The sequence below is a fragment of the Microbacterium phoenicis genome (assembly GCF_047302325.1).
Taxonomy (GTDB): Bacteria; Actinomycetota; Actinomycetes; order Actinomycetales; family Microbacteriaceae; genus Microbacterium.
Genome location: NZ_CP154849.1, coordinates 505027 through 959685, shown reverse-complemented (window position 1 = coordinate 959685; position 454659 = coordinate 505027). Strand labels below are relative to the sequence as shown.

Annotated in this window: 431 protein-coding genes and 7 tRNA genes (2 of these 438 cut by a window edge); 193 read left to right on the top strand and 245 right to left on the bottom strand. The window is 69.9% G+C overall.

What is annotated here, in order from left to right:
* The 3 genes in view from ABCU91_RS04680 to ABCU91_RS04670 are tightly spaced (at most 59 nt apart) and all read left to right on the top strand, a layout consistent with a single transcriptional unit that may run on beyond the window.
* Positions 1-633 carry the 3' portion of an ABC-F family ATP-binding cassette domain-containing protein gene (locus tag ABCU91_RS04680; RefSeq protein WP_413354985.1) on the top strand. 1146 nt of this gene lie to the left of the window's left edge, so 633 of the gene's 1779 nt are visible here — the last part of the coding sequence; its start codon lies beyond the left edge, outside the window; the stop codon is at positions 631-633.
* Between the two features lie 59 nt (positions 634-692).
* Positions 693-5399: an ATP-dependent helicase gene (locus ABCU91_RS04675; protein ID WP_413354984.1), complete on the top strand. Its 4707-nt coding sequence runs from the start codon at positions 693-695 to the stop codon at positions 5397-5399.
* Positions 5400-5458: 59 nt separating this feature from the next.
* A complete protein-coding gene (locus ABCU91_RS04670) occupies positions 5459-6232 on the top strand; it encodes a DNA-formamidopyrimidine glycosylase family protein (protein WP_413354983.1) in 774 nt (257 codons plus the stop codon).
* A gap of 12 nt (positions 6233-6244) precedes the next feature.
* Here ABCU91_RS04670 and ABCU91_RS04665 read toward each other — a convergent pair whose 3' ends face one another.
* Positions 6245-6547, bottom strand: coding sequence for a putative quinol monooxygenase (locus ABCU91_RS04665; protein ID WP_406922743.1), 303 nt, complete (start codon positions 6545-6547; stop codon positions 6245-6247).
* On the bottom strand, positions 6547-7212 hold the full coding sequence (locus ABCU91_RS04660; protein ID WP_413354982.1) for a YitT family protein: 666 nt from the start codon (positions 7210-7212) through the stop codon (positions 6547-6549). Before ABCU91_RS04660 ends, ABCU91_RS04665 begins: the two co-directional genes overlap by 1 nt.
* 96 nt (positions 7213-7308) lie before the next feature.
* On the opposite strand from ABCU91_RS04660, the gene ABCU91_RS04655 reads away from it, so the two are divergent.
* From ABCU91_RS04655 to ABCU91_RS04640, 4 genes are all read left to right on the top strand, one after another.
* On the top strand, positions 7309-7716 hold the full coding sequence (locus ABCU91_RS04655; RefSeq protein WP_406922745.1) for a transferase: 408 nt from the start codon (positions 7309-7311) through the stop codon (positions 7714-7716).
* An 83-nt stretch (positions 7717-7799) separates the two neighbouring features.
* Positions 7800-8312: a thermonuclease family protein gene (locus tag ABCU91_RS04650; RefSeq protein WP_413354981.1), complete on the top strand. Its 513-nt coding sequence runs from the start codon at positions 7800-7802 to the stop codon at positions 8310-8312.
* Between the two features lie 48 nt (positions 8313-8360).
* Positions 8361-9077 (top strand): LysR family substrate-binding domain-containing protein, encoded by a 717-nt coding sequence (locus ABCU91_RS04645; RefSeq protein ID WP_413354980.1) that lies wholly within the window; start codon positions 8361-8363, stop codon positions 9075-9077.
* 42 nt (positions 9078-9119) lie between these two features.
* A complete protein-coding gene (locus tag ABCU91_RS04640) occupies positions 9120-9845 on the top strand; it encodes a glutamine amidotransferase-related protein (RefSeq protein WP_413354979.1) in 726 nt (241 codons plus the stop codon).
* Positions 9846-9849: 4 nt separating this feature from the next.
* Here the strand turns inward: ABCU91_RS04640 and ABCU91_RS04635 are convergent, their stop codons facing one another.
* The gene (locus ABCU91_RS04635; protein WP_413355376.1) at positions 9850-10668 is read right to left on the bottom strand and encodes a tryptophan-rich sensory protein; all 819 of its coding nucleotides are present in this window, start codon (positions 10666-10668) and stop codon (positions 9850-9852) included.
* A 245-nt stretch (positions 10669-10913) separates the two neighbouring features.
* On the opposite strand from ABCU91_RS04635, the gene ABCU91_RS04630 reads away from it, so the two are divergent.
* Complete coding sequence (locus ABCU91_RS04630; protein WP_413354978.1) at positions 10914-12230, top strand: DUF222 domain-containing protein; 1317 nt, start codon at positions 10914-10916, stop codon at positions 12228-12230.
* 187 nt (positions 12231-12417) lie between these two features.
* Here ABCU91_RS04630 and treZ read toward each other — a convergent pair whose 3' ends face one another.
* The 6 genes from treZ to ABCU91_RS04600 all read right to left on the bottom strand — a co-directional run bounded on the left by treZ (position 12418) and on the right by ABCU91_RS04600 (position 21023).
* Entirely contained in the window at positions 12418-14136 is a 1719-nt protein-coding gene (gene treZ / locus ABCU91_RS04625; RefSeq protein ID WP_413354977.1) for a malto-oligosyltrehalose trehalohydrolase, read from the bottom strand.
* The gene (gene treY / locus ABCU91_RS04620) at positions 14133-16481 is read right to left on the bottom strand and encodes a malto-oligosyltrehalose synthase (protein WP_413354976.1); all 2349 of its coding nucleotides are present in this window, start codon (positions 16479-16481) and stop codon (positions 14133-14135) included. The genes treZ and treY overlap by 4 nt, the downstream gene beginning before the upstream one ends.
* A complete protein-coding gene (glgX, locus tag ABCU91_RS04615) occupies positions 16481-18691 on the bottom strand; it encodes a glycogen debranching protein GlgX (protein ID WP_413354975.1) in 2211 nt (736 codons plus the stop codon). Before glgX ends, treY begins: the two co-directional genes overlap by 1 nt.
* A 69-nt stretch (positions 18692-18760) precedes the next feature.
* Positions 18761-19228, bottom strand: a complete 468-nt coding sequence (locus ABCU91_RS04610; RefSeq protein WP_413354974.1) for a glutaminase — start codon at positions 19226-19228, stop codon at positions 18761-18763.
* A gap of 2 nt (positions 19229-19230) precedes the next feature.
* On the bottom strand, positions 19231-19914 hold the full coding sequence (locus ABCU91_RS04605; RefSeq protein WP_091359179.1) for a GTP pyrophosphokinase family protein: 684 nt from the start codon (positions 19912-19914) through the stop codon (positions 19231-19233).
* A 47-nt stretch (positions 19915-19961) separates the two neighbouring features.
* Positions 19962-21023 (bottom strand): LacI family DNA-binding transcriptional regulator, encoded by a 1062-nt coding sequence (locus ABCU91_RS04600; RefSeq protein WP_413354973.1) that lies wholly within the window; start codon positions 21021-21023, stop codon positions 19962-19964.
* A 98-nt stretch (positions 21024-21121) separates the two neighbouring features.
* On the opposite strand from ABCU91_RS04600, the gene ABCU91_RS04595 reads away from it, so the two are divergent.
* Genes ABCU91_RS04595 through ABCU91_RS04580 form a run of 4 tightly spaced genes read left to right on the top strand, consistent with a single transcriptional unit; the run spans position 21122 to position 26609 of the window.
* Positions 21122-22411 carry an ABC transporter substrate-binding protein gene (locus tag ABCU91_RS04595; protein ID WP_413354972.1) on the top strand — a complete coding sequence of 430 codons (1290 nt, stop codon included), beginning with the start codon at positions 21122-21124 and terminating at the stop codon, positions 22409-22411.
* A 16-nt stretch (positions 22412-22427) separates the two neighbouring features.
* Positions 22428-23426 carry a carbohydrate ABC transporter permease gene (locus tag ABCU91_RS04590; RefSeq protein ID WP_413354971.1) on the top strand — a complete coding sequence of 333 codons (999 nt, stop codon included), beginning with the start codon at positions 22428-22430 and terminating at the stop codon, positions 23424-23426.
* Between the two features lie 8 nt (positions 23427-23434).
* Positions 23435-24310 (top strand): carbohydrate ABC transporter permease, encoded by an 876-nt coding sequence (locus ABCU91_RS04585; protein WP_307470675.1) that lies wholly within the window; start codon positions 23435-23437, stop codon positions 24308-24310.
* A gap of 1 nt (position 24311) precedes the next feature.
* Positions 24312-26609 carry a beta-glucosidase gene (locus ABCU91_RS04580; RefSeq protein WP_413354970.1) on the top strand — a complete coding sequence of 766 codons (2298 nt, stop codon included), beginning with the start codon at positions 24312-24314 and terminating at the stop codon, positions 26607-26609.
* Here ABCU91_RS04580 and ABCU91_RS04575 read toward each other — a convergent pair.
* The 3 genes from ABCU91_RS04575 to ABCU91_RS04565 are packed head-to-tail and all read right to left on the bottom strand — an operon-like array spanning position 26599 to position 33331.
* The gene (locus tag ABCU91_RS04575; RefSeq protein ID WP_413354969.1) at positions 26599-29052 is read right to left on the bottom strand and encodes a glycoside hydrolase family 3 C-terminal domain-containing protein; all 2454 of its coding nucleotides are present in this window, start codon (positions 29050-29052) and stop codon (positions 26599-26601) included. The genes ABCU91_RS04580 and ABCU91_RS04575 overlap by 11 nt on opposite strands.
* Positions 29049-31325 carry an alpha-xylosidase gene (gene yicI, locus ABCU91_RS04570; protein WP_413354968.1) on the bottom strand — a complete coding sequence of 759 codons (2277 nt, stop codon included), beginning with the start codon at positions 31323-31325 and terminating at the stop codon, positions 29049-29051. Before yicI ends, ABCU91_RS04575 begins: the two co-directional genes overlap by 4 nt.
* Positions 31322-33331 carry a beta-galactosidase gene (locus tag ABCU91_RS04565; protein WP_413354967.1) on the bottom strand — a complete coding sequence of 670 codons (2010 nt, stop codon included), beginning with the start codon at positions 33329-33331 and terminating at the stop codon, positions 31322-31324. Before ABCU91_RS04565 ends, yicI begins: the two co-directional genes overlap by 4 nt.
* Positions 33332-33513: 182 nt before the next feature.
* Between ABCU91_RS04565 and ABCU91_RS04560 the strand changes: the two genes are divergently transcribed.
* Both ABCU91_RS04560 and ABCU91_RS04555 read left to right on the top strand, forming a co-directional pair.
* Entirely contained in the window at positions 33514-34506 is a 993-nt protein-coding gene (locus tag ABCU91_RS04560) for a LacI family DNA-binding transcriptional regulator (RefSeq protein WP_413354966.1), read from the top strand.
* A gap of 3 nt (positions 34507-34509) precedes the next feature.
* Positions 34510-35124 carry a YesL family protein gene (locus tag ABCU91_RS04555; protein ID WP_413354965.1) on the top strand — a complete coding sequence of 205 codons (615 nt, stop codon included), beginning with the start codon at positions 34510-34512 and terminating at the stop codon, positions 35122-35124.
* A 62-nt stretch (positions 35125-35186) separates the two neighbouring features.
* Here ABCU91_RS04555 and ABCU91_RS04550 read toward each other — a convergent pair whose 3' ends face one another.
* The 7 genes from ABCU91_RS04550 to xylA form a co-directional block, all read right to left on the bottom strand.
* The gene (locus ABCU91_RS04550; protein WP_413354964.1) at positions 35187-36938 is read right to left on the bottom strand and encodes an extracellular solute-binding protein; all 1752 of its coding nucleotides are present in this window, start codon (positions 36936-36938) and stop codon (positions 35187-35189) included.
* A 37-nt stretch (positions 36939-36975) separates the two neighbouring features.
* On the bottom strand, positions 36976-37911 hold the full coding sequence (locus tag ABCU91_RS04545) for a carbohydrate ABC transporter permease (protein WP_413354963.1): 936 nt from the start codon (positions 37909-37911) through the stop codon (positions 36976-36978).
* Positions 37912-37926: 15 nt separating this feature from the next.
* Complete coding sequence (locus tag ABCU91_RS04540) at positions 37927-38910, bottom strand: ABC transporter permease (protein WP_091359131.1); 984 nt, start codon at positions 38908-38910, stop codon at positions 37927-37929.
* Between the two features lie 198 nt (positions 38911-39108).
* Complete coding sequence (locus ABCU91_RS04535; protein WP_406922762.1) at positions 39109-40212, bottom strand: Gfo/Idh/MocA family protein; 1104 nt, start codon at positions 40210-40212, stop codon at positions 39109-39111.
* Positions 40191-40889: a ThuA domain-containing protein gene (locus ABCU91_RS04530; RefSeq protein WP_406922763.1), complete on the bottom strand. Its 699-nt coding sequence runs from the start codon at positions 40887-40889 to the stop codon at positions 40191-40193. The genes ABCU91_RS04535 and ABCU91_RS04530 overlap by 22 nt, the downstream gene beginning before the upstream one ends.
* Positions 40886-42286: an FGGY family carbohydrate kinase gene (locus tag ABCU91_RS04525; RefSeq protein ID WP_413354962.1), complete on the bottom strand. Its 1401-nt coding sequence runs from the start codon at positions 42284-42286 to the stop codon at positions 40886-40888. The genes ABCU91_RS04530 and ABCU91_RS04525 overlap by 4 nt, the downstream gene beginning before the upstream one ends.
* Position 42287: 1 nt before the next feature.
* Complete coding sequence (gene xylA / locus ABCU91_RS04520; RefSeq protein ID WP_413354961.1) at positions 42288-43475, bottom strand: xylose isomerase; 1188 nt, start codon at positions 43473-43475, stop codon at positions 42288-42290.
* 87 nt (positions 43476-43562) lie between these two features.
* Between xylA and ABCU91_RS04515 the strand changes: the two genes are divergently transcribed.
* Entirely contained in the window at positions 43563-44741 is a 1179-nt protein-coding gene (locus ABCU91_RS04515) for an ROK family protein (protein WP_413355375.1), read from the top strand.
* A 169-nt stretch (positions 44742-44910) separates the two neighbouring features.
* On the opposite strand, the gene ABCU91_RS04510 is transcribed toward ABCU91_RS04515, so the two are convergent.
* From ABCU91_RS04510 to ABCU91_RS04475, 8 genes are all read right to left on the bottom strand, one after another.
* Positions 44911-45357, bottom strand: a complete 447-nt coding sequence (locus tag ABCU91_RS04510) for a GNAT family N-acetyltransferase (protein ID WP_413354960.1) — start codon at positions 45355-45357, stop codon at positions 44911-44913.
* A 2-nt stretch (positions 45358-45359) separates the two neighbouring features.
* Positions 45360-46055 carry an SDR family oxidoreductase gene (locus ABCU91_RS04505; RefSeq protein WP_406922767.1) on the bottom strand — a complete coding sequence of 232 codons (696 nt, stop codon included), beginning with the start codon at positions 46053-46055 and terminating at the stop codon, positions 45360-45362.
* Positions 46056-46162: 107 nt separating this feature from the next.
* A complete protein-coding gene (locus ABCU91_RS04500) occupies positions 46163-46738 on the bottom strand; it encodes a TetR/AcrR family transcriptional regulator (RefSeq protein WP_413354959.1) in 576 nt (191 codons plus the stop codon).
* A complete protein-coding gene (locus ABCU91_RS04495; RefSeq protein ID WP_413354958.1) occupies positions 46735-47526 on the bottom strand; it encodes an HpcH/HpaI aldolase/citrate lyase family protein in 792 nt (263 codons plus the stop codon). The genes ABCU91_RS04500 and ABCU91_RS04495 overlap by 4 nt, the downstream gene beginning before the upstream one ends.
* Positions 47523-48014, bottom strand: a complete 492-nt coding sequence (locus tag ABCU91_RS04490) for a MaoC family dehydratase (RefSeq protein WP_413354957.1) — start codon at positions 48012-48014, stop codon at positions 47523-47525. The genes ABCU91_RS04495 and ABCU91_RS04490 overlap by 4 nt, the downstream gene beginning before the upstream one ends.
* Positions 48011-49975 carry an acetyl-CoA carboxylase biotin carboxylase subunit gene (locus ABCU91_RS04485; protein ID WP_413354956.1) on the bottom strand — a complete coding sequence of 655 codons (1965 nt, stop codon included), beginning with the start codon at positions 49973-49975 and terminating at the stop codon, positions 48011-48013. Before ABCU91_RS04485 ends, ABCU91_RS04490 begins: the two co-directional genes overlap by 4 nt.
* Positions 49975-51537, bottom strand: coding sequence for a carboxyl transferase domain-containing protein (locus ABCU91_RS04480; RefSeq protein ID WP_413354955.1), 1563 nt, complete (start codon positions 51535-51537; stop codon positions 49975-49977). Before ABCU91_RS04480 ends, ABCU91_RS04485 begins: the two co-directional genes overlap by 1 nt.
* A 90-nt stretch (positions 51538-51627) precedes the next feature.
* Entirely contained in the window at positions 51628-52023 is a 396-nt protein-coding gene (locus tag ABCU91_RS04475) for an SRPBCC family protein (protein ID WP_413354954.1), read from the bottom strand.
* Positions 52024-52081: 58 nt separating this feature from the next.
* Between ABCU91_RS04475 and ABCU91_RS04470 the strand changes: the two genes are divergently transcribed.
* On the top strand, positions 52082-52657 hold the full coding sequence (locus ABCU91_RS04470) for a nitroreductase family protein (protein WP_413354953.1): 576 nt from the start codon (positions 52082-52084) through the stop codon (positions 52655-52657).
* A 10-nt stretch (positions 52658-52667) separates the two neighbouring features.
* Here the strand turns inward: ABCU91_RS04470 and ABCU91_RS04465 are convergent, their stop codons facing one another.
* From ABCU91_RS04465 to ABCU91_RS04450, 4 genes are all read right to left on the bottom strand, one after another.
* Complete coding sequence (locus ABCU91_RS04465; protein WP_406923410.1) at positions 52668-53774, bottom strand: fatty acid desaturase family protein; 1107 nt, start codon at positions 53772-53774, stop codon at positions 52668-52670.
* 156 nt (positions 53775-53930) lie between these two features.
* Positions 53931-54911, bottom strand: coding sequence for a cation diffusion facilitator family transporter (locus ABCU91_RS04460; RefSeq protein ID WP_413354952.1), 981 nt, complete (start codon positions 54909-54911; stop codon positions 53931-53933).
* Positions 54908-55396, bottom strand: a complete 489-nt coding sequence (locus ABCU91_RS04455) for a transporter substrate-binding domain-containing protein (RefSeq protein ID WP_413354951.1) — start codon at positions 55394-55396, stop codon at positions 54908-54910. The genes ABCU91_RS04460 and ABCU91_RS04455 overlap by 4 nt, the downstream gene beginning before the upstream one ends.
* A gap of 61 nt (positions 55397-55457) precedes the next feature.
* Positions 55458-55997, bottom strand: coding sequence for a YaeQ family protein (locus ABCU91_RS04450; protein ID WP_413354950.1), 540 nt, complete (start codon positions 55995-55997; stop codon positions 55458-55460).
* A 90-nt stretch (positions 55998-56087) separates the two neighbouring features.
* Between ABCU91_RS04450 and ABCU91_RS04445 the strand changes: the two genes are divergently transcribed.
* A complete protein-coding gene (locus ABCU91_RS04445) occupies positions 56088-56459 on the top strand; it encodes a hypothetical protein (RefSeq protein WP_091359083.1) in 372 nt (123 codons plus the stop codon).
* The gene (locus ABCU91_RS04440) at positions 56459-57283 is read left to right on the top strand and encodes a hypothetical protein (protein WP_413354949.1); all 825 of its coding nucleotides are present in this window, start codon (positions 56459-56461) and stop codon (positions 57281-57283) included. The genes ABCU91_RS04445 and ABCU91_RS04440 overlap by 1 nt, the downstream gene beginning before the upstream one ends.
* Here the strand turns inward: ABCU91_RS04440 and ABCU91_RS04435 are convergent.
* Positions 57244-58065, bottom strand: coding sequence for a methyltransferase family protein (locus ABCU91_RS04435; protein WP_413355374.1), 822 nt, complete (start codon positions 58063-58065; stop codon positions 57244-57246). The genes ABCU91_RS04440 and ABCU91_RS04435 overlap by 40 nt on opposite strands.
* 122 nt (positions 58066-58187) lie before the next feature.
* On the bottom strand, positions 58188-58490 hold the full coding sequence (locus ABCU91_RS04430) for a DUF1540 domain-containing protein (protein WP_091359073.1): 303 nt from the start codon (positions 58488-58490) through the stop codon (positions 58188-58190).
* 385 nt (positions 58491-58875) lie between these two features.
* Here ABCU91_RS04430 and ABCU91_RS04425 point away from each other — a divergent pair, with 385 nt between their 5' ends.
* Entirely contained in the window at positions 58876-61338 is a 2463-nt protein-coding gene (locus ABCU91_RS04425; RefSeq protein WP_413354948.1) for a LuxR C-terminal-related transcriptional regulator, read from the top strand.
* 232 nt (positions 61339-61570) lie between these two features.
* Here the strand turns inward: ABCU91_RS04425 and ABCU91_RS04420 are convergent, their stop codons facing one another.
* Both ABCU91_RS04420 and ABCU91_RS04415 read right to left on the bottom strand, forming a co-directional pair.
* Positions 61571-63319 carry a DUF4012 domain-containing protein gene (locus ABCU91_RS04420; RefSeq protein WP_413354947.1) on the bottom strand — a complete coding sequence of 583 codons (1749 nt, stop codon included), beginning with the start codon at positions 63317-63319 and terminating at the stop codon, positions 61571-61573.
* Entirely contained in the window at positions 63316-64050 is a 735-nt protein-coding gene (locus ABCU91_RS04415) for an LPXTG cell wall anchor domain-containing protein (RefSeq protein WP_413354946.1), read from the bottom strand. Before ABCU91_RS04415 ends, ABCU91_RS04420 begins: the two co-directional genes overlap by 4 nt.
* Positions 64051-64878: 828 nt before the next feature.
* Between ABCU91_RS04415 and ABCU91_RS04410 the strand changes: the two genes are divergently transcribed.
* Entirely contained in the window at positions 64879-65451 is a 573-nt protein-coding gene (locus ABCU91_RS04410) for a WecB/TagA/CpsF family glycosyltransferase (RefSeq protein WP_413354945.1), read from the top strand.
* A gap of 156 nt (positions 65452-65607) precedes the next feature.
* Here ABCU91_RS04410 and ABCU91_RS04405 read toward each other — a convergent pair whose 3' ends face one another.
* From ABCU91_RS04405 to ABCU91_RS04390, 4 genes are all read right to left on the bottom strand, one after another.
* A complete protein-coding gene (locus ABCU91_RS04405; RefSeq protein ID WP_413354944.1) occupies positions 65608-66786 on the bottom strand; it encodes a DegT/DnrJ/EryC1/StrS family aminotransferase in 1179 nt (392 codons plus the stop codon).
* Between the two features lie 63 nt (positions 66787-66849).
* Positions 66850-67914 (bottom strand): Gfo/Idh/MocA family protein, encoded by a 1065-nt coding sequence (locus tag ABCU91_RS04400; protein ID WP_413354943.1) that lies wholly within the window; start codon positions 67912-67914, stop codon positions 66850-66852.
* A 530-nt stretch (positions 67915-68444) separates the two neighbouring features.
* The gene (locus ABCU91_RS04395) at positions 68445-69698 is read right to left on the bottom strand and encodes a glycosyltransferase (RefSeq protein WP_413354942.1); all 1254 of its coding nucleotides are present in this window, start codon (positions 69696-69698) and stop codon (positions 68445-68447) included.
* On the bottom strand, positions 69698-70732 hold the full coding sequence (locus ABCU91_RS04390; RefSeq protein WP_413354941.1) for a hypothetical protein: 1035 nt from the start codon (positions 70730-70732) through the stop codon (positions 69698-69700). Before ABCU91_RS04390 ends, ABCU91_RS04395 begins: the two co-directional genes overlap by 1 nt.
* A gap of 149 nt (positions 70733-70881) precedes the next feature.
* On the opposite strand from ABCU91_RS04390, the gene ABCU91_RS04385 reads away from it, so the two are divergent.
* The 5 genes from ABCU91_RS04385 (at position 70882) to ABCU91_RS04365 (ending at position 75649) form a co-directional block, all read left to right on the top strand.
* Positions 70882-72003 carry a glycosyltransferase gene (locus ABCU91_RS04385; RefSeq protein ID WP_413354940.1) on the top strand — a complete coding sequence of 374 codons (1122 nt, stop codon included), beginning with the start codon at positions 70882-70884 and terminating at the stop codon, positions 72001-72003.
* Positions 72000-73106 (top strand): glycosyltransferase, encoded by a 1107-nt coding sequence (locus tag ABCU91_RS04380; protein ID WP_413354939.1) that lies wholly within the window; start codon positions 72000-72002, stop codon positions 73104-73106. The genes ABCU91_RS04385 and ABCU91_RS04380 overlap by 4 nt, the downstream gene beginning before the upstream one ends.
* Positions 73103-74098 carry a glycosyltransferase gene (locus ABCU91_RS04375; protein WP_413354938.1) on the top strand — a complete coding sequence of 332 codons (996 nt, stop codon included), beginning with the start codon at positions 73103-73105 and terminating at the stop codon, positions 74096-74098. Before ABCU91_RS04380 ends, ABCU91_RS04375 begins: the two co-directional genes overlap by 4 nt.
* Entirely contained in the window at positions 74095-74904 is an 810-nt protein-coding gene (locus ABCU91_RS04370) for a glycosyltransferase family 2 protein (protein WP_413354937.1), read from the top strand. The genes ABCU91_RS04375 and ABCU91_RS04370 overlap by 4 nt, the downstream gene beginning before the upstream one ends.
* Before the next feature lie 61 nt (positions 74905-74965).
* Positions 74966-75649 carry a hypothetical protein gene (locus tag ABCU91_RS04365; RefSeq protein WP_413354936.1) on the top strand — a complete coding sequence of 228 codons (684 nt, stop codon included), beginning with the start codon at positions 74966-74968 and terminating at the stop codon, positions 75647-75649.
* A 15-nt stretch (positions 75650-75664) separates the two neighbouring features.
* Here the strand turns inward: ABCU91_RS04365 and ABCU91_RS04360 are convergent, their stop codons facing one another.
* The 3 genes from ABCU91_RS04360 to ABCU91_RS04350 form a co-directional block, all read right to left on the bottom strand.
* The gene (locus tag ABCU91_RS04360; protein WP_413354935.1) at positions 75665-76210 is read right to left on the bottom strand and encodes a dihydrofolate reductase family protein; all 546 of its coding nucleotides are present in this window, start codon (positions 76208-76210) and stop codon (positions 75665-75667) included.
* A 64-nt stretch (positions 76211-76274) separates the two neighbouring features.
* Positions 76275-76610 (bottom strand): hypothetical protein, encoded by a 336-nt coding sequence (locus ABCU91_RS04355; protein WP_065571695.1) that lies wholly within the window; start codon positions 76608-76610, stop codon positions 76275-76277.
* Positions 76611-76672: 62 nt separating this feature from the next.
* The gene (locus ABCU91_RS04350; protein ID WP_406922793.1) at positions 76673-77131 is read right to left on the bottom strand and encodes a GNAT family N-acetyltransferase; all 459 of its coding nucleotides are present in this window, start codon (positions 77129-77131) and stop codon (positions 76673-76675) included.
* A gap of 89 nt (positions 77132-77220) precedes the next feature.
* Between ABCU91_RS04350 and ABCU91_RS04345 the strand changes: the two genes are divergently transcribed.
* Complete coding sequence (locus ABCU91_RS04345) at positions 77221-77424, top strand: hypothetical protein (protein ID WP_091359906.1); 204 nt, start codon at positions 77221-77223, stop codon at positions 77422-77424.
* Between the two features lie 15 nt (positions 77425-77439).
* Here the strand turns inward: ABCU91_RS04345 and ABCU91_RS04340 are convergent, their stop codons facing one another.
* The 3 genes from ABCU91_RS04340 to ABCU91_RS04330 form a co-directional block, all read right to left on the bottom strand.
* Positions 77440-77676: a hypothetical protein gene (locus tag ABCU91_RS04340; RefSeq protein WP_413354934.1), complete on the bottom strand. Its 237-nt coding sequence runs from the start codon at positions 77674-77676 to the stop codon at positions 77440-77442.
* A 110-nt stretch (positions 77677-77786) separates the two neighbouring features.
* Positions 77787-79175, bottom strand: coding sequence for a cytochrome P450 (locus tag ABCU91_RS04335; protein WP_413354933.1), 1389 nt, complete (start codon positions 79173-79175; stop codon positions 77787-77789).
* A gap of 73 nt (positions 79176-79248) precedes the next feature.
* Positions 79249-79917, bottom strand: coding sequence for a hypothetical protein (locus ABCU91_RS04330; protein ID WP_413354932.1), 669 nt, complete (start codon positions 79915-79917; stop codon positions 79249-79251).
* 114 nt (positions 79918-80031) lie between these two features.
* Here ABCU91_RS04330 and ABCU91_RS04325 point away from each other — a divergent pair, with 114 nt between their 5' ends.
* From ABCU91_RS04325 to ABCU91_RS04290, 8 genes are all read left to right on the top strand, one after another.
* Entirely contained in the window at positions 80032-80982 is a 951-nt protein-coding gene (locus tag ABCU91_RS04325) for a phosphodiester glycosidase family protein (protein ID WP_413354931.1), read from the top strand.
* Between the two features lie 3 nt (positions 80983-80985).
* Positions 80986-82125, top strand: a complete 1140-nt coding sequence (locus ABCU91_RS04320) for a GtrA family protein (RefSeq protein WP_413354930.1) — start codon at positions 80986-80988, stop codon at positions 82123-82125.
* Positions 82122-82703, top strand: a complete 582-nt coding sequence (locus tag ABCU91_RS04315; protein ID WP_413354929.1) for a DUF4956 domain-containing protein — start codon at positions 82122-82124, stop codon at positions 82701-82703. Before ABCU91_RS04320 ends, ABCU91_RS04315 begins: the two co-directional genes overlap by 4 nt.
* A complete protein-coding gene (locus ABCU91_RS04310; RefSeq protein ID WP_413354928.1) occupies positions 82700-83512 on the top strand; it encodes a polyphosphate polymerase domain-containing protein in 813 nt (270 codons plus the stop codon). The genes ABCU91_RS04315 and ABCU91_RS04310 overlap by 4 nt, the downstream gene beginning before the upstream one ends.
* Entirely contained in the window at positions 83497-85263 is a 1767-nt protein-coding gene (locus tag ABCU91_RS04305) for a carbohydrate-binding domain-containing protein (RefSeq protein WP_413354927.1), read from the top strand. Before ABCU91_RS04310 ends, ABCU91_RS04305 begins: the two co-directional genes overlap by 16 nt.
* A 76-nt stretch (positions 85264-85339) precedes the next feature.
* A complete protein-coding gene (locus ABCU91_RS04300) occupies positions 85340-86068 on the top strand; it encodes a response regulator transcription factor (RefSeq protein ID WP_413354926.1) in 729 nt (242 codons plus the stop codon).
* Entirely contained in the window at positions 86065-87543 is a 1479-nt protein-coding gene (locus tag ABCU91_RS04295) for a sensor histidine kinase (protein WP_413354925.1), read from the top strand. Before ABCU91_RS04300 ends, ABCU91_RS04295 begins: the two co-directional genes overlap by 4 nt.
* Before the next feature lie 77 nt (positions 87544-87620).
* A complete protein-coding gene (locus ABCU91_RS04290; protein WP_413354924.1) occupies positions 87621-88865 on the top strand; it encodes a phosphotransferase in 1245 nt (414 codons plus the stop codon).
* A gap of 25 nt (positions 88866-88890) precedes the next feature.
* Here the strand turns inward: ABCU91_RS04290 and ABCU91_RS04285 are convergent, their stop codons facing one another.
* The 5 genes from ABCU91_RS04285 to ABCU91_RS04265 all read right to left on the bottom strand — a co-directional run bounded on the left by ABCU91_RS04285 (position 88891) and on the right by ABCU91_RS04265 (position 96022).
* Positions 88891-89151, bottom strand: a complete 261-nt coding sequence (locus ABCU91_RS04285) for a DUF3072 domain-containing protein (protein WP_406922805.1) — start codon at positions 89149-89151, stop codon at positions 88891-88893.
* A 55-nt stretch (positions 89152-89206) separates the two neighbouring features.
* A complete protein-coding gene (gene treS, locus ABCU91_RS04280; RefSeq protein ID WP_413354923.1) occupies positions 89207-91495 on the bottom strand; it encodes a maltose alpha-D-glucosyltransferase in 2289 nt (762 codons plus the stop codon).
* A 175-nt stretch (positions 91496-91670) separates the two neighbouring features.
* Positions 91671-94190, bottom strand: a complete 2520-nt coding sequence (locus ABCU91_RS04275) for a polynucleotide kinase-phosphatase (RefSeq protein ID WP_413354922.1) — start codon at positions 94188-94190, stop codon at positions 91671-91673.
* Complete coding sequence (locus tag ABCU91_RS04270; RefSeq protein ID WP_413354921.1) at positions 94187-95536, bottom strand: 3' terminal RNA ribose 2'-O-methyltransferase Hen1; 1350 nt, start codon at positions 95534-95536, stop codon at positions 94187-94189. Before ABCU91_RS04270 ends, ABCU91_RS04275 begins: the two co-directional genes overlap by 4 nt.
* A 129-nt stretch (positions 95537-95665) precedes the next feature.
* Complete coding sequence (locus tag ABCU91_RS04265) at positions 95666-96022, bottom strand: metalloregulator ArsR/SmtB family transcription factor (RefSeq protein ID WP_413354920.1); 357 nt, start codon at positions 96020-96022, stop codon at positions 95666-95668.
* A gap of 82 nt (positions 96023-96104) precedes the next feature.
* On the opposite strand from ABCU91_RS04265, the gene ABCU91_RS04260 reads away from it, so the two are divergent.
* The 3 genes from ABCU91_RS04260 to ABCU91_RS04250 are packed head-to-tail and all read left to right on the top strand — an operon-like array spanning position 96105 to position 98322.
* Positions 96105-97406: an FAD-dependent oxidoreductase gene (locus ABCU91_RS04260; RefSeq protein WP_413354919.1), complete on the top strand. Its 1302-nt coding sequence runs from the start codon at positions 96105-96107 to the stop codon at positions 97404-97406.
* Entirely contained in the window at positions 97406-97924 is a 519-nt protein-coding gene (locus ABCU91_RS04255) for an N-acetyltransferase family protein (protein WP_413354918.1), read from the top strand. Before ABCU91_RS04260 ends, ABCU91_RS04255 begins: the two co-directional genes overlap by 1 nt.
* The gene (locus ABCU91_RS04250) at positions 97921-98322 is read left to right on the top strand and encodes an arsenate reductase ArsC (protein WP_413354917.1); all 402 of its coding nucleotides are present in this window, start codon (positions 97921-97923) and stop codon (positions 98320-98322) included. The genes ABCU91_RS04255 and ABCU91_RS04250 overlap by 4 nt, the downstream gene beginning before the upstream one ends.
* Positions 98323-98446: 124 nt before the next feature.
* Here the strand turns inward: ABCU91_RS04250 and ABCU91_RS04245 are convergent.
* Positions 98447-98537 (bottom strand) — tRNA-Ser (locus ABCU91_RS04245).
* A gap of 144 nt (positions 98538-98681) precedes the next feature.
* Between ABCU91_RS04245 and ABCU91_RS04240 the strand changes: the two genes are divergently transcribed.
* From ABCU91_RS04240 to radA, 4 genes are read left to right on the top strand one after another with little or no spacing between them, the layout of a single operon-like run.
* A complete protein-coding gene (locus ABCU91_RS04240) occupies positions 98682-99452 on the top strand; it encodes a DUF429 domain-containing protein (protein WP_413354916.1) in 771 nt (256 codons plus the stop codon).
* 59 nt (positions 99453-99511) lie between these two features.
* Complete coding sequence (locus ABCU91_RS04235; protein ID WP_406922814.1) at positions 99512-100891, top strand: MFS transporter; 1380 nt, start codon at positions 99512-99514, stop codon at positions 100889-100891.
* Between the two features lie 53 nt (positions 100892-100944).
* Positions 100945-101898: an L-lactate dehydrogenase gene (locus ABCU91_RS04230; protein ID WP_133398754.1), complete on the top strand. Its 954-nt coding sequence runs from the start codon at positions 100945-100947 to the stop codon at positions 101896-101898.
* Positions 101899-101952: 54 nt separating this feature from the next.
* Positions 101953-103311 carry a DNA repair protein RadA gene (gene radA / locus ABCU91_RS04225; protein WP_413354915.1) on the top strand — a complete coding sequence of 453 codons (1359 nt, stop codon included), beginning with the start codon at positions 101953-101955 and terminating at the stop codon, positions 103309-103311.
* Between the two features lie 5 nt (positions 103312-103316).
* Here radA and ABCU91_RS04220 read toward each other — a convergent pair whose 3' ends face one another.
* The 3 genes from ABCU91_RS04220 to ABCU91_RS04210 all read right to left on the bottom strand — a co-directional run bounded on the left by ABCU91_RS04220 (position 103317) and on the right by ABCU91_RS04210 (position 105278).
* Complete coding sequence (locus ABCU91_RS04220; protein WP_065571708.1) at positions 103317-103718, bottom strand: dehydrogenase; 402 nt, start codon at positions 103716-103718, stop codon at positions 103317-103319.
* 291 nt (positions 103719-104009) lie between these two features.
* Positions 104010-104720, bottom strand: a complete 711-nt coding sequence (locus tag ABCU91_RS04215) for a hypothetical protein (RefSeq protein ID WP_413354914.1) — start codon at positions 104718-104720, stop codon at positions 104010-104012.
* Between the two features lie 45 nt (positions 104721-104765).
* Positions 104766-105278, bottom strand: a complete 513-nt coding sequence (locus ABCU91_RS04210; RefSeq protein WP_413354913.1) for an amino-acid N-acetyltransferase — start codon at positions 105276-105278, stop codon at positions 104766-104768.
* Positions 105279-105364: 86 nt separating this feature from the next.
* Between ABCU91_RS04210 and ABCU91_RS04205 the strand changes: the two genes are divergently transcribed.
* The 4 genes from ABCU91_RS04205 (at position 105365) to ABCU91_RS04190 (ending at position 109429) form a co-directional block, all read left to right on the top strand.
* Positions 105365-107875: a circularly permuted type 2 ATP-grasp protein gene (locus tag ABCU91_RS04205; protein ID WP_413354912.1), complete on the top strand. Its 2511-nt coding sequence runs from the start codon at positions 105365-105367 to the stop codon at positions 107873-107875.
* On the top strand, positions 107872-108753 hold the full coding sequence (locus tag ABCU91_RS04200; RefSeq protein ID WP_413354911.1) for a transglutaminase family protein: 882 nt from the start codon (positions 107872-107874) through the stop codon (positions 108751-108753). Before ABCU91_RS04205 ends, ABCU91_RS04200 begins: the two co-directional genes overlap by 4 nt.
* A gap of 9 nt (positions 108754-108762) precedes the next feature.
* A complete protein-coding gene (locus ABCU91_RS04195) occupies positions 108763-109062 on the top strand; it encodes a hypothetical protein (protein ID WP_413354910.1) in 300 nt (99 codons plus the stop codon).
* 100 nt (positions 109063-109162) lie between these two features.
* The gene (locus ABCU91_RS04190) at positions 109163-109429 is read left to right on the top strand and encodes a hypothetical protein (protein ID WP_413354909.1); all 267 of its coding nucleotides are present in this window, start codon (positions 109163-109165) and stop codon (positions 109427-109429) included.
* 77 nt (positions 109430-109506) lie between these two features.
* Here ABCU91_RS04190 and ABCU91_RS04185 read toward each other — a convergent pair whose 3' ends face one another.
* From ABCU91_RS04185 to ABCU91_RS04160, 6 genes are all read right to left on the bottom strand, one after another.
* Entirely contained in the window at positions 109507-110994 is a 1488-nt protein-coding gene (locus tag ABCU91_RS04185) for a hypothetical protein (RefSeq protein WP_413354908.1), read from the bottom strand.
* A gap of 82 nt (positions 110995-111076) precedes the next feature.
* Entirely contained in the window at positions 111077-111790 is a 714-nt protein-coding gene (locus ABCU91_RS04180) for a FadR/GntR family transcriptional regulator (protein WP_413354907.1), read from the bottom strand.
* Complete coding sequence (locus ABCU91_RS04175; RefSeq protein WP_020097807.1) at positions 111787-112560, bottom strand: 3-oxoacyl-ACP reductase; 774 nt, start codon at positions 112558-112560, stop codon at positions 111787-111789. Before ABCU91_RS04175 ends, ABCU91_RS04180 begins: the two co-directional genes overlap by 4 nt.
* An 18-nt stretch (positions 112561-112578) precedes the next feature.
* Positions 112579-113934 carry an aldehyde dehydrogenase family protein gene (locus ABCU91_RS04170; protein ID WP_413354906.1) on the bottom strand — a complete coding sequence of 452 codons (1356 nt, stop codon included), beginning with the start codon at positions 113932-113934 and terminating at the stop codon, positions 112579-112581.
* Positions 113931-114701: a gamma-glutamyl-gamma-aminobutyrate hydrolase family protein gene (locus tag ABCU91_RS04165; protein ID WP_413354905.1), complete on the bottom strand. Its 771-nt coding sequence runs from the start codon at positions 114699-114701 to the stop codon at positions 113931-113933. Before ABCU91_RS04165 ends, ABCU91_RS04170 begins: the two co-directional genes overlap by 4 nt.
* Positions 114682-116037 (bottom strand): glutamine synthetase family protein, encoded by a 1356-nt coding sequence (locus ABCU91_RS04160; protein ID WP_413354904.1) that lies wholly within the window; start codon positions 116035-116037, stop codon positions 114682-114684. Before ABCU91_RS04160 ends, ABCU91_RS04165 begins: the two co-directional genes overlap by 20 nt.
* A 172-nt stretch (positions 116038-116209) precedes the next feature.
* Between ABCU91_RS04160 and ABCU91_RS04155 the strand changes: the two genes are divergently transcribed.
* Complete coding sequence (locus ABCU91_RS04155; RefSeq protein WP_413355373.1) at positions 116210-117754, top strand: amino acid permease; 1545 nt, start codon at positions 116210-116212, stop codon at positions 117752-117754.
* Between the two features lie 155 nt (positions 117755-117909).
* Here the strand turns inward: ABCU91_RS04155 and ABCU91_RS04150 are convergent, their stop codons facing one another.
* Positions 117910-118428, bottom strand: coding sequence for an AAA family ATPase (locus ABCU91_RS04150; protein ID WP_413354903.1), 519 nt, complete (start codon positions 118426-118428; stop codon positions 117910-117912).
* 110 nt (positions 118429-118538) lie between these two features.
* Complete coding sequence (locus ABCU91_RS04145) at positions 118539-119024, bottom strand: GNAT family N-acetyltransferase (RefSeq protein WP_413354902.1); 486 nt, start codon at positions 119022-119024, stop codon at positions 118539-118541.
* A 128-nt stretch (positions 119025-119152) separates the two neighbouring features.
* On the opposite strand from ABCU91_RS04145, the gene ABCU91_RS04140 reads away from it, so the two are divergent.
* On the top strand, positions 119153-119581 hold the full coding sequence (locus ABCU91_RS04140; RefSeq protein ID WP_413354901.1) for an N-acetyltransferase family protein: 429 nt from the start codon (positions 119153-119155) through the stop codon (positions 119579-119581).
* Between the two features lie 53 nt (positions 119582-119634).
* Here the strand turns inward: ABCU91_RS04140 and ABCU91_RS04135 are convergent, their stop codons facing one another.
* Entirely contained in the window at positions 119635-122160 is a 2526-nt protein-coding gene (locus ABCU91_RS04135) for an ATP-dependent Clp protease ATP-binding subunit (protein ID WP_413354900.1), read from the bottom strand.
* A 171-nt stretch (positions 122161-122331) separates the two neighbouring features.
* On the opposite strand from ABCU91_RS04135, the gene ABCU91_RS04130 reads away from it, so the two are divergent.
* Genes ABCU91_RS04130 through ABCU91_RS04115 form a run of 4 tightly spaced genes read left to right on the top strand, consistent with a single transcriptional unit; the run spans position 122332 to position 124649 of the window.
* Entirely contained in the window at positions 122332-123072 is a 741-nt protein-coding gene (locus ABCU91_RS04130; protein WP_413354899.1) for a hypothetical protein, read from the top strand.
* Between the two features lies 1 nt (position 123073).
* A complete protein-coding gene (locus ABCU91_RS04125) occupies positions 123074-123838 on the top strand; it encodes a hypothetical protein (protein WP_406922832.1) in 765 nt (254 codons plus the stop codon).
* Complete coding sequence (locus tag ABCU91_RS04120) at positions 123838-124422, top strand: hypothetical protein (protein ID WP_413354898.1); 585 nt, start codon at positions 123838-123840, stop codon at positions 124420-124422. Before ABCU91_RS04125 ends, ABCU91_RS04120 begins: the two co-directional genes overlap by 1 nt.
* Positions 124419-124649 carry a helix-turn-helix domain-containing protein gene (locus ABCU91_RS04115; RefSeq protein WP_413354897.1) on the top strand — a complete coding sequence of 77 codons (231 nt, stop codon included), beginning with the start codon at positions 124419-124421 and terminating at the stop codon, positions 124647-124649. The genes ABCU91_RS04120 and ABCU91_RS04115 overlap by 4 nt, the downstream gene beginning before the upstream one ends.
* Positions 124650-124796: 147 nt before the next feature.
* On the opposite strand, the gene ABCU91_RS04110 is transcribed toward ABCU91_RS04115, so the two are convergent.
* The 4 genes from ABCU91_RS04110 to ABCU91_RS04095 all read right to left on the bottom strand — a co-directional run bounded on the left by ABCU91_RS04110 (position 124797) and on the right by ABCU91_RS04095 (position 128400).
* On the bottom strand, positions 124797-125690 hold the full coding sequence (locus ABCU91_RS04110) for an endonuclease domain-containing protein (RefSeq protein WP_413354896.1): 894 nt from the start codon (positions 125688-125690) through the stop codon (positions 124797-124799).
* A gap of 265 nt (positions 125691-125955) precedes the next feature.
* A complete protein-coding gene (locus tag ABCU91_RS04105; protein ID WP_413354895.1) occupies positions 125956-126672 on the bottom strand; it encodes a hypothetical protein in 717 nt (238 codons plus the stop codon).
* Between the two features lie 30 nt (positions 126673-126702).
* Positions 126703-128172: a cardiolipin synthase gene (gene cls / locus ABCU91_RS04100; RefSeq protein WP_406922837.1), complete on the bottom strand. Its 1470-nt coding sequence runs from the start codon at positions 128170-128172 to the stop codon at positions 126703-126705.
* Between the two features lie 27 nt (positions 128173-128199).
* On the bottom strand, positions 128200-128400 hold the full coding sequence (locus ABCU91_RS04095; protein WP_065571727.1) for a hypothetical protein: 201 nt from the start codon (positions 128398-128400) through the stop codon (positions 128200-128202).
* 145 nt (positions 128401-128545) lie between these two features.
* Between ABCU91_RS04095 and ABCU91_RS04090 the strand changes: the two genes are divergently transcribed.
* The gene (locus tag ABCU91_RS04090) at positions 128546-129640 is read left to right on the top strand and encodes a DUF4192 family protein (protein WP_413354894.1); all 1095 of its coding nucleotides are present in this window, start codon (positions 128546-128548) and stop codon (positions 129638-129640) included.
* A 36-nt stretch (positions 129641-129676) separates the two neighbouring features.
* Here ABCU91_RS04090 and ABCU91_RS04085 read toward each other — a convergent pair whose 3' ends face one another.
* From ABCU91_RS04085 to ABCU91_RS04055, 7 genes are all read right to left on the bottom strand, one after another.
* Positions 129677-131683 carry a hypothetical protein gene (locus tag ABCU91_RS04085; RefSeq protein ID WP_413354893.1) on the bottom strand — a complete coding sequence of 669 codons (2007 nt, stop codon included), beginning with the start codon at positions 131681-131683 and terminating at the stop codon, positions 129677-129679.
* A 102-nt stretch (positions 131684-131785) separates the two neighbouring features.
* Positions 131786-132853 (bottom strand): glycosidase, encoded by a 1068-nt coding sequence (locus tag ABCU91_RS04080; RefSeq protein ID WP_413354892.1) that lies wholly within the window; start codon positions 132851-132853, stop codon positions 131786-131788.
* A gap of 2 nt (positions 132854-132855) precedes the next feature.
* A complete protein-coding gene (locus ABCU91_RS04075) occupies positions 132856-133695 on the bottom strand; it encodes a carbohydrate ABC transporter permease (protein ID WP_413354891.1) in 840 nt (279 codons plus the stop codon).
* Positions 133692-134675, bottom strand: a complete 984-nt coding sequence (locus ABCU91_RS04070) for a carbohydrate ABC transporter permease (RefSeq protein ID WP_133398769.1) — start codon at positions 134673-134675, stop codon at positions 133692-133694. Before ABCU91_RS04070 ends, ABCU91_RS04075 begins: the two co-directional genes overlap by 4 nt.
* Position 134676: 1 nt before the next feature.
* Positions 134677-135963 (bottom strand): extracellular solute-binding protein, encoded by a 1287-nt coding sequence (locus ABCU91_RS04065; protein WP_413354890.1) that lies wholly within the window; start codon positions 135961-135963, stop codon positions 134677-134679.
* Positions 135964-135982: 19 nt separating this feature from the next.
* Positions 135983-137041 carry a LacI family DNA-binding transcriptional regulator gene (locus tag ABCU91_RS04060; RefSeq protein ID WP_413354889.1) on the bottom strand — a complete coding sequence of 353 codons (1059 nt, stop codon included), beginning with the start codon at positions 137039-137041 and terminating at the stop codon, positions 135983-135985.
* 96 nt (positions 137042-137137) lie between these two features.
* Positions 137138-138379, bottom strand: coding sequence for a sensor histidine kinase (locus ABCU91_RS04055; RefSeq protein ID WP_413354888.1), 1242 nt, complete (start codon positions 138377-138379; stop codon positions 137138-137140).
* Between the two features lie 155 nt (positions 138380-138534).
* Here ABCU91_RS04055 and ABCU91_RS04050 point away from each other — a divergent pair, with 155 nt between their 5' ends.
* A complete protein-coding gene (locus ABCU91_RS04050; protein ID WP_091358766.1) occupies positions 138535-139197 on the top strand; it encodes a response regulator in 663 nt (220 codons plus the stop codon).
* A gap of 14 nt (positions 139198-139211) precedes the next feature.
* Here the strand turns inward: ABCU91_RS04050 and ABCU91_RS04045 are convergent, their stop codons facing one another.
* Positions 139212-139412 (bottom strand): hypothetical protein, encoded by a 201-nt coding sequence (locus ABCU91_RS04045; protein ID WP_413354887.1) that lies wholly within the window; start codon positions 139410-139412, stop codon positions 139212-139214.
* Between the two features lie 312 nt (positions 139413-139724).
* Here ABCU91_RS04045 and ABCU91_RS04040 point away from each other — a divergent pair, with 312 nt between their 5' ends.
* The 5 genes from ABCU91_RS04040 (at position 139725) to ABCU91_RS04020 (ending at position 143856) form a co-directional block, all read left to right on the top strand.
* Positions 139725-139919: an aureocin A53 family class IId bacteriocin gene (locus ABCU91_RS04040; protein WP_018185747.1), complete on the top strand. Its 195-nt coding sequence runs from the start codon at positions 139725-139727 to the stop codon at positions 139917-139919.
* An 81-nt stretch (positions 139920-140000) separates the two neighbouring features.
* Positions 140001-140933, top strand: a complete 933-nt coding sequence (locus tag ABCU91_RS04035; protein ID WP_413354886.1) for an ATP-binding cassette domain-containing protein — start codon at positions 140001-140003, stop codon at positions 140931-140933.
* Positions 140911-141675 carry an ABC transporter permease gene (locus ABCU91_RS04030; RefSeq protein WP_413354885.1) on the top strand — a complete coding sequence of 255 codons (765 nt, stop codon included), beginning with the start codon at positions 140911-140913 and terminating at the stop codon, positions 141673-141675. Before ABCU91_RS04035 ends, ABCU91_RS04030 begins: the two co-directional genes overlap by 23 nt.
* Positions 141676-141853: 178 nt before the next feature.
* A complete protein-coding gene (locus tag ABCU91_RS04025) occupies positions 141854-142372 on the top strand; it encodes a PH domain-containing protein (RefSeq protein WP_406922848.1) in 519 nt (172 codons plus the stop codon).
* On the top strand, positions 142369-143856 hold the full coding sequence (locus tag ABCU91_RS04020) for a hypothetical protein (RefSeq protein ID WP_413354884.1): 1488 nt from the start codon (positions 142369-142371) through the stop codon (positions 143854-143856). The genes ABCU91_RS04025 and ABCU91_RS04020 overlap by 4 nt, the downstream gene beginning before the upstream one ends.
* Here the strand turns inward: ABCU91_RS04020 and lysS are convergent.
* From lysS to tilS, 13 genes are all read right to left on the bottom strand, one after another.
* A complete protein-coding gene (gene lysS, locus ABCU91_RS04015) occupies positions 143849-145372 on the bottom strand; it encodes a lysine--tRNA ligase (protein ID WP_413354883.1) in 1524 nt (507 codons plus the stop codon). The two genes, ABCU91_RS04020 and lysS, sit on opposite strands and share 8 nt — an antisense overlap.
* A 181-nt stretch (positions 145373-145553) precedes the next feature.
* Positions 145554-146297 carry a formylglycine-generating enzyme family protein gene (locus tag ABCU91_RS04010; protein WP_413354882.1) on the bottom strand — a complete coding sequence of 248 codons (744 nt, stop codon included), beginning with the start codon at positions 146295-146297 and terminating at the stop codon, positions 145554-145556.
* On the bottom strand, positions 146294-146998 hold the full coding sequence (locus ABCU91_RS04005) for a DUF2520 domain-containing protein (RefSeq protein WP_413354881.1): 705 nt from the start codon (positions 146996-146998) through the stop codon (positions 146294-146296). Before ABCU91_RS04005 ends, ABCU91_RS04010 begins: the two co-directional genes overlap by 4 nt.
* A complete protein-coding gene (locus tag ABCU91_RS04000) occupies positions 146995-148674 on the bottom strand; it encodes a PH domain-containing protein (protein ID WP_413354880.1) in 1680 nt (559 codons plus the stop codon). Before ABCU91_RS04000 ends, ABCU91_RS04005 begins: the two co-directional genes overlap by 4 nt.
* A complete protein-coding gene (locus ABCU91_RS03995; RefSeq protein WP_413354879.1) occupies positions 148671-149243 on the bottom strand; it encodes a PH domain-containing protein in 573 nt (190 codons plus the stop codon). Before ABCU91_RS03995 ends, ABCU91_RS04000 begins: the two co-directional genes overlap by 4 nt.
* Positions 149188-149679 carry a DUF3180 domain-containing protein gene (locus tag ABCU91_RS03990; protein WP_413354878.1) on the bottom strand — a complete coding sequence of 164 codons (492 nt, stop codon included), beginning with the start codon at positions 149677-149679 and terminating at the stop codon, positions 149188-149190. Before ABCU91_RS03990 ends, ABCU91_RS03995 begins: the two co-directional genes overlap by 56 nt.
* Positions 149676-150212, bottom strand: a complete 537-nt coding sequence (gene folK, locus ABCU91_RS03985) for a 2-amino-4-hydroxy-6-hydroxymethyldihydropteridine diphosphokinase (RefSeq protein WP_413354877.1) — start codon at positions 150210-150212, stop codon at positions 149676-149678. Before folK ends, ABCU91_RS03990 begins: the two co-directional genes overlap by 4 nt.
* Complete coding sequence (gene folB / locus ABCU91_RS03980) at positions 150209-150577, bottom strand: dihydroneopterin aldolase (protein WP_406922857.1); 369 nt, start codon at positions 150575-150577, stop codon at positions 150209-150211. The genes folK and folB overlap by 4 nt, the downstream gene beginning before the upstream one ends.
* Entirely contained in the window at positions 150574-151383 is an 810-nt protein-coding gene (gene folP / locus ABCU91_RS03975; RefSeq protein ID WP_413354876.1) for a dihydropteroate synthase, read from the bottom strand. Before folP ends, folB begins: the two co-directional genes overlap by 4 nt.
* The gene (gene folE / locus ABCU91_RS03970) at positions 151380-151970 is read right to left on the bottom strand and encodes a GTP cyclohydrolase I (protein WP_091358723.1); all 591 of its coding nucleotides are present in this window, start codon (positions 151968-151970) and stop codon (positions 151380-151382) included. The genes folP and folE overlap by 4 nt, the downstream gene beginning before the upstream one ends.
* Positions 151971-151980: 10 nt before the next feature.
* Positions 151981-153984, bottom strand: a complete 2004-nt coding sequence (gene ftsH / locus ABCU91_RS03965; protein WP_413354875.1) for an ATP-dependent zinc metalloprotease FtsH — start codon at positions 153982-153984, stop codon at positions 151981-151983.
* Positions 153985-154053: 69 nt separating this feature from the next.
* Positions 154054-154605, bottom strand: coding sequence for a hypoxanthine phosphoribosyltransferase (gene hpt, locus ABCU91_RS03960; protein WP_018185762.1), 552 nt, complete (start codon positions 154603-154605; stop codon positions 154054-154056).
* A gap of 9 nt (positions 154606-154614) precedes the next feature.
* Positions 154615-155610 (bottom strand): tRNA lysidine(34) synthetase TilS, encoded by a 996-nt coding sequence (gene tilS, locus ABCU91_RS03955; RefSeq protein ID WP_413354874.1) that lies wholly within the window; start codon positions 155608-155610, stop codon positions 154615-154617.
* Between the two features lie 181 nt (positions 155611-155791).
* Between tilS and ABCU91_RS03950 the strand changes: the two genes are divergently transcribed.
* Positions 155792-156325, top strand: coding sequence for an inorganic diphosphatase (locus ABCU91_RS03950; protein WP_018185764.1), 534 nt, complete (start codon positions 155792-155794; stop codon positions 156323-156325).
* 65 nt (positions 156326-156390) lie between these two features.
* Here the strand turns inward: ABCU91_RS03950 and ABCU91_RS03945 are convergent, their stop codons facing one another.
* Positions 156391-157827, bottom strand: coding sequence for a M23 family metallopeptidase (locus ABCU91_RS03945; protein WP_413354873.1), 1437 nt, complete (start codon positions 157825-157827; stop codon positions 156391-156393).
* Between the two features lie 210 nt (positions 157828-158037).
* On the opposite strand from ABCU91_RS03945, the gene ABCU91_RS03940 reads away from it, so the two are divergent.
* From ABCU91_RS03940 to ABCU91_RS03930, 3 genes are all read left to right on the top strand, one after another.
* Positions 158038-158110, top strand: a tRNA-Glu gene (locus ABCU91_RS03940).
* 21 nt (positions 158111-158131) lie between these two features.
* Positions 158132-158205 (top strand) — tRNA-Asp (locus ABCU91_RS03935).
* An 82-nt stretch (positions 158206-158287) separates the two neighbouring features.
* A tRNA-Phe gene (locus ABCU91_RS03930) sits at positions 158288-158360 on the top strand.
* A 90-nt stretch (positions 158361-158450) separates the two neighbouring features.
* Here ABCU91_RS03930 and ABCU91_RS03925 read toward each other — a convergent pair.
* The 4 genes from ABCU91_RS03925 to ABCU91_RS03910 all read right to left on the bottom strand — a co-directional run bounded on the left by ABCU91_RS03925 (position 158451) and on the right by ABCU91_RS03910 (position 161142).
* Positions 158451-158597, bottom strand: a complete 147-nt coding sequence (locus ABCU91_RS03925) for a hypothetical protein (protein ID WP_413354872.1) — start codon at positions 158595-158597, stop codon at positions 158451-158453.
* Positions 158598-158638: 41 nt separating this feature from the next.
* A complete protein-coding gene (locus tag ABCU91_RS03920; protein ID WP_413354871.1) occupies positions 158639-159880 on the bottom strand; it encodes a DUF1524 domain-containing protein in 1242 nt (413 codons plus the stop codon).
* 230 nt (positions 159881-160110) lie between these two features.
* Positions 160111-160866 carry an MBL fold metallo-hydrolase gene (locus ABCU91_RS03915; RefSeq protein ID WP_413354870.1) on the bottom strand — a complete coding sequence of 252 codons (756 nt, stop codon included), beginning with the start codon at positions 160864-160866 and terminating at the stop codon, positions 160111-160113.
* A 12-nt stretch (positions 160867-160878) separates the two neighbouring features.
* On the bottom strand, positions 160879-161142 hold the full coding sequence (locus ABCU91_RS03910) for a hypothetical protein (RefSeq protein ID WP_413354869.1): 264 nt from the start codon (positions 161140-161142) through the stop codon (positions 160879-160881).
* 47 nt (positions 161143-161189) lie between these two features.
* Between ABCU91_RS03910 and ABCU91_RS03905 the strand changes: the two genes are divergently transcribed.
* Entirely contained in the window at positions 161190-161786 is a 597-nt protein-coding gene (locus ABCU91_RS03905) for a class I SAM-dependent methyltransferase (protein WP_413354868.1), read from the top strand.
* A gap of 73 nt (positions 161787-161859) precedes the next feature.
* On the opposite strand, the gene ABCU91_RS03900 is transcribed toward ABCU91_RS03905, so the two are convergent.
* The 3 genes from ABCU91_RS03900 to ABCU91_RS03890 all read right to left on the bottom strand — a co-directional run bounded on the left by ABCU91_RS03900 (position 161860) and on the right by ABCU91_RS03890 (position 163901).
* On the bottom strand, positions 161860-162318 hold the full coding sequence (locus ABCU91_RS03900; protein ID WP_411267693.1) for a hypothetical protein: 459 nt from the start codon (positions 162316-162318) through the stop codon (positions 161860-161862).
* Positions 162319-162431: 113 nt separating this feature from the next.
* Positions 162432-163613 (bottom strand): AAA family ATPase, encoded by a 1182-nt coding sequence (locus ABCU91_RS03895; RefSeq protein WP_065571764.1) that lies wholly within the window; start codon positions 163611-163613, stop codon positions 162432-162434.
* A gap of 153 nt (positions 163614-163766) precedes the next feature.
* Positions 163767-163901: a hypothetical protein gene (locus ABCU91_RS03890; protein ID WP_262981985.1), complete on the bottom strand. Its 135-nt coding sequence runs from the start codon at positions 163899-163901 to the stop codon at positions 163767-163769.
* 44 nt (positions 163902-163945) lie between these two features.
* On the opposite strand from ABCU91_RS03890, the gene ABCU91_RS03885 reads away from it, so the two are divergent.
* The 6 genes from ABCU91_RS03885 to ABCU91_RS03860 all read left to right on the top strand — a co-directional run bounded on the left by ABCU91_RS03885 (position 163946) and on the right by ABCU91_RS03860 (position 169734).
* Positions 163946-164698, top strand: a complete 753-nt coding sequence (locus tag ABCU91_RS03885) for a DeoR/GlpR family DNA-binding transcription regulator (RefSeq protein WP_413354867.1) — start codon at positions 163946-163948, stop codon at positions 164696-164698.
* Positions 164699-164759: 61 nt separating this feature from the next.
* A complete protein-coding gene (locus ABCU91_RS03880) occupies positions 164760-166802 on the top strand; it encodes a bifunctional aldolase/short-chain dehydrogenase (protein ID WP_413354866.1) in 2043 nt (680 codons plus the stop codon).
* A 41-nt stretch (positions 166803-166843) separates the two neighbouring features.
* The gene (locus tag ABCU91_RS03875; RefSeq protein WP_413354865.1) at positions 166844-168088 is read left to right on the top strand and encodes an alpha-hydroxy-acid oxidizing protein; all 1245 of its coding nucleotides are present in this window, start codon (positions 166844-166846) and stop codon (positions 168086-168088) included.
* 22 nt (positions 168089-168110) lie between these two features.
* The gene (gene arr / locus ABCU91_RS03870) at positions 168111-168518 is read left to right on the top strand and encodes an NAD(+)--rifampin ADP-ribosyltransferase (protein ID WP_413354864.1); all 408 of its coding nucleotides are present in this window, start codon (positions 168111-168113) and stop codon (positions 168516-168518) included.
* Positions 168518-168847, top strand: coding sequence for a hypothetical protein (locus tag ABCU91_RS03865; protein WP_413354863.1), 330 nt, complete (start codon positions 168518-168520; stop codon positions 168845-168847). Before arr ends, ABCU91_RS03865 begins: the two co-directional genes overlap by 1 nt.
* 38 nt (positions 168848-168885) lie before the next feature.
* The gene (locus ABCU91_RS03860; RefSeq protein WP_413355372.1) at positions 168886-169734 is read left to right on the top strand and encodes an NAD-dependent epimerase/dehydratase family protein; all 849 of its coding nucleotides are present in this window, start codon (positions 168886-168888) and stop codon (positions 169732-169734) included.
* 16 nt (positions 169735-169750) lie between these two features.
* On the opposite strand, the gene ABCU91_RS03855 is transcribed toward ABCU91_RS03860, so the two are convergent.
* Positions 169751-170302 carry an HdeD family acid-resistance protein gene (locus ABCU91_RS03855; RefSeq protein WP_413354862.1) on the bottom strand — a complete coding sequence of 184 codons (552 nt, stop codon included), beginning with the start codon at positions 170300-170302 and terminating at the stop codon, positions 169751-169753.
* 65 nt (positions 170303-170367) lie between these two features.
* Positions 170368-171150 (bottom strand): hypothetical protein, encoded by a 783-nt coding sequence (locus ABCU91_RS03850; RefSeq protein WP_413354861.1) that lies wholly within the window; start codon positions 171148-171150, stop codon positions 170368-170370.
* Positions 171151-171344: 194 nt separating this feature from the next.
* Here ABCU91_RS03850 and ABCU91_RS03845 point away from each other — a divergent pair, with 194 nt between their 5' ends.
* The 8 genes from ABCU91_RS03845 to ABCU91_RS03810 all read left to right on the top strand — a co-directional run bounded on the left by ABCU91_RS03845 (position 171345) and on the right by ABCU91_RS03810 (position 181284).
* Positions 171345-172478, top strand: coding sequence for a glycosyltransferase (locus tag ABCU91_RS03845; RefSeq protein WP_413354860.1), 1134 nt, complete (start codon positions 171345-171347; stop codon positions 172476-172478).
* Positions 172478-172738: a glutaredoxin family protein gene (locus ABCU91_RS03840; RefSeq protein WP_406922877.1), complete on the top strand. Its 261-nt coding sequence runs from the start codon at positions 172478-172480 to the stop codon at positions 172736-172738. The genes ABCU91_RS03845 and ABCU91_RS03840 overlap by 1 nt, the downstream gene beginning before the upstream one ends.
* Positions 172739-172777: 39 nt before the next feature.
* Positions 172778-174466 (top strand): aldehyde dehydrogenase family protein, encoded by a 1689-nt coding sequence (locus ABCU91_RS03835; RefSeq protein WP_413354859.1) that lies wholly within the window; start codon positions 172778-172780, stop codon positions 174464-174466.
* A gap of 283 nt (positions 174467-174749) precedes the next feature.
* Complete coding sequence (locus ABCU91_RS03830) at positions 174750-176282, top strand: sugar transferase (RefSeq protein WP_406922879.1); 1533 nt, start codon at positions 174750-174752, stop codon at positions 176280-176282.
* The gene (locus ABCU91_RS03825) at positions 176282-177520 is read left to right on the top strand and encodes a DUF1972 domain-containing protein (protein WP_406922880.1); all 1239 of its coding nucleotides are present in this window, start codon (positions 176282-176284) and stop codon (positions 177518-177520) included. The genes ABCU91_RS03830 and ABCU91_RS03825 overlap by 1 nt, the downstream gene beginning before the upstream one ends.
* Positions 177517-178950 (top strand): lipopolysaccharide biosynthesis protein, encoded by a 1434-nt coding sequence (locus tag ABCU91_RS03820; protein ID WP_406922881.1) that lies wholly within the window; start codon positions 177517-177519, stop codon positions 178948-178950. The genes ABCU91_RS03825 and ABCU91_RS03820 overlap by 4 nt, the downstream gene beginning before the upstream one ends.
* 1 nt (position 178951) lies before the next feature.
* The gene (locus tag ABCU91_RS03815; RefSeq protein ID WP_406922882.1) at positions 178952-180097 is read left to right on the top strand and encodes a polysaccharide pyruvyl transferase family protein; all 1146 of its coding nucleotides are present in this window, start codon (positions 178952-178954) and stop codon (positions 180095-180097) included.
* Complete coding sequence (locus ABCU91_RS03810) at positions 180094-181284, top strand: glycosyltransferase family 4 protein (protein ID WP_413354858.1); 1191 nt, start codon at positions 180094-180096, stop codon at positions 181282-181284. The genes ABCU91_RS03815 and ABCU91_RS03810 overlap by 4 nt, the downstream gene beginning before the upstream one ends.
* On the opposite strand, the gene ABCU91_RS03805 is transcribed toward ABCU91_RS03810, so the two are convergent.
* Positions 181212-181853 carry a hypothetical protein gene (locus ABCU91_RS03805; RefSeq protein WP_413354857.1) on the bottom strand — a complete coding sequence of 214 codons (642 nt, stop codon included), beginning with the start codon at positions 181851-181853 and terminating at the stop codon, positions 181212-181214. The genes ABCU91_RS03810 and ABCU91_RS03805 overlap by 73 nt on opposite strands.
* 433 nt (positions 181854-182286) lie before the next feature.
* Between ABCU91_RS03805 and ABCU91_RS03800 the strand changes: the two genes are divergently transcribed.
* Together ABCU91_RS03800 and ABCU91_RS03795 are read left to right on the top strand one after the other, a co-directional pair.
* Positions 182287-183693 (top strand): polysaccharide biosynthesis tyrosine autokinase, encoded by a 1407-nt coding sequence (locus tag ABCU91_RS03800; RefSeq protein WP_413354856.1) that lies wholly within the window; start codon positions 182287-182289, stop codon positions 183691-183693.
* Positions 183690-184982, top strand: a complete 1293-nt coding sequence (locus ABCU91_RS03795; protein WP_413354855.1) for a hypothetical protein — start codon at positions 183690-183692, stop codon at positions 184980-184982. The genes ABCU91_RS03800 and ABCU91_RS03795 overlap by 4 nt, the downstream gene beginning before the upstream one ends.
* Here ABCU91_RS03795 and ABCU91_RS03790 read toward each other — a convergent pair.
* Positions 184909-185976, bottom strand: coding sequence for an acyltransferase family protein (locus ABCU91_RS03790; RefSeq protein ID WP_406922887.1), 1068 nt, complete (start codon positions 185974-185976; stop codon positions 184909-184911). The two genes, ABCU91_RS03795 and ABCU91_RS03790, sit on opposite strands and share 74 nt — an antisense overlap.
* 158 nt (positions 185977-186134) lie before the next feature.
* On the opposite strand from ABCU91_RS03790, the gene ABCU91_RS03785 reads away from it, so the two are divergent.
* Positions 186135-188564, top strand: coding sequence for a right-handed parallel beta-helix repeat-containing protein (locus ABCU91_RS03785; RefSeq protein ID WP_413354854.1), 2430 nt, complete (start codon positions 186135-186137; stop codon positions 188562-188564).
* Positions 188565-188990: 426 nt separating this feature from the next.
* Positions 188991-189644 carry a glycosyltransferase gene (locus ABCU91_RS03780; RefSeq protein WP_413354853.1) on the top strand — a complete coding sequence of 218 codons (654 nt, stop codon included), beginning with the start codon at positions 188991-188993 and terminating at the stop codon, positions 189642-189644.
* On the opposite strand, the gene ABCU91_RS03775 is transcribed toward ABCU91_RS03780, so the two are convergent.
* From ABCU91_RS03775 to ABCU91_RS03755, 5 genes are all read right to left on the bottom strand, one after another.
* The gene (locus ABCU91_RS03775) at positions 189628-190740 is read right to left on the bottom strand and encodes a glycosyltransferase family 4 protein (RefSeq protein ID WP_413354852.1); all 1113 of its coding nucleotides are present in this window, start codon (positions 190738-190740) and stop codon (positions 189628-189630) included. The genes ABCU91_RS03780 and ABCU91_RS03775 overlap by 17 nt on opposite strands.
* Before the next feature lie 22 nt (positions 190741-190762).
* Complete coding sequence (locus ABCU91_RS03770; protein WP_413354851.1) at positions 190763-196330, bottom strand: PKD domain-containing protein; 5568 nt, start codon at positions 196328-196330, stop codon at positions 190763-190765.
* Between the two features lie 184 nt (positions 196331-196514).
* The gene (locus ABCU91_RS03765) at positions 196515-197255 is read right to left on the bottom strand and encodes a DUF4352 domain-containing protein (protein WP_413354850.1); all 741 of its coding nucleotides are present in this window, start codon (positions 197253-197255) and stop codon (positions 196515-196517) included.
* A gap of 69 nt (positions 197256-197324) precedes the next feature.
* Complete coding sequence (locus tag ABCU91_RS03760; protein WP_413354849.1) at positions 197325-198278, bottom strand: glycosyltransferase family 2 protein; 954 nt, start codon at positions 198276-198278, stop codon at positions 197325-197327.
* Positions 198268-199005 (bottom strand): CDP-alcohol phosphatidyltransferase family protein, encoded by a 738-nt coding sequence (locus tag ABCU91_RS03755; protein WP_413354848.1) that lies wholly within the window; start codon positions 199003-199005, stop codon positions 198268-198270. Before ABCU91_RS03755 ends, ABCU91_RS03760 begins: the two co-directional genes overlap by 11 nt.
* Before the next feature lie 364 nt (positions 199006-199369).
* On the opposite strand from ABCU91_RS03755, the gene ABCU91_RS03750 reads away from it, so the two are divergent.
* The 4 genes from ABCU91_RS03750 to ABCU91_RS03735 all read left to right on the top strand — a co-directional run bounded on the left by ABCU91_RS03750 (position 199370) and on the right by ABCU91_RS03735 (position 202288).
* Positions 199370-200395: a glycosyltransferase gene (locus ABCU91_RS03750; RefSeq protein WP_413354847.1), complete on the top strand. Its 1026-nt coding sequence runs from the start codon at positions 199370-199372 to the stop codon at positions 200393-200395.
* Entirely contained in the window at positions 200392-201327 is a 936-nt protein-coding gene (locus tag ABCU91_RS03745; protein WP_413354846.1) for a glycosyltransferase family 2 protein, read from the top strand. Before ABCU91_RS03750 ends, ABCU91_RS03745 begins: the two co-directional genes overlap by 4 nt.
* A 92-nt stretch (positions 201328-201419) precedes the next feature.
* Positions 201420-201881, top strand: coding sequence for an adenylyltransferase/cytidyltransferase family protein (locus tag ABCU91_RS03740; RefSeq protein WP_307467005.1), 462 nt, complete (start codon positions 201420-201422; stop codon positions 201879-201881).
* Positions 201878-202288, top strand: coding sequence for a hypothetical protein (locus ABCU91_RS03735; RefSeq protein ID WP_133398814.1), 411 nt, complete (start codon positions 201878-201880; stop codon positions 202286-202288). Before ABCU91_RS03740 ends, ABCU91_RS03735 begins: the two co-directional genes overlap by 4 nt.
* A gap of 106 nt (positions 202289-202394) precedes the next feature.
* On the opposite strand, the gene ABCU91_RS03730 is transcribed toward ABCU91_RS03735, so the two are convergent.
* On the bottom strand, positions 202395-203924 hold the full coding sequence (locus tag ABCU91_RS03730; RefSeq protein ID WP_413354845.1) for a DEAD/DEAH box helicase: 1530 nt from the start codon (positions 203922-203924) through the stop codon (positions 202395-202397).
* Positions 203925-204116: 192 nt separating this feature from the next.
* Complete coding sequence (locus tag ABCU91_RS03725; protein WP_091358603.1) at positions 204117-204992, bottom strand: neutral zinc metallopeptidase; 876 nt, start codon at positions 204990-204992, stop codon at positions 204117-204119.
* Positions 204993-205157: 165 nt separating this feature from the next.
* Here ABCU91_RS03725 and ABCU91_RS03720 point away from each other — a divergent pair, with 165 nt between their 5' ends.
* Positions 205158-205592 carry a dehydrogenase gene (locus tag ABCU91_RS03720; RefSeq protein ID WP_091358600.1) on the top strand — a complete coding sequence of 145 codons (435 nt, stop codon included), beginning with the start codon at positions 205158-205160 and terminating at the stop codon, positions 205590-205592.
* Positions 205593-205601: 9 nt separating this feature from the next.
* Here the strand turns inward: ABCU91_RS03720 and ABCU91_RS03715 are convergent, their stop codons facing one another.
* The 12 genes from ABCU91_RS03715 to ABCU91_RS03660 form a co-directional block, all read right to left on the bottom strand.
* Positions 205602-207326, bottom strand: a complete 1725-nt coding sequence (locus ABCU91_RS03715; protein ID WP_413354844.1) for a protein kinase domain-containing protein — start codon at positions 207324-207326, stop codon at positions 205602-205604.
* Positions 207323-208726 (bottom strand): FHA domain-containing protein, encoded by a 1404-nt coding sequence (locus ABCU91_RS03710; protein WP_413354843.1) that lies wholly within the window; start codon positions 208724-208726, stop codon positions 207323-207325. Before ABCU91_RS03710 ends, ABCU91_RS03715 begins: the two co-directional genes overlap by 4 nt.
* Positions 208726-209547, bottom strand: a complete 822-nt coding sequence (locus ABCU91_RS03705; protein ID WP_413354842.1) for a PP2C family protein-serine/threonine phosphatase — start codon at positions 209545-209547, stop codon at positions 208726-208728. The genes ABCU91_RS03710 and ABCU91_RS03705 overlap by 1 nt, the downstream gene beginning before the upstream one ends.
* Complete coding sequence (locus tag ABCU91_RS03700) at positions 209544-210605, bottom strand: RDD family protein (protein ID WP_413354841.1); 1062 nt, start codon at positions 210603-210605, stop codon at positions 209544-209546. Before ABCU91_RS03700 ends, ABCU91_RS03705 begins: the two co-directional genes overlap by 4 nt.
* Entirely contained in the window at positions 210602-212938 is a 2337-nt protein-coding gene (locus ABCU91_RS03695) for a transglutaminaseTgpA domain-containing protein (RefSeq protein WP_413354840.1), read from the bottom strand. The genes ABCU91_RS03700 and ABCU91_RS03695 overlap by 4 nt, the downstream gene beginning before the upstream one ends.
* A complete protein-coding gene (locus tag ABCU91_RS03690; protein ID WP_406922903.1) occupies positions 212935-214263 on the bottom strand; it encodes a DUF58 domain-containing protein in 1329 nt (442 codons plus the stop codon). The genes ABCU91_RS03695 and ABCU91_RS03690 overlap by 4 nt, the downstream gene beginning before the upstream one ends.
* Complete coding sequence (locus ABCU91_RS03685) at positions 214263-215234, bottom strand: AAA family ATPase (protein WP_413354839.1); 972 nt, start codon at positions 215232-215234, stop codon at positions 214263-214265. Before ABCU91_RS03685 ends, ABCU91_RS03690 begins: the two co-directional genes overlap by 1 nt.
* A gap of 27 nt (positions 215235-215261) precedes the next feature.
* Positions 215262-221369, bottom strand: coding sequence for an Ig-like domain-containing protein (locus ABCU91_RS03680; protein WP_413354838.1), 6108 nt, complete (start codon positions 221367-221369; stop codon positions 215262-215264).
* A gap of 179 nt (positions 221370-221548) precedes the next feature.
* A complete protein-coding gene (locus tag ABCU91_RS03675) occupies positions 221549-223846 on the bottom strand; it encodes an ATP-binding cassette domain-containing protein (RefSeq protein ID WP_413354837.1) in 2298 nt (765 codons plus the stop codon).
* Positions 223847-223849: 3 nt separating this feature from the next.
* Positions 223850-224290 carry a cupin domain-containing protein gene (locus ABCU91_RS03670; protein WP_307466967.1) on the bottom strand — a complete coding sequence of 147 codons (441 nt, stop codon included), beginning with the start codon at positions 224288-224290 and terminating at the stop codon, positions 223850-223852.
* A 2-nt stretch (positions 224291-224292) separates the two neighbouring features.
* The gene (locus ABCU91_RS03665; protein ID WP_413355370.1) at positions 224293-224925 is read right to left on the bottom strand and encodes a DNA-3-methyladenine glycosylase I; all 633 of its coding nucleotides are present in this window, start codon (positions 224923-224925) and stop codon (positions 224293-224295) included.
* A 35-nt stretch (positions 224926-224960) separates the two neighbouring features.
* On the bottom strand, positions 224961-227066 hold the full coding sequence (locus tag ABCU91_RS03660; RefSeq protein WP_413354836.1) for an acyl-CoA dehydrogenase: 2106 nt from the start codon (positions 227064-227066) through the stop codon (positions 224961-224963).
* A gap of 235 nt (positions 227067-227301) precedes the next feature.
* On the opposite strand from ABCU91_RS03660, the gene ABCU91_RS03655 reads away from it, so the two are divergent.
* Positions 227302-229440 carry an alpha-galactosidase gene (locus ABCU91_RS03655; protein WP_413354835.1) on the top strand — a complete coding sequence of 713 codons (2139 nt, stop codon included), beginning with the start codon at positions 227302-227304 and terminating at the stop codon, positions 229438-229440.
* A gap of 5 nt (positions 229441-229445) precedes the next feature.
* Here ABCU91_RS03655 and ABCU91_RS03650 read toward each other — a convergent pair whose 3' ends face one another.
* On the bottom strand, positions 229446-229814 hold the full coding sequence (locus ABCU91_RS03650) for a MerR family transcriptional regulator (RefSeq protein WP_413354834.1): 369 nt from the start codon (positions 229812-229814) through the stop codon (positions 229446-229448).
* A 125-nt stretch (positions 229815-229939) separates the two neighbouring features.
* On the opposite strand from ABCU91_RS03650, the gene ABCU91_RS03645 reads away from it, so the two are divergent.
* Positions 229940-231448 carry a SulP family inorganic anion transporter gene (locus ABCU91_RS03645; protein ID WP_413354833.1) on the top strand — a complete coding sequence of 503 codons (1509 nt, stop codon included), beginning with the start codon at positions 229940-229942 and terminating at the stop codon, positions 231446-231448.
* Positions 231449-231527: 79 nt separating this feature from the next.
* Positions 231528-232598: a Gfo/Idh/MocA family protein gene (locus tag ABCU91_RS03640; protein ID WP_413354832.1), complete on the top strand. Its 1071-nt coding sequence runs from the start codon at positions 231528-231530 to the stop codon at positions 232596-232598.
* 6 nt (positions 232599-232604) lie between these two features.
* On the opposite strand, the gene ABCU91_RS03635 is transcribed toward ABCU91_RS03640, so the two are convergent.
* Complete coding sequence (locus tag ABCU91_RS03635; protein WP_413354831.1) at positions 232605-232973, bottom strand: VOC family protein; 369 nt, start codon at positions 232971-232973, stop codon at positions 232605-232607.
* Positions 232974-233032: 59 nt separating this feature from the next.
* Between ABCU91_RS03635 and ABCU91_RS03630 the strand changes: the two genes are divergently transcribed.
* On the top strand, positions 233033-233476 hold the full coding sequence (locus ABCU91_RS03630) for a MarR family winged helix-turn-helix transcriptional regulator (protein WP_413354830.1): 444 nt from the start codon (positions 233033-233035) through the stop codon (positions 233474-233476).
* Positions 233477-233482: 6 nt separating this feature from the next.
* Here ABCU91_RS03630 and recQ read toward each other — a convergent pair whose 3' ends face one another.
* A complete protein-coding gene (recQ, locus tag ABCU91_RS03625) occupies positions 233483-235543 on the bottom strand; it encodes a DNA helicase RecQ (protein ID WP_413354829.1) in 2061 nt (686 codons plus the stop codon).
* Positions 235544-235630: 87 nt separating this feature from the next.
* Between recQ and ABCU91_RS03620 the strand changes: the two genes are divergently transcribed.
* Positions 235631-236101 carry a GNAT family N-acetyltransferase gene (locus ABCU91_RS03620; protein WP_413354828.1) on the top strand — a complete coding sequence of 157 codons (471 nt, stop codon included), beginning with the start codon at positions 235631-235633 and terminating at the stop codon, positions 236099-236101.
* Here ABCU91_RS03620 and ABCU91_RS03615 read toward each other — a convergent pair.
* A complete protein-coding gene (locus ABCU91_RS03615) occupies positions 236088-236660 on the bottom strand; it encodes a GNAT family N-acetyltransferase (RefSeq protein WP_413354827.1) in 573 nt (190 codons plus the stop codon). The two genes, ABCU91_RS03620 and ABCU91_RS03615, sit on opposite strands and share 14 nt — an antisense overlap.
* Positions 236661-236851: 191 nt before the next feature.
* On the opposite strand from ABCU91_RS03615, the gene ABCU91_RS03610 reads away from it, so the two are divergent.
* Entirely contained in the window at positions 236852-238075 is a 1224-nt protein-coding gene (locus ABCU91_RS03610; protein WP_413354826.1) for a DUF222 domain-containing protein, read from the top strand.
* Between the two features lie 129 nt (positions 238076-238204).
* On the opposite strand, the gene ABCU91_RS03605 is transcribed toward ABCU91_RS03610, so the two are convergent.
* Both ABCU91_RS03605 and ABCU91_RS03600 read right to left on the bottom strand, forming a co-directional pair.
* Positions 238205-238690, bottom strand: coding sequence for an N-acetyltransferase family protein (locus tag ABCU91_RS03605; RefSeq protein ID WP_413354825.1), 486 nt, complete (start codon positions 238688-238690; stop codon positions 238205-238207).
* A complete protein-coding gene (locus ABCU91_RS03600; protein WP_413354824.1) occupies positions 238675-239217 on the bottom strand; it encodes a DUF1697 domain-containing protein in 543 nt (180 codons plus the stop codon). Before ABCU91_RS03600 ends, ABCU91_RS03605 begins: the two co-directional genes overlap by 16 nt.
* Before the next feature lie 52 nt (positions 239218-239269).
* On the opposite strand from ABCU91_RS03600, the gene ABCU91_RS03595 reads away from it, so the two are divergent.
* The gene (locus tag ABCU91_RS03595) at positions 239270-239812 is read left to right on the top strand and encodes a pyridoxal 5'-phosphate synthase (RefSeq protein ID WP_413354823.1); all 543 of its coding nucleotides are present in this window, start codon (positions 239270-239272) and stop codon (positions 239810-239812) included.
* 31 nt (positions 239813-239843) lie between these two features.
* Here the strand turns inward: ABCU91_RS03595 and ABCU91_RS03590 are convergent, their stop codons facing one another.
* From ABCU91_RS03590 to ABCU91_RS03550, 9 genes are all read right to left on the bottom strand, one after another.
* Positions 239844-240083: an acyltransferase gene (locus tag ABCU91_RS03590; protein WP_413355368.1), complete on the bottom strand. Its 240-nt coding sequence runs from the start codon at positions 240081-240083 to the stop codon at positions 239844-239846.
* A 367-nt stretch (positions 240084-240450) separates the two neighbouring features.
* Positions 240451-242949, bottom strand: a complete 2499-nt coding sequence (locus ABCU91_RS03585) for a DEAD/DEAH box helicase (RefSeq protein ID WP_413354822.1) — start codon at positions 242947-242949, stop codon at positions 240451-240453.
* Positions 242950-243058: 109 nt separating this feature from the next.
* A complete protein-coding gene (locus ABCU91_RS03580) occupies positions 243059-244225 on the bottom strand; it encodes a glycoside hydrolase family 3 N-terminal domain-containing protein (protein WP_413355367.1) in 1167 nt (388 codons plus the stop codon).
* A gap of 200 nt (positions 244226-244425) precedes the next feature.
* Positions 244426-245883 carry a cation acetate symporter gene (locus ABCU91_RS03575; protein ID WP_413354821.1) on the bottom strand — a complete coding sequence of 486 codons (1458 nt, stop codon included), beginning with the start codon at positions 245881-245883 and terminating at the stop codon, positions 244426-244428.
* Positions 245880-246248: a heavy metal transporter gene (locus tag ABCU91_RS03570; RefSeq protein ID WP_413354820.1), complete on the bottom strand. Its 369-nt coding sequence runs from the start codon at positions 246246-246248 to the stop codon at positions 245880-245882. The genes ABCU91_RS03575 and ABCU91_RS03570 overlap by 4 nt, the downstream gene beginning before the upstream one ends.
* A gap of 13 nt (positions 246249-246261) precedes the next feature.
* Positions 246262-246972, bottom strand: a complete 711-nt coding sequence (locus ABCU91_RS03565) for a LytR/AlgR family response regulator transcription factor (RefSeq protein WP_413354819.1) — start codon at positions 246970-246972, stop codon at positions 246262-246264.
* Positions 246973-246977: 5 nt separating this feature from the next.
* Positions 246978-248165: a sensor histidine kinase gene (locus ABCU91_RS03560; protein WP_413354818.1), complete on the bottom strand. Its 1188-nt coding sequence runs from the start codon at positions 248163-248165 to the stop codon at positions 246978-246980.
* A 23-nt stretch (positions 248166-248188) separates the two neighbouring features.
* Positions 248189-248425 carry a YbdD/YjiX family protein gene (locus ABCU91_RS03555; RefSeq protein ID WP_406922929.1) on the bottom strand — a complete coding sequence of 79 codons (237 nt, stop codon included), beginning with the start codon at positions 248423-248425 and terminating at the stop codon, positions 248189-248191.
* Position 248426: 1 nt separating this feature from the next.
* Positions 248427-250688 (bottom strand): carbon starvation CstA family protein, encoded by a 2262-nt coding sequence (locus ABCU91_RS03550; protein ID WP_413354817.1) that lies wholly within the window; start codon positions 250686-250688, stop codon positions 248427-248429.
* A gap of 195 nt (positions 250689-250883) precedes the next feature.
* On the opposite strand from ABCU91_RS03550, the gene ABCU91_RS03545 reads away from it, so the two are divergent.
* From ABCU91_RS03545 to ABCU91_RS03505, 9 genes are all read left to right on the top strand, one after another.
* Entirely contained in the window at positions 250884-251192 is a 309-nt protein-coding gene (locus ABCU91_RS03545) for a GNAT family N-acetyltransferase (protein ID WP_413354816.1), read from the top strand.
* A 3-nt stretch (positions 251193-251195) separates the two neighbouring features.
* Complete coding sequence (locus ABCU91_RS03540; RefSeq protein ID WP_406922932.1) at positions 251196-252170, top strand: pirin family protein; 975 nt, start codon at positions 251196-251198, stop codon at positions 252168-252170.
* 70 nt (positions 252171-252240) lie between these two features.
* Positions 252241-252795 (top strand): ECF transporter S component, encoded by a 555-nt coding sequence (locus ABCU91_RS03535; protein WP_406922933.1) that lies wholly within the window; start codon positions 252241-252243, stop codon positions 252793-252795.
* A gap of 43 nt (positions 252796-252838) precedes the next feature.
* Positions 252839-254620 carry an ABC transporter ATP-binding protein gene (locus tag ABCU91_RS03530; RefSeq protein WP_413354815.1) on the top strand — a complete coding sequence of 594 codons (1782 nt, stop codon included), beginning with the start codon at positions 252839-252841 and terminating at the stop codon, positions 254618-254620.
* The gene (locus tag ABCU91_RS03525; RefSeq protein ID WP_413354814.1) at positions 254617-255423 is read left to right on the top strand and encodes an energy-coupling factor transporter transmembrane component T family protein; all 807 of its coding nucleotides are present in this window, start codon (positions 254617-254619) and stop codon (positions 255421-255423) included. The genes ABCU91_RS03530 and ABCU91_RS03525 overlap by 4 nt, the downstream gene beginning before the upstream one ends.
* Before the next feature lie 13 nt (positions 255424-255436).
* Positions 255437-256258 (top strand): siderophore-interacting protein, encoded by an 822-nt coding sequence (locus ABCU91_RS03520; RefSeq protein WP_413354813.1) that lies wholly within the window; start codon positions 255437-255439, stop codon positions 256256-256258.
* A gap of 1 nt (position 256259) precedes the next feature.
* A complete protein-coding gene (locus ABCU91_RS03515; RefSeq protein ID WP_406922936.1) occupies positions 256260-256811 on the top strand; it encodes an ECF transporter S component in 552 nt (183 codons plus the stop codon).
* 126 nt (positions 256812-256937) lie between these two features.
* The gene (locus tag ABCU91_RS03510) at positions 256938-258482 is read left to right on the top strand and encodes an APC family permease (protein WP_406922937.1); all 1545 of its coding nucleotides are present in this window, start codon (positions 256938-256940) and stop codon (positions 258480-258482) included.
* Positions 258483-258504: 22 nt separating this feature from the next.
* Positions 258505-259749, top strand: a complete 1245-nt coding sequence (locus ABCU91_RS03505) for a saccharopine dehydrogenase family protein (RefSeq protein ID WP_413354812.1) — start codon at positions 258505-258507, stop codon at positions 259747-259749.
* Between the two features lie 68 nt (positions 259750-259817).
* Here the strand turns inward: ABCU91_RS03505 and ABCU91_RS03500 are convergent, their stop codons facing one another.
* Positions 259818-260981: an acyl-CoA dehydrogenase family protein gene (locus tag ABCU91_RS03500; RefSeq protein ID WP_406922939.1), complete on the bottom strand. Its 1164-nt coding sequence runs from the start codon at positions 260979-260981 to the stop codon at positions 259818-259820.
* Between the two features lie 115 nt (positions 260982-261096).
* Positions 261097-262056 (bottom strand): M15 family metallopeptidase, encoded by a 960-nt coding sequence (locus tag ABCU91_RS03495; protein ID WP_413354811.1) that lies wholly within the window; start codon positions 262054-262056, stop codon positions 261097-261099.
* 95 nt (positions 262057-262151) lie between these two features.
* Here ABCU91_RS03495 and ABCU91_RS03490 point away from each other — a divergent pair, with 95 nt between their 5' ends.
* On the top strand, positions 262152-263210 hold the full coding sequence (locus tag ABCU91_RS03490) for an Rv2578c family radical SAM protein (RefSeq protein WP_413354810.1): 1059 nt from the start codon (positions 262152-262154) through the stop codon (positions 263208-263210).
* Position 263211: 1 nt separating this feature from the next.
* On the opposite strand, the gene ABCU91_RS03485 is transcribed toward ABCU91_RS03490, so the two are convergent.
* Both ABCU91_RS03485 and ABCU91_RS03480 read right to left on the bottom strand, forming a co-directional pair.
* On the bottom strand, positions 263212-263637 hold the full coding sequence (locus tag ABCU91_RS03485) for a GNAT family acetyltransferase (protein ID WP_406922942.1): 426 nt from the start codon (positions 263635-263637) through the stop codon (positions 263212-263214).
* Between the two features lie 22 nt (positions 263638-263659).
* Positions 263660-265735: a DEAD/DEAH box helicase gene (locus ABCU91_RS03480; RefSeq protein ID WP_413354809.1), complete on the bottom strand. Its 2076-nt coding sequence runs from the start codon at positions 265733-265735 to the stop codon at positions 263660-263662.
* A 233-nt stretch (positions 265736-265968) separates the two neighbouring features.
* On the opposite strand from ABCU91_RS03480, the gene ABCU91_RS03475 reads away from it, so the two are divergent.
* Complete coding sequence (locus ABCU91_RS03475) at positions 265969-266877, top strand: aldose 1-epimerase family protein (protein ID WP_413354808.1); 909 nt, start codon at positions 265969-265971, stop codon at positions 266875-266877.
* 3 nt (positions 266878-266880) lie between these two features.
* Here the strand turns inward: ABCU91_RS03475 and ABCU91_RS03470 are convergent, their stop codons facing one another.
* From ABCU91_RS03470 to ABCU91_RS03460, 3 genes are all read right to left on the bottom strand, one after another.
* Positions 266881-270186 carry an efflux RND transporter permease subunit gene (locus ABCU91_RS03470; protein WP_413354807.1) on the bottom strand — a complete coding sequence of 1102 codons (3306 nt, stop codon included), beginning with the start codon at positions 270184-270186 and terminating at the stop codon, positions 266881-266883.
* Positions 270187-270274: 88 nt separating this feature from the next.
* Positions 270275-271237, bottom strand: coding sequence for a DNA topoisomerase IB (locus ABCU91_RS03465; RefSeq protein ID WP_406922946.1), 963 nt, complete (start codon positions 271235-271237; stop codon positions 270275-270277).
* A gap of 1 nt (position 271238) precedes the next feature.
* A complete protein-coding gene (locus tag ABCU91_RS03460; protein WP_413354806.1) occupies positions 271239-271508 on the bottom strand; it encodes a Rho termination factor N-terminal domain-containing protein in 270 nt (89 codons plus the stop codon).
* 184 nt (positions 271509-271692) lie between these two features.
* On the opposite strand from ABCU91_RS03460, the gene ABCU91_RS03455 reads away from it, so the two are divergent.
* The 3 genes from ABCU91_RS03455 to ABCU91_RS03445 all read left to right on the top strand — a co-directional run bounded on the left by ABCU91_RS03455 (position 271693) and on the right by ABCU91_RS03445 (position 273556).
* Positions 271693-271851 carry a hypothetical protein gene (locus ABCU91_RS03455; protein ID WP_164499361.1) on the top strand — a complete coding sequence of 53 codons (159 nt, stop codon included), beginning with the start codon at positions 271693-271695 and terminating at the stop codon, positions 271849-271851.
* A 249-nt stretch (positions 271852-272100) separates the two neighbouring features.
* Positions 272101-272952: a DUF4097 family beta strand repeat-containing protein gene (locus tag ABCU91_RS03450; protein ID WP_413354805.1), complete on the top strand. Its 852-nt coding sequence runs from the start codon at positions 272101-272103 to the stop codon at positions 272950-272952.
* A gap of 1 nt (position 272953) precedes the next feature.
* Positions 272954-273556 (top strand): helix-turn-helix transcriptional regulator, encoded by a 603-nt coding sequence (locus tag ABCU91_RS03445; protein WP_406922949.1) that lies wholly within the window; start codon positions 272954-272956, stop codon positions 273554-273556.
* Here the strand turns inward: ABCU91_RS03445 and ABCU91_RS03440 are convergent, their stop codons facing one another.
* Entirely contained in the window at positions 273557-274117 is a 561-nt protein-coding gene (locus ABCU91_RS03440; RefSeq protein ID WP_413354804.1) for a universal stress protein, read from the bottom strand.
* A 148-nt stretch (positions 274118-274265) separates the two neighbouring features.
* On the opposite strand from ABCU91_RS03440, the gene ABCU91_RS03435 reads away from it, so the two are divergent.
* A complete protein-coding gene (locus tag ABCU91_RS03435; RefSeq protein WP_091358414.1) occupies positions 274266-274475 on the top strand; it encodes a DUF3073 family protein in 210 nt (69 codons plus the stop codon).
* 15 nt (positions 274476-274490) lie between these two features.
* Here ABCU91_RS03435 and ABCU91_RS03430 read toward each other — a convergent pair whose 3' ends face one another.
* The 3 genes from ABCU91_RS03430 to purM are packed head-to-tail and all read right to left on the bottom strand — an operon-like array spanning position 274491 to position 278333.
* Positions 274491-275723: an MFS transporter gene (locus tag ABCU91_RS03430; protein WP_413354803.1), complete on the bottom strand. Its 1233-nt coding sequence runs from the start codon at positions 275721-275723 to the stop codon at positions 274491-274493.
* A gap of 18 nt (positions 275724-275741) precedes the next feature.
* Positions 275742-277205, bottom strand: coding sequence for an amidophosphoribosyltransferase (gene purF / locus ABCU91_RS03425; protein ID WP_413354802.1), 1464 nt, complete (start codon positions 277203-277205; stop codon positions 275742-275744).
* Between the two features lie 9 nt (positions 277206-277214).
* Positions 277215-278333, bottom strand: a complete 1119-nt coding sequence (gene purM, locus ABCU91_RS03420) for a phosphoribosylformylglycinamidine cyclo-ligase (RefSeq protein ID WP_413354801.1) — start codon at positions 278331-278333, stop codon at positions 277215-277217.
* A 79-nt stretch (positions 278334-278412) separates the two neighbouring features.
* Here purM and ABCU91_RS03415 point away from each other — a divergent pair, with 79 nt between their 5' ends.
* Positions 278413-279021, top strand: coding sequence for a zinc-binding alcohol dehydrogenase (locus ABCU91_RS03415; RefSeq protein WP_413354800.1), 609 nt, complete (start codon positions 278413-278415; stop codon positions 279019-279021).
* On the opposite strand, the gene ABCU91_RS03410 is transcribed toward ABCU91_RS03415, so the two are convergent.
* The 4 genes from ABCU91_RS03410 to ABCU91_RS03395 form a co-directional block, all read right to left on the bottom strand.
* Positions 279022-279339: a potassium transporter Trk gene (locus tag ABCU91_RS03410; protein ID WP_091358394.1), complete on the bottom strand. Its 318-nt coding sequence runs from the start codon at positions 279337-279339 to the stop codon at positions 279022-279024. It abuts the gene before it with no gap.
* Positions 279340-279361: 22 nt separating this feature from the next.
* Complete coding sequence (locus tag ABCU91_RS03405; RefSeq protein ID WP_413354799.1) at positions 279362-280114, bottom strand: HtaA domain-containing protein; 753 nt, start codon at positions 280112-280114, stop codon at positions 279362-279364.
* A gap of 68 nt (positions 280115-280182) precedes the next feature.
* The gene (locus ABCU91_RS03400; RefSeq protein ID WP_413354798.1) at positions 280183-281067 is read right to left on the bottom strand and encodes a hypothetical protein; all 885 of its coding nucleotides are present in this window, start codon (positions 281065-281067) and stop codon (positions 280183-280185) included.
* Positions 281068-281121: 54 nt separating this feature from the next.
* Complete coding sequence (locus ABCU91_RS03395; protein ID WP_413354797.1) at positions 281122-281475, bottom strand: sterol carrier family protein; 354 nt, start codon at positions 281473-281475, stop codon at positions 281122-281124.
* Between the two features lie 44 nt (positions 281476-281519).
* On the opposite strand from ABCU91_RS03395, the gene purD reads away from it, so the two are divergent.
* Complete coding sequence (gene purD / locus ABCU91_RS03390; RefSeq protein WP_413354796.1) at positions 281520-282791, top strand: phosphoribosylamine--glycine ligase; 1272 nt, start codon at positions 281520-281522, stop codon at positions 282789-282791.
* 42 nt (positions 282792-282833) lie between these two features.
* Here the strand turns inward: purD and ABCU91_RS03385 are convergent, their stop codons facing one another.
* From ABCU91_RS03385 to ABCU91_RS03375, 3 genes are read right to left on the bottom strand one after another with little or no spacing between them, the layout of a single operon-like run.
* A complete protein-coding gene (locus tag ABCU91_RS03385; protein ID WP_413354795.1) occupies positions 282834-284324 on the bottom strand; it encodes a DHA2 family efflux MFS transporter permease subunit in 1491 nt (496 codons plus the stop codon).
* On the bottom strand, positions 284321-284944 hold the full coding sequence (locus ABCU91_RS03380) for a PadR family transcriptional regulator (protein WP_413354794.1): 624 nt from the start codon (positions 284942-284944) through the stop codon (positions 284321-284323). Before ABCU91_RS03380 ends, ABCU91_RS03385 begins: the two co-directional genes overlap by 4 nt.
* Positions 284945-284995: 51 nt before the next feature.
* Entirely contained in the window at positions 284996-285550 is a 555-nt protein-coding gene (locus ABCU91_RS03375) for a hypothetical protein (RefSeq protein WP_413354793.1), read from the bottom strand.
* Here ABCU91_RS03375 and ABCU91_RS03370 point away from each other — a divergent pair.
* From ABCU91_RS03370 to ABCU91_RS03360, 3 genes are all read left to right on the top strand, one after another.
* Positions 285549-286484, top strand: coding sequence for a phosphoribosylaminoimidazolesuccinocarboxamide synthase (locus ABCU91_RS03370; RefSeq protein ID WP_413354792.1), 936 nt, complete (start codon positions 285549-285551; stop codon positions 286482-286484). The two genes, ABCU91_RS03375 and ABCU91_RS03370, sit on opposite strands and share 2 nt — an antisense overlap.
* 78 nt (positions 286485-286562) lie before the next feature.
* The gene (locus ABCU91_RS03365) at positions 286563-287921 is read left to right on the top strand and encodes a uracil-xanthine permease family protein (RefSeq protein WP_413354791.1); all 1359 of its coding nucleotides are present in this window, start codon (positions 286563-286565) and stop codon (positions 287919-287921) included.
* Between the two features lie 38 nt (positions 287922-287959).
* Entirely contained in the window at positions 287960-288835 is an 876-nt protein-coding gene (locus ABCU91_RS03360; RefSeq protein ID WP_413354790.1) for a VOC family protein, read from the top strand.
* A gap of 3 nt (positions 288836-288838) precedes the next feature.
* Here ABCU91_RS03360 and ABCU91_RS03355 read toward each other — a convergent pair whose 3' ends face one another.
* The 5 genes from ABCU91_RS03355 to ABCU91_RS03335 form a co-directional block, all read right to left on the bottom strand.
* On the bottom strand, positions 288839-289861 hold the full coding sequence (locus ABCU91_RS03355; RefSeq protein ID WP_413354789.1) for a LacI family DNA-binding transcriptional regulator: 1023 nt from the start codon (positions 289859-289861) through the stop codon (positions 288839-288841).
* 62 nt (positions 289862-289923) lie between these two features.
* Positions 289924-291369: a GH1 family beta-glucosidase gene (locus ABCU91_RS03350; RefSeq protein WP_413354788.1), complete on the bottom strand. Its 1446-nt coding sequence runs from the start codon at positions 291367-291369 to the stop codon at positions 289924-289926.
* Positions 291370-291412: 43 nt separating this feature from the next.
* Positions 291413-292330, bottom strand: a complete 918-nt coding sequence (locus ABCU91_RS03345; protein WP_406922962.1) for a carbohydrate ABC transporter permease — start codon at positions 292328-292330, stop codon at positions 291413-291415.
* Entirely contained in the window at positions 292327-293355 is a 1029-nt protein-coding gene (locus ABCU91_RS03340) for a carbohydrate ABC transporter permease (protein WP_413354787.1), read from the bottom strand. The genes ABCU91_RS03345 and ABCU91_RS03340 overlap by 4 nt, the downstream gene beginning before the upstream one ends.
* 81 nt (positions 293356-293436) lie before the next feature.
* Positions 293437-294711, bottom strand: a complete 1275-nt coding sequence (locus ABCU91_RS03335) for an ABC transporter substrate-binding protein (protein ID WP_413354786.1) — start codon at positions 294709-294711, stop codon at positions 293437-293439.
* Positions 294712-294941: 230 nt separating this feature from the next.
* Here ABCU91_RS03335 and purS point away from each other — a divergent pair, with 230 nt between their 5' ends.
* On the top strand, positions 294942-295187 hold the full coding sequence (gene purS, locus ABCU91_RS03330; RefSeq protein ID WP_091358349.1) for a phosphoribosylformylglycinamidine synthase subunit PurS: 246 nt from the start codon (positions 294942-294944) through the stop codon (positions 295185-295187).
* Positions 295184-295891, top strand: coding sequence for a phosphoribosylformylglycinamidine synthase subunit PurQ (gene purQ, locus ABCU91_RS03325; protein ID WP_413354785.1), 708 nt, complete (start codon positions 295184-295186; stop codon positions 295889-295891). The genes purS and purQ overlap by 4 nt, the downstream gene beginning before the upstream one ends.
* 6 nt (positions 295892-295897) lie before the next feature.
* Here purQ and ABCU91_RS03320 read toward each other — a convergent pair whose 3' ends face one another.
* Complete coding sequence (locus tag ABCU91_RS03320) at positions 295898-298444, bottom strand: ABC transporter (RefSeq protein ID WP_413354784.1); 2547 nt, start codon at positions 298442-298444, stop codon at positions 295898-295900.
* A 68-nt stretch (positions 298445-298512) separates the two neighbouring features.
* Between ABCU91_RS03320 and ABCU91_RS03315 the strand changes: the two genes are divergently transcribed.
* Positions 298513-299430 carry a 2-hydroxyacid dehydrogenase gene (locus tag ABCU91_RS03315; protein WP_413354783.1) on the top strand — a complete coding sequence of 306 codons (918 nt, stop codon included), beginning with the start codon at positions 298513-298515 and terminating at the stop codon, positions 299428-299430.
* On the opposite strand, the gene ABCU91_RS03310 is transcribed toward ABCU91_RS03315, so the two are convergent.
* Positions 299431-299949 (bottom strand): adenine phosphoribosyltransferase, encoded by a 519-nt coding sequence (locus ABCU91_RS03310; RefSeq protein WP_091358335.1) that lies wholly within the window; start codon positions 299947-299949, stop codon positions 299431-299433. It lies immediately after the preceding gene.
* 64 nt (positions 299950-300013) lie between these two features.
* Here ABCU91_RS03310 and ABCU91_RS03305 point away from each other — a divergent pair, with 64 nt between their 5' ends.
* Genes ABCU91_RS03305 through ABCU91_RS03290 form a run of 4 tightly spaced genes read left to right on the top strand, consistent with a single transcriptional unit; the run spans position 300014 to position 304750 of the window.
* Positions 300014-301687, top strand: coding sequence for a glycoside hydrolase family 13 protein (locus ABCU91_RS03305; RefSeq protein ID WP_413354782.1), 1674 nt, complete (start codon positions 300014-300016; stop codon positions 301685-301687).
* Position 301688: 1 nt separating this feature from the next.
* Complete coding sequence (locus ABCU91_RS03300; protein ID WP_413354781.1) at positions 301689-302693, top strand: LacI family DNA-binding transcriptional regulator; 1005 nt, start codon at positions 301689-301691, stop codon at positions 302691-302693.
* Between the two features lie 30 nt (positions 302694-302723).
* On the top strand, positions 302724-303938 hold the full coding sequence (locus ABCU91_RS03295) for an amidohydrolase (protein WP_413354780.1): 1215 nt from the start codon (positions 302724-302726) through the stop codon (positions 303936-303938).
* Positions 303935-304750: a hypothetical protein gene (locus ABCU91_RS03290; protein ID WP_413354779.1), complete on the top strand. Its 816-nt coding sequence runs from the start codon at positions 303935-303937 to the stop codon at positions 304748-304750. Before ABCU91_RS03295 ends, ABCU91_RS03290 begins: the two co-directional genes overlap by 4 nt.
* Here ABCU91_RS03290 and ABCU91_RS03285 read toward each other — a convergent pair.
* Positions 304744-305808 (bottom strand): VanZ family protein, encoded by a 1065-nt coding sequence (locus ABCU91_RS03285; RefSeq protein WP_413354778.1) that lies wholly within the window; start codon positions 305806-305808, stop codon positions 304744-304746. The genes ABCU91_RS03290 and ABCU91_RS03285 overlap by 7 nt on opposite strands.
* Before the next feature lie 62 nt (positions 305809-305870).
* Between ABCU91_RS03285 and ABCU91_RS03280 the strand changes: the two genes are divergently transcribed.
* From ABCU91_RS03280 to sufU, 3 genes are read left to right on the top strand one after another with little or no spacing between them, the layout of a single operon-like run.
* A complete protein-coding gene (locus tag ABCU91_RS03280) occupies positions 305871-307922 on the top strand; it encodes an APC family permease (RefSeq protein WP_413355366.1) in 2052 nt (683 codons plus the stop codon).
* Between the two features lie 42 nt (positions 307923-307964).
* Positions 307965-309260 carry a SufS family cysteine desulfurase gene (locus ABCU91_RS03275; protein ID WP_413354777.1) on the top strand — a complete coding sequence of 432 codons (1296 nt, stop codon included), beginning with the start codon at positions 307965-307967 and terminating at the stop codon, positions 309258-309260.
* The gene (gene sufU / locus ABCU91_RS03270; protein ID WP_413354776.1) at positions 309257-309718 is read left to right on the top strand and encodes a Fe-S cluster assembly sulfur transfer protein SufU; all 462 of its coding nucleotides are present in this window, start codon (positions 309257-309259) and stop codon (positions 309716-309718) included. The genes ABCU91_RS03275 and sufU overlap by 4 nt, the downstream gene beginning before the upstream one ends.
* 33 nt (positions 309719-309751) lie before the next feature.
* Here the strand turns inward: sufU and ABCU91_RS03265 are convergent, their stop codons facing one another.
* From ABCU91_RS03265 to ABCU91_RS03255, 3 genes are all read right to left on the bottom strand, one after another.
* On the bottom strand, positions 309752-310720 hold the full coding sequence (locus tag ABCU91_RS03265) for an SRPBCC family protein (protein WP_413354775.1): 969 nt from the start codon (positions 310718-310720) through the stop codon (positions 309752-309754).
* 23 nt (positions 310721-310743) lie between these two features.
* Complete coding sequence (locus tag ABCU91_RS03260) at positions 310744-311085, bottom strand: ArsR/SmtB family transcription factor (RefSeq protein ID WP_413354774.1); 342 nt, start codon at positions 311083-311085, stop codon at positions 310744-310746.
* Positions 311086-311150: 65 nt separating this feature from the next.
* On the bottom strand, positions 311151-311438 hold the full coding sequence (locus tag ABCU91_RS03255; RefSeq protein WP_413354773.1) for a metal-sensitive transcriptional regulator: 288 nt from the start codon (positions 311436-311438) through the stop codon (positions 311151-311153).
* Positions 311439-311674: 236 nt separating this feature from the next.
* Here ABCU91_RS03255 and ABCU91_RS03250 point away from each other — a divergent pair, with 236 nt between their 5' ends.
* Positions 311675-312991 carry a DUF222 domain-containing protein gene (locus ABCU91_RS03250; protein WP_413354772.1) on the top strand — a complete coding sequence of 439 codons (1317 nt, stop codon included), beginning with the start codon at positions 311675-311677 and terminating at the stop codon, positions 312989-312991.
* A 131-nt stretch (positions 312992-313122) separates the two neighbouring features.
* On the opposite strand, the gene ABCU91_RS03245 is transcribed toward ABCU91_RS03250, so the two are convergent.
* On the bottom strand, positions 313123-313461 hold the full coding sequence (locus ABCU91_RS03245; protein ID WP_413354771.1) for a TraR/DksA family transcriptional regulator: 339 nt from the start codon (positions 313459-313461) through the stop codon (positions 313123-313125).
* A 98-nt stretch (positions 313462-313559) separates the two neighbouring features.
* On the opposite strand from ABCU91_RS03245, the gene ABCU91_RS03240 reads away from it, so the two are divergent.
* The gene (locus ABCU91_RS03240) at positions 313560-313751 is read left to right on the top strand and encodes a hypothetical protein (RefSeq protein ID WP_413354770.1); all 192 of its coding nucleotides are present in this window, start codon (positions 313560-313562) and stop codon (positions 313749-313751) included.
* 6 nt (positions 313752-313757) lie between these two features.
* Here the strand turns inward: ABCU91_RS03240 and ABCU91_RS03235 are convergent, their stop codons facing one another.
* Positions 313758-314279: a septum formation family protein gene (locus ABCU91_RS03235; protein ID WP_307466759.1), complete on the bottom strand. Its 522-nt coding sequence runs from the start codon at positions 314277-314279 to the stop codon at positions 313758-313760.
* Between the two features lie 54 nt (positions 314280-314333).
* Entirely contained in the window at positions 314334-314927 is a 594-nt protein-coding gene (locus tag ABCU91_RS03230) for a septum formation family protein (RefSeq protein WP_413354769.1), read from the bottom strand.
* A 125-nt stretch (positions 314928-315052) separates the two neighbouring features.
* Between ABCU91_RS03230 and purL the strand changes: the two genes are divergently transcribed.
* From purL to ABCU91_RS03215, 3 genes are read left to right on the top strand one after another with little or no spacing between them, the layout of a single operon-like run.
* Positions 315053-317374, top strand: a complete 2322-nt coding sequence (purL, locus tag ABCU91_RS03225) for a phosphoribosylformylglycinamidine synthase subunit PurL (RefSeq protein WP_413354768.1) — start codon at positions 315053-315055, stop codon at positions 317372-317374.
* Positions 317371-317505: a hypothetical protein gene (locus ABCU91_RS03220; RefSeq protein WP_269457017.1), complete on the top strand. Its 135-nt coding sequence runs from the start codon at positions 317371-317373 to the stop codon at positions 317503-317505. The genes purL and ABCU91_RS03220 overlap by 4 nt, the downstream gene beginning before the upstream one ends.
* Before the next feature lie 8 nt (positions 317506-317513).
* Positions 317514-318245, top strand: a complete 732-nt coding sequence (locus ABCU91_RS03215; RefSeq protein ID WP_413354767.1) for a YqjF family protein — start codon at positions 317514-317516, stop codon at positions 318243-318245.
* Between the two features lie 6 nt (positions 318246-318251).
* On the opposite strand, the gene ABCU91_RS03210 is transcribed toward ABCU91_RS03215, so the two are convergent.
* Positions 318252-318650 carry a DUF4259 domain-containing protein gene (locus ABCU91_RS03210; RefSeq protein WP_406922983.1) on the bottom strand — a complete coding sequence of 133 codons (399 nt, stop codon included), beginning with the start codon at positions 318648-318650 and terminating at the stop codon, positions 318252-318254.
* Positions 318651-318734: 84 nt separating this feature from the next.
* Between ABCU91_RS03210 and ABCU91_RS03205 the strand changes: the two genes are divergently transcribed.
* Together ABCU91_RS03205 and ABCU91_RS03200 are read left to right on the top strand one after the other, a co-directional pair.
* Positions 318735-319598, top strand: coding sequence for a hypothetical protein (locus ABCU91_RS03205; RefSeq protein WP_406922984.1), 864 nt, complete (start codon positions 318735-318737; stop codon positions 319596-319598).
* A 10-nt stretch (positions 319599-319608) separates the two neighbouring features.
* A complete protein-coding gene (locus ABCU91_RS03200) occupies positions 319609-320376 on the top strand; it encodes a hypothetical protein (protein WP_413354766.1) in 768 nt (255 codons plus the stop codon).
* A 13-nt stretch (positions 320377-320389) separates the two neighbouring features.
* On the opposite strand, the gene ABCU91_RS03195 is transcribed toward ABCU91_RS03200, so the two are convergent.
* From ABCU91_RS03195 to ABCU91_RS03185, 3 genes are all read right to left on the bottom strand, one after another.
* The gene (locus ABCU91_RS03195; RefSeq protein ID WP_413354765.1) at positions 320390-321304 is read right to left on the bottom strand and encodes a glycine betaine ABC transporter substrate-binding protein; all 915 of its coding nucleotides are present in this window, start codon (positions 321302-321304) and stop codon (positions 320390-320392) included.
* Positions 321305-321392: 88 nt separating this feature from the next.
* A complete protein-coding gene (locus ABCU91_RS03190) occupies positions 321393-322325 on the bottom strand; it encodes an ABC transporter permease (RefSeq protein WP_406922987.1) in 933 nt (310 codons plus the stop codon).
* On the bottom strand, positions 322325-323623 hold the full coding sequence (locus ABCU91_RS03185) for a quaternary amine ABC transporter ATP-binding protein (RefSeq protein ID WP_413354764.1): 1299 nt from the start codon (positions 323621-323623) through the stop codon (positions 322325-322327). Before ABCU91_RS03185 ends, ABCU91_RS03190 begins: the two co-directional genes overlap by 1 nt.
* 377 nt (positions 323624-324000) lie before the next feature.
* Between ABCU91_RS03185 and ABCU91_RS03180 the strand changes: the two genes are divergently transcribed.
* The 5 genes from ABCU91_RS03180 (at position 324001) to ABCU91_RS03160 (ending at position 329267) form a co-directional block, all read left to right on the top strand.
* Entirely contained in the window at positions 324001-325167 is a 1167-nt protein-coding gene (locus tag ABCU91_RS03180; RefSeq protein ID WP_413354763.1) for a MalY/PatB family protein, read from the top strand.
* A 130-nt stretch (positions 325168-325297) separates the two neighbouring features.
* Positions 325298-325681: a GntR family transcriptional regulator gene (locus ABCU91_RS03175; RefSeq protein ID WP_133398888.1), complete on the top strand. Its 384-nt coding sequence runs from the start codon at positions 325298-325300 to the stop codon at positions 325679-325681.
* Positions 325678-326574 carry an ABC transporter ATP-binding protein gene (locus tag ABCU91_RS03170; RefSeq protein WP_406922991.1) on the top strand — a complete coding sequence of 299 codons (897 nt, stop codon included), beginning with the start codon at positions 325678-325680 and terminating at the stop codon, positions 326572-326574. Before ABCU91_RS03175 ends, ABCU91_RS03170 begins: the two co-directional genes overlap by 4 nt.
* Positions 326571-327266 (top strand): hypothetical protein, encoded by a 696-nt coding sequence (locus ABCU91_RS03165; RefSeq protein WP_413354762.1) that lies wholly within the window; start codon positions 326571-326573, stop codon positions 327264-327266. Before ABCU91_RS03170 ends, ABCU91_RS03165 begins: the two co-directional genes overlap by 4 nt.
* A gap of 96 nt (positions 327267-327362) precedes the next feature.
* Positions 327363-329267, top strand: a complete 1905-nt coding sequence (locus ABCU91_RS03160; protein WP_413354761.1) for an amylosucrase — start codon at positions 327363-327365, stop codon at positions 329265-329267.
* An 87-nt stretch (positions 329268-329354) separates the two neighbouring features.
* Here the strand turns inward: ABCU91_RS03160 and ABCU91_RS03155 are convergent, their stop codons facing one another.
* The 11 genes from ABCU91_RS03155 to ABCU91_RS03105 form a co-directional block, all read right to left on the bottom strand.
* A complete protein-coding gene (locus ABCU91_RS03155; RefSeq protein ID WP_018187867.1) occupies positions 329355-329645 on the bottom strand; it encodes a chorismate mutase in 291 nt (96 codons plus the stop codon).
* A gap of 38 nt (positions 329646-329683) precedes the next feature.
* The gene (locus ABCU91_RS03150) at positions 329684-331225 is read right to left on the bottom strand and encodes an alpha-L-fucosidase (protein ID WP_413354760.1); all 1542 of its coding nucleotides are present in this window, start codon (positions 331223-331225) and stop codon (positions 329684-329686) included.
* A 64-nt stretch (positions 331226-331289) separates the two neighbouring features.
* A complete protein-coding gene (locus tag ABCU91_RS03145; protein WP_413354759.1) occupies positions 331290-332024 on the bottom strand; it encodes a ComEA family DNA-binding protein in 735 nt (244 codons plus the stop codon).
* Complete coding sequence (locus ABCU91_RS03140; protein WP_413354758.1) at positions 332021-332527, bottom strand: hypothetical protein; 507 nt, start codon at positions 332525-332527, stop codon at positions 332021-332023. The genes ABCU91_RS03145 and ABCU91_RS03140 overlap by 4 nt, the downstream gene beginning before the upstream one ends.
* The gene (locus ABCU91_RS03135) at positions 332524-333261 is read right to left on the bottom strand and encodes a 4Fe-4S single cluster domain-containing protein (protein WP_413354757.1); all 738 of its coding nucleotides are present in this window, start codon (positions 333259-333261) and stop codon (positions 332524-332526) included. Before ABCU91_RS03135 ends, ABCU91_RS03140 begins: the two co-directional genes overlap by 4 nt.
* A complete protein-coding gene (locus ABCU91_RS03130; RefSeq protein WP_091359855.1) occupies positions 333258-333464 on the bottom strand; it encodes a DUF2997 domain-containing protein in 207 nt (68 codons plus the stop codon). The genes ABCU91_RS03135 and ABCU91_RS03130 overlap by 4 nt, the downstream gene beginning before the upstream one ends.
* Positions 333465-333490: 26 nt before the next feature.
* Positions 333491-335137 (bottom strand): AAA family ATPase, encoded by a 1647-nt coding sequence (locus ABCU91_RS03125; RefSeq protein WP_413354756.1) that lies wholly within the window; start codon positions 335135-335137, stop codon positions 333491-333493.
* A gap of 2 nt (positions 335138-335139) precedes the next feature.
* Positions 335140-335952, bottom strand: coding sequence for a hypothetical protein (locus ABCU91_RS03120; protein ID WP_413354755.1), 813 nt, complete (start codon positions 335950-335952; stop codon positions 335140-335142).
* The gene (locus ABCU91_RS03115; protein WP_413354754.1) at positions 335892-336626 is read right to left on the bottom strand and encodes a hypothetical protein; all 735 of its coding nucleotides are present in this window, start codon (positions 336624-336626) and stop codon (positions 335892-335894) included. The genes ABCU91_RS03120 and ABCU91_RS03115 overlap by 61 nt, the downstream gene beginning before the upstream one ends.
* Positions 336627-336726: 100 nt before the next feature.
* Positions 336727-337836, bottom strand: a complete 1110-nt coding sequence (locus ABCU91_RS03110; protein ID WP_413354753.1) for a lactonase family protein — start codon at positions 337834-337836, stop codon at positions 336727-336729.
* Between the two features lie 3 nt (positions 337837-337839).
* Positions 337840-339126 carry an adenylosuccinate synthase gene (locus ABCU91_RS03105; RefSeq protein ID WP_413354752.1) on the bottom strand — a complete coding sequence of 429 codons (1287 nt, stop codon included), beginning with the start codon at positions 339124-339126 and terminating at the stop codon, positions 337840-337842.
* A gap of 107 nt (positions 339127-339233) precedes the next feature.
* On the opposite strand from ABCU91_RS03105, the gene ABCU91_RS03100 reads away from it, so the two are divergent.
* The 3 genes from ABCU91_RS03100 to ABCU91_RS03090 are packed head-to-tail and all read left to right on the top strand — an operon-like array spanning position 339234 to position 341247.
* Positions 339234-339572, top strand: coding sequence for a PadR family transcriptional regulator (locus ABCU91_RS03100; RefSeq protein ID WP_413354751.1), 339 nt, complete (start codon positions 339234-339236; stop codon positions 339570-339572).
* Positions 339569-340510, top strand: a complete 942-nt coding sequence (locus ABCU91_RS03095) for a hypothetical protein (protein ID WP_413354750.1) — start codon at positions 339569-339571, stop codon at positions 340508-340510. Before ABCU91_RS03100 ends, ABCU91_RS03095 begins: the two co-directional genes overlap by 4 nt.
* 29 nt (positions 340511-340539) lie before the next feature.
* The gene (locus ABCU91_RS03090; protein WP_413354749.1) at positions 340540-341247 is read left to right on the top strand and encodes a Pr6Pr family membrane protein; all 708 of its coding nucleotides are present in this window, start codon (positions 340540-340542) and stop codon (positions 341245-341247) included.
* On the opposite strand, the gene ABCU91_RS03085 is transcribed toward ABCU91_RS03090, so the two are convergent.
* The 6 genes from ABCU91_RS03085 to ABCU91_RS03060 all read right to left on the bottom strand — a co-directional run bounded on the left by ABCU91_RS03085 (position 341237) and on the right by ABCU91_RS03060 (position 348545).
* Positions 341237-342253 (bottom strand): LacI family DNA-binding transcriptional regulator, encoded by a 1017-nt coding sequence (locus ABCU91_RS03085; protein ID WP_413354748.1) that lies wholly within the window; start codon positions 342251-342253, stop codon positions 341237-341239. The genes ABCU91_RS03090 and ABCU91_RS03085 overlap by 11 nt on opposite strands.
* The gene (locus tag ABCU91_RS03080; protein ID WP_413355365.1) at positions 342250-343773 is read right to left on the bottom strand and encodes a sugar ABC transporter ATP-binding protein; all 1524 of its coding nucleotides are present in this window, start codon (positions 343771-343773) and stop codon (positions 342250-342252) included. Before ABCU91_RS03080 ends, ABCU91_RS03085 begins: the two co-directional genes overlap by 4 nt.
* Before the next feature lie 37 nt (positions 343774-343810).
* Entirely contained in the window at positions 343811-344839 is a 1029-nt protein-coding gene (locus ABCU91_RS03075) for an ABC transporter permease subunit (RefSeq protein ID WP_413354747.1), read from the bottom strand.
* Positions 344836-345885, bottom strand: a complete 1050-nt coding sequence (locus ABCU91_RS03070; RefSeq protein ID WP_406923008.1) for an ABC transporter permease — start codon at positions 345883-345885, stop codon at positions 344836-344838. The genes ABCU91_RS03075 and ABCU91_RS03070 overlap by 4 nt, the downstream gene beginning before the upstream one ends.
* On the bottom strand, positions 345882-347474 hold the full coding sequence (locus tag ABCU91_RS03065) for a sugar ABC transporter ATP-binding protein (RefSeq protein ID WP_413354746.1): 1593 nt from the start codon (positions 347472-347474) through the stop codon (positions 345882-345884). The genes ABCU91_RS03070 and ABCU91_RS03065 overlap by 4 nt, the downstream gene beginning before the upstream one ends.
* Before the next feature lie 87 nt (positions 347475-347561).
* A complete protein-coding gene (locus tag ABCU91_RS03060; protein WP_413354745.1) occupies positions 347562-348545 on the bottom strand; it encodes an ABC transporter substrate-binding protein in 984 nt (327 codons plus the stop codon).
* 344 nt (positions 348546-348889) lie between these two features.
* On the opposite strand from ABCU91_RS03060, the gene argG reads away from it, so the two are divergent.
* From argG to ABCU91_RS03040, 4 genes are read left to right on the top strand one after another with little or no spacing between them, the layout of a single operon-like run.
* Positions 348890-350320, top strand: a complete 1431-nt coding sequence (gene argG / locus ABCU91_RS03055; protein ID WP_413354744.1) for an argininosuccinate synthase — start codon at positions 348890-348892, stop codon at positions 350318-350320.
* Between the two features lie 52 nt (positions 350321-350372).
* On the top strand, positions 350373-350984 hold the full coding sequence (locus ABCU91_RS03050) for a TetR/AcrR family transcriptional regulator (RefSeq protein WP_406923012.1): 612 nt from the start codon (positions 350373-350375) through the stop codon (positions 350982-350984).
* A complete protein-coding gene (locus tag ABCU91_RS03045) occupies positions 350981-351679 on the top strand; it encodes a hypothetical protein (protein WP_413354743.1) in 699 nt (232 codons plus the stop codon). Before ABCU91_RS03050 ends, ABCU91_RS03045 begins: the two co-directional genes overlap by 4 nt.
* The gene (locus tag ABCU91_RS03040) at positions 351676-353571 is read left to right on the top strand and encodes a YhgE/Pip family protein (protein ID WP_413354742.1); all 1896 of its coding nucleotides are present in this window, start codon (positions 351676-351678) and stop codon (positions 353569-353571) included. Before ABCU91_RS03045 ends, ABCU91_RS03040 begins: the two co-directional genes overlap by 4 nt.
* Before the next feature lies 1 nt (position 353572).
* Here ABCU91_RS03040 and mnhG read toward each other — a convergent pair whose 3' ends face one another.
* The 7 genes from mnhG to ABCU91_RS03005 all read right to left on the bottom strand — a co-directional run bounded on the left by mnhG (position 353573) and on the right by ABCU91_RS03005 (position 360911).
* Complete coding sequence (gene mnhG / locus ABCU91_RS03035; protein WP_307466674.1) at positions 353573-353929, bottom strand: monovalent cation/H(+) antiporter subunit G; 357 nt, start codon at positions 353927-353929, stop codon at positions 353573-353575.
* Positions 353926-354147, bottom strand: a complete 222-nt coding sequence (locus ABCU91_RS03030) for a monovalent cation/H+ antiporter complex subunit F (protein WP_373457715.1) — start codon at positions 354145-354147, stop codon at positions 353926-353928. Before ABCU91_RS03030 ends, mnhG begins: the two co-directional genes overlap by 4 nt.
* A gap of 50 nt (positions 354148-354197) precedes the next feature.
* The gene (locus tag ABCU91_RS03025; RefSeq protein WP_413354741.1) at positions 354198-354797 is read right to left on the bottom strand and encodes a Na+/H+ antiporter subunit E; all 600 of its coding nucleotides are present in this window, start codon (positions 354795-354797) and stop codon (positions 354198-354200) included.
* On the bottom strand, positions 354787-356358 hold the full coding sequence (locus ABCU91_RS03020) for a Na+/H+ antiporter subunit D (RefSeq protein ID WP_413354740.1): 1572 nt from the start codon (positions 356356-356358) through the stop codon (positions 354787-354789). Before ABCU91_RS03020 ends, ABCU91_RS03025 begins: the two co-directional genes overlap by 11 nt.
* Complete coding sequence (locus tag ABCU91_RS03015) at positions 356355-356876, bottom strand: Na(+)/H(+) antiporter subunit C (RefSeq protein ID WP_091358158.1); 522 nt, start codon at positions 356874-356876, stop codon at positions 356355-356357. Before ABCU91_RS03015 ends, ABCU91_RS03020 begins: the two co-directional genes overlap by 4 nt.
* Positions 356873-359788: a Na+/H+ antiporter subunit A gene (locus ABCU91_RS03010; RefSeq protein ID WP_413354739.1), complete on the bottom strand. Its 2916-nt coding sequence runs from the start codon at positions 359786-359788 to the stop codon at positions 356873-356875. The genes ABCU91_RS03015 and ABCU91_RS03010 overlap by 4 nt, the downstream gene beginning before the upstream one ends.
* A gap of 82 nt (positions 359789-359870) precedes the next feature.
* Entirely contained in the window at positions 359871-360911 is a 1041-nt protein-coding gene (locus ABCU91_RS03005) for a LacI family DNA-binding transcriptional regulator (protein WP_413354738.1), read from the bottom strand.
* Positions 360912-360976: 65 nt separating this feature from the next.
* Here ABCU91_RS03005 and ABCU91_RS03000 point away from each other — a divergent pair, with 65 nt between their 5' ends.
* A complete protein-coding gene (locus ABCU91_RS03000; RefSeq protein WP_413354737.1) occupies positions 360977-362191 on the top strand; it encodes an MFS transporter in 1215 nt (404 codons plus the stop codon).
* A gap of 9 nt (positions 362192-362200) precedes the next feature.
* On the opposite strand, the gene nucS is transcribed toward ABCU91_RS03000, so the two are convergent.
* Positions 362201-362887: an endonuclease NucS gene (nucS, locus tag ABCU91_RS02995; RefSeq protein WP_065571979.1), complete on the bottom strand. Its 687-nt coding sequence runs from the start codon at positions 362885-362887 to the stop codon at positions 362201-362203.
* Positions 362888-362931: 44 nt separating this feature from the next.
* Here nucS and ABCU91_RS02990 point away from each other — a divergent pair, with 44 nt between their 5' ends.
* Positions 362932-363609, top strand: coding sequence for an HAD hydrolase-like protein (locus ABCU91_RS02990; RefSeq protein ID WP_413354736.1), 678 nt, complete (start codon positions 362932-362934; stop codon positions 363607-363609).
* Between the two features lie 4 nt (positions 363610-363613).
* Here the strand turns inward: ABCU91_RS02990 and ABCU91_RS02985 are convergent, their stop codons facing one another.
* Positions 363614-363820 carry a cold-shock protein gene (locus ABCU91_RS02985; protein ID WP_064002832.1) on the bottom strand — a complete coding sequence of 69 codons (207 nt, stop codon included), beginning with the start codon at positions 363818-363820 and terminating at the stop codon, positions 363614-363616.
* A gap of 185 nt (positions 363821-364005) precedes the next feature.
* Here ABCU91_RS02985 and ABCU91_RS02980 point away from each other — a divergent pair, with 185 nt between their 5' ends.
* Positions 364006-365646 (top strand): FAD-dependent oxidoreductase, encoded by a 1641-nt coding sequence (locus ABCU91_RS02980; RefSeq protein ID WP_413354735.1) that lies wholly within the window; start codon positions 364006-364008, stop codon positions 365644-365646.
* Between the two features lie 58 nt (positions 365647-365704).
* Here the strand turns inward: ABCU91_RS02980 and ABCU91_RS02975 are convergent, their stop codons facing one another.
* Both ABCU91_RS02975 and ABCU91_RS02970 read right to left on the bottom strand, forming a co-directional pair.
* Positions 365705-366727: an FUSC family protein gene (locus tag ABCU91_RS02975; protein ID WP_406923023.1), complete on the bottom strand. Its 1023-nt coding sequence runs from the start codon at positions 366725-366727 to the stop codon at positions 365705-365707.
* A 68-nt stretch (positions 366728-366795) separates the two neighbouring features.
* Positions 366796-368271 (bottom strand): DHA2 family efflux MFS transporter permease subunit, encoded by a 1476-nt coding sequence (locus ABCU91_RS02970; protein ID WP_413354734.1) that lies wholly within the window; start codon positions 368269-368271, stop codon positions 366796-366798.
* Between the two features lie 106 nt (positions 368272-368377).
* Here ABCU91_RS02970 and ABCU91_RS02965 point away from each other — a divergent pair, with 106 nt between their 5' ends.
* The gene (locus ABCU91_RS02965; protein ID WP_406923025.1) at positions 368378-369046 is read left to right on the top strand and encodes a TetR family transcriptional regulator; all 669 of its coding nucleotides are present in this window, start codon (positions 368378-368380) and stop codon (positions 369044-369046) included.
* On the opposite strand, the gene ABCU91_RS02960 is transcribed toward ABCU91_RS02965, so the two are convergent.
* The 5 genes from ABCU91_RS02960 to ABCU91_RS02940 all read right to left on the bottom strand — a co-directional run bounded on the left by ABCU91_RS02960 (position 369019) and on the right by ABCU91_RS02940 (position 372550).
* Positions 369019-369534, bottom strand: a complete 516-nt coding sequence (locus ABCU91_RS02960) for a hypothetical protein (RefSeq protein ID WP_413354733.1) — start codon at positions 369532-369534, stop codon at positions 369019-369021. The genes ABCU91_RS02965 and ABCU91_RS02960 overlap by 28 nt on opposite strands.
* A gap of 196 nt (positions 369535-369730) precedes the next feature.
* The gene (locus tag ABCU91_RS02955; RefSeq protein WP_413354732.1) at positions 369731-370522 is read right to left on the bottom strand and encodes a trypsin-like serine protease; all 792 of its coding nucleotides are present in this window, start codon (positions 370520-370522) and stop codon (positions 369731-369733) included.
* Positions 370458-370964, bottom strand: coding sequence for a hypothetical protein (locus ABCU91_RS02950; protein ID WP_413354731.1), 507 nt, complete (start codon positions 370962-370964; stop codon positions 370458-370460). The genes ABCU91_RS02955 and ABCU91_RS02950 overlap by 65 nt, the downstream gene beginning before the upstream one ends.
* 41 nt (positions 370965-371005) lie before the next feature.
* On the bottom strand, positions 371006-372121 hold the full coding sequence (locus ABCU91_RS02945; RefSeq protein WP_413354730.1) for a hypothetical protein: 1116 nt from the start codon (positions 372119-372121) through the stop codon (positions 371006-371008).
* A 345-nt stretch (positions 372122-372466) separates the two neighbouring features.
* Positions 372467-372550 (bottom strand) — tRNA-Leu (locus tag ABCU91_RS02940).
* Positions 372551-372693: 143 nt separating this feature from the next.
* On the opposite strand from ABCU91_RS02940, the gene ABCU91_RS02935 reads away from it, so the two are divergent.
* From ABCU91_RS02935 to pknB, 7 genes are all read left to right on the top strand, one after another.
* Positions 372694-373428: an FhaA domain-containing protein gene (locus ABCU91_RS02935; RefSeq protein ID WP_406923028.1), complete on the top strand. Its 735-nt coding sequence runs from the start codon at positions 372694-372696 to the stop codon at positions 373426-373428.
* Entirely contained in the window at positions 373425-373961 is a 537-nt protein-coding gene (locus tag ABCU91_RS02930; protein WP_413354729.1) for an FHA domain-containing protein, read from the top strand. The genes ABCU91_RS02935 and ABCU91_RS02930 overlap by 4 nt, the downstream gene beginning before the upstream one ends.
* A 12-nt stretch (positions 373962-373973) precedes the next feature.
* A complete protein-coding gene (locus ABCU91_RS02925) occupies positions 373974-375203 on the top strand; it encodes a PP2C family protein-serine/threonine phosphatase (protein WP_091358101.1) in 1230 nt (409 codons plus the stop codon).
* Complete coding sequence (locus tag ABCU91_RS02920; protein ID WP_413354728.1) at positions 375200-376576, top strand: FtsW/RodA/SpoVE family cell cycle protein; 1377 nt, start codon at positions 375200-375202, stop codon at positions 376574-376576. The genes ABCU91_RS02925 and ABCU91_RS02920 overlap by 4 nt, the downstream gene beginning before the upstream one ends.
* Complete coding sequence (locus ABCU91_RS02915; protein WP_413354727.1) at positions 376573-378027, top strand: peptidoglycan D,D-transpeptidase FtsI family protein; 1455 nt, start codon at positions 376573-376575, stop codon at positions 378025-378027. Before ABCU91_RS02920 ends, ABCU91_RS02915 begins: the two co-directional genes overlap by 4 nt.
* Positions 378024-379841, top strand: a complete 1818-nt coding sequence (locus ABCU91_RS02910) for a protein kinase domain-containing protein (protein WP_413354726.1) — start codon at positions 378024-378026, stop codon at positions 379839-379841. Before ABCU91_RS02915 ends, ABCU91_RS02910 begins: the two co-directional genes overlap by 4 nt.
* Before the next feature lie 70 nt (positions 379842-379911).
* A complete protein-coding gene (pknB, locus tag ABCU91_RS02905; protein WP_413354725.1) occupies positions 379912-381627 on the top strand; it encodes a Stk1 family PASTA domain-containing Ser/Thr kinase in 1716 nt (571 codons plus the stop codon).
* 7 nt (positions 381628-381634) lie between these two features.
* Here the strand turns inward: pknB and ABCU91_RS02900 are convergent, their stop codons facing one another.
* From ABCU91_RS02900 to ABCU91_RS02890, 3 genes are read right to left on the bottom strand one after another with little or no spacing between them, the layout of a single operon-like run.
* Complete coding sequence (locus ABCU91_RS02900) at positions 381635-382273, bottom strand: anthranilate synthase component II (RefSeq protein WP_413354724.1); 639 nt, start codon at positions 382271-382273, stop codon at positions 381635-381637.
* Positions 382270-382437, bottom strand: coding sequence for a hypothetical protein (locus ABCU91_RS02895; protein ID WP_406923034.1), 168 nt, complete (start codon positions 382435-382437; stop codon positions 382270-382272). Before ABCU91_RS02895 ends, ABCU91_RS02900 begins: the two co-directional genes overlap by 4 nt.
* Entirely contained in the window at positions 382437-383231 is a 795-nt protein-coding gene (locus tag ABCU91_RS02890; protein WP_413354723.1) for a class E sortase, read from the bottom strand. The genes ABCU91_RS02895 and ABCU91_RS02890 overlap by 1 nt, the downstream gene beginning before the upstream one ends.
* A 55-nt stretch (positions 383232-383286) precedes the next feature.
* On the opposite strand from ABCU91_RS02890, the gene ABCU91_RS02885 reads away from it, so the two are divergent.
* Positions 383287-383523, top strand: a complete 237-nt coding sequence (locus tag ABCU91_RS02885) for a cell division protein CrgA (RefSeq protein WP_413354722.1) — start codon at positions 383287-383289, stop codon at positions 383521-383523.
* A 72-nt stretch (positions 383524-383595) separates the two neighbouring features.
* Here the strand turns inward: ABCU91_RS02885 and ABCU91_RS02880 are convergent, their stop codons facing one another.
* Positions 383596-384471, bottom strand: coding sequence for a rhomboid family intramembrane serine protease (locus ABCU91_RS02880; protein ID WP_406923037.1), 876 nt, complete (start codon positions 384469-384471; stop codon positions 383596-383598).
* Positions 384472-384478: 7 nt separating this feature from the next.
* Positions 384479-385036, bottom strand: a complete 558-nt coding sequence (locus ABCU91_RS02875; RefSeq protein WP_091358068.1) for a peptidylprolyl isomerase — start codon at positions 385034-385036, stop codon at positions 384479-384481.
* Between the two features lie 100 nt (positions 385037-385136).
* On the opposite strand from ABCU91_RS02875, the gene ABCU91_RS02870 reads away from it, so the two are divergent.
* Both ABCU91_RS02870 and ABCU91_RS02865 read left to right on the top strand, forming a co-directional pair.
* Positions 385137-385706, top strand: a complete 570-nt coding sequence (locus tag ABCU91_RS02870; RefSeq protein WP_091358064.1) for a DNA helicase — start codon at positions 385137-385139, stop codon at positions 385704-385706.
* Positions 385699-386196, top strand: coding sequence for an aminoacyl-tRNA deacylase (locus ABCU91_RS02865; protein WP_413354721.1), 498 nt, complete (start codon positions 385699-385701; stop codon positions 386194-386196). The genes ABCU91_RS02870 and ABCU91_RS02865 overlap by 8 nt, the downstream gene beginning before the upstream one ends.
* A 6-nt stretch (positions 386197-386202) precedes the next feature.
* Here the strand turns inward: ABCU91_RS02865 and ABCU91_RS02860 are convergent, their stop codons facing one another.
* The 3 genes from ABCU91_RS02860 to ABCU91_RS02850 all read right to left on the bottom strand — a co-directional run bounded on the left by ABCU91_RS02860 (position 386203) and on the right by ABCU91_RS02850 (position 386907).
* A complete protein-coding gene (locus ABCU91_RS02860; protein WP_406923040.1) occupies positions 386203-386622 on the bottom strand; it encodes an NUDIX hydrolase in 420 nt (139 codons plus the stop codon).
* Between the two features lie 124 nt (positions 386623-386746).
* Positions 386747-386819: transfer RNA gene (locus ABCU91_RS02855), tRNA-Ala, on the bottom strand.
* A 14-nt stretch (positions 386820-386833) separates the two neighbouring features.
* Positions 386834-386907 (bottom strand) — tRNA-Ile (locus ABCU91_RS02850).
* Between the two features lie 115 nt (positions 386908-387022).
* On the opposite strand from ABCU91_RS02850, the gene ABCU91_RS02845 reads away from it, so the two are divergent.
* On the top strand, positions 387023-387733 hold the full coding sequence (locus tag ABCU91_RS02845) for a VIT family protein (RefSeq protein ID WP_091359844.1): 711 nt from the start codon (positions 387023-387025) through the stop codon (positions 387731-387733).
* 21 nt (positions 387734-387754) lie between these two features.
* Here ABCU91_RS02845 and ABCU91_RS02840 read toward each other — a convergent pair whose 3' ends face one another.
* From ABCU91_RS02840 to dnaA, 7 genes are all read right to left on the bottom strand, one after another.
* Positions 387755-388162 (bottom strand): DUF3566 domain-containing protein, encoded by a 408-nt coding sequence (locus tag ABCU91_RS02840; protein WP_091358050.1) that lies wholly within the window; start codon positions 388160-388162, stop codon positions 387755-387757.
* Positions 388159-390717 (bottom strand): DNA gyrase subunit A, encoded by a 2559-nt coding sequence (gyrA, locus tag ABCU91_RS02835; protein WP_413354720.1) that lies wholly within the window; start codon positions 390715-390717, stop codon positions 388159-388161. Before gyrA ends, ABCU91_RS02840 begins: the two co-directional genes overlap by 4 nt.
* 54 nt (positions 390718-390771) lie before the next feature.
* A complete protein-coding gene (gyrB, locus tag ABCU91_RS02830) occupies positions 390772-392814 on the bottom strand; it encodes a DNA topoisomerase (ATP-hydrolyzing) subunit B (RefSeq protein ID WP_413354719.1) in 2043 nt (680 codons plus the stop codon).
* Positions 392815-392938: 124 nt separating this feature from the next.
* Positions 392939-393433 carry a DUF721 domain-containing protein gene (locus ABCU91_RS02825; protein WP_413354718.1) on the bottom strand — a complete coding sequence of 165 codons (495 nt, stop codon included), beginning with the start codon at positions 393431-393433 and terminating at the stop codon, positions 392939-392941.
* A complete protein-coding gene (gene recF, locus ABCU91_RS02820) occupies positions 393420-394586 on the bottom strand; it encodes a DNA replication/repair protein RecF (protein ID WP_413354717.1) in 1167 nt (388 codons plus the stop codon). Before recF ends, ABCU91_RS02825 begins: the two co-directional genes overlap by 14 nt.
* Positions 394587-394640: 54 nt before the next feature.
* Positions 394641-395783, bottom strand: coding sequence for a DNA polymerase III subunit beta (gene dnaN, locus ABCU91_RS02815; RefSeq protein WP_413354716.1), 1143 nt, complete (start codon positions 395781-395783; stop codon positions 394641-394643).
* A 431-nt stretch (positions 395784-396214) separates the two neighbouring features.
* Positions 396215-397639: a chromosomal replication initiator protein DnaA gene (gene dnaA, locus ABCU91_RS02810; RefSeq protein ID WP_406923044.1), complete on the bottom strand. Its 1425-nt coding sequence runs from the start codon at positions 397637-397639 to the stop codon at positions 396215-396217.
* A 305-nt stretch (positions 397640-397944) separates the two neighbouring features.
* Here dnaA and rpmH point away from each other — a divergent pair, with 305 nt between their 5' ends.
* The 10 genes from rpmH to ABCU91_RS02760 all read left to right on the top strand — a co-directional run bounded on the left by rpmH (position 397945) and on the right by ABCU91_RS02760 (position 404626).
* Positions 397945-398082, top strand: coding sequence for a 50S ribosomal protein L34 (gene rpmH, locus ABCU91_RS02805; RefSeq protein ID WP_064002918.1), 138 nt, complete (start codon positions 397945-397947; stop codon positions 398080-398082).
* Between the two features lie 9 nt (positions 398083-398091).
* Positions 398092-398430 (top strand): ribonuclease P protein component, encoded by a 339-nt coding sequence (gene rnpA / locus ABCU91_RS02800; protein WP_091358033.1) that lies wholly within the window; start codon positions 398092-398094, stop codon positions 398428-398430.
* 38 nt (positions 398431-398468) lie between these two features.
* On the top strand, positions 398469-398783 hold the full coding sequence (gene yidD, locus ABCU91_RS02795) for a membrane protein insertion efficiency factor YidD (protein ID WP_231916615.1): 315 nt from the start codon (positions 398469-398471) through the stop codon (positions 398781-398783).
* Positions 398784-398789: 6 nt separating this feature from the next.
* A complete protein-coding gene (yidC, locus tag ABCU91_RS02790; protein ID WP_133399368.1) occupies positions 398790-399887 on the top strand; it encodes a membrane protein insertase YidC in 1098 nt (365 codons plus the stop codon).
* A gap of 20 nt (positions 399888-399907) precedes the next feature.
* Complete coding sequence (locus ABCU91_RS02785) at positions 399908-400411, top strand: protein jag (RefSeq protein ID WP_413354715.1); 504 nt, start codon at positions 399908-399910, stop codon at positions 400409-400411.
* A complete protein-coding gene (rsmG, locus tag ABCU91_RS02780) occupies positions 400377-401048 on the top strand; it encodes a 16S rRNA (guanine(527)-N(7))-methyltransferase RsmG (RefSeq protein WP_413354714.1) in 672 nt (223 codons plus the stop codon). Before ABCU91_RS02785 ends, rsmG begins: the two co-directional genes overlap by 35 nt.
* A 161-nt stretch (positions 401049-401209) precedes the next feature.
* The gene (locus tag ABCU91_RS02775; RefSeq protein WP_413354713.1) at positions 401210-402139 is read left to right on the top strand and encodes a ParA family protein; all 930 of its coding nucleotides are present in this window, start codon (positions 401210-401212) and stop codon (positions 402137-402139) included.
* Positions 402139-403119, top strand: coding sequence for a ParB/RepB/Spo0J family partition protein (locus ABCU91_RS02770; RefSeq protein WP_406923047.1), 981 nt, complete (start codon positions 402139-402141; stop codon positions 403117-403119). Before ABCU91_RS02775 ends, ABCU91_RS02770 begins: the two co-directional genes overlap by 1 nt.
* 50 nt (positions 403120-403169) lie before the next feature.
* The gene (locus ABCU91_RS02765) at positions 403170-403505 is read left to right on the top strand and encodes a tryptophan synthase subunit alpha (protein ID WP_413354712.1); all 336 of its coding nucleotides are present in this window, start codon (positions 403170-403172) and stop codon (positions 403503-403505) included.
* A gap of 50 nt (positions 403506-403555) precedes the next feature.
* Positions 403556-404626, top strand: a complete 1071-nt coding sequence (locus tag ABCU91_RS02760) for a hypothetical protein (protein ID WP_413354711.1) — start codon at positions 403556-403558, stop codon at positions 404624-404626.
* A 10-nt stretch (positions 404627-404636) separates the two neighbouring features.
* Here ABCU91_RS02760 and trxA read toward each other — a convergent pair whose 3' ends face one another.
* The 4 genes from trxA to ABCU91_RS02740 form a co-directional block, all read right to left on the bottom strand.
* Positions 404637-404960 (bottom strand): thioredoxin, encoded by a 324-nt coding sequence (gene trxA, locus ABCU91_RS02755; RefSeq protein ID WP_018187790.1) that lies wholly within the window; start codon positions 404958-404960, stop codon positions 404637-404639.
* A 74-nt stretch (positions 404961-405034) separates the two neighbouring features.
* Positions 405035-406027 carry a thioredoxin-disulfide reductase gene (trxB, locus tag ABCU91_RS02750; protein WP_413355363.1) on the bottom strand — a complete coding sequence of 331 codons (993 nt, stop codon included), beginning with the start codon at positions 406025-406027 and terminating at the stop codon, positions 405035-405037.
* Between the two features lie 100 nt (positions 406028-406127).
* Complete coding sequence (gene murJ / locus ABCU91_RS02745) at positions 406128-407744, bottom strand: murein biosynthesis integral membrane protein MurJ (RefSeq protein ID WP_413354710.1); 1617 nt, start codon at positions 407742-407744, stop codon at positions 406128-406130.
* Positions 407744-409846: a DUF6049 family protein gene (locus ABCU91_RS02740; RefSeq protein ID WP_413354709.1), complete on the bottom strand. Its 2103-nt coding sequence runs from the start codon at positions 409844-409846 to the stop codon at positions 407744-407746. The genes murJ and ABCU91_RS02740 overlap by 1 nt, the downstream gene beginning before the upstream one ends.
* A gap of 80 nt (positions 409847-409926) precedes the next feature.
* On the opposite strand from ABCU91_RS02740, the gene ABCU91_RS02735 reads away from it, so the two are divergent.
* Together ABCU91_RS02735 and ABCU91_RS02730 are read left to right on the top strand one after the other, a co-directional pair.
* Entirely contained in the window at positions 409927-411450 is a 1524-nt protein-coding gene (locus ABCU91_RS02735; protein ID WP_413354708.1) for a methyltransferase, read from the top strand.
* Between the two features lie 53 nt (positions 411451-411503).
* On the top strand, positions 411504-412931 hold the full coding sequence (locus ABCU91_RS02730; protein ID WP_413354707.1) for a CCA tRNA nucleotidyltransferase: 1428 nt from the start codon (positions 411504-411506) through the stop codon (positions 412929-412931).
* Position 412932: 1 nt separating this feature from the next.
* Here ABCU91_RS02730 and ABCU91_RS02725 read toward each other — a convergent pair whose 3' ends face one another.
* The 4 genes from ABCU91_RS02725 to ABCU91_RS02710 form a co-directional block, all read right to left on the bottom strand.
* On the bottom strand, positions 412933-413133 hold the full coding sequence (locus tag ABCU91_RS02725; RefSeq protein ID WP_413354706.1) for a helix-turn-helix transcriptional regulator: 201 nt from the start codon (positions 413131-413133) through the stop codon (positions 412933-412935).
* Positions 413134-413135: 2 nt separating this feature from the next.
* Complete coding sequence (locus tag ABCU91_RS02720) at positions 413136-413603, bottom strand: hypothetical protein (protein ID WP_406923056.1); 468 nt, start codon at positions 413601-413603, stop codon at positions 413136-413138.
* A 132-nt stretch (positions 413604-413735) separates the two neighbouring features.
* Positions 413736-414134: a DUF6992 family protein gene (locus ABCU91_RS02715; protein ID WP_413354705.1), complete on the bottom strand. Its 399-nt coding sequence runs from the start codon at positions 414132-414134 to the stop codon at positions 413736-413738.
* Positions 414135-414366: 232 nt separating this feature from the next.
* Positions 414367-414906 carry a hypothetical protein gene (locus ABCU91_RS02710; protein ID WP_406923058.1) on the bottom strand — a complete coding sequence of 180 codons (540 nt, stop codon included), beginning with the start codon at positions 414904-414906 and terminating at the stop codon, positions 414367-414369.
* A gap of 199 nt (positions 414907-415105) precedes the next feature.
* On the opposite strand from ABCU91_RS02710, the gene ABCU91_RS02705 reads away from it, so the two are divergent.
* The 5 genes from ABCU91_RS02705 (at position 415106) to ABCU91_RS02685 (ending at position 420905) form a co-directional block, all read left to right on the top strand.
* Positions 415106-416083 carry a glycosyltransferase family 2 protein gene (locus ABCU91_RS02705; protein WP_413354704.1) on the top strand — a complete coding sequence of 326 codons (978 nt, stop codon included), beginning with the start codon at positions 415106-415108 and terminating at the stop codon, positions 416081-416083.
* Positions 416080-417432 carry a polysialyltransferase family glycosyltransferase gene (locus ABCU91_RS02700; RefSeq protein ID WP_413354703.1) on the top strand — a complete coding sequence of 451 codons (1353 nt, stop codon included), beginning with the start codon at positions 416080-416082 and terminating at the stop codon, positions 417430-417432. The genes ABCU91_RS02705 and ABCU91_RS02700 overlap by 4 nt, the downstream gene beginning before the upstream one ends.
* A gap of 2 nt (positions 417433-417434) precedes the next feature.
* Positions 417435-418586 (top strand): cytidylyltransferase domain-containing protein, encoded by a 1152-nt coding sequence (locus ABCU91_RS02695; RefSeq protein ID WP_413354702.1) that lies wholly within the window; start codon positions 417435-417437, stop codon positions 418584-418586.
* Positions 418587-418692: 106 nt separating this feature from the next.
* Positions 418693-419565, top strand: coding sequence for an N-acetylneuraminate synthase family protein (locus ABCU91_RS02690; protein ID WP_413354701.1), 873 nt, complete (start codon positions 418693-418695; stop codon positions 419563-419565).
* A complete protein-coding gene (locus ABCU91_RS02685; RefSeq protein ID WP_413354700.1) occupies positions 419562-420905 on the top strand; it encodes a DUF6716 putative glycosyltransferase in 1344 nt (447 codons plus the stop codon). Before ABCU91_RS02690 ends, ABCU91_RS02685 begins: the two co-directional genes overlap by 4 nt.
* Here ABCU91_RS02685 and ABCU91_RS02680 read toward each other — a convergent pair.
* The 3 genes from ABCU91_RS02680 to ABCU91_RS02670 all read right to left on the bottom strand — a co-directional run bounded on the left by ABCU91_RS02680 (position 420895) and on the right by ABCU91_RS02670 (position 423531).
* On the bottom strand, positions 420895-422043 hold the full coding sequence (locus ABCU91_RS02680; protein ID WP_413354699.1) for a hypothetical protein: 1149 nt from the start codon (positions 422041-422043) through the stop codon (positions 420895-420897). The genes ABCU91_RS02685 and ABCU91_RS02680 overlap by 11 nt on opposite strands.
* Entirely contained in the window at positions 422040-422996 is a 957-nt protein-coding gene (locus ABCU91_RS02675) for a hypothetical protein (RefSeq protein ID WP_413354698.1), read from the bottom strand. Before ABCU91_RS02675 ends, ABCU91_RS02680 begins: the two co-directional genes overlap by 4 nt.
* 73 nt (positions 422997-423069) lie before the next feature.
* Positions 423070-423531: a VOC family protein gene (locus ABCU91_RS02670; protein WP_413354697.1), complete on the bottom strand. Its 462-nt coding sequence runs from the start codon at positions 423529-423531 to the stop codon at positions 423070-423072.
* A gap of 90 nt (positions 423532-423621) precedes the next feature.
* On the opposite strand from ABCU91_RS02670, the gene ABCU91_RS02665 reads away from it, so the two are divergent.
* The 5 genes from ABCU91_RS02665 (at position 423622) to rplI (ending at position 426352) form a co-directional block, all read left to right on the top strand.
* A complete protein-coding gene (locus ABCU91_RS02665; RefSeq protein ID WP_413354696.1) occupies positions 423622-424575 on the top strand; it encodes a helix-turn-helix transcriptional regulator in 954 nt (317 codons plus the stop codon).
* Between the two features lie 112 nt (positions 424576-424687).
* Positions 424688-425053: a 30S ribosomal protein S6 gene (gene rpsF, locus ABCU91_RS02660; protein WP_276321547.1), complete on the top strand. Its 366-nt coding sequence runs from the start codon at positions 424688-424690 to the stop codon at positions 425051-425053.
* 5 nt (positions 425054-425058) lie between these two features.
* Positions 425059-425580, top strand: coding sequence for a single-stranded DNA-binding protein (locus ABCU91_RS02655; RefSeq protein WP_413354695.1), 522 nt, complete (start codon positions 425059-425061; stop codon positions 425578-425580).
* A gap of 53 nt (positions 425581-425633) precedes the next feature.
* Complete coding sequence (gene rpsR, locus ABCU91_RS02650; RefSeq protein WP_005054609.1) at positions 425634-425888, top strand: 30S ribosomal protein S18; 255 nt, start codon at positions 425634-425636, stop codon at positions 425886-425888.
* 11 nt (positions 425889-425899) lie between these two features.
* Positions 425900-426352, top strand: a complete 453-nt coding sequence (rplI, locus tag ABCU91_RS02645; protein ID WP_091357940.1) for a 50S ribosomal protein L9 — start codon at positions 425900-425902, stop codon at positions 426350-426352.
* A 383-nt stretch (positions 426353-426735) separates the two neighbouring features.
* On the opposite strand, the gene ABCU91_RS02640 is transcribed toward rplI, so the two are convergent.
* Entirely contained in the window at positions 426736-428271 is a 1536-nt protein-coding gene (locus ABCU91_RS02640) for a chaplin family protein (protein WP_413354694.1), read from the bottom strand.
* Between the two features lie 93 nt (positions 428272-428364).
* A complete protein-coding gene (locus tag ABCU91_RS02635) occupies positions 428365-429396 on the bottom strand; it encodes a hypothetical protein (protein ID WP_413354693.1) in 1032 nt (343 codons plus the stop codon).
* Positions 429397-429847: 451 nt separating this feature from the next.
* Between ABCU91_RS02635 and dnaB the strand changes: the two genes are divergently transcribed.
* Together dnaB and ABCU91_RS02625 are read left to right on the top strand one after the other, a co-directional pair.
* A complete protein-coding gene (dnaB, locus tag ABCU91_RS02630) occupies positions 429848-431218 on the top strand; it encodes a replicative DNA helicase (RefSeq protein ID WP_065572052.1) in 1371 nt (456 codons plus the stop codon).
* 28 nt (positions 431219-431246) lie between these two features.
* Entirely contained in the window at positions 431247-431831 is a 585-nt protein-coding gene (locus ABCU91_RS02625) for a dihydrofolate reductase family protein (RefSeq protein WP_413354692.1), read from the top strand.
* Here ABCU91_RS02625 and ABCU91_RS02620 read toward each other — a convergent pair.
* The 8 genes from ABCU91_RS02620 to ABCU91_RS02585 all read right to left on the bottom strand — a co-directional run bounded on the left by ABCU91_RS02620 (position 431815) and on the right by ABCU91_RS02585 (position 439269).
* The gene (locus ABCU91_RS02620; RefSeq protein ID WP_413354691.1) at positions 431815-432261 is read right to left on the bottom strand and encodes a hypothetical protein; all 447 of its coding nucleotides are present in this window, start codon (positions 432259-432261) and stop codon (positions 431815-431817) included. The genes ABCU91_RS02625 and ABCU91_RS02620 overlap by 17 nt on opposite strands.
* Positions 432258-433643: a phytoene desaturase family protein gene (locus ABCU91_RS02615; RefSeq protein WP_413354690.1), complete on the bottom strand. Its 1386-nt coding sequence runs from the start codon at positions 433641-433643 to the stop codon at positions 432258-432260. Before ABCU91_RS02615 ends, ABCU91_RS02620 begins: the two co-directional genes overlap by 4 nt.
* On the bottom strand, positions 433640-434527 hold the full coding sequence (locus ABCU91_RS02610) for a UbiA family prenyltransferase (RefSeq protein ID WP_413355362.1): 888 nt from the start codon (positions 434525-434527) through the stop codon (positions 433640-433642). Before ABCU91_RS02610 ends, ABCU91_RS02615 begins: the two co-directional genes overlap by 4 nt.
* Positions 434528-434624: 97 nt before the next feature.
* Positions 434625-435533: an NmrA family NAD(P)-binding protein gene (locus tag ABCU91_RS02605; RefSeq protein WP_413354689.1), complete on the bottom strand. Its 909-nt coding sequence runs from the start codon at positions 435531-435533 to the stop codon at positions 434625-434627.
* A gap of 56 nt (positions 435534-435589) precedes the next feature.
* Positions 435590-436090, bottom strand: a complete 501-nt coding sequence (locus ABCU91_RS02600) for a gluconokinase (RefSeq protein WP_413354688.1) — start codon at positions 436088-436090, stop codon at positions 435590-435592.
* The gene (locus ABCU91_RS02595; RefSeq protein ID WP_413354687.1) at positions 436087-437109 is read right to left on the bottom strand and encodes an L-idonate 5-dehydrogenase; all 1023 of its coding nucleotides are present in this window, start codon (positions 437107-437109) and stop codon (positions 436087-436089) included. The genes ABCU91_RS02600 and ABCU91_RS02595 overlap by 4 nt, the downstream gene beginning before the upstream one ends.
* Before the next feature lie 17 nt (positions 437110-437126).
* Positions 437127-437894 carry an SDR family oxidoreductase gene (locus ABCU91_RS02590; RefSeq protein WP_413354686.1) on the bottom strand — a complete coding sequence of 256 codons (768 nt, stop codon included), beginning with the start codon at positions 437892-437894 and terminating at the stop codon, positions 437127-437129.
* On the bottom strand, positions 437887-439269 hold the full coding sequence (locus ABCU91_RS02585; protein WP_413354685.1) for a GntP family permease: 1383 nt from the start codon (positions 439267-439269) through the stop codon (positions 437887-437889). Before ABCU91_RS02585 ends, ABCU91_RS02590 begins: the two co-directional genes overlap by 8 nt.
* Positions 439270-439405: 136 nt before the next feature.
* On the opposite strand from ABCU91_RS02585, the gene ABCU91_RS02580 reads away from it, so the two are divergent.
* The 5 genes from ABCU91_RS02580 to ABCU91_RS02560 all read left to right on the top strand — a co-directional run bounded on the left by ABCU91_RS02580 (position 439406) and on the right by ABCU91_RS02560 (position 443274).
* Positions 439406-440110, top strand: a complete 705-nt coding sequence (locus ABCU91_RS02580) for a FadR/GntR family transcriptional regulator (protein ID WP_413354684.1) — start codon at positions 439406-439408, stop codon at positions 440108-440110.
* A 46-nt stretch (positions 440111-440156) separates the two neighbouring features.
* Positions 440157-440438, top strand: a complete 282-nt coding sequence (locus ABCU91_RS02575) for a metal-sensitive transcriptional regulator (protein WP_413354683.1) — start codon at positions 440157-440159, stop codon at positions 440436-440438.
* Between the two features lie 17 nt (positions 440439-440455).
* Positions 440456-440743 (top strand): heavy-metal-associated domain-containing protein, encoded by a 288-nt coding sequence (locus tag ABCU91_RS02570; RefSeq protein WP_413354682.1) that lies wholly within the window; start codon positions 440456-440458, stop codon positions 440741-440743.
* Positions 440740-442914, top strand: coding sequence for a heavy metal translocating P-type ATPase (locus ABCU91_RS02565; RefSeq protein WP_413354681.1), 2175 nt, complete (start codon positions 440740-440742; stop codon positions 442912-442914). The genes ABCU91_RS02570 and ABCU91_RS02565 overlap by 4 nt, the downstream gene beginning before the upstream one ends.
* 189 nt (positions 442915-443103) lie before the next feature.
* On the top strand, positions 443104-443274 hold the full coding sequence (locus ABCU91_RS02560) for a hypothetical protein (RefSeq protein ID WP_413354680.1): 171 nt from the start codon (positions 443104-443106) through the stop codon (positions 443272-443274).
* Between the two features lie 101 nt (positions 443275-443375).
* Here the strand turns inward: ABCU91_RS02560 and ABCU91_RS02555 are convergent, their stop codons facing one another.
* Positions 443376-444437 carry an AAA family ATPase gene (locus tag ABCU91_RS02555; protein ID WP_413354679.1) on the bottom strand — a complete coding sequence of 354 codons (1062 nt, stop codon included), beginning with the start codon at positions 444435-444437 and terminating at the stop codon, positions 443376-443378.
* Between the two features lie 63 nt (positions 444438-444500).
* Between ABCU91_RS02555 and ABCU91_RS02550 the strand changes: the two genes are divergently transcribed.
* Positions 444501-444848 (top strand): hypothetical protein, encoded by a 348-nt coding sequence (locus ABCU91_RS02550; RefSeq protein WP_413354678.1) that lies wholly within the window; start codon positions 444501-444503, stop codon positions 444846-444848.
* Between the two features lie 230 nt (positions 444849-445078).
* Here the strand turns inward: ABCU91_RS02550 and ABCU91_RS02545 are convergent, their stop codons facing one another.
* Together ABCU91_RS02545 and ABCU91_RS02540 are read right to left on the bottom strand one after the other, a co-directional pair.
* Positions 445079-445249 (bottom strand): CsbD family protein, encoded by a 171-nt coding sequence (locus tag ABCU91_RS02545; RefSeq protein WP_413354677.1) that lies wholly within the window; start codon positions 445247-445249, stop codon positions 445079-445081.
* A 147-nt stretch (positions 445250-445396) separates the two neighbouring features.
* On the bottom strand, positions 445397-445984 hold the full coding sequence (locus tag ABCU91_RS02540; protein WP_413354676.1) for a hypothetical protein: 588 nt from the start codon (positions 445982-445984) through the stop codon (positions 445397-445399).
* Between the two features lie 97 nt (positions 445985-446081).
* Between ABCU91_RS02540 and ABCU91_RS02535 the strand changes: the two genes are divergently transcribed.
* The gene (locus ABCU91_RS02535) at positions 446082-446510 is read left to right on the top strand and encodes an SRPBCC family protein (RefSeq protein ID WP_413354675.1); all 429 of its coding nucleotides are present in this window, start codon (positions 446082-446084) and stop codon (positions 446508-446510) included.
* Between the two features lie 79 nt (positions 446511-446589).
* Positions 446590-447015, top strand: a complete 426-nt coding sequence (locus ABCU91_RS02530; protein ID WP_413354674.1) for a hypothetical protein — start codon at positions 446590-446592, stop codon at positions 447013-447015.
* 1 nt (position 447016) lies between these two features.
* Here the strand turns inward: ABCU91_RS02530 and ABCU91_RS02525 are convergent, their stop codons facing one another.
* Together ABCU91_RS02525 and ABCU91_RS02520 are read right to left on the bottom strand one after the other, a co-directional pair.
* Positions 447017-447754, bottom strand: coding sequence for an SDR family NAD(P)-dependent oxidoreductase (locus tag ABCU91_RS02525; protein WP_413354673.1), 738 nt, complete (start codon positions 447752-447754; stop codon positions 447017-447019).
* A 15-nt stretch (positions 447755-447769) separates the two neighbouring features.
* Positions 447770-449320 (bottom strand): cryptochrome/photolyase family protein, encoded by a 1551-nt coding sequence (locus ABCU91_RS02520; RefSeq protein ID WP_413354672.1) that lies wholly within the window; start codon positions 449318-449320, stop codon positions 447770-447772.
* 94 nt (positions 449321-449414) lie between these two features.
* On the opposite strand from ABCU91_RS02520, the gene ABCU91_RS02515 reads away from it, so the two are divergent.
* Positions 449415-450407 carry an alpha/beta fold hydrolase gene (locus ABCU91_RS02515; protein WP_413354671.1) on the top strand — a complete coding sequence of 331 codons (993 nt, stop codon included), beginning with the start codon at positions 449415-449417 and terminating at the stop codon, positions 450405-450407.
* A gap of 3 nt (positions 450408-450410) precedes the next feature.
* Here the strand turns inward: ABCU91_RS02515 and ABCU91_RS02510 are convergent, their stop codons facing one another.
* Complete coding sequence (locus ABCU91_RS02510; RefSeq protein ID WP_413354670.1) at positions 450411-451307, bottom strand: ROK family protein; 897 nt, start codon at positions 451305-451307, stop codon at positions 450411-450413.
* A gap of 383 nt (positions 451308-451690) precedes the next feature.
* Here ABCU91_RS02510 and ABCU91_RS02505 point away from each other — a divergent pair, with 383 nt between their 5' ends.
* The 3 genes in view from ABCU91_RS02505 to ABCU91_RS02495 are tightly spaced (each overlapping or abutting the next) and all read left to right on the top strand, a layout consistent with a single transcriptional unit that may run on beyond the window.
* On the top strand, positions 451691-452995 hold the full coding sequence (locus ABCU91_RS02505; RefSeq protein ID WP_413354669.1) for an ABC transporter substrate-binding protein: 1305 nt from the start codon (positions 451691-451693) through the stop codon (positions 452993-452995).
* Complete coding sequence (locus ABCU91_RS02500; protein ID WP_091357862.1) at positions 452992-453915, top strand: carbohydrate ABC transporter permease; 924 nt, start codon at positions 452992-452994, stop codon at positions 453913-453915. Before ABCU91_RS02505 ends, ABCU91_RS02500 begins: the two co-directional genes overlap by 4 nt.
* Positions 453915-454659: the 5' portion of a carbohydrate ABC transporter permease gene (locus ABCU91_RS02495; protein WP_133398969.1), read on the top strand. 176 nt of this gene lie beyond the right edge of the window; only the first 745 of its 921 coding nucleotides appear in the window; the start codon lies at positions 453915-453917; its stop codon lies beyond the right edge, outside the window. The genes ABCU91_RS02500 and ABCU91_RS02495 overlap by 1 nt, the downstream gene beginning before the upstream one ends.

Sequence of the window (454659 nt, the reverse complement as noted above, 5' to 3'; positions counted from 1 at the left end):
TACGGCGGGGCTGTTCCGTATTCAGTCTCCCGGGTCTCGGCATCGGCGGCCGCCTCCGAGACGGCAGGGATCGGGGCCGTCGCGGGGACACCGAGACTGAATACGGAACGCGCGGCGGCAGCGACCTCTCAGCCGTTCTCCGGTCAGAAGGGTTCGGGCCCGCCTCGAACGGATGCGGACGCGGCATTTTTCCGGAGAACGGTCCGCGCCGAGGCGCACACCGACCGCATCGGCTACCTGTCGCAGCGGGTGGACGGCCTCGAGGAGGATGCCGCGGTGCTGGCGAACATCCGGGCGGCGGCACCCGGAGTGGGCGACGTCGAGCTGCGGAACCGGCTGGCGAGGTTCCTCATCCGCGGCGACACGGTGCACCGCCCCGTCTCGGCGCTCTCGGGCGGCGAGCGGTTCCGCGTGGCGCTCGCCCGCCTGCTGCTCGCCGACCCGCCGCCGCACCTGCTGGTACTCGACGAGCCGACGAACAACCTCGACCTCGACACGGTCGACCAGCTCGTCGAGGCCCTCTCGGCCTACCGGGGCGCGGTGCTCGTGGTGAGCCACGACGACGCGTTCCTCGCGCGGATCGGGGCGGGACTCACGCTCGAACTCCGCGACGGACGGATGACGGAGGTCTGACCGACGGGCCGGGGCGCAAGCCCCGGCCCGATGTCGGTGGTCCGCGCGATGATGGGAGCATGGCGGACGTCCTCGAGCGGTTCAGCCCTGCGACGCAGGACTGGTTCCGCAGCGCCTTCCACGCGCCCACGGCGGCGCAGGCCGGTGCGTGGCAGGCGATCTCGGCCGGCAAGCACGCGCTGGTGGTCGCCCCGACCGGTTCCGGCAAGACGCTCTCGGCGTTCCTCTGGGCACTCGACCGCATCTTCCGCGACCGCGTCGCCGAGAAGCCGACGACCGAGGGCGAGAAGCCCGCGCGCGGCAAGAAGAAGCGGTCGGATGCCACGCCTCCCCGCACGCGCGTCCTCTACGTCTCACCGCTCAAGGCCCTCGGCGTCGACGTCGAGCGCAACCTCCGCTCCCCGCTGGTGGGCATCGGGCAGTCCGCCCGCAGGCTCGGGATGCCGGCGCCCGATGTGACTGTGGGGGTCCGCTCCGGCGACACGCCCTCCGCCGACCGGCGACGCCTGCTCGCCGATCCTCCTGACATCCTCATCACGACGCCGGAGTCGCTGTACCTGATGCTGACCTCGCAGGCAGCAGAGACGCTCCGCGGCATCCACACCGTCATCGTCGACGAGGTCCACGCCGTTGCCGCGACCAAGCGCGGTGCGCACCTCGCCGTGAGTCTCGAGCGCCTCGACGCCCTGCTCGACACCCCCGCGCAGCGGATCGGTCTGTCGGCGACGGTCCGGCCGATCGACGAGGTCGCCCGTTTCCTGGGCGGCGCGGCTCCCGTCGACATAGTGGCGCCGAAGGCGACGAAGGCGTTCGACCTCTCCGTCGTCGTGCCGATCGACGACCTCACGAACCCGCCTCCGCCACCCGGCGCGCCGGACGAGGAGGAGCCTGTCGCGGTCGATGCCGACGACGACGATGGCGACGGCGGCAACTGGTACACGCCGCCCCAGTCGTCGGAGATGACCGGGTCGGTCTGGCCGCACGTCGAAGAGGCGATCGTCGACCGCATCCTCGCCCACCGGTCCACGATCGTCTTCTCGAACTCGCGTCGCCTCGCCGAGCGCCTGACGGGACGGCTCAACGAGATCTACGCCGAACGGGTCGGCATCGACGTGCCGGACCAGACCGTTCCCGCAGCGATGATGGCGCAGGCGGGCGCATCCGCCGGCGTCGAGGCGATCCTCGCGAAGGCGCACCACGGCTCGGTGTCGAAGGAGCAGCGCGCGCAGGTCGAGGACGAGCTGAAATCCGGGGCGCTGCGCTGCGTCGTCGCGACGAGCAGCCTCGAGCTCGGCATCGACATGGGTGCCGTCGACCTCGTGATCCAGGTCGAGGCCCCGCCCTCGGCGGCATCCGGTCTGCAGCGCGTCGGCCGCGCCGGTCACCAGGTCGGCGAGGTGAGTCGCGCGGCCCTGTTCCCCAAGCACCGGGGCGACGTCCTGCACACGGCCGTCGTGACCGAGCGGATGCTGGCGGGCCAGATCGAGGCGATCTCAGTGCCGCAGAATCCGCTCGACATCCTCGCGCAGCACACGATCGCGGCCTCCGCCGTGGCCGTGCTCGACGTCGAGGGCTGGTTCGAGACGATCAAGCGATCGGCGCCGTTCCGCTCCCTGCCGCGGTCCGCGTACGAGGCGACGCTCGACCTGCTCGCGGGCCGCTATCCGTCGGACGCCTTCGCCGAGCTGCGGCCGCGCGTCGTCTGGGATCGGGATGCCGGGACCATCACCGGTCGGCCCGGTGCGCAGCGCATCGCGGTCACCAGCGGCGGCACGATTCCCGACCGGGGACTGTTCGGCGTCTTCATCTCGGGCGAGGCTCGCAACGCCCGCGTCGGCGAGCTCGACGAGGAGATGGTTTACGAGTCGCGCGTCGGCGACGTGTTCACCCTCGGCACCACCAGCTGGCGGATCGTCGAGATCACCCACGACCGCGTCAACGTCCTCCCCGCTTACGGGCAGCCGGGCAAGCTCCCGTTCTGGCACGGCGACGGGCTCGGGCGCCCGGCCGAGCTCGGCGAGGCACTCGGCAAGTTCTCCCGCGAACTGTCGACCTCCAAGCCCGAGAAGGCCACCGAACGGCTCCGGGAGTCCGGCCTCGACGACAACGCCATCGGCAACCTGCTCGCCTACATCGGCGAACAGCGCGAAGCGACCGGCAGCCTGCCGACCGACAAGTCGCTGACTGTCGAGCGTTCGCGCGACGAGGTCGGCGACTGGCGCGTCATCCTGCATTCCCCGTACGGCATGCACGTGCACGCACCGTGGGCGCTGGCCGTCAACGCGCGGATCCGCGAACGCCTCGGCGTCGAAGGAGCAGCCGTCGCGAGCGACGACGGGATCATCGCGCGGGTCCCGGACACGGATGCCGAGCCGCCGGGTGCCGAGCTCTTCGTGTTCGACGCGGACGAGCTCGAGCAGCTCGTCACCTCGGAGGTCGGCGGGTCCGCGCTGTTCGCCTCGCGGTTCCGCGAGTGCGCCGCACGCGCGCTGCTGCTGCCGCGGCTGAACCCGAACAAGCGGTCGCCGCTGTGGCAGCAGCGGCAGCGGTCCGCGCAGCTGCTGGAGGTCGCCAAGGAGCACCCCACCTTCCCGATCATCCTCGAGACGCTCCGCGAGGTGCTGCAGGACGTCTACGATCTGCCTGCCCTGCTGCGCATCGCGCGGAGCATCGCGGAACGCCGCATCCGTCTCGTCGAGACCACGACCAACTCCCCGTCGCCGTACGCCCGCGACCTGCTGTTCGGATATGTCGGGGCGTTCATGTACGAGGGCGACTCACCCCTCGCCGAGCGCCGGGCTGCGGCGCTGTCGGTCGACCCGGCCCTGCTGAGCGAACTGCTGGGCAAGATCGAGATGCGCGAGCTGCTCGACCCGGGCGTCATCGAGCAGTACGAACGTGAGCTCCAGCGCCTCGACCCGACGCGCCGTGTGCGCGGCGTCGAAGGCGTCGCCGACCTGCTCCGTCTGCTCGGGCCCCTGTCAGTCGCCGAGGTCGCCGAACGTCTCGAAGGCGCCGCGACGGACCCCGACGCGCCCGCACCCGCTGCGACCGACGCGGATGCCGCCGCGCTCCTCGACGAGCTCGTCGAGACCCGCCGCGCGATCCGGGTCACCTTCGGCGGCGCGGCCCGCATCGCCGGGATCGAGGACGCGGGCCGTCTGCGCGATGCGCTCGGCGCGGCCCTGCCCGTCGGCATCCCGACGGCGTTCCTCGAGCCGGTCGCCGACCCGCTTGCGGACCTCGTCGCCCGCTACGCACGCACCCACGGGCCGTTCCGGACGTCCGACGTCGCCGCCCGCCTCGGCGTGGGCGGTGCCGTCGCGCGTCAGACGCTGCAGCGACTCGAAGCGCAAGGCCGGCTCGCGAGCGGGTTCTTCCTGCCCGCAGACGCCGCGCACTCGGACGACCTCGAATGGTGCGACAGCGAGGTGCTGCGCCGTATCCGGATGCGCTCGCTCGCCGCGATCCGCGGAAGCGTCGAGCCCGTCGAACCGCAGGCGCTGGGACGATTCCTACCCGTCTGGCAGCACCTGACGCGTCCGCTCGAAGGCGTCGACGGGGTGCTCGCCGTCGTCGAGCAACTGGTCGGCGTGCCGCTCCCCGCGAGCGCATGGGAGTCGCTCATCCTGCCGTCGCGGGTGCGGAACTACTCCCCCGCTCTGCTCGACGAGCTGACCGCGACGGGCGAGGTGCTGTGGTCGGGACACGGCTCGTTGCCCGGGCGCGACGGGTGGATCGCGCTGCACCCCGCAGACGTCGCCACCCTCACGCTCCCCACGCCCGAGGACGAGCCGACACCGTTCGAGCAGTCGATCCTCGACGCGCTCGGCGCCGGCGGCGCGTACTTCGCGGGGCAGCTGGCCGGCATGGTCGAGGCGCCGAACGAGCAATCCGTCATCGATGCGCTCTGGAACCTGACCTGGTCGGGACGCGTCACGAACGACACCTTCGCCCCTGTCCGGGGACTCCTCGCCGGGGGATCGCAGGCGCACCGGGTGACGCGGCGGACGCCCCGCACCCGGATGTTCCGCGGCACGCCGATCGCGGCCGCCGCACGGCCCGCACCGCAGCGCCCCGCGATGGTCGGCGGCCGCTGGTCGCTCCTGCCCATTCCCGACGACGACGCGACCCTCCGGGCGACCGCGACGGCGGGCATGCTCCTCGAGCGCTACGGCGTCGTGACGCGCGGTTCGGTACAGGCCGAGGGCGTGCCCGGCGGCTTCGCGCAGGTGTACCGGATCCTGGCGGGATTCGAGGATGCCGGGCACTGCCGGCGCGGCTACTTCGTCGAGAAGCTCGGCGCCGCCCAGTTCGCCACCTCGGCGACGGTCGACCGGCTCCGCGAGTTCGCATCCGTGCCCGAGCCTGCTCCGCTCACCGCGCGGACGCTCGCCGCCACCGACCCCGCGAACCCCTACGGCGCGGCGCTGAACTGGCCGTCGATCGAAGGCGTGAACCACCGCCCGGGCCGCAAGGCCGGCGGACTCGTCGTGCTCGTCGACGGCACGCTCGTGCTGTACCTCGAGCGGGGCGGGCGCACCGCCCTCGCGTTCACCGACGACGAGGACGTGCTCGTCGCGGCCGCCCGGAGCCTCGTCGAGACCTCGCGGGCCCACGGACTCGACACCCTCACGATCGAGCAGGTGAGCGGCGCGTTCGTCTACACGACCGCCGCCGGCCGCGCCCTCCGCGACGCCGGTTTCGTCGAGTCGCCCAAGGGTCTCACCCTGCGGCGCGGCGCACGGGAGCCGCAGCGTGCCTGAGCTCCGGATGCCTGAGCTCCGGATGCGTGAGGTCCGGGTGCCTGAGCCGGAGGCGACGTATGCCCGAGGGTGACACCGTCTTCCGTGCCGCGCGGAAGCTGCACGAGGCGCTCGCAGGCCACGAAGTGACGCGTTTCGAGGTGCGTGTGCCGCGGAGCGCCACGGTCGACCTGCGCGGCGAGACCGTGCGCGAAGTCGTGCCGCGTGGCAAGCACCTCCTGATGCGCATCGGGGCGCAGACCCTGCACTCCCACCTCAAGATGGAGGGCCGCTGGCACGTCTACCGGCCCGGGCAGAAGTGGCGCGCGCCCGCGTTCCAGGCCCGCGCGATCGTCGGGACGAGACCCGCGGATGCCGTCGGCTTCGAACTCGCGATGGTCGAGGTCCTCCCCACTGCCGACGAGGACCGCGTCGTCGGCCACCTCGGACCCGATCCGCTCGCCGCCGACTGGGATGCGGCGAAGGCCGTGGCCAACGTCGCGGCGGACGAGCGCGCGATCCATGTCGCGCTGCTCGACCAGCGGAACGTCGCCGGGTTCGGCAACGAGTACGCCAACGAGCTGCTGTTCGTGCGCGGCATCCGCCCCACCGCGCTCGCGAAGGACGTCGACGTCGCTGGTCTCATCGAGACGGGGGTGCGGATGATCCGCGCGAACCGGGATCGGCAGGGGCGCACGTTCACCGGTGACAATCGCCCCGGGAAGCAGACGTGGGTCTACGGTCGCGGCGGCAAGCCATGCCGGAGGTGCGGCACGCTCATCCAAGGGTCGGAGCTGGGCGCCCGCGCGACGAGCGAGCGGATCGTGTTCTGGTGCCCCGTCTGCCAGCCGTGAGCGGCTGACGCCTCACTCCTCGGGCGGAAGACCCTCGATGCGGTAGCGACGCTCGATGCCCGCCGTCGCGCGACCCCATTCGCTTTCGGCCGCGCGTCGCTGATGCTCCCGGAACGCGTGCACGTCGGTGAAGAGCTCCTCGACCGACCAGGCGCGGCCGCCGCCGAGCGGCGTGATCTCGAACAGCAGACACCCCGGTTCCGCGCGGGTGCGAGCGATGTGCGCGTCGAGGTGGCGACGCACGGCATCCGCTTCGTCCTTCGTGGCGCAGATCATGCGTCCCGAGAGGCGTACACCGCCGATGTCGACCATCATCAGTGGCCGATGTACCGGCCCGGCCGGTGGTTCAGTGCGAGGACGAGGTTCAGCACGACGGCCCCGGCAGCGCTGAGGAGGACGTTCGGCCACGGAACGACGAGGAGGGCGAGAAGGATGACGAGGACATCGAAGACCATCATGGTCCACCCCACGCGGATGCCGGTCGCATCCTGGATGACGAGGGCTACGACGTTGATGCCGCCGAGGCTCGCGCCGTGTCGGAAGACGATGAGCAGGCCGATGCCGGCGAGGAGGTTGCCGGCGACGGTGCCGAAGATCGGATCGATCCGTTCGACGAGGAAGAAATGCTCGATGACGACGGAGAAGCCCGACACCGCACCGATGCACACCATGGTGCGCAGCGCGAAGTTCCACCCGCGCTTCCAGACGGCGAGCACGCCGAACGGCAGGTTCACGACCGCGAACAGCGCCCAGAAAGGCCACTCGAGGGCGTAGTTCAGCAGCAGCGACAGGCCCGCCGTGCCGCCGGTGACGGCCGTGCTGAGGTGCAGCAGGAACAGGCCGAGCGAGACGGTGAACGTCCCCGTCGCGAGTCCGACGACGTCATCCAGCCAGCTGTGCGGCGCGGCCTTCTGATCGAAGACGAGCGACGGCCCGGTCTCGGGCGCGGCGGAGTCGATCGGATCTGCGGAGGCTGTCACCGAATCAGGTTACCCAGCCGCGGTCAACCCCGTGATTTGGGGCGGGATTCGGGAATGAAATGCCTTGTGGGACGTTGTATCCGTCAAGGAGGACCCGTGGGCAAGAACTACATCGACATCGAGAACGACCGAGGCGAGACGCTGCGCTACCGCAAGCACGCCAACGGGCGTGGCTTGATCGCGAACGGCGCCAAGGTGCACCCGAGCGCGATCGTCGAAGCAGGCACCTACGTCGAACCCGGGGCGCAGATCGCGGCGGGGGCCCGAATCGGCCGCGGCGTGTGGATCGAACCGGATGCCGTCATCGGCCCGAACGCCGAGATCGCCCCGCACGCGCACATCGGCCCCGGAGCGGCTATCGGTGCGGGCGCGAAGATCGGCGTCCGCTGCTTCGTCGGCGCGGGAGCGCGCGTCGCCAGCGAATCGCTGATCGGCGACGACGAGAGCATCCCCGACGGTGAACGCGTCGCCACCGACCGACGCGGACTGCGCCTGGCGGCCTGACCCGCTCCTCTCGCAGACTCATCACGGCCCGATTCCCCTCAGGGAGTCGGGCCTTCGTCTGTGGTCGGGGCTAGCCTCGGCGCATGACCACGCCCCGTCGCTCGACCCGTGCCGTCGTCGCGGGGTTCGTCGGGGCGCTTCTGCTCGCAGGGATCTGGGTGGCGGCATCCGCTCTGCGCGAAGCGCCCGGGGACGGGATCCCGGCGGGTGCCGTCGTCGTCTCCGTCGAGCGCGTCGTCGACGGAGACACGCTCGTGACCGCGGACGGAGCGCGGGTCCGCCTGATCGGCATCGACGCCCCTGAAGCGCGCCCCCAGCCGGAATGCGGGGCGGATGCCGCGACCGCCCGGCTGCGCGAGCTCGCTCCCGAGGGAGCCCGACTCTGGATGCTCGCGGACCGCGAGGACCTCGACCGATTCGAGCGCGATCTGCGCTACGTGTGGACCGAGGGCGGCACGTTCGTCAACGACCTCCTCGTCGCCGAGGGACATGCCGAGACCCTCCGCATCCCGCCCAACACCCGATACGCCGATCGCCTCGCCGAGAGCGAGGCGGCCGCTCGAGCCGACGGTGCCGGACGGTGGGGTGCCTGCTGAGCCGCGGCATCCCGGGGCATCCCGCGGCGCGCGGCTACGCTGACAGGCATGGCGACACGAGGCGGACCCCAGCGCAAGGGTGGTCGTCCGTCGCCGGCGAAAGCCCGCTCCGGCGGCTCGAAGCCGCCCCAGAAGCGGAAGCCCGCACCGGCGCCGCCGACGCCCGCGCCGCCGTCCGGCCCCTTCCGCCTCGGCGCGATCCCGGGGGCGACGCCGGGCAAGTGGATCGACATCTGGAAGACGCGGATGCCGCAGAATCCCCTCGAGCTCGTCACCCTCTCGGTAGTGGACCAGCGGTCAGCCTTGACCGATGACGACGTGGACGCCGCGATCGTCCGCCTGCCGATCGACCGCGACGGCCTCAACGTCATCCCCCTGTACGAAGAGACAACGGTCGTGGTGTGCGCCGCGGACTCCCACCTGACCGCTGCGGACGAGTTGACCGCCGACGACCTCCGCGGCGAGGTGCGGATCGTGCCTCTCGACGACGTGCTGTCGTTCGAGGTCTCAGGGACCGACGCACCACAGTTCGCGGCGCCGGCGACCACCGGCGAAGCGATCGAGACCGTCGCCGCAGGCGTCGGGATCGTGCTCGTCCCCATGTCGCTCGCGCGACTGCATCACCGCAAGGACGTGGCGTTCCGTCCACTCGCGGATGCGCCGGCCTCGGCCGTCGCGCTCGCCTGGCGCGCCCAGGGTGCAAGCGACCTGGTCGACACGTTCGTGGGGATCGTGCGCGGTCGCACGTCGAACTCGTCGCGCTGACGCACGGCGTTCGGCCTCGGACCGGGCATTTAGACTCGAGGAATGGCCCCGCTCGTCTACCTGTGCGTTCGCCCGCAGGTGGATGCCGCGGACGGCGAGTACGCGTCGTTCCACGAAGCGATGGGGGTCGGCGAGAGCGGCCTCGAGCGGTGGAACCTCGTCGACGACGACCTCCCCGCCGATGCGTTCGAGCGCTGGCGCGGCTTCGTGGTCGGCGGCAGCCCGTTCAACACGACGGATGCCGATGACTCCAAGCCAGCGGAGCAGGTGCGGATCGAGACAGGACTCAGAGCCGTCGCGCAGGCCGCGGCAGCGGGGCGGACCACCGCGCTGTTCACGTGCTTCGGCATCGGTGTCGCCTCACGCGCCCTCGGCGGCGAGGTGACACGGGAGTATCCGGAGGGGACGGGGCCCACCGGCATCCGTCTCACCGATGCGGGTCGGGAGGATCCGCTGTTCGGCGGGCTGAAGGCGGAGTTCACGGCGTTGACGGCGCACAAGGAAGCCATCGAACGCCTGCCCGAAGGCGCGGTGCTCCTGGCGACGAACGACGACTGCCCCGTGCAGGCATACCGGTTCGGTGAGCGGCTGTACGCGACGCAGTTCCACCCCGAGCCGACCGGGATCGCCTTCGCGGAGCGCATGACGATCTACCGCAACCACGGCTACTTCGACGCCGACGCGTACGACACCGTCGCCGCGCGCGTGCTGGCCGCGGATCTCGATGAACCGCAGCGGTTGCTGCGACGATTCGCCGAGATCTTCTGACCGCTCAGCTGCGCGCGAGAGCGAGTTCGCCGCGGCGGCCGCGTGCCCAGAGGACGAGCGGGACGACGACGACGATCGCTGCGGCGATCCACGCCGCGATGGCGATCGGGGTGGACTCGGGCTCGGTCGCGAAGCGGCCGATGCCGATCCACAGGAGTCCCCACGCAGAGGCGAGGGCCGGGGCGAGGCGCCCGCCGGTGCGAATGGCGCTCGCGGCGGCGATCAGGACCACCACGACGATGACGGCGATGCCCCACCCGGTGGCGGCGTCGCCCCACGACCTCGGGGCGACCTCGGCGGTGAGCCAGGCCGTCGTGTTCGCGACGGTGGCGAGGGTGACCCAACCCAGGTGGAGGCCGACGGTGATATCGGTGAAGAACGTCTCGGCGAACGATCGCGGCGGGTTGAAGACGAGGATGCGGATGGTCCAGCCGAGCGCGACGAGCAGCGCGACGATCGTCACGACGGTGACGAGGAGCGTCGTGTACTGGGCGGCCAGCAACCACAGCCCGTTCAGGACCGCGGTGAGGGCGATCGGGTAGCCGACCTTGCGCTGACGGTCGCTGGCGCGCTGCGAGGGGAGCGCCTGCCAGATCGTGTACGCGATCATGAAGAGGTAGATGACGCTCCAGATCGAGAACGCCTGGGCCGCGGGAGCGAGCACCGTCGAGGTGGCGGAGAGCGCGCCGCCCTGCAGGTCCTGCACGGGGGTCCCACCGAGGACACCGGCTCCGAACAGCGCGGCGATCAACATGAACGTCACCGCCGAGATCACGACGACCTGGCGGGTGAGGTCCGACGAACGGGATGCGGTGGAGCTCATCATGACGTCACGGTACGTTCCGGGAGCGTGAGGCAGCGACCTCTTGACAGGCCTCGAGCGGGGGCTTGAGGGGATGGGGTGGGCGGCGGGTGTGGGGCAGGCGGGGCGTGACGTGGTGGCCGTCGGGCGTCGGGCGTCGGGCCATAACCCCGATGAGAGGTTTCTCATTTTTTGTCTGGTTCGCAACGGGTGTTTTCGGTGGTTATCGGGGTCTGAATGTCGGTGGTTGGTGCGAGAGTGCAGGTATGACGGAAGCGATGGAAACCCCCGATGGTGAGGCGTATCTCGCCGCCATCGCTGGGATCGTCGCGGACGTCGAAGACGTAGGCCGCCAGATCGCCGCCGGGCAGATCACGGAGCTTCGCGTGCTGGCCGCCGCAGGCCGTTTGGCGGACGAGCAGGGCGCGCCTCGGAACGCGAGAGTCCAGGTGCACGACATGATGTTGCGGTCGATCTCTGCCGAGGTCGCCGGGGCCATGCGACTCACCGATCGGGCCGTTCAGCGTCGGATCGGGGAAGCGCGAACGATCATCGAAGGATTCCCCGCTGCGGTGGCTGCGTGGGAGTCCGGGCGGATCGTCCGAGGCCATGTGAAAGCGATCGTCGACGCCGGATTGAACTTGCCCGGCGAGATGTGGGCTCAGTTCGAGGCGATCGCGATCGAACGCTGCGAAGGGGAGACGCCGAACCGAGTCCGGGGTGAGCTCGAGATCCTCGCGCACCGGATGCACCCACGATCCTTCGCGGAACGGCATGAAGAGGCAGCCGCCGGCCGGTGCGTGCGACTGGTGCCGGGGCGGGACGGGATGAGCGATCTCATCGCAACCCTTCCGACGGTGATCGCGGAAGGGATCCACGACAGGCTCACACAGCAAGCACGGGCGATCATCGACACGCGGGACGAGCGCCCGGCCGACTCCGATGCGGTTGCGACTGACGCCCGCTCGACCGATCAGGTCCGTGCGGACGTGTTCGCCGACCTGCTTCTCGCCGGTACCCCGGCGTTGGATGACACCCGAGACACGAGCGCCGGACCGCTCGGGGCGATCCGCGCGAGGGTGCAGGTCTTGGTTCCCGCAGTGACGTTGACCGGCGGGAACGATGTGCCCTGCGATCTCGCAGGCCGCTCCCCCATCGACCCCGCCACCGCGCGCACACTCGCCGGAGCGACACACATCTGGGAGCGCCTCTTCCACGACCCGACGACCGGCGTCACCGTCGCGACCGATTCGTACCGGGTCCCGTCGGGGATGCGACGGTTCCTACAAGCCCGAGACCAGCACTGCCGGTTCCCCGGATGCCGCGTCGCGGCCATCCGGTGCGAAATCGACCACACCCACGACCACGCCCTCGGCGGCAAGACAGAGTTGAGCAATCTCGCTCACCTGTGTCAACGGCATCATTCGATGAAGCAGTTCACCGCCTGGCGGGTGCGACAACTCCCGGGTGGTGTCCTCGAATGGACCTCACCCCTCGGCAGGACCTACCGCGAAGACGCACCCACCCCGGCCGTCGCCTTCACCCCTGCCACCGTTACTCCCGGAGACCCTGCACCGTTCTGAGAGGGCGCGAACACACGAGCGCGCCACCCGAGGACGGCGCGCCGCCCGAGGACATCGCGCCACCCGAGCTCGCGTCACGCCCCCGACGCGATGCACACCGTCACCACACGCGCCCCGTCAGCACGCACGCGCGATGCCGGCGATCACCAAGCCCGAGTGACGAACGCCTTACCGTCCCCCGCGCGGATTACGCCCCGACGACCACCGCGGACTCCGGCGCCACGACCACCCGGTCGCCTGCCGACGTCGGCTCGACGGACGCGATCCAGACGTCGCCGCCGGCCACCTCCCACGGCTCGGACGACAGGTTCACGAGCACCCTCGCCGCGCCGCGGCGCAGCACGTACCGCGGACCCGTCGGGGTCGACTGCACCTCGGCATCCCGGCCACCGGGACCGGGGTCGGTCAGCTCAGGGTGCGAGCGACGCAGCTCCGCCAGACGTCGATACAGATCCAGCAGCCGCGCGTGATCGCCCTGCGACACCTCCGACCAGTCGAGCTTCGACCGCTCGAACGTCGCGGGGTCGTTGGGGTGCGGCACGATGCTCTCGTCCCAGCCCATCTTCACGAACTCCTCGATCCGACCCTTCGCCGTCGCCTCGGCGAGCTCCGGCTCGGGGTGCGAGGTGAAGAACTGCCACGGCGTCGACGCGCCCCACTCCTCACCCATGAACAGCATCGGCGTCCCCGGCGCGGTCAGCGTCAGCACCGCCGCGACCGCCAGCCGATCCGTCGACAACGTCGCCGTTAGACGGTCGCCCGCCGCGCGGTTGCCGATCTGATCGTGATCCTGCGCGTACGTCACCAGACGCCAGGATGCCGCCTCGTCGGGAACGGGCTTGCCGTGATCCCGCTCGCGGAACGACGAGTACGTGCCGTTGTGGAAGAAGCCCTCCGTCCACACCTTCGGCAGCGCCTCGGGATCGGCGAAGTCCTCGTAGTAGCCCACCGCCTCACCGGTCAGCGCGACGTGAACGGCGTGATGCCAGTCATCCGACCATTGCGCCGTCAGCCCGTATCCGCCGGACTCGCGCGGCAGGAACATCACCGGGTCGTTCAAGTCGCTCTCGGCGATGAGCGTCAACGGCCGCCCGACGTGTGCGCTCAGCGCGTCGGTCCGCTCCGCGATCTCCTGCAGGATGTGCACCGGCTGCTTCCCCGACTCGTGCAACGCGTGTACGGCATCCAGCCGCAGGCCGTCGACGTGGAAGTCCCGCATCCACATCAGCGCGTTCTCGACGATGAACGACCGCACGGCCGCCTCGTCGAGGTTGAGGCTGTCGCCCCACGTGTTCCGCGACCCGTCGCGCAGGTACGGACCGTACTCGGGCAGGTAGTTCCCACTCGGCCCGAGGTGGTTGTAGACCACGTCCTGGATCACTGCGAGGCCGGCGGCGTGCGCGGCATCAACGAAGCGCTGGTACGCCGCCGGACCGCCGTACGTCTCCTGCACCGCGTACCAGAGCACCCCGTCGTAGCCCCAGTTGTGGGTGCCGTTGAAGGCGTTCACCGGGAGCAGTTCGATGTGCGTCACGCCGATGTCGATCAGGTGGTCGAACCGGGCGATCGCGGCATCCAGCGTCCCCTCGGGAGTGAACGTCCCGAGGTGCAGCTCGTAGATCAGCCCGCCGGCGAGCTGACGCCCGGTCCACGCCTCATCCGTCCATGCGAAGGATGCCGGATCGAACCACGCCGACGCCTCGTGCACGCCTCGCGGCTGCCGCCGCGACCGCGGGTCGGGACGAAGGTCATCCCCGTCACCCAGCACGAAACCGTACTCGTCGCCGTCCGCCAGCTCGACGTCGGCGCGCCACCAGCCGTCACCGGCGGCGGTCAGCGCCACGTCGTCCGCACCGGGACGGCGCAGCCGCACCCGTTCGACCCGTGGAGCCCAGACCTCGATCACGATGCGTTCCCCTCGATGACATCCGCCGGCGCGAGCAGCGCGACGGGATAGGTGTCCAGCAGATCGGCGAGCCGAAGACGCCCGCCGTCGAAACGGCGACCGGTGAGCACGTCGACCGTGGGGCCCGCGTGCGTCAGCACCTCGGTCTCACCCCAGCCGCCGCGGGCGGCGAGCCCGGCGGGCAACCGCGTCGCCACCGCGACCGCACCGCCGCGGTCGAAGGCGACCGCGTGGTCCGCGGCCTCTCCCACGACCGTCATCGGCGTGTACCGCGTGAACAGCTCGGGGTGGTCGCGCTTCAGGCGCAGGGCACGCGACACGACGAGCAGCTTCGCGGCGCCCGACGCGTCGACCGGCGGCATCCACCCCTCGTCGAGCCGTGCGAGCAGGCGCCGTCGCTCGGCGAAATCGACCTCACGGCGGTTGTCGGGGTCGACCAGCGAGTGGTCCCACAGCTCGGTGCCCTGGTAGACGTCCGGGACGCCCGGGCCCGCGAGCTGCAACAGCTTCAGCGACAGCGAGTTCGACCGGCCGAGCGGCGTGATCTCATCGACGAAGCCCTCGACGATCGCCCTCGCGTCGCCGAATGCGGCATCGACGAGGTCGTGCATCTTCTCCTCGAACGCCTCATCGGGATCCGACCACGTCGTGCTGTTCCCCGCCTCACGCGACGCCTTCTCGGCGTACGCGTGCAGACGCTCACGCGACGCGGGCCACGCACCGACGATCGCCTGCCACAGCAGGTTGTCGAACGGTCCGTCGCCGGTCGAGGCGACCGTGCGGAGCTCGCCGAGGACCTCGGTCCACCGCTCCGGCATCTCGGCCAGCACCGACAGGCGCGTCCGGACGTCCTCGCTGCGCTTCGTGTCGTGCGTCGACAGCGACGTCATCGCCGCCGGCCACGAGGCCTGACGATGAGCGGATGCCGCATGGAACCCGTCGACGTCGACCGCGAACTCCGTCGGGTCGCCGCCCACCTCGGTGAGCGTGCCGAGCCGGGTCCAGCGGTAGAACGTCGTGTCCTCGACGCCCTTCGCCATGACGGGACCGGTCGATTGCATGAACCGTCGCGTGAACTCGCTTTCAGGGCCAGCCGACAGGCGTGCCGCGATCGTCTCGAACGCCTCGACCAGCTCGGGACGGCGCGAGGACGCCAGCGCGACCGCCTCATCGACCTCCTCGACACCTGCGGGAAGGTAGGCGCGGTACACCGGGAACGCCGCGAGCAGCTCGGCGAGCGCGTCGAGCCACTGCTCGTCGGACGCACCGTTCCGCTCACCGGCCGGCACGAGGGCCGCGAGCCGCAGCACCTCGGCGTGCAGGCCGGCGGTCGCCCACACGAGCTTGGCCTCGTGCATCATGTCGGCGTAGTCGGCGGCGTCGCCCTCGCGCAGCTGCGTGTCGAGCGCCGTGAGACCCGCCTCGCCGTCCGGATCGACGAGCACGCGGTCGAGGACCGCCATCGCGTCGTACCCGGTCGTTCCCTCGGTCGCCCACCACGACGGCAGCTCCTCGCCGTGCTCGAGGATCTTCTCCACCAGCACGTAGGCGCCACCCGTGGCATCCGCCAACAGGTCGAGGTACCCGCCCGGGTCGGCGAGACCGTCCGGATGATCGACCCGCAGCCCATCGGCGAGACCCTCGTCGATCCAGCGCACGATCTCGGCGTGGCTCGCATCGAACACGGCCGGGTCCTCGACGCGGACGCCCGCAAGCGTCGTCACGGCGAAGAAGCGACGGTAGTTGAGCTCGGCGTCGCCGCGACGCCAGAACAGCAGCTCGTAGTGCTGCGCCGCGAGGACGTCGCGCACGTCGCCCTCACCGGTGCCGTCCGCGAGCGGGAACTCGTGGTCGAAGTACCGCACGACGCCCGCGTCGGCGTCGACTGTGATCTCGCCCGCCTCGACGGCGGCATCGAGCTCCGACCCGAGGATCGGCAGCCGCAGCCGCCCGCCCAGGTTCCAGTTGACGTCGAAGGCGGCCGCGTGGGGCGATGCCTGTCCCTGACGCAGGACGTCCCACCACCACGGGTTCTGCCGGGGATCCGACACGCCCTGATGGTTCGGCACGATGTCGATCAGGATGCCGAGCCCCGCCGCACTCGCCGCGGCGGCGAACCGCGACAGCCCTTCGGTGCCGCCGCGCTCGGGGTCGACGATCGTCGGGTCGACGACGTCGTAGCCGTGGTCCGACCCGCTCGTCGCGGCCAGGATCGGCGACAGGTATGCCCAGTCCACGCCGAGCTCCCGCAGGTAGTCGGTGAGCTCGGCCGCGGCATCCAGGTCGAATCCGGCCCGGATCTGCAGCCGGTAGGTCGAGCGCGGCGTCTTGTGCGCGTCGATCATCAGTGGGGCAGCTCCGTCTGGGGCGCCTGCGCCGGGATGATGTCGATCGTCCCCGTAAGGGCCGCGAGAGACGCGGCGACCGACGGGTCGGGTTCGACGGTCTCCTCCTCGTGGTCACGGAGGACGACGAGCGCGCGGCCGCCGACGGACACCGTGCCGCCCGGGTCGACGATCGGTGCGTTCGCCGCGCCGCCGGCGGTGTCGACGATGATCTCCCACTTCGGGCTCGCCGACGCGGTCGGCACCGTGAAGTCGATCGTCTCGTCACCCGCGTTGAAGAAGACGAAGAAGTGACGGTCGTGGATCTCCTCGCCGCGGCGGTCGCGCTCGCGGATGCCGTCGCCGTTGAGGAACACGCCGACCGCGCGGCCGAAGCCGGAGTCCCAGTCCTCGGGCTGCATCTCCGAGCCGTCGGGACGGATCCACGCGATGTCGGGGAGCGGCGCCCCCTCTTCGCGGCGCACCGGGCGCCCGTCGAAGAACCGGCGACGCCGGAACGTGGGGTGGTCACGACGCAGCCGCGCGAGCACCGAGGTGAACTCGATGAGCGGCTGGTCGATCGAGGTCCAGTCGATCCAGGTCAGCTCGTTGTCCTGCGCGTACCCGTTGTTGTTGCCGTTCTGCGTGCGGCCGAGCTCGTCGCCGTGCGAGATCATCGGCACGCCCTGGCTGAGCAGCATCGTCGCGAGGAAGTTGCGCTGCTGCCGTGCCCGCACCCGCAGGATGTCGGGGTCGTCCGTGGGGCCCTCGACGCCATGGTTGTACGAGCGGTTGTGCGATTCGCCGTCGTTGTTGTCCTCGCCGTTGGCCTCGTTGTGCTTCTCGTTGTACGAGACGAGGTCGCGCAGGGTGAAGCCGTCGTGCGCCGTGACGAAGTTGATGGATGCCACCGGCCACCGCCCATCCTGCTCGTACAGGTCCGCAGAGCCCGTGAGGCGGAGCGCGAACTCGCCGAGCGTCGACGGCTCGCCGCGCCAGAAGTCGCGGACGGTGTCGCGGTACTTGCCGTTCCATTCGGTCCACTGCGGCGGGAAGTTGCCGACCTGGTAGCCGCCGGGGCCGATGTCCCACGGCTCGGCGATCAGCTTGACCTGGCTGACGATCGGGTCCTGCTGCACGAGCTCGAAGAACGCCGACAGCCGGTCGACGTCGTAGAACTCGCGGGCGAGGGTCGAGGCGAGGTCGAAGCGGAACCCGTCGACGTGCATCTCGAGCACCCAGTACCGCAGCGAATCCATGATGAGCTGCAGCGTGTGCGGGTTGCCGACGTTGAGGCTGTTGCCCGTCCCGGTGTAGTCCGTGTAGTACCGCTTGTCGTCGTCTTCGAGCCGGTAGTAGGCGATGTTGTCGATGCCGCGCATCGAGAGCGTCGGGCCCATGTGGTTGCCCTCCGCGGTGTGGTTGTACACGACGTCGAGGATGACCTCGATGCCCGCCGCGTGGAGCGCGCGCACCATCGCCTTGAACTCCTGCACCTGCTGCCCCACGCCGCCGGCCGAGGAGTAGGTGTTCTGCGGCGCGAAGAACGCGATCGTGTTGTAGCCCCAGTAGTTGGAGAGGTCCTTCTCCTGGAGGGTCGAGTCGTTGACGAACTGGTGCACCGGCATGAGCTCGAGCGCCGTGACGCCGATCTTCTTGAGGTGCTCGATGACGACCGGGTGCGCGATCGCGCTGTACGTGCCGCGGATGTCCTCGGGGATGTCGGGGTGGGTCATCGTGAGGCCCTTGACGTGGGCCTCGTAGATGACGCTCTCGGCGTACGGCGTCTTCGGCTGGCGGTCGCCCTGCCAGTCGAAGTACGGGTTCACGACGACGCCCTTCATCATGGCCGCGGCCGAGTCGTCGTCGTTCGTCGAATCGGGATCGCCGAACGTGTAGCTGAAGACGGACTGGTCCCACTCGATCTGACCGTCGACGGCCTTCGCGTAGGGGTCGAGGAGCAGCTTGTTCGGGTTGAACCGCTGACCGTTCTCGGGGTCGTACGGACCGTGCACGCGGTAGCCGTAGCGCTGCCCCGGCTGCACCGACGGCAGGTAGGCGTGCCAGACGAACGCGTCGACGTCGATGAGTTCGACGCGGGTCTCCTCGCCGTTCTCGTCGAACAGGCAGAGCTCGACTTTCTCAGCACACTCGCTGAACAGGGCGAAGTTCGTCCCATTGCCGTCGAAGGTCGCTCCCAGGGGGTAAGCGGAACCGGGCCATACCTGCATGCGTACTCCTGAGATAGGTGGAAGGCCACACTATCCACGGGGTGTTTCCGGCCACGGGCCCTTGACAGGTCAGCGCAGGGACAGCATGTCGTCGAGGTAGTCCGCGAGGGGTCGCGGCGGGCCGGTGTGGCTCCACGCGATGTGCGGCACGCCGTTCACGAGCGAGAGGATGCCCGAGCTCTCGCCGCGGTCGACGGCGTCGGCATCCATCTCGGTCCAGCCGAGGTGCAGCACCTCGCCCTCGCCGAACCCGCCCCGGGCGGCCGCGGCAGCCCGTTCCGACCGCGCCCGCTGCGCCTCGGCGGTGTAGCCGCGGATCGCGTCGTGCCGCGCGCGGAGCACCTCACCGGTCGCGAACACGCGCCCGTCCCCGATCAGCAGAGCCCCGACGTGCCAGGCCTCTGTCACGGGCACGATCCGGGGCGCCCGCCCGATGCCCAGGATGCGACGGTTCGCCGCCCACTCCCCCAACCGCTCGCGCGGCGAGCCTGCCAGGCGCTCGCGTGCCGCCTGCAGCAGGCCGGTGACGGATGCCACCGTCAGACGAGGTGCGTCGGCGAGACCGCTCCGGCGCCGCGGATCTGCTGGTGCAGGCGGGTCATCCGGGCGTCGAGCTCGGCGGCGGCGTCGGCGGCGTCCTTCAGCTGTCCGAGCAGATTGTCGGGGACCTGACGCTCGTACTTGTAGTAGATCTTGTGCTCCAGGCTCGCCCAGAAGTCCATCGCGATCGTGCGGAACTGCACCTCGACCGGCACGTCCACGCGCCCGGTCGAGAGGTAGACCGGAACCTCGAGGATCGCGTGCAGACTCTTGTAGCCGTTGCCCTTGGGGGTCGCGATGTAGTCCTCGACCTCGCGCACGGTGATGTCGTCCTGCGCGCTCAACAGGTCGAACAGGCGGTACACGTCGTTCACGAAACTGCAGGTGATGCGGATGCCGGCGATGTCGGTGATGTGCGCTCGAACGGAATCGAAATCGGGATCGATGCCGCGACGCTGGATCTTCTCGACGAGGCTGTCGGGCGACTTCACGCGGCTCGAGACGTGCTCGATCGGGTTGTAGTCGTGCATCTCGTGGAACTCCTCGCGGAGGATCGAGATCTTCGTCTCGATCTCCTGCAGCCCGAACCGGTATTCCATGAGGAAACGCTGGAACTCGTCGCGCATGCTGCGGAGGGAGGACGCGGAGACCGTGATCTGCTGCTCTTCGAGCGGAGTGGACATGAGCCGACCGTATCGGGAACCACCCAGAGCGTGCTGGGAGAGATTCCTCAATCCGTCGGAGGCGGCGCGGTCGTCGCCCGCGGCACGAGCGCCGTGGGCAGTCGCAGGTGGGTGGCGGCGGGCGCACCCCCGCCCATGAGCTCCAGCAGCATCGTGACCGCTTCGGCGCCGAGGCGCTGCATCGGCTGGCGAACGGTCGTCAGCGCGGGCACCGCCTGCGAGGCATCCGGAACGTCGTCGAAACCCACGACCGAGAGGTCGTCCGGCACCGACAGTCCGTGCTCGTGCGCGACGCGGATCACCGTGAGCGCCGAGACGTCGTTTGCCGCGAACACCGCGGTGGGCCGATCGGGTCGTCGCAACAACCGCGTCGCCGCCTCGCGGGAGATGTCCTCGACATAGCGTCCGACACCGACGAGACCCGGATCGAACGGGATGCGGGCATCCTCGAGCGCCCGCCGGTAGCCGCCCTCGCGCAGCATCGACGACCGCAGATCGGGACGCCCCGCGACGAAGCCGATGCGCCGGTGCCCGAGCGAGACGAGGTAGGCGACCGCGTGCCGGGCGCCGGCGAAGCTGTCGGACTCGACGGTGGGGAGATCCGCCGGTCCCGTGTGCGGATCGATCGCGACCACGGGAACCTCGGCCGTGACGTTCACGACGGTGGGCGTCACCATGATGACCCCGTCGACGAGGGTGCCGCTGAGCCGGCTGAGCGAGCGCCGCTCCCATCCGTCGCTCGAGACCGCCCGCGACCCGCTGTAGGCGAGCAGGTCGAGCCGCGAGTCGCGCAGGGCCGCACCCACCCCCTTGAGGACCTCGGCGGAGAAGGGCTCGAAGTCGGCGACGAGGACGCCGACGACTCCGGTCTGACGCGCCCGCATGCTGCTCGCGACGAGGCTCGACTCGTAGCCGAGTTCTTCGACGGCGGTGAGCACGCGCTGCACCGTGGCTGGGGCGACGCCGTACCGACCGTTGACGGCTTTCGACACGGTCGCCACCGAGACGCCCGCCGCGGCGGCGACGTCATGGATCGTGGCGCGGCTTCGCATGCGTCGAAGCGTAGCGCCATGGAAAACATTTTCGAAAACGTTTGACGCCGGCGACAACAATTCCGACACTGGGGACCGAACCCCCGGCACGCACCGCCGGGACCACCTGCACCTCGACGAACGAGCGTGCACTCAATGAGGAGATCGGTGATCACATGAGGACCAGAAGGATCATGGCGGGGCTCGCGGCGGCAGCCGCAGCGACCCTCGCGCTCAGCGCCTGTTCGGGCGATAACGGCGGCGGCAGCGGCGACGGTACCGTCGAGATGACGCTGTGGCAGAACTCGACGACCGGCCCCGGTCAGCAGTTCTGGAAGGACGCGATCGCCGCCTTCGAGAAGGAGAACGAGGGCGTCACGATCACCATGCAGTCCGTCCAGAACGAGGACATGGACGGCAAGCTGCAGACCGCCCTCAATGCGGGCGACCCGCCCGACATCTTCCTGCAGCGCGGCGGCGGCAAGATGACCGCGATGGCGAACGCGGGCCAGCTGATGGACCTGACGGACCTCATCTCCGACGACATCCGCGGTGAGATCTCCGAGGGCTCCTTCGCCGCCGAGACCTACCAGGACAAGGTCTGGGCGATGCCGCTGTCGGTCCTCCCGGGCGGCTTCTTCTACAGCCAGGACGCCTTCGACGCGGCAGGCATCTCCGAGACCCCCGCGACGATCGACGACCTGAAGAGCGACGTCGAGGCCCTCAAGGGCACGGGCATCGCGCCGATCGCGCTGGGCGCCAAGGACGCCTGGCCCGCCGCGCACTGGTACTACTTCTTCGCCATCCGCGAGTGCAGCCCGAAGGTGATCGAAGAGACCGGCGACTCGAAGGACTTCAGCGACGAGTGCTGGACGCGCGCCGCCGAGGACCTCACGGACTTCGCCGCGATCGAGCCCTTCAACGACGGCTTCCTCACCACCGCCGCACAGCAGGGCGCCGGCAGCTCGGCGGGCCTCGTCGCCAACCGCAAGGCGGCGATGGAGCTCATGGGCGCGTGGGACCCGGGCGTGATCGCCTCGCTGACGCCCGACGAGAAGCCCCTCCCCGACCTCGCCTGGTTCCCGTTCCCCGAGATCTCGGGCGGTGACGGCGAGCCCGGTTCGATGATGGGTGGCGTCGACGGCTACTCGTGCGCCGCGCAGGCACCCAAGGAGTGCGCCGACTTCCTGAACTTCATCGCCGGATCCGAGCAGCAGACGAAGTACTACGAGGCGTTCCAGTCGCCGCCGGTGAACTCCGTCGCGCAGGAGGCCGTGACCGAGCCCTACCTGCAGCAGATCCTCGAGGCGTACAACAGCGCCCCGTTCGTCTCGCAGTGGCTCGACACCGTCCTCGGCCAGAACGTCGGCAACGCGCTGAACGTCGCCGTCGTCGACATGCTCGCCGGGGGCAGCGACCCGCAGAAGTTCATCGCCGCCGTCAACGCCGCCGGCGCGCAGGGCTGAAATGACCGTTCGCGAGATGTCCGTCTCGGACACCCCTGCTCTCGCGGCGCACGCCGGGGGCGGCGACTCGTCGCCCCCGGCTCGGCCGCGGTCCCGCCGCCGGCGGGGCCTCGGCTGGTCGGGGCGGCTGGAGGTCCTCCTCCTCGCCGGACCCGCCGTCGTGTTCTTCGTCGGGTTCGTGATCCTGCCGGTCCTGATGGCCGCCTACTACGGCTTCTTCCGGTGGTCCGGTTTCGGGCCCGCCACCGACTTCGTCGGGCTGAAGAACTACATCACGATCTTCAGCGACCCGAACTTCCAGAGCGCGCTGCTGCACAACGCCTTCATCGTCGTCATGTCGCTCGTCCTGCAGGGGCCGATCGCGATCCTGCTGGCACTGCTCCTCAACCGCAAGATGCGGGGACAGTCCGTCATCCGCGTCCTCATCTTCGTGCCCTACGTCATCGCCGAGGTCGTCGTCGGCACCGGGTTCAGCCTGCTGCTGTCGACGAACGGCGCCGCGAACGGCGTGCTCGAGAAGCTCGGCCTCGGCGGGCTCACGCAGGACTGGCTCGCCGACCCGTCGATCGCGATCTGGACGCTCATGGCGATCCTCACCTGGAAGTACGTCGGCTTCGCCGTCATCCTCTTCCTCGCGGGACTCCAGGGGATCCCCGAGGAGCTCTACGAGGCGGCCGCCATCGACGGCGCGTCGTACTGGCAGATCCAGCGACGGATCGCACTCCCCCTGCTCGCACCCACGCTGCGCATCTGGGCGTTCCTGTCGATCATCGGCGCCCTGCAGCTGTTCGACCTCGTCTACATCATCTGGGGCCAGTACGTCTCGTCGGTCGCCGGCACCAACACGATGGCGATCTACATGGTCGTGACCGGCCGCAACGCCGGCAACTTCGGCTACGGCAACGCGGTCGCCGTCGTCATCTTCGTCATCTCGCTCATCGTCGCGCTGATCTATCAGCGCTCCGTGCTCCGCCGCGACACCGCGGGGGCCATCACAGAGAGGGGCGTGCAGTGAGCGCCACCATGACCCTCGTCACGGCGCCACCCGCCGACGTCCGTCCGCGCCGTGCGCCGCGGGAGAAGCTGCCCTGGGGTTCCCCCGTCGTCTACTTCGTCGCGCTCGCGGTCATCGCGCTCATGCTCGGCCCGGTGATCTACATCATCATCGGCGGGTTCCGCTCGAACTCCGCGATCACGGTCGACCCGGCCGGGTTCCCCGACCCGTGGAACGTCGAGAACTACGTCGGCGTCATCACGAGCGGCCAGTTCTGGGGGCAGGTCGGCAACTCGACCTTCGTCGCCCTCGCGACCACGATCGGGGCCGTCGCCCTCGGCATCGCCGCGAGCTACGTGATCGCCCGCTACAGCTTCCGCGGGCGCGGGTTCCTCTACGCGCTGTTCGCGTCGGGCCTCATGTTCCCCATCACGGTCGCGATCACGCCGCTCTACATCGTGATCCGCTCGCTCGGACTCATGAACACCCTGCCGGGCATCATCCTCCCGCAGATCGCGTTCGCCCTGCCGACGACGATCATCATCCTCGTCCCGTTCCTGCGGGCGATCCCCGACGAGATCCAGGAAGCGGCCTCCATCGACGGCTGCAGCCGCCTCGGATTCTTCTGGCGGATGGTGCTGCCGCTGGCCGTACCCGGTGTCATCACCGTCGGCATCCTCGCTTTCATCGGCAGCTGGAACGCGTACCTGCTGCCCCTGTTCATCCTCAACAACGAGTCGCAGTTCACCCTCCCGCTGGGGGTGCAGGCCTTCTCGTCGCAGTACTCCGTCGACACGGCGCGCGTGCTCGCGTTCACCTCGCTCTCGATGCTCCCCGCGCTGCTGTTCTTCAGCCTGTTCGAGCGGCGCATCGTCGGCGGTCTCACCGGAGCCGTGAAGGGCTGACATGACCGACCTCCACCCGCAGGCTTCGGCCCGCGTACACGATCTGCTCGCGCAGATGACCCTCGAAGAGAAGGCCGCGCAGCTCGTCGGCTACTGGGTGGACCAGGGCGGCGAGGTGGTCGCTCCCCTGGCCGACGAGATGGTGACGACGACGAAGTACGCGGATGCCACGGCTCACGGCCTCGGCCATCTCACCCGTGTCTACGGCACGCGTCCCGTCGACCCCCTCGAGCGCGCCGCGTGGCTCTGGGCGGAGCAGCGACGCCTGCGCGCCGAGACCCGGCTCGGGATCCCGGCGATCGTCCACGAGGAGTGCCTCACGGGCCTCGCCGCGTGGAAGGCGGCGACGTATCCGACCCCGCTCGCGTGGGGCGCGTCGTTCGATCCGGAGCTGGTCGCCGAGATGGGCGCCGCGATCGGCGATTCGATGCGCGAGCTGGGCATCCACCAGGGGCTCGCGCCCGTGCTCGACGTCATCCGCGACCCCCGCTGGGGGCGCGTCGACGAGTGCATAGGCGAAGACCCGTACCTCGTCGGAACCGTCGGGACGGCGTACGTGCAGGGGGTCCAGTCGGCGGGGGTCGATGCGACGCTGAAGCACTTCGTCGGGTACTCCGGATCGCAGGCGGCGCGCAACCACGCGCCCGTGCACGCCGGCCCCCGCGAGGTCGCCGACGTGCTGCTGCCGCCGTTCGAGATGGCGATCCGCGACGGCGGCGCGGCATCCGTCATGAATTCGTACGCCGAGATCGACGGCGAACCCGTCGCGGCGAGCGCGCACTACCTCGACGAGGTGCTGCGCGGCCGGCTCGGCTTCGCGGGCCCGGTCGTGTCGGATTACTTCTCGGTCGCCTTCCTGCAGACCACCCAAGGGGTCGCCGCGGACCTCGGTGAGGCGGCGGAGCTGGCCCTGCGCGCCGGCATCGACGTCGAGCTGCCGACGGGCGACGCGTTCGCCGCCCCGATGCTCGAGCGCATCCGCTCGGGTGAGATGGATGCCGCGCTGCTGGACGCCGCTGTGCTCCGCGTCCTGGCGCAGAAGGAGCGCCTCGGCCTGCTCGACGAGACGTTCGAAACCCCGCCGGTCGAGGTCGACCTCGACGGGCCGCGTCACCGCGACCTCGCGCGCAGGCTCGCGGCCGAGTCGGTCGTGCTCGTGAGCAACGACGGGACGCTGCCGGCGGCATCCGCCCGTCGTATCGCCCTCATCGGACCGAACGCCGACTCATCGGAGGCGCTGATGGGGTGCTACTCGTTCGTCAACCACGTGCTCGCCCACCATCCGGGGACGCCGCACGGGATCGACCTCCCGACCGTCCGCGACGCGTTCGTCGCCGAGTACCCCGACGCCGAGATCGCCTACGCACGCGGCTGCGGCGTCGAGGACGGCGACGAGTCAGCCATCGGCGACGCGGTCGACGCCGCAGCGGCGGCGGAGATCGCCGTCGTCGTCGTCGGCGACCGCGCCGGCCTGTTCGGCCGCGGGACCGTCGGCGAGGGCAACGATGTCGACGACCTCGAACTGCCCGGCGTGCAACGGCAGCTCGTCGAACGCGTCGTCGCGACCGGCACCCCCGTCGTGCTCGTGATCCTGTCGGGCCGCCCGTACGCGATCGGGTGGGCCCTCGACGGCGAGCGCCCCGTCGCCGCCGCGCTGCAGTCGTTCTTCCCCGGCGAGGAGGGCGCGGATCCGATCGCGGGAATCGTCTCGGGACGCCTGTCGCCGTCGGGCCGACTCCCCGTGACCCTGCCGCGGTCGGCGGGCGCCCAGCCCTACAGCTATCTGCACCCGCGGCTGGGGGGACCGATCGATGTGACGAGCGCCGACCCGACCCCGGTGCGCCCGTTCGGGCACGGGCTGAGCTACACGACGTTCGTGCACGAGGACCTGCAGGCGCCCGCGTCGGTCGCCGCCGGCGACACCCTCGAGGTCTCGGTCGTCGTCCGCAACACTGGCGAGCGTGCGGGTGCCGATGTCGTCCAGCTCTACGCGCATGACCCGGTCGCGAGCCTCACGCGCCCCGTCGCGCAGCTGATGGCCTATCACCGCGTCGAGCTCGAAGCGGGTGAGAGCGCACGCGTCGTGTTCGCGCTGCCGACGGCGCGTTTCGCGTTCACGGGGCGCGACGGCCGCCGCATCGTCGAGGCGGGACGGATCGACCTCTGGGTCGGCTCGTCGTGCGAGGACCGCGAGAGCGTCGCCGCCGTCGAGGTGACCGGCGAGCACGTCGTCACGCCCGACGACGCCCGGATCGTCCCGGTGCGCGTCGCTGCCGACGCCGAGCTCGTCAGTCCGTGACGGTGAGGATCGCGCTCACGTCGAGGGCGTCGGCGGACGGGCCCGCCGCGAGGCGGTAGTCCCCCGGTTGCACCCGCAGCGCCTCGCCGTCCCACACGGCGAGGCGCTCGACCGTGAAGCGCACCTCCGCCGTCCGCGTCTCGCCCGGCTCGACCCGCACGCGGGTGTACCCGAGCAGCAGCCGGCGCGGCGCCGCGATCGGCAGCTCCGGCGCGACGGAGTAGACCTGCACGAGCTCCTCGACCGCACGCTCCGACCGGTTCTCGAGCCGGACGCGCGCGGTGATGACCTGCTCGTCGTCCCGAGGGTCGAGGGCGGGATGCCGCAGGGTGGGCGCGGGCGCCGTCACCGTTCCGGCATCCGCCTCGACGGCCTCGTAGACGACGTCGCCGTAGCCGAGCCCGTGCCCGAACGCGAAGGCGTACGGGGCGGGCTGGTGGCGGTAGGTCGCCTGCTGGCGCTGGGTGTCGTAGTCGAAGAGGTCGCCCGCCTGATCCGGGTGCGCCGGCCACGACTGCGCGAGGCGCCCTGAGGGTTCGCGGTCGCCACTCAGGACGTCGAGCAGGCCGTGGCCGAGCTCCTGCCCCGCGTGACTCGACCAGACGACGGTCGCCGCGTCGGCGGCATCCGCGAGGACGTACGGGAAGCTCGAGACGATCGTCAGCACGGACCGCGGGTTGGCGGAGCGCGCCGCCTGCCACAGGTCCGTCGCCGCGGCCGGCAGCAGCAGGTGAGGACGGTCGGCGGTCTCGCGGCCGGACAGGTGCGGGTCGTTGCCCACGGCGACGAGGACGACGTCGGCCGCCGCGGCGGCGCGCGTCACCTCGTCCAGCCCGCGGCGGACCGTCTCGACCTCGAAGCGCGTGGCGTCGTCGAGGGTGACCCCCTCGGCCACGAGCAGACCCACGTCGCGGACGACGCGCACCCACCGGCCCGACCCGAGGTGCAGGAGCGACCACGACCCGTCCTCGTGCACGTGCCGGCGGAAGCTCTCCTGCACGACCCAGCCGCCCACCCGCTCGGCGTCGGCCCGCATGGGCCAGGCACCACCGGTGAGCAGGCGTCCGCTCGCGTGAGAGCGGAGGGTCAGGATGCCGTCGCCCCAGTCCGTGACGTCGAACAGGCTCGCATCGGTGCGGTCGGTCGCAACGGCGTCGACGACCCCGTCCGGCGCCGCCGCGACATAGCCCGACGCGGCCCGGAGCGCGACGGTGTCGGCGCCCGTCACGACCTCGACGGCGGCCCCCGGGTAGCGGTCGCGTACGCCCTGGGCGATGCCGACCGCGTAGGGCGTCGTGCCGGAGTACCAGTCGGTGAGGACGACGTCGGCGAGCGGACCGATCACCGCGACCCGGGAGGGGTCCGCCAGCGGCAGGATGCCGGCGTCGTTCCGCAGCAGCACGACCTGACGGGCGACCGCCTCGCGCGCGAGCTCGCGCGCGGCGGGCGTGTCGATCTCGTCCGGGCCGATCGCCGCGTACGGGTCGTCCTCGCCGTCGAATTCACCGGTGCGGATGCGCATCTCGAGGAGTCGCAGGACCGCGGCATCCACGTCATCGTCCGTCAGCAGACCCTGTGCGAGCGCGCCGCGGACGGCCTCGAGACTCGGGATCGGGTCGGGGCCGTCGTCGGTGAACGAGTCCATCCCGCTCCGCACGAGAGCCGCGGCGCCGTGGACCTTGTCGGGCTGCGCGCGCTGGATCGAGACGAGGAAGCTCGGGGCACCGGCATCCGACACGACCGCGATCGACTCGTCGCTCCAGCTGCGGGCCTCGGCCACCAGCTCGGGCTGCGTGTGCGCCGGCACGCCGTTCACGCGGTTGTAGGCGAGCATCATGCTGCCTGCGACCTTCTGCTCGATCGCCGGGCGGAACGCCGGAAGCTCCTCCTCATGGAGCGTGCGCGGCGACATCTCGGACGACGTCGCCGACCGGTCGGTCTCGTTGCTGTAGGCGAGGAAGTGCTTGAGCGAGGGCACCGTCTTCCAGACGCGCGGGTGGTCGCCGCGAAGCCCGCGGCTGTACGCCGCGCCGAGCTGACCCGTGTAGTGCGGGTCCTCGGAGTACCCCTCTTCATTGCGCCCCCAGGCGGGATGCCGGAGCGTGTTGACGACGGGCGCCCACACGTTGAGGTCGACGTCCGCCCCCGAGGCGCGCTTGGCCCGGACCTCGGTCGCGACGAGCTCGCCGACTCGAGTCACGAACTCGGGGTCCCACGTCGCGGCGAGCCCCACCGGCTGCGGGAAGACCGTCGCGACGCCCACCCACGCGAGACCGTGCAGCGCCTCGCATCCGGTGTGGAACGGGCGGATGCCGAGGCGCTCCACCGCCGGCATGGCCTGGTGGAGCATCGCGACGCGCTCGTCCCGCGAGAGCCGCTCGAGCAGGTCGCGCGAGCGCTCGGTGAGCGACAGGTCGATCCGGCGGAACGCGTCGATCGTCATCCGGCGACCTCCAACGAGACCGTCCCGGCGCCGACGACCGACGCCGTCCGGTCGCCGACCTGCAGGCTCCACGGTGCGCGCGCGTCCGCCGACTCCGCGACGATCCGGCCACCCTCGCGGCGCACGCGGAACACCGTCGCCGCCGCACCGTCGTGACCGGGGACGACCGTCTCCCCGTCGTACCCGTCGGGCAGCTCGAAACAGCGGAGCGTCACCCCGTCGGCCCAGTCGTAGTCCGGCCGGTCCTCCCGCGCTCCCCACGGCAGCACCGTGCCGGGACGCACGCGCAGGGGAACCGACTCGTAGCCGTGCCGCTCGGACTGCCACGTGCGGCCGTCCACCACGTCGCCGGTCAGGAGCGACGTCCACCGCCCTTCGGGCAGGTAGTACTCGACGCTGCCGTCCTCGGCGAACACGGGGGCGACCAGAAGGGAGTCGCCCAGCATGTACTGGACGTCGGCGTCGTGCGTCGACCGGTCACCGGGGAACTCGAGCACGAGCGGGCGCATCATCGGGATGCCGGCGGTGTGGGCTTCCTCCGCGATCCGGGCCAGGTACGGCATGAGGCGCAGCTTCAGCCGCGTGAACCGGCGCGTCACCTCGACCGCCTCGTCGTCGAACGCCCACGGCACCCGCACCGTGCCCGAGCCGTGCAGGCGGGAGTGCGAGGAGAGCAGACCGAACGCGAGCCAGCGCTTGAAGACACCGGCATCCGGTGTCCCCTCGAAGCCGCCGATGTCGTGGCTCCAGTATCCGAACCCGCTCATCGCGAGCGACAGGCCGCCGCGGAGGGTCTCTGCCATCGACAGGAGCGTCGAGTCGTTGTCGCCGCCCCAGTGCACCGGGAACTGCTGGCCACCCGCGGTCGCCGAGCGGGCGTAGAGGACCGCCTCGCCGACGCCGCGCTCCTCCTCGAGCACCCGGAAGACGATCTCGTTGTAGAGCTGCGGGTAGTAGTTGTGCATCCGCTCCGGGTCGGAGCCGTCGTGCCACACGACGCCCTCCGTCGGGATGCGCTCACCGAAGTCGGTCTTGAAGCTGTCCGCGCCCTGCCGCACGAGGCGGCGCAGATGCTCGGCGTACCAGTCGGCCGCCTCGGGATTCGTGAAGTCGACGATCGCCATGCCGGCCTGCCACATGTCCCACTGCCAGACCCCGCCGTCGGTCGTCTTCAGCAGGTAGCCGCGCTCCGCGGCCTCGGCGAAGATCGCGGAGCGCTGCGCGATGTAGGGATTGATCCACAGCGAGACGTGCAGGCCGCGTTCGCGGAGCCGCGCGAGCTGTCCGTCGGGGTCGGGGAACATGCGCGGGTCCCACGTGAAGTCGGTCCACTGGAACTCCCGCATCCAGAAGCAGTCGAAGTGGAACACCGACAGCGGCAGGTCGCGCTCGGCCATCCCGTCGACGAACTCGGTGACGCTCGCCTCGTCGTAGGCGGCCGTGAAGGACGTCGTCAGCCAGAGGCCGAACGACCACGCCGGCACGCGGGCGGGACGCCCGGTGAGCGCCGTGTAGCGACGCAGCACGTCCTTCGGCTCGGGGCCGGCGATGACGTAGTAGTCGAGGGTCTCACCGGGCACCGAGAACTGCACGCGCGAGTTGATCTCGGACCCGACCTCGAACGACACCGCGTCGGGGCTGTCGACGAAGACGCCGTAACCGCGGCTCGTCAGGTAGAACGGCACCGATTTGTACGCCTGCTCGCTCGAGGTGCCGCCGTCCGCGTTCCACGTGTCGATCGACTGGCCGTTCTTCGTGAATGCACCGAAGCGCTCTCCGAACCCGTAGACGCGCTCCCCCGGTTCGATCGACAGCTGCTGGTGCACCCAGGTCCCGTCGGGTCCCGTCATGTGGCCGATCGACCGCGGCAGCGACGTCGTGAGCACGCGGTCGCCCTGTTCGAACGCGACCCGCCAGGCGCCGTCGCGCGACACGCGGACGCGGAGGTCACCGGCATCCAGCACGCCCTCGGCCTCGTCGGCCGTCACGGCCGGCGTGTACCCGTCCTCCCCGGTCACCGCGAAGTCGGGACCGCGGTGACGCCCGCCGGCATGCCGCTGCACCCGCACCTTGATGACCCCCGGCGCAGGAGCGGAGAACGTCGTCGTGATCATCGGCCGGTTGAGCGTGTCGCCGCGGTGGCGGATGACGGCGGTCGGCGCGAAGACGGTCAGGGTGCCCGCGTCGGTGTCGACGCGCACGTCGTCCACGGCGCTCGCGTAGAGGCCGGTCACTCCCGGCCGCATGAGCCAGTAGCCGTCGGTGAACTTCATGTCCTTCGCCTTTCTGTCACGACTCGCGCGTCCCCCGGGGGAATCGTCACGTGGTCGTCGATCTCGTCATCAGTCAGCAGGTCGATCCAGGCTCCAGGGAGCGGGATCGTCGCGTCGCTTGCGCCGCGGTTCAGCAGGAAGAGCGCGTCGCCTCGGCGGACGGCCTCGACCCCGTCGGGCGGGTCGGCGAGCGCGCCGGCGACACCCGCGGCGTCCAGGACCTCGGCGACGATCGCGTCGAGCAGGTCGTCGGCCAGCACGGCGCCCACGTACCAGGCCGACCCGTTCCGGGTGACGACGGGGCGCCCCGCGAGATCTCCCGAGGCGAAACTCGCCAGGACGTCGGCATCGTCGGTGCGCAGCTTCTCGCCGAGGGTGTGAGCGACGGATGCCGCCCACCGCCCGTCCGCAGAGGCGACGGCGACGCCCTCGTCGGGGAGCCCGGCCCACTCCTCGCCGCTGACGCCGAGCATCTCGCGCAGGAGCACGGGCGAGCGGCCCGTGAGGATGTGCCCGCGCTCGTCCGCGACGCCGCTGAAGGGGCCGACCACCACCTGGGCGCCGCGGGCTGCGGCCTCGGTCAGGCGGGCCGCGTCGTCGGGGCGAAGGACGTACCCGTGCGGCAGGAGCACGACGTCGTAGGCGCTGAGGTCGGCACCGAATCGGACGACGTCGACGGGGATGCCGCGCCGCCACAACGGGCGGTACCACCGACGCATCTGATCGAGACCGTCGAAGCGGGCCGTCGGACGCGCAGGTTCGTCCGAGGCCCACCACGACGGCCAGTCGAAGAGCACCGCGGTGCGCGCGGCGACGCGGCCGCCCACCACGGGCCGAAGTCGCTCGAGCTCGCGCCCCTGGCGGCAGACACCCTCGAAGACCTCCGTGTCGGCGCCGGCGTGGGGCAGCATCGCGGAGTGGAAGCGCTCGGCCCCGGCCGTGGACTGTCGCCACTGGAAGAAGCAGATGCCGTCGGCACCGCGCGCGACCGCCTGCAGCGTGTCGAGGCGCGCCCGCGCGGGCGTCTTCGGGAGGTTGTGCGGACGCCACTGGACGGCGCTGATCGCCTGTTCCATCAGCACCCACGGCCGACCGTCGCCGAGACCGCGCATGAGGTCCTGCACGAAGGCCATGTCGAGCGGGCTGTCGGGGTCGGCGGGATCGGGGTACTGATCGTCGCTCACGACGTCGACGTCGTCCGCCCACGACCAGTAGTCGACGTGCGCGAACGCACCCATGAAGTTGGTCGTGATCGGCTGCGTGGCCCCGGCGTCACGGATGGTGTCGCGGAGCTCGCGGTAGCAGTCGCGGAGCTCGTCGGAGGTGAACCGGCGGAAGTCGAGCGACTGCGTCGGGTTGATGAGGTACGGCGCGCGGCGCGGCGGCAGGATCTCGGCGACGTCCGCATAGCGCTGCGCCCAGAACGCGGTGCCCCACGCCCGATTGATCTCGTCGATCGAGCCGTACCGGCGCAGCAGCCATTCGCGGAAGGCCCGCGCCGCCTCGTCGCCGTGGTCGATCTGCCCGTACTCGTTGCCGACATGCCACATCCGGACGGCCGGGTGGTTCGCGTAGCGCGACGCGAGGTCCGCCGTGATCGCGCGAGCCGCCTCGCGGTACACCCGCGACGACGGGGAGAACTGGTTGCGCGAGCCGGCGATCAGTCGCACGCCGTCACGGTCGACGGGAAGCGTTTCGGGATGCCGGACCCCGAGCCACGGCGGCGGCGAGGCCGTCGGCGTCGCGAGGTCGACGGCGATCCCGCCGGCGTGGAGCAGGTCCAGGACCTCGTCGAGCCAGGCGAACTCCCGCGCCCCGGGGGTCGGTTCGAGTTCCGCCCAGCTGAAGACGCCGACGGTGACGAGGTTCACGCCGGCGCGCTGCATGAGGGCGACGTCCTCACGCCAGACCTCGGGCGACCACTGCTCGGGGTTGTAGTCCCCGCCGAAGAGGATGCCGCGCTCGGCCGACAGGGATGCGAAGGCCGAGGGGGAGGCAGAGGTCATGACCGGACGGGCCTTTCAGCGAATGTGGACGACAGTGTCGAAGCGCTTCAACGATCTCAACCTATACTAGCGATCACGACCGTGTCCATCGGTCGGCAGGGCAGCGTTCGAGGCGTCAGACCAGCCGATACGCTCGATCCATCCGCGGTGTCGAGGTCGACATCGCTGGAGAAGGAGGGTCCATGACCACGATCGCCGACGTGGCTCAGGCCGCGGGGGTCTCGATCTCGACGGTGTCCTACGTGATGAGCGGCAAACGCACCATCTCGCAGGAGACGCGCGACCGCGTCGAGCAGGCGATGGCCGACCTCTCCTACAGCCCGCAGGCCAGCGCCCGTTCGCTCGCGTCACGGTCGACGAGCATCTTGGGGCTCCAAGCGCCCATCCGCGCCGGCGTCGACGTCCACGTCGTCATGCAGGTCGTCGCGGGAGCCCTCAAAGAGGCGCGTCTGCACCACCACGACATTTTGCTGCTCACGAGCGACGACGCCGCCGGAGTCGAACGCGCCGCACGGGCGGGCATGGTCGACGGTGTGCTGATCCTCGACGTCGAGACGAGCGATCCGCGCGTCGGTTCGCTCGCCGACCTCAGCATCCCGAGCGTCCTCATCGGCCTTCCCGACGCAGCCGACCAGCTCATCTGCGTCGATTTCGACTTCGAGGCCGCCGGCCGCCTCGCTGCCGAGCGTCTCGCTGAACGCGGCCACCGCACCGTCACCCTCCTCGGCGCTCCGCCGCAGGTGCAGGCGCGGCACACGTCGTACTCGGACCGCCTGACACGCGGGTTCCTCGCCCGCAGCCGCGAGGTGGGGCTCACGGCGACCGTCCTCCCCTGCCCCGCGGGGCCCGGTGCGACCGAGGTCGTCGACGCCGTGCTCGCGGAGTCTCCGGAGACGACGGCGTTGTTCGTGCACAACGAGGCGGCGCTGCCGTTCGTCGCGGCGCGGCTCATGGGTTCCGCCTCCGCCGGACTCGTCGAGATCGTCGCCCTGAGCCCCGCCGAACTGGCGCTGCACGTGCCGGGGGTCTCGGACGTCATCGATCTCCCCGCCGAAGAGCTCGGCGCGGCCGGCGCCCGCACCCTCCTCGCCGCGATCCGCGGCGAGCGGCCGCTCGGCCCTGAGCTCCTCGCGCCTCGATTCGCGCTCGCACCGACGGAACGGGCGACGGTCTGAGACATGAAGATCGACCCCGAGAATCGCGCCGTCCAAGGTCTGTCGTCGTTCCTCGAGTTCGTCGCCCTCAACATCCTCTTCCTCCTGTGCTGCGTACCGATCGTGACGATCGGAGCATCGACGAGTGCGCTCCTGGAGGTCACGCGACGCTACGCCGACGAGGAGGGGGGTCGGCCGCTGCGCGACTTCCTCCCCGCCCTGGCGCGGAACTTCCTGCCCGCGACCGGACTCAGCCTCATCCTGCTGACGGCGAGCGTCGCGCTCGCGTTCAGCGGCGTGTTCTGGCTGTCGGCGCCCGAGCCGCTTCTCACGGGTCTCGCCGCCCTCGCCTTCGCCGGAGCCGCCTACGCCGTCGCGGCCTTCATCCACGCGATGGGGCTCGTCGCCGCTTACCGGGCACCGTTCCGGCAGACGCTGAAGAACGCCCTGCTCCTACCCGCTGCGGAACCGCTGCGCACTCTCGCGCTCCTCGTGATCCCCGTGACGGTCGTGTGCCTCGTTATCGTCTTCCCACCCACGATGTTCCTGGTCGCGACGATCGGCTTCTCGGTCGGGGCCTACGGTTGCGCCTTCCTCTTCCGGAGCATCTACCGCCGCCGCTCCGGCACCGTCGCCTGAGACGCAACGGGAAGGGCCCCGCCGGATCACCGACGGGGCCCTTCCTACGTGCGGGGCTGCGCTCAGTCGCCGAACTCCGCCGCGACCGCCTTGCGGGCGGCATCCTGCGATTCGGCGTTGGCCATGTCGACCTCGAGGACCTTGTCGTAGCCCAGGCCCTTCGCGGTCTCCTGCATCGAGGCCAGCAGCGAGTCGAACTGCGCATCGCTCTCCGCGAAGACCATCTGCCACGAGGTCTGGACGATGGTCGCCTTGACCTGGTTGCGGAGCGTCTCGATCTCGGAGGAGTCGGTCGGTGCGGTGAAGCTCGCGCCGGCGCCGACCATGAGCTGGTCGTTGTCCCGGAGGTAGTCCATCGTCGTCGGAGCGCCCATCTTCGCGGTCCAGTCGTCGGTGAGCGGGTTGCTCGTCTCCGCCTGGTAGCTCGGCCACATCTTGTAGCTGTACGGGAAGCCGGTGTTCGGATCGGTGTCGATCGGCAGCACGGCGCTGATGTTCAGCTGCGATGCGCCGTCGATGTAGCTGCCGCCACCCCACTCGGCCGGAACCTCGCCGTCACCCTCGAAGAAGATCTTGTGACCGAGCTCGGTGAGCGCGGGCTCCTTGTCGGCGTTGAGCTCCCACGTCAGACCCTCGGGGCCGGCGGCGCCCTGCGTCTGGCTGTTGTTGGCGAGCGCGCCCTCGGGCGAGAAGAGCCAGTCGACGAACGCCGCGATGCGCTCGGGGTCCTCGGCCTTGGCGCCGATCGCGAACACCTGCTTGCCGCCGTACGCCTCGGCGCCGTACGAGAAGACGGTCATGTCGTCCATCGGGGCCATCATGAAGCCCCGGCCCTCGTCGACGTTCTTGTCGGTGTTGTACGCGGCCTGTCCGAGCCACGGCCAGAACGAGAAGAGCACCTGCCCGTTCTGGTACTTGTTCCACAGGGTGTCGTAGTTCTGCGTCGTCGAGTCGGGGTCGAGGATGCCGAGCTCGTTCGCCTCGTGGAAGAAGCGCAGCGCGCGGACGTACTGCCCGTCCTCGTCGAGGATGCCCTCGAACTCGGAGCCGTCACCCTTGGCGAGCGCGAAGCCGACCTCGTCGAAGCCGAAGTAGGTGGTGGGCTGCTTGGCGTTGTTCAGCATGTTGCCGTCCCAGTCCTTGAACAGCGAGACCGCGTAGGTCTTCTGCCCGTTGGGGGCGGTGGGCTCGGCATCCTGCATCTTCTTCAGCACCGGGAGGAGGTCCTCGAGCGTGCCGATCTCGGGGTAGCCGGCCTCTTTGTAGAGGTCCCAGCGCAGGTACGGGCCGAAGGTCGGGTCCAGGCCCTCGGAGGGCTCGGTGGGCTTCAGGGAGGAGACCTGCGACGGGAAGGCGTACGTGCCGTCGGCGCCCTCGTTGATCTTGTCGACGGCGGCGTCGAAGCGGCCGACGTTCTTCATGGCCGGGTAGAAGCTCGCCGAATCGAGGAGCAGACCGCCCTCGCGGAGCTCCTCGAGGCGCTGACCCTTGTCGGTGATGATGAGGTCGCCGAGATCGCCCGCTGTGACGCGCGTGTTGAAGAGGGTGTCACCGCCGCCGGCGACGTTGGGGGCGATGATGTTCAGCTTCATGTTGAACTTCTTCTCGACGAGGTCGCCGAACCACCCCTCCTGCATCCCCATGTAGTTGGCGAGGCCGTCGAAGACGTCGATCGTGATGGGCTCGTCCCACGAGGTCGGGAACGCGGTGATCTCCTCGCGTTTCTCGGTGGGGGCCGGGCCGGTGCAGGCGCTCAGCAGCCCGACCGTCGCCAGAGCGGCGACGGCGCCGATGGCCTTGCGTGATAGCTTCATTGCTTTCCTCTCGGTGGTGTGATCGTGATGGTCGGGTTCAGCCCTTGACCGCGCCGAGCATGATGCCCTTGACGAAGAAGCGCTGGAACAGCGGGTAGACGAAGATGATGGGCAGGATGACGATGACCGAGATCGTCATCCGGATCGAGGTCGGCGTCTGACTCGTGGCCGCGTCGACGATCGAGCTGATGTTGCCGCCGTTCTGCATGGCCTGAGCCAGGCTGTTGGCCTGGTTGATGAACATGTAGAGCAGGTACTGCAGGGTGTAGAGGCTCTGATCGGTGATGTAGATGAGGGTGTCCTGGAAGCTGTTCCACTGCGCGACGGCCGAGAAGATGGCCACGGTCGCGAGGATCGGCGTCATGTTGGGCAGGTACACCCGGAAGAAGATCTGCAGGATGTTCGCGCCGTCCATCTCGGCGGCTTCCTGCAGTTCGCTGGGCATCGCCTCGACGTAGGTCTTCACGAGGATGATGAAGAACGGCTGCACGACGAACGGCAGCACGTAGACCCAGAAGTTGTTCGTCAGCCCGAGGTTCCGGATGATGATGAACACCGGGATGAGGCCTGCGCTGAAGTACATCGTGATGATGACGAAGCGGTACCAGAACCGGCGCCCCCACATCCGACTCTGGGTGAACATGAACCCGAGGAAGGCCGAGGCGAGGACGGCTGCGACCGTGCCGAGGACCGTGCGGCCGACCGAGACGATCGCGGCCTGCGTGAGCCCGCCGAGCTGGAAGACCTGCTCGTAGTTGGAGAGGTGGATGCCGGTGGGCAGCCACCGGACCTGGCCGAGCGCGGCGAGGTCGTTCGAGCTGATCGAGTTGATGATCAGGTAGTAGAACGGGTAGGCGCAGACGAAGGCGAGCGCCAGGAACACCGAGTAGTTGACGATCGTGAAGACGACGCGGCCTGACAGATCGGCGTCGCGCCGCACGGCGCGGCGGCGGGTGGGAGTCGTGGTGACCATGTGCGGGCTCCTGCCTCAGACGATGGATTCGCCGCGGACGCGCTTGGCGATGCCGTTGACGGTGAACAGGAGGATGACGGAGATGAGGCTCTTGAGCATGCCGATCGCCGTCGCCATGGACAGGTTGTTCCCCGTCATGCCGATGTTGTAGACGTACAGGTCGAGGACCTGGATGTACTCCTTGTTGAAGGCGTTCTGGAAGACGAAGTACTGCTCCATGCCGTTGTTGAGCAGGTTCGCGATCGACAGGAGCAGGAGCACGAGGTAGGTCGGCATGAGCTGCGGCACCGTGATGTACCACATCTTCTGGAAGCGCCCCGCGCCGTCGATCTCGGCCGACTCGTACAGTGACTGGTCGATGCCGGCGATCGCCGCGAGGTAGATGATCGCGCCCCAGCCGAGCCCCTTCCAGACCGACCACAGGGTCATCGTGAGCCAGACGTTCTGATCGGTGTCGAGGAACTTCACCGGCGTCGTGATGAGGCCCGCATCGCTCAGCACGCCGTTGACGAGCCCCGAGCTCGAGAAGAGCGAGAAGGCGATCATGTAGACGAGCACCCACGAGATGAAGTTCGGGAGGGTCGTCAGCGTCTGGACGGCGTTGCGGAACCAGGGCGCCCGGATCTCGTTGAGGAAGATCGCGAACGCCAGCGGCAGGACCGAGGTGGCGATGCCGAGGAAGCTGATCGCCAGCGTGTTGGCGAGGACCTGCCCGACCTGCGCGACCTGCGTCGGCGAGCTCACGAGGAGCTGGAACCACTGCAGCCCGACGAAGTCGCTGCCGGCGAGCCCGAGCGCCGGGCGGTAGTCGTACAGCGAGTAGATCCAGCCGTAGAGCGGGAAGTAGGAGAAGAGGAAGACGAGCACCAGGAACGGGACGATGCACAGGAACATCCGGAACGAGCGGCGGTTCTTGGAGACCCGGCGTTCCGCGCGCGGAGGCGTCTTCTCTTCGATCGTGGTGGCCGCGACCTCGGTGACGATCGCTTGCTGTGTCATCGGCCGCGCCGTTCGAGGCGCTCACGCGTGTGCCGGGTCATCTCACTCCTTCGTGATCGAAGCGCTTCCGCGACGGGCGTCGAACCGCTTCGATATGAAGATAACGCGCGGGGGCGGACCCGTCAAACATCCGTTCCGGTCACACGCGAACGCCGCCCCGGCCTGTCGGCGGGGCGGCGTTCGCGAGGGCAGGGCGGATCAGTCGCCGAGGCGCGTCCAGTCCGCAGCAGCGGTGAGCGGGACCAGGGACGGCCGCTCCACCGTCGTGCCGATCTCGAGACGTCGCCCCTCGGCGGAGGAGCGCAGGAGGCTCTCCATGACGTCGAGGACATGGAGCGCGACCGCGCCGCCGGCTCGGCCGGCTCCTCCGGACGAGACCGCGTCGATCAGACCGATCCCCCGGCCGGAACTCTCGTAGCCTGCCGAGGCCGGAACCGGCCGCCAGTCGTCCTCGCCGAGCGCCGCGAGGCGGACCTCGCCGTCGAACATGTTCGGATCGGGCACCGACAGCGAGCCCCGCTCGCCGTGCACCTCGATCGGCGGGGCCGCGGTCCTCACGGCGTCGAAGCTCGTGACGACGGTCGACACCGCCCCGCCCGCGTGCTCGAGCAGCCCGCTCACGTGCGTGTCGACCTCGACCTGGATCCGCTCGCCGGCACGCGGTCCCGTCGCGATGGTGCGCTCGGCGCGGGCCCGGCGGGCGGCCCCGGTGACGGCGACGACCGGTCCCAACAGGTGGACGAGGCTCGTCAGGTAGTACGGCCCCATGTCGAACAGCGGTCCCCCGCCGGGTGCGTAGTAGAAACCGGGAGCGGGATGCCACAGCTCGTGACCCGGCGACACCCACGTCGCGCTGGCCGCGACCGGCCGCCCGATCGCCCCGTCGTCGATGAGGCGACGGGCGGTCTGGATGCCGGTGCCGAGCACCGTGTCGGGCGCGGCCGAGACGTGCACGCCGGCAGCGGTCGCGGCATCCATCACCGCCTGCCCTTCTGCGACGCTCAGCGCGAGCGGCTTCTCGCCGTGGACCGATTTTCCTGCGGCGATCGCGGCGTGCGCGACCTGCGCGTGCGCGGCGGGCACGGTGAGGTTGACGACGGTCTGCACCTCGGGGTCGGCCATGAGTTCGTCGACCGTCAGCGCTCGCGCGCCGGGGATGCCGGCGGCGACCTCCGCCGTGCGATCGGGCCGCAGGTCGGCGACCGCGGCGACCCGGATCGACGAGCTCTGCGCGAACAGGTCGAGGTACTGACTCGAGATGACGCCGAGACCGACGATCCCTACGGCGTGCGGGCTGCCCACAGCAGTCCCCTTTCGACGATGGTGCGGATGTTCGGATCGGCGAGGACCTCGGGTGTATGGCCCGGCGTCGCGACGAAGACGCGCCCCTCGCCCCACAGCCGGGTCCAGACCGCGGGACTCACGATCGGCCGGTGCCACGGGTGGTACTCCTGCGTGGGGTGCGTCGTGGTCGCGAGGACGTCGATGAGGTCGTCGTGGAGCACCCAGTACTGCTCGGTGTGCAGCGTGAAGTCCTCGATGCCGGCCGTGATCTCGTGGTCGCGCCCAAGACCCGTGATCTGGACCGTGTAGTCGAGGTAGTTGTCGCGCTCGTCTCCCGGTCTGTCCTCGGGGTGGCGCCCGGGATGGGTCGCGAATTGACCCCCGACGAGCTGCAGGTAGTCGGAGCTGTTCCGGTACGAATCCGCGATGCCGCCGTGCCACCCGGCCAGTCCCGCCCCCGCCTCGACCGCCGCTCGCAGACCGCGGAGGGCATCGTCCGAGATCGACGACATGGTCACCGCCTGCACGATGAGGTCGACCTCCGACATCCGCTCGGCGTCGGCGTAGACGTCGTTCGACTCCTCGATGGCGACCTCGAAGCCGTTCTGCTCGAGGAACGGGACGAACATGTCCGTCGCGGCGATCGGGTGGTGTCCGTCCCACCCGCCGCGGACGATGAGCGCGCGACGGGTCATCGGGCCTCCTCAGCTCGCCGTGCGGCGACCGTGTCGTAGCGCTCGCGAACCTCCGGGCGGGGGTCGGATGCCGCCTCCCGGTCCATCGCGACGGCCCAAGCCGGCCACGCACCGGCCAGCACCGCCGCCGCCTGACGCGCCGCGCCCTGCGCGACGTACTCCCCGGGAGCGGGGACCGCCACGGGCACGTCGAACACCTGCGCGGCGACCGCGGCGACCGCCGCGTTCCGCGCCGCACCGCCGACGAGCAGCACGCGCTCGGCGGTGACCCCGAGACCCCGGATCGCGTCGAGGCCGGTCGCGAGACCCGCGAGCATGCCCTCGATCGCGGCGCGGGCGAGGTTCTCCCGCGTCGTGTTGACCAGCGAGAGCCCGTCGATCGAGGCGCGCGCGGTAGGCAGGTTGGGCGTGCGCTCCCCCTCGAACCACGGCACGAGCACGACGCCGCCGGCGCCGGGTTCGGCCGCCGCGGCGAGCTCGGTGAGACCGTCGTGGTCGACGCCGAGCAGGCGTGCGGTTGCATCCAGGACGCGGGCGGCGTTCAGGGTCGCGACGAGCGGCAGGAACCGTCCCGTCGCGTCCGCGAATCCCGCGGCCGTGCCGGTCGGATCGATCGTCCGGGTGTCGCTGACGGCGAAGACCGTGCCCGACGTGCCGATCGACACGACGACGTCGCCCGCCGTCGCGCCGACCCCGAGGGCGGCCCCCGCGTTGTCGCCCGCACCGGGCCCCACGCGGCGACCGGCGGCATCCGTCACCCACTCGAGGGGGCCGAGTACGCGCGGCAGGATCGCGTCGTGGCCGAGGGCAGCCGCGAGCAGCTCGCGGTCGTACTCGCCCGACGCGGGGTCCCAGTAGCCGGTGCCCGACGCGTCGGAGCGGTCGGTGACGAGCTCGTCGAGGTCCGGGCGCTCCGGCCCGAATCCGCGCAGCCGCCACGTCAGCCAGTCGTGCGGCAGCGCGACCGCGGCGACCCGGGCGGCGTTGCCGGGCTCCGCGTCCCGCAGCCACCGCAGCTTGGTGATCGTGAACGACGCGACCGGAACGAGTCCCGTGCGCTGCGCGAGTTCCTCGGCGCCGAACTCGATCGTGAGATCGGATGCCGCCGGCCCCGACCGCGTGTCGTTCCACAGCAGCGCGTCGCGCACCACGGCGCCCGAGGCGTCGAGCGCGACCATGCCGTGCTGCTGGCCCCCGATCGACCACGCCTCGACGTCGTCGAGACCCCCGGCATCCGTGATCGCGCCCTGCAGGGCCGACCACCAGGCCTCGGGATCGACCGACGTGCCGTCGGGGTGCGACGCGCGACCGGAGCGGACGATCGCTCCGGTCGCGGCCTCGACGATGACGACCTTGCAGGACTGCGTCGAGGAGTCGACGCCCATGACGAGCGTCACGTCAGCGCGCGCCCAGCAGGTGCTCGGTCGCCAGCTGCTGCAGGCGGACGAACCCGGCGCCCTTGCCGCCGAGGTAGACGCTCGGGTCGAAGTCCTCGTACGCGGAGCGGTCGGCGAGGAAGTCGTCGTAGCTCTCGCCGGGGTTCAGCGTCGGGGTGGAGAGGTCGTCGACCTTTGCCGCGGCGAGCGCCTCCTGCACCTCGGGGTCGGCGCGGAACGCCTGCGCGCGCTCCTTGAGGAGGAGGTAGGTGCGCATGTTCGCGGCGGCGGATTCCCAGACGCCGGTCTCGTCCTCGGTGCGGCTCGGCTTGTAGTCGAAGTGACGCGGGCCGTCGTACGCCGGGACGCCGCCGGGACCGCCGTTCTCGAGCAGGTCGACGAGCGAGAACGCGTTGTGCAGGTCGCCGTGACCGAACACGAGGTCCTGGTCGTACTTGATGCCGCGCTGGCCGTTGAGATCGATGTGGAAGAGCTTGCCGTGGTACAGCGCCTGGGCGATGCCGGCGGTGAAGTTGAGGCCCGCCATCTGCTCGTGGCCGACCTCGGGGTTCACGCCGAACAGCTCCGAGCGCTCGAGCGAGTCGATGAACGCGATCGCGTGGCCGAGCGTCGGCAGCAGGATGTCGCCGCGGGGCTCGTTCGGCTTCGGCTCGATCGCGAAGCGGATGTCGTAGCCCTTGTCGGTGACGTAATCGCCGAGCAGGTTGACGGCCTCGCGGTAGCGCTCGAGCGCCTGGCGGACGTCCTTGGCGGAGTCGTACTCGGCGCCCTCGCGGCCGCCCCACATGACGAAGGTCTTGGCGCCGAGCTCGGCACCGAGGTCGAGCTGGCGGAAGACCTTGCGCAGGGCGAACCGCCGCACGTCGCGGTCGTTCGCGGTGAAGCCGCCGTCCTTGAAGACGGGGGCGCTGAAGAGGTTGGTCGTGACCATCGGGATGATCATGCCGGTCGCCTCGAGCGCGTCCTTCAGGCGGTCGATCTCGCGCTGACGATCGGCGTCGCTCGACCCGAAGGCGAACAGATCGTCGTCGTGGAAGGTGAGACCGTACGCGCCGAGCTCGGCGAGCTTCTCGACCGCGTGGACGACGTCGAGCGGGTGACGGGTGGAGCCGCCGAACGGGTCGGTGCCGTTGTAGCCGACGGTCCACAGGCCGAAGCTGAACTTGTCTGCGGGGGTGGGGGTGACCATGACGCTCCTTCGCGAGCCGGACAAAATGTTGTTGCCAGCAACGTATACCAGGCGCGCCGCCACGACAAACCCCTCCCGGTGGCTATGGTGGGGTCCGTGACCGATCAGGGGCGAACCGTCGAATCCGTGCGGCGAGCGAACCTGGCCAGCATCCTCCGCATCGTGCACCGCGAGGGCCCGCAGTCGCGCGCCGCCCTCACCGAGTCGACCGGACTCAACCGCTCGACCGTCGCCGACCTCGTCGGCACGCTCGCATCCTTCGGCCTCGTCGCCGAACGCGCTCCCGACCCCTCGCACCGCGTGGGACGCCCCTCTCCCGTCGTCGCCGTCGACCCCGCCGTCGTCGCTATCGCCGTGAACCCCGAGGTCGATGCGCTCGAGATCGCCGCCGTCGGCCTCGACCGCGACATCCGCGCCGTCGTCGTCCTGCCGCAGGACCACCTCCTCACCCCCGAACGGACCGCGGAGCTGATCGCCGAGCAGATCTCCGCGTGGCGCTCCGCCGAGCTCGCGGGCTCCCGCATCCTGGGCGTCGGCCTCGCGGTCCCGGGGCTCGTCCGCATCGAGGACGGCCTCGTCCGCGACGCACCCCACCTGGGCTGGGTCGACGTGCCGCTCCGGGACCTCGTCGCGGCGGCCACCGGCATCCCCGTCGTCCTCGGCAACGATGCGACGCTCGGCACCATCGCCGAGCATCTGTTCGGGGCGGCCCGCGGCATCGACCACGCGGTGTACCTCAACGGCGGCGCGAGCGGCATCGGCGGCGGGATCATCGTGAACGGGATGCCGGTGGCCGGCGCCGGCGGCTACGCCGGGGAGTTCGGGCAGAACCGGCCCGGCATCGCGACCCTCGCCGACCGCCGCGCCCGCGACGGCGTCCTCGAGGACGAGGTCAGCCGCGCGCGCCTGCTGTCGGTCGTGGGACTGGCCCGCGGCGACGACCGTGAGCTCGCCGACGCCCTTGCGGCTCACGCCGACACCCCGTCGGTCGCGGGAGAGGTCGACCGGCAGCGCCGCATCCTCGCCACCGCTCTCGCGAACGCGGTCAACGTCCTGAACCCGTCGGCCATCGTGCTGGGCGGGTTCCTCGCGGTGCTCGCGGACCTCGACGTCGGGGCGCTGCTTCAGGCCGTGCGCGCGCAGGCGATGCCCGCGTGCGGCGAGGATCTGCAGATCCTGCCCGCCGCCCTGGCCGAGCACCGTCTCCTCATCGGCGCCGCCGAGGCCGTGTTCGAGGGCGTGCTGGCGAACCCGCAGGCAGTCTGACCGGCGCGCGGTTGCTGTGCAGGGCAGAACACGTTCCGTAACCAGTCTCGAGCGATGATGCAGGTGCGCGAACTCGCGCATTCGCAGTGTCGAGAGATCCGTGCCGCGCCTTCGAGACTGAATACGGAACGTGGGCCGGGCCACATCCCGGCGACACTCACCGACTGCGTCAGTCGCCGAGGCGCCAGGTGACGAACGGGATGCCGGCGATGCCGTCGCGCGTGCGGTCCGTCACCCGCCAGCCGCGCGCGGCGTAGAAGGCCTTCGCTCGCGCGTTGCCGTCCCACACCTCGAGCTCCGCCGGACGACCGCCGCGGACCTCGTCGAACCGCTCGTGCAGGGCCGACCCGATGCCCCGACCGAACAGCTCCGGCCGGACGTACAGGCTCACCAGCTCGACGGTCTCCCCGAGCCGCACGTGCAGGAACCCCGTCGGCCCCTCGTCCGCGGCGACGACGGTGACCCGCCCGTCCTCGGCGACGAGCCGCCGCCACATCGGCTCGCGGTCGCGCGCCGCGTCCGCCGGGTCGAGGTGCTCGCCGTAGTACGCGGCGCGCGCGGCGGCGTGGATCGCGGCGATCGCCGCGGCATCCTCGACGGTCGCCGCCCGGAGCATCGTCAGCGCGGGCCGGGCTTGACCGACAGGTCGGTGATGACGGCGTCGCGCGGCAGGTCGAGGGCGGTGAGGACGGCGGTGACGACGGATGCCGGCTGGATCCAGGCATCCGCGTCGTAGTCCTTGCCTTCCTGCGCGTGCACCTGCGCCTGCATCGGCGTCGCGGTGCGACCGGGGTAGACGGTGGTCACGCGCACGCCGTGGGCGGCCTCCTCGCCGCGCAACGCGTCGGCGAGGGCCTTGAGCCCGTGCTTCGACGCGGCGTAGGCGGCCCACTGCGGGTGGGCGGTGAGCCCTGCGCCGGAGTTCACGAACAGCACCTGACCGCGCGCGGCGCGCACCCGCGGCAGCAACAGTCGCGTCAGCTCCGCCGGCGCGACGAGGTTGACGGCGAGCTGGTCCTGCCACGACTGCACCGGCAGGTCGGCGACGTGCCCGAGGTCGACGATGCCCGCCGCGTGCACGATCGCGTCGACCTCGTCGGGAAGGTCGGATGCCGCGACCGCCGCGGCGAGCGATCCGGGCCGCGCGAGGTCGGCGACGATCGAGCCGGCGCCGGGGTGCTCGGCGACGAGGTCCTCGGCCCGCGAGGCGTCGCGCGCGACGAGGACGAGGCGGTCGCCGCGCTCGGTCAGACGCTGGGCGAGGAGCTGCCCGATACCCGATCCGGCACCGGTGAGGACGATGGTGTGCGGCATCCCCTCATCCTGTCATCGCGCGTTGCCGAGGAGATGCGGCTTTCCGAGGACGGAATGGGCCGGAAACCTCCTCGGCAACCGTCATCTCCTCGCGAAGCGCCGCCGCGTCAGTCGCCCAACAGCGCACGCCGGGCCATGCCCGCGAGGATGCCGCCCGCCCGCTCACCGCTGGGCGCGGCCGAGTGCGGGGTCGAGTTCAACAGCCCGAACGCGGCGAGCAGCCGGGTCTCGCGCTCGGCGTCGTCGAGGTCCGGCCGGAGCGCGGCGAGCGGCCGGTCCCACTCCTGGACGTACTCGCGCTGCAGCCTCCGCACCCGCTGATTCACCTCGGCGGGCAGGTTGGCGAGTTCGCGGTCCTGCACGCGGATGACGTCGGCGTCGCTCGTGGCGAAGTCGAGGTGGAAGGCGATGAGCGCGTCGAACACCGCGCCCGGCTCCCCGCCGGCCGCCGTCAGCGCTCGCCCTCCTTCGAGCAGCCGTTCGCTCGCGTCGAGCAGCAGGTCGCACAGCAGCGCCTCCTTGCTCGCGAAGTGCCGGTACAGAGCGGGGCCGCTCATCCCGACAGCGTCGCCGAGGTCGGCGGTCGACACGGCGGCGAACCCGCGTTCGGCGAAGAGCCGCGCCGCCGAGGCCATCAGCTCCGCTCGGCGGTTCGCCTTCTGCGTCGCCCGCCACGTGGTCATCGCGACAGCACCCGCCGGGCCTGTCGCAGCACCGGCTCGTCGATCATCCGCCCCCGGAACCGGAACACCCCGGGCTGCCGGGTCGCCTCGTCGAGCACGGCCTCGGCCCACTCGAGCTCGTCGGGCGTCGCCGAGTACGCGCGCCGGATCACCTCCACCTGGGACGGATGGATGCAGGCGGTCGCCGCGAATCCGGATGCCGCGGCATCCCTCGCCTCGTCCTCGAGACCGGCGGTGTCGGCGATGTCGAGGTGAACCGCGTCGATCGCGTCGATCCCGGCCGCGGCCGCGGCGATGAGCACGCGCGAGCGGGCGTAGCGTGCGACGTCGCGATACCGGCCGTCGTCGGCGCGGCTCGAGCGCCCGCCGATCCCGGCGACGAGGTCCTCGGCGCCCCACATGAGCCCGTCGACGAGCGGATGCCGCGCCAGCTCGCCCGCGTTCTCAACGCCCCGCGGCGTCTCGCACAGCGCCAGCACCCGGCATCCCTCGAGGGCGTCGATCTGGCCGGACTCCTCCGCCTTCGCGAGCATCAGCGTGGCGAACCGCGTGCCGCGGAGCGCCTCGAGGTCGCGTTCCAGCTCCGGAGTGGATGCCGGGTTCACCCGCACGATCACGCGTTCGATGTCGACCTCGGCAGCGACGAGCGCCTCGCGGGCGCCCGCTTTATCGGCAGGCGCGACGGCGTCCTCGAGGTCGAGGATCACGGCATCGGCGGCGGCGAGCGCCTTCGCGTACCGCTCGGGCCGGTCGGCCGGACAGAACAGCAGCGCGGGACCGAGGCTCATGCCGGCGTTCCCGGCGACATCCGCATGAGCGTCGAGCGGCGCGCGGTCGCGACGACCTGGTCGTGCTGGTTCCGCATCGTGTGCACGAACTCGACGACGCCCTGGCCCGGCCGCGTGCGCGATTCGCGCTTCGAGGCGACGACGGTCTCGGCGTAGAGCGTGTCGCCGTGGCGGACGGGCGCGGGAAAGCTGACCTCCGAGAACCCGAGGTTCGCGACGATCGTCCCCTGCGTGAGCTGCGCGACCGACAGCCCGACGAGGGTCGACAGGGTGAGCATGCTGTTGACCAGTCGCTCGCCGAACTCGGTCTGCTCCGACCAGGCGGCATCCAGGTGCAGCGACTGCGTGTTCATCGTGAGCGTCGTGAACAGCACGTTGTCGGCCTCGGTCACGGTGCGACCCGGGCTGTGCACGTAGACGGCGCCCTCCTCGAGCTCGTCGAAGTACAGTCCGCGCTGCACGATGCGCCGCGGGGTCTCCTCGCTCATGCGTCCTCCTCCGGGGTCGGGGTCACGACGGCCAGGGTCTGCCCGCGACCCACGCTGTCACCGGTCGCGACGCGAAGCGCCACGGTTCCGGCGACCTCGGCTCTCACCACATGTTCCATCTTCATCGCTTCGACGACCACCACCGCATCGCCCGCAGCGACCTCGGCCCCGTCGGCGACGGAGGTCACCACGACGACGCCGGGCATGGGCGAGACGAGTTCGGGCACAGCCGACGCGTCCGCGTCGCGTCGATGGTCGAGCCGCACGCGCCGCACCTCGTGCGCGCGTCCGCCCGTCGCAAGCCACACAACCTCTCCGTCGACGACAGCGACGAGCGAAACGCTCCCGTCCCCGATCCGCACGACGACCCGGTCGCCGATGGGACGGACGGATGCCGGGACCGCCGCATCGTCGACGATCACCCCGTCGCCGATCAGCTCCACGGTCCGCTCCTCGCCCCCGGACGCGAGCCGGTACCGTCGCGGCGCGGGCGGACCCAGACGCCAGCCGTCGGCGCGACGCCACGGATCGCCCGTGCGCGGCACCGCGGCATCCATCAGCAGCGCCGCCTCGGTGAAGACACCCGCCTCGTCGGTCGCGGCGACGAGCCCGTCGAGCTCACGCGCGATGAGCCCGGTGTCGAGGTCACCGGCCGCGACCGCGGGCAGCTCGAGCAGCGCCCGCAGGAACGGCACGTTGGTCTCGAAGCCGAGTACGGCCGTGTCGCCGAGCGCCGCGACGAGCCGGCGCCGCGCCTCGTCGCGGGTGGCGCCGGTCGCGATGACCTTCGCGAGCATGGGGTCGTAGTCGACCGAGACGTCGAGTCCGTCGGCGAGGGCGCTGTCGACCCGGATGCCGGGCCCCGCCGGATGCCGCACGGCCACGACGTGCCCGCCCGTCGGCAGGAAGCCGGCGGCCGGGTCCTCGGCGTAGACGCGTGCCTCGATGCTGTGGCCGGTGAGCACCACGTCGTCCTGCCCGAACCCGAGCGGCTCCCCCGCCGCGATCCGCAGCTGCGCCGCGACGAGGTCGACGCCGGTGACCTCCTCGGTCACGGGGTGCTCGACCTGCAGTCGGGTGTTCATCTCCATGAAGAAGAACTCGTCGGGGCGGTCTGCCGCGACGATGAACTCGACCGTCCCTGCGCCGCGGTAGTCGACACTCCGCGCCGTCTCGCACGCCGCCTGCCCGATCCGGGCGCGGGTCGCCTCGTCGAGGAGCGGCGACGGCGCCTCCTCGATGACCTTCTGGTGGCGGCGCTGCAGCGAGCACTCCCGCTCGCCGAGGTGCACGACGGTGCCGTGCGCGTCGGCGAGCACCTGCACCTCGATGTGCCGCGGGGTGTCGACGTAGCGTTCGAGGAAGAGCGTGTCGTCGCCGAAGCTCGCCACGGCCTCGCGGCGCGCGGCGGCGAGCGCGGCGGGGAGGTCCGCGGCATCCGTCACGACGTGCATGCCCTTGCCCCCGCCCCCTGCGGACGGCTTGATGAGGAGGGGATACCCGACCCCGGGGGCCGCGGCGATGAGGTCGTCGTCGGTCATGCCGGCGCGCGCGACGCCCGGCACGGTCGGGACCCCGCGCGCCTCGACGGCGTGCTTCGCGGCGATCTTGTCGCCCATCGTGCGGATGGCGTCGGCGCTCGGTCCGATGAAGACGATGCCGGCACCCTCGCACGCCGCGGCGAAGGCGGTGTTCTCGGAGAGGAACCCGTAGCCGGGGTGGATCGCCTCCGCACCGGTAGCGCGGGCCGCGGCGATCACCGCGTCGATGTCGAGGTAGCTCTGCGCGGCAGGCGCGGGCCCGAGGCGCACGGCCTCGTCGGCGAGCGCGACGTGTCGGGCACCGGCATCCGCGTCGCTGTAGACGGCGACCGAGCGGATGCCGAGCTCCCGCAGCGTGCGGATGACGCGGCACGCGATCTCGCCGCGGTTCGCGACCAGGACGGTGGAGAACATGCGCATCACATCCGGAAGACGCCGTAGCCCGGCGCGTCGAAGGGGGCCCGCAGGCAGACGTCGAGGGCGAGCCCGAGGGCGTCGCGGGTCTCGGCGGGGGCCAGGATGCCGTCGTCCCAGAGGCGTGCCGTCGAGTAGTACGGGCTCCCCTGCTCCTCGTACTGCGCACGGATGGGCGCCTGGAACGCCGCTTCGTCGTCCGCCGACCACTCCTCGCCGCGTGCCTCGATCTGCTCGCGGCGGACGGTCGAGAGGACGGATGCCGCCTGCGGACCGCCCATCACCGACACCCGCGCCCCGGGCCACAGCCACAGGAACCGCGGCGAATACGCGCGCCCGCACATCGAATAGGTGCCGGCGCCGAACGACCCGCCGACGACGACGGTGAGCTTGGGCACCGACGCGCACGCGACGGCGTTGACCATCTTCGCGCCGTGCTTCGCGATGCCTGCCGACTCGTATTCACGCCCGACCATGAACCCGGTGATGTTCTGCAGGAACAGCAGCGGGATGCGGCGCTGGTCGCACAGCTCGATGAAGTGCGCACCTTTGAGGGCCGACTCCCCGAACAGCACGCCGTTGTTCGCGACGACGCCGACGCGGTGCCCGTGCAGGCGCGCGAACCCCGTCACGAGGGTATCGCCGTAGTCACGTTTGAACTCGTGCCACGTGCCGCCGTCGACGACCCGGTCGATAATCTCGCGGGCGTCGTACGGCGTCGTGAGCTCGACGGGCACGACGTCGACGAGGGTCGCCGGGTCGGATGCGGGCGGGGTGACCGGCGCCGGATTCTCGCGCAGCGGCACCAGCGCCGGGAGCGTCGCGATGATGTCGCGGACGATCTGCAGCGCGTGCTGGTCGGTCTCGGCGAGATGGTCGGTGACTCCCGAGACCTTCGTGTGCAGGTCGCCGCCGCCGAGGTCCTCGGCCGAGACGACCTCGCCCGTCGCCGCCTTCACGAGCGGCGGTCCGCCGAGGAAGATCGTGCCCTGGTTCCTGACGATGACCGTCTCGTCGCTCATCGCCGGGACGTACGCCCCGCCGGCCGTGGACGACCCGAGGACGGCAGCGATCTGCGGGATGCCGTCCCGCGACATCCGTGCCTGGTTGTAGAAGATGCGCCCGAAGTGGTCGCGGTCGGGGAAGACCTCGTCCTGCATCGGCAGGAACGCACCGCCCGAGTCGACGAGGTACACGCACGGGAGCCGATTCTCGGCGGCGATCTCCTGCGCCCGGAGGTGCTTCTTGACGGTGATCGGGTAATACGTGCCGCCCTTCACCGTCGCGTCGTTGGCGACGACCATGACGTGCCGGCCGTGGATCAGGCCGACGCCCGCGACCACCCCGCCGGCGGGGCAGTCGTCCTCGTACAGGTCGAGCCCGGCGAGCGCCCCCACCTCGAGGAAGGGACTGCCGACGTCGAGCAGGGTGTCGATGCGATCGCGGGCGAGGAGCTTGCCGCGGGTGGTGTGCCGCTCACGCGCGCGCTCGGGCCCGCCGCGTGCCGCATCGGCGCGACGGCGTTCGAGCTCGGCGACCAGATCGGGATACGTCGTGGGGGCTGTCATCGTCGACCGCACCTCCGGGAGAGCAGGTCAGTTACCAGTTGATAACTCAGACGAACGATAACACCGCCGCTGCGCCGCGGGAAGAGCCGGTCAGCCCTCCAGGATGGCGCGCAGGACCTCGAGGTCCGCCTCGATCGCGGCGGCATCCTCGGCGAACTCCGCGTCCGTGACGCCGTCGCGACGGAAGAGCGTGAAGACCACCTCGCTGCCGGCGTCGTTGCGCAGCACGCGCAGCGGATTGTGCACGACCGTCCCGTCGGGGAGCGCCACATCGTGATCGAGCACCCCCGCTTCGACCGGCCCCGGGAACGACACCTCGATGTCGCCCATCGGCGATTCCGCGAGCCAGCGACCGCCCTCGTTCCGGATGCCGCTGCTCAATCCCGCAGCCCAGCGCGGCAGGTTCGCAGGATCACCCGCGAAGGCGATCACGTCGCGAGGCGGAGACTCGATCGTGCGGGACAGGTGATGCGCGGGCCAGGTCATGACCGGGACGCTACTCCGCCTCGGCGACACCCGCCTCGGAAGCGACGAGGATGGAGGGATGGCGACGTTCGACGATCCGGTCCTCCAGGCGATGGCGATGCGACGATCGCTCGCAAAGGTGGGCCCGGGGGCCCCGACCGATGACGAACTGCGCGAGCTGCTCGCGGCGGTCACGCCGGTGGCAGACCACAAAGCGCTCCGGCCCTGGCGCCTGCTCACCCTGCGCGGTGACGACCGCGCTCGCCTGGGCGATGCGCTGGACGCCGCTGCGGGAACGGAGCGCGAGCCCGGCGAACGCAACGGGAAGCCGTTCCGCGCGGACCTGCTGATCGCCGTCGTCGCGAGCCCGAGGAATCACCCGGCCGTTCCCGTCTGGGAGCAGCATGCGACCGCCGCCGGCGCCGCGCATCTGCTCGAGCTCGCGCTCTGGCGGGCCGGGTGGGGCGTCATGTGGCGGACCGGTCTGGTCGTGAACTCGCCCGAGGTCCGCGCGCTGCACGGCCTCGCCGACCACGAACTGCTCATGGGGTGGCTCTACGTCGGCAGCGTCGACGCCGAGCTGCGCGCCAGAATCGACGACGCGCCGAGGAAGACGCTCGATCCCGAACCCTTCCTCGGCGCACTCCCGGGCTGATCCCGGTCGGTCAGCCGCGGCGCATAGTCGCGGTCACCGGGCAGTCGAACGGGTCGCGCGCGGCGAGGCCCACGCGGTTCAGGTAGTCGATGACGATGGCGTACGACCGCCCGAGGCTCGTCTCGGTGTACGGGACGCCGAGCGTCGCGCAGTGCTCGCGCACGATCTCGCGCGCCTTCGACAGGTGCGGACGGGGCATGTTCGGGAACAGGTGGTGCTCCACCTGGTAGTTCAGTCCGCCCATGAGCCAGGTCGCCCACCAGCCGCCGCGGATGTTGCGGGAGGTGCGCACCTGCTTGCTGAAGAAGTCGAGCTTCGCGTCGGGGGCGATGACCGGCATCCCCTTGTGGTTCGGGGCGAAGGACGCACCCATGTACACACCGAAGACGGCGAGCTGCACACCGACGAAGGCGAACGCCATGCCGAGAGGCAGGAGCAGGAAGACCGGGACGAGGACCACGGCGAGGCGGACGACGATCATGCCGATCTCGAGCCAGCGCGCCTTCACGTCCTTCTCGGTGAAGAGGTACTTCAGGCCGAGGTAGTGCAGATTGAGACCCTCGAGGGTCAGGAGGGGGAAGAACAACCAGCCCTGACGCTTCGTGATCTCGCGTCGCAGGCCGCGAGCCGATGCGGCATCCGTCTCGAGGAACGAGATCGTGTCGATCTCGATGTCGGGATCCTTGCCGACGCGGTTCGGATTCGCGTGGTGACGCGTGTGCTTACCGGTCCACCAGGCGTAGCTGATGCCGACGACGCCGGCCGCGAGGATGCGTGCCAGGCGGTCGTTGGCAGGACCGGAGCTCAGGATCTGACGGTGCGCCGCCTCGTGGGCGAGGAAGGCGGCCTGCGTGAAGATGATGCCGAGCGCCCCCGCGATGAGTAGCTGGAACCAGCTGTCGCCGAGCAGGATGAAGCCGGTGACCGCACCGCCGAAGGCGAGGGTCAGAGCGATGCCGACCATGAGGTAGAAGACGGACGTGCGCTGCAGCAGTCCCGTCTCGCGGACGATGCGCGAGACGTCGGTGAACGCCTTCGCCATCGGGGGGAACTGCGTTGTTCCGGAGTACGTCTGACGGACGGGACCGAGACGCGACTCGGCGACGGATGAAGCGATGGGGGCACCTGCTCGAGGTCGGGTGTCCGCTGCGGCGGAGAGACGAGCGAGCAGCGGATGCCGATCACTGGGGGCCACGCTACGGTGCAATGCATCGCCGTCGGGGCATGCATCGGCGATGCCCACGCGACTGCCAGGGGCTGTCCAGGCTCGGGCCTAACTCTCGCCCGATCGTGCGGACGCCGTCTCGGGGAACTCCCGCACCGGGACGATGACGACGTCGTGCATTTTCCAGTCCAGCTCACGGCACTCGGCGCTCGCCCGCTCGAGCTGGGACAGGCGCGGCATCCGCCCCTTGCGCGGCCTGACGAACGCTTCGACGTGGAAGAACTGGCCCTGGTCTCGGGTGCGGGTGCGAACCTCGTCCACCCATCCGAGCGACGACAGGTGATCGTGGATCTGGTCGATGTCGGGATGCGGCTCCGCGTCGTCGAAGGTCGTGGCACGGGTGTCCATCAGGTCGGTGATCGAGTCCTTCGTGTTCTTCACCCCGTCCCACAGGATGCTGCCCGAGATGAAGATCGCAGCCGCGGCATCCGCCCACCAAAGTCCCAGCCCGATGCCGCCGACACCGACGATCGAGCCGACCGCCGTCATCCAGTCGGCCTTGTTCATGTCGGCATCGGCGTAGAGGACCTTGTTGTGCAGCTGGCGCGCCAGCCGCATCTTCACGCGGCCGAACCAGATGGGGAGCGGGATCGTCGCCGCCATGACGGCCATCATGAACCAGCCGAGCCACACCGACTGTCCGAAGATCTCGACCGAGCCGATCGGAGGACGCTCCCCGCGGATGAGGGTCGACGCGGACTCGATCAGGAGGAACGCGCCCATGGTGAGCAGTGCAACTCCCGCCACGAGGTGCGCGACGCCGACCGACCGGAAGTACCCGTAGGGGTAGCGCGGGTTAGCCATGCGGGACATCACGCGCGCGGCGACGAGGAAGGCGATCGGCGGGGCGAGCGAGAGCATGTCCTCGATCCACGCGGCGCGCATCGCCTGCGAGCTGCCGGTGACGATGCCGACGACCGGGATGGTGACGGCGAGGAAGGCGATCGTCGCCCACTCCATCCGCACGGCTCGGCGGAGCGCCTTCCGACCGGCGTCGTCGAGTCCCTGCTGCAAGGCGGTGCGCGTCATCGCCGACCCTCCTCACGCAAGAAGACCTCGAGATCCATGAGGAATCCGTTCTCCCCGGCGCGGGTGAGCATCACGTGCTTCTCGGTCTCGCCCGACGCACTCGTCACCTCGCGGTACACGTCGGTGACAGCGGCCTTGTCGACCCAGGGAGTGGTGTCGGTGAGTCCGCCCACGACGATGTCGAGCTCGCCCGCGTGGAGGGCGTCGATGAGGACCTCCTCGGTCCCGGCCCGCCAGCGGACATCGGCGCCGTGCCCGGCCGCGTACTCCTCGACCAGGGCGATCTCCGTGCCCGACGGCTGATCGCCGAGCTCGGTCCAGGGTGGATTCTCGGTCACGCCCACCCGCAGGACACCGCCCTCCGCGATGCGTTCGAGGGTGCTGTCGGCATCGGCGGGGCGGACCCCGCAACCGGCCAGAGCGAGTCCGACGATGAGGGATGCGGCCGCAGCCGCCCGCACGCGACGTGACATGGGAACCTCCATCGGCACCCTACGAACGGGACGGAGCCTCACCCGACGGGGTTGACAGCTCCCGCGGGTCGCGTCAGCCGACCCGCTGCTCCGCGATCGGCGAGGACGACGACCGCCCGTTGACGTCCAGGTACAGCTCACGCTCGGTGACGGACACCGTGATCGCGTTGCGTCGCTCGAGAGCGGATGCCGCATCCTCGACGAAGTCGCGGTCGAAGCTGAACACCGGGATGTCGGCCGCGCGATGGATCGTCTTACCCGCCCACGCCTGTGCGAGCCGGTTCGGCTCCCGCTGCGTGTACACGGCCACCCGTTCGGCCGCCTTGCTGCCGGCGTGGAGACGCGCGGCATCCGGGGCACCCACCTCGATCCACGCGGTGAGCCGACCCGTCGCGTCGCGCACGAGGACGGCGGGCTCGTCCGTGGCCGAGATCCCCTCGCTGAAGGCGATCCCCTCCTCGTATTCCAGGGCGTACGCGAGCACCCGCAGGAGGACGTTCGCGGCCGTCTCGGATGCGTGTCGCGCGAGACGCAGGGAAAGCTCCTCGTACACGCCGCGATCGACGTCGGCGAGCTGCACGGTGAATGTGTGCATCGTGGATCCGATGGCCATCCTCCGAGCCTAGGCGGGGGATGCCGCACCCAGACGCACGGGTCATAATGGTCGCACCCCATCCGATGCACTCAGTCAGGGAGTCGTGTCATGCCCTTCCACAGCAAGGAGATGCTCGAGCAGTGGCTCGAGGAGTTCGCCGCGCTGGGTTACTCGATCAGTGATCGCGTGAAGGTCATCCCGCAGGACGGTGCCGATGGCCTCGACACCGGGCTCATCTCTCTGAACCTGCTGGACTCGATGACCCTCACCTACATCCAGCCCGAGCCGCTGGGCTCCATTCACTGGGGCATCACGTTCGAAGCGCGCGACGTCGACCTCAAGCTGAACCCCGGGCGCACGCTCGAGCTCTCGAGCGAGCTCGCGATGGTGTCGATCCTCTGCACGTTCCTGCAGACCAAGTCCCTCGCCGAAGTCGAAGCGGTGGCCGGCACCGTCGAATCCGGATCGCTCGGTCTCTGATGGACGGCGACCTGCGGGCCGAACTGCGCGAACTGCAGGCGAGGGCATACGGACCCGGTGGTGGCCTCGGCGACGACCCCGTTGCGCGACGGCGTCTGAACGAGCTGGAATCTCGGGCTCGTGCCGAGCAGCGCCGCCCCCCGATCGTCGACCAGGTTCCTGCGCCGACGCGCACTGCGACGGTGAGCCCGTCGGCGCCGACCCAGCTGCCGCCGGCCCCGACGGTACCCGCCGCGGTCGCCGCCACCGCACGAGCCGCGCAGCGCAGTGCCGCGCCCCCGTCCGGGGCCTTACGGAAGCGCCGGCTCCTGACGGGTATCGCGTGGGCCGGATCGCTCGCGATGGTCGCCACCGTCGCGGTGGGCATCACCGCAGCCGCCAGTGCACGGGTGAGCGGTGCGGGCGCGCCGACCACGTCCGGCGCCGCCATCACCCATGTGACGACACTCGCGCTCGACCCCGAGCGCGGCTGGCCGGAAGTGCTCAGCGCTCCCCCCTCGGACGGGCGCATCTACGCGGCCCTCGCCGGAATGACCCCCATCGTGGCTCAGTACGACACCGGGTTCGGGGACAAGGCGCAGTGCATCCAGGTCCTCCCGGATGAGGCCTGGAGCGCATCCCCCGACGACGGCTGGTCCGGTGCGTGGTACACCAGCTGCGCTGCCGAGCCGTTCGCTCCGGCGGCGAGCGTCATCGTGTCGGACGAGACGCCGGCCGAGCTCCGCGAGCGATTCCCGGACGGCACCCGCCTGCAGTTCGTGCTCGGCGACGGCGTCGTCGAGGTCTACTCGGCCGACGCGCCCACCGGCGAAGCGACGGGTTGATCGAGAGGGACGGGCGTCAGGCGCGGCATCCAGCACCGCACCTGATCCCGGTAGCGGCGGAACTCATCGCCGAATCGCGCCTCGAGATCGCGCTCCTCGAGCGGGCGGATCGCGCCGTTCCAGACCACTGATCCGCACACCGCATAGATCACGACGATCCACGACGAGAGCATCACTCCGACAGCGATGCCCTGCGTGATCCCCACGACCGCCATCGGATTTCGGACGAACCGGTAGGGGCCACGGATCACCAGTCGTCGCGCCGTCGCGATCGGAAGCGGAGTGCCGTCCCCGTGCGTGGACATGACGGCACCGGACCACAGCCCCACCGCGCTGGCGGCGACGAACAGGACGGCCCCGCCGATGCGAACCCCGGCGGGAACCGGGACGTGCAGCATCCACCGCGTCTCGACCCAGACCAGCAACGCCGGAACGACCCCGAGCGCAAGCCCCCAGAACACGACGATCTGCCCTGCCGTCTCGCTCACATGGCGCCTCGTCGGCAGACCGGCAGTCGCGGGACGGATGCGGAAGGGCCCGACCATGAGCCAGTGCGTGGGCGCAGAACCATGCAGGATCACGAGGCAGGCAAGGACGGATGCCGCCGATGCCGCCGTCATGAGAACGGCTCCCCACCCCGCGGTCATCGTCACGAGCGCGAAGATACCGAGGAACGCCGTGACGAGGACGGTCCACGCCGTCGCAACGATCACGGCGATCCGCTGTCCTGTCGCTGCGATCGCCGATGCGACGACGAACAGAGGCACGTCCCACAGGGCCATCGCGACGGGGTCGATCGTCGCGAGCGTCGCCTCTCGAACGACGGGCACCGTGAAGACGGCGACCCACCAGAGCGCACCTGCCGCCGCTTGGAGGGCGAAGTATGTGCGCGCGACGGCGGGTGTCAGGCGGCCTGGTACGTGAGGCAGTCCGCCGACTCCGCTCCCGGTCCGACGCGCACCGCGGTCGCGGTGCATTCGAGCGACGAGTTGAAGACGCACTCCGACCGCTGGCACGCGCCGACGTGGCTGACGACCTTGTCGAGGCCGCCCTTCGTGCCGAGCGGGATGAACGTCGCGCACTCGGCGTCGCCGGGAGCGCCACCGATGGTGACGGCGGCGGCGTGACAGTGGGAGTGGTCGTTGTACGAACATCCGAGGGCGTTGCACTCGGACACGCGAGGCAGGTCGTCGAGAGTCATGCTCATGGGAGCCTCCTTCAGGGGTCGTGCCTCGAGAGTACGCGCCGACCCCCGCGGTTCGGACAGCCTAAGTTCCGTCTTTCTCCCCGGTCAGATCGCGAAAGTTCGGTTAGGTGAGCCTGACCTTCGCACGGCGCCGCAGCACTCCGCGCAAGAAATCTGCTACCACACAATCCACCGGTTTCACATCTGGTCCCGCGCAGACCCTGGGCGGTGGTACATTTCCGAGAATCTCGCCGCGGGCGGGAAACCCCGGGTCGGACCCGAACCTCGACACGGGCGTCGAGGGGACGGTGCGACGCAGGCGCGTCGGAGCAGAGGGGTCAGCCGGCTGGACGCCGAAACGTCGCGCCGGACGGCCGCTCGTCCCGTCCAGAGGAAGGGGAACGCGATGGCACTCGCAGCGATGTCCGCCGACCTCCCCCCTTCGCTTCTGCTGTGGCCTCAACTCGCGTTGACCCACGTCGAAGAAGAGCTGAGCGCCGAGACACGTCCTCCCCGGTTGGTGGTGGTCGGCGCCGCGGGCTCCGGTAAGAGCCCCCTCCTCGACGAGATCGCCCTGCGGGTCTCCCACGTCAAGGACACCCTCTTCGTGGACGATGCGCACCTTCTGACCGATGACCAGATCCGCGTCCTCGACCGGCATCTCGACGACCCGGGCGCAGGACTCGTCGTCGGCTGCCGACCGTGGCCGTGGAATCCGGCGCTGACGGCCCTCATCCGCCGCATCGAGCAGTCCCGACCGGCCTTGGCGGTGGGGCAGGTCGACGCCGAGGATGTCGTCCGCGCCGTCGAGCGTGCCGGCCGGTCGATCGACAAGGGGTGCATCGGAGCGATCGTCCGAATGGCGGCATCCGTGACGTGGCTCGTGCAGCAGGCACTGGCCGCGCACGGTGACGGCTACTGCAGCGATCCCTCGCACGACCGCGTCACCCGTGCCGTCGGAGAGGTGATCGCGTTGCGGATCGACACACTCGAACCATCGGTCGCCGCCGTCGTCCGCCGCGCAAGCCTCGGCGGTGACGAAGACCTGCCGGCCGCGACCGACGCGGCCGTCGCCACGGCGCTCGCCATCGGGCACGCAGAAGGACTCCTGTTGCGGGGAGGTCGACCGGTGCCGATCGTCCGCACGACCGTCACCCGGACGACGCCCGTCGCCCAGCTGATCGAGGCGATGGACACGTCGGCGATTCCCTCTCTCGACGCCGAGGTGGCATCATCACTCGGCCACCACGTCGACGCCCGCCTCGCTCGGGTCCTCCAGGCTCACGCAGACCAGGCCGCCACCCACGACCTGAATCGGGCCACCGAACTCTACGATGCCGCACTGGCAGCAGGGGCGGACCCGAACCGCATCGCGCTCCGGAAGGCGCGCATGGCATGGGACCGAGGCGACATCGACGAGGCTGCCTCCTTGGTCGACGAGGTGGCGCTGTCGGCGACAGGCGACGATCACAGCGAAGCGCTGCGCATCCTCGGCTCCGCCTGGAGTGCGCGCGGATTCCTCCGCGCCAGCGCGATGACCTACCGCGCACAGCCCGGTGACGACTTCCTTCTGCACGCGCAGGGCGCCGTGGCCTCGTTCGGCACAGGCGACCCGACTCCCCTGCTCACCGCGGTCGAACGCCTGAACGCCGGAACCGGGGGCGTCCCGACGACGCTGAGGGTGGCGCACGCCAAATTGATGCGGGGTCTGGCGGGGTCGCTCACCTGGCCGGCCGGCGGCGCTTTCGACGAGCTCGTGCGCGCCAGCGAGACCTACGGGGACTCGGCGGAGGACGGCCCGGTGCCCGAACTGCCGGCAGTGATCGCCGCGATCGGGGCGATCAACCTCGGGGAACTGCAGACCGCCGCGAACCTTCTCGGTGACGCGTTGATGGACGACCACGGCGGCCCCTGGGCGCGCTCGAGGCTCCTTCTCTGGGCCGCCTGGGTCGCGGTGCACCGGCAGCATCCGGAGGAGTCTGTCGCCCGCCTGGCCGACGTCGACGCGTCGTTCCTGCCGCTCAGCAGCCGCGAGATCCTCATCCGGGATGCCGTCATGCTCGCCCATGTGCGCCGCTACGGTTCGATCGACGAGCTTCGCGCACTGTGGATACGGGTGCGAGACGATGTCCGTCACGTCGAGCCGGACCTCTTCCTCCTCCACCCTCTGCGGGAGTTCATCGAGACAGCCCCGGTGTTCGATGACTCCGAGCGCGTCGCGCCCGCGCTCGACGCCCTGAACGGCATCCTTCACGGCCTCGGTAACCCGCTGATGTGGTCGGTTCCGCTGACCTGGTCGTCCTTCCAGCGCGCACTGCTCGCGCGAGACTCGCACAGCCAGGCGCAGACGGTGCGGGCCCTCGCCACCGTCGCGCGCGAGTCGCGACTGGCGGGGGCCCTGTCGGCGGCCGCCACCGAATGGTCTCGGAACCGGGTCGACGAGGGCGCCGCGGAACGCGTCGAAGATGTGGCGTCCCGCCTGGCCGAGATGGGCCTCGGGTGGGAGGGTGCGCGACTCGCGATCGCTTTGTCGGAACGCTCCCGCGATCGCCGCACAGGTACTCGGCTCGCCGCGTTCGCGCGGACGTTGCACCCGAACGCGGCCCCGGGGACGACGAGCGACGATATCGCGCTCGGGGACAGCGGGCTCCTGAGCGCGCGCGAGCGCGAGGTCGCCGCCCTCGTCCTCAGCGGCATGACCTATGCCGAGATCGGCGAGGCCATCTTCATCTCGCCGCGAACGGCCGAGCACCACATCGCGCGCATCCGCCGCCGCCTCGGTGCGACATCCCGCACAGACCTGATCGCCAAACTCCAGGCGATCGTCGGCACCGAAGAAGGCGGCGCGGACAGCACCGCGGGACGCTGAAGGACGGCCACGAAGGGGCGGACCCCCTCGGGCCAGTTCAGTGGGGACTGCGGCGTGAGGGGGTCCGCGAAGCCATCCGGGACGCCAGAGACGAACACGTTTGGGGACAATGCGCGTCGAGACCGTTTGGGGAACGGCCTGGCAGCCGTAGGGGGATGGCCCTCCAATGCTAAAGGAAAGCTCGCTCTTTCCGGATACAGATCCTAGAAATCTTGAGGTGAGTGGCCTCACCTCACGCTGCGGGACACCCGATCGCCGACGACGCGACCTCGACCCGCTTCAGCAGCGGGGTGTGGAGGAGCTCAGGTGCTGCCTCGTCGGGCGCGACGTCCGGGCCGGCGATGAACCGGAAAGTCAGGACGTGCGAGCCCCCGGGTTCGACGTCGACGCGCCGGGTGACGAGGATGCGGCCGCCGTCGTCGGCGTCCACGGATGCCGACGGTGCGCCGTCGAGCGACACCCCACCCGCGTACCACCCCGGCGGTGTGACGACCGTCAGTGTCGGCGAGATGTGACCGGCGGCGACACCGTAGAATCCGCCCCCGGTGACGCTGACCGGCAAGATCGCGGCATCCCGCTTCGTCAGCGAGTTGGCGAGGGAGACCTCCACCTCGACCTCGCGGAGACCGTCGGCTCGACACACCCCCGAGCGCGTCGCGAGTCCGACCGTCAGGTACGGGGTGAGCTTTCCGCCTGTCGCATCGTTGAAATACGCTGCGAAGGCGTTCGGGCCGGCGGCACCCTGCCTCGCGAGCGGACCGGCCAGAGCGCTGCCGGCGAGGATCATCTGCTCCTCGGAATGCCGGCTCCACACCGAGATCCGTCCCTCGTCGACCGCTTCCACGAGCCCGGGGATCATTGCGGCGGGGCGGGCCCGTTCGGTGAGAGCAGTGAAGACGGCAGCCGCGGCATCCGAGAACAAACGCCCTTGCGCATCCTGGTCGAGCGTGCGGTACGGCTCGACGAGGAGGCGGTCGATGACGTTCTTCTGATCCAGGACGCCGGCGGGTGTCTCGACCGGGCCGATGGCTCCGAGGATCGCCGAGAGGACGACGGGGTCCATCGAGACCACGACGTCCGGTGCGGCCTCGCCTGCCTTCTGCCACCACGCCGAGGCGAGCTCGGCCGTCACCCGGAAGTCGGAGGTCATCGACGCGTTCTGCACGTAGCGGCCGATGCCGTCACCGAGAGAGCGCACCTCCGCGGCGGACACCCTCGTCAGAGGGGACGCAACCGGCGAGAACTGCGACGAGTCGCGCTGAGCCCCGAGCGTGAGAACCCCGTCGCGTGCCCGGAGTTCGAGGAAGGTGCCCGTGATCCCGCCGCCGGTTCGCAGCTCTGCGGTGTTCTGGAGGATGACCAGGATGCGGCGATCCCCCTCGGCACCGAGGATCGCGGGCACCAGGTCCGCCGCCTGCGAGGCACCGTCCGTCAGCGGCTGGAGTGCAGCGACAGCGTCGACGACACGGCCGACGCCGCTTGCCAGCTGCGGCACGAGGGCGTTCCGATCGATATCGGCGAGGTCGTCAGCGACGTGGTCGCGCGACGCCGCCGCACGGGCGAGGGAGGGAGCCGCGTGTCGCAGGACGCGGACCGCGGCCTCGGCGTCGGCTCCCTCGAGATCGCGCGCCGTATCGAGCACGGAGGGGGCGACGCCGTCTGCGACGTCGACGACCGCGGTGGCGGCTCGGCGTGCGGCGGAGAGGTTCGGCCCGATACCCGGAAGGGCCTCTGCGGCGAACCACACCGCGTCGTCCGGGATTTCGTGCGAGATCCCGTCGACGAGCCGGTCCGCCGCAGCTTTCGCGCCCTCGATGTCACCCGAGCCGACGGCCTCGGCCGCGACGGCGGCATCATCGCCCGCGACATCGAGCGCCTCTGCGAGATCCCAGGCCGACCGACCGACGTGCACGGCCGCGGCCGCGGTTCCGATGAGGAGGAGGGCGCCGGCGACCAGGACGAGTCGACGGCGCCTTCTCACGATTCGGCCCGGCGGCGGCGACGCGAGACGAGGACGGCACCCGCGACGACCGCGGCGGTCCCCCCGACGGCAGCAGCGACGGGCCACTGGCCGCCCGTCTGAGGCAGCCCGCCGGAGACGCCGCCCGAGGCGACGCCGACGGGCGTCGCACAGTCGTCGGAGTATCCCGGGTAGGCGAGTGGGACGTCGATACTCTCGTCCCCAACCCGCAACTGGGCGGTCACGTCTCCGGTAGTCCAGGCCGCGGCATCGTTGCGCGGCTCCCACCCGTCACCGGACCGCACCCATCCCGGCAGAGCCTCGACGGTGCCGTCGCCCGCAACCTCGACGCCGGGCCAGAGGATGCTGCCGGAGCCTTCACCCGAGGCATCCACTCGCAGCGGAACGGCGATCTCCTGTCCGTCTCCCCTGATCACGAGCTCGGCGGTCGGTGACGACGTCGCCGCCGTCGCGACGGCGCTCCGGGCCGTCGACAGCGCAGCCAGAGCGGTCGACATCGTGACAGGGCCGGTCGACAAGCCGCCCGCGGACGCCGTCGCAGCGACGCGGACGATCGAGTAACCGATCGTCGGCGCCTCATCCACGCACAGCGCCTGCACGACAGAGCCGGCGAGCCCGTCCTCGGGCGGGCTGCTCGGGACGTACGATCCGTCCGCGGCGTACGCCGACGTCGAGCCGGCTCCTGCGATGACAGCGACCGCGATCGCGGCACGCCAGATGTTCCCCCACATGTCAGCCTCCCCAAAGGCATTTCGAGATCACGCCTCAGGCAGGCGCACTCGATGTACAGGCGCCACGTTATCCCCGATCCGTCGAATGGGCCTCCCGTGTTTCTCCAGGAACCCCTAATCGGACCCCCTAGCTGTCCCCCAATTGGGGGACAAGCAGATTAGGTTTGTCCCCCTATTGGTGGACGCCCGACTCGGCTGTAGCGTTCCGATATCGCCGCCGTCGAGGCTTTGGGGAGTCGAAACGGCACATGGCGGAGCAGAGGAAGTGGCGCGAGCTTGGGGGCCGTAACCATGTCTGCCTGGGCTCTTCGTACGTCTTCGTTCGCGCAACGAACACGTACGAAGAGCCCACATACCGCGCGACGTCAGGGGCGCCGCGCGGGCGGTCGCTGAGCGACCAGGGGGAGAGAGTGCGGTGACCGAGAGGGTCGGCTCACCGCGCAGACGCCGATGGGGACCGGCGTCAGTAAAAGGGGACGGCGGATCGGATCCGCATCGGGGCACAGGTCAGGGGCCTGGTCGTTATTTGGGGGGATGATCGTTCATGGGGACAGAACGGAACACGAGTGCGCGCCGGCTCCGTCGCGCACTCGACGCAGGACAGCTCTGCGACCCACGCCTGTCCGTGCAGCGAACGCGGCGAGCGGTCTGATGGCCATGCGCACAGTGACTTCACCGACACGGACTGATGCACACCTCACCGATGCATCGGACGCGTGCGACCTCATCGCCGCCACGATCCATGATCATCGTCTCTCGCCGCTCGCCGTGGTCCCGGCGACGCTCGACCATTATCCGACCGCACCTCCTGCCAGGGGCATCCGGCACTTGACCCTCGTCGACGACGGGCCGATGATGTCGCGCGCGCGGCGAGCAGCGGGAGCGGATCGGCCGCGGTGGCACGGCAGCGATCTGATCGGCGGCGTCCTGGACCGCGCGAGCGCCCAGCGCTGGCGCGTCGCGGTCGTGGGTGGAACTCCCGACATGCGCGAGACACTCCACCGGCGTGTGATGGCCGGCTGGCCCGGTGTCGCACTTATCGGCCACTGGACGCCGACGCCTGAACAGGTGTCGTCTCCAGGCGCGTCCGCGGAGATCGCGGAGCAGCTGCGGCACACCGACACCGACCTCGTGATCGTCTGCGTCGCTCGTGCCTCGCAGGAGCCGTGGATCGAGACGTTCGGCGAAGCCACGGGCGCACGCGTGCTGCTGGCTGCCGACACGGTGATGGATTTTCTGACAGGTCGAGTCGTGCGCGTCCCCCGGTGGGTCGGACGAGCCGGACTCGACAAGATGTGGCGGCTCATGCTCGAGCCGAAGCGATCAGCGGCGCGGGTCCTCATCGAGGAACCGCAGGCCTCTCTGGCCGACCGCCGATCCTCGGCTCATCACGATGCATGATCCGTCACCCGCACGCGGGCACGGCCGGACCTCCCCCCGTCCGTCCGTGCCCGCCTGATGGGTCGTTGAAGACCCATCCGGCGCCCGCCTGAGCGGATCCCTACGCGCACAGTCGCGCGACAGGGCCATCCGCTCGTCAGCGGAGAACGCAGGTGCTCAGCGGACGATCTCCGCCGCCGTCGCAACCGCACGCCGGGTCCCGGTCAGGACCGCGATGACGCGACCCTGCTCCGCATCCGTGAGCGCATGGTGAACCGGGAGGACGAGCGTGCCGTCCGTCAATCGGTCGGTCCCGGGCAAGCCCTCAGGCGGAGTGAGTGAACGGTACGGCGCCTGCCGGTGCGCGGCCGGCGTGCCGCGGCGCGCGAACACCCCTGCGTCGTGGAGCGCCGCGAGCAGCTGGTCGCGCTCGATCGGATAGACCCGCTCGACCTCGACCCAGAGGTCGAGGTCGTTGCCGGTGCCCCACGCAGGATCGGCGACGAGACGGAGGCCGGGGACGCCCTGCAGCTCCCGGCGATAACGATCGGCGATCTCGCGTCGCCGGCGAAGGATCGCGGGAAGCCTCATGAGCTGCACGAGACCCACCGCGGCCTGCAGATCGGTCATCCGGCAATCCCAGCCCACTTCGACGTACTCCTCAGCCGGCGGGAGCAGGACATCGGCGCCATCCTGCGCGGCAGCGTGCTTCGCGTGCCCGCGCAGACGCCTCGCTCGCGTGGCCCACCGCGCGTGGCTCGTCGTGAGCATGCCGCCCTCCCCGGTGGTGAGGAGGGAACGGTCGCTGAACGACCAGGCCGTGACCTCGGCCGTGGCTCCCACCGGCCGCGCGCGATAGGTCGATCCCGCGGCGCGCGCGGCGTCCTCGATCACGATGATCCCGAGCGGATCCGTCACATCGCGGATGTCCTCCAGATCGACGGGGATTCCCGCATGATCGACGACGACGACCGCCGTCGTGACCGGAGTGAGAACGCTCTCGATGGTCACCCCCGTGACGGTGCCGGTGTGCGGATCGACATCGGCGAAGACGGGCGTCGCACCGACGTGCCGCACGGCGTTCGCCGTGGCAATGAAGGCCAAAGACGGAACGACGACGTCGTCGCCGGGTCGCACGCCCGCCACGATCAGCGCCAGCTGCAGCGCAGCACTCCCGCTGGCGACGGCCACGGCATAGGGCGCCCTCATGACACCGGCGAACTCCTCCTCGAAGCGGGCGACCGTCAGCCCCTCTGCGATCCATCCTCCGGCGACGACGCGAGCGACCGCCTCGGCCTCCTCCGGACCGAGGCAGGGAACCATGACCTCGATGATCGACTCAGCCACGATCGTCATCCCGCACGAGGCCCGTGCCTGCAGCTCGACCGGCGACCGGGATACCGGTCGCGCGGCTCGTCGTCATGCCGCGACCCCGGCCGAGCGGCGCGCAAGCCGCAGGGGCTGCGGCACACCGTACGCAGCCAGGCTCCCCGCCGCCGCATCCAGGATCGACAGGACCCGCAAGCCCGCCGCCCCGCTCGTGCGCGGCGCGCGCTTCTCACGGATCGCCGAGGCGAATTCCGAGACCACGGCACCGAGGGCTTCCCGCTCCTCGACAGCCTGTGCGCGGATGCCTCCGAGGCGGAATGTGTCGGCGGCACGACGGTCGCGCGCGGTCGCACGCGAGATCGACGAGACGTCGACCCCCGGGTCGTAGACGCTGAGACGCTGTTCCGGATCGAGGTCGTCCCAGACGAGCGTGTGGCGCGTCCCGCCGATCACCATCCGACGGGTGCGGGTGGGACTCAGCCAGTTGACGTGCACGTGCGCCATCGCGCCCCCGTCGAGGGGCATCGAAAGATGGCCGATGCACGATTTGCCGGTGTTCGTCGGATCGGATCCGTGCGCTGCCACCGAGGTCGCCTGCAGGCCGCCAGGCAGGATGAAGTCCATGATCGACAGCTCGTGAGGCGCGAGATCCCAGAACACGTCGACGTCGGGCTGTGTGAGGCCGAAGTTGATGCGCACACTGTCGATGAAGAGGATGTCGCCGAGCGCACCGCCGGCGATCAGCTCGCGCATCTTCATCACGGCCGGTGTGTAGCACTGGGTGTGGTCGGTCATCAGCACGAGGCTGCATTCGGATGCCCGGCGCACCATCTCGGCGCCGCGTTTCTGCGTGTCGGCCAGGGGCTTCTCGACCATGACGTGCTTCCCCGCGTCGAGAGCCGCCATGGCGATCTCGTGGTGCGTGGCGGCAGGTGTGGCGATGGCTATCGCATCGACGAGCGGATCCGCGAGCACCGACCTGACCTCTGACGTGACCGGGGCCCCTCCCACCGCATCAGCCACCCGACGCGCACGATCGATGTCGACGTCGCAGATGGCCGCGAGATTCCACTCCCGACTGGCGCGCAGATTGCGCGCCAATTGAGGCCCCCAGTACCCCGCGCCGATGACGGCGATGTTCAGTTTCCTGCTCACGTGTGTCCCCCCACATTTCCCCAAGTCGTGCACGCTCCCCAAGAGCGCCCCCTCGCGGCTCACGCCGCCGACCGGACAGCGCCGTCACCGGTGCCGTCTCGGAGTCTTGTCGTCGCGGGGATTCGGGCCCCCGCCACGAAGTCATGCGCCGGCGCGCGAGTCGCATCGCCAGCCGCCGATAGGTGGTGTTCGGAGCCCTGCGCGGATCGGATGGGCACGAGAACGATCGGCGCGCAGGTGGGTACGAGAACGATCGGCGCATCGGTGCGCTCGCGGCTCGCCGCTCGTGCGACGGCTGTCCCCACTGTCCCCATTGCTCTTCCCCGGTCGCGAACACCCCGAGCAAGAGGTGCGTGCGTTAGACCGGCGCCGGCGACGATCCCATTCGTCGCCGGTGTGCACGCCTCCCCAGGCGGGCACGACCGGTGTCCCCGTCGATATGAAACCAGACCCGGGCGCTGCGCACAACACGATTCGTCACACGGATGGGGAAGGCCCGTCCCGCGGCCGATATGGGCTCGCCCGCGGTGTCAGCCCCACCCGCCGAGGTACGCGGCGACATCGGGCTCGCCGGCCAGGAGCCGGACCCCCTCGACGCGTTCCGACACGTGCGGGAACAGGTCTTCCCGACCCCAGCGCCCCTCTCGCGCGGACGCGCGCGACGAGCGGATGCGCAGGAGCACACCGTCGTCCTCGCCGAGGATGCTGACGGTGCCGATCCCGTCGCGCGCGATGCGCTCGAGGAGGTCGTCGAGTCGGCGATCCACGCGGACCTGCCGGACGATCTCGATGTGCAGCCGCACGCGGTCGAGGCGCCCCCGGGCGTCGATGAGGGCGGCGGCATCCACCCACTCCGATCCGGGGACGGCCGCGACGACGGAGTCGACGCTCACGAACGCAGCGCCCTCGGACGCTCCAGGTGGTGCGGTCACCGCGATGTCGACGTGCGACGAGGGCAGCCCGCGCGGGCGGGTCCGGGGGACCGGGATGAGGCCCGCAAGCAGGATCGCCTCTGCATTCCGGGTCGCACGATCGTGGTCGTCTCGGGCCCCGGCATCCGGTCCGTCGTGCCAGGCGACCGCCTCGGGGACGTGAGCGAGAAGCGCTCCGCTCAGCCACGCCCGGTACGTCCACTCCCAGTCCTCGCCGCCGTAGGAGCGGAACGACTCGTCGAAGCCGCCGGTCGCGTCGAAGACGACGCGACCGCAGGCGAGCACCGCACCGATCGTGTGCCGGTAGCTCCGGTCGTCGGCGTCCAGGAGGTTGCGGGAGCGGTCGTAGGCCTCGGCGAGCCAGGCGGGCTCGGGCAGTTCGCGCCCCGTCACGACGGAACGGACGTCTGCGACCGGCGCCACCCCGGTGAGGTCGGCGTGGCGCCGCCGCCCGACCGTGACGACGTCGGGGGCGAGCCCCGGCATCCGCGTCAGCTCGCGGACGAAACCGGGCTCGGGAACGGTGTCGGCATCGAGGAAGACGAGCACGTCGCCGGTCGCGTGAGCCGCGCCGAGGTTCCGGACCGCCGCGAGCCGGAACCCTTCGTCAGCGTGGCGGACGAGACGAACCCCCTCGGGAACGTCCGGTGCGACGGTCGACCCGTCATCGGCGACGATCACTTCGAGGCGGTCCACGGGGTGATCCTGCCCGGCGAGGCCCGCGAGGCACCTCGCGAGCTGTTCGGGCTGCTCGTAGTGGGCCACGACGACGGAGACCGACGGGGCGACATCGGGCGTGCGCCCGTCGAGAAGATCCCAGCGGTTGCCCGGCAGTGCGATGCCCCCCGTCATCACGCCGCCCACCAGCGGAGGTACGCGGCGGCCACGTCGTCGAGTGTCGGCGCCAGGGAGGCACCCGCCGCCAGCCGAGTGGATGCCGGATCGCGCCACGCCTCGACGAGTCGATCGGCGAGGTCGTCGGCGCGGTATCGCGCGAGCGTCCCCGGTCGCAGCCCGTCCATCTCCGCCGCGTACCGGGAGTCGACGACGAGCGGGCGCCGCCCGGCTTCGACCCAGTCGAGCATGGACCGCGAGGCCGACACGTGTTCGTGGGCGGCGAGCGGGATACCGGGGGCGGCGAGTTCGCGGGCGAAGACGTCGTCGCTCAGGAAACCGGTCACCTCGACGTCGACGCCCAGGGCGGCGGCCTCCTCCCGCAACTGCTCGACGTCGGCCTCGTGCCCGCGTGACGGTGCGCCGATCGCGCGAACGGCGACGACCTCCGGTCCGTCACCGCGCGCCCGCAGCACCTCGGCTGCGCGGGCCGCAGCGATCACCGCGGGGCGGTGTCCCTTGCCGGGGTAGATGAAACCGGCGATGAGGACGCGGAGGTCGCTGGCTCCGGTGTCGTCTCCGACGGGAGGGATGCCGGTGCGCGCCCCCAGGGCGATCGCGTGCGCCTGGGCGGAGCCGGGGAGGTACTCGTCCATCAGGTGCTGCTCGTGACGACTGTTGACGACGACCCGATCCGCCGCGGCGATCATGCGCGCATAGGCAGCACGGCGTCGGTCGAACATGGTGCCGTCGGAGGGCTGCGGAACGTCGTGGAGCGTCATCGTGAGGCGGCAGCGACCGGCCCACCGCTCGACGACGTCGGCGGCATCCTCCGGCCGGGAGCCGAACAGGCGGTCCGTCGCGTGCAGATGGACGCGTGCCCCCGCGTCGAGGCCGTCGAGAGCGAGGTCCCCGGACGGCACATCGGCGACTCGGACGACCGTCACGTCGGGGTGCACAGCCGTCACCGCAGCGGCGACGTCGTCCCCGTACCGGGTGACCCCGTGCCCCTCCGGACCGAGGACGAGCAGGACGGGAGGCGCAGAGATCACCTGGCATGGTTATCCGCCCGTGAGGGTGAGGTCAAGCCCCCCTCTCCGCTGCCGCTTCATTGCGTACGGTCGGGGCGTTCAGGCGCACCCATTCCACACTGGTCGGCGCGTTTCCCTCTGCTCGGCGCGATGGCGCCGGAAGGAGCCACGTGGATACGACGATGCGCATCGACCCGCCGACGGGAGCGGGATCCACCGCCGCGGTGACGATCGTCTCCGTCCCTGCGGGTCATCCGTACGTGCAGCAGGCCACCGCGGATCCTCGCGTGGCGGTGCTCGACGACCCGATCGCGCCCGGCTCGGACCCCGCGGTCTGGTGGCCGCCGGCAGCGCTCGATCCCGCCTGGATCCGCGCCTACGCCGACGAGGCATCCCTCCTCCACATCCACTTCGGCACGGAGTCCTTCCCGCCCGGGCACCTGACCGCATGCCTCGACGCGGCCCACGCCGTCGGGTGGCCCGTCGTGTTCACGCTCCACGACCTCGAGCACCCGCAACTGGGCGACAGCTCCGCCTACCTGGCGCAGCTCGACGAGATCATGGCGGGCGCCGACGCCGTCACGACGCTCACGGTCGGCGCAGCCCGCGCCGTGCGCGAACGGTGGGGTCGGCACGTCACCGTCATCCCGCATCCGTCGGTCCTCCCCCGCGACGCGACCATCGAACCGGCCGTCGGCGCGGGGCGCGTCGTCGGCGTCCACCTGAAGGACCTCCGGCCCAGCGTCGACGGACCGGGCACCGTGCGGACGCTCGACGCGGCACTCACCGCGCTCCGCGACGCGGGGCACGACGTCCGCGGCGAGGTCCGACTGCACCAGCGGGTACGCGACGCGGATGCCGCAGCCGAGGTGCGTGCGCTGTGCGCGGCATCCGACGCCCTCGACCTCGTCGAGCACGAGCGACTCGACGACGCCGGGCTCTTCGCGGCGTTGGCGCGACTGGACACCTGCGTCCTGCCCTACCGGCACGGCACGCACTCGGGATGGCTCGAGCTGTGCTGGGACCTCGGTGTCCCCGTCGCCGCCCCGAGGGTGGGGTTCTTCGCCGAGCAGCACGACGACGGTACGGTCGCGTCGTTCTCGCCGGGCGACGCGACGGAGCTCGCCGGCGCAGTGGCCGCGCTGTGGACCGCTCCGGCGTCACGCCCGGCGGGTCCCGCGCGGGATGCGCTGGTCGATCAGCGCCGTGGTGTGCGCTCCGTGATGGATGCCGCGATCGCCCAGCGTCATGCGGAGCTGTATCTCTCGTTGCTCGAAAGCCGCACCGCGTGAGCGCCCGCCCGCTCCGCATCGTCGTCATCGCACCGCTGCGCTTCCCCATCCGCCGCCCGCACGCCGGGGGTCTCGAATCCGCCGTCTGGGCCGAGGTCGACGCCCTCCGCCGTCGCGGCCACGAGGTCACGTTCATCGCACCGGAGGGGTCGGATTTCCTCTCCGACGCGGGCGTGTTCCGCCTGCCGCCCGTCGTGTGGCCCGAGGGCGCGCGGCCCACCGACAAGACCTGGCCCGAGAGCTACCACCGCGAGAGCGCGCCGGCGCTCGGTCGCGCCCTCGACCGGATCGCGGCGCACCCCGGGCGGTACGACGTGATCTCGAACCACTGCCTCGACGCCCTGCCGCTGCAGCGGGCGTCGCAGCTCGGCGTACCCATGGTGACGACCCTGCACACGCCGGTCGACGCGCTCGCGGTCGCCGCGCACGCCGCTGCCGACGGTGCCGGCTCGCAGTTCCTGTCGGTGAGCACGCACACGAAGACGCAGTGGGATGCCGCCGGTGTCCCCTCGACGCTTCTGCCCAACGGCGTCGACCCGCGCGCGTGGCCATTGGGCCCCGGCGGCGACGACCTGGTCTGGTTCGGCCGGATCGTGCCCGAGAAGGCTCCGCACGTCGCGGTGGAGGTGGCTCGGCGTCTCGGGCGGCGCCTGATGATCGCGGGTCGGATCGGCGACGAGGAGTACGCCCGCGATGTCGTGTTCCCGCGTCTCGGCCGCGGAGTCGAGTACGCGGGAGAGCTCGCTCCTGCGCCGCTCGCGGACCTCGTGGGACGCAGCGGCCTCGCCCTGGCGACGCCGGCGTGGGCCGAGCCGTTCGGGCTCGTCGGCCCCGAGGCGCTCATGTGCGGAACGCCCGTCGTCGGCTTCGCCGTGGGTGGCGTCCCCGAGATCGCTGCGGCGACGATGGGCATGCAGCTGGTCGCCGCGGACGACGTCGACGCGATGACGGAGCGCGCGGCGGCGATGCTGCCGAGCGGGAGGGATGCCGCGTTCCGCGCGGTCGTCCGCGAGACCGCCGAGCGCCGCTTCTCGCTCGACCTGCGCATCGACGCCCTCGAGGCGAGCTTCGCGCGACTGCTCGCGACGGAGAGCGCCGCGTGAGCGACGGCGCGCCCCGACTCGGGTGGTACGTCCACCACCACGGCCGCGGGCACCTCACCCGCCTGCTCGCGATCGCCCCGTACCTGGATGCCGCGGTCGACTGCCTCAGCAGCCTCCCTGCTCCTCCCGGCCTGCCCTCGGGATGGACCTGGACCGTCCTGGAGCGCGACGACGACGGCGGCAATCCCGTCGACCCGACCGTGGACGGGCTGCTGCACTGGGCACCCATCGGACACGTCGGTCACCGCTCTCGACTCTCGGTCATCGCCGCTGCGGCAACCGCGCGGCGGTGGGACGGCATGGTCGTCGACACGTCCGTCGAGGTGACGCTCCTCGCCCGCCTGCTGGGGCTCCGCACCGTCGTGGTGACGCAGCCGGGCAACCGCGTCGACCGCCCTCACCTGCTCGGCTTCGCGGCAGCCGACACCGTCCTGGCACCGTGGGCGCGCGGCATCCTGTCGCCCCCGCACCTCGGGGCGCTCGGCGACAAGGTCGTGCACACGGGCGGCATCAGCCGCTTCTCGGGCCGCCCTCCGGGGGGCGGGCGCAGCGACCAGGTCGTCCTGCTCACCGGCGCCGGCGGATCCGCCGTGGGCCCGGCGGCGATCCGGGATGCCGAGAAGGCGACGGGTCGGCCGTGGCGAATCCTCGGGGGCAGCGACTGGGCCGACGATCCTTGGGAAGCGCTGACCTCCGCCGCGGTCGTCGTCTCGTACGCCGGCCAGAACGCCGTCGCCGACCTCGCCGCCGCACACGCTCCCGCGATCGTCGTCCCCCAGGATCGCCCGTTCGACGAGCAGCGTGAAACCGGACGCGCCCTCCGACGCGCCGGCCTCGCCCAGGTTTCGGACGAATGGCCCGACGCCGCGGGGTGGCAGGACCTCGTCGAGCGTGCGTCGACCGCCCGGCCGGAATGGGAGCGGTGGGAGGTCGTCGGTGCGCCGCAGCGTGCGGCCACGGCCATCGTCGACACCGTGCGAGGCGACCGGTGAACGCCGCTGTCGTGAGCATGTGCTCCCGGCCGCGCGTCGACCACCTGCGCGCGCAGCTGCGCGCACTGGCGGGCGCGCGTGACGTCCGCCGCATCGTCGTCTGGATCGGCGACGACGACCCGCCGGAGCTGGACGCCGAGACGGTCATCCGGGTGCCCCCGGGCCCCGAGGGACTGCGACTGGCCGCCGGGCGCAACGCGGGCGCCGCTGCTGCCGAGGGCGCCGAGCTGCTCGTCTTCCTCGATGCGGACTGCATCCCGGGGCCCGACCTGCTGCGCCGGTACCGCGAGGCAGCCGAGCGCCACTCCGGCGCCGTCCTGTGCGGACCGGTCACCTACCTCGCCGAGGGGGTCACGGCATCCGACCCCGCTGACCTGGTGGTCCACACCTCTCCGCACGCCGCTCGGCCGATGCCCGCCGAGGGTGCGGAAAGGGTCGCCACTCCCGCGGAGTACGCACTGTTCTGGTCGCTCTCCTTCGCCCTCACGCCCGAGACCTGGCGGCGCATCGGCGGATTCGATGAGGCCTACGAGGGGTACGGCGGCGAGGACACCGATTTCGCGTTCCGGATGCGATCGCATGGGATCCCCCTCGTCTGGACGGGCGGAGCGCACGCCTACCACCAGTACCACCCGACGTCATCACCCCCGTGGCAGCACGTCGACGACATCCTCCGCAACGGCGCCCTGTTCCACCGGCGCTGGGACGAGTGGCCGATGACCGGGTGGCTCGAGGCCTTCGAGCGCGGCGGTGCGGTGGTGAGGGATGCCGCCGGCTGGCGGCGTGCCGACGGCATCCGTTCATAGGTGATCCTCGATCTTCGCAACGGGATGACCCGCCGAGCACCGCAGGTCGTATCCTTCGCTCATGACAGACACGGGGGCGAAGAGATGGCCCCGGAGCCAGCGCACCCGGGAGCTGACGCGCGTGCTTCGACCGGCCGGTTTCGAGCGCCGCGGCGACGAGTGGATTCTGGACACGTCTGAGCTCCGATGGTGGGTCCACCTCGGCACGGCACAGGGGGACACCCACGAGCACGAGCTGGCCGTGGGCTCCCTGATACTTCGGGACGGCGAGCCCAACTACGACGCCCCTCACCCCGCCACCTTCGGTCTGAGCGACCTGCCCGGTGCATCCCGCCGCCGGTATCTCGACACGGACGAGGCTGCCCAGGACCCCCTCGTCCTGGACGTCGAAACGCTTCTGATCCCGTTGCTCGCCAGGCTCAGGACGATCGATTCGGTGATCGAGATGTGGCTCGCCGGCGATGTCGCGGCGGGAACCGTCCGGGACAGTCGGCCGCTGCAGGTGTGGCACGCGTGGCTGCTCGCCAAGAGCACGGACCGGTACGCGCTCGCCGATCGCGCGCTGACGATCGCCAAGACCGTACGGTGGACGCCCGACGCCCGGAGGGCGCTGGCCGACCTGGGGATGCCGATCGATCGGCCGGCGGGGCGTGCGACGAACCTCACTGCTGTCGACCGCATCGTGCAGCGGGCCTACGTCCGCAGGTTCAGCCCGTACACCGATGCGGAGCGCCTGCCCCTGTGAAGCCGGGGAGGAACGTCAGCGCTTCGGCACGTAGGTCTCCGCGGTCACGCCGGAGGCGAACGAGACGCGATCGACGAGCTCCAGATCCAGCGGATCCCGCAGGCCCTCGAACAAGCGAGGACCGTGGCCAGCGAGGCGAGGATGGACCACGAACGTGTACTCGTCGATGAGCTTCCAGCCCGCGAGCGTCGTCGCGAGAGTGACGCCCGCCGTGTACAGCCCGTCCCCCGGCATCGCCTTGAGCGACTCGACCTCTGCGCGCAGGTTTCCGGTGATCAGCTCGGCGTTCCAGTCCACCGAGCCCAGCGTCGACGAGACGACGTACTTCTTCGCGGCGTCGATGGTCTGCGCGAACGGCTGCATCCACGCCGGGCGCCCGTCGGATGCCGGTGGACGCCAGGCATCCTCCATCATCCGGTAGACGGTGCGGCCGAACAGAAGGGCGTCGGCTCGCGCGATCTGCTCCGCGGCGTGCGCGTGCGTCTGCGGATCGGGGATGCCGGCGAGGTGGTCGACGCAGCCGTCGAGGGTGACGTTGATGGAGTAGCGGAGGGGGCGCACAGCGCGAGGCTACGCCCGGACCCCGGCCCCGCGCATCAGCCGATCGACCACCGCCGTGCGCGCGTCAGAACGACTCCTCGAACCAGGGGTCGTCCTCCTCGTAGGGGTACTCGCCCACAGACGCCGGCGGGTGGACGAGTCGGTCGTTGCGACTGAGCAGATCCATGACGGCCGACTCGTCGTCCAGACGGACCGCGAACCCCGTGTGCGGCGTCGTGTAGAGCTGGCTCGCGGGGCCGATGAGCATCGACGAGGTCGCCGCGCCTTCGGTGGTCGAGATGGGGACGGTGATGAGGTCAGAGGCCTTCTGCTCCGCGAGGCTCTTCGCGTACCGCATCACCGCATCCGCGATCGCGTCCGTCGTCACGACGTAACCATCGGAGTAGTGCAGTTCGAGCATCTGACGATGGTGCGGGTCGTTCGCGTCACCGAGATGGGGGTCGCGCCCCCGGCATCCGTCTCCTACACTGCGGCGTCTGCGGAACGGGTCATCGGCACGTGCGGAATGCGGTCCTCGACGTAGGACGCACCGCTCACGACGAACCCGAAGCGGCCGTACCAATCGGCCAGGTGCTCCTGCGCGTCGAGGACGAATGGACGCGAGGCGTCCCGGGCGATCGCATGTTCGATCGCGAGGCGCATGAGGTCGGCGCCGACACCTCGGCCGCGAGCGGCGGCGCTCGTGACCACGCGTCCGATCCGCCACCGCGTGCCCTCGTCCAGCAGACGGAGCGTCCCGAGGACCTCGCCGTCCTCCTCCGCCCACGCGAGGAGGGCGCCGGACTCGATGTCGCGACCATCGAGCTCCGGGTAGGCAGCCTCCTGCTCGACGACGAACACGCCGACCCGCAGCCACAGGATCCGGTAGAGGGTCGTCGCCGGGATCTCGGCGAGCGGGGACAGATGGATGCCGACGGTCACCGCTTCACGCTACGCGACCCGGACCACCACACTCCCCCTGTGCTCGCAAGCCCCTGCCGCGAGCTCCGCCGGAGTCGGAGCGTGGGGGCATGAGCGAATCCGATGACATCCGACAGCCCCTGGACCACCTGCCCAAGAAGGAGGACCGCGACCGCGCGATCGAGATCGAGGAGCCGTCCTACCCCGGCACCGATTCCCCGCACGGCGAGTCGGCGGCATCTCCCGCGACGGCAGCGGAACCGGACGAGCCCGCCCGCCACGGCGTCGCGAAGCTCCCGCCCACCGGTCGGTGAACCGGGTTCGGGGCGTCAGCCGCGCCGGATGACGCCCTGAACCGGCTCCCCCGCCCGCGACCGCAGCCACCGGGTCGCGAAGAACAGGGCGACGCCGACGACGAGCAGGCCCGCACCGAACAGCCAGACGGTCCCGGACTGCTGGGTGAGCAGCAGGATGCAGGACGCGATGCCGAGAATCGGTCGGACGCCACCCTGCGGGCGCCGCCTTCCCGCGCGGACCCCCTTGCGCCGCGCGCCGGGCTGTGGCATCCACGCCCGGTCGCGTCGACATCATGTCCTCTCGCCGACACCACACGCTGCGGGCGCGCGGGACGTGTGACCTCGGCGAGAGGACATGATCCGGACGCGCGGATTCGGCCTCAGGCGCGGTGGAAGGGGCAGCGTGCGCCGCCCTCCGGCGACCCGGCCGCGCGGACGCGACCGCCGGAGCGGGGCTTGGTCGGCATCCGGCGCTCGTTCACGTCGAGGCCCGCGGGAAGGATCGCCAGCCGCGGGTCGCTCATCGCACTGATGGATGCCGCGAGCCCGGCGATCGCGAGCTTCTCGCCCGGGCAGCGGTGCCCGGTCGCGACGTCGGCGCCGCCGTGCGGCACGAAGGCGGCGATCGCCTCGTAGTCGTCTGCGCCGACGAAGCGCTCGGGATCGAACTCGTCCGCCCGGTTCCAGGAGCGCTCGTCGGTGTCGGTCCCGAGGATGTCGAGCACGATCCGCCCGCCGGCGCGGACCGTGCGGCCGTCGACCTCGATCTCCTGCGTCGCGAACGCGGGGAGCATCGGGACGAACGGCGACGTGCGGCGGATCTCCTGCGCGAAGGCGGTCGCGAGGGGACCGTCGACGAGCGATCCGCGATCGGCGACCTCGGCTGCGATCCGCTCGCGCCATTCCGGGTGCTCCTGCAGGCGCTTCGCCGCGAAGGCCGTGAACCGCGCAACGGCGATCATCGGCCGGAAGCTGTTCTGCAGCTCGATGCCCGCCAGGCGCGCGGGCAGCAGCTGACCGTCGCGATCGCGGTGCCATGCCCAGGCGTTCAGGGCCGTGCCGGCCTGCGCGTCGAGGCGACCCGCGCGCACCGCCCGGATCAGCCGCTCGGCGTGACGGTCGGACCAGCGCCGGTTCGCGAACGCCAGCAGGTACTCGGGCGAGTACGGCACCCCGAACCCGTCGACGATCTGCGCCTGCCGGCGAGCCCATCTCGTCTTGGCGTCGCCGGTGCCCGGCATCCCCGCCCAGCGCATGATCGCGCGCCCGAGAGCACCGACCGCCGCGTCGTACGCCGACTGTTCACCCCCGGCGATCCAGGCGTCGACTTCGTGCCGCCACTCCCGCTCGAGGTGCGGCCGCAGCCGGGCGACCTGCTCGTCCTCGTACAACGCCGAGACGAACGTGGCCTTGCGGTGCCGATGCTCCTCGCCGTCGAGGCTGTGCACCGAGTCGTGCCCGAAGAGGGTCTCCTGGATGAACGGCGGCATCGCGCCGTGCCGTGCCACGCGCTCGTCGTCGTAGAACGCCGCCACTCCCTCGGCGCCCCGGACGAGCAGCGCATCGGAGAACAGCAGACGCAGAGGCGCAGAGCGCGCCCCCCGCGGAGCGCGGCTCCAGATGCGCTCGCCGAACCGGTAGCCGCGGGTCAGGAGCGACGCCGAGTCGTCGCGCCAGGCAGGGCGCGAGACGACGCCGAGCGTCGGATCCGCGGCGCGCTCGGCGCGGGTCGAGGGGACGGCGGTCGAGGGCTCATCGATGGTCGACATGCGTCGACGCTCGCAGCGGCGGACGGCCTCTGCCCAGGGGTGTGCGTCCACGGATGCCGTGTGGTAACCGGCCTCAGTCGCACTCCTCGCGGGGGCCGGCATAGAACCAGATCCCGGAGTCTTCGGGCGACGAGACGGTCCTCTGCACGCCCAGCCCGGAGACGTTCACCTCAGGCGGGGTCGGCATGAAGCCGGAGCAGTCGGTGTACCCATCGGCATCCGCTGCGTTCGCTTCGAGGATGACCGTGAACGCCTGCTGTTCCCCGGCGGGGACGGGCATGCCCTCGATGGCGAAGACCGCCTCATCGTCGGTGTCGGCGAGCCTCGTCTGTCCGTTCGGGTTGACCATCGTCGGCCGGACGAGGGAGACGTGCTCCTCCTGCATCCCCGGGAGGGCGACGGCCTGGGCATCGACCTCGCTCCAGCCGTCGTTGACGACGAAGAACCGGATCGCGCAGGTCATCCCGGGCTCGACCCACAGAACCGACGAGTAGAACGTCTCGTCCCACGCGAAGCCGTTGTCACCCGTGACCTCGCCCGACGCGCCCGACGGCTGGAGGCCCACCTCGGCGCCTTCGCATACGACCGGCCGCGCGTCGTAGACGATCCGCACCGCGCCGAGCGCCGTCCATGCGGCGATCTGCCACCCGGCGACCACCACGGCGATCGCCCCGACCGCGAGCACGGCGATCAGCATCCACCGGCGCCGCCCGATCGACCGACCCGCGTCCGGTCGTGTCACGACCATCGTCTCCCCCATAGCCCGATCATGGCAGGCGCCCGGCTCCGATGCCCGTTAATGCCGTTCTCAGGAACGGTCAACGTCCGCCCGATGCCGGCTCCGTATCCCTGAAGGATGCCGCACACCACCAGACCCCGCCGCCTCCGCACCGCCTTCCTTTCCGGCGGCCTCGCCCTCGCGCTCGCCGTCGGCGGCGCGACGGCGTGGGCCGCGGATCGCTTCCTCATCGAGCACGTCGAGATCTCGGACGTCTCGGCCTACGAGGCCAAGAACTCGACCACCACCCCGACCACCGAGTCCGCGTCCGCCACGGGAACGGTCGAGGGCGATACCTACTCCGACGGCGAGACGAGCGTCACCGTCTCGGAAGTCGTGACCGGCTCGGGCGATGACACCCTCACGTACTTCGTCGCGGACGTCGTCCTGGCAGATGCGACGCGGCTGCGATCCGCCTTCGCGAAGGACCAGTTCGGCGAGAACATCACCGAGACGACCAGCGGTATCGCCGAAGACAACGACGCCGTCTTCGCGATCAACGGCGACTACTACGGGTTCCGCGACTCGGGGATCGTCATCCGCAACGGCGTCGTCTACCGCGACTCCCCCGCTCGGACAGGCCTCGCCTTCTACAGCGACGGCACGGTCCGGGTGTACGACGAGACCACCACGAACGCCGACGAGCTGCTGGCCGACGGCGTCTGGAACACCCTCAGCTTCGGTCCGGCGATCGTCGAGGACGGAGCCGCGGTCGACGGCATCGAGGACGTCGAGGTCGACACCAACGTCGGCAACCACTCGATCCAGGGTGAGCAGCCCCGCACCGCCGTCGGCGTCATCGACGAGAACCATCTCGTCTTCGTCGTCGTCGACGGCCGCGCAGAGGGGTACAGCCGCGGCGCGACCCTGACCGAGCTCGCCGACATCATGGCCGGGCTGGGCGCCGAGACGGCGTACAACCTCGACGGCGGCGGTTCGTCGACGATGTACTTCGACGGCGAGGTCGTGAACCAGCCCTCGAACGGCGGCGAACGCGGCACCAGCGACATCCTCTACATCGGGGAGTGAGCCGTGATCGTCCTCATCCCCGCCTACGAGCCGGGCGCCGCCTTGCTCGACCTCCTCCGCGATCTCGCGGCTGCTGCACCCGGCACACCGGTCGTCCTGGTGGACGACGGCAGCGGGCCGGCGTACGACGTCGTCTTCGCCGAGGCATCCATCCTCGGGGCGACCGTCCTCGGCCACGTCCGCAACCGCGGGAAGGGCGCGGCACTGCGGACAGGGGTCACCCACGCGATGCACGCGTTCCCCGGCCGTGTCGTGGTCACCGCCGACGCCGACGGGCAGCACACGGCGTGCGACATCCTGCGCGTCGGCGACGCGACCGTCGCGGCGGTGGACCGCGGCGACCCGGTGATGGTGCTCGGATGCCGAGACGTCGACCGTCCCGGCAATCCCCTCCGCAGCCGCGTCGGCAATCGAGCCGCACGCGCCGCGTTCCGCGCGAGCGCCGGCTGGTCCCTCTCCGACACGCAGACGGGACTGCGCGGCATCCCCGCCGTCATGCTGCCCTGGCTGCTCCAGCAGCGGGGGGATCGCTTCGAGTACGAGCAGAACGTCCTCCTCCGGTGCCGTCGGGACGGGTGGTCGACGGTCGAGGTCCCCATCGAGACCGTCTACGTCGCCGGTAACGCTTCGAGCCACTTCCGCCCTGTCGTCGACACGCTCAGGATCGGGATGCCGCTCCTCCTGTTCGCGGCGTCCTCGCTGCTCTCGTTCGCTCTCGACGCCGTCCTTCTGCTCATCCTCCACGCCGCGACCGGTGCTCTCGTCCCCTCGATCGTCGCGTCCCGCATCGTCAGCGCGAGCATGAACTTCGCCCTCAACCGCCGGGTGGTCTTCCGACGCGAGGGTCGTGGGCCGCTCGTGCGCGAGGCCATGCGATACGCCGCCCTCGCCGCCGCCCTCCTCGCCACGAACATCGCGTGGATGAGCGCCCTCACGGCGCTCGGCATGGGGATCGTGCCCGCCAAGGTTGCCACCGAAACCGCGCTGTTCGTTCTGGGATACCTGATCCAGCGCGGCGTCGTCTTCGCCCGTAACCCGCAGCGGCCACCGCTCGAATCGGCCGTCAATGCGTCTCTTATGAACGGTGAAGGTATCCCGACTCGGATGGAGATCGTCACCACAGATCCCCGGAGGAACCCATGACCATCCCCTCGATCCTGCTCATCGCGATCGACCTCGCCGCCGCCCTCGTCCTGAGCCTCGGCCTCTACTACCGGCGCCACCGGCGGCGGGACCTCGTGGTCGCCTTCCTCGGCGTCAACGTCGGCGTGATGGCCGTCGCGAGCGTGCTGGGAACGGCGGAGGTCGCGCTCGGCCTCGGCCTCGGTCTGTTCGGCGTGCTGTCGATCATCCGGCTCCGGTCGTCCGAGATCTCGCAGCGCGAAGTGGCGTACTACTTCGCCGCCCTCGCGATGGGCCTCATGGCGGGCCTGCCGACCACCGACATCCGGCCCGTCGCCGCGCTCATCGCCCTGATCCTCGGCGTCCTGTGGGCGGCCGATCACCCACGCGTCCTCTCGCGCAGCCGCCACCAGATCGTCCGGCTCGACCGCGCCGAGTCCGACGAGGCCACCCTTCGCGCCGTCGTCGGGCAGCGCGTCGGCGGCGAGATCACCTCGCTCACGGTGCAAGAGCTCGACTTCGTGAACGACACGACGCTCGTGGACGTGCGCTTCCGGATCAGCACGGAGGCCCGCGTCGCTGCCGAGGTCATCCGATGAACGCCCCCGCCGACAATTTCGCCCGATTCGGCGCGGTCGGCCTCGACGAGATGATCGCGGACGCCGCCCTGCTGGCACGCGTGGACCGCAAGTACGTCATCCCGCAGACCGCGCTCGCCCACCTCCTCGGGGGGATCGACGACGGCACCCGCATCCTCGAGATCGCCGGCGCGCGCAGATTCGCGTACGAATCGGTCTACTTCGACACGCCGGACCTCCTGAGCTTCCACATGGCCGCGCACCCCCGACGCCGCCGCTTCAAACTGCGCACCCGCACCTACGTCGACACGGACGCCGCCTACCTCGAGATCAAGACCCGGGGCGCGCGCGGGACGACGGTGAAGGACCGATCCGAGTACGACATCACCCGGCGCGCCGTGCTGACCCGACGCGCGAAGGAGGACGTGGCCGCTGCCTTCGCCGCGATCGGTGTCGACACCCGTCGCGTCGACGAGCTGGACGCCACCCTCACGACCCGGTACTCCCGGGCGACGCTGCTCGCGCCCGACGGGTCGTCCCGGGCGACGATCGACACCGACCTCCGATGGGAACGCCCGGACGGTGCCGGTTTCGCGCTCCCCGGTCTCGCCATCCTCGAGACGAAGTCACCGTCGTCGGCATCGTCTCTCGACCGACTGCTCTGGCGCGCGGGACATCGACCCGTCTCGGTCAGCAAGTACGCCACAGGTCTCGCCGCGCTGAGCCCCGACCTGCCCCGCAACCGCTGGGGCCGGCTCCTGCGCGGAGCCTTCTCCGAACCGTCCACCACCATCTCTCACCCCGAGGAGCTGCCATGCGCCGCCGCCTGATCCTTCCGACCCTGCCCCTGGCCCTCGCCGGACTCCTGCTGACCGGCTGCGCCGTCACCGGGGTCACCACGTCAGGGAGCGCCACCACGTCGACGACCGGTAGCGGCACGACGACCGCCGTCGAAGCGGCCGTCGACTCCGACCTCGACCCTGCCGCGGTGCTCGCCGCGAACCAGGAGGCCACCGTCGTCGCCGACGACGACTGGTCGGCGGACGACGCCGTGGACATCACGCTGACGGGCTCATCCGCGACGACATCCGCAGACGGCGTGGATGCGAGCGGCAACACCGTCACCCTCACCGCCGCGGGCGTCTACCGCCTGAGCGGGGACCTCACCGGGTCGGTCGTCGTCGCCGCCCCCGAGGACGCGCAGGTCGTCCTGATCCTCGACGGCGTCGACATCACCAACGCCGACGGGGCCGCGATCTCTGTGACGACGGCCGACGACGTCGTCCTCTCCCTCGCGGAGGGAAGCCGGAACAGCGTGTCGGACGCATCCTCGTACGACAATGCCGCCGAGGCCAACGCGGCGATCTACGCCGACGCCGACCTCACGGTGACGGGCACCGGTTCGCTGGCCGTCACCGGGAACGGCAACGACGGCATCACGAGCACGGACGACCTCGCGATCACCTCGGGCACGATCACGGTGGATGCCGCCGACGACGCACTCCGCGGGAAGGACGCGCTCGTGATCTCGGGCGGCACCCTCGACCTCGCCGCGAGAGGCGACGCTCTCAAGAGCGACGACGACGAGGACGCCACCCGCGGTTACGTGTGGATCTCGGGCGGTACCGTCTCGGCGACCAGCGGTGACGACGGGATCGCGGCGGCCACCGATGCCGTCATCACGGGCGGGACCGTCACCCTCCGAGCGGAGGGTGCGGCGGATGCCGGGGCCAAAGGCATCAGCGCAGGAGTGGTCGTCTCGATCGGCGACGGAACGGTCGATGTCACCGCCACCGACGACGGCCTTCACTCCAACGGCTCGATCGGGATCGTCGGCGGCGTGACGACGGTCTCCTCCGGCGACGACGGAGCACACGCCGACGCCGCATTGGAGATCGCCGCGGGCAGCCTGACCATCGCGGAATCGTCCGAGGGCCTCGAGGCCACCGACATCACCATTAGCGGCGGAGAGGTCGCCGTGACGGCATCCGACGACGGACTCAACGGCAGCGGCGATTCCGCAACCGACTCCGCCACGGAAGGCGGCGCGGGCGGCGGCCCGGGCGGTGGGGGCATGTCCGACACGGGCGAGACCATCACGATCTCGGGTGGCACGCTCACGGTCGACGCCGGCGGCGACGGCATCGACTCGAACGGCTCGGTCACCGTGACCGGCGGCGACATCGTCGTCTGGGGTCCGACCATGCAGGGCAACGGCGCGCTCGACAGCAACGGCGGCTTCGAGGTCACCGGCGGCACCCTCCTGGCCGTCGGGAGCTCGGGCATGGCCGAATCCCCCGATGCCGCGTCGGCGCAGGCGTGGGTCGCCGCGACGATCAGCGGGGCGGCGGGCGATGAGATCGAGATCACGGATGCCGACGGCACCGTCATCGCATCCACGGCGGCCGCCAAGCAGTTCGAGACGGTCGTGTTCTCCTCGTCCGACGTCGCAGGGGACGGCGCCTACACCGTGACCGTCGGAGGCGAATCCGTCACCGCCACCGCGGGCGAGGCCATCGCCGGCGGGATGGGCGGCGGCCCCGGCGGCGCCCATCCGGGCGGTGGCGGCGGCCGCTCCTGATCCCCGACCGTGCGACGGCCATCTCCTCGGCCGTCGCACGGTCGCATTCCCCTCCCGAACCAGGAAAGCTGAACCCATGAACGCTCCCCGGCCCACGCCGCTCACCCGCGTCGACGGCTCCCCCGTCCGCGTGCTCGTCGTCGAGGACGAGGCGAACCTCAGCGATCTGCTGCGGATGGCCCTGCAGAACGAGGGCTGGGACGCCCGTACCGCGGCCAACGGGCAGGAGGCACTCAACCTCGTCCGGGAGTTCGCACCCGACCTCCTCGTGCTCGACATCATGATGCCGGGGATCGACGGCATGGAGGTCCTGAAGCGCCTTCGGACGGCGGGAAACGACGTGCCCGTCCTCTTCCTGACCGCGAAGGACGCCGTCGAGGACCGCATCGCCGGCATCAGCGCCGGTGGGGACGACTACCTCACCAAGCCCTTCAACCTCGAGGAGGTCGTCGTCCGGCTCCGGGGGATGGCCCGTCGTCACGTCGCGGCAGCCGCGGCCGCCGACTCCCTCCTGCGCGTGGGCGACCTGACGCTCGACGAAGAGACGTACGAGGTCGCCCGAGGCGGCACGGCGATCGCCCTCACCGCGAAGGAGTTCGACCTCTTGCGCTATCTGATGCAGAACCAACGGCGGGTGCTCACCCGCGCACAGATCCTCGACCAGGTCTGGAGCTACGACTTCGGCGGGACGTCGAGTGTGGTCGAGATCTACATCTCCTACCTGCGCAAGAAGATCGACACGCTCGGCGAACCGCTGATCCACACGGTGCGCGGCGTCGGGTACACGATCAAGTCGGCGCGATGACCGCGTCCGTGCGAACCCGACGGTTCGATCCGCGCGGGTGGACGCTTCGCCGGACTCTCGTCATCGGAACGGGCCTGCTCGTCGCGCTGACCCTGGTGGTCACAGGACTCGCCACCTCCCTCGCGCTCCGCACCTTCGTGTACGACCGCCTGGACGCCCAGGTCGTCGAGTCGCTGCAATTCGGTCGGCTCGACAGCGGGATGGGCGGCGCCCCCTCCCCCTCCCCGACGTCGTCCACCGAAGACCGCGGCGATCGTCCCGCACCGCGGATCGGGTCGCTGTTCGTCCTGTTCCGCGACGACGACACGGTCGTCTCGAGCTACACCGGCGATGACGGGGAGGAACGTTCCCTCGACGCGGATCAGCTCGACGCGATCAGAGGTGCCGACCTGTCGGCGCGCACCCCCGTCACGGTGGACCTCGGCGGCGGGATCGGCGAGTTCCGCCTCGCCGCCCGGGAGCAGAACGGGGAGAAGGTCGTCGCCGGGATGTCCGTCGAGGAGGTGACGGCGACCACGTCGGCTCTGACGGTCATCCTCGTCAGCGTCGCGGGAACGGCCCTGGCACTCGTCCTCATCGGGCTGTCACTGTTCGTCCGGCGTTCGCTGCGCCCGCTGGAGCGGGTCGCGGTCGTCGCGGATCGGGTCGCCGCGCGCCCCCTCGCCATCGGCGACGTCGAGATCCCCGAACGGGTACCCGAGCCCGACACCGACCCGACGACCGAGGTCGGGCGCGTCGGTCACTCCCTCAACGTCCTGCTCGCGCACATCGAGGCGGCGTTGTCGTCCCGCCAGCACAGCGAGGACCAGCTGCGACGCTTCATCGCCGACGCGAGTCACGAGCTGCGGACGCCGCTCGCCTCGATCCGCGGATACGCGCAGCTGTCCCTCGGCGAGAACGCGCCCATGACGCCGACCCAGGAGAGGGCTTTCGACCGCATCGCGTCGGAGTCGACCCGGATGGCCGACCTCGTCGAGGATCTGCTCCTGCTCGCACGGCTCGACGCCGGTCAGCAGCTGAGACGCGACTCGGTCGATCTGACCATGCTCGCCATCGATGCGGTCAGCGATGCGCACGCGACGGACCCGGCACACACCTGGCTCCTCGATCTGCGCGAGCACGACGCGGTCGAGGTCGCCGGCGACGACAACCGGCTGCGCCAGGTCGTCGCCAATCTGACGCGGAACGCCCGCACGCACACGCCGCCGGGGACAACCGTCACGCTCACGCTCCGCCGCGAGGGCGACTCCGCCGTGATCGAGGTGGCCGACGACGGTCCGGGCATCGCACCGGAGATCCGCGAACGGCTGTTCGAACGGTTCGCGCGGGCCGACGTGTCTCGCAATCGGGATGCCGGGAGTACCGGCCTCGGGCTCTCGATCGCCCAGGCCATCGTGTCGGCCCACGACGGCACGATCGATGTGCAGAGCGAACCCGGCCGGACCGCGTTCACGGTCCGGCTCCCCGTGGTCTGACTCGCGCGCTCCTACCGCCCGCACGAATCGCCGTCCACCCCTTCCGCGATCCCGCTTCGCCGCGCCACAGTGATCGTGTGCGATTCGACGACGACCTCAGCGCCTGGGTGGCGCGACAGCGCTGGTACGCGGGCAAGAGTCACGATCCGCGGTTCCGCATCCTCGATGCGCAGCCGGCGCCCGGTGGCGCCACGAGCTACCTCCTCATGGATGACGCCGGAGCGCTTCCCACGCTTTACAACGTGCCCCTCGCCGAGGCTGCCGACGCGCCGGACGAGGAGGTCGTCACCACGACCGAGGATGGGCACCGGCTGATCGACGCGACGCGGCATCCCGGCTTCACGGTCGGCCTTCTCGCGCAGATGGGCGTCGATACGAGCCGCGTCACCGGCTCGCGGGTGCTGACCGGCGAGCAGTCGAACACCTCGATCGTGTACGAGGTCGACGGGTCGCCCACGATCATCCTCAAGCTGTTCCGCACCCTGCACCACGGCGAGAACCCGGACGTGACCGTCCAGCGCGTCCTCAGTGACGCGGGGTCTCCCTACGTGCCGAAGTTCTTCGGCAGTGCGGATGCCGAGTGGCCTGACGTCGGCCGCGAGACCGGCACCGCCCAGGGCACCCTCGGGTTCGCGCAGGAGTTCCTGCCCGGCGTCCGCGACGGCTGGGCGATCGCGCTCGACGCTGCTCGCGAGGGACGCGACTTCACCGACGCGGCGCGCGACCTGGGGGTCGCGGTCGCCGGCGTGCACGGCGCACTCGGCGACGCGCTCGAGTCGGTCGACGCCTCGCCCGAGCAGCTCGAGGCCGTCGGCCGCGCATGGCGTCGCCGGTTGGCGATCGCGTCGGCCGAGGTTCCCGCCGTCGCCGACCGGCTCGCGGCCATCGACGCTGTCTACGCCGAGGCGCTCGAGCGCCCGTGGCCGCGGTTGCAGCGGATCCACGGCGACCTGCACCTGGGTCAGGTGCTCGCCGTGCCGAACGGCGGCTGGCGCATCGTCGACTTCGAGGGCGAGCCGCTCCGCCCGATGGCGGAGCGTGCGATCCCCGACCTGCCGCCGCGTGACGTGGCCGGCATGCTGCGCTCGTTCGACTATGCGGGCGCCGTGGGAGCGGGTCCGGATGCCGCGGCCTGGGCGGCGTCGTGCCGTGAGGCGTTCCTGTCGGCGTATGACGCGGCCCCAGGAGCGATCGAGCTGGACCCTGCACTGCTGCGAGCACTCGTACTCGACAAGGCGGTCTACGAATCGATCTACGAGGCGCGGAACCGTCCGGACTGGCTGCCCGTGCCGCTGGCCGGGATCGACGCCGCACTCGCCTGATCGGGCGAGCGCGGCGTCTGCGCGGTCAGTTCGAGGCGCCGCGGCCGGTCGCCTGCTGCAGGCGATCGATGTGCTCGGAGGCCTCGGCCTTCGTCAGGTTCGCGGGTATCTCCTCCCCCGCCTCGCGCGCCAGGGTGTCGAGGTAGCTGCGTTGCGCGCCTGTCATCGGCTCGTCGCCGGTGACCCACTCGTCGGGGTCCTTCACCGCAGTGTCGCCGCTCGGTCCGCCGAGCATCTCGGGCTCGTCGGCAGGGTCGTTCTCGGGGAAGCTGCTCTGATCAGTCATGACATGACGCTACGCAGGGTCCCCGACATCGCGCGGGGGCTTGCGCAGCGCCGCGTCAGTCCTCCTCGATCTGCGGCTGCAGGACGAGGAACCGCGCACCGTAGGCGGGCAGCGACACCGAGAAGCTCTGCAGATCGTCGACCCGGCCGATGACCTCCCCCTGCGCCGCGTCGAAGACGTCGCTCTGCGGGGTCAGGTGCTCGGAGCGCACCGTGCCCTCGATCGGCTCGGGCGAGAAGTTCAGGACGGTCACCTGCAGAGGCGCGTCGGCGTCCGGCATCCCCTCGTCGAGACGGTGAACGAGCACGAGCATGCCCGCGTGCGCGACCTCGGGGATGTCGACGGCCGTCGCAGTCGCGATGCCGTACTCGCGGCGCAGGTCGAGGATCGCCGACAACTTCGAGGCGAACGATTCGGGGTCCTCGAGCTGAGCGGGGAGCGGACCGTACAGCGCGCGGCCGCGGGGCATGCCGGACGTCGATCGGGTCGCGTCGGGGTCGACGTCGAGCAGGTCGTGCGCGCCGCGCTCGATCCAGCGCGTGTCACCGACACGGATCAGGTCGGCCACCTCGTCGCCGGGGAGCGTCAGCATGCCGACGAGGTCCCAGCCCGACAGGGCGAAGACTCCGGGCTGCCAGGCGTTGTAGGCCGAGAGCAGTAGGTGCGCGTCGCGGATGGCGGGCACCTCCGCCTCGGTGATGTCGTCGAGGGTCGGGATGCCGCGGGTCGCCGCGATGAGCGACGTCGTCGTGCAGGCGATGCCGTTCTGCGTGAAGACGCGGTTGTAGTCACCGGCATCCACCAGCTTCTCGGTCAGCTCCGCGCGGACGACCTCGGCGAGGTCGGCGCCCGTGATCGTGTCGCCGCGGAAGGCGTACTCCTCGTCGGCGTGGCGGGTCGCCCAGTGCACGAGCTCGTAGGTGAGCTCGTCATGGTTCTGCAGTCCGTGCACCAGCTGCACCGGGGCGACCCCGAGCGCGAGCGACGACGTGAGAGCCAGGCGCAGGAACTCGGTCTGCCCCGTGGCGAGGGCGTGGTGGTAGCCGGGGCGACCGATGAAGTCGTACGACAGGTCGGCGCCGACGGCACCGGTGTCGCGGATGTCCTCCATCGTGAGGTTCAGCTCCTGGAAGGTGAACCCGCCGACCTTGCGGACCATGCCCGCGATGATGTGGTTCGCGGCGTGCGAGAGTGGATGACCCTCGGACCACGCCGGCAGACCCTCGGCGCTCTTCTCCACGCCGAGGAAGCCGTTGGCGTCGAGGCGCAGCGCGCTCGTGCCGAGCTCGCCCAGGGAGTGCAGCGCGTCACCGATGACCAGTCGCATGCCCGCGAAGGTCGGGTCGAGCCAGTTGATCGAGGGCTGGCCCTGCTTGAAGTAGTGCAGGTACACCCAGCGTCGGGTCACGCCGTCGGGGCCGATCGAGGGCGCCGTCGCGCTCCAGTTCGTCTCCTTCACGCCTGGCGTGTAGAAGATGACGCGCTGCAGGGCGCCGATGATGTAGCCGTGCTCGGCGAGCGTGTGCTCGGTCGTAGGGTCGAGGTTGACGCTGTCGTAGCCCTCGGGGACGTCGGGCAGCAGGTGCCAGTCCTCGGGCGGGATCGCGACCATGTGGTAGATCCCGGGGTAGTCCTTGAAGCCCATCTCGGCGAGGCGGAAGTCCGCGCCCTTGCCGGTGTGGCCGGGCACGATGTCGTCGATGATGCTGCCGCCGTGCGTGTCGGCGACGTCGCACAGGGCACGGAACTCGTCCTCCGTGCCGAAGGTCGCATCGATCGCCGTACTGATGCGGTCGAAGTGCCCGTCAACACTGGGGGTCTCGCCCCAGCCCTCGATGCCGCCGGCTCGCTTAACGGGGCCGGTGTGGACGGCGGTGATGCCGATCCGCTCGAACACCGACCACAGCTCCTCGTCGCCGAGCGCCGAGAGGAACGATTGCCCCGGCCGCGTGATGAGCGAGATCGGATAGGCGGTGAACCAGACGTCACTGGTCGCGATCGCGCGACGCGCGTCGGGGCGCGCATAGGCGTTCCGCCACATCGTCGGCTGGCCCGACAGCTGACGCGCGAGCACGTCGGCATCCTTCAGCATCGACTGCCGTACCAGCCACTCGACGTACGACGGGTTCGTCCCGTTCGCGGTGCGCGGGTCGGTCCGGATGCGGCGAACGCTGCTGCCGCGCAGGTTGTCGCGCGGGCGCAGGCGACGGGGACGGGCGGGGTAGCGCTGCTCGTCGTAGCTGATCTCGGGCATCTCGAGATCGCCGTCCTCGGCCGCGGCGAGCGCCGCCAGGTCGATGGGTCCGGTGTAGAGATCCTCGGGTCGGTCGTCGTCACGCGCCATGGAGTCCACGCTACGAAGTCGCGCCGGTCGGCCGGAAGGGGTGGTGCGCAGATTCTCGAACCGTTATGGGATGCCGGCGCCCGGCATCCCGCTCGTTCGTGCGCCGAAGCGTCGCAGATGGTCGCCTACCCGGTCGAGACGCGACCATCTGCGACGGCTCGACGTCGTCAAGTCGTTACAGGCGCGGGTCGATCGGGTCGGACTCCAGGGCGAGCACGCCGAACACCGCCTCGTGCACGCGCCAGAGTGGCTCGCCGGCGGTGAAGCGATGCAGCGACTCGATCCCGAGGGCGTACTCGCGCGCGGCGAGTGAACGCTTGTGTCCGACGTTGCGGTCCCGCAGGCGCGAGAGGTTCGCGGGCTCGGTGTAGTCCGGGCCGTAGATGATCCGCAGGTATTCGCGCCCGCGCACCTTGATGCCCGGCTGCACGAGCCCCTTCTCGGTGCGCGTGAGGTTGGCGAACGGCTTCACGACCATGCCCTCCCCGCCCGCGCCGGTCAGCTCCTCCCACCAGTCGACGGCCGCAGTGACGGATGCCTCCTCCCCGAGGTCGATCCGTCGCCGCCGCGTCGGCGCCACGAGGTCGGGCGCGGCCTCGACGAGCCGGTCGGCGATCCCGAGGTGCCACCCGTGGTCGCGCGTCTCGAACGTCTCCTCGCCCGCGGCCAGCACCTGGAACGGCGCGATGCGGGCTTCGGACTCGTCGCCGACGTACCGGCGGTAGGCCGCGCGGAATCCGCGCGCACCCTCGGCGCGTGCCCGGTTCCGTGAGGCGAGGTCGCTGACGTCGATCCCGGATGCCGCGGCCCGGGCGAGCACCGCACCGGCGGCATCCGTCGCGGTCTCTGCCGCAGCGGCCACCGAGGCGTAGAGGTCCCGGATGAGGTCGCCGGCCTTGAGCGACCAGGGCAGGATCTCGGCGTCGAGGAGGACCCACGACGCGCCGAGCTCGTCCCACAGACCGGCGCGCTCGATCGCCGCATCGAGACGGCCGAGGATGTCGGCCTCGACGTCGGGCGTGAAGAAGGGGCGACCGGTTCGCGTGTGGATCGCGCCGCGCCATCCCTCGGGCGCCGAGAACCGCGCCGGGTCGCGCGAGACGAGCACGAGCGCGCGCGAGCCCATGTGCTTCTCCTCGGCCATGAGGTCAGTCACCCCGTTCGCGCGGTACGTCGCGAAGGCCTCGTCGGGGTGCTCGAGGTAGCCCTCCCGTGCCGACGTGTTCGGCGGCGACATCGTGGGCGGCAGGTGGATGAGCCACCGCGGGTCGGTCGCCCAGCGGCTGATCGTCTCGAGACCGCCGGCGGACTGCTCCTCCTGGATGCCGACGCGGCCGTGCAGGCTCGTCTGGACGATGAGCTTGCCCTGCACGTCGGCGAGGTCGAGCACACCGGGGGCGCGTACGGGCGCCGCGGGCACGAGAGGACGGATCGGCTCGTACCAGACCTGCTCCGCCGGCACCGAGACGACCTCGCGCTCCGGGTAGCGCATCGCCGAGAGCGCGCCGCCGAAGACGCACCCGGTGTCAAGGCACGCGGTGTTGTTCACCCACTCGACCGTCGGCACCGGCGTGTGCCCGTAGAGGACGACGGCCTTGCCGCGGTAGTCCTGGGCCCACGGATGCCGCACGGGCAGCCCGTACTCATCGGTCTCGCCCGTCGTCTCGCCGTACAGGGCGAAGGCGCGCACACGTCCGGACGCGCGACCGTGGTACTGCTCCTTGAGCCCGGCGTGCGCCACGACGAGCCGCCCCTCGTCGAGGATCAGGTGCGACACGAGGTCGTAGCAGAACGCTTCGACCTGCTCGCGGAACTCCGCACTCTCGCCCGCCAACTGCGCGAGCGTCTCTTCGAGTCCATGCGAGATGGTCACCTTCGCGCCGCGGAGCGCGCGGACGAGCTTGGCCTCGTGGTTTCCCGGGACGGCGAGGGCGCTCCCCGAGGCGACCATCCCCATCGCGAGGCGCAGCACGCCGACGACGTCGGGCCCGCGGTCGACGAGGTCGCCGACGAACACGACGCGACGCTGTTCGGGATGCCGCGCGTCGACCGCCCGTCCCTGCTCGTCTCGCACGAGCTCGTAGCCGAGCCGGCCGAGGAGGGTCTCGAGCTCGCTGCGGCATCCGTGCACATCGCCGATGACATCGAACGGGCCGCGTTCATCGGTGCGGTCGTTGAGGAGGCGGGTGCGTTCGATCGTGGCATCGGCGACGTCCTCAGGGCTCCGGAGCACGTGCACCTTGCGGAAGCCCTCGCGCCCGAGGTGGCGGAGACCGCGGCGCAGCTGGTCGTTCTGCCGCTTCACGACGCCCGCGGGGATGTGACGGTCGGTGCGCGCGGCGTTGCGTTCGACCGAGACCGGCTCGGGCACGTCGAAGACGATCGCGACGGGGAGCACGTCGTGGGCCTTCGCGAGCTCGACGAGCTTGCGCCTCGCCTCGGGCTGCACGCTCGTCGCGTCGACGACGGTGAGCAGGCCTGCGTCGAGACGCTTGCCGGCGACGTACTGCAGCGCGTCGAAGGCGGCGGCGGTCACGGACTGGTCGGACTCGTCGTTGCCGACGAGCCCGCGGAAGGCATCGCTCGAGAGCGTCTCGTACGGGCCGAAGTGCTCCCGCGCGAAAGTCGACTTGCCCGATCCGGACGCCCCGACGAGGACCACGAGCGAGAGGGCGGGGATGTCGAGGACGGTCATGCCTCGGCCTCCTTCCGGAACAGGGCGAGCTGCGTGGGGGCGCCGCGGTCGGCATCCACCTCACCGACGGATCGGAACGAGACGGTGTAGCCGTGACGGGCGGCGACCCCCTCGGCCCACGCGCGGAACTCGTCGCGCGTCCACTCGAAGCGGTGGTCGTCGTGGCGGAACGCGTCCGCGGGCAGGTCGGGATAGAGGACGTCGTAGTCGGCGTTGGGGGTCGTGACGACGACAGAGCCGGGCGCGGCCGAGGCGAAGACGGCGTCTTCGAGGGCGCCGAGCCGCGACGGGTCGACGTGCTCGACGACCTCCATGAGCACCATCGCGTCGAACCCCCGCAGCCGCTCGTCGCGGTAGACGACCGAGCCGTGGAGCAGGTCGATGCGCTCGCGCTCGGCATCGGATGCCTCGGCGAGCCGCAGCATCCGTGCGGCCTGTTCGAGCGACCGGGCCGACACGTCGACGCCGATGATCTTCGTGAAGGAACGGTCCTTCACGAAGCGGGCGAGGAGCGCTCCGGGGCCGCAGCCCATGTCGACGACGCGGTGTGCGCCGACCTCGGCGAGCGCGGCGAGGACGGCCTCGGCGCGGTGCTGGCGCAGCGGTGTCGGACGGTCCGCCGGAGCGGGATCGTCCAGCAGCGCACGCTGGTGCACGAGGTAGCGCCGCGTGATGAGGTCGCGCTCGGGGTGGTCTGCGAGCCACCCCTCGCCGGCCCGTTCGAGCTTGCCGATCTCGTCGTCGCCGACCCAGTAGTGCTTCGCGTCGTCGAGGACGGGGAGCAGCACATAGAGCTGGCGAAGCGCCTCGGCGAGCCGGACCTCGCCGGTCAGGACGACGGAGCTGTAGCGCGAGTCGCCCCACTCCGGGTGCTCGTCATCGAGCGCGATGCGGGTCTGCTCGACCGTCCACCCGCACGGCTCGAACAATCGGCGCACGAGATCCTCATCACCCCGGGCCGAGACCACCGGAACCTCGATCCGGAGCGGCAGAGCGGATGCCGCCAGCTCGGGGTACGAATCGCTGCGACCGGTCATCGCGGTGCGGAAGACGGTCCCGATCGCGACGGCGAGCATGCTCGAGGCGACGTACGGGCGGTCGTTGACGTAATGGCCGAGAGCCCCGGCATCCCCTCGGAACCGCTTGTTGCGGACGAGTGCGATCGGATCCACCTCGAGCATTACCGCGACGGTGCACCGCTCGGGAGTCGCTTCGGGGTAGAAGACGTGGATGTCGCCGACGGGTGCCGAGAACGTCTGCACCTTGGCCGGGTGTTTGTGCACGAGGAATCCGAGCGCGGTCGCATCCTGACCGTCCGTCGGCGCATAGGTCACCGTCACGAGCATCGTCGCCTCCCCCGTCGTGGCATCCGATTCACTCTAGGGCGGCGGGTCGGCGAAGCGAGCCGACGCGAAGTGCGCGTTCGGGGCGGGAATGAGCGCAGTTCGCGTCGGGTGGGCGGCGTGGGGCGGGGATCAGACGGTGAGGAAGTCCGCGACGCCGGTGAGCGCGTCGGGCTGTAGCCGGTAGTAGGCCCACGTCCCGCGCTTGGAGCGAGAGAGGAAGCCGGCTTCGGTCAGCACCTTGAGGTGATGCGACACGGTCGGTTGCGAGAGGCCGATCGGCTCGATCAGGTCGCAGACGCAGGCCTCCTGATCGGCCGACGACGCGACGATCGACAGCAGCCGCAAGCGCGCGGGATCGGCGAGGGCCTTCATCGTCGCGGCCAGGCGCTCCGCCTCGGTCTGGCTGATCGGCTCCTTCACGAGCGGCGCGCAGCATGCCGCCGCGTCGATCGGACCGCTCGAGATCACGGGAAGCATCGTCTCCATGCATCGATGCTAATCGATATTGACAGCCATCGATAGATACGAGCATACTTTCCATCGACATCCATGGATATCGGAGGACCGGATGACGCTGCTCGACCTGACGCCCCGCGCCGCCACCGCGCCCCGAATCGACGCCCTCCCCGTCGTCGTCATCGGTGCCGGGCCCATCGGACTCGCCGCGGCGGCCAACCTCGTCGAGCGCGGCATCGACGTGGTCGTCCTCGAAAGCGGCGACGAACCTGCGGCCGCCGTCCGCCGGTGGGGCCACATCCGCCTCTTCTCGCCGTGGCGGCATCTCGTCGATCCCGCATCGCGCCGACTGCTCGAGGCCTCGGGGTGGACCGAGCCCGACGCGGATGCCGCACCGACCGGGCGCGAGCTGATCGACGCCTACGTCGCTCCGCTCGCCGCGCTCGACGCACTGCGCTCCCGCATCCGCTACGGGTCTCGGGTCCTCGCCGTCGCGCGCGAGGGCATGGATCGCACCCGCAGCACCGGCCGCGAAACGACGCCGTTCCTCGTCCGCTACGCCACGGCCGACGGGGTCGTCGACCTCACGGCACGCGCCGTCATCGACGCCTCGGGAACGTTCGACTCCCCCAATCCGCTGGGCTCGACGGGCCTCGATCCGCTGGGCGCGCCCGATCTCGGCGACCGGCTCGTCCACCCCCTCCCCGATGTCCTCGGCATCGACCGGGCGCGCTTCGCGGGGCGGCATACGACGGTGGTGGGCGCCGGACACTCCGCCGCGAACACGCTCCTCGCGCTCGCAACGCTCGCCGAGTCCGAACCGGGTACCCGCATCACCTGGCTGATCCGCAACGACTCCGCGGTCCGGGTCTCGTCGTCCGCGGACGACGATCTCGGCGACCGGGCCGCGCTCGGGTCACGGCTGGACGCGCTTGTACGCCGCGGCATCGTCGAGAAGATCGACGCGTTCGAGATCGCGACGGTGGAGCCCCGGGCGCGCGGTGTGAGATTGATCGGGATGCGGCGGGGCGCGGCATCCGTCCACGACACCGACCTCGTGGTCGCCGCCACCGGCTTCCGGCCCGACCTGTCGATGCTGCGCGAGATTCGGCTCGGCCTCGATGACATCGTCGAGGCACCGGTGCGACTCGCGCCGCTCATCGACCCCAACGTGCACTCCTGCGGCACCGTCGAACCGCACGGGTTCGACGAGCTGCGGCATCCCGAACACGGCTTCTTCATCGTCGGCATGAAGTCCTACGGCCGCGCACCGACCTTCCTGCTGGCGACGGGATACGAGCAGGTGCGCTCGGTCGCGGCGTGGATCGACGGAGACATGCGCTCTGCGACGCAGGTCGAGCTCGCGCTGCCGGCGACCGGGGTCTGCTCGACGGATGCCGGGGGATGCTGCTGATGACACGGACACGCCCGATGGTGGGCCTCGACTGGCCCGATGTGGAACGCATCCTCGCCGCCGGCATCGCCGAGGGCGAGGCGACGTTCGAGACGTCCACGCCGACCTGGGAAGCGTTCGATGCGGGCAAGGTGCCGGACGCGCGCCTCGTCGCCGTTGACGCCGACGACCGCGTCGTCGGATGGGTCGCGGCATCCCGCGTGTCCGCCCGCCACGTATACCGGGGCGTCATCGAGCACTCCGTCTACGTAGACCCCGCCGATACGGGCCGGGGTGTGGGACGCGCGCTGCTCGACGCCTTCATCGACGCCGCGGAAGCGGCCGGCTACTGGACGATTCAGTCGAGCGTCTTCCCCGAGAACCAGGTGAGCCTGCGGCTGCACGAAAGCGCCGGCTTCCGGATCGTCGGGCGGCGGGAGCGCATCGCGCGCTCGACGCTGGGCCCCCATGCGGGACACTGGCGCGACACCCTCCTCCTCGAACGCCGATCGACTCGAAACGGACACGACACCCCATGACCGCCACCCCCACCGTCCTCTTCGTCTGCGTCCACAACGCGGGCCGCTCGCAGATGGCCGCCGGCTACCTGCAGCACCTCGCCGGCGACCGCATCGAGGTGTTGTCGGCCGGCTCGGAGCCGAAGGACCGGATCAACCCGGTCGCGATCGACGCGATGGCGGAAGAAGGCATCGACATCGCCGCGAACACCCCGAAGCTGCTGACCGTAGATGCGGTCCGCGAGTCGGACGTCGTGATCACGATGGGTTGCGGCGACGCCTGCCCGATCTTCCCCGGCAAGCGCTACGAGGACTGGGAGCTCGATGACCCGGCGGGTCGGGGCATCGACGACGTCCGCCGCATCCGCGACGACATCCGCGATCGCGTCGAGACGTTGCTGAGCGAGCTGCTCGGCTGACGCGCGTCGAGCCGACGCGAACTGCGCTCGTCTGCTGCGGCTGGATGCAGTTCGCGTCGGGTCGAGAGGGACGTCCGGGAACGCCCGCGTAAAGCGAAAACCCCCGCATCAGCAGGGGTTTTCATGGCGGTGACGGTGGGATTTGAACCCACGGTAGGGGGTTACCCTACACAACTTTTCGAGAGTTGCACCTTCGGCCGCTCGGACACGTCACCGTCGTCCAGCTTACGACACGAGAGCGGATGCCGCGAACCGAGCCTCATCGTGGTTCGCCGAGCCGTCTCAGATGGCCGCTTTCCGCCTGGCACGGCGACCATCTGCGACCTCTCGCCGAACGGTCGGAAGGGTAGCGTCGCGGTGTGATCACCACCGGAGTCGACCTCGCGGCGCAGCCGGCGCGCACGGCGGTCGCGGTCGTCGACTGGCGCGCCGGCAGCTCCGAACTCACGACGCTCCGCCTCGGCAACACGGACGGCGACATCGTCGGGCTCGCGCAGGGCTCAGCCCGAGTCGGAATCGACTGCGCGTTCGGCTGGCCGGACGACTTCATCGCCTACGTCGCGGCGAACGCACGGGGCGAGGCACCCGATCCGGACCTGCGCGGCATCGAGGGACGCCGCCGGCTCGCCTACCGCGAGACCGACCGCGCCACCCACCGGATCACGGGACGTCTCCCGCTCAGCGTCTCGACCGATCGACTGGGACTCACCGCCATGCGGTGCGCCGACCTGCTCGCCGCGTTCGCCGACACCGGCGACGTCGTCGATCGGTCCGGCGCGACGGGACGACTCGTCGAGGTCTACCCGGCGGCATCCCTCCGCCTCTGGGGCGTCGCCGTGTCCGGATACAAGACGGATGCCGCGGCCCGCCGTGCGGCGACGGCGAACCTTCTCGCCGCAGCCCCTTGGCTCACCGTCTCCCCCGACCAGCGTGCGCTGATGGAAGCATCCGACGACGCGTTCGACGCCGTCGTCGCCGCGCTCATCGCCCGCGCACACGCGCTGCGCGCGACGCACCCCGTCCCGCCCGCAGCACTCGTCCGCGCCCGCCGGGAAGGCTGGATCGCCCTCCCCGCAGCTCCCCTCGCCGACCTCGACCCGACGCGATCTGTCGTTCCACTCCCGGAATGACAGCTGTTCCCGTCGGCTCGACCTCCCGATCGGCCCGGCCCCGGGCGTAACGTGAGGCTGTGAGCGCTCCGACGACATCCCCCCGGTTCGGGCTGATCGTCGCGATCGCGGCGCTCGCCTCGGCTGTCGCGTTCCTCGACGGGACCGTGGTCAACGTGGCCCTCCCCGCCATCCGCGATGAGCTGGGCGGCGGCCTGTCGACGCAGCAATGGGCGGTGGATGCCTACCTCCTCACCCTAAGCTCCCTCATCCTGTTCGCGGGGTCGGTGAGCGACGCGTTCGGTCGCGTGCTCGTCCTCCGGATCGGGCTGATCGGCTTCGGGATCGCGTCGATCGGCGTCGGTCTCGCACCCGACCCGGTCGTGCTGATCATCGCCCGGGCGCTGCAGGGCGCCGCGGGCGCGTTCCTCGTCCCTAGCTCGCTCGCCCTCATCACGTCGCTGCTGAACGGCCCCGCGCAGGCGCGCGCGATCGGCCAATGGACCGCGTGGACGACGGCCGCCAACCTCGCCGGACCCCTCATCGGCGGCCTGTTCGTCGACTTGCTGTCGTGGCGGTTCGCGTTCCTCGTCAACATCCTCCCGATCGCCGTGACGTTCGTCCTCCTGTCCCGCCTCGGCCACGTCGACCACCGCCGCGACGACGCGCACATCGACCTCGTGAGCGCGGCCCTGTGCACCCTGGGCCTCGGCGGCATCGTCTTCGCGCTCATCGAACAGCCGAACCTGGGGTGGGGGCATCCGGCGATCTGGATGCCGCTGGCCGCCGGCATCCTCCTGTTCACGGCGTTCCTGCTTCGTCAGCGCACGGTGCGCTCGCCAATCCTGCCGCTGGGGATCTTCCGCGTCCGGAACTTCTGGACCGGCAACCTCGCCACCTTCTTCATCTACGCCGCGCTCTCGCTCAACGGCTTCGTCGTCGGCGTGTACCTGCAGCAGGGCGCGGGGCTGAGCGCGACCTTCGCCGGGCTCGCGAGCCTGCCGACGACCGTGGCTCTGATCGCGCTCAGTTCGGTCGTGGGCGGGTGGGTGAACCGGTTCGGCCCACGCCTGTTCATGACGGTCGGCCCGCTCGTCATGGCGGTCGGCGCGCTGATGCTGCTCGCCGTCCGCGAGGACTTCGACTACTGGACGCAGGTCCTGCCGGGTCTCGTCGTCTTCGGTCTGGGGCTCGGCGTCACCGTGTCCCCCCTGACATCGACGATCCTCGGCGCGATCGGCGGCGAGCGTTCGGGCATCGCCTCGGCGACCAACAACGCCGTCTCGCGGATCGCCGGGCTCGTCGTCATCGCGATCCTCGCGGTCATCATCGGCGGCGCGCTCGACCTCGACGGCTTCCACCGGGCTGCGATCGTCACGGCGGTCCTCATGGTGTTGGGCGGGGTCGTTTCGTTCCTCGGCATCCGCCGGCCCGCCGCCGCCGACACTCAGCCCATCTGATTTGCACGGCTGGATCCGGGCATTCGGCATCCGTCCACTGCCACACTGGCGGTATGAGCGTCATCGAGAACTCGAAACTGACCGTCGTCGGCGCGGGCGCCGTCGGATCGAGCGTCGCCTACGCCGCCCTCATCCGCGGATCGGCACGCCACGTCGCCCTGTACGACATCGCTGCCGAGAAGGTCGAGGCGGAGGTCCTCGACCTCGCCCATGGGGCGCAATTCACCGGATCGAGCGACATCTCCGGCGGGTCGGACGTCTCGGTCGCCGCGGGTTCCCACGTCGTCGTCATCACCGCGGGGGCCAAGCAGAACCCCGGGCAGACCCGCACCGAGCTCGCCGGGGTGAACGCCGGCATCCTCAAGCGGATGCTGCCCGAGCTCCTCGAGGTCGCACCCAACGCCGTCTACGTCATCGTCACGAACCCGTGCGACGTGCTCACCGTCATCGGGCAGGAGGTCACCGGGCTCCCGCCCGAGCGGATCTTCGCGTCCGGCACCGTGCTCGACACGTCCCGCCTGCGCTGGAAGCTCGCGCAGCGCGCGGGGGTGTCGACCTCGAGCGTCCACGCCTACATCGTCGGCGAGCACGGCGACACCGAGTTCCCGCACTGGTCGCGCGCGACGATCGGCACCGTCCCGATCCTCGACTGGCAGCCGCTCGACGGGCAGCCGCCCTTCACGGTGGAGGAGCTCGACCGCATCGCGGTCGATGTGCGGGATGCCGCCTACACGGTGATCCGCGGCAAGGGCGCGACGAACTACGCGATCGGCCTGTCGAGCGCCCGCATCGTCGAGGCGATCCTCGGCGATCAGCACGCGGTCATGCCCGTGTCGACCGTGCTGAGCGACTTCCAGGGCGTCGACGGCGTCGCGCTCTCGGTGCCGTCCGTCGTCAGCAGCGCGGGCGCCCGGCCGATCCTCGAGACGTCGTTCTCGGACGACGAGCTCGCACTCTTCCACCGTTCCGCCGACGCTCTGAAGACGGTCGCCGCCTCGCTGCGCTGAGCCCGCCCACCGCACGACGGCGGTGATGTCGGATGCCGCGATTAGCCTGAACGCATGGCTTCACGACGACCCGCACCGACCGCGGCCTTCCGCTGCACCGAGTGTGGCTGGACGACCGCGAAGTGGGTCGGCCGCTGCGGCGAATGCCAGCAGTGGGGCACGGTCGTCGAGGCCGCCACGCAGACGGGGATCACGGCATCCGTCACCCCGATCGCGCCGACGCGGAGCGCGCGTCGCATCACCGAGATCGACACCCGCGAGACGCCGCGACGCTCGAGCGGAGTCGGCGAGTTCGACCGCGTCCTGGGCGGCGGCATCGTCCCCGGTGCGGCGATCCTGCTCTCGGGCGAGCCGGGGGTCGGCAAGTCGACCCTCCTCCTCGAGGTCGCGGCCCAGAGCGCGCGCGCCGGGCGGCGCGTCCTCTACGTCAGCGCGGAGGAGTCCCTCAGCCAGGTGCGGCTGCGCGCCGAACGCACCGGAGCGCTGCACGACGAGCTCTACCTCGCCAGCGAGACCGACCTCGCCGCGACCCTCGGGCACATCGACGACGTGCGGCCCGACCTGCTCATCGTCGACTCGGTGCAGACCGTCTCGTCAGGGCTCATCGACGGGGCGGCGGGACAGCCGAGTCAGGTGCGGGAGGTGGCATCCACCCTCATCCGCGTCGCGAAGGAACGGGACCTGCCCGTCGTGATCGTCGGGCACGTCACGAAGGACGGCCAGGTCGCGGGGCCGCGGATCCTCGAACACCTCGTCGACGTCGTCTGCCACTTCGAAGGCGACCGGCAGACGTCGCTGCGCTTCGTGCGGGCGCTCAAGAACCGGTTCGGGGCGACCGACGAGGTGGGATGCTTCGACATGGCCGGCGACGGCATCGCCGAAGTGCCCGATCCGAGCGCGCTCTTCCTCAGCAACCGTCCCAGCGAGCCCGGCACGTGCGTGACCGTCGCGCTCGAGGGCCGGCGGGCACTGCCCGTGGAGGTGCAGGCGCTCACCCTCCACACCTCGGCGCCGAATCCGCGACGGATCGTGAGCGGCGTCGACGGCGCCCGTGTCGCGATGGTCCTCGCCGTGCTCGAGAAGCGCGCCGGCATCAAGCTGTCGGACCAGGACGTCTACGTCTCGACGGTCGGCGGGGTGCGCCTCACCGAGCCGGCCGCAGACCTCGCCATCGCCCTCGCGATCGCGAGTGCGGCGGCCGAACGGCCGAACCCCGCGAAGCTCGCGGCCATCGGCGAACTGAGCCTGTCGGGCGAGATCCGCCGGGTCACCCAGCACGATCAGCGGCGGTCCGAGGCGGCGCGACTGGGATACAAGGCGGTCATAGACGCGGGCGCCGGCACCCTGCGGGATGCCCTCGCCCAGCGATCGCGCCACCACGCTCCCCGGCCGGACGACCGACCCGACTTCTGAGCGGGTCAGGCGTCGAGTGCGGCGATGAGGTCCGCCGGCGCGGCCTGCATGGGGTGCGGGCCGGCGATGTCGAAGAACACCGTCGTGATCTCTTCGCCGTACGTGCCGAGGAAGGCGCGCAGCCAGGCGGGAGACTGCAGTCCGACACCCGGCGGCAGCGTCGCGGGCTTGTTGGCCGCGTCGCTGAAGAGCAACAGGGCGACGTCCCCAGTGGCGGGGTCGCGGTACGTCCACACCTCGCCCGAGTCCCGGGGGTCGTCCCGCGCACCCGGACGCAGGAGCGGCACGACCGTCGGACCGTGCCGCAGAGCGAACGCCAGGGCAGCCATGTCCTGGGTCTGAAGAGCATCGGCGAGAGCCGTGTTCCGGAACTCCAGCGGCTTCTTCTCGCGCTTCTTTCCAGCCATCCCCTCAGCCTAAGTGGATGCGGCAGATCAACGCGTCGAGCGCCCGAACGTAAGGGGGCCCCCTCGAACTCCCCATTGGGGACTGGAGAAGTCGAGAGGGCCCATCGCTCACCGGCAACCGGGGGATCCGAAATCCTGCCTCTGGGGGGAGCAGGACTCCGTTGCTGGGGACAACGGAGGGGTGCCGCCGGGAGCTGACCCCCAGGGTACGCGTCGAGGGTCGCCGCGGAACACCCCGCACGGGCGATCGCAGATGAGAATGTTCTCAGAGAACCCGGTGCGGGAGGTAAGTCACCGGAGCGTGAACGACGCCGGCTCCGCCGAGCCGATTCCGCCGATGCTGACCGAGAGGTTGTACCAGCCGGGCAGCGCCTTCTGCCGGTCACCGTCGCACGTGTCGACCGAGGACCGGGTGCGATCCCAGACGATCGGACTCGCGCTCGCGACCGTTTTCCCGGCATCCAGCTGGACGACCTGATCGCTCGGCTCCGTCTGACAGTCGGTGGAACGCCACCACGTGTCCGACCCGCTCGTGATCTCGAACGCCTGCGCGGCCGTTCCGACGTTGATGAGGCAGGGCTGGTCCGTGTCGTTGACGAGCGTGATGGAGAGCTTGGGCAACTCGCCCGTTCCGTAGGAGCCCTTGTCGACGCCGGCGGTCACCGTCACATCGCCCGTCGTGCACGCCGGCACGTCGGTCGGCTTCTGGTCGCCGCTGTCGCCGGATCCGTCACCGTCGCCGTCGGCGGAGCTCGTGACCCGCGGACTCGGCGCGCCCGAGGGCGTCGGCGGAACGGATCCGTCGGGAGTCGGTGCGGGACCGGCGGACGCCGGGGCATCCCCGGCGGGCGAGGAGGCGGCATCCGTCATCCCACGCCACGGCTGCCACACGACGAGCGCGACGATGCCTCCGACGATGAGGACCGCGAGCAGCAGCACGGCCAGCCGTCGGCGGCGGTACACGGCCGGGGTCGGCCGGCGGCGGGGGGTGTGGCTGCTCACGCGTCCAGGGTATGCGCGGGGTTCGCGGACGCCCGCCCGGCGCGCCTACAACTGCTTGAGCATGCGGGTGTTGCCCAGGGTGTTGGGCTTCACGTGCGCCAGGTCCAGGAACTCCGCGACGCCCTCATCGGGGCTGCGGAGGAGCTGGGAGTAGACGTCGGGGGCGACGACCTGCTCGCCGATCTCCGAGAACCCGCGGCGGGAGAAGAACGGGACTTCGAAGGTGAGGCAGAACAGCCTGCTGAGCCCGAGCGCGCGGGCGTTGTCTTCGAGGAGGTCGACGACGGCGCCGCCCACTCCCCGGTGCAGCCAGTCGTCGGCGACGATGAGGGTGCGGATCTCACCGAGGTCCTCCCACATCACGTGGAGGGCACCGCACCCGACGAGCCGGTCACCGGCTTCGGCGACGACGAACTCCTGCACGGTCTCGTACAGGGTGACGCGCTCTTTGCCGAGGAGGATGCGCCGCTGCACCCACGGCTCCAGGAGCTGCTGGATGCGGGGGACGTCGGAGGTCCGCGCGGGGCGCACGATGTAGGTCTCGTCCGGTCCCATCATGCGTCCCACTGTATTCGCCGCGCACCGCTTCGACGCGCGGAGCGAGGGGGCCCGTGGGCCCTACGCTGGACGCAGGGAGGGACCTCGTGAGTGTGCTCCGAGACTACGCCGCGGCCGTGTCGCAGCCGACGCTGCCGTTCGCCTCGGCGACGCCGCGCTACGACGAGGTCGTCGACGCCGACGGTGCGCTGCGTCCCGCCTGGCAGGGTCTCGCCTCGCTCGCCCTCGGGCTGACCCGCGACGAGCTGGACCGCGTCGACGGGGAGATCTCGCGGTTCCTCGCCGACGACGGCGTCTCGTACGCGCGCGCCGGCGACGACTTGCAGCCGTGGCAACTCGATCCGATGCCGTTCGTCCTGGATGCCGCGGGATGGGGGCGTCTCGACGTCGGTCTGGCCCAACGCGCCGAACTCCTGAACGCACTCCTGGCGGACCTCTATGGACCGCAGGTGGTGATCCGCGAGCGCATCGTCCCCGCAGCGGTCATCCTCGGCCATGCCGGATTCGTGCGCGCGATGGCTCGACGGGGCGGGGAGAGCCCGCCGCCCGACCTGCTGCTGTCTGCGACCGACCTGGGTCGGGATGCGGCGGGCGAGTGGCGCGTGCTCGCCGACCGCGTGCAGGCCCCGTCGGGGCTGGGCTACGCGGCCGAGAACCGACGCGTCATCTCGCAGGTGCTGCCCGACCTCCTCGACGAGGGCGCCCTGCACCGCATGGACCCCTACTTCGCGGCTCTCCGCGCGGCGCTCATCGCCGCCGCTCCCGACGACACGAGCAGCCCGCGGATCGTCGTCCTCTCCCCCGGGCCGCTGTCCGAGACGGCGTTCGATCAGGCGTTCATCGCCAACGCGCTCGGCTTCCCCCTCGTGCAGGGCAGCGACCTCGTCGTGCGCGACGGCGCGGTGTGGATGAAACCCGCCGGCTGGCCGCAGCGCGCGCCGCGGGAACGCGTCGACGTGATCCTCCGCCGAGTGGATGCCGAGTGGTGCGACCCCCTCGAACTCCGCTCCGGGTCGCGCCTCGGCATCGCGGGCCTCGCCGAAGCCGTCCGTCGCGGACGTGTGCGGGTCGTCAACGGACTCGGCGCGGGTGTGCTCGAGAATCCTGCCCTGCTCCCCTACCTCCCGGCCGTCTGCGAGCGCCTCCTCGGCGAGCAGCTGCGCCTCCCCTCGGTGCCCGCCTGGTGGCTGGGTGATGCCGACGCGCGCGCCGAGGTCCTTCCGCGTCTCACCGCCGGCGATCCGACGCTCGCCGTCGGTCTCGTCGACGATCCGCGCCGCCGCCTCGCTCCCGCAGACCCGGCGGTCCTCGCGCGCCTCGACCGCGAGCCGCACCGCTACGCCGCCGTCGAGCAGCTGCCCCTCTCGCAGGTTCCGGTGTGGGATGCCGGGGGCGCGGCATCCGCTCTACCGGTCACCCTGCGGGGGTTCGCGATCCGCTTCGGGTCGACCTATCGGCCGCTCGTCGGCGGTCTCGCCACCGTCCGCACCGCGCCCGACGCGGCCCCGCGCACGAAGGATGTGTGGGTGCTCAAGTCGGACGAGGCGGAGCCCGACCAGGGGATCGCGGACGTCGCATCTCTTCCGTCGACCCGCAGCGACCCGACGCTCGCACCGCGCGCACTGTCTGATCTCTACTGGACGGGCCGGTACGCCGAGCGCGCCGAGGATCTGCTGCGTCTCGTGATCGCCACGCAGGCCGCGCTCGACCAGCCCGGTGCGCACAGCGCCGCACGCGCGAGCGACAGCGTGCGGGTCCTGCTCGCGGCGCTGCACACGCTCGCCGGAACGCGGGCGAGCGACCCCGAGGCGGAGTTCCGGTCGCTGCTGCTGGATGCCGCCCGTCCCGGCTCGGCGGCGCACTCGATCGCGCGGCTGCGCGACGCGATGGAAGGTGTCCGCGACCAGCTCTCGGGCGACACGTGGCGCGTGTTCTCGAACATCGAACGCGCGGTGCGAGCGCTGCGCACCTCGTCGCACGCACACCGGACGGCCGAGTCGGCCGGGCGCATGCTCGCCTCGATGCTGTCGTTGTACGGCGTGACGGCGAACATGATCCGCGACCCCGGCTGGCACATGATGGAGGCGGGTCGCTACCTCGAGCGCGGCCTGCAGTTGACCACGTTGCTGTCGTCTGCGCTGTCGGTCAGCCGCAGCCCGCGCACCGACCGCGAAGTGCTGGAGTCGCTGCTGCTGTCGGCTGAGAGCGTCGTGACGCACCGCCGCCGCTACCGCGGAGCGATGCGCGCGGCGGACGTCGCGGAGCTTCTGCTGCTCGACCGGGGCAATCCGCGTTCGCTCGCGTTCTCGCTGCAGACGCTGCGCGAGCACCTCGCCGCGATGCCCGCCTCGACGGGTTCCTCGCGGGCCGAGCGTCTGCTCGACCAACTCGAGACCGAGCTCGGCGAGGTGGAGGTGCTCGAGATGACCGCCGTCGTCGGCGGTCGCCGCGAGCGGCTCGTCGACGGTCTCGAGGGGGTGCGCAGCCAGCTCGAGCAGCTCTCCGACGCGATCGGCGACCTGCACTTCGAGGCCGGCCCGCCGCCCGTGTCGATGACCGAGCTGTCGCTCGTCGAACTGATGGGTGCCCGCGCATGACCCGCTACCGCGTGTGGCACCGCACGGCCTACACCTACAGCGACGCCGTGCAGGACAGCATCGGGCAGTTCCACCTGCGCCCGCGCGAGCTTCCGTGGCAACGGATCGCCGACTCCGAGGTGACGGTGGAGCCGCTCCCTGGAGACGTGTCGCCCCGCACCGACTGGTTCGGCAACTCGTCGACCTACTTCCACGTGACCGACCCGCACGAGGCGCTGACGATCGAAGCCTCGAGCGTAGTGACGGTCGCGGTGCCCGACTACGACGCCGAGGCGCTCGCGCAGCCGTGGGAGCTCGCGCGGCCGCTGCGGCATCCCGAACTGCCCGGTGCCGTCGACGCCACGGAGTACGCGCTCGAGTCGGCCCGGGTCGCGCACGACGAGGCGGCCGTCGCCTACGGCGCCGAATCGCTCACGCCGGGACGGCCGATCGGTGAGGCGGCGACGGATCTGATGCAGCGGATCTTCCGGGATTTCGACTACGACAAGACCGCGACGACCGTCACGAGCACGGTGGGCGATGCGATGTCGAAGCGGGCGGGCGTCTGCCAGGACTTCGCGCACGTCGCCCTCGCCTGCCTGCGCGGGCACGGCATCGCCGCCCGCTACGTCTCGGGATACCTCGCGACGCAGCCGCCGCCCGGCAAGGAGCGCGTCTTCGGCGCCGATGCCTCGCACGCCTGGCTCGCCGTCTGGCTGCCGGGCACCGACCAGTGGCTCGCGATCGACCCGACGAACAACCAGTGGGCGAACGATCGCTACGTGACCGTCGCGTGGGGGCGGGACTACGGCGACGTCGCACCGGTGACGGGCATCATCTTCACCGAGGCGAAGACCTCGACCCTGCGCGTGCAGGTGGATGTCGCTCCGCTCGACTAGGTTTCGGGCATGGACCACCCCGAACTGCGAGCCGCACGGGTCGGTGCGTTCGCCGCGGCATCCGCTCTGGTCGAGGCGATTCGCGCCGCGGATGCCGCGATCGACGAAGCCCTCGCGAACGGCGCGACCGTGGACGAGGTCGCGGCCGAGATGGATCTGACGTACGAGGTCGCCGAGCGGGTCGCCGCCGGAGAGGTGTCGTTCTCGAGCGTCGTGCTCGCCGGGCTGGCGGAGGGCTGGGTGCCCCCGTCCGCCGACGAGAGGGTGCAGCGCGCGGGTGCGTTCGCGAACCGCACGCGGATGCAATAGTTCGGCCGCGACACGCCGTCGCCAGGCGAGCGGATGCCGCGCGTCGCCCGGCATCCCTTGCATCCGTTGACAGGGGCCGGTCGTGCCCTAGCCTGCAGTCATGGGGAGCGGACGCCGCCGGCTCGTGGCTTGGATCGTGGTGACGGGAGCGGCCGCGTTGGCTCTGAGCATCGCTCTCGCGGCATCGACGGTGACCGCGACGGTTCTCGTCGACCGAGTGCCCGGAGCCGACGCGGGCATCGCGTCCTCCCCCGCGCTGGACGCCGCCTACGTCACCATGGCGTGGACCTTCCCCGCCCTCCTCGCCGTCGTGCTCATCGGCGTCGCCGTGCCCGTGATCGCGCGTCGCCGCACGCGGACGCAATAGTTCGGTCGCGACACGCCGTCGTCAGTCGAGTGGATGCCGCGCGTCGCCCGGCATCCCTTGCATCCGCTGACGCGCGGTCAGTTCCGCGGTTCGCCCAGCGGCAGCACGCGCGAGCCGAAGTCGAGGATCGTGTAGCGGCCGCAGGCCACCCGGTCCGGGGTCTCCGCGCCGACGGGGAGCACGAACGGGACGGAGGCGGCATCCTGCACCAGGAAGGTGACCGGCCCGCGACGCTCCGCACGGTTGACGAGCCAGTCGTAGGGGCGCAGCGTGTTGTCGACCTGGATGAGCTGCGATGGGTCGGCGAGCGCCAGCTTCGGGGCGCGGACGGTCCAGAACTGCCCGGCCCCGGTCCGACCGGACTGGTCCACCCATCGGGTCACGCACACGAGGTCCGCCTCCTCGCGGCCGGCGACGGCCACCGTGACCGGCACGGCGGCGACCGCTCCGATGGCGAGCGCGCCCGCCAGCGCCCCGCCCACCGCGCGCGGCACTGAGACGGCGGGCGGCGCGACGGCGAGCACGAGGATGGGCAGGAACACCCACGGCTGCAGATACCGGTCGGCATCGGTCCCGGCGACGATCACCAGAGCCGTCGCCGCGATCGGTGCCACCACGGCGATCCCGCAGACCGCGGCCACGACGGCATCGCGCCGGCGCCACGCCCGCAGCCCGATGACGATGCACGCGACGACGAGTGCGAGGCCGGCCGCGAACCAGAGCGCGCCGTTCCACCGCGACACCGTCGCTCCGCTCACCTCGGCGAGGTGGGCGATCGCTGCACCGGCTCGATCCGGGCGCAGGTAGTTGCCCCCGGCCGCGACGATGGTGTCCGCGAACGGAGCGCGCAGCAGGTACCCGACGGCCGCCGCACCTGTGGTCGAGAGGAGCAGGACGAACGCGAGATGTGAGTCGATCCGACGCCGCGGGATCAGGATGCCGACCACCCCGACGACCGGCAGAACGCACCACACGACGAACAGCGGGTTCGTCAGCGTCGAGACGGCCACGACCAGTACGGTCACCGGCACGGTCCGCACCGGCGGCGCCCCGTCGAGCGCGCGCCGGAGCAGGCCCACGACGACCAGAGTGCCAACGACCGTCGCCGAATAGTAAGTCGTCGTCGCGGTCAGAAGCGCGAGGTGGAACCCCGGCATCCCGTCGGGCACTTCGAGGACGATCAGCGCGACGAACGCCGCGAACGCGAGGACGCTCCCGGCCACGGGCCGCGCGCCGGGCCGGAAGCCCCCGGCGACCAGGCGGATGCCGCCGTACACGGCGAGCAGGTTGACGACGGCGTTGAGGGTGAGGGTTCCGGTCGTGCCGAGCCCGAGCGAGGACAGCGCGGCGTAGACCGCGGTCTCGGGCAGGAAGAGCACGGGCGACAGTGCCCAGTCCTGCGGCTCGCCGCGCCGCAGCGAATCCGCCATCAGTGCGACGACGACCGAGTCTCCGTCGCGATACAGCAGCCACGAGCTCGTCGACGCGACCACGGCCACGGCGATCAGCGCGAGCGCGAGCGCCGCACCCCATCCGGCCGCCTCGGCGCCAGGTCGCCGGATCACTGTAGGCCGCTGCATCACCACGGGCCGCACCATCACCGCTCAGCACACCAGATTCGCCCGGACGACACCAGTCGGCGCGCGCTCAGCCCAGGAACCCACGCAGCAGCGCCTCCGACCCGGCGAGGTGTTCGAGCACAGCGGCCTCGGCGGCATCCGGGTTGCCCGCCAGGATCGCCGCGACGATCCGCTCGTGCTGCGCGTCGGAGTGCTCGATGTTGCGCGGCAGCAGCGGGAACGTGTCGAGCCAGGCGTTGACGCGGGCCCGGTTCTCGACGACCAGGGGGAGCAGCGACGGGATGCCGCTGGCCTCCGCGATCGCCAGGTGCAGCAGCGAGTCGAGCCGGCGGTACTCCCCCTCTGCGGCTCCGACGGTCGCGCGGTGGCGTTCCTCGAGTGCGGAGCGGGCGGCATCCGACAACTCATGAGAGGCCGCGGCGCGCGCGGCCCCCGCCTCGAGCACGCGGCGCAGGCCCAGGATGTCCTCGAGCTCCGCCGCGTCGACCGGCCCCGCGGGCACCGGCAGCGGATCGGCGACGAACGTGCCGCCGTACCGGCCGCGCCGCCGCTCGACGTACCCGGCGTCGGCGAGCTCGCCGATCGCCTGCCGGACCGTGTCGCGGCTGACGCCGTACCGCTCGGCGAGGTCGCGCTCGGAAGGGAGGGACTCCCCCGGCGCGACCACACCGAGCCGCACGGTCTGCACGAGCCGCGCAACGGTGTCTTCGAGCGCGTTGCCGCCGCGCACCGGCCGGTAGACGGTGCGGCCGAGATCGGGCGACGACGCGGCGCGGGTCACAGCGGCGTCACGTAGGCGTTGGTGATGCCGCCGTCGACGACGAACGCATTCGCCGTGATGAACGAGGAGTCGTCTGAGGCGAGGAACGCGACGGCGGCCGCCATCTCCTCGGGTTCGGCGAAGCGGCCCATCGGCACGTGCACCAGGCGGCGCTGGGCACGCTCGGGGTCCTTCGCGAACAGCTCCTGCAGCAGGGGCGTGTTCACCGGCCCCGGGCAGAGCGCGTTGACGCGGATGCCCTGGCGGGCGAACTGCACGCCGAGCTCGCGGGTCATCGCGAGCACGCCGCCCTTCGACGCGGTGTACGAGATCTGCGACGTCGCCGAGCCCAGCAGCGCGACGAACGACGCCGTGTTGATGATCGAGCCCTTGCCCGCCGGCACCATGTGACGCAGCGCCGCGCGCGAGCAGAGGTAGACGCTCTTGAGGTTGACGTCCTGCACCTTGTCCCACGCGGGCAGCTCGGTCGTCTCGATCGAGTCGTCATCGGCGGGCGAGATGCCGGCGTTGTTGAACGCGATGTCGACCGAGCCGAGGTCGGCTGCGACCCCGTCGAAGAGCGCGTCGACGGATGCCTGGTCTGCGACGTTCACCTGGCGGAAGACGCCGCCCACCTCGTCGGCGGCCTTCTGGCCGGTCACGGGGTCGAGGTCGGCGATGACGACGCGGGCCCCCTCGGCGGCGAACCGCCGCGCGGTCGCGAGACCGATGCCGCTGGCACCGCCGGTGATGATGGCGACGCGGTCGCGCAGGCGCTGGGTGAGGTCCATTCGGGAGGTCCTTCCGGGTCAGGAGGTGGCGTAGAAGACGTTCTTGGTCTGGGTGAAGTGCTCGGCGGCGTCGGGCCCGAGTTCGCGGCCGAGGCCCGAGGCCTTCATTCCGCCGAACGGGGTCGTGTAGCGGACCGACGAGTGCGAGTTGACCGACAGCACCCCGCTCTGCACGCCTCGCGAGACCCGGATGCCGCGGCCCAGGTCGCGCGTCCAGATCGACCCCGCGAGGCCGTAGACGGTGTCGTTCGCGAGTGAGATCGCGTCGGCTTCGTCGTCGAACGGCAGCACCGCGACGACGGGCCCGAAGACCTCCTCGGTCGCGATGCGGTCGCCGCGGCCGGCGAGCACGACCGTCGGCGCGAACCAGAACCCGTCGCCGTCGGGCGCGGACCCGCGGAACGCGACGTCTGCCCCGTCGACATACCCGGCGACACGATCGCGCTGTGCGGCGGAGATGAGCGGGCCCATCTCGGTCGACTCGTCGTTCGGGTCGCCGACGCGCCACGCGGCGACGGCGGGCTCGACGAGCTCGAGGAACCGGTCGAACACCGAGCGCTCGACGAGCAGCCGGCTGCGCGCGCAGCAGTCCTGCCCGGCGTTGTCGAAGACCGAGCCGGGAACGGCCGCGGCGGCCGCCTCGAGGTCGGCGTCGGCGAACACGATGTTGGCGCTCTTTCCGCCGAGCTCGAGCGTCACGGGCTTGAGCTCGCGCGCGCAGCCCGCGGCGACCTCGGTTCCGACGCGCGTCGATCCGGTGAAGACGACCTTGCGCACGTCGGGATGCGTCACGAACCGCTCGCCGACGACGGGACCGGCGCCCGGGATGACGGTGAAGACGCCGTCAGGGAGCCCCGCCTCGAGTGCCAGGTCGCCGAGGCGCATCGCAGTCAGCGGGGTCATCTCAGCGGGCTTCAGCACGACGGCGTTGCCGGCGGCGAGCGCGGGCGCGAACCCCCATGCCGCGATCGTCATGGGGAAGTTCCACGGCACGATGATCCCGACGACGCCGTATGGCTCGTGGTAGGTCACGTCGAGTCCGCCGGCGACCGGGATCTGGCTGCCGATCAGTCGTTCCGGCGCGCCGGCGTAGTAGTTGAGCACCTGGGCGACGTGCGAGGCCTCCCACCGGGCGGACGAGATGGGATGCCCCGCCTCGAGCACCTCGAGCTGGGCGAGCTCCTCGACGTGGTCCTCGACGACGCGTGCGAAGTCCCGCAGGGCGTCGGCGCGGGCGACGGGGGCGAGCTCGGCCCACGCGCGCTGCGCGCGGACGGCGCGGGCGATCGCGGCATCCGTCTCATCGACCGAAGTGAGTGCGACGTCACGGACGGCAGCGCCGGTGGCGGGGTTCAGGACGGTGAAGGCGCTCACGCGGTGACCCCCCGGTGCGCGACGGCGTACGCGTCGGCCGCGGCGACCAACCCCAGGAACAGGCGGCGGTCGGCGGAGTTCTCCTCGGGGTGCCACTGCACCGCCACGAGGTAGTCGTCGCCCGGCGTCTCGAACGCCTGCACGAGGCCGTCGTCGGTGCGCGCGGTCACGACCAGCCCCTCGCCGAGGCGGTCGACGCCCTGGTGGTGGTAGCTGTGCACGCCGTACGGACCGGCGCCGATGAGGCCCGCGAGCGTCGTCTCGGCATCCACCTCGACGGTGTTCTCGGCGAACACGCCGCCGCCGATCTTGTAGCGCTCGGTGCCGAGGGCCTCGGGCAGGTGCTGGTGCAGCGTGCCGCCGTAGGCGACGTTGATCAGCTGCAGTCCTCGGCAGATGCCGAACACGGGCATGCCGCGCTCACGCGCGCCGGCGAGCAGGGCGAGCTCCCACTCGTCGCGGTCGGCGCGGGCAGGATCGGTGAGCGGATGCCGCTCCTCGCCGTACAGCTCGGGTTGCACGTCGAGCCCGCCGGTGAGGACCAGCCCGTCGAGTCCGTCGAGCACGACCTCGGCCGCCGCCTTCGCCGACGGCTGCGGGGGCAGGAGGACGGCCACGCCGCCCGACGCGGTCACGGCGTCGAAGTACTGCTGCGGCAGGAAGCTCGCGCGGACGTCCCACACCCCCTGCACCGCGCGCTCGAGGTAGGTGGTGAGTCCGATGACGGGGCGGCGCCCGCCCGCGGGATCAGAGACGTTCGAAGCCACGGATGCGCTCCCAGTCGGTTACGGCGGCGTCGAAGGCGAGGACCTCGACGCGCGCCTGGTGCAGGTAGTGGGCCACGACATCGTCGCCGAAGGCCGCCCGGGCGATCTCGGACTGCTCGAAGAGATCCGCCGCCTCGCGGAGGGTCGTCGGCAGGTGCTGGACGTCGGAGTCGTAGGCGTTGCCGGTGAGCGGCGCGGGCAGCTCGAGCTCGTTCTCGATGCCGTGCAGGCCGCCCGCGATGATCGCCGAGATCGCGAGGTAGGGGTTCACGTCGCCGCCCGGCACTCGGTTCTCGACGCGCAGCGACGAGCCCTTGCCGACGACGCGGAGCGCGCACGTGCGATTGTCGACGCCCCACGCGATGCCGGTGGGAGCGAACGAGCCCTTCGCGAAGCGCTTGTACGAGTTGATCGTCGGCGCGTAGAGCAGCGTGAACTCGCGGAGGGTGGCGAGGATGCCGGCGATCCAGTGCTCCATGAGCGGGCTGAACCCGTGCTCGCCGTCGCCCGACATGACCGCCTCGCCGTCCTCGCCGCGGACCGACAGGTGGATGTGGCAGCTGTTGCCCTCGCGCTGGTCGAACTTCGCCATGAACGTCAGCGACTTACCGTGCGCGTCGGCGATCTCCTTCGCGCCGTTCTTGTAGATCGTGTGCTGGTCGGCGGTCTCGAGCACCTCGGCGAACCGGAACGCGATCTCCTGCTGCCCGTCGTGGCACTCGCCCTTGACGCCCTCGCAGTAGAGACCCGCGCCTTCCATGCCGCGGCGGATGTCCCGCAGCAGCGGCTCGAGGCGGGTGGTGGCGAGCAGGTTGTAGTCGACGTTGTAGTCGGTGGATGCCTGCAGCCCGACGTAGCGCTTCGCCCAGGCATCCCGGAACGAGTCGTCGAAGACGATGAACTCGAGTTCCGTGCCCGAGTAGGCGACGAGGCCGCGGTCGGCGAGGCGCTGACGTTGCGCGTTGAGGATGCCGCGGGGCGACTGGATCACGGCGCCGCCGCGCACGTACTCGAGGTCGGCCATGACGAGCGCGGTCGCCGGCTGCCACGGGATGCGGCGGAGCGTGGCCATGTCGGGACGCAGCACGAGGTCGCCGTAGCCCTTGTCCCAGCCCGACATCGCGTAGCCGTCGATCGTGTTCACGTCGACGTCGACCGAGAGCAGATAGTCGCACACCTCGGCGCCGTGGCCGGCGACCTCGTCGAGCCAGAACCGACCGGCGACGCGTTTGCCGACGAGGCGCCCCTGGGCGTCGGGGAAGGCGACGATCACCGTGTCGATCTCGTCCTTCGCGATCGCGTCGGCGAGCTCGTCCACCGTCAGATTTCCGGGCATCGGTCGTCCTTCCGTCGTGCTCTGTGCGGGATCGTCGTGGGCCTGTAACGAGAACGCTACATGCCAAAGGTAGACACGGCATACCAATAGACGCCACACTCTTCCGCAAGGCGTGAGCCAGCGCGCCGACCCGACCGGCGCGCTGCGCGCCGACCCGCAGCCAGGAGGTCTCATGACGAATCCGAGCACCACTCCCCCCGCGACCGGCGGTGTCCGCTACGCCCGAGCGGAGAAGGGCTACTTCGAGAAACGAACCCTGAAGCGCTCCGCCGGAGTCTGGGGGCTCTGGGGTCTCGCTGTCGCCGCCGTCATCTCGGGCGACTTCTCGGGGTGGAACTTCGGCATCGGCTTCGCCGGGTTCGGCGGCATGCTGATCGCCTTCGCCGTGCTCGTGCTCATGTACTACGGGCTCACTTTCTCGATCGGGGAGATGGCCGCGGCCATGCCCCATACCGGCGGCGCCTACTCGTTCTCGCGCTCGGCGCTGGGGCCCTGGGGAGGGCTCGCGACGGGCCTCGCCGAGACGATCGAGTACGTCGCGACGACCGCGGTGGTCGTGTACTTCTCGGGCCAGTACGCCGACAAAGCGCTGTCGCTGCTCACCGGGGTCAGCCTGCCGCCCTGGCTGTGGTGGGTCATCCTCTACGCTCTCTTCATCGCCCTCAACGCGGCAGGCGCCGCCGTGTCCTTCGGCTTCGCGATCGTCGTCTCGATCATCTCGATCGGCATCATCGTCGTCTTCGGCGTCATGGCCCTCGTCTCGGGTGCGTTCGACTGGAACTCGCTCTGGAATATCGCCCCCGATCCTGCGGCGTTCGGCGCCTCGGAGTTCCTGCCGCACGGCATCGGCGCGGTCCTTCTGGCACTGCCGTTCGCGATGTGGTTCTTCCTCGGCATCGAGGAGCTCCCGCTGGCGGCCGAGGAGTCGCACAACCCCGCCCGCGACATCCCCCGCGCCGGCCTCTGGGCCCGCGGCACGCTCATCGTGACGGGTCTCATCGTGCTGTTCCTCAACACCGGTGTGCTCGGCGCCGAGGCCACCGCGCCGTCGACCGAACCGCTGCTCGAAGGATTCCAGGCGTTCTTGCCCGATCAGGCCGCCGCGATCCTCTCGCTGCTGGCCCTCATCGGCCTGTTCGCCTCGCTGATGGGCATCATGTTCGCCTACGGGCGCAACATGTACTCACTGTCCCGTGCGGGCTACTACCCGCGCTGGCTGTCGCTGACCGGCAAGCGTCAGACCCCGTGGGTCGCACTGACGTTCGGTGCCGTTCTCGGCTTCATCGCGCTGGTGATCCTGCAGGCGGCGGGTGGCGACACGAGCCCCGCCGGTGCGATCGTGCTGAACATCGCCGTGTGGGGCGCGGTGCTCGCCTACTTCCTGCAGATGGTGTCGTTCATCATCTTGCGCAAGAAGTTCCCGAACGCGGCGCGTCCGTACAAGAGCCCGTGGGGTCTGTTCGGCGCCTACTCGGCCGGCATCATCGCCGCGATCGTCTTCGTCGGCCTGCTGTTCAACCCGTCGTATCTGCTCGCGATCGTCGCGATCATCATCGTCTACGTCGTGATCTTCATCGGCTTCGCTGTCTACGGCCGCAAGCGCCTCATCCTCTCTCCCGAGGAGGAGTACGCGCTCTCCGGCGGCCTGCACGGAGACCCGCAGCGCGAGGGCTACGACGCGATGGAGAAGGACGTCTTCGGCGACCGTCGCTCCTGAGAGACCCGGACGGGCCGGGCGCTGCGGAGGGCGCGCCCGGTCCGTTCGCACGTTCGCCCCCCGATCGCGGGTGCGATAGTTCACGCCCGACACGCCGACGACCGCACCACGGATGCCGCGTGTCGCCCGGCATCCCTTGCATCCGTCGACGCCTCTCAGCCCGCCGGAACCTGACGCAGATGCTCGAGCGTGAGCCGCAGGTTCTCGTCGAGGGACAACATCGAGTCGATCGTCAGCCGCGCATCGGTCCAGCCGTCGAAGCCGACGGATCGCGCGCGGACCTCGTCCCAGGTGGGCTCCGCGAATCCCGCCAGCGGCCGTCGCCGAGTTTCGAGGCGTCGTCGATGCTCGTCCTCGTCGGTGCACACCACCTCGATGAACGCGACGCCGATCTTCTGTTCGGCGGCGAGCGATCGCCACTGCTGCCGCGCGAGCTCGGCGTCGTTGACGGCGTCGACGATGACGTCGGCACCGATGCGGAGCTGCTCGCGCGCGAGATCCTCGGCCACGACGTAGGCAGCCAGCCCGGTCGGCTGGTCTCTGCCGATCCCCGCGCGCCACAGCGCGGCCTCGATGGGATCGACCGACAGGATCGCGCATCGCAGTTCGGCGGCGATGCGCACGGCCAGCGCGCTCTTGCCCGACGCGGGCAACCCTGCCATGACGATGAGCATGGCCCCATCCTCGCCTGTCCGCGGATGCAATAGTTCACGCGCGACACCCCGATGATCGGACGACGGATGCCGGGTGTCGCCCGGCATCCCTTGCATCCTTCGACGGCCGCTCAGAGCGGAAGACGGAGGCACACGAGTCGCTGGCGCGATTCCCACGACGGCACCTCGACGAAACCCTGCCGCGCGTACAGGGCGAGCGCATCCGCACGCCAGTCCCACACGGACAGCCGCAGGCCCGTCGCACCGGCGGCGCGGCCGCGGGCCGCGGCATCCGCCATGAGGGCGGATCCGGCACCCGACCGGCGCCCTGCGGGTGCGACCCAGAGTCGCTTGAGCTCGAGATCGGCGCCCGCGCGGCGCAGCACCGCCGTGCCGATCGTCTCGCCGTCGCGAGCCGCGACGATGACGTCAGCACCGGCGAAGGATGCCGCAGGGTCGCGCACCTCGGCCGCGTACCGCTCGGGCAGCTCGCCGGGCGGGGTGACCCCGTGCGCGACCTTCTCACCCTCGGTCTGCGCGTGGTAATCGGCCAGCATCGCCGCGACCGGCCCGCGATCGCCGCCGTCGAGATGGGCAGGGCGGATGAAGAGGGTCACCCGACCATCCTCGCCTGTCCGCGGATGCAAGAGATCGCGCCCGACACGCCGACGATCGAACCACGGATGCCGCGCGTCACCCGGCATCCATTGCATCCGACGACGCGGCCACCGGGTTGAATGGACGGATGCGCTGGACCCTCCGCCCCTCGACGCCCGCCGACGCGACGTGGATCGCCGAGCTGCGAACCGTGGTCATGCGCCCGGACCTCGAGCGCCTCGGCCGGTACGACGAGCATCGCGTGCGGCAGCGGTTCCTCGACGCCTTCGATCCGGCCCTCACTCGCGTGATCGTCGTCGACGGAACGGATGCCGGGTCGATCGCCGTTCGCCCGGCCTCCGACGGCACCTGGCTCGAACACTTCTACCTCGCCGAGCGTGCGCAGGGGCACGGCGTCGGCACGGAGATCCTGCGGGCGACGCTCGCGGAGCTCCACCCGGCCCCGTGGCGCCTCAACGTCCTGCAGGGCAGCCCTGCGCGCCGCTTGTACGAGCGTCACGGCTTCACGCTCGACAGCGAGGACGAGGTCGACGTCTTCCTGGTGCGCCACACCTGAACGACGAAGGGGCCGGACACCTCTCGGCATCCGACCCCTGTCGCTCTGGTCGCTTACGACCCGGCGATGATGTCCGGGCTCGCGGTGATCTCGCCCGCGGCACCCACACCGACCGCTTCGCGGCCTTCCTGGCGCGTGGTCTCGAAGACGAAGGCGTTGTTCTCGACGTCGACCGCGACGTGGTCGCCGGCGTTCAGCTCGCCCCGGAGGATCCGCTCGGAGAGCTGATCCTCGACCTCGCGCTGCATGGCGCGGCGCAGGGGCCGGGCACCGAGGGTCGGGTCGAAACCGATCTCGATGAGGCGGTCCTTGGCGGCATCCGTCAGCGCGACCGTCATGTCACGGTCGAGCAGACGCTCGCTGAGGCGCTTGGTGAACAGCGTCACGATCTGGCGCAGCTCTTCCTTGTTCAGCTGCGGGAAGACGATGACGTCATCGACGCGGTTGAGGAACTCCGGCTTGAAGTGGCGCTTCAGCTCCTCGTCGACCTTGCCCTTCATCCGCTCATAGGTCGTCTGCGAGTTGCCCTCGACCTGGAAGCCGACCGGGCCACCGGCGATCGCCGACGAACCGAGGTTCGTCGTCATGATGATCACGGTGTTCTTGAAGTCGACCACGCGGCCCTGACCATCGGTCAGGCGACCCTCTTCGAGGATCTGCAGCAGCGAGTTGAAGATGTCGGGGTGAGCCTTCTCGATCTCGTCGAACAGGACCACGGAGAACGGCTTGCGGCGCACCTTCTCGGTGAGCTGGCCGCCCTCTTCGAACCCGACGAATCCGGGAGGGGCACCGAACAGTCGCGAGACCGTGTGCTTCTCACCGAACTCCGACATGTCGAGCGAGATCAGCGCACCCTCGTCGTCGAAGAGGAACTCGGCAAGCGCCTTGGCGAGCTCGGTCTTACCGACACCCGTGGGTCCGGCGAAGATGAACGAGCCCGACGGGCGGTTCGGGTCCTTGAGGCCGGCACGCTGACGGCGGATCGTACGCGAGAGGGCCGCGATGGCCTCCTCCTGACCGATGACGCGCTGGTGCAGGGCCTTCTCCATGAAGACGAGACGGCTGGTCTCCTCCTCGGTGAGCTTGAAGACCGGGATGCCGGTGGCCTGAGCCAGCACCTCGGCGATCAGCCCCTCGTCGACGACCGCGTGCGACGCGACGTCACCCGAGCGCCACTGCTTCTCGAGGCGGAGGCGCTCGGCCAGGAGCGACTTCTCCTCGTCGCGCAGGGCGGCGGCCCTCTCGAAGTCCTGCTCCTCGCTGGCGGCTTCCTTGTCCTCGCGGACCTTGGCGATCTTGTCGTCGAACTCGCGCAGCTCCGGCGGGCTCGAGAGGATCGACAGGCGCAGGCGGGCGCCGGCCTCGTCGATCAGGTCGATGGCCTTGTCGGGCAGGAAGCGGTCCGAGACGTACCGGTCGGAGAGGTTCGCCGCAGCGACGATGGCGCCGTCGGTGATCTGCACCTTGTGGTGTGCCTCGTAGCGGTCGCGCAGACCCTTCAGGATGTTGATCGCGTGGGGCAGGCTCGGCTCCGCCACCTGGATCGGCTGGAAGCGGCGCTCCAGCGCGGCATCCTTCTCGAAGTGCTTGCGGTACTCGTCGAGCGTCGTCGCACCGATCGTCTGCAGCTCACCGCGGGCGAGCAGCGGCTTCAGGATGCTGGCGGCGTCGATCGCGCCCTCGGCGGCACCCGCACCCACGAGGGTGTGGATCTCGTCGATGAAGACGATGATGTCGCCGCGCGTGCGGATCTCCTTGGTGACCTTCTTCAGGCGCTCCTCGAAATCACCGCGGTAGCGGGACCCTGCGATGAGCGAACCGAGGTCGAGTGAGTAGACCTGCTTGTCCTTGAGCGTCTCGGGCACCTCACCCTTGACGATCGCCTGCGCGAGACCCTCGACGACGGCCGTCTTGCCGACGCCGGGCTCACCGATGAGGACCGGGTTGTTCTTCGAGCGGCGCGACAGGATCTGCATCACGCGCTCGATCTCCTTCTCGCGCCCGATGACGGGGTCGAGCTTGTTGTCGCGCGCGGCCTGCGTCAGGTTGCGGCCGAACTGGTCGAGGACGGCGGAACCGCCCTGCGCCGTGGCCTGGGCCTGCTCGCCGGCACCGGCGGAGACGCCGGCGGGCTCCTTGCCCTGGTAGCCGCTGAGCAGCTGGATGACCTGCTGGCGCACCTTGTTCAGGTCGGCGCCGAGCTTGACGAGAACCTGCGCGGCGACACCCTCACCCTCGCGGATGAGACCGAGCAGGATGTGCTCGGTGCCGATGTAGTTGTGGCCCAGCTGCAGCGCTTCGCGCAGCGACAGCTCGAGCACCTTCTTGGCACGCGGCGTGAACGGGATGTGTCCCGTCGGCTGCTGCTGCCCCTGCCCGATGATGTCCTGGACCTGCTCGCGCACGGCGTCGAGCGAGATGCCCAGGCTCTCGAGGGCCTTGGCGGCGACGCCTTCGCCCTCGTGGATCAGGCCGAGGAGGATGTGCTCCGTGCCGATGTAATTGTGGTTCAGCATCTTCGCCTCTTCTTGGGCGAGCACCACCACACGACGTGCACGGTCTGTGAATCTCTCGAACATCGTCTCCACCTCCACTCGACGCACTGGCGGCGTCTTACGTAGAGGCTAACGACGGCGGGATGCCGGTATGCCCGTGTTCGCCGTGGGCATACGGGATGCCGGGGCTTGCGGGCGCGGCATCCCTGGGCATAACGTTTCTCGATAACAACGAATGTCGTTATGGGGGCGGGAATGGTTTCAGGGACGGATCTGCCGACCGTGCTGCTGTGGGGCGGTGTGGGGCTCGCGGTGATCGCAGCGATTGTGGCTCTGATGGTCTGGGACGCGCGGCGACGGAAGTCACCGTCGGTTCTGCTCGACGTCATAGCGGCGATGGCTCGCGTATGGGTCGCGATCGTGCTGCTCGGCGCCGGGCTCCTGATCATCCGCGGTTTCACCACCGCGCCGTACGACATCGCCGCGATGCCCATCTCACAGGCATGGCCGACGAGCCTGCCGTGTCAGACGAGCGGGGAGGCGTCCGTTGGCGCCGCCGAGCTGTGCCACGCGGCGACGGACTCCGCCCGTGCCACGATCACCGGACTGAGTGGTGGGTTGCGCACCCTCCTCGTCGCGGGGGATGTCCTCTCGCTGCTCGTGGCCGGCGTCCCGGGCTTTGTGATCGCAGTACTGAGCCAGCGCGCGATAGCGGGACCCGCGTTCGCGACCAGGACATCCCGGTGGCTGCTCGGCAGCGCGATCGTCGTACTCATCGCAGGGACGCTCGGCCCGCTCCTGACGGACATCGGGGCCGCCCTCGTCGCGCAGGAGGTGCTCCCGGCCGCGGGAACGGATACCGCAGTGACCGCTGGGCGGACTTTCGCCATCGCGCCACCCCTCTGGCCGCTGGGCGTCGGGCTAGGGCTCGCGGCGCTGAGCGTGATCTTCCGACAGGGCGCGCGACTGCAGCGCGAGACCGAAGGGTTGGTGTGACATGGCACGGTGGATGCTGATCATCGGGGCGGTGCTCGTCGTCATCCTGATCGTGGGGACGATCCTCGCGTTCGCGCTGGCGACAGCCAAGAAGCAGCGAGCCGGTCAGGACCCGACGACCCTGGTCCGCCTCACGCGGGTCATCGCGATCATCTGGGCCGGAGTCGCCGTGATCGGGGCATTGATCGCCCTCCTCACCGCACTGCTCGCTCCGGGTGTCGCCATCACGATGCCGATCCGCGAGTTCTGGCCGCAGCTGCCCGACACGGTGCAGCTCGATTCGGACACCGTGCGGCGAGTGTCCGGCGGGTTCACCGAGGTCACCCTCACGGTCGATGGTCTTGACGCGACTTCGCGCGTCCTCTGGGCGTTGAGTCAAGCGATCACCTGGGTGATCCCCGGCTTCGTCGCACTCTTCGTCGCGGTCACCTGTTCGCGCCTCCTGTCCGGCGCTACGTTCGCCCCGGTCGTCGCCAAGATGGCGGTCACCACGGGGACGGTCGTCGCGCTCGGTGGCGTCGCGGCGCAGGTCATGGGGGACATCGCGGGAAGCATGGCGTCGACGCAGCTCTTCGGCGCGAAGGGCGGCGGATGGGAGGGTGATTTCCCGGGTATCGACAACGTCTTCGACGCCTGGCTGCCCTCCGCCAACGTCCTCATCTCGTTCCCCATCTGGCCGATCGCGGTGGGGCTCGCCTTCGCTGTGCTCGCCGCGATACTTCGCTACGGCTCGCGTCTGCAGCGGGACGTGAAGGGGCTCGTCTGATGGCCGCCACGACCCAGAACTCGGGCGCGCTCGATCTGATCGTCTACGGCGTCGCCGCCTCGGTCGCGGCCCTGGCCGTCGCGGCGTTCCGGATCGCCGAGATCCTCGGGCCCGACGGCCCCGACGTGACAGTCCGAGGGGATGCGGCATCCACCTCGCTCGGACTCGCGTCCGGCGCGACGATCGACGCCGTGGTCGTCCGCGCGCCCGACCTCGGCATGGGAGGCCGAGTCTGGATGATCGGCGCGGTCGTGCTCGCCACCGTCGCGGCGATCATCGTCGCCGCAGCGCTCATGCGCGTGGCTTTCGCGGTGCGCCGGGGACGCGTGTTCACGGGCGGCGCGACGCGCGCGCTGACCGTGATCGCCGGCACCCTCACCGTCGCCGTGTTCGCATGGCCGATCGTCGACGGCATGGGGCGACAGCACGCGCTGCAATCGCTCGGCATCCGGTTCGAGACGCTGTCGCTGCTCGATCTGTTGCCCCTGCTGCCACTCCTGCTCGCCGCGGTCGCCGCCGCGGTCATGGCCGGCGCCTTCGCACAGGGTGAGCGGCTGCAGCGCGACACCGAGGGGCTCGTGTGAGTCCCGCCGAAGACGACGAGCTCACCGGCATCCACTGTCGCCTGGACGAGCTGCTCGCGGCCCGCGGAATGACGCTGACCCGGCTGTCCGAAATCGTCGGCGTCTCGGTCGTGAACCTGTCGATCCTCAAGAACGACCGCGCCCGCGCGATCCGCTATTCGACACTGTCCGCCATCTGCCGCGCGCTCGACTGCGAAGTCGGCGACCTGCTCGTCCGCGCAGACTGATGCCGCCTCGGTTCCGGGGGCGCGATGCGTCGTCCACGCGACCCGCCTCCGGCATGTCGCGTCCCTGGAACCGACGACACCTCACTCCCGGGACGCATCGTGTCGCCTCGGGCACGCACACGCGACCGGTCGCGTCCCCGGAGCACCTCACCGCGCGAGCGCCCGACGAACCCGCGCGACGACGCCCTCTGCCTCCCTGAACAGGTGCTCTTTCGTCACCCGGATGACGACCCACCCGGCGGCGGCGAGCGCCTCGTGCCGCTCGATGTCCCGCGCCCACTGCCGCGGATCGACGGCGTGGTGACCGCCCTCGTACTCGATCGCGACCCGCTGCCGCGGATACGCGAGGTCGAGACACGCGACCACGCGTCCACCGACGACGAGGTTCCAGTTGAGATCAGGCTCCGGAAGTCCTCCGTCGATCAACGCGAGACGGCACCAGGTCTCGGGGCGGGATGCCGACCGTTCTCGCACGAGCGGAAGCGCGAGACGCAGCCGCTCCATCCCGATCCGCCGTCCGCCTGAGATGGACGCCGCGAGGTCGTCGATCGTCGCCAATGCGGACGGATCCCCACGGAACATGGGGGTCCGCACGACGGCGTCACCCGCCGCGACCAGGTCGCGCACGTCGGGTAGCACCGCGCCGAGTGTCGCCCAGGTGCTCGCCGGGGCGAGCACCTGCACTCCCCACCGCGGGTGGCGGCACACTCGTGTCGAGGCATGAACGAGGCGGTGTCCCCGGACGCTCCCGCCGCGGGGTGTGCGGCCCGGGCCGAGTACGGCGACATCGGGCATCGCCGCGCGGAGCACGACCTGTGGAAGGGGCAGACCCCACAGGACCGCCGCTGTGACATGACTGAAGAACTGCGCCTCGGGCATGGTGGCGGCGTACGCAAGGACGGCTCGCAGGTGCGCGTCGACGTCGTCCGCCGCCGCCGATCCGAAGCGGCTGCGCACCCCGCGGAACGGCCGGTCGAGGTCGCGGGACCTCAGCCGACGAGGGGAGACACCGGCATCCTTCGCCGCTGCCACGGAGAACACGGGGCCCAGACTCGACGGCAGTGGTCTCGGTCTCATCGGCCCAGAGTCGCGGGGCATCGCAGCCTGCGGAATCGCCTCGGCCCAATCGGGGAAAGACCGCCCGCACGCTGTCGTGGGGAGGACGAGTTCCGGGGACGCGGAACGTCGCTGAGGACCGCGCGAGGCGGCAGCCGGCGTCCCCGCAACCGGACAGGCTTCCGTTCCGGGGACGTGCCCTGCCGCTCCGCCCGCGCGGACGCGGCATCTCGCGTCCCCGGAGTGCGAGTCAGCGAATCGGCACCGTCTCGCCGCCGCCAGGCATGCCGAAGCTCAGCGTCGCGCCGCGGTCCACGACGGCGTTGGGATCGAGCTGGATCACCGTCAGCTGCGGCGCCATGTCCATCGTGCACACGCGGTCCGCATCCGGCACCGCGAAGCCGACGACGACGGATGCCGGTGACTCCACCCGCGTGTCCGCGACGACGGGCGGGCACGACGACGACCCCCACGTGCGGAGCGCGATCGTTCGGTCACCGACCCAGGCCGCCTCCGGCGAGAACTCCTCGGCTGAGCCACCGTCGTACGCGGCGAGATCGACATCGGCACGCGACTCCCCCAGGGACACTCGTAGCGGAGCGCCGTCGACCGGATCGATTCCCGCCGGCGACGCGATCTCGAGCGGCCGCGCGACCAGGTCGTCCGTGCAGGGACCGGGCTCCGGTTCGCGCAACGAGATGACGACCGTCCCGCCGTCGACGCTCACCTCGTCGACCGTCGGAAGGCACGATGAGCTCCCCCACGTGACGAGAGCGATCGTCCGTCCGCCGTCGAGCCATCCCGCGCCGACGGGCCACGCGGGCGCATCGGCGACCGAGCCCCCGGGATCCGCACCACCCGGCGCGGGCGTCGCACAGCCGGCCAGCGCGAGACCGGCGAGAGCGCAGCCGGCGAGCGCGATCAGAAGACGGGCGCGCATGAGGATCTCCTTCCGAGGCGTGGACACCTTCTGAGTGTCACGCGCCGCCGGATCGTCTCACTGCAGGGCGGACGTGAGCCTGGCGAGGTTGTCGAGGAGGACCGAGCGGATGGGGCGCTGCTCCCACTCCTCCAGCGTCAGCTCCCGCGACATGCCGCGGTACTGGTCCTCGACGGTGCGGAGCTGCTCGACGAACTCGGCGCCCCGGACGAGCATCGTCACCTCGAGGTTGAGGCCGAAGGACCGCATGTCCATGTTGCTGGAGCCGACGACGGCGACCTCGTCGTCGATCGACATCGACTTGGAGTGCAGGATGTACGGCCTCTTGTACATCCAGATCTTCACGCCCGTCGCGAGCAGCTGCTCGTAGTAGCTGCGCTGCGCGTGGTACACCATCGCCTGGTCGCCCTCTTCGGAGACGAAGAGCTCGACCTCGACGCCGCGGTGGCAGGCGGTCTGGATCGCGAGCAGCAGCCCCTCGTCGGGGACGAAGTACGGGCTGACCATGACGATCTTCTTCTTCGCGCCGAAGATGAGGCTGAGGAAGAGCTTGAGGTTGTTCTCGTATTCGAACCCGGGCCCACTCGGGACGATCTGGCAGTCGAGGTCGCCCGTCCCGGCATCCGTCAGGAAGTCGGACTCGACGGCGAACACCTCGCCCGTCTCGCCATACCAATCCGAGACGAACACGGCGGAGAGGGATGCCACGACCGGGCCGTCGACGCGGACCATGAGGTCCACCCATTGCAGCCCGCGACGCAGGTTGGTCTTCAGGTTGTAGCTGCGGTCGGTGACGTTCTGCGACCCGACGAATCCGACGGCCCCGTCGATCACGACGAGCTTGCGGTGGTTGCGGAGGTCGGGCCGCTGGTACTTGCCCTTCAGCGGCTGCACCGGCAGCATGAGGTGCCACTCGGCTCCCATGCGCTGCAGGCGCGAGATCGTCGCGTGATAGTTCGGCTTCCACCGGTTCGCCCAGTGGTCGAGCAGGACGCGGACCGCCACCCCGCGCGCCGTCGCGCGTTCGAGCGCGGCGAAGAACCCGTCGGTCGCCCCGTCGGACTGCAGGATGTAGAACTCGACGTGGACGTATCGGGTGGCTCGGTCGATCTCGGCCGCCATCGTGTCGAGGCTGCCCTGGTAGTCCGAGATGATCTGCGCGCCGTTGTCGCCGGCCATCGGGAGCGCACCGAGCTTGCGGTTGAGCCCCACGAGCTGTTCGAACCACTCCGGCGCATCGGGGCGGAGGGTTCCGAAGTCGAGCCCTTCGCTCGCCTCTCGGAAGGCTTCGTTGATCGACTCCTGCTCCTTGCGGCGTTTGCGCGGGAGGCGCGGGTTCCCGATGAGGAGGAACAGCAGGATGCCGATGATCGGGATGAAGTAGATCGCCAGGAGCCACGCCATCGCCGCCGTCGGGCGACGGTTCCGCGGGATGATGAACACCGCGATGATGCGCACCGAGATGTCGAACGCGAGGACGAGGACGATCCACCACGTCCACGTCCAGTCGACGCTGATGCTGATCACAGTTCCCCCAGAGAGTGTGGGGTCAGCCTATCCTTTGGCGGGTCGACCGGCGGTTTCGTCGCGGGGCGGCAGCCCGCGCTTGCGGCGCTCCTCCGCCTCGACCCGCGCGTAGAGCTTGCGTTCGGTGCGGTCCATGCGCAGGATGCTGCGGATCACGAAGGCGAAGAGCCCGGCGACGACGATCGTGGGGATCAGCCCCCAGATGACCGCTGTCCAGATCTCACCCATGCATCCATCGTAATCGGCGCGAGACACCGCGCGGCCCGGCACGTTCCGCGCGCGGAGCATTCTGCACCGGTGCCCCTCCGCGCCGCCTCTCCCCAGACGAACGACCTCACGCCCGAGGCGGGGACCACGCGGCGAGGGTGAGGCGATGTCCACCATCGTCACCGCCGCGGATTCCGCGCACTTCCTCGCCCTCGTCCCCCGCCTGCTGGGATTCACGCCGACCGAGAGTCTCGTCGTGGTCCCCATGACCCGAGGGCGAAGCCTCGGAGCTCTCCGGATCGACCTTCCGCCGTCCGACGCCGCCCTCGACGCGGTCGCCTCCACCGTGATCGGCATGGTCTGCCGCGTGGCGGGAGCCGACGGGCTCGCCGGCGTCGTCTTCACCGCCGCATCCGCCCGGGCGGAGCTGCCCGGTGCGGACCTGGCGCTCGCGCTGGAACGATCCGCCCACGCGTGCGGGCTCGAGGTCGTCGACATCCTGACGGTGGCGGGGACGGGGTGGGGATCGCACTACGACGAGCGGATGCCGCCCGGCGGACGCCCGCTCGTCGAACTCGAGCGCCATCTCCCCCGCCTCGACGGTGATCAGCATGAGGGGGCGGCGTTGCCGCCCGCCGACACTCCCCTGACGGCGGGCGTCGAAGCCGCCCTGCGATCGCTCGAATCCGCTCTCGCGGTGCTGTGCGGCATCCCGGTCGTCGACGGATCGTCAGAACGCATCGACCCGGCGGCGCTCGAGGCGGGGTGCGCGCTCGATGACCTCCCCGGACTGTACGAGGGATGCCTGGGCTGGGACCCCGCGAACCTCGATCCGATGCGCACGGCGATCCTCGCCTGGTGCCTGGCTCGCCCGTCGCTCCGGGATGTGGGCCTCGTGCAGTGGGCGACCGATCGTCCCGGCGGCGACTCGGCGCTCGAGGCGCAGCGGCGCTGGGAAGACGGGGAGGACTATCCCGCCGACCTCGCGTCGGTGATGTGGGGCGAGGGAGAGCGCCCCGACCCGCGCCGACTCGAGGCTGCGCTCGCGCTCGTGCGCCGGGTGGCGTCGAGCACGCCCGAATCCCACCGCGCGGGGAGTCTCGCCACCGCGGCCTGGCTCGCGTGGTCGCTCGGTCGATCGACGCACGCCGACCGCTACGCGGAGGCCGCCCTGCAGATCGAGCCGGAGCACGGCCTCGCCGAGATCGTGCGATCCTTCGTCGCGCACGCGCACCTTCCCGAGTGGGCGTTCCGGCGCTGACCGGGCCGCGGCATCCACCGCGACCCGGTCGGATCGTCACCGTTCGACGATCGCGAAGCCGCCGGCAGGCAGGGTGACCGCACCGAAGCGGTCCTTCTTCGCCCGCACCTCGCGTCCACGGTCGTCGTAGACCGCGAGGTCTCCGGCACCCACCCTGACTTTCTGCGGCGAGCGCGCCGCCGCGTGGACGAGTTCGGTGCGGGCACCGCCGTCGCCTTCGAGGACGAGGCGCGAGACGAACGGCCGGACGAGGATGCCGTCGAGCTGCAGGTCACCCCGCGTCGACTGGACTCGGAGCTCCTCGCTCGATCGAGGCACCGCCTTCTGCAGGGTGTGCGGATGCATCGCCCCCGGCGTCGGCGAGATCCCCTGTCGCGGACCGGTCAGCTGCAGCGTCCCCAGTCGGGCGCGGTCGCCCGTCCAAGACGACGACGTGCGTTCTCCGACCGCCGACCACACCACCGGCTCGACCCACCGATCGGAGGCCGCCGTCCCGACGTCGAAGACCGCGGTCTCGCCCCGGGACAGCGTCAGCTTGTCACCCGACCAGCTGGACTCACCCGTCCACGACTCCGGCGTCGAGATCTCGCCCGTCGTGCTCACGGCGTCCTCGGCTTCGATCCACGAGAGTCCCTCGCGGTCCGTGACCTCGGTCAGGGCGACGGCCTGCCGCTTGACGTCCGGATTCGCATCGAGCGCGAGGGCCGTGAGGAGTCCGTGGATCGTGGACTCCGCGCCGCTGTTGCGGTTGACGGTGCCGTCGGGCTGCAGGCCGTCGTACGTGACGCCCGTTGCGGGGTCGTACATCCGCTGCCCCGCATGGTTGGCGCCGAAGAACCAGGCTGCCTGCATCGCGGCGAGACCCTCGAAGCCGTCCGACCCGGTCGCCTCCGCGACGCCGAGCAGAGACTGCACACGCGAGTCCGCGCCGTAGGCGATCTGCACCTTGTCGACGGGGCTCGGGTTCCACCCGTTGTCGGGTCCACCGGCGGTGAGGAGGGTCGGCGTGAACGTGGATGCATCCGCGATCGCAGGGCGAGCGAGCGACCGGTCCTCGAGCACGACGGATGCCGCGGCCAGCGCCGCCGGCATCTGCGAACCCCAGGCGTGCCAGATCGCCGGGGACTCCGCCCACGGCAGTACAGCATCGTACGGCCACTCCCGGACTGAGCCGTCGGACATCGCGGCGATGCCCGTGGCGAGCTGACGCAGCGCCTTCGCGGCCGGTCGGTCGGGACCCGCTTCGACACGTGCCGCCAGACCCAGCACAGCCTCAGCCGAGGCATCCGCCCCGTTCGTGATGAGCCACGTCGGGACGCGCTTGCCGTCCGAGACGGTCCACCTGCCGTACGTCGACAGAACCTGGCGGTTCAGCCCACCCAGCGAGAGGTCGAACCGATCGTCGAGGAAGGCGGCGAAAGCGGGATCCTCGTCCTTGAATGCGGCGTACCCCTCGCCGAGGGCCCAGAGCGTCCGCGCGAGCCAGTAACTCGGACCGCTGTCGGACGGATCCGGCAGCTCGACCGGCTCGGGGGATGGGTTGAAGGTGCCGTCGGGCTGCATCCACAGGACGACGTTGCCGGCATCCTGCCCGTCGGTCGTCTGGAAGTACGCGACCGACCGCAGCAACTCGTAGGCCTTGTCGCGGCTGTCGTCGTCACCGGTCTGCTCGAAGTGGCGGATGTAGACGACCGCGGCGCGGGTGATGTCGTCGGCGTTGTAGGCGCCCTGCCCCCAGTACCCGGTCTCGGGGTCGAGGGGTCCGCCGCCGACTCGTTCGAAGGTCCCCCCGTCACGCGCGTCCGCGTACGTCCACGGCATGACGAGAGCCGGCTCCTCGGCCTGGCGGTAGGTGCTGTGCCCGTCGACGTCCTGCGGCGGGGTCGCCTCGTCGAGGAGGAAGTCGAGGTGCGCCAGGTTGGTGATCTCGGGTTCGGCGGGCGCCGCGACGGCGGTGGTGACGCCGAGCGGGACGGCGAGCGCGAGCGTGGCCAGCGCGGCGAGTCCGACGGTGCGCGCACGACGTTGTGCGGAGGTGGACATGAGGGTCGTTCCTTTCGGGTGCGGTGCCGAGTGCAGGTTCAGAGCCGATTCGGATGCCGTCAGGGCGCCCGGAGGGCGGCTGAACCTGCACTCAGCACGCGATCAGTCGGTGCGTTCCAACAGGGCGACGCCGATCTTCGAGTCGGCCATGCCGTAGAACACGAACAGGCGACCGTCGACCTCTTCGATCGCAGTCGGGAAGACGACGTTCGGAACGATTCCGCTCCGTTCGTCCTCTGTCTCCGGGGCCAGCAGCGGCTCCGGAGTGCGGGCGACGACCTTCGAGGGGTCGTCGCCGTCGAGGATGATGGCACCTGCCGCGTAGTTCACCTTCTGCTGCTGCGCGAACGCGCTCTGAAGGACGCCGGTCACACCGTGATGCAGGACGAGCCAGCCCTCGGGGATGCGGCGGGGCGGCGGACCGCCGCCGATCTTCAGCTCCTCGAAGGGGAACTCCGGCCCCGCGACGAAGCGGTGCTGCTCCCACAGGGCGAGCGCCGACAGGTCCTCCCGCACGGCGGCGAGCGGGACGTAGCTGATCCAGATCGACTGCCGCTCGTCCTCGACGCCCGCGGGGACGCGGACGCCCTGGCCTGCCTTGGTCTCGCCGAGGTCCCACATGGGGCGATGGAGAACGGCGAGCGCCTCCCGCCCGTCGGGTGCGGTGACCGGCTCGGGGAAGAACACGGTGTCCTTGTTGTGGAACAGGTTCAGGTCCATGTCGAGGTCGTCCTGGTACCGGAACAGCGCCGGCCCGAGCCGTCGCCACTCGCGAAGGTCGCTCGACACCGCGATCGCCGTGCGAGGGCCGAGGGGTCCGTAGGCGACGTAGGTCATGACGTGCAGTCCGAGCGTCTCGATCCAGGTCACCCGGGGGTCTTCGACGCCGGCGTTGCCGACCCCGCGCTCCCACCCGCGGTCGGGTTCGAGGACCACGCCCTCGCGCTCGACCGCCGTCGGCACGCCGTCCTCCACGACGACCCGGGCCAGGCCCACGCGCGACACGTTCCCGTCGGCGACGAGCCGCGGCAGCAGGTACAGCTCCCCGTCGGGGCCGCGGCCGGAGCCGGGGTTCAGCACCCCCTCGACCTCGTTCGGATCGCCCTGGGCGGGGGTCATCACGACCCCCATGCGGGTGAGTCGGTAGGGCACGTGGGTCTCGGTGGTCATGGTCAACCTTTCACTCCGGATCCGAGGTCGTTGGACGTGAAGTAGCGCTGGAACACGAGGAACAGCGCCACGGCGGGGGCGGCCAGCACGACGGCGCCGGCCATCATCGCCCCGAACGGGTTCGCAGTGGATGCCGCGACGTTCGAGATGAAGTTGGCGAGAGACACCGCGAGCGGTTGCATCTCGGCATCCTTCGTGATGAGGAACGGCCACAGGAACTCGTTCCACGGACCGATGAACGTCAGCAGCACGACCGTCAGCAGGGCCGGACGGACGAGGGGCAGCGCCACGCTCCACAGCAGCCGGAACTCGTTCGAGCCGTCGATGCGAGCCGCGTCGAACAGTTCCTTCGGCAGCTGCAGGAAGTACTGCCGGAAGATGACCACCGCCGTCGAGTTGATGAAGAACGGCAGGATCATGCCGAGGTAGCTGTCGGCCAGGCCGTAGTCCCGGGCGATCATGACGTAGAGCGGGATCATGAGCAGCTGGAACGGCACGACCTGCACGAGGAGGGCCAGGGCGAACGTCGCGCCCCGCCCCCGCCAGCGGAGGATCGCCAGGGCATATCCGGCCAGGACGCCGAAGACGACCGTGCCGAGGATCACCCCGCCGGTGAAGATGCCCGAGTTGGCGAGCCCCTGCAGCAGGTCGATGCGCCCGTTGATGGCGGCGTAGTTGTCGAGCGTCAGATTCGCCGGGTTCGGGAACGCCCCCGCCGGCGACGGATCGACGTTCGTCTGCAGCGACCCGACGATCATGTAGAAGAACGGGAACAGGAACGCCAGCGCACCGATCGACAGCGCCGTGTACATCGCAATCTTCGAACCGAGCGCGCGTTTCATCGCTCCTCACCCCCCACGAGCTTGCGCTGCACGGCAGCGATGACCAGGACGAACACGATGAGCACGACGCCGATCGCCGCGGCGACATCCGGATTCTGCTGCTCGATGCCGCGCTGGTACATGAGCAGCACCGGCGAGGTCGAGGCGCCGTTCGGACCGCCCCCGCCGGTCAGCAGGTACGGCTCGGTGAACAGGTTCGCGCCCGTGATCGTGGCGAGCAGGACGACGAGCAGCGTCGCCGGCCGCACGCTGGGCACGGTCACCGCGAAGAACTGCCGCAGCCGCCCGCCGCCGTCCATCGACACCGACTCGTACAGCTCGCGGGGCACGTTCTGCAACGCCGCGAGATAGAGCAGGATGTAGAACCCGAGGCCCTTCCACGTCACGAAGAACGCGATGGTCGGCATCGCGAGCGCCGAGTTCACGAGCCACGACGGCTCAGGGGCGAGCGGACCGAGCACGTTGTTGACGAGGCCGCCGCGGGCGAAGAGGAACAGCCACACCGCGACGACCGCGACGGATGCCGTGACGTACGGCACGTAGTAGCTCACCCGGAAGAAGGTCCGCGCCTTCGTGACGCGGTCGAGGGCCGTGGCCAGCAGGATCGACAGCACGACCGTGAGCGGCACGTTGATGATCAGGAAGATGCCGACGTTGCCGAACGAGCGCCAGACCTCGGGGTCGCTGAGCGCCGTGACGTAGTTGTCGAAGCCGACGAACGGCCGGTCGACCACGGCGCCGGGGGCGGCGAAGAAGTAGTCCTGGAACGACATCCAGACGGCGAACACCACCGGGTAGGCGAAGACCACCAGGACGAAGACGATGTACGGCGCTGAGAAGAGCAGACCGTGCGGCTGCGCGCCGAAGAGGCGGTGGAGGATGCCGCGGCGAGGCGCGGCATCCTTACCGTCCTTCTCGGGGGTGGCACCGCGGGTCGCGCCGGGATCGGACCCGGCGCGACCCGGGACGACGGCGGTCATCTCAGCCCGCCGACGCCAGCTTGTCGACCTCTGCCGCCGTGTCGGAGAGGAACTGATCGACCGGCGTCTCGCCGAAGATGACCGACTTCGAGTAGCCGTCGCGGAAGGCCTGCCAGATCTCCACCGACCCGATGACGTTCGGGACCTCGACCGTGCGTGCGGCCTGGTCGCCGAATTGCTCGTAGGCGGGGTTGTCGGCGAAGTAGTCCGGGTACGTGCCCGTCAGGTCCTGACGCAGCGGCATCTGGCCGGTCGCCTCGAGCCAAGCGCCGTCCTGCTCCTCGCTCGTGGCGAACTTGAGCACATCCCACGCCGTGCCCTTGCTCTTGCACGCGGTGAACATGCCGACGTTCTTCGCATCGCTGAACGTCCAGGTGTCACCGGCCGCGGTCCCGCTCTGCGTCGGAACGGGGACGGCGCCCCAGTCGATGGAGTCGCCGTACACGCTGATCGCCCAGGGACCGACGATCGCCATGGCGGCGTATCCGTCGGCGAAGGCGTCGCCCTGGTACTGCTCATTGCCGGCCAGTTGCTCCTCGTAGAGGGTGCGCCAGAAGTCGGCGACGGCCTTACCGTTGTCGTCGTCGAACGTGGCCTTTCCGTCCTCGAGCAACTGCGTACCGCCGGTCTGCGCCGCGTACAGCGGGTAGAAGTCGAACCAGGACTGGAAGAACTCGCTCGTGGGAGCGGGGTTGATCGCGTACTCGGACACGCCCTTCTCCTTGAGTGTCCGGGCGGTCTCGAGGAACTCGTCGTAGGTGGACAGCTTCGGGTTCTCGGGATCGAGCCCGGCCTTCTCGAAGAGCGCCTTGTTGTAGAAGATCATCACGGGATTCGACTTCCACGGCAGCTGGTAGAAGTCGCCGTCGTCGGAGCGGTACTGGTCGGCGAGCTCGCCGCTCCTGGCCGTGATGTAGTCGTCGCCGTCCTCGAACTCGGAGAGATTGACGAGGCCGCCCTGGCGCTGGAAGCCGGGCACCGCTGCCGGAGAGGTGTTGAAGACGAGACAGGGAGCGTTGCCCGCCGTGATCGCCGCGCCGATGACCTCTTCGCTCGAGGCTCCGGCGGGGATCTCCTGGGCCTTGACCTGCTCGTCGGGGTGATCCGCGTTCCACGCCTCGACCATTTTCTTGCCCCAGCCGATCTCGGCCTCGTTGTTGGAGTACCAGATGGTGATGTCGCCGCGGCTCTCGAGGTCGCCGCCGCCACCTCCGCCTCCGCCGCCGCACGCGGTGAGGGCGAGCACACCGGCTGCGCCGGCTGCCGTGATGAGGATGCGTCGTTGCATGTCCTACTCCTTCGTTCGGTTACTTGTGCTCTCTTGCTGTCGTCGGACGCGCGCCGCGCGGCCGTGGAGGTGCCGTCGAACCCCGGACGGCGAGGGTGGGATCGGGGAGGTCGATGTGCGCGGGCGGGTCGCCGGCGATCGCGGCGAGCAGGGTGCGCGCGGCGGTGACGCCCCAGCCGCGCGCGTCGGTGGCGACGCTCGTGAGGGCCGGGTGCACCCAGCGGCCGATCTCGGTGTCGTCGAAACCGGTGATCGAGAGATCGCCCGGCACCCGCAGCCCGCGCCGGTGGGCGACGCCCATGCCGGCGACCGCCATGCTGTCGTTCGCGTAGATGACCCCCGTCGGCGGCGCCGCCTCTTCCAGAAGGGATGCCGTGGCCCGCGCACCGTCGGCGGCGCTGAAGTCGGTCTCCACGACGGTGATGTCGAGGCCCGCGGCATCCGCGGCATCCAGGAATGCGTCGCGGCGGTGCTGGGCGTGGAGCATGCCCGAGGGTCCCGCGACATGGGCGACGCGGCGGTGGCCCAGGCCGGCGAGGTGCTCGACGGCGAGACGGATGCCGGCGCCGTCGTCCGACGAGACCGAGGCGAAGGGCGAATCGACGTCGGGGACACCGAGGGTGACGGCGGGGATCGAGAGCCCGGCGAGGAGGGCGATGCGCGGATCCGCGACGCGGATGTCGGTGAGGATGACGCCGTCCACCCGGCGATCCGAGGCGAGCGCCCGATAGGTGTCGGCCTCCTGACGACCTGGATTCGCGACGGCGAGGACGAGCGCCTGTCCCGTGACGGAGAACTCGTCCTCGAGCCCGGCGATGAAGGACGGGAAGAAAGGGTCTGCGGCGATGACGTCGGGGCTCCGGCCGATGACCAGCCCGCACGCGAAGGCCCGGCCGACGCTGAGGGACCGGGCGCTCAGGCTCGGCGTCCAGCCGAGTTCGGCGGCGACGTCCATGATGCGCTGTCGCGTGTCGGCAGCGACGCCCGGACGGCCGTTCAGGGCGAACGAGACGAGACCCTTGCTGACGCCCGCCACGCGCGCGACATCCGCGATCGTGGGACGGGTCTCATGGGGCATCGGTCACTCCTTCGTGGCGAACCGGTCCTACTAAACCGGTTCAGGCGCCGAAAAAGCAAGACCTTGACATTCGCGCCGCCGCACGCGACGCCGGATTCAGCGCGTCGGCAACTCCACCCGGACGCGCCACCGGCCGTCATCCGGGCCCGCGGCGAACGTCCCGCTCAGCACCTCCACGCGCTCGCGAAGCCGCGCGAGTCCGAAGGCGGGGCCGGGGCGCGGGTCGGACGCGGGCCGGTGAGGATCGTTGATGACGGACAGCACCACGGTGTGCGGGGTGAGCACCAGGGACAGATCGATCACCATGGCCGGGGCACCGTGCTTCACGATGTTCGTGACAGCCTCGCGTGCGGCGCGGGTGAGCGTCGTGTCGATGATGCCGGCGAGCGCAGAGTCGCCGGTGACCTCCGTGCGCACCTCATGGCCGAGGTCGCGGAGCTTCTTGGCGAGGGAGTCGATCTCCCGACGGATGCCGGGGGCGCCGGCATCCGTGACACCGTCGCCGCCGGTACGGCCATGGATCAGTTGCAGCACGCGGCGGGTGTCGGTCAACGCCTGAGCAGACGCCGAGACGATCGCGCGCTGCGAACCCGCCCGCGTCTCGGGGTCGTCCGTGCGTTCCAGGACGCGAGCATGCATGACGGTGATGGAGATCTCGTGCGCGATGACGTCGTGGAGTTCATCGGCGATGCGGGTGCGCTCCGCCAGCAGGGCCGCGTCGAGCTGGGCCTCGTGGGCATCGACCTGGGAGGCGAGCACGACGTTGCGGCGCATGACCTTGCGCAAACCACGCCCCACTGTGGCCGACAGCAACCCGATGACGAACACGGCGACGACGCCGCCGACCTCGAGGCCGGGCGGCATGGTGGCGATCGCCGCGACCCACGCAACGGCGGAGATCCCGTACGCCGTCGACAGTGTCGCACTGCAACAGAAGAAAACCACCCCGACGCTCATCGCGACCGCGGTGAGATATTCGCCGCTCTGCCCCGCCGCGACGGCGACGAATCCGGCGAGCACGAGCACACCGGCTCCCCACGCGGGTCGCCAGGCCATCGCGATGATCGCACTGTTCGTCAGCAGGGGGGCGGCTACGGCGATCCAGGAGAAGGGACCTCCGGATGTCAGGTGCGCCCAGACCGCCTCGACCCCCGCCAGAAGGGGGAGCAGCACGATGGTGATGCGGGCGATGGTCGGGGGGAGGACGTACTCCCAGAGCTCGCGGTGCACGGCGCGGGCTGCTCTGCCCGCGCCGCGCAGGCCGGCTATCGGCAGATGCCGAGCACCCGGCACAGATGCGTCCACAGGTACGCCGGCTGATTCGCGAACGGGATCCATCGGTACATTCTTTCTCTCCCCATCTCGATTTCGTGCCGGATTGATCTCCCGGCACGCCCTGGGCTCATCCTGACGGGTGGAGCCGCCGATTGCGCTCGTCCTCAAGACGCAATCGCGTGACCGCAAGACGCAAAACCCCCGCCTATGCTGATCGCATGGACCCCATCCGAGTTCTCATCGCCGACGATGAAGCTCTCGTTCGGCGGGCGCTCCAGGTCTTCCTGAACGCGGAACCGGGGATGACGGTCGTGGGAGAGGCGAGCGACGGTCCGAGCGCGGTCCGCCTGAGCCTCGAGCTGAAGCCCGACGTGATCCTGATGGACATCCGGATGCCGGGAGGGGACGGTATCCGCGCGATCGAGCAACTGGCCGTCGACCTCCCGTCGGCGCGGACCATCGCGATCACGACCTACGGGTCCGACGAGACCGTGGCGAGCGCTCTCCGGGTCGGCGCCGTCGGCTTCCTCGTGAAGGACTCCGAGCCGGAGCACATCACGGCCGCCATCCGCAGCGCGCACCATGGCGGGTTCGTCTTGTCGTCGGTCGCGGGACGCGACCTCGTCCGCCGGATCGGCACGCCGGCCGCGGGGCAACCCACGGTCACCCTGACTCCTGCAGAACAGGTCTCACGCCGAGAGCTCGACGTCCTCGAGCTGCTCGCGAAAGGGATGTCGAACGCCGAGATCGGACGCGACCTCTTCTTGTCCGAAGCGACCGTCAAATCCCATCTGCGCCGGATCATGACGAAGTGGGGCGTGCGCGACCGGGTGCAGGTCCTTCTCTACGCGGCGACCACCGGCGTCATCAGACTCCCCTGAACGCGGGGCAGCTCCTAGCCGCGCGAACGGCTCCGGCGCGACACGATCGCGTAGGCCGTCGCCGCGGCGGCGATGCCGGCCACGGCGGTGATCCCCCACCGCAGGATCACCTCGACGTCGGTGAAGACCGCCAGGCAGATGTTGACCGCCAGCGCGACGATGAACAGGGCGGCGAATGCCGCACCGTCGGCGGCGGTCCGCTTCTTGTCAGCCATGGGTTTCCTTAGGTCGCGGACGAACGGGATCCGAGTCTCTGCCGCGCGTCGATGTGGGTGGGAACGCCTCGGAGCCTAGCTGCGGTCCGCGCGGCCTGATACGCCGCCCGAGCGCTTTCCGTCCGGGGACGGCACACACCGTGGATCAGTTGCGTCTAAAGGCGGATGCCGATTGCGTCCCCCGCGCCGCCCTTGGGGCCTTTCGACTCAAGAACAGTGGCACGAGGCCTGGGTAGCGTCACTCCCGGCGCTGCGATCGCGGTCACGAACGCAGCGTCACTGACAACAATCAACGGATCGAGAGGAAACATCATGGGGGCAGTTCTGAGGTTCATCGCGTGGGTCATCGCGAACATCGGCCGCTGGGGCCGTGCCGTCGCCGGCCAGGTCGGTCGCATCACCGCGTGGGCACGCAACAACTGGCGTCGCGTGCTCGAGTGGATCAACGCGGGCATCTCGTTCGCGACGATCGTCGACTACATCCTGCGAATTCTCGGCATCGGCTGAGAGATGCCCTGATGGGACGGCACCACGTGCGTGCCGTCCCATCGGGACACCGCCCCTCCGACATCGAAGGAGAGAAGACCCGTGCCGCAGCATCCCGACACCGGCATCCGCGTGAGTGGCGTCTCGAAGGCGTACGGCGCGAAGCGTGTCCTCGACGACGTCTCCTTCGACATCCCCTCCGGGACCGTCACCGGCCTGCTGGGCCCGAACGGCTCCGGCAAGTCCACCGCGATGCGCGCCATGCTCGGATTGACGATCGCCGACGCCGGATCGACCACGTTCGACGGCATCATCTTCCGCGATCTCGCACAGCCCGGCCGCACCGTCGGAGCGCTACTCGACCCGGGCGCCCACCACCCCGGGCGCAGCGTCGAGGACACCCTCGCGACGGCCGCCATCCTGACCGGCTCACCGCGCGAGCGGGTCGGCGAACTCATCGCCACGCTCGGCCTGGCCTCTGCCGCACGTCGACGCTTCGGCGCGCTCTCCCTCGGGATGAAGCAGCGGGTCGCCCTCGCCGTCGCGCTCGTCGGTCGGCCTCGACATCTCATCCTCGACGAGCCCATGAACGGTCTCGACATCGAGACCGGCGACTGGCTGCGATCGACTCTGGTCCATCACGCCCATACGACGGGCGGCTGCGTCCTCGTCTCGACACATCTCCTGCAAGAACTCCAGACCTTCGCCGACCGCATCGTCGTCCTCAGCGAGGGCGCCATCCGCTATTCCGGCGAGGTCGGCGACCTCACCGCCGACAAGAATGCGACAGCGATCGCCGTGAACCCCGACCTGCTCCGGCGCGCGCTCACGACCCGCGGCATCCCGTTCAGCGTGCGTCCCGAGGACGGGCGCTTCTCGGTGGGCATCGACCCCCGCTCCCTCAGCGAGATCTGCATCGCCGACAGCATCGTGCTCGACGAACTCGCCGAGGACCGGGAGTCGATCAGCGACCTCTACCGTCGACTGACGCGCGGCCAGTACCGAGTGGAAGGTGACGTCTTTGATCCTCGCTGACAATCCCCCGCAGGCGTCCGGCCGCTTCGGCCGCAGCCTGCGGGCCGAACTGCGGAACGTCCGGACGACACGGGGGACGCGCTGGGCGTTGGGCCTCACCGCGGCGCTCTGGGTCGTCGTCGGCGTCGGTGTCGCCGTGATCGCGCTGCTCGTCGACGCGGAATCGGTGAGCATCTCCGGCGCGCTGCTGGGCATGGGGGCGGCCGTCACCGTGTTCGTCCCCATCCTGGCGATCTTCATCATGGCCGCCGACTGGCAGTCGCGAGACGTGCTGACGACGTTCGCCCTCGAGCCCCGCCGACACATCGTCTTCCTCGCCAAGGCGCTGACCGCGGTCGTCGTGTGCACCGTTCTCGTCGCCGTCGCCGCCGTCCTGGCCGTCGTGTTCACCGCGGGCCTGGCCTTCGCCGCCAGCGCGACCATCGTGTGGAACGCGGATGCCGAGAGCATCGCGGTCTTGCTCTGGAGCGCCGCCGTCGGCACCGTGTCGGGCGTCGCGTACGGCGCGGCGACGCAGCGCGTCGCGATCGCCATCGTGTTCTCGCTCGTGCAGGGATTCGTGATCGACCCGCTGCTCATGCTCATCCCGCACGGCATCGGATCGTGGTTCCGGCTGACGGCCATCACCGACGCCGGCAGCGGGACGGGCGGGATCGGTCCGGCGCTGACCGCCGGACTGCTGTGGCTGGTCGTCCCGCTCGCCATCGGATTCGCCCGCAATCAGCGGGCCGACGTGCAATGACCGGCGCCCCCTCCGAAAAGGGGTCTGGCTGGCGTCTCGGTCAAGACGCCAGCCAGGGGTGCTTCGAATCGGATCGAGATGAAGCGCGACCAGTTTACGCGCGCCGGGGTTTCGATCTCCCGAGAATCCACACAGGACGGATGTCCGCCGGGGCAATCGGTGCGGGAGTATCGGGACCATGACCGTGCACACGAGCACCCCACCCTCGGGATACCCGCCGGCGCACGGCACCCCCGGTGAACTGGCGCTGGCACCCCGCGCACTGACCTACCTCAACGTGCGCGAGGGTGCGACCACGGTCCTCGTCACGACGGTGCTCGCCGTCGCCGTCGCCTTCCTCCCGGACGCCGCGTGGCGCACGGCCCTCTGGGTGATCGTCGGCTTCCTCGCCGTCGTCTCCCTGCTGATCGAACTGCCCTGGCTCAATCGCAAGCAGGTCGAGAACACGAGCTACACCGTGACGCCCGACTACGTCTACATCACGCGCGGCTGGCTCTGGCGGCGGACCACGGTCATCGCGACGGCCCAGATCCTGAACGTCGAGGTCGTGCAGGGGCCGCTGCTGCGCGCCTTCGACGCCGTGAGCGTGCGGTTCACCTGCATCTCCGAGGTCGAGGGCCTCGGCCCACTCGAGCCGCTCGCGGCCGAGCGCATCCGCGCGACCGTGCTGCGCGCGCAGGCGGAGCCGGCGCGGTGACCGTCCCGGCCGACGCGGCCCCCCGGCGTCTTCCGCTGCGCTACCTGCCCGCGTCCTACCTGGAGTCCTCTCCGAAACTCGTCGGCAGCTTGATCGCCGGCACCGTCTATCTCTTCGGACCCGCCGTCTGGCCCGGCGCCTGGGCGTGGCTGGCGCTCGCCCCCCTGATCGCCGTGCTCGTGTGCGAACCGTTCTGGCGGTGGACCTTCACCCGGGTGGCGCTCACCCCGGAGCACCTGGTGGTGACGACCGGTGCGTTCACGCGACGCCAGCAGTCCCTCGCCTGGGCCGACGTCGGAACGGTCGACAGCAGGCAGTCCTGGGCCTTCGCCCGGTGGGACCTGCGCGTCCTCACCCTGTCCCAAGCCGGCGACGAGCGGACCAAAGTCCACCTGTGGGCGGCCGACGAGGACCTCCATCGCGAGGTGACGGCGCGCGCCGGGCACACGCTCGGGACGACCGTGGCTGTCTCGGCCGCCGAGGCGTCGCCCACGCAGACGCGGGAGGCGCCCGGCATCCTGCTCTACCGGGTGCGGCTGACGCACCTGTTGCTCGCAAGCGTCGTCTACGGCCAGTTCGCCCTCATCGGCGGCGGCGCGGCGTTGGGGGTGTCCGAGACGTTGGGGATGTTCGGCGCCGATGCAGCGCTCGCCCGGTGGCTGCCGCTCCCGCCGATCGTCTGGGCGGTGGTGATCGCCGTCGGCATCGTCGCGCTCGGCCTCGTGCTGACGGTGGTGCGCTACGCCTCGTTCGAGGTGCGACGGATGCCGGGCGACCGGATCGTGATCTCCTACGGCCTGTTCTCCACCCATACCCGGAGCGTCTCGCAGGCGACGACGATCGGCGTCGTGCTGCAGCGCAACATCGTCGAGACGCTGCTCGGACGCGTCCGACTGTCACTTCTGACGACGGACTCGGCCGCACAGCTCGGCACGAACCTCCTCCTCCCGTCGCTTCCCCGCCGGGTCGTGGAGCGCCTGCTGCACGAGGCGTTCGACGAGGACCCGTCGACGCGGTTGCTCACGGGCCACCGAGGCACCCGAGCCACCGGCACGGGTATCGTTCTGCTCGCCGCGCTGATCGCTGCCGCCGTCCTCGCCGGCTGGGTCGCCGCGGAGCTGGGGTGGCCGCCGCTGCTCGTCCTCGCGACCGGCGCGGTCGTCTTCGCGATCTCCTGGCCCGTTACGGTCGTCCTCTGTTCACGCCTGCGAGTCGACGCCGGTTCCGACCGGGTCGTCCTCATCGTGAGCCACGTCGTGCAACGGCAGACGGTGCTGTCGGCCGCGGCCGTGCACATCGTGGGCACGAGCCGGTTCGCGGGGCATCCGCTCTTCGCCGACGTGTGCTTCTACGCCGGGATGCCGCGCACCTTCCGCGCGCTCCGGTTCCGTCCCGCGGAGGTCGACGCGCTGTCGGCTCGGATCGCCGAGACGGTTCCGCTGGCAAGGACGCATCGTCGTGCGCCCGCGCCCGCGGTCACTTGACGAGCGGGAAGAGGATCGTCTCGCGGATGCCGAGGCCGGTGATCGCCATCAGCAGGCGGTCGATGCCCATGCCCATGCCGCCGGTGGGCGGCATGCCGTGCTCGAGGGCCCGCAGGAACTCCTCATCGACGCGCATCGCCTCGTCGTCGCCGCGCGCGGCGAGCTTCGCCTGCTCGACGAAGCGCTCGCGCTGGATGACGGGGTCGACGAGCTCGGAGTACCCGGTCGCCAGCTCGAAGCCGCGAACGTAGAGGTCCCACTTCTCGACGACGCCGGGGATGCTGCGGTGCTCGCGCACGAGCGGCGAGGTGTCGAGCGGGAAGTCCATGACGAACGTCGGACGCTCGAGGCCGCCCTTCACGAAGTGCTCCCAGAGCTCCTCGACGAGCTTGCCGTGGGTCGCGATCTTCTCGGGGACCTCGACGCCCGACTCCGTCGCGAGGGTCTGGAGCTCCTCGAACGAGGTCTCGGGCGTGATGCGGCGACCGGCGGCATCCGACAGCGATTCGTACATCGAGATGCGGTCCCACTGGCCGCCGAGGTCGTACTCGGTGCCGTCGGCCCACGTGACCGTCGTCGACCCGGCGACCGCGATCGCGGCGTTCTGGATGAGTTCCTGCGTCAGGTCGGCGATGCCGTTGTAGTCGCTGTAGGACTGGTACGCCTCGAGCATCGCGAACTCGGGACTGTGCGTGGAGTCGGCGCCCTCGTTGCGGAAGTTGCGGTTGATCTCGTAGACGCGGTCGATGCCGCCCACGACGGCGCGCTTGAGGAAGAGCTCCGGCGCGATGCGGAGGTACAGCTCGGTATCGAAGGCGTTCGAGTGAGTGATGAACGGGCGCGCCGCAGCGCCGCCGTGCTGCACCTGCAGCATGGGCGTCTCGACCTCGAGGAAGCCGTGCGTGTCGAACGTGCGGCGCAGCGACGCGTTGACCTTCGCGCGGGCGACGACGGTCTCGCGGGCGGTGTCGCGGACGATCAGATCGAGGAAGCGCGAGCGCACGCGGCTCTCCTCGCTCAGCTCGGAGTGGAGGTTCGGGAGGGGCAGCAGCGCCTTCGCGGCGATCGTCCAGTCAGTGACCATGATCGACAGCTCGCCGCGGCGGCTCGAGATGACCTGGCCGGTGACCGAGACGTGGTCGCCGAGGTCGACGAGTTCCTTCCACGCCTGCAGCGACTCGTCGCCGACTTCGGCGAGCGAGACCATCGCCTGGATGCGGCTGCCGTCGCCGGACTGGAGGGCGGCGAAGCAGAGCTTGCCGGTGTTGCGGCTGAACACGATCCGACCGGCGACCGACGCGGTCTCGCCGGTCTCGTCGCCCGCCTCGAGCGACGCGAAACGCTCGCGCAGGGCCGAGATCGTGTCGGTGACGGGTACGGACACGGGGTAGGCGCCACCCGCGGCATCCGTTCGTTCACTCAACAGCCGTTCCCGCTTCGCGAGACGGACCGCCTTCTGCTCGATGACGTCCTCTTCGGTCGTCTCAGCGGGCGTGGGCGCGGACGCGTCGGTCATGTTCGGGGGCTCCTCGGGGATTCGACCCTTCAGTCTATCGACGGGCTCCCGGGCGGTTCCCGCGAGCGACGCGTCAGCGGATGCAAGAGATCCACCCCGACACGCCGCCCAGCGGCATCCCACCCCAGGGTGTCACGCACGATCTATTGCATCCGCGAACACCCGCGGCGGATGCCGGGGCTCAGCGGCGCGGAGTCCAGCCGGGCGGGCGGGGATCGCCGCCTGCGGCACGCTCGGCGTCGAACGCGGCCGACCACCCCTGCGCGGCAGCCTCAGCGTCGAAGCCGCCCCGCGCGATGCGGAACCCGACGTCGTCGTGCGTCATGCGCGGCCCTCCCCCGCGGCGGGTGCCGGCGCGGACGCTCCAGGCGTCGTCCGCGAAGCCGCCGCCGCGGAACACGCGGTAGTCGTCGTAGCGCTCGGTGTCGAGGAAGTCCCAGCACCACTCCCAGACGTTGCCGAGCGTGTCGAACAGGCCGTTCAGGTTCGGGAGCTTGCCGCCGACCGGCTGCGGCGAGGTCACGCCGTCACCGGCGGTCCACGCGACCTCGGCAAGCAGGCCGTAGTGCGGGCCTGTCGACCCGGCGCGGCACGCGTACTCCCACTCCGCCTCGGTCGGCAGGCGGAAGCCGTCGCTGTCGACGTGCCACCGCACCTCTTCGCCGTCGACGGCGTAGGCGGGATCGAGCCCCTCCCACTCCGACAGCGCGTTGCAGAACCGCACCGCCCGAAGCCAGCTCACCTCGACCGCGGGACGGCGGGGGTGGGATGCCGCGACCCCGATCACCTCGGAGAGCTGTTCCTGGGTGACGGGGTAGACACCGATCTCGAACGGCTCGAGCGCGACGGTCCAGCGCCGACGGCGACGCGCGTCGTGGAGTTCGACGCTGCCCGCGGGGATGCGGGCGAGCTCGACGTCGCTCACGGCAGCGGCGGCCCGTCGCCGAGTGCCGGCGCGGCAGCACTCAGCGCACGGTCGATCGTCGTGTGGACGAGCGCCGACAGGTACCGGGACGGGTCCTCGACGCCGGCATCCCGCAGCAGGTCGGCTGCCTGCTGGACGATCGACGACGAGAAGGCCGTCGCCGTCGAGATCGCCTCGCCGTACGCGGCGCGATCGACGTCCGCGACCACGACGGGCTCGCATCCCATCTCGACGGCGAGCGCCTGCGCGATCGGGAGGACGGCGGCCGGTGCCGTCACTGCCGCACACGCGTCCTTGAGGGCGCGCAGATCCGTGGAGGTGCCCGTGAAGGCGATCGCGGGATGGATGGCGACGGGGATCGCCCCGCGCGCCGCGGCAGGGGCGAGCACCTGTATGCCGTGCGCGGCATCCGTGTGCATCACGATCTGTCCCACCTGCCACGCGCCGAGTTCGGCGAGACCGGACACCAACCCCGCCAGCTCGTCATGCGGCACGGCGAGGACCACGAGCTCACTGCGACGGACGACCTCCTCGGCGCTGACGCGCGGCACATCGGGGAGGATCGCCTCGACACGATCGTCGTCGGAACCCGAGGTGATCCCGGTCAGGGCATGCCCCGCACCGGCGAGCGCAGCCGCGACGACGGGACCGACCCGGCCGGCGCCGATGACACCGACACCGAGACGCCCCTCGCGGGTCACCGCTCCTCCGCCGACGGCGCGGGCGGAACCGCAGGCGACGCGGGCGGGGTGAGCGACGGAGCGACGGGCGCGGCATCCGGCCACTCCACCTCCACCGCGTTCCGCTCGACCTCCTCGGTCGACGACGCACCCTCCGCGGATGCCTCGGCCACCGCAGCGGCCGTGATCGCGTTCCATTGGGCGTAGGCCTGCTCGTGATCGAGCGACTCGATCGTCCCCGCGACGGGTCCCATCACGGTGTGACCCGTGAGCGCGGCCAGGCCCAAGCGGCGCGCGAGCGGACCCTGCGAGATGCGCACAGACTGCAACCGCGCGAGCGGCAGGATCGTGAGCTTCGGCCAGAGGCGCCCCGTGCGCATGAGCACCGCCTGCGGCAGCACGAGGATGCCGTTGCGCCGCCAGGTGAGGGGATCGATGACGCGCGCCCGAGCCGGGGATGTGAGGTATCCGTCCCGGTCGCGCGGCCCGTGCAGTCCCGCGTCGAGCAGCGCGGCGTCGATCGGGATCGACGGCAAGAGCAGGCGCAGGACGCGCTCGACGTCGGCCTGCGTCCCGATGGGCAGCACATCGCCCATCTGCGCGGCTGACGCATCGCTCGCCGAGCGCCCCGAGAGCTTGTTGACGCGGATCCGGTACCAGCCGCCCCACCGCCACAGCAGCGGCTGCCGGACGTCCACGGCGTGGACGCGACCCGGCGGGAGGGTCTCGGTGACCGTCGTGAGGAGGCCGAACGTGATGCGCACGCCGGCCGACGACGGCGCGATCGAGTACCGGACGGTCTTGATGAACTGGCGGATCGCGTAGGTGCCGAAACCGATCGCGGCCGGGATGGACGCACCGAGGGCGGGGATGATCCAGACGGGCTGCAGCACGAGCCCGACGATCACGGCGACCACGATCGCCACGAACCAGATCGTCGACCCCGACAGCAGCCCGGCAAGGATGAGGCGCGACATCGGCACCCGCACGATCGATTCGGGTTCGGTGCCGTCATCGTTGACGCCGTCGACGATCTCGCTGAGGCCGGCGCTCACCCGCGAGCTCAGGCGCCCGTTCGCGGCGGCGGGGCGTGCCGCGGCATCCTTCGCGCGATGTCCCGACGCGAGTCGCAGGATGTCACCGCGCACGGTCTCGGCATTGCGGGTCGACAGGTACTCGAGCTTGACGTTCGCGTCGAGGCCCGCGCCGACGACCTCGAGCTTCGCGAGCCCGACGAGGCGCGCGAGCGCCGGGCGGGTGAGGTTCACGCCCTGCACGCGGTCCAGCGGCGCCCGCCGGTGCGTGCGAAACAGCACGCCGCTGCGCACCTCGACCTCGTCGCCCGTGATCCGGAAGGTGTGGAAACGCCACGCCGTCCAGAAGATCGCCAGGAGGACGACGAGCCCGACCACGACGACGACGATCGCCTGGATCGCGATGCCGTTCTCCAGGACGAAGTCCACCGGATCCTCCTCGTCCCACCGGAAGTTCTCGGGCAGGAAGAAGGCGATGATGCGGTCGCGGAGGTTCGCGACCAGGATGCCGATGATGACGATGAGCGTCAGTCCGCCGCGCAGGAGCGGCGACAGCGGATGCATCCGGTGCCACTCGCCGTCGCTCATGTCGGAGTGAACCGCGGCGGGCGGTGGTGCGGAGGCGTGCTCCGCCGGCGCGGACTGCGGGTCGAGATCGCTCACAGACCGGTCCGTCGGGTCTCAGCCACCTCGATGAGCGTGTCGCGCAGCTGCTCCGCGTCACCCTGCGGCAGCCCGGGGATCGTGACGCCGGTGGATGCCGCGGCGGTCACGAGCTTCAGCTGGGCGATCCCCAGCATCCGATCGAGCGGGCCGTGGGTGATGTCCACGAGCTGGAGGCGGCCGTACGGGACGGACACCATCCGCTGCCAGAGGATGCCGCGGCGGAAGACCAGATCGTCCTCGCGCAGCTGGTAGCCGATCGACCGCGCCTGACGCGGTGTGACGATCAGGGCGACGAGCGCGACCGCGAACATGATGGCGCCCGGAATGAAGGGCCAGGTCGCCTCGAACATGAGCCACAGGGTGAGGACGGCCGCTGCCGCCAGCACCATCAGCACGAGGTAGCCGACGATCTGGCCGATCACGTACTTTCGCGACAGCTGGCGCCACTCACCGTCGCCCAGCGGCAGCCGCGAGGCACCTCGGGGTTCGAGGATCGAGGTGAAGGTCTCGTCAGTCGGAGTGGGAGAGCCCGTAGCCGGGTTCCTCGGGTCCGGGCTGGTCGTCATCATCGTCCTTCCGGATGGTGCACAGGTGTTCGGCGACGAGGGCGGCGCCGACGAGGAGCAGCCCGCCCCCCAGCGCGGCGACCACCGCACCCGTCGAGCCTAACGAGGGCGACACCGGTCGTGTGAGAACGAAGACGAGAAGTCCGCCGGCGAACCCGGCGACGAGAGCGCCGACGATGCTCGACGCCTTCGCCATCATGGCGATGCGGAGGGCGCGGAACGGATCCACCGGAGCCGCCGCCCCGACCGTCGCGCGACGCACGGGGATGGCGGCGATGACCACCGCGGCGCCCAGCGCGACGAGCAGGATCGGGAGCAGCGGCGACGGAGTGAAGCTCGGCTGCCCCATGCCGGTGAGAATCTGATCGACGAAGTAGCCGGCGATACCCGCGACGACGGCGACGGCCGCGAGGAGGAGCGGTTTCGTGCGGGTCATGCGGCGCCTCCGGGCAGTGCTGCGCGCAGGTCGGCGACCTTCCCGACGCCGGGCAGCACCGCATCCGGGTCGATGCTCAGCCACGGGTCCAGCACGAAGTCGCGCTCCGCGGCGCGGGGATGCGGCAGCACGAGCGCCGGATCATCGGAACGCACGTCGCCGTAGGCGATGAGATCGAGGTCGAGGGTCCGGCTCCCCCACCGTTCGCGGCGCTCCCGCCCGTGGCGTCCCTCGATCGCGTGCAGGTAGCCGAGCAGGAGGGTCGGGGCCAGTCTCGTGTCGATGAGGGCCACCGTGTTCAGGTAGCGGGGGGCGTCGGCATCCGGTCCCCCGAGGGTGATCGCGACGGACTCGATCGGGTCGGCGGCGGCGACGAGGGACGTCAGCGGCAACCGGCCGAGGTCCGCGATCGCCTCGTCGATGGTCGCGCCGCGGTTGCCGAGATTCGCGCCGAGGGCGACCACCGCGCGATGGGCGGGTCCTGCCGCGCGCGGCTCCTTCGGCGGCATCCCTTCGGCCAGGCGGCGGCTCATGCGCGGGACCTCCGGACCGTCACGGCGACGTCGCCGAAGGGGACGGGGATCGGCGCGGACGGCTTGTGCACCGTGACCGCGACGGCGTCGACCAGGGACCAGCCCGACAGCACGGCCGTCGCGATGCGCTCGGCGACGGTCTCGATGAGGTCGACGGGATCGCCCGCGAGGATCGCAGCGACCCGCTCGGAGACCTCCCCGTAGTGGACGGTGTCGGCCACGTCGTCGGTCGCGGCGGCACGGGCCAACGAGAGCGACAGGACCAGGTCGGCGACGAACTCCTGCCCGTCGCGGCGCTCGTGCTCGTACACGCCGTGGTACCCGGTGGCGCGGATGCCGGTGATCGCGATCTCGTCGGTCATCATCCTTCACCCTCCCACGCCGTCCGCACCGCGAGGGCGAGACGCGTCGCGGCGACCTCGTGCACGCGGACCGCCCAGACCCCCGCCTGGGCGGCGAGAACGCTCGTGACCGCCGTGGCGAGATCGAGGTCGACCTCGCCGGTGAGGTCGATGCCCGCGCTCGACGCGGCGACCGCCAGCATCCGTTTGCGGCTCGTGCCGACGAGCACCCGGTGTCCGCCGCCGACGAGCCGGTGGAGGCCTCGGACGACCTGCCAGTTCTGTTCGGGCGTCTTCCCGAAGCCGAAGCCCGGGTCGATCACGATGCGGCGATCCGGGATGCCGACGGCCCGCGCCGCGGCGACGCGCTCACCGAGCTCTCCGATCACCTCCGCGACGATGTCGTCGTAGACGGCGGTCCGGTACATGTCGGCGGAGTGGCCGCGCCAGTGCTGCAGGACGATGTCCGCGTCGGTGCCGGCCACGGCCGCGAGCATGTCGGGGTCGGCGAGGCCGCCCGAGACGTCGTTCACGACGCGCGCTCCCGCCGCAACGGCGGCGACCGCCGTGCCGGCGTTCATCGTGTCGACGCTGATCGCCGCGCCCTCGGCGGCGAGCGCTTCGATCACGGGCAGGATGCGGCTCTGCTCGTCGGTCTGCGCCACGCGCACCGCGCCGGGCCGAGTCGACTCCCCGCCGACGTCGAGCAGGTCGGCGCCGTCGGCGACGAGAGCACGGCCGTGCGCGATCGCCGCATCGTGCGACGCGTATCGTCCGCCGTCGCTGAAGGAGTCCGGCGTGACGTTCACGACCCCCATGACGAGGGTCACGTCCGGCCGCCCGTCAGCAGGGCGATCGCCTCCGCGCGCTCGGCCGGCTCCGTGAACCGGCCCCGGGCGGCGACGGTGACGGTGGATGCCGAGGGCTGCCGTCCCCCGCGCATCGTGACGCACTCGTGCACGGCGTCGAGCACGACGAGGACGCCGCGGGTGTCGATCGATCCGGCGATCGCATCGGCGATCTGCTCGCCCAGGCGCTCCTGCACCTGCGGGCGGGCCGCCAGGATGTCGATCACCTTCGGCAGGGCGCCGAGTCCGACCACCTGCTCGCCGGGGAGGTACGCGACGTGCGCGTGCCCCGCGAACGGGAGGAGGTGGTGCTCGCACACGGAGCGGAATCGGATGTCGCGCAGCATGACCGCACCCGACGGGAGCGTGTCGGGGGCCGGCCCGCGACTGACCGAGATGGTGTGCGCGAGCGGCTCCGCGGCATCCTCTCCCACACCAGCGAAGAACTCCGCGTACGCGTCGGCGACGCGCTGCGGAGTCAGCTTCAGGCCGGGACGTTCCGGGTCCTCACCGATGGCGACGAGCAGTTCCCGCACCAGCTCGGAGACGCGCTCGCGGTCGACCGCCATGCGCGCCGCCTCAGGCCGTCGCGGGTCGAGCCTGTCCGGTCGCGTGGCGCGCCGGCGAGGTCTCGGGAGCCGTCTGCTCAGCCTCGGCGTTCGCCGCGACCGGGACGTCGGCGCGACGCGGAACCTCGACGGGCGGAAGCGTCGAGACGGGGCGCTCGCTGCTCGAGAGCCACTGCGGGCGCGGCGGGAGGCGTTTGATATCGGTGAAGATCTCGGCGAGCTCGATGTGGTCGAGCGTCTCCTTCTCGAGGAGGGCCAGCGCGAGGCGGTCGAGGATCTCGCGGTTGGCGTTCAGCACCTCGTAGGCCTCGTTGTGCGCCTGCTCGATCAGTCCGCGGACCTGCGCGTCGACCCGCTCCGCGATCCGCTCGCTGAAGTCGCGGCCGTGACCCATGTCGCGGCCCATGAAGACCTCGCCCGACGATGAGCCGAGCTTCACGGGACCCACGTCGGTGGTCATGCCGTACTCAGTGACCATCTTGCGCGCGATGCCGGTGGCCTTCTCGATGTCGTTCGAGGCGCCCGTGGTCGGGTCGTGGAAGACGATCTCCTCGGCGACGCGTCCGCCCATTGCATACGTCAGCTGGTCCTGCAGCTCGTTGCGGGTGACGGAGTACTTGTCGTCGAGCGGCAGCACCATCGTGTAGCCGAGCGCCTTGCCGCGGGGAAGGATCGTGACCTTCGTGACGGGGTCGGTGTGATTCATCGCTGCGGCGGCGAGGGCGTGACCGCCCTCGTGGTACGCCGTGATCAGCTTCTCCTTGTCCTTCATGACGCGCGTGCGACGCTGCGGACCGGCGATGACGCGGTCGATCGCCTCGTCGAGGGCGCGCATGTCGATGAGCTGCGCATTCGAGCGGGCCGTCAGGAGCGCGGCCTCATTCAGGACGTTGGCGAGGTCGGCACCGGTGAAGCCGGGCGTCTTGCGCGCGATGACGGCGAGGTCGACCGACGGTGAGAGCGGCTTGCCGCGGCCGTGCACCTCGAGGATGCGCTGACGGCCCTTGAGGTCGGGTGCGTCGACGCCGATCTGCCGGTCGAAGCGGCCCGGGCGCAGGAGCGCGGGGTCGAGGATGTCGGGACGGTTGGTCGCGGCGATGACGAGCACCGACACCTTCGGGTCGAAGCCGTCCATCTCGACGAGCATCTGGTTGAGCGTCTGCTCGCGCTCGTCGTGACCGCCGCCCATGCCGGCGCCACGGTGGCGACCGACGGCGTCGATCTCATCGATGAAGATGATGGCCGGGGCGTTCTCCTTGGCTTCCTTGAAGAGATCGCGGACACGGCTCGCACCGACACCCACGAACATCTCGACGAAGTCCGAACCCGAGATCGAGTAGAACGGCACGCCCGCCTCGCCGGCGACGGCGCGCGCGAGCAGGGTCTTGCCTGTTCCAGGAGGGCCGTACAGCAGCACGCCCTTCGGGATGCGGGCGCCCACGGCCTGGAACTTGGCGGGGTCCTTCAGGAAGTCCTTGATCTCCTGCATCTCTTCGATGGCCTCGTCGGAGCCGGCCACGTCGGCGAAGGTGACCGTCGGGGTCTCCTTCGTCACGAGCTTCGCGCGGGACTTGCCGAACTGCATGACCTTGCTGCCGCCGCCTTGGGCGCTGGAGAGCAGCCACCAGAACAGCAGACCGAGGATGAGGATGGGGAGGAGGATCGAGATGAGGCTGCCGAACCAGTTGCCCTGCGGCACGACGTCGTTGTAGCCGTCCTTCGGCGCGGCCGAGTTCACGGCCTGGACGACCGTGTCGGCACGCTCCGTGACGTAGTAGAACTGCACGTTCGTCGAACCCTCGAACGCCTCGTTCAGCGTGAGGTCGACGCGGTTGTCGCCGTCGGTGATGACGGCCTTGCTCACCGTCGAACCGTCGAGGAGCGAGAGGCCCTGCTGCGTCGTGATGCTCTTGGCACCGGTGAGGTTCGAGATCAGCGTCATGCCGATGATCAAGAGCACGCCGATGAGAACCACGTAGACGAACGGGTTGCGGGAGAGCTTCTTGACGTTCATGGTGCGTTCAGGCTACCCCCGCGGCGCTATGCGGGGTCTGTGCGTTCGTTTTGGGCGTACCGCGCGGATTCAGGAGTAGACGTGGGGTGCGAGGACCGCGACGTCCCGGAGGTTCCGGTACTTCTCCGCGAAGTCCAGGCCGTAGCCGACGACGAACTCGACCGGGATGTCGAAGCCGACGTAGCGGCAGTCGATCTCGACCTTCGCGGCCTCGGGCTTGCGCAGCAGTGCGAGCACCTCGATCGAGGCCGCGCCGCGCGACGCGAAGTTCTCGAGCAGCCAGCTCAGCGTCAGGCCGGAGTCGATGATGTCCTCGACGATCAGGACGTGCTTGCCCGAGATGTCGGTGTCGAGGTCCTTCCGGATCTGCACGACACCGCTCGACTTGGTGCCGGCGCCGTAGGACGACACGGCCATCCAGTCCATCTCCATGGGGCGCTTCAGCGACCGGGCGAAGTCGGCCATCACCATGACCGCGCCCTTCAGCACGCCGACGAGCAGCAGATCCTTGCCCTCGTAGTCCGCTTCGACGCGCCGGGCGAGCTCTTCCAGCTTGGCCTGGATCTCCTCCTCGGTGACGAGGACATCGGTGAGCTGGTCGGCGATCTCGGCTGCGCGCATTGCAGAAGTCTAAAGACCGGATCCGGCGTCCGTGAACTCGATCGTGGCGCCCGCGCGGCGGGCGCGGCATCCGGGCAGGTCGATCGGCCCCTGCCCCGCCCAGTCCGTCACCAGGCGCGCCACCTCGAGGGTCTGCGTGCGGGTGAGCGAGACGTGGAATTCGCTCGCGACGACGTGACGGATGATGCGGTGGCGGAGCGCGGGCGGGTTGGCGGCGAGCGCGGCGACCGAGACGGCGATGCCCGCCTCGGCGTGCTCGACGATGTCCTCGATGGTCTCGTCGATCATCTCGTCGAACGCCTCGGCGTCCTCGCGCAACTGCGCCGCCGTGCGGACGAGCGCCTCGGCGATCCCAGGGCCGAGCTCGGTCTCGAGCATCGGCAGCACGGTCTCGCGGACACGCACCCTCGCGTACTTCGGGTCGCTGTTGTGCGGGTCGTCCCAGGGCTCGAGTCCCTGCGCCGCGCACGCGTCCCGGGTGGTCGCGCGCCGCACCTCGAGCAGGGGACGCAGCAGGGGGACGCCATCGAGATCGGATGCCGCCGCCATCCCCTGCAGGCTGCCGGCACCGGATCCGCGCGCCAGGCCCAGGAGCACCGTCTCGGCCTGGTCGTCCAGCGTGTGCCCGAGGAGGACCGCTGCGGCACGCACGTCGTGCGCGGCATCCCGCAGCACGCTGTACCGCGCATCGCGCGCGGCAGCTTCGGGTCCTCCCTCGGTCCCGACCTGAACCCGGACGATGAGCGGATCGAGGCCGAGCGTCGCGGCGGCGCGTCCCGCGGCCGAGGCGACCTCGGCGGAGCCCGGCTGCAGGCCGTGGTCGACGGTGAGCGATGCCGCCCGCAGGCCGAGCTTCGGCGCCTCGAAGCCGACCGCCGCCGCGAGCGCGAGCGAGTCGGCGCCGCCCGAGAGCCCGACGATGACGACGGCGCCCTGCGGCAGGCCCGTCAGTGCGGTGCGGACGGCACGGCGGACCTCGGCGACGGCGGGATGCAGGGACGGCACAGAGCAACGCTATCCGGCCGCGAGATCCGTATTCAGTCTGCGCCGCACACCGGGGCGGCGGTTGCCGCGTGGTTTCGGGTCGCCGTGGGCGTGCGGCAACCGCGGAGACTGAGTTCGGCACGCGCAGCCGCGCAAGTAGGCTTATGCCCGCATCCCACCGGACTTTCAAAGGAGCACAGGCATGGGCGCGTACGACGCCGTCATCGAGATCCCGCGCGGTAGCCGCGTGAAGTACGAGGTCGACCACGGCACAGGCCGCGTCTTCCTCGACCGCGTTCTGTTCACCCCCATGGGGTACCCCGCGAACTACGGCTTCTTCGAGAACACGCTCGGCGAGGACGGCGACCCGCTCGACGTGCTGGTTCTCCTCGACCGCGAGATCTACCCCGGTGTGCTCGCCAAGGTCCGCCCCGTCGCCGTCCTGAAGATGAGCGACGAGGCCGGCGGCGACGACAAGGTCGTCGCGGTTCTCGCGAAGGACCCGCGCTGGGCGCACATCCAGGACGTCGACGACATCGACGAGTGGACCAAGGGTGAGATCGGCCACTTCTTCGAGCGCTACAAGGACCTCGAGCCCGGCAAGTGGGTCAAGGTCGACGAGTGGGCGGGCGCCGCCGAGGCCGAGCGCCTCGTGTCCGAGGCCTTCACGCGCTTCGACGAGCACGAGGGCGAGACCCGCACGCAGGGTGAGGGCGAAGCGCCCAACAGCCTCTGAGGCTTACAACGAGAAGGTCGGATGCCGCACGGCATCCGACCTTCGTCGTTTCGGGACCCGGAGCGTCAGACGCTGATGCCGCGGGCGCGCAGGAACGGCGCCGGGTCGACGCGGATGCCGCCGCGGTAGACCTCGAAGTGCAGGTGGCAGCCGGTCGATGCGCCGGTGCTGCCGATGTAGGCGATGGTCTGACCGGCGCGGACGTAGTCGCCGTAGCCCACCGCGTAGCCGCCGTCGATGATGTGCGCGTAGCCGGTGACGGTGCCGTCGCTGTGACGGACCTTGACGAAGTTGCCCCAGTCGCCGCTGTAGCCGGCGAAGACGACGGTGCCGGAGGCAGCCGCGTAGATGGGCGACCCACACGAGCTGGCGAAGTCGATGCCGCGGTGCCCGCTGGCCGTGCACCCGCTCGGCGTGCAGATGCTGCCGCGAACGCCGTACCAAGAGCTGATGTAGCCGTGCGCGGGACGCACCCAACCGGAGGGCTGGACAGTGCCACCGGTGCTGCCACCGCCACCGCCGCCACCGCCACCGGACGAACCGCCGCCGCTGTTGTTCTTGGCCTCTTCTTCGCGTCGACGCTTCTCTTCGGCGAGGCGGCGCGCCTCTTCGATCTTCGCCCGACGAAGGGCCTCGGCACGGGCCTTGCGGGCCGCCTCCTCGCGGCGCTTGCGTTCCGCCTCGACACCAGCCTTGTAGCCGGCGACCGTCTTCGCGGTCGTGTCCTGCAGCGCCTGGAGCTGAGCCTCGAGCACCTCGCGGTGCTCGTTCTGGGCGGCGAGGGCGGCCTGGGCGGCTTCGGCGGCATCCTGCGCGGCCTGCATCTTCTGCTCGGCCTCGGCCTTGCGCTTGTCGCGTTCGTCGCGGGCGACCTGCGCCTGCGCGGCGAGGTTCTTCGCACTGTCGCGGGCACCGATGGCGGCGGCGTAGACGTCGCGGTTCGCCTCGACGAGGCGGTCCATCGTGCCGAGGCGGCCCAGCAGGTCGTCGGCGGTCGCGGAAGAGTCGGAGAAGAAGAGGTCGAGGGTCGCGTCGCCCTTGCCGGAGCGATACTGCTGCGCCGCGAGCACGCCGAGCTTCGACGCGGCTTCCTTCGCCCGCTCCTCTTCGGCGTCGGCCTGCGCCTGGCGCTGATCCGCGAGCGCGGCCGCGTCCTCGTAGGCGATGAGGGCGTCCTGATACTCGACGCCGAGTCGCTCGGCCTCGGCCTGTTTGGCGACGACGTCGTTCTCGAGCGACGAGATGAGGTTCTGGATGCGGGTGATCTCGGAGCCCTTGGCGGACTCGTTCTTGCGGGCTTTCTCGACGTCGTCCCAGCTGGGGTACGACGTGGCGGCGAAGGCGGGGAGGGCGAACCCGATGCCAGTGGATGCCGCGGCCACACCGAGTGCTCCGAGCCCCAGCACGTTGCGACGGCTGATGCGCGACGAGAACGAACGCGCCTCGTCGGCGGTGGGCGCGCAGCCGCAGTCGGCTCCGGTCGCTTCGGGCAGGTCGGTCACTGCACACACCCTTCCCTCGGCCAGACGGCGTGCTGATCCGCCCATCACAGTAGCAACACTGGTCACATTCGTCACAGGGAGGTTGCGGCGGGCACCGTCATACTGCCCCCGATTCGGCGCTCGAAGAGGTCGGCGCGCCCTCGATTCGCACATTCGCCGGGGATCGCATATGCTTGACCCTCGGTAAGCGTGATCCCCCCGGGGTCGCTCGGCCCCATCGTTTAGCGGCCTAGGACGCCGCCCTTTCACGGCGGTAGCACGGGTTCGAATCCCGTTGGGGTCACTCCCACAATTTAATAAGCATGGCCCTGTAGCGCAGTTGGTTAGCGTGCCGCCCTGTCACGGCGGAGGTCGCGGGTTCAAGTCCCGTCAGGGTCGCTCCGAGCGACAGGCCCTTGTCTTCAGCTTCTGTTGAATTCACGGGCCTTTCGTCTAGGACATGGCACTTCTGATGCCATGCGGCTCTGTAGCTCAGTTGGTAGAGCGCACGACTGAAAATCGTGAGGTCACGGGATCGACGCCCGTCGGAGCCACACGGACCGTCGTTACAACGGTTCTAGGAACCCTCGCGAAGCTTCTATTCGCGGGGGTTTCGTCTTTTCCGCGCGACGAGCCCCGTCCGCTCAGCCCGCGTCGACCCGCTGGCTCTCCGCGGACTGACGCGCCTCCTGGACGCCGTGCGCGACAGCCTTGCGGATGACCCAGTAGAGGACGTACGAGCCGGCGGCGAACACGGCGATGAAGAGCACGGCGCTCGTCAGGGGATCCATGCGACCAGTGTGTCCGCCCCCGGCCCGCCTGTCGACCGCCGCTACTCGCAGCCGACGCCGTCGCCGTCCCGGTCGAGGTGCTTCGCATAGCCGGGGTCGCCGACGTGCACGGGAGCTGCTCCCGCTTCGCGGGCCGCGGTGCAGTTCTTGTAGTACACATCCGCCGGCGGCGCGGGCGCGGGCTTCGACTCCCGCGTCGGCTGCGGCTTCGGCGCCGGCGCCACGCTCGGGCTGGGCTTCGCCGCGGGCTCGGCCGAGATCGCCATTGCGTCCGCGGCGTAGTCCGACGTCAACAGTCGCTCCGCCGGGCACCCCATCAGGATGCGCTCGATCGCGTCGCGCTCAGCCTGCGTGACCCACAGCTCGTACGCGACCTTCACCGAGACCTGCCGTGCGACGTACGAGCAACGGAACTCCGTGTTCTTCGGCAGCCACGTCGCGGCGTCGCTGTCGCTCTTCTGCGCGTTCGCAGCGCCGTCGACGGCGAGAAGGTTGAGCGGGTCGTTCCCGAGGGTCTCGCGCTGGTGCGCGGTGAGCTGCTGCGCACCCTTCTGCCAGGCATCCGACAAGGGCACGACGTGGTCGATCTGCACGAGCGACGAGGTGTCCTCGCCACGCTCGAACGCAATGCGCTCACCCGTGAACGGATCGTCGAGGATGCCGGAGGTCACGACGCACCGACCGTCCTTCTGCGCGCCGACGAGGTCGCGGGCGAGGACGTCGTCGCGCTGCCCGCATCCGTTGCGGTCGATGTCCTTCCAGCGCTGCCCGAACTCATCGCGGTCGTAGCCGGTCTTCGGCGCGCGTCCCTTCACCTCGAGGGTCGCGAGAGCGGCGAGCGCGGTGCCCGCCTCGGCGGTCTCGGGCGTGACGGTCTCGGTCGGTGTCGGCGATGCCTGCTGATCCTCGTCGACCGCGACCACATCGTCGGCAGCCGGGGATGCCGGTGCGAAGGCGACGGGCGCCTCGTCCACCGTCGTGTCGGCCCGCGGCAGGACGAGGTTCGCCATCCCTGCCGACAGCAGCGCGACGACGACGGAGATGATCAGCGCACGCGTGGCGGTGGCCGGCGACGTGAATCGCAGGAACGTCGGGGTCTTCTTCCCGAGGGAGACTCCTGCGGTGATCGCGACGGCGACGGCGAGGGTGCAGATGATCGGCGAGATCACGATGATCGCGACGATCAGCGACAGGACGAGGGCCGTCCACCAGAGCTTCCTGTGACGCCCCGCCTTCGCGGTCATGGTCTGCGTGGCCGCGCGGGGCGGGGTCGACGAGGGCATGGTTGCTGCTCCTTCGAGCGGGGAAAGACCGCACGAAAAGCGCGCGAGTACTGAGCGAACTGGCCATTGGTCCGTGGCCAGCGGCAAGAGCCGGAGCGTCGTCGGGTGGGACAGTCGGGCATCGACGGGATCAGGCTGGAACAGCCCGTCGGATCGAACGTATCCCGCGCCGGTCACCCTGGCGGGCGCGACCCGCAGGCGCGGCCGGAACCCGAGCGTGGGCCGGGTCGTCAGAACGTCAGCGTCTGCCCGTCCTCGGGGACGTGGACGGCCGCGGTGATCCCCTGCGCTTCCGCGACCGCGCGCACGTCGGCGCGGGTCACGTTGCAGTGATCCAGTGCCTCCATGTGGACGGCGACGACGCGGGCATCGGGCGCGAAACTGTGCACGCGCACGACGTCCTCGGCCCCCATCAGGATCGGGTCGAGTCCGGGGAGCACGGCTTCGCCCGTGTTCAGGACGACGACCTCCGGCTGGTGCGCGGCGAGCGCCGCCTCGACGGCCGGGTGGTAGACGGTGTCGCCGGCGACGTAGAGGGTCGGCTCCGCGGGATGCTCGATGACCACACCCATGACCTCACCGAGTCGCGGGGCCGCGGCGAGCGTCGCGTCGGAGCCGTGCTGCCCGCCCGTGCGCGTGAAGGTCACGCCGCCCAGCGTCGCCGGCTCCTCGAGGACGATCACCTGCGTGAAACCGGCGCCACTGATCACCGCGGCGTCCTCGGCGTGCTGGACGAGGACGGGAATCTCACGCGGCAGAAGCGCGGCGGCCGCGGCATCCCAATGGTCGGAATGCGTGTGCGTCACCACCACGATGTCCGGGTCCAGCAGGTCCGCGAGCGGGACCACGAGATCGATCAGCGGGTTGCGTCGTTCACTGGCGAAGCCGGGCTGCGAGCCCTTCGCCCCCAGCAGGGGATCAAGGAGGACGCGGATGCCGCCGACGTCCAGCAGCAGGGTGGCGTTACGGACCTGGGTGATCTTCACTCCGGGATCGTCTCACGCGCCCCTGCCGGTGATCCGCGTGACGAACGCCGGGCGGAGCCGGCTGTTGTCGGCTATCTGCTCGGCCGTCAGCCCGGATCTGAAAAGCTCGCGGACGACCGGCGCGACGCGAGCTTCGACCGCCGAGACGTCATACGCGCCACCGCGAGACGCGGGCAGTTCCGCCTCCACCTGGTCCAGAAGTGCCCGTTGATGCTCGGTGAGCTGGTCGGCCTCGGAGCCGGGGATGCGGATCGTCCAGTCCGGGCCGGTGCTCATACCGCCGCATCCTGACACAGGTCCGACGCGGTCGATAGCCTCGCAGGATGACCCGCACGACCGCAGCGTACGCGCATCGGGCCGCGGAGTATGCGGAAGCGCTCGGATCCGTGGGCGCGATGCACGACGCGGATCGCCACCTCATCGAGGCGTGGGGAGCCGCGGCATCCGGTCGCCTCATCGACGCCGGCTGCGGGCCGGGCCATTGGACGCAGCACCTCGCGGAGCGGGGCGCCGACATCCGCGGGATCGACCTTGTGCCCGAGTTCATCGGCCACGCCCGCGCGACCCACCCGGGCGTCCGGTTCGACGTCGAGAGCATCGAGGCGATCGACGAACCGGATGCCGCGATCGGCGGCATCCTCGCCTGGTTCTCGACGATCCACCACGAGCCCGCGGCGATCGCGGTTCCGCTCACCGAGTTCGCGCGCGTGCTGCGTCCGGGTGGGTCGCTCCTGCTGGGCTGTTTCGACGCGGACGAGACGGAGGCGTTCGACCACGCCGTCGTGCGTGCCTACCGCTGGAAGACCCGCGACCTGCAGCGGATCCTCGAGTCTGCGGGCTTCGACGTCGTCGCCGTCCACCGCCGTGCCGAGCGCGGAACACGACCCGTCGGGGCGATCATCGCGGAACGGCCGAGCTGATGCGCACCGGACCGTAACTGATGAGGCGCGCCAAGATTGCGAGCAGGCGAACAGAGCCTCCTCGCCTAAGACATCAGGGGATTAGTGACCGAAGGTGGTCAAACTTCTGGAGCAATCGGGCGAGGCTAGGACTGCGCAACTCCGCCAGACCGACGTCCATGCGGGCAGTCATGCGAGGTTGATGTGTAGGTTTCACATACTTCTGGGGCAGCAGGGCGCTAGGAATGGCTGACTTACCCCTTCGATTCGGCTGATATTCGAGTTCTGGATCAAAGCCGAGAGTTTCGGCAGACGCATAGAGCCAGTCCTCGTAGTCACGTTCCGCGATAGCAATGACCACCGGCACACCGACTTCCTTCTCCGCGCGAGCGAGAAGCTCTGGCCCTTCCTGACAGACCAGCTCATCGTCTGCGTCCAGCACAACGATCACACCCACAGCGCCCGGGCGTGCTGCGGTGGCGACATACCCCTCTATCCCGCCTTCGGCAGTGGCGTTCCCCTTGCCATTGAAAGGAACCGGTTTGCCAATCACATCGACATAATCGTCACTTCGCGCGCGGTGAGCCCTAAGCAGCATCGGAACCGCTCGGACATCTCCGGGGCCTTCTACAACTAGTGCTATGTGCGGTTTCCCCGCTGGGACCGTCATAGCGCCGGGTCCAGGGAATCGGCGCGCAACAACTCGCCCGGCGTCATGAGACCCCGCCGCACCACATCTCGAGTGTGATCTGACACCGGAGCAAGACGAGACTCACCGTTCTCTGTCCAGACGACACGAAGATCCTCAATGGGGAGCGCATTCACGATGTCCGCACTGTGAGTCGTGATTAACACCTGAGACACATTCGCCTGCTGCTGCAGGATGTCTACAAGCGTTGTCATGGCTCCAACGTGGATGGCAATCTCGGGCTCCTCGATGACGATGAGCGACGGCGACGCTGGCTGAAGCATCGCCAGCAAGATGCCGAAACTGCGCAGTGTCCCATCCGACATCTGCTTCGCTAGGAACATCCGATCTTTAGACTCAGTCGCTTGGTAGAACGCGAGGGTTTGTCGGTCCGCCAGATTTCTTAGCTCGATCCGAGCAATGCCAGGAACAATCGCGGCGAGCTGGTCAACGAGTTCGGTCCGGCGGGCCGCAGTGAGGCTCTCGAATACGCTTGTTACGTTCGACCCGTCGGGCTCGAACTGCCTCGTCGAGGATGGCTCCTGAAGATCAGCAACACTCGAGGGGTTGATCTCAACAGCCTGCAGGCTCTGAAGCACCCTCTGAACGAGGAATGCGGTGAGACTTCCTGTGCTCAGTGCGCTTTGCCCGGGGGCGACTGGGACCGGTCGCTCTTCCTCCGGGCTATGCACTTCGACCCGAGTCCCGTCGCTCTCGAAGCCCCATTCTTCTCGACCGAAATAGACGTGAGCGGACTCTCTCTTTACCTCGTACCGCTTGCCCGCCACCGAACCAAGCTTGAGTTCGTAGTGAGACACCTCAGCAGAGCCGAACTGGAATTCAAGCCGCAAGGAGGGCTCGTATGGCCGGCCCTCGCTGCGGTGACGCAGCTGGTCGTACCCACCTCTGCGCCGCACCGCGTTGGGCAGGCCGTGAGTGGGAATGTCTCGAAGCAACTTGATTGCGGCCACCGCGTTCGACTTGCCACTGCTGTTCGGACCAACAAGAGCCACGAAGTCACCTAGTTCGATGGTGGCATCCCGATACGACAGAAAGTTTCGCAATGTGAGCGACTTGAATTGCAGGTTCTTGAGCGCCAGCGTCTCACCAAGAGTCGTGGCGTCACCGTCGGCGGCGACCTCGTTAGCGTCCATGGACATGCTCGAAGCCTAGCCATCCGTTCGGAGCGTATGCGTCTCCGCGTCTCGTGCCTCCGCTTGTCTTTTTTAGTCGCCTCGGTTTGCACCGGACGCGGCCCCGCCCCGACACCCGACTACAGTCCTTCAGCGCGCTGAGCGATCCTCACCGACCCATCAGCGCGGCTCCGTCACGCGCACGAGTCCGCAATTGAGGCACGACCACGCGACGGTGAACCGCTCGTCGTCGAGGATCTCGAAGCGCAGCGGATCGCCGCAGGTGGGGCACATGACCGCCGGACGCTCGCTCACGAAACGAGCCTAAGGTCGCCGCGGCACACCGTTACCCTGATCGCATGCCGCAGTTGCTCAGCGCCGAACGGCGGTCGCTTCTCATCGAGATGCTCGCCGAGTCCGGCAGCGTCCGCCTCGAGCCGGCAGCCGAGGCGCTCGGCGTCTCGGCGATGACCGTGCGGCGCGATCTCGACGACCTCGTCCGCGACGGTCTCGCGCGCCGGGTCCGGGGCGGCGCGGTCGCCGCCATCGTGCCGCAGGACTTCACCGCCCGGATCGCCGCGCGCGGCGGCGCCAAGGCCGAGATCGCGCGGAAAGCCCACGACCTGCTCCCCCACGGCGGTGCCGCGGCGATGGATGCCTCGTCCACGGTCGGCGCGCTCATCTCCACCCTCGACGACAGCGACGAACTGCTCGTCGTCACAAACTCGTACGACAACCTCCGCGCAGCACAGGGGCGACCCGGCGTCGACGCGATCCTCCTCGGCGGTCGCCTGGAACCGCGCACCGGCAGCTTCGTCGGTGCGCAGGCATGCGAGAGTGCGAGCCGCTTCCACTACGACCGCTTCTTCACGAGCGCTGCCGCCCTCGATCCGTCATTCGGCACGAGCGAGACGACCCTCGAAGAAGCCGAGGTGAAGCGCGTCCTCTCGACACATGCAGACGAGACCGTCGTGCTCGCGGACTCCTCGAAGCTCGAACGACTCGCCGTCGCGCGGGCCCTCTCCTGGACCGACGTCGACCTCCTCGTGACCGAGCTCGACCCGGCCGACGAACGGCTCTCGGCCTTCCGGGGGCTGGTCGAGATCCGCTGAGCCTGTTAGATTGTGAAAGGTTTCACAAGATCTTTCACATCTGAGCCTCGCAGGAGAGTCGATGTCCCCCACCCCCACGGCCGCCGCCGAACTCATCGCGCGCAGCAACCGCCTCGGATCCGACCCTAAGGTCACCAACTACGCGGGCGGCAACACGTCCGCGAAGGGCACCGACACCGACCCCGTCACCGGTGAGCCGGTCGAGCTCCTCTGGGTCAAGGGCTCGGGCGGCGACCTCGGCACGCTGAAGCCCCAGGGCCTCGCCGTCCTCCGCCTCGACCGCATGCGCGCGCTCGTCGACGTCTACCCGGGCGTCGAGCGCGAGGACGAGATGGTCGCGGCCTTCGACTACTGCCTGCACGGCAAGGGCGGCGCGGCTCCCTCGATCGACACCGCCATGCACGGACTGGTGGATGCCGCCCACGTCGACCACCTGCACCCCGACGCCGGCATCGCGATCGCGACTGCCGCCGACGGCGAGAAGCTGACCGCCGAGATCTTCGGCGAGAAGGTGGCCTGGGTCCCGTGGCGGCGCCCCGGCTTCCAGCTCGGCCTCGACATCGCGGCGATCAAGGCGGAGAACCCCGACGCGATCGGCTGCATCCTCGGCGGACACGGCATCACCGCCTGGGGCGACACCTCCGAGGAGTCCGAGCGCAACAGCCTCTGGATCATCGAGACCGCCCAGGCCTACATCGACGCACACGGTGCGGCGCAGCCTTTCGGCGAGATCCGCGCGGGCTTCGACGCACTGCCCGAGGCTGAGCGCCGCGCGAAGGCCGCAGCCCTCGCGCCCACCATCCGCGGCCTCGCCTCGGCCGACAAGCCGATGGTCGGTCACTACACCGACAGCGACGTCGTCCTCGACTTCCTCGCCGCCGAGAAGGCTCCGGCGCTCGCGGAACTCGGCACGAGCTGCCCCGACCACTTCTTGCGCACGAAGGTCAAGCCGCTCATCCTCGACCTGCCGGCATCCGCGTCCGTCGAGGACTCGATCGCACGCCTTCGCGACCTGCACGAGGCCTACCGAGCCGATTACCAGGCGTACTACGACGCGCACGCGACGGCCGACTCGCCCGCGATCCGAGGCGCCGACCCGCTCATCGTGCTCGTCCCGGGCGTCGGCATGTTCAGCTACGGCGCGAACAAGCAGACCGCCCGCGTCGCCGGCGAGTTCTATGTCAACGCCATCAACGTCATGCGCGGCGCCGAGGCCCTCTCGACCTACTCCCCCATCTCCGACGCCGAGAAGTTCCGCATCGAGTACTGGGCGCTCGAAGAGGCGAAGCTGCAGCGGATGCCGAAGCCCAAGACCCATCAGGGGCGCATCGCGTTCGTCACGGGGGCGGCATCCGGTATCGGCAAGGCCATCGCCACGCGGCTCGCCGCCGAGGGCGCGTGCGTCGTCGTCGCCGACCTCGACCTCGAGAAGGCGCAGGCCGCAGCCGCAGAGCTCGGCGGCACGGACGTCGCGATCGGCGTCGCCGCGAACGTGGCGGATGCCGAGGGGGTGCAGGCGGCGATCGACGCGACCGTCCTCGCGTTCGGCGGCATCGACCTCGTCGTGAACAACGCGGGCCTGTCGCTGTCGAAGCCGCTGCTGGAGACCACCGAGAAGGACTGGGACCTGCAGCACGACGTCATGGCGAAGGGCTCGTTCCTCGTCGCGAAGGCTGCGGCGAAGGCGCTCATCGAGCAGAAGATGGGCGGCGACGTCATCTACATCTCGTCGAAGAACTCCGTCTTCGCGGGCCCGAACAACATCGCGTACTCCGCAACGAAGGCCGACCAGGCCCACCAGGTGCGCCTGCTGGCCGTGGAGCTCGGCGAGCACGGCGTGCGCGTCAACGGCATCAACCCCGACGGCGTCGTCCGCGGGTCGGGCATCTTCGCCGCGGGCTGGGGCGCCAACCGCGCCGCGACCTACGGCGTCGAGGAGAAGGACCTCGGACAGTTCTACGCGAACCGCACGATCCTCAAGCGCGAGGTCGTCCCCGAGAACGTCGCCGACGCGGTCTACGTGCTGACCGGCCCCGAACTCTCGCGCACGACGGGACTCCACATCCCCGTCGACTCCGGCGTCGCCGCCGCTTTCCTGCGTTAATCCCGGCCCGCGTCGGATCACTCCAGAGGAGGATGGTTGCCATGGTGCAGCGTCAATTCCCGAAGCCGGTCGAGCTGCTCGAGCTCATGCAGTTCAAGAAGCCCGAGCTGAACGGCACGAAGCGACGGCTGGATGCCGCGTACACGATCTCCGACCTGCGGAAGATCGCGAAGCGCCGCACCCCGAAGGCCGCGTTCGACTACACCGACGGCGCTGCGGAAGGCGAGACCTCGCTCGCGCGCGCCCGTCAGGCCTTCGAGGACGTCGAGTTCCACCCCGACGTGCTCCGACCCGCCGCCGACGTCGACACCTCCGTCGAGATCCTCGGCGGCCCGTCGGCGCTCCCCTTCGGCATCGCACCGACCGGCTTCACCCGGCTCATGCAGACCGAGGGCGAGGTCGCCGGCGCGGGTGCGGCGGGGACCGCCGGCATCCCGTTCACCCTCTCGACCCTCGGCACGACGTCGATCGAGGGCGTGAAAGCGGCGAACCCGCACGGGCGCAACTGGTTCCAGCTGTACGTGATGCGCGACCGCGAGATCTCGTACGCCCTCGCGAAGCGCGCCGCGGAGGCCGGGTTCGACACCCTGCAGTTCACCGTCGACACCCCCGTCGCCGGTGCGCGCCTGCGCGACAAGCGCAACGGGTTCTCGATCCCGCCGCAGCTGACCCTCGGCACGATCGTCAACGCGATCCCCCGCCCCTGGTGGTGGATCGACTTCCTCACCACCCCGAAGCTCGAGTTCGCGTCGCTGTCGGCCACCGGCGGCACCGTCGGCGATCTGCTGAACGCCGCGATGGACCCGACGATCAGCTACGAGGACCTGAAGGTCATCCGCGAGATCTGGCCCGGCAAGATCGTCATCAAGGGCGTCCAGAACGTCGAGGACTCGAAGCGCCTCATCGACCACGGCGTCGACGGCATCATCCTGTCGAACCACGGCGGGCGTCAGCTCGATCGGGCTCCGATCCCCTTCCACCTCCTGCCCACTGTGGTGCGCGAGGTCGGCAAGGACGCGACGATCATGGTCGACACCGGCATCATGAACGGCGCCGACATCGTCGCCGCGATGGCGCTCGGCGCGAAGTTCACCCTCATCGGCCGCGCGTACCTCTACGGCCTCATGGCCGGCGGGCGTGCGGGCGTCGACAAGACGATCGAGATCCTCCGCAGCGAGATCGAGCGCACGATGAAGCTGCTCGGCGTCGCCTCGATCGCCGAGCTCGAGCCACGGCACATCACGCAGCTCACGCGCCTCGCGCCGATGCCCCGTTCCGACGCCTGAGTCTGCGCGTTAGCCTGGCGCGGTGAGCGCAGCGAACGAGAGCGGACCCTTCTTCCACGGCACGAAGGCCGATCTGCAGATCGGCGATCTGCTGACCGCGGGACGCACCTCGAACTACCGGCCGTCGATCGTGATGAACCACATCTACTTCACGGCGCTCCGCGACCCCGCCGGCCTCGCGGCCGAGCTCGCCGCCGGCGACGGCGAGCCGCGCGTGTACCGCGTCGAGCCGACCGGTCCATTCGAGGACGACCCGAACGTGACCGACAGGAAATTCCCCGGCAACCCCACCCGGTCGTACCGCAGCGCCGACCCGCTCCGCGTCGTCGCCGAGGAGACCGGGTGGCCGCGCCTGGCCCCCGAGGCACTCGCGGACTGGAAGCGCCGCATCGCCGCGATCGAGGAGTCCGGCGGCGAGATCATCAACTGATGAGCGACGTCGTCCGCTTCTGCCGCAGTCGCAGCGCCGGTCGCCGCTGCACGCGCCCCCTCGACCACCCCGGTCTGCACCGCCACCGCACGATCATGTGGACGGATGCCGCTGCCGACCCCTCCCGCTGTCCCGGGTCCGGCGAGCCGGGCTCTTCCGCCGCCACGCTCGCGGACGGGTGGCCGCACGGCTGTGCCCTGTGCCCCGTCTGCCATCGCTTCGTCCCGCTCGAGGGCGGCCTGCTCGCCGAGCACGCGACCTCGGACGAGGACGAGACGGATGCCGAGGCATCCCGTCGTCGGGAATGGCTCAACACCCACGGGTGGTGACGGCCCTCGCTGCCTGGCACGCGTGCCATGCTGACGGGATGCGCATCGCCGTCACCGGTTCGTCCGGAAAACTCGGGTCCGTCGTCGTCCGCGAGCTGACCGCCGCGGGTCACGAGGTGATCGGCTTCGACCAGCACGGCACCCGCGGTCCGGGTTTCGTGCAGATCGACCTCACCGACCACGGACAGGTCGTCGACGCGCTCACGGGAGTCGGCGATCAGCACGACGGCATCGACGCCCTCGTCCACCTCGCCGCGATCCCGGCCCCCGGCATCCGCCCCGACGTCGCGACCTTCCACAACAACATCACGACCACGTTCAACGTGTTCTGGGCCGCGCTCCGCCTCGGGATCACGAAGATCGTGTACGCCTCGAGCGAGACAGTGCAGGGACTGCCGTTCGAGACACCGCCGCCCTACATCCCGGTCGACGAGGACTACCCGGCCCGTCCCGAATCGGTCTACTCCCTCGTGAAGCACCTCGAGGAGCAGATGGCGATCGAGCTGACCCGGTGGTACCCCGAGGCATCCATCACCGCCCTCCGTTTCTCGAACGTCATGTGGCCCGAGGACTACGTGGAGTTCCCCTCTTTCGACGCCGACGCGCGGCAGCGCAAGTGGAACCTGTGGAGCTACATCGACGCCCGCGACGGATCGCAGGCCATCGAACGCGCGCTCGAGGTCGCCGGCCCCGGCTTCGACCACTTCCTCATCGCGGCGGCGGACACCGTCATGAGCCGCCCGAACGACGAGCTGGTCGCGGAGGTGTTCCCCGGAGTCGAGCTCCGCGGCGACCTCGGAGTGAACGACTCGCTGTTCTCGACCGCGAAGGCGCAGCGCGTGCTCGGCTATCGGCCGCAGCACTCGTGGCGCGACTCCGTGGGCTGAGCGCCCAGCCGCCCGGTCAGCGGGTGCGCAGTCGGGTCGCGCGGACGATCTGGATCGCTCCCAGGAGGATGAGGGAGATCCCCAGCCACACCCAGAGGACCAGCGCACCCCAGACCGGCGCGAACAGGATGAGGACGCCCGCGACGATGCTCAGCACCGCGAAGGCGATGGTCCACCCGCGCGATCGCGTGCCGCCGAGGGTCGTCAGCGAAACGACCCCTTCGACGATCCACAGGATGCCGACGAGCGCGCCCACGAACGTCGCCAGCGTCCCGGCGGCGAGTCCGAGGTTCGAGAACGCGACGATGCCCGCGATCAGGAAGATCAGTCCGAGCACGATGTGCCCGACGCGCGACCAGGCTCCGGCGGACCGTGACAGGACTCCGAGGGCGATGTTCACGACGCCGGCGATCACCGCCCACGCCGCGATGATCCCGGCGACGACCATCGCGGTCTTACCGGGCCAGAGCAGGATCAGGATGCCGACCACGACGGCCAGTACGCCGCCGATCAGCAGTGCCCCGCGGATGGCGCCGACCACCGTCCGTGCCGATTGCTGCGTGCTCATCTCGCGCTCCCCTCGCCGGATGCGGCCAGGTTATCGCCGCGGCATCCGGGCGGACAAGGCCCTGCTCAGCCGCCGAATTCGGCAGTGACGTAGACCTCACTGTGGTTCCACGCGCAGATGTCGGAGATCGGCTGATGCGCCCGCCAGTACTCCTGCACCTCGCTCATGCCTCCGGGAAGCGGCGAGCGCCCGGCCAGCACCGAGTGCATCGCCTCGAGGTGAGGGGCGAGCGTCGTCGTCGAGGAGGCTGCGAGCGTCACGGCGTCGCCCGTCGCCGCGTCCATCCGGCGCTCCCACTCGTCCGCGCCGAACGCGGCGTAGAACCCGAAGCCGTCGTCGGCGTTCTGCACCTGGCTGATGACGCCGGAGAACGCCTCGCACTCCTGCGTGAGCGCAGCATCCTGCTCGAACGTCTCGCTCGAGTACGTGACGGATGCCGTCCACTCCACGTTCGGCTCGACCCAGAGGGCGAGGTGCGAGGAGCTCTCCGTCCACGGCCAGGCGAGGGTGCGCGCGTCCTCGCAGGCTCCGGAGAGCATCGCCTGCCCGAGCATCATGGCGTCGCCGAGCTCGGCGGTGAAGCGCTCACCGGGGTCGCACGTCAGATCGATGTGGACCGACTGCGTCCCCGACGGGACGGAGAGGTCGAGTCGCTCCTCCGTGCGTGGACCGGCGCCCGAGAGCACCTCCTCGCCCAGCACGACCGAGGGCTCTGACGAGGGTGAGGGGGTGGGTACCGGTGCCGGTGCCGCGACAACGGCGTCCTCGGTCGGAGGCACACCACCCGAGACCTCGACGGAGGTCGTGGCGCATCCCGTCAGCATCGCGGCGGCCGCCGCAGTGAGCACGGCGCCCCTCAGAACCCGGCGTCCACGCGGCGCCCCGGCATCCCCCCAGACCATCCCTTCTGTCTACCAGACGCCGGTCGGCCGTCGTCAGCGGACCCAGAACGTTCGCCGGGGACATCCTCAGTTCACCTCGCGCCCGCCCGGCTAGGCTGAGACGTCCCCCGTGCCCGCCGCCGAGCATCGCGAGCCCCGCCATGGATCTGTCGATCATCGTTCCGACCTTCAACGAGGGTCCGAACGTCGACGAGCTGTTGCGGCGCATCGGCGACGCCCTCGAGGGACGCGTGTTCGAGGTCGTCTTCGTCGACGACTCGACCGACGACACCCCCGAGATCATCGCCGCCGCCGCGCCGCACGCCGGCTTCCCGGTGCGACTGATCCATCGCGAGGACCCCGTCGCGGGCCTCGGCGGCGCGGTCGTCGCGGGGTTCCAGGCCGCCGGCTCGCGGTGGTGCCTCGTCATGGACGGCGACCTGCAGCATCCGCCCGAGGACATCCCGCGATTGATCGAACGCGCCGATCGGGGCGACGTGGACGTCGTCATCGCGTCGCGCTACGCGTCGGGCGGGACCTCGAAAGGCCTCGCCGACGCGACCCGCACCGCCGTGTCGCGCGCGTCGACCGCGCTGACCAAGGCGATGTTCCCCCGCAAGCTGGCCAACTGCTCCGACCCGATGACCGGCTTCTTCCTCGTCGACACCCAGGCCGTCGACGTGGAGGCACTCCGACCCCGCGGCTTCAAGATCCTGCTCGAGGTCCTCGCCCGACGCCAGCTGCGCGTCGACGAGGTGCCCTTCGACTTCGCCTCGCGTCATGCCGGGACGTCCAAGGCGACCTTCACCCAGGGCGTGCGCTTCCTGACGCAGCTCGCGATGCTGCGCTTCGGCCGGATGTCTGCCTTCGCCCTCGTCGGCGGGTTCGGCGCCATCGCCAACCTCGTCATCATGTGGGGCCTGATCCGGTTGGGGATGGACTACGTTCCCGCCGCGATCATCGCGAGCGTCATCACGATCGTCACGAACTTCCTGCTGCTGGAGTACCTGGTCTTCGCCGACATGCGCTCCGAATCCGGGCGCATGCTCACCCGGTTCGTGAAGTCGTTCACCTTCAACGGGCTCGAAGCGATCATCCGCATCCCGGTCCTGTCGGTCCTCGTCGAAGGCGCCCACATCCCGGCCGTCCTCGCGGCCGCGCTCACCCTCATCGCGGCGTTCGTGCTGCGCTTCGTCTTCCACGCCCTCGTGGTCTATGCGCCGCGGCGGCCGGGACGGGCCGTCGCGACCCAGGAATCCGCGCCCGCCGCAGCGGGCGGGCGTACCCTGGAGTGATGACCGACACGTCCGCTCAGATCACGATGTTCGGCGCCGACTGGTGCCGCGACTGCCGCCGCACGAAGGCGCAGCTCGACAGCCTCGGAGTCGACTACCGCTACATCGATCTCGAAGCCGAGCCCGACGCCGCCGACGTCGCCCGTGAGATCTCCGGGCGCACCAACATCCCCGTCGTCGTCTACCCCGACGCGAGCCACCACGTGGAGCCCAGCAACGACGACGTCGCGGCGAAGCTCCGCGAGCTGTCGCTCATCTGAGCCCATCGCCCCTCGCCCATCGCCCATCGCCCAGCGACGATGACGACGACGTCACCGGCCACGCCGCAGGAGCTCTCGCCCGAGACCCGCGCCCCGCTCGATGCCGCCCTCACGCGGCTCCGCGCGGGCGCGGCCGAGTGGACTGCGCTCGCGGCCGCAGACCGGCGTGATCTGCTCCGGCGCGTCCGTGTCGCGGTCGCCGATGCCGCCGACGACTGGGCGCGGATCGCCGCGGCGAGCAAGGGACTGAGCGCACGGCATCCGCTCGCCGGAGAGGAGTGGCTGGCCGGTCCCTACGCGGCGATCGTCGCCCTCGACGCGTACGCCGACACGCTCGACGCCCTCGCCCGGGGCCGCAGTCCGCTCGGTGGCATCCGCACCGGCACCGCCCCCGGCGGCCGCACCGTCGTCCACACCTCGCCCCTGCGGTTCTCGGACCGGATCCTCCTCTCGGGCTACACGACCGAGGTCTGGTTGCAGCCGGGGATCACGTCGCATGAGGCTCGGGATGCCGCGGGCCTCGGCTCGAGGCATCCGCTCCGCAGCACCGGGGTGGGGCTCGTCCTCGGCGCGGGGAACGTGACCTCGATCCCGTTCCTCGACGTCCTGTACGAGCTGCTCGCCGAGGGGCGCGTCGCACTGCTGAAGGTGAACCCGACGCAGGACGCCCTCGTCCCGGTGTTCGAGAGGGCGTTCGCGCCCCTCATCGAGGCCGGCTTCGCCGCGGTCGCAAGCGGAGGCGGCGATGTCGGTGGGTACCTGACGCGTCACCGCGAGGTCGACCACGTGCACATCACGGGGTCCGAGACAACCTTCCGCGCCATCGTCGGGTCGGGTGAAGACCGGTTGCGTGTGCCGATCACCGCGGAGCTCGGCGGGGTGTCGCCGATCATCGTGGTGCCGGGGCGGTGGTCGAAGGCCGACCTGAGGTTCCAGGCCGAGCACGTCGCCACGATGCGGCTGCACAACAGCGGGCACAACTGCATCGCCGGGCAGGTCGTCCTGCTCAGCCGCGATTGGGATCAGCGCGAGGACTTCGAGCGCGAACTGCGCCGCGCCTTCGCGCGGACGCCGAAGCGCCCGGTCTGGTACCCGAACGCAACTGCTCGATTGGAGCACGTGCGCGAGGCCTATCCCGGCGCCGAATGGTTCGCGGGAGGGACGCGGGCGATCGCCGCGGGCGGCGGAGAGATCGAGTCGACGGAGTACTTCGCGCCCGTGCTCGGGATCATCGACCTGCCCGGCACCGGTTCGGCCTTCGTCGACGCCGCCATCGACCACGCGAACGAGCGGCTGACCGGCACGCTCGGCGCCAACGTCCTCGTCGACCCGGTCACCCTGCGCGAGCTGGGTGCCGGGTTCGAGGCATCCCTCGCACGCCTGCGATACGGCACGGTCGCGGTCAACGCGTGGACCGCCTTCGGATTCCTCACACCGACCGCCACGTGGGGCGCGTTCCCCGGCGGCACGGTGGACGACGCGCCGAGCGGCATCGGGATCGTCCACAACGCACTGCTGCTCGACGGCGTCGAGCGCACCGTCGTGCGCGGGCCGTTCCGCCCCTTTCCGCGCTCCCTGACGGGCGGCCGGTTCTCGGTGCTGCCGAAACCGCCGTGGTTCGTCACCTCGCGCACCGGACGCGCCGTGTCGGAGGGCTTCGCCCGGTTCCGGATCGGCGGCCGCATCCGCCCCCTCGTCGCGACGTCGCTCCGCGCCTTCGGCGCCTGACGCGACCACGCGGCCCAGCGATCAGGCGACGGGTGGCCGAACCCGGCATCCGTCGAGATGAACGCCGGTTTACATCGAGTTAACGTCGTGTGCTCGCACGACGACCCGGCGGGCGCTACAGTTGCCCTCGAGCGGATCGCGCGGCCGGGGGGTCGTGCGGAGATCTTTGGGGGATCGCGACGCTCCATTCGGGGAAACATGTATCCGCCTTGGGGGCGGGTGCAGAACGCACAGTGCTTGGGGGCATGATGCGGCGGCTGTCCATCGTCTGTGGGGGCGCTCGGTGAGCGCAGTCGAGGGCCTGTCGCCCTCTTTCACCTTGTCGGGGCTCGGGCCGCTGACCGCGGTACGCGACCTGGCCGGTGCCGCGCCTCGCGCATCCGCTGCGCTGGTCAGCCGGCAGCAGTGGGAGCGCCGCTTCCGCGTCCGTCTGCGGACCAGCGACACGGCCATCGTCGCACTGGCGTGCGCCTTCGCGACTGCGGCATCCCTGCCGGTGACGTCCACCGAAACCACGGGTGGCGTCCCCTACAGCGCCGCGGCCATCGCCGTCGCAACCGGGACTCTCTGGCTCGCGGCGCTCCTCCTCTTCAACACGCGGTCCGCAAGCGTCATCGGTTCTGGCGCGGCCGAGTACGCCCGCGTCGCCCATGCCACCGGGCTCGCGTTCGGACTGCTCGCCATCCTGTTCGTGGTGTTCGAGTGGGACGGCATTCGCGCCCAGCTCTTCACAGCACTCCCCCTCGGCACCCTTGCCCTCCTGATGTCACGCTGGGCGTGGCGGCGGTGGCTCATCGCGCAGCGCGCCGACGGTCGCTTCGCTTCACGCACCGTTGTCGTGGGCTCGCGGGACGATGTCGAGTACGCGATCCGCACCCTCGGCCCCGCCGGACAGCTCGGGTATCTCGTGGTCGGCGTTGCGCTCCTCGAGGACTCGAATGAGTGCGTGCGGGTCGACGGCGTGGACTACCCCGTCCTGCACGGCGAGGATGCAGTGCTCCGCGCAGCGGAGATCTATGGCAGCGACACGATCGTCGTCGCCAGCCAGCCCGCTGGCGATCCGACGTACGTCAAGCGACTCTCCTGGTCGCTCGAGGGCACCGCAGCCGAGCTGGTCATCTCGAGCCGTCTCGCAGATGTAGCCGGACCGCGCATGTCGCTGCGTCCGGTCGAGGGCATGCCCCTCATTCACGTCAAGATCCCGACCTTTGAGGGTGCGTCCTATTACGTCAAGCGGGCGCTGGACATCCTGGTATCGTCCGCCGCCCTGCTCGCCTTCGCGCCGGTCGCGCTGGCCATCGCCCTCGCCATCAAGACGAACGATGGCGGGCCGGTGTTCTTCCGTCAGTCCCGCGTCGGCCGCGACGGCCACGAGTTCGCGATGCTCAAATTCCGCACAATGAGAGTAGATGCCGAGGCACAGCTCGCCGCGCTCCTCGAGCAGAACGAGGGCTCGGGCCCGCTGTTCAAGCTGAAGCGCGACCCCAGGGTCACGCGAGTCGGTCAGGTCCTGCGCAAATTCTCGCTCGACGAGGTGCCGCAGTTCTGGAACGTGCTGCGCGGCGACATGAGCGTGGTGGGCCCGCGTCCGCCGCTGCCGGCAGAGGTGACCGCATACGACGGCACCGTCTTCCGTCGGCTCTACATCAAGCCGGGCATCACCGGACCGTGGCAGGTGGGCGGGCGCAGCGACCTCTCCTGGGAGGAGAGCGTCCGTCTGGACCTCCGCTACGTCGAGAACTGGACCGTCATGACCGATCTCGTCCTCATGTGGCGGACGGCGAAGGTCATGATCACACCGCAGGGGGCGTACTGATGGTCATCGATTCACCGCGGAGCATCGTCACGACCGAGGGATTTCGTGCCGGATCGCACGGCCGCGCGACCCGGACGCTCCACATCGCGATGATCGGCACCCGGGGCGTCCCGGCCTGCTACGGCGGTTTCGAGACGGCGGTCGAGGAGATCGGGCGCCGGCTCGTCGAGCGCGGCCACGAGATCACGGTCTACACGCGCGGCTCCGAGAGCCGCGAGCGCGAGTACCTCGGCATGAAGATCGTCCACCTGCCCGCGGTCCCGGTGAAGCAGCTCGAAACCCTGAGCCACACCGGGCTGTCGGCGGTCCATGCGGTGCTCCGTCGCCGACCCGACGCCGCCTTCGTGTTCAACGCGGCCAACTCGCCGTTCCTGCCGGTGCTGCGTGCCCGCGGCATCCCGACCGCCCTCCACATGGACGGTCTCGAGTGGAAACGGTCGAAGTGGGGCCGGCGCGGCAAGGCCTACTACCGCTGGGCGGAGGAGTTCGGCGTGCGGACCGCCGACGCGCTCATCGCAGACGCCCCCGGCATCGGGGAATACTACGACCGGGAGTTCGGCGTCCCGACCGAGCTCATCCGGTACGGCGCGCCGATCCTGGAGAGCGCCCCGGCCGACGGCATCCGTGCCTTCGACCTCGCACCCCACGGATACCACCTGGTCGTCGCGCGGTTCGAACCCGAGAATCACGTGCTCGAGATCGTCGAGGGGTACCGCGCCAGCTCGGCCACGAAGCCGCTGGTCGTCGTCGGCTCGGCACCGTACGCCGCCGAGTACACGGAGCGGATTCGAGCCGCCGCGGGAGATGACCCTCGCATCCGCTTCCTCGGTGGGGTGTACGACCAGGACCTGCTCGACGCCCTCTACTTCCACGCGCTCTCATACGTCCACGGACACTCCGTCGGCGGCACGAATCCCTCGCTCCTGCGGGCGATGGGCGCCGGCACGGCGACCCTCGCCTACGACGTGGGCTTCAACCACGAGACCCTCGACGAGCACGGACTGTTCTTCGCGGATGCCGCCGAGCTGACGCGCGGGGTCGAGGCGCTCGACCGCGACGCAGCCCTTGCGGGCACGCTCGGCCTGCACGGCCGCGACCGCGCCGCGACGGCCTTCCGCTGGGACGACGTGGCGACCGCCTATGAGGATCTGGCCGGGCGCCTCGCTCGGCGGCAGTCCATGCACCAGCTCGGGCGACGGGCTCGGCGGCGCGCGAGCGCGGCCCGGAGCGGCGAATGACGGCACCCGGCACGATCCGGACCTCCGAGTCCCCCGCGATCGACGATGTCGCGGGGGACGTCGACGCGGGCGTCGAACGGCGGCTCGCCACCCGCCGTGGGATGCTGGCATCGGTCGGCGGCAGCGCGGTCGCGCGGCTCATGGTCATGCCGGTGAGCGCGTTCCTCGGCATCATCGTCACCCGGCTCATCCTCGACAACTACGGTGAGGCGTCGTACGCCCAGTACACGCTCCTCGTCGGCATCGCAGCGCTCCTGCCGTTCACGGACCTCGGACTGTCGGCGGCGATCCTCAACGCGGCTTCCGCCGCGCGCGACCCCCGGACCGACCCGGGGCTCCGCGGTGTCCTGATCTCCTGCATGCGCCTCCTTGCGTGTTGCGCGATCGTCCTGCTCACCGTCGCGGTGGCGATCTATGCTCTCGGCTACTGGGACACGCTGCTCGGCGAGGGGTTGAGCCTCGCATCAGGTGCTCTCGCTGCGACGCTCTGTCTGGCGATCTTCGCGCTCAACCTGCTCATCTCCTTCGGGCAGCGCATCCTGATCGCGCTCGGTCTGAACACGCTCGTGGTCCTCCTCGGCGCGCTGCAGACGCCGATCGTGCTCGTCGTGCTCTGGCTGACGATCTCGGCCGGCGCCGGCGGCGGGTACATCGCCGTCGCGTCGTACGCGAGCACCTTCCTGATCAGCGCCATCGCCTTCGTCATCGCCGTGCGGCGCATCTCGCCCACGATCGGCGTCGCACTTCGGGAGAGCCTCAACCCTCGGGTACGCGGAGAGCGCGTCTTCAATGTCGCGTGGCCGATGCTCGTCCAGATGATCGCCCTCCCAATCGCCATGTCCTCCGACCGGCTCGTTCTCAGCCATCTGGGCTCTCTCGACGACCTGACCGAGTACAGCCTCGCGATGCAGATGTTCACGCCCGCGCTCGGGGTCCTCGCCACGGCGGGCATGTCTCTGTGGCCCGTCTTCGCACGCGCGCGGGCAGCGGGCACCTCGACGCCGTTCTCTCCGCACGCCATGGCGGGCATGTTCGCGGCGCTCGCGCTCATCGGCGGCACCCTGATCTTCGTGTTCGCGGGATGGCTCGCCGACCTCGCGTCGGGCGGCCGGATCGAACTCGGCTGGCCCATCCTCGTGGCCGGTGGCGTCTTCATCATCATCCAGGCGGTCAAGCAGCCCTACGGCATGGCGCTCACCGATGCGCGCGGGCTCACCTTCCAGGCCGCATGCGCGATCGTGCTGCTGCCCGTGAACCTGGGGCTCACGATCGGCCTCACCCCGAGCCTGGGCGCTCCCGGCCCGCTCGTCGGCTCGATCGTCGCCGTTGTCGCGTGCCAGCTCATCCCCAACGTCCTCTTCGTCCGGCATCGCTCACGCCGCGCTGCACTCGCCGACGAGGCCCCCGAGTCAGGAGCACACCATCAGTGACGTGGTGACAGAACGGTCGGCGCACGCGACGACCGTGAAGCTCGCGCAGGTCGGCGACTACTCCGTGTCGAACTGGGGCGATCGGTTGTATCCGGGCGTCACCAGCCATCTTCTGCGCCGGATCGGGCTCGAGGCTGATGTCACCCACTTCGCGCCTCTCCCCGGCGCCACCCTCGCCGGGGAGCCGATCCGGCCGCTCCGAGAGATCCGGCGGACGAAGGTGGCCGCTGTGCTCGTCGGCGGCGGGGACCTCGTCCGTTTCGACACGACCACGGTCGCCCTCGATCACATGGCGATCCCGGAGGCCCAGCGCCACGGTCGTCTGCTTCGCCTCCGGGCGGAGCTGTTCGCCCGGAGGCACTTCCTCAACGGGCCGGGCGTCTGGCTCCCCGAGGCGGACTGGGTGCCCGGTGCGCCGACCGTGCTGGTGTCCGTCGGCGCTCGCCGAATGGCGCACGACCCTCGGGCTCGCGCCGCGGTGAGCCGCCTGAAGGGCGTCTGGGTACGGACGACCCACGCCGCCCGTCAGTTCGAGGCCGCCGGGGTGAGCCCCGAACGCATCGTCCGCGCCCCCGACATGGTCTTCGCCCATCCGGCCCTCTCCGATCAGACCCGATCCGTAGAGCGCGGTCGTCAGATCGTATGGAGGCGGCTCGGCGTCGACGAACCGCTCGTCGTGTTCCATGCGGCAGCATTCCACGGCTGGCCGGAGGCCCGCGTCGAGGCCGCGCTCCGCTCCTTGACGGGGTTGCCGATCGCCGTCCTGTCGCTCGGTGCTCATTCAGGCGAGGACCGCGCGCTCGCAGCCGCGGCTGAGCGGACGGGGACTCTGGCTCTCATCGGACTGGAGGCGGACGAGATCGTGTGCGTCCTCGCATCCGCAGGGGTCGTGTTCACGACGAGCATGCACGTCGCGATCGTCGCCGGATCGTTCGGTACGCCCGTGCTGACCCCGGGCGTGCCGAAGACAGCCGAAGCGTTCTCTGCCTGCCCCACCCCTCCCCAGGTCGAGGAGGTCAGCGACGAGGACCTCGCCGACACCGTTCGCGCGCGCAGAGGGAAGCGCTCCGATCACGACCACGCACCGAACGCGGCTGCGGCGACCAAGGCTTTCGAGTCCGTGCTCGAGATGGCCGGTGTGCTGTGACCGCGCCCAGGACGGTCCTCGCTGCGCACCCGGGCGCCGAACTGTTCGGATCAGACCGGATGTTCCGCGAATCCGTCGCCGGGCTGATCGACGGCGGCGCGCGGGTCGTCGTCGCGATCCCCACGAACGGTCCGCTCATCGACGAGATCCGTTCCCTCGGCGCGGAAGTCGTCATCGCGCCCGGTCTCGTACTGCGGAAGGCGCTGCTGCGGCCCTCGGGGTGGATGCGTCTCATCGGGGAGACGTTCCGTGGACTCGGTTCGGCCTGGCGCATCTTGAGCCGGGTCCACCCGGACGCGGTGTACGTGAGCACCATCACCATTCCCCTCTGGCCCCTCATCGCGCGATTGCGACGCACCCCCGTGATCAGTCACGTGCATGAGGCGGAAGCATCGGGGAGCGCCCTGCTGAACCGACTCCTGTACATCCCGCACCTCCTGTCGGACGAGGTCCTGGTGAACAGTCGCTTCAGCCAGGCGACCATCCGACACGTCCTCCCAAACCTCGCATCGCGGGCTGAAGTCGTGCTCAACGGAGTCGTCGGGCCCGCGAGCCCGCGACCGCTTCGAGCCGACCCGGACGGCGCACTGCGCGTGCTCTACATGGGACGGCTGTCACCCCGGAAAGGCCCGGATCTCGTGCTCTCCGCCGCCGCGCTGCTGGCCCGCGACGGCCTGCCCGTCGACGTCACGCTCGTGGGCGACACCTTCCCGGGATACGAATGGTTCGGCGACCAGTTGCGACTGCAGGCTGACAACGCACCGGAGCACATGTCGGTGACGTTCGCCGGATTCCAGCCGGATGTGTGGAGCTTCGTCGCGGACACGGACGTCGTGGTGGTGCCGTCACGCATCGACGAGCCGTTCGGCAACACCGCCGTCGAAGCCGTCCTCGGGCTGCGGCCCGTGGTCGTAGCCGACACCAGCGGACTTCGCGAGGCGGCCGACAGCTACACGACCGCGCGCATGGTTCCGGTCGATGAGCCCGCGGCCATCTCGGAACAGCTGCAGGCGCTCACCGAATCATGGTCGGCCGTGCGCGCCGACGTCGAAGACAGCCGCGCAGAGGCCCTGCGGCGGCACGCACCCGAGTCGTACCGCGCAGCCGTCCGCCGTCATGTCGAGCGTGCCGTGCGCTCCGGGTCGAGGCGGGCGGACGCACCTCGGCGCCGAGGCAGGACGCGGTAGGTACGCAATCCACGGCTCATCGCGACGTCGTTCGGCAGATGATCCACTCCGCGGAGGTACTCGCGCCCCTCTTCCTGCGCTGCATCCCAGGAGTACGTGCTGGCGACCTTGCGGCTCGCGTGCACGACGGCCGCCGCGTCGATGACGCCCATGCGCAGACCGGCGTGCTCCATGAGGTGCGCCCACTGGAAATCCAGGCCCCAGCCCCATCGGAGGTCGGCCGGGAAAGGCAGGAGCAGTTCCGCCGCATCCGCACGGATGAGGGTGACGGGCCCGATCTCGACGAAACGCGTCCTCCGGGCGACGCTCAGCAGCCGCCGCTTGGCGACGATCCAGTTCGCGTTGCTGAACCGCGTCTGAGCCGGCTGAGCGAGGGCGAAATCGAGCCTCTCGCACACCTCGATCGCCAGGTCGAGGAAACCGGCGGGGAGGACGACGTCGTCGTCGATGATCACCAGCCAGTCCACCGCCGGAAGATCCCGCACGAGGACGTTGAGGTTCTGGAACTTCCCGGCCGTGAGGTGGTCGGCTCCCGTCTCCGACGCCATGCCGGCGGGGATGTCACCCATCGCGCCCACGTTGACGGTCAGGTCGTGACGCGAGGCCCTGAGCTGATCGATGGCCGAACGGATCGGCTCGGCTTCGCGGTAGATCCCGACGACGCCGACCGACCGGCGCGGTCCGGTACGGATGGCTCGGAAGCTTCGCGCATAGACACCATCCAGGGCTTCGGCTGCCCGACGCCCCGCCCGCCTGATCCCAAAACCGCTCGTTCGCATACGACTCCCCCAGTCTGCGTGTCCCCGTTCAGAGGATACCGGTCACCGAGCCGATTCACTCATCCCCGGCACCGAGCGCACGCGTTACGGCATAGAATGCGGGAAACAAGAGCATCCGCCAGGGCCGTTGGGGGGCACCTCGGGTGCTGTGGGGGGGATCTGTCATCGTGATCGACGACGAACGTGCAATGAACGCGGTTCCAACAGAGCCGGGGCTCCGTCGGTGAGCCTCAACGACTACTTCCTGGCCCTGCGCAAACAATGGTTCGCCATCGTCGCGCTCGTGCTTCTCGGCGCAGCGGTCGCGTACGGTTACGCGCAGACGCAACCGAAAGTGTACCGGGCCCAGGCATCCGTCGTCGTCCTGCCGACTCGCGGTGACAGCACAGCCGAACTCGTGCAGGGCTCCAGCTACGTCCAAAGCCTCGTGAGCACCTACGCGCTGGTCGCGACATCACCCGTGGTCCTCGAGCCAGTGATCGACCGCCTCGGCCTCACGATCACGCCGCGCGCGCTCGCCGGCCAGGTCGTCGTGGAGACGCCGCTGGACTCGGCGGTGCTCAACATCTCCGTGAGCGGCGGGTCTTCGACCGGAACGGCGACCATCGCGAATGCGATCGCCGAAGAACTCTCCGAGGCAGTCGAGGGCTTGTCGCCCCAGACGAGCACATCCGGTCCTGCCGTGCGCATCGAGACCATCAGCCCGGCCACCGAGTCCCGCAATCCCGTCGCGCCGAACACACGGCTGCTGATCGTCGTGGGCGCGCTCGTCGGGCTGATCATCGGCATGGTCTACGCCTGGCTGCGACGACTGCTCGCAACGCGACTGCAGTCCCGCGAGGACATCGCCGCCCTCACCGAGACTCCGGTCCTCGGCGAAGTCACCAGCGTCGGTCATGGAGCCACCCTCCCCGACGCCGTGCGGCGGGCGGAGACCGGCCTGGCCGCCGAGTCGATCCGCGGTGTCGCCGCCGGGCTACGGTTCGCCAACGTCGACGGTGACACGAGCGTGATCCTCATCACCTCGGCGACATCCAACGAGGGCAAGTCCTCGGTCGCCCTGTCGACCGCCCTGATCCTCGCCGAACAGGGTCAGCGGGTCCTCCTCATCGACGCCGACCTGCGACGTGGGTCGATCGCGAAGATGACCGGACTGGAGGGCGGCGTCGGCGTCACGACCATCCTCGTGGGCGACATCGGCTTCGCCGACGCGATCCAGCATTGGGGCACACGCAACCTCAGCGTCCTCCCGAGCGGGACGATCCCCCCGAACCCGGGACAGCTACTCACTTCGGACCACCTGCGAGACCTGGTCGTCGACGCGCGCAAGCGGTTCGACGTCGTCGTGATCGACAGCCCGCCGGTCTTGGCCGTCAGTGACCCGCTGTGGCTGGCTCCGGTCGTGGACGGCATCCTCGTGGTCGCGCGCTACCGGTTCACCAAGCGGCACGCGCTCCGACGGACGCTGGACGAGCTCGAGTCGACCCGGACGAGGATCCTCGGCGTCGTCCTCAACGCGGTCAAGCGCGTCGACTCGAGCCCGTACCACGACAACGATTCCTCCATGCCGCAGCCGTGGCGCTGGCGCAGGAGTGATCGGCGGGGCGGGAGATCGAAGCCGCGGCCATGACCCCGCGTACGGCCGCGGCCGGCGGCGCGGACATCCTCACCCGCAAGTGGACGGCCGAACCCGTCTTCGCGATCCTCCTCTGCGTCATCGTCGGACTCCGCCTCGCGCTCCCCTTCAACGCCCCCGTGGGCGGCCTCGTCGGATTGCTGCTCGTCCCGCTCTGGCTGCCTCTGCTGCGGCGGGCTCGACTGTTCGTCGCGCTGGCCGCCCTCCTGGTCGCTGCCACAGTCGCGGGCGTGCTGCTCACATGGTGGATGTCGACGGATCACCTCGCACTCCCCTCGAGCCTGGTCGAACGCAGCGCTCTGGCACTGGGTCTGCTCGGCGCCGTCGGAGCGCTCCTCTGGGCTCGGACCGTCATCGGACTGTCGGCGGTGTCGATCGCGTACGGGGTGGGCATGACCCTCGGCATCCTGGGGGAGATCGACGCCACCGCGAGCTGGCGGTTCACCTTCTCGATCCCGCTCACGATCCTCCTCATGGCCATCGCCGCGCGGGGCGACCGGTTGATGCCGCAACTCGTCGTCGTCGTCCTCCTGGCAGCGGTCGGCGTGGTGAATGACGCGCGCTCGAACACCGCCATGCTGCTTCTGGCGGCCGTCGTCCTCATCTGGCAACGGATCGGTCGGGTTGCGGGGTCTGCGCGTCGTCGCGCGGGCAACGTCGTCGGAGTCGTCCTCTTCGGCATCGCCGTCTTCTTCGTCGCGCAGGCGGCGATCCTGGAGGGCTTCTTCGGCGAGGCGACCAAGGATCGGACCCAGGCGCAGATCAGCACGTCCGGCTCGCTCCTGCTCGGCGGCCGCCCCGAGATCGCCGCATCCGAAGCCCTCATCCGCTTGAACCCGTGGGGGATGGGATCGGGCATCGTCGCGTCGCCCACCGACGTCACGGCAGCGAAGTCCTCCATGGCGGCGATCGGGTACGACCCCCACAACAACTACGTCGACAGGTTCATGTTCGGCGGTGGCATCGAAGTCCACTCGATGGTGGGGGACTTCTGGCTGTGGTTCGGACTCCCCGGGCTCGCAGCGTGCGTGGTCGTCGCAGTCATCGCGGGCATGGGACTCGAACGCGCGCTGCGCGAAGGTGCGTGCACCGTGCTCGCGGTCTACCTATCAACACGCCTGGTGTGGGATCTCGCGTTCAGCCCTGCGGTATCGGCGATGAAGACGCTCCCGCTGGCACTCGTCGTGTTGGCGGTGCCCGTGTCGGCCCTCATCGCGCAGCGCTCGTCGGTCCGGCAGGGTGCGCCACAAGGAGCTGCGGCGGCGGATCGAAGAGGAACCTGAGGAACGTTCGTCGCGAGACCCGGTGCAGGCCCAGCGAGAGGCCGATCGCGGCGAGTGCCGCAACCGCCGGCAGCACCGGGGCCGCCGTTCGAACCACGGTGTGGTCCGCGACCAGCGCGACAGCGGCGGCGAGCAGGATGACGATGGGCGTGTGCGCGAGGTAGACCGGCAGCGTCCGGGATCCCAGGCCCACGATCCAGGCGGACCGCTGCAGGACCTGGCTGATGGCGATGCCCGCGAGCACGCCCACGCACGCCAGAGCGGGGTACACCCCGGGGATCCGACTCAGGTCGAACACCGTGACGGCCCACGCCGCCGCGGCCCACGCGACAACGACCAGGCTGCGCAGAACCCATCCGCTGCGCGCCGCGTAGGCGAACAACGCGCGCCGCCACGTCATCCCGATGAGGAAGAACACGTAGTACTTGCAGACGCCCGTCCAACTCGGCGACGGGAGCGGGAGGATGCCGGTGAACCCGATGACGGACACGAGGGCGGCTGTGGGCAGCGTGACGGCCGCCGGCACGGCCCGCAGCGCCCTGTTGAGAAGGAAGAACAGGGCCAGCGCCCAGATGAACCAGAGCTCGAAACGAGGGATGAGTGGAGATACCGCGGTGTCGAAGATCTCTCTCCGCGGATTGATCTCGATGCCGTGCGCCGCCTGACCGATCAGGTAGGGGCCGAGGCCGAGCAATTCCCAGAGGAGGAAGACCCACACGAAGAGGCTGAGCTTGGCGTTCCAGAGCTGCGCGAGCGGCACCGTCGCCCATTTGGCGGCGAACAGCCCGGCCAAGGTGAAGAACAAGGGCATCCGCATCGTGGCGAGAAGGTCGTTGATCCACAACCAGCCTGAGACATCGCCCGCCACTCCAGCGAACCAGCGCGCCGAGTGGAACAGGACGACCAGCGCGATCGCCAGCCCTTTGCCGGCATCCACCCATTCGATCCGACCGTCGTGCGACGGCGGCGCCGATCGCCACAGCGAACCCCACACGATGACCCCCCATCATCAGCGCGGACCAAGCCCCGTCCGCAGAATGCCGTGCACCCCTGCACAGATGAAAAGTGTCTCATGGCACGCGGCTGAGAGCACGCCCCGTGTTCTGATGAGCATTCATCCGCGCCACCCCCACCCGAAGGCGACCCGCTGATATGACACATCCTCCTGCCCTCACGCGCGCCCGATTCCGCGTCCGGGCTGCCGCCACCGCTGTGGCTCTCGCACTCATCGCGGCGGGATCTGCCGCGACCGCACCCGCGGCGACCGCCGCCACGCACGTCCAGGACACCTTCAGCCGCACCGTGGCGGAAGGGTGGGGCACGTCGACCTCCGGTGATGCGTGGACCGCCTCGTCTCCGCGATCGACGAGCGTCCGCGACGGAGCAGCCGTGATCGCCCTGACGCCCGGCGCGTCCACGGAGCAGGCGATCCGCTCGACCTCGCTCACCGACGCTGTCCTGGGAGCCACCGTCTGGCCGGAGAAGCCGACGACGACGGGAAACGGTTCGACCGTCTCGCTGGCACTCCGATCCGACGGCAAGTTCTCCTATCAGGCCCGGGTCGGGTTCGGAAAGACGGGCGTCAACCTCTGGCTCAGCCGGTTCGACGGCGGATCCGGCCGAGAGGCCGTGCTGCGTTCGATGAAGCCGATCGCGAGCCTTGCGGCCGGAACGCGCGTCAACGTGGAGTTCTCCGTGACCGGTTCGTCGCCGGTCCAGCTGCGCGCTCGCATCTGGACTCAAGGATCGACCAAGCCCGCGTGGCAGGCGGTCTACGACGACACCAGCGCACAGCGCATCTCCCGCGCGGGTTACCCGGCCATCGCGTCCTACTTGTCGGGGAGCTCGCCGTCCTCGACCGTGCGTCTCGACGACGTCGGAGTCTCGGACCCGGCGTCCACCTCGCCGGCGCCGGCACCTACACCGCCCTCGGGCGGCGACAAGGCTGTGGGCAGCGCTCCCGTCGGCACGACGACGTACCCCGTTCCGGCACGCGCGATCTTCGTCGCCCCGAAGGGAACGCAGACAGGCTCCGGCACCGCGGGCGATCCCTATGGAAGTGCCGCCTATGCAGTCTCGAAGGCGCCGTCCGGATCGACGATCGTCCTCCGGGGCGGCACGTACCGCGAATACGTCTACGTCGGCTACAACAAGGCGCTGACGATCCAGGCCTACCCCGGCGAAGCAGTGTGGTTCGACGGCAGTTCACCGGTGACCGGCTGGGTGAAGTCGGGCAACGTGTGGGTGAAGACCGGCTGGACGCACAGATTCGACCACACCGTGTCGTTCACGGCGGGCATGGATGAGACCCGCCGGTTCGTCGACGGAGCGAACCCGCTCGCCGGGTACCCCGATCAGGTGTGGATCAACGACAAGCCCCTCACCCAGGTCGGCTCGGCGAGCGCGGTGACAGCCGGCACGTTCTACGTGGACGAAGGCGGGAAGCGACTGCTGGTCGGCTCCGACCCGTCGGGCAAACGGGTGGAGGCCAGCACACTCACGCGCGCCTTCAAGATCCAGGGCAAGCACACCACACTGCGCGGGTTCGGAGTCGAACGATACGCGACGACCCTCTCGATGATGGGTACGGTCACTGCGGAGGTCGACGACATCACCCTCGAGAACATGGTCGTGCGGAACAACGCCACGGTCGGAGTCTTCGCCTGGAACGACGTCAAGAAGTTCCACCGGGTCACGCTCCAGGACAACGGCTTGCTCGGTCTCGGCGTCAACAAGGTGGCGAACCTCGCCCTGACCGACTCGATCATCAGGGGGAACAACACGCAGAGCTTCAAACCCGCCCCCGTCTCGGGCGGGGTGAAGATCACCGACTCGAACGACGTCCGTATCGACGGGAACATCGTCGACGACAACGACAGCGCCGGCGTGTGGTTCGATATCAACTCGCGGGACGTCGAGGTGACGAGCAACACCGTGGCCGACAACAGGACCGCCGGTGTTCAGCTCGAACTCAGCCAGCAGGCGATCGTCGCGGACAATGTGTTCTCGCGGAACGGTGCCGACATCCACGTGATGAACAGCGGTGACGTCCGGATCTGGAACAACACCATCGACGCCGGCGGGCGAGCCATCCTGTTCTGGCAGGATGAGCGCCGGCAGACCAACACGGCTCTGAAGTCCGTCGCCCCGTGGGTTCTGGATGACGTCGTCGTACGGAACAACGTGATCTCCTTCAGCACCGCGTCGGGCTCCTGCCCGGTGCTCGCTCAGGACACCGAGCGGCGACTCGCCGGCGCCGGCGTCGGCGCCTGGATGGAGAACAACCTGTACTACCGGCGCGACTCGTCGACGCCGGCGAACCTGGCCTGCTGGGCGAACGGATCCTCGGGGACGAAGAGCCTGAAGACCCTCTCGGAGGTGGCGGCTTTCACGGGCAACGACAAGAGCTCCGCGCTGTGGACCGGTAACCCGATCCTCACCTCGTCGCTCGGGTTGCGCAGCGATGTGCTCGCCTCCCCGCGCGCGTCGCTCGGCGGATTGCCGTCGGACATCGCCTCGGCCCTCGGGGTCACCGCAGGCACCAAGCGCGCCGGCGCATTCACCGCTCCACTCGATCGATGATCCCCCTCCGTAGCCACGCGTCACACGCGACGCATACGATGTGATCGTGGCTATGGGGGGCGGTGCGGGCGTCATCGTCTTCTATCCCGCGAGCCGCGACCTGTCCGCATGGCGCGAGCGCCACGCGGTCGGCGCGGCCCCGGATCGGTGGCCGTACGGGCTGAATCGACTCGAGGACCTCCTGGCCGGCGTCACGGCACGGAACCTCCCGGACGTGTCATCAGCGGGCCGCGCCGCCCGACGGGTGAAGGCCCTCTTCCCCCCGGGCGGCGGCGCGGGGGTCCCGTGGGAGTCACATGGGACGAGAACGCGGGAGCCCTCCTGTCGACCACCGACTCGCTGAGCGCGCGCTATTCGGGGGTCGTCTGGCTCACCGACAGCGTCGCACGACGAGGAGAATCACCGTTCCGAGGAATGCGACGCTCCATGAGGCGGATGGATGGACTGTGGGTCCTCTCGGATGCTCAGACCGCCCCCCTCACCGACTTCCTCGGCTCCGGGGCGCCGCCGGTCCACTACGTCCGTTTCGGAGTGGACCATGACTTCTTCCGGCACGTGGCGTACCCCACGCGCCCGCTCATCGTGAGCGTCGGCGGAGACCGCGATAGAGATCCGGAGACCTTGCTCCGCGCGATGGCGGCATTGCGACGCGCCCGTCCCGGTGTGGAGATCGTGGTGCAGAGCAAGACCAGCATCGACCCCCCTGACGGCGTGACGGTCATCCCGTATCTCACGCACGCCGAGCTGCGCGACCTCTACGCGCGTGCTTCCGTGGTCACCATCGCGACCCGTCCGAACCTGCACGTGTCGGGCATGACGGTCGGCCTCGAGGCCCTCGCCACAGGGCGTCCGCTGGTGATCACGCGCACGCCGGGAATGAACGACTATTTCGGAGGCACCTCGGCCGTGCGCATGGTCGATGTCGGCGACGCCGACGGGCTCGCTCGCGAAACCATGGCTCTGCTCGACGACCCGGCGTCGGCGTCCGCCGCCGGGAACGCTGCACGCGCCCACGTCGAAGCGGATTTCACCACCGCGCATCTCGCCGGGCGAATAGCCGACGTCATCCGATCCCGGTAGGGTCGCCGACCCGGTGCATCCATTCGTGCGCCGCCTGCCGCCCATCGACGCGGGGCAGATCCGAACGCACATCGGCCGGGTCGCGCGAACTGCCGACCGCCTCGATGAGCGCCGCCCCGAGGGCGGCCGAAGCCTCCGGTTCAGGGATCACCCAGTGACCATGGCACGAGAGCCAATCCGCGATACCGGTCTCGGTGGTCGTCACGACGAGGCACCCGGCCGCCAGTCCCTCGACGATCGGCAGCCCCACCTGCTCCCGCCACAGCGGTCGACGACGCGACGGGAGGGCCAGGACCTTCGCCTCGCCGAGCAACTGAGCGATGTTTGCGCGAGGGGGGTCGATGACGGTGGTGACCATCTCATCGGATGCCGCGAGAGCCGCTGCCTCTTCGGAGCCCGCACCGCGCCCGACGATCAGCAGACGGGCATGCGGCACCGCCGACCTCACCCCGGGCCACGCGGCGACGACGTCGAGGAACCCTTTTCGCTCCGACAAGTCGCCGAGGAACAGGATGATCGGATCACGTGCGGCATCCGTTCCCCCTGCCGGCGCAGGGAGAGCCTCGATCAGCGTGCTGACGGGTCGGCGGACCGTCTCACCGAAGACCTTTCCGTACACGGCTCGCGCGCCGGCTGTGCCGTACACGATCCGGTCCAACGATCGCCACAAGATGGGTGTGGCAAGGTGACGCAGTCGGTGGCGGATCCTCGCCTTCGGCGGAAGATTCCGTAACAGCACGTCGGGATCGAAGTTCTCGATGGCGTAGGAGACGGCCAGGGGGCGCGGGCGGCGTCGGAGTGCGGCTCGGAACCGTGCCGCGGCGATGAACAACACACTCGGCAACGATGAATCGCCGGAGAGCGGCTCGTTCACTTCGACGATGTCGACGTCCGTGGACAGTGCGTAGACGATCGACCGCCACAGCCCCCGACGCTGCGCGTTGGACGCCTCGACGAGCGACGGGTCGAAGTCGTACCTGTTGCGGCGGTACAGGATGACGGGCCGCGGCTCGACGGCCGCGGCCCGCTCCAGATGCGCGCTCCTCACCACCTCGTAGAGCTGGACGACGCGCAGGTCCCGAGCGATCGAGTTCACTCGCTCCGCACGCCTCCTACGGTCACGGCGCTGCCACGATCTCAAGGTCATCGAACGTCAGCGCGACAAGCGCGTTCACCGTCGCACTCGGAAGGTAGCCGTACAGCCCCGCCGATCCCGCCCCCTGCAGCGCGGCGGTCGCGTCGGTCCGCTCGATCTGCCACGCTGTCGGCTCGGCGTCGCCGGACTTCCAGAACTTCGCAGCGATCGCGGTCGTCGTCGTCGTCTTGGTGTCGATCTCGAATCGGTACGTCTGTCCTGCAGCGACCGTGAGTCCCGTCGGAGACACCGCCGCGCCGACCGACGTGCTGTCACCGCGGAGGACGTTGAGCTTGACGGTGCCGTCCGCCGCGATCCGAGCCCGAACGAGCCACTGGGTGGTCCCCACTCGGCGAGCGATGACACCGACGTACATGCCTTCGTTGACCTTGTCGACAGTGAACGAACCGCTCATCGTCGTGGACGTGCTGTCGATGACAGGCGTGTCGGCGAAGAGCGACGTCCCGGCACCGACGGAGAACTTGCCCACTCCGTCGGCGACCGAGAATCGGGTCGCAGCACCGCGGGTCGTCCACGCTGCCCCGCTGTCCGACATCCCCCAACCGGCGGTCGTCGAGCGACCGAAAGCGTCGGCGAAGAGGACACCCGGCGCGGGCGCCGTGACCGTCACCTGCTGCGTCTTCGTGTCCGTCGCGCCGTCGTCGTCGGTGACGGTGAGGCTGATCGTGTAGGTCCCGGCCACGCGATAGGTGTACGAGGCCGTGGCGCCTGTCGCGGTGCCCGCGTCGGCATCACCGAACTGCCAGGCGTACGACGCGATCGTGCCATCGGTGTCGTTCGACGTCTTGCCGTCGACCGCGACCGTCAGACCTGCCGACGTCCGCGTGAACGCCGCTGTCGGCGCCACGTTGGCGGCGGGCGCGGCGACCGTCACCTCATGGGTGACCGTCCCCGTCGCGCCGTCGTCATCGGTGACGGTCAGCCGGACGGTGTAGGTCCCCGCCGCCGCGTAGGTGTGCGACGCCTTGGCTCCGGTGCCGACGCTTCCGGCCGGGTCCCCGAACTGCCACGCGTACGACGCGATGGAACCGTCGGAGTCCGATGATCCCGCACCGTCGACGTCGACCTTGAGGCCGTCCTTCGTGTGCGTGAACGCCGCCGTCGGTGCGGAGTTGACCGTCGGGGGCACTCCGGCATCCGGATCGGTGGCGACGATGCGGTCGAAGGAGACGGTCACAGGGTCGTTCGTCACCGCAGCGGGAAGGAATCCGAAGACCCCGATCCGACCGGGCGCCTGCAACGCAGCCGTCGCGTCGGTGACTTCACGCTGCCAGCTCGGCTCAGCCCCCGTGGCGGGCCACACCTTCGCCTTGAGTGACGTCGGCGACGTTCCGATGACGTCGAACATGGCGTGGTACTTCTGCCCGGCCTGGATTGTGAACGGCAGCAGGAACGATGAACCGATCGCCGTCGAACCGTTGCGCAGCACATACAAACGACCGGTCCCGTCCGCGCTGATCCTCACTCGGAGCACGTAGCTGTCCGCGCCGACCTGACGTCCGGTGACGGCGACGTACGTGCCCTCGGCGAGCTTGTCGACGGAGAAGGTTGCGTCGACGCGGACTCGGTCGGTGTTCACCGACGTCGCGTCGGCGTACACGGTGGTCCCCTTCGGGAGGATCAGGTTCCCGCTTCCGTTCGCCACCGAGTACCGGCTCGCGACCGAGCGCAGCGACCAGGCGCCCCCGACATCGGCGGTCCCCCAGCCCGACCCCGCTGTCCGCGAGAACTCGTCGAGGAACAAGGGCTTGGCCACGGACGGGGCTTTCACCGTCACCGTTGCGGTCTTCGAGCCGGTCGCGCCGTCGTCATCGGTCACCGTGAGGGTGATCGTGTACTCGCCGGCGTCCTTGTACTCGTGCGACGCCGTCACGCCGGTGGCGGTTCCGCCGTCGCCGAATGCCCAGGAGTACGAGGCGATCGTGCCGTCGGTGTCCGTGGAGGCCGCACCGGTGACGGAAACCGAAAGATCGGACACCGTCGAGGTGAAGTCAGCCGTCGGCGCCGCGTTGACCGGTGCCGCGACGACCACATCGAGCGTGGTCTTCGCTGTTGCGCCGTCGTCGTCCGTGACCGTCAGCGTGACGGAGTACGAGCCGGCCTCGGCGTACGTGTGGCTCGGTGACGGTGCCGTGTCGGTGCGTCCGTCTCCGAAGTCCCACGCGAATGCGGCGATCGACCCGTCGCTGTCCGTTGAACCGGAGGAGGAGAACGTCGCATCGAGACCGACGGCGCTCCATGCCGCCCGTGCGTTCGGGGGCTCGTTGGCGATGACCGTGATGGGCACCTGCACGGAGTTCGTGGCGCCGTCGTCGTCGGTCACCTTGAGCGTGACCGTGTAGTCCCCACCCGCACGGTAGCGGTGCGAGGGGTTGACGTCCGTCGACGTGTCGCCGTCGCCGAAGTCCCACGCGTACGACGCGATCGTCCCGTCGGGATCCGATGACCTCGATCCCTGGAAGGACGCGGCGAGGTGGTCGAGCGAATAGGTGAACTGCGCCGTTGGAGGCAGGTTCGGCGTCTGGCCCGTGGAGCCGACGGCGTGGTGCTGCGACACCTCGGCTGCCGTGAGTGCGCGACCGTAGATCGCGGTCTCGTCGTAGCTGCCCGTGAGGAACGGCGACGACGAACCCCATGTGGTGTCACCACCGACGCGCCAGAAGCCGTTGTACCCCTGCGCCTGCGTCTGCGGGTTCGTCCCGACCTGGACACCGTCGACATACATCGCCATACCGGCGGATCCCTGCGTGGCTACCATGTGATGCCACTGACCGTTGTTGTAGGCGTTCGGCGACGTGATCGTGTTCGCCTGCCCGGTCCAGGTCCCGAACACGAGCTGTCCGTTGTCCTGCATGTAGACGTGTCGATCGTAGTTCGACGACGTGCCCCCCTGTGCGTCACCGAAGCCGATGATCTTGCCGCCCTGCGTGGAGGTCGTCTTGAACCACGTCTCGGCCGTGAACGCGCCCGGCGACCCGAACTGCGCCACGGAATACACGTTGGACCAGCCCGAGAGAGCGATGCCCGGGTCCGACGTCCCCGAAAGGGCCCCGGGTACGTCGCGCGCCACGGTACCGGCGATGGCGCCGGCGTACCCCGAGATGCTGCTGTCCGCGACACTCGTTCCCGACTTCTCACTGTAACGCCAGTAGAGATCCGGTTCGGAGTTGTACACGACGGCGCCGTACGCGTCCGCCGGAGCGTCGGGAACGTCCAGCGTCCGACCCGACTTGCGGTAGTGAGACTGCACCTCGGCCAGTGTGAGCGCCTGACCGTACACGGCGACATCGTCGATGGTGCCGGTGAGGTGCGAGGAGGAGGGCTGGTTGGGCCATCCGCCGATGTTGTCGCCTCCTACACGCCAGTATCCGTTGTAGGACTGCCCCGACGTCGTGTCCGCGCGCTGCGCGACCCGCCTGCCGTCGAGGTAGAGCTTCATTCCGTCGGCACTCAAGCTCGCCACGATGTGGTGCCACTGGCCGTCGTTGTAACCGGCGCCGGAGTTGACCGTCCGGACCCCGCCGGGGTGGACACCGAACCAGATACGGCCGTCGTTGTCCATGTACACGTGTCGGTCGTAGCTGTTCGAGTTCCCACTCGGACTGTTGCCGAAGCCGATGATCTTGCCGCCGGCCGTGGAGGTGGTCTTCACCCAGCTCTCGACCGTGAACGTGCCAGGGCCCTCGATGGAGTCGGTCGTTGCTCCGAACGCCCCGTTCGTGAAGGTCTTGGCCGTGTCGGGGTCGGACGTGATGGCACCCGCAGCGGACTCCACCGTGCCGGTGATCGCCAGGTCGAATGTCCCCGCCCAGTCACTGGAGCTCGTGGAATCCGGGTCGGAAAGGCGCCAGAAGTGCTCGGCCTCATCCGTGAATACCTCGTTCGCGTAATCGCCGAGGACAGCGTTCGAGACCGTCACGGTAATCCAGCTCGACTTCGCGACATTGCCGTATGGATCGGTCGCGACAACACGGTATCTATGCGAACTACCCGGCTGCAGGTCGACATCGGTGAGGGTCTCCGACTGCGGCTTCCAGAACACCGTCGAGATCGTCTTCTCCGAGATCGGCGCGGAAGCTTCGGAATCGCGGTAGACGCGGTAGGTCAGGGTGGTGTCGTCACGATCCCAATTGGTTTGGTACCTCACGCGAACCTCTCCCGCGGAGAAGGACTTCGCAGAGAAGCTCCAGGCGTCACCCGAGAATCGAGGACCTTGCTTGTTCGGCGCGAGCGCTCGCGTGCCGTACCGCACGAGACCCTGCTGCCGGGTGCCGTTCACTACCGGGAACTCACCACCGTAGATGACGTAGTCCGAATTACCTGTGACGGTCCAGACGGCCTGCCCCGTACCGGTGAAGTTGCCCGGTGTGGTCTGGGGGAACCAGTTCAACAACTCGGGTCGCGGTGTTCCCGGGTGGTCTGGATAGCCGTAGATGTCACGCGTGTTCGTCCCGCGGGCATCGGTGGTCCATGCAGTGGAGTGATAGAAGCTCCACGGGTCGGTCTGCGGGAAGCCGCCGCTGTTACCGCAGTAGTGCTTGTGGCTTGCGGAGTAGGCGATGTCGTTGACGATCGCGATGTCGTATGTATCACCGTGGCAGTCCTCGATCCAGGCGATCGCTCCGTCTGCCCAGTTCACGGCGAAGGTGCCCTCCACGTTCCCGGTGCCGCCGAAGTGCCAACCCGCTCCGTAGAACTTCGTGCCATCAGTGGCGAGGCTCATGAAGCCCGCAGTCTCTCCCGCGTTGCGTACCTGTGTGTTCGCGGGGAGTGGGAGAGCTGTACCGCTCGACGCGTCGGCCAGATACAGCCCGAAGCCGGGCTTGTCGCCGCCGCCGACGGACGTGAAGTTTCCTGAGATGGCGACGCGATCGCCGGCCGGGTTCACGGCAATGCTCTGCACCTGACCGTTGTCGACCGGCACGGTGAAGGGCTGCACAGCCGTGCCCGCGGAATTCAGCTTCACGATGCGCTGTCGAGGCTGGCCTGCGACAGAGGTGAAGTAACCGCCGACGAAGACGCCTTCAGCGGTCGCGGAGATCGCCTTGCCGATGTTGTTCAACCCGACGGTCCCCGCGAGGAGGTTGCCGCTGGGGATGTCGAGGACGGCGAAGCGCTGCCGGTTCTGACCGTTGACCTGGCTGAAGGAGCCCGTGACGTAGAGCTTCGTACCGTCCGGGGACGCAGCGAGCTCGTTGATCCGATTGTTGAAGGTCGGAGCGAACGAGGTGATCAGCGCGCCCGTGGTCAGGTTGTAGGCGAGGATGTTGCCGCGCGCCGAGAGATTGGTCCCCGGTGCCGCGCCCGCCGGCCGCGCGTTCGAGAACTGCCCGGCGGCGTAAACCGTGTTGCCCACGATGACCTGGGACCACACCACGCCGCCGTCGATCTGCACGGTGGGAAGCGCGTCGGCCGTCACCGTCTCGGGGAGCTCCGATGGCGCAGCGGCTGGCGGCGGATCCGCTGCGATCGCCGCTGTCGGCACCACTCCGAACGTGAGTCCGGCCGCGACGACAGTCGCGATCATCATAGAAAAGGCCGCACGGCCCGCAGAAATCGTCCCCACGATTTGCATCCCCTATATACGCGTCCGCATGCACGCAGAGCGCGCTGTGCCGACGGGTCCCCAGAAATCCCCCCAAAGGATTTCTCGCACAACATACGCCATAACGTGTGCTCAGCGCGAGCTGTTCCGAGAATCGACCCTCAGCCGGTCAGTCGATGTCGCCTTCGAAGGCGATCAGCGGGTCCGAAACGGACAGATCGACCTCGATGCGAACGTCCGCGCGCTGCCCCTCGGGCAGTTCGAAGACGAAGGCGCCTTCGGCCATCTCCCCCGGCTCGACCTCGGACGGGAAGGCCTTGCCGGCTGGCTTCGTGACCGGACTGGCTTGCAGATTCGAGGAGCCGGCGAACAACGTGACAGCTGCGGTGGTGAGATCAATGGCCTTCGTGGATCCGTTCTTCACCTCGACGGTGACGCGGACCGCTGGGCCGCTCACCTCGCCGGGAAGGACGGCTTCTCCTGTGACGCTCTCGATGCGGCGCACCGACACCGTCGGACCTCCGTCCACGGCGACGGGTGCCGCGAGATCGACCGGCGGAAGTGTCTCGCGGGCATTGGGCGCCGGCGCGGAAGGATCATCCGATTCGTCGGAGCCGGTTCCGGGCGTCGCCGTCGACCCGTCGGGCGTCTCCCCCGTCGCCGTCCCGCTCGGCGCGGGACTCGACGAGGGCTCGCCGGTCCCGGGCGAGGCGCTCGAACCGACACCACCCGGCGCCGCGGACACCCCACCGCCGCTCAGACCGACCGCGAGCGCGATGCCGCCCCCGATCACAACCGCTGCGGCGACCGCCACTGCGATCATCGCCTTGCGGGGCGCGCGCCGCGGCTCCTCGCCGAGCAGCCGCTCGAATTCATCGCGATCGCGCGCGAATGCTTCGTCGTCCTTCATCGTGATGTCGTCCTCCCCCGTGACCGTGCCGTCCTCCCCAATGGACGCGCCGCACGATTCGCACAGATACTAGCCCCTGACGGCGGCCCCGACACCGCTGCCGCCGAGTCTCAAGCCTTCATCCGCGATCCGGCGGGCGTCGCGCACCCCGCGCAGGTAAGCCCGCCATGGCGCTGACGACCGGAGCAGCTGTGCGCGCCCGCCACGGAGGATCACTTCACGAGCGGATGCCGTGACGCCGGCGCGCCAGCGACGGATCCCTTCTTCATCGAGGAAGCGAACGGCGAAGAGCATGCGATTCCGGATGTTGAAGTAGTAGTACGTCTCGGACTTGCTGCGGCTGGTCTGTCGATTCGATCGGTGCGTCGCCCCCTCGTCATGGACGGCGACGGAGTCGGCCACCAGCCGGAGGGTCCCGCCCGCGGCCACGACCCTGCGCGAGAAGTCCACGTCCTCCCAGTACAGGAAGTAGTCCTCGTCGAAGCCGCCTGTCGCGTGCCAGAGCGCCGCCGTGAACCACAGGCATGCGCCGGTCAGCCACTCCCAGATCTCCTCGCCGGGATACTGGGCACGCTTGGCATGACTGCGGGTGCGACCGTCGACAAGGGAGACGTCCGCGCCCGCGAACCAGACCGACCCTCCGGGTGTCATGATCCGTGGCGCGCACAGCGCGAGCGGCGAACCCGCGGTCGCGCTACGGAGCGTGCGGACGGCGTCCCCGCCCATCCGGGCGTCCGGGTTGAGCAACAGCAGCCCCGTCGCTCCCGCTTCGAGGGCTGCGGCCACGCCGAGGTTGACGCCGCCGCCGAACCCGGTGTTGACGTCGGGCTCGATGAGAAGCCAGCGTTCCCGTCTGGAGAGGTCGCGTATGTGCTCCCGCTCGCGACCGGTCGTTGGATTGTCCACGACGACGACGATGTCGGGCTCCGCCTCCGCGACCGTAACGGCGAGATTGGCCTCGAGGAGCGCGCTCGAGCCGTAGTTCACGACGACGACGGCCCACCTCGCGTCGTCAGCCGACACGGCGCATCTCGCGGAACCACTTCACGGACGCCGCGCCCAGGAAGAGCGCGTTGACGGCGAACAGTGCGCCGTAGACCACCAGGAACAGCGGCGACACCCCCCACAGGAGGAAGGCGAGGCAGAGCACCCCGAAGTCGGTCGGCAGGAGGATCATCGACCGCCCGAACGTGCCGCCGGCCCGCGCGTGGGTCGATGCCACACCGCGTGCGCCCTTCAGGAGGTCGTTGAGGATCATCCCGAAGAACGTCACGGTCGCGACGACGGAGTAGCCGATCGGAACGAGAAGGGCGAACTCGCCGAGGTCCCCGAACCGGTAGAGCCCGACCAGGACGGCGAGGTGCAGACTCGCGATCTTGAGGGCATCCACGAAGTGGTCCAGCCACTCACCCGCGACCGAGCCGCCGCCGCGGAGCCGGGCGACCTGACCGTCGGCGGAATCCCACGCGTAGCCCGCTACGAGCAGCACCGCGATGAGGATGCCGGACCACCAGGACGGCGGCACCGTCGCGATGAGGGCGACGCCGACGAAGGTGTGGGCGGCGCTCACGAGGGTGACCCGGTTGGGCGTGAGACCGAGCCGGTACGCGACGGCGGCGAACAACCGTCCGATGCGACGGTTGACGTACACGGAGTACGCGGGCGCTCCGCGCGCGTGGCCCTTTTGAGCTCCGCGCAGTCTCGCCATCGTCTCGGCGAGATTCGGTGCGATGGGATCTGTGGTCGTCATCGGGTTGCTCCTCGCAAGCGTCGTACGCGTGGGCGGCGGAGGGGCACCGCGACATGGTCCGGATCGGCGACCCCAGAGGGCGGACGGACGGTGCGGGACACGGCACCGGGCACCGTCGCGATCCGAGCGGCGACGCGTAGCCACGCAGCCCTCGAGCTCGTGTCCCCTACGAGCGAAGTCATTCGCGCCACCCCCAGTAGCTCGACATTCGCGGGCACCGGAAGCGCCCATCCCCATGGACAGTATGCCGCGCAAATCCGGTGTTGTCTCGCGCGTCCGCCGGCTCCGCCCCGCCCGGACGCCCGTGGCGGAAGGGCGAGCACGCAGAGCGGAGGGGATCCGCCGACCTGCCAGACTGTCCGCTATGCCGACCGGTGACCGCCTGCGCGTGATGCAATCCTTCGGGGCGCCGCGACCCACGTCCAATCCTTACGTCCACATGCTGGATGCCGCGCTGGACTCCGAACCCGGACTCGAGCACCTGCGCTTCGACCGCCGGACCGCGTTGCTCGGCCGGTACGACGTCCTGCATCTCCACTGGCCGGAGACGCTTTTCGGTGGAGCGACCCCGGCCAAGCGCGTCGCCCGTCGGCTGTTCGGCACCGTGCTCGTCGCGCGACTGCGTCTCACCCGCGTCGCGATCGTCCGGACGCTCCACAACGTCGAACTCCCCGACGTGGACTCGCGGTGGGAACGGTTCCTGTTGCGGTGGATCGACCGTCGAGCCGACTTCCACATCCGTCTGAACGACTCCACGCCGGCGCGCCCCGGCATCCCGTCGGCCGTCATCCCGCACGGCCACTACCGCGACTGGTTCGCCCGCGTCGAGGCCGTTCCGGCGGCACCGCGCTCGCTCGGTTTCGTCGGTCTCGTGCGCCGTTACAAGGGCGTCGAAGCGCTCATCGAGCGTTTCCGCGAGACCGCCTCCCGTCTCGGGGACTGGACGCTCCGGGTCTCGGGGAATCCCTCGACGCCGGAGCTCGCCGCGGAGATCCGGGAGCTCGCCTCACCTGACGACCGCGTCTCCGTCGACCTGCGCTACCTGTCGGAGGAGGACTTCGCCCGCGCCGTCATGTCCGCATCGGGGATCGTGCTGCCGTATCGGTTCATGCACAACTCCGGCACGGCGCTCGCGGCGCTCTCGCTCGATCGCCCCGTCCTCGTGCCCCGCAACGAGGTGAACGAGGCGCTGGCCCTCGAGGTCGGCGACGGGTGGGTGACGATGTTCGACGGCGACCTCACGGCCGACGCCCTGTCGGCGTTCGCCGAAGCGACGAGCGCCATTCCTGCGACCGTCCCGGATCTGGACGACCGCGGATGGTCGCTCGTCGGCGCCCGCCACCGCGAGGCGTACATCGGGGCCATCCGGTCGCGGCGGGGCGACGCGTGAGCGCATCGAAGCGGATCCTGATCGCCGTCCCCTCGTACCGCCGGCCCGACCGGCTCGCCCGGCTGCTGGTCACCCTCGCCGGCCAGCGCGAGGACGTCGCGCCCCTGAGTGCGGACGTCATCGTGATCGACAACGATCCGGAAGGAAGCGCCGCAGGACCGGCTCACGCAGCATCAGTGCACTACCGGCTCGAGCCGCGTCCCGGTCTCGCCGCGGTCCGGAACACCGCGCTGGACGAAGCGATCTCCAGAGGCGTCGACGCCCTCGTCTTCATCGACGACGACGAGGTCCCCGCCCCCGGATGGCTGCAGGCCCTGATATCGCCGTGGGCTGCGGGGACGGCGGATCTGGTCTCGGGCCGCGTCGAGTCGGAGTTCGACGTCCCGCCCGACGAGTGGATCGTGGCGGGCGGGTTCTTCCGTCGTGTCCGATTCGCGGACGGAGAGCGGATGCCGGCGGCCCCGACCAACAATCTCCTGATCGACGTGTCCGCGCTCCGCACCACGGGCATCCGCTTCGACGAGGACTTCGGACGCTCCGGTGGCGAGGACATCCACTTCACGTCCGCCCTCACCCGAGCCGGCGTGCGGATCGCGGCCGCGCCGCGTGCCGTGGTGACCGATCACGTACCGGCGGACCGGGCGACCCCGTCCTGGGTCCTCCGGCGCGCGTTCCGCGTCGGCACGACGACCGCCCGCAGCGACATCGGGCTCACCTACGGCGCCGTACGCACTCTCCGACGCCGCGCCCGCTGGCTGGCCGTCGGGCTGGCGCGCGCGCTGGCCGGTGCCGCCCGGTGGGTCCTGGGCCTCGTCACGCGTTCGACGGTGCACCAGGCACGCGGTGCGAGACTCGCGGCGCGCGGGATCGGTATGGCCGCCGGCGGCGCCGGGTTCCGCTACCTCGAGTACCGCCCCCGCAGCTCGTCGTGACGCCCGGGCGCGTCGTGGTGTAGTGTCCAGGAATCGGGCTTTGGGGGCCTGATTCGAGTTGGGGCTCGATCTAGCTGGCTGGGGAGCTCGCTATGACTGTGCGTATCGGTTACGCCGCGGGGGCGTTCGACCTGTTCCACGTGGGACATCTGAACATCCTTCGCCACGCGAGGGAGCACTGCGACATGCTCGTCGCCGGTGTGGTCAGCGACGAGATGCTGCACGAGGTGAAGGGCGTCGACCCGTTCATCCCGACGGCGGAGCGAGCCGACATCGTGCGCGGCATCCGCTTCGTGGATCACGTCCACATCGAACGCGTGCCCGACAAGCTGGCCGTGTGGCGCGAGGTCGGTTTCACGCACTTCTTCAAGGGCGACGACTGGCGCGGCACCGAGAAGGGCAACCGCCTCGAACGCGAGTTCGCCGAGGTCGGGGTCGAGGTCGTGTACTTCCCCTACACAGCGCACACCTCGAGCACCCAGTTGCGTCGTGCGCTCGAGGTCGCCTCGGCCGAGACGCTGTACGACCGCGAGCTGCGTTCCGAGTCGGCGTGACCGCGGCGCGCGACGACGGCGCGCGATCCGAGGGTGCCGACGACGTCATCGAGCTCTTCGTCGGCCAGGTCCTCGCCCTCTATCCCCTGCGGGTCATGGGCGGACCGACCAACGGACTCGATCCTCCCCCGCTGCGGAGCATCTTCCCCCGCTCCCGCGATCCGAGAGCGTCCGTCGCGACCGAGCAGGACGGGGCGCGCGCCCGGGCGCGGACCTATGTCGTCCTCGCCGATGCGCCGGGCCACGGCATCCTCACCATCGGCGACTATCGGGTGGAGGTCGTCATCCTCCCCCTCGATGCCTCGACCCCGCCGCAGGCAACCGTCTTCCGCATCGCCTCGATCACCGGGCGGATGGTCACCGTGACCGGGTCCGTCATCGACCCGCTGATGGATGCCGCCGACTGAGCCCCGACTTTTCGAGACCTGTCCCGCCCACCGTCGTGCGGGACGGACGGCGAGAGCCGCACCCCTGTGGACGGGGTGCGGCTCTCGACCTGGATGTTGTTGCGGGTCAGCGACCGCTGCGGCGGCCGGCACCGTTCTGGCGGACGACCGAGCCGACGGTGAGCGAACCGCCACCGCTGGCGCGGCGGCCGGTGCGCCGGGCGCCGCCGGCCGGAGCGGCCTTGGGCGCGCCGTGCGACGCGGGCTGGCCGGCCGCGCGAGCGGGCTGGCCGTCACGACGCGGGGCGTCTGCGGTACGGCGCGTGGCATCGGAGGTGCGGCCCTGACCGCGACCGCGTCCGCCGCCCTGGCCGCGTCCGCCGCCCTGCCCCTCGCGGGCGGCGCGCTTGCGCTGCGCGTTCGCGCCCTGGCTCTGGCCCCCGCCGCGGGTGTGCGGCTGCTCGGGCACCGGGGTCACGTGCGGGGCGATCTGGCCGACGAGCTCGACGACCGAGGCGGATGCCGCGGTCACGGTCTCGGGCGTGACGGAGATCGACGCCTTGCGCAGCAGCGAGTCGACGTCGCGACGCTGCTCCGGGAGCACGACGGTGACGACGGCTCCCTCGGCGCCGGCGCGGGCGGTGCGGCCCGAGCGGTGCAGGTACGCCTTGTGCTCCATGGGCGGGTCGACGTGGACGACGAGTTCGACGTTGTCGACGTGCACACCGCGGGCGGCGACGTCGGTCGCGACGAGAACCCGGGCGGTACCGTCCGAGAACGCGGCGAGGTTGCGGTCACGCTGCGGCTGCGAGAGGTTGCCGTGCAGGTCGACCGACGGGATGCCCTGCGAGGTCAGCTGCTTCGCGAGCTTCTTCGCGGCGTGCTTGGTGCGCAGGAACAGGATCCGGCGACCGGTGCCCGAGGCGAGGAAGCGCACGAGCTCCTTCTTCTCGTCGGAGCCGGGAACGTGGAAGACGTGGTGCGTCATCGCGGCGACGGGCGAGTGCGCCTCGTCGACCGAGTGCAGCACCTCGTTCTGCAGGAAGCGGTTCACGAGCTTGTCGACGCCGTTGTCCAGCGTCGCGCTGAACAGCATGCGCTGCGCGCCCTGCGGGGTCGCGTTCAGGATGCGGGTGACACCGGGCAGGAAGCCGAGGTCGGCCATGTGGTCGGCCTCATCGATGACGGTGATCTCGACGGCGTCGAGGCTCACGAGCTTCTGCTGCATGAGGTCCTCGAGGCGGCCGGGGCAGGCCACGACGATGTCGGCACCGGCGCGGATCGCCTCGACCTGACGGTTCTGGTTCACGCCGCCGAAGACCGTCGCGGTCTTCATGCCGTACGCGGCGGCGAGCGGTGCGAGGGTGCGGTCGATCTGGGTCGCGAGTTCGCGGGTCGGCGCGAGGACGAGGCCCAGGATGCGGCCGCGACGGCGGGTGCCGCCGGCCAGGCCCTGTCCGAGGCGGGCGACCATGGGGATCGAGAAGGCGAGGGTCTTGCCCGAGCCGGTGCGGCCGCGGCCGAGCACGTCGCGACCGGCGAGCGTGTCGGGGAGCGTGTCGATCTGGATCGGGAACGGGGTGGTCTTGCCGTCCGCGGCGAGCGCGGTGACGAGGGGAGCGGGCACGCCGAGCGTGCCGAACGTGGGTTCAGTCATGAGAGAACTAACTCGGGCGTGTTCGCCCGGATCGGTGTCCCGAGTGCGGATGCGCAGACGGGTTCGCCGTGAGAAGGAGTCGCCAGCGACGATCGGTGGATCGGCAGCGGATGATGCGTTCTACGACGCGAGGGGCACCAGGGAAGGCGCCGCAACCCGTTCAGCCTATCAGTCGCCTCCTGGGCGAGGCTCTCAGAGCTCCGCACCCGACACGGCGAACGTGTCGCACGCCGCGTGGCCGCCCTCGTAGCCGGCCATGAACCAGCGCTGTCGCTGCTCGCTCGAGCCGTGGGTCCAGCTCTCGGGGTTCACGCGTCCCGACTGCTCCTGGATGTGGTCGTCCCCGACGGCCGCCGCGGCGGAGAGCGCATCGTCGATCTGTGCCCGCGTCGGCTCGAGCAGGTAGGGCTGCCCGGCGGCATCCGTCTGCTTCGGAGCCTCTGCGGCCCAGGCTCCGGCGAAGCAGTCGGCCTGCAGCTCGGTCCGGACGGCGTTGCTGTCCTCACCCGTCCCGTCGCGCGGGTGGTCCTCGAAGACACCCGTCAGGTGCTGCACGTGGTGGCCGTACTCGTGCGCGAGCACGTAGAGCTGCGCGAAGTCGCCGCCCTCGGCGCCCAACTGGCCCCGCAGGATCGACCAGAACGTGGGGTCGATGTACACGGTTTCGTCGGTCGGGCAGTAGAACGGACCCGTCTGATTGGATGCCGTTCCGCACGGCGTCTGCGCCTGCTGATCGACGATCACGAGGCTCGGAGCCCGGTAGTCGCCGCCGAACTCGCCCTCCCAGTAGGAGTTGATGACCTCTTCTCCGGCGTCGAGCCGGCACGCGTCGTCGTTGTTCGCATCGCTGCCGGTCTGGCAGTTCGTCAACGCCGTCCCCGGCTCGGAACCGCCGCCGCCCGGCGCGCCCCCGAGAAGCCCGCTGAGGTCCTGCCCGGTGAAGAGCGAGAAGAGCAGCACGGCGATGCCGATCACCCCGACTCCGGCGCCACCGGCGATCATCGGGCCGCGGCCACCGCGGCGGGTCGCGCTCTTGCCCCGCACATCCGCGTTCGGGTTGAAGGTCATGCCCGGACGCTACTCCCGCCGCCGCCTCGGACGACACGGGTTGCGTCCACGCCCTGAACCGTACTCGCGCCCCCCGCGGGCCCGCGCGATCGGACACAATGGGGCCATCGGACACAATGGAGTGCGGCGGCGCTGATCGCGTCGTCGCTCGCGGAGGAGATCACAGTGGACGCACGCGCGGACGAACCGGCACCCGGGGATTACGCGGAATCGCGCCTCATCGCGATCCCCGATGATCCGACGACGGATGCCCCCGGCTTCGCCGCGCTGCACCCCAGCCCGGAGTGGTGGCTCGCCCTCCCGGCCGGCTCGCGGCTGGTGGGTCTCGTCGTCTCGCGACCCGACATGCCGAGCGTCGTCGCGCAGCGCGAGGCGCTCGCGCAGTTCGGCGTGCCGATCGAAGGGTTCCGGCATCCCGCCCCTGACATCGGGGAGACATGGGAGGAACGGCTCACGCGCCTGTTCGGGCGCCTGGGAGCCGGGGACGTGCTCGTCGTCACCGACGTCAAGGCGCTCGGCCGCGACGCGCACGAGGAGACCCGGACGGTCGCGGAGCTGCGCCGTCGGTCGGTCATCGTGAAGGTGCTCGACCGGAGCTGAGCCGATCGCTCAGGACGTCGCGCAGATGCGGAGCGGGTCGCTCGTCGAGCCGTCCTCACGGCGCACGCTGACGTCGATGCAGAGCTGCGTGTCCGTGCCCAGCGAGACGGTGACGCTCGTCTCCCGCACGTTCGCCGCGGTCGCCTCGCCACCGTCGAGACGGACCTGCTGCCACAGGTAGGTGTCGCCCTCCTGCGGATCGGGATTGATCCAGCGGAACGTCGCCTTGTCGCCCGACACGGAACTCTCGCCCTCGGTCGGCGGCGCGATGAACTCCGACACGGGATCCTGCGGGATCGGCGCCGCCGAGGGCGAGGTCTCGGGTGCCGCCTCGTCGACCGGGGGCGTCAGGAGGGACGCGACGACGACGGCTCCCACCACGACGATGGCGACGACAGCGGCGGCGATCAGCCCGATCCACAGACCTCTGCGGGACGGGGCCGGAGCAGCCGTCGGCGGTGCCGTGTCCTGCGGTGCCGTGTCCTGCGGAGATGTCGTCTGCGGGGCACCGGTCGTCGCGGACGGCGGAAGAGGCGACGTCGGCGCCGTGGCAGCGGGGATGCGCCGGGGCCCCCGCACGATCGTGCCCTCGTCCGCCGCGGTGGTCACCGGGGCCGACGGCGGGATGGCCGTCGGCGGGCGCAGCATGGTCGCATCGGAGCCGGTGTTCGTGCCCGTGTCGACGGGTGCCCAGCCCGATGTGTCCCGGCGAGCCGTGGCATCCACCCCCGTGCCGAGCCCGCCGGCGAGAGCAGAACGCTCCCACGTGGGCCCCGCGGCGGGCGACGTGTGCGGATCGATGCTGACGATGCCGCGGACGCGGGTGAGTTCGCCGTCCTCCTCCTCGTCCTCGATGGGCGGAGCGTCGTCGAGGATGTCGATCGGGGTGACGGAGTGAGCCAGCTCGATCTGCACCTTCTGCAGATCGCGCGCGAAGGCGACGGCGGATTCGTACCTGTCGCCCGGCCGCTTCGACATGGAGCGTTCGAGCACCTGGAACAGGGACGCCGGCACATCCGCGCGCTCGAGGCGCGCGAGCGGCTCCGACTCGATGCGGCGGATCAGGTCCGCGCCGCCGTTGCGCCCTCCGGGCACCTCGAACGGCGACCGACCCGCGAGCAGGTTGTAGACGGTCGCGCCCAGAGCCCAGACATCGGACTGCACGGTGAAGTCGGGGCTGTCGGCGAACGACTCCGGCGGGGACCACGGGATCGACATCCCGGCTGACGGATCGGTGGCCTCCGCCGTCGTCGCGATGCCGAAGTCGGTGAGCGCGGGACGGTTGTACTCCGTGACGAGGATGTTCGCCGGCTTGATGTCGCGGTGGAGGATGCCGGCACGGTGCGCCGTCTCGACGGCTGCGGCGACCTGGATGCCGACACGCAGCGACTCCGCGACGGAGATGGGCGCCGACCGGGCACGCACCTGCAGATTCGGCTTGGAGCAGTACTCCATGACCAGGTAGGAGCGACCGTCGTCCGACACACCGGCCTGGTAGATCGTGACGATGGCGGGATGCGTCGACAGCATCGCCATGACGTTGGCCTCGGCCTGGAACTGCTCGGCGACGCCGCTGGTCATCTTGTCGGCGAGGAGGACCTTGACCGCGACCCGGCGCCGCGGCAGCGCCTGCTCGTATAGGTAGACGTCGGCGAAGCCCCCCGACCCGAGGACCTGGACGTACGAGAAGCCGGGCAGTTGGGGCGGCGGCGCAGGGGCGCGCTTGGAGCTCACGGAAGGTCCTCGAAGGTGAGGGTGACGCCGTCACCGAGATCGAGCACGTCGGCGTCGATCACCATGGTCGGCTCGTTGGGGTGGAGTCGGACGGGGTCGTGACCGCCGCGGAGGAGCACGGTGCCGTTGGTGCTCGCGAGATCGACGGCGAGCACGTGCTCGCCCTCGGCGCGGATCTCGACGTGGTTGCGCGAGATGTCGTGCTGCGGCCCGTCGACGGCGACCAGCGTGGGCAGGTCGTTCTCGGCCGGCCGGGTGGAGCGGGGACGGCGTCCGATGATGACCGTGCGCTCCAGCTCGACGACCCGCCCGTCGGCGAGGCGGATGCGTCCGCGGGAGGGGCTGCGCGGCGGGACGTCCTCGATCGAGTCGTAGGACGTGGATGCCGCGCGCATCGCGCGGGCCTCGGCGACCGACACCGTGGCGCCGTCGTGATCGCCCAACTGCGCGCCGCCCGCCACGTCCGGCGGCAGCGGCGGCACAGGCGGCACGAAGGGCGGGAGAGCGGGCACCGGCGTCGTTCCCTTGGCCGCGGTGCGTGGGCTCGCGACCGTCGCGCCGAGCTCGGGGTCGTCGTCGATGCCGGAGACGGTCTCGGAGGAGGTCGCCATGCTGTGGGGCGCGGCCCCGCCCGGAGTGGACACCGGCGATCCGCCGAGGGTGTGCAGGGGCGGCACACCGGTGACGAGGCCGGGGGTCGCGGGCTCAGGGGTGGGTTCCTTCGCACGGCTCCGGGGTGAGGCGATGGTCTCGCCGAGATCGCTCGGGGATTCCGCCTCCGCCGCGGGCTCCGGCTCCGCAGCCGGCGCAGGGTCCGCAGCGGGCGCAGGCTCGACGGCCGGCTCCGGCTCTACCTCGGGCTCCGGCTCTACCTCGGGCTCGGGCGCGGGCGCCGCGGCCGGGGCAGACACAGCCCGTGCGACGGCGACGGCGGGCGTCGGAGCATCGCCGCCAGCCAGGTCGAAGACGACCTCGGCCGCAGGGACGACTCCCGATTCGATCGGCAGCATGTCGGCATCCGTCCCCGTCCCGAGGTCGACGCTCACGCGCACGACCCCGGCGAGGAACCGTTCGGTCCAGGTGGCGACGCCGTCGCCCGAGATCGCGTCGATGCCGTCCGCGGTCTCGACGACGAGCGTGACCGGACCTCGGACGGCGACCCGGACGCCATCGCCCTCGGCGACGGCGAGACCGAAGGGCGGGATCGCCGCGAGCGACGTCCCGAACGCGCCGGTCAGGGACTCGAGGACGGCACCGATGCCCCCGCCGTCCAGGCGACGCCAGACGCCCTCGACCGCGTGCGGGGTGACCGCCGGCGGCAGCACGGCGAGCGCGGATCCGGTCACGGCAGCACGCCACGCCTCGGCGTTGCCGTCAGGCCGGTATCGCACAGAGCGCATCAGGCGTCTCCTCCTGCCGCTGCACGCGGCCGTGTGTCCTCGTCGGCGTGCGACACGCGGCCCGCGGGCGACGTGTCGTACGCATCATCATCCTGCCCTGACACGCGGACGGCATCGACCACGACAGCCGTGATGTTGTCGCGACCGCCGTGGAGCATCGCCTCGTGAACGAGGCGGGTCGCCGCTTCGCCGGGGTCGCTCACATCTCGCAGGATGCCGCTGATGCGCTCTTCGGGAACCTCGCCCGACAGCCCGTCCGAGCAGATGAGCATGCGGTCTCCCGGTTCGGCCGCGACGAGCCAGAAGTCGGCCTCACCGCCGCTGCCGGCGCCGATCGCGCGGGTGATCTCGTTGCGCCGCGAATCGCGGCCTGCCGCTTCGCCGGTCAGCTCGCCCGCGTCGATGAGTTCCTGGACGACGGAATGATCGACGCTGATCTGCTCGAGCTCACTCTCCGCGTACCGGTAGGTGCGCGAATCGCCCACGTTGATCGTGAGCCAGTAGCCGTGCCCGCCGACCTCGGTGACCGCGACGCCGGTGAGGGTCGTGCCGGCCGCACGCCCCTCATGGCTGATCCGGAGTACGGCGGCACGTGCCCGGGCGAGGGCGTCCCGCATCTCCTCGATGCCGACGGAGTCGCGGCCGACGAGGGCGCGGAACTCGGTGACGACGGCGGAGCTCGCTGCTGCTCCCGCATCGTGACCGCCCATGCCGTCGGCGACGAGGAACAGCGGGTACTCCGCCAGATGCGAGTCCTCGTTGACGCGTCGTCGCAGGCCCGGATGCGTCGCCGCACCGATCTCCACGTCGATCGCGATCATCGGGCGCTCTCCACCGTCAAGCTCCGGTCGCCGAGTTCGAGGACGTCGCCCGACCAGATGCGCGCGGGTTCTCCGGGCGCGAGCCGCTGCGGCTGACCGCCGCGGACGATCACGACGCCGTTGAGGGAGTGCCGGTCGACGATCCACGTTCCCGTGGCGTCGACACCCACCTCGAAGTGGGTCTTGGACATCGAGAGCGTCTCATCGCGCACGGCGACGCTGCGACGTCCCTCCTGCTGTCCGGGGCCGCGGCCGAACAGGCTCGGCTCGTAGACGTTGTGGCGGGTGCCGTCATCCCAGCGGAGGATCGCGATGACCGGCGGAGCCGCGTGCTCCACCGCATCGGGCTTCCCGTCGCGGTGGGGAACCCCGGGAACGGTCGAGATGACGTCGACCGGCAGCGTCCGAGGGATGCGCCGGTTCGCCGGAGGGGATGCCGGGGCCCACGCGGGTGCCGGCAGGGCAGCACCCTGCAGCACGGGCGCCGCGGGTGCGGGAGCGACGACCGGGGCGGGCGCCGCCGCGAGCACAGGCTCCGGCGACAGTGCCAGGGCAGGGGCGGGGGCAGGGGCGAGGTCGGCGGCCGAAGGGGAGGCCGGCGCCGCCTGCACCCGGTCGGGCCGTTCGACGCGGCTGACGTCGACCACGACGGCACCGGACGCGATGTCGTGCCACCCGCGTCGCCACCGCGAGGGGTCGAACAGGGGCGAGAACAGCCCGACGAGGACGCTGCCGGTCAGCCCCCAGATCAGGTTGCGCCCGAGTGCACGTCCGAAACCGAGGGCGGCGTCGTCCGCAGAGTGCGCGAGCGCGAGACCCATGAACCTCATGCCGAGCGATCCGCGTCGACCCTGGAGCGCCGTGTGGATCAGGAACCAGACGATCGCGGCGACGATGACCGCAGGGACCAGGACGAGAACCGGCACGGCGCTACCCGTGAGGACCGACGCGGTCACGACCACACCCGAGACGAGCGCAACGACGACTCCCGCGATCACGGAATCGATGACGACGGCGAGGATGCGGTGGAGCATCGTCGCCGGGTGACGCTCGGTCATCGTCGTCGCGCCCGGACCATCGTCGAAAGACCCGACCACAGATTCGTCCGGTCGCGTCGCAGCGATCGAAGACTCAGCCGCGCTCGCAGGCGCTGCCAGAACGTCGCTCCGCCGGCCATGCCTGCGACGATCTCGTCGACCTCGCGCCAGAACGCGTCGACGTCCTCGGGGCTGGGATCGCCGGGACCGTAGACGTCGGCGTCGGCCTGCTGCGCGAGGGTCGCGACGCGGGCACCGTCGAACGACTCGCCGACGACGACCGCGCTCTCGGCTCGCGTGGACCCCGGCGGGACGCTGATGCGGTAGTCGACGGCGCGGTCGACGAGTTCGTCCCACCCGCCCGACACGCGATCCGCAGTGCGCTCCGCGTGCAGGCGGCGCGTACGCCGCGCGGCTTTGATCCCACCGATCACGAGGAAGGGCGACAGGAGCAGGAGGATGCCGCCCAGACCGGCCGCCGTCCACAGCAGCACGGGCCCCAGCCACCCGAGACCGGAGTCGGGCTGCTCGTCCTGATCGCGCTCCTCGGCCAGTGCCGGCGGAAGCTCCGCGGGCTCCTGAGCGGGCGGCGGCGGCTGCAGCACCTGCGGCTTGGGGTTCGCTCGCGGCTTGGTGTTCTGCTGGCTCGGCTCGTTGTCTTCGTCGGGGGTCGGGTCGAACGGCACCCAGCCGACACCCTCGAACGCGATCTCCACCCACGCGTGGACGTTCTCGCCGGTCGCGGTGAAGACGCCACCGGCATCCTTCTCGTCCTGGTCGGGGTGCCAGCCCATGACGACGCGCGCCGGCATGCCGAGCTGCGTCGCCATGAGGGCCATGGCGACGGCGTACTGCTCGTCGTCGCCGATCATCTGCTCGTTCGAGACGAGCATCGAGATGCGCGCCGCACCGTGACCGGAGGGCGAGTAGACGTCGCTCGCGAGACCGTGGCTGAAGTAGCCGTCGGTCTGGAGATAGGTCTCGAGCGCCCGCGCCCGGTCGATCGGCGTCTCGGCATCCTCTGTGGCGTCCGAGGCGATCTCGCTGAGCGCCTGCGGGATGCCGGCCTGCTTGGGCATCTTCAGCGACGCGAAGGGGGTCTCCGAGAGCTGCTCATCCTTGACGACCGGGGGAACGATCGTGTCGATCGTGTACGCGTCACCCGATCGGACGCCCGAGGTGGTCACGGCCGTCCCGGTGCCGTCGTTGAAGTGCGCACCACGACGGAGGTCGGTCGCGCGCGTCCCGACGAAATCGAACTCGCGAGCGGAACCGACCGTCGGCAGCCAGACACCGGAGAGGTTCTCGATGTCGACGCGCACCTTCGTCTCGGTCCCCTCCGCCTGCGGCGACATGTTGGAGCGGATGGAGGTGAACGCGCTCGACGAACCCGCGCCGTCCTCGGCGACGTTGTAGACGATGCCGTCGTAGGAGTCCATCGTCGCGAGGCGAACGCGGCCGTCCTCCGGAAGCCCGGTGACGGTGAACAGCGGATCGGTCGTGTAGTCGCGGACGTATTTGCGCCAGGCCTGCAGCGGGCTCGCGTAGTCGTGGATATCGAAGGGCGGGACGACGAAGTCCCGCAGGATGTACCGCTGCGTGGGGGGTGCGGCGGTCGCCGCCACCGCGGCGCCCGCGCCGGTGGCCAGAGCGAGGACGACGCCACCCGAGATGAGGCGACGCAGTCGTGCGGCGCGCGAGGCATCCGCTCCCGGCGTCGCCGCTTCGACAGCGGTGCGCTCGGGGCTCCACATCGTGCGCAGCGCGAGCCAGACGACGGCGACGACGGCGAAGATCACGCCCTGCACGATCGGAGCGACGGTCTGAGCCGTGCCGAGGAGGATCTCACCCGCGATGTAGAGGGAGGCGGGGATCAGCGCCCACGCCGCACGCCGCAGTCGGAGCGCCAGCGATGCCGCCAACACCGACGCGACGAGCGTCAGGAGGAACGGCACGATCAGGTGCCCGTCGCCCGGGTCCACCGGCGGGACCGTGGTGAGCAGGTCCTTCCACGACGTCACGACGCCGACCGCGAGCTGGCGCCAGGTCTCGAGCGTCGGGATGACTCCGAGGAACGTCGTGTGAGGCAGGGCGAGCGCGCCGCCGAAGAGGAAGTACACCGCGATCGTCGCACCCGTGAGGGTGAGGACCCCCCAGCGCCAGCGCGCCCCGACCCACGCGAGCACGAGACCCAGCAGGAGCGCACCGATCGCCGCGACCAGGTACGTCGCGCCGTCGAAGGTGGCGGCGAAGCCGATGATGCCCACCGTCAGGAGGAGGATCACGGCGCCGACATCCGCGACGACACGGCGCCAGGTCATGCCCGGCAGCATCAGGAAGGCGAGACGGTTCACGAGAGTACCTTGCGGAGGGCGTTCGGGAGCTGGTCGAGGTGCCCGAGAGCGACGACGTCGGCGTCGCCCACGCGACGCAGCGCGGGGGATTCGAGGCGGCTGTCCGCGATGACCGCGATGGTGCGCACTCCGAACGGTACGCGGGAGCACGCCAACCGGATCTGACCCGCGTCGACCGTGGACCCGCAGATGAGGACGGCGACGGCGGCATCCGGCGAATGAGCGGCCAGGATGCCGGCGAGCGCGACGATCCCGCCGTCGCGGGGCTTCGTCGTCTCGAGGGCCGAGAGCGAGTCGAGGAAGCGACGGCCCGTCTCGGCCCGGATCTTGCCCTCGGACGTGCGGACGTCGAGGGAGCGCGAATCGCGGAGCGCCCGGAGTCCCACCGACCCGGTGACCGAGATCGCCGTCTCGAACTCGTCGGCATCCCGGTACTCGCCGGGATGAGTCGACAGCGCGACGACGAAGTGCGACCGGCGCGTCTGCTCGTACTCGCGGACCATGAGGGTGCCGGTGCGCGCCGTGGACTTCCAGTGGACGTGTCGGAGGTCATCGCCCGGCTGATAGTCGCGGAGCGCGTGGAACGACACGTCGTCGCGGGCCAGGTGCTGGTCGGGCAGCCCCTCGAGGTCGCGCATCAGACCGAGCGAGAGTCCCTCGAGCGGGAGCGTGCGCGGGTGCACGAACAGGTCGACGGCCTGGCGCCGGTCGTGGGTGCGCTCGAACAGGCCCAGCGGGTCGCCGCGCAGCACGCTGACGGGCCCGACGGAGAGGACCGCCCGGTGGGTCGTGGGGATCGCGAACAGCTCCTCGTGCTCCTCGCCCGCCTGCAGACGGGGCACCTGGAACACCCCCCGCCCGGACCCGACCGGCAGGACGATCTCGGAGGGAAGCAGGGCGCGGGAGGTGCGGTTCGCCAGCTTCAGCGCACCGACGGCCCGCTCCCCCACCACGACGCGGGTGCGCGTGAGGTCGAGGTCCACGTCGTACGCCGTCCGACCGAACAGGAAGCCCACGCACAGGAGGGCGAGGACGGTCGCCACGATGGCCGCGACGAACGCCTCCTGCCACCCGAGCGTGAGCGCAGCGATCCACAGGACGATCGCCACGGCGATGACCACCCAGCCGGTGACCTGGATGACGCCGGCGACGACGGCGATCCGCGCGCCGGCGCGGCGCGCCCAGACCGCGGCATCCTCTCGGAACTTCTCTCTGCGCGTCGCCTGACGCGCAGAGAGGGCGGGAGCATCCTCGACGGCGTCTGCGGGCGCGCCGGAGGGGCCGGGCGCGTCCGGCGCGGCGACCGTCTCCGGCGTCATCGTCATCAGGCCGACGCCCTCGCGAGAGGCGCCTCGACCTGCGTGAGAGCGCGCTCGATGACGGACTCCGACGTCGTGCCCGAGAACTCGGCCTCGGGGTCGAGGACGAGGCGGTGGGTCCACACCGGCGCGGCGAGCGCCTTGACGTCATCGGGGATGACGTAGTGACGACCCTGGGATGCCGCGACCACGCGCGCGATGCGCATCATCGAGATCGCGCCACGCACCGAGACGCCGAGCTTTGTGGCATCCGACTCGCGCGTCGCTTCGACCAGCTGCGCCGCGTAGCGTGCGACGGCGGGGTCGACGTGGACGGTCGCCGCGAGGTCCGCCATGTCGGCGACGGCCTTCGTCGTGATGACGGGGCTCAGCTTGCCGGACGAGTTGCGCTCGACGTCGCCTGCCAGGATGCGCTCGGCGACGGCGAGCGAGGGGTAGCCGATCGACGTCTTGATCATGAAGCGGTCGAGCTGGGCCTCGGGCAGCTTGTAGGTACCGGCCTGCTCGATCGGGTTCTGCGTCGCGATGACGAGGAACGGGCGGCCCACCTCGTGCGGCACGCCGTCGACGGTGACCCGCGACTCCTCCATGACCTCGAGGAGGGCCGACTGCGTCTTCGGCGAGGCACGGTTGATCTCGTCGGCGAGGACGATCGACGAGAAAACGGGTCCCTTGTGGAACTCGAACTTGTGGTTCTGCTGGTCGTAGATCGTGACACCGGTCACGTCGGAGGGCAGCAGGTCGGGCGTGAACTGGATGCGGGTGGACGTGCCCTGCACGCTCGCGGCAAGCGCCTTCGCGAGGCTCGTCTTTCCCGTGCCCGGAGCGTCCTCGAGGAGGACGTGGCCCTCGGCGAGCATCGCGGCCAGCACGAGGCCGACCACCTCGCGCTTGCCCATCAGAGCCTGGTCGACGTTGTCGACGAGGCGCGTGAACGTGTCGCGGAACCAGGCCGCCTGTTCAGGGGTCATGCTCATTCGTTCAGTCCTTGCTCTCGAAGGTGTTCACGGCCGTGGCCAGAAGGTTTTCTCGGTGTCGACGGAGCCGCCCCAGCCTTGGATATCGACCCAGACGTTCTGACCGTCGCGCCCCACGTGGCAGGTCAGTTCCTGGCTGCCCGAGCCGTTGAAGTTGATCCGTCCGTAGCTCGAGAAGGGACCGTCGTTATCACTCACGCACGTGACGGTGCGCGTTCCGATGTCGAGGTTCTCCCAGTGGACGTTGTAGCGGCGGCATCCGTTGACGCAGTTCCCGTCGGCGGATCCCTGAGTGACCCACACCCGCGGTTGCGGCGGCGGCGGCGCATCGACGGTCCTCGCACTCGCCTGTGCCGTCGTCGTGTTGCTGCCCGCGGCGCTGGTGCGCACCTCGATGGTCCGCGTCACGCTGTAGCCGACCGGATAGTCCTCGGTGCCCGACGCGCCGACCGTGCGCCAGCCGCGCCCGTCTCCTGTGCGGATCTCTGTCGTGACCGGCCGCCCGTTGGGGGCGGGCGAGGACCAGCTCATCCGGATCGTCTGGCCGTCCCCGACGCGGTTGGCGCTGGCGGACGGGTTCCCGATCTGACCGAAGGGACGGACCTGGTTGGATGCCGCCGACGCCGCACCCTCGTAGGTCGTGCCGTCAGCGGTCGCCACGGCACGGATCTGCACCGTGTAGGCCCCGTTGTTGGGGACCACGCCGTTGCCGATCGTGCCCGACGTGCCCGAACCCCCACCGCCGGCCCAGTCGGCACGCCAGCCGCCGCCGTTGACGCTGTACTGGTACTGGATCTCGCTGGCGCTCGCACCGTTGGACGCACCGGCCTGCCAGCGGACACCGACCTGGTTGTCCCCCTCGGTGGCGGTGACGCCCGACGGCGCTCCCGGCGGCGTGAAGGCACGGCGCGGCGCGGACGGCGCACTCCACTCCGCCCACCCCGCCTTGTTCCGGGCTCGGACGCTGTAGGTGTAATTCGTCTCCGATGTGTCCACGACGACTGCTTGGCTCGTCTGTCCCGCCGAGACCGAGAGGGTGTCGACGACGCTGCCGCCGCGGATGACGCGGAGCTCGTACCCCGAGATCGCGTCACCGTTCTCGGCGGGCTGGTTCCAGGAGACGCGCATCTGCGCGCGGTTGCCGACCGGCTCCATGCGCGCCACCGTGGGCGCACCGGCTGTCGCCGGTGGGGCCGCGGGGATCTCACCCGCGGACCACTGCGAGAAGTCGGACGGCTCCGGTGCGCGGTTGTGGGCGCGAACGCGGACCTGGTATTCGACGCCGTTCTGAAGACCGTCCCACGTCGTACGGGTCGTCGTGACGCCGGTCCGCTGCGCGACGCCGGACGGCGGCGCGGGCGAGATCTCGAGCGTGTAGCTCTCGACCGGCGAGCCCTCCGTGCGGGGCACCGTCCAGCTGACGTCGAGGCTGCGGTCGCCGAATTTCAGAGTCGGCGGTGCGGGCTGGTCCGGGCGCACGTCGGGCCGGGCGGTCTCGGACGGCACCGAGGGCTCGGACTCGCCGACGCTGTTGGTCGCCGTCACCACGAAGTTGTACTCGACGTTGTTCGTGAGCCCGTCCAGGGTGCACGTCGTCGACGGGCAGTCGCGGGTGTACCCACCGGACGTCGACGTCACGGTGTACTTCTCGATCGGTCGACCGTTGTCGACCGGCGGCGTCCAGCTGAGGACCACCGTCCGACTCTCGACCGTCGTCACGGTGGGCTTGCCGGGCGCATCGGGACGCCCCTGGACCGTGATGCGGATGCGGCCGTCGACACGACGATCAGCGTCGCCCGTCGCATCCTGCACGGTGTATCGGACGACCACGTTGCCGACGAAGTCCTTGTCCGTGGTCACGCTGACGGAGCCGCCCGACACGTCGACGGAGGTCACCGCGCCCGTCTCGATCTGCGTGTTCACGATCTCGAGGGGCTTCTCGGGGAACGGATTGACGTCGTTCTTCAGCACGTCGATCGACACGGTTTCGCCCTGATCGGCCTGGGCCACGACGTCGTCGTTCACCGACGGGAGCTCGCGCGTGGAGGCGGTGACCGTCACCTGGATGTTCGCATCGACGGGTTCCGTCTGGCCGTCGGTGGCGCGCACCGTCAGTGAGAAGCGGGTGCCCTTCTTGACGTCCGCCTGGGCGGACACCCGCAGGGTCTGCCCGTCGATCGAGGCGTCGATGCCGCCGGGGGCCTCGGACGCGAGCGAGAACTGCAGCTTGTCCATGTCGCCCGGGTCGGGGTCGGAGGCCAGCTCTCGCAGGCCGAGCGTCGTCGGATCCTCACCCGGCGCCACCGAGATCGACGCGCCGGTCATGGTCGGCGGGACGTTGTCGGGCGGGAGCACCGTGATCGGGATGGAGAGGGTGGACTTGCGGCCCTCGGGGTCGTCGGGACCGTTGCCGTCGGTGACCTCGAAGGTCAGAGCGTCCGACCCGAAGTAGCGCTCCGCCGAGGTGTAGGTCAGCGTTGACTCGTCCTTGACGAGGTTCGCACCGTTGCTGTGCGCGGCAGCCACCTTCTCCGCCTCGGTGATCACGACGTTCCCACCGCCGGACGCACGGACGTACTCGGACAGCGGAAGCTCGATCGTCTCACCGCTCTTGACCGTGACGGGCTCCGTCGAGATCAGGGTCGGGGGCAGGTCCTGGAACGACGGGACGTGGATGAAGGCCGCGGCGACCTGGTCATCCTCGTCGGTGACGAAGTAGGTGATCAGCTGACGCTCGTCGGTGATGTCGAGACTGACCTGACCGCCGGACCCGACGCGGGCCGCCTCACCGCCGGTGCCGAGCGACACCTTCAGCGCGGAACGCGTGCCGTCGGGGTCGTCGTCGTTCGCGAGCACGTCGACGACCGCACTGCCGTCCTCCTGCACCTGCTCCGGCAGGACGCGGTCGTCCCGCGCGATGGGGCGGGCGAGGGGCACGTCGGGATCGACCGTGACCTGCACGGACGTCGTCGCGCTGAGGCCGCGCTCGTCGGCGATCGTGTAGAGCACACTCGTCTGCATCGGCTCGTCGGGGGCCGTGATCAGGAGCTGCTGTCCCGACACCTTCGCGCTCAGACCCGGGACGTCCGCAGCCTCGACGGCGTTCTCGGCGAAGCCGAACTTGTCGCCGTCGGGGTCGGAGTCGTTCTTCAGCACGTCGACGGCCACCGTCCGCCCCGGACGCATGGTGATCGAGTCGCGCACCGCGTACGGGGCCTGGTTGGTGGTGGGAGACGGGGCGATGCCGACCTCGACGGTCGCGGTCGCCTCCTTGCCGAGCGCGTCGCGCACCCGGTACTGGAATCGATCGACACCGACGGAGTCCTCGAACGCCGTGTAGGTGAAGGAATCCGCCTCGATCGCCGAGACCTGTCCCTTCTGCGGCGCCGACGCGAGCCCCACGAGCTCGACCGAGTCACCGTCCGCGTCGATCCCGTTGAGGTCGATGGGCACGGTCACGGCCGAATTGCTGAGGGTCCGGACGGTCACGTCACGCGGACGCGGAGCGGCGTTCGCCTTGTCGTCGCGGGGCAGGATGCGGATGGTGACGTAACCGGCATCCCGTTGACCGGTCTCGTCGACGACCTCGTAGGTCGCGTTGACCGTCTTCGCTTCGGGCCCGGCGCGGAAGCGCAGCGTGTCCTCCGAGACGAACAGATCGCCGTCGGCTTCGTCGATGAGCGGGGGGACGAGGTCCGGCGAGACGTGGATCTCGCTGTTGTTGGGGCTGTAGTCGTTGTCCATCACCGGGATGGTCACGACGTCGCCGGCGCGCACGACGACCTCGTCGTCGACGGCGATCGGCGGCCGGAGCTTCTCGGGTGCGGGCACCGGGATGACGATGATCTCGCCCTGAGCGGACTGCTCCCCGTTGGAGATCGTGTAGGTCAACCGGACCTGCTTATCGAGCGACGCCTGGTCGCTGACGCGCACGGTCTCGTGACCCAGGACGGCGGCGGCGACACCGGCATCCTCGTCGACCGAGACCGACTGGACGACCAGGATGCCGCCCTGCGGATCCGTGTCGTTGCCGAGCACATTGACGAGCACGTCTCCGCCGGCGGGCAGGAGTGCGACGTCGCGCACCGCGATGGGGGCGACGTCGGCATCCTCTTCAGGGAGGACGTCGATGCGGACGATGCCCGGAGCGGAGTTGGGGCCCGCCGATGCGAGGTAGGTCGCGTAGTACGTGCCGACCTTCGACGACCGGAACGTGAACGACTTGTCGGGGTAGTCGCGGCCGACCGTCCCCCCTTCGACGTCGTCCACGCGGGTCAGGCGCAGCTGCTCGCTGCCCGTGCTCGTGTCGTTCGTCAACGGGCGCACCGTGACGGGACGATCCGGACGCGTCACGACGTGGTCGGCGTTCGTGACCGGCAGCGTCGTGCCGAGAGGACGGATGTCGAACCGCGCCACTCCAGCAGTGCTGTCGCTCCCGTCCGAGACGGAGATCGGGACGTCCTTGCGGCCCTGGGTACCGCCGATCGCCCGGTACGTGATCTGACCGTCCGGGGTGAACTCGGCCTCGTCGCCGCCGTCGGGGCTGACCGACTGGAGGAAGATGTCGTCGCCGTCCGGGTCGACCCAGTCGCTGAGGACGTTGTACGACACGACGCCGTTCGTCTCGACGGTGATGGCCGTCTTGCGCTTCTGCACCGGCGGGGAGTTCTCGGAGAGCGGCTTCACCGTCAGCGAGACCCGGGCGCTGTCCTTGCCCCCGCGGCCGTCCGAGACCTCGTAGGTGAAATTCGTCGTCCCGGTCGCGTCCTCGGGCATCGCGATCTGGAGGGCGGTGCCGTTGTAGATGGGGATGACCTTGCCGGTCGACGGCGGTGTGACGACCTTGGCGACGAGCACGTCGCCGTCTGCGTCGAGGTCGTTCTCGAGGACCGGGAGCACCGTGGTGCGGCCCGGACGAACGCCGTAGCGGTCGTCCTCGGCCACGGGCGGCGTGTTCTGCTCGCTCCGCTCGGGGAGAGTCGTCTGGATCGTCTCCTCGGTCGTCTCCTCCTCCTCTTCGCCCTCGCCCTCGGGAGGAGTGATGTCCTCCCAGTTGTCCACCTGCTGCAGCGCGTCGCTGGCCATCCACGCGCCGCCGCCGAAGACGTCGTTCAGCACGACCACGTCGCGGTTCACACGGAAGCGGAGGTCGCTCTTGCCGTCGACGCCCTTGATCGTCTTGGTGAGGTCGTTCTCCTCGCCGTCGCAGTCACGGATGAATGCGCCCGTTCCGGACCACGCGCCGTAGGCGCAGCCGGCGACATAGACGGGCTGGGCCGGGTTGCCCCCGCCGCCTTCGGCATCCTTCACGACGACATCCCCGCCGCCGAGCGGGACACGCACCAGCTGCGTCGGGGTGGCGAGCGTGACGGAGTCGGTCACGTTGGACGGCTGCTGGAGCACCGCCTCTTTCGGGACCTCCGTCTGCAGGCCGTCGCTCGAGTAGAGCACCGACGTGGTCCGGTCGAGGACGACACTCACGCCGCCGACCGCGCTGATCGCGAGCTCGTCGCCCTTGTCGATCCCCTCGAGGTCGCGCTCCGCCGTCTGCACGAAGCTGCCGTCCGCGCCGGGCGCGTAGGCGAAGAGCTTGCCCGTCTCGGGAGAGACGGCGTACACGATGCCCGCGGTGCTGACGGTGACGACAGCACCCTTGCCGAGCTTCGCGATCGGGTCGCCCGATTCCTTGCCGACTGCGGCGATGGACGTGAAAGGTGCCGCGCGGAGCCCGCCGTCACCGTCGACCGTCGCGACCGTCGGTCCGCCGAGGACGGTCTTCGCACCGGATGCGAGGTCGGCACTGTCGGAGAGGACGACCCGCGCGGGGTCGATCGCCGTCGCCGTGTTCTCGGTCTGGTCCGTGACGAGGACGCGGTTACCGGCCTGCTGGATGTCGTAATCGGCCGACAGCGTGCGGAGACCGCCGTCGAGGATGCGCGACTCGTTGTTGAAGTGCCCGACGAGCAGGCTCGTCTGCTTGGTCAGCCACACGCCGCCGTCGTTGAGGTCGACCTCGGTCGTCGGCTCACCCTCGTAGGTGAGCGCGAGGACGCTGACAGCCACGACGGCCGCGGTCACCGCACTGATCGACGCGAACGTCTTGGGGCGGGATCGCAACCAGCCGAATGACATCATGAGCGCTCTGACTCCCCCAGGCAGACATGCGTGCAGCGTCGACGACACTCGGCAGGACAGGCCGCGTGCGTCGAGGTGTGGACGCCATTAAGGATAAATGAGTGACGAATCGAGGGCGAGCGCGTGACGTGGGGACTTCTCCCCATCTATGCTTCTTCGTCCGATGGGGCTGAGCCGCGTCAGACGGCCCCGACGTACCGGGCCAGGTGTTCGCCCGTCAGCGTCGACCGCGTCTTCACCAGGTCCGCCGGCGTCCCCTCGAAGACGATGCGCCCGCCGTCCCGTCCCGCGCCGGGCCCGAGGTCGATGAGGTGGTCCGCGTGGGCCATGACCGCCTGATGGTGCTCGATGACGATGACGGAGTTGCCGGCATCCACCAATCGGTCGAGCAGGGCGAGCAGATTGTCGACGTCGGCGAGGTGCAGACCCGTGGTCGGCTCGTCGAGGACGTAGACCGCACCCTTCTTCGCCATGGCGATCGCGAGCTTCAGGCGCTGTCGCTCGCCGCCCGACAGGGTGTTCAGCGCCTGCCCGAGGGTGATGTACCCGAGACCCACGTCGATCATCCGGGCGAGGGTCGTCTTCGCCGGTCCGGTCGTGACCCCGTGGGCTTCCTCGGCGGACATCGCGAGGACCTCGGCGATGTTTCTGCCGTCGAGCGTGTACTCCAGGACGGCGTCGCTGAACCCCGACCCGTCGCACACTTCGCAGCGCGTCTCGACGCTCTGCGTGTAGCCGAGGTTCGTGATGATGACGCCGAGCCCCTTGCAGGCGGGACACGCCCCCTCGGAGTTCGCGCTGAACAGCGACGGCTTGACGCCGTTGGCCTTGGCGAACGCAGAGCGGATGCCGTCGAGCACCCCCGTGTAGGTGGCGGGGCTCGAGCGGCGCGATCCCTTGATCGGCGACTGGTCGACGACCACGACATCGTCGAAGGCGGGGACGTTCCCGTGGATGAGCGACGACTTGCCCGAACCCGCGACGCCCGTGACGACCGTCAGCACCCCGAGCGGGATGTCGACGTCGACGCCGGTGAGGTTGTGCTGCGTCGCACCCCGGACCGGTAGCGAGCCGGTCGCGGTGCGCGTGCTCGTCTTCAGCGCGGCGCGGTGGTCGAGGTGCCGCCCGGTCAGGGTGTCGGAGGCGCGGAGACCCGCGACATCTCCCTCGTACATGATCCGACCGCCGCGAGAACCCGCCTGGGGTCCCAGATCGACGACGTGGTCGGCGATCGCGATGACCTCGGGCTTGTGCTCGACGACGAGGACCGTGTTGCCCTTGTCGCGCAGCAACAGGAGCAGCTCGTTCATGCGCTGGATGTCGTGGGGATGGAGTCCCGCCGTCGGCTCGTCGAAGACGTAGGTGACGTCCGTCAGCGCCGAGCCGAGGTGTCGGATCATCTTCGTGCGCTGCGCCTCGCCGCCCGAGAGGGTGCCGGAGGAGCGATCGAGTGAGAGGTAGCCGAGGCCGATGTCGATGAACGAGGCGATGACCCGCTTGAGCGACGAGAGCAGCGGACCGATGGAGGTCGGCTCGACGGTGTCGAGCCAGGCCGAGAGGTCGGTGATCTGCATCGCCGAGACCTGGGCGATGTCGACGCCGCCGATTTTCGAGGAGCGCGCGCCCTCGTTCAGGCGGCTGCCGCCGCACTCCGGGCACGGCAGGAACTTCACGGCACGGTCGACGAACGCGCGGATGTGCGGCTGCAGCGCTTCACGGTCCTTCTGAAGGAACGACTTCGTGATCTTCGGAACGAGACCCTCGTAGGTCATGTTCATGTTCTGGAGCTTCACCTTCGTGGGCTCCTTGTAAAGGAAGTCCGCGCGTTCCTCCGCCGAATAGGCGGAGACCGGCTTCGCGGCATCCAGGAACCCGGACTCGGTGAAGATCCGCACCATCCACCCGTCCACGTTGTAGCCGGGAACGGTGATCGCTCCTTCGGAGAGGGACTTCGAGCTGTCGAACAGCTCGTCGAGGTCGACGTCGCTCACCTCGCCGAGCCCCTCGCAGCGCGGACACATGCCACCGGTGACGGTGTCGGCACCCGGAGCGGACGGGATGTTGAACGAGAACGCCTGCGGTGATCCGATGTGCGGCTGGCCGAGCCTGCTGAAGAGCAGGCGGAGCATCGCATACGCGTCGGTCACGGTACCGACCGTCGACCGCGCGTTGGCTCCCATCCGCTCCTGGTCGACGATGATCGCGGGACTGATGTTCTCGAGTCCGTCGACGTCGGGACGGCTCAGCTGAGCCATGAACTGTTGCACGAACGTCGGGTACGTCTCGTTGATGAGACGCTGCGATTCGACGGCGATCGTCCCGAACACGAGCGACGACTTGCCCGACCCGCTCACGCCGGTGAACACGGTCAGGCGTCGCTTGGGGATCTCGACGTCGACGTCCTTCAGGTTGTTCTCCCGCGCGCCGATGACGCGGATGACGTCGTGCGCGTCAGCGACGTGACTGTCGGATGCCACGACTCACCCCTCCGGCGTCGACCACGGCATCGGCCGCTCGTCGCGCGTCGAATCAGACGGCACCTCGGGGAGCTCCTCGCCGCCGGCGCGGATGCACAGCCAGCGGAGCTGACCGGGGCTGTCGGGGTGGGCGCGCCACGTCCGCCACACTCCCTGTCCGACGCGGACGACCGAGCCGGGCCCCACGTCGACGAGGTCGTCATCCAACCCCATCTGGCCGCGCCCCTCGAGGAAGACGTAGAGCTCCTCGACCTGCGAGTGGGAGTGCCAGTAGCCGGCCTCCTCGCCCGGTTCGAGCGCGTTGGCGGTCAGCCCGATGTACTGCATCGCGAGTTCGTGGTCGACGACGCGCCGACCGTCGCGCGAGCGTGCCGGGACGAACCCGCCGAAGTGGTCGCGCCACCGGTCCAGCCCGCCGATTTCGGTGATCTCGTACCCCGCCATGTTCACCCTTCCGCCGCCGTCTCCACATGTTCCCGGGAACCGGACCCCTCGGACAAGGGCGACCCTGATGAAGAAGACTCTGCGCGATGGCATCCGGCGACGTGATCGTCGACCATCCCCGAGGACTGCATGAGCGCGTACATCGTCGTGGAGCCGACGAATCGGAATCCCCGCTTGCGGAGCGCCTTCGACATCGCATCCGACTCCGTCGTCGTCGCCGGCACCTCCGCGAACGAGGCCGGCCGACGATGGGATGTCGGGGCGAACGACCACATGAATGCGTCGAGCTCGCCCGGGGCCATGTCGGTGACGAGTCTCGCGTTGCCGATGGTGGCGAGGATCTTCGCCCGGTTGCGGATGATGCCGGCATCGCCCATGAGCCGCTCGACGTCGGACTCGTCGAAGGCGGCCACGGTCTCGGGCTCGAAGCCGGCGAACACCTCGCGGAAGCGGGGTCGTTTGCGGAGGATCGTGATCCACGAGAGCCCCGCCTGGAACCCCTCGAGGCTCATCTTCTCGAAGAGGGCCCGATCGCCGTGCAGGGGCCGACCCCACTCCTCGTCGTGATACCGGCGGTACTCGGCGTCGTCGCCGACCCAGCCGCAACGAAGGAGGCCGTCGGGCCCGAGACGCATATCCACGCGCTCAGGCTACCGACGGCCCCCGACGCTCACTTCGCCGTGAGCGACTTCTCCGGGATGGGCGCCTCGCCGCGCGCGGCGAGGTCGGCGTAGTGGGCGCGCGCCTCGTCCTGTCGCTGCCGCTCGACGCCCGACGCGATGGGGGCGCGGACGTGCTCGGGGGCGAAGCCGAACGCATCGACGAGGTCCTGCGCATGGGGACGCAGACGCGCGCACAGCCGGTCGATGTACTTCGACACCGCCGCGCCGCGCTGCGTCGAAAGACGCCCGTTGATGAGGTGCCACGCGAGGTGCTTCTCGATCAAGTGCAGACCGAAGAGGTCGCGCAGCCACGTGAGGACCTGACGGGTGCTCTCGTTCTCGGTCCCCTTCACCGCATCCGAGAACGCCTCCCACTGCAGCAGCTCACCGTGCGCCCGTGCCGCCTCGATGAGCTCGGCCTGGTGCTGGTTGAACAGCGCAGCGGCCTGGTCGGCCGGGAGCTTGGATGCCGGGCGCAGCGCGCCGGCGATGTCGGCGACCATCTGCTCGACGCGTCCGGCCAGCAGTTCGTGCTGCTGCTCGGCCCGCAGGCCGAGTTCCACCGAGCGCGCCGTCGATCCGAAATCGGCGACGGTCTGACCGAGGCTGCGGAGGCCCGCACCGTGGAAGACCTTGCCCGCCGTCTGACCGACGGCAAACTTCGCGAGGGCCGCGGCATCCGCTCCCTTGAACTGCTTGGCGAAGTCGGCGAGCAGACGCTTGCCGACGAGCTGCAGGAGGACGTTGTTGTCACCCTCGAAGGTGACGTAGACGTCGAGGTCGGAGCGGAGACCGACGAGGCGGTTCTCGGCCATGAAGCCCGATCCGCCGCAGGCCTCGCGGGCCTCCTGGATCGTGTTCAGCGCGTTCCACGTGCTGAGCGGCTTGAGCGCGGCCGCGAGGGTCTCGAGGTTCTCGCGCTCGGCGGGGGTGTCGGCCTTGCCGCCGAAGACGCCGTCGAAGGTGCGGAGCAGCTCGTCGTGCGCGAAGTACTGGGCGTAGTTCTGAGCGAGGAGGGGCAGGAGGCGCCGCTGGTGCTTGCCGTAGTCGAGCAGCACGACCTCATCGCTGCCCGCGCCCGAGTCGAACTGACGACGCTCATTGCCGTACGTCAGCGAGATGTACAGGGCGAGGGACGAGGCGATCGTCGCCGCCCCGTCGAGCGAGACGCGGCCCTGCACGAGGGCGCCGAGCATCGTGAAGAAGCGGCGACCGGTGCTCTCGATGGGGCTCGAGTAGGTGCCGTCGGCCGCGACGTCGCCGTAGCGGTTGAGCAGGTTCGTGCGCGGCACCCGGACGTTGTCGAAGGCGAGACGACCGTTGTCGATGCCGTTGAGCCCGCCCTTGACGCCGTCGTCCTCGCTCTGCACCCCCGGGAGCAGCTCGCCGTCGGCCGTGCGGATCGGCACGAAGAAGCAGTGCACACCGTGGTTCACGCCGTTGGTGATCAGCTGCGCGAAGACGGTCGCGGCCTGTCCGTGGACGGCCGCGTTGCCGAGGTAGTCCTTCCACGCCGCGCGGAACGGGGTGTTGATGACGAACTCTTCGGTATCGGGGTCGTACGTCGCGGTCGTGCCGATGGCGGCGACATCCGATCCGTGCCCGATCTCGGTCATGGCGAAAGCGCCGGGGAGCTTCGCGTCGCGGATGTCGGGGATCCAGCGGTCGTGGTGCTCCTTCGTGCCGAGCTGGAGCACGGCCGAGCCGAAGAGCCCCCACTGCACACCGGACTTGATCTGCATGCTGGGGTCGGCGAGGACGAGCTCCTCGAAGCCCGCGAGGTTGGCGCCGTTGTCCTCCTCACCGCCGTACTCCTTCGGGAGCGCACGGGTCGAGCCGCCGTTCTTCGCGAGGAGGCGCACCTGGTCCATGACCCGCTCGCGGTGCTCGGCGACGCTCTGGCCGTCGATGCGCCAGTAGGCGGGGTCCTTGATGAGTTCGCGGACGGTGAGGCGGGTCTCGCCCCACGTGCCTCGGAGCATCGCGCCGACGGCGTCGATGTCGAGGCGGGCTTCGTGCGCTTCGTCGGCGGTGTGCGGCGCGGTCGGAGCGCCGCCGGCGGGGGTGCGCTTGTCGGCGGCGGGAGTGGAGGAGCGGACGACGGTGTCGGTCATCACTGGCCTTTCTGAGGACGCCGGGTGCGGCGACGGGACAGGGAAGTTCGACAATCACGGTAGAAGTCCTCCAACACGACACCAAGTTGGTTGTGCGGTCGCGACAAGAGGCGTCGCGGACGTGGTCCGGGCGGGTTGTACGGCGCCTACACGGGCGGCGCGAAGGCAGCTCGCTCGGACCGGAACGGCGTCCGGTGCGTGCACGTTCACGGAGCGTGACTGACAGACTTGGGGGATGCCCGTTCTCCCCTCCGACGCGAGCGTCGTCCACCTCCGTTCCGGCGGCACCAGCGTCGTCGTCGACCTGCAGCCCGACACCGCCCCGGCCATCGTCCACTGGGGCGCGGATCTCGGCGATGCACCGCACGACACGCTCGTCTCGCTCGCCACGGCCTCGCGCCTGCAGCGCGTCTCGGGCGGCCTCGACCGTACGGTGCGACTCGGCATCGTCGCCACCGCGGCATCCGGCTGGGCAGGAACACCGACCCTCGAGGGCCACCGCGACGGAGAAGGCGTCGGTGCCCTCTTCGCGCTGACCGACCTGCGGGCGACGGAGGACACCCTCGAGCTGTACTTCACGGACAGTGAGATGCAGCTGTCGGCGCGCTACGAGCTGCGGGTCACGGCATCCGGTCTCGTGCGGGCGCGGACGACGGTGCGCAACGACGGTGCGGGCGTGTACACGGTGCAGGCCCTCCACACGACGTTGCCGCTGCCGTGGGACGCGACCGAGATCCTCGACACGACCGGACGGCACCTGCGCGAGCGCTCCGCGCAGCGCCACGAACTGACCTTCGGCACGCACGTGCGGGAGTCGCGCCGCGGCCGCCCGGGCGCCGACTTCACCCTGCTGCTGGCCGCGGGAACGCCGGGCTTCGGGTTCGAGCGCGGCACGGTGCACGGCGCCCACCTCGCCTGGAGCGGGAATTCCCGGATCTTCGCGGAGCGGACGCCGACGGGCGAGTCGTTCCTCGGGGCGGGCGAGCTGTACCTGCCCGGCGAGATCCGTCTCGCGCAGGGCGAGGAGATCTCCTCGCCCGAGCTGCTGGGCTCCTGGGGTGACGGGCTCGACGAGCTCGCCGTGCGGTTCCACGAGGAGTGGCGGGCACGGCCGCAGCATCCGACGCGGCCCCGGCCGATCACCCTGAACACGTGGGAGGCGGTCTACTTCGACCACCGCCTGCCCAAGCTCATCGCCCTCGCCGATGCGGCGGCAGAGATCGGTGTGGAGCGGTACGTGCTCGACGACGGCTGGTTCCGCCACCGCCGCGATGACACCGCGGGCCTCGGCGACTGGTACGTCGACGACACCGTGTGGCCGGGCGGCCTGCACCCGATCGCCGACCACGTCGTCGCGAAGGGGATGGAGTTCGGGCTCTGGTTCGAGCCCGAGATGGTCAACCCCGACAGCGACCTCGCCCGGTCGCACCCCGACTGGATCCTCCGCGGCCGCACCGACCTGCCGCCGTCCGCGCGTCAGCAGCAGGTGCTGAACCTCGCGCACCCCGAGGCCTACGCATACATCCGCCAGGTCATCTCGGACATCCTCGCCGCGTACCCGATCGCGTACATCAAGTGGGATCACAATCGTGACCTCGTCGACGCCGCCGCCGGCCCCGGCGGCGCTGCGAAGGTGCACGCGCAGACCCTCGCCGTCTACCGCCTCATCGACGAGCTCAAAGCCGCCCACCCGGGCCTCGAGATCGAGAGCTGCGCCTCGGGCGGCGCGCGCGTCGACCTCGGCATCCTCGACCGCACCGACCGCATCTGGACCAGCGACTGCCTCGACCCCGTCGAGCGCCTCGAGAACCAGCGCTACACCGCCCTCGTCGTGCCGCCCGAGATGATGGGTATGCACCTCACCACACCGCACGTCCACTCCACCGGCCGCACCGTGTCACTCACGATGAGCGGCGCCGTCGCCCTGTTCGGCCACTTCGGCATCGAGTGGGACGTCACGACGCTGTCAGAGACGGATGCCGCGACTGTGGGCGCGTGGGTCGCCCTCGCCAAACGGGTGCGCCCCCTCGTCGCGACGGGCCGCCTGGTCAACGCGGACGTGGCCGACCCGGGGCTCGACGTCCGCGGCGTCGTCGCGGAGGACGCGGCATCCGCCTTCTTCACGATCACGCAGACGCAGACGCTCATCTCCTCGCCGACCGGCCGCGTGCGTCTTCCCGGACTCGACGCCGACCGGACCTATCGCGTGCAGCTCGTCACGCCGGGTGGGATCGTTGAGACCCCCGCTCAGTCGCCGCTCGAGTGGGCGCACCACGACACCGTGATGACCGGGCGTCAGCTCGCCGTCGTCGGCCTGCGTCCGCCCGTGCAGAACCCGCAGCAGGCCGTCGTCGTGGAGGTCACGGCGGTCTGAGACCGTCAGATGCGTTCGAGCTGGTCGAGGAACTCGTCGGCCATCTCGACCTGACGGCGGAGCTTCTCGCGCCGAGCCGCAGCCTCGGCGCGGACGCCGTCGAGGCGGGCACGGCTCTGCGGGTCCTCGGCATCCTCAGCCATCGCGTCGACGACCTCGAGGAGTTCGCGCATCTCGTCGAGGGTGAACCCGAGCGGCTTCATGCGACGGATGAGCAGGATGCGGGCGACGTCACCCTCGGTATAGAGCCGGAAGCCGCCGTCGGTGCGCGCGGACGGGGTGACGAGGCCGATCTCGTCGTAGTGGCGGAGGGTGCGGAACGAGAGCTCGGTCCGCTCGGCGACCTCGCCGATGCGCATCGTGTCGTCGGTCATGCGGTTCCCCTCGGGTGGACAGCAAACCTCACGTTACGTTAGGTTTGGTCGTGCGCCATCTGCGCGCCCCCATTCTTCCGCGCCGCCAACGGGTCTGTGCGCACCCCTCCCCCGACGGAGTCATCATGATCGCCACCACTCCCGTGCGCCCGCGCATCGAGCCGACAGTGCTGCAGGCGCTCCGCAGCCCGCGCCTGCTGACCCGGGAGGTCCTCGCCGGTCTCGTGGTCGCGCTCGCCCTCATCCCCGAGGCGATCGCGTTCTCGATCATCGCGGGCGTCGACCCCCGGGTCGGGCTCTTCTCGTCGTTCATCATGGCCGTCGCGATCGCCTTCCTCGGCGGGCGCCCCGCGATGATCACGGCGGCCACCGGCGCCGTCGCCCTCGTCATCGCGCCTGTGGTCCGGGAGTACGGGATGGACTACTTCATCGCGACCGTCCTCCTCGGCGGGGTGATCCAGATCGTTCTCGGACTCGTGGGCGTCGCGAAGCTCATGCGCTTCATCCCCCGGAGCGTCATGGTCGGCTTCGTCAACGCGCTCGCGATCCTGATCTTCCTCGCCCAGCTGCCGCAGCTGTTCGGCGACGGCATCCCCTGGCTCGTCTGGCCGTTGCTCGCCGCAGGCCTCGTCATCCTCTATGCGATGCCGCGGCTCACCAAAGCCGTGCCCGCTCCCCTCGCCACGATCGTGCTGCTGACCGCGGTCGTCGTCGTCTTCGCGTGGAACGTCCCTACCGTCGGCGACCAGGGTGAACTTCCCGAGAGCCTGCCGTCCCTCTTCATCCCGAACGTGCCGCTGACCCTCGAGACGCTGCAGATCATCGGCCCGTTCGCCCTCGCGATGGCTGTCGTGGGACTCCTCGAGTCACTCATGACGGCCAAGCTCGTCGACGACATCACCGACACGCCCTCCTCGAAGACCCGCGAATCGCTCGGTCAGGGCGCCGCGAACATCCTGTCGGGCGCCTTCGGCGGCATGGGCGGCTGCGCGATGATCGGTCAGACGATGATCAACGTGAAGGTCTCGGGTGCGCGCACCCGCATCTCGACCTTTCTCGCCGGCGTGTTCCTGCTCATCCTCGTGCTGGCGCTCGGCGACGTCGTCGCGATCATCCCGATGGCCGCCCTCGTCGCGGTCATGATCATGGTCTGCGTCGGCACGTTCGACTGGCACAGCATCCACCCGGCCACGCTCCGCCGCATGCCCAAGAGCGAGACCGCCGTCATGCTCATCACAGTCGTCGCCACGGTCTGGACCCACAACCTCGCGATCGGCGTCGTCCTGGGTGTGATCGCCGCGATGATCATGTTCGCCCGCCGTGTCGCGCATTTCGTGACCGTCACGCGAACCGTGGATGCCGCGGCATCCACCGCTCACTATGCGGTCGACGGCGAGTTGTTCTTCGCTTCCAGCAACGACCTGACGACACAGTTCTCGTACCCGGACGACCCGGCGAACGTCGTGATCGACATGTCCCGTTCGCACGTGTGGGATGCCTCGACCGTCGCCGCCCTCGACGCCATCGTGAACAAGTACGAGCGCATGGGCACGACGGTGACGATCGTCGGGTTGAACGACACGGCATCCGCGTTCCACGGCAGGCTCAGCGGAAAGCTCGGCGCCGGCGAGTGATCGGGGGTTGACGGCGGTGCGGCAGGCCTGAAGGATGCCGGGGGCGCCCCGCTTCGGAGCGTCACGACGAAGGGGTCCCATGGCAGAGCCGGCACGATTCGCGATCATCGGCACGGGCTGGCGCTCGGAGTTCTTCCTGCGCATCGCCTCGGCGGCACCGGAGCGACTGCAGGCCGTCGGCGTGCTCGCCCGGTCCGACGCCTCGGCGGCACGGGTCGCCGGCTGGAACGTGCCGATCCACCGCTCGCTCGACGACCTGCTGGCCGCCCGGCCGGACTTCGTGATCGCGTCGGTGACGTGGCCCGCGATGCCGGGGGTGATCACCGAGCTCGTGGAGCGCGGCGTGCGCGTGCTCGCCGAGACGCCGCCCGCCCCCGACGCGGACGGCCTGCGGAAGCTGTGGCACGACGTCGGCGCCAGCCGGCTGGTGCAGGTCGCCGAGCAGTACATGCTCATGCCGGGGCACGCCGCCCGCCTCGAGGTGGTTCGATCGGGCGCACTCGGCACCGTCGGCGGGGTGCAGGTCTCGTCGACGCATCTGTACCACGCGACGTCGATGATCCGGACGTTCCTGGATGCCGGCATGACGGAGGCGACCGTGTCGGCCCGAACCTTCACCGCGCCGCTCGTCGATCCGTTGACGCCGGCCGGATGGTCGGACGACGTCGCGCCGAAGGAACGGACGACGACGATCGCGACGCTCGACTTCGGCGACGGGCGGATGGGCCTGTACGACTTCGTCGACAACCAGTGGTGGAACCCGATCCTGTCGCGCCGGATCGTCATCCGCGGCTCGCACGGGGAACTCACCGACGACACCGTGCGCCGCTTCGAGGGCGCCGAGGTGCTCACCTCGCCGATCACCTACCGGCGCACGGGTGTCGACCTGAACCTCGAAGGCAACGACGTGGTGTCGGCTGCCTTCGAGGGACGGATCGTCTACCGGAATCCCTGGGTCGGAACGCGGCTGTCGGAGGATGACATCGCGGTTGCGTCGTCGCTCGAGCTCACCGGGCGGTGGGCCCGCGGTGACGGCGCGGAACCGTATCCGCTGGCCGACGCCTGCCAGGACCACCTGCTCGGTCTCGCGATCGGCGAGTCGGCTCGGACGGGGGCTGACGTGCGGGTCGCCCGCGACGTGTGGAGCTGACGGGGCTCAGGCCTTATCGTGCAGGGTGATCCGGTAGCCGTCCGGGTCGGCGAAGGTGAACGTCCGTCCGAACGGGCCGTCGATGGGCGCCGCGACGATCTCGTGGCCGTCCGCGGCGAGCGCGTCGTGGCTGTCCTGGACGTCGGTCGCGCGCAGCCAGATCGCGGCGCCCATTCCGGGGTATTCCGCGGAGTCGAGGTCGGTGCCGGGCACGATGTCGCGCAGCGCGAACGCGATCGGCGCGGTGTCGAACACGACGGCGTGCGGGGGCCCCGCGGGCGAGCGGACGAGGCCGAGGTAGCGCTCGTAGAAGCGCTGCGAGGCGTCGAGGTCGCTGACCTGCAGGGAGATGAAGTCGGGTCCGATGGCGGGCATGAGGCATCCTTTCTTGTGTCAGTTATCTGACACATTCAAGTGTATGTCAGAATACTGACATGGTCCACTCCGATGAGATCGATCTCCCGACGTCGCTCGGCTATCTCCTGAAGGAAGCGGCGACCGCGCTGCGGGTCGCGATGGAGGATGCGCTCCGTCCGCTCGAGCTGACCGTGACCGCGTACTCGTGCCTCGAGATCCTCGCGCAGCGGCCCGGGTCGTCGAACTCGGATCTCGCCCGGGGCGCTTTCGTGACACGGCAGAGCATGAACGTCCTGCTGCAGACCCTGGAGCGGGAGGGCCTCGTGACTCGGCCGGCGACCGCTGCGGAGGGCCGCGTGCTGCCGGTCACCCTGACGGACGCCGGGCTGCGGCGTCGGGAGCAGGCGAGCGCCGTGGTCAAGACGGTGGAGGATCGGATGCTGGCCGAGTTGTCTGCGCCGGAGCGCGCTCAGGCGTTCGACGTGCTCACGCGCATGACGCGGGCGCTGCGCGAGGACTGATCCGACTCAGGCTTTCGCGATGACGGCGACGACGGCCTCACCGTAGGCCTCGCGCTTCTTCGCCCCAATGCCGGTGATGCCGTCGAGGTCGGCGACCGACGTCGGGCGGTGCTCAGCGAGGGCGCGCAGGGTCGCGTCGCCGAAGACGATGTAGGCCGGGACGCCCTGCTCTTTCGCCTGCTCGGCACGCCACGCGCGGAGCGCCTCGAAGAGGTCGCGGTCGCCCTCGGGCAGCGCGTCGGCGGCCGACTGCTTCTTCGCGCGGGTCGATCCGCCGCCGGTGCGGCCGAGGACGTCGCGCCGCAGCGGCACTGCTTCCTCGCCGCGGAGGACGGGCATGCCCGCGTCGCCGACCGCCAGGACGCCGTACTCCCCCTGGGCGACCAGGATGCCGCGGGCCAGGAGCTGCCTCACGACCGAGCGCCAGTCCTGCTCGGACAGGTCGTTCCCGATGCCGTAGGTCGAGAGCTTGTCGTGCCCCTGCTGGCGGATCCGCTCGGTCGAGCCGCCGCGGAGGATGTCGATGAGGTGCCCGGCGCCGAAGGCCTGATTGCGCTCGCGCTGCAGGCGCACGATCGTCGAGAGGAGCTTCTGCGCCGCGACGAGGCCGTCCCAGGTGTCGGGCTGGGTGAGGCAGGTGTCGCAGTTGCCACAGGCATCCGACGACTGTCCGAAGTATCCGAGCAGGTTCTGTCGGCGGCACGAGACCGTCTCGCACAGGGCGAGCATCGCGTCGAGGTGCTGGCCCATGCGCATCTTGTAGGTGCGGTCGCCGGGCGACTGGTCGATGAGGCGGCGCTGCTGGACGACGTCGCCGAGGCCGTAGGCCATCCATGCGACCGCGGGCTCGCCGTCGCGGCCGGCGCGGCCGGTCTCCTGGTAGTAGCCCTCGACGGACTTCGGCAGGTCGATGTGCGCGACGAAGCGGACGTCGGGCTTATCGATGCCCATGCCGAACGCGATCGTGGCGACCATGACGACGCCGTCTTCGCGCAGGAACCGGGACTGGTGCCGGGCGCGGATGGAGGCATCCAACCCCGCGTGATACGCGAGGGCGTCGACGCCCTGCGTGCGCAGGTACTCGGCCGTCTGCTCGACGGACTTGCGGCTCAGTGCGTAGACGATGCCGGCGGCACCTTCGGGCTGCGTGCGCACGAACTGCACGAGCTGGCGACGCATGTCGACCTTGGGCTCGATGCGGTACTGGATGTTCGGCCGGTCGAAGCTCGCGACGAAGTGTCGCGCGTCGGGCAGGTGGAGGCGTTCGGTGAGCTCGGTGTGCGTGGCGCGCGTCGCGGTCGCGGTGAGCGCCATGCGCGGGACCCCGGGGAACCGCTCAGCGAGGTCGCCGAGCGCGAGGTAGTCGGGGCGGAAGTCATGACCCCACTGCGACACGCAGTGCGCCTCGTCGATCGCGATGACGCTGAGCTGCGCGCGCTGCAGGAGGGCCGTCGTCGCGGGGACCGACAGCCGCTCGGGCGCGACGTAGAGCAGGTCGAGTTCACCGTCGAGGAGCGCCTGCTCGACGCCCGCGCGCTCGGCCGGGGTCTGCGTGGAGTTCAGGAACGCCGCACGGACGCCGTTGGCGATGAGCGCGTCGACCTGGTCGTGCATGAGCGCGATGAGAGGGCTGACGACGAGGCCCGTGCCGGGACGCACGAGGGCCGGCACCTGGTAGGTGATCGACTTGCCGCCGCCGGTCGGCATGAGGACGACCGCATCGCCGCCCGCGATGACGTGCGAGACGATGTCACCCTGATCGCCACGGAACGCCGTGTAGCCGAAGACCTCGGTGAGCACCTTGACCGGATCGTCGCCGACGTGGTCGCGCCGCTCGAGACGGAGGACGGATGCCGGCGGTGCGGCGGTGCGCTGCTGCGGGGCCGCGGGCCGGGTGGGCTGGGTGCGCGCGGGCTCGGCGCGCGTGGCGCGGGCGACGGACGCGGCGTAGTCGTCGTACCGCGGGTCGGGCGGCGGCGGTGAGTCGAAGTCGTCCGGCGGCGGAACGTCGTCGGGATCCCACACGAGATCGGCGTAGGGGTCGTTCTGCCATCCGCCGTCACTCACCCGGTCAACCCTAGCCGCGGCATCCGACACGGTCTGCGGGTGTGGAGAGGGTCCACGAGGTTGCAAGGATGGGGAGGAGGAGCGGACATGGAACTGATCAGGTGCACGGCGGCGGATGCCGGCGAGATCGAGGCGTTCCTGCGCGAGGTCGACCTGACCGTGACGGGGCTGGACGCGCCCACGGTGCGTCTCTGGGTCGAGCGCGACGCGTCGGGCCGCATCGTCGCGAGCACGGGCTACGAGCTGAGCGGCGACGGACGGCACGCGCTGATCCGGAGCGTCGCCGTCGCGGCCTCGTCGCGCACGCGGGGTCGCGGCACCGAAATGGCCGGTTTCGCACTCGAACACGCCGCTGCGGAGGGCGCGACGACGGCGTGGCTGTTCAGCCGCCGGTCGGGTGCGTTCTGGCAGTCGCTGGGTTTCACGCCGGCGGAGCGTTCGGAGCTCGCTCGGGCCCTCGCGGAGACGCACCAGGTGCGGACGTTCACCGAGACCGGACAGTTGGCTCGCGAGGTCGCGTGGTGGCGGGAGCTTTCGGAGGAGTTCAGCGGGGCGTGAGCTCGCGGACGTACCGACGGCAGACGTGGACGCGGGCGTAGCGGGCGCGGAGCTCGACTTCATCCTCGATGCGACCGTGCACGAAGGCCGTCACCGGGCTGCTCAGGCCATCGGGCGTTCGGAACCCTGCCGGATCATCGCCGGCGCCGAGGTAGACGTGGAGGTAACGGGTGGTCTCGGAGAATCCGTTCCGGCGGTACCAGGCGTTCGCCGCGACATCCTCCCGGGTCCAGGCATCCAGAGTTCGGACCCCTCTGGCGTCAAGCCCGCGAATCCCCTGGTCAAGGAGCTCCGTGGCGACGCCGTCATGCTGCCAGCCGGGGAGCACCGCGACGGTGTCGATCGTGGCCTCGACGTCGTCGACCACGATGTCCAGGATGCCGACGATCTCGCCGTCACCTGCCGCGGCGACGAGCTCGATCGCACCGGCGGAGAGTTCTGGTCGCGTCTGCTTCACGTCGTCGTAGTACGCGGTGCGCAGGAAGCTCAGAGTGCGGCAGACGAGCCAACCTTCGGCATCCGACTCGCGATACGGCCGGACGGATACGGGTTTCGTCATGTCGGGATCCCCTCTTTTCCAGCCGTAATCTGCGGCGCACGACGTCACGGTAACGGATGCCGGGGGGGAACGACTGCGCCCGCCGCTCGCACCGTGCCGCGCTGCGCGGTCCTCTGTGACCGGAGAGGGGTGGATGCCGAGGGTCCCGACGTGCCAGAAGCGATGTCGGAACCCCCTTCTAGTCTGGGACTATGTCCAGCCCGTCCCCGTATCTCGAGGAGGTCCCCGAGGGGATTCCGACGACCCTGGACTGGGTCGTGATGTGCGCCGATATGGCGACGGTTCACGCGGCGCAGCGGTATGCCAGCATCGTCGAGTTGTGGGATGACGCGATCCGCGCCGCGACGCGGGATGAGGGTGCGTCGGTGCTGGTGGAACGGTCGGTACGGCTCGAAGTCGCGTCGGCGTTGCGGATCACCGAGCACGCCGCGGGACGGCTCATGGGGGTCGGGCGGGCGTTGGTGAAGCGGCACCCGGCGGTGTGGGAGGCGATGAGCCGAGCCGGGATCACCGAGACGCACGCGACGATCATCGTCGACGGCCTCGATGAGCTCGACGTCGCGCGTGACGAGCTGATCGGCGAGGTGCTGACGCTCGCGGAGGAGATGCCGACCGGGCCGTTCCGCCGCGCAGTGAAACGGATCGTCGACCGGGAGCGTGAAGCGACCATCGCGGAACGGTATGCGGATGCCGTCGCCCACCGGCACGTGCGCGTCGAACCCGGCGTGGACGGGATGGCGTGGCTCACCGCGCACCTTCCCGCGGTCGAAGCGCACGCGATCCACGGGCGGCTCACCGCGATCGCGAAAACCCTCGACGACGAACGGTCCCTCGACCAGAAACGCGCCGACGTGTTCGGAGACCTGCTGATCGACGGGGAGACCGCGTCTCTTCCCGACATCGTGCGCGGGATCCGCCCGACCGTCGCGGTCACCGTGCCCGCTCTCACGCTCCTGACCGGTGACGGCTCTGCCGCGCAGGTCGGCGGCGTCGGGCCTATCCCGCTCGGCCGCGCGCGGGAGTTGTGCGGGGCGGCATCCGGGTGGATGCGGGTCCTCACCCACCCCGACACCGGGGTCGTCCTGTCCGTCGGGCGAGAGCACTACCGGCCGCCCGCCGACCTCCGCCGCCTCGTCACATGGCGGGCCGCCCGGTGCATGGCACCCGGGTGCGGGATCCCGGCGGATCGGTGCGACATCGACCACACCGTCGACTGGCATCACGGCGGACACACCGACGCCAGCAACCTCGCACCCCTCTGCCGCGGTCACCACACCCTCAAACACCACACCGACTGGCAGGTCAGAGCGAAACCTGGCGGGACGCTCGAATGGACCTCACCCGCAGGCCGGGTCTACCTCGTCCAGCCCGAACGACGCATCCCGCAGTTCACCACCGACCCACCACCGTTCTAGGACAGAGCGAGGCTGTTCATCCGTGCGACGAGCGCGGTGACCTCGGCGATCCCGATCACGTCGACGAGAGGTGCAGCCCGTACGGGTCCGCCTCATTCAGTGTCGACAGCACAGCCTCCACCTCGCGCATCACCGCACCATCCGCGCTTCGACGATGCCGGGCGTCGCCGGGTCGGACTGCTCCGCACCGTCGAACGCGAAGCCGTTGCGCCGGTAGAACGCGATCGCACGCGGATTCTCCCGCGCCACCCACAACGACGCGGGCCCGTCGGCGAGCACCGCGTCGAACAGTGCCTGCCCCGCCCCCGTCCCGTGATGCGCCGCCAGGACGTAGAGCATGTACAGCTGGCGACCACCGGCATCCGACCCACCGGACATCGCGAAACCGATCAACTCGCCGTCCAGCTCGGCTACCCGGACGACGTGCTCCGGACGCGGGTCGGAGAGGATCTGAGTCCACATGCGCCGCCGACGTTCCGCCACCTCGTCGGTGAAGTACTCCTCCGGCAGGAGATGCCCGTACGTCTCACGCCAGGCGGCGACATGCAGCGCCGCGACCGCCCCGACATCCGCCGGCTGCGGTTCGCGGATCGCCGCACTCACGCCGCGCACCACTTCTCGGCGAGCGCGCCGATGACGTTCGCGTTCCGGTTCGTCGCCACACCGAGGAGCTTCGCCGCGCCGAGTGGGTCGACCGCGCCGTCCTGATACCCGGGCTGTAGCAGCGCGTGCGTCGCGCGCCCCCGCACCACCATCCGGCCGCGCTCATCGGCGCGCGCCTCGATGTCGGTGATCTGCGACGCCGCGGGCTCGTCCTTCAGCAGGTAGACGTAGTGCCGGGCGAGCCCCGGGTTCGCCTCGGCCAGCTCGCGAGCGTGCCGAGCGACCTCGCGGAACTCCGCGGCGGAGTACACGATCGTCGGGACCTCGAAACACCGGTCGGCGGCGAACGCCTGCTCCAACGTCTGCTCGATCCGCTCACGCGAGCGCATCCGCGACTCGAACCGCACGTTCCCCGTGTTGATGTGCGTCTCGACTGCCTCGAACCCCGCCTCCTCGACGACACGGCGGATGTCCTCCTTAGGGAACACCCGCTTCGCGCCGAGATTGATCGCCCGCAGAAACGCCAGGTACGTCGTCATCCGCCCAGTCTGCCCGGACCTGCCGACACCCACGAGGGCGCAGGATGAAGACATGAACGAGCTCACCCGCTGGCTCCGCGACCAACCCTCCCTCACCGGAACCGCACCGCCGCTCGACCTCTCGGACCTCCCCGCCGATCCTCACGAGCTCTTCGACACCTGGATCCGCGCCGCCGCCGACGCCGGCGTCCCCGAACCCCGTGCAACGACCCTCGCGACAGCGGATGCCGATGGTCGCCCGGACGCGCGGACCCTCATCCTGAAGGGCGTCGACGCCGACGGCTGGCAGTTCGCCGGCCTGCGATCCTCGGCGAAGGGCGCGCAGCTCGCCGAGAACCCCGCGGCGGCGCTCAACTTCTGGTGGCAGCCCGTCATGCGCGCCGTCCGCGTCCGCGGCACCGTGCGCGAGGCGACACCCGAGGAGAGCGCAGCCGATTTCGGGGCGCGCCCCGCCTCCAGCGACGCGGCGCCGTCCGACTGGGTGCTCTGGCGCCTCATCCCGGAGCGCATCGAGTTCTGGCAGGGTTCCCCCGACCGTCGGCACACCCGCGTCGTCTACACGCGCGCCGGCGACGACTGGACCCGCAGGGCCTAGAGCCGCACGACGGCGACCGCCGGACTAGATATCAACGCCACGACGCCGCGCGGCCCACCGGCCGGGCGGGGTTCCCCGCGACGATCGCTCCCGGCTCGACGTCACGGGTCACGACCGCGCCGGCGGCGACGATCGCACCGTCCCCGATCGTGACGCCCTTCAGGATGACGGCGCGGGCTCCGACGAGCACGTGTCGGCCGATGCTGATGGGGGCGGAGCGCACGTGGCGACGTCCGTCCTCGAACTCGATGTCGTGGAAGTCCGTGTCCATGATCTCGACGTCCCAGGAGAGCTCGGCACCTTCGTGCAGCGTGAGGCCGGTCTCGACGTTGATCGTGTTTCGCGCGCCGACGGCCGCTCCGCGCATGACCGTGAGCCGAGCACCGGAGCCGACGTGGATCCGCGCGCGCCTGCGGATGGTCGCTCCCCGATGCAGGTCATAGGTTCCCCGTCCTCTCATCGTGACACCGGGCTGAACCTTGACGCCGTGGTGCCCACGCACCGATGCGCGCAGCCGGTTCATGACCTTCTTCAGTACGCGCATGATGTCCCCTCGATCGCGCGGAATCGCCCCGTCGCGATTATGGCGCGATCGAGACGATGCGCGCGAGTCCGCGCACATCCGGAGGGAGCGGGGCCTAGAGCCGCACGACCTCGGTCACCCGCACGACCGCGGCGCCCTCGTCGACGGATGCCTCCAGGTCGACCTCCGCGCGGATCCGCCAATCGTGGTCGCCCGCCGGATCGTCGATGATCTGCTCCACACGCCAGACACCCTCGGACGCCGACGACTCGTCGATGGCGCACAGCGCGGGACTGCGGGCAGCCCCGCCCGTGAGGATCTCGTCGTGATCGTCGAAGTACCGGTCGAGGACGTCGGGCCAACCGGCATCCGGATCCAACTCGACCAGCGCGTCGTCGTTCTGCAGAGCGGCGAGCTGCACCCGCCGGAACATCTCGTTGCGCACCAGCACGACGAACGCGCGCCGATTCGCGATGATCGACGGCGGCGCCGGCGGCACGACGGGAGCCTCGGGATCGTCCGCCGGGTTCACCAGCGCATTCCACTCGTCGACGAGACTCGAATCGACCTGGCGCACCAGCTCGCCGAGCCACTCGATCAGATCGAGCAGGTCGTCGGTGCGCGCCTCGGCCGGCACCGTCTGCCGGATCGCGCGGTACGCGTCGGACAGGTACCGCAGCACCAGCCCCTCGCTCCGCCCCAGTTGGTAGAACGACACGAACTCGCCGAACGACATCGCCCGCTCGAACATGTCGCGGACGACCGACTTCGGCGACAGCTCGAAGTCGCGCACCCACGGCTGGCTCGACGCGAACGTCTCGTACGCCTGCGCCAGGAGGTCCGCGAGCGGCTTCGGCCACGTCACCGCCTCGAGCAGCTCCATCCGCTCGTCGTACTCGATGCCGTCGCGCTTCATCGCCGCGACCGCCTCGCCCCGCGCCTTGAACTCCTGCTGCGACAGGATCGCGCGCGGATCGTCGAGCGTCGACTCGATCACGCTCACCACGTCGAGCGCGTAGTGACCGCTGCCGGTCTCGCTGTCGTCCGGGGACAGCAACTCGATCGCGGCGAGCGCGAACGGCGACAGCGGCTGGTTCAGGGCGAAGTTCGGCTGCAGATCGACGGTGAGACGGATGCCGTCAGCATCGGCCTCCACGATGTCCGCCGCCACGAGGGTCCGGAACAGCGCGATCGCCCGGCGGGCGAGCTCGTACTGCCGCGCCCTCGGTTCGTGGTTGTCGAAGACGAGCGAGCGGACGTTCGCGAAGACGTCGCCGCCGCGACCGATGACGTTGATGAGCATCGCCGCGGTCAGCTTCAGCTGCGGCGACAGCGGCTCGGGCTCGGCGGCGACGAGGCGCTCGAACGAGCCCTCGCCCCAGTTCACGACGCCGGTCGGCGCCTTCTTGCGGACGATCTTCTTGCGCTTGGCGGCATCGTCCCCCGCCTTCGCGAGTGCGACGGCGTTCTCGATCTCCCACTCGGGCGCCATCACGACGACGCTGCCGTGCGTGTCGAAACCCGCACGCCCCGCGCGCCCGGCGATCTGGTGGAACTCGCGCGCCGACAGCTGGCGCATCTTCGTGCCGTCGTACTTCGACAGCGCCGTGATCAGCACCGTGCGGATGGGGACGTTGATGCCGACGCCGAGGGTGTCGGTGCCGCAGATGACGCGGAGCAGGCCGCGCTGCGCGAGCGTCTCGACGAGCCGGCGGTAGCGCGGCAGCATCCCGGCATGGTGCACGCCGATGCCCGCACGGACGAGACGGGACAGCGTCTTGCCGAACCCCGTCGTGAAGCGGAAGCCGCCGATGGCCTCGGCGATCGCATCGCGCTGCTCGCGCGTCGTGACCTTGACGCTCGACAGCGCCTGCGCCCGCTCGAGCGCCGCCGCCTGTGAGAAGTGGACGATGTAGACCGGGGCCTCGCCGTTCTCGAGCAGCCCCTCGAGCACCTCATGGACCGGGCGGCGGGCGTAGGAGAAGTCGAGCGGCACCGGCCGCTCGGCGCCTGCGACGTGCGCCACCGGCCGACCCGTGCGTCGCTCGAGGTCGCTCGTGATCGCCGAGACGTCGCCGAGCGTCGCCGACATCAGCAGGAACTGCGCTCCCGGGAGGAGCAGCAGCGGCACCTGCCACGCCCACCCGCGGTCGGGGTCGCCGTAGTAATGGAACTCGTCCATCACGACCTGGTCGACCTCCGCCTCGGGGCCGAGGCGCAGCGCGACGTTCGCCAAGATCTCGGCGGTGCAGCAGATGATCGGCGCGTCGGGATTCACCGACGAATCGCCCGTGACCATGCCCACGGCATCCGGTCCGAAGATGTCGACGAGGGCGAAGAACTTCTCGCTGACGAGGGCTTTGATCGGAGCCGTGTAATACGTGCGGCCGCCGCGGGCGAGGGATGCCGCGTGTGCCGCGACCGCGACGAGCGACTTGCCCGTGCCGGTCGGCGTCGCGAGGATCACGTGCGACCCGGATGCGAGCTCGATGATCGCCTCGTCCTGCGCCGGGTAGAGCTCGATGCCGCGCTCGAGGGTCCACTCGAGGAAGCCCTCGTAGACGGCGTCGGGGGTCGACCCCACCGGAATGCGGTCCCGGAGCGTCGAGGTCATCCCTCGAGTCTGCCCCACCGGGCGGGAGGATGTGCCCAGTGCAGGTCTGATCGAGACCGACTGCCCCGAACGGGTGCGAACGCGCGGCTCAGCCTGCACTCGGCACACGTCAGGGCATATCCGCCTTCGCAGCCAGCACGCGCGCCGCCGCGGCGTCGACCTGTGCGGCGAATTGCGGGTCCGCGGTCGCCTTCGCGAGCACCGCGTCGTACATCGCCGGGAAGACCGACGGATCCGCCGAGACGAGCACCACGTCGACGCCGGCGGAGATCGCCTGCACGGCGCGGTCGGCGGGCGACCAGGCAGAGACGGCGGCGGCGGCGGAGAGGTCGTCCGAGAAGACCACACCGTCGAAGCCGACCTCGCTCCGCAGGAGTCCGACGACCTTCGGAGAGAACACGGCCGGGGCGGATCCGTCGATCCGGTCGTAGATCGCCGACGACACCATCACCGCGCTCGGCCCCGCCTCGGTGAGCGGTCGGTAGACGCCGACGTCCGGACCGTCCGGAGTCACCGTCGTGTCGACGACGTCGGCCGTGGTGTCGGTGTTCGCGGGCACGTGCCCGAGGCCCGGGAAGTGCTTGAACGTGGGAAGGATACCGGCATCCCGCATCCCCTCGGCGAAGGCGCCCGCCTTATCGGCCACGGTGGACGCGTCGTAGCCGTACTGCCGGCCGTACCCGCCGATCGGCGGATTGTCGAAGCGGGTCGCCTTGCTCGTGACGATGTCGGCGACCGGGGCGAGGTCCATGTTCACTCCCGCCTCGACGAGTTCACGCCCCCACGCCTCGGCCTTCTCCTGCAGCTGATCCGACGGCAGGTCCGCCTGACGGATGCCGTAGGGCATCGCCTCGAACCCCCTTCCCTGCAGCACCTGGACCTCGCCGCCCTCCTGATCGGTCGCGACCCAGAGCGGCAGGTCGCGCTCGGCGAGCGACGTGAAGCGCGACACGACGCCCGCTGTGGCCGCCACCCCGCCCGTCGACCGACCGCTCAGGAAGATGCCGCCGGCGTGCCGGTCGCGGACGGCGGCGAGGGTCGTCGGCGATGCGGCGGTCGCGGGGGTTCCGACCATGAAGAGCTGACCGACCCGCTCCTCCAGCGAGAGCGCGTCGACCGGATCAAGGGTGGAAGAAGGTGGCGCGGAGGGCGATGCGGGGGGAGCGGATGCCGAGGGTGACGCCACCGGCGACGCTGAGTCGGTCGGCGACGAGGCGGGCGGCGCAGGAGACGCTGTCGGCGAGGCGGCACACCCCGCGAGGAGCGACGCGGCCATCACCGTGACGAGAGCGGACCATCTCCACGACCGACGCACACCGACATTCTGCGCCTGCTCCGGCCGGCGTGGGCCGGGCTCGGCGTTCCGTATTCAGTCTCGTCGGCAACTCATGAGGACGCGACGCCCCGGGCTTCCGCGGGTCTCCCCGTCACGGGTCGCCACCCGAGACTGAATACCGAACGGTCAAACCGCGCGCCTCAGCTGCGCCCCGGCGTGTGCAGCCTCGCGAGGTAGGCGCCCGCGCGCACGGGAGCGCCGGCGCGATCGGTGAGCGAGACGACGACCGTGACGGCGGTCGCGAGCGGAATGGTCCACGCGGCGGGCTGCGCCAGCAGCGGAGCGGCGACGCCGATCCCGCCGACGGCGCTGTGCACGAGTAGAGCGAGCCCGCACGCGACGGCGCCCGTGGCCATCCCCGCGATGGCGCCTCGGGCAGTCAGCCGGTCCCACCAGATCGCGAGCAGCAGGACGGGGGACAGAGCGGATGCCGCGAACACGAACACGGCGCCGACCGAGGCCACGAGTCCCGCGGGCTGCGTCAGCAGGGCGATGGCGAGCGGGACGAGGGCGACGAGCACGGCGGACAGCCGGAACGAGCGGACGGACCCGCTGAACACGTCCTGGCTGATGACACCGGCGAGCGAGACGGTGAGCCCCGCCGACGTCGCGAGGAAGGCGGCGAAGGCGCCCGCGACCACGAGGGCGGTGAGCAGTTCCCCGACGAACCCGGGGAAGACCCGTGCGGGAAGGACGAGCGCGACGGTGTCGGCGACGCCCGGTCGGGCGAGATCGGGCGCCACGATCCGCGCGAGCAGACCGATGACGCTCGAGACGGCGTAGAAAACGCTCACCATGACGATGACGAGGACCGTCGTCCGCCGCGCCGAACCGCCGGTCGGGCTCGTGTAGAACCGCACGAGCACGTGCGGCAGTCCCATCGTGCCGAGCAGGAGCGCCAGCAGCAGCGACCCCGCCGCGTAGGCGTCGAGCCCCGAAGGCCCCGCCTCCGCGGGGAAGACGACGAGCGGATCGATCTCTCTCGCTCCCCCTCCGACCGCGAAGGCGATCAGCACGGCGGGCACGAGCAGGGCGGTGAGCTTCAGCCAGTACTGGAACGCCTGCACGTAGGTGATCGCCCGCATCCCGCCGGCTGCGGCCGCCGCCGCGACCAGCACCGCCACGAGCACGGCGCCGACCCACGGCGGGATGTCGGCGACGACCTGCAGCGTGATCCCCGCGCCGTGCAGCTGCGGCACGATGTACAGCCAGCCGATCAGGAGGCACGCGACGCTCGTCACCCGACGCGCGCGTCGCGAATCCAGCCGCGCCTCGATGAAGTCGGGGATCGTGTACGCGCCGCTGCGGCGCAGGGGCGCCGCGACGAACAGCAGGACGAGCAGGTACCCGGCGGCGTAGCCGATGGGAAACCAGAAGCCCTCGGATCCGCTCAGCAGCACGAGTCCCGACAGTCCGAGGAAGGTGCCCGCCGAGAGGTACTCCCCGCTGATCGCCGAGGCGTTCCAGACCGGCCTGACGGTGCGGGATGCCACGAAGAAGTCGCCGGTGGTCCGCGAGACCCTCAGCCCGTAGACCCCGATGAGGGTCGTCGCGCCGACGACGAGCGCGACCGCCACGAGGTCGAGGACGGCGTTCACCGCTCGTCCTCCTCGCGGAGCGCGCGGTAGCGCCGTTCGTTGCGGCCCGCGCCGCGGACGTAGAGGACCGCGAACCCTGCGATGGCGGGGTAGAACCCGAACGCGTGCAGCAGCCACGACAACGGCACGCTGAACCACACGATCTCGTCCAGCTCGGGGATCAGTGTGAGGGCACCGTAGAGGACGAGCACCACGACGACGAAGCCGAAGAGCGTGCCGAGCGCGAGCCGCAGCTGCGACCGCCGCAGGGCGCGCGCATAGGCCGCCTCGACGTCGTCGACGGGCGCCCCCGGCAGGGCGATGCCGCGCGTGGGTGCGCCGGGCTTGCCGGCGCCCGCCGAGACGCGAACGCGGTCCGCGCTCACCGCGGCACCGCGCTCACGGGCCGCCCCGCCCGATCAGCGCTTCGCGCACGAGCGGGACGAACCGGCGGCTGACGGGGAGCGCGGTGTCCCCGACCCACACGGCGGGTTCGGCACCCGAGAGGCGGACTTCGGTGACGGATGCCGCCCGCACGAGGAACGAGCGATGGATCCGGACGAAACCGGCATCCGCCCACCGCGTCTCGAGCTCGGAGATCGGGATCCGCACGAGGTGCCCCGCGTCGCTGTCGGTCTGCAGACGCGTGTAGTCACCCTCCGCCCGCACCCAGCGGACGTCGCGACGGTGGACGAAGCGGACGGTCGATCCGACCGTGACGGGCAGGACCTCGTCGCCGTCCGCCGACGGCTCTGTCACGACGATGCGGTCGACGGCGCGGCGCAGGCGATCCGCGCGGACCGGCTTGAGCAGGTAATCGAGGGCCCGCAACTCGAACGCGTCGACCGCGTGCGCGTCGTCCGCGGTGACGAACACGATCGCCGGCGGCTGCGCCAGCGCTCCCAGGGCGGCGGCCAGGTCGAGGCCCGACAGCCCCGGCATGTGGATGTCGAGGAAGGCGGCGGCGACCGTACGCTCGGTGAGCAGCCGCAGCGCCTCGGCACCCGATGATGCCGTGATCACCTCGCCGATCCGCTCGTCCGCGCGCAGCAGGAAGGCGAGCTCGTCGAGCGCCGGCTTCTCGTCGTCGGCGACGAGGACGTCGATCATGGCGGTCACCTCAGCCCTGCCGAATCGTGATGCGGTTGCGACTTCGGCACGCGCATCCGCACCAGGGTACCGGCGCCCGTGTTCGTCTCGACCACGAGCCCGCCCTCTGCGCCGTAGAGCTGCCGCAGCCGCGTGTCGACGTTCCGCAGGCCCACGTTGGCCGCATCGCCGGTGCGCGTCAGGAGCGCGTGCAACTCGGCGGGGTCCATGCCCGCACCGTCGTCTTCGACCGTGATCTCGGTGTGGGTGGCGGCATCCTCCGACGCGATGAGGATCGTCCCGCCGCCCTCCCCCGGCTCGAGCCCGTGCCGCACGGCGTTCTCGACGAGCGGCTGCACCGACAGGAACGGGATGACGGTGGCCAGCGTCTCGGGCGAGATCCGCAGCGTCACGGTGAGGCGGTCGCCGAAGCGCGCCCGCTCGAGTTCGAGGTAGGAGTGGATGCTGCGGAGCTCCTCCGCGAGCGTCGTGAACTCGCCCTGGCGTCGGAACGAGTAGCGCGTGAAGTCGGCGAACTCCAGCACCAGCTCGCGTGCGCGCGGCGGATCGGTCGTGATGAACGAGGCGATCGCGGTCAGCGCGTTGTAGATGAAGTGCGGCGAGATCTGCTGCCGGAGCGCGCGCAGGTCGGCTTCGGCGAGCGCGGCGCGCGAGGCATCCAACTCCCCGAGCGTCGCCTGCGCGGCGCACCACTCGGCGACTTCCCCCGCCGCGCGGACGAGAGCGGCCCGGACGGGCGCGGCGAAGGCGACGAGCACACCCGCGACGGCACCGTCCACGCGGATCGGTGCGCCGACGGCCTCGAGCCCGTCCCCGCCCTCGGCGCGGGGGAAGACGCGGCGCTTGCCGGTCTCGGCGACCTGCGCCGCGATGCGGCGGGCCGCGGCATCCAATCCCTCGGACTGGCCGTCGCGCGCGACGATCACGTCGCCGACCACCAGCACGACCGCCGCGCTGCCGAGCACGGCGCGCAGGTGGCGGGCCGCGCGCGCGACGTCGGGGGTCGCGAGGCCGCCACGCAGGTAGGGTGCCGCGAGGCTCGCCTGATGGAGGGCGCGGTAAGTGGCCTCCTCGGCCTCGCTGCCGAGCGCTCCCGCCCCGCGCGCGTAGCGGCGGGCGAGCATCAGCAGGGCGGAGAGCACGATGCCGCCGACCACGCCGAGCAGAGCGGCGAGGACGACGGCATCGGTCATGCGACGAGCCTAGATCGCGGGCGTCAGCAGCAGCGGGCGCCCGGGTTCCGGTCCTGGTCGTCCATCTTCTGACGCCAGAACTGCCGCTCGGACATGGGCTCCTCGTCGGGGTGCACCCGGCGCTGATGCGCGACGTACGTCGCGTAGGCCGTGTCGCCCATGAGGGTCGTCATGTACCAGCGGATGCCGCGGCCCGTCCGCAGCACGAGGTCGAGCATCGCCCGCATCGGCGAGACCGCGGCATCCGTCCGTGTACTCATGTCAGTGCCTGTTCGCTGCGCGCTCGTCGGCGAGGATCGGCTCCCACTGCTTCTCGAGCTCGCGCTCGGAGGCGGTGCCGATGAGTCCGGCGGGGGCGAAGCGGCGCGAGGGCACCGGCTCGTCCTCGTGGTTCTCGCCGCCGCCGCGCCGGATCGCGGCGATCGTGACGATCACCGAGGCGATGATCACGATGATGGCGAGAACGACGAACACGATCGACAGGGTGCCCTGCACGAAGGTGTTGCGGATGACGGCCTCCATGACCGCCGGCTCGCCGAGCGTCGTGTCGCCGGCGGCGAGCGCGTCGCGGTAGCGGAAGTGGTTCGACCAGTATCCGATCGCCGGGTTCGGCGAGAAGATCTTGTACGCCGACGCGGTGATCGTGACGACGGCTGCGAATGCGAGCGGCAGGGCCACGATCCACAGCCACCGCACGAACGACGGACCCCGCTTCGCGATGATCGCGAGCACCACGGCTAGCGCGATCGCGGCGAGCAGCTGGTTGGCGATGCCGAACAGCGGGAAGAACGTGTTGATGCCGCCGAGCGGGTCGGTGACGCCGAGGATGAGGATCGCTCCCCAGCCGGCGACCATGATCGCCGTCGTGATCCAGACGCCGGGCCGCCACGACACGTCGCGGAACTTGGGAACCCAGTGGCCGATCGAGTCCTGCAGCATGAAACGCGCGACGCGGGTTCCGGCATCCACCGCCGTGAGGATGAACAGCGCCTCGAACATGATCGCGAAGTGGTACCAGAACGCCATCATCGCGGGACCGCCGAGGGCCTGCTGCATGATGTGCGCGAGACCGAGCGCGAGCGTCGGCGCACCACCGGTGCGCGAGACGATCGACTCCTCGCCGACCGCCGCCGCCGTGCTCGTGAGCATCTCGGGCGTGAGGTTCACCCCGGTGATGCCGAGTGAGTTCACGAAGGCGACGGCACCTTCCACCGTGCCCATGGTCGACGCCGCCGACGCGTTCATCGCGTAGTAGATGCCCTGGTCGATCGAGATCGCGGCGACGAGGGCCATGATCGCGACGAAGGACTCCATGATCATGCCGCCGTAGCCGATGAAGCGCGTCTGGCGCTCCTTCTCGACGAGCTTCGGGGTCGTGCCCGAGGAGATGAGCGCGTGGAAGCCCGAGAGAGCACCGCACGCGATCGTCACGAACAGGAAGGGGAAGAGCGGCCCCGCGAACACCGGCCCGGTGCCCTCGAGGGCGAAGTCGGTGACCGCCGGGACGGTGATCTCGGGGCGGACGAGGACGATGGCGCCCGCGAGCATGACGATGACGCCGATCTTCATGAACGTCGACAGGTAGTCGCGGGGGGCGAGCAGCAGCCAGACGGGGAGGACGGCGGCGATGAAGCCGTAGATGATGATGCCCCAGGCGATGACGCTGCGGTCGAGGTGCAGGAACTCCTGGCCCCATGCGGTCTCGGCGACCCAGCCGCCGGCGACGATCGCGCCGATGAGCAGGACGAAGCCGATGATCGAGACCTCGGTGACCTTGCCGGGGCGGAGGTACCGCAGGTACATGCCCATGAAGAGGGCGATCGGGATGGTCATCGACACCGAGAAGACGCCCCAGGGGCTCTCGCCGAGCGCGTTGACGACGACGAGGGCGAGGATCGCGACGATGATCAGCATGATCAGCAGCGACGCGACGATCGCGGCGGTGCCGCCGATCTTGCCGAGCTCCTGGCGAGCCATCTGGCCGATCGTGCGGCCGCCGCGGCGCATCGAGAAGAAGAGCACCGTGTAGTCCTGGACAGCACCGGCGAGCACGACGCCGACGATGATCCAGATGGTGCCGGGGAGGAAGCCCATCTGCGCCGCGAGCACGGGACCGACGAGGGGACCCGCGCCGGCGATGGCGGCGAAATGGTGGCCGTAGAGGACGCGGCGGTCGGTGGGGACGTAGTCCTTGCCGTCCTGCTTGACCTCGGCCGGGGTGGCCCGACCGTCGTCGGGGCGCAGCAGGTGCTTCTCGATGACCTTCGAGTAGAACCGGTAGCCGATCAGGTAGGTCGCGACCGCGGCGAACACGAACCAGATCGCGTTGACGGTCTCACCGCGGACGATGGCGAGCATCGTCCAGCCGAGGCCGCCCGCGAGGGCGATGAGCGCCCAGACGACGATCTTCAGCGGCGTCCAGCGGCCGTCCTTGGTCTTCTGCTCCTCGGTGAGGGCGACGGGGGGAAGGGAGGGATCGGGATCGAGCGTGGCGGCCTTGCCACGGCGCGACGGTGCAGACATGGGCGACTCCTTCGGGCGCGTCTTTGCGTACACGTCAGAGTAAGAAGACGGATGCCGCCGCCTCCGGCTCGCTCGTGGGGTGCTGCGACGAGCGGCGTCACCGGCGCGACGAACGGCGGGGTTCCCGACTGTCCAGTCCTGGCGGCGAGGTGCGCGAGACGCTTACGGTTGACCCACACGACAGAGGGAGTCCCCGTGGCACACGACGCCGCACCGACAGTCACGCGCAACGACGAGAAGAACCGCTACGAGATCCACGTCGACGGGGCGGTGGCCGGCTACACCCTCTTCACCGTCGACGACGCGGGTCGCACCGTGATGCCCCACACCAAGATCGACCCCGCCTACAAGGGCCAGGGCCTCGGCTCGACCCTCGTCGCCGACGCGCTCGCCGACCTCGCCCGCCGTGGCGACGAGGTCGTCCCTCAGTGCCCGTTCGTCGCGGGCTACCTCGCGGAGCACGACGTCCCCGGCCTCACGGTCGCCTCTCCCGACGCGGAGTGAAGGATGACCCGCCTCGACGCCGACCCGACCGAGACCGTCGACGCCCCGGCATCCTGTGACGGCCCGAGGGCGCTGCTGCTGACCGCACGCGAGGTGCCGCTCGGCGGCGTCCGCGGGATGCAGGTGCACCGCGCCCTCCCGCAGCGCGAGCTGCCGATGGTCGGCGCCTGGTGCTTTCTCGACCGGTTCGGACCGCAGGTGACGACGATGCGCGTCGAACCCCACCCGCACATCGGGCTGCAGACGGTCACGTGGCCGTTCGCCGGCGAGACCCGCCACCGCGACACGATCGGCTCGGACGTCGTCATCAAGCGCGGGCAGCTGAACATCATGACCAGCGGCGCGGGCATCGCCCACTCCGAGTACTCGATGGGCGACGAGCCCACCGTCACCGACGCCCTCCAGCTCTGGGTCGCGCTGCCCGAGTCGCGCCGCCACGGCGGGCCCGACTTCGAGCGGCACACCGACCTGCCCGTCGTGGACCTGGGCGATGGCGCGGCGGCGGTCGTCGTGGTCGGCGAGCTCGCCGGCATCCACTCACCCGCGACGATGTACACGCCGATCGTCGGAGCGGAGGTCTTCCTCCCCGCAGGGGCCCGCGTGCGGATCCCGCTGAACCCGGCGTGGGAGCACGCCCTCGTGGGCGTCGATGGCGCACCCCTCGTCCACGCCGCCGACGAGGATTCGGTCGAGCTCGGCGACCACGATCTGCTCTACCTCGGCCTCGCGCGGGAGGTCATCGAGGTCGAGGCGCCGACCGATGTCACGGTCTTCGTGCTGGGCGGCGAGCCCTTCGAGAGCGACATCGTCATGTGGTGGAACTTCGTCGGACGCAGCCACGAGGAGATCGTCGCGGCACGCGAGGAGTGGGAGGCGGACTCCCCGCGCTTCGGGCACGTCGTCACCCACGGCGACGAGCGCATCCCGGCTCCACCGCTGCCCACCGTCCGCCTCACGAAACGCCGCCGGCGGCTCTGAGCCACGATCGCCGTCGTTCCGCGGTTTTGCACGGCCCGGTGGCTCTGCGCTCGCGGATAGCCTTGGATCCGTGACCCGGACCCTGCTCTCGACGCGCGTGCTGCTGGTGTGCGCCGCGCTCGGGGTGGCGACGGGCCTGCTCGGCGGGGTCGCCGGCATCCTCACGCCGTTCGTGATCGCGGCGGCTCCCTACGCGTACGGCCTCGTCCTCGGTTCCCACGTCCTGCCGGGCATCATCGCGCAGCAGGTCTTCCGGATGCCGCTGGTCGCCCTGACGACGCACGTCCTCGCCGCGCTCGTCGCGAGCGCCGTGAACCCGGCGTGGATGTGGCGCTTCGTCGGCACGGCGCTCCTGTTCGGCGCGATCCAGGAGGGCGTCGCCGCCCTTACCCGCTACCGCGCCTGGGGCCGCTGGCGCTTCTACGTCTCGGCCGTCGCCATCGGGGTCGTGGTCGCCGTGGCGGTCGCCTTCGCCGCCGACCTCACGATCCTCCCCACCTGGGCGCAGGTCGCCTACTTCGTGTTCTCGATCCTCGGGCCGGTCGCGTGGACCGCCGCGGGCCTCGGCGTGGGCTCGAGCCTGCGCCACGCGGGTGTCGCGCGACAGCCCCTCAGGAGCAGGTAAGGGCAGGCTAACCTAGGAGTCACCCCTCCTGGTTTGGACTCTCGTGACCTCTGCCGACTCCGGCGCCGCCGAAGCCCCGCTCGCCCCGGGCGCCCCGCCTGTGCTCCTGCACGTCCAGGATCTCGCGATCGTGCACGAGGGGGCGAGTTCGGCATCACCGGCATCCGTCTCGTTCGACGTCGCACCGGGCGAAGTCGTGCTCCTGCTCGGACCGAGCGGATCGGGGAAGTCCACCCTCGCCCTCGCCCTGAACGGGCTGATTCCCCAAGCCGTGCCGGCCGAGCTCACTGGCACGGTGTCGGTCGCCGGCCTCGACGCGACGACGACACCCGTGGCGACGCTCGCCTCGCGCGTGGGAATGGTCTTCCAGGACCCGGACGCGCAGCTCATCACCGGCTCGCTGCTCGACGACGTCGCCTTCGGCCCCGAGAACCTGCGGCTGCCGGTCGAGGACGTGCTGTCGCGCACCGAGGACGCGCTCCGGGTGATGGGGCTGTGGGAGAGGCGTCACGAGAACCCCGACCGCCTGTCGGGCGGAGGAAAGCAGCGCCTCGCCATCGCGAGCGCGCTCGCCCTCGGCCCCGATCTGCTCGTCCTCGATGAACCCACCGCCAACCTCGACCCGGCCGGCATCGAGGACGTCTACGACGCTCTCGCCGCCGTGGTCGCCGAGGGCCGATCAATCCTCCTCGTCGAGCACAACCTCGACGCCGCCGTGGGACTCGCCCACCGGGTCGTCGTCCTCGACGCCGCGGGCCGGACGGTCGCGGACGGTGCGGTCGACGAGATCCTCCGCGAGCGCGCCGAGGAACTCCACGCGTTGGGCGTGTGGCTGCCCGTGTCGACGCTGGCCGCCCTGATCCTGCGCCGCGCCGGATGGCGGATCGAGCGGATGCCGCTGACCGCCGCCGAGCTCCGCGAGGCCCTCGAGGAGGTCGACGCCCCCGTGCCCTGTGCAGGCGCAGACGCACGGGAGGCGGCCGAACGGGCATCGGGCCCGTCGCTGGACCTGCATCCGGCACACCCGGCGGTCGAGGTGCGCGGGCTTACCCTCCGCCGCGGCCGGCGCGAGGTGCTCCACGACGTCGACCTGACGGTCGCGGCAGGCGAATTCGTCGCCGTCGTCGGCGCCAACGGGGCGGGGAAGACCAGCCTGTTGCAGGCGATCGCGGGGGTCGTCCCGCCGCCACGAGGCACCGTGCGCGTGGCGGGAGCGGACGCCGCGCGCACCCCGCTCCGCGACCTCTCGCGGCGCATCGGATTCGTCTTCCAGAATCCCGAGCACCAGTTCATCGCGCACACCGTCTTCGACGAGCTCGCCCACGGCCTGCGCGGCCGTCATCTCTCCGCCGATGAGGTCCGCGAGCGGACGATGGAGGTTCTGACGCGTTTCGGCCTCGAGGACAAGGCGGACGTCCACCCGTTCCTGCTCTCGGGCGGGCAGAAGCGCCGACTGTCCGTGGGGACGGCCCTCGTCGGCGGTGCGCCGATCCTCGCGCTCGACGAACCGACGTTCGGACAGGATCGCGCGCGCGCCGACGAACTGCTTCGCCTGCTCCGCGATCTGAACCAGGACGGCACGACGATCCTCGTCGTCACCCACGACATGCAGCTCGTCGCGGAGTACGCGACCCGCACGGTCGTCGTCAACGGCGGACACATCGTCGCCGACGCCCCCACGCCGGACGTGTTCGCCGACGAGGCGCTGCTGCGCCGATCGGGGCTGCGCCCCCCGCCGCTCACGACGGCCCTGCGCGGCGTGACGCGGCATCCGTCCCTCAGGGGGATCACGCGTCTAGCCGACCTCGAGGCGGCGGCCGGATGACCGCCGCGATCGACCCCTACGCCGTCGCGGCACCCGCGGGCCGGTGGCTGGAGCGGCTGAGCCCGCTGGCCAAGCTCGCCGGTCCGCTGCCGGCGATGCTGCTGCTCATCTTCACGCGCGACCTCGCCACCCCGGCCGTCTTCCTCGGATCGGCGTACGTCCTCGTGCTCTCGGGTGCACGGCTCACCGGACGCGTCGCGCTGCTGCTGTTCGTCGCGGTCCCCGTCGGCGCGGCTGTCATCGGCTTGGCACTGTCGCTGTGGGCCGACCCGGAACGGGTAGACCAGGCAGTGCCGATCCTCTCGGTCGGCGACTGGACGCTCTACCTCGGCGCGATCGAGGTCGGACTGGCGACGGGCCTGCGGCTCGCCGCGATCCTCGCCCTGGGCTTCATCGCCGGGCTCACCACGACGGGCTCCGACCTCGTCCGCGCGCTCGTGCAGCAGCTGCGCGTGCCGTACCGCATCGGCTACACCGCCCTCGCCGCCTTCCGGTTCGTGCCGCGCTTCGGCTACGAGCTCGAGGTCATCCGCCAGGCCCACCGGGTGCGCGGAGCCCACGTCGGCCGAGGTCCGGTCGCGGCGATCGCCCGCTGGTGGGGCTACATCGTGCCGCTGCTGGCCGGTGCGATCCGTCACGCCGAGCGTGTGGCGCTCGCGATGGACGCCCGCGCCTTCGGCGCGCACCCCGACCGCACCGAGCGGCATCTGCTGCCCTGGCGGCGGCGTGACACCGTCTTCACCGCCGTCTTCTGGATCGCCTCGGCGACCGCGCTCATCGCCCTCTTCCCCTGGACCCTGTGACGAAAGGATGGCGATGGCCCGCGCCAGCGCACTCGTGAAACCCGAGGTGCAGGAGCTCCTGCACCTCACCGTCGTGCGGACCGAAAGGATCGCTCCGCACTGGATGCGCGTGACCCTCGGCGGCGGCGAGATCGACCGATTCACCTTCCGCGGGTACGACCAGTGGTTCCGCCTGTTCCTGCCCATCGGCGGCGAGGAAGGGCTCGATCGGATCCCCGCCAAGGCGAACGGGCTGCTGGGGTACCTCCGGTTCCTGCGCATCCCCGAGGGCGTCCGCCCCGTGATGCGCAACTACACCGTGCGGGCGTACCGCGCGGCATCCGCCGACCGCGGCGCCGAGATCGACGTCGACTTCGTCCTGCACGGCGACGGGGATGCCGCAGGTCCGGCTTCGGGATGGGCCGAACGCGCGCAGCCCGGCGAGAGCGTCGTGATCATCGACGAGGGCCTCGGTTTCAACCCGGCGCGCGGGGTGGAGCGCGTCGTGCTCGTCGCCGACGAGACGGGCGCGCCGGCGGTGGCCGGCATCTGCGCCTCGCTACCGGCATCCGCGACCGGCGTCGCGCTCGTCGAGGCCCCGACCGCGGCGGACGTCCTGCCGATCGACGCCCCGGCCGGGGTCGAGGTCCGCTGGCTGGTGCGGGAGGCGGATGCCGCGCCCGGCACCAGCGCTCTCGCCGAGCTCGAGCGGCTCGCTCCCATGTCGGGCACGCACTACTTCATCGTCGGCGAGCAGCACCTGCCGACCTCCGCCCGTCGTCACCTCGTCGCTCACGGGGTCGACAAGGCGGCGATCAGCTTCATCGGATACTGGCGCTCGACGACGGGACACTGACATGGGGAAGATCACCACCGCGTACCTGCTCACCTGCGCCGCGATCGGCGTCGCCTCGGGGATCGTGCTCGCGGTCGGATGGTGGGTGTCGCTGGGCCTGTTCGCCACGATCCCGTTCGCGAGCGTCGCGATCGCCGGACTCTGGGTCATGCCCGCCGTCATCGCCCTGCGCCTGCTCGGCCGACCGTTCGCGGGGCTTCTCGTCGGCGTCATCTCGGGTCTCGTCCTCGCCCCGTTCTGGACGATCTCCGCGGTCGCGACCACGGTGTTCTGGTCGCTGTTCCCCGAGCTGCCCTTCCTCGTGACCCTGTACCGCCGCTGGTCGACGTGGCTCCACTACGCCGGCGGCGCGGCCGTCGGCATCGCGTATCCGATCCTCGCCGCACAGTCGTTCGACCTGTGGTCGATGAGCCCTCCGCTCGTCGCGCTGTTCATCGCACTCTGCGCGGTCAGCTGCCTCGTGGGGACGTGGGCCGGCATCCTCCTCGCCGATCGGTTGCGCGCGGCGGGGGTGGCACGTCTGGCGCGGCGACGGGTTCCTCGGACCGCGTGAGATCGGGTCTCGTGCCGCGAGGAACTGCGGTGCTACTGTGAGGCAACTTTCCCGCAGGGCCGACGCTCCCGATGCCGCAGGCCGCACCCGATCGCGGGAGCGGCTCGCGTTTCTGAGGAGGCCCGCGTGACCACGACACCCGTCCACCTGACCCGGCAAGACGGCAAGGGATTGGCCTCAGGAACCCTCGGCCTGTGGGGTTCCACCGTGATCGGGCTCGCCTCGACGGCGCCGGTGTATTCGCTCGTCGCAACGCTCGGCTACGTCGTCCTCGCCGTCGGTGGGCAGGCGCCGATCGCATTCGTCATCGCGTTCATCCCGATGCTGCTCATCGCCTTCGCCTACCGCGAGCTCAACAACGCCGTCCCCGACTGCGGGACGGCGTTCACGTGGGCGACGAAGGCGTTCGGACCGTGGGTGGGGTGGATGGGCGGCTGGGGCGTCGCGATCGCCGGAATGATCGTGCTCGCCAACCTCGCTCAGGTCGGTTCGGTCTACTTCTGGGCTCTCCTCGGGCAGGAGTTCGAGGAGCAGAACGACTGGCGGATCATCCTGGTGGCCGTCGCCTTCATCGCGGCGATGACCTGGATCTCGTGGCGCGGCGTCGAGATCGGCGAGCGCATCCAGAACGTGCTGCTCGGCATCCAGTACCTCGCCCTCATCATCTTCGTGATCGCCGCCCTCACGCAGTTCTTCACGGGGGGCGCACCGGACGCGACGCCCTTCAGCTGGGAATGGCTCAACCCGTTCGCGTTCGGCGACTGGGGCGGGTTCGTCGAGGCGATCCTGCTCGCGATCTTCATCTACTGGGGCTGGGACACCTGCCTCGCCCTCAACGAGGAGACGAAGGACCCCAAGCGCATCCCGGGCTTGGCGGCGCTGCTGACCTGCGTGCTCCTGCTCGTCACCTACGTCTCGGTGACGATCGCCGCGATGATGTACGCGGGCCTCGGCGAGGAGGGTGGGGGGCTCGGCAATCCTGAGAACGCCGACGACTTCTTCCTCGGCATCCGCGACGGGCTGCTCGGGCCGTGGGGCTGGCTGCTCGTGGTCGCCGTGCTCATCTCGGCGGTGTCGTCGACGCAGACGACGATCCTCCCGACGGCGCGCGGAACCCTCGCGATGGGCGTCTACCGGGCGCTCCCCGCCAAGTTCAAGGACGTCCACCCCGATTACCGGACCCCGTCGTTCTCGACGCTCGTCATGGGCGTCGTGGCGATCGTCTACTACGTCGTCATGACGACCATCAGCGATGCGATCCTGCAGGACACGATCCTCTCGCTCGGCCTCGCGATCGCGTTCTACTACGCCCTCACCGGGTACGCGTGCGTCTGGTACTTCCGCGCGGACCTGTTCCGCTCCGCGCGCGACTTCTTCTTCAAGGGGCTCTTCCCGCTCATCGGCGCCCTCCTGCTCACCTACGCGTTCGTCCAGTCGGCGATCGACATGCTCGCTCCGGACTACAGCTACTACGGCACGCTGCTCGGCATCGGCTCGACGTTCGTCGTCGGCATCGGGGCGCTCGCGCTGGGCGTGGTCCTCATGGTCGTCTGGTTCTTCTTCCCCCGGGCCAAGCGCTTCTTCCGCGGCGAGAGCCTCAACCGCGACACCCCCGTCCTCGTCCCCGACGACACCAGCTCGCTCCCCCGTTCGATCGACGGCGGCATCTGACCGCCCGAAAGGAACCCTCCGCATGCGCATCCTCATCATCGGCGCGGGCGGTGTCGGCAGTGCTGCCGCCCGCATCCTCCGCCGCCGCGACTTCTTCGAGACCGTCGTCATCGCCGATTACGACCCGGCCCGCCCGCAGGCGCTCGTGGACGAGCTCGGCGACGAGCGTTTCGCCGCCGCGCAGGTGGATGCCTCGAAAGCCGAGTCCGTGGCATCCCTCATCCGCGAGCACTCCGCCACCCACGTGCTGAACGCCGTCGACCCCCGGTTCGTCATGCCGATCTTCGACGGCGCGTTCGCGGCCGGGGCGACGTACCTCGACATGGCCATGAGCCTGTCGCAGCGGCATCCGGACCGCCCTTATGAGGAGGTGGGCGTGAAGCTCGGCGACGCGCAGTTCGCGAAGGAGCAGGAGTGGACGGATGCCGGGCGCCTGGCGCTCGTCGGCATCGGCGTCGAGCCGGGCCTGTCGGACGTGTTCGCCCGCTACGCGGAGGACGAGCTGTTTGACGAGATCGACGAGCTGGGGGTCCGCGACGGCGCCAACCTCGTCGTCGCCGGCTACGACTTCGCGCCGTCGTTCTCGATCTGGACGACGATCGAGGAGTGCTTGAACCCGCCCGTGATCTACGAGGAGGGGAAGGGCTGGTACGTCACCGAGCCGTTCAGCGAGCCCGAAGTGTTCGACTTCCCCGAAGGCATCGGCCCGGTCGAGTGCGTCAACGTCGAGCACGAGGAGGTACTCCTCATGCCGCGGTGGACGAAGGCGAAGCGGGTCACGTTCAAGTACGGCCTCGGCGACGAATTCATCGAGGTGCTGCGGGTGCTCAACAAGCTCGGCCTCGACAGGACCGACCCGCTGACGGTGAAGGGCGTGCAGGTCTCGCCGCGCGACGTCGTCGCGGCGGCCCTCCCCGACCCCGCCACCATCGGCGACAAGATGAGCGGCAAGACCTGCGCGGGCGTCTGGGTGACGGGCACCGGCAAGGACGGCCAGCCGCGCTCGACGTACCTGTACCACGTGGCGGACAACGAGGAGACGATGCGGGAGGACAACTCGCAGGCCGTCGTCTGGCAGACCGCGATCAACCCCGTCATCGCGCTCGAGCTGCTCGCCCGCGGCATGTGGTCGGGCACGGGCGTGCTCGGCCCCGAGGCGTTCGACGCGAAGCCGTTCCTCGACCTGCTCGCCGCACCGAAGCCCGAGGGCTACGGCTCGCCGTGGGGCATGCGGGAGCAGCCGCATCCCGTTCCGTCCGAGGCCTGACGCGACCGAGGTCCCGATCGGGCCGGGAGACGTCGCTCCGGTCCGATCGGGACCTCGGGTCGCTCAGGTCAGCGCTTGCCGGCGATCCGGCGCGACACGATGTCGCGCATGATCTCGTTCGTGCCGCCGTAGATGCGGTGGACGCGAGCATCGAGGAAGGCCCGGGCGATCGGGTACTCCATGATGTAGCCGTAGCCGCCGTGCAGCTGGACGCAGGCGTCGAGCACCTCCCACTCGCGCTCGGTGGCCCAGAACTTGACCTGGGCGGCATCCTCTGCCGAGAGCTTGCCCTCGCCGTACAGCGCGATCGCGCGGTCGATGTAGGCCCACATGACGTCGACCGTCGTGACGAGGTCGGCCATCGCGAAGCGCGTGTTCTGGAAGTCGATGATCCGCTGGCCGAACGCCTCACGATCCTTCGTGTAGGCGATCGTCCATTCGACGCCGGCCTGCGCGGCGGCCGCGCCCGCGACACCGATCGACAGGCGCTCGAGGGGCAGATTCATCATCAGCTGGACGAAGCCCTTGCCCTCCTCACCGCCGATGAGGTTCGCGTCGGGGACGAAGACGTCGGTGAAGCTGAGTTCCGCGGTGTCGTGGCCGTGGAAGCCCATCTTGTGGAGCTTCTTGCCGTGATCGAAGCCCGCCATGTCGGCCTCGAGCAGCAGCAGCGAGAAGGCGTCGGGCCGGTTGCCCTCGCCCGTCTTCACGAACACGACGAAGATGTCGGCGGTGGCGCCCGACGAGATGAACGTCTTCGCGCCGTTGACGATGTAGCCGCCGTCGGTCTTCTTCGCGGTGGTCGAGATGCCGCGGAGGTCGGAGCCGGCACCCGGCTCGGTCATCGCGAGGGCGCCGATGACCTCACCGGTCGCCATGCGCGGCAGCCAGGTCTCCTTCTGCTCCTGGGTGCCCATGTGGACGAGGTACGGCACGGCAAGGTCGTCCTGGATGCCGAAGGCGCCGGCGAGCGAGCCCGCTCCAGCACGGATGATCTCCTCGTTCACGACCGTGCGAAAGCGGTAGTCCTGCAGCATGCCCGCGCCGCCGAACTCCTCGGGGACGCTCAAGCCGATGACGCCCGCCTCGCCCGCCGCGAGCATCGTCGCGCGGTCGATCTCGCCGGCGGCATCCCACTGTTCGCGCTTCTCGTTCGTGACGTACCGCTTGACGAACTCCTTGACGACGTCGCGGAACGCTTCGTGGTCCTCTTCGTAGATGTTCCGCTCCATGCGCGGCCCCCTTCATGTCAGCGCGACGCTGCGCTCGTGGGCGGCGTCGCCACTGTCCACTGTACGCGCGTGATGGGATTGAATGCCAGGGTGAGCGCGACTGAGTGCCGCGCCGTCAGTCGTAGTCGGGAGCGGGCTCGAGGCCGAAGAACTCCTCGAGCGTCCGGAACCCGCCGTCCGCATAGGCGGCGGCGAGTTCTCGACCGATGAAGCGCAGATGCCAGGGTTCGGCCGAATACCCGGTCGTGCCGGTGTGACCCTCTTCGTAGCGGACGATGAAGCCGTAGCGCCACGCGTTCTCGACGATCCAGTCCGACTGCGGCGTCCCGCCGAAGCCGTCGTGGTCGCCGCACCCGGCGTCGCACGCGACCACGTCGACGGCGAGTCCCGTCTGGTGCTCGCTGTGTCCCGGGCGGGCGCTGCGCAAGTCGGCCGCCTCTTTCCCGCGGTTCGCGACGTGGCGGTTGTACGTCTCGACCTGGTTGTCGTAGGGGCGGAACCCGCTGCTGACGCCGATCTTCCCGGCACCCGCCGCGGTGAGGTCGGTCGCGAGCTCGTCGAGCGCTGCGGCCGTCTGGTCGAGCAGCCATCCGCCCGCGACGATCCGCAGCTCCTTCGGTCTGGCTTGAGGCGTCGGCCAGTGGTCGATCGGGTTCAACGGATGCCGCTTGTTCGCGACCACCCAGACGCGCCCCGCCTCGTGCAGATCGATGCAGGGTGCCGAGCCGTCGGCGACGGCGGCGCGGAAGGGCTCGGCTCCTCCGAAGGCGGCGATCACGTCGCCGTCGGAGCCGGTCGCGAGCGCGGTGGTCACGGCATCCGTCTCGCAGATCGGCGTGGGCTCGTCGACGGGTTCGACCGTGGGTTCGGTGACGGGGGAAGCCGCCGAGGACGGCGCGACAGCTGCAGGATCGGATGCCGGTTCCGCGACGGCCTCGTCGGGTGCGAACGCACGCGACAGCACGATGACGAGAGTGACCACGACGGCCGTCGCGAGCGTCAGGAGGACGAGGGCCCGGCGCTGTCGTCGACGACGGAGCGCTCTTCGCCGGACGGCGCTCCTCGACTCGGACACCGGGCCAGTCTTCCAGGAGGTCGCCGGTATCCGTGGTGTTCGAGTCTCCCGCGTGTGTCGTTGACGCAGAATCGTACGCGTGTTCGAATGAGTGAATGCGATGGCAGGGACAGGACATCTCGACGGTCGACGACGCGGCCCTGCCCGGCCTCGAGTCGATGGGTGGCCTCGTCCGATCGGTCACCACCCCGGAGTTCGCTGGCATGACCTTCCACGAGGTGGTCGCGAAGTCGGCCCTGAACCATGTGCCGAGCGGGTCGGCGATGCCGTTCTCGTGGACGGTGAACCCGTATCGAGGTTGCCAACATGCATGTGCTTATTGCTTCGCTCGTCAGACGCACACGTATCTCGACCTCGACGCAGGTGCCGATTTCGATTCGCAGATCGTCGTCAAGGTGAACGTCGCGGAGGTGCTCGCGCGCGAACTCGCCAAGCCGTCGTGGCGACACGAACCCGTCGCCCTCGGGACCAACACCGATCCGTACCAGCGCGCAGAGGGGCGCTACAAACTGATGCCCGGTGTCATTGACGCCCTGACCTCGAGCGGCACACCGTTCTCGATCCTGACGAAGGGCACGCTGCTGCGCCGCGACCTGCCGCTGCTGACGGATGCCGCGACCCACGTCCCGATCCATATCGCCATGTCGATCGCGATCCCCCACGAACCGCTGCGCCAACTCCTCGAGCCGGGGGCTCCGTCGTTCCAGGCACGGCTCGACACCGTGAAGGCCGCGACGGACGCCGGATTCTCGGTGACCGTGTTCCTCATGCCGATCGTGCCGCACCTGACCGACGGGGTCGACGTGCTCGACGACGCGATCGCGCGGATCGCGGCATCCGGTGCGCGTCGGGTCGTGTTCGGCGCCCTGCACCTCCGGCCGGGCGCGAAGGAGTGGTTCTGGCAATGGCTCGAGCGGGAGTGTCCCGACCTCGTGCCGGCCTACCGCGGCCTGTACCCGGGCGCCGCCGTGTCGGCGCCGAACGGCTACCGCTCGTGGCTGTCGGCGCGCGTGCGCCCGCTGCTACGGCGCCACGGCCTGCACGGCCGACTCGAGGAAGAAGACGTCCCGCCGCGCGGGATGGGTCCGGTGCGGACCACGGGGCCGGTCATGAAGACCGCGACCCGGGAACAGGCATCCGCGATACTGTTCTGACTCACCCGTCGGGGATCAGGCGCTTGCCGAGAACCGAGGTCGCGTCGCGGGCGTAGCCGAGGGCGTCGTAGAACTCCGCGACGGCGTCGTTTCCCTCGCGGACCATGAGCATCACCTTCGGGCAGCCGAGCGCCTCGAGTCGGCGCTCCGCCTCGGCGACCAGCATCCTTCCGATGCCCTCGACACGGCGGTCCGGGTCGGTCGCGAGGTAGTACAGCCAACCCCGGTGGCCGTCGTAGCCGGCCATGACCGAGCCGACGACGCGATCGCTGTCGGCCGCGACGAGCAGGAGGTCGGGCCAGACCGCCCGCGCACGTGCGATGTCGCGGTGCGGATCGTTCCAGGGACGCGTCAGACCGACCGAGTGCCACAGCGACACGACCTGCTCGACGTCGGGATCACCGAGGGGGCGGATGACAACCGGCATCCGCCCACCCTAGTGAGAACCCTCAGGCGTCGACGTTCGCGGCCTGGCGACCCGTGATCTCCTCGAGCACGTCGTCGCCGGCGCGCGCCTCGTCGAAGGGCGCGTCGATCTCGGCGCGCTCGAGCATCTCGGTCATGCGCCGACGACGCTGACGCGTGATCAGCGTGACGACCGTGCCCGCGCGGCCCGCGCGACCGGTGCGGCCCGAGCGGTGCGTGTACGTCTTGTACTCGTCGGGAGCGTCGGCCTGGACGACCAGGTCGATGTCGTCGACGTGGATGCCGCGCGCCGCAACGTCGGTCGCGACGAGCACGTTCACCTTGCCGTCGGTCAGGCGCTGCAGGTTGCGGGTGCGCTTGGCCTGGTTGAGGTCGCCGTGGAGGGCGACGGCGGCGATCCCGGCATCCTCGAACTGCTCCACGAGCATCTCGGAGTACGCACGGGTCCGCGTGAAGACGAGCGTCTTGCCGTCGCGGTCGACGAGCGAGGTCAGGATCTCGGCCTTGTCGCGGTGGTCGATCACGAGCACGCGGTGGTCGATCGTGCTGGTCTCCTGCGTCTCGCCGGCGACCTCGTAGACGGCCGGGTCCACGAGGAACTCGTCGACGAGCGCAGCGACCTCACGGTCGAGCGTGGCCGAGAAGAGCAGCTTCTGCGCATCGTCCTGCACGAGGCGGAGGATCCGCTGCATCGGCTCGAGGAAGCCCAGCTCGCTCATGTGGTCGGCCTCGTCGAGCACGACGATCCCGACCTCGGACAGGTCGAGCTTGCCCTGCTTCTCGAGGTCTTCGATGCGGCCCGGGGTGCCGATGACGATGTCGACGCCCTTCTTGAGCGCGCCGACCTGACGGCCCTGTGGGACGCCGCCGTAGACCTGCGTCGTGAACAGGCCCACGCTCTGCGCGAGCTCCTGCACGGTGCGGTCGATCTGCAGGGCGAGCTCGCGCGTCGGCGCGAGGATCAGGGCCTGCGGCGAGCGACCCCACGCGCGGCGCTTGCCGGCCTGACCGCGCAGCACGCGCTCGACGAGCGGGGCGCCGAAGGCGATCGTCTTGCCCGAGCCGGTGCGGCCGCGGGCGAGGACGTCACGGCCCTCAAGGATCGGACGGACGGTGGCCGCCTGGATCGCGAACGGGCTCGTGGCGCCGAGGCCTTCGAGGGTGCGCACGATGTTCTGGCCGAGCCCGAGGTCGGCGAACGACGCCTGCTCGACGGATGCGGCATCCACTGCTTCGGCCTGCAGACGCTCATGCACGACGTCGACGTGCTCCTGGTGCGCCTTCGCCTTCTCGGCCGCGCGCCAGTCCGACCGGTTCGCGCGCTCGTCTCGACGGGGACGGTCATCGAACGAGCGGGCAGGACGGTCGTTCCGGTCGAAGCGGGGACGGTCGCCCCGGTCATCCCGACGCGGACGGTCGTCGAAGGAGCGGGCCGGACGGTCGTCGAACGAGCGAGTCGGACGGTCGTTCCGGTCGAACCGGGGACGGTCGCCCCGGTCATCCCGACGCGGACGGTCATCGAACGAACGCACCGGACGGTCGTTCCGGTCGAACCGGGGACGGTCGCCCCGGTCATCCCGACGCGGACGGTCGTCGAACGAACGGGCCGGACGGGCGTTCCGGTCGTAACTCCTCACATCCGCGCCCGAACGGCGCGGATCGGTCCCGCGGGCAGGGCGCCGCGCCGAATCTGAGGAGTTGCTGCTCGCGCTCCGGTCGAACCGGGGACGCTCGCCCCGGTCATCCCGACGCGGACGGTCATCGAACGACCGGGCCGGACGCTCGTTCCGGTCGAAGCGGGGACGGTCGCCCCGGTCATCGCGACGCGGACGGTCGTCGAAGCCGCGGTCGCCGCGGGCGTTCGAGCGGATGCCGCGGGCCTCGGCCCGGCCGGCGCGGTCCTGCTCGGTCCAGCGGCCCTTCGCGGGTGCCGATTCCTCGGCGGCGCGGAAGCCGCGGTGCTTGGGGCTCTTGCTGCCGGCGGTGCCGGCGGAGGCCTGACCCGGGCGACGCTTGGCGTCCTGGTACGAGGTCTTCTTGCCGTAGCGGGGTTCGAAGTTCTGCGCGCGGCCGCCGGCCGGCTTCTTGTTCTTGGGCATGCGTGTGCTTTCTCAGTTCTCGCACGAAACAGCGCCGTGCGCGCACGCACGGTGAGACCCGGACTTCCGTCGGCCGGGGGCCATTCCAGTTACTGGTTCCGAAACCGCGGATCGGGTTTCGAGATCGGCCCCGAGGACTACACAGGATGCCCGCGCACAGCGCGGTGTCCTCCGCCGACTGCTCCACGATACCCGCCTCACCTGTGAAGCGGCCGCGCGGATACGCTGGCCGCATGGCCGCCGACCCCACCGGAACCCGCTTCAGCCTCCACGCCGCCGACGTCTCCGCCGAGATCACCGAGGTCGGTGCCGCGCTCCGCGCGCTGCGCGTCGGCGGAGTCGACCTCGTCCCGGACTACCCCGACGACGTGCCGACACCCGCGGCATCCGGGATCGTCCTGGTGCCGTGGCCGAACCGCATCCGCGACGGCCGCTGGGAGGACGACGGCGAGCTCCGCCAGCTCGCGATCACCGAGCCGAAGTTCGGCAACGCGTCGCACGGGCTGCTGCGGTTCGCGCCCTACCGAGCCGAGGAGCAGACGGATGCCGCCCTCACCCTGCGCGCGGACGTGTTCCCGCAGTCCGGGTATCCGTACCACCTCGAGAACCGGGTGACCTACGCGCTCGAGGAGCCCGGCCTGCACGTCACCCACGCGATCACGAACGTCGGAGCCGGCGACGCGCCCGTCGCGGTCGGAACCCATCCCTACTTCCGCGTCTCGGACGTCGACACGGCCGACCTGTCGCTGCAGCTCGAGGCGCGGACGTGGTTCCGCCTCGACGAGCAGAACATCCCCATCGCCGAGGAGCCGGTCGACGCGGCGCACGACCTGAGCTCACCGCGCCGCGTCGGTGACCTGTCGCTCGACGTCGCGTTCGCCGGGCTCCCCCGCCGGGGCGGTCGCATCGAGGCTCACCTCGTCGCACCCGATTCCCGGCGCCTGACGGTGTGGGCGGGCGAAGGGTTCGAGTACGTGCAGGTGTTCACGACCGATCGGTTCCCCGGGCACGACCTCGCGGTCGCGATCGAGCCGATGACGGCGCCGGCCGACGCATTCAACTCCGGGCGGAGCCTGCGCCGACTCGCGCCCGGCGAGACGTGGACGCTCGAGTGGGGCGTCGACCTCACCAAGGCCGACTGACCCTCACTCCTCGCGCCGCGGCTCCTCCGCGCCTGAGTCTTCGGCGACAGGCTCCTCGACGACGGCGGGCTCGTCCACCGGGATCTCGATGTCCGGAGCCTCCTCGATGACGAGCGCCGTGTCGACGGCCGCAGCACCCGTGACGGCGACGGATGCCGCATCCCGCCGCGCGCGCCGCGTCAGCGGAGCCTGGCTTCCCGTCGACGCGCCGGCGACAGCCGGTACGACGTCGCCCCGCCTGGCGGCACGACGCTCCTTGGCACCCTCGACGAGGTTGTAGAGGGCGGGGAGGACCAGCAGCGTCAGGATGGTCGACGACACGAGACCTCCGATGACGACGATCGCGAGCGGCTGCGAGATGAAACCGCCGTGCCCCGTGATCCCGAGCGCCATCGGCGTGAGGGCGAAGATCGTCGCCAGGGCCGTCATGAGGATGGGCCGCAGACGGCGAGCGCCACCGGCGAGCACAGCCTCGGGGGTCGGCAGACCCTTCTCGCGGTACTGGTTGACGAGGTCGATGAGGACGATCGCGTTCGTCACGACGATGCCGACGAGCATCAGCACGCCGATGAGAGACGCGACACCCAGGGGCACACCCGAGACGATCTGCAGCAGGATCGCGCCGGTCGCCGCGAAGGGCACCGAGATCAGCAGCAGGATCGGCTGACGCAGCGACTTGAAGGTCGCGACCATCACGATGTAGACGATCAGGATGGCGGCGAGGATCGCGAGACCCAGCTGCGCGAAGGCATCCTGCTGCTGCGTCACGACGCCGCCGACCTCCGCGTCCGCTCCCTGCGGGAGGTCGGCGCCTGCGAGCGCCGCGGTCACGGCGGCGCCCGCCGCGTTCAGGTCGTCGCTCGCGGGGGTGACGGTGACGGTCGCCGTACGCTGGCCGCGCTCACTCGTGATGGACGAGGGCCCCTCGGACTGCTCGACCGTCGCGACCTCGTCGAGGCGGATGAGTCCCGACGCGCTCGCGATCTCTAGTCCGCGGAGCTTCTCGATGGTGTCGGGGATCTCGGCGGCCTTGAGGTAGACGGTCAGCGTCGAGTCGTCGATCTCGACGGTGCCGATCTGGCGCGGCTGCATCGTGTTCGCGACGAGACCGCCGACCGCGACCTCCGACAGTCCCAGCTTCGCAGCCTCGTCGCGGTCGACGGCGACCGAGACGAAGGGGAGGGATGCCGACAGGTTTGAGTCGACCTGGTCGACGCCGTCGGCGTCCTTCAGGGCCGCGACGACCTTGTCGGTGGCGTCGCGGAGGACACCGGCATCGGGCGCCGTGATGTCGACCTCGACGTCGGTCGACCCGAAGCCGCCCTGGGCGGCTGCGACGGTGATCTCACCGGCATCCTCCACATCGGCGACGGCCTTCTGCACGTCGGTGCGGATCTGCTCCTGGTCGGCGTCGGGGTCGGTCGTGATCGAGTAGGTGATGCCCGTTCCGCCGCCCGAGAAGGCGTCGCGGAGCGCGGAACCGGTGGAGCCGATCGAGGTCTGCACGGTGTCGACGCCGTCCACGTCGAGGAGGACCTCTTCGACGCGCTTCGCCGCGGCGTCCTGCGCGTCGAGGCTCGCGGTCGCGCCGATGTCCTGGCGGACGGTGAAGGTGTTCTGACCCGAGTCGCCCAGGAAGTTGACCTTCATGAGCGGCACCGCCAGGATCGTTCCCCCCAGCACGAGGACGGCGAGGAGGATCGTGACGACCGAGTGCCGAAGCGTCCAGCGGAGCACAGGGAGGTACGACTTCTGCAGGCGGGTCGGCGGGGCGGCGGGGTTTTCGGGGTCGATGGCCCGGCCCGCGGCATCCAGAACCGGCTTGCCCGGCCGCAGGAACCAGTACGCCAGCACGGGCACGATCGTCAGCGCGACGAAGAGCGAGGCGAGCATCGCGATCGTCACGGTCAGCGCGAACGGACGGAACAGCTCGCCCGTGAGGTCGCCGACGAAGGCGATGGGCAGGAAGACGGCGACGGTCGTGAGGGTGGATGCCGTGATCGCCGACGCCACCTCCCGGACCGCCAGGCGGATCGAGGCCAGCTTGTCGGCGTCGCCGACGTAGTGCCGCTTGATGTTCTCGATGACGACGATGGAGTCGTCGACGACGCGTCCGATCGCGATCGTCAGCGCGCCGAGCGTCAGGATGTTGAGCGAGTAGCCGAACGCCTGGATGCCGATGAACGTGATGAGCACGCTCGTCGGGATCGAGATGGCGGTGACGAGCGTCGAGCGCACCGACAGCAGGAAGATGAGGATGACGACGACGGCGAACGCGAGGCCGAGCAGTCCCTCCTGGGCGAGCGCCTCGATCGACTGCTCGATGTACGGCGCCTGGTCGAAGACCACCGTGACGGTCGCGCCGTTGCCGAGGTCGTCCGTGATCGTGGACAGCGAGTCGCGGACGAGGTGCGAGACGTCGACGGTGTTGGCTGCGGGAAGCTTCGTGATCGACACGGTGAGCGCCGGCGTGCCGTCGACGCGCGAGATCGACGTCACGGGGTCTGTGTCGAGGACGACCTTCGCGACGTCGCCGATCGTGACATCTCCCGCGGCGATCTGGTCGGCGTCGGTCGGGACGAGCGGGAGATCCGAGATGCCGTCGACGGAGTCGAGCTTCGTTCCCGTCTGCACCGTGAGGGTCTGGTCGCCCTCCGAGACGGTGCCGCCGGGGAAGAGCTTGCCGTTCTGGTCGAGGGCGTCGGTGAGCGCCGTCTGGGTGTAGCCGGCCTGTGCGAGCTTCTCCTGATCGGGGGTGATCGTGACGCGCGAGGTGCGACCACCGACGATCTGTGCGGCGGCGACGCCGTCGAGGTCCTCGATGTCGGGGATCACAGCGTTCTCGAGTCGGTCCTGCACGGCGGTCTCGTCGCTGTAGCCGGTCACGGCGATCGAGATGACCGGCAGGTCGTCGGTCGAGAAGGCGAGAACGTTGGTGTCGAGGTCGTCGGGCAGTGAGTCGAGGCGGTTGATGGCCTGGAGGATCTTCTGCTCCGCCGTCGCGAGGTCGGTGCCGTAGGCGAAGGATGCCTGGACGATCGACGCGTTCGTCGTGCTCGTCGACGTCGTCGACTCGAGGTCGGGAACGGCCTGGATGGCCTGTTCGATCGGAGTCGACACGTCGTTGTTCACGACGTCGGGAGAGGCTCCCGGGTAGGTCGTCAGGATCGACAGCTGCGGCAGCTGGATCGGCGGGATCAGCTCCTGCTTGAGGCTCGTGAGCGCGAGGCCTCCGAAGATCGCCGCGACGATCGTGATGAGGGCGATGAGCGCACGGTTCTTGAGGCTCAGGACGGCGAGGTGAGACAACGGGGGCCTGTTTCCACGATGCAGGGGGCGGTGCGGGGACGCGCGCCAGTATTTCACGCGCGTCAGCCCCCGAGGCTGGGAACCGGCGTCAGGCGAGGATGAGCGTTCGGATGGCGGATTCGGGCGACACCGTGGTGTCGAGGATCAGGCCTCGCCGATACCGGTCGAAGACCCTCGGGTCGATGTACGAACTCCTCGCGACCGTGGGGGTGTTGCCGAGTGCTTCGGCGGTGACCTTCACCGCCAGCACCTCGGCACGTTTGAGGTCGCTCTTCTTCGTCGCCGGGCCGATCTGAGCGAGCGCCTCCGCTGCAGTGATGGTGCCACGGAGAGTGCGGAAGTCCTTGGCCGTGAAGGTTCCGCCGGTCATCGACCGGACGTAGAGGTTCACGTCCCGCGGGCTGAGCGCGACGCGACGACGCCCGCGCAGGTAGGCCAGGAGGGGCGAACTGGGGCGCCCTCCGACGAGCAGCTCGACCGCTGCGGCCAGATCCACGTCGTCGACTTCCATCTCCTGCCGCTGACCGCTCTTGCCGGGGAACCGCAGCGCGACAACGGTGCCGTCGACGACCGCGTCGCGACGGAGCAGCGTCGTGAGTCCGCGGCTGCCGTGCTTGACGAGGTACCGCTCCGCGCCCACGCGCGGGGCGGCGAGGTCGAGGAGCCGGAAGGCCGCGGCGAGGACGCGCTCCTGGTCGATGTCCTCCCGGCGAAGCGATGTGGTGACCCGCCCGCGGGCCCGTGGCAGGGCCTCGGCGAGCTGCAGCGCTCGGGCGTACTTGCCTTTGTCGCGGCCGGCGGTCCACTGCGGGTGGTACCGGTACTGCACCCGCCCCGCCTCATCGACGCCGGTCGCCTGGACATGGCCGTTCGCGTCGGCGCAGATCCACACGTCCTGCCATGCCGGCGGCAGCACGAGGGCGCGCACGCGGTCGGCCTCCGCCTTCGGGAGCGGTGCACCGTCGGCATCCACGTAGCGGAAGCCGGTGCCGGAACGCAGCCGGCGGTATCCCAGATCGACGCCCGGCCGGACGCGCTTGAGTCGTGGCACGTCAGTGCGATCGGAGCATGTCGATGAGCTCCGCCTTGCGGGCGCGCGAGTACCCGCTGAGCCCGAGCTCCTTCGCCCTCGCGCGGAGGTCGGCCACGGTCCAGTCCTCGTAGTCGCCGGCCTGGCCACCGCGCTTGCCGACCGCCTTCCGACCGTCGCGCGCGGCAGCGTTGGAGATGCGCGCGGCCTTCTCCTTCGACGCTCCGTCGGCGCGAAGCTCCTCGTACAGTTCGGGGTCTTTCAGGCTGTTCGAGCCGCGTCCTGCCGGCATGGTGCGTCCGCCTCACGTGTCGATCACGGACAAGGATCGCCCGCGTGCGGCCACGTTATGTCACCGCATGGCCGACCTGTCAAGGCCTGTCGTCACCTGAGAGAACGCTGATAGCAATGACTGGACGCACACCCGCGTCACCCCCGCTCCGGCGGACAACGGAGACAATCAGAGGGAGCCTCCAATGAACCTCGCACTCATCATCATCATCGTGATCGCCATCGTGCTGGCGATCGTGGGCGGCATCACGGAAGGCCTCCAGTTCCTGCTGTGGGTCGCCATCATCGTCGGTGTCATCGCTCTGATCGCCTTCTTGCTGCGAGTACTGCGCAAGAACACATGATCGTCTGACGCGCTCCCCCAGGCGTGTCAGCGGCGCTCTCCCCCAAGAGCGCACGAGGCCCCCTCCCGTCCACGGTCGAGGGGGCCTCATCATGTGCGGCATCCGGTCACCCGCCGACGTGGTGGCGGAGCACCTTTCTGACGACAGCGATGCGGTCGCGCCGCCATAGTCTCGACACTCGAGATATATCGTGTTACCCTCTGTCCAACGCGATATATCTTGATTCGCGCTGACCCGCAGGAGACAACAATGACTCTCGAGAAGTGGCTCGTGCAGCCCGGGGAGACCCGCGTCATCGACCTCGACGGCATCCGTCGACTCAAAGTGGGACTCGTCGGCGGACAGATCGACGTCGTCGCCCACGATGAGCCCGGCGTCCGCATCGAAGTGCACTCCGTGACCCAGAAGGAACTGCGCATCGAGGCTCAGAACGGCGCGATCGAGATCGACCATGCGCAGCTGCGGTGGGACAACTTCCTGACCTCGTTCCGCAACTTCGGGAGCGGCGGTCCGCAGGCCGAGATCAGCATCGCCGTTCCCCGCGACATCGCCCTGACACTCGGCGTCGTCAGCGCGAGCGCGCTCGTCGCAGGCCTCACCGCCGACGCGAAGCTCAACACCGTCTCGGGCGACATCATCGTGGACGGGCTCACGGGCGATGTGACGGCGAACTCCGTCTCGGGCGACGTGCAGATGCGCGGACTCACCGGCACCCTGAACGCCAACGCCGTGTCGGGGGCCATCACCGCCGCGGGCACGATCCGCACCGCCTTCGCCGACACGGTCAGCGGCGCCGTCCTCATCGACTCGAGCGGGCCGACGCAGAACGTGTCGTTCAACACCGTCAGCGGCGCGGCCACACTGCGCCTCGACGAGTCGGTGGCGGCGAAGTACACCCTCCGCACCGTGAGCGGAAAGCTCAACGTCGACGGGATCGACCGCTCGCAGAGCGGGATCGGCTCGAACTACTCGGGCACGGTCGGCGAACTCAGCGGCTCGTTCGCCGAGGTCCGCGCCAACACCGTCTCGGGCGACGTCACCGTCGTCCGGCGCACCAGCGCTGCCATCGCCGACGAGGCTCCGATCCGCGAGGAGATCTGACATGCCCCCCGTCTTCTCCCACGGCGATCTGCGCATCTACCTGCTGAGCCTCCTCGACGAGGCACCCCGCCACGGCTACGACCTCATGCAGGCGCTGTCGGACCGCACCGGCGGCACCTACACGCCGAGTGCCGGCACCATCTACCCGCGCCTGTCCAAGCTCGAAGAAGAAGGACTCGTCACCAAGACCGTCGACGGGCGCAAGACCGTCTACGAGATCACGGATGCCGGTCGTGCCGAAGTGTCGTCGCGCTCGGGTGACCTCGCCGGGATCGAGGCCGGGCTCGCCGACAGCGTCCGACTCATCGCCGACGAAGTGCGCGCGGGCGTCCGAGAGGCGATGCGGAGCCTGCAGGCCGACCTCGCCGCGGCCTCCCAGCCCTCCGCACGTCCGTCGCCGTCCCCGACACCCGACCCGCGCGCATCCGCTCGCGAGCAGGTGCGGCGGGCCGACGAGCTGCTGGCGGAGTTCCGAGCCGAGCTCCGTGCGGACCTTCGCAGCCACGTCGCGCGGGGCGGCGACCTGGCGGCATCCGTCATCGACGACCTGAAGGGCGCGCTCGACGAGGCGGCCGAGGCCGTGCGACGCGCGACGCGGGGCTGATCAGCCGTCGGGCCAGAGCTCCTCGGGCCAGCTCTGCTTCTCACGCCACGGATCCTCGTCGTCGCGCGCCGGTTCGCCGATGGGCACGACGAGGATCGGTCGCGGTTGCCGGTGGGCCAGGCGCGCGGCGACGGACCCGGTGAAGAACTCGCGGATCGATTCGCCGATGCCGCGCTTGCGGGTTCCCACGACGATCAGCCTCGCGTCGGTGCGCTCGGCCAGATCCTTCATCGCGAGCGCGGGATCCCCCGCGAGCATCTCGAGCTGCCAGGCGATGTCCACTCCGTCCAGCGCACGCGTCGCCTCGTCGCGGAGTTGCGTCTCGAGCGCCTCACTGGGGATCGCGTCGAGGTTGATCGGCGCGGTGTGCACGTAACCGTCGGGATCCTCGTAGGACACGAACCGCGTCACGTCGACATGAGCGACGAGGAGCGCCGCACCGTGCATCCGGGCGTACTGCGCCGCTTCTCGAAGCACACGGGACGACTGACCGGGCACGATCCCGGCGATCACCGGACGGTGAGGACGACGGACCGTGGGCTGCGACTCGGCATCGGGCATGGCGGATCACCTTTCCTGGATCCCCGCCCGCGAGGGCGGCGGGAACGCTCCGTGGTACCCTGAATGCTACTCTTCCCGGCCTCTGCCGGACTGTGACTGCGTCGGGCTGCCGGACCAAGCCCGCACTCGTGAAATGAGGGGGTTACGCATGGGGCGTGGCCGTCAAAAGGCGAAGAACACCAAGATCGCCCGTGAGCTGAAGTACGACACCTACAGCTTGAACATCAACGCGCTCGAGCGTGAGCTCGGCGCGCCCGGTGACGAGCAGTACGAGGACAAGTGGGCCGATCAGTACGCCGACGAGGATGACGAGGACGACGAGTCCGAATCTCCGTCGCCGTCGCTCGAGAAGGCCTGACCTCCTCCTTCACGCTCACCACGATCCGTGGCGCTGTTCCCATTCCTGCTCGACCGTCTTCCGTCGTGCGATCACGACGCCGGCGGGAAGTGCCAGGAGCGAGATCCCGATGAGGATCACGAGCGGCGCCGTCCATGAGTCGGTGGCATCGTGCAGGATGCCGACCCCGATCGGCATGAACATCGTCACGCCGTAACCGACGCTCTGAGCGAATGCGCTGAGGGCGGCCGTCGCGTCGTGCGTCCGCGTGCGGAGTCCGACCGAGGTCAGCACGAGCGGGAACAGCAGCGGGAGCGTTCCGAGGAGCGCCACCCAGAGCCAGGGAGCGGATGCCGGGGCCACGAGCAGCCCGCCCGCTCCGAGCACACCCGACGCCGAGGCCACGACGAACAGCGGTAGTACGACACCGCGGCGCGCGACGAGCGCGGGCACCACGAGCGACGCCGGCAGCCCGATGAGGGCGAACAGCGAGAGCAGGACCCCGGCGACCTGGGGCGTGACACCCGCTGTGTCGACGAGGATCTTCGGCAGCCAGGCGAACGACGTGTAGGCGACGGCGCTCGAGGCGAAGAACGTGATGGCGAGCGCCCACGCGGTGGGCAGCCGCCACATCCGCCCGAAGACGCGGGTGCTGGGAGCTTCGAGGTCCACGTCGGCCGCGGCGGCGCGGCGGGAACGGACGGCGAGCACGATCCAGGGGATCAGTCCCGCCACCGCGAACACCGCCCACACTCCGAGCGACGTACGCCAGCCGGCGGCGTCGGCGATGGGCACCGCTATCAGCGGGGGCAGGAACGTCGAGACGGCCATGGTCGTCGTGTAGACGGTCGTGAGCAGGCCGATGCGCTCGGCGAAATACTTCTTCACCAGCGCCGGGACGAGGACGTTGCCGACACCGACACCCGCGAAGATCAGCGCGGACCCGAACAGCAGGCCGTACGCATCGAGGGCGGCGGCGCGGGCGACGAGTCCGAGCCCCACGGCACCGAGGGCGACGAGGGTCGTGCGCTCGAGGCCGAACCGGCGTTCGAAGCCGGCGGCGAGCAGACCGAACACCGCGAAGCACAGCGGCGGCACCGTGCCGATGAGTCCCAGCACGGCAGCAGGGAGATCGAAGTCCTCGCCGATCGCATCGAACAGCGGCGACAGCGACGCGACCGCCGATCGCAGTGAGAACGCGAGGAGGACGATGCCGACGACGGCGAGGATCCGGCCCCGTCGCACGGCGAGGGGGTCAGGTGTCGTCACCGATTCAGCCTAGGCCGCTCAGGACTCCTGGGTCCCCTCGACCCAGGCGAGGTACTCGTCGCTGACCGTGCCGGTGACGTACCGACCGTCGAAGCAGCTCATGTCGAGATCCTCGACGTCGGGAGCGCCCTCGAGGATCGCCGCCTTCAGATCGTCGATCTCCTGGTAGACGAGATAGTCGCAGCCGAGCTCCTCAGCGATCTCGGGGATCGTCCGGTTGTACGCGACGAGCTCGTGACGCGACGGCATGTTGATGCCGTAGACGTGTGGGAAGCGGATGGGGGGCGCGGCCGACGCGAACGTCACCGAGGTGGCCCCGGCATCCCGGGCCATCTGGATGATCTCGCGCGACGTGGTCCCGCGGACGATCGAGTCGTCGATGAGCAGGACGTTCTTGCCCTTGAACTCGGTCGACATCGCGTTGAGCTTCTGGCGCACGCTCTTCTTGCGGATCGCCTGGCCCGGCATGATGAACGTCCGGCCGATGTAGCGGTTCTTGTAGAAGCCCTCGCGGTACTCGATGCCGAGCTTGCGGGCGACCTGCATCGCGGCGGGACGCGAGGAGTCCGGGATCGGCATGACGACGTCGATCGAGCCCTCGGGGGTGTACTTCGCGATCGTGTCGGCGAGACGCTCGCCCATCCGCAGACGGGCCTCGTAGACCGAGATGCCGTTCATGACCGAGTCGGGACGCGCGAGGTAGACGTACTCGAACGAGCACGGCACGAGCTTCGGGCTCGGCGCGACCTGCTGTGTGAAGAGGTTGCCCTCGAGGTCGATGAACACGGCCTCGCCCGGCTCGACGTCGCGGACGACCTCGAAGCCGCCGTTCTCGAGGACGAGCGACTCCGACGCGACGGTCCACTCGTACCGGCCGTTCTCGGCCTTGCGGGTGCCGAGGATCAGGGGACGGATGCCGAAGGGATCACGGAAGGCGAGGAGTCCGTACCCGGCGATCAAGGCGATCGCGGCGTACGAGCCCTCGACGCGCTGGTGGACGCGGGTGACGGCCTCGAAGATCTGCTCGTGATCGAGCTCGAGTCCTGAGATGACCGCCTGCAGTTCGTTCGCGAGCACATTGACGAGCAGCTCGGTGTCGGAGCTCGTGTTGAGGTGGCGGCGATCGGTGCGGAAGAGCTCCTCGGTCAGCTCGCGCGTGTTCGTCAGGTTGCCGTTGTGGACGAGGACGATGCCGTACGGGGCGTTGACGTAGAACGGCTGAGCCTCCTCTTCGTTCGAGGCGGTGCCCTTCGTGGCGTAGCGGACGTGGCCGAGGCCGATCGTGCCGAGGAGCGAGCGCATGTCGCGGGTACGGAACGCCTCGCGCACCATGCCGCGGTTCTTCGCGATGTGGAAGATGCCGCTCGACTCGGCCGTCGCGATGCCGGTCGAGTCCTGACCGCGGTGCTGCAGCAGCAGCAGGGCGTCGTAGACCTCTTGGTTGGCGGGCCCCTGAGCGACGACGCCGACGATTCCGCACATAGGTGTAGCTCAGTCCGTTTCTGCGTAGGAGCCGACGAGGCGGACCGCGCCGCCGTCGACGCCCTTCGCGCCCTGCTCGTAGTCACCGGCCGGCAGCGCCGCATCCGACACCGTCCCGACCTGCCAGGTGTGGATGCCCTCGGCCGAGAGGGTGGATGCCGCGGCCTCGGCGGTCTCGGGCGAGACGACCGCGAGGAAGCCGATGCCGAGGTTCCAGGTGCCCTCGGTCTGCTCGAGCGACAGCCCGCCGATGTCGGCGAGCACGCGGAACACGGGCGGTGGCGACCACGTGGAGCGGTCGACGTCGACCCAGGTGCCCACGGGCAGCACGCGCGCGAGGTTCGCCGCGATGCCGCCGCCGGTGACGTGGCTCAGGGAGTGGACCGCGCCCGGGTGCGCGTCGATCGCGCGCAGCAGCGGCGACGTGTAGAGGCGGGTGGGCTCGAGGAGCTCCTCGCCCCACGTGCGGCCGAAGTCCGCGGCGTTGTCGCCGTAGCCGATGCCCGCGTTCGCGATGATGTGCCGGATGAGCGAGTAGCCGTTGGAGTGCGGACCGCTCGAGGCGAGCGCCAGGACGACGTCACCCGACCGCACGCGGTCGGCGCCGAGGACGGCATTCGCTTCGACGACACCCGTCGCCGCGCCCGCGACGTCGTAATCGTTGATGCCGAGGAGCCCGGGGTGCTCGGCGGTCTCGCCGCCCACGAGTGCGGTCCCCGTGGCCGAGCAGCCGTCGGCGATGCCGCGCACGATGTCGGCGATGCGCTCGGGGAAGACCTTGCCCGTCGCGATGTAGTCCGTCATGAAGAGGGGCTTCGCACCCACCACGACGATGTCGTCGACGACCATGCCGACCAGGTCCTGGCCGATCGTGTCGTGCTTGTCGATCGCCTGCGCGATGGCGACCTTCGTGCCGACGCCGTCGGTCGAGGTCGCGAGCAGCGGCTTGGTGTAGCCGAGCAGGGCGGATGCGTCGAAGAGTCCGGCGAAGCCGCCCACGCCGCCGAGGACCTCAGGGCCCTGGGTGCGACGGACGGCCGATTTCATCAACTCGACGGCGAGGTCCCCCGCCGCGGTGTCGACGCCGGCAGCGGAATAGGGATCGGTGGGAGTCGAGGCCACCCGCACAGCCTACCGGCCACCGGACCGGGCGATCCGCCATCGTCGCCACGGGACGCCGACCACAGGGGCGCCATAGGATGTCGCCATGAGTGGGGCTGAGCGGCCCGAGTGGGTCGTACGGGAGGACGCGAGCACGACGGTGCTCGTCGCGCTGTACGTGCGCCAGGCGCTCGGCATCCGTGCTCCCGAGGAGCTTCCCCACCTGCGGGGTGCCCCCGCCGCGCAGCCCGTCGACGATGACGCCGCCGCCGTCCTGCAGCGGCAGTGGTTGGCGTACTGGGCGATGGCGGTCGAGCCGCAAGCGCACCCCTCTCCTGTCCCGCTCGATCTGGTCGACGGTTTCGAGACCCTCGCCGTCCTGCCCGTCGAGGGGTTCGACGAGCTGCGGGCGGCCATGGCGCCGCTGGCGGCCGACGCCGTCGCCTACGCGAACTGGGCGAGCGACCGCTACGCCGCGCAGGCCCGGTCGGGCTCGGCCAGCAGCTACCGCGCCTACGCGAGCGCGATCGCCGAACACGAGCGGCGCGTCGGACGTCGAGCGCATTCATTCGAGCTCAACGTGCAGGTGCTCCCGCTGACGCAGCGGGGTGTGTGGTGGATCGGCTCGCTCACGATCGCGGTCACCGACGGACTGCGCGGTGACGTGGCGGCGTTCGACCCGGCGATTCAGCCGATCATCGCCGAACTCGCCTGATCAGTCGGACTCTTCGACGCGTTCCCGCTCGATGCGCACGGTGGTGCTCCGCCGCCCCAGTACGCGGTCGAAGATGAGGGCGACGAGCCCGCCGAGCGCTACGCCCGCCGGGACGCAGCCGAGCAGCAGGAAGCCGAAGACCTGGCTCTGCGAGTAGGTCGCGCCCGTGCTCTCACTGATCTGACCGTCACCGAACGCGTAGGTCAGGATGAGCGCGACGACGATGCCGAGCGCCGCGCCCGCTGCGAAGAACGCGGCGAACCGAGGAGTGCGCCGCAGCTGCGCGGACTCGACGTTCGTTTCGGAATGCTCGGCCATGAGTCCATTGTCCACCCCCGCCTCACGGACGCGGGTCGTCGACCATCTCCGGCTGGGCCGCGCGAGCGCTGTTGCGCTTGCGCCGCTGCACCGATCCGACCGCCAGAAGCGTCGCGAGGAGCGCCGCGACCCCCACGACGATGACGGGAACCAGGATGCCGGTGCCCCCGGCATCCGCTTCGCCATCGACCGGCACTGCGGCGGGCTCGGCGGTGGTGCACGTCGCGATGACGGTCAGGTCGAGCGTGCCGGCCGCGCCTGACCACAGGACCTCGCGGCCCTCGGCGGTCGGCTCGGTCGTCGCGGCGACGCCGTCGAGGTTGACGGTGTCCCCCGCCTCGGAGACCGCGGCGGCTCGCAGATCGATCGTCGCCAACGGAGCCTGTGGCATCTGGTCGGCGCCTTCGGGTTGCACGTCGAAGAGGAGCGATCCCGTCTCGCCGTCGAGGACGAGGGTCGGCGCCGAGAGGGTCGTCTTCACGCCTGCCGTATTCATGTAGACGAGCGAGCCGTCGAAGCTCGCGCTGCCGGCCGGGGCGACCGGCTCGAGCACGCCCTTGCCCTCCTCGAAGGTGAGGGTGCTGTCATCGGCGGTGACGGAACCGCTCGCCTGCACATCGGAGGCACCGGCAGCCCACACGACCTTCGCCTCGGACACGGTGCACGTGCGAGGTGCGGCCTGCGCGGGGAGCGCGGTGGCGGGGAGGAGGGCCGCCGCCAGGGCGATCACGAGGATCGTCGAACGCGCGTTCACCCCGAGGTGTCGTGCCTGCATGCGGTTCCTCTCCGCAGGCGATCGTACCGGCGGGCGGGAGCACGCACGCCAGAGGCGGTCGGCGGTGGTCAGCGACCCAACGGCGCGAGGCTCGGGTGCTCCGCGACGGCGTCGGGGCCGTAGGTCATGAGCACGGTGATGACCGCCGCTGCCGGAACACCCGGCCCGTGCAGCATGAGCGGCTCCGCCGAGTCGAACTGGCACACGAGTGACCATTGCTGAACCTCGGGATACACGGCCGTCATGGCGCCGTAGTCGAAACTCAACCACTGTCCGTTGGCCAGACAGATCAGTCTCTGGTTCGACACGATTAGTCGCACGGTCTGGTGCTCGCGCCACTGCACGGCGGCGGCGGCCTCCGCTGCAGAGCGTCGAGCAGCATTTCCAGCCGCCGTGACCGCGAGGCCAGCCGCGACGAACAGCGGGTGGCCGAAGAAGAACCCGCCGGACTGGGAATAGGAGACGTTCTGACCGTAGAAGCGCGCATACGTCGCCGTCGTGTCGAGGAAGAAGGCTTCGTTCGGACGAGGAACGACGTCCCACACCCGGATCTGTGGCGGCACCTGGTGGGCGGCCAGCGTCGCTCGCAGCTGGGCGGTCGCCTCCCAGGCGCGTCCGAAGTGCTCCTGTTGGGCACGGTCTGCAAGCTCGGCTCGGTTGTATCGGCCGGTCGCATGACGCCGATCGCGTCTCCACTCGGCCAACGCCCTCACTGCGCCGACGATGACGAACACGAGAGCGATGAAGGGAAGCAGGAATGCGAGACCCACCACGAGGAGCATGGTGAGAGATGCACCCGCATCCGCGGGGTCGTCCGAATCGACCGTCGAGCTGATCGCCGCAGCCCACGAGATGAACACGACGTAGGCGAGCACGCCGAGGATCAGCGGCACCGCCCAACGCAGATGCCTGCGCACGCGACCGGAACGACCCTTCCCCTCGAGCTTTGCCACGGCGTCAGTCTCCCATCCCGCGGCGAGATGGCCGTGGAGTTCCCCACAGCGTGATCACGGGCGGAGCGGGAGGAGCCCGTCGAGGTTGGCCCGCACGCCCGACGCACGGACGGTGCCGGCCGTGACGGCGTCGGCCCAGGCGGCCTGTCCGGTGGCGAGCGCGATCCAGGTCGCGGCATCCGTCTCGATCACGTTCGGCGGGGTGCCGCGCGTGTGACGCGGACCCTCGACCACCTGCACGGCGCCGAAGGGCGGGACGCGGACCTCGACGGAGTTGCCGGGCGCCTTCTCGACGAGCAGCTGCAGCAGATAGCGGACGGCGGTGGCGAGGTCGGTGCGCGCCCCGCCGCCGGCGGCGACGGCGGCGAGCGCGTCGCGCCCGTCTCCGGTGCTGATCGTGCGGGCCATGGATGCCACCGTAACGCGCGCGCGGCGATCGGTAGTCTGGCGGGGTGAAGATCCTGGTCCTCGGCTCGGGCGCGCGCGAGCACGCCATCATCCTCGCTCTGGTCGCCGAAGGCGCCGGGCACGAGATCTTCGCGGCCCCCGGCAACGCCGGCATCGCCGCCGACGCGACCCTCGTCGCGGACCTCGACCAGAACGACCCCGCCGCCGTCACCGCCTTCGCGAACGAGCAGCACATCGACCTCGTCGTGATCGGCCCCGAAGCGCCGTTGGTCGCGGGCGTCGCCGATGCGCTGCGCGAGCGCGGCATCCCCGTCTTCGGACCGGGCAAGGCCGCGGCGCAGATGGAGGGGTCGAAGGCGTTCGCGAAGCGGATCATGGATGCCGCGGGCGTCCCGACCGGCCGCGCGGCGCGCGCGCAGACCCGCGACGAGGTCGCCGCCGCGATCGACGAGTTCGGCACGCCCTACGTCGTGAAGGCCGACGGGCTCGCGGCCGGCAAGGGCGTCATTGTCACGTCCGACCGCGAGGCAGCCCTCGCCCATGCCGCCACCTACCTGCCGAGCGGCCCCGTGCTGGTCGAGGAGTTCCTCGCCGGCCCCGAGGTCTCGCTCTTCTTCTTGAGCGACGGCGACACCGTCCGCGCGCTCAGCCCCGCCCAGGACTTCAAGCGCGCGCTCGACGGCGACGAGGGGCCCAACACGGGCGGCATGGGCGCGTACTCGCCCCTCCCCTGGCTCGCGGATCGCTTCGGCAGCGAAGAGGCGTTCGTCGCGCAGGTCACCGCCGAGGTCGCGGAGCCTGTCATCCGACAGCTGGATGCCGAGGGCACCCCGTTCATCGGACTGCTCTATGCCGGGCTGATCCTGACCGACGCGGGCGTGAAGGTCATCGAGTTCAACGCGCGCTTCGGCGACCCCGAGACCCAGGTCGTCCTCCCCCGGTTGACGAGCCCGCTGTCACGACTGCTGCTCGCCGCTGCGAGCGGCACGCTCGAGTCCGAGCCCGCACCGGAGTTCTCCGCCGAGGCGGCCGTCACCGTCGTCCTGGCCAGCGAGGGATACCCCGAGCAGCCGCTCACGGGTCGCCCCCTCACGGGAACGGATGCCGCGGCATCCGTCGACGGCGTCCACCTCGCCCACGCGGCGACGAAGAACGGCGACGGCGGACTCGTCGCGACCGGTGGCCGCGTGCTGAACGTCGTGGCCCTCGGCACGGACCTCGCCGACGCCCGCGGCCGGGCGTACGCCGCCCTCGAGCAGATCTCGCTCGAGGGGGCGCACTACCGCCGCGACATCGCGCTCAGCGCGTCGGAGTGACCTTCAGCTCTTCGCAGTGACCTCAGCGCTTCGCAGTGACCCCTAGCGCTTCGCGAGGTGCGCGGGGCGGCGCAGGAACAGCACCAGCACGACACCCAGCGCGATGACGGCGGCCGGCAGCAGCGTGGCCTGCCCCATGGCGGTCGAGAATCCCTCGGCGACGGCGGGCGGCATCCCGCCACCTCCACCGAAGTCGCCACTGGCTGCATCGCCCGCACCGGGCAGATTCGCCTCGAGGCGCGCCTGCATGACGGCGGCGATCGCGGCGGACCCGATGACCGAACCGATCGTTCGCGTCGTGTTGTAGATGCCCGAGCCGGCACCCGCCTGCTGCGGCGGCAGGTTGCGGGTCGCTGTGGTGGCCAGCGGTCCCCACATCCCGGCGTTCGCGACACCGATGATCGCGGACGGGATGAGGAGCAGGAGGATCGGAGCCTCGGTGTTCATCAGCAGCACGTAGCCGACGAGACCGACGACCATGAGCGACAGTCCGGGAACGAGCAGCACCCGGGGGTCTACCCGGTCGAGAATGCGTCCGGCGAAGGGCGCGAGGACCCCCGACAGGACGGCCATCGGGATGAGCAGCAGTGCCGACTCGGTCGGGGTGAGTCCGCGCGCGAGCTGCGTGAAGAACGCCATCGGCAACGCCATGCTCGTCACGGTGAAGCCGACGGCGGCGATCGCGAGGTTCGAGATCGCGAAGTTCCGGTCGCGGAACAGCGCGAGCGGCACGAGGGGTTCGCTCTTGGTGCGCGCCTGCGTCCAGACGAAGACCGCCAGGACGGCGACACCGGCGACGATCATGACCCACACCCAGGGCGCCCACTCAAAGTGCTGACCCTCCTGCAGGCCGAAGACGATGAGGAACAGGGCGACCGCGCTGAGGACGACGCCGAGCAGGTCGAAACGGTGCGGGTGCGTCTCGAGCTGCGGAACGAGGCGCACGGCGAGGACGAAGGCGATGATCCCGACGGGGATGTTGACGAAGAAGATCCACTCCCAGCCGAAGCCGTCGACGAGCAGGCCGCCCGCGAGCGGACCGACGAGGGTGGCGACACCGGCGGTCGCACCCCAGAGGCCCATGGCCGCTCCGCGCCGCTCGGCGGGGAACGTGCGGGTGATGACCGCCATCGTCTGCGGCGTCATGAGGGCGGCGCCGAGGCCCTGGGCGGCGCGCGCGATGATCAGCATCTCGAGCGAGCCCGACAGTCCGCACGCCAGCGAGGCGAGCGTGAAGATCGCGAGCCCGATGAGGTAGATGTTCTTCGGCCCGAACCGGTCGCCGAGGCGGCCCGTGACCAACAGCGGGACGGCGTACGTCAGGAGGTAGGCGGACGTGACCCACACGACGTTGTCGAGGTTGCTGGTGGTGGGGTCCAGCGCCGCCTTGATGGCGGGGTTCGCCACCGAGACGATCGTGGTGTCGACGAGGATCATGAAGAACCCGAGGACGAGCGCCCACAGCGCGGGCCACGGATTCGTCGGGGCGGGGGCCGCACCGGGGGTGCGGACGGTGGTCGTGCTCTCGCTCATGCGCGTGCGGATTCTCTCTGTGCCAGATAGCGGTCGGTGACGGGGATGTCGACGACACCCCAGACGGTGTCGGGACGCCGGATGAACTCGACCGCGTCGTCGAGCCAGGCGATGTCGGCGGCCAGCAGAGCAGCCTGCCGGTGGACCTCGATGAGGAACTGCGGGTGCGACCCGTGCGCGATGGCGGTCTCGCGGGCGCTCCGGTGCGCGTCGAGGGATGCCGCGAGCAGCTCGCGTCGCTGCGTCAGCAGCGTGATCACCTCGGCCCGATCGAGGTTGTGCGCCTCGGTGAGGGCGATGCGGAACCGCTCGGGGTCGTCGATCGAGACCAGCTCGCGACGGATCCAGATGAGGAGCGCGGTGGCCCCGGCATCCGTCAGCGCGTAGGTCGTGCGCTCGGGTCGGTTGCCGGCGCGATCGCTGCCGACCTCGACGATGTGGCCCTGCCGTTCGAGGCGAGCGACCGTGTGGTAGATCGTGCCGTGCGTCAGTGCGATCATGCGATCCGCCCGGCGCTCGCGCAGCAGGCGCACCATCTCGTAGGTGTGCATGTCGTCCTCGCGCAGGAGCGCGAGGAGCATGATCGCGGTGGGGGTGAGCCGCGAGACGGCATCTGCCATGGGGCTCCCTCCGCCGATTAGTCCATGTGGACTATACGCCTCTTCCCCGGATCATCCGGCGGCGTCGGTGGCTCGGAGGACGGCCCACGCGTGATCGACGCCGTCGGTGATCGCCGTGATCTGGATTCCCACCATCCGGCTGACCGTGATCCCCGTCACACGACCCGGGGCACCGCATCCCTGTGTCACGGTGATGGGTCCCTTGATCGTCACCGGCGGATCGTCTTCGCCGGCCGCGGGACTCAGCGACAGGGTGATGGTCGCGTCTCGGGGGATGCAGTCGAAGTCGAGGGTGTACTCCTGCTCCCGCACAGCGCTTGCCGCCACGTTCAGGGCGGTCCGGGGTTCGACGCCGACCGCATCGCCGTCGAACACGAGGCGGGTCGCTTCGAGCGGGCTCTCGTCGGGAACCCGGTAGGACGGATCGGCAGGCTCCTCCACCGGTGGGGACGGGGAGGGCGACGGAGAGGGCGACGACGACGGCTCGACGACGGATACGGACGGGACTGGCGAGGGCACCGCGTCATCGACCCCGGTCGTCGAGACACAGCCGCTCAGACCGAGCGACAGCGCGAGGGCGGTCAGGGCGAGGAGCGGGCGGCGCATGACGACAGGGTACGCATGGGCCCGCGCCGCCCGCGATAATGGCCGGGTGACGGATGCCGCGACTGCCCTGCCCGGATGGACCCACGTGTACTCGGGCAAGGTCCGGGACCTGCACCGCCCCGCCGACGGGACGGACGGACGGATGCTGGTGGTCGCCAGCGACCGCGTCAGCGCGTTCGACCACGTGCTCGACCCCGGCATCCCGGGTAAGGGCGAGCTCCTCACCCGCCTGAGCCTGTGGTGGTTCGCGCAGCTCGCCGGTGCCGACGGCGGCCGGCCGATCCCGAACCACCTGATCGAGGGCGCCGAACCGCCCGCCGAGGTCGACGGCCGCGCCATGGTGGTCCGCGAGCTCGACATGCAGCCGATCGAGTGCGTCGTCCGCGGCTATCTCACCGGGTCGGGCTGGGCCGAGTATCAGGCCGACGGCACGGTCTGCGGCATCCCGCTCCCGTCGGGCCTGCACAACGGCGATCGCCTGCCCGAGCCGATCTACACACCTGCCTACAAGGCACCGCTCGGCGAGCACGACGAGAACATCTCGTTCGAGCGCAGTGTCGAGCTCGTCGGCGAGGCCCGCGCGGCCGCGCTGCGCGACGCGTCGCTCGAGATCTACCGCCGGGCTGCCGCCCTCGCCGAGGCGAAGGGGCTGATCCTCGCCGACACGAAGTTCGAGTTCGGTTACGACGCCGACGGCGTCCTGACCCTCGCCGACGAGGTCCTGACGAGCGACTCGTCACGGTACTGGGATGCCGAGACCTGGCGCACCGGCTCGACGCCGGCCGAACGCATGGCGAGCTTCGACAAGCAGATCGTCCGCGACTGGCTGGCGGCGAACTGGGCCCAGCAGGGCACGCCTCCCACCGTCCCCGCCGACGTCGTCGCGCAGACGGCCGCGAAGTACCGCGAGCTCCTCGAGCGCCTCACGTCCTGACGGCGTCGCTCCCGCGCGCACAGCCCGCTCCCAGGTAGCCTGACCCCAGGCATCCCCCACCATCTGAGGAGCACGCGCATGCCCATCTGGACCCTTCACGGCGACGGACGCCGCGTCGCCCCCGGAGCCGTCGTCACCCCGAGCGAGCGTCTCGGCTGGGGCAGCACGATCGCGATCGGCGCGCAGCACGTCGTGGCCATGTTCGGCGCGACGTTCCTCGTGCCGCTGCTGACGGGCTTCCCCGTCAGCACGACGCTGCTGTTCTCGGGACTCGGGACGCTCCTGTTCCTGATCCTCACGCGCAACAAGCTGCCCAGCTACCTCGGCTCGTCGTTCGCGTTCATCGCGCCGATCACCGCCTTCGGCCCGGGCCAGGGCAAGCCGCTCGACAGCCCCGAGCAGATCGGTCAGGCGCTCGTCGGCGTGTTCGTCGCCGGCATCCTGCTCGCCGGCATCGGCTTCCTCGTTCAGGCGACGGGAACGCGCTGGCTCGAGAAGCTCATGCCGCCGGTCGTCTCGGGCGCGATCGTCGCCCTCATCGGCCTCAACCTGGCGCCGGCCGCGTGGAACAACTTCCAGACCGACGCCGTGCTCGCGACGATCACCCTCGTCGCGTGCATCCTGTTCGCGGTGCTCTTCCGCGGCATCCTCGGACGCGTGTCGATCTTCCTCGGCGTCGTCGTCGGCTACATCGCCGCACTGATCATGGGCAAGGTCGACTTCTCGGGCGTGACCGCACTCATCGAGAGCAACCAGTGGGTCGGTCTGCCGACCTTCCACCTGCCGTCCTTCGGGGATCCGGTGGCCTGGGGACTCCTGCCGATGTTCCTGCCCGTCGTGCTCGTCCTCGTGGCCGAGAACGTCGGCCACGTGCGCGGTGTCGCGACGATGACCGGGGACCCCACGGTCAACAAGCGCACCGGCCGCGCCCTCCTCGCCGACGGTCTCGCGACGACCCTCGCCGGTGCGTTCGGCGGCTCGGGCACGACCACCTACGGCGAGAACATCGGCGTCATGGCGGCGACCCGCATCTACTCGACGGCGGCGTACTGGGTGGCCGGCATCATCGCCGTGCTGCTCTCGTTCTCGCCCGTCGTCGGCGCCGTGCTCTTCACGATCCCGAGCGGCGTCATCGGCGGCGTCACGACCGCGCTCTACGGTCTCATCGGGGTCATCGGCATCAAGATCTGGGTCGACAACCAGGTGGACTTCTCGCGGCCCGTCAACCAGTACACGGTCGCCGTCGCCTTCGTCATCGCGATCGCGAACTTCACGATGGACCTCGGTCAGCTGCAGTTCGGCGGCATCGTGCTCGGCACCGTCGCCGCCCTCGTGATCTACCACGCCGGCAACGCGATCGCCCGGGCTCGCAAGACGGGAGCGGATGACGGCGGTCCCATCGTCCCGATCGGTCAGCTCGGCGGCGACCCGGACTGACGGGAACAACCTCGGGTGCCGACGCGTTCCATATTCACATGAATACGTCCGCGCTCGACCGGCTCGCCCCCACCACCGCGATGGGGGCCGTCACCCTGCTCGTCGGCGACCTCGACGGGATGACGCGGTACTACCGCGACGTCGTCACGCTGACAGTGCTCGACGCGGCGGGCGACACCGTCACACTGGGCCGCGCCCGACGTCCGATCGTCATCCTCCGCCACGAGCCGTCGCTCCGGCACGCCCCGGCCGGCGCCGCGGGCCTGTTCCACACCGCGATCCTCTTCGAATCCCAGGCGGCGCTGGCCGCCGCGCTGTTCTCGCTCGCGCAGCACGCTCCGCAGTCGTTCACCGGCAGCGCCGACCACCTCGTGAGCCAGGCGTTCTACGCCACCGACCCCGAGGGCAACGGCATCGAGCTCTACTGGGACCGCGAGCGCACCGAGTGGTCTTGGACCCACGGCCAGGTCGAGATGGACACCCTGTACCTCGACCCGAACGCGTTCCTCCGTGAGCATCTGACGGATGCCGCGGCCCAGGGCGCGAGCGCCGACGATGCGGCATCCGTCGGTCACGTCCACCTCTCCGTGGGCGACGTGCGGACCGCCCGAGCGTTCTACGTCGACGCGCTCGGCTTCGATGTGACGGCGGAACTCGGCGGGTCCGCCCTTTTCGTGAGCGCGGGCGGCTACCACCACCACATGGCGATGAACGTGTGGAACTCGCGCGGTGCGGGACCGCGCACGCCGGCCCTCGGGCTCGGCCGGGTCGACCTCACCCTGCCCGATCAGGACGCGCTCGGCGAGCTCGGTGAACGCCTGAGCCATCACGGCGTGCAGGTCGCCGACGACGGTCGGACGGTCTCGTTCACCGACCCGTGGCGCAACACCCTCCACGCCGGCGTGGCGCTGTAGGCCTCAGGCGGATTCGCGCACGACCAGCTGCGTGTCGAGCAGCGTCTCGTGGGGCGGGAATCCGCCGGCCAGGAGCGTCAGCAGGACATCGGCCATGACCTCGCCCTGCTGCAGCGAGGGCTGCCGCACGGTGGTGAGCGTCGGCGAGACCGACGTGGCCACCGGCGAGTCGTCGTACCCGACGATCGCGACGTCCTCGGGGACGCGGAGTCCCGCACGAGCCAGCTCGACGAGGGTTCCCCGCGCCATGAGGTCGCTCGCCGCGAAGAGACCGTCGAATTCCGCGCCGGATTCGAGGATCCGCCGGACGGCCGCGGCGCCGGCTGCGGCGGTGAAGTCGCCGTCCTCGACCGCGACGGGTGCCAGGCCCGCGGCATCCAGCGCTTCGAGGAACCCCGTCAGACGGTCGATGCCACCGGGCATCGTCGTCGGGCCGGTGATCGTCGCCAGCCGCGTGCGACCCTGGTCGATCAGATGCTGCGTCGCGAGGCGGCCGCCTTCGACGTTGTCGACGTCGACGTAATAGTCCCGTTCTCGCTCCCGGACGGGACGGCCGCCGTAGACGACGGGCATCGCGGCGGCGATGCGGTCGATGAAAGCGTCGCTCGTGTGGTGCGAGACGATGATCGCCCCGTCGACGGCACCGCTGCGGAGGTACGCCGTCGCCTTGTCGTCCGGATCGTCGCTCGCGATGATCAGGTTGAGCACGTAGTCCGACTTCGAGACCCGCGTGTTGATGCCGCTGACGATCGCCGCGAAGAACGGGTCGCCGAAGAAGCGGGTCGTGTCCTCGGGAACGACGAGGGCGATCGCCATCGTCGCCCGGCTGGCCAGCGACCGCGCCGCACGATTGGGCACGTAGTTGAGCTCGTCGATCGCCCGGCGGACGGCGGCGAGCGCGGCAGGACTGACGGCGGTCGACCCGTTCACGACGCGCGAGACGGTGGAGCGGGACACCCCCGCCGCGGCGGCGACCTCTTCGATCGTGACCGGCGACGCGAGCGTTCCGGGCGCAGGAATCGTCACCGAGGGGCCGCTCGTCACCGGCGAGTGAAGGGTTTCGGACACGGTCACCTCGGGAAGTGCAATCAGTCGATCGCTCGGTCGGCGATGACCCGACGATACTCCAGCGCGCTGTCCTTGAACGTCCGTTCCTGGGTGTCGTAGTCGACGCGGATGAGCCCGAAGCGCTTGTCGTACCCCCAGGCCCACTCGAAGTTGTCCATGAGCGACCAGTAGAAGTACCCGCGCACGTCCACACCTGCGTCAGCGGCATCCAGGATCGCCCCGAGATGACCCCGGAGGAACTCGACCCGGTCCGCGTCGTGCACCCGGGTCTCGCCGCCCTCGACGACGGTCTCGTCGTCGTAGGCGGCCCCGTTCTCTGTCACGAACAACGCGGTACCGGCATCCTTCGCGTACTCGTCCCACACCCGCTCGAGCAGTGTCGTCAGCCCTGCCGGCTGCACCTCCCAGTGCATCGCCGTACGCGGCAGTCCGCGCTCGTACCAGTGGATGCCGTCGCCCGCCGGCCATGGCGACCCCACGACGCGGTCGGTCGGGGCATCGCCCGGAAGGGGCGGGTCGGCCGGGGCCGTGCCGCCGACGAACTCGCCGTGGTAGTAGTTCACGCCCAGCACATCCAGCCGCTGCGAGATGGTGTCGAGGTCGCCGGGGAGGACCGCCGCCTCGAAGCGGGCCACCTCGTCGGCATCGACGGCGCGGATGTCCTCGACGATGTCGGCGGGGTAGCTCCCACGGAAGATCGGATCGAGGAACCACCGGTTGAACTGCCCGTCGATGCGACGCGCGGCGTCGACGTCGTCGGGCTTGGCCGGATCGGCGGCCTCGGCGACCGTGAGGTTCAGCGTGATCCCGAGGTTCAGCGCGGGGTCGCGGCGGCGCAATTCGTCGACGACGAGACCGTGTCCGCGCAGCAGGTGGTGGGACGCCAGCATCCCGTCACCGATGCTGAACCGGCCGGGGGCGTGGATCCCACCCGTGTAACTGAGGAACGACGAGCACCACGGCTCGTTCAGGGTGGTCCAGTCGGTGACGCGATCCCCGAGGGCGTCGTGCACCGTCAGCGCGTACTCGGCGAACCGCTCGCTCGCCTCGCGCGCCGTCCACCCGCCGCGCTCCTCGAGCGCCTGCGGCAGGTCCCAGTGGTAGAGCGTGAGCCAGGGACGGATGCCGGCGGCCAGGAGCTCGTCGACGAGACGCTCGTAGAAGTCGACGCCCTTCGGATTGACCGCTCCCCCGTCGGGGCGAACGCGCGACCACGACGTCGAGAACCGGTACGTGTCGAGGCCGAGCTCCTTCATGAGAGCGACGTCACCGCGGTAGCGGTGGTAGTGATCGCAGGCGACGTCACCGTTGTCGGCGTTGATCACCGCGCCGGGCACACGGCTGAACGCGTCCCAGATCGATGCGGTGCGACCGTCTTCGAAGGCGGCTCCCTCGATCTGGTAGGCGGCGGTCGCGGCGCCGAAGAGGAAGCCGGTCGGGAACGGGCGAAGGGCGGGTGCGGACACGGGGGCAGAGTACTCCTGCGAAAGGACGTTCACGGTGAGGCCGTCAGCCCTTGACCGCGCCGGCCATGATGCCGCTGACGAGCTGCTTGCCGGCGAAGACGAACAGCAGGATGAGGGGCACGGTCGCGAGGAGCACGCCCGCAAGCACCTTGGAGTAGTCGACGAAGTAGTTCGCCTGCAGCAGCGAGAGGGCGACCGGCAGGGTCGGGCTCTCGCGGTCGAGCACGATGAACGGCCAGAAGAACTGGTTCCACGCGCCCACGAAGGTGAAGAGGAACAGCATCGCGGCGGCGGGACGCGCGGCCGTCACACCGACGGTCCAGAACGTGCGGATCTGACTGGCTCCGTCGACGCGTGCCGCCTCGATGAGCTCGTCGGGCACCGTCTGGCCGATGTACTGCGTCATCCAGAACACCCCGAACGCGCTCGTCAGGGCCGGGACGATGATGGCGCCGATCGTGCCGGTCCACCCCATGTCGGCGAACAGGATGTACAGCGGGACGACGCCGAGCTGCATCGGGACGGCCATGGTGGCGACGACGAAGGCCAGCAGGAACTTGCTCCCGCGGAAGCGCAGCTTCGCGAACGCCCAGCCGGCGAGCGTCGAGAAGACGACGACCGACGCCGCGATCAGCGTCGAACTGAAGACCGAGTTCCACAGGGCCAGCCAGAAGTTGACGGCCGGATCGTTCATGACCGAGAGGGCGTTGGTCACGAAGTTGGCGCCGGGGATCCACGACATGTTCGGGTCGTTGATCGTGAACTGATCGCCCGAACCGATGAGGAACGACCAGTAGTAGGGGAAGATCGCCGAGACGGCGACGACGCCGAGTCCGACGTAGACCCAGAAGCCGGCGCGCACGCCGCGGATGCGGGTGGTCCGCTCGCCGCGACGACGTCGGGCGGCGTTCGGGATGTTCTCTTCGACGATGGCCAGGGGCGGCTCGCTGACGGTGGTCATCGTGCGGCATCCTTCCGTGCGCGTCGCGGCGCTTTCACGCCGCGGCCGCCCTCGTCGCGGACGAGGCGGCGGGTGATGAGGAGGTTCGCGAGACCGATCACCACGATGATGATGAAGAGGATCCACGCGAGGGCGGCGGCGCGGCCGAAATTGAACTCGCCCCAGCCGATGTTGTAGAGGTACAGGGTGATCGTCAGCCACTGCTGGGCGGGTCCGCCCTCGCCGGTGTTGTCGAACATGCGTGGCTCGTCGAAGATCTGCAGTCCGCCGATCGTCGAGGTGATGATGACGAAGATGAGGGTCGGCCGCAGCGACGGCAGGGTGATGCTGACGAACTGGCGGAACGCGCCGGCTCCGTCGACGGTCGCCGCCTCGTAGTACTCGCGGGGAACGGCCTGCATGGCGGCGAGAAGGATCAGGGCGTTGTACCCGGTCCAGCGGAAGTTCACCATGGTCGAGATCGCGACGTGGCTCCAGAACGGGTCCTTGTGCCAAGCGATGGGCTCGAGCCCGATGCTCGTGAGCGCGTTGTTCACGAGACCATGGACGTCGCCGAACATGTTGCTGAAGATCAGCGCCACAGCGACGGGAGCCATGACGAAGGGAAGCAGCACGCTCATGCGCCAGAACGTCTTGGCGCGGATGTTGCGGTCCAGCATCGCGGCGATGAACAGCGCCAGGAGCAGCTGCGGGACCGTCGAGAGCAGGAAGATGCTGAAAGTGTTGCGGAGGGCGACCCAGAACTTCGGGTCGTTCAGGATCCAGGCGTACTGGTCGAATCCGACGAAGGTGCCGGAGTCGCGGATGAGATCCCACTCCTGGAACGAGATCACCGCGGTGAACCCGATAGGGAACAGGCCGACGATCGCGAACAGGATGAAGAAGGGCGAGATGTAGAGATAGGGCGAGACCTTCACGTCCCAGCGGCTGAGCCGCTGACGGAAGGAGAGCACACGGATCGGACGGTCCCCGGCGGTGGGCCGCTCGTCCACGGGGGTCTGTGGGCGGATGTCGGTGGTGGTCACGAGTCGTCTCCGTGGTGGTCGAGCGATGGAAAGGGATGCCGGCCGTCGCAGAGCGCGGCCGGCATCCCCGTCAGGAGTGGATCAGAAGGCCTCGACCTCGGAGACCCAGGTCTTCCACGCGGCATCCTCGGACTCGGACTTGTCGAAGACGCGGTTCACGGCGTTCTGGAGCGCGTCGTGGTACTTGAAGTAGTCCGCGCTCTTGAACGGGAGGACCGTGACGGCCTCTGCGCGGTCCGCGCCGATCTCGCCGGTCTTCGCGCCGTTGTAGTAGTCGTTGACGTAACCCGTCAGGTCGGCGTTCTCGTACGCGTCGACCTGGCTGGGGAACGCGCCGACGTTGACGAACGCCTCGACCTGCTGCTCAGGAGCGGACAGCCAGTCGGCGAGCTTCTGCGCTTCCTTCACGTTCTTGCCGTTGGCAGGAATGGTCAGGTACGAGCCGCCCCAGTTGCCGCCACCGCCCGGGAAGGTGTTCGCGATCTTCCAGTTCTTCTGGTCGGGCGCGTAGCCGGAGATGATGCCCTGCATCCAGCCGGGGCAGAGGACCGTCGCGAAGTCGTCGCCCTGGAAAGACGCGATCCAGTCGTCGCCCCACTGCGCGGAGTAGGCCGAGTTCGGCACGGCGCGCTCGACGACGCTCTTGTAGGCGTCGGCGATCTCGGGGTTCGAGGTCGCGATGACGGAGCCGTCCGGCTTGTCGTAGGTGTACTCGATCTGGTTGACGATGCCCTGCAGCACCGAGTTGGCCGAGTCGATCATGGCCTTGCCGGACGCCTCGCGGTACTGGTCCGCCACGTCGAAGTAGTTGCTCCAGTCGCCGTCGAACAGCGCCTCGACCTCGGCGGGCTCCGACGGCAGGCCGGCGGCCTCGAAGAGGTCCGACCGGTAGCAGATCGCCTGCGGGCCGATGTCGGTGCCGTAGCCGATGAGGTTCCCCTCGGGGTCCGTCGCGGCCTTCTCCTTCCAGTCCAGCCAACGGCCCTTGAGGTCGTCGGGGACGGGGGCGAGCAGATCGGAGTACTGCATGGCCTCGCTGAGCCAGTCGACCTCGACGGCCTCGATGTCGGCGAGACCGCCCTTGCCGAGCTTCTGGAAGAAGTTCTTGCGGGCGTCACCCGACTCGGCCGCCTTGTTGTGGACGATCGTGACGTTCGGGTTCTCGTCCTCGTACTTCTGGAGGAACTCGTCGGTGTAGCCGAAGTTGTTGAAGGTGGCGATGGTCAGTGTGACCTTCTCGCCTTCCGCTCCGGTGCCGCCCTGGTCGCCGCCGCCGGCGCAGCCGGCGAGGACGAGAGCGGAGGTGGCGGCGACGCCGGCGATCAGGCCGACGCGGCGCAGGGCGCGTGCGTTCACAGAACACTCCTTTGTGGTGTGGCGAGAGCAAGGTGCAAGGGTCTCCACATGGGAGCGCTCTCATCGAGTGATGACGACGTTATGGGATCGCTCTCACGACTGTCAAGGGAGCGCTCCCATGACAGCGATCACGGTTTGGTCACGAGCGCCGTGCCCCGCGGACGGTGCGCGGGCACGTCGGGCTCTAGACTGGTCGCGCACCCCTGCCCGCGACATCCCGGAGCTTTCTGATGCCCACCATCGTCGTCGACGTCATGCCCAAGGCCGAGCTCCTGGACCCGCAGGGGAAGGCCGTCGCCGGAGCGCTGCAGCGCCTCGGCCACGCCGGATTCGGCGACGTCCGGATCGGCAAGCGCTTCGAGCTCACCGTCGAGACGGCCGACGAGCAGACCCTCGCCGCAGTCCGCACGATCGCCGAGGAGATCCTCTCGAACTCCGTGATCGAGGACGTCGTCGGCATCGAGGTCGTCGAGTGACCGTCCGCGTCGGGGTCATCACCTTCCCCGGCTCGCTCGACGACGGCGACGCCCGCCGCGCCGTCCGCCTCGCCGGCGCCGAGCCCGTCGCCCTCTGGCACGGCTCGCACGACCTCGAGGGCGTCGACGCCCTCGTCCTGCCGGGCGGCTTCAGCTACGGCGACTATCTGCGCGCAGGCGCGATCGCCGCGCTCGCGCCGATCATGTCCGAGGTGAAGGATGCCGCGGCCAAAGGGATGCCGATCCTCGGCATCTGCAACGGATTCCAGATGCTCGTCGAGGCCCACCTGCTGCCGGGCGGCCTGATCCGCAACGCGCACCAGCAGTTCATCCGCCGCGACCAGCGCCTCGTGGTCGAGAACGCCGACACCGCGTGGACGAACGAGTTCCGCCGCGGCCAGGAGATCGTCATCCCGCTGAAGAACGCGGACGGCGGTTACATCGCCTCCGACGAGACTCTCGCGCGTATCCAGGGCGAGAACCTGGTGGCGTTCCGCTACGCGGGCGTCAACCCGAACGGGTCGATCGACGACATCGCGGGGCTCACGAACGAGCAGGGCAATGTCGTCGGGCTCATGCCGCACCCGGAGCACGCGATCGAGCCCGGCTTCGGGCCCGACACCGCCGCAGCGATGCGGTCGGGCGTCGACGGGCTGCGGTTCTTCACGGCAGCCGTCTCGGCCGTCGTGCAAGCCGCGGCCTGACCCGGCTCAGCCGCCCAGCCTGCGGGCGAGGTGCGGTGCCGTCCGACTGTCGGGTTCTGCCGCGACGGCTTCCGGCGTCCCTTCGGCGACGATGCGACCGCCGGCGTCTCCACCCGACGGACCGAGGTCGATGACCCAGTCGGCCGCCGCGACGACGTCCATGTCGTGCTCGACCACGACGACGGTGTCGCCGGCGTCGACGAGGGCGTTCAGCTGCGCCAACAGCCGCCGGACGTCGGCGGGGTGCAGGCCGGTCGTCGGCTCGTCGAGGAGGTACAGCGTGTGGCCGCGCCGCGCCCGCTGCAGCTCGGTCGCGAGCTTGATCCGCTGCGCCTCGCCGCCCGAGAGCTCGGTCGCCGGCTGGCCGAGGCGGAGGTAGCCGAGACCGACGTCCTGCAGGGTGCGGAGGCTCCGGGATGCCGCGGGCACCCCCGCGAGGAACGTCGCCGCCTCGTCCACGGTCATCGCGAGGACGTCGGCGACGGTCTTGCCGTCGTAGGTGACCTCAAGCGTCTCGGGGTTGTAGCGCGCACCGTGGCAGGTCGGGCACCGGCCGTAGCTGCCGGGCAGGAAGAGGAGCTCGACGGTGACGTAACCCTCTCCCAGGCACGTCTCGCAGCGGCCGCCCGCGACGTTGAACGAGAACCGGCCGGGTGTGTACCCGCGTTCGCGCGCGAGCTCGGTGCCCGCGAAGACCGCGCGGACGGCGTCGAACAGTCCGGTGTAGGTCGCGAGGTTCGACCGCGGGGTGCGACCGATCGGCTTCTGATCGACGCGGACCAGGCGGTCGACGGCCTCCAGGCCGGTGACGGCGCCGACCCGCAGCGTGTCGATGGACGCCGCCGGCAGCGTCGCCTCGGCGATGCGCTCGGACGGCTCGTCGGCATCGCCTCGGCCGTCGGCATCCGCCTCGTCGACCGACCCGCCCCGCAGATGACGATCGACGACCTCGCGCAGGACGCGGCTGACGAGCGTGGACTTGCCCGAGCCCGAGACGCCCGTGACCGCCGTGAAGACGCCGAGGGGGAACGCGACGTCGAGCCCGTCCAGGTTGTGCAGCGAGACGCCCTCGAGCGAGAGGATGCCGGTCGCCTCGCGGCGCTCCCGTCGCACCGATGCGCCGTCGCCGGGGAACAGGAACGGACGCGTCGCCGACTCGGCGACGTCAGCCAACCCCTCGACCTCGCCCGAGTAGAGGACGGCACCGCCGGCCTCACCCGCGCCGGGACCGACGTCGACGATCCAGTCCGCGCGGCGGACGACGTCCATGTTGTGCTCGACGACGAAGACCGAGTTGCCCGAGGCGCGGAGCTGCTCGAGGACGTCGAGCAGCGGTGCCGCGTCGTCGGGATGGAGGCCGGCCGACGGCTCGTCGAGAACGTAGACGACCCCGAACAGGCCGGAGCGCAGCTGGGTCGCCAGCCGGAGGCGCTGCATCTCGCCGGGCGAGAGGGTCGTGGTGACGCGCCCGAGGCCGAGGTACCCGAGACCGAGGTCGAGCAGCACCTGGATGCGGGCGACGAGGTCGGTCGTGATGGCGACGGCGACATCGGTGCGCTCACCGGACGCGGTGGTCGGGAGAGCGGGGGCGGCATCCCGGATCTGCGTCGTCGGACGCAGGACCTCGGCGAGCTCGCGGATCGGCAGGGCGTTCAGCTCGGCGATCGAGTGCCCGGCGAACGTGACCGCGAGCGCCTCGCGGCGCAGGCCCGTGCCGCCGCAGAGCGGGCAGACGCCGGTGCGGACGAAGGCGAGTACCCGGTTCCGCATCGACGCGCTCTGCGAGTCGGCAAGGGTGTGGAAGACGAACTTCTTCGCGCTCCAGAACCTGCCGTTGTAGGGCTTGGCGACACGGTCGCGCTGCGGCGTGATCTGCACGACGGGCTGCTCGTCGGTGAACAGGAGCCAGTCGCGGTCGGCCTGGTCGAGTTCGCGCCACGGGCGATCGACGTCGTATCCGAGGGCGATCGTGATGTCGCGGAGGTTCTTCGCCTGCCACGCCCCCGGCCATGCCGCAATCGCGCCGTCGCGGATGCTCAACGATGGGTCGGGCACGAGCGTGTCCTCGGTCACGGTGTGCGCGACGCCGACGCCGTGACATTCGGGGCAGGCGCCCGCGGCCGTATTCGGCGAGAACGCGTCGGAGTCCAGGCGCGTCGTGAATCCGGTCGGGAACGTGCCCGCCCGCGAGAACAGCATGCGCAGGGAGTTCGACAGCGTTGTGACGGTGCCCACGCTGGAGCGCGAACTCGGCGCACCTCGCCGCTGCTGCAGGGCGACGGCGGGCGGCAGGCCCGTGATCGACTCCACATGCGGGTCGTGACCCTGCTGGATCAGTCGCCGCGCGTAGGGCGCGACCGACTCGAGGTAGCGGCGCTGCGCCTCGGTGAAGATCGTCCCGAAAGCCAACGAGGACTTGCCCGAGCCCGACACGCCCGTGAAGGCGACGATCGCGTCGCGTGGGACGTCGACATCGACGCTCCGCAAGTTGTTCTCGTGCGCCCCGCGCACACGGACGAAGGCATCGGCGTCGCCGCGGGGGTTTTCCGGCATCGAACCAGCCTAGGTGCCCTGGTCCGGGCACGGGCCGAGGCCCCGGGCCTGGCGATAGCCTCGGACGCATGGCTTCGATCAGCGTCAGCGTCCCCTCTGCCCGCCTCGCCGAGGACCTCTCCGACATCGACGGGGCCGACGTCTTCGTCTGGAAGATGGATGCCGCCTCCCCCCGCCCCCGTATCGACATCGTCGTCCCGCCCTACATGTCCGGGCCGGACCCCCTCGCCCGGCTCGAGGGCGTGGAGGTCGGACTCGTGCAGGGTCAGGCGATCGGCTACGAGGGCATCGAGGACCGCGTGCCCGCCGGCACGGTGTTCGCGAACGCCACGACCGTGCACGAGGCGGCCACCGCGGAACTCGCCGTCGCCCTGGCGCTCACGGCGCAGCGCGGCATCGACCGGTTCGTCCGCGCGCAGGAGAAGGGCGACTGGGCGCCGTTCCAGGCCACCGGTCTCGCCGACCGCCGCATCCTGGTGCTCGGCTACGGCGGCGTCGGCAAGGCGATCGCCGCACGCCTCGCCCCCTTCGAGGTCGACCTGGTACCGGTCGCCTCCCGCGCGCGGGACGAGGACGGCATCCACGTCCACAGCGTCGACGAGCTGCCGGACCTCCTCCCCGGCGTCGACATCGTCGTCACCTCGCTCCCCGGCGGCGACCAGACGCGGCACATCATCGACGACGCGTTCCTCGCCGCCCTGCCCGAAGGTGCCCTCGTCGTCAACGTGGGGCGCGGGTCGCTGATCGACACGGACGCCCTCGTCGCCCACGTCCGGGGCCGCGGCATCCGAGCGGCGCTCGACGTCACCGACCCCGAACCGCTTCCCGCGGACCACCCGTTGTGGTCACTCGACGGCGTCGTCATCGCGCCGCACGTCGGCGGGGCGACCGACGCGATGCACCCGCGGATCGTGCGGCTGCTGCGTCGCCAGATCGGGCATCTGCTCGCGGGCGAGGAGCCCGAGAACGTCGTGATCCGGACCTGATCAGACGGTGAACACGCTGTGCACGGGGCCGCAGACGGAGCGGCCCCCGAGTGCGGTGAGCTCCATCAGCACCGACGTGCCGGCGAGGCTGTAGCCGAGCTGCTCGAGCAGCTGCTGCCCGGCGCGGAGCGTGCCACCCGTGGCGAGGACGTCGTCGACGAGCAGAACCCGCGCGCCGGAGGACAGGTCGCCCGACATCTCGATCGTCGCGCTGCCGTACTCGAGGTCGTAGCTCACCGAGCCGGCGGGACGCGGAAGCTTGCCCGCCTTGCGGATCGGGGCGAGACCGGTACCCGAGGCGATCGCGATCGCGCCGGCGAGCAGGAAGCCGCGCGCCTCGACGCCGGCGACGACGTCGAACGAGCCGATGAACGGCTCGGCCATGGCCATCGCGATCGTGCGGAGCCCGGCCGGGTCGGCCAGCAGCGGCGAGATGTCGCGGAAGAGGATGCCGGGTTCGGGGAAGTCGGGGATCGTCGCGATGAGCGCTTCGGCTCGGGCGAGTGCGTCGGGATTCACTGGGTCGAGGGTACCCGCCCTGCCTGATACCGCGTGCGCAAGCGCTTGCGCTAGGCTGGCGCGCATGACTCCGACCCCCTCCCCGACCGTCACCTCGACGCTGGCTCCGATCGGCGAGAGCCGGCCCGGCGCCGAGTGGTGGCGCACCGCCGTGATCTACCAGATCTACCCCCGCTCCTTCGCGGACGCCTCGGGCGACGGCATCGGCGACCTGCCCGGCATCACGTCGCACCTCGACGACCTCGCGTCGCTTGGCGTCGATGCCGTGTGGCTGAGCCCCTTCTTCACCTCTCCCCAGAAGGATGCCGGCTACGACGTCGCCGACTACCGTGACGTCGACCCGCTGTTCGGCACCCTCGGCGACTTCGACGACATGCTCGAGGGCGCTCACGCCCGCGGCATCCGGGTCATCATCGACCTCGTCCCGAACCACTCCTCCGACAAGCACGTCTGGTTCCAGCAGGCCCTCGCCGCCGCTCCCGGCAGCCCCGAGCGCGCGCGCTACATGTTCCGCGACGGCAAGGGCGAGAACGGCGAACTTCCCCCCAACAACTGGGAATCCGTCTTCGGCGGCCCGGCCTGGACGCGGATTGCCGACGGTCAGTGGTACCTGCACCTGTTCGACACGTCGCAGCCCGACTTCGACTGGACCAACCCCGAGGTGCGCGCCGAGTTCGAGGCCACCCTGCGCTTCTGGCTCGACCGCGGCGTCGACGGCTTCCGCGTGGACGTGGCGCACGGCCTGATCAAGGCCGACGGTCTGCCCGACTACACCCCGCCGGCCGAGGCCGACTCGATGGGCGGCGCCGAGCCCGTGCCGTACTGGGGCCAGGAGGGTGTCCACCAGGTGTGGCGCGAGTGGCACCGGGTGCTCGACGAGTACGAGGGCGACCGGGCGCTCTGCGCCGAGGCGTGGCTGCCGACGGTCGACGAGACCGCCAAGTGGGTGCGCTCCGACGAGATGCACCAGGCCTTCAACTTCCCCTACGCGATGAGCGAGTGGGATGCCGCGCAGCTGCGCGAGATCATCAGCGAGTCCCTGCGCGCCTTCCCCGCCGTCGGCGCTCCGGCCACGTGGGTTCTCTCGAACCACGACGTCATCCGCCACGCGACCCGCCTCGCGATGCCCGGTCACCCCCAGGGGCACGGCGTCGGGCCCGAGACGCCCGGCAAGCCCGATCCCGCCGCGGGACTTCGTCGCGCCCGCGCGGCGACCGCGCTCATGCTCGCCCTCCCCGGCTCGTCGTACCTGTACCAGGGCGAGGAACTCGGACTCCCCGAGGCGATGGAGCTGCCCGACGACGTTCGCGAGGACCCGACCTGGTTCCGCACGAACGGCGAGCGCTACGGCCGTGACGGATGCCGCGTCCCGCTGCCCTGGACCGCCGATCAGGGCGCGTTCGGCTTCAGCGCGACGGGCGAGAGCTGGCTGCCGCAGCCCGCGGAGTGGACGGCGCTCGCCCGCGACGTGCAGGAGGACCAGCCGGACTCGACCCTCTGGCTGTACCGCACACTGCTGGCGACCCGCCGCGCGCACGACCTCGGGTCGGGCGCGCTCAAGTGGCTGGACGCCTACGGCGCGGACGTCATCGCCTTCCGCAACGGCGACATCACGGTGATCGCGAACGTGGGCACGACCCCGGTCGCGCTTCCGAAGGGGACGCTGCTGGTCGAGAGCGACGCGTTCGAGGGGCGCGAGCTGCCGGCCGACACCACGGTGTGGATCGCCGCGGACTGACGTGACCGGCATCGACGACGTCGCCCGCGCCGCAGGCGTCTCGGCGGCGACCGTCTCACGCGCGCTCAGCGGGCGCGGGCGCATCTCGGATGCGACCCGCGCCCGCGTGCGTGCGGCCGCGGCCGACCTCGGCTACGTGGTCTCGGCTGCGGCATCCGCTCTGGCCACGGGGCGTGCCGCGAACATCGGTGTCGTCGTCCCGCTGCTCGACCGGTGGTTCTTCGCGAACGTGCTCGACGGCATCGCGAGCCGCCTCGCACCGCAGGGCTACGACATGACGCTGTACAGCATGAGCGCCGAGCGGTCCCAGCGGGACGGCGTGCTGGACGTGTCGCTGCGGCGCGGCCGGGTCGACGGGATCGTCGTCCTCTCAGTGGCCCTCGCCGACGACGAGGTCGACCGGCTCCTCGCGCTCGATCTGCCCGTCGTCGGCCTTGGCGCCACCACCCCCCGGCTGCCCGCGCTCCGCGTGGACGAGCTGGCCGTGGCCCGTGCCGCGACCGAGCACCTGCTGAGCCTCGGCCACCGGCGCATCGCGCACATCGGCGCGGGCTACGCGGGGGACCCGGGCCTCGACATCCCGTCGTTGCGCCGGCACGGTTTCACCTCGGCGATGGCGGATGCCGGCATCCCGGACGCCCCCTTCGCCGCGGCGGACTTCACGATCGAGGGCGGACATCGCGCCGCACTCGCACTGTTGGACGGTGCGGCTGCGCCGACGGCGATCTTCGCGGCATCCGACGAGATCGCCTTCGGCGCCATGTTCGCGGCGAGGGACCGAGGACTCGACGTGCCGAGGGATCTCTCGGTGATCGGCGTCGACGGGCACGAGATGGGCGGCTTCTTCGGCCTGACGACGATCGCGCAGTTCCCGCACGAACAGGGCGAGCGTGCCGCTGATGCCGTCCTCGCCGCGCTCGAGGGGCGGCAGGAGCTCGGTGAACTCGCGTTCCAGCTCGTCGAGCGGACCTCGACGGCGGCTCCCGTGGAGGACTCACTGAGGTAGCGGCGGCCCCGTCCCCGTAGGCTCGACGTCATGCCTCTCGACCTCGAAGCGATCTACACCGACCTGCACCGACACCCGGAACTGTCGTTCCAGGAGACCCGGACGGCCGGAGTCATCACGCGCGAGCTCGCATCGCTCGACCTCGACTACGAGGAGGGCGTCGGCCGCACCGGCGTCGTCACCGCGATCCGCAACGGCGACGGACCCGTGATCTGGCTCCGCGCCGACATGGACGGCCTCCCGGTCCCCGAGCAGACCGGCCTCTCCTACGCGAGCACCGCGCGCGGCGTCGACCCTTCCGGCCAGGACGTCCCGGTCATGCACGCCTGCGGCCACGACATGCACGTGACCGCCCTGCTGGGCGCGCTCGAGAAGCTGCAGGCGACCCGTGACGAGTGGTCGGGCACCGTCGTCGCCGTGTTCCAGCCCGCCGAGGAGTACGGCGCAGGTGCACAGGCGATGATCGCCGACGGCGTCTTCGACCGGTACCCGAAGCCCGACATCGTCCTCGGCCAGCACCTGACTCCGCTTCCCGCCGGGATGATCGGCGTGCGCCCGGGCACCCAGATGGCGGCATCCGACGGCATCACCGTCACGATGCACGGCCGCGGCGGTCACGGCTCGCGTCCCCACGCGACGATCGACCCGATCGTCATGGCGGCGGCGACGGTCATGCGCCTGCAGACCGTCGTGTCGCGCGAGGTCGACCCGCGCGAAATGGCCGTCGTCACCGTCGGCTCCATCCACGCCGGCCTGAAGAACAACATCATCCCGGCCGAGGCGACCCTAGAGCTGAGCCTGCGCTACCCGAACGACGAGGCACGGGCCGACATCCTCGAACGCGTCGAGCGCGTCGTCCGCGCCGAGGCCGCGGCATCCGGTGCGGAGCAGGAACCCACGATCACGACGCTCCACACCCTGCCGCCCACCATCAACGACGTCGACTCGACCGCCCGCCTGACCGCAGCGATGGACCGCGCGTTCGGCGAGGGCACGGTCGTGGATCCCGGCATGTTCACCGGCAGCGAGGACGTCTCGTGGTTCGCCCGGGAGGCCGGCGTTCCGCTCGTCTACTGGTTCTGGGGCGGCGTCGACCCGCAGCAGTACGCGGATGCCGCTGCTGCCGGTACGATCTCGCGTGACATCCCGACGAACCACTCCCCGTTCTTCGCCCCTGTCCTGCACCCGACCATCGAGCGCGGCGTCGACGCCCTGACCGTCGCGGCGCGGGAGTTCCTCACATGAGCAACGACGACTGGCTGCCCTTCGCCCCCCTCGACCCGCAAGAGCACGAGAAGCCCGAGCGGCCCGCGAACCCGAACCGCGTCCCGATGATCCTCGGCGCGGTCGCCGGCGTGCTCCTGGTCGCCGTCATCGTGGTCGTCAGCGTCTATCTGCTTCGGGCGACCGAACCGACGACGGCGGCGCCGCCGGCACCGTCGACCTCGCAGGCCGCACCGCAGCCGGCTCCCTCGCCGTCGCAGGACCCCGAGCCGTCGGAGCCCGTGGAGGAGGAGCCGCCCGCTGCGGCATCCACCATCGAAGTGAACGGGTCCGGTTTCACCGTGAAGACGGCCGACGGCACGGTCGACCACACCTGGGCCGATGACTCGGGTCCGGTGATCGCCGCGCTGACCACGGCTTTCGGCACCGCACCGAAGGAGGAGTTCGTCAACGGCGACGCCGAGAACTGGGCGTACGACATCTACGTCTGGCCGGGGTTCCGCCTGTACGACGTCTTCCTCGGCGACGGCGGCCGCTCCCGGGGCGAGGTCCCCGCACCGACGTGGGTCGCGCTGACCTCGGGGCTCCCCCAGGACGTGCAGGTCACGAACGAGTTCGGCGTGGCCGTCGGCGACAGCCTCGACCAGGCTCGCAGCAAGGGACCCTTCGACGAGTTCACGCTCACGAACGGCCGCGTGCGCCTCACCTACGGCGAGGGCCGCGGAAAGTTCTACAGCAACGGGTCGCGCGAATTCAGCGCCTTCGTCGAGTCCGACGAGTCCGGCCAGAAGGTGGCCTCGATCACCTACACGTTCCGCGCCCGCGGTCAGTGACCGGTCGGCGCCGTCGTGCGCGCATCGACCAGTCGTCGTCCGCTGATGACGCCCGGTAGCCCGCGCCCGGCGGGGGTGGCGAAGAAGAGAACCGCCCACACCAGCACGAAGACGACCGGGAGGATGCCGAGGGCCGCCCCCAGCTCGCTGAGCAGGAGGTAGCCGCCGATCCCGCCGAGGAAGCGGAGCGCCCGTGCGCCCGGCTCCGGAAGGCGGCCGCCTTCATAACGCAGCTCGACGCACAGGTCGCCGACGGTGCGGCCCGTCGCGAGGAGGACGACGGTCCAGACGGCGATCGGCACCCATCCCGAGGCGATGTCGGCGATGACCCCGTCGGCGACCAGGTCCTCACGGCGCAGCGCGAACTGCAGGAAGAGCTGAATCGTGGTCCCCGCGGCACCTCCGAGGATGGCCGTGCCGAGCAGGTCGCAGACGGCCCCGAGCAGGCGGCGCCCGCGCGTGACCGGGCGGGGCTCACCGGCATCCGCTGCCCTCTCGACGCCGCGCAGCCGCGCCGGGACGAGGAGGGCGACGATCGACCCGACGACGGCTCCCAGGGTGTTGGTGAGCAGGTCACCCACGTCGAACAGCCGGTACCCGCACGGGAACAATCCCCACACCCCGGTCAGCTGGGTGGTCTCGATGAGCAGGGACAGGAGGAACCCGACGAGAGTGGCGATGACGACGCCCCGACGCCCCACGACCCGAATCAGGAACCCGAGGGGGAGGAAGAGGAGGACGTTGAAGGCGACCTGGAGGAGTCGGATGTCGGTCAGCGGCGACCCGTCGGCAAAGGCTGCCGCGACGTCGTCGATGGTTGGCGCGAACGAGAGCACCGCCCCCGAGCAGCGGTAGTCGTCCGAGACGGGCAGAGGAAGGAGCGTGTAGCTCCAGATGGCCAGGAAGTAGACGAGGGATGCCGCCCAGAACGCCACGCGGCCGAGACTGAGACGTCCACGGCGACGGTAGCTGACGGCGACGACGGGGACGAAGAGGACGAGCCCGGCGACCGCCCCGAACAGGATCGCGACGACCCCCGGGAAGACTTGTCCGCTCACCCGGCGAGTCTAGGGAATAGTCCGTGACCCTCCCGCGTTGCGGCGGGTTCGCGGGAGGCGTAATGTCGCCCGCCGTGACCAGTGACAGCCGCGACCCGAACGCGGTCCCCTCTCCCGCCGTGAAGCGCATGCTGATCGGCGAACCCCTCGACACCGAGAAGCTCGATGGGCAGCTGCTTCCGAAGAAGCGCGCCCTGCCGATTTTCGCGTCGGATGCGCTGTCATCGGTGGCCTACGCGCCGCAGGAACTCCTGATGATCCTGCTCATCGGCGGGACGGCGTTTATGGCGTTCGCGCCGCCCGTCGCCGCCGCCGTCGTCGTGCTGCTCGTCGTCGTCGTCCTCAGCTACCGCCAGCTCATCAAGGCGTACCCCTCGGGCGGCGGCGACTACGAGGTCGCCCGCACGAACCTCGGCGAGAAGGCCGGCGTCGTGGTCGGGTCGGCACTGCTCGTCGACTACGTCCTGACCGTCGCCGTGTCGGTGTCCTCCGGCGTCGACAACATCATCTCGGCGCTCCCCTTCCTCGACGCATGGCGCGTGGAGCTCGCGGTGGGCTTCGTGATCCTCCTGGTGATCGTGAACCTGCGCGGCGTGCGCGAGGCGTCGCAGGCGTTCGCGATCCCCACGTACGTCTTCATCGGCTCCGTCGCGCTGATGATCGGAACCGGCCTCTTCCGCTGGGCGATCGGCGACGCGCCTGTCGCCTCCAGCGCGGCGTACACGGTCGAACCCGAGGCCCTCTCGCAGGTCGCGTTCATCCTGCTGCTGCTGCGCGCCTTCTCGAGCGGCTGCTCCGCCCTGACCGGCGTCGAGGCGGTCAGCAACGGCGTGCCCGCATTCCGCAACCCCAAAGTCAAGAACGCGCAGACGACCCTCGTGCTCATGGGCGGCATCGCGATCGTCCTGTTCGCGGGGCTCACCGCGCTCGCGCTCGTCGCCGGCGTCCACTACGCCGAGAACCCGTGCGCGCTGATCGGCTTCGACTGCGCGGCCGGGCCCCAGCCGAGCCTCATGGCGCAGGTCGCGGCGGCCACCTTCGGCGGCGACTCGGTGTTCTTCTTCATCATCCAGGCCGCTACCGCCTGCGTCCTGCTGCTCGCCGCCAACACGGCGTTCAACGGGTTCCCGCTGCTCGGGTCGGTGCTCGCCCGCGACAGCTACGCACCCAAGGCGCTGAACTCGCGCGGCGACCGCCTCGTCTTCTCGAACGGGATGCTGATCCTCGGCGGTGCGGCGATCGCGATCCTCGTGGTCTTCCAAGCGAATCTGACCACCCTCATCCAGCTCTACATCATCGGCGTCTTCGTGTCGTTCTCGCTCGGCCAGATCGGCATGGTCCGGCACTGGCGTCGCGAGCTGCGACTCCTCAAGGGAAACTCGGCCGCGCGGCGGGCGGCCCTGTCGGGCCTCGCCATCAACACCGTCGGGGCGGCGTTCACCGTCGCAGTCCTCGTCATCGTGACGATCACGAAGTTCACGCACGGCGCCTGGCTGGTGTTCCTGGCCATGCCTGTCCTCGCGTTCCTCATGATCGGCGTGAACCGGTACTACCGCGACGTCGAGCACGAGATCGAGATGGACGACACCGTGAAGTTCGGCGCATCGGGCGACCTCGCGATCATCCTCGTCGGCAAGCTGCAGAAGCCCGTCGCCAAGGCCATCGACTACGCCCTCGCCGCCAAGCACGAGAAGACCCTCGCCGTTCACGTCGCGGTCACGACCGACGACATCGCCGAGTTGAAGGCGGATTGGGAGTACCACCGGATGCCGGTGCCCCTGGTCGTGGTCGATTCGCCCTACCGCCACTACGGCTCGCCTCTGATCGGCTTCATCGAGAAGTACCGAGAGAAGCACGGGCCCTCCGTCGTGACCGTCTACCTGCCGCAGTACATCGTGGGCCACTGGTGGGAGACCCCGCTCCACAACCGCCGCGCCCGCCGGATCGCGCAGCAGCTCATGATGGTCCACGGCGTGACCGTGACGCTCGTCCCCTGGCTGCTCGACTCGTCCGAGATCGTCTACGGGCGGCGCTCCCGCCCGCTGCCCGGCGACGACCGCGGCGGCCGCATCGACCAGCGCCATTACGGTCTGGTCGAGCATTCCGAGAACTGACGCCCCGGGCCGTGCCACCGCGCACCGGCGTAGCCTAGAGGGGTGACTTCTCCCGCCCTGTCCGAGTCGGCCACGCTCGACGCTGCCCGGCTGCGCGAGGACTTCCCGATCCTCCAGCAAGAGGTCAACGGGCACCCGCTCGTCTACCTCGACTCCGGAGCGACGAGCCAGAAGCCCCGGCAGGTGCTGCAGGCCGAGTACGACTTCCTCACCCGCAGCAACGCGGCCGTCCACCGCGGCGCCCACACCCTCGCCGCCGAGGCGACGGATCTGTTCGAGGATGCCCGCGCCACCGTCGCGCGCTTCGTCGGCGCGCGCGAGGAGCAGCTCGTCTGGACGAGCGGCGCAACCCAGGGCCTCAACCTGGTGGCCTACTCGATCGGCAACGCGACGCTCGGTCGGGGGGCGCCGGCATCCGCTCGCCTGGCGCTGCAGCCCGGCGACGAGATCGTCGCGACCGAGACCGAGCACCACGCGAACCTCATTCCGTGGCAGGAGCTCGCCGCGCGCACCGGGGCCGTGCTGCGGCACATCCCTGTGCAGGACGACGGCCGGCTCGACATGGATGCCGCGGCGCAGATCATCGGCGAGCGCACCCGGATCGTCGCGTTCTCGCACGTGTCGAACGTCCTCGGGATCGTGAATCCGGTCGCCGAGATCGTCGCGCTCGGGCAGAAGGTCGGCGCGCTGACGGTTCTCGACGCCTGTCAGTCGGCACCGCACATGCGGCTCGACCTGCCCGCGATGGGCGTCGACCTCGCCGTCTTCAGCGGGCACAAGATGCTCGGTCCGTACGGGGTCGGCGGTCTCTACGGACGGAGCGAGATCCTCGAGGCCATGCCGCCGTTCCTCACGGGCGGGTCGATGATCACCACCGTGACGCTCGACGAGGCCGGCTATCTGCCGCCGCCGCAGCGCTTCGAGGCGGGCACGCAGCCGATCGGACCCGCGATCGGCCTCGCAGCCGCCGTGTCGTACCTGGAGGATGCCGGCATGTCCGCCGTGCACGCACACGAGGCCCGCCTCGCTGCGCGCATGCGCGAGGGACTCGTCGACATCCCCGGCATCCGTCTGCTCGGCGACGCCGAGGGCGCGGAGCGCGTCGGCCTCTGGAGCTTCGTCGTCGACGGCGTGCACGCGCACGATGCCGGCCAGTTCCTCGACGCGCAGGGCATCGCCGTCCGCGTCGGACACCACTGCGCAGCTCCCCTGCACCGCCGGTTCGGCGTGACGGCATCCGTCCGCGCATCCGCCGCCCTGTACAACACCGACGCCGACATCGATGCCCTGGTCGATGCCGTCAGCGGCATCCGGTCTTATTTCGGAGTGAACGAATGAACGGTCTCGACTCGCTGTACCAGGAGCTGATCCTGGACCACTCGAAGCACCCGCACGGGCAGGGCCTGTCGCCCGAAGAGGGCCGCACGGCGAGCTCGCACCAGCACAACCCGATGTGCGGCGACGACATCACCCTCCGCGTGCGCGTCGACGACGCCGGCGAGCGCATCGTCGACCTGTCGTGGGAGGGCTCGGGCTGCTCGATCTCGCAGGCGTCCGCATCGATGCTCGCGGCCCTGATCGAGGAGGACGGCGGCGAGACAGGGATGCCGCGCGAGGACGCCGTGAAGCTCATCGACGGGTTCCGCGAGGCGCTGCGCTCACGCGGAGCGATCCCTCTCGACGAGGAGACGTTCGCCGACGCCGCAGCGCTGTCGGGGGTCTCGAAGTTCTCGGCTCGCGTCAAGTGCGCGATGCTCGCGTGGGTCGCGCTCGAGGACGCCCTCGCCCGGGCCTGAGCCGGCGGGCGAGGACGTCGCTTCGGCCAGGCGTCACGCCGCCTGCAGCACCTCGCGCTCGAGCCGAGCGTAGGACGCTTCCATGCCGTCCGCCATGCCGGTGGCGAGGATCATGTCGCGCGTCTCGCGATCGGGGTACTCGATGAGGAGCGTCAGCAGGGTCGCACCGTCCTCCTCGTAGAACTGCAGGTCGTTCGTCGTCGACGGACCCTCCATGCCGATCATCCTCTCGGTGCTGACCGAGCGGCGCGGTTCGTCGAGGAGCAGCGTCTCGCCCTCGAAGCCGAAGCGGCTCTCGGGCTTGCCGTCCTCCTCCCAGACGTTCCGGTAGTGCTCGCCGACGACGCATTCGACCATCGACCACCCGTCGGGGCCCAGCATCCACTTCCTCATCAGGTCGGGGTCATTGTGCGCCCGCCACACCAGGTCGCGCGGACCGTCGACCAAGCGCGTGATGCGGACGTGGGTGTCGTCGAGCAGTTCGACGTTCGTGCCCTCGCCCTGGAACCAGTCGCGCAGGTCGTGGAGGACCGTGTCGAGCTGGTTCATCGCCATGCGCGATCCTTCGACGGCGCCCATCGCGACGACCTGCTCGAGCGCCTCGACCGAGGTGAAGTACGTGATGTTCGAGAGCCGGGAGCCGGTGGCGGTTTGGTCGAAGGAGAAGCGCATGCGCATGGAGGGGAAGCCCGACATCGGCTCGCCGTTCTCGTCGGCGAACGCGTCGAGCACCTCGAAGCTGCGACCCTCGTCGATGGCGAGGAACTCCCATGTGCCGCGGGACTTCTCACCCTGGGGGCTGGTCATCGCGTAGTGGGCGTGACCGCCGACGGTGAAGTCGAAGGCGGTGAACGTGGCCGGCCAGCCGGGAGGGCCCCAGAACCGCTCGAGCTGGCGCGGCTGCGTGAACGCACGCCACAGGCGGTCGACGGGGGCGTCGACGTCAGCCGTGAGCGTCATCGTGAGGTTGTCGGTGTCGGTGGTGATGTCGGTGACGGGCATGTCTCACTCCTTCGTGGGATGGGTCAGTTCTCGGGCTCGGCGAGAAGGGCGTCGAGCCGATCGACGCGGGAGCGCCAGAGGTCTTCGTACTGTCCGAGCAGCGCCCGGGCGCGGGCGATCATGTCGGGGTCCGCTCGCACGAGGCGCTCGCGGCCCTCCGCGCGCTTGACGACGAGCTCGGCCACCTCGAGCACGGCGATGTGCTTCTGGACGGCCGCGAACGACATGTCGTAGTCCGCGGCGAGCGTGGAGACGGACTGCTCGCGCTCGAGCGTGCGACGCAGGATGTCGCGCCGCGTCGCCGCCGCCAGGGCGTGAAAGACGCGGTCGATCCGATCATCGCTGAGCTCCGTTTGTGCAACCATTTGGTTGTACGTTAGATCAGCGGATGCCGGGCGTCAAGAGGTCTTCTTCTGCCAACCCCGGGCGGTCACGCGAGCGAAAGGAACAGCTTTTCGAGCTCTTCGGGCGCCATGTCCCCATCGGGATCAGTGAGGCACTCTCGCAGTGCCGTCGAGATGACGAGGAACCCGGCCCGGTCGAGCGCCTTCGACACGGCGGAGAGCTGATGCACGACATCGCGACACGAGGCATCCTCTTCGACCGCGGAGATCACGGCGGCGAGCTGCCCTTGGGCGCGCTTGAGACGATTGACGACCTTGCGCTTGGCTTCGGGGTCGTTCGTCGCCGGGTCGTTGATCGCCGCTGCGTCACTCATGTCGTCACCCTCTCGTCGCGCCGGCATCGATGATACCCCCCTGGGTATTGATATCCGCGGGATCGGGATGCGGTCAGAGCGGACCGAAGCGCATCGGCGGCCACTAGGGGTTCCGCGCGCGGCGACGGAGGGGGACTGGGCCGGTGAGAGGTTTCTCATATTCAAGGCGGTTCATAGCGTGTGGCTTCGGCGATTTTCGGGGTCGCAATGTCGGAGGTTGGTGCGAGAGTGCAGGTGTGGCGAAAGCGATGGAAACCCCCGATGGTGAGGCGTATCTCGCCGCCATCGCAGGCATCGTCGCGGACGTCGAAGAAGCCGGACGTGTCGTCGCTGCCGGGCAGATCGCGGAGCTTCGCGCGCTTGCGGCAGCGGGGCGGTTGGCCGGGGCGCAGGGCGTTCACTCGGACGCGAATGTCCTCCTGCACGACATGGCCCTGCGCTCCATCTCGGCCGAGGTCGCCGGGACGATGCGGATGACCGACCGGACGGTGCAACGACGCATCGGTGCAGCCCGGGTGACGATCGAAGGGTTCCCGGCGGCGGTGGCCGCGTGGGAAGCGGGCCGGATCGTCCGCGGGCACGTGAGCGCGATCGTCGACGCCGGAGTCAACCTGCCTGCGGAGATGTGGGCGGAGTTCGAGACCATCGCGATCGAACGGTGCGAAGGTGACACCCCGAACCGGGTGCGGGGCGAGTTGGAGATCCTGGCGCACCGGATGCACCCGCGGTCCTTCGCGGAGCGGCACGAAGAGGCAGCCGCCGGTCGGTGCGTGCGACTCGTGCCCGGGCGGGACGGGATGAGCGACCTGATCGCGACGTTGCCGACGGTGATCGCGGAGGGGATCCATGACCGGCTCACTCAGCAGGCACGCGCGATCATCGATACCCGCGACGAACGGTCGGCCGGCTCGGAAGTCATCGCGACCGACGCCCGATCGACGGACCAGGTCCGGGCGGACGTGTTCGCTGACCTGCTGCTTGCCGGCACACCCGCGCTCGACGACACCCGTGACACCACCGCCGGCCCCCTCGGCGCGATCCGCGCACGAGTACAGGTACTCGTCCCCGCCGCAACCTTTACCGGTGCGGACGACGGGCCGTGCGACCTCGCCGGTCGCTCCCCGATCGACCCCGCGACCGCGCGGGCGCTGGCCGGGGCGACGCACATCTGGGAGCGCCTGTTCCACGACCCCACCACCGGGGTCACCGTGTCGACCGATTCGTACCGCGTGCCGTCCGGGATGAGACGGTTCCTGCAAGCCCGCGACCAGCACTGCCGGTTCCCCGGATGCCGCGTCGCGGCCATCCGGTGTGAGGTCGACCACACCCACGACCACGCGCTCGGCGGCAAGACAGAACTCACGAACCTTGCTCACCTGTGCCAACGGCACCATTCGATGAAGCAGTTCACCGCCTGGCGGGTCCGACAACTCAAGGGTGGAGTCCTCGAATGGACCTCACCCCTCGGCAGGACCTACCGCGAAGACGCACCCACCCCGGCCGTCGCCTTCAGCCCTGCCGCAGCACACCCTGGAGACCCGGCTCCGTTCTGACAGACGGCGCTCACAAGCAACAGGCGCGCACGAACGCACCCATCCGCAATCGCAGACGCTCGCACGTGCTTGCGCACGTTCACGCAGACGCTCGCGCTCGCGCAAGGTTCGCCGCAGCTCACCATGGTGGCTCAGCCGAGCGACGCGCACGCGACGCACATCGTCGCCTGCGGCCGAACCTCCAGCCGCGCCTCGGGGATGGGACGGCCGCAGCGTTCGCACACACCGTAGGTCCCGGCATCCACTCGCGCCAGCGCTGTTGCGACCTGCGCCAGTTCATCCCGCGTCGACGCGCGCAGCGCGGCCACCCGCTGCCACTCCCCTGACAGAGTCGACCCCTCGGGGTCGTGCTCGTCGTCCGCGGTCGCGTCGGCTCTGTCGACCCGCAGCGCGGCGTCGTCGGCATCGAGACGGGCCAACTGGTCCGTCAGCTCCCGCTCCCGCGCGCGCAGCCGTTCGATCGGATCCATCCGGTCAGCGTAGGCCTACCCACCGACCCGGCGACCGTCAAGACCGTCGCGGCACCGGCATCCGACCTCCAGAGTGAGACGCAACGGAAGGAGCCCCCATGGCTGACAACGACGGCACCGAGCACGCCGATCCCGAAGAGATGCCCGACACCGAGGAACTCGAGGAGCCCAGCGTCGCGAAGGAGCCCGGCGAGGAGCCGAAGGCACCTCAGCCGCAAGGCGAGGAACCCAGCCACCACGCGGTCGGCATCGGCGTCATCGATTCCGACCCGGACGGCACCGAGGAGTGATTAGGACTACTCGCCGGCGCCCTTCAGCGAACCGGTGAGCCGGTCGTACTCCGCCGTGCTCACCACGCACGACACGAGGCGGTCATCCTGGTACTGCCAGGTGTCCGAGGACGGCGAGTAGAACGAGTACTCGTACACGGACTCCTCGTAGGGCACCCCGATGAACTCAGCGAATGCCGCCTCGCACTCGGCGTAAGCCTTCTCCTCGACGACCTCCGCACCCGGATACTCACCCTCGGGCAACGTGAACTCGTGGTACGCCTCGAACGTGTGCTCCTCTGCGCACGGCACCGCCGCGACACTGCTCGTCTCACTCTGCTCGTCCACCGCCAGCCCCGCGAGAGCGTCGTCGAAGAAGCAGTCACCCGGTGCGATCGTGAACACATCGAGGTCGCCGCCGGCATCGATCTGCCCCGTCTCATCCCGGGACGCACCACCGAGCAGCGCACTAAGCGACGTGGCACACCCCGACAACATCACAACGGCAACGAGCAGGGCGACGGCGGCACCCGAACGACGAACAGACATGGATCCCCCAGGACCAGAAAGCGATAGCGGCGGTTCAGCGTATCGGAGCATCAACTAGGAGGACTCCGCCCCACTGCCCTCCGCGCTGCCGGTGACCGTCTCCTCCGGGACGCCCAGAACGCAGAGGACTCGCCGGTCATCACGTTTCCACGACTGCTCGGTGGGCGTGTAGTACCAGAACTCGAACGGCGAGACTTCGTACGCCTCCGCGACGTAGTCCTCGAAGGCCGCGAAACAGGCCTCGTCCGAAGCCGCCCACACCTCATCGTCACCGGGGTACTCCCCAGCGGGGAACCGATCCGCAGGGAACCGCGACTCCGGCAGGTCGATGTCCGCGAACAGCTCGTACATGTGCGGCTCATCGCACGAGGCCGGATAGACCGCCGAGCTCCACTCGGGAGTCGACTCGTCCGCTTCCGGCACGTCGTAACAGTCGCCCACCTCGAGCGCATCCAGAGCGACCTGAAGATGCGACGCCTGATCGTCGTCCTCCGGCGGGAGGGCCGGCCCGCTCTCCGCTCGCACGACCTCGCGCGCGACCGCGAGCATCACCTCGGCGCAACCCGCAAGCATCGGCGTCGCCACGAGGAGGATGACCCCCGCACCGGCCGTCGCGATGAGGCGCGCTCGACGCGTACGTGTCGACATGTGTTCCCCCAGGAGTGCGCGTCGAACTGACGGCGTCAGCGTACCGGCACCGGACCCATCCGTACACGACGCCGCCGATAGGATGGGGGCGTCCCCCGGCATCCCGAGTCTTGGAGCCCAGCCGCGTGAGCACCCCAGTCGCAGACACCGTCGAGAACGCCATCGCCACGCCGGAGCGGGAGCAGCCGTACGGCGCCCTCGGCCTGAAGCCCGACGAGTACGACAAGATCCGCGAGATCCTCGGTCGCCGCCCCACCTCCGGCGAGCTGGCGATGTACTCCGTCATGTGGAGCGAGCACTGCTCCTACAAGTCCTCGAAGATTTACCTGCGCCGCTTCGGCGACAAGGTCTCGGAAGAGATGAAGGAACGGCTCATGGTCGGCATGGGCCAGAACGCCGGCGTCGTCGATGTCGGCGAGGGCTGGGCGGTCACCTTCAAGGTCGAGTCCCACAACCACCCGAGCTACATCGAGCCGTTCCAGGGCGCCGCGACCGGCGTCGGCGGCATCGTCCGCGACATCATCTCGATGGGCGCCCGCCCGGTCGCGGTCATGGACCAGCTGCGCTTCGGCGACATCGACGACCCCGACACCGCCCGCGTCGTGCACGGCGTCGTCAGCGGCATCAGCTTCTACGCCAACTGCCTGGGCCTGCCGAACATCGGCGGCGAGACCGTCTTCGACAAGGTCTACCAGGGCAACCCGCTCGTGAACGCGCTCGCGGTCGGCGTCCTCCGCCACGAGGACATCAAGCTCGCCAACGCCACCGGCGCCGGCAACAAGGTCGTCCTCTTCGGCGCCCGCACGGGTGGCGACGGCATCGGCGGCGCCTCGATCCTGGCATCCGACACGTTCGCGGACGGCGGCCCCACCAAGCGTCCCGCCGTGCAGGTCGGCGACCCGTTCGCCGAGAAGGTGCTCATCGAGTGCTGCCTCGAGCTCTACCAGGGCGAGCTCGTCGAGGCGATCCAGGACCTCGGCGCCGCCGGCATCTCGTGCGCGACGAGCGAGCTCGCCGCCAACGGCGGATCGGGCATGAAGGTCGACCTCGAGAAGGTGCTGCTGCGCGACCCGTCGCTCACGCCCGAGGAGATCCTCATGAGCGAGAGCCAGGAGCGCATGATGGCGATCGTCGCGCCCGAGAAGCTCGACGCGTTCCTCGCGGTCGTGCAGAAGTGGGATGTCGAGACGAGTGTCCTCGGCGAGGTCACCGGTGACGGCCGCCTGCAGATCTTCTGGCACGGCGAGCAGATCGTCGACGTCGACCCCTCCACCGTCGCGGTCGACGGCCCCGTCTACGAGCGCCCCGTCGCCTACCCGACCTGGATCGACGCGCTCCGTGAGGACTCCGCTGCCACCCTCGAGCGGAGCGATGACCCGGAGGTGCTGCGCGAGCAGTTCCTGAAGCTCCTCGGCAGCCCGAACCTCGCCGACACGTCGTGGGTCACCAACCAGTACGACTACTACGTCATGGGCAACACGGCCCTCAGCTTCCCCGACGACGCCGGCATGATCCGCGTCGACGAGGCGTCGGGTCTCGGCTTCGCGATCGCGACCGACTGCAACGGCCGCTACTGCCAGCTCGACCCGTACGCGGGTGCGCAGCTCGCCCTCGCTGAGGCGTACCGCAACGTCGCCGTCACGGGTGCCGAGCCCACCGCCGTCACCGACTGCCTCAACTTCGGCAGCCCCGAGAACCCCGAGGTCATGTGGCAGTTCGGGCAGACCGTCGACGGTCTCGCCGACGCGTGCTTCGAGCTCGGCGTGCCGGTCACCGGCGGAAACGTCAGCTTCTACAACCAGACCGGCGACCAGCCCATCTTCCCGACACCCGTCGTGGGCGTGCTCGGCATCATGGACGACGTGTCGCGCCGCATCCCCAGCGGCTGGCAGGATGCCGGCGAGAACATCTACCTGCTCGGCACGACCTCCACCGAGCTCGACGGCTCGGCCTGGGCCGACACGATCCACGACCACCTCGGCGGTCGCCCGCCCAAGGTCGACCTCGCCGGCGAGAAGACCCTGGCGGGTCTGCTGCAGGCCGCGCGCGACGAGATGCTCGTCTCGAGCGCGCACGACCTGTCGGCCGGCGGCCTCGCTCAGGCTCTCGCCGAGGCGACGACCCGGTTCGGGGTCGGTGCCCGCGTGTGGCTGCGCGAGATCATGGAGCGCGACGGTGTGGATGCCGCGACTGCCCTCTTCAGCGAGTCGACCGGCCGCGTCATCGTGTCGGTGCCGCGCGAGGAGGACGTGAAGTTCCGCGGCCTCTGCGAGGGACGCGGCTATCCCGTGCTCCGCATCGGTGTCACCGATGACGCACCCGAGGGCGAGCAGGCGGCCCTCGAGATCCAGGGTGTCTTCACGCTCCCGGTCGGCGAGCTGCGCCGCGTCTCGAAGGCGACCCTCCCCGCCGCGTTCGGTGCGATCGTCGACGAGGTCCCCGCGTGAGCGACGATCCGGAATACGCCGACTTCGTCGGACGCAAGCGCGCCCGCACGAAGGTGGTCGCCTGGACGGTGATCATCGCGATGGTGCTCGTGGGCGGCGGCGCGACCGTCCTCACGCTGCTGTTCGGCTGATCCGCGCCATGGAAGCCACCGCGCCTGCCCTGCCGGGTCGCGCGGTGCTGGAGCAACGCTGGAGCGGCGCCTGCTTCCTGCACTGGCGCGTCGACCCGTCGCTGGTCGCCCCGCACCTGCCGCCGGGGACCGAGCCCGACCTCTTCGACGGGTCGGCGTGGGTCGGGCTGATCCCGTTCGTGCTCAGCGAGTTCCGCTTCCTGCCGCTGCCCCCGGTCCCCTTCGTCGGCCGGTTCGTCGAGGTCAACGTCCGAACGTATGCGAAGGATGCCGACGGTCGCCGCGGCGTCGTCTTCCAGACCCTCGAAGCCGAGCACCTGCTGCCGGTCCTCGGTGCCCGCGCCGCGTTCGGCCTGCCCTACCGCTGGGCGAAAGCCGCGATGCGGACGGACGGCGAGGCGATCGAGTACGCCTCGCGACGGCATCCGGGATTCGGAGATCGGGTGCGCACCCGCATCCGCGTCACACCCGGGAACGAGGTCGTCGACGACGAGCTGAGCCGCTTCCTCACGGCGCGCTGGGGCTTCCACGAGCGACACCTCGGCCGCACGATCTGGGCGGCGAACGAGCACGAGCCGTGGCCGCTGGTCCGCGCCGAGGTCGATCGCCTCGACGACGGTCTGCTGGCGGATGCCGGGTTTCCGGGTCTCGCGGACCGCGCACCCGACTCCGTGCTCGCGATGCCCGCCCGGCATCCCGGTGTCGTCACCCGCTTCTCGGGTGCACTCCGCGTGCGCTGACGCGCGTCAGGCGGGGAGCGCTCCCCGCAGCCGGGCGAGCGTCGCCCGCCAGTCGTCCAGGCCGTCCGCGTCGGCCCACAGCTCCGCGAGCTCGGACTGCCCGCCGACCTTGTCGAGTGCGGCGCGAGCGGCGGACACCACGGATGCGGGAGGTGCTCCCACCCGGCCGAGGAACCCTTCCACCGACTCGGTGTCCTCCTCCTCGGACACCGCCAGGCCCGCGCCGTGAGCGACGACCGCCGCTGCGGCGACCGCGACCTCGTCGAGGCCCGAGTCCGTCTCCTCTTCGCCGAGGTAGTCCTGGAGCACGTCGGTGATGACGTCCCACGAATCTGCCTCGTCGAGCTCCCACGCCCAGTCCGCCGCGGTGTCGTTGCCGAACGGTTCTTCACTCCATGTGCCCATGCCGCAGAGCGTAGCGAGCGGGAGCGACATCCAGAACGGTCGATCCCTGGGAGCGCGTCCACCGGTCGCGGATAGCATGGCGGCATGCAGCTCTGGATCGTGGGGATCGGAGCCGCGCTGGCGGAGTTCTGGTGGGTCGCCCCCGCCGCTGCAGGAGCCGGCGCGGTCGGTTTCGTCGGCGTGCGCCGCGGCCGGACGACCCGTGCCCGTCGGCTCGCCCTCACCGCCGCGCAGCATGAGCTGCAGCAGGCGCGCACCGAGGCGATCGGCGCACGCGCCGCAGCACGCGTCGCGCAGGCCGAGCTCAGCCGCATCGACGCGGAACGCGCCGTCGGCCGCGCCCGCCCCGACGACGTGCGCGCGGCGCGTCGGGCGCTCGAGACCGCGCAGCGCGCCAAGGCCGCCGCGTCGGCGACCATCCGCGTCGCCCGCGCCCGCGTCAGCGCCGAACGCGCCGCCGTGCCCGCCCGCGGCACGGATCCGAAGCACCTCCCCCTCGCGCGTCTCATGGCCGCCCACGATGCGATCGCGGCGCGATGGATGGAGTACGAGACGGATGCCGCCCGCCGCCTCGCGTTCCCCGCGCTGAGCGATGTGCGCGTCCCCGCGACGGCCGAGTTCCTGCGACTCGAGGGCATCGCCCGCGAGCACCGCCCGGCATCCCCCACCGCTCCTCTCACCCCCGAGCAGTTCACGGCGTACCGCTCCGCGGTCGACGACGCCGGTCGCGCTTTCGGCATCGCCGAGCAGGAGGCCTGGCGTCTCGCGGGGCACCGCCCTCACGACGCGCCGACCGACGCGGCGGCTCCGCTGTGGAGCGTCATCGCGTCCGAGGCGATCGCCCGATCGGTCGACGGCATCGCGCGCGCGGCGGAGGGTGCGGCGTCCGCTCTCGACGCCTACCGCTCCCGGCGCGACGGTCGTGACCGCGACCAGCCGCGCCCGTAAGGTGTAGCGAGTGGACGGATTCTGGGCCTTCGCGGGCAACTACTGGTGGCTCGTGTTCCCGCTCTTCGGGCTCGCTTCCGCCGCGAGCGGGTCCTTCGCCGCGGCTTCGAAGCGCCGCCACAAGCACCGTCTCGAGATCATGAAGGCGAAGGCGGAGCTCACCGCCGCCCGCGCCGCCGCGAAGCGCAGCATCGGCTCCGCTGCGGCGGCCGAGGTCGAAGCCCCGTCGCAGTCCCTCGCCGACCAGGCCGACGACCTCCGCGCCGTCCACGACGAGGTCACCCACCGCTGGCTCGACTACGAGCTCGACGTCGCGAAGCTCATCGCGTTCCCGTCGATGAGCAACGGCCGCGACCCGCTCACCGCCGGATTCCTCCGCGCCAAGAAGATCGCCGACCGCGCCCGCCCCGCCGACGGCTCCAAGCCCACCGCCGAGCAGGTCACCGAGTATCGCCGGGCCGTCACCGACTTCGAGGTCGCCTTCGACCTCGCCGAGCGCGAAGCCCGTCGCACCCGTGACTCGGGACTGACGGATGCCGAGCGCAAACGGCTCGCGACGGCATCCCGCATGCTCGCCGTCGCCACCGACGACGCCGCGACCCCCGCCGAGCGTCACCTCGCCTACCAGCGCGTCCGCGAGGAGATCGACGGGCTCATCGCCCTGTCGGACGAGGCGGTCGAGGTGCTCGAGAAGAAGGTCGCCCAGCCGATCACCGAACGCCCGAACACCGAGCGCCGCAAAGACGAAGGGGACCCGGCCGGAGCCGGATCCCCCTGACGTCACCGACCGATCAGTCGGTGACGATCGTGTCGTAGGCGTCGGGGTTCTCGGTCAGCCACTCGTCGATGGCCTCGGCGTACTTGCCCTCGCCGTATTTGTTGACGACGGTGTCCTCAAGGCTCGCGTACTGCTCGTCGTCCAGCGTGATGCCGGCGATGAGCTCAGCCGCCTCGGGGTACTCCTCCTTGAAGCCGTCGGTCGCGAGGAAGTGAAGGGCCTCGGCCTCGCCCATCGCGCCCTTCGGGTCCTCGAGATCCTTGAGGTTGTACCGGTCGTTTGCCCAGAACGGACGCCACGAGGTCACCACGATGTCGCGCTGCGCCGCCTCGGCGCTGTCGAGCTCGGTGAGCATCGCCGCGGTCGACGAGGTCACGAGCTCGTAGGTGTCCTCGAGGCCGTACCCGGGGAGCATCGACTCCTGCGTCTGCTTCGTCAGACCCGCGCCCGGCTCGATGCCGTAGATCTTCCCGCCGAAGCGGTCGGCGTTCGCCTTCAGGTCGTCGATCGAGTCGATGTCGACGTAGTCGGGCACCGCGATCGTCAGCTTCGCGCCCTCGTAGTACGCACCGAGGTCGTCGATCTTGTCGCCGTACTTGTCCATGTAGGACTTGTGGGTGAGCTCGGGCCAGGCCGACGGGTAGATGTCGACATCACCCTGCGCGAGACCGGCGTAGAGCGGCCCTGCCTCGGTGAGCTCCTGCATCTTGACCGTGTAGCCGGCCTTCTGGAGCTGGTCCTCGAGCAGGTAGGCGGTGCTGAGCCCGTCGGTCCACGAGGGGAGGTAACCGAGCGTGATCGTGCCGAGGCTGTCCTCGCCGCCCTCCTGCGAACCGCCCGCGGCCTGGTTGCCGGTGGCGCAGCCGGCGAGGGCGAGGGATGCCGCAGCCCCGATCGCGAGGATTCCGGTCAGGTTTCGCTTGTTCATGAGTGCCTTCCGTATGTGATTGCTGGTTCCGTATCGTGCAGGTCCGGGTGCAACCGGACCGTGCGGCGCGAGGCCGCACGTGTGAGGGTCAGACGCCCACCGGCTCCTGGGTAGGGGCGGGTGCTGGGGCCGCGACGCGCGCGTCCTTCGGCGCTCGGCGACGCGCGATCGCGCCGAGGAGCGATCCGCGCTGGTTCTTCAGCGCACCGAGCGCTCCCGTGAGGCGGTCGAGGTAGACGGCGAGGATGACGACGCTGAGGCCCGCCTCGACGCCCTTGGCGATGTCGACCGTGGACATCGCCTGGACGATCTCCTTGCCGAGGCCGTCGGCACCGGCGATGCCGGCGATGACCGCCATCGACAGGGCGAGCATGATCAGCTGGTTGACACCGGCCATGATGCTCGGCATGGCGAGCGGCAGCTGCACGCCGCGGAGGATCTGGCCGGGCGTGGCGCCGAAGGCGTGGCCGGCTTCGACCGTCTCGCTGTCCACACCGCGGATGCCGAGCTCGGTGAGGCGCACACCCGGGGGCAGCGCGAAGATCACCGTCGCGACAACGCCCGGCACGACGCCGATGCTGAAGAAGACGATGGCGGGGATCAGGTAGACGAACGCCGGCATGCTCTGCATGAGGTCGAGCACGGGGCGGAGGATCGCGCTGAACGTGTCGTTCCGAGCTGCGGCGATGCCGAGCGGCACGGCGATCACGACCGCGATGATGGCCGCCACGAGGACGAGCGCGAGGGTCTGCATCGAGGTCACCCACTGGCCGACGCCGAGGATCAGGACGAAGCCGACGACGGTGCCGATGGCGAAGCGCCACGAGCGCAGCAACCACGCGAGAGCGGCGAAGACGATGATGACGGCGACGATCGGCAACGACAGCAGCGCGTTCGCGAGCGCGTCGACCAACCAGCCCACGACGGCCGAGACGCCCGACAGCAGCCAGCCGAGGGTGTCGCGGATCCAGTCGACGCCGGCGTCAGCCCATTCACCGATCGGAATGCGGAAACCATCCATCAGCGCACCTCCTCCTTCTCGGCGGCGGGGCCGTCGACCGCGCCTCCGGCGAGTGCTTCGTCGATCACGGAGCCCGGCACCGGGTCGAGGATCACCGGGATCTCCGTTGTCTCAGTGGTGGAGGGTCCGAGCGCGGTGAGCAGCGTGATGCGGGGGATGACGCCGACGAGGCGGCCCTCGGCATCCGTCACCGCCAGCGGCAGCGGCGACTCGGCGGCGGGGACGAAGAGGTCCATGAGGACGTCGTCGCGGCCGACCGCCTGCGGCACGGGGCGCAGGAGCGACGAGATCGTCGTCTCGCCACGGCGGACGAGCTTGAGGGCGTCGCGGTCGCTGATCATGCCGAGGAGCTTGCGGCTGCGGTCGGTCACGTAGACGGCGGCCATGCGGGCGTCGCGCATGGTGCGCAGCGCCGTGCGGGGCCCCGCCGCGACGGTCACCGACACCGAGCCGGGTCGTTCCATGACGTTCGCCGCCGTGAGGACGCGGGCGCGGTCGACGTCCTGCACGAACTGCTCGACGTAGTCGTTGGCGGGGTCGGTGAGGATGTCCTCGGGGGTGCCGATCTGCACGATGCGGCCATCGCGCATGACCGCGATCCGGTCGCCGAGGAACATCGCCTCGTTGAGGTCGTGCGTGATGAAGATGATCGTCTTCTGCAGCTTCTGCTGCAGGTCGAGCAGCTGCTCCTGCATCTCGCGTCGGATAAGCGGGTCGAGGGCGCTGAACGCCTCGTCCATCAGCAGGATGTCGGTGTCGGCGGCGAGCGCGCGGGCGATCCCGACGCGCTGCTGCATGCCGCCCGAGAGCGCCGACGGCAGCTTGTCGCCCCAGCCCTCGAGGCCGACGAGTCCGAGGATCTCCTCGGCCTTCGCGAGGCGCTCGGCCTTGCCGACGCCCTGCAGCTCGAGCGGATAGGCCACGTTGGCGGCGACCGTGCGGTGCGGCAGGAGCGCGAAGTGCTGGAACACCATCGCGATCCGCTCGCGACGGATGCCGCGCAGTTTCGAGGCCGGGATGCCGGTGATCGGCTCGCCGTGCACGAGCACCTCTCCGCCGGATGCGTCGTGCAGACCGTTCAGCATGCGGATGATCGTGGACTTCCCCGAGCCGGACAGACCCATGATCACGAAGATCTCGCCCCGCTCGACGCGGAAGCTCGCGTCGATGACGGCGGCGGTCCCCGCGTCGCGGACCTGGTCCCGGGGTTCCCCGGCCTTCAGGCGCTTGACCGCCTGGCCGGGGTTGCGTCCGAAGACTTTGAACAGATTCTTCGCTTCGACAGCGGCAGTTGTCACGTGCTTCCCTCGGCGGGCGCGCACGCGTCCGCATCGGTAGCGTCCGGGTGGCGATCACCGGCATCCGCACGAGCGAAACGTCACTCGAGTGCAGAGCTTCGGCGACGAACATCGGGATCGTCGCCCAGACCGCCGACCATACGAGCGCTCGTCGCCGGCTCCTCAGGAAGTCGGTTCGAACGGCCGCGGACTGGTCGTCGAGGGCGCTGGGCCCGCCTTCGACGGTAACGAAGTCGGTTGACATGGATCAAATCGAGCCACCCTCTTGACCATGTCGAAATGCGACGGTATTCCGCGCGCGCGGCGGTCGGAAGGAGCCCCACCGGGCCTCGGGGGTGCAGAGTGGGAAGGTCCGCCAGGAATGAGGAGCACCACGCATGAGCGAGTTCGCCCGCCGCATCGACGCCACGACGATCGACCACCTGCGGTCGACGGGTGCCACCAAATGGTCGGCCGAGGACGGAACGCTCGGTGCGTTCGTCGCCGAGATGGACTTCGGGATCGACCCGACGATCACGGCGGCGCTGCACCGCGCGGTGGATGCCGGGTCTTTCGGATACATGCCTCGCGGGATCAGCGCCGATCTCTCGGAGGCGGCCGCCGAGTTCGTGGCGCGCAGGTACGGCTGGGGGGTCGCGGCATCCGACGTCCAGCCGATCCCCGACGTGATCATGGGACTCGAGCTCGCCATGGAGCACTGCTCCGCGCCGGGCTCGAAGATCATCGTCCCGACGCCGTCGTACATGCCGTTCCTGTTCGTGCCTCCAATGCGCGGACGTGAGGTGGTCGAGGTGCCGCTCGCCGTCCGCGACGGTCGGTACGAGTTCGATCTCGACGCCCTGCAGCGGGCCTTCGACGACGGCGGTAACCTCCTGCTGCTCTGCAACCCGTACAACCCGGTCGGCCGGGTGTTCTCGCGGCACGAGCTGGTCGCGATCTCCGAGGTCGTGGAGCGCAACGGCGGGCGGGTCTTCTCCGACGAGATCTGGGCGCCCCTGGTCTACGGCGGCTTCACCCACACCCCCTACGCCACGGTCTCTCCCGCCGCCGCGCAGCACAGCATCACCGCGATGAGCGCCTCGAAGGCCTGGAACCTGCCCGGTCTCAAATGCGCCCAGCTCGTGCTGACGAGCGACCGGGACCGCGAGACGTGGGAACGGCTCGGCCCCTTCGCCGGCCACGGCACGAGCAACCTCGGCGCGATCGCGAACACGGTCGCGTACCGCGACGGGGACCCATGGCTGGCCGATCTGGTGCCGTACCTCGAGCACAATCGCGACACCCTGCTCGACCTGCTTGGCGAGGAGATCCCCGACGCCTGGATGCCGAAGCCCGAGGGCACCTACGTCGGCTGGATCGACTTCCGCGCCACCGGCATCGGCGATCGTCCCGCCGAATTCTTCGCCCGCGAGTCGTCGGTCGTCCTCACCGAGGGGACGATGTGCGGCGTCGCCGGGACCGGCTTCGCCCGCCTGATCTTCGCGACTCCCCGGCCGATCCTCGAACAGGTCGTGCGGCGCCTCGGCGCGTCCCTCCGGGCCTGACCGCCCGCTGATCGGATCCCGCGGCCCTTGGGGGGGTCGCGGGATCCGTCGTTCCTGGCTGTTGACACTCGTCAGGTTCAGTGGTTACCTACTCATGTAACTAACCCACTAACGAGAACGCGGAGTCGGAATGGTCGACGAAGGACGCCCGCTCTTCCTGCAGATCGCGGAGAGCGTCGAAGACTCGATCATCGACGGCACCCTGTCCGAGCAGGAACAGGCACCGTCGACGAACGAGCTGGCGGCCTTCCACCGCATCAATCCGGCCACCGCGGCGAAGGGAATCGCGATGCTCACCGATAAAGGCGTCCTCGTGAAGCGCCGCGGCATCGGCATGTTCGTCGCCGACGGCGCGCGCGAGCTGCTGCTGACCGAACGGCGATCGGCCTTCGCCGACCGCTACCTCGACCCGCTCCTCGACGAGGCCCGCAAGCTCGGCCTCGGACCCGACGACCTCGCCCGCCTCCTGGCAGAGCGTGCCCAGACCACCACCACGAAAGGAACGTCACGATGACCGCCGTCATCGAGGTGAAGAACCTCACCAAGCGTTACCGCGACACGATCGCCGTCGACGACGTCTCGTTCACGATCGAACGCGACGCCATCTACGGCCTGCTGGGCCGCAACGGCGCCGGTAAGACGACCGTCATGTCGATCCTCACGGCACAGAACTTCGCCACCTCGGGCGACGTCCGCGTCTTCGGCGAGGCGCCCTACGAGAACGCCGCCGTCCTCAGTCGCATGTGCTTCGTGCGCGAGAGCCAGAAATACCCCGACGACGCGACGCCGACGCACGCCTTCCGCATCGCGCGGCTGTTCTATCCGAACTGGAACCAGACCGTCGCCGATGAGCTCATCCGCGAATTCCGCCTGCCGATGAAGACCCGCATCAAGAAGCTCTCACGCGGTCAGCTCTCGGCCGTCGGAGTGATCATCGGGATCGCGGGCCGCGCCGAGGTCACCTTCTTCGACGAGCCGTACCTGGGGCTGGATGCCGTCGCGCGCCAGATCTTCTACGACCGCCTCCTCGAGGACTACGCCGAGCATCCCCGCACGATCATCCTGTCGAGCCACCTCATCGACGAGGTCGCGAACCTCCTCGAGAAGGTCATCGTCATCGACGGCGGTCGGATCATCATGGACGAGGACACCGAGTCGGTCCGTGGTCGCGCCTCGACGATCGTCGGCGACACCGCCGTCGTCGAGGAGTTCGTCGCCACTCGCGAGGTCATCCACCGCGAGAGCCTCGGACGGATCACCAGCGCCACCGTGATCGGCGCGCTGAGCGCCGAGGACCGCAGCGAGCTCGCCCTGGCCGGCCTCGACGTCCTGCCGGTCTCGCTGCAGCAGCTCATCGTGCGGCAGACGCAGAACGCCGCCAAGACAGACGAAGGAGCACTCCGATGAACCGCACACTCAACGTCGTGCGCATGCAGTTGGTCAACCGCTCCACCTTCATCTGGGTGCCGTTGATCGTCCTGGGCGGCACGGTCGCCATCAGCCTGGCCATCTTCTGGCTCCTCGCGGGCAACGTCGAATCGACGACCATGTTCGGCGGCGGAGCGCAGGCTCCCCTCTGGTATTTCCTGGCGGTCGGCATCCAGGCGCTCACGCTGAGCTTCCCGTTCGCGCAGGCGATGAGCGTCACGCGGCGCGAGTTCTACCTCGGCACTCTGCTGACGGCCGCGTTGACCTCGGTCGGTCTGGCCGTGCTCTTCGTGATCGGCGGACTGATCGAATCGCTCACGCGCGGCTGGGGCATGAACGCGTACATGTTCCGCCTGACCTGGATCTGGTCGCAGGGCCCTCTCGTCGCGGGACTGTTCTTCGCCGTCGTCGCGATGCTGTTCTTCGCCGTGGGGTTCTTCTTCGCGAACGTCTACAAGCGGTGGGGCAACCTCGTTCTGACCGTCCTGCTGATCGCGCTGGCGCTGGTGTTCATCGTGATCCTGTGGATCATCGGTCGAGCGGATGCCTGGGGGCCGGTCTTCGCCTGGTTCGGGTCGCTGACCCCGATCGCTCTGACGGGCGCGTTCGTCCTCGTCATCGCGGCGTTGGCCGCGATCTCGTACGGCAGTCTGCGGCGGGCCATCGCCTGACGACGACGCCTCACGACGGCCGCGGCCGGGGATCGCATGGCGCGGTCCCCGGCCGCGATACGATGCGATCCACTCGACAGCGCGGTGGGGAGCACGATGGCACGTCTGACACCGGGTACGCAGCAGGACAGGGATACCGCCGTCACTGCCGCCGAAGCCGCGGCGGGACGGCTCGATCCCGAGTTCCGGGCTCGCTTCGACGACGTGTTCCCCATCCTGCACGGCTTGTTCCTGCAGCTCTACGGCGAGCGCGAGGACGGGCGGGAAGCCCTCGCCGAGGTCATCGCCGCTGCCGCCGGGAGTTGGCGCGACCGCCCCGCCGATCTGAAGGCCCTCGACCGCAAGCGCCTCGCCGACCCGGACTGGTTCCTGTCGGAGAAGATGCTCGGCGGCGTCTGTTACGTCGACCGGTACGCGGGGTCATTCAGCGGCATCCGGAATCGCATCCCCTACTTCCAGGAGCTGGGCCTCACCTACCTGCACCTGATGCCGCTGTTCGATTCCCCTGAGGGGAACAACGACGGCGGCTACGCGGTGTCGAGCTACCGTGCCGTCGACGACCGCCTCGGCACGATGGACGACCTCGCCGCCCTGTCGGCGGATCTGCGCGAGGCGGGCATCTCGCTCGTCGTGGACTTCATCTTCAATCACACGAGCAACGAGCACGAGTGGGCGCGTAAGGCCGTCGCCGGCGTCCCCGGGTACGAGGACTTCTACCTGATCTTCCCCGACCGGACGATGCCCGATCTCTACGAGCAGACGGTCCGCGAGATCTTCCCCGACGATCATCCCGGCGCGTTCGTGCAGCTGCCCGATGGACGCTGGATCTGGGCGACGTTCTATCACTTCCAGTGGGACCTGAACTATGCCAATCCGGCGGTCTTCCGCGCGATGGCGGGCGAGATGCTGTTTCTCGCGAACCAAGGCGTCGAGGTGCTCCGGATGGACGCCGTCGCGTTCATCTGGAAGCGGCTCGGCACCACCTGCGAATCGCTCCCTGAGGCCCATCTGCTGCTGCAGGCGTTCAGCCAGGTGCTCTCGCTCGGTGCGCCGTCGGTCCTCTTCAAGTCCGAGGCCATCGTCCACCCCGACGAGGTCATCACCTACATCTCACCCGGCGAATGCCAGCTCTCCTACAACCCGCTGCAGATGGCTCTCGGCTGGGAGGCGCTGGCGACCCGCGACGGACGCCTCCTGCAGAAAGCGCTCGACGAGCGGCACGCCCTCCCCGCCGGCACCGCGTGGGTGAACTACGTGCGCAGCCATGACGACATCGGCTGGACCTTCGCCGATGAGGATGCCGCGACCCTCGGCATCGACGGCTACCCCCACCGCCGGTTCCTCAACGACTTCTACGTCGGCCGCTTCCCCGGGACCTTCTCGCGCGGCGCGCCGTTCCAGGAGAACCCGAAGACCGGCGACGCCCGCGTGACCGGGACGACCGCGTCGCTGGCCGGCGTGGAAGCGGGCGATCCCGGCGGAGAGGACCGCGTCATCCTCGCGCATGCGCTCGCGCTCTCGACCGGCGGCATCCCGCTCCTCTACCTGGGTGACGAGCTCGGTCAGCTGAACGACTACACGTACCGCGACGACCCCGCGCACGCCGGGGACAGCCGCTGGGTGCATCGTCCTGAGGCGGACGCCGAGGCGTTCTCGGCGCGACAGGATCCGTCGACCGTGGCGGGCCGCATCCATACGCGACTCACCGCGCTCATCGCGGCCCGTCAGCGCACTCCGGAGTTGGCGGGCAACCCGCTGACGCCGTTCCACACGCCGCATCCGTCGGTCGTGGGGTATCAGCGCATCGGGACGACCGGCGCGGTGCTCGTACTGGCGAACGTCGGGGACGAACCGGTGACGATCGATGCGGTCACGCTGTCGGGGTTCGAGTCTGCGGCGACCGACGTCGTCACGGATGCCGCCGTGGACCTGACTGACGGCCTCGAGCTCGCGCCGCACGGCTTCCGCTGGCTGCGAGTGCAGCGTTCACGGATGCAATAGCTGCCGCGCGGCGCGCCGCGGCATCCGCCCCGTCACCGGCGTGTCGCGGCTGAACTATTGCATCCGCGGACGCTGGGGAGGCGCCGATCAGCGCTCCTCAGCCGCTTCCGTGTGGTGACGGATGACCTCGGCCACCACGAAGTTGAACCACTTCTCGGCGAACTCGGGATCGAGGTCCGCCTCTTCGGCGAGACGGCGCAGCCGCGCGGTCTGCTGCTCCTCGCGGGAGGGATCGGATGCCGGCATCCCGTGCTCCGCCTTGAGGACGCCGACCTGCTTCGTGCAGCGGAATCGCTCGGCGAGCATGAAGACGAGGGCGGCGTCGATGTTGTCGATGCTGGATCGCAGGGTCTGCAGCTGGACGTTCGGGTCGGTCATGATTCCTCCGGCGACGAGAGTACCGCGGTCGATGATGGTCAGCCGTGCAGGAAGTCCTTGCGCGACGGCTCGTGCACGGGTTCGAGCCAGAGCTTCACGACGACGCCGACGGCGGACGGCGGGGTCTCGGGCAGGGTGATACGGAGGGCGTCGGCATCCTGGGTCCATTCGGCCGAACCCGCGCCGAGCACCGTGAGCTCCGCGATGCGGCGTCCCAGCAGACCGCTCGAGCGTCCCCACGAGCGGATCGACGCGACGCCGTCCTCGGGCCAGCGGAGCACGGTCGCGTACACGTAGTCGCCGGTGACGTCGGTCCGGGTCGTGAAACGCACGTCCTCCGACGTGTACGGCGCGAACGCGTCGTCGATCATCGACCCCGCGACGACCTCCGTCGGCCCCTCTCCGGGGATGAGCCACGGCCGCGACCCGAAGATCGCCTCTCCGTTTACCGTGAGCCAGTCGCCGATCCCCTCGAGCAGCTCGCGCTCGGCGGGCGCGATCGTGCCGTCGGCCTTCGGTCCGATGTTGAGCAGCAGGTTGCCGTTCTTCGCGACGACGTCGACGAGCTCACCCACCAGATCGTCGAGGCTCTTGTAGTCGTGGTCCTCGATCCAGCCCCACGACGTCTTGCCGACCGAACTGTCGTTCTGCCACACGTCGGGACGGATGCCGGGCATCGCCCCGCGCTCGATGTCGTAGACCGCGCTCTCTTCGGCGAAGGCTGTCCACTTGTAGTTGATGACGACGCCGCGGCCCCACTCCGCGGCGCGGTTGTAGTAGTACGCCGCGAGCAGGCGGATGTAGGGCTCGAAGGCGGGCTGTTCGAGCCACCAGTCGAACCACAGCACTTGCGGCCGGTACCGGTCGATGATCTCGACGGTGCGCAGCAACCAGTCCTCGAGGAACTGCTCGTTCGGCGCCGTCTCCTCGCGCTGGGCAGGACCATAGAAGTCCGAGAAGCGGGCATCGCGGACGTCGGAGTCGAACCGCATCCCGCCGTTCATGAAGAACCAGTGCTCCGCCCGGTGCGACGAGGCACCTCGCACCATCCACGCGTCGTCGACCGCCGTCATCAGCTCGCCGAACACGTCGCGTCGCGGCCCCATCTGCGCTGCGCTCCAGCGGGAGCGGGCGGTGTCGTACATCGCGAAGCCGTCGTGGTGCTCGGCGACCGGCACGACGAACTGGGCGCCCGCGCGACGGAACACCTCCGCCCACTCGGCGGGATCGAAGCGGTCCATCGTGAACGAGGGGATGAAGTCCTTGTACCCGAAGCGATCGTGCGGCCCGTAGGTCGCGCGGTGGTGTTCGAACGCCCGATCGGCCTCGAGGTACATCGTCCGCGAGTACCACTCCCCCTGCGCCGGGACCGAGGGGATGCCCCAGTGGATGAAGATGCCGAACTTCGCATCGCGGTACCAGAGCGGCGCCTCGTATGCGCGCAACGATTCCCACGTCGCGTCGAATGGGCCGGCGTCGACGACGGCGCGGACAGCGGCGAGCGCCGCCGAGTTGTCGCTCACGTCGACGCGGGGCGGAAGAGATGCCGGGTCGAGCGGCTCGAGCGAGGAGGCGGCCATGCCACGATCCTGGCGTCGACCCACGCCGGTTGCAACGTGGGAAACGCCGTGGTCGGGAGATCCCTCAGAGATCCACACGTCGCCCGAAGCGGCGCTCGCCCCGCGGCCGCGGCGAGCAGGTGGCCGCCGAGCGCAACCGGACGATCTCGTGCGGCTGCAAGCCCGCCGCCTCGCCGAAGTCCTCGACCGAGACGAAGCCGCCGTTCTTGGTGCGCACCTTCACGGCCCGCCGCGCCTTGGTCCGGCTCAGCCCCGGCAGGTCGGCGAGCTCGTCCGCGGTCGCCGACTGCACGTCGACGGTCTCAGCCGGTTCCGCCGGTGCGGGCGCCTGGAGCAGGTCCGAGGAGGTGGCGCCGACGGCGTCCGCCAGCCGGACCGACTCCGGCAGCGGCGCGACCTTCGCCGCGGAGCGCTTCCGTCGGGTGCTGCTGCGCGACGACGTCGACCGCGTGGATGCGGCCGACCGCGCGGGCTGCGACGCGCGCCCGCCCGCGGAGCGACGCTCCCAGCGGGTCCGCAACCAGCCGGGGTTGATCATGAGCGCACCGACGATGCCCCCGAGGTGACACACCGCATTCACGATGCCCGTGAACGGTCCCCACAGCTCGAATAGGACCGTCAGTGCGAGTGCACCGCTGGCCACGCCGATCACCCATGCCGCACGCCTGCGCGACGCCGTCGCGACGACGAGGAAGCCGAGCCATGCGACCGCCGGCCCGATGAAAGGGAGGAGGAGCCACGAACTGGTGCCGATCAGCCAGCCCCAGGTCGGGACGTCCCCGCGGGACGGCGTCGTCACGCGTAGTCCCGCACGTTCAGGACCATCGTGACCGTGTCGTCGTCGTCCCGCGTCTCGGAGACGAGCTCGAAGCCGGCCTGATCGGCGCGCGAGCGGATGCGCTCGGCGACGGCGCGCTGCACGTGGCGGGCGTAGGCGGCATCCAGCTGCGTCATGAGGGAGGTCGCCTCGGCCTCGGTCACCTCGTGACCGTCGAGGCGCGAAAGGTGAGCGCCCCAGACCCCGTCCTCGGTGCGCGACATGACGACGTCGATGCCGTCGACGGTCGCGGTCAGGACGCCGTCGGCGATCGCCACGTCCGTCGCACCGAGGTCGGCGAGCGCCGCCGCGAGCAGGTCCGGGTCCTTCATGCGAGTCTGCACTGCGATCGGCACGGCCGCCGACTCGCCCCGGGGGTCCGACTTCGCGCCGGAATTCATCGCGATCGCGCCGAGCGCGCCGGTCCCGCCGACGGCCGCCGCGGCGGCGAGCGCGGCGGGCAGGAGGATCAACGAGATGCTCATCGGATGGTTCCCTTTCCCACGGATGCGGCGCGGTCCCCGCGCACGCCCAGATCGTCCAAGAGTTCGGCGAGCGCGGCATCCGTCGCCCAGCCGTTGACGGAGACCGCACCGTCCGCCGCAATGCGCACCTCGAGCGAGTCCCGTCCCCCTTCGCGCGCGATGCGCGCGACGTCGGCCGCGTACCGCGGGGTGAGTGCGCGGATCGACTGATTCCGCGAACCGATCCACGGTCGGCGCGTATCGGGGAGGTCCCGGAGGTACGGACCGTCGCACAGCAGATCCGTCGCCGCGAGCAGACGCGAGATGTCGTCGCGCTCCGCCGACCACGTCTCCAGCCGGTCGAGCGTGTACCCCGAGAAGGCCATGACGCCGAGTTCGGCTCCGCGGAATGCCTCGGCCACGACGGCGAGCGCACCAGCCTGGTCGAACGGTTCCCCGCCCAGCAGCGTCACGCCCTCGGCGCCGGCCGCCTGCGCCTCGGCGACCCAGCGGTCCGCGAGCGCAGCGGGATCATCGAGCAGCGCACCCCGCTCAGCCCACATGTGCGGGTTGAAGCATCCGGGGCAGCGGACCGCACACCCCTGCACCCAGACCGCCGCCCGCAGCCCCGGGCCTTCAGCCGTAGTGGCCTTCACGAAGCGGGACCACCGCAGCGCTGCGCCGCCGCGCGCGGGCGGCGTCGTCCCGAGGAGGCTCCCCTCCCCGCCGACGCCGACCGACTGGGTGCCGATCACCGGTCCCGATCCTCCTGCAGGAGCGAGTCGGATGCCGTCGCTCCGGTGCGCGTGTAGTCCTCGGTGAACTGCGACGAGGTCGTCTCCGCTTCCAGCAGCGCTTCGAGCTGCTCGATGTAGTCGAGGCATTCCGCCCCGGTCATGCCGAAGGTCTCGGCGGCGACGGATCCGTCGGGCCGCAGCTGCACCACGAGCTTCTTCATGTCCACTCCCGTTCCTCACCCGACGATCAGTAGTCCACGGTACGTCCGCCGCGGCGCGACGAGAGGGGCCCGTGGCTCTCGGGTGCGATGCCGACGGCGTCGAGGGCGTCGAAGTCCTCCGTCCCCGTCGCGCCGACCGCGCGCTGGGCGGCCCACGCGCGGATCCGCTGGACCTCCTCGGCCTGCGTGACCGCGAGGGGGATCATCGTCTCGACGACCCGCGTGACGACATCCGTCGTGATCGTCTTGCGCCCGCTGAACCCCTCGTAGAGGGCGGCGACCACGGCTTGCTCGATCTCGGCGCCCGAGTGGTTCTCGCTCGCGGTGACGAGGGCCGCCACGGCGACGGGATCGGCGGCGACGTCGGCGAGACCGTTCGCCTCGGAGGCGTGGGCCGCGAGCTGCAGCGTCCAGATGGCCTCGCGCTCGACGGTCGTCGGCAGGTCGACGAAGAAGATCTCGTCGAAACGCCCCTTGCGCATGAACTCCGGCGGCAGGGCGTCGATGTTGTTGGCGGTCGCGACGACGAAGACGGGGTGCTTCTTCTCCTGCATCCAGGTGAGGAACGTGCCGAACACGCGCGCCGTGGTTCCCGAGTCGCCCTGCCCCGTGGTGTTCGAGAAGCCCTTCTCGATCTCGTCGACCCAGAGGATGCAGGGGGCGACGGCCTCGGCGGTCGCGATGGCCGTTCGCAGGTTCTGCTCGCTCGACCCGACGAGCCCCGAGAAGATGCGGCCGATGTCCAGTCGCAGGAGGGGAAGACCCCAGGACGCGGCCGTCGCTTTCGCGGTCATCGACTTGCCGCAGCCGGGCACGCCCGTGATCAGCACGCCCTTAGGGGAGGGCAGCCCGTATTCGTGGGCGCTGGGCAGCCACGACCCGTTGCGGCGCTCGAGCCAGCGCTTGAGGTTGGTGAGGCCGCCGACGTCGTCGAGGTCGAGGTCACCCGTGATGAACTCGAGCACACCGGACTTGCGCACCACCTGGCGCTTCTCATGGAGGACCACGCGGATGTCGTCGCCGGTGAGGGTGCCGTCGTTGACCATCGCCTGCGCGAACGCGTTCTCGGCTTCGGCCATCGTCAGACCGAGGGCGGCCTGGACGAGCGCCTCGCGCGCCGCGTCGTCCGCGTCGTCGCGGATCTCGCCGGCGTTGTTGGTGATCATCGTGTCGAGCAGCTCGCGGATCTCCGCCGCGGTCGGCAGGGGGAAGTCGAACAGGTGGGTGAGCTCGTCGAGCTCGGGCGGGATCACCCGCACCGGCGCCGTGATGACGAGCGTGCGCGACACGTCGCCGTGACGGAACTCGAGCGCCGTCTCGCGCACCGTCCGCACGATCGCCGGGTCACCGGGACGGTGCTCGCTGCCGAAGTACGCGTGCAGGTCGCAGAAGATGAAGACGCTCGGGTCACTCACTCCCGCCGCGTGCTGCAGCGCCCGTGCCGGATTCGTCGTGTTGGACACGCTCTTGCCGTCCGGATCGATGAGTCCCAGGGCGGACGTCCACGTCCACACGCGGCGACGGTTGCGCTGGGCGTGCGCGGCATCCGTGATCGCGGACACCGCCCGGACCTCCTCGGCGGTCTCGAGGTACAGCAGCGGCAGGCGGGCCTTGAAGGCCGCGTCCAGCGTGGCGTCGAAGGTCACGTCGGTTCCCTTTCGTGTGGAGGTCATGGTCAGTCGGATGCGGGTTCGTCGAGTCGGATCGTCCACGTCCCCGATCCGTCGTCGGAGTCGACGCGGAAGACGACCCGATCGCTCGGCGGCCAAGACGATCTCGTGTCGACGTCGTCGAATCCCTGCGCGACGTCGGTGGCGGCCTCGCCGGGGTAGAGGGCTTCGACTCCGAAGAAGCCATCGCCCCGGTAGACGAAGCGTCCGCTCAGGGCCTCGCCGTCGTAGACGAGGAGGGCGGGTCCCTCGCCCGTCACCGTCCGGCCTTCGATGGGCGTCGTCGTCTTCCGAGTGACCGTCGCCCGCCAATCCGTCAACCGAGGGGCGAACCAGAGACGACTCGCGTGATCGCCGGGCACGAAGGTGAGCGACCGCGACCCGGTCACGAGCCCGATGTACGTCGGCCGGTCCTCGGTGGCGCTGACGTCGACGTCGGTCTGTTGATGGACGTTGACGTAGTCCTGCTGGCCCTGGGTGAGCGGCCCGATGACCCAGACGTCGTCGCCCGCCGGGAGATCGAGGTACCCGCTGCCCGCCGTCCCGATCAGCGTGTCGCCGTCGAGGCGGACCTCCCGCGCTGCGGGGTCCGACCACGGACGGTACTCGTACTCGTTCGGGTCGGTCAGCAGCAGATCTCCCGTCGCGGGGTTGATGCCCACGAACGGCACGACGATGAACGCCACGACGACCGCGACAACCGACCCCGCGATGAAGGTGATCGTCGAGAACCGCCGGATCCGGGCATCCGCCGCCGTCATGGCGTCTCCGTCGGCGTCGGCGTGGATGCGGCGTCGGTCGGAAACTCGATCCGCCACGAGGTGTCGTGCCAGGACTCGATGTAGAACAGGACGAGGGGGGCGTCCCGCCACGCGATGGAGCGGTCGAAGGGCGAATCCGCGAAGAGCCGGGATTCGCTGCCGTGCGCTGTGACGGCTTGGATCGACAGGTTGTCGCCTCCGCGAGCGCTCACGCGCGCCGTGGTCGCACCGCCGTCGTGGGTGAACATGAGGGTCTGCGAGCTCGTCAGGACGTCGTCGGCGCGCAGACCCCGATCGAAGCGCAGCGACGCCTCCCAGGTCTCGTCACGAGAGCCGTCGATCCACAGCTCGACATCGGGCTGCTCGACGAGGACGACGATCTTTCCGTCCCAGAGCGTCGAGAAGCGCGGCGGCTCACCACCCTCGCCCTCCGTGACGATGCGGCCGTCGGCGCCCGTGACCCAGACGGCGTTGAGGCGGGTGCCCTCGGCGGGGGTGAGGACGATCGGCGTGTCGACGTCGAGACCGCTCAGCCGGATCACCGCGCCGTCCGGACCTCGGTACGTGTCGGCCTCGGGCTCCTCCGCGACGACAGGGTCGGGGTTCGTCCACGGCGACAGCGCGTACTCGCCACCGGCGCGACCGATCGGACCGGCCTCGAAATCGCCGGCATCGGCGTATCCGAGAGCGATCAGCCCTGCGATCATCAGGCCGACGGTGGTGATCAGCACGGTGAACCCCTCGAGGCTCGGCCCCCTGGACCGGGCCGCCCTCGTCCGCCCACCCGCGCTCATGAACCCCTCCGGTCCGACACGTTACCGGGCCGCCGGATCAGGCCGGGAAGGCTAGGAGCGCCGTCGGTGACGGTGCTATCGTCCGGTGCCGCACACGGCCCGGGACCCCCGTCCGCTCGTCGATCGCGAGCGAGACGATCTCGTCGGCCTGCTGACCTGCGACGAGCACGGTGTCGCGGGCGACGACGTGGTGTCGGGGCCAGACGGTGCCGGATTCGGCGAGCGCGACCGGCTGAAGCGTCTCGCCTCCGCCGCGCACTCTCACCGTCGCGAGGGTGTCGCTCCCCCGCAGGCCGGCATAGAGGAAGATGCCGTCGCGCGACATCGCGAGCTCGGCCCCGGCATCCCCCGGGTACGCGCCCAGCTGCGCACCGCCGACGAGCCGCCACGTGCCCGAGGCGTCGGCGGCCAGGGCGAAGACCTCCCCGGAGTGCTCGGTCACGACGTAGAGATGTCCGCTCGGGTGGGCACGCAGGTGGCGGGGCCCCGTTCCCGCCGGCACCTCGAGCCGCTGGATCTCACGACCGCCGCGCCAGAACCGTACGAGGTCGAGGCCGGTGTCGGTCGTCGCGATGAAGCCGCCGGGGAGGGATGCCGCCTGGTGGGCGTGCGAGGGACGCGTCGGAGCCACGACCTCGGACTCGTCGTCGTCGGCGTGGGGAACGAAGTCCGCGTACTCGTCGCCGACGACGGCGCGCAGGGCGCGCGCCGCCGAGGCGAGATCGGATGCCGGGGCTCCCTCGGCGACGGCCGCCCAGCGCCGCGCGGCGCCGGGGCGCCCGTCGCCGTCCAGCGCGACCCGGACGACGCCGCCGTCGCCGTAGCACGACACGATCAGCGCGTCCTCGAGCGCGAGCACGTGGCACGGGCTCTCGCCGACGGCGACCTCCGCGCCGAGCGGCACGAACGTGGTGTCACCGGTCCGACGGTACGCGCGCACGCTGCCGCGCCCCTCGAGCACTGCGTAGACGACGTCGAGAGACGGATGCCGCGCGACCCACGACGGCGATTCGGCCGCGACGACGTCACGGCCGACACCGAGCGGACCGCTTGCGAGCGGCGAGTCGGGGCCACCGGCATCCAGCAGTCCGATGCCCGTTGCCGACCCGCCCATGTCGGCGGAGTACCCGCCGAGCAGGAACCGCACGGGTCAGTCGAGCAGGTCGTGGCGCACGATGACCGCGTCGCGCGCGGGGCCGACGCCGATCACCGAGATGCGGGTGCCGCTTATCCTCTCGAGCGCGAGCACGTAGTCCTGCGCGGTCTGCGGCAGGTCCTCGAACGTACGAGCGGTGGAGATGTCCTCGTCCCAGCCGGGGAAGTTCTCGAGGATCGGCGTCGCGTGGTGGAAGTCGGTCTGGTTGACCGGCACCTCGTCGAACCGCTGTCCGTCGACGTCGTAGGCGACGCAGACGGGGATCTCGGTGAGGCCGGTGAGGATGTCGAGCTTGGTGAGCACGAGGTCGGTGATGCCGTTGATCCGCGTCGCGTAGCGCGTGATCGGGGCGTCGTACCAGCCGACGCGGCGCGGCCGGCCGGTCGTCGTGCCGAACTCGAAGCCTCGCGAGCGCAGGAAGTCGCCGTTCTCGTCGAACAGCTCGGTCGGGAAAGGTCCCGAGCCGACGCGTGTCGTGTAGGCCTTCACGATGCCGACGATCCGGTCGAGACGGTTCGGTCCGACTCCCGATCCGGTCGCGGCGCCGCCCGCCGTCGCGGACGACGACGTGACGAACGGGTAGGTGCCGTGGTCGATGTCGAGCATCGTGGCCTGGCCGCCCTCGAAGACGACGACGTCGCCGGCATCCAGGGCATCGCTCAGCAGCAGTCCGGTATCGGTGACCATCGGACGCAGGCGCTTCGCGTACGAGAGCAGGTCGTCGACGACCTCGTCGACGGTGATGGCGCGGCGGTTGAAGATCTTCACCAGCAGGTGGTTCTTCTGATCGAGGGCGCCTTCGACCTTCTGGCGCAGGATGTTCTCGTCGAAGAGGTCCTGCACGCGGATGCCGGTGCGGTTGATCTTGTCGGCGTAGGTCGGGCCGATGCCGCGACCCGTGGTGCCGATCATCCGCTTACCGAGGAAGCGCTCGGTCACCTTGTCGAGGGTGCGGTGGTACTGCGTGATGATGTGCGCATTGGCGCTGACCTTCAGGCGCGAGACGTCGACGCCGCGGGCCTGAAGGGCGCCGAGCTCGGCGAACAGCACCTCGAGGTCGATGACGACGCCGTTGCCGATGACGGCGTTGACACCCGGCGACAGGATGCCGCTGGGCAGCAAGTGCAGGGCGTACTTCTCGTCGCCGATCACCACGGTGTGGCCGGCGTTGTTGCCGCCGTTGAACTTGACGACCCAGTCGGTGCGCTCACCCAGGAGGTCGGTGGCTTTGCCCTTGCCCTCGTCTCCCCATTGAACTCCGACGATCACGATGCCTGGCATGGGCTCTCCCCCGTTTATCGGACGGTTACACCCCATCCTATCGGGCGGGGTGACAGGGGTCGAAGGCGCACTGGCGCATACTCTGCCTGTCAGAGTATGGTCGCCCCATGATCCAGGAGATGCGGGAACCCACGTTCCTCATGCTGACGGCTCTCGCCGACGGCCCCAAGCACGGTTATGCCTTGATCGAGGAGGTCGACCGCGTCTCATGCGGACACGTGCGCCTCAAGGTGGCGACCCTGTACGCCGCCCTCGATCGCCTCGAGAAGGAGGGCACGATCCGCATCGCCCGCGAGGAGCGGGTGCAGGGTCGGGTTCGCCGCTACGTGGAGCTGACCCCCGACGGCGTCGACCTGCTCGCCGAAGAAGTCGCGCGACGCGAGGTGACCGTCGCTGAAGCCCGACGCCGGCTCTCGCTCCGACCCGCGTTCGGGGGTGCCCTGTGACCACGATCGACGACACCCCCTGGCGCCGCGCGCTTCGCGCCTACCCGCCGTCCTGGCGCGCCCGGCACGGCGAAGCGATGCTCGGCACGCTGCTCGACGAAGCCGAGGCGCGGGGGCGGGACGAACCCTCCCGCGGCGAACGCATCGCGCTGATGCGGAGCGGCCTCGCGGTCCGTGTCCTGGGGTGGATGCCGCGGCCCGCCCGCGAGGTACTGGCCACGGTGTCCGCGGCCACCGGCGTCGCCCTCGCCGTGATGTTCGCCGTCTTCAGCGGGTTCGAAGTGCGCATGGACTGGCGCCTTCCCCCCGAGGGCCAGAACCCCGACCTGCAGGCGAGTCCGGGACTCATCGGCGCGGGCCTGTGGGCGATCGCGTTCGTCCTGATCCTCTGCGACGCCGCACGGGCGGCGCGCATCGCGCTCGCGGCCGCGTCCGCCGCCGGCGTCGGAGCGCTCGTCTACGCGCAGATCGATCCGCTGGCCGGTCCGCGCGCGATCGTGACGGTGACACTCACGGTCGTCGCGCTGCTCGCCCTGCTGGCCCCGGTGCGCGCCCGCGTCGCAGCAGGCGCGACGGCGGCGGTGACCACCGGCATCCTCCTCTTCCTCCACCTCGCCTTCGAGGTGCCGCCCGGCAGCCCGTCGGACGCGATCTGGACCCGGGTCCTCACCGCGGAGTTCACCGGCCTCCTGGCGGGTGCCGTCTGGGTGCTCGCCCTCCTGGCGTCGATCGTGCGCGCTCGCACCGTCGCCCGCTTCGCCGCCGGCGTCGCGGGTGTCTGGACGATCATCTGCCTGATCCGCCTCACGATGTGGGACGTCGCGACCGGGATGCTGGGGCTCGCGGTCGCCGTCGCGGTCGGCGTCGTCGGGGTCGGGATCTTCCGCGCGGGTGCCCGATGGGGAAGCGAAACGCACCCACGGGAAGGCGCTGCCTGACACGGCTCGCGGCGCGCTAGGGTTCGGTCATGCGTACCCGAACGTGGCCGACAGTGTGGTCGGTCCTCCGGCTGATCGCGGCCGCTCTCATGATGTCCGCCGTCGTGACGCAGTTCGTGACGACGGTCCGGACCGCGATCGCGAACGATCGCGACGTCACGACGACGATCGCGAACTTCTTCAGCTTCTTCACGATCCTCTCCAACATCGTCGGAGTGCTGGCACTGCTCGCTGCGGTCATCTGGTTCTGGATGCGGCCGTCTCACGAGGAGCGCGAACCGGCCGGCGTCGCGCTCGGCCTCGCCGCGGCGACGACGTACCTCTTCATCACCGGCGTCGTCTACAACCTGCTGCTCCGGGGCTACCCGACATCCGACGACCACGTCGCCTGGGCGAACGAGATCGTGCACGTCGTCGCGCCGCTGTTCCTGCTGCTCGACCTCTTCGTCGCACCGACCCGCAGAGCCCTCCCCTGGCGCGCGGTCCTCGCGATCCTCGCGGTCCCGATCCTCTGGATCGGATACACCCTCGTCCGCGGACCTCTCGTGATCGATCCGACGGACGGTGTGGCGTTCTGGTACCCGTATCCGTTCCTCGACCCGAACGGCGTGGCCGGCTGGGGCGGTGTCGGCGCCTACATCGTCGGGATCGCGATCGCCTTCGTGGTCATCGGCGCGCTCGTCGTCTGGGTGGGGCGCCTGCGCACGCGGTCGGCGCGCGTCCCGGTCACGGCCTGACGGCGACGGAGGACTCGCGCACGATCAGGTGCGTGGGAAGCGGTGTGTCCTCGGTGAGGGCGTCGGGTTCCTCGACCGCGAGGAGGACCTTCTGCATCATCAGCTCGCCGAGCGCGCGGAAGTCCTGCCGCACCGTGGTGAGCGGCGGCGACAGGTAGGCGGCCTCGGGCACGTCGTCGAACCCGACGACGGCCACGTCGTCCGGAACGCGCAGACCGCGGGCGCGCAGGGCCGACAGCAGGCCGATCGCCATATGGTCGTTGCCCGCGAACACCGCGTCGCCTGACGTGAGGTCGAGGCTGCGGCCGATATCGGCTCCGCTGGCCGCCGTCCAGTCGCCGTGGAACGGATCGACGACCGCGAGCCGGTGCGCCCCGAGCTCATCGCGCCACCCGCGGATGCGCTCGACGGCATCGGGATTCCGGGCGGGGCCGGCGACGTGGAGGATACGGCGGTGCCCCAGCTCCGCGAGATGCCGCACGGCGGAGCGCGCGCCGCGGTACTGGTCGATCGACACGAGCTGACGGTTCCGCCGCTGCGTGGCGGCGGCGGCGACCATCGGCACGCCGAGGTCGAGCCCGCGGACGACCTCGAGCACGCCGAGGTCGGTCACGACGATCACGATCGCATCGACCCGTTGGCGGAGGAGGCCTTCGACGACGGCGCGGATGCTGGCGGCATCCGTGTCCGCAGCGGTCACCGAGTCGACCGAGTACCGCTCGACGCGCGCCGCGACGTTGAAGTGCATCGCGATCGACGTCGGCCCGAAGTCCGCCGTGCCCGGCGTGATCAGCCCGATCGTCCGCGTGCGCTTGGTGACGAGCGCACGGGCGGCCGGCGACGGGCTGTAGCGCAGCTGCGCCATCGCCTGTTCGACGCGAGCACGGGTGGCGGGACGGACGTTCGGCAGATCGTTGAGCACGCGCGACACGGTCTGGTGCGAGACGCCCGCCAGGCGCGCGACGTCGAAGATGTTCGCGGACTTCGCGCCGCGCTCGTCGCTCACGACTCGTCCTCGGGCCGGGCGACGAGCGCCAGCAGCGAATCGACCGTGAGCGAATCGGCCGGGATCGTGTCGACGAGGCGTCCGCTGCGCATGATGGCGATCCGGTTCGAGACCCGCAGCACCTCTTCGAGCTCGGCCGAGATGAACAGCACCGAGAGGCCGTTGTCGGCGAGGTCTGCGACGAGCCGCTGGATCTCGACCTTCGCGCCGACGTCGATGCCGCGGGTGGGCTCGTCGAGCACCAGCACCCGCGGCGACAGCGCGAGCAGGCGGGCGAGCAGCACCTTCTGCTGGTTGCCGCCCGACAGGGTGCCCGCGGGCCGATCCGGGTCGGCGGGGCGGATGTCGAGCGCCTCGATCCAACTCATCGCGAGCTCCCGACGGCGCGCGTTGCTAAGTCGGTGCAGGATGCCGCGATCGGCCTGCAGCGCGAGCGTGATGTTGTCCTGCACGCTCAGCTCGCCGATGATGCCCTCGGTGCGGCGGTTCTCCGACGAGTAGACGATGCCACGACCGATCGCGCGCCGCGGCGTCGCCAGCACGGCGGGCGTCCCCCGGACCTCGAGCTCACCGGCATCCGGTCGGTCCACACCCGTGAGCGCACGCGCGAGTTCGCTCCGCCCCGAGCCGAGCAGCCCCGCGAGTCCGACGACCTCGCCCTCGCCGATCGACAGGGTCGCCTCGGAGAGGCCCGTCCCCGAGGCGAGCCCGCGTCCGGCGAGCGCGATCGGGACGGATGCCGCGGCATCCTCCCTCTGGTGGACGTCCATCTCGTCGGCGCCGCGGCCGAGCATCTTCTCGACGAGGTCGATGCGCAGGAGCTCCGCCGGCACGTACTCGCCGATCAGGCGACCGCCGCGCAGGACCGTGATGCGATCGCAGATCTCGTAGACCTGGTCGAGGAAGTGCGAGACGAACAGCACCGCGACGCCGCGCGAGGTGAGTTCGCGGATCACGCGGAAGAGCTCAGCGACCTCGTCGAGATCGAGGCTCGAGGTCGGCTCGTCGAGCACGACGACGCGCGCGTCGACCGAGATCGCGCGCGCGATCGCGACGAGCTGCTGCACGGCGAGCGAATGCTGCGACAGCCGAGTGCGCGGGTCGATGTCGAGCCCGAGTCCCTCGAGGATCTCGGCCGCCCGGCGGTGGGTCTCGCACCAGTCGATCGCTCCGAAGCGGCGGCTCTCGCGGCCCAGGAGCACGTTCTCGCCGACCGACAGGTTCGGGAGCAGGTCGATCTCCTGGTAGACCGCGCTGATCCCGGCGGCGAGGGCATCGGCCGGCGAGGCGAAGTGCACCGGCTCTCCGCCGACGCGGATCGTCCCGGCTTCCGGTCGGAGCGCACCCGTGATCGCCTTGATGAGCGTCGACTTGCCGGCGCCGTTCTCGCCCATGAGTGAGTGGACCTCGCCCGGCAGCAGCCGGAAGTCGACCGCGTCGAGCACGGTCTCGGCGCCGAAGCGGACGGTCGCGCCGGTCACGTCCACGACCGGCGCGACCGCTGCTTCGCGCGCATCCATACGGACCATCATGCCCGCGGTGAGCCTCCCCCGAGGTTCACCGGGTCGTTCGCGCGGTCCGCGCGACCAGCAGACGCTGCACGACGACGAAGACGAGCAGCAGCGCGCCGATCGTGATGCGCGTCCAGGACTGGTCGACGCCGAGGAACGAGATCGCCGTCTTGATGGTGCCGTAGACGAACACGCCGATCATCGAGCCGAGGACGAACCCGCTGCCGCCCGTGAGCAGCGTGCCGCCGATCACCACCGCGGCGATCGTGTCGAGCTCGGTCCCGATGCCGTTCAGCGGGTACGACGCCCCGGTGTACGCCGTGAAGACGACGCCCGCGAGTCCCGCGCACACCCCGCTGATGACATAGGCCAGGAGCTTCGTCCGCACGACCGGCAGACCCATCAGGCGCGCCGACTGCTCGTTGCCGCCGATCGCGTAGATCGTCCGGCCGAACCGCGTGAACTGCAGGATCAGGATGCCGACGACCACCACGACGAGCGCGAGGATGCCGGTCGGCGTGATGTAGAAGCTGCCCGGGCCACCCTGCATGCGCGTCGACTGCAGCCACAGGATCGCCGGCTCCTCGACGCGGATCGACGAGAGGCTCACCATGAACGCGAGGCCGCGGGCCGCGAACATCGCCGCGAGCGAGGCGATGAACGGCTGCACCCCGAAGTACTGCACCAGCACTCCGACGAACAGGCCCATCAGCGCTCCGAGGACCAGCATGACCGGGATGACGAGGGCCACCGGCATCCCCTGGCTCAGCATGCTGGCACCCAGCATCCCGGTGAACGCCATGACCGCACCCACCGACAGGTCGATGCCGCCGGTGAGGATGACGAAGGTCATGCCGACCGCGAGGATCAGCAGGTACGCGTTGTCGAGCAGGAGCGCCGACAGCACGCGCGGGGTGACGAAGTTGCCGAAGTAGGCCTGCGCCCCGATGAGCATCGCGATGAGGATGACGACGGCGGCGAACACGGGCACCCATGAGGCGTGCCGGCTGCGGAAGCGCTGGATCGTGTCGGCGAACCCGCCGGTGCGGCCGAGGTCCGCGGTGACGGCGCTCACGAGGCCACCTCCACGGTGCGACGGCCGCCGCCTCGGACGGCATCGACCCCCTTCGCGAACAGCGACCGCGTCCGCGGCGACTGCACGAGAACCACGATCACCACGACGATCGCGAGGAACAGGGGGCTCACCGCCGGTGGCACCCCGAGGAAGGTGATCGTCGACTTGAGGGTCTGGATCGTGAAGACGCCGACGACGGTGCCGGCGATAGTGAACTTGCCGCCCATGAGGCTCGTGCCGCCGAGGACGACGGCGAGGATCGCGTCGAGCTCGATGTAGAGGCCGGCCGCATTGGCGTCCGCCGCCATGATGTTCGACGAATAGAGGATGCCGGCGAAGCCTGCCAGCAGACCGCTCGCCGCGTACGCGCCCCAGATGATGCCGCGCGAGCGGACACCCGCGAGGCGACTGGCCTCGGGGTTGATGCCGACGGCCTCGGTGAGGACGCCGAGGGCGGTCCGGCGCTGCAGCACCGCGACGATGACGATCGCGATGACCGAGACGTAGAAGGCGAACGGCAGGCCCACGAGGTAGCCCTGCGCCATGAAGCGGTAGGGCGCGCTCGTGATGGTCGTGATGAAGCCGCCCGTGATGAGGAGGGCCACGCCGCGACCGGCGAGCATGAGGACGAGGGTCGCGATGATCGGCTGGACGCCGACGACCGCGACGAGGAAGCCGTTCCACACCCCGAGCAGCAACGCCACGAAGACGGCGAGCGCGATCGCGACGAGCACGGTCGACAGGTCCTCGGGAGCGGGCGAGGCCGAGATGTAGGTGAGCGCGACGGCACCCGAGACCGCCATGATCGCGCCGACCGAGAGGTCGATGCCGCGCGTCGCGATGACGAGGGTCATGCCCAGCGCCACGAGCATGAGCGGCGCGCTGTTGCGCAGGATGTCGATCAGCGGGCCGTACAGCTGACCGTTCTGCACCGTGATCGAGATGAAGGAGGGTCGCGCGATCGTGTTGACGATCACGAGCACGAGCAGTGCCGCGATCGGCCAGACGAGGCGGTGCGCCAGGAAGCGCTTCAGGGTCGGGTTCATGCCGCTGTCTCCGGGTTGAGGCGAGACGACGTCGTCTCGCCGGACTCTTGCGCGATGAGGGCGACCAGATCGTCGACCGTCACGTCGGCGGCGTCCAGTTCGCCGATCTTAGAACGGTCGCGCAGCACGACGATGCGCTGGGCGATGCGGACCACCTCCTCGAGCTCGGAGGAGATGAAGACGACCGAGAGGCCCTCGGCCGCGAGCTCGGCGACCTTGCGCTGGATGTCGGCCTTCGCGCCGACGTCGATGCCGCGCGTGGGCTCGTCGAGGATGATCAGCTGCGGCGCCGTGGCGAGCCACCGCGCGAGCAGGACCTTCTGCTGGTTGCCGCCCGAGAGGTTGCGGACGAGCGCGTTCGGGTCGGCGGGGCGGACGCCGAGTGCCGAGATGTACTCCGAGACGATGGCGTCCCGCTCGGCGCGACCGATGGGGCGCATCGCGCCGCGCTTGGCCTGGATGCCGAGGACGATGTTCTCGGCCACGGTGAGGTCGGCGATGATGCCTTCGGCGCGACGGTCCTCGCTCGAGAAGGCGATGCGCTTGTCGATCGCGTTCCGCGGGTTGGTGATGCGCGCGGCATCCCCCCGCACTTCGTGCGTACCCGCGTCGGCGCGGTCGGCGCCGTAGACGAGGCGGACCAGTTCGCTGCGGCCCGAGCCGAGCAGGCCGGCGATGCCGACGACCTCGCCCTCGTAGACCTCCATGTCGACGGGTTCGATGACGTTCTTGCGGCCGAGGCCGGCGACCCGGAGCACCGGCGTCGCGCTGCGGTCGATCTCCCGCTCGGACGCGCGGGACAGCGCCTCGAGCTCGTCGAGCTGGCGGCCGATCATCTTGGCGATGAGTTCGCCTCGCGGCAGCTCGGCCGGCAGGTACTCCCCCACCAGCTGACCGTTGCGCAGGACCGTCAGGCGATCGGAGATCTCGTAGACCTGATCGAGGAAGTGCGTGACGAAGAGGATGGCGACGCCGCGGTCGCGCAGGCCGCGCACGACCGCGAAGAGCTGCTCGACTTCGCTGCGGTCGAGGCTCGACGTCGGCTCGTCGAGGACGAGCACGCGGGCGTCGGCGACCGTCGCGCGGCTGATGGCGACGAGCTGCTGCACCGCGATGGAGTGCGACGACAGGGCGGACCGCGGATCGATGTCGAGTCCGAGGGCGGCGAGGTACCGGGTCGCCTCGCGGTGGGTGGCGCGCCAGTCGATGAAGCCCGCCCGGCGCACCTCGCGGCCGAGCATGACGTTCTCGCCGACCGACAGGTTCGTGCAGAGGTTGACCTCCTGATACACCGTGGAGATCCCGGATGCCTCTGCGTCGGCGGTCGAGCGGAAGACCCGCTGCTCGCCGGTCACCTCGATCGTCCCGCCGTTGATGGCGTAGACGCCCGTGAGCGCCTTGATGAGCGTCGACTTGCCGGCGCCGTTCTCTCCCATGAGGGTGTGGACCTCACCGGCGCGGAGCGTCAGATCGACCCGGTCCAGGGCGAGCACGCCGGGGAACCGGATGGTGACGTCCCGCATCCGCACGACCTCGTCGTGCTGCGGAACGGTGGCCGGGGACTCCGGCGTGGCTGCGACATCGACCATGAGGCGCGCCTTTCCGTGATGACCGCCGGGGACCGGAATCCGGTCCCCGGCGGTGGTTCGGTGATCCGAGGGATCGTGAGGGGTCGATCAGTAGGGGCGGGAGTCGAGGACCTCGGCGGCCTGCTCCTGCGTGAACGACTGGTCCTCGACGATCGTGCGCTTCTCGACCGACTTGCCGTCGACCACGGACTTGACGAGCTCGGCGGCCTTCTCACCCAGGAGCGGGTTGCACTCGACGATGAAGTTGAACTCGCCGTTGGCGAGGGCGGTCATGCCGTCCTTCACCGCGTCGATCGTGACGATCTGGATGTCCTTGCCAGGGGTCAGACCCGCGGCCTTGATGGCGTCGAGCGCACCCAGGCCCATGTCGTCGTTGTGCGCGAAGAGGACGTTGATGTCCTTGCCGTACTTCTGGAGGTAGCCCTCCATGACCTTCTTGCCGCCGTCACGGGTGAAGTCACCCGTCTGCGAGTCGAGCACGTTCACGTCGCTGCCCTCGATGGCTTCGTTGAAGCCCGTGGCGCGGTCGAGCGCTGCCGACGAACCCGTGGTCCCCTCGAGGACGACGAGGTTAGCGCCCTTGCCGTCGAAGTTCTCCTTGACCCACTCGCCGGCGGTGCGACCCTCCTGCTCGAAGTCGAGGCCGACCCACGAGGCGTAGAGGTCGTCACTGGCCGAGACGGTGCGGTCCTCGAGGATGACCGGGATGCCGGCATCCTTCGCTTCCTTCAGGACGTCGTCCCAGCCGTCGACCGTGATCGGCGCGATGACGATCGCGTCGACGCCCTGGTTGATGAAGTTGCGGACCGCGGAGATCTGCGCCTCCTGCTTGTTGTCGGCCGCGTTGAACGTCAGCTTGAACCCGTTCTCCTCCGAGAACGCCTCCTTCATCGACTCGGTGTTGGCTGCGCGCCACCCGGACTCGGAGCCGGTCTGTGCGAACCCGACCGTGATCAGGTCGCCGCCGCCACCGTTGCCGCCCGCGCCGGGTGCGCCGTTGCCCGCGCATCCGGTGACGACGAGTGCCAGTGCCCCCAGCATGGCCGCTGCTGCGAAAGCAGTCTTCTTCATCCCAAAACCTCCTTGTTCGGGTCCGGCTCACCGCCGGTGTTCCGGGCCGCCATGGCTTCCGGTTGCTCGAATGTTAGCCTTCACATTTCGCGCGGCGCTAGATTGTGAGCGGTAACATTTCCGTAACGCGGCGGGCGGGTGGGGTGCCACCTCGCGGGGCGCGAAGAGACACGGCCCGCGCGATGTGAGCATTCACATACGGCGCACCGAGCCGCCGAGCGGAGATCCTCGCCGACACGCCGCGGGCCGGCATCCGTTCCCCCGCGTGTCGCCCGGATCTCCGCCGCACCGCCCGCGCGTAACCGCGCAGGGGGCCGGACCGCCCCCTCGATAGGATGGGGACCATGTCGAAGGTCCTTCAGTCCCTGCCCGTCGGCGAGCGCGTCGGCATCGCCTTCTCGGGGGGTCTCGACACCTCGGTCGCTGTCGCCTGGATGCGCGACAAGGGCGCCGTCCCCTTCACCTACACCGGTGACCTCGGCCAGTACGACGAGGACGACATCGCCTCGATCCCCGGCCGCGCACTGCAATACGGCGCTGAGGGATCCCGCCTCATCGACTGCAAGCCGATGATGGTCGAGGAGGGCCTCGTCGCCCTCTCGTGCGGTGCGTTCCACATCCGCTCGGGCGGACGCACCTACTTCAACACGACGCCGATCGGCCGTGCCGTCACGGGCACGATGCTCGTCCGCGCCATGAAGGAGGACGGCGTCGACATCTGGGGCGACGGCTCCACCTACAAGGGCAACGACATCGAGCGGTTCTACCGCTACGGCCTGCTGGCGAACCCCGCTCTGCGCATCTACAAGCCGTGGCTGGATGCCGACTTCGTCACCGAACTCGGCGGCCGCACCGAGATGAGCGAATGGCTCGTCGCACACGGCTTCCCGTACCGCGACTCGGTCGAGAAGGCCTACTCCACCGACGCGAACATCTGGGGCGCGACCCACGAGGCCAAGACCCTCGAACACCTCGACGTCTCGCTCGAGATCGTCGAGCCCATCATGGGCGTCCGGTTCTGGGACCCGGCCGTCGAGATCGAGACCGAAGACGTGTCGGTCACCTTCGAGGCGGGTCGCCCCGTCGCGATCAACGGAGTCGAGTACTCGGATGCCGTCGCCCTGGTCATGGCCGCGAACGAGATCGGCGGGCGCCACGGCCTCGGCATGAGCGACCAGATCGAGAACCGCATCATCGAGGCGAAGTCCCGCGGCATCTACGAGGCACCGGGCATGGCGCTGCTGTTCATCGCCTACGAGCGCCTGGTCAACGGCATCCTGAATGAGGACACGCTCGCGACCTACCACGAGCAGGGCCGACGCCTCGGCCGCCTCATGTACGAGGGACGCTGGCTCGAGCCGCAGTCGTTCATGCTGCGCGAGTCGATCCAGCGCTGGGTGGGGTCCGCGATCAGCGGCACCGTGACCCTGCGCCTGCGCCGCGGCGAGGACTACACGATCCTGAACACCGAGAGCCGCAACCTGTCGTACTCCCCCGAGAAGCTCTCGATGGAGCGCGTCGGCGACGCCGCCTTCGGCCCGACCGACCGCATCGGTCAGCTGACGATGCGCAACCTCGACATCGCCGACTCGCGCGCCCGCCTCGAGCACTTCGTGTCGCTCGGCATGATCGGCGGCGCGACCGCCGACCTGGTCGGCGAGCTCGAGCAGGGCGGCGCCGACGCCATCACCGGCAACTCCGGAGAGGTCGACGAGCTGGCGGGTGCGATCGACGAGGCCGGGGACTCGGCATCCTTCGACTTCGGCGCCGACTGAGAGCTCGCTGAATTAAGTTGCACACGATTGTGCAACTTCGTATGATCGTGGCGTGACCACGACTGCATCGCCGCGTCGTCCGAGAAAGGATGCCGCGGCGAACCGCGCGGACATCCTCGCGGCGGCAGCGGCCACCATCGCCCGAGACCCCCACGCTCCGATCGACGCCATCGCGCGCGCCGCCGGACTCAGCCGTCGCGCGCTCTACGGGCACTTCGACGACCGAGACACGCTGCTGCGCGCCATGATCCTGGGCGGCGCCGAGCGCTTCAACGCGCTGGCCGGGGACGTCGACGACAGCGGTCCCGCGCCCGTCGCCCTCGCCCGGCTCGCCCTCGCGCTGTGGGACGGCGCGGCCGACGTGCAGTTCGCCGCAACCGTGGCTCTCGACGACTCGCACATCGAGGAGACGGCCGCCGTGCTCACTCCGGTGCGACGGCGGGTCCTCGCGATCGTGACCCGGGGCCGCGACGAGGGGACGATCCGCACCGACATGCCCGCCGCGACGGTCGCCCGGCTCATCGAAGAAGCCGCGCGCACCGTCATCACCCGGCTCGACACCGCGCGGCCCGAAGCCGCGTCGGTCGCCGTTCGGGCGATCCTGGGCGTCGCCGGGCTCGGCTGGCAGGAGGCCGACGAGGTGCTCGAAGGAGCCCGCGCGTGAAGATCGTGCTCGACGACGTCTCGAAGGGTCGCGCCGGCGGCATCCTTCCCGCGACCGACGCCACGTTCGCGTCGGGTCGCGTCACCCTCACCACCGCCGAGACCGAACAGCGCCCGTCGGTGCTCGGTCTCATCGCCAGCGGACGCATGCGCTCCGACACCGGCACCGTCACGATCGACGGCCGCCGCAGCCCCCGCCGGATGCGGAAGGTCGTCGCCCTCGTCGACGCTCCGGACGTCAACGACCCGGCACCCGACGTCGCCGTCGTCGGCGTGGTCGAAGAAGAGCTCATGTTCGCCGGGCGCCGCGCCGATCCGCTGTCGGCCCGCCGCTGGCTCGACGAGCACGGCTGGCGCACACTCGCCCGCACACCCATCGGGCAGCTCGACGCCGACGACCGCATCCGGATGCTGCTCGAACTCGCCGTCCTCCGACGCGGCATCGAGGCGCTCGTCCTCGTCTCGCCCGACCGTCACGGAGGCGATCCCCGGCACTGGCAGCGCATCGCCGAGGATTTCGCCGCACGCGGCTTCGCCGTCCTCGTCATCGCCGGTACGGCCGCCGCCACGGCCCTCGAGGCTGAGCCCCCCGCCCGCCACAGCCGTGTCGGTCGGCCCCGCGTCCGGGCCACCTCGGCGCTGCGCTCCCGGCGCCGTGCCCTCACCGACTCTTCGACCGAAGGCATCCTCTCGTGAAGATCCCCGCTCTGTTCGCGGCCGAGCTGCGCCGCCTCACCTCGACCCGCATGCGGGTCATCGCGCTCATCGCGCTGATCCTCGTGCCGGTCCTCTACGGCGGCCTGTATCTGTGGGCGAACCAGGACCCGTACGGCAATCTGTCGGAGGTGCCCGTCGCCCTCGTCGTGCAGGACGAAGGGGCCACCCTCAACGGCGCCGACCGCAACCTGGGCGACGAGGTCGCCGACTCGCTGCTCGAGGACGGCAGTTTCGACTGGCACGAAGTGGATGCCGCCGGCGCCCGACGCGGCCTCGATGACGGCTCGTTCGACTTCGCCGTCACGCTCCCCGCCGACTTCACCTCATCCGTCGCGTCCATCTCGTCGAAGGACCCTCGGCAGGCCGAGATCGACCTCACCACCAACGACGCCAACAACTACCTCGCCTCGACGATCGGCAGTCAGGCGGTCTCGCGGATCCGCACGACGGTCACGGAGAAGGTGGTCCGCGAAGCCGGGCTCACGATGCTCGACGCGCTCAACACCGTGCGGGTGAAGCTCCTCGATGCGGCCGACGGGGCCGGTCAGCTGGCCGACGGACTCGCGAGCGCCGGCGACGGAGCGGACACGCTCGCCGACGGCGCCGCCACCCTCGCGGACGGGACGACGAAGCTCCGGACCGGTGCCGATTCACTGGCATCGGGCGTCGACACGCTGTCCGACGGACTACAGTCCCTGACCTCGGGCGCAGAGCAGGTCTCGGACGGCACGGCGAAGCTCCGCAGCATCGCCGACCGCGTCGGCTCCGCCGCAGACCGGGCCGCGTCCGCCGTCCCATCGCTCCGTGACGACCTGACGGCACGGCTGCAGGAGCAGGGACTCGACGCCACCCAGATCGCACAGGTGCTCGACGTCGTCGACCCGATCGGCACCCGCGTCGCCGACCTCGACGCGCGCGTGCAGCAGGCCGTCGCGCAGATCGACACCCTCGACGACGGCGCCGCGCAGGTCGCCGACGGCAGCGCCAAACTCGCGTCGGGGGCGGCCACGGCCGCGACCGGCGCCCACACCCTCGCCGACGGAGTCGCGAGCGCCGACGCCGGTGCGCACAAGCTCGACGAGGGATCCCACACCCTGGCCTCCGGCATCCACACCCTCGACGACGGCGCCACGAAGCTCCGCGACGGCCTGCAGAACGGTGCGCAGCAGCTCCCCGACGACAGCGCCGACACGCGCAAGGCGCAGGCGTCCACCCTCTCGGATCCGGTCGGCATCTCCGAGGCCTCCGTCACCCAGGCGCAGAACTACGGCGCGGGCCTCGCGCCGTTCTTCGCCGCCCTCGCCGGCTGGATCGGCATCTACGCCCTGTTCCTCATCGTCAAGCCGATCTCGAAGCGCGCGGTCACGGCGCTCCGCTCCCCCGTCCGCGTCACCCTCGCGGGGTGGCTCACGCCGGCCGCCCTCGGCGCGGTGCAGATGGTGTCGCTGTTCGGCGTGCTCTCGATCGCCCTGGGCTTCTCGTTCACGCATCCGCTGCCGACCCTCGGCATCCTGCTGCTCGCATCGGCGACGTTCGCGGCGATCATCCTCGCCCTCAACGTCTGGCTGGGATCGGTGGGGCAGTTCGTCGGACTCGTGCTCATGGTGCTGCAGCTCGTCACCGCGGGCGGCACGTTCCCGTGGCAGACCCTGCCGGCACCCCTCGCCGCACTGCACCACGTCCTGCCGATGGGGTACGTCGTCGACGCGATGCGCCAGGTCATGTACGGCGGGGTGGCCGGACGCGCCTGGACGGATGCCGCGGTCCTCGCGACCTGGCTGGTCGGCGCGCTGGTGGTCGCGGTCGCGGGCGTCACGCGGATGACGTTCCGCCGGACGATGCGGGACCTGCAGCCGAGCCTGATCGGCTGAGTCAGCCGCCCGCGGCGGGCGGGGTCTCCTTCGCCTCGGCGAGTTCGTCGACGTGGAGGTTCCGGCGATCGATCGTGCCGTTGCGGTAGGCCTGCCGGCCGACCATGTGCGCCGAGAGCGGCGCGGTCGCGAACTGAATGAGCAGGACGGGGACGAGGAAGGCCACGACCGCCCAGGACTGCAGCTCGAGGCCGATCGCGATGGCGATCAGCAGCAGTCCCAGCACCTGAGGCTTCGTGGCGGCGTGGAGACGTGTGGGGACGTCCCGGAACCGCATCAGCCCGATGGCGGCCGTGAGGCACAGGAGCGCGCCGACGAGGATCAGCAGCAGCGCCACGACGTGGAGGATCTCGGTCATCGGTCGACCTCCGAGTCGCGTCGCGCCACGAAGCGGGCGATCGAGACCGATCCGAAGACGCCGACGGCGGCGACGATCAGCAGCACCGGCAGGGTGCGGGTGTGATGGTTGATGGCCATCTCGGCGCCCAGCGCGCAGATGAGGAGCGTCAGGAGCACGTCGGAGGCGACGGCGCGGTCGAGGATCGACGGACCGATGATGATGCGCCAGACGGTCATGAGGGCGGCGACGCCGAAGACGGCGCAGATGAGGACGATGAGGACGGTGGTCACGAGCTCTCCTCCTTCACGCGCGTGCGGACGTCCGCGGCACCGGCCTGCGATGCGCGGACGGCGTCGAGCTGAGCCCGCGAGCCGACCGCCCGCACGAGTCGCGCCTCCCAGCGCTGCACCATCCGGCGCTGCTGCTCCACCTCGGCATCCGTCGACGCTCCGAGGACGTGCAGGTAGAGGATGCGGCGGTCGCGATCGGTCTCGAGGACGAGGGATCCCGGGATGAGGGATGCCGTGACCCCCACGTGCGCCATGATCAGGTCGTCGTCGGTAACGAGCGGCACGGCGACGACCGAGACGCCGGGCTGACGTCCTGGCCGCACGACCTGCCACGCGACGACGAGCGAGCCCTTCACGACGGCGCCGAGGAACTGGAGCGTGAAGACGACCAGCCACCAGGGGTTGAGTCGTCCCGACAGTTCGACGGGGGGCAGGCGGAAGACGCTCGTCACGAAGACGGCGACCACGACGCCGGTGAGGAAGGCGAGCACCGTGAACTGACCCCACAGCAGCATCCAGAGCGCGACGAGCCACAGGAAGAACGGCAACTGCCGCCAGATGCCGGTCAGCGCGCTCCGCTGGATGTCAGTTCCCACCGTTCACCTCCTCCTGCAACTGGGTGAGGCTCACGGGGTTCAGGAGCGACGCTCCCATGCTCGCGCACAGGTGGTAGAGCGGACCGGCGAAGACGGTCAGTGCGACCGTCACGGCGACCATGCCCGTCGTCGAGGCGGTCATGATGCGCGGGATGACGCGGCGTTCCGTCTGGACGCCAGCGGCGGGGGCGTCGTCGAGGTACGAGATGCGGTCGATGACGCCGGACTCCTCGTTCGCGTCCTCCTCCTCGCGCCAGAACGAGAGGTTCCAGGCGCGCATGAGGGCGTACAGGGTGAGGAGCGACGTCAGGATGCCGGCGACGATCAGCGCGTACATGATCGGCGTACCGACGGCGGCGGCCGCATCGAAGAGCGCGTACTTGCCGATGAACCCCGAGAAGGGGGGCAGTCCGCCGAGATTGATGGCCGGGATGAAGTAGAGCACGGCCAGCAGCGGCGCCGCGCGCATGAGTCCCTTCACCTTGAGGATCGAGGTCGATCCCGCGCGGCGCTCGACGAGCCCGACCGCCAGGAAGAGCGTCGTCTGCACCACGATGTGGTGGACCATGTAGTAGATCGTGGCGCCCAGCGACGCGGGCGTCGCGATCGCGAGCCCGAACACCATGTATCCGATGTGGCTCACGAGCGTGAACGACAGGATGCGCTTGAGCTCGGCCTGGGCGACGGCACCGAGGATGCCGACGATCATGGTGGCGAGCGCGACGATCAGGAGCAGCTGGTTGACGTCGTTGTCGCGGAAGATCTGCGTCTCGGTGCGGATCATCGCGTAGACGCCGACCTTGGTCAGCAATCCCGCGAACACCGCGGTGACCGGAGCCGGGGCGGTCGGGTACGAGTCCGGCAGCCAGAACGACAGCGGGAAGACCGCGGCCTTGATGCTGAAGGCGAGCAACAGCATCAGATGCAGCACAAGCTGCACCTCGTCGGGGAGCTCCCCCATCCGGTCGGCGAGCTGCGCCATGTTGACGGTGCCGAGGGCGCCGTAGATCGCCGCGATGGCGGCGAGGAAGAGGATCGACGAGACCAGCGAGACGACGATGTAGACGACGCCGGTGCGGATGCGGGACTCGGTGGACCCCAGCGTGATGAGCACGTACGACGCCACGAGCAGGATCTCGAACCCGACGTAGAGGTTGAACAGGTCGCCCGCGATGAACGCGTTGAAGATGCCGGCGGCGAGGATCAGATACGACGGGTGGAAGATCGAGACCGGTGTCTCCTCGTCGCCGTCGGCTGCACCCTGCCCGACGGAGAAGAGGAGGACGGCGAGCAGCACGATGCTGGAGACGAGCACGAGGAGCGCGGCCAGCCGGTCGACGTACAAGACGATGCCGAACGGGATCGGCCACCCGCCGACCGACACGGCCAGCGGTATCCCGCTGACATCCACGTAGTACAGCAGCACGGCGGCGATGACCGCGGCGACGGTGAGGGTGACGATCGAGACCCCGACCTGCACCCGACGCCGACGCCCGAAGATCAGCGCGATGCCCGCCCCGAGGAGCGGCAGCGTGACGAGCAAGGGGACGAGGGCGGTCATCGGTGCCCTCCCGGCTTGTCGGTGGGGGCGTCGTCGCGCAGTTCGGCGATGTCCTGCGCGTGGAGGATCACGATGGGGGAGGTCTCCGTCCCGATGAAGTCGGTCGTGGCGTCGTCGTCCTCGTCGGTGATCTCGTCGTCCATCGTCTCTTCGTCGCGCGCACCCCGCTCGCGCACCTCGCGGTCGGCCTCGTCGTCGGCGACCGTGTCGGCCTGTCCCAGCTGCCAGGAGCGGTAGATGAGCGCGAGCAGGAACGACGAGATCGCGAATGTGATGACGATGGCCGTCAGCGACAGGGCCTGCGGCAGCGGATCGCTGAACTCCTCACCCTCGCCGTCGCTGCCGAAGAAGGGCGCGACGCCGGGAGCACCCATGACGATCAGGAGGAAGAGGTTCGCGGCGTTGCCGAGCAGCAGGAAGCCGATGAGCACGCGCGTGAGGCTGCGCTCCAGCATCGCGTAGACGCCGGCGGCGAAGAGCACACCCATGATGATCACGAGGACGAGCGAGACGGTCATGCGCTCACCCGCTCCCGCTGTGTCTGCGTCTGCCGGTCGACCTCGGCGCCGAGCGAACGGAGCACGTCGAGGACGAGTCCGATCACGACGAGGTACACGCCGACGTCGAAGATCGTCGAGGTCACGAACTCGACCTCGCCGAGTAGGGGGATCTCCGCCTCCCAGTACGTGCTCGTGAGGGGCGCGGCACCGAAGAACAGCGGCACGATCGCACACGACAGGGCGAGCACCATGCCCGCGCCGAGGAGTCGGCCGGCATCCGTCGGCGCGGCCGCACCCAGCTCCCACCGTCCGCCGGCGACGTAGCGCATGACGAGTGCCATACCGGCGACCAGGCCGCCGGCGAATCCGCCGCCGGGCAGGTTGTGGCCGGCGAACAGCAGGTACACCGACACGACGATGATCGAGTGGAAGAGGACGCGCACGATCACTTCGAGCAGGAGCGATCTGTTCTCGGGCTTCACCTTCAGTCCGCCCACGAGCCACGCCTGGCGGGTCGAGCCCGGCGCCGTCGAGCGGGGGCGCGGTCCGTCGGCCGTCTCGACGAGGGGACGGCGGCTGCGTCCGGAGCTCGTCGGGAGAGAGGGCAGGACGCGGCTGTCGGAGCGATTGGTGACGAAGACGAGGGATGCCACGCCTGTCGCCGCGAGGATGAGGACCGAGAGCTCGCCCATCGTGTCCCACCCGCGCAGGTCCACGAGTGTCACGTTGACGACGTTTTTGCCGTGCCCGATCTCGTAGGCGAGGTCGGGGAACGGACCCGAGACCGGGTCGGCCACGCGGGCACCCGTCGCGATGAGGGCGACGGCCGCCATCGTGATGCCGACCCCGATGCCGATGACGGCGCGGACGACGGGGAGCACCGACGCGTTGTGGTCGCCCAGGCGAGCCGGGATGCGGCGGAGCACCAGCGCGAACGCGATGAGGGTGACCGTCTCGACGAGGATCTGCGTGAGGGCGAGGTCGGGGGCGCCGCTGGTCGCGAACAGGAGCACCATGCCGAGACCCGTGACCGAGACGAGCACGACTCCCGTGTAGCGCTTGCGTGCGCGGATCGCGACGATGCCGGCCAGGATCATGACGGGAGCGGCGAGCAGCTGCGCCGGGCTCTGCCAGGCGTCGACGGCGATGCGCCACTCGGTCGAGGCCAGCAGGGCCGTCGCCTCGGCGGCGATGAAGACGACGAAGATCGTCCCGACGTAGAACGGCAGCGAGCCGCGCTGGGTGAGCGACGTCGTCCAGACCGAGACCTTCGCGACGCCGCGCAGCGACAGGTTGTAGACGTCGTTCGCCGTGAACGGCAGCATGCGGGCCTTGAGCGGGCGGCGCTGCGTGATCCAGAACAGCAGCGCGCCGAGGGCGATCGAGCCGAGCGAGAGGAAGAGCGCGGGCTCCCACCCGTGCCAGAGCGCGAGGTGGTATTCCTTGCCGCCCTCCTCGAGCGGGATGCTGTCGGCGTAGCCCGCGAGACCCGAGTCCAGCAGCGGCGCGGTGACGCCGGCGACCATGGTCAGCCCGCTGAGGACGACCGGCGCCACGAGGAAGCCGATCGGCGGGTCGGGCCACTCCGTGCGCTCACGCGGCGCACCGGCGGCATCCTTCTTCGTCCAGAAGGCGCCCCACACGAAACGGATGCCGTACGCCGCCGTCAGAGCGGAACCGCCGAGGATCCCGATCAGGGGGATGAGGGCCGTCGCGGAGGCGCCGCCCTCGAGGAACGAGGTGAGGGCCGCCTCCTTCGCGACGAATCCGACCGTGGGGGCGACGCCGGCCATCGAGGCGATCGCGATGATCGAGAACGTCGCGAGCGTCGGCGCTTGACGCCCCACCCCTGAGAGCTCGCCGATGTCACGGGTGCTCAGCTGACGGTCGATGACGCCGACGATGAGGAACAGCGCCGACTTGAAGAGGGCGTGTCCGACGAGGAGCGCCAGGCCGGCGAGGGCGCTGTTCCGTTCGCCGTAGCCGAGGACGACCGTGAGCATGCCGAGCTGACTGACGGTGCCGAAGGCGAGGATGCGCTTGAGGTCCGACTCGCGCATCGCCTGGAATCCACCGAGGAGCATCGTGAAGATCCCGAGGCCGATGACGATGGGTCGCCATGGGTCGGTGTCCGCGAAGGCGGGCGCGAAGCGGGCGATCAGGTAGATGCCGGCCTTCACCATGGCGGCGGCGTGCAGGTAGGCGCTGACCGGCGTCGGCGCGGCCATCGCGCCGGGGAGCCAGAAGTGGAACGGGAAGATGGCCGACTTGCTGAGGGCCCCCACGAGGAGCATGACGATCGCGGCATTCAGGGCGACGGCCTCGCCGCCCTGGAAGACGGGCCCGGTCTCGATCATCGTGGTGATGCTCGTCGTGCCGTAGAGGACGACGAGCATGACGACGCCGATAAGCATGACGAGCCCGCCGAGCGTCGTCACGAGCAGGGCCTGCAGAGCGGCGCGTCGGCTCGCGCCGCGGCGGTGGTAGAAACCGATGAGCAGGTACGAGAGGACGCTCGTGACCTCCCACAGCATGATGAGCACGACGATGTCGTCGGTCAGCACGAGCCCGTACATCGCACCCGCGAAGGCGAGGAGGACCGCCGAGAACGTCGCGAGGCCCTCGCGCTTGCCGGCGAAGTACCAGCGGCAATAGAGCATGACGAGCGCGCCGACGCCGGTGACGATGAGCGCCATGACCCAGCCGAGCACGTCCATCCGCATCGACAGCTGGACCTTGAGATCGGGGATCCAGGCGTATGTCTCGAACGGGATATCACCGTTCAGCACACGCGGGGCCTGCAGCGCCGTGTGCACGAACGCGGCGATCGGGACGAGAGCCGCGACGAGGAAGGTGCGGGAGCCGAACCGGGCGACGAGGGCCGGCAGTAGGAGCGGTACGAGGGCGAACGCCGCGAGGAGGATCAGCAACCTGGCCTCCTTGTGCAATCGCGGGGGTCGAGATGTCCAGTCTACCGGCTGGGGGATAGGCGGCGCCCGGCCGGCTCCCAGGTCACCCCGGTACTGGCGCGGTCGTGTTCCCTCGTCGGAATGTGCAGGTGAGGGTGAGGGATGCCGGCTCCCGCCCCTCGAGCATCGCGGCGACCGCTTCGCCCGCTGCACGGCCCTTCGCACCCGCATCCTGCGCGAGCGTCGTGAGCGCATAGGGGGCAAGGCCGTCCACCGCGACACCGTCGAAGCCCGTCACGCTCAGGTCCTCCGGAACCCGCAGCCCGGCTTCCTCGGCGGCACGGATCACCCCTGCCGCCAGCAGGTCGCTCTGCGCGATGATCGCCGTCGGCCGGCGACCCGAGAGCAGCACACGGCCCGCGGCGAGCCCTTCGTCGATCGAGCTCTCGCGGACCGCGTACGCGGGAGCATCGGGGAAGATCTCCCGGGCGCCGAGCAGTCGATCGCGCGTGACGTCGACGGTGATCTGCGCGGGATCGTCGATGAAGCCTCGGGGGCGCGCGGCATCCTTCGCCAGCGTCACCAGCGCCACGTCCTCGTGACCGAGGGAACGCAGGTGCTCGGCGGCCGTCCGCTGGGCCTCGACGTTGTCGAGGAGCACGCGGGGGACGTCGGCTCCGGCATCGCCCTCGATCACGACGACGGGGATGCCGCGACCGCGGAGCACGTCGACCGACGACTGCAGGATCTCGTTGCAGCCGAGCAGGATCGCCGCGTCCAGGGGTGCGGTCGTCAGGGTGGGACCGGATTCCGCCGGCCCCTCGTCGGTGAGCAGGAGGATGCCGGCGCCGATCGGGCTGAGGGCGTCGGTGAGCCCGTCCATCATCTCGGTGGTGACGGGGTCGCGGAACGCGATGCCGAGCCGCTCGCGGAAGAGCACCGCCACGACGCCGGCTCGGCCGGTCCGCAACGACGCCGCTCGCGGGTCGGGACCGGTGTATCCGAGGGCATCGGCGGCGCGCATCACCTTCGCGCGGGTGGCGTCGGAGACCGCGACCTTGCCGCTGAAGACGACGGATGCCGTCGAGGCCGAGACTCCGGCTTCGCGCGCGACGTCGGAGATCGTCGCTCGGCGGCTGCTCATGCCTCGATCGTAGCCGTAGGTTTCCGGCAGTCGAATCGATTCGAGGATCCCGCTAGAGTACCGACATGACCCTCGAGCTCACCTCCGCGCGCCTGTGGACCTGGCGCCTCGCCGTGTTCGCGATCTTCACCGCGAGCGGTCTGAGCATCGCGACGTGGGCATCGCGGGTGCCGTCGATCAAGGCGGCGCTCGGTATCGACAACGCCACCATCGGACTCCTGCTGCTCGGCATGGGTGCCGCGTCGATCGTGGGCCTCTCACTCGCGTCGCTGATCGCGGCGCGACTCGGGACGCGGCTCGGCATGCTCGGCGTGATGATCGTCCTTTCCGCGGGCCTCTTCCTCATCGGGATCGGCACCGACGTCGTGCCCTCGCTCCCCCTCGTCCTCATCGGGCTCACGCTGTTCGGTTTCGGGAACGGCACCCTCGACGTCCTGATGAACGTCGACGGGGCGGCCATCGAGGTCGAGGTGGAGAAGACGATCCTGCCGCTGTTCCACGCCTTCTTCAGTCTGGGCACCGTGATCGGCGCCGGCATCGGGGCTCTCGCCGCGAGCCGACGGATCGATGTCTTCCCGCACACCGCCGTCGTCGCGATCTCCATCGTGGTGCTCGCGTTCATCGCCTTCGCCTACGTGCCGCACCGCGCGTTCGGCTCGACGGACGATGCGCCGAGCGGCTGGCGGGACCGACTCTCGACCGCGCTGTCCGCCTGGCGCGAGCCGCGCACGTACGTGCTCGGCATCGTCATGCTCGGCATGGCGTTCGCGGAGGGTGGCGCCAACGACTGGCTGGCCCTCGGCGTCAGCGAGGACCACCGCGGCGGCCCGGCGCTCGGCGCGGCCGCCCTCACCGTCTTCTCGATCGCGATGACCGTCGTGCGCGTCTTCGGCGGCCCGCTCGTCGACCGCTTCGGCCGTGTCGCGACGCTGCGGGTCCTCGCTGCGACGGCCGTGGTCGGCATCCTGCTGTTCATCCTGGCGCCGAACCTGCCGCTCGTCTTCGTCGGAGCGGCGCTGTGGGGCATGGGTGCCTCGCTCGGGTTCCCCCTCGGGATGTCGGCGGCGGCCGACGACCCGGCCCGCGCGGCGGCCCGGGTGAGCGCGGCGGCGACGATCGGCTACGTCGCGTTCCTGTGCGGACCGCCCGTCCTCGGCCTCATCAGCACGCACATCGGCCTGCTGAACACCCTGTTCATCGTCGCGGCCCTCGTCGCGGCATCGGGCTTCGCCTCCGGCGCCGCCAAACCCCTGCCGGGAACCCGCGGCACCAGCCACTGAGGCGGGGCGTCAGAACAGGCGAGGCGCTCCCGACTCGATGCCCTTCATCTCGTCGTAGTCCAACGTGACGCAGCGGATGCCGCGATCGGTCGCCAGCACCTTCGCCTGAGGCTTGATCTCCTGAGCCGCGAACACCCCCGTCACGGGAGCGAGGTGCGGGTCGCGCCCGAGCAGCTCGAGATAGCGCGTCAGCTGTTCGACGCCGTCGATGTCACCGCGGCGCTTCACCTCGACGGCGATCGTGCCGCCTTCGGGGTTGCGCAGCAGAAGGTCGACCGGTCCGATGGCGGTCGGGAACTCGCGTCGCACGAGCGTGAGGTTCTCGCCGATCACGCCCACCTGCTCGGCGAGCAGCCGCTGCAGGTCGGCCTCGACGCCGTCCTTCACGAGACCCGGATCCACGCCGAGCTCGTGCGACGAGTCGTGGAGCACCTCGTAGATGCGGATCGTCAGCTCGTCGCCCGTCTTGGCGTGGGTGACGCGCCACTTCTCGACGACGTCGATGTCGTCCTCGCCGGGCTCGATGACCGTGAGGGTGCACGGCGGGCTCATCCAGTTCAGCGGCTGATGCTGGATGTCGCGGTGGAAGGCGACTGTGCCGTCCGCCTTGACCATGATGAGGCGGGTGGCGGGGGGCAGATGCGTGTTCAGGCGACCGGTGTAGTCGACGGAGCAGCGGGCGATGACGAGACGCACGGCGACGAGCCTACCCGCGGCATCCGTCCCCGTAGGCTGGTCGCATGACGACGCGCTCCCCCTGGTCCTGCATCCTCTGGGACGTGGACGGCACGATCGTCGACGCCTCCGTCGGCATCCTCAGCCGCCTCGATCGCTGCCTCACCCACTTCGGGCACCCCGCGCCGACGCGGGCAGAGCTGGTCCACTGGATCGGTCCGCCCATGTACGACTCGTTCCAGAAGAACGTCGGGATGACACCGGAGCAGGCCACCGAAGCCGTCACGTACTACCGGGCTCTCGGCAAGGCCGACGGCTACACCGCGAACGTGGAGCTCTACCCGGGGGTCGGGGAGCTGATCGCGGACATCGCGGCAGCGGGCATCCCGCAGGCGACGGCGAGCTCGAAGCCCGAGGTCCAGGTCGTCGCGCTCATGGAGCACTTCGGCCTGTCCGAGCACATGCAGGCGATGGCGGGCGCGACGCCGGACGAGAAGACGCTCGCCACGAAGGCCGACATCGTCGCAGAGGCGCTACGCCGTCTGCGCGCGACGGGGGCCGACACGAGTCGACCGATCCTCATCGGCGACCGTCATCACGACGTCGACGGCGGCGCCGCGAACGGCGTCCCCGTCATCTTCGTGCGATGGGGCTTCAGCTGGCCCCACGAGTCAGAAGGAGCGCAGGCGGCGGTCGACTCGATGGTCGAACTCCGCCGCCTGCTCCTCACTGACGAGGTGTGAAACCTCAGAGGGGACGGATGTTCTCCGCCTGAAGACCCTTGGGGCCCTGTGCGATGTCGAACTCAACTCGCTGGTTCTCTTCCAGCGAGCGGTAGCCCGACGATTCGATGGCCGAGTAGTGGGCGAAGACGTCGGCGCCGCCCTCATCGGGAGCGATGAACCCGAAGCCCTTCTCCGAGTTGAACCACTTGACGGTACCGCTGACGCTCATGAACTGCCTTACTGATTGATGCCGACGACACGTCCGCCGGTCCTTCCCCAACCTAGCCGTCGGGACCTGTACAGTCACCCCCTGCGTCCGAAGGTGACACAAACGTTGCCCGCCGGACACCCGGGGAGGGCTGAAATGAGTGACGGACGACACTTCGTGATACCCCCGGGGGTATTCTGGTGACCATGCGCACCATCATCATCGGTGGCGTCGCCGCGGGTATGTCCGCGGCGACCCGCCTGCGTCGACTCGACGAGGACCGCGAGATCGTCGTCTTCGAGCGAGGCCACCACGTGTCCTTCGCGAACTGCGGACTCCCCTATTACGTCGGCGGCGTGATCGAGGACCGGTCCTCGCTGCTGCTGCAGACACCGGCATCCCTCGCCTCACGCTTCGCGCTGCAGGTCCACGTCCGCCACGAGGTCGTCGCGATCGACCCGGCGGCGAAGACCGTCAAGGTCCGCGACCTCGAGACCGGCGATGAGCGGATCGAGCCGTTCGACGACCTCGTCCTCGCCATGGGCGCGACGACGGCCGATCCGATCCCGGGTGAGGGCATGCCGGTCGTCACCCTCCGGAGCGTCGAGGACGTCGACGCGATCACCGCCGTCCTCACCGAGACCGCCTCACCGCGAGCCGTCGTCGCGGGAGGCGGGTTCATCGGGATCGAGGCGGTCGAGAACCTCGTCGCCCGCGGCGCACGGGTGACCCTCGTGCAGCGGGGCCATCAGGTACTGAGCCCCCTCGACTCCGAGATGGTCTCGCCCGTCCACCGCGCACTCGGCGATGCCGGAGTGGATCTGCGCACCGGCGTGACCGTGTCGGGAATCGGTGCCGGCGTCGCCACCCTCTCCGACGGAACCGAGGTGTCCGCGGACCTGGTAATCGACGCTCGCGGCGTTCGTCCCGACGTGCAGATCGCGAGTGCCGCAGGGATCGCCCTCGGCCCGACGGGCGGAATCGCCGTCGACGACCGGCATCGCACCAACGTCCCCAGCGTGTGGGCCGTCGGCGACGCCGTCGAGAAGACCGACCACCTGGACGGCACCGCGACCCTCGTCACCATGGCCGGGCTCGCGAACCGGCACGGTCGCGCGGCGGCCGACGACATCGCCGGTGCGGCGACCGTCGCCGCGACCCCGGCACTGGGAACGACGATCGTCGGAGTCCTCGGCCTCACTGTCGGTCTCGTCGGCTGGAGCGAACGCCGACTCGTCGCGGCGGGCCGGCCGCACCGCATCGTGCACACGCACCCCTTCTCTCATGCGGCCTACTACCCGGGCGCCGAGCAGATGGCCATGAAGCTGTTGATCGATCCCGACACCGACCTGATCCTCGGAGCGCAGCTCGTGGGGCGGTCAGGCGTCGACAAGCGGCTCGACGTCCTGGCCGTCTCGATGACGGCAGGGCTCACGGCATCCGCTCTCACTCAGTTGGAACTCGCCTACGCGCCGCAATACGGTTCGGCGAAGGACGCGATCAACATGGCGGGGTACGTGGCCGAGAACCTGGCGACCGGTGCCGACCGTACGATCCAGTGGCATGAGGTGGATGCCGCCCGCGCAGCCGGCGCCGTGGTCGTCGATGTGCGCACGACGGGCGAGCACGAGGCGGGGTCGATCCCCGGGTCGATCCTGCTCCCCCTCGACGAGCTCCGTGAGCGCCATGGCGAGCTCCCCGATGCGCCGCTCATCGTCCACTGCAAGGTGGGCCAGCGGGGCCACACGGCCAGCCGCATCCTGCAGCAGCTCGGTCACGACGTCCGCAACCTCGACGGCGGGTGGCTGACATGGACCGACGGAGCCGAGGCCGCTGGCCCCAGCTGAGCCGGCTGGACGAGAGCCCCGACGACGGCGAGCTCATGGGCCAACCGCCCGAGGGGCGTCAGCGAGTCCGACGGACGAGTGCGGAGACCACGGCGACGGCGGTCCCTGCGACGATGCCGACGAGCGTCTCCCACAGACGATCGCTCAGCAGGACTCCGACGGTGGTCGGTGCGGCGAGCTGCACCATCAGGAGCGCCAGCGGCGTGATGAACACCATCGCGATCGCATAGTTGCGGCCGACGAACAGTTCGGCGGCCGCTTGGAGGGCGACGGCGATCAGGATCACGCCCAGCGGCGGCACCCCCAGGGCGAGGATGGCTGCGGCCACCAGCACTCCGAGACCCGTTCCGATGAGACGCTGCAGGCCGCGGATGATGCGCGCCTTCACGTGCGGCCCGCTGACCGCCGCGACGGAACCGACCATCGCCCAGTACCAGTGCGAGTCGAGCAGGAGGAGCCCGGCGATTCCACCGAGGAGCGTCGCGACCGCGACCGTGATGGCCATCTCCGCGGCCACGGCACCGACGGCAATGCGGTTCTTCGTCCGTGTCAGGCGCGGGATGCCCCGGGCCGAAACGGCCTCGTACACGATTGTGATGAGGATCGAGAAGACCACCGCCGCGAGGCCGACGGCGAGGACGTCCATCAGTCGGGTGGCATCAGCGGGGACGGATGCCGTGGCTCCCGCGGCGAACACGATGAACAGCGCGCCCGGCGGGTGCCATTGCGCCGAATACGCGAGCAGTGTGACGAGCGAGGCGACGGCCGACACCACGACGATCGCCCACGGCGCCGTCAGGCCGGCGACCGAGGTCGCCGTGCCGATGAGCATCGCGGTGACGAGGACGGCGCCGGCGGCCGCCTGCATCCTGACCCGATCGCCGGTCCGGTCGGTGCGCCCGTAGAGCGACGCGAAGGCTCCGAAACTCGCGTAGATGCTGAGATCGAGCCGGCCCATCGTCCAGAGGACGAGGAGGGGGACACCCACGCTGATCGCCGCGCGGATCGCGACCGTGTGATCGCGGTCGTACGGTGCGACGCGGATGACCCCGGTCCAGATCCGGCCACGCGATGCACTCACCTGACGAGCCTACGCGCGGAGGGCTGGCACCCCAGGGGCCCGCGTGCGAGCGAACCCCGGGAGACGCCTCAGTGCACGGGGACCTGTGCCTCCGACTCGCCGACCGGCTTCCGCACGAAGGCCGCCAGCACAACGGCCACCGAGGCGACCGCCGCACCGACGAAGAAGGCGGTGTGCACGCCGGACGCGACCGCGCCGATCGCATCGGCCCCGGATGCCGCCGCAGCAGCGCCCCCGACCGACATGAGCGTGATGAACAGAGCTGTGCCGGCCGCACCGGCGACCTGCTGCAGCGTGCTGACCGTCGCGCTGCCGTGCGAATACAGCCGCTGCGGAAGAGACCCCAGCGCCGATGTGAGCAACGGCGTGAAGACGAAGCCGAGCCCGAGGTTCAGAGCCATGTGCACCGCGATGATCCAGGCGACCGACGTGCCTTCACCGAAAGTCGTCATGCCCCACAGGGCCGCCGCCGCGACGACCATGCCCGGAAGGACCAGCGGCCGCGGTCCGAAGCGGTCGAAGAGCGATCCGACGACGGGAGCGATGATGCCCATCAGCACACCGCCGGGAAGGAGCATGAGTCCGACGGTCAGGGTGTCGAGCGCGAGGACCTGCTGCAGGTAGATGGGGAGCAGGATCAGCGACCCGAACAGCGCCGACATGACCACGATCACCAGGACGACGGCGAGGCTGAACGAGCGCGACCGGAAGGTCCGCAGGTCGAGGAGAGCGGCATCCGTCCTCTGCAGCACCAGCTGACGGACGACGAAAGCGATGAGGGATGCCGCGCCCACGACGAGCGGGATCCACACGGGAACCGGGGCGTGGCCCGACGCCGACTCGCCGATGGAACTGAGGCCGAAGATGAGGCCGCCGAAGCCCAGGGCCGACAAGACGACGGAGAGGACGTCGAAACGCGCGTCCCTCGTCTCGGTCACGTTGCGCACCCAGAGCGCGCCGAGGGCGATGGCGACGAGCGCGATCGGCAGGACCAGCCAGAACATCCAGCGCCAGTCCAGCGCCGAGAGGATGAGGCCCGAGACCGTGGGGCCGATCGCCGGCGCGACCGCGATCACGATGCTGATGACCCCCATCATCCGCCCGCGGTGCGTCGCCGGCACGACGTTCAGCACCGTGGTGAACAGCAACGGCATCATGATCGCGGTACCCGACGCCTGGACGATGCGGCCGACCAGCAGCATCCCGAATCCCGGTGCCAGTGCCGCGATGAGCGTGCCGATCGCGAACAGCGTCATCGCGGTGAAGAACACCTGGCGAACGGTGAAGCGCGCAAGAAGCGTTCCGGTCAGGGGGATGACGACGGCCATCGTGAGGAGGAAGCCTGTCGTCAGCCACTGCGCGGTGGCCGCCGTGATGTCGAGGTCGACCATCAGGCTCGGCAACGCGACGCCCATGATCGTCTCGTTGAGAATGACGACGAAGGCCGCGACGACGAGGAGCGCGATGACCGGTCCGGTCCTTGCGGGGGGCGCGGCGACGGTCGGGGCAGGCGCTGTGCCGGGGCGGGAGTCACTGAGTGTCATGGGGTGCCTTCGATGTCGCGCGGTCGGTATCGTGTCGATGATATATGACAGTGACTGCCATATTGGCGGTCAGCGCATATTTGACGATCAGTGCAACAATGAGGTCATGAACGGGTATTCCCCTACCGACGGGCCCGCCACGGAGCGGCCCGCGGAGGGACTGCGCGAGCGGCGTCGCCGCGAGACCCAGCGCGAGTTGTCGGATGCCGCAATCGAGCTGTTCGAGAAGCACGGCGTGACCGGTACCACCGTCGATGACATCGCCGAGCTCGCCGGCACATCGCCCCGCACTTTCTTCCGCTACTTCCCGACGAAGGAGGCGGCCGTCCTGCAGCCGACGGAGGAGTCCGAGTCGATGCTGCAAGCGGTGAGCGCCGCCGTGGTCGGCGGGGACCCGCTGTTGCGCGCTCTCGAGAACACCTGGCTGGCTCAGATCGCCTGGTTCGACTCCCGTCCCGAAGAGCATGACCGTGCCCTCCGGGTCAGGCGGCTCGTCGGTCAGGAGCCGACGCTTCTCGCCCTCGCGCTGCGCACCGAGGCAGACCAGGTGGATGCTCTGACGGCGACTGCGACGGAAGCCGCGGGGTCGGATGCCGACGCCCTCACCGCCCGCGCCGCGATCGGGATCGTCTTCCTCATCGTCCGGCTCGCCTTCGATGAGTGGGCCCGTCGCGCCGAGATCGGAACCTCAGCCAGCGTGCGGGAGATCTACCTCGAGATTCGACGCAGCACGGCGGCGATGAGCGATCAATTGGGCGACTCGGTTTCGACGTAGACGTCGAGGTTCTTCGCTACCTCGGAGAGCGACACCTCGAACGAATCGACAGACGCCCAGCTCTGAAGAGCCGAGGGACACGCCTCGTCGGACAGGAGAACGGTTCGCGTCCCCGCTTTGAAGGCGAGCAGTCCACAGCCGTGAGCTGCCGCGCTGTCCGATCCCTGCCCGAAAGAAGCAGAGCCATATCCTCCGAAGAACACCCCGTAGGTCGTGTAACCGTCCGATGTCTCGGCCGAGTAGACCGCCGAATTGGTGTCGCGCAGCCGGGGGGTGTCACCTTCGTCGAGGTCTGACTTCGTCAGGTCATTTCCGAACACTGCTGCGACGTGCGGAGATGACAAGGTGCCGCCTGGCTCGAGACCCGCGAAGGTGTCCCTCGCCTGCGTCAGCACGAAGCCCATCAGAGCCTCCACACTGTCTTCCGCCTCTTCGGTCACCTGTCGATGAAGTTGGGACGCGACGCACCCCGTGAGGACGAGGGTCACGACGGCCACCATCGACAGTGCCGGCAGAATTCTCACCCCTACAGATCTCGGGCTCATGTGCGACTTCCCGCCCTGACGTAGCTGATCTGCCTCATTTCCGCCGCCAGCGTTCGTGTCGCGCCCGCTGCGCCCGCGGGCGCGCCTGGGTCCAGACAGTCGCCTCAAACCTAGGCGGTGAGGTTAGGACAGGCGCCTCTCACGGCTTTGCTTGCTCGAGAATCGACTTCAAGGCGTTTGTGTCGAGATACAGTCCGGGATCGTCGGCTCCGCATCCAGTACCGCCGAGCGTGATGCCCGTAAGCCGGAATCCGTTCTGTTGCTGCGAAAAGATGCCGCTCCCACTGTCGCCAACGCACGTGTTGTCCACGTCCACCGGGACCATGCAGGTCGACGAACCAGGACGTATCCCCGACGCCTCCGCCGAAGTGATTATGGACTCACACCGGTCACGGTCCTCGACGAGTGCGATCTCTTTAGCCTCACAAGGCCTCGCCTCAGCTTCACGTATCCGACCCCAGCCCGTGGCGATAGCCGTCCCCGCATCCGGTATCGGGTGTCCGAGCGGGACCGCTTCCAACGAAACCGACCTGTCCAACTCGAGAAGGGTTGCTTCAGAGGCGTCGCCCGAGCCATCAACCCTCCTCACGCTTGCTCGCCGAAGACCTGTATCTCCGGAGGAGCAAAGGTCGGCTCGTCCGATCACCACGTCAGGCAATGTGTTCTTGTCGAGACAATGCGTCGCGGTGACGACCAGCGTCTCGCTGAGCAGCGCGCCGCCGCAGAAGGCGTTCTCCCAGAGACGAGAATCATCTGCGCTGGGATTGATGAGAGCTACGTACGCCGCTTGCGGCATGTCGGTATCCGTTTCTTCTGTGGCGCAACCCGCTAGCGCAATCGCTGCTGCGACCGCCACCACCACCGAACTAACACGAACCGCGGTTTGCGACTCTGTAATCGACCAGGATTTCCTCTTGGAAACTTCGACCATCGGCCTCGTACGACACCTTCACTCTCGAAATATCCGTACTCTCAGCATCTTTCGCCGGGGACACCACGATCAACAGGGTCGCCGCGGATCCAGGCGCGATAGATGCGCCGTCAGCTTTCTCGGCCCGTGCGAAGATCTCGTTCTCGTCGCCGACGGGATCAGCTGCGGGATACCCGCTCGCCCCGATCACTTGCCCCAGCGCAGGTCCGGCAGGGTCGAGGAGGTAACGGATGGACTGCGCGTCGCTTTCTTCGCTCTGTATGTTGCCGACCGTTATAGCCGTTGAGCCCATGTTGCTCAGGACCTCGCCGAAGAATGCTTCCGCGCCCGCGGATGCGGGCACGCAGACATTGGCCATTCCCGCCTCGACCCGAGGACCAACGAGTGGGCCGTCAGTTTCCGGTGTGGGGGCACAGCCGATGAGCGCGACAGTGAGAAACACAGCTACCCCCGCGACTGCCGCCGACCGTGCCCCCACACCGCTCAAGACTTCGCCACGATCTGATAGGCGTTCGACTGAGTGGCGTAGTTCCCCGAGCCGCAGACCTTGCCCGCCTTGTTCGGGAAGCTCACGGCGATCTTGCCGTTGTTGCTCCAGCCTGTCTGAGCGCTCAGCCCTACTCCGTAGATCTCAACAGATCCTGTCCACGTGACCTGAGTATCGCGCGACTTGGTGAAGGATGCCCCCTTGTTATAGCTAACGCAGTAAGTCGCCTTGGGAGCGCTGACCGACGTGAATGACGAACCTCCGACCCACATGTCCGCCCGGACTTTGTAGCTGACTGATGTGAAGGGCACCCCACCCGTAACGAAGGTGCATTTTGTCTTGTAGTTGCCGTATCGGAACTGCGTCTTAGCGAGTTTGTTGCCGGTTCCCGACATCGCCGGGAAGTTGACCGATGCCGTCGAGCTGATCGAGGTCGTGCCCGAGGCAGAGAAGCCAGCGTTCGAGGCTTTCTGGGAAACAGCCGCTCCAAGCGAGCTCGACTGGCCGGACTCGTAGACATAATCGACCTTCGCACCCGTGTTGGACGAGAACAGTCCGCCAACCGGCACCCACTTGTTGCCAAGGTTGGTGATCTTCGTCGAGGTACAGGCCTTCTCGATGAATGCATCCGATGATGCCATCGGGTCTGCAGCGCCCGCATCTTCCGCTTCACCGGTAGCGGCGACGTCACCGAGGTCAACGACAGAGTCGACGGAAGCGCTCTCGATTTCATCCACGTTCACCGAGAAGGACTTCTCGAAGGTGGTCTCCCCGTTGTCGGCACTGACGAAGAGGTTGACCTCTCCTTGGTCTGACGCCATCCGGTCGAGGACATTCATCGAATCGACAGCGAGAGCGAAGTTGCCATCGCCGTCCACTTCAGCGGAACCAATCGGCTCCAAATTGAATTGATCTCCAACCTCGAAGTCTGCGAGAGCCTCGTTGGACGGCCATGCAAAGACGTCCGCTGTCTCAGGAACGTCACTTCGCGGTGCCGTGACAATCGTGCCCTCAGCAACGATGACTTCATCCTCAGATGGAGCCGGCATCACAGCGGCGGCCGCGAAGGCGAGTATGCCCACGCCGCCCATCGCGACGAAGGCGTGTCTCATCCGCCCCAATACTGAGTTCATTTTTCCCCCTGGATTCAGCGACCTGGATCCGCGCCGACATCCGAGAAAGATGACGAACATGCGCGCTGGCCGCTCACGAAGAGTAGGAGCACCCGGTCTGGCCGACAAGTCGGTCGTTTGGGGGACATGCAGTCGAACAACGCATTTGAACGGTTGCCTTTCGCAGCGCTGTACGGGGAGGTGACGGTCCAGATCCCGTCTCGCGCGAGGTATGGCGGTACTCATCGTCACCGGCGCCTTCCGCGATCCGAATGACCCTCCGCGCAGAAACGACGAAGCCGGTCGGGGTTCTCACCACCGACCGGCTTCGTGTCGCACTGTCTGTGCGCGAGGGGGGAGTTGAACCCCCACGCCCTTTCGGGCACTGGCACCTGAAGCCAGCGCGTCTGCCTATTCCGCCACTCGCGCGAACCCGTGTCGCCACGGGATCAACTTTCCGAGGATATCATGGCGCGAGCCCGCCGGAGAAACGGCCGCTGCTGTGTTCCCCAGACCCTGCCAGGGTCGACAACTAGCATGTGAGCACCGGTCCAGACTGCCTGAGGAGCCCCGTGGGACTACTTGACAGCTTCGAGAAGGGAATCGAGCGCGCCGTGAACGGCGCGTTCGCGAAGACCTTCCGCAGCGGTGTGCAGCCTGTCGAGATCGCCTCCGCACTGCGTGCCGAACTCGACGCGAAGGCCGCCGTGGTCTCGCGCGACCGCATCCTCGTTCCGAATACCCTCGTCGTCCGGCTCGCTCCGGCAGACCACGAGCGCATGGGCGCACTGGGCCGCGCGCTCCACGACGAGCTCGTTCAGCTCGTCGAAGGCCATGCCAAGGCGCAGCAGTACAGCTTCGCCGGTCCGGTCTCGCTCTCGATCAACCCCGACGAGTCCCTCACGACCGGCACCGTCCGGGTCGACTCGCACTCGGCCGGCGCCGAGGACGTGTCGTGGCACGGCGTCGTCGAGATCGACGGCCAGCAGCACCGCCTCACCGCGAGCCGCACCGTCATCGGACGCGGGACGGATGCCGACATCACGATCTCCGACGCCGGCACCAGCCGCCGGCACGTCGAGATCCTGTGGGACGGCCGCCGCGCCATGGTTCGCGACCTCGGCTCGACCAACGGCACACAGCTCAACGGTGTGAAGGTCGCGGAGGCGGCCCTCGAGCCGGACTCGGTCGTCACGATCGGGCGCACGCGGATCACGTTCCGCGTCGTCGCGCAGGCATCCCGCCGCATCCCCCCGCGGCCGCAGGATCCGGCGACGCGCATGTTCGACATCGGAGGCCAGGCATGAGCGAACTGACACTCCTGCTGCTGCAGATCGGGTTCTTGATCCTGCTGTGGTTCTTCGTCTTCGCGGTGGTCTATTCGCTGCGCGCCGACCTCTTCGGGGTCAAGGTGCGGAAGATGCCCGAGCCTGTCGCCGCCGCGCCCGGACCAGTGGCGACCGCTCCGGCGAATGCCGAGACCTCGATCGTCTCGCCGATCGCGACCCGGCCGGCCGCCCCGAGCGGTCCGCAGAAGGCCACGAAGAACACGGCCTCGCGCATTGTCATCACCAGCGGACCGAAGGCCGGGCTCGAACTGCCGCTCGGCGACGAACCCCTCACGATCGGTCGCTCCAGCGAATCGGGCCTCGTCATCCGCGACGACTACACCTCGAGCCACCACGCGCGGCTCGTGCTGTGGGGCGAGCAGTGGATGGTGCAGGACCTCGACTCCACCAACGGCACCTGGCACGACGGCGAGCGCGTCGCCTCTCCCGTCCCCGTGATCGTCGGCGCCCCCATCAAGGTCGGCGCCACGACGTTCGAGCTGCGGAAGTAACGGCCCGCACCGATGGTCTTCGAGGGGTCGAGCGCCGCCATCTCCCATACCGGGAAGGTCCGCTCCAACAACCAGGACTCGGGCTTCTCGGGCTCGAACCTGTTCGTGGTCGCGGACGGCATGGGCGGCCACGCCGGCGGCGACATCGCGTCGAGCATCGCCGTCCACCACCTGGAGGGCCTCGACCACGGGTTCCCGACCCCGGCCGAGGCGGAGCGGGAGCTCCGTGAGGCGATCGTGGATGCCGCGCACGTCCTCGTCGACACCGTCGCCGAACGTCCCGAGCTCGCCGGCATGGGAACGACGGTCAGCGCCGTCCTCATGGTCGACGACTACGCCGTCATCGCCCACATCGGCGACTCACGCGTCTACCTGTTCCGCGACGGGGCCTTCACCCAGATCACGACGGACCACACCTTCGTCCAGCGGCTCGTCGACTCGGGTCGGATCACACCCGAAGAGGCTCGCTACCACCCGCGCCGTTCCGTCCTCATGCGCGTGCTCGGCGACATGGGCACCGACCCCGAGGTCGACGCGTTCATCATGCAGACCCAGCCGGGCGACCGCTGGCTGATCTGCTCCGACGGTCTGTGCGGCGTCGTGGACGATGCGCAGACCGCGAAGGTGCTGCGCCAGGATCTCGCTCCCGGCCGCACCGCTGACATGCTCCTGAAGCTGGCGCTGGATGCCGGGGCCCCCGACAACGTCACGATCGTCCTCGTCGACGTGGGGGGCCGGCATCCGATGTACAGCGGGACGGCGACCGTCGTCGGCTCCGCCGCCACACCCAAGGGCATCGAGATCCCCGTCGCCCGGCCGGCGCGCACAGGCTGGTTCCAGACCGGACGCCAGGCGGCGAACGAGCCGAGCCACTTCGAACCGGCAGCCGAGTACCTCGAGGAGCTCATCGAGGAGGACCGTCGCCGGGGACGCCGCCGGCGCGTCTGGTGGTTCGTCGGGTTCATCGCGATCGTGGCGGTCATCGCAGCCGGTGTGTTCGCCGGATACGCCTGGACGCAGACCCGCTACTTCATCGGCGCCGACGACGACAGCGTCGTGATCTATCGCGGCATCCAACAGGACATCGGTCCGATCTCGCTGTCGACGCCGTTCGAGGACACCGACATCCTCCTCGCCGACCTCCCCGCCTATCAGCGGCAGTCGGTGGAACAGACCATCTCCGCCCGATCGCTCGCCGACGCGCAGGCGATCGTCGACAACCTCCGCCAGGGGACCCCATGACAGCCTCGGTAGAGACCGACACGACGGTCATCAAGGCACTGCGCAAACTGCGGATGCCGGCGACGCAGCGCAACCGCGAGCTCGGACTCCTCGTGTTCGCGGTCGCCGTGACGACGGTCGCGGTCATGCTCGTCCAGCTGGGCACCCGCGGCGAGATCGACCCGACGTTCCTCTCGTACTGCGGCGGGCTCGCCGGTCTGGCGCTCGCCCTCCACATCGTGACCCGCATCTGGGCACGGGACGCGGATCCGTTCGTCCTGCCCATCGCGACCCTGCTGACCGGTCTCGGCGTCGCGATGATCTACCGGCTCGACATCGCCGAGGGGCGTCTCGGCTGGGGTTCGCTGGGCTTCCGCCAGCTGGTGTGGGCCGCCATCGCGATCGCGGGGGCGATCCTCATCGTGGTCTTCCTCCGCAACTACCGCGTCCTCTTCCGCTACACGTACGTGTTCGGGCTGACCGGCATCCTGCTGCTCCTCCTGCCGTTCGTGCCGGGCCTCGGCATCAAGGCCGGCGCAGATGTCTGGGTGTCCATCGGCGGCGTCTTCTCGTTCCAGCCCGGTGAGCTCGCGAAGATCTGCCTCGCGGTCTTCTTCGCGGGATACCTCGTCCGCACCCGCGAAGCGCTCAGCTCGGTCGGCACGAAGTTCCTCGGCATCACGTGGCCGAAGGCCCGTCAGCTCGGCCCGCTGCTGATCGTCTGGGGTGTCTCGCTCGGGATCATCGTGCTCCAGCGCGACCTGGGCACCGGCATCCTCATCTTCGGCATGTTCATCGCGATGCTCTACGTCGCGACGGGCAAGGCCAGCTGGGCGATCCTCGGAGTCCTCATGGCCGCCGCCGGCGCTCTCGTCGCCTCGCGAGTCCTGCCCTACGTCGGACTGCGCTTCTCGAACTGGCTCGACGCGTTCAACCCGGACTACATCAACGGCAGCAGCTTCCAGCTCGTGTCGGGGATCTTCGGTCTCGCCCACGGCGGGCTCATCGGCACCGGCTGGGGTCTGGGGCGCCCCGACCTGACGCCGCTGGCGCACAACGACTACATCCTGCCGAGCCTCGGCGAAGAGCTGGGTCTCGTCGGTGTGTTCGCGATCCTCGCGCTCTACATGGTGTTCGTGAGCCGCGGCATCCGCATCGGCATCGCCGGTCAGGACGACTTCGGCAAGCTCCTCGCGACGGGCCTGTCGTTCACCCTGGCCCTGCAGGTGTTCATCATGGTCGGCGGCGTGACCCGCGTCATCCCGCTCACGGGTCTCACGATGCCGTTCCTCGCGGCGGGCGGATCGTCGCTCATCGCGAACTTCCTCATCATCGCGATCCTGCTTCGCATCTCCGACGCGGTTCGCTCCAGGCCCCGGGTGGTGATCGGATGACCAAGCAACTACGCCGACTGAGCGTCGTCGTGCTCCTCATGTTCCTCAGCCTCTTCGCGGCCACGAGCGTCATCCAGGTCGCTCTCGCCGGGCAGCTGAACGAGAACCCCAACAACCGTCGCACCCTGTACGACTCGTACGAGGTGCAGCGCGGGACGATCTTCGCCGGCAGTACCGCGATCGCGTCGTCCAACCCGAGCGACGACGTATACAGCTGGATCCGCACGTACCCGGATGCCGAGATGTGGGCGCCCGTGACCGGGTTCATCAACCCCGTCCTGCGCTCCTCCACGGGGCTGGAGTACGCGATGAACGCCGCCCTCGCCGGAACCGGCAGCCGGCAGTTCCTCACCCGCTTCGACCAGATCGTGAGCGGACAGCCGCCGCGCGGGTCGAACGTGCTCCTCTCGCTCGACCCGAAGGTCCAGAAGGTCGCCTACGACGCGCTCGACGGCCTCGAGGGAGCCGTCGTCGCGATGGAGCCCGACACCGGCCGCATCCTGGCCATGGCCACGAGCCCCAGCTTCGACACGAACCTGCTCGCGTCGCACAACAGCTCCGCCGTCAATGCGGCCGACCAGAAGCTCGAGGCCGACCCGCTGCGGCCGCTGACGAACCGCGTGACCCGCGAGACCGAGCCTCCCGGATCGACGTTCAAGCTCGTCGTCGCGTCGGCGGCGCTGTCGTCGGGCAAGTACACGCCCGACTCGGAGTTCGACAACCCGGCGACGTTCCGGCTCCCCGGGACCAACAGCATCCTGCACAACTTCGACCGCGGCACCTGCGGCCCCGGTGAGAAGACGACCCTGGCAACGGCGCTGCGGCTGAGCTGCAACATCCCGATGGCCGAACTCGCGCTCGAACTCGGCACCGACGCGATCCGCGAAGAAGCACAGAAGTTCGGCTTCAACTCGGCCTTCGAGATCCCGCTCAACGTCGCCGCCTCGAGCTACCCCGAGGGCTTCAACGAGCCCCAGACCGCGCTGAGCGGTATCGGGCAGACCGACGTCCGCGCCACCCCGCTCCAGATGGCGATGGTCGCGGCCGGTATCGCCAACGACGGCGTGGTCATGAATCCCCGCATGGTGGACCGCGTCGTCGCTCCCGACCTCACCGTGCAGGACGAACCGGCAGACACCGAGTTCGGTCGCGCCGTGAGCCCGGAAGTGGCGAAGACCATGACCGAGCTGATGACCGCCAATGTCCAAAACGGCGCGGCGTCGGGTGCGAGAATAGACGGCGTCGACGTCGCCGGGAAGACCGGAACGGCGGAGCACAATCCGGGGGACCCGTACACGCTGTGGTTCACCGGGTTCGCGCCCGCTGAAGACCCGAAGGTGGTCGTCACGGTGATGGTGGAGAACGGTGGTGGGCTCGGCCAGAACGGCACGAGCAACGGGATCGCGGCCCCGATCGCGAAGAAAGTGATTGAGGCGGTGCTGAGCGAATGAGACCGACGCAAGGTGTGAGCTTCGGCGGACGGTACGAACTGGACTCCCGGATCGCCATCGGCGGCATGGGCGAGGTCTGGGAAGCCACCGACCACGTCATCGGGCGTACCGTCGCGATCAAGATCCTCAAAGACGAGTACATGGGCGATCCCGGCTTCCTGGAGCGCTTCCGCGCCGAAGCCCGGCACGCCGCTCTCGTCAACCACGAGGGCATCGCCAGCGTCTTCGACTACGGCGAGGAGAACGGCTCCGCCTTCCTCGTCATGGAGCTCGTCCCGGGCGAGGCCCTGTCGACGATCCTCGAGCGCGAAGGCGCCCTGTCGACGGACAAGACGCTCGACATCGTCGCCCAGACCGCCTCGGCCCTCCAGGCGGCCCACGCCGCAGGCCTCGTCCACCGAGACATCAAGCCCGGCAACCTGCTGATCACCCCCGACGGCCGCGTCAAGATCACCGACTTCGGCATCGCCCGTATCGCCGACCAGGTGCCGCTGACGGCAACCGGTCAGGTCATGGGTACGGTCCAGTACCTCTCGCCCGAGCAGGCATCGGGGCACGCAGCATCCCCCGCCACCGACATCTACTCGCTCGGCATCGTCGCGTACGAGCTGCTGGCGGGACGCCGTCCGTTCACGGGCGAGTCGCAGGTCGCCATCGCCATGGCTCAGATCAACGACACCCCGCCCCCGCTCCCCGACACGGTGTCGGAGCCGGTCCAGCGCTTCGTGATGAGCATGATCGCGAAGAAGCCCGAGGAGCGTCCCGCGTCGACCTCCGCCGTCGCGCGTGCCGCCGGCGCCCTGCGCCGCGGCGACGTCGCCGGCGCAGCGGCGATCGTCCCGGCCATCGCGGGAGCCGCCTCGACGGACGCTTTCACCCAGCTGCTGACCTCGAACACGGGTTCGGATGCCACGACCCGCCTGCTGCCGTCGGCGGGTGCCGCCGCGGCCGGAGCGGGCGTCGGAACCGGCACGGCCGCACTCGCTACCGAGCAGGCCGCGTCCGAGGAGAAACCCAAGAAGAAGCGCAGCCCGTGGACGTGGCCTCTCGTGGCCCTCATCGCGTTGCTCGCGGTCGTGCTCATCGGCACACTCATCGCGCTCTTCGGGCCGAAGGACGACACAGCGGATCCCGGGCCGTCCAGCCCGCCGCCGAGCTCGTCCTCCCCGCCGGCCTCGTCCCCGCCTCCCTCGTCACCACCCCCTACGACCGCGGCGCCCAATCCCGCCTCCCTCGGCCTCGAGGGAAAGTCGTGCGACGAGGCGACGCGCATTCTGAACGACAACGACTTCACCAACGTGAAGTGCGAGGACGGCGACCCCGCCCCCACCGACGGCCAGGTCGGTCAGGTGTACCGCGTGAACCCGACGGGCAACGTCAACACCTCGGACCAGATCACGCTGCTGCGCTACACCGACGCGGCGCAGATGGAGACTCCCGCGGCGCCGAGCATCCAGGGCGGCAACGCAGACGGCACGGTCACCGCCGGTTCGACGGTCCGCATCATGTGGGACAGCTACACCTGCCCCGCCGGCGCCCCCCAGGCGACGAGCTACACGATGACGGTCTCAGGCGGCATCTTCAACCAGAACGGCGAATCCACGGCGAGCTTCGCGATCGGGGATCGGCCGCAGGAGGTCGTCGTCGACGACAACGGCAGCCAGGCTCTTTCGGTCACCTACACGGTGACCTGCAACGGCGACAACACCGAGCGCGTCTCAGGGGACTCGGCGGAGGCAGCGGCATCCATCGTTCCGGCGCAGGAGCAGACCCCGCCGCCGGCCGACGGTGGGTCCGACGAGGGCCAGGGCTGATCGCGAGGGCTTTCAGCAGGCTTTCGAACGCGGTCGGATAGGCTGTCCGGGTTCCATTCCGGGGAGTGAAGTGTCCGTTACATCACGTGTGCTGTCGGGCCGCTACCGCGTCGATGACCTCATCGGCCGGGGTGGCATGGCTTCGGTGTACCGCGGGCAGGATCTGACCCTCGGGCGACCCGTCGCGATCAAGATCCTCGAGCCCGACCTCGCTGCCGACGGTGCGTTCCGCACCCGGTTCCGCCTCGAGGCGCAGTCGGCCTCGCGCATGTCGCACCCCGCGATCGTCCGCGTCTACGACGCCGGTGAAGAGACCCGGACGGATGCCGCGGGCCGCCCGCACCCCGAGCCGTACATCGTCATGGAGCTCGTCACCGGCCACCTGCTGAAGGACATCATCAGCGAGGGACCGGTGCCGCTCGAAGACGCACTGCGGTATACCGACGGCATCCTCGAAGCGCTCGAGTACTCCCACCGCGCCGGTGTCGTCCACCGGGACATCAAACCGGGCAACGTCATGGTGACCGATGCCGGTCAGGTGAAGGTCATGGACTTCGGCATCGCGCGCGCGGTGTCGGATTCCTCCTCGACCGTGGCCGAGACGACCGCCATCATCGGCACCGCGTCGTACTTCTCGCCCGAGATGGCCAAGGGCGACCCGGTCGACGCGCGCGCCGACATCTACTCGGCCGGCATCGTCCTGTACGAGCTCCTCACGGGCCAGCCGCCCTTCCGCGGCGAGAACCCCATCGCCGTCGCGTACCAGCACGTCTCGGAAGCCCCGATCCCACCCTCCGAGGTCGTCGAGACCGTCCCGCGTTCCCTGGACGCCCTCGTCCTTCGGGCGCTGGCAAAGGATCCGTTCCAGCGGCCCCAGACGGCGGTCGCGTTCCGCGACGCCCTCGCCGCCGCGACGGGTCGCAAGGTGCCCAGCAAGCGGCGGGTCGAATCGCTCAGCAACGAGCTCTACGGTCCCGACCCGAAGCAGGCCGCCGAGACCGCGCGCTCGCTCCGGCAGCTCACGAGCGACGACACCATGCGTCGGACCCAGGCCGGTCCTCCCGCCGCGTGGGTCTGGGCCGGCATCGCGATGCTGGCCGTCCTCCTCGTGTCGGTCTTCATCTGGGTCAACAGCATCCGACCCGATGAGGGGACGGTCACCCCCAACGCGCTCGTCGTACCCGACGTCGTGACCATGACGTGGGACCGCGCCGACCAGGTGATCGGCAACGCCAAGCTCGAGGCCCAGCAGGTCCCGGAGACGAGCGCCGATGTTCCCGAAGGTGCCGTCATCAGGACCGACCCCCTCGCGGGGACGACGGTCGCGCCCGGCGACCAGGTGACGGTCTACGTGTCGAAGGGCGTCGAGAAGTCCGCCCTTCCGACCCTCGCGAACCTCACGGTGCCCGAGGTCACGACCTCTCTCGAACAGGCCGGGCTCACCCTCGGCTCCATCACCCGACGGAACGACCCCCAGCTCGCCGCCGACGTCGTCATCAGCGGCTCGGTCGACGGTGCGTCGGTGGCTCCGGGCGACGAGATCCCGAAGGGCACCGCCGTCGACCTCGTCGTCGCGACGGGAACCGTCACGGTCGAGGACTTCGCCCTCAACTACACCGTCGACAAGGCGGTCGAGATCCTGAAGTCGGAGCAGTACGGCCTCAACCCGATCGTGCAGGAGGACCCCTCCTGCCCCGCGACCGATCCTCGCATGGTGAAGGTCCAGTCCGCGATCGGTGAGGTCCCCGTCGGGTCCGAGATCACGCTCACGACCTGCAGCGGCTGACCGCGGTTCAGCCGACGGTCCGATGCGGCGACAGTCGGGCACCCCGCTGCGCCGCCCCTGCGACGCCGATGCCTTCGAGCCACGTCCCGAGCAGGAGGTAGCCGGCCTCGGTCAGCACGCTCTCGGGGTGGAACTGCACCCCTTCGATCGGCAGCGAGCGGTGGGCCAGACCCATCACGGTGCCCGATTCGGTCCGCGCCGTCACGCGGACCTCGGCGGAGAGCGAATCCTCGCGGACGGCGAGCGAGTGATACCGGGTGGCCGTGAACGGCTGCGGCATCCCCGCGAGCACACCGACCCCGTCGTGCGTCACGCGGGAGGTGCGTCCGTGCATGAGGTCGGGGGCGTGCGAGACCACGCCGCCGAAAGCGACCGCGATGGCCTGATGTCCGAGACACACGCCGAGAAGCGGCGTCCGGGTGTCCGCGCAGCGTCGCACGATCCCGATCGACGCCCCCGCATCCTCGGGCGTCCCGGGACCCGGGGAGATCAGGACGCCGTCGGCCGCGTCCACGCGCGCGACGGCACCGGCGGCATCCGCCTCGACCATGTCCACCCGAGCTCCCAGCTCCGCGAGGTAGCCGATGAGGGTGTGGACGAAGCTGTCGTGATTGTCGACGACGAGAACCCGGATGCCGGTGGTCACCCGCCGCCGCCGACGGTGGACTCCTCGCTCGGCCACACGGTCTGGAAGACCCACGGGAAGACGTAGAAGTACAGCAGGTACAGGATGATCGCAGCCAGCACGAGCAGGATGAACACCCGCACCCACCAGGGGCCGGGCAGTGCTCGCCACAGCGCGGCGTACATCAGGCGCCCACCCCTCCGGTCAACGAGGCCGGCGGACCGTCGGCTGCGGGAGTGAACTCGTCGAACACGGCGTAGGCGATGATGCGCTCCAGGGAATTCAGTTTCGGGGCACAGCTCGTCAGTGTCAGGTAACGGCCGTTGGCGGCGACGCCTTCCTGGTTCGGGACCGGCAGGAGCACCTGGACCTGACTGGGCTGGACGTACTCGAACGAGCGGAACCGGTAGGTGTACCACCCGGCTTTGGTCTGGATGACGATCGCGTCGCCGACCACCAGCTTGTCGATCGGGTCGAAGGGGGCACCCGAGGTCCAGCGGTGAGCCGCGTACGCCGTGTTGCCGACGGCACCCGGCATGGCGGTGTCGGGATAGTGGCCGATCTCGCCGCGGTCCATGATGTCGGGGCGGGTCACGCCCGAGGCGATCTTGAACTGCCAGTCCTTACCGAAACGCGGGACCTTCATGATCCCGAACACCTCGGCGTGCTTCTGGTCGCCGAGGACGGGAATCGCTTCTTCCGCGGAATCGGGTTGCTGCGTGGGGCTCGGGGCGGGAGACGCCTCGGGGGTCTCCTCCGCCTCGGTCGCCCACTGATCGGCCAGCGCCTGAGCCGCGGCGTGCTGCTCGCTCTGCACGATCGCGTCGCCGATCCAGGTGTGCCAGGAGACGTAGAGGAGCACCACGACGCCCAGGGTGAGCAGGATCTCACCCAGGACGCTCGCGACGGTGGCGCGGGGTCGTGGGCGGGATCGACGCGCGCGTCGGGTCTGGTGCTCCGTGGGCGAGGAGTCGGTCACGATCGGAGTTTAGCCAGCGAAGGCTGAATCGGGGCTGGCAGGTAGACTTCTCGCCATGGCACGTGGAGACAAGGACGAGGACCGACTGGTCCAGCCCGAGGGCGAGGCCGCCCCCAACCCGGTCTGGTTCAAGCCGATCATGATCGGGCTGATGCTGATCGGACTCGTCTGGATCATCGTCTTCTACCTGAGCGGCCAGGCTTTCCCGATCCCGCAGATCGGTCCGTGGAACCTCGCGATCGGTTTCAGCATCGCGTTCATCGGGTTCCTGATGACCACGCGCTGGCGCTGAACCCGGGCATCCACCGACAGGAATTACACCGGTGTGATTCATCCCCAGCCTGGGGATGAATCTGTGGATAACTCAGAGATACAGCAGGGCGGGAACTGTCGCGGTCACCGCGACCAGGCCGACGCCCACCGCGACGAGCAGCGCTGCCTGCAGCGGCTGGCGCTTCTGCGCGCGCGTCCGCGAGAAGATGAATCCGATGAGCAGGCCCACGAGCCCGCCACCGATGTGGGATTGCCACGAGACGCCGGACCCTACGAACGAGAACACCAGGTTGATCCCGAGCAGGATCGCGATGGGCAGGATGTTCGCGCCGACGTGGCGGCCGATGATGAGCATCGCCGTGAGGAGGCCCCAGACCGCTCCCGAGGCGCCGACGACCGCGGATCCCGGTGCGATCAGAGCGACCAGGGCCGAGCCGCCGATCGCGCTCAGCACATAGAGCGCGATGAAGCGCACCTTGCCGAGCAGCGGTTCGAGGCTGCGGCCGAGCGCCCACAGGGCCAGCATGTTCAGGGCCACGTGGAAGGGGAGTGGCGTCGAGTGCACGAAGGCGACCGTCAGCATGCGCCACGGTTCGAACGGCGCAGCGCTCCCGGGAACCGCGTACGCGGGCGCGAACGCGAGCGCGTTCGTGACCACGCCGCCGACGACGGGGATCAGCTGCACGAGGTACATCGCGAGCGTGAAGATCATGATCGCGTAGGTGACGACAGGGCGGTCGCTGCGCATCTTGCGCGCGAAGCGCCCCGGCATCCGCTTCACCTCCGCCGACCGCGCCCCCTTCTGCTGCTCCGCCAAGCACTCCGGGCAGATGACGCCGACAGGAAGCGGCGTCTGGCACTCGGGGCAGATGGTGCGCAGGCATCGCTGGCAGAGCACGAAGCTCTGACGGTCAGGATGCCGGTAGCAGAAGTTGTCCGGATTGGTCCGGGGGTCGGCGGAGGTCACGAAGGGATCAGGCCTCGGCGATGTCGATCGAGGAGATGACGACGGGCTCGACCGGACGGTCCTGCGCACCGGTCGGGACGGCGCTGATCTTGTCCACGACGGCGCGCGACGCGTCGTCGGCGACCTCGCCGAAGATCGTGTGCTTGCCGTTGAGCCACGGAGTCGGGTCGGTCGTGATGAAGAACTGCGAGCCGTTGGTGCCCTCGGCCTTGCCGGTGATCGCGTTGCGGCGCAGGCCCGCGTTCGCCATGGCGAGCAGGTAGGGCTTGCCGAAGGTCAGCTCGGGGCTGATCTCGTCGTCGAAGTTGTAGCCCGGGCCGCCGATGCCCTGGCCGAGCGGGTCGCCGCCCTGGATCATGAAGCCGGGGATGATGCGGTGGAAGATGACGTCGGTGTAGAGGGGACCCTCGCCGGGCTTGCCCGTGGCGGGGTGCGTCCAGGCCTGGGATCCGTCGGCCAGACCCGTGAAGTTCTTGACGGTGCGCGGCGCCTGATCGCCGAACAGGTTGACGACGATGTCGCCGTGGGTGGTGTGCAGTGTTGCGACAGCGGAGTGAATCGGCATACTCATCATCCTCTCACTTGCAACCCCCCGCGCCGCCTGAATGCGTCTGGCAGTATGGACCCACTACGTCCCCGGATGAACCCCGAAAAGGGAGGGCCCCGTGAGCCTCAACCGCAAGACCAAGAAGGAACTCCGCAAGCTGCAGAAGCAGGCAGCGAACCTGTGGGAGTCGCAGCAGGTGCTCGTCGGTCAGGCCGGTGACGTCGCCCGTGAGGCGGGTCGCCAGCTCGGCAAGTACAACCACGACCACGTCGTTCCTGCCGCCAAGCACTCCTACGAGCGATACGCCGCTCCCTACGTCGACCGCGGCGTCGAGACGGGACGCAAGGTGCTCAACGGCGCCGTCGTTCCGGCTGCCGGTGCCGTCGTGGGAACCGCCCTCTCGGTGTGGGACGTCGCCAACGACCAGCGCCACCGCCTGTCGAAGGGCAAGGGCCTCGGCGGCTTCGACGCCGACTCGTTCCGCAAGAACGCCGCCAAGGCGGGCAAGAAGGCCACCAAGAAGCTGTCGGTTCCGCAGAAGAAGAAGGGGCTCGGCGCCGGTGGAGTCCTCGCCATCATCTTCGGCGTCGCCGCGACGGCCGGTGTGCTCTACGCCGCATGGCAGACGCTTCGCGCAGACGACGAGCTGTGGGTGGCGGACGACCCGCTGCGCGCGCCGGATGCCTGAATCCACGCCCGTACCGTCGGAGCGCGTCGCTGAAGCGGCGCGCTCCCGGTCTTTGTCGGTGCAGTTCGTCGCGCGTCCGGCGGCGGGGAGTCTCGAAGAGGCCGCGGAGCTCCTCGGGCTCACGGCATCCGACATCGTGAAGACCCTCGTCGTCAAACGCAGTGACGACACTTATCTGTTCGCCCTCATCCCCGGTGACCGGGCGATCTCGTGGCCGAAGCTCCGAGCCGTCGTGGGCGTGAACAAGCTGCGTCTCCCGGAGCCCGAGCTGGCGCTCGCTGCGACCGGCTACGAACGGGGAACGATCACGCCGATCGGCAGCACGACCGCCTGGCCGGTCTACGCCGACGCGAGCATCGTCGGCAAGCAGATCGCTATGGGAGCCGGCGCGCACGGCTTCAGCCTGTTCGTCGCCGCCGACGAACTCATTCGCTCCTACGATGCCGTCGTCGCGGACATCTCGCAGCCCATCGGCGAACGACGCGCCTGACGCGGGTCAGGCGATGAGCCCCGCCATCCGCATCGCCGTGTCGACCAACCCGACCCGGGTGAGCGTCGCGACCTCCCTCACGGGGAACCAGGCGGCCTCATCCGTCGAGCCCTCCTCCTCGTTCCGGAGCTCGCCACCGACGACGCGGGCTCGGTAGACGATGCGGAGGGCCTGGATAGGTCCACTGCCGTGGAACCGGTCCTTCTCGGCGATCACCTGGGAGTCGGTGCCGAGGATCCCGTCGAGTTCCACGTGAAACCCCGTCTCCTCGAGGACCTCCCGGACCGCGGCATCCATCGGATCCTCACCGGGATCCAGCCCTCCGCCGGGCATCGTCCACGCGGGTCGCGTGGGGCTGTTCCAATGGGCGAGCAGGATGCGGTCGTCTTCGACGATGACGGCGTAGGCAGCAACGCGGATGTCCACGCGTTCACCCTAGAGGATGGGCGGTCCAGGACGTGGTGACAGGCGACTGCTGGGACACGGGATCCCCGCCTCAGGCGCGAATGGAAGAAAGCCGGGATCCGTGGGGATTCCGGCTTTCTGACTGTGGAGCCTAGGAGATTCGAACTCCTGACATCCTGCTTGCAAAGCAGGCGCTCTACCAACTGAGCTAAGGCCCCCGGTGCGGTGACGGTGGGGCTACCAGGACTTGAACCTGGGACCTCTTCATTATCAGTGAAGCGCTCTAACCGCCTGAGCTATAGCCCCGTCGTTGCCGGCTCACGCCTGCAACCTCCAAGACTTTACCCGACGATGGCACTGTTTGACGAATCCGCGCGACCCGCGGGCCCGTCGCATGCCGCCGTTCTGGTTCACTGGGCTCATGAGCACGACCATGCACGCCGAGCCACAGGGCGCCGGCCTCGGACAGCGACTGAACTGGCTGCGCGCCGGAGTCCTCGGAGCGAACGACGGCATCGTCTCCGTCGCCGCTGTCGCGGTCGGCGTCGCCGGCGCGACGACGGACCTCGGGCCGATCATCACGGCCTCCTCCGCCGCGCTAGTCGGCGGGGCGATCTCGATGGCGCTCGGCGAGTACGTGTCGGTGAGCAGTCAGCGCGACACGGAACGCGCGCTGATCGAGAAGGAGAAGCGCGAGCTCGCCGAGATGCCGGAGCAGGAGCTCGCAGAGCTGACGGAGCTGTACCGCGAGAAGGGGCTGTCCGAAGAGACGGCGCGCAAGGTGGCCGAGGAGCTCACCGCCCACGACGCGCTGGGTGCTCACCTCGACATCGAGCTCGGCATCGACCCGGACGAACTCACGAGCCCGTGGCAGGCCGCTCTCTCGTCGGCGATCGCGTTCACGCTCGGCGCCCTACTGCCGTTCTTGGCGATCCTGCTGCCGCCCGCCGAATGGCGCGTTCCGACCACCTTCGCCGCTGTACTCGTCGCCCTCGCGCTGACGGGGACGATCTCGGCCCGCCTGGGCGGCGCCGGCAAGCGTCGCGCCGTCACCCGCCTGGTGGTCGGCGGGGCACTCGCCCTCGCCGTCACATGGGCGCTGGGTCTGCTGCTGGGCACCTCCGTCGTATGACGGGATGCCGCGGCATCCGACTCAGTTCGAGGTGAAGCCGACGAGCAGGCCTCCGGTGACCTTGACCATGAGGTTGTAGATGCCGGCCATGACCGCGCCCAGCACGGTCACGACGATCAGGTTGAGGATGGCGACGACAGCAGCGAACGCCATCACCTGGGGCAGGTTGATCACGGAACCGAGCGTGAACGAGTTCTCACCGTTGACCGCACCGAGCAACGCGTCGACCTGACCGATCAGGTTCGTCGAGCTGATCACGAGGTAGATCAGCAGCGTCGAGACGACCGTGACGATCGCCAGGGCGACCGCGGCCAGGAACGACAGCTTCACAGCCGACCAGAAGTCGACGTAGACGAGACGGAGGCGGACCTGCTTGGCGGTCGTCCGGCTCGATGACTTCTTGGCGAGTTTGTCGGCAACAGAGCTCATGCGTCACTCTCTTCGGTGGTCTCAGGAGCCGAGGCGGCTTCAGGATCGGCTGCGGCTTCGGCCAGTCCTCGTTCGCCGTTTCGGGCGATGGCGAGGATCCGGTCGTCGTCGTCGGGCCGGGCGAAGACCACGCCCATCGTGTCGCGGCCCTTGGCAGGCACCTCGGCAACGGCCGAGCGTACCACCTTGCCGCTGGCAAGAACCACGAGGACTTCGTCGTCCGCACTGACGATCAGACCGCCGGCGAGTTCGCCGCGATCGTCGTGCAGCTTGGCGACCTTGATGCCCAGACCGCCACGGCCCTGCACGCGGTACTGATCGACCGCCGTGCGCTTGGCATACCCGCCCTCGGTGACGACGAAGACGAATCCTTCGTCACGGACGACGGATGCCGAGAGCAGGCTGTCGCCGTCGCGGAAGGACATGCCCTTCACACCCTCGGTCGACCGCCCCATCGGACGCAGGGACTCATCGCTCGCCGTGAAGCGCAGCGACATGCCGAGCCGCGACACGAGCAGCAGGTCGTCGGTCGAGTCGACGAGCATCGCGCTGACGAGCTCGTCGCCGTTCTCCTCTTCCTGACCGCGCAGGCGGATCGCGATGATCCCGCCCTGGCGGTTGGTGTCGTACTCGGTGAGAGCCGTCTTCTTGATCTTGCCGTCGCGCGTGGCGAGGACGAGGTATTCGGCGGTGGCGTAGTCGCGGATGTCGAGGATCTGCGCGACGTCCTCACCGGGCTGCAGCGCCAAGAGATTCGCGACGTGCTGACCCTTTGCATCGCGCCCGCCCTCGGGAAGCTCGTAGCCCTTCGCGCGGTAGACGCGGCCCTTGGTCGTGAAGAACAGGAGCCAGTGGTGGGTCGTCGAGACGAAGAAGTGCTCGACGACGTCGTCGGCGCGCAGCTGCGCGCCCTTGACGCCCTTGCCGCCACGGTGCTGCGAGCGGTAGTTATCGCTGCGCGTGCGCTTGACGTACCCGTTGCGCGTGACGGTGACCACGATCTCCTCTTCGGGGATCAGGTCCTCCATCGACATGTCGCCGTCGTACCCGTGCAGGATATGCGTGCGACGCTCGTCGCCGAACTTCGCCACGATCTCGCCGAGTTCGTCGCCGATGATCGTGCTCTGCCGGTCGCGCGAGGCGAGGATGTCGTTGAGGTCGGCGATCTTGAGCTCGAGCTCGGTCGCCTCGTCGACGATCTTCTGGCGCTCGAGAGCCGCGAGGCGTCGCAGCTGCATCGTGAGGATCGCATCGGCCTGCGCGTCGTCGACGTCGAGGAGCGACTTCAGACCTTCGCGTGCCTCGTCGACCGTGGGGGAGCGGCGGATGAGCGCGATGACCTCGTCGAGCGCGTCGAGCGCCTTGAGGTAGCCGCGCAGGATGTGCATGCGCTTCTCGGCCTCGCGCAACCGGTACCGGGTGCGGCGGACGATGACCTCGAACTGGTGCGTCAGCCAGTAGCTGATGAAGCCGTCGATCGGCAGCGTGCGGGGCACGCCGTCGACGATCGCGAGCATGTTCGCGCCGAAGTTCTCCTGCAGCTGCGTGTGCTTGTACAGGTTGTTGAGGACGACCTTCGCGACGGCATCGCGCTTCAACACGATGACGAGTCGCTGACCCGTGCGGTCACTCGTCTCGTCGCGGATGTCGGCGATGCCGCTGAGCTTGCCCTCGCGCACGAGAGCCGTGATCTTCGCGGCGACGTTGTCGGGGTTGACCTGGTACGGGAGCTCCGTGATCACCAGGCAGGTGCGGTTCTGGATCTCCTCGACGTTCACGACGGCACGCATCGTGATCGAGCCGCGGCCGGTGCGGTACGCCTCGCGGATGCCCTTTGTGCCGAGGATCTGCGCACCGGTGGGGAAGTCGGGCCCGGGGATGCGTTCGATCAGCGCATCGAGGAGCTCTTCGCGGGAGGCATCCGGATTCTGCAGCGCCCACATGACACCGTCGGCCACCTCGCGGAGGTTGTGCGGTGGGATGTTCGTGGCCATACCGACGGCGATGCCGACCGAGCCGTTGACCAGGAGGTTCGGGAAACGCGAGGGGAGGACGACCGGCTCACGGGTCCGACCGTCGTAGTTGTCCTCGAAGTCGACGGTGTCCTCGTCGATGTCACGGACCATCTCGAGCGCGAGCTGCGCCATCTTCGTCTCGGTGTACCGGGGGGCGGCGGCGCCCATGTTGCCGGGGGAGCCGAAGTTGCCCTGCCCGTCAGCGAGCGGGTATCGGAGCGACCACGGCTGCACGAGGCGGACGAGGGCGTCGTAGATCGCGCTGTCACCGTGCGGGTGGTACTGGCCCATGACCTCGCCGACGACGCGAGCGCACTTCGAGTAGCTCTTGTCGGGACGGTATCCGCCGTCGTACATGCCGTAGATGACACGGCGGTGGACGGGCTTGAGGCCGTCCTCGACGCGCGGCAGCGCGCGACCCACGATCACGCTCATCGCGTAGTCGAGGTAGCTCCGTTGCATCTCGACCTGGAGGTCGACCTGGTCGATGTTGCCGTGCTGGTAGCCGGCGTTCGGGTCGGGACGCTCTTCGTCAGCCATGTTCTCTCAGTCTTCGTTCGTCGTCGTCGGAATGCCGGGGCGGATGCGGTGGACTCAGATGTCCAGGAACCGCACGTCCTTGGCGTTGCGCTGGATGAACCCGCGCCGCGCCTCGACGTCCTCGCCCATCAGCACGGAGAAGATCTCGTCGGCCGCGGCGGCGTCGTCGATGGTCACCTGACGCAGCGTGCGCGTCTCGGGGTCCATCGTCGTCTCCCACAGCTCCTTGGCGTTCATCTCGCCCAGACCCTTGTAGCGCTGCACACCGTTGTCCTTCGGGATGCGGCGGCCCGCGGATGCGCCCTCGCGCAGCAGCGCGTCGCGCTCGGCGTCGCTGTACACGTACTCGTGCGGAGCGTTCGACCACTTGAGGCGGTAGAGCGGCGGCTGCGCGAGGTACACGTAACCGGCCTCGACGAGCCCGCGCATGTAGCGGAACAGCAGTGTCAGCAGGAGCGTCGTGATGTGCTGGCCGTCGACGTCGGCATCCGCCATCAGGACGACCTTGTGGTACCGGGCCTTCTCGATGTCGAAGTCCGGTCCGATGCCGGCGCCGAACGCCTGGATCATCGCCTGGATCTCGGCGTTTCCGAGCGCCCGGTCGAGCCGCGCCTTCTCGACGTTGAGGATCTTGCCGCGCAGCGACAGGATCGCCTGCCGCTCCGGGTCACGACCGGAGACGGCCGACCCACCGGCGGAGTCGCCCTCCACGAGGAAGATCTCGCTGATCGACGGGTCCTTGCTCGTGCAGTCCTTGAGCTTCTCGGGCATGGATGCCGACTCGAAGACGCTCTTGCGACGGGCGGTCTCGCGCGCCTTGCGCGCGGCCATGCGTGCAGTCGCGGCCTCGATGGCCTTCGTGATGATGAGCTTGGCCTGCTGCGGGTTGCGGTCGAGCCAGTCCATGAGCTGGTCGCCGACGACCTTCTGGACGAAGGCCTTCGCCTCGGTGTTGCCGAGCTTGGTCTTCGTCTGACCCTCGAACTGCGGTTCGGACAGCTTCACCGAGATGACGGCGGTGAGGCCCTCGCGGATGTCCTCGCCCGCGAGGTTCTCGTCCTTGTCCTTCAGGAGGCCTTTCTCCTTCGCGTAGCGGTTGATGTACATCGTCATCGCCGCGCGGAAGCCCTCTTCGTGGGTGCCGCCCTCGTGGGTGTTGATCGTGTTCGCGAAGGTGAAGACGTTCTCGGTGTAGCCCGAGGTCCACTGCATCGCGAGCTCGAGCGAGATGTGACGGACCGTGTCCTCGGACTCGATCTCGATGATCTCCTCGTTGATGACCTCGGCCTTGCGGACCTTGTTGAGGTACTCGACGTAGTCGACGAGGCCGCGCTCGTAGAGGAAGTCGTCGTGGCGCTGGGCCGTCTCCGACCCGCCCTCGGGGAGATCCACGACGTCGATCGCCTCGGGCCGCTCGTCGGTCAGGGTGATGCGCAGCCCCTTGTTGAGGAACGCCGTCTGCTGGAACCGGGTGCGCAGCGTGTTGTAGTCGAACTCGGTCGTCTCGAAGATCGACCCGTCGGGCCAGAACGTGATGGTCGTCCCGGTCTTGTCGCTCTCCTCGCCCTTGGCAAGCGGTGCCTGCGGCTTGCCGCCGTCGGAGAAGGTCTGACGCCACACGTGTCCCTGACGTGCGATCTCGACCTCGAAGCGCGTCGACAGCGCGTTGACCACCGACGAGCCGACGCCGTGGAGACCACCCGACACGGCGTAGCCGCCGCCGCCGAACTTGCCGCCGGCGTGGAGCACCGTGAGAACGACCTCGACGGTCGACTTGCTGGGGTCGGACGAATGCGGGTCGACGGGGATGCCGCGACCGTTGTCGACCACGCGGAGTCCGCCGTCCTCGAGGATCGTCACGTGGATCGTGTCGCAGTACCCCGCGAGAGCCTCGTCGACGGAGTTGTCGACGATCTCGTACACGAGGTGGTGGAGGCCGCGCTCACCGGTGGAACCGATGTACATGCCGGGCCGCTTGCGAACCGCTTCGAGACCCTCCAGGACCTGGATCTCAGAGGCGCCGTATTCGGCGGGAATCCGGGGCTCGGCGGGAGTTTCGGGGTCTTCGGGAACGGTGTCGGGGGTTTCTGACGTCATCGGTTTCGTGCGCTCCACATCCATCGTTCAGGCCTTCCTCCCAGTCTATCGGAAAGGGGGCGCTATGAGCGGCTGAACGGCGCTGTGAGCGCGTGAAAGCTTCTCGGAGGGTGCGGGACGTGCCTCACCCGTAGGTATCGCGAGGGCCCCGCCCTGGAACGGCTCTGGGGCCCCATTTCCATGAGGGGACGTCCGGGCCCACGAAACGGACCGATTCGACGCCGGCTTCGGGGAACCGTCGGATGAGCTCCGTCACGATCGTCGCGCGCATGAGGTGCAGGTTCTTCGCCCACGCGGTCGAATCGCACTGGACGGTGAGCACACCGTCACTCAGCGCGACGGGATCGGCGTGACGCGCCGTCTCCTCGCCGGCGACCTCGGCCCACTTGAGAACGAGGTCTTCCTTCGCGAGTTGCACGTCCCACCCCGACTGACGAGTCAGGTCGGCGAGCAGATCGCCCATCCCCTTCGGGTCGCGCCCCGACGTGAACGGCTGGTTCTCGTCGTCGTCGTTCCGCCGCCGCTTGCGACGCTTCTTGGCCGCCGAGGGCTCGAGACCGCGCAGTCGCAGGTAGGTGGAGACCGTCTCGGGGATGCCGTCGGCGTCAGACATCGGCATCCGTCACGATCGTGCCCGCCTCGACCCGGACGGTCCGGACGCGGAGCGCCTCGGGGACGTCACCCTCAACGGCGGCGGTGACGATGACCTGTTCGAAGTCCGCGACGACCCCCGCCAGACGTGTCCGACGATCGGCGTCGAGTTCGGCGAAGACGTCGTCGAGGATGACGATCGGGTCACCGAGTCGCAACTGGTCGCGCAGGAGCTGCGCCGACGACAATCGCAGCGACAGCGCGGTCGACCACGACTCGCCGTGCGACGCGTATCCCTTCACGGGGAGCCCGCGGAGCCGGAGGAGCAGATCATCCCGGTGCGGCCCGACGAGGGTCACACCGCGCTCGAGTTCCTGCGCGCGTTTCGCGGCGAGACCGGCGCGGAAGGATGCCGCGATCGCGTCCGCTCCGATCGCCGAACCCGTCTGCGTCACGGCAGCGCCGTCGTCCTCGGGGTCGGCACCCGCCACGGTCAGCATCCATTCGAGCTGCGGGTCGTGGTCGGCGCCGGCGATCGCCTCGTAGGCGTCGCGCATCGGCTGCGCGAGATCCTCCGCCAGACGGAGCCGCGCCAGGATGATCTCGGTCCCGAGCGAGACGAGCTTGTCGTCCCAGACGTCGAGGGTCGTGAGCTGCTCGGCTTTGAGGCTCCGGGCCCGCGCCGATTTCAGCAGGGCGGTGCGCTGCTTGAGCACGCGGTCGTAGTCGGCCAGCACGCCGGTCATGCGGGGGGAGCGCTGCACGAGCAGCTGATCGGCGAACCGCCGGCGCGACGACGGATCGCCGCGGACGATCTGCAGGTCCTCCGGCGCGAAGAGCACCACCTGTGCGTAACGCGGGAGTTCCGAGGTCCGTACCGGCGAGCCGTTGACCCGCGCCTTGTTCGACCCCGACCGGTTGAGCTGCGCCTCGAGCTGGATGCGCCGGTCGCCGTAACCGAGTCGCGCGCGGACGAAGGCGGCATCCGCTCCGTAACGGACCATCGGCGCGTCCTGTGAGACGCGGTGCGAGCCGAGCGTTGCGAAGTAGCCGATCGCCTCGGCGAGATTCGTCTTCCCCTGACCGTTCCGGCCGACGAAGACGTTCGGACCGGCGACGAGACTCACATCGGCCGACGCGTAGTTGCGGAAGTCGACGAGACTCAGATGCTCCACGATCACCAGATCACCCTCCTTCGAGGCACCGACACGCCTCGAGGTGGACGGACGACGGGGTCAGCGCAGCAGGAGATTCGGCTGCAGCAGGTACTTGAAGCTCTCGGGCGTGCCCGAGGTCTGCGGCGTGATGAGAACCGGGCTGAGCTTGTTCGCATTCTCGCTCGAAGTGAACGTCACACGAGTGAACTCGCTCTTGACCGCGCCGAGTGCCTCGACCAAGTACTGCGGGTTCAGACCCAGCGTGACCTCGTCGCCAGCGAGCGTCGCGTCGACCGATTCGGTCGCGCGAGCCTGCTCGGTGCCCGCGGCATCCATCGACACGCCCTCGTCCGAGAACGTGAACCGCAGCGGCGCGGAACGGTCGAGCACGAGCGACACGCGGCGGACCGCTTCGGCGAGCTCAGCGGTGTTGACGACGGCGTAGTGCTCGGTCTGCGCCGGGAAGAGGCGCCGGACCGGGGGGAAGTTGCCCTTGATGAGCAGCGACGTGACGGTCTTGTTGCCCGCGGTGAACGCGATGATCTCGCGGTCACCCGATCCCGAGAACGACACCTGGATATCGCCGGCGTGGGCGAACGTCTTGCCGACCTCGGTCAGGGTGCGAGCGGGAACCAGCGCCGTGGTCGCCTCTTCGCGGGCGACGGCGCCGCTGTCGAAGTTGATCTCACGGAGAGCGACCCGGTAGCGGTCCGTGGCGACGAGGCTGAGCTCGTTCCCGGTGACCTCGAGCTGGACGCCGGTGAGCACGGGGGTGACGTCGTCACGGGATGCCGCGAACGCGACCTGCGCGATGGCCGTCGAGAAGTCGTCGCCCGGGACGAGGCCCGAATCCCCCGAGACTTCGGGGATCGCCGGGTACTCGGCGACCGGCATGGCGGCGAGGGTGAAGCGCGCAGACCCACAGGTCAGAAGGATCTCGCCGTCGGCGTCCTGCGTGATCTGGATGGGAGCGTTCGGCAGCCGGCTGGCGATCTCGGAGAGGAGCCGGCCGTGCACGAGGATCGTGCCCGGTTCGTCGACGGTCGCGTCGATGCGGGTGCGAGCGGATGCCTCGTAGTCGAATGCGGCCAGCGACAGACCGTCGTCGGTCGCTTCGATGAGCACGCCGGCGAGGATCGGCTGGGGGTTCCGCTGCGGGAGCAGCTTCACCACGAACGACACGGCTTCGCTGAATACGTCGCGGTTGACGTGGAACTTCACGGATGCTCCCTTGACGGCGAGATGGGCCCTCTCATGCTAGTGCCCATGTCGAGCCGGTCCGGAAGCGTCTCTGCGCGGATCGAGCGGAGCCGGATCTCACCCCTCGGTGTGATCGGACCGGGTTCTCATCAGATAGTTCTCTGTCTTCTTGTTAACAGTTGTGGAAACTGTGGATAAGTCGGTGGATCCCAGTCGTCGAGCCGGAACCACATCTGTGTAACTTGTGCACGGGCTGCGGAAACTCGCGGGACAACGGGGGCGTCGACGACGTCGTGTTGAGACCGTCATCCACAGGTTGCCGCCGTTCGTTCACATCTGAGGGCCGTCGCCGCACAGTTATCCACAGGCTTTCCACACTGTGGGAAACCGCATTGTGGGGGTGAGTCCGGGAGCGTGTCAAGTACGCCCGGACGCTCGGGCGTGTGCGTCCGTCAGCGGCCGGAGCGACCCAGCTGCGACGTGATCTCCGACACCTGGTTGTAGATCGAGCGACGCTCCTTCATGAGTTCGCTGATCTTCTTGTAGGCGTACATGACCGTCGTGTGATCGCGGTTACCGAAGAGCTGACCGATCTTCGGCAGGGACAGACTCGTCCGCTCTCGGCACAGGTACATCGCGATCTGTCGAGCGGTCGCGACCGACTGCGACCGGCTCGATCCGTAGAGGTCGTCGACCGTGAGGCGGAAGTACTGGGCCGTCGCGGAGATGATGTCGGTCGGCGAGATGACGTTGGCGTCGTCCTGGTCCACGATGTCGCGGAGCACGGTCTGCGCGAGCGAGATGTCGAGGTTCGACCGGTTGAGGCTCGCGAAAGCCGAGACGCGGATGAGCGCGCCCTCGAGCTCCCGGATGTTGCTCGAGACCTTGGTGGCGATGTATTCGAGGACCTCGTCCGGCACCTGGAGTCGCTCCGACTGGGCCTTCTTGCGCAGGATAGCGATACGGGTCTCGAGGTCGGGGGCCTGCACATCGGTGATGAGGCCCCACTCGAAGCGGCTCCGCATCCGGTCCTCGAAGCCGGTGAGGTGCCGGGGCGGGACATCGCTCGTGATCACGACCTGCTTGTCGTGGTCGTGCAGCTGATTGAAGGTGTGGAAGAAGGCCTCCTGGGTCTCGGCGCGACCCTGGAGGAACTGGATGTCGTCGATCAGCAGGATGTCGACGTCGCGGTAGCGCGCCTGAAACGCCGACGCCCGGTTGTTGACGATCGAGTTGATGAAGTCGTTCGTGAATTCCTCGCTCGACACGTACCGCACTTTGATGCCCGTGTAGAGGTTGATCGCGTAATCGCCGATCGCGTGCAGGAGGTGGGTCTTGCCGAGGCCGGAGTCGCCGTAGATGAACAGCGGGTTGTACGCCTTGGCCGGAGCTTCCGCGACGGCGACGGCCGCGGCGTGTGCGAAGCGGTTGGACTGACCGATGACGAAGTTGTCGAAGGTGTACTTCGGGTTCAGTCGGGTGTCGTTGCGGGATGCCGGTGCCGCCTGCTCGCTGTAGTCCTCGGCGTTCGGGCGGATCGGGGCCGTGGGCGTCGGTGCGAGGGCGGACTGCACGGGGACGGGCGCGGTGAGGTGGGTGTCGCCGAGTTCGGGGTTCACCACGACGCGGAACGTGCTGGCGGCCGGCTCGGCATCGACCTGCGCGAGGGCCTCCATGATCGGGCCGCGCAGGCGCTTGTTGAACTGCCCGGCGGTCAGGTCATTGGGAACGTCGAGATACAGGGTGCCGCTCATGACGCCTTGTGCGACGGCGAGGTTCACGAACCCGTGCAGCTGCGGAGTGACGCGGTCGTCGTGAGCGAGGACGTCGAGCACAGCGGTCCAGACGGGGACATCTGGAAGTTCGTGCTCGGACATGACCCTCCTGGGGTGTGGACAATGGTGTGTACGGGACTGTGCACAACCTGTGGATAAGTGTCCGGATCACGCTATACATCTGGGCAGCGCAAGGCAAAACCCACTGTAGAACCGGCCCGCGTGTCGTCGCCAGCGGCGTTCGACCACCGGTGGATAATGGCCGGTCGGTGTGACGAGTTTGGGATCTCAGGAATCTCGACGTATCCTAGGTCGGTTGACTTGCGCCTTTTCGGCGTGGGTCCCCCATGTACCTGTGTCCCCGGTCTCGAGCGTTCGGGTGACCCCGCCTTTCCGGAGTGATCTTCATGAGCAAGCGCACGTTCCAGCCCAACAACCGCCGCCGCGCCAAGAAGCACGGCTTCCGCGCCCGCATGCGCACCCGCGCCGGCCGCGCCATCCTTTCGGCTCGTCGCTCCAAGGGGCGCACCGAGCTCTCGGCCTGACGCCACACGGTGCTGGCGCGCGGGAATCGCATCACCCGCGGGGCGGACTACCGTTCCGTCGTCCGCGGAGGTTCTCGCTGTGCGGCAGCGCACACCGTGACCCATGTGGTCAGCACTTCTGAGCAGCGCCCCCCACGCTTCGGCTTCATCGTGAGCAAGCGCGTGGGGGGCGCTGTCGTGCGCAATACCGTGAGGCGACGCTTGAAGGCGATCTGCGCGGAAGCCCTCGACGGCGTCCGTCCCGGGGCCGACGTGGTGATCCGCGTGCTGCCGTCTGCGGCATCCGCCGACTACGCGGCGCTGCGCACCGAGGTCGTGCGATGCCTCGAACGGAAGGCCGCCGCGTGAGCTCCGCACCTCTCCCCTCGTACACGCGAGGAGAAGCGGTGGTGGATGCCGCAGCACTGCCGGCATCCCTCGTCCTTCTCCCCCGCAACGCGGTGATCGGTCTCCTGCACGGATACCGCGCCACCATCTCCCAGACGTACGGCGACGTCTGCAAGTACTATCCCTCGTGTTCGGCCTATGCGCTCGGCGCGGTGCAGCAGCACGGCGTGATCAAAGGGTCGGCACTCGCAGCCGCCCGCCTCGCACGATGCCACCCGTGGGCAGCGGGCGGCATCGACGATGTCCCCGCCCACACGCATTTCCGGCACGACCTGACTTCGCACGGCTTCGTCGTGCCCCGCAGAAAGGACTGATCCTTGGTGGATCTCTTCGCCGCCGCGGCGACCCTGCCGCCGCTTCCGAACCCGACGACCCCGAAACCGGGTGGCACGGACTTCTTCAGCGTCATCCTGTGGCCGTTCAAGTTCGTCGTCGAGGCGATCCTCGTCTTCTGGCACTGGATCTTCACATCCATCGGTTTGCAGCCGGATGCCGGTCTGACCTGGGTTTTGTCCATCATCGGTCTCGTCATCGTGGTGCGTGCCGCGCTGATCCCGCTGTTCGTGCGGCAGATCAAGAGCCAGCGCAAGATGATGGAGCTCGCGCCCGAGATGCGCAAGATCCAGGAGCGCTACCGCGGCAAGCGCGACCAGCTCTCTCGCGAGGCCATGAGCCGCGAGACCATGGCGATGTACAAGAAGCACGGCACGACGCCGCTGTCGAGTTGTCTTCCGCTTCTGGTGCAGATGCCGATCCTCCTCGGCATGTTCTACACGCTCAGCGAGGTCAAACGGCACGCGGAGTGGGGCGTCGGTGGCACCGGCCTTCTCAATGCCACGCTGACGCGCGAGTTCTACAACGCTGAGCTCTTCGGTGTCGCGCCGCTGCACGTCAACATGATCGACGCGATCAACACGAATCAGACCGCAACGGTCGTGATCCTCGTGATCCTCGTCATCCTGATGATCCTGTCGCAGTTCTTCACGCAGCTGCAGATCATCTCGAAGAACCTGTCCCCCGAGGCCAAGACCGGCCAGGCGTACCAGATGCAGCGCATCATGCTCTACGTCCTCCCCCTCGCCTTCATCTTCTCGGGTGTGTTCTTCCCCCTCGGCGTGGTCATGTACTGGTTCACGTCGAACATCTGGACCATGGTCCAGCAGTTCATCGTCATCCGGAACCTGCCGACCCCCGGCTCTGAGGCCGCAAAGGCGCGCGAAGAGCGTCTCGCGAAGAAGGGCAAGGCGCTCGACGCCACCGGCAAGGTCATCCCGATGGCAAAGTACGAGGCCGAGCAGCAGCGTCTGCTCGAAGAGGCGGAGCGTGCGAAGGCGGCCGCGCCGAAGCGTCAGCAGCCGGTGGGCAAGAACCGCGCCAAGAAGCAGGCTCAGAAGGGCAAGCAGGACAGCTCGTCCTGACGAGGACTGAAGGATTCACGATGACCACGACTGACAACACCGCCGGCTCTCGCCCCGCGCCCACCGTCGACGAGCTCGAGCAGGAAGGCGACATCGCGGCCGACTTCGTCGAGGGGATCCTCGACATCGCCGACATCGATGGCGACCTGACGCTCGACGTGCGTGCGGGTCGCGCGTACGTCTCGGTCGAGAACGAGCAGGCCGGTGCGCTGTCGCTGCTGGCCGATCCCGACACGGTGCAGGCGCTACAGGAACTTACCCGGATCGCTGTGCAGACGAAGACGGGACGCTTCTCGCGTCTGATCCTGGACGTCGGTGGATCCCGTGACGCCCGTCGAGGCCAGCTGCAGAAGCTCGTGGAGCGAGCCCTCGAGCGCCTCGACGACGGTGCCTCGCAGGCATCCCTCCCGCCGATGTCCAGCTACGAGCGGAAGCTCGTGCACGACATCGCCGCAGAACACGGCCTGGTGTCCGAGTCCTACGGCGAAGGTGCGGACCGCCACACGGTTCTCCGCCGTGGGTGATGTTTCACGTGAAACACCCGAGGCTGAACCGGATGCCGCGGCATCCGTCTTCGGCGATCGGGTTGATCTCGCGCGTCGGTTCACCGCAGCACTGATCGCGCAGGGCGAGGAACGCGGGCTCATCGGTCCGCTGGAACTCCCCCGCATCTGGACGCGCCACATTTTGAACAGCGGCGTCGCGGCTCCGTTGTTCACCGCAGGATCTCGCGTCGGCGACATCGGATCCGGCGCGGGTCTGCCCGGCCTCGTCCTCGCGATCGCGCGGCCCGACGTGCGCTGGGTGCTCATCGAGCCGATGGAGCGGCGCATCGCCTGGTTGACTGAGCAGGCCGACGCGCTGGAGCTCGATAACGTCGAGATCGTCCGGGCGCGCGGCGAGGACTGGGTGGAAGGTCCCGTCCTGGACGCGGTCACGGCGCGTGCGGTCAGTGCATTCCGCACGCTCATCCCGATCACCGCGCCGCTCGTTCGGAACGGCGGGGAATTGATTCTGCTCAAGGGCGCGAACGCGGCGAACGAGATAACGGCAGCAGAGAAGATCATCCGCAAGTTTCGGTTGTCGGATGTCCGCGTCGAGCCCATCGGTGACGGCCTCGTCGAGGAGCCGACTCGGGTGATCCGCGCTACCGTGCGCTGACGCAAGTGATGTTTCACGTGAAACAGTGCCGCACAGATAGCACGGTCGATGTTTCACGTGAAACACGCGCCACGCACGTTTCACGTGAAACATAGGCTCATCCACTGACGGGGGAGGCCTCGACTACAGTGGAATAGTCCTCGACACGACAGGAGTACCAGGTGCCGGATTCGGAGAACACCACCTCTCCCGCACCCTTCTCTTTCGACGACAGTCCGATCGCCCGCGAGTTGGCGAATCTGACGTCGCGCCGGAAGGCATTGGCGGCGATCGAGGTCGAGTTCGACGGCACGACGCGCGTGCTCACCGTGTCGAACCAGAAGGGCGGCGTGGGTAAGACCACGACGACCGTGAATCTGGCCGCTGGCCTCGCATCGGTCGGTGCCCGTGTGCTGGTGATCGATCTGGATCCGCAGGGAAATGCGTCGACGGCCCTCGGGATCCCTCACAGCGCTGACGTGGCCAGCATCTACGACGTGATCATCGACGATGAGCCGCTCGCGGATGTCATCCAGACCAGCCCGGAATCCCCGAATCTGCTGTGCGCCCCCTCGACCATCAACTTGGCGGGCGCTGAGATCGAGTTGGTCTCCAAGGTCGCCCGCGAGCATCGCCTGCGAACGGCCCTGGACACGTATCTGAGTGAGAACCATGTCGACTTCGTCTTCATCGACTGCCCTCCGTCACTCGGACTCCTCACCATCAACGCCTTCACAGCCGCGACCGAGGTCCTGATCCCGATCCAGTGCGAGTACTACGCGCTCGAGGGCCTCAGCCAGTTGCTCGGCAGTGTCTCGATGATCCAGAAGCACCTCAACCCCGCGCTGCACCTGTCGACGATCCTGTTGACGATGTACGACGGCCGCACCCGTCTCGCGCAGCAGGTGGCAGACGAGGTGCGCGAACACTTCCCGGAACGGGTCTTGAAGACAGTCATCCCGCGATCGGTCCGCGTCTCCGAGGCCCCGAGCTTCGGACAGACGGTCATCGCCTACGACGCACAATCCGCCGGCGCCGTCGCCTATCGCGAAGCCGCGGTAGAGATCGCGCGCCGCGGTAACGAGCAGACAACAGAAGAAGGAGCCGGCTGATGGCCAAGCGAACCGGACTGGGCCGAGGCATCGGCGCCCTCATTCCCACCCAGGACTCCTCGGAAGCGCGTCCCGTGGACGTGTTCTTCCCGGGTGCATCCTTGCCGGAGTCGAAGAGCGACGGATCCGAGCAGCAGTCGGATGCCGCTACAGAGGCCGACGCGGATCTGGTCGCCGTTCCCGGGACCCGGCTCATCGAGGTCGATCCGAACGCCATCGTTCCGAACCCCCGCCAGCCGCGCACGAACTTCGATGCGGATGATCTTGCCGAGCTCGTGCACAGCGTTCGTGAGTTCGGCGTCCTGCAGCCGGTCGTGGTTCGACGCAACGAGGACGGAGAGTACGAGCTCATCATGGGTGAGCGTCGTACCCGTGCGGCTCGGGAGGCAGGCCTCACGGCGATTCCCGCCGTGCTGCGCGAGACCGAGGACGAGAACCTCCTGCGCGACGCGCTGCTCGAGAACCTCCACCGGTCACAGCTGAACCCGCTCGAAGAGGCGTCGGCGTATCAGCAGCTCCTCGAGGACTTCGGGATCACCCAGGAGGAGCTCGCGACGCGCATCGGCCGGTCGCGTCCGCAGATCAGCAACACGATCCGTCTCCTGCGCCTGCCCGTCCCGGTGCAGCAGCGGGTGGCGGCGGGAGTGCTGAGCGCCGGCCACGCTCGCGCGATCCTCTCGGTCGATGACGTCGACACGATGCAGCGGCTCGCCGACAAGATCGTGAACGAGGACCTGTCGGTGCGCGCTGCCGAGGCTGCCGCGAAGACCATCGGGAACCGCGTCCGGCCACTTCCGAAGGCGGGGACGCGCCGTGCCCACCTCGACGACGTCGCCGAGCGGCTGGGGGACCGGCTCAACACGAAGGTGAAGATCGCACTGACGGCACGGAAAGGCCAGATCACGATCGATTTCGCCACGATCCAGGATCTGAATCGAATTCTCGGTGAGCTCGGCGAAACCGAGTTCGGCACGTCCTGATCGTGAGTGCCTCGGGCCCTGGGCACAGGGTGCGAGCGTAGGCTTGGAGAGTGAGTGATCGTCCCAATCTCCCTCGACGGGCCAGTCTCGAGGTCCTGCGTGCGGAGGCATCGGATGAACTCTCGGTCCTGGTCGAGGAACGCGTCCGCGACGGGGAAGATCCCTGGGCCTTCATGGAGGACCTCCCGACTGTTGACGAGCTCGTCGTGCTGACCCTTCGTGCCGAGAACATCGCTGCCGACGGCAGGCAGCGCCCGACCGAGGCTCGCAACTACCGCGTTCTGCGTCAGATCGCACTCGACTACCCGGCTCTGAGCGCCGCGGTGTGGCGCCTTCTCGGCAGCGAGCCGCACCGAACCTGGAACGTGTCCATCCGCGCCTCCTGAATGTTCCACGTGAAACATTCACGTTCACCCGAGCGCGCTACGGTCGGGACGTGTCCAGATCGATTCTGATCGCCGATCTCGATGTCCGCGGAGGGCGGGATCTGACACACGAGCGCATCGCGACATCCCTCTCCGCACGCGGCGTGCCCGCGGTCACCGCACCGGAGGACGGTCGGATCCTCGTCCGTGTCGCCGTGGATGCCGGGGGCCGGCTCATCACCACGGATGACGGAGGGCGACTCGTGCCTGCAGATCCGTCGCCGATCGTCGCCGCACTCGCGGAGGAGTGGCAAGCCGATCTGCGGCTCGAACGAGGCTCGTTGGTGCTGGCGGCATCCGCTCGCCGACCGGGATCGGGCGACTCCTCGCGCGTCGCACCGTCGGTGGCGACGCCCTCTCGCATCCTCGTCGTGGGTGGCATCGTGCCGATCGATCCGGAGCGGCGACGGGGGCTCGCGGCGCAGCTCGAGTGCTCGCTCAGCGTTGTGCCGGCACGGGACATGCACCTGGTGCAGACGCACGGCGATGCGCACATGGACTGGCCGCCCGCGCAGCGCCCCGTCGTGAGGCTGTCCCTGGAGGGTGGGGCGCTCATCGTCGAGGTCTACAGCCGGATCGCGCTCGACGACGAGCCACCGGAAGGACGCTGGGCGATGCGCGGCATCCCGGATCTCACTGTCTCGTGGCGGGCGGATTGGCAGGGTGTCCTGACGGGAACGGATGTGATCGCCGACGTGCAGCGGGTGCTGGCTCGCGCCGACCTCTCGTCGAGCACGCTCCGCGGGCCGCGGGATCCGCAGGCGGCACTGGCCGAGTGGGGGACGGATGCCGCGGCGCTCGACGCGTTGCGGGATCACCCGAATGACGATGCTCTGCTCGACGCCGTCGTCGCGACCCTGAGCCTGCCGCGACAGACGGTGCAGCTCCTGCGGGGGAGGATCACCGTCGACGATCTGCCCGGCTCACAGCACATCGAGCGCACCAGCATCCGACGCGCGGTCTGGGATCAGACCCATCCCACTCGGCCGTCCCTCTGGACGCGGCTGGTGCGGCGCCTTCGCGGCCACGGAGCCGGAAACGACGAAGGACCCGGCGACCGGGGTCGCGCGGGTCCTTCGTGAAGCGGAGGTCTCAGCCGATGTAGTCGGCGAGGTCCTGCTGAAGGGCGAACTTCGGCTTCGCACCGATGATCGTCTTCTCGACCTCACCCTTGTTGAAGACCTTCATCGCCGGGATCGACGTGATCTGGTACTGCATGGCGAGCTGCGGGTTCTCGTCGACGTTGAGCTTCAGAACCGTGATCTTCTCGGGGTTCTCGGTCTGGATCTCGTCGAGGATGGGCCCGACCATGCGACAGGGTCCGCACCACTCGGCCCAGAAGTCCACCAGAACGGGGCCTTCGGCGTCGATGACGTCCTGCTGCCAGGTGCTCTCGCTCGTTGCCTTGGCGGTCATATGTCTGTCTCCTTTGGGGTCGACACGATCGTGTCAGGTGTGAAAACGCGGCGGATGCCGGAATTGTTCCGCGGTCAGGCGGCGTCGGCCTCGGCGTCGGGACGGTCGTCGATGACGGCGGCATCCTCGGCCGGTGCCCCCGCGTCGCCGCGCGCGGCGAGGTAGTGCTCGAGGTCGAGGGCGGCGACCGTGCCGCTGCCGGCGGCGGTGACCGCCTGGCGGTAGGTCGGGTCGATGACGTCGCCGGCAGCGAAGACACCGGCGACCGAGGTCTTCGAGGTGCGACCGTCGACCCAGACCGTTCCGTGCTCGGTGAGGTCGAGGACGTTGTGCACGAGGTGGGTCCGCGGGTCGTAGCCGATGGCGACGAACACGCCGTCCAGGGCCAGGTCGCGCTCGGACCCGTCGACGGTGTCGCGGAGGCGGACGCCGGTCACGGCATCCTCACCCAGCACGTCGATGACCTCGCTGTTCCAGACGAATTCGATCTTCTCGTTCGCCTTGGCCCGGTCCTGCATGATTTTGGAGGCGCGGAGCTCGTCACGGCGGTGGATGACATACACCTTCGACGCGAACTTGGTGAGGAACGTCGCCTCTTCCATCGCCGAGTCGCCGCCGCCGACGACGGCGATGACCTTCTCGCGGAAGAAGAAGCCGTCGCACGTCGCGCAGTAGGAGACGCCGCGACCCGAGAGGCGGGTCTCGCCCTCGATGCCGATCTTGCGGGGAGCGGAGCCGGTGGCGAAGACGATCGCCTCGGCCTCGTGGGTCTCGCCTCGGCCGAGCGTGACCGTCTTGGTGTCGCCCGAGACGTCCAGCGAGACGACGTCGTCGTAGACGACCTCGGCGCCGAACTTCTCGGCCTGCTCCTGCATCTTGGCCATGAGGTCGGGACCCATGACGCCCTCGGGGAACCCGGGGAAGTTCTCGACCTCGGTGGTGTTCATCAGCTCACCGCCGGCCTCGACCGAACTCGCCACCACGAGCGGCGACAGGTTCGCGCGGGCTGCGTAGATGGCCGCGGTGTACCCCGCGGGGCCCGAGCCGATGATGATGACCTTGCGCACGATGAATCCCTTCTCCATCGGGGCGAAATTCCTCGCCCCGACACGTCCAACCAATGCTAGCCGCGTGGCATTCCACGTCGCCTGGGGACGCGCGTTCGTGTCAGCGGCCGGGCAGGAAGCGGCGGAGCGCACGGCCGGCCGTGGCGAGCTCGGGAGTGCGGAACGCGGCGAGGATGGCGGCGTACACAGCCAGGGTGACACCGCCGATGAGGGCGGCGCCGAGGAAGCCCGTGAGCCCGTTCGTGGTGGTCCACCCCGGGACACCGCCGGCCCAGAGGAAGACGCCGACGCCGGCCGCCGCCGCAGGAATCGCCGCGAGTGCGAACCGTATGACGGCGCGGGCGGCGCCGCTCAGGCCGAGCGGACCGATCTTGCGCCGGAGAAGCGTGATGGCAAGGGAGAACTGGACGATGTTCGCCACGGACTGCCCGAGCGCGATCGCGACGGCCAGCCAGGCGAGCGGAAGCAGGTCGGCACCGACGAGAGCGCTGGCGATCAGCGCGGACGCGACGACGAGGACCGCCTGCACGAGGGTGTAGACGAACGGGGTGCGGGTGTCCTTCAAGGCGTAGAAGGTGCGCTGCAGGCCGAATTGGAACGACAGGGGGAGCAGTGCGACGAGGTAGGCGCCGAGGACGGCGGCGAAGGCGACGGCGTTGTCAGGACTGTCGGTGAAGATCCGCGACAACGGCACGATCGCCGCGACGATGGCCGCGAGGACGCCGACCATGAAGATCCCGACGGTGCGGGTCAGCGACGCGAGATCCTGGGTCACCTGGTCGGTGCGACCCTCCGCGACGTGTTCGCTGAGACGTGTGTAGTACGGCGTCCCCAGGGACAGCACGATGACCGAGAACGGCAGCATGAACAGCAGCCACGCGAACTGCAGGCTCGCATTCGCAGCGCCCGTGCCGGACGCCGCGCCGACGATGTTGACCTGGAAGACGCCCGCGATCTGGCCGACGACGACCATCAGGAAGGTCCAGCCGGCGAGGCGACCGATGTCGCCGAGTCCGAGGCCGCGCCACCGGAAGTCGGGTCGGACACGCAGACCGGCGCGACGCCAGAAGAACAGCAGGATGACGGCTTGCAGGACGATCCCGGCCGTGGCGGTTCCGCCGAGCACCGCGACCATGCCGGGCGTCCAGCCGGTGACCTCGGTGTGCGGGCCGAACATCCAGATGAACGCACCGAAGCCGAGGATCGAGACGACGTTGTTCACGATCGGGGACCACGCGTACGGACCGAAGACGCGGTTCGCGTTCAGGATCTCGCCGACGAGCGCGTAGAGACCGTAGAAGAGCACCTGCGGGATGCACCAGTAGGCCAGGGCGAGCGTCAACGCCTGCTTCTCAGGTGCGAACCTGCCGCCGTAGAGAAGGATCAGCACGGGGGCGGCGATCACCGCGATGACCGTGACGACGGTCATGACGACCATCCCGAGCGTCAGGAGCTTGGAGACGAAGGCATCGCCCCGGTCGTCATGCGTGCGGACCGCCTTCACGATCTGAGGCACGATGACGCCCGCGAGCAGGCCCGACGAGATCAGGTTGAACACCGTGTTGGGGAGCGCGTTGGCGACCGCGAACGCATCCGCGGCACCGCCGGCGACGACGGGGAGCGCCGCAGCGAGAACGATGTTGCGGATCAGACCAGTCAGCCGGGACGCCATGGTCCCGGCGGCGACGGTGGCGCTCGCGCGGCCGAGGCCGGCCATCAGGCGTCCACCGGCATCCGTCGACGACGCCGGATCGTGCGGACGACGCCGAAGACGAGGAGGACGCTGACGAGGACGGTGAGGACGACGACGGCGACCGATTCCCACTCCGCACGCACCGAGACCTGGACGGTTTCACGTGGACCGATGTCGAGACCGGCGGGTGTCCGCAGCTGCAGGCCGACGGACGACTCCCCGCTGCCGACGAGTGCTGAGACGGGGACGGCGACACGGCTGGTCTGCTGCGCTCCGATGCTCACCTCGGTCGTGGACTCGATCACGAGGCGCGCGTCACCGGGCGTCGCGAGGAGATTCACGCGCGCCGGCCACGGCAGGTCGTTGCGCACCGTGAACACGAGCGGAGCGGACGAGCCCGCGAGAGTGATCGGACCGCCGAGGACGAGCGCCACCCCATCGGTCCAGGTGTCGATGCGGTCGCGTTGCGCCTGGACCGCGGCATCCCATCCTTCGCGATCGTCGAGCCACGCGTTGCCGAGGAGCTGCAGCTCGGTCGCGCGTTCGGACGAGGCGAGCAGGTCGGGGTCCTCCAGCACACCGGCGATCAGGCGGAGACCGGGCTGGGCGTCGCGGAACTCGTCGATCATCGCGATGCGGTCCTCGTCGGGGGCGATAGAGGTGAGCCGGACGGTGGCGGGCCTGTCGGCGAGCAGGCCGCCGAGGTCGGTCGTCGTCCACCCGGGCAATGCCGTCGCGGCCTGGATCGCGTCGCGGAGTTCGGATTCGGAGCGGCCGTTCGCGCGGTCCACCGTGACCAGCAGAGGGCCGGCGGGGCTGCTGAGCGTCGCTCGCGCCGTGTACTCGGCGAGGGCGTTGTCGCGCGCGGTGTCGTCGGCCGAGGTCGACGCCTGCTCGAGGAGGGCCGACAGGTCCCGGTCGTAGACGAGGAGGTCAGCGCCGTCGGCGCTGGCGTGAGCCGCGGCATCCGTGCGGACGACGGAACTCGGAAGCAGGGTCACCGGCGTGTCGGTCGTCCCGGTGAGGGCGCCGAGGACCGTCGCCGTCTCGGCACCGGCCGTGCCCGTCGCCGGCCAGAAGACCGCGTCGCGGTCCGCGCCGACGTCGAGCAGCTCGTCGAGCGTCGGGACCGTGACCGCACCGGGCGTCGGCGTCGGTTCCGGAGTCGCGCCTCCCGCGGCAGCCCCGGCGGCGGCGAAGTTCGCGGCATCGAGATACGCCGCGTACGAGGCCAGCTGGGTCGGCGCGGTCGCGCCGGCGCCGACCTGCGCGGCGAGATCGGCGTCGCCGTATTGCAGGGCGAACCGGTCGTTGGGCAGCGACATCAGCTCGTCGAGCCACGAGACGGCGTCGGCGGGAGCGGCGGAGCCGAGCGCGCGGATCGATGCGGTGATCGCCGGGTCGATCGCGAGGATCGCATCGGTGCCGGCGACCGCGTTCAGCTGGCCGCGCAGATCGCCGTCGTCCGCGGTCAGCGCTCTGAGCGTGTCCGCGCTCAGAGACCCGCTCGACTGCGGGCCGGCGGTGATCGGGACGACGACGCCGACCTGCGTCGCCGGTTCGCCGGTGCGCGGGACGACGACGACGGTCCGGGCCCGGACGGTCTCGTCGCCGGTGCGGTAGACGACGCGCGCGGGGTAGACCCCGGGATCCTTGTCGTCGAAGATCTCGTCGTCGGTGTCGACGGAGACCGACTCGGATGCCGATTGCTCCGCTGCGATCTCGGGCACAGAAGTCTCGCCGACCTCGTCGAAGGGGACCGCCGCGGCGCCGCTGTCGAGCCAGGAGCTGAGGGCGCCACCGGTGGTCAGCGGCCGGGTTCCGAGCTCGAAGGTCGCGTCGCCCGCGGTGAGGGCATCGGTGCCCGGATTGTCGGCTGTGACGGTCAGGGTGAGGGAACCGGATGCCGGGAGGATGCCGTTGTTCGTCGGCGCGAGCACCGCGGTCGGCGGCTGCTCCTCGCCGGAGTCCTCGACGGCGGCGAAGGCGAGCGGCGCGGGGGCGCTCAACGCGAGGGCGGCGGTCGCTGCGGTCGCCGCGCGGAGCCAACGGGATCGGCGCGGCGGACGTCGGCCCGGAACAGGCGAGATGAAGGTCATGAAGAGGTCGATTCCTGTGCGATCCATGACCGCACCATCGGGAGCGATTCTAGGGTCACCGCCCTGCGGAGCCCCTGATTGGGCGCGAGGGCCGGTTGAATGGACGGGTGAGCGACTCCCGGCATCCCGACCCCTCTTCGATCGTCGCGCTCCGCGCGGACCTCGCCGCGGCGGGTTACACGGCCGACGCGGTGCGGGCGGCATGGGGAACTCTCGCCGACGATGCGATCGGCCGCGGGCTGCTCGCTCCCGCCCGCCGGGCGCTGTCCGACCGCACCGACGCGCTGGCGGTGCTGAGCCGGCTGCTGTTCCTGGGGGACCCGGCATCCGTCGCCGACGTCGACGCCGCGCTCCCCACAGCGCGGGCGGCGGCCCTCGAGCGGCTGGGCCTCGTCCGCACCGACGGTGAGGCCGTCACCCCGACGGCGCTGCTGCGTCCGCAGGACTACGCGGATGCCGCGGGTTCCGGCCAGTGGTGGATCGTGAGCGACCTCGATGAGGCGGCGCTCGGCGGCGCCCTGCCGACGGGACACGTCCTGGGGGTGGGCGGTGCGTCGCTCACACTCGCCGGACTGCAGCTCGACACGCCCGCGCAGCGCGTCCTCGATCTCGGGACGGGATGCGGCATCCAGGCCCTTCGCGCCCGCCGGAGCGCGCCCCGCGTCGTCGCGACGGACGTCTCGGAGCGCGCGCTGCGATTCACCCTGCTCAACGCGGCCCTGAACGACGTCGACGGGGTCGAGGTGCGCCACGGCAGCCTGTTCGACCCGGTCGCCGGCGAGGAGTTCGACCGTGTCGTCTCGAACCCGCCCTTCGTCATCACGCCGCGCGTCGCCGGGGTGCCCGAGTACGAGTACCGGGACGCCGGCTTCGCGGGCGACGACCTCGTCGCGGCGTTCGTGTCGGGCGTGGGCGACGTCCTCGCCCCCGGCGGGACGGCGCAACTGCTCGGCAACTGGGAATACCGGGAGGATGCCGACGGCCTCGACCGCGTGCGGGCGTGGGTCGCGGCATCCGCTCACCCGCTCGACGCGTGGATCGTGGAACGGGAGCGCCTCGACCCGCTCGCCTACGCGGAACTCTGGGTGCGCGACGGCGGCACGACCCCCGGCAGCGCCGACTACGCGCGCCTCATCGACGCGTGGCTCGCCGACTTCGCCGAGCGCGGCGTGACCTCGGTCGGGTTCGGGTATCTGCTGCTGCGGCGGACGCCGATCGGGATGCCGCCCCTCGCCCGCTACGAACGGGTCACCCAGCCGGTGGGGAGCGCCCTCGGGACGCACCTCGGCGAGGCGCTCGCCGCGTGGGACCGGCTCGGACTGCTCGACGACGACGCGCTCGCCGAGACGACCGTGATCGTCGGCTCGGACGTCACCGAGGCCCGTCACCACCGCCCGGGCGCGGAGGAGCCGTCGGTCATCGAGCTGCACCAGGGCGGCGGTTTCGGCCGCGTGCTGAACGTCGACCCGGCGCTTGCGGCGCTCGTGGGGGCGTCCGACGGCGATCTGCCGCTCGGCGTGCTCATCGACGCCATCGCCGACCTGCTCGAGGTGGATGCCGCCGCGCTCCGCGCCGACCTGCTGCCGCGCGTGCGCGAGCTCGTGTTCACCGGGTTCCTGCGGCTGGGGTGACCGGGGGCGTGCGCCCGCCGGAGCTCTAGGCGCCGCTCGGTAGGCTCGTAGGCATGCTGAACATGGCCGAGGGTCTCGCGCGCCTGGGCGCGCTCGCCGACGCTCCCGTGTCGGCCGCGCTCGCCCGTGCGTTCGCGGATGCCGGGTACGAGCTCGCGATCGTCGGCGGACCCGTCCGCGACGCGCTGCTCGGCCGTCGGGTGAACGACCTCGATTACACGACGAACGCGCGACCCGACGACATCCTGCGCATCGTGAAACCCCTCGCGACGGCGACCTGGGACATCGGCCGCGCCTTCGGCACGATCGGTGCGAAGGTCCGCGGCGAGCAGGTCGAGATCACGACCTACCGGGCCGACAGCTACGACGGCACGACCCGCAAGCCCACGGTCGAGTTCGGTGATGCCCTCGAGCAGGACCTGGTCAGGCGCGATTTCACGGTCAACGCGATGGCGCTGCGGATCCCCGGCCCTTCGCTCGTGGACCCCACGGGCGGCGTCGAGGATCTCGTCGGCCAGACGTTGCGCACGCCCACCGACCCCGACGTCAGCTTCGGCGACGACCCGCTCCGCATGCTGCGCGCCGCCCGCTTCGCGAGCCAGCTCGGCATGGACGTCCACCCGGCCACCCTCGAAGCGATGACCCGCCTCGCGCCGAGCCTGTCGATCGTGAGCCCGGAACGCGTGCAGGGCGAGCTGGTGAAGCTTCTCGCGACCGACGCGCCGGACCGCGGCATCCGTCTGCTCGTCGACACCGGCCTCATGGAGCTGTTCCTGCCCGAGGTCCCGGCGCTGCGGCTCGAGGTCGACGAGCACCACCACCACAAGGACGTCTACGAGCATTCGCTCACCGTGCTCGCGCAGGCGATCGACCTCGAGCAGCAGCGGCATTCGGGCCAGGCGCCCGATGTGACGCTGCGCCTCGCGGCACTGTTGCACGACATCGGCAAGCCGGCGACCCGCAAGCTCGAGCCCGGCGGTGCGGTCAGCTTCCACCACCACGACGTCAAGGGCGCCCGCATGGCGCGCAAGCGCCTGCAGTCGCTCAAGTTCGACGGCGCGACGACGGATGCCGTGTGTCAGCTCATCGAGCAGCACCTGCGCTTCTTCGGGTACGCCGAGGGCGCGTGGACCGATTCGGCCGTCCGCCGCTACGTCCGCGACGCGGGCGAGCAGCTCGAGCGGCTGCACATCCTGACGCGCGCCGACGTCACGACCCGGAACAAGCGCAAGGCGGGGCGCCTCCGCTCGGCCTACGACGACATCGAGACGCGGATCGCGCAGCTCGCCGAGCAGGAGCAGCTCGAGGCGATGCGCCCGGCGCTCGACGGCAACCGGATCCAGGAGGTCCTCGGCATCCGTCCCGGTCGCGAGGTCGGCGAGGCGTACCGGTTCCTGCTCGACATCCGCCTCGACGAGGGCGTCATCGAGCCCGAGGTCGCGGAGCAGCGTCTGCGCGATTGGTGGGCCGCGCGCGGCTGAGTCACTCGGTCGCGTCGGGGACGAACACGTCCTCGATCGACGTCTCGAACAGGTGCGCGATGCGGAACGCGAGCGGCAGACTCGGGTCGAACCGGCCGCGTTCGATCGAGATGATCGTTTGACGCGAGACACCGAGCTCGTCGGCGAGGCGCTGCTGCGACCAGCCGCGATCCTGTCGCAGCGCGGGCAGCGTGTTCTCCACCCTCAGCCCCGGCGCCGCGCGACGAGGTAGCGGATGCCGAAGCTGCCCATCGCGACGAGCAGGACCCCGATGAGGGCGATCAGCACGTCGATCCGGATGCCGGTGATGGCGAGGAACGCCGTGCAGAGCCCGACGATGAGCAGGATGTCCGAGAAAGCACCCTGCGCAGCGCGGTTGTACCAGGCGCCTTCGACGGACTCCTCGGGGCGGTCGAGGGCGCCGCGCAGGGTGCTGCGGTCGACCAGGAACACCCAGGCCAGGGCGACGAGGGCGGGGAGCGTCACGACCGTGAAGCCGATGCCCACCACGACGGGCGGGGTGGGGGCATCCCACATCGCCGCGGCGATGACGCCGACAGCCACAGCGAGGACGAGGCCGACCGGGGTCGCGATCGTCATCGCCGGGATGCGGCTGCCGCCGCGGAGGCGTCCCCACCGGGTGCGGTCCTGATCCTGCGTCGCGTGGCTCACGGCATCCCCTTGTGTCAAGTGACCTTTACGTGAAGCAACCTTTACACAGCCTACGGCTGAGCGCAAGCGGGCCACTCGTAGGCTGGAGTCGGGACCCCCGGGACGAGGGCGTCGGGGCGACGTGGATCGATCTCAGCGCCGGAGGCGCCGAGCCGCAGTCAGGTCGATGACGAAGAGCGCGGCTCCCTGGATGATGACGGCGAGGCCGTGCCCGCGTGCCTCAGCGGCGCTCAGGCGACCACCGAGCGTCGGCGTCCGCACCGCGAGGTGCGCACCGGTGGCGACGTAACCCACGTCGAGGGCGGCGTTGACGAGGAGGATGCGGCGCAGCATCCGCTTCTTCGGAACCTCCGGCCGCCGGCGGGTGAACACGGCGAGGCCTACGTCGATCGCGCCCCACATCAGCGTCTGCAGGCCGAACGCCCGGGTGCGTCGCGGCAGGGCGAGCGCGCTCCCGACGAGGACGGATGCCGCACCCCACCGCGTGAGCCGATGGACGACGGTACCGGTGACGCTCTTCGCTGATGCCATGTCCCCATGATGACGCGGTCCGGCGCCGCCGCGGACGTCACGCGCGTATGCGGATGCAAGGGATCCGGGGCGACGCGCCGCGCCGCGGGCCGGATGTGCGGCGTATCGGGCGCGAACTATTGCATCCGCGAACGCCTCTCACGCGCGAACGCATTGCATCCGAGAACGCCCCGCACGCGATAACGCCCCCCGTCCGAGGGACGAGGGGCGTTCCGGCTGTGTGCGGTGAGGATCAGCTGCAGGCTTCGCTGATCTTCTTCGAGGCGTCGGTGAAGCCCGTGATGCCGCCGGTCAGCTCGTTGGCTGCCGCCTGAAGCGCGTCGTTGTCCTTCGCGTCGACGGCGTCGCTGACCTTGACGAAGACCTTCTCGAACTCGTCCCAGGCCGATGCATACGCCTGGTAGGCCTCGGAGACCTCGGGGTTCGTGATCTCGCCCGAGATCTCGTCGATGCGGGTGCCGATCTTCGTGAACATGTCGCGGGCACCTGACGTGTCACCCGACTGCACGGCGGACGAGAGCTCGCCGCTGGCGCCGTTGACCTCGGTGTTGAGTTCGCTCAGCTCGGTCTGCAGGATCTTGCAGGCGTCGGCAGCGCTCTGGTCGCCCGCGGGCGCCTCGGCCTCGGCGGAGGGCGACTGCTCGGCGGGGGCGGAGCTGACCGGCGCCGGGTTCGTGGTGGTGCCGGACTCGGCCGAACCGCAGCCGGTCAGGGCGAAGAGGGCGATCGTGGCGACGGCGAAGCCCGTCGACAGGGTGGTCTTGCGCGACATGTGAAGTCTCCTTGGTGTGCGAAGAGCGGGGACACGCACCAGGACGAAGCGCCCCCCGACGATCGACCACGATAGCCGAGCCCTCGCGGACCGTTGAGACAGTGGACCGGAATGAAGCCGTGTGCTAGAACCGCACGCCGACCGGGACCGTTCACCCGGGGGTCACCTTCCGGACACGCCCCCTTGTTTGTATCGACGCGTGTCCTCGCCGATCGTGACCGTCATCCTGCCGGCGAAGGATGCCGGGCCCTACATCGGGACGACCGTCACAACGCTGGCCCGCCAGTTCCAGAACTCGGATCGGCTACGGCTCGTCGTCATCGACGACGGTTCGACGGACGATACCCGAGTGCAGGTGCAGCACTTCGCCCGCGACATGCCCCACGTCGAGATCCTCTCGAACGCTCACTCGGTCGGTCTCGCCGCCGCGCGCAACCAGGGACTCGAGAAAGTGGACACGGAGTTCTTCTGCTTCGTCGACGGCGACGATTGGATGCACCCGGACCGCCTCGAGAGCCTCGTCGCCTCGATGCGCCGGCTGGAATGCGACTTCGTCCGCACCGATCACGTGACCGACACCGACGGTCGCCGCCGACTCATGCGCGCCCCGTTCGCGTGGCGGGAGCGCGTGCTCGCCCCGCGAGACGCCATCCTGCCGGCGGACGAGACCACGATGGTCGACTACCCCTATGCCTGGGCGGGCATGTTCCACCGGCGCGTCCTCGACGAGGGGCTCGCGCACTTCGAGCCGGGCCTCTTCACCGCCGAAGATCGGCCCTGGATCTGGCGGCTCCACCTGCAGGCGAGCACCTTCGCGATCGTCGACGCCCCGGCGATCCTTTACCGCCGCGGCGTGACCACCTCGCTCACGCAGATCCTCGATCGCCGACAGCTCGACTTCTTACCCGCTTTCGCCGAAGCGATCCGCGTCGTGCAGGACGACCACGACGCGGAGCGGTTCCTCCCCAAGATCGCGACGACGACCATGTCGGTGTGCGCGTACCACCTCTTCCGCGCTCGAGCGATGGCGACCTCGGAGCGCACGGCCTTGCGCAGCGGCATCCGGGATCTGCTGCGTGCCATCCCGCCGGACCAGATCGACTCGGCACTGCAGCGCCTGTCGGACCGGCGTCGTCGCATCCTCGCCCGCCTCGTTCGCGAGGTCCGCGCCGCATGACGCAGATCTTCGTCGTGAACTCCGCGTACGGGCTGATGACGGCCGTCGCAGGGATGGATGCCGGTGCCATCCCGGCAGCGGGCGAGGCCCGCATCCTCGTCGCGGTGAACGCGGCGATCATCCCCGAGGTCGGCGAGGGCATCGTCGACGCCGCCCATCTCGCGACTCTCCGCGACCGGTTCGATCTCGTCATCGACCTCAATGCGCTGCTCGCCCCGGAGCGCCCGTCGCACTGGCAGGTGACCGTCGCGGAGGCGGCCGTGCTCGAGCGTCTGCTGCGGCAGGCATGGCGGATCGACGGAGACCGCGTCGAGCTCTACCTGCAGAGTCCGCAGGTCGCGCCGTCGCGGGTGTTCATCGACGTCTTCCCGGGAGCACCGGTGTCGATCATCGGCGACGGCCTGATGACGTACTCACCGTTGCGCGACCGGTGGCCGCCCGCGGTCGCGCGACGCGTGACGGGCGTCGTCTACGCCGACACCGTCCCCGGCGTCGAGCCGCTGCTGTTCGCCGGCACGACGCGAGCCCCCGTCGGCATCGCCTCGTTCCGCGCCGTCGTGGACGACGTGGCCCGGGCGACTCTCGACCCGGCGATCGACGAGCTCGCCGACGTGCCGCGCCCCGCGCTCGTGCTCGGCCAATACCTCTCGGCCCTGAAGCTCGTCTCGGCCGACGAGGAACGGCGGATGCAGCGCGACATGATCGACCGCGCACTCGCCTGGGAGCCGGAGACCATCGTCTTCAAACCGCACCCGTCGGCTGCCCCCGCCCTCATCGACGACCTGGCCGACCACGCCGCGGAGCGCGGTGTGGCGTTCCGGGCGTTCCGCGGCGACGCACCCGCCGAAGTCCTCGCGCTGCGCGCTCCGTTCGTCGGCGCCGTCGCGGGGTTCTCCACCGCGCTGCCGACCCTGCACGCGCTGACGGGATTGCCCATCGCCTCCGTCGGCACCGAGGTGCTCCTCCACCGACTCACCCCGTTCGAGAACGGCAACCGCATCCCCGTGACCATCATCGATGCGCTCACACGGCCCGAGTCGCCGTATCGGGGCGAGAGTCTGCAGCACCTCGTCGACGCGGTCGGCTACGCCATGCAGCCGGAGAACGCCGCGCCGCTGCGCGCGAGGGCCGAGGAGTTCCTCGCCGCGGCATCCCCTCAGGAGCGGGACCGGTACATCCCTCGCGCCCGGCTCAGTTCGCTGGGAATCCCCGGCGGACGGCGTCCGGGGTTCTTCGCCCGTGCGTTCGGATCCCGCGGAGGCGCGAGTCGGGTCGCCGAGGTGGAACTGATCCTGCGCGGCGCCCGGCGCCGCAGTGCACGGGCGTGGCGCGCCCTGCGAGGAGAGTGAGCATGGTCGAGACGGTCGCCGTCATCCCCGCCCGCGGCGGGTCGAAAGGGGTCCCGGGCAAGAACGTCGCCCGGGTCGGCGGCATCCCCCTCGTCGCCCGGGCGGTGCGCGCGGCGCGGGCCACCGGTGTCATCGACCTCGTCGTCGTCTCGACCGACGACGACGCCATCGCCTCCGCAGCCCGTGCCGCGGGCGCGCGCGTCGTCGACCGCCCCGCGGATCTCTCGGGGGACTCGGCCAGCTCCGAGAGCGCGCTCCTGCACGCGCTCGACGTGCTCGCCGCCGACGGCATCGCTCCCCGCGTGACCGCGTTCCTGCAGGCGACGAGTCCCTTCCTCCCCGCAGGTCCGCTCGCCGAGGCGGTCACCGCCGTCCGTGACGGAAGAGCCGACAGCGTGTTCTCGGCGCGCGAGAGCTACGAGTTCGTGTGGGAGCGGGATGCCGACGGTGCCGCCGCCGCCATCGGTCACGACGCCGCGCAGCGACCCCGCAGACAGGACCGCGAGCCCCACTTCGTCGAGACCGGCGCGTTCTACGTCTTCACGACCGCAGGGTTCCGCCGGGCGCGCCATCGCTTCTTCGGACGCACCGAGATCGTGACGGTGCCCGAGGCGACCTCCATCGAGATCGACGATCCGGCTCAGCTGCGAACCGCGCAGGCGCTCGCCCCCCTCGTCGATACGCCCGAGGCGGTGGCGGCCACCGCGCTCGTGACCGACTTCGACGGCGTGCACACCGACGACAGCGCATGGGTGGATGCCGCCGGCACCGAGCACGTGCGCGTGAGCCGCTCCGACGGCATGGGCGTCGCGCTGCTGCGTCGTGCGGGTGTGCCCGTGCTGATCCTCTCCACGGAGCAGAACCCCGTGGTCCGGGCGCGCGCCGAGAAGCTGCGCGTCGAGGTGATCCACGGCGTCGAGGACAAGGCATCCGTTCTGCGCGGGTGGGCGCGGGACCGGGATGTCGATCTGGCGGAGACCGCGTATCTCGGCAACGACGTGAACGACCTGGCGGCGATGGCCCTCGTCGGATGGCCGGTCGCGGTGGCCGACGCGCACCCCGCGGTCATGGCGGCTGCCCGCATCGTGCTGGGCCGCCGCGGCGGTCACGGCGCGGTTCGGGAGCTCGCCGACCGCATCCTCGCGGCGCACTGACCGCACACACCCGACAGCCAGCCGCCCGGTGCCCGCCACACGGGGTTCATCCCCCCGTCACCGTCGCGAACCACGCTGAGGGTCAGCATCGACGAAAGGATCCGTCATGACGGTGACCATCGGAAGCCACGTACTGGGCGGCGGGCACCCCGTGTACGTCATCGCCGAGATCGGCCTGAACCACAACGGCGACGTCGCTCTCGCCAAGCGGCTCATCGACGTCGCTGCGGATGCCGGTGCGAACGCGGTGAAGTTCCAGAAGCGCACACCCGAGATCGCCACTCCGGCGCACATGCGCGACGTCCTCCGCGAGACGCCGTGGGGCACCATGACGTACTTCGAGTACCGTCACCGGGTCGAGTTCGACCGCGACCAGTACATCGAGATCGGCGACCACGCGACCATACGAGGGCTCGACTGGTTCGCGTCGCCGTGGGACGTGCCGAGCGTCGACTTCCTCGAGGACCTCGGCGTCGTGGCGCACAAGGTGGCCTCCGCGAGCCTCACCGACCTCGAGCTGCTCGAGGCCCTGCGGGCCACGGGCAAGCCGGTCATCCTCTCGACCGGGATGTCGACCATCAACCAGATCGACCGTGCTCTCGAGGTGCTCGGCACCGACCGCACCGTGCTCATGCACGCCACGTCGACCTATCCGATGGAGCCCGAAGAGGCGAACATCAAGATGATCGCCTCGCTCCGCGACCGGTACGCGGGGGTCCCCGTCGGCTACTCCGGACACGAACGCGGCTTGCAGATCTCCCTCGCCGCCGTCGCGATCGGCGCCGTCGCGGTGGAACGTCACATCACGCTCGACCGCACGATGTGGGGCTCCGACCACGCCGCATCGCTCGAGCCCAACGGTCTCACGCATCTCGTCCGCGACATCCGGGTCATCGAGACGGCCCTCGGCGACGGCGTCAAGCGCATCTACGACGGCGAACTGGCGCCCATGGCGAAGCTGCGCCGCGTCCCGGCATGACCATGAGCACCGACCGGTCACCGGGCCTGCGCGTCGTCGCGATCGCCGACGCGGATTCCTTCGTCAAGTGGTCGGCGGCGCTCATCGACTCCGCGCCGGACGTCGACCCCCACCTGGTGCTCGTGCAGACGCCCCTCGTGGTGAGCGTCGCACAGGAGCATGCGGCTCTGGCGGGCACCGGCATCCGTCCCGAAGCGGTCACACGTCTCGCGTACGACGCCCTGGCCGGGTGGCTGTCGGCGGATCGACCCGACGTCGTCGTGGTCGGCGGGCGCGGCCCGTTCGTGCGACTGATCATGCGGCAGATCGACCGGGTCACCCCTCGACCGGTCGTCGTCTCGGGACTTCCGGGCATGTCGATCCCCGCGCAGCGCGGAGCGGCGCTCTACCGCCGCTACAGCGACCTCATGGTGGTCCACTCGCGACGCGAACAACGCGCCTTCGCCCAACTGGCGGATCGCCTCGGCCTCGACATGCGTCCGAGTCTCGCGACCCTGCCATTCGCCCGGCCGACCCGCGGGGCGGGCGGCGGTACGGACCTCGTGTTCGCCGCGCAGGCGATCGTGCCCCACGAGCCGGCGGAACGCAGCCGGCTCGCCGGGATCCTGCGGTCGGCCGCGCTCGCCGACCCCACGCGGCGCGTGGTGGTCAAACTGCGCTCCCGGCCCGAGCTCGGCGAGGCCGAGACGCACTTCGAGCGCACCGGACTCACCGACCTGCTCCGCGACCGGCCCGATAACCTCGTGCTCTCGCACGAGCCGATGTCGCGCGCCCTCGAGACGGCCGAGGGGCTCGTGACGATCAGTTCCACGGCGGCGATCGAGGCCATGGCCATGGGCGTTCCGGTCATCGCGCTCACCACCTTCGGCGTCTCGAAGACGCACCTCAACACGGTCTTCGTCGGCAGCGGTGTGCAGGGTGAGGCCGACGACGTCATCGCGCGTCGGTTCCGGCACCCCCATCCGGGGTGGCTCGCTGACAACTACTTCCACGATCCGAGCGAATCGACCTGGTGGTCGGACGTCGAGCGCCTCGTCGATCAGCGCCGGCGCGGTGTCCTCGTCCCGAGGTACGTCCCGGCGGCACGAGGGGGCGCACTCCACGACGCCTGGCAGCGCAAGGCCGTGCTCGGCGCCGAGGATCGCTCGGTTCTCGGATCGATCGCGCTCGCCGTCGGGGCGCCGCTCGTGCGGGGGATTCTCTCCGCCCGCACGATGCTCGGGCACCGCGGAGCAGAGTCATGGTCCGACGACGGCAGCGACATCACGGTCACCCCGGCGCGCTATCAGGACCCGGTCGTCCGTCCGCGCCGGTCGGTCCTGGCCACCGTCATCGACTGAAGAACGCGTTCATCACACCGCTCTGCAGGCCGATCCACACGACGAGGATCCCCCCGCCGATGAGGATGGTCGCCCACGGGACGGCCCTCTTCAGCCGGCGGCCGCCCGGGGCGACACCGGGCGGAGGACGCAGCGCTTCGACGGGCGGCGTGAACGGCAGGGCGGCGCCCGGCTCCCCGCTGAGAGGGGCGGATGCCGGTGCCCCGGCCGCGGGCATCGCGAGACGGTCGTCGCGCCACCGCTCCCACTGCGCGAGCTTGTCCATCAGCGCGCCGACGACCGAGAACAGCCATCCCCACGTCCGCGGGTCGAGGGTCGAGAAATCCCGCTTGCCGTAGAGGAACATCCAGTCGTCGACGATCTCGATGTCGAGCTGGGCGGCGTTGTCGATGAACCGCGCCATGATGTCGGGCGTGAACAGGTAGAGCGCGTCCTGCTCGTAGCCCTGCGGGCAGTAGAGCGAGAAGTACCTGTCGAAGTCGCCCTCGAGACTCAGGCGCTGGTGCCGGTCGAAGGACTGCGGCAGGTTCGTGCCGAGGAAGGTGTTGTTGCCCTCGGCATCCAGCACGATGTGGGGCAGTGGCGTGTGGAGGCGGATCGCGACGTAGCCCCACCGGTGGGTGGTCCGGTTCTTGCCGGACCCCGTCGTGTACCGGTAGTTGGCGAACTCGACCATGCGGGGCTGCTCGCCACGGAGGATGTCGGTCGCCGTGCGGGAGCTCCCGAGCGAGAAGATCATGCCCGGAAGGGGCGGATCGGATGCCTGGGGGAACCAGGTCATCCCGTTCGCCCGGGCGAAGTGGTCGAGGCGATACCAGCGCACGCCGCCGTTCCGATACGCCCTCACGATGAGGGCGGTCAGACCGGCCGCGATGAGTGCGACGACGAGGATGATCGCGATCGAGCCGACACCGTTCGGAGCTGAGCCCTCGAAGAACGGGGCGAACACGAGCCGGAAGATCAGGTTGACGACGACGAGACCGAAGACTCCCACCACCCCGACGACAAGGCATCCCGCGGCCCAGCCGGCGGTCTTGGGAGCGCGACCCGTCGCGAGGAGCTGCTTGCGGTATGCCCGCGCGGTGGCCCCGTCGACGGGGTCGGTCAGGGGGCGGGCGTCGAAACCGGGGGTGCTCATCGGGTCACTCCGTGTCCGTCGAGGACGGCATCGGCGGGGACCTCGACCGCGTCGAGACCCGCACGCGCCACCAGGGCGGCTGCGAGGGCGGCGCTCCCGCCGACGAATGTGGAGTCCAGATCGGGATCGCTCACGAGCACCCAGGCGCGGTCGTCGGGCCAGACGAGGCTCGGGCTGAGGATGTCGTCGGCGTCCTCGCCACGCCACGGCGCGGCATCCGTCCAGCCGGGGTCGGCGAGTTCCGAGACGCCGCCGCGGAAGAGCACGTGGGCGCGGCCGGGCAGCTCGAGCCGCGGGCCCTCCGAGATCTCGCGGGAGAGGATGCCGTCGTGCCAGGTGCGCTTGCCGGTCACCGCGCTCCACAGGTCCTTCGCGCTGCGTCCGAGCATCTCGTTGTGCCGGTGCAGGTTCGCGTCGGAGGGATCGCCCGCCTGGTACACGGTGCGCGATGAGCGCACCCTCATGCCGCCGAGCAGGCCGGGGTGCCCGTCCCACAGCGCGACGACACCGTCATCCGGCGTCGCTGTGTGCGCGGCCAGGACCGTGGCGATCTCGGCCACCTGGGAAGGATGGAGCTCGCCCTCGAGAGGCGGGTTCACCCAGTCGCCCTCCGGGGTGACCAGCACTCCGGGCGTCTCCGTGGAACGGGTCAGGTGCTCCCAGTCCGCGAGCGGGGAGAACTCCGTTCCGAAGATCCCGGCCGCCTCGCGCCACGTCAGGGGGCGCTCCTCGATGCGCGAGAACAGCGACTCGCGTCCCGAGTCGGTCATGGCGGCGACGGCGTCGAACGACGGCATCCGCTCGTTCGGGATGCGTTCGAGGTGGGCGGGGTGCAGGATGCGGACATAAGCCTCGAACGCGCGCGGGGCGACGTCGTGGATCGTGCAGCGGGGAGGATCGTCGAGCCGTCCGCGCAGCCAGTCGCCTGCAGAGACATCCCCGGTCCACTCCATGCGGCCACGGTACCGAAGACGCCACCCCGCGAGAGATCCTGCGCGCGGGGTGGCGTCGGGTGCCGGTGGTGTGTCAGGCCTGGGCTGCGCGCACGTCGACGACCCACGTCACGCCGAAGCGGTCGGTGAGCATGCCGAAGCCGGCGCTCCACGGCGACGCCGCGAGCGGCTCGACGACCGTCGCCCCGTCGGCGAGGGACTCCCAGCGCGCGGCGACCTCGTCGAGCGTGTCGCCCTGCAGCGAGACGAAGAAGGCGCGATCGGTGACCGTGGCGCCGTTCTCGCGACGGGTCGACCCGGGCACGGACTCGGCGCCCCGCGTCTCGCCCGGGACGTCGTACGCCATGAGCCGGAAGCCGTCGGCCGCGACGAGGATGCCGAACACGACCTTCTCGGCGCCGGGCGCCTCGGCGGGCATCCCGAGCTGCGCGTACGTCGTCACCGAGACGGTGCCGTCGAACACACGGCCGTAGAACTCGAGCGCGTCGCGGGCGTCGCCGTGGAAGTTGAGGTGCGTGGTGGTGGAGAGGGTCATGATCGTCCTTCGGTCGGTGGCTGTCTGCCGGCATCCACTCTTCGCGGCATAGAGGACCGTTTCTGTCCGCTTCTCGAGCAGGATGGAGGAATGTCGTCACCGTCGCACCGGATGCTGGATCTGCTGTCCGTCCTGCAGTCGCGCCGCGACTGGGGCGGCCAGGAACTCGCCGACCGGCTCGGCGTGACCGTCCGGACGGTGCGCCGGGACGTCGACCGGCTGCGCGAGCTCGGCTACGCGATCACGGCGGCGAAGGGGCCGTACGGCGGGTACCGGCTGAGCCCCGGCGAGGAGCTGCCGCCCCTCCTCTTCGACGACGAGCAGGCGGTGGCCATCGCCGTCGCGCTGCAGTCGGCATCCGGCGTCGACATCACGGATGCCGCGGCCCGAGCCCTCGCCACGATGCGGCAGGTCATGCCGTCGCACCTGCGTCACCGCATCGACGGGATCCGGTTCGAGGCTGGGGCGCCGGCCGAGCAGGTCGCGACCGCCGCGCTCGAAGCGGTCAGCGTCGCGACGCGCGAGCACCGGACGCTGAGGTTCGACCACGGCGACGACGCCGATCGCCCGGCCCGGCACGCGGAGCCGCACGCCGTCGTCGCGCGGGACGGGCGCTGGTACGTCGTCGCGTGGGACCGGGATGCCGCGGACTGGCGCATCCTCCGGCTCGACCGGCTGCGGCCCCGCCAGGGCGGCGGGGTCCCGTTCGAGCCTCGGGAAATCCCGACGGGCGATGCGCGGACGTACCTCGCGGCGCGGTTCAAAGGATCCGAGACGGCGGACCGATGGCCGGTGACGGGCGAGATCGCCCTGCCGCTGCCCGCACGGCGGGTCGCTCCGTGGCTCGGTGACGCCGAGCTCGCCGAGCGCCCCGACGGCACCTGCGTCGTGAGGGTCGGGTCGTGGTCGTGGGCGGGGGTGCTCGCCTGGGCACTGCGGTTCGACGTGCCGTTCGAGATCCTCGGGCCACCGGAGCTGGCCGCCGCGGCGGCCGAGGCGGGGCGCCGAATCGCGGCGGCGGTGGTCGCGCCCGGCATCCGCTAGACTGTTGTGGTTGTCCGTCTGCGCTCATGCGCGGAATCACCGGACACGTGCATCAACCCTCCTGATGCCGGGAAACGCCCGGCATCCGTTCTAGTCCGAAGGAGGTGGGTTAGTGACGCACATCCACCAGTACGAACTCATGGTGATCCTCGACCCCGAGATCGACGAGCGCCAGGTCGCTCCCAAGCTCGACGGGTTCTTGAAGGTCATCACCGCAGACGGTGGCTCGATCGAGAACGTCGACGTCTGGGGCAAGCGCCGTCTCGCCTACGAGATCCAGAAGAAGAACGAGGGCATCTACGCCGTCGTCAACTTCACCGCCACGAGCGAGGCCACGCAGGAGCTCGACCGTCAGCTCAAGCTGAACGAGCAGATCATGCGTACCAAGGTCCTCCGCGCCGAGGAGGCGATCGCTCAGGTCGCCGCCGAGAAGGAGCGCGCTGAGGCCAAGGCCGCCCGCAAGGCTGCGAAGGCCTGAGGCTCATGGCCGGCGAGACCATCATCACGGTCGTGGGAAACCTCACGGCAGACCCCGAGCTGCGGTACACGCAGAACGGCCTGCCCGTCGCGAACTTCACGATCGCATCGACGCCGCGCAGCTTCGACCGTCAAGCCAACGAGTGGAAGGACGGCGAAGCGCTGTTCATGCGCGCGTCGGTCTGGCGCGAGTTCGCTGAGCACGTCGCAGGCTCGCTCACCAAGGGCATGCGGGTCGTCGCGACCGGCCGCCTGAAGCAGCGCTCCTACCAGGACCGCGAAGGCAACAACCGCACGGCGATCGAGCTGGAGGTCGACGAGATCGGCCCCTCGCTCCGCTACGCCACTGCCCAGGTCACCCGGGCCGCCTCAGGCGGCGGCGGCGGTGGCGGCGGCAACTTCGGCGGCGGTCAGCAGCAGTCGCGTCCGCAGGTGCAGCAGGACGAGCCCTGGGCCACGCCCGGGTCTTCGGCCCCTGACGCCTGGAGCGCGCCCGGGACGAGCTACGGCGACGACACCCCGTTCTGATTCGAATTCCGGATGCCGCGGGCCGCGGCATCCACCTCTCTTAAGGAAGACACATGGCTGGAAAGGCAACCGGCGACCGCCGCAAGCCGCGGAAGGGCGCGAAGAACGCCGCTCCCGCGAAGGCGATCCGCGTCGGCGTCATCGACTACAAGGACGTCGCGACGCTTCGCAAGTTCATCTCGGAGCGTGGGAAGATCCGCGCCCGTCGTATCACCGGAGTCTCGGTGCAGGAGCAGCGTCTGATCGCCAAGGCGATCAAGAACGCCCGTGAAATGGCGCTCCTGCCCTACGCCGGCGCTGGCCGGTAAGGAGTACCGACATGGCAAAGCTGATTCTCACGAACGAGGTCGCCGGGCTTGGTAGCGCCGGTGACGTCATCGAGGTCAAGAACGGGTACGCCCGCAACTACCTCATCCCCCAGGGCTTCGCTGTGGCCTGGACTCGCGGTGGCGAGAAGCAGGTGGCGTCGATCCGCGCTGCCCGCGACGCCCGTGCGATCCACGACCACGAAGAGGCTGTGGCGCTCAAGAACACGCTCGAGTCGAACACGGTCAAGCTGACCGTCAAGGCCGGCGCGGAAGGCCGTCTGTTCGGTTCGGTCAAGCCGGCCGACGTGGCCGACGCCGTCAAGGCCGCCGGTCTCGGTGACCTCGACAAGCGCAAGATCCACATCACCTCGCCGATCAAGGCCGTGGGACAGCACGAGGCGACCGTTCGCCTGCGTGACGACCTCACCGCCGCGATCACCCTGCAGGTGGTCGCCGCCAAGTAATCCTGGCGCGCGGTTCGGATGCCGCGGTTCCCTCTCTTCGGGTCGGGACCGCGGCATCCGGCGTTTAGGGGTGTGAGCAGGCGTGTGGCGTTCGCGGATGCAAGAGATTGCGGCCGACACGCCGTGTCTCGAGCCCTGTTGGCGGGGTGTCGTGCCCGATCTCTTGCATCCGCACACGCCTGAGGAGCGGATGCCGGTGCTCGAGCCGCGGCATCCGCCCCTTCGGGCTGCTGCCGCCGTGTCAGCGGATGCATGGGATTCGGGGCGACACGCCGCGTTTCGCGCTCGAGCTGCGGTGTGTCGTGCGCGATCTCTTGCATCAGCGCACGCCTGTGGGGCGGATGCCGGCGGTCGAGCCGCGGCATCCGCCCCATTCAGTTGCGTCAGGCGATGCGACGACGCAGGGCGAGCGGAGCCCCTGCGAGGATCATCGCCGCGGCGGCCAAAGGCAGCCACGTCACGGACACGCCGCCCGCCTGAGCCAGGGCCCGGGGCATCTCGGAGGCGGTGGCCTGCGGGGTCATCGCTGCGCCGGGAGCCGCGGGGATCTGGTCATCCGTTCCCAGACCCGGGGTGTCACCCGGAACCGTGCCCGGGTTCGTCGGGTCCACGGGGTTCGTCGGGTCCGTCGGGTCGACCGGGTCCACCGGGTCCACCGGGTCCACCGGGTCCGTCGGGTCCATTGGACCGGTGCCAGGACCAGTGCCCGGGTCGGTCACCGTGCTGTCGCCGATGATCGAGACGGCGGTGTCGCCGACGGTGATCGGGATGCCGATGGGCAGCAGAACCTGCGTTCCTCCGCCGATCCCGTTCTCACCCGAAGTGATCGGTGTGCCGATCGTCCCGGTGCTGGGCGCGGTTCCCGCTCCGCTGCCGACGCTCGTGCTGTCGCCGATGACGGAGACGGCCGTGTCGTCAACGGTCACCGGGAGTGTGATCGGTGCGACGACCTGGGTGCCGGATCCGATGCCGTCCGTGCCGCCCGTGGTGGGCGCCGAGGAGGTGTCACCCGTGGTAGGCGTCGCCGATCCCGACGTGCTCTCGCTCGTGCTGTCCCCGATGACGGAGACGGCCAGGTCGCCGACGGTCACGGGGACCGAGATCGGTGCGACGACCTGGGTGCCGGAGCCGATGCCGTCAGAGCCGCCCGTGGTGGGCGCCGAGGAGGTGTCACCCGTGGCAGGCGTCGCCGATCCCGACGTGCTCTCGCTCGTGCTGTCCCCGATGACGGAGACGGCCAGGTCACCGACGGTCACGGGGACCGAGATCGGTGCGACGACCTGGGTGCCGGATCCGATGCCGTCCGTGCCGTCGGTGGTGGCCGACGGAGCGGGGGATGCCGGTGCGGCCGGGGCCGCGGCATCCGTGTTCTCCGTCGTGCTGTCGCCGATGACCGAGACGGCGGTGTCCGTCACGGCGACCGGGACGGTTACGGGGGCGACGACCTGGGTGCCGGAAGCGACGCCGTCCGAACCGTCCGTCGTCGACGTTGCAGGCTCCTCAACGGGGGCGGCCGGCTCTGCGGGCGCAGCAGGTGCCGGATCCGCGCTCTCGGTCGAGCTGTCGCCGATGACCGACACTGCGACATCATTCACCGTGACGGGGACGGACACGTCGATGATCGCTTGCGATCCCGATGCCGTCCCATTCGATCCGTCGGTGGACCCCGACGCAGTCTCGCGAGGTGCCGGAGACGAGTCCACGCCCTTCGAGCTGCTGGACGAGTCGCCGATCACCGACACAGCCGTGTCGCCGATGGTGACGGGGACGTCGACGTTCAGGAGCGCCTGGGTGCCCGAGAGCAGCCCGTCCTCTCCGGACGTCGTGGATTCTGCGGCCTGCGCGGCTGCTGCGCCGAAGAGCGTGATGCCTCCGGCGACGAGCGTACCCAGGAGGGCACGCGACAACATGGTGTTCATTTCTCTCTCCTTGAAACATGACTGGGGATGGCGCGATGGCGCCGTCACGTGGGACGTGCGGTGGCGTGCCGCGGATGCGCGGCGCGATCCCCGTCAGTCAGGAGAGACGTCGGTGTCGAAGAACGGTGCGGGCAGGCCGTGCTCGTCGTGCGGCCGTCCCCGACGCGCCCAGGCACGGTGCGCAACGGGGAAGCCGAACGGAAGCAGGGCGAACAGCCCGGCAGCCCCTCCGGAGGAAGCGGACGTCAGAGAACCGGTTCCCGCCAGGGGCGCTGCGGGCGCGGGCGGGGCGGTGTCAGGCGTGGGGGATGCCGCGAGCCCGGCAACGGCCGACGATACGTCGGCGGAACGAGCCGCTACGGTCGCCTGGAAGGCGTCACGCGTTGTCAGAGCGGCGGGGCTCACCCGTGCTGCGGAAGCTGGCCTCGAAAGCGCACCGACAGCGGTCGCGGCGGATGTCGTGCCGGTCGCTGAAGCGTTGGCATCGGGCGACGCCGACGACACCGGCAGAGGGTAGACGGGAATGACCCCGAGGCCGGGTGTGATGGGCTCCGTCACGGGGTCGATGGCGTCCACGACCGGGGGGAGCACAGTCTCGATCATCGGGTCGATCGCGTTCACAATCGGCTCGATGACTGGGCGGACGGCATCCACGACAGGAACGACGACACTGTCCGTGATGGGCGTCACGACGGTGACGACGGGGGGAAGGACGGTATCGGTGACGGGCTTCACCGCCGTGTCGACAACGGGCTTCACGACCTTGTCGGTCACGGGGGTGACGACCTCGTCCGTGACGGGCTTCACCGCCTTCTCGGCTACCGGCTTCACGACCTTGTCGGCGACGGGCGTGACGACCTTCTCGATGACCGGCGCGACCGCCTTCTCGGCCGCAGGCGTGACGAGCTTTTCGGTAACGGGCTTCACGATCTTGTCGGTCACCGGTGCAACGGTCCGTCCGACGACCTCGGTCACCCCGCTGAGCAATCCATCGTCTTCGCGATCAGCGGCGCGGGCGTGCGATGCGTTCAGGACAGCTGCAAAGGCCACCCAGAGCAAGGCGAGGCCGAACCCGATCGCAGCGAGGAGACCGAGTCGGACGAACGCGCGTTGCGTTGTGAGCACAGGTCACCTCCACGATGTCTCATCGGAACGCGCGCCGTTACGGCCGCGTTCTGCGGGGTGCCTGGACCACACACGGTACCGACTTCCTATGAATTTGACAAGAGCACTTCGAGCCACTTTCCGAGGCGGCGAGAGACCTCGGAAACGGTCCGACTTTCTCATTTGACAAATCCCCGATTCTGCACATGAGTGGGGATAACCCTGAACCTTCAACCCGCACTTGAGGTCGGTTGTCTATCCACAGACTGTGGGAAAGGAAAAGCCAGGTCAGAAGGCATTCGAACTGAACGGATTCACCAGATTCCACTCGTTGTCCACAGGCTCTCTGCACAGGGTGAGCGGCGTTTCGCGCAGATTCTCCACACAGTTATCCACAGGCCGGTTTGCGTGTGTCCGAGCCCCTCCATAGCGTGTCCGAGGGCCTTCCAGCGGGCCCGGAAGAGGGGCGTGTATGTCGATCGCGGATCTGTCTGACGACCGAATCGGCGGATCCCGCGGTCCGGAACGCACCCCGCCGCACGACATGCTCGCCGAGCAGAGCACCCTCGGCGGAATGCTCCTCTCGGGAGACGCCGTCGCCGACGTCATCGAGGCGCTCCGCGGAACCGACTTCTACGTTCCCAAGCACGAGTTGATCTTCGAAGCCGTTCTCTCGCTGTACTCGCACGGCGAGCCGACCGACGTGGTCGCGGTTACGGACGAGCTGATCAAGACCGGTGATCTGCAGCGCGCCGGTGGCGCCGATTACCTGCACTCGCTCACGTCGATCGTCCCCACCGCGGCGAACGCCGCGTACTACGCCTCGATCGTCCGCGAACGAGCGCTGCTGCGTCGCCTCGTCGAGGCCGGCACCCGCATCGTCCAGATGGGCTACAACGGCCAGGGCGAGGCCCTCGACCTCGTCAACAACGCGCAGGCCGAGATCTACTCCGTGACCGGGCAGGAACAGTCCGAGGACTACGTTCCCCTGCAGGTCGCCGTCGACGCCGCCGTCGAGGAGATCGAAGCCGCCCGCGGACGCGACGGTCAGATGACCGGCATCCCGACCGGGTTCGCTGCCCTCGACCAGCTCACCAACGGCCTGCACGGCGGACAGATGGTCGTCGTCGCCGCCCGTCCCGCCATGGGTAAGTCGACCCTCGCGCTCGACTTCGCCCGCGCGGCCGCCATCAAGCACAACCGCCCGACCGTCTTCTTCTCGCTCGAAATGGGACGCAGTGAGATCGCCATGCGACTCATGAGCGCCGAGGGTGCCGTGCCGCTGCAGAGCATGCGCAAGGGCATGCTCGACAGCCGCGACTGGACCACGATCGCCTCGACCCGCGGTCGCATCAACGACGCGCCTCTGTACATCGACGACAGCCCGAACATGACGCTCGTCGAGATCCGCGCGAAGTGCCGCAAGCTCAAGCAGCGCGTCGGGCTCGAGATGGTCGTCATCGACTACCTGCAGCTCATGACGAGCGGCAAGCGCGTCGAGTCGCGCCAGCAGGAGGTCTCGGAGTTCTCGCGTGCGCTGAAGCTGCTGGCGAAGGAGCTGCAGGTCCCCGTCATCGCCCTGTCGCAGCTGAACCGTGGTGCCGAGCAGCGCGCCGACAAGAAGCCCGCCATCAGCGACCTGCGTGAGTCGGGCTCGATCGAGCAGGATGCCGACATCGTCATCCTGCTGCACCGTGAGGCCGCCTACGAGAAGGACAGCCCCCGCGCCGGCGAGGCGGATCTGATCGTCGCGAAGCACCGTAACGGCCCGACCGACACAGTCGTCGTCGCGTTCCAGGGGCACTTCTCGCGCTTCACCGACATGGCCGTCGGGATGGACTGAGCAGCCCGACCTTGCGGAGAGGACATCGATGAGAGACCTCGTCTACTACGTCGCCGTCAGCATCGACGGCTGCATCGCCGACGCGAACGGCGGGTACGACGCCTTCCTCGTCGAGGGCGACCACAACGCCGTCATCTTCGGCGAGTACGCCGACGCGCTGCCCGGGCACGTGCAGCGGGCGGTCGGCATCCAGTCCGCGAACACGACGTTCGACACGGTGATCATGGGGTGGAACACCCTGATTCCCGCACTGGATGCCGGGATCACGAGTCCGTACCCGCACCTCAGGCAGGTCGTCGCCAGCCGTCGGGAGCGCGAGGTCGACCCGGCGGTCACCCTGACGGGCGATCCGGTGGCGACCGTCCGTTCCCTCAAGCAGGAGGACGGCGCGGACATCTGGCTGTGCGGTGGCGGGGAACTCGCCGGGGCGTTGCTGCCCGAGATCGACCGGCTCGTTCTGAAGCGCCACCCGGTGGCTCTGGGTTCCGGCATCCGCTTGTTCGGTGAGGCCGCCCCTGCGGAGTACCCCTTCACGCGGACGCGCGTGCGCGAGTTCGCCTCGGGCGTCGCGATCGAGGAGTACGTGCGGAACCCGGCTACTTCGCGCGCTTGACTCCGCGCGGGCGCCAACGCCACCACATGACGTGGTAGTCGCCCTGCTCGACGTCGTAGATGCGCCCGCAGATCGCGCACTCGCATTCGTAGGTCATCGACCAGCCGGGTTCGCTCGTCGAGAGGATGCGGATGTTGCCCGCCTCCTCTTCCTTGCGCGGGTCGCGGTGCTCGGGACCCGGGTAGTCCTCGCACCAGCACGACCTGTTGGCCCGGTGCTCGAGCTTCGCGAGGGCGAACTCGACGTTCGCCGAATTGGGCCGGATCAACCCGCCGAGATCGAGCTTCTGGGTGGCCTGTCGGATGCGGGCGATGTGCGGCACGAGCGGGTCCACGAGGTCGGGGTCACGACTGCCGAGCACCTGCCACGTGGCGTGGAGCACGCGGTCCGTCTCGCCGGAGAGGAAATCCTCGAGCAGGGTCGTCGTCATGCGGGATGCCTCCTGAGCAGCTTCTCGGTCACCATCATCGCCCCGCCGAGCACGGCCGGGATGCCGCCGCCGGGGTGCACGGAGGCGCCGACGCGCCACAGCCACGGCCGCCGGAGATCGTGGTGCGCAGGCCGGTGGAACGGCCCGCTCATCCACAGCGGACGCGCGGCGCCGTAAAGGGCGCCGTGGCGCTCGCCGAACGTGCCGAAGTAGGCCGGGTCGAGGACCGCGGCATCCGTCATCGCGTCGGTGAGGAGGCCGTCGAGCCCCATCGTGCGGGAGATCCGTTCGACCTCGCGACGCACGAACCGGTGCTCGAGGCTGTACCCCGACCCGTCGGCTGGCGCGGTCAGCAGGACGGCGAGCGTGCTGCGGTCGTTCGGGTACACCTGGCCGGCGCGGTAGAGGTTGACGAACGCCATCGTGTCGGCGGGCTCGTCGCCCGCGGCGAGGCTGCGGTGCAGGGCATCCGGCTTGGACGGCAGGATGACGCTGTGCGCGGCGATCCGGTCGGGGAGCGGTTCGCGGAGCGAGCCGTAGATCGCGACCGCCGAGCACGACAGGGCGCCCGGGGTGCGCCGCCGCCCGAGGAGGGCATCCACCCGGTCCGCGTCGAGCGCGCTCACGACGATGTCTGCCTCGAACGACCCGCCCGCAGTTGTGACCCGTCCGCGCTCGATGCGGGTCACGGTCTCACCCGTGCGGATGTCGACACCCGCGGCATCCGCCATGCGCTCCAGCGCGAGCGGGATCTCGTACACGCCGCCGCGGGGGACCCATACGCCGGACGCCGCCATCACGGCCGGCATGCTCGCGTAGAGCGCGGGCGTCCGCTCAGGCGGAACCCCGGCGTTCAGCGTGTGGATCGCGATGATCTCGCGGAGTCCGTCGGGCATCCACCTCAGGCTGTCGAGGTACGCGCGCGTGCTCAGCCGCGGTCCGTACACGGCGAGCAGTCGCCGGAGCGCCGGGAGCGAGCGCCGGTCGAGCGGATCGGCGACGAGGAGTGCAGTCACGTCGTCGGCGAGGGGCGCGTGCTCGTCGCTGAACCGCTTCCACGCGGGGTACCAGCGGTGCTCGGGCGGCACGGGGAGGGTGACCTCCTCGCCGTCGTAGTAGTAGCGGCCGACCTCGGGCAGCCGCTCCAGCTCGAGGGCGCCGGGGTCCGTGCCGAGGCGGGCGCACAGCTCCTGCCACACGCCGGGGAACGTCACGAGCGAGGGGCCGGAGTCGATGCGCTCGCCGTCGACCTCGAGCCGCCGACTTTTCCCGCCGACCGTCGCGGCCCGCTCGAGCAGGGTCACGTCGTGTCCGGCACGGGCCAGCAGAGCGGATGCCGCCAGCCCCCCGAGCCCTGCGCCGATGACGACGATGCGGCTCATCCGTACACCTCGAAGAACATCTTCGTCAGCTGCAGTCCGCTCGCGACCGACCCGGCGACATAGGGGAACGCGATCGACACGGGGTACAGGCGACGCCCCGTCGCGGGGGTGGGGCGCACCAGCATCCACACGACGAGGACGCCCGCGATCGCGAGGTTGGCCGCTGCGACGGGGATGCTCACGAGCGCGAACAGGACGGTGGAGGCCATCCACCAGCATCCGCTCCACACCGCCGTCCCGCGGGGGCCCAGCAGAACAGCGGTCGTGCGGATGCCGGCCTCGCGGTCCTCGTCGATGTCCTGCACCGCGTCGTAGGCGTGCTTCGCGACGCTCCAGACGAGGAGGCCGATGACGGCGGGCCACAGCGGCGGCTCGCCGAGTGCGACCGGGACGATCAGCAGGGGCAGGCCGTAGGCGGCGTTGCTGAGCGAGTCGAGGAACGGGCGCTGCTTGAACCGCAGCGGCGGCGCCGAGTAGAAGACGAAGACGAGCGTGTAGACGAGGATCAGCAGGACGGCCGCGGGCGGGTAGGCGATGACGAACCAGACGAGGAACGGCACGTTCGTGATCGCGACCGCCCACACGATCAGCCGCACCTCGCGCGGCTCGATCCGCGCGCCCTCGATCGAGCCCTTCCGCGCGTTCAGCGCGTCGGTCTCCTGGTCGAAGATGTCGTTCACGCCGTAGATCAGGAGGTTGAACGGCAGCGTGAGCCACACGAGAAGCGGGATCGCCGCGGCATCCAGCAGCTGCCCCGTGAGCCACATGCCGAGCACGCCGGTGCCGATCGTGTTGATCCAGAGGACCGGGCGCGAGATGTGGACCAGACGGCCGAGGGTCGACCACGCCGAGACGCGAGGAGCCGGAGCGGGCTGATGGTCGATGGCGGGACTCCTCGAGTGGTGACGGCGCGGACGACCGTGTTCCGCGATTGTATGCGGCGACGACGAATCTTCGACCGCTCTTGCGCGGGGGTGCGGATCAGGCGCGCGGGCCGGCCAGCCAGGGGGCGAGGACCTCGCGGGCCGTCGTCCAGGACTGACGCCCATAGCGGTCGTTGTCGACGTGGCGCAGCGCGGCCTCGCCACTGAACATGCTCACGAAGTACTGCATGCCCTGCCAGGCGGGGAACGTCTCACCGGGGTTGCGCGAGAGGCGTCGCCCCACTGCGGCCATGGCCGACAGTGTCCCCGTCGTGCCCGCCCACTGCAGCCTGAACGTGTCGCCGCTGAGCTCGGTCGCGAGTTCCGCCACCTGGCGGGCGGTGATCCGGTCGCCGGCGACCTCGACTACACGCGGGGCATCGGCGTCGAGGGCGACCAGCGCGACGGTCCGGGCGGTGTCGTCCTTCGTCGTCACGTCGAGCCCCTGGTCGGCCGACGACCAGAACAGCACGCGCTTGCGGTCGCGGAGGATCATCGGCGCCTCACCGGCGAGCAGCTCGGTGAACATGCCGTTCAGTACCGACGTCGCCTGGATCGGCGCCGCGTCGAGGTCGGCCGCGAACTCGCGTCGTAGCTCAAGGTTGCGGTTCGTCCCCGGGGTGAGCCGACGGTAGTCGGCGGAGTAGTCCGACGGCACGAAGCGGGGCACGCCGGCCGCGACGGCCGCGGCGAGAAGCGCGCGCTGCGCGTCGATGATCACGGGGCGGAGGCCGCTGACCGCCGAGACGACGACGTCGGCACCGGATGCCGCGGTCACGAGCGCGTCGTGGTCCGCGTAGTCGGCGGTCACGATCGCGACCCGCGCGTCGGTGCCGAAGCGCTCGGCCGCGGTCGAGCTGCCCGGACGGGTCAGGACCCGGAGCCGGACGTCGTGGTGGAGGAGCTCGCGGGAGATGCGGCTGCCGAGGTCGCCGGTTGCGCCGGCGACGAGAACGGTGGTGGTCACGTGGTCATCCTGCGGGTGACCACGTGTTCCGGACGAGGGGTTGCGTTCCGCTCGCCTCAGCCGGCCGGCTCGTCGAGCGCGATGCGCGCGCGGCGGGCGACGTCGAGGATGCGGCCGACGTTCTCGACGGCGACCCCGGGCTCGTCGTCGCCGAGGTGCTCGAGGGTCGCGAGCTGCGAGGCGAGGAGCGCCGGCGGCATGAAGTGCTGACGCGACCGCATCCGGCGGTCCAGCTCCTCGGGCGAGACGACCAGCTCGACGAAGCGCACGTCGGGCGCGGCGGCTCTGATCCGCTCGCGGTAGCGACGGGCCAGCGCGGAGCAGGCGACGACGAGACCGGGCGCCTCGGCGAGGGTCTGCCCGACGATGTCGAGCCAGGGCGCTCGATCCTCGTCGTCGAGGGGATGGCCCGCCTCCATCTTCTCGACGTTGGCCTGCGGGTGCAGATCGTCGGCGTCGACGAAATCCACGCCGAGGTCGACGGCGAGAGCGGCTCCGACGGCGGTCTTGCCCGATCCGCTCGGACCCATGACGACGACGCGCGGTGCAGTGCTCACGATTCCACCTTCGCAGAGTTCATCGCGACGACGACCTTGCTGCTCTCGGCGGAGCGCCGTGCGGTCTCGAACGCCTCGACGGCCGCGTCGGGGCGGAACTCGTGGGTGATGACGGCCTCGATCTCGGGACGACGCCGCAGGACCTCGATCGCCTCGTCGATCTCGTCGAGGAAGCGGAAGGCACCGGTGAGCGTCGCCTCTTTGGAGATGAGCGGGGCGATATTCACGCCCACCGGCTGGTTCGGCAGCATCCCGATCTGGACAACGGTTCCGCGGCGGCGGACGGCGGCGATCGCCGACGACACGGCGGGTGCGGCTCCCGAGCACTCGAGGACCACGTCGTAGACGTCGGAGGGGACCTCGTCCTCACCCACCCGCCAGACGCCGTCGACACCGAGCGCGCGTGCCCGCTCGAGCGGCTCGGGCAGCAGGTCGGTGATCTCGACGCTCGCCGCTCCCCCCTCCTGTGCAGCGACGACGGCGAGCAAGCCGATCGGACCCGCACCGCAGACGAGCACGCGCGCACCGGCGAGGGAGCCGGCTCGGCCCGCGCCGTGAATGGCGACGGCCAGGGGCTCGGCGAGGACGGCGCGGCGCACGGGCAGGTCGGCGGGCAGGGTCCGGATCATGCCGGCATCCACCACCAGGTACTCGCTCATCGCGCCCTGCGTGTGCGGAGTCGTCGCGGCACTGCCGAGGTAGCTGCCGCCGGGGCGCAGGTGCGGCTCGACGGGCGCCGACCCCTCGGGGCCGAACCGCGCGGGGTGCACCGTCACGGGCGTCCCCGCGGACAGCAGCCCGGACGGGTCGAGGTCGACCCAGCCCGACAGCTCGTGCCCGGGGATGAGGGGCTCGGTGACGACGAACGCGCCGTTGGCGCCCTCGGAGTAGTAGTGCAGGTCGGATCCGCAGATTCCGACGTACCCCACCCGGATTCGGACCTGCCCCGCGCCCGGCTCGGGGACGGGATGGTCCGCGACGGTGAGGTCGAGCTTGCCGCCGATGACGACTGCGTCCATGTGTGTCTCTCCTCGGATCAGACGACCGCGGTCATGCCGCCGTCGACGAACAGGTTCTGGCCGTTCACGAAGTCGCTCGCCGCCGAGGCGAGGAACACGAGCGGTCCGCGGAGCTCCGCGACGTCACCCCAGCGGCCGGCCGGGGTGCGCTTCGCGACCCAGTCCGAGAAGTCCGCGTCGGCGACGAGCGCCGCGTTCATCTCGGTGGCGAAGTAGCCGGGCGAGAGCGTGTTGACCTGGATGCCGTGGCGAGCCAGGTCGGCGGCCATCCCACGACTGAGCTGGGCGATACCGCCCTTGCTCGCGGCGTACGGGGCGATGGTCTGACGCCCGAGCAGCGACTGGACCGAGGCGATGTTGATGATTTTGCCCGAGCCGCGCGCGATCATGCCGGGGGCCACGAAACGCGACACGTAGAAGGCGCTCGACAGGTTGCTGGAGATCACGGCGTCCCAATCCGCGACGGGGAACTCCGCGAAGGGCGCCCGCCGCTGGATCCCCGCGTTGTTGACGAGGATGTCGGGGGTCCCGAGCCGCGAGGTGAGCACACCGATCGCGGCCTCGACAGCCTCGGCATCCGTCACGTCGAACAGGGTCGTCTCGGGACGGATGCCGGTGCGCTCTGCGATCGCGTCGGCGCTGCACTCCACCGCCTCTGCGTCGCGGCCGTGGACGATGACGCGGGCGCCGGCCTCGGCGAGGCCCACGGCGAGGCTCTGGCCGAGCCCCCGCGACGATCCCGTCACGAGGGCCAGGCGGCCGCTGAGGTCGAAGGCGTCAGACAAGGGACACCAAGCCGAAGATTCCGAGCACGATGAGGAATCCGACGACGGACTCGAGGGCCTGCTGGACGGTCCAGGTCTTGAGCGTCGTCTTGACGTCCATGCCCATGAGGCGACCGACGAGCCAGAAGCCGGAGTCGTTGACGTGACCGGCGAAGACGGAGCCTGCCGCGGTGGCGAGGACGATACATGCGACCTGCAGGGCATTGAATCCACCCGACAGAACGGCGGGCGCGACGAGCCCCGCGGCCGTCACGAGGGCGACGGTCGCCGACCCCTGCGCCACGCGGAGCAGGAGCGCGATCAGGTAGGCGGCGAAGATGACCGGCACACCGATCGAGGCGAGCGAGTCCGAGAGCGCGTCGCCGATTCCCGAGGCGCGCAGGACGCCGCCGAACATGCCGCCGGCACCGGTGATGAGGACGACCGAGCAGATCGGTCCGAGCGAGGACTCGACGATCTTGTCGAGCGCGCTGCCGCCGACACCGCGGCGGGTGCCGAGGACGAACAGGGCGACGAGGACGGCGATCAGCAGGGCGACCTGGCTCGTGCCGATGAGGCCGAGCGCCTGCACCCAGACGGCGGTGCCGTCGACGGCTCCCGACGAGACGAGCGCCGCAGAGCCGGTGTTGAGGAGGATCAAGACCAGCGGGATCGCGATGACGCCGATGACGGTGCCGGCCTTGGGCGGGTTCGTGGGTTCGACGTCCTCGCCGAACAGACGGGGGATGGCGAGCGGGATGCGGCGGTCTATGAAGCGCGCCCAGAGGTACCCGCTGAGGTACCAGGTGGGGATCGCGACGACGAGACCGATGAGCAGGACGAGGCCGAGGTTCGCCCCGAAGGTCTCGCTCGCTGTGATGGGGCCGGGGTGCGGCGGCACGAACACGTGCATGACCGAGAACGCGGCGGCGGCCGAGATGCCGTAGAGCAGCATGTGCTTGCCGCCGATGCGACGCGCCACGGCGAAGATGATGGGCAGCATGACGACGAGGCCGGCGTCGAAGAACATCGGGAAGCCCATGAGGAGCGAGGCGACGCTCAGCGCGATGGCGGCGCGCTTCTCGCCGAAGATCGAGACCATCTTCTCGGCCAGCACGCGGGCGCCACCCGAGCTCTCGATGAGCGCGCCGAGCATCGCTCCGAAGCCGACGAGAAGCGCGACCGTGCCGACGGTCGAGCTGAAGCTGTCGATCAGGACCTTGCCTATGCTGCCGACCGGGATGCCGGTGGCCAACGCGGTCAGCAGCGAGACCAGCACGAGCACGATGAACGCGTGCATGCGGACCTTGATGATGAGCAGCAGGATCAGGCCGACCGCTCCGGCCGCGATCAGAAGGAGCGGTAGCGCTCCGAGTGTTTGCGTCCACTCGTCCATGGGTGTTCTCCAGTGAATCGTCCCGACGCCGGGGCCTTTCCCGACGGCGAGCCCACGGTGTCACATAAGTACTACCTTTCGCAAGCGAATGATCGTACTTTTCGCGGTAGCGTGAGCACCGCTACGAAGGACACCGATGCCCACGCCTGCCACCACCGCATCCCACGCTCACATCGTCGAGACCCTCGGCCGACGGATCGTCGGCGGCGAGCTGCCGCCCGGGACCGGGCTGACCCTCGCCGGCCTCGAGGAGGCGTTCGCCGCGTCGCGGACGGTCGTGCGCGAAGCGGTCCGGGTCCTCGAGGCGCACGGGCTGCTCACCTCGCGTCGCCGTGTCGGGCTCGTCGTCCGGCCTCAGGCGGAGTGGGACATCTTGAACGCGGACATCATCGAGTGGTCGCTCGACAGCCCCCGACGGCGCGACGTGCTGATCGAACTGACCGACCTCCGCGTTGCCGTCGAACCCGTCGCCGCCCGCCTGGCCGCGGAACGGGCGGGGGATGCCGAGCGCGACGAACTCGTGCGGTGGGCGACGCTGCTCAGCGACCTCGGGAATCAAGGTCTCGGCGACTCGGGCGAGTACCTCGACGCCGACATCGCCTACCACCGGCTCCTTCTCAAGGCTTCGGGTAACGCCCTGTTCGAGAAGCTCGGCGACCCCATCGCCGAGATCCTGCGCGGCCGATCGGTGCGAGGGCTGACGCCCGGGATGCCGCGGGTCGGCACCCTCGAAGCCCACCTCGCGACGGCTCAGGCGATCCGCGACGGGCGCGGTGCCGATGCAGAGGCCTCGGCCCGGGAGCACCTGACGCTCGTCTCCGGCGAGGTCGAGGAAGTCTGATCGCGACCGCTTGACGCGTATACCCTAGGGGGGTACCGTATCTGCCATGAACGGGTACGACGCGAACAAGGATGACCTGCAGAAGCGACTGCGCCGGGTCGAAGGCCAGGTGCGCGGCATCGCGCGCATGGTCGACGAGGACAAGTACTGCATCGACATCCTCACGCAGGTCTCCGCCGCGACGAAGGCGCTCGAGACCGTCGCGCTCTCGCTGCTGTCCGACCACCTCAACCACTGCGTCGCCGAGGCGAGTGCCGAAGGCGGCCAGGTCGCCGCCGTCAAGATCCGCGAGGCGAACGACGCGATCGCGCGTCTCGTCCGCTCCTGAACACTGGAGGAAACGACATGACCGACCGCATTCAGCTCGGCCTCACCGACGTCTCCGCATCCGGGGCGCCCGCCGCACCGGCATCCGCCGTCACCGAAGAACTGCTCGTCACCGGCATGACCTGCGCGCACTGCGTCGCGAGCGTCCGCGAGGAGCTTTCCGAGATCGACGGTGTCGAGGCCGTGTTCGTCGACCTCGTCGCCGGCGGCACCTCGCACGTCACCGTGCACAGCGCGACCCCCCTCGACGACGACGCCCTGACCGCCGCCATCGAGGAGGCCGGATACTCCCGGGTGTCCGCGTGAGCACCGACGTCGAGCTCGACATCTCGGGGATGACGTGCGCCTCGTGCGCCACCCGGATCGAGCGCAAACTCAACAAGCTCCCCGGGGTCGAGGCATCCGTCAACTACGCCACCGAGAAGGCGCGCGTGCGTGCCGAGGGCGTCGACACCGCGCAGCTCATCGCGACGGTCGAGGCCGCCGGGTACGCGGCGGCGGTGCCGGCACCCGAGCCCGAGACGACGGAGGCGGATGACGAGACGAGGCCGCTCCGCCAGCGGCTGCTGATCAGCGCCGCCCTCTCGTTGCCGGTCGCGCTGATGTCGATGATCCCGCCGCTGCAGTTCGAGAACTGGCAGTGGCTCGCGCTGACCCTCGCCGCTCCCGTCGCGGTCTGGGGCGCGTGGCCGTTCCACCGGGCGGCCGCCGTCAACCTGCGCCACGGCGCGGCGACGATGGACACCCTCATCAGCCTCGGCGTCATCGCGTCGTTCGGCTGGTCGCTGTACGCCCTGTTCTTCGGCGGTGCGGGCATGCCCGGCATGACCATGACCTTCACGCTCGTCGGTGCGCCGCAGGCGGGCGGGCACGAGATCTACCTCGAGGTCGCCGCGCTCGTCACGGTCTTCATCCTCACGGGGCGCTACATCGAGGCTCGCGCGAAGCGGGCGTCGTCCGAGGCGCTGCGCGCGCTGCTCGAACTCGGGGCCACGGATGCCGCAAAGCTGCAGAACGGCGTCGAGACCCGCGTGCCGGTCGCGCAGCTCGTCGTCGGCGACACGGTCGTCGTCCGCCCCGGCGAGAAGATCCCGTCGGACGGACTCGTCACCGCGGGGATGAGCAGCGTCGACGCGAGCATGCTCACGGGTGAGTCGATGCCCGTCGAGGTCGCCGAAGGTTCCCGTGTCGTCGGCGCGACGATCAACGTCGGCGGACGCCTCGAGGTGCAGATCACCCGCGTCGGCGCCGATACCGAGCTGGCCCGGATGCGGCGGCTCATGGAGGAGGCGCAGACCGGCAAGGCCGAGGTGCAGCGCCTCGCCGACCGGGTCTCGGCCGTCTTCGTGCCCGTCGTGATCGTGCTCGCGCTCGCCGCCCTCGTCGGCTGGGCGATCGCCGGTGCGCCGTGGGAGCTCGCCTTCACCGCTGCGGTCGCGACGCTCATCATCGCCTGCCCGTGCGCGCTCGGGCTCGCGACCCCGACCGCCCTGCTGGTGGGAACCGGGCGCGGGTCGCAGCTCGGCATCCTGATCCGAGGACCTCAGGTGCTCGAGCAGACCCGCACCGTCGACACGATCGTGCTCGACAAGACCGGCACCGTCACGACCGGACGCATGAGCGTGACCGAGGTGCTGCCTGCGGAGGTGTCCCGGGAGGAGCTTCTCGCGATCGCGGCATCCGTCGAGTCCGGGTCGGAGCACCCCGTCGCCCGCGCTATCGTCGCCGCAGCGCCGACGGGGCGCGTCGAGTCGTTCCAGTCGCACGCCGGATTCGGTGTCCAGGGTGTCGTCGAGGGGGCGGCGGTCGTCGCCGGCCGGCCGTCGTGGCTCGCCGAGCAGTGGGCCGTTGCCGTGCCCGCCGATCTGCCCGAAGGGACGGTCGTGGCGCTCGCGCGCGACGGTGTGTACCTCGGAGCGATCGTCGTCGCCGACACCGTGAAGGACTCGAGCGCGGCAGCGATCGCCCGGTTCCGCGAGCTCAGGCTCGAGCCGATCCTGCTGACCGGCGATACCGCGTCGTCGGCGGAGCGGGTCGCCGCCGAGGTCGGGATCTCCCGCGTCGAGGCCGGCGTGACACCGGCGGGCAAGCTCGACACGATCCGCCGTCTGCAGGGCGAGGGCCGGGTCGTCGCGATGGTGGGCGACGGTGTCAACGACGCCGCGGCTCTCGCAGCCGCCGACCTCGGGATCGCGATGGGCGGCGGCACGGACGCGGCGATCGCGGCATCCGACATCACCGTCGTCTCGGGCGATCCGATCGTCGTTGCCGATGCAGTGCGCCTCGCGCGGCGGACCCTGGGCGTCATCAAGGGCAACCTGTTCTGGGCGTTCGCGTACAACGTCGCGGCGATCCCGCTCGCGATGGCCGCGCTGCTGAACCCGCTCGTCGCCGCGGCGGCCATGGCGCTGTCGTCGGTGTTCGTGGTGACCAACAGCCTGCGCCTGCGCGGGTTCCGGGCGGTGGGGCGGGGCTGAAGGCGGCGCTGTGTGCGGGTGGCGTGTGCGCGAATGCAATAGTTCGCGCGCGACACGCCGGGCCGCGGCATCCCTCACCGGGGTGTCGCTTCGGATCTCTTGCATCGGCGCACGCCGAAAGCGGCAGGCGCTCCGAAATCCCCTGTTCGGGGGATGTCGCCGAAGCGTCGGAGGCCTACCGTCGAGGGCATGGATATGCATCAGCTGTCTCGAGCATCAGCGGGAGCGACGGTCGCCGTCATCCTCGCCTTCGCGGTCGGCCTGATCGCCGACAACGCTCTCATCGGACTCGCCGCGGGCGCAGTGCTGATCGGGCCAGGCGCGTACATCGGCCTGCGGGCACCTGTCACCCGGGTCTGACCGCGGGCGGTGTGCGCGGATGCAAGAGATCGCGCGTGACGCGCCGAGCCCCGGCATCCCTGACCCGCGTGTCGCCTCGGATCTGTTGCATCCGCGCCCGGCTACCAGCTCGCGGCGATCCTGACGGCGGCCGCGGCCTCCGCCGGTGAACGCCGCGCGATCGGGACGATGAGCTCGCCCTCCCGCCGCGGCAGCGATGACTGCAGGACCGAGGTGCGCAGCACGCGGGCCACGGTCGCGTTGCTCGCGCCGAGCAGGTCGTCGCCGGCGAGCCTCGGACCTTCTCCGCGCTGCCGGGCCCGAGCGCGGTCTTCGAGGGAGGCCGCGTCGGCCGCGAGGCGCACGAAGGTCACGTCAGCGGCGGGGAGCGCGGCTCGAACTATGGACGGGTCGACCTCGAGCGGCGCGACGATCACGAACTGATCGGCTCCGACGCACCGGAACTCCCGGATGACGGCTGCAAGGTTCGCCACGCCTGCGTCCGCGACGTTCCACACTAAGGACAGCTGCGCGAGGTCGAAAAAGCCCGTACGCCGGCCGTGACTCCACTCTTCGGCCACGATTTCCCAGCCGATGCGGGATGCCCCGGCCAGACGTGGTCCCGTGAGCCACAGCATCCGAGCCCCGGTATAGGTCGAGGTCTCGACGTCGCCACCCGACGGGAGAGTGGATGCCGCGGCCCGCCGCGCGAGAACCGCGGCCACGGTCTCGGCTTCGGAGAGCTCATCGGTCGCGAGCTGCTCCCATGCCGTGTCGATGCGCGACTCCTCCAGGGTGCCGGCGGAGAGGGAGGCGGCGAGCTGGTCGGTGCTGTCGCCACGGCCCCGCAGACGAGCGCGGCGGGTCGACTCCGCCGCCCGCAGCCACAGCGAGCGCACCTCGACTCCGGGGATCAGCACCGGAGGTCGGTCGGGTCGCGCGACGCCCGAGACGACCATGCGCTCGACCCCGGCGCGGAGGAATTCTCGAACCACGGCCGCGAGCGCCGTCTCTTTGAGGACCCAGCGGTCCGGATCGTCGACCGGCGCCGGGTAACACATGCCGAGCTGGTCGATGTCGATGTACGCCGTCGCGATCCCCTCGGCGGCGTGTCTGTTGGCGACAGCCCACGCCGTCGTCGACTTCCCGACCCCGGGGACTCCCGCCAGGCGAAGAAGTTCCACCCGGGGATCGTGGCACCCTGCGTGCCCTGGTGCAAGACTCGCGACGTGCCTCCGGATTCTCAAATGGACGACATCGGCCACATCATCGCCACCTTCACGGTCGTGGCCGAAGCTCCGGTCGAGGGTCTCGAGCAGTATTCGCGGGAATCGCGCGACCCTGCCGACCCCGTTGTCCACCACCTCGGCTCAGTGACGATCGACGAACCCGACGCGAAAGCTCGCGCAGACGCGCTCGAGTCCGCCATCGACGTCTTCCTGGACCGCGCCGATCACGTTCCTCGACCGGTCTTGCATGGGCCTGGCGTTTTCGTGCGGTTGTACGTCAGCTTCGGCCATGGGGCACAAACCATCACCTCGCGCACGATCAGACGACTTGCTGACGTCAACGCGACTCTGTGGATCGACGCATGACGCTCATCCTCACCGTGGCGAGCGTGCGCGCGGCCTTGGATCGCGTCGGGCGCGGCCGCACGCGTCCACGGATGCAAGAGATCGAGGCCGACACCCCGGTGATGGATGCCGGGGCGCGGCGTGTCGCGCCGGATCTATTGCATCCGCGCGCAGCCCGTAGGCCCGGCCGCCGCGCAACAAGAAGGGCCCCACCGGCTGACCGGCAGGGCCCCTCCCATGATCGGGCTGGCTTACTTGAACACGTCCTTGACGTTCTCGCCGGCCTTCTTGAGGTTCGCTTCGCGCTGGTCGGCTTCGCCCTCACGGCGAAGGTCCTCGTCACCGCGGTGGTCGCCCAGGGCTTCCTTCGCCTTGCCGGCGATGTCCTGCGCAGCGTTCTTGATCTTGTCGTCGAGACCCATGTCGCACTCCTCAGTTCGTGGGAATCCCAGAATCCGACTCGCGACGATTCCACTCAACCGCTTGCATTCGGCGCCGTTTGGTGAAACTCATACCTTTCGCCGACGCCTCGCAGGGGCGCCGCCACGCGATGCGGATGCCGGTCGGGTCTACTTTCCGCATCGACCTGCCCAGTTCTCGTCTGGTTCGTCGGCGTCGGGTGACATTCCGGCATCCTGCGCAGCGCGCCCCGGCTTCACATCGCGCAAGGCCAGTGCGCCGGTGCACGGCACCGCGAGCAGGTCGCCCTCGACGAGGTCGGTGGGTAGGGCCGCCTGGTTGTACGGCCACGTGGGCGCACCGACGTCGCCCGGGACGATGTCGACCATCGCCGTCTTCGCGGTGGACGCGCGACCGATGAGGCGGCAGTGCTCCCACTGGATCGGGAGGTCGTGCGTCGTGCAGTCGACGAGTGCCAGACGGCGCCCGTCCTGCGAGTCGACGCGCAGCGTCACGCGGAAGACGAGGACGGTGACGTCCATGCCGATGCCGCGACGGCGGGCATCCTGCGTGTGCGGGTGGGCGAGGTCGCCGGTCATCACGCACGGCGTCCCTTCGAGCTCGGCCAGCCGCGTCAGTGACACACCCGCCACAGTCACATCGCGCACCTCCGCGACGGTGTGTTCGGGCCAGGCCCGCCGTTCGATCGGATCAGGGATGCTGCGTCGCAGCGAGGGGAGGACCGTGGTCAACGTCATGGGCACAGTCCTAATCGCTCACTACCGCGGCGGGACGGGTCCGAACGGAACCCATACGACCGGTCCGCGCGTCGCACTGCGCACCTAGGGTGAGGACATGTTCACCGTCATCGAGTCCGTCACGATCGACCGCCCGGTGACCGAGGTGTTCGGCTTCTTCACTGAGGGCCGCGCCCGCTGGGACGAGTCGGTCATCTCGGAAGAGCTCACCTCGCCGCCGCCCGTCGGTGTCGGGTCGACGATGCACACACGGATGCGGGCGGTCGGCCGCGAGGTCGACTTCGACTGGCGCGTCACGGCCTACGACCCCGGCGCGCGGATGGCGGTCACCAGCACGAGCGGGATCATGGCGACGTCGTCCGACCTGCAGTTCGCCGACGCCGACGGCGCGACCGTCGTCGCCGTGCGCATCGACGCGGAGCCGACCGGGATCATGCGCCTCGCTGAGCCGATGATCGCCGACTCGATCCGCTCGACGCTGTCGACGTCGCTCGCCCGCGCGAGGCGGATGCTCGAAACGTCCTGACCCGGCGTCATCCTCTCGGCTGACACGGATGCCTCTCCGGGCCGACGACGTGCGGGAGGCGACTGCGTAGACAGGAAGGATGAAGCGCACACTCGCCGCCCTGTCCCTCGCCTTCGTCGCCGCCGGTCTCACGACGGCCTGCGCGCCGACGGATGGTGACGACGAGGAACGCATCGTGAGGACCGTCAGCGAAGGATCGACGATCCCCGTCACCGACCTGGTGCCGGACAACGCGAAGCGATTCACGATCGTGTGCCCGTACGAGAGCGTGGAGGGTGTCGCCACACGTCTCGGCGTCTCGGCGACGACCGTCCCCGACCTCTCGAAGCGTGACGATGCGCAGGCGCTCGTCGTCGTGACCGCGGACGGGGTCGATGCAGCCGAGTTCCCGCGTGACCGCGTCGACCTGTGCTCCACCGAGGGCGCCTGGCCGGTCTACGAGAAGACCGACGCGGCCACTGCCGCCGTCACGCGCAAGGACGACGTCTACGTGGTCACGCGCTGACCTACTTCACCAGCGGCCGCACCGTCGTGAATCCGCCGTCGACCGGGATCACCTGACCGGTGATGCGACCGGCATCCGTCGACAGCAGCCAGTCCATGACGGCCGCGACGTCGTCGGCCGTCTGCACGCCGCCGAGCGGGTACTGCTTCTCGGCACCCTCGCGCTGCATCGGGACGCTCAGCATCCCGGCGGTCATCGGGGTGTCCGTCATCCCCGGAGCGACCGCGTTGACCCGGATGCCGCGCGCGGCATACGTGGCGGCGGCGCTGCGCACGAGCGCCTCGACGCCGCCCTTCGCGGCGGCGATCGCCTCGTGGTTCGCGACACCGACCCGGGCGACGACCGAGCTCGCGAACACGGCCGCGCCGGGCTGCTTGCCGGTTGCCTCGAGCCAGGCCTGCAGGATCCAGATGCTGCTCTCGAGGTTCACGCGCAGGATGTCGCGCGCGGCGTCGGTCTTCGTCCGGTGAAGCGGCGTGATGAGCGTGCTGCCGACCGCGTGCGCGAGCCACGCAGGCGCGTCACCCAGTTCGGACCGGCACCCCTCGAGCGCCGCGGCGGCACCCTCGGGGGTCGTCACGTCGGCCTCGATGTGCGCGTCCGCATCGACGGAGGCGAGGGATGCGGCATCCCGCCCCACGGCGGCGACCCGCAGACCGCGCGCGCGTAGCCGGGCGACAAGGGCGCTGCCGACGCCGCCGCGGGCGCCGGTGACGAGGGCGATGTCGGTCGATGTCATGATGCGCTCCTTGGCTCAGGCGTGCGGAACCGGGATGTCGCCGCGCCGGATCGCGTCGGCGCGCTCACGGATGCCGGTGATCTCGTCGTCGTCCAGGCGCGACACGTTCTTCACCTGCAGTGACATGCGGTGATTGGCGGCGAGAGGCTCCTCGTGCCGGATGAGGTAGTCCCAGTACAGGGTGGTGAAGGGGCAGGCGTCCTCGCCGATCCGTTTCGCGGGATCGAACGGGCACGTCTTGCAGTACGGGCTCATGCGGTCGATGTACTTGCCGGTCGCGGCATACGGCTTGCTGCCCATCAGCCCGCCGTCCGCATACTGGCTCATGCCGAGCGTGTTCGGGAGTTCCGCCCACTCGACCGCGTCGACGTAGACCGCGAGGTACCAGGCGTGGACCTCCTTCGGGTCGACGCCGAGCAGCATCGCGTAAAGGCCCGTGACCATGAGCCGCTGGATGTGGTGCGCGTACCCGTTCTCGAGCGTCGTGCCGATCGCGTCCCGCAAGCAGGCCATCGCGGTGTCGCCGGTCCAGTAGAAGTCGGGGAGCGGTTCGAACGCCTCGAACGCGTTCCGCTCGAGGTAGCCGGGCATCTGCGTCCAGTAGATGCCCCGGACGTATTCGCGCCACCCGAGGATCTGCCGGATGAAGCCCTCCACGGCGGGCAGCGGAGCCTTCTTCTCGCGGTAGGCGGCCTCGGCCGCGGCGACGACCTCGCGCGGCGTCAGCATCTTGAGGTTCATCGACGACGACAGGTGCGCATGCCAGAGCCACGGCTCACCCGGCCACATCGCGTCCTGCGTCTCGCCGAAGCCCGGCAGGCGTTCCTCGATGAAGACGTCGAGCGCCTCGAGCGCCTGCGCGCGGGTGACCGGCCAGGCGAACGAGTCGAGCGAGCCGGGGTGGTCGGCGAACCTCCTCTCGACCAGCGCGATGACCTCGCGAGTGGTCTCGTCGGGCTCGAACCGAGCGCGCGGGGGGACCAGGCCCGGGCCCTGCTTCGGGAACGCCTTGCGGTTGTCGGCGTCGTAGTTCCACGACCCGCCCACCGGCTGCCCGCGGGTCGTCATCAGCACGTCGTGCTTCTTGCGCATCTCGCGGTAGAAGTACTCCATCCGCAGCGACTTCCGACCCTCGGCGTGCGCGGCGAACTCGGCGACGGTGCTGAAGAAGTGCCGGTCCTCACGGATGTCCAACGGGATGCCGCTGTGCTCGGCCACCTCGCGCAGCGCCTCGCGCACCCGCCACTCACCCGGCTCCGTCACGACGAGTCCCGCGGGTTTGAGCTTCGTCACGTCGGCCGCGAGCTGGTCTGCCAGCGAGTCCTTCGTCGATCGGGCGTCGAGCTTCGCGTAGTGGAGCGGACGCCCGGCATCCGTCACCTCCGCGGCGAAGTGCCGCATCGAGGCGAGGAAGACCGCGGTGCGCTGCTTCGTGCTCCAGACGTGCTCGGATTCACCCGCGACCTCGGCCATCCAGACGGCATCCCGATCCGGGTCGAAGTCGTCGAACGCGCTCGACTCGTGATCGAGCTGATCGCCCAGCACGATGACGAGGTGTCGCAGCATGGCGCCAGCGTAGGAAGGGGGCCCGACGGTTCCCACCGCTTGTGCCCGGCGGGCGAGCGCGCTAGCGGCAGGGCGGACCTGGCATCCTGGGTGCATGCCTGCGACCGAGGACGCCCCCGACGTCGACGTCGAGCACGTCGGACGCGGCGGCCATCGCACGCGGGTGACGCGTGTCGAGACCACGGCAGGCGACGGCGGTCGTCCCTTCGTCCTCGTCGCCGGTGTAGGCGTCGCAGCGACGTACTTCGAGTTCCTCGCGCCCTCGCTCGCCGAGCACGGCGACGTGTTCGCGCTCGACCTGCCCGGCTTCGCGGGGATGCCGCGGCCCGGCGACCAGCCCACCGCCGAGTTCTTCGCGGATCGGGTCGAAGAAGTCCTCGATCACTACGGCCTCGAGGATCCCGTGGTCATCGGCCACTCGATGGGCACGCAGGTCGTCACCGAGGTGCTGATCCGACGCCCGCAGCTCCGGCACGCCGTGCTCGTGAGCCCCGTCGTGAACGACCAGGAGTCGTCCCTGCCGATCGTCGCGTTCCGCTTCGCGCAGTCCGCGACGCGAGAGACGTTCCACCTCGCGATGACGGCCCTGTCGGCCTACGTGCTCTGCGGGTTCGTCTACTTCGTGCAGGTGCTGCCGCACATGCTGCGGTACCGGTTGGTCGAGCGGATGCCGCGGGTCGAGGCATCCGTCCTGTTCATCCGCGGCGAGTACGACGCGACGTCACCGCGCCGGTTCCATTCGCGGCTCGTCGCCGCGGCGCGGAACGCCCGCCGCTGGGAGATCCGCGGCGCGGCCCACTCGATCATCAACGCGCACGCGGTCGGGGCGGCCGAGCTCATCGTGAAGCACGCGAACGATTCGCTGCGGCCGAAGGGACGGATGCCGGCCGAGGAGGCCGCCGTGCCTCCGCCACCCCACGCCGGCATCGGGGTCGTCTGGAGCGCGATGCGCGAACGCGCCGCCGAGTGGTGGTCCGCCGCGCGCCGCGACGAGGCCGGCGTCGAGCGCGCGAAGGAACGGCACGCCCGCATCCTCTGGCGCGCCTACTCCCGCGCGCGCCAGGACCCGCGCCGCGAGGTGCGCTGAGACTCAGGCCGGCCAGACGTCGAGCGCGCGTTCGCGCGCTGAGGCCACAGCCGCGGCGACCGCCCCGGTCACCACGACCTCGCCCCCCAGGGTCGAAGCGACGAGCTCCGGCGCGGGCAGGTCCAGGTCGGTCGGGAGCGACCGCCGCGCCGCGGCGACGACCTCGTGCACGCCGTCCGCGATCGCGCCCGATACGACGACACGCTCCGGGTCGAACATGCTGCCCAGGACGCTCACGATGCGGGCGAGGGTGAGGCCCACGCGGTCCACGATCCGCAGCGCGTCGGCGTCTCCCCGGGCGGCCATCGCGAGGACCGTCCGGGCGTCGAGCTCTTCTGGCCTGACCGCCCGGAATCCCGCCGTCGCCTCACCGGAGCGGGCGAGTTCGGCGGCCCACGATGCCACCCGCGATCCGAGGCCCTCGGCGCCGCGCACGCCGTCGACGTGGTCGAATGCGACCATCTCGCCGACCCCGCCGTGATGACCGCGCAGCAGGTGTCCGTCGACGACGACCCCGGCGCCCAGGCGCGACCCGGCGAGCAGGGCGATGTAGTCGTGGCATCCCTTCGCGGCCCCGTTCGACCCCTCGGCGACCGCCGCCAGCGACGCGTCGTTCTCGATCCGCACGATCGGTGCCCACGAGAGGACGTCGACGAGGTCGGGGTTCATTCGCTCCCAGAAGCGGGTGGGATGCCGCGGCGACCGCCCCGTGCGGTCGACCGGCGCGGGCACGCCGGCGCACACCGCGAGCACGTCCGCTCGCGTGCGACCCGCAGCGGCCAGGGCCCGGTCGACGGTCTCGGCCACGGCAGCGGCGCGAGCGGGGGCCTCGTCGCGGTCCAGGATGAGGCGCGCGTCGGCATCCGCCATCGGCTCGCCCCGGAGGTCCGCGATCGACACCGACACGTGCTCGTGTCCGGCGTCGATGCCGACGCGCCGGGCGGCCCTTGCGGTAATCCCCGGCCAGACGAGCATTCGGCAGCTCGGCGAGCAACCCGCGAGCGACGAGGGCAGCGGTCGCTTCGATGGTCGTCGACCGCGTCAACCCCGTGGACTCCATCGCGTCCGTGGCGGTGAACTCGAGTGTCTCCCACGCGAAAGCGAGCACGGCGTCCTGACTCGCCGGGCGAGTCGGAGGAGAGACGAGTGTCGACATCGGGGTCTTGACCTTTCGGGATCTGCCCTGCAATATTGCCTGCATCGGATTGATTTGGCGACTAAATATAGTCGCGGAGTTTGAACGATTCGGGATCTTTCGTCCGCAACGACGCGATCGGATACACATGTCATCGACCCATTCCCGGCTGCGCCGGGGCGCCGCGGCGCTCGCCGTCCTCTCGATCGGGGGTGCACTGCTCGCCGGGTGCTCGGCCGACGGCCGCGAGACCCTGCGGTTCACCTTCAGCAAGCGCGAGGCGCTGCCGTTCATGCAGGACGTCGTGCAGAAGTACAACGCCTCCCAGGACCGCGTCACTGTCGAGATGGACACCTCGGGCGTCGACGTCGTCTCGGCCAGCTTCGTCCGAGGCAACCCGCCCGACATCATGCTCGCCAACTACAACTACGAGGTCGCCCGCTTCGTGCAGCGATGCGCGCTCAGCGACCTGAGCGGGACGGCTGCCGCCGCCACGGTGCGCGAGGACCTGCAGCCTCTGATGGAGCAGTACGGCACGTGCGAGGGTCGCACGAGTGCGCTGCCGTACTCGGTGATGGCGTCGTCGGTCATCTACAACACGCAGATCTTCGAGGAGAACGGCCTCGAGGTGCCGACCACGTGGGATGAGCTGATCGCCGTCTGCGTCGCGCTCGAAGAGGCCGGCGTCACTCCGTTCTACGGCACCTTCAAGGACGACTGGACCGTGGCGCAGGGCTGGTACGACTACGCGATCGGCGGGTCCGTCGACGTGATCGACTTCTTCGACCGCCTCGCCGGGGAGGGCGCGGAGGTCGACAGCTCGTCGGAGGTCTCCTTCGAGAAGACCTTCACCGAGCCGGTCGAGAAAGTGCTGCAGCTCGCCACCGAGTACACGAACCCGGATGCCGACAGCCGCGCATACGGCGACGGCAACCTCGCGTTCGGCGAGGGCGAGGCGGCGATGTACCTGCAGGGGCCCTGGGCCTTCAGCGAGATCGCCAAGACAGCGCCCGACGCCCCGCTCGGAACGTTCCCGCTTCCGATGACGGATGATCCCGACGACCTCGCGATCCGCGTGAACATGGACCTCGCGGCCATGATCCCCGACGCGTCGACGAAGAAGGATGCCGCCCGGGACTTCCTCGAATACCTCTACCAGCCCGAGATCATCGAGGCCTACAACGAGTCGCAGCTCGGGTTCGCACCGACGACGGATGCCGCTCCGCCACAGGACCCGCGCATCGAGGGCATGCAGTCGTTCTACGACGAGGGTCGGATCTACCAGGGTCCGTCGGTGCTCGTCCCGAAGACGATCCCGGTGTTCGCCTACGCGCAGGCCATGCTGTTCGGCCAGGACCCCGCGCGCACGTTCGCCACCATGGACAGTGACTGGTCGCGACTCGCGTTCCGCCAGCCCGTCCTCACCGACGAGGCCGAGGAGGCAACGCGATGACCACCACCACAGGGTCGACGACGACCCTCCTGACTCAGGGCGACCGCACCGCGAGGCGCAGTTCGAAGCGCGTCGAGCCGATCTACTACCTGTTCCTGCTGCCGACGGTGCTGCTGTTCACCCTTGCGATCACGGTTCCGGGTCTCATCGGCATCTTCTTCAGCCTCACCGACTCGATCGGGCTGGGGGAGTGGAACTTCATCGGGTTCACGAACTACATCGCCCTCTTCAGCGACCCGGCGATCCTGCAGAGCTACCTGTTCACGGCGGGCTTCGCGATCGCGACCGTGATCGTCGTCAACATCGCGGCGTTCCTGCTCGCCGTCGGGCTGACCGCCCGCATCCGCTTCAAGACGGGCCTCCGCACGATCTTCGTGATCCCCATGGTCATCTCGGGCATCATCATCGCCTACGTCTTCAACTTCCTGTTCTCGAACTCCCTGCCCACGGCGGGGTCGACCCTCGGCATCCCGTGGTTGCAGGAGAGCCTGCTCGCGAACCCCGACCTCGCGTGGATCGCCATCGTGATCGTGACGGCGTGGCAGGCGATCCCCGGGACGCTCCTCATCTACATAGCCGGGCTGCTGTCGGTGCCGGGCGACGTGTACGAGGCGGCTGACCTCGACGGCGCATCGAAGCGCCAGCAGCTGCTGCGGATCACGCTGCCGCTGGTCGCCGGCTACGTCGTCATCAACGTGATCCTCGGGTTCAAGGGGTTCCTGAACGCCTACGACATCATCGTCGGTCTCACAGGTGGCGGGCCTGGGACCGCGACCCGCAGCGTCGCGATGACGATCATCGCGGGCTTCAACGGCGGCGACTACGCCTACCAGATGGCCAACGCGACGATCTTCTTCATCGTCGCCGTCGTGATCTCCCTCCTCCAACTCTCGCTCACGCGCGGAAGGAACCGAGTCTGATGTCCACCACACAGCCCGCGCTCGCCTTCGAACAGGCCGACGCCGTCACCGCGGCGGACCGCCCCGCCGATGCCCCGCGCCGCCGGCGCCGCGCGGTCGCCGAACGGCCCAGCTGGTCGACCACCGTCATCCTCTTCCTCTGCGCCATCACCGTCCTCCTGCCGCTGTACGTCACCATCTCGATGTCGCTGAAGACGACGGGGCAGGCCGTCGACGGCAACGCGTTCTCGCTGCCGGCCCCGATCAGCTTCGACGGGTTCGTGCAGGCGTGGAACCTGACGCAGTTCCCCGTCGGCGCCGCGATCTCGTTCTTCGTCACCGCCGGAACCGTCGTCGCGACGATCATCCTCGCCGCCTTCGCCTCGTATGCGATCGTCCGCAACTGGGACCGGAAGCTCTTCCGCTACTCGTTCTTCTACCTGCTCGCGGCGATGTTCATCCCGTTCCCCGTGGTCGCGCTGCCGCAGATCCAGCTGACCGGCCGGCTCGGGCTCGACAACCCGTTCGGGGTGATCCTGCTGGCGACGATGTTCCAGCTCAGCTTCAGCGTCCTGCTGTTCACCGCGTTCCTGCGCTCGATCCCGATCGAGCTCGAGGAGAGCGCCCGCATCGACGGCGCCTCGACGTGGCAGACGTTCTGGAAGCTGATCTTCCCGCTGCTCGCGCCGATGAGCGCGACGGTCGGCATCTTCGCCTTCCTCTACGCGTGGAACGACTTCATGCTCCCCTCGCTGATCATCTCCG

Excerpts from the sequence above, each read along its gene's own strand:
- ABCU91_RS03520 (WP_413354813.1), top strand. The coding sequence starts at position 255,437 with ATGGCCCGCGCCAGCGCACTCGTGAAACCCGAGGTGCAGGAGCTCCTG.
- ABCU91_RS03290 (WP_413354779.1), top strand. The coding sequence starts at position 303,935 with ATGAGCAACGACGACTGGCTGCCCTTCGCCCCCCTCGACCCGCAAGAG.
- ABCU91_RS03475 (WP_413354808.1), top strand. The coding sequence starts at position 265,969 with ATGGCCGCCGACCCCACCGGAACCCGCTTCAGCCTCCACGCCGCCGAC.
- ABCU91_RS04190 (WP_413354909.1), top strand. The coding sequence starts at position 109,163 with ATGGGGAGCGGACGCCGCCGGCTCGTGGCTTGGATCGTGGTGACGGGA.
- ABCU91_RS03130 (WP_091359855.1), bottom strand. The coding sequence starts at position 333,464 with ATGAAGAAGCTCGTGGTGCAGCTGCGGCCCGACGGATCCGTCGCCGCC.
- ABCU91_RS03405 (WP_413354799.1), bottom strand. The coding sequence starts at position 280,114 with ATGCAGGCACGACACCTCGGGGTGAACGCGCGTTCGACGATCCTCGTG.
- ABCU91_RS03540 (WP_406922932.1), top strand. The coding sequence starts at position 251,196 with ATGACCCGCCTCGACGCCGACCCGACCGAGACCGTCGACGCCCCGGCA.
- ABCU91_RS03440 (WP_413354804.1), bottom strand. The coding sequence starts at position 274,117 with ATGCCCGATGCCGAGTCGCAGCCCACGGTCCGTCGTCCTCACCGTCCG.
- ABCU91_RS02625 (WP_413354692.1), top strand. The coding sequence starts at position 431,247 with ATGAGAGACCTCGTCTACTACGTCGCCGTCAGCATCGACGGCTGCATC.
- ABCU91_RS04675 (WP_413354984.1), top strand. The coding sequence starts at position 693 with ATGGCGGACGTCCTCGAGCGGTTCAGCCCTGCGACGCAGGACTGGTTC.
- ABCU91_RS03180 (WP_413354763.1), top strand. The coding sequence starts at position 324,001 with ATGAGCGAGTTCGCCCGCCGCATCGACGCCACGACGATCGACCACCTG.
- dnaA (WP_406923044.1), bottom strand. The coding sequence starts at position 397,639 with ATGTCCGAGCACGAACTTCCAGATGTCCCCGTCTGGACCGCTGTGCTC.
- rpmH (WP_064002918.1), top strand. The coding sequence starts at position 397,945 with ATGAGCAAGCGCACGTTCCAGCCCAACAACCGCCGCCGCGCCAAGAAG.
- ABCU91_RS03875 (WP_413354865.1), top strand. The coding sequence starts at position 166,844 with ATGGTGCAGCGTCAATTCCCGAAGCCGGTCGAGCTGCTCGAGCTCATG.
- xylA (WP_413354961.1), bottom strand. The coding sequence starts at position 43,475 with ATGGTCACCCCCACCCCCGCAGACAAGTTCAGCTTCGGCCTGTGGACC.
- ABCU91_RS03450 (WP_413354805.1), top strand. The coding sequence starts at position 272,101 with ATGACTCTCGAGAAGTGGCTCGTGCAGCCCGGGGAGACCCGCGTCATC.
- ABCU91_RS03490 (WP_413354810.1), top strand. The coding sequence starts at position 262,152 with ATGCGATGGCAGGGACAGGACATCTCGACGGTCGACGACGCGGCCCTG.
- ABCU91_RS03070 (WP_406923008.1), bottom strand. The coding sequence starts at position 345,885 with ATGAACCCGACCCTGAAGCGCTTCCTGGCGCACCGCCTCGTCTGGCCG.
- ABCU91_RS04640 (WP_413354979.1), top strand. The coding sequence starts at position 9,120 with ATGGCCCCGCTCGTCTACCTGTGCGTTCGCCCGCAGGTGGATGCCGCG.
- treS (WP_413354923.1), bottom strand. The coding sequence starts at position 91,495 with ATGGCGCGTGACGACGACCGACCCGAGGATCTCTACACCGGACCCATC.
- ABCU91_RS02670 (WP_413354697.1), bottom strand. The coding sequence starts at position 423,531 with ATGACCCTCTCCACCACCACGCACCTCAACTTCCACGGCGACGCCCGC.
- ABCU91_RS02595 (WP_413354687.1), bottom strand. The coding sequence starts at position 437,109 with ATGGACGCAGTCGTCATCGGCGGCAAGCTCGACCTCACCGTCGCGGAC.
- ABCU91_RS04195 (WP_413354910.1), top strand. The coding sequence starts at position 108,763 with ATGGACCACCCCGAACTGCGAGCCGCACGGGTCGGTGCGTTCGCCGCG.
- ABCU91_RS03295 (WP_413354780.1), top strand. The coding sequence starts at position 302,724 with ATGCCTCTCGACCTCGAAGCGATCTACACCGACCTGCACCGACACCCG.
- ABCU91_RS03280 (WP_413355366.1), top strand. The coding sequence starts at position 305,871 with ATGTCGCCCGCCGTGACCAGTGACAGCCGCGACCCGAACGCGGTCCCC.
- ABCU91_RS04065 (WP_413354890.1), bottom strand. The coding sequence starts at position 135,963 with ATGCAACGACGCATCCTCATCACGGCAGCCGGCGCAGCCGGTGTGCTC.
- ABCU91_RS02785 (WP_413354715.1), top strand. The coding sequence starts at position 399,908 with ATGACCACGACTGACAACACCGCCGGCTCTCGCCCCGCGCCCACCGTC.
- ABCU91_RS04540 (WP_091359131.1), bottom strand. The coding sequence starts at position 38,910 with ATGACACAGCAAGCGATCGTCACCGAGGTCGCGGCCACCACGATCGAA.
- ABCU91_RS03315 (WP_413354783.1), top strand. The coding sequence starts at position 298,513 with ATGGCTTCGATCAGCGTCAGCGTCCCCTCTGCCCGCCTCGCCGAGGAC.
- ABCU91_RS03765 (WP_413354850.1), bottom strand. The coding sequence starts at position 197,255 with ATGAAGGACGACGAAGCATTCGCGCGCGATCGCGATGAATTCGAGCGG.
- ABCU91_RS02685 (WP_413354700.1), top strand. The coding sequence starts at position 419,562 with ATGACCATGAGCACCGACCGGTCACCGGGCCTGCGCGTCGTCGCGATC.
- ABCU91_RS02925 (WP_091358101.1), top strand. The coding sequence starts at position 373,974 with ATGGTCTTCGAGGGGTCGAGCGCCGCCATCTCCCATACCGGGAAGGTC.
- radA (WP_413354915.1), top strand. The coding sequence starts at position 101,953 with ATGGCTTCACGACGACCCGCACCGACCGCGGCCTTCCGCTGCACCGAG.
- ABCU91_RS03365 (WP_413354791.1), top strand. The coding sequence starts at position 286,563 with ATGCCCATCTGGACCCTTCACGGCGACGGACGCCGCGTCGCCCCCGGA.
- ABCU91_RS04025 (WP_406922848.1), top strand. The coding sequence starts at position 141,854 with ATGACCGTGCACACGAGCACCCCACCCTCGGGATACCCGCCGGCGCAC.
- ABCU91_RS04130 (WP_413354899.1), top strand. The coding sequence starts at position 122,332 with ATGGTTTCAGGGACGGATCTGCCGACCGTGCTGCTGTGGGGCGGTGTG.
- ABCU91_RS02915 (WP_413354727.1), top strand. The coding sequence starts at position 376,573 with ATGACCAAGCAACTACGCCGACTGAGCGTCGTCGTGCTCCTCATGTTC.
- ABCU91_RS02895 (WP_406923034.1), bottom strand. The coding sequence starts at position 382,437 with ATGTACGCCGCGCTGTGGCGAGCACTGCCCGGCCCCTGGTGGGTGCGG.
- ABCU91_RS04550 (WP_413354964.1), bottom strand. The coding sequence starts at position 36,938 with ATGAAGCTATCACGCAAGGCCATCGGCGCCGTCGCCGCTCTGGCGACG.
- ABCU91_RS02540 (WP_413354676.1), bottom strand. The coding sequence starts at position 445,984 with ATGACGTTGACCACGGTCCTCCCCTCGCTGCGACGCAGCATCCCTGAT.
- ABCU91_RS03060 (WP_413354745.1), bottom strand. The coding sequence starts at position 348,545 with ATGAAGAAGACTGCTTTCGCAGCAGCGGCCATGCTGGGGGCACTGGCA.
- ABCU91_RS02640 (WP_413354694.1), bottom strand. The coding sequence starts at position 428,271 with ATGAACACCATGTTGTCGCGTGCCCTCCTGGGTACGCTCGTCGCCGGA.
- ABCU91_RS03515 (WP_406922936.1), top strand. The coding sequence starts at position 256,260 with ATGGGGAAGATCACCACCGCGTACCTGCTCACCTGCGCCGCGATCGGC.
- ABCU91_RS03825 (WP_406922880.1), top strand. The coding sequence starts at position 176,282 with ATGGTCATCGATTCACCGCGGAGCATCGTCACGACCGAGGGATTTCGT.
- ABCU91_RS04635 (WP_413355376.1), bottom strand. The coding sequence starts at position 10,668 with ATGAGCTCCACCGCATCCCGTTCGTCGGACCTCACCCGCCAGGTCGTC.
- ABCU91_RS02680 (WP_413354699.1), bottom strand. The coding sequence starts at position 422,043 with ATGAGCACCCCCGGTTTCGACGCCCGCCCCCTGACCGACCCCGTCGAC.
- ABCU91_RS03385 (WP_413354795.1), bottom strand. The coding sequence starts at position 284,324 with ATGAGCGAGAGCACGACCACCGTCCGCACCCCCGGTGCGGCCCCCGCC.
- ABCU91_RS04070 (WP_133398769.1), bottom strand. The coding sequence starts at position 134,675 with ATGACCGCCGTCGTCCCGGGTCGCGCCGGGTCCGATCCCGGCGCGACC.
- ABCU91_RS03240 (WP_413354770.1), top strand. The coding sequence starts at position 313,560 with ATGGCTGACAACGACGGCACCGAGCACGCCGATCCCGAAGAGATGCCC.
- ABCU91_RS04530 (WP_406922763.1), bottom strand. The coding sequence starts at position 40,889 with ATGACCCGTCGCGCGCTCATCGTCCGCGGCGGGTGGGACGGACACCAC.
- ABCU91_RS04415 (WP_413354946.1), bottom strand. The coding sequence starts at position 64,050 with ATGTGGGGGAACATCTGGCGTGCCGCGATCGCGGTCGCTGTCATCGCA.
- ABCU91_RS03750 (WP_413354847.1), top strand. The coding sequence starts at position 199,370 with ATGCCGACCGGTGACCGCCTGCGCGTGATGCAATCCTTCGGGGCGCCG.
- ABCU91_RS02500 (WP_091357862.1), top strand. The coding sequence starts at position 452,992 with ATGACCACCACCACAGGGTCGACGACGACCCTCCTGACTCAGGGCGAC.
- ABCU91_RS03700 (WP_413354841.1), bottom strand. The coding sequence starts at position 210,605 with ATGACCGAGCGTCACCCGGCGACGATGCTCCACCGCATCCTCGCCGTC.
- ABCU91_RS04140 (WP_413354901.1), top strand. The coding sequence starts at position 119,153 with ATGCGCTGGACCCTCCGCCCCTCGACGCCCGCCGACGCGACGTGGATC.
- ABCU91_RS03265 (WP_413354775.1), bottom strand. The coding sequence starts at position 310,720 with ATGCCCGTCACCGACATCACCACCGACACCGACAACCTCACGATGACG.
- ABCU91_RS03615 (WP_413354827.1), bottom strand. The coding sequence starts at position 236,660 with ATGACGAAACCCGTATCCGTCCGGCCGTATCGCGAGTCGGATGCCGAA.
- mnhG (WP_307466674.1), bottom strand. The coding sequence starts at position 353,929 with ATGACCGAGATCCTCCACGTCGTGGCGCTGCTGCTGATCCTCGTCGGC.
- ABCU91_RS02700 (WP_413354703.1), top strand. The coding sequence starts at position 416,080 with ATGACGCAGATCTTCGTCGTGAACTCCGCGTACGGGCTGATGACGGCC.
- ABCU91_RS03020 (WP_413354740.1), bottom strand. The coding sequence starts at position 356,358 with ATGACCGCCCTCGTCCCCTTGCTCGTCACGCTGCCGCTCCTCGGGGCG.
- yicI (WP_413354968.1), bottom strand. The coding sequence starts at position 31,325 with ATGAAGTTCACCGACGGCTACTGGCTCATGCGGCCGGGAGTGACCGGC.
- ABCU91_RS03525 (WP_413354814.1), top strand. The coding sequence starts at position 254,617 with ATGACCGCCGCGATCGACCCCTACGCCGTCGCGGCACCCGCGGGCCGG.
- ABCU91_RS03650 (WP_413354834.1), bottom strand. The coding sequence starts at position 229,814 with ATGACCGACGACACGATGCGCATCGGCGAGGTCGCCGAGCGGACCGAG.
- ABCU91_RS03740 (WP_307467005.1), top strand. The coding sequence starts at position 201,420 with ATGACTGTGCGTATCGGTTACGCCGCGGGGGCGTTCGACCTGTTCCAC.
- hpt (WP_018185762.1), bottom strand. The coding sequence starts at position 154,605 with ATGCGCGCAGCCGAGATCGCCGACCAGCTCACCGATGTCCTCGTCACC.
- ABCU91_RS02505 (WP_413354669.1), top strand. The coding sequence starts at position 451,691 with ATGTCATCGACCCATTCCCGGCTGCGCCGGGGCGCCGCGGCGCTCGCC.
- ABCU91_RS02875 (WP_091358068.1), bottom strand. The coding sequence starts at position 385,036 with ATGCCGATTCACTCCGCTGTCGCAACACTGCACACCACCCACGGCGAC.
- ABCU91_RS04630 (WP_413354978.1), top strand. The coding sequence starts at position 10,914 with ATGACGGAAGCGATGGAAACCCCCGATGGTGAGGCGTATCTCGCCGCC.
- ABCU91_RS02740 (WP_413354709.1), bottom strand. The coding sequence starts at position 409,846 with ATGGATCGCACAGGAATCGACCTCTTCATGACCTTCATCTCGCCTGTT.
- ABCU91_RS04425 (WP_413354948.1), top strand. The coding sequence starts at position 58,876 with ATGGCACTCGCAGCGATGTCCGCCGACCTCCCCCCTTCGCTTCTGCTG.
- folE (WP_091358723.1), bottom strand. The coding sequence starts at position 151,970 with ATGGCGGTCGACCGCGAGCGCGTCTCCGAGCTGGTGCGGGAACTGCTC.
- ABCU91_RS04500 (WP_413354959.1), bottom strand. The coding sequence starts at position 46,738 with ATGACCACGTGGCGGGCGACGCAGAAGGCGAACCGCCGAGCGGAGCTG.
- ABCU91_RS03205 (WP_406922984.1), top strand. The coding sequence starts at position 318,735 with ATGCAGCTCTGGATCGTGGGGATCGGAGCCGCGCTGGCGGAGTTCTGG.
- ABCU91_RS02655 (WP_413354695.1), top strand. The coding sequence starts at position 425,059 with ATGGCCGGCGAGACCATCATCACGGTCGTGGGAAACCTCACGGCAGAC.
- ABCU91_RS03905 (WP_413354868.1), top strand. The coding sequence starts at position 161,190 with ATGACCCGCACGACCGCAGCGTACGCGCATCGGGCCGCGGAGTATGCG.
- glgX (WP_413354975.1), bottom strand. The coding sequence starts at position 18,691 with ATGCAGGTATGGCCCGGTTCCGCTTACCCCCTGGGAGCGACCTTCGAC.
- ABCU91_RS03820 (WP_406922881.1), top strand. The coding sequence starts at position 177,517 with ATGACGGCACCCGGCACGATCCGGACCTCCGAGTCCCCCGCGATCGAC.
- ABCU91_RS04220 (WP_065571708.1), bottom strand. The coding sequence starts at position 103,718 with ATGGCTGGAAAGAAGCGCGAGAAGAAGCCGCTGGAGTTCCGGAACACG.
- ABCU91_RS04085 (WP_413354893.1), bottom strand. The coding sequence starts at position 131,683 with ATGTCCACCTCCGCACAACGTCGTGCGCGCACCGTCGGACTCGCCGCG.
- ABCU91_RS03170 (WP_406922991.1), top strand. The coding sequence starts at position 325,678 with ATGACCGCCGTCATCGAGGTGAAGAACCTCACCAAGCGTTACCGCGAC.
- ABCU91_RS04555 (WP_413354965.1), top strand. The coding sequence starts at position 34,510 with ATGAAGATCGACCCCGAGAATCGCGCCGTCCAAGGTCTGTCGTCGTTC.
- argG (WP_413354744.1), top strand. The coding sequence starts at position 348,890 with ATGTCGAAGGTCCTTCAGTCCCTGCCCGTCGGCGAGCGCGTCGGCATC.
- ABCU91_RS02985 (WP_064002832.1), bottom strand. The coding sequence starts at position 363,820 with ATGAGCGTCAGCGGTACCGTCAAGTGGTTCAACTCGGAGAAGGGCTTC.
- ABCU91_RS03645 (WP_413354833.1), top strand. The coding sequence starts at position 229,940 with ATGATCGCCACCACTCCCGTGCGCCCGCGCATCGAGCCGACAGTGCTG.
- ABCU91_RS02560 (WP_413354680.1), top strand. The coding sequence starts at position 443,104 with ATGGATATGCATCAGCTGTCTCGAGCATCAGCGGGAGCGACGGTCGCC.
- ABCU91_RS02840 (WP_091358050.1), bottom strand. The coding sequence starts at position 388,162 with ATGAGCTCTGTTGCCGACAAACTCGCCAAGAAGTCATCGAGCCGGACG.
- ABCU91_RS04230 (WP_133398754.1), top strand. The coding sequence starts at position 100,945 with ATGAGCGTCATCGAGAACTCGAAACTGACCGTCGTCGGCGCGGGCGCC.
- ABCU91_RS03235 (WP_307466759.1), bottom strand. The coding sequence starts at position 314,279 with ATGTCTGTTCGTCGTTCGGGTGCCGCCGTCGCCCTGCTCGTTGCCGTT.
- ABCU91_RS02695 (WP_413354702.1), top strand. The coding sequence starts at position 417,435 with ATGGTCGAGACGGTCGCCGTCATCCCCGCCCGCGGCGGGTCGAAAGGG.
- ABCU91_RS03770 (WP_413354851.1), bottom strand. The coding sequence starts at position 196,330 with ATGATGATCGCGACTGTCGTCGCGGCCGGACTCACGTTCGGAGTGGTG.
- ABCU91_RS03920 (WP_413354871.1), bottom strand. The coding sequence starts at position 159,880 with ATGCCCTCGTCGACCCCGCCCCGCGCGGCCACGCAGACCATGACCGCG.
- ABCU91_RS04055 (WP_413354888.1), bottom strand. The coding sequence starts at position 138,379 with ATGGATCCCGTTCGCGAATCAGCCGGCGTACCTGTGGACGCATCTGTG.
- sufU (WP_413354776.1), top strand. The coding sequence starts at position 309,257 with ATGAACGGTCTCGACTCGCTGTACCAGGAGCTGATCCTGGACCACTCG.
- ABCU91_RS03505 (WP_413354812.1), top strand. The coding sequence starts at position 258,505 with ATGCGCATCCTCATCATCGGCGCGGGCGGTGTCGGCAGTGCTGCCGCC.
- ABCU91_RS03655 (WP_413354835.1), top strand. The coding sequence starts at position 227,302 with ATGCCCGTTCTCCCCTCCGACGCGAGCGTCGTCCACCTCCGTTCCGGC.
- ABCU91_RS04210 (WP_413354913.1), bottom strand. The coding sequence starts at position 105,278 with ATGATGGGACCGGACGAGACCTACATCGTGCGCCCCGCGCGGACCTCC.
- ABCU91_RS03190 (WP_406922987.1), bottom strand. The coding sequence starts at position 322,325 with ATGGATGGTTTCCGCATTCCGATCGGTGAATGGGCTGACGCCGGCGTC.
- ABCU91_RS03380 (WP_413354794.1), bottom strand. The coding sequence starts at position 284,944 with ATGGCAGATGCCGTCTCGCGGCTCACCCCCACCGCGATCATGCTCCTC.
- ABCU91_RS04595 (WP_413354972.1), top strand. The coding sequence starts at position 21,122 with ATGAGGACCAGAAGGATCATGGCGGGGCTCGCGGCGGCAGCCGCAGCG.
- ABCU91_RS03990 (WP_413354878.1), bottom strand. The coding sequence starts at position 149,679 with ATGACCCGCACGAAACCGCTCCTCCTCGCGGCCGTCGCCGTCGTCGCG.
- ABCU91_RS04285 (WP_406922805.1), bottom strand. The coding sequence starts at position 89,151 with ATGACTGATCAGAGCAGCTTCCCCGAGAACGACCCTGCCGACGAGCCC.
- ABCU91_RS03730 (WP_413354845.1), bottom strand. The coding sequence starts at position 203,924 with ATGACTGAACCCACGTTCGGCACGCTCGGCGTGCCCGCTCCCCTCGTC.
- ABCU91_RS03100 (WP_413354751.1), top strand. The coding sequence starts at position 339,234 with ATGATCCAGGAGATGCGGGAACCCACGTTCCTCATGCTGACGGCTCTC.
- ABCU91_RS04355 (WP_065571695.1), bottom strand. The coding sequence starts at position 76,610 with ATGCTCGAACTGCACTACTCCGATGGTTACGTCGTGACGACGGACGCG.
- ABCU91_RS03015 (WP_091358158.1), bottom strand. The coding sequence starts at position 356,876 with ATGACCGTCTCGCTCGTCCTCGTGATCATCATGGGTGTGCTCTTCGCC.
- ABCU91_RS03030 (WP_373457715.1), bottom strand. The coding sequence starts at position 354,147 with ATGACCGTCTGGCGCATCATCATCGGTCCGTCGATCCTCGACCGCGCC.
- ABCU91_RS04445 (WP_091359083.1), top strand. The coding sequence starts at position 56,088 with ATGCCCTTCCACAGCAAGGAGATGCTCGAGCAGTGGCTCGAGGAGTTC.
- ABCU91_RS04090 (WP_413354894.1), top strand. The coding sequence starts at position 128,546 with ATGTCCACCATCGTCACCGCCGCGGATTCCGCGCACTTCCTCGCCCTC.
- ABCU91_RS02770 (WP_406923047.1), top strand. The coding sequence starts at position 402,139 with ATGGCCAAGCGAACCGGACTGGGCCGAGGCATCGGCGCCCTCATTCCC.
- ABCU91_RS02570 (WP_413354682.1), top strand. The coding sequence starts at position 440,456 with ATGACCGACCGCATTCAGCTCGGCCTCACCGACGTCTCCGCATCCGGG.
- ABCU91_RS02930 (WP_413354729.1), top strand. The coding sequence starts at position 373,425 with ATGAGCGAACTGACACTCCTGCTGCTGCAGATCGGGTTCTTGATCCTG.
- gyrB (WP_413354719.1), bottom strand. The coding sequence starts at position 392,814 with ATGACGTCAGAAACCCCCGACACCGTTCCCGAAGACCCCGAAACTCCC.
- ABCU91_RS02525 (WP_413354673.1), bottom strand. The coding sequence starts at position 447,754 with ATGACATCGACCGACATCGCCCTCGTCACCGGCGCCCGCGGCGGCGTC.
- ABCU91_RS04580 (WP_413354970.1), top strand. The coding sequence starts at position 24,312 with ATGACCGACCTCCACCCGCAGGCTTCGGCCCGCGTACACGATCTGCTC.
- ABCU91_RS04430 (WP_091359073.1), bottom strand. The coding sequence starts at position 58,490 with ATGAGCATGACTCTCGACGACCTGCCTCGCGTGTCCGAGTGCAACGCC.
- ABCU91_RS02955 (WP_413354732.1), bottom strand. The coding sequence starts at position 370,522 with ATGGTCGAAGTTTCCAAGAGGAAATCCTGGTCGATTACAGAGTCGCAA.
- ABCU91_RS04650 (WP_413354981.1), top strand. The coding sequence starts at position 7,800 with ATGACCACGCCCCGTCGCTCGACCCGTGCCGTCGTCGCGGGGTTCGTC.
- ABCU91_RS03620 (WP_413354828.1), top strand. The coding sequence starts at position 235,631 with ATGGAACTGATCAGGTGCACGGCGGCGGATGCCGGCGAGATCGAGGCG.
- ABCU91_RS03660 (WP_413354836.1), bottom strand. The coding sequence starts at position 227,066 with ATGACCGACACCGTCGTCCGCTCCTCCACTCCCGCCGCCGACAAGCGC.
- ABCU91_RS04250 (WP_413354917.1), top strand. The coding sequence starts at position 97,921 with ATGACCGCCACCCCCACCGTCCTCTTCGTCTGCGTCCACAACGCGGGC.
- treY (WP_413354976.1), bottom strand. The coding sequence starts at position 16,481 with ATGATCGACGCGCACAAGACGCCGCGCTCGACCTACCGGCTGCAGATC.
- ABCU91_RS03865 (WP_413354863.1), top strand. The coding sequence starts at position 168,518 with ATGAGCGACGTCGTCCGCTTCTGCCGCAGTCGCAGCGCCGGTCGCCGC.
- ABCU91_RS03155 (WP_018187867.1), bottom strand. The coding sequence starts at position 329,645 with ATGACCGACCCGAACGTCCAGCTGCAGACCCTGCGATCCAGCATCGAC.
- ABCU91_RS04265 (WP_413354920.1), bottom strand. The coding sequence starts at position 96,022 with ATGGAGACGATGCTTCCCGTGATCTCGAGCGGTCCGATCGACGCGGCG.
- ABCU91_RS03165 (WP_413354762.1), top strand. The coding sequence starts at position 326,571 with ATGAACCGCACACTCAACGTCGTGCGCATGCAGTTGGTCAACCGCTCC.
- ABCU91_RS03210 (WP_406922983.1), bottom strand. The coding sequence starts at position 318,650 with ATGGGCACATGGAGTGAAGAACCGTTCGGCAACGACACCGCGGCGGAC.
- ABCU91_RS04340 (WP_413354934.1), bottom strand. The coding sequence starts at position 77,676 with ATGCCACAGCCCGGCGCGCGGCGCAAGGGGGTCCGCGCGGGAAGGCGG.
- ABCU91_RS04295 (WP_413354925.1), top strand. The coding sequence starts at position 86,065 with ATGACCGCGTCCGTGCGAACCCGACGGTTCGATCCGCGCGGGTGGACG.
- ABCU91_RS03080 (WP_413355365.1), bottom strand. The coding sequence starts at position 343,773 with ATGGATGCGCGCGAAGCAGCGGTCGCGCCGGTCGTGGACGTGACCGGC.
- ABCU91_RS03160 (WP_413354761.1), top strand. The coding sequence starts at position 327,363 with ATGGCACGTCTGACACCGGGTACGCAGCAGGACAGGGATACCGCCGTC.
- ABCU91_RS03685 (WP_413354839.1), bottom strand. The coding sequence starts at position 215,234 with ATGAGCATGACCCCTGAACAGGCGGCCTGGTTCCGCGACACGTTCACG.
- ABCU91_RS02585 (WP_413354685.1), bottom strand. The coding sequence starts at position 439,269 with ATGGACGAGTGGACGCAAACACTCGGAGCGCTACCGCTCCTTCTGATC.
- ABCU91_RS03785 (WP_413354854.1), top strand. The coding sequence starts at position 186,135 with ATGACACATCCTCCTGCCCTCACGCGCGCCCGATTCCGCGTCCGGGCT.
- ABCU91_RS04270 (WP_413354921.1), bottom strand. The coding sequence starts at position 95,536 with ATGCTCGTGACGGTGACCTATGCGCCGACGGACGGTCAGGATGCGACC.
- ABCU91_RS04405 (WP_413354944.1), bottom strand. The coding sequence starts at position 66,786 with ATGACGATCGTGGCTGAGTCGATCATCGAGGTCATGGTTCCCTGCCTC.
- ABCU91_RS03995 (WP_413354879.1), bottom strand. The coding sequence starts at position 149,243 with ATGACGACCAGCCCGGACCCGAGGAACCCGGCTACGGGCTCTCCCACT.
- ABCU91_RS03895 (WP_065571764.1), bottom strand. The coding sequence starts at position 163,613 with ATGTCCATGGACGCTAACGAGGTCGCCGCCGACGGTGACGCCACGACT.
- ABCU91_RS03305 (WP_413354782.1), top strand. The coding sequence starts at position 300,014 with ATGACTCCGACCCCCTCCCCGACCGTCACCTCGACGCTGGCTCCGATC.
- ABCU91_RS03360 (WP_413354790.1), top strand. The coding sequence starts at position 287,960 with ATGAATACGTCCGCGCTCGACCGGCTCGCCCCCACCACCGCGATGGGG.
- ABCU91_RS04475 (WP_413354954.1), bottom strand. The coding sequence starts at position 52,023 with ATGACCTGGCCCGCGCATCACCTGTCCCGCACGATCGAGTCTCCGCCT.
- ABCU91_RS04460 (WP_413354952.1), bottom strand. The coding sequence starts at position 54,911 with ATGACGCGCACCGCCTTGCAGCAGGGACTCGACGACGCCGGTCGGAAG.
- ABCU91_RS03925 (WP_413354872.1), bottom strand. The coding sequence starts at position 158,597 with ATGGATCCCCTGACGAGCGCCGTGCTCTTCATCGCCGTGTTCGCCGCC.
- ABCU91_RS04365 (WP_413354936.1), top strand. The coding sequence starts at position 74,966 with ATGACAGACACGGGGGCGAAGAGATGGCCCCGGAGCCAGCGCACCCGG.
- ABCU91_RS04605 (WP_091359179.1), bottom strand. The coding sequence starts at position 19,914 with ATGTCCACTCCGCTCGAAGAGCAGCAGATCACGGTCTCCGCGTCCTCC.
- folK (WP_413354877.1), bottom strand. The coding sequence starts at position 150,212 with ATGAGCCGCCGCCTGGCCGAAGGGATGCCGCCGAAGGAGCCGCGCGCG.
- ABCU91_RS03680 (WP_413354838.1), bottom strand. The coding sequence starts at position 221,369 with ATGATGTCATTCGGCTGGTTGCGATCCCGCCCCAAGACGTTCGCGTCG.
- ABCU91_RS02545 (WP_413354677.1), bottom strand. The coding sequence starts at position 445,249 with ATGGGTCTCGACGACAAGATCAAGAACGCTGCGCAGGACATCGCCGGC.
- ABCU91_RS04315 (WP_413354929.1), top strand. The coding sequence starts at position 82,122 with ATGACCATCCCCTCGATCCTGCTCATCGCGATCGACCTCGCCGCCGCC.
- ABCU91_RS03215 (WP_413354767.1), top strand. The coding sequence starts at position 317,514 with ATGGAAGCCACCGCGCCTGCCCTGCCGGGTCGCGCGGTGCTGGAGCAA.
- ABCU91_RS03805 (WP_413354857.1), bottom strand. The coding sequence starts at position 181,853 with ATGGGTGACATCCCCGCCGGCATGGCGTCGGAGACGGGAGCCGACCAC.
- ABCU91_RS04150 (WP_413354903.1), bottom strand. The coding sequence starts at position 118,428 with ATGCTCATCGTCATGGCAGGGTTGCCCGCGTCGGGCAAGAGCGCGCTG.
- ABCU91_RS04645 (WP_413354980.1), top strand. The coding sequence starts at position 8,361 with ATGGCGACACGAGGCGGACCCCAGCGCAAGGGTGGTCGTCCGTCGCCG.
- ABCU91_RS04300 (WP_413354926.1), top strand. The coding sequence starts at position 85,340 with ATGAACGCTCCCCGGCCCACGCCGCTCACCCGCGTCGACGGCTCCCCC.
- purS (WP_091358349.1), top strand. The coding sequence starts at position 294,942 with ATGCCCACCATCGTCGTCGACGTCATGCCCAAGGCCGAGCTCCTGGAC.
- ABCU91_RS04565 (WP_413354967.1), bottom strand. The coding sequence starts at position 33,331 with ATGACCTCTGCCTCCCCCTCGGCCTTCGCATCCCTGTCGGCCGAGCGC.
- ABCU91_RS04160 (WP_413354904.1), bottom strand. The coding sequence starts at position 116,037 with ATGCCCGGAAATCTGACGGTGGACGAGCTCGCCGACGCGATCGCGAAG.
- ABCU91_RS04060 (WP_413354889.1), bottom strand. The coding sequence starts at position 137,041 with ATGCCCCATGAGACCCGTCCCACGATCGCGGATGTCGCGCGCGTGGCG.
- ABCU91_RS03950 (WP_018185764.1), top strand. The coding sequence starts at position 155,792 with ATGGGCGCGTACGACGCCGTCATCGAGATCCCGCGCGGTAGCCGCGTG.
- ABCU91_RS04505 (WP_406922767.1), bottom strand. The coding sequence starts at position 46,055 with ATGCCGCACACCATCGTCCTCACCGGTGCCGGATCGGGTATCGGGCAG.
- ABCU91_RS03600 (WP_413354824.1), bottom strand. The coding sequence starts at position 239,217 with ATGACGACGTACCTGGCGTTTCTGCGGGCGATCAATCTCGGCGCGAAG.
- ABCU91_RS02580 (WP_413354684.1), top strand. The coding sequence starts at position 439,406 with ATGCCCACGCCTGCCACCACCGCATCCCACGCTCACATCGTCGAGACC.
- ABCU91_RS04040 (WP_018185747.1), top strand. The coding sequence starts at position 139,725 with ATGGGGGCAGTTCTGAGGTTCATCGCGTGGGTCATCGCGAACATCGGC.
- ABCU91_RS03590 (WP_413355368.1), bottom strand. The coding sequence starts at position 240,083 with ATGGACACGGACTTCCACGACATCGAGTTCGAGGACGGACGTCGCCAC.
- lysS (WP_413354883.1), bottom strand. The coding sequence starts at position 145,372 with ATGACCGACGCGTCCGCGCCCACGCCCGCTGAGACGACCGAAGAGGAC.
- ABCU91_RS03065 (WP_413354746.1), bottom strand. The coding sequence starts at position 347,474 with ATGGTCGATGTCGCAGCCACGCCGGAGTCCCCGGCCACCGTTCCGCAG.
- ABCU91_RS03345 (WP_406922962.1), bottom strand. The coding sequence starts at position 292,330 with ATGACCACCGTCAGCGAGCCGCCCCTGGCCATCGTCGAAGAGAACATC.
- ABCU91_RS02715 (WP_413354705.1), bottom strand. The coding sequence starts at position 414,134 with ATGGCATCAGCGAAGAGCGTCACCGGTACCGTCGTCCATCGGCTCACG.
- ABCU91_RS02620 (WP_413354691.1), bottom strand. The coding sequence starts at position 432,261 with ATGACGACGACCCTGCTCGAGGATTTCCTCTCCGGCGAGACGGACCGC.
- ABCU91_RS03860 (WP_413355372.1), top strand. The coding sequence starts at position 168,886 with ATGCGCATCGCCGTCACCGGTTCGTCCGGAAAACTCGGGTCCGTCGTC.
- ABCU91_RS03455 (WP_164499361.1), top strand. The coding sequence starts at position 271,693 with ATGAACCTCGCACTCATCATCATCATCGTGATCGCCATCGTGCTGGCG.
- ABCU91_RS02575 (WP_413354683.1), top strand. The coding sequence starts at position 440,157 with ATGAACGGGTACGACGCGAACAAGGATGACCTGCAGAAGCGACTGCGC.
- ABCU91_RS03255 (WP_413354773.1), bottom strand. The coding sequence starts at position 311,438 with ATGAGTGACGCAGCGGCGATCAACGACCCGGCGACGAACGACCCCGAA.
- ABCU91_RS03370 (WP_413354792.1), top strand. The coding sequence starts at position 285,549 with ATGACGACAGGGTACGCATGGGCCCGCGCCGCCCGCGATAATGGCCGG.
- ABCU91_RS04045 (WP_413354887.1), bottom strand. The coding sequence starts at position 139,412 with ATGGCTGACAAGAAGCGGACCGCCGCCGACGGTGCGGCATTCGCCGCC.
- ABCU91_RS04585 (WP_307470675.1), top strand. The coding sequence starts at position 23,435 with ATGACCCTCGTCACGGCGCCACCCGCCGACGTCCGTCCGCGCCGTGCG.
- ABCU91_RS03855 (WP_413354862.1), bottom strand. The coding sequence starts at position 170,302 with ATGAGCACGCAGCAATCGGCACGGACGGTGGTCGGCGCCATCCGCGGG.
- ABCU91_RS03665 (WP_413355370.1), bottom strand. The coding sequence starts at position 224,925 with ATGCGTCTCGGGCCCGACGGCCTCCTTCGTTGCGGCTGGGTCGGCGAC.
- ABCU91_RS03195 (WP_413354765.1), bottom strand. The coding sequence starts at position 321,304 with ATGAACAAGCGAAACCTGACCGGAATCCTCGCGATCGGGGCTGCGGCA.
- ABCU91_RS03560 (WP_413354818.1), bottom strand. The coding sequence starts at position 248,165 with ATGACCGATGCCGTCGTCCTCGCCGCTCTGCTCGGCGTGGTCGGCGGC.
- ABCU91_RS02965 (WP_406923025.1), top strand. The coding sequence starts at position 368,378 with ATGAACGGGTATTCCCCTACCGACGGGCCCGCCACGGAGCGGCCCGCG.
- ABCU91_RS04395 (WP_413354942.1), bottom strand. The coding sequence starts at position 69,698 with ATGACGGGGGGCATCGCACTGCCGGGCAACCGCTGGGATCTTCTCGAC.
- ABCU91_RS02550 (WP_413354678.1), top strand. The coding sequence starts at position 444,501 with ATGGACGACATCGGCCACATCATCGCCACCTTCACGGTCGTGGCCGAA.
- ABCU91_RS04510 (WP_413354960.1), bottom strand. The coding sequence starts at position 45,357 with ATGCTCCGGGCGGCGACCGTCGAGGATGCCGCGGCGATCGCCGCGATC.
- rplI (WP_091357940.1), top strand. The coding sequence starts at position 425,900 with ATGGCAAAGCTGATTCTCACGAACGAGGTCGCCGGGCTTGGTAGCGCC.
- ABCU91_RS02920 (WP_413354728.1), top strand. The coding sequence starts at position 375,200 with ATGACAGCCTCGGTAGAGACCGACACGACGGTCATCAAGGCACTGCGC.
- ABCU91_RS04050 (WP_091358766.1), top strand. The coding sequence starts at position 138,535 with ATGGACCCCATCCGAGTTCTCATCGCCGACGATGAAGCTCTCGTTCGG.
- ABCU91_RS03480 (WP_413354809.1), bottom strand. The coding sequence starts at position 265,735 with ATGCCCAAGAACAAGAAGCCGGCCGGCGGCCGCGCGCAGAACTTCGAA.
- ABCU91_RS03630 (WP_413354830.1), top strand. The coding sequence starts at position 233,033 with ATGGTCCACTCCGATGAGATCGATCTCCCGACGTCGCTCGGCTATCTC.
- ABCU91_RS04455 (WP_413354951.1), bottom strand. The coding sequence starts at position 55,396 with ATGGAGGTTCCCATGTCACGTCGCGTGCGGGCGGCTGCGGCCGCATCC.
- ABCU91_RS02535 (WP_413354675.1), top strand. The coding sequence starts at position 446,082 with ATGTTCACCGTCATCGAGTCCGTCACGATCGACCGCCCGGTGACCGAG.
- ABCU91_RS03880 (WP_413354866.1), top strand. The coding sequence starts at position 164,760 with ATGTCCCCCACCCCCACGGCCGCCGCCGAACTCATCGCGCGCAGCAAC.
- ABCU91_RS03885 (WP_413354867.1), top strand. The coding sequence starts at position 163,946 with ATGCCGCAGTTGCTCAGCGCCGAACGGCGGTCGCTTCTCATCGAGATG.
- ABCU91_RS04560 (WP_413354966.1), top strand. The coding sequence starts at position 33,514 with ATGACCACGATCGCCGACGTGGCTCAGGCCGCGGGGGTCTCGATCTCG.
- ABCU91_RS03690 (WP_406922903.1), bottom strand. The coding sequence starts at position 214,263 with ATGACGATGACGCCGGAGACGGTCGCCGCGCCGGACGCGCCCGGCCCC.
- ABCU91_RS02530 (WP_413354674.1), top strand. The coding sequence starts at position 446,590 with ATGAAGCGCACACTCGCCGCCCTGTCCCTCGCCTTCGTCGCCGCCGGT.
- ABCU91_RS04545 (WP_413354963.1), bottom strand. The coding sequence starts at position 37,911 with ATGGTCACCACGACTCCCACCCGCCGCCGCGCCGTGCGGCGCGACGCC.
- ABCU91_RS02910 (WP_413354726.1), top strand. The coding sequence starts at position 378,024 with ATGAGACCGACGCAAGGTGTGAGCTTCGGCGGACGGTACGAACTGGAC.
- ABCU91_RS03435 (WP_091358414.1), top strand. The coding sequence starts at position 274,266 with ATGGGGCGTGGCCGTCAAAAGGCGAAGAACACCAAGATCGCCCGTGAG.
- ABCU91_RS03395 (WP_413354797.1), bottom strand. The coding sequence starts at position 281,475 with ATGGCCCGCACGATCAGCACCGGAGACGGGCGCGACGCGCTCGCCGCC.
- ABCU91_RS03595 (WP_413354823.1), top strand. The coding sequence starts at position 239,270 with ATGAACGAGCTCACCCGCTGGCTCCGCGACCAACCCTCCCTCACCGGA.
- ABCU91_RS03670 (WP_307466967.1), bottom strand. The coding sequence starts at position 224,290 with ATGGCGGGGTACGAGATCACCGAAATCGGCGGGCTGGACCGGTGGCGC.
- ABCU91_RS02945 (WP_413354730.1), bottom strand. The coding sequence starts at position 372,121 with ATGAGACACGCCTTCGTCGCGATGGGCGGCGTGGGCATACTCGCCTTC.
- ABCU91_RS03580 (WP_413355367.1), bottom strand. The coding sequence starts at position 244,225 with ATGGCCGCGTCGCTCCTCGCGGGGTGTGCCGCCTCGCCGACAGCGTCT.
- ABCU91_RS02970 (WP_413354734.1), bottom strand. The coding sequence starts at position 368,271 with ATGACACTCAGTGACTCCCGCCCCGGCACAGCGCCTGCCCCGACCGTC.
- ABCU91_RS04305 (WP_413354927.1), top strand. The coding sequence starts at position 83,497 with ATGCGCCGCCGCCTGATCCTTCCGACCCTGCCCCTGGCCCTCGCCGGA.
- ABCU91_RS02665 (WP_413354696.1), top strand. The coding sequence starts at position 423,622 with ATGTCGTCACCGTCGCACCGGATGCTGGATCTGCTGTCCGTCCTGCAG.
- ABCU91_RS03910 (WP_413354869.1), bottom strand. The coding sequence starts at position 161,142 with ATGAGCACCGGCCCGGACTGGACGATCCGCATCCCCGGCTCCGAGGCC.
- ABCU91_RS03640 (WP_413354832.1), top strand. The coding sequence starts at position 231,528 with ATGGCAGAGCCGGCACGATTCGCGATCATCGGCACGGGCTGGCGCTCG.
- ABCU91_RS03415 (WP_413354800.1), top strand. The coding sequence starts at position 278,413 with ATGAGTGGGGCTGAGCGGCCCGAGTGGGTCGTACGGGAGGACGCGAGC.
- ABCU91_RS02515 (WP_413354671.1), top strand. The coding sequence starts at position 449,415 with ATGCCTGCGACCGAGGACGCCCCCGACGTCGACGTCGAGCACGTCGGA.
- ABCU91_RS04480 (WP_413354955.1), bottom strand. The coding sequence starts at position 51,537 with ATGACAGCCCCCACGACGTATCCCGATCTGGTCGCCGAGCTCGAACGC.
- ABCU91_RS04490 (WP_413354957.1), bottom strand. The coding sequence starts at position 48,014 with ATGAGCGAGGAGACCCCGCGGCGCATCGTGCAGCGCGGACTGTACTTC.
- ABCU91_RS02710 (WP_406923058.1), bottom strand. The coding sequence starts at position 414,906 with ATGTCGCGCAAGACCACCCTGTCGACGGGCTTCGCCGTCGCCACGATC.
- murJ (WP_413354710.1), bottom strand. The coding sequence starts at position 407,744 with ATGGCCGGCCTCGGCCGCGCGAGCGCCACCGTCGCCGCCGGGACCATG.
- ABCU91_RS03550 (WP_413354817.1), bottom strand. The coding sequence starts at position 250,688 with ATGTCTGCACCGTCGCGCCGTGGCAAGGCCGCCACGCTCGATCCCGAT.
- ftsH (WP_413354875.1), bottom strand. The coding sequence starts at position 153,984 with ATGAACGTCAAGAAGCTCTCCCGCAACCCGTTCGTCTACGTGGTTCTC.
- ABCU91_RS04670 (WP_413354983.1), top strand. The coding sequence starts at position 5,459 with ATGCCCGAGGGTGACACCGTCTTCCGTGCCGCGCGGAAGCTGCACGAG.
- ABCU91_RS03585 (WP_413354822.1), bottom strand. The coding sequence starts at position 242,949 with ATGACCTCGACGCTCCGGGACCGCATTCCGGTGGGGTCGACCCCCGAC.
- ABCU91_RS04335 (WP_413354933.1), bottom strand. The coding sequence starts at position 79,175 with ATGTCGACCATCGATGAGCCCTCGACCGCCGTCCCCTCGACCCGCGCC.
- ABCU91_RS04345 (WP_091359906.1), top strand. The coding sequence starts at position 77,221 with ATGAGCGAATCCGATGACATCCGACAGCCCCTGGACCACCTGCCCAAG.
- ABCU91_RS04575 (WP_413354969.1), bottom strand. The coding sequence starts at position 29,052 with ATGACGATCGACGCGTTCCGCCGGATCGACCTGTCGCTCACCGAGCGC.
- ABCU91_RS03090 (WP_413354749.1), top strand. The coding sequence starts at position 340,540 with ATGCGTACCCGAACGTGGCCGACAGTGTGGTCGGTCCTCCGGCTGATC.
- ABCU91_RS03845 (WP_413354860.1), top strand. The coding sequence starts at position 171,345 with ATGGATCTGTCGATCATCGTTCCGACCTTCAACGAGGGTCCGAACGTC.
- ABCU91_RS02980 (WP_413354735.1), top strand. The coding sequence starts at position 364,006 with ATGCGCACCATCATCATCGGTGGCGTCGCCGCGGGTATGTCCGCGGCG.
- ABCU91_RS03000 (WP_413354737.1), top strand. The coding sequence starts at position 360,977 with ATGACCCTCGAGCTCACCTCCGCGCGCCTGTGGACCTGGCGCCTCGCC.
- ABCU91_RS04260 (WP_413354919.1), top strand. The coding sequence starts at position 96,105 with ATGACGCTGCTCGACCTGACGCCCCGCGCCGCCACCGCGCCCCGAATC.
- ABCU91_RS02845 (WP_091359844.1), top strand. The coding sequence starts at position 387,023 with ATGAGCACGACCATGCACGCCGAGCCACAGGGCGCCGGCCTCGGACAG.
- ABCU91_RS04255 (WP_413354918.1), top strand. The coding sequence starts at position 97,406 with ATGACACGGACACGCCCGATGGTGGGCCTCGACTGGCCCGATGTGGAA.
- ABCU91_RS04175 (WP_020097807.1), bottom strand. The coding sequence starts at position 112,560 with ATGGACCTCACCCAGCGCCTGCGCGACCGCGTCGCCATCATCACCGGC.
- ABCU91_RS03755 (WP_413354848.1), bottom strand. The coding sequence starts at position 199,005 with ATGACGACCACAGATCCCATCGCACCGAATCTCGCCGAGACGATGGCG.
- ABCU91_RS03500 (WP_406922939.1), bottom strand. The coding sequence starts at position 260,981 with ATGGAGCGGAACATCTACGAAGAGGACCACGAAGCGTTCCGCGACGTC.
- ABCU91_RS04135 (WP_413354900.1), bottom strand. The coding sequence starts at position 122,160 with ATGTTCGAGAGATTCACAGACCGTGCACGTCGTGTGGTGGTGCTCGCC.
- ABCU91_RS02675 (WP_413354698.1), bottom strand. The coding sequence starts at position 422,996 with ATGGAGTGGACCGGGGATGTCTCTGCAGGCGACTGGCTGCGCGGACGG.
- ABCU91_RS03565 (WP_413354819.1), bottom strand. The coding sequence starts at position 246,972 with ATGATCGACGTCCTCGTCGCCGACGACGAGAAGCCGGCGCTCGACGAG.
- ABCU91_RS02865 (WP_413354721.1), top strand. The coding sequence starts at position 385,699 with ATGCCTGAATCCACGCCCGTACCGTCGGAGCGCGTCGCTGAAGCGGCG.
- ABCU91_RS02825 (WP_413354718.1), bottom strand. The coding sequence starts at position 393,433 with ATGCCGATGTCTGACGCCGACGGCATCCCCGAGACGGTCTCCACCTAC.
- ABCU91_RS04485 (WP_413354956.1), bottom strand. The coding sequence starts at position 49,975 with ATGCGCATGTTCTCCACCGTCCTGGTCGCGAACCGCGGCGAGATCGCG.
- ABCU91_RS03710 (WP_413354843.1), bottom strand. The coding sequence starts at position 208,726 with ATGCGCTCTGTGCGATACCGGCCTGACGGCAACGCCGAGGCGTGGCGT.
- ABCU91_RS03795 (WP_413354855.1), top strand. The coding sequence starts at position 183,690 with ATGACCCCGCGTACGGCCGCGGCCGGCGGCGCGGACATCCTCACCCGC.
- ABCU91_RS04275 (WP_413354922.1), bottom strand. The coding sequence starts at position 94,190 with ATGACCGTCCTCGACATCCCCGCCCTCTCGCTCGTGGTCCTCGTCGGG.
- ABCU91_RS03460 (WP_413354806.1), bottom strand. The coding sequence starts at position 271,508 with ATGCCGGCAGGACGCGGCTCGAACAGCCTGAAAGACCCCGAACTGTAC.
- ABCU91_RS03780 (WP_413354853.1), top strand. The coding sequence starts at position 188,991 with ATGAGGCGGATGGATGGACTGTGGGTCCTCTCGGATGCTCAGACCGCC.
- ABCU91_RS04155 (WP_413355373.1), top strand. The coding sequence starts at position 116,210 with ATGACGAATCCGAGCACCACTCCCCCCGCGACCGGCGGTGTCCGCTAC.
- ABCU91_RS02990 (WP_413354736.1), top strand. The coding sequence starts at position 362,932 with ATGACGACGCGCTCCCCCTGGTCCTGCATCCTCTGGGACGTGGACGGC.
- ABCU91_RS03840 (WP_406922877.1), top strand. The coding sequence starts at position 172,478 with ATGACCGACACGTCCGCTCAGATCACGATGTTCGGCGCCGACTGGTGC.
- ABCU91_RS04435 (WP_413355374.1), bottom strand. The coding sequence starts at position 58,065 with ATGGCCCTGTGGGACGTGCCTCTGTTCGTCGTCGCATCGGCGATCGCA.
- ABCU91_RS03320 (WP_413354784.1), bottom strand. The coding sequence starts at position 298,444 with ATGCCGGAAAACCCCCGCGGCGACGCCGATGCCTTCGTCCGTGTGCGC.
- ABCU91_RS03410 (WP_091358394.1), bottom strand. The coding sequence starts at position 279,339 with ATGGCCGAGCATTCCGAAACGAACGTCGAGTCCGCGCAGCTGCGGCGC.
- ABCU91_RS04495 (WP_413354958.1), bottom strand. The coding sequence starts at position 47,526 with ATGAGCCTCGGTCCCGCGCTGCTGTTCTGTCCGGCCGACCGGCCCGAG.
- ABCU91_RS04095 (WP_065571727.1), bottom strand. The coding sequence starts at position 128,400 with ATGGGTGAGATCTGGACAGCGGTCATCTGGGGGCTGATCCCCACGATC.
- ABCU91_RS04450 (WP_413354950.1), bottom strand. The coding sequence starts at position 55,997 with ATGGCCATCGGATCCACGATGCACACATTCACCGTGCAGCTCGCCGAC.
- ABCU91_RS03150 (WP_413354760.1), bottom strand. The coding sequence starts at position 331,225 with ATGGCCGCCTCCTCGCTCGAGCCGCTCGACCCGGCATCTCTTCCGCCC.
- ABCU91_RS03245 (WP_413354771.1), bottom strand. The coding sequence starts at position 313,461 with ATGGATCCGATCGAACGGCTGCGCGCGCGGGAGCGGGAGCTGACGGAC.
- ABCU91_RS04310 (WP_413354928.1), top strand. The coding sequence starts at position 82,700 with ATGAACGCCCCCGCCGACAATTTCGCCCGATTCGGCGCGGTCGGCCTC.
- ABCU91_RS03635 (WP_413354831.1), bottom strand. The coding sequence starts at position 232,973 with ATGCCCGCCATCGGACCCGACTTCATCTCCCTGCAGGTCAGCGACCTC.
- ABCU91_RS03140 (WP_413354758.1), bottom strand. The coding sequence starts at position 332,527 with ATGAGCATCTCGTTGATCCTCCTGCCCGCCGCGCTCGCCGCCGCGGCG.
- ABCU91_RS04080 (WP_413354892.1), bottom strand. The coding sequence starts at position 132,853 with ATGACCACCGAGACCCACGTGCCCTACCGACTCACCCGCATGGGGGTC.
- ABCU91_RS04200 (WP_413354911.1), top strand. The coding sequence starts at position 107,872 with ATGACCCGCTACCGCGTGTGGCACCGCACGGCCTACACCTACAGCGAC.
- ABCU91_RS03125 (WP_413354756.1), bottom strand. The coding sequence starts at position 335,137 with ATGACCTCCACACGAAAGGGAACCGACGTGACCTTCGACGCCACGCTG.
- rpsR (WP_005054609.1), top strand. The coding sequence starts at position 425,634 with ATGGCTGGAAAGGCAACCGGCGACCGCCGCAAGCCGCGGAAGGGCGCG.
- ABCU91_RS04075 (WP_413354891.1), bottom strand. The coding sequence starts at position 133,695 with ATGAAACGCGCGCTCGGTTCGAAGATTGCGATGTACACGGCGCTGTCG.
- ABCU91_RS04125 (WP_406922832.1), top strand. The coding sequence starts at position 123,074 with ATGGCACGGTGGATGCTGATCATCGGGGCGGTGCTCGTCGTCATCCTG.
- ABCU91_RS04470 (WP_413354953.1), top strand. The coding sequence starts at position 52,082 with ATGGCGACGTTCGACGATCCGGTCCTCCAGGCGATGGCGATGCGACGA.
- ABCU91_RS02615 (WP_413354690.1), bottom strand. The coding sequence starts at position 433,643 with ATGAGCCGCATCGTCGTCATCGGCGCAGGGCTCGGGGGGCTGGCGGCA.
- trxA (WP_018187790.1), bottom strand. The coding sequence starts at position 404,960 with ATGACCGCCAAGGCAACGAGCGAGAGCACCTGGCAGCAGGACGTCATC.
- ABCU91_RS03445 (WP_406922949.1), top strand. The coding sequence starts at position 272,954 with ATGCCCCCCGTCTTCTCCCACGGCGATCTGCGCATCTACCTGCTGAGC.
- ABCU91_RS03260 (WP_413354774.1), bottom strand. The coding sequence starts at position 311,085 with ATGGTTGCACAAACGGAGCTCAGCGATGATCGGATCGACCGCGTCTTT.
- ABCU91_RS04325 (WP_413354931.1), top strand. The coding sequence starts at position 80,032 with ATGCCGCACACCACCAGACCCCGCCGCCTCCGCACCGCCTTCCTTTCC.
- dnaB (WP_065572052.1), top strand. The coding sequence starts at position 429,848 with ATGTCGATCGCGGATCTGTCTGACGACCGAATCGGCGGATCCCGCGGT.
- ABCU91_RS04120 (WP_413354898.1), top strand. The coding sequence starts at position 123,838 with ATGGCCGCCACGACCCAGAACTCGGGCGCGCTCGATCTGATCGTCTAC.
- ABCU91_RS03725 (WP_091358603.1), bottom strand. The coding sequence starts at position 204,992 with ATGACCTTCAACCCGAACGCGGATGTGCGGGGCAAGAGCGCGACCCGC.
- ABCU91_RS03175 (WP_133398888.1), top strand. The coding sequence starts at position 325,298 with ATGGTCGACGAAGGACGCCCGCTCTTCCTGCAGATCGCGGAGAGCGTC.
- ABCU91_RS03835 (WP_413354859.1), top strand. The coding sequence starts at position 172,778 with ATGACGACGACGTCACCGGCCACGCCGCAGGAGCTCTCGCCCGAGACC.
- ABCU91_RS04440 (WP_413354949.1), top strand. The coding sequence starts at position 56,459 with ATGGACGGCGACCTGCGGGCCGAACTGCGCGAACTGCAGGCGAGGGCA.
- ABCU91_RS03375 (WP_413354793.1), bottom strand. The coding sequence starts at position 285,550 with ATGCGCCGCCCGCTCCTCGCCCTGACCGCCCTCGCGCTGTCGCTCGGT.
- ABCU91_RS02520 (WP_413354672.1), bottom strand. The coding sequence starts at position 449,320 with ATGCTGCGACACCTCGTCATCGTGCTGGGCGATCAGCTCGATCACGAG.
- folB (WP_406922857.1), bottom strand. The coding sequence starts at position 150,577 with ATGATGACCGACGAGATCGCGATCACCGGCATCCGCGCCACCGGGTAC.
- gyrA (WP_413354720.1), bottom strand. The coding sequence starts at position 390,717 with ATGGCTGACGAAGAGCGTCCCGACCCGAACGCCGGCTACCAGCACGGC.
- purF (WP_413354802.1), bottom strand. The coding sequence starts at position 277,205 with ATGTGCGGAATCGTCGGCGTCGTCGCTCAGGGGCCCGCCAACCAAGAG.
- ABCU91_RS02885 (WP_413354722.1), top strand. The coding sequence starts at position 383,287 with ATGGCACGTGGAGACAAGGACGAGGACCGACTGGTCCAGCCCGAGGGC.
- ABCU91_RS03705 (WP_413354842.1), bottom strand. The coding sequence starts at position 209,547 with ATGATCGCGATCGACGTGGAGATCGGTGCGGCGACGCATCCGGGCCTG.
- ABCU91_RS03230 (WP_413354769.1), bottom strand. The coding sequence starts at position 314,927 with ATGTCGACACGTACGCGTCGAGCGCGCCTCATCGCGACGGCCGGTGCG.
- ABCU91_RS04665 (WP_406922743.1), bottom strand. The coding sequence starts at position 6,547 with ATGATGGTCGACATCGGCGGTGTACGCCTCTCGGGACGCATGATCTGC.
- ABCU91_RS03105 (WP_413354752.1), bottom strand. The coding sequence starts at position 339,126 with ATGCCAGGCATCGTGATCGTCGGAGTTCAATGGGGAGACGAGGGCAAG.
- ABCU91_RS04590 (WP_413354971.1), top strand. The coding sequence starts at position 22,428 with ATGTCCGTCTCGGACACCCCTGCTCTCGCGGCGCACGCCGGGGGCGGC.
- ABCU91_RS03610 (WP_413354826.1), top strand. The coding sequence starts at position 236,852 with ATGTCCAGCCCGTCCCCGTATCTCGAGGAGGTCCCCGAGGGGATTCCG.
- ABCU91_RS03005 (WP_413354738.1), bottom strand. The coding sequence starts at position 360,911 with ATGAGCAGCCGCCGAGCGACGATCTCCGACGTCGCGCGCGAAGCCGGA.
- ABCU91_RS03555 (WP_406922929.1), bottom strand. The coding sequence starts at position 248,425 with ATGAGTACACGGACGGATGCCGCGGTCTCGCCGATGCGGGCGATGCTC.
- ABCU91_RS02690 (WP_413354701.1), top strand. The coding sequence starts at position 418,693 with ATGACGGTGACCATCGGAAGCCACGTACTGGGCGGCGGGCACCCCGTG.
- ABCU91_RS02730 (WP_413354707.1), top strand. The coding sequence starts at position 411,504 with ATGCTGAACATGGCCGAGGGTCTCGCGCGCCTGGGCGCGCTCGCCGAC.
- ABCU91_RS03485 (WP_406922942.1), bottom strand. The coding sequence starts at position 263,637 with ATGCCGGTTGTCATCCGCCCCCTCGGTGATCCCGACGTCGAGCAGGTC.